The 460,379-nt window shown below is 71.0% G+C and carries 389 protein-coding genes, 4 tRNA genes and 29 pseudogenes (2 of these 422 only partly in view); 221 read left to right on the forward strand and 201 right to left on the reverse strand.

All coding sequences use genetic code 11. The features are described 5' to 3' along the window. Window positions 1-458, forward strand: partial view of a GntR family transcriptional regulator gene (locus M2266_RS27765; protein ID WP_277440643.1) — the 3' portion only. 316 nt of this gene lie to the left of the window's left edge; only the last 458 of its 774 coding nucleotides appear in the window; its start codon lies off the left edge, out of view; the stop codon is at window positions 456-458. A 30-nt stretch (window positions 459-488) separates the two neighbouring features. Here M2266_RS27765 and M2266_RS27770 read toward each other — a convergent pair whose 3' ends face one another. After that, window positions 489-1,226, reverse strand: coding sequence for a hypothetical protein (locus M2266_RS27770; RefSeq protein ID WP_277440644.1), 738 nt, complete (start codon window positions 1,224-1,226; stop codon window positions 489-491). 185 nt (window positions 1,227-1,411) lie between these two features. Further along, window positions 1,412-3,082: a PucR family transcriptional regulator gene (locus tag M2266_RS27775; RefSeq protein ID WP_277440645.1), complete on the reverse strand. Its 1,671-nt coding sequence runs from the start codon at window positions 3,080-3,082 to the stop codon at window positions 1,412-1,414. 264 nt (window positions 3,083-3,346) lie between these two features. Here M2266_RS27775 and M2266_RS27780 point away from each other — a divergent pair, with 264 nt between their 5' ends. The 6 genes and pseudogenes from M2266_RS27780 (at window position 3,347) to M2266_RS27805 (ending at window position 11,304) form a co-directional block, all read left to right on the forward strand. Then, window positions 3,347-4,234 (forward strand): xanthine dehydrogenase family protein subunit M, encoded by an 888-nt coding sequence (locus M2266_RS27780; RefSeq protein ID WP_277440646.1) that lies wholly within the window; start codon window positions 3,347-3,349, stop codon window positions 4,232-4,234. Then, window positions 4,225-4,839: a (2Fe-2S)-binding protein gene (locus M2266_RS27785; RefSeq protein WP_277440647.1), complete on the forward strand. Its 615-nt coding sequence runs from the start codon at window positions 4,225-4,227 to the stop codon at window positions 4,837-4,839. The genes M2266_RS27780 and M2266_RS27785 overlap by 10 nt, the downstream gene beginning before the upstream one ends. Before the next feature lies 1 nt (window position 4,840). After that, window positions 4,841-7,229, forward strand: a pseudogene (locus M2266_RS27790) (molybdopterin cofactor-binding domain-containing protein). A 277-nt stretch (window positions 7,230-7,506) separates the two neighbouring features. Beyond that, complete coding sequence (locus tag M2266_RS27795; protein WP_277440648.1) at window positions 7,507-8,973, forward strand: NCS2 family permease; 1,467 nt, start codon at window positions 7,507-7,509, stop codon at window positions 8,971-8,973. Window positions 8,974-8,987: 14 nt separating this feature from the next. Beyond that, window positions 8,988-10,154, forward strand: a complete 1,167-nt coding sequence (locus M2266_RS27800) for an XdhC/CoxI family protein (RefSeq protein ID WP_277440649.1) — start codon at window positions 8,988-8,990, stop codon at window positions 10,152-10,154. A 46-nt stretch (window positions 10,155-10,200) separates the two neighbouring features. Beyond that, window positions 10,201-11,304 carry a winged helix DNA-binding domain-containing protein gene (locus M2266_RS27805; protein WP_277440650.1) on the forward strand — a complete coding sequence of 368 codons (1,104 nt, stop codon included), beginning with the start codon at window positions 10,201-10,203 and terminating at the stop codon, window positions 11,302-11,304. 15 nt (window positions 11,305-11,319) lie between these two features. Here the strand turns inward: M2266_RS27805 and M2266_RS27810 are convergent, their stop codons facing one another. Both M2266_RS27810 and M2266_RS27815 read right to left on the reverse strand, forming a co-directional pair. Next, window positions 11,320-12,723, reverse strand: coding sequence for a cellulose binding domain-containing protein (locus M2266_RS27810; RefSeq protein WP_277441386.1), 1,404 nt, complete (start codon window positions 12,721-12,723; stop codon window positions 11,320-11,322). A 129-nt stretch (window positions 12,724-12,852) separates the two neighbouring features. After that, entirely contained in the window at window positions 12,853-14,358 is a 1,506-nt protein-coding gene (locus M2266_RS27815; protein ID WP_277440651.1) for a beta-N-acetylhexosaminidase, read from the reverse strand. A gap of 352 nt (window positions 14,359-14,710) precedes the next feature. Between M2266_RS27815 and M2266_RS27820 the strand changes: the two genes are divergently transcribed. Next, the gene (locus M2266_RS27820) at window positions 14,711-15,553 is read left to right on the forward strand and encodes a GntR family transcriptional regulator (protein WP_277440652.1); all 843 of its coding nucleotides are present in this window, start codon (window positions 14,711-14,713) and stop codon (window positions 15,551-15,553) included. A 19-nt stretch (window positions 15,554-15,572) separates the two neighbouring features. Here the strand turns inward: M2266_RS27820 and M2266_RS27825 are convergent, their stop codons facing one another. The 4 genes from M2266_RS27825 to M2266_RS27840 all read right to left on the reverse strand — a co-directional run bounded on the left by M2266_RS27825 (window position 15,573) and on the right by M2266_RS27840 (window position 18,018). Then, window positions 15,573-15,755 (reverse strand): hypothetical protein, encoded by a 183-nt coding sequence (locus tag M2266_RS27825; RefSeq protein ID WP_277440653.1) that lies wholly within the window; start codon window positions 15,753-15,755, stop codon window positions 15,573-15,575. 91 nt (window positions 15,756-15,846) lie between these two features. Next, window positions 15,847-16,308 carry a hypothetical protein gene (locus M2266_RS27830; protein ID WP_277440654.1) on the reverse strand — a complete coding sequence of 154 codons (462 nt, stop codon included), beginning with the start codon at window positions 16,306-16,308 and terminating at the stop codon, window positions 15,847-15,849. Window positions 16,309-16,443: 135 nt separating this feature from the next. Then, the gene (locus tag M2266_RS27835) at window positions 16,444-17,085 is read right to left on the reverse strand and encodes a LysE family translocator (RefSeq protein ID WP_277440655.1); all 642 of its coding nucleotides are present in this window, start codon (window positions 17,083-17,085) and stop codon (window positions 16,444-16,446) included. A 60-nt stretch (window positions 17,086-17,145) separates the two neighbouring features. Further along, window positions 17,146-18,018: a helix-turn-helix transcriptional regulator gene (locus M2266_RS27840; RefSeq protein WP_277440656.1), complete on the reverse strand. Its 873-nt coding sequence runs from the start codon at window positions 18,016-18,018 to the stop codon at window positions 17,146-17,148. Window positions 18,019-18,133: 115 nt separating this feature from the next. On the opposite strand from M2266_RS27840, the gene M2266_RS27845 reads away from it, so the two are divergent. Together M2266_RS27845 and M2266_RS27850 are read left to right on the forward strand one after the other, a co-directional pair. Next, window positions 18,134-19,831: an AMP-binding protein gene (locus M2266_RS27845; protein WP_277440657.1), complete on the forward strand. Its 1,698-nt coding sequence runs from the start codon at window positions 18,134-18,136 to the stop codon at window positions 19,829-19,831. After that, a pseudogene (locus tag M2266_RS27850) lies at window positions 19,828-21,499 on the forward strand (AMP-binding protein). The gene M2266_RS27845 and the pseudogene M2266_RS27850 overlap by 4 nt, the downstream one beginning before the upstream one ends. On the opposite strand, the gene M2266_RS27855 reads toward M2266_RS27850, so the two are convergent. Continuing rightward, complete coding sequence (locus tag M2266_RS27855; RefSeq protein ID WP_277440658.1) at window positions 21,464-22,120, reverse strand: TetR family transcriptional regulator; 657 nt, start codon at window positions 22,118-22,120, stop codon at window positions 21,464-21,466. The pseudogene M2266_RS27850 and the gene M2266_RS27855 sit on opposite strands and share 36 nt — an antisense overlap. Before the next feature lie 53 nt (window positions 22,121-22,173). On the opposite strand from M2266_RS27855, the gene M2266_RS27860 reads away from it, so the two are divergent. After that, window positions 22,174-23,778 carry an FAD-dependent oxidoreductase gene (locus M2266_RS27860; protein WP_277440659.1) on the forward strand — a complete coding sequence of 535 codons (1,605 nt, stop codon included), beginning with the start codon at window positions 22,174-22,176 and terminating at the stop codon, window positions 23,776-23,778. 76 nt (window positions 23,779-23,854) lie between these two features. On the opposite strand, the gene gcl is transcribed toward M2266_RS27860, so the two are convergent. The 5 genes and pseudogenes from gcl to M2266_RS27885 all read right to left on the reverse strand — a co-directional run bounded on the left by gcl (window position 23,855) and on the right by M2266_RS27885 (window position 30,211). Beyond that, window positions 23,855-25,633: a glyoxylate carboligase gene (gene gcl / locus M2266_RS27865; protein ID WP_277440660.1), complete on the reverse strand. Its 1,779-nt coding sequence runs from the start codon at window positions 25,631-25,633 to the stop codon at window positions 23,855-23,857. A gap of 230 nt (window positions 25,634-25,863) precedes the next feature. Continuing rightward, window positions 25,864-26,592 (reverse strand): hypothetical protein, encoded by a 729-nt coding sequence (locus tag M2266_RS27870; protein WP_277440661.1) that lies wholly within the window; start codon window positions 26,590-26,592, stop codon window positions 25,864-25,866. A gap of 180 nt (window positions 26,593-26,772) precedes the next feature. Next, entirely contained in the window at window positions 26,773-28,230 is a 1,458-nt protein-coding gene (locus tag M2266_RS27875) for a catalase (RefSeq protein WP_277440662.1), read from the reverse strand. A 240-nt stretch (window positions 28,231-28,470) separates the two neighbouring features. Beyond that, on the reverse strand, window positions 28,471-29,370 hold the full coding sequence (locus M2266_RS27880) for a 2-hydroxy-3-oxopropionate reductase (RefSeq protein ID WP_277440663.1): 900 nt from the start codon (window positions 29,368-29,370) through the stop codon (window positions 28,471-28,473). An 18-nt stretch (window positions 29,371-29,388) separates the two neighbouring features. After that, window positions 29,389-30,211, reverse strand: a pseudogene (locus M2266_RS27885) (TIM barrel protein). Between the two features lie 122 nt (window positions 30,212-30,333). Between M2266_RS27885 and M2266_RS27890 the strand changes: the two are divergent. The 12 genes from M2266_RS27890 (at window position 30,334) to M2266_RS27945 (ending at window position 41,373) form a co-directional block, all read left to right on the forward strand. Further along, the gene (locus M2266_RS27890) at window positions 30,334-30,585 is read left to right on the forward strand and encodes a hypothetical protein (RefSeq protein WP_269275506.1); all 252 of its coding nucleotides are present in this window, start codon (window positions 30,334-30,336) and stop codon (window positions 30,583-30,585) included. Window positions 30,586-30,639: 54 nt separating this feature from the next. Then, window positions 30,640-30,960, forward strand: a complete 321-nt coding sequence (locus M2266_RS27895; RefSeq protein WP_277440664.1) for a helix-turn-helix domain-containing protein — start codon at window positions 30,640-30,642, stop codon at window positions 30,958-30,960. A gap of 100 nt (window positions 30,961-31,060) precedes the next feature. Then, a complete protein-coding gene (gene uraD, locus M2266_RS27900; RefSeq protein ID WP_277440665.1) occupies window positions 31,061-31,603 on the forward strand; it encodes a 2-oxo-4-hydroxy-4-carboxy-5-ureidoimidazoline decarboxylase in 543 nt (180 codons plus the stop codon). Next, entirely contained in the window at window positions 31,600-31,986 is a 387-nt protein-coding gene (gene uraH, locus M2266_RS27905; protein ID WP_277440666.1) for a hydroxyisourate hydrolase, read from the forward strand. The genes uraD and uraH overlap by 4 nt, the downstream gene beginning before the upstream one ends. Before the next feature lie 7 nt (window positions 31,987-31,993). Further along, a complete protein-coding gene (gene pucL / locus M2266_RS27910; protein ID WP_277440667.1) occupies window positions 31,994-32,917 on the forward strand; it encodes a factor-independent urate hydroxylase in 924 nt (307 codons plus the stop codon). Between the two features lie 169 nt (window positions 32,918-33,086). Beyond that, window positions 33,087-34,460, forward strand: coding sequence for an 8-oxoguanine deaminase (locus M2266_RS27915; protein ID WP_277440668.1), 1,374 nt, complete (start codon window positions 33,087-33,089; stop codon window positions 34,458-34,460). 317 nt (window positions 34,461-34,777) lie between these two features. After that, on the forward strand, window positions 34,778-36,148 hold the full coding sequence (locus tag M2266_RS27920; protein ID WP_277440669.1) for a nucleobase:cation symporter-2 family protein: 1,371 nt from the start codon (window positions 34,778-34,780) through the stop codon (window positions 36,146-36,148). A 578-nt stretch (window positions 36,149-36,726) separates the two neighbouring features. Further along, on the forward strand, window positions 36,727-37,569 hold the full coding sequence (locus M2266_RS27925) for a hypothetical protein (protein ID WP_277440670.1): 843 nt from the start codon (window positions 36,727-36,729) through the stop codon (window positions 37,567-37,569). Window positions 37,570-37,966: 397 nt separating this feature from the next. Then, window positions 37,967-38,599, forward strand: coding sequence for a TMEM175 family protein (locus M2266_RS27930; RefSeq protein WP_277440671.1), 633 nt, complete (start codon window positions 37,967-37,969; stop codon window positions 38,597-38,599). An 802-nt stretch (window positions 38,600-39,401) separates the two neighbouring features. Continuing rightward, the gene (locus tag M2266_RS27935; protein WP_277440672.1) at window positions 39,402-39,986 is read left to right on the forward strand and encodes a TetR/AcrR family transcriptional regulator; all 585 of its coding nucleotides are present in this window, start codon (window positions 39,402-39,404) and stop codon (window positions 39,984-39,986) included. After that, the gene (locus tag M2266_RS27940) at window positions 39,983-40,894 is read left to right on the forward strand and encodes an NAD(P)H-binding protein (protein ID WP_277440673.1); all 912 of its coding nucleotides are present in this window, start codon (window positions 39,983-39,985) and stop codon (window positions 40,892-40,894) included. The genes M2266_RS27935 and M2266_RS27940 overlap by 4 nt, the downstream gene beginning before the upstream one ends. Window positions 40,895-40,956: 62 nt before the next feature. Continuing rightward, window positions 40,957-41,373: a hypothetical protein gene (locus M2266_RS27945; protein WP_277440674.1), complete on the forward strand. Its 417-nt coding sequence runs from the start codon at window positions 40,957-40,959 to the stop codon at window positions 41,371-41,373. Between the two features lie 84 nt (window positions 41,374-41,457). Here the strand turns inward: M2266_RS27945 and M2266_RS27950 are convergent, their stop codons facing one another. After that, the gene (locus tag M2266_RS27950) at window positions 41,458-42,042 is read right to left on the reverse strand and encodes a hypothetical protein (RefSeq protein WP_277440675.1); all 585 of its coding nucleotides are present in this window, start codon (window positions 42,040-42,042) and stop codon (window positions 41,458-41,460) included. 23 nt (window positions 42,043-42,065) lie between these two features. Further along, window positions 42,066-43,106 (reverse strand): hypothetical protein, encoded by a 1,041-nt coding sequence (locus tag M2266_RS27955; RefSeq protein WP_277440676.1) that lies wholly within the window; start codon window positions 43,104-43,106, stop codon window positions 42,066-42,068. 723 nt (window positions 43,107-43,829) lie between these two features. On the opposite strand from M2266_RS27955, the gene M2266_RS27960 reads away from it, so the two are divergent. Beyond that, on the forward strand, window positions 43,830-44,105 hold the full coding sequence (locus tag M2266_RS27960; RefSeq protein WP_277440677.1) for a hypothetical protein: 276 nt from the start codon (window positions 43,830-43,832) through the stop codon (window positions 44,103-44,105). Window positions 44,106-44,123: 18 nt separating this feature from the next. Here M2266_RS27960 and M2266_RS27965 read toward each other — a convergent pair whose 3' ends face one another. The 8 genes and pseudogenes from M2266_RS27965 to M2266_RS28000 form a co-directional block, all read right to left on the reverse strand. Next, window positions 44,124-45,620, reverse strand: coding sequence for an oligopeptide:H+ symporter (locus tag M2266_RS27965; protein ID WP_277440678.1), 1,497 nt, complete (start codon window positions 45,618-45,620; stop codon window positions 44,124-44,126). 127 nt (window positions 45,621-45,747) lie between these two features. Further along, window positions 45,748-46,548: a GNAT family N-acetyltransferase gene (locus tag M2266_RS27970; protein ID WP_277440679.1), complete on the reverse strand. Its 801-nt coding sequence runs from the start codon at window positions 46,546-46,548 to the stop codon at window positions 45,748-45,750. Window positions 46,549-46,550: 2 nt separating this feature from the next. Then, window positions 46,551-47,039 carry a GNAT family N-acetyltransferase gene (locus M2266_RS27975; protein ID WP_277440680.1) on the reverse strand — a complete coding sequence of 163 codons (489 nt, stop codon included), beginning with the start codon at window positions 47,037-47,039 and terminating at the stop codon, window positions 46,551-46,553. Window positions 47,040-47,102: 63 nt separating this feature from the next. Continuing rightward, window positions 47,103-49,070: a phospholipase C, phosphocholine-specific gene (locus M2266_RS27980; protein ID WP_277440681.1), complete on the reverse strand. Its 1,968-nt coding sequence runs from the start codon at window positions 49,068-49,070 to the stop codon at window positions 47,103-47,105. Beyond that, window positions 49,067-50,512 (reverse strand): hypothetical protein, encoded by a 1,446-nt coding sequence (locus M2266_RS27985; RefSeq protein WP_277440682.1) that lies wholly within the window; start codon window positions 50,510-50,512, stop codon window positions 49,067-49,069. Before M2266_RS27985 ends, M2266_RS27980 begins: the two co-directional genes overlap by 4 nt. Before the next feature lie 178 nt (window positions 50,513-50,690). Then, entirely contained in the window at window positions 50,691-50,987 is a 297-nt protein-coding gene (locus M2266_RS27990) for an SCO5918 family protein (RefSeq protein WP_277441387.1), read from the reverse strand. 153 nt (window positions 50,988-51,140) lie between these two features. Then, window positions 51,141-52,761 (reverse strand): annotated as a pseudogene (gene aceB, locus M2266_RS27995) (malate synthase A). 164 nt (window positions 52,762-52,925) lie between these two features. Next, window positions 52,926-53,583, reverse strand: a pseudogene (locus M2266_RS28000) (nucleotidyltransferase family protein). 258 nt (window positions 53,584-53,841) lie between these two features. On the opposite strand from M2266_RS28000, the gene M2266_RS28005 reads away from it, so the two are divergent. Both M2266_RS28005 and M2266_RS28010 read left to right on the forward strand, forming a co-directional pair. Continuing rightward, window positions 53,842-55,665 (forward strand): serine/threonine-protein kinase, encoded by a 1,824-nt coding sequence (locus M2266_RS28005; protein ID WP_277441388.1) that lies wholly within the window; start codon window positions 53,842-53,844, stop codon window positions 55,663-55,665. 191 nt (window positions 55,666-55,856) lie between these two features. After that, the gene (locus M2266_RS28010) at window positions 55,857-56,219 is read left to right on the forward strand and encodes a DUF5955 family protein (protein WP_277440683.1); all 363 of its coding nucleotides are present in this window, start codon (window positions 55,857-55,859) and stop codon (window positions 56,217-56,219) included. Here the strand turns inward: M2266_RS28010 and M2266_RS28015 are convergent. After that, window positions 56,178-56,951 carry an IclR family transcriptional regulator gene (locus M2266_RS28015; RefSeq protein WP_277440684.1) on the reverse strand — a complete coding sequence of 258 codons (774 nt, stop codon included), beginning with the start codon at window positions 56,949-56,951 and terminating at the stop codon, window positions 56,178-56,180. The genes M2266_RS28010 and M2266_RS28015 overlap by 42 nt on opposite strands. A gap of 283 nt (window positions 56,952-57,234) precedes the next feature. On the opposite strand from M2266_RS28015, the pseudogene allB reads away from it, so the two are divergent. Both allB and alc (M2266_RS28025) read left to right on the forward strand, forming a co-directional pair. Then, window positions 57,235-58,567, forward strand: a pseudogene (allB, locus tag M2266_RS28020) (allantoinase AllB); the annotation flags it as partial. Beyond that, a pseudogene (alc, locus tag M2266_RS28025) lies at window positions 58,559-59,683 on the forward strand (allantoicase). The pseudogenes allB and alc (M2266_RS28025), both read left to right, overlap by 9 nt. Before the next feature lie 696 nt (window positions 59,684-60,379). Here alc (M2266_RS28025) and M2266_RS28030 read toward each other — a convergent pair. Together M2266_RS28030 and M2266_RS28035 are read right to left on the reverse strand one after the other, a co-directional pair. Further along, window positions 60,380-60,601: a DUF397 domain-containing protein gene (locus tag M2266_RS28030; protein WP_277440685.1), complete on the reverse strand. Its 222-nt coding sequence runs from the start codon at window positions 60,599-60,601 to the stop codon at window positions 60,380-60,382. Beyond that, a complete protein-coding gene (locus tag M2266_RS28035; protein ID WP_277440686.1) occupies window positions 60,598-61,464 on the reverse strand; it encodes a helix-turn-helix transcriptional regulator in 867 nt (288 codons plus the stop codon). The genes M2266_RS28030 and M2266_RS28035 overlap by 4 nt, the downstream gene beginning before the upstream one ends. A 186-nt stretch (window positions 61,465-61,650) precedes the next feature. Here M2266_RS28035 and M2266_RS28040 point away from each other — a divergent pair, with 186 nt between their 5' ends. Then, a complete protein-coding gene (locus M2266_RS28040) occupies window positions 61,651-62,100 on the forward strand; it encodes an ATP-binding protein (RefSeq protein ID WP_277440687.1) in 450 nt (149 codons plus the stop codon). Between the two features lie 62 nt (window positions 62,101-62,162). On the opposite strand, the gene M2266_RS28045 is transcribed toward M2266_RS28040, so the two are convergent. The 4 genes and pseudogenes from M2266_RS28045 to M2266_RS28060 all read right to left on the reverse strand — a co-directional run bounded on the left by M2266_RS28045 (window position 62,163) and on the right by M2266_RS28060 (window position 66,634). After that, window positions 62,163-63,518: a GH1 family beta-glucosidase gene (locus M2266_RS28045; protein ID WP_277441389.1), complete on the reverse strand. Its 1,356-nt coding sequence runs from the start codon at window positions 63,516-63,518 to the stop codon at window positions 62,163-62,165. 20 nt (window positions 63,519-63,538) lie between these two features. Next, window positions 63,539-64,378 (reverse strand): carbohydrate ABC transporter permease, encoded by an 840-nt coding sequence (locus M2266_RS28050; RefSeq protein WP_277441390.1) that lies wholly within the window; start codon window positions 64,376-64,378, stop codon window positions 63,539-63,541. 19 nt (window positions 64,379-64,397) lie between these two features. Continuing rightward, a pseudogene (locus tag M2266_RS28055) lies at window positions 64,398-65,306 on the reverse strand (sugar ABC transporter permease); the annotation flags it as partial. A 5-nt stretch (window positions 65,307-65,311) separates the two neighbouring features. Beyond that, window positions 65,312-66,634 (reverse strand): sugar ABC transporter substrate-binding protein, encoded by a 1,323-nt coding sequence (locus tag M2266_RS28060; protein WP_277440688.1) that lies wholly within the window; start codon window positions 66,632-66,634, stop codon window positions 65,312-65,314. Between the two features lie 237 nt (window positions 66,635-66,871). On the opposite strand from M2266_RS28060, the gene M2266_RS28065 reads away from it, so the two are divergent. The 6 genes from M2266_RS28065 to aroA all read left to right on the forward strand — a co-directional run bounded on the left by M2266_RS28065 (window position 66,872) and on the right by aroA (window position 73,357). Continuing rightward, window positions 66,872-68,155, forward strand: coding sequence for an ROK family transcriptional regulator (locus M2266_RS28065; RefSeq protein ID WP_277440689.1), 1,284 nt, complete (start codon window positions 66,872-66,874; stop codon window positions 68,153-68,155). Between the two features lie 64 nt (window positions 68,156-68,219). Continuing rightward, complete coding sequence (locus tag M2266_RS28070) at window positions 68,220-69,029, forward strand: AIM24 family protein (RefSeq protein WP_277440690.1); 810 nt, start codon at window positions 68,220-68,222, stop codon at window positions 69,027-69,029. Window positions 69,030-69,131: 102 nt separating this feature from the next. Then, window positions 69,132-69,614, forward strand: coding sequence for a ribonuclease domain-containing protein (locus M2266_RS28075; protein ID WP_277440691.1), 483 nt, complete (start codon window positions 69,132-69,134; stop codon window positions 69,612-69,614). A 234-nt stretch (window positions 69,615-69,848) separates the two neighbouring features. Then, window positions 69,849-70,472 (forward strand): 2-dehydro-3-deoxyphosphogluconate aldolase, encoded by a 624-nt coding sequence (locus M2266_RS28080; RefSeq protein WP_277440692.1) that lies wholly within the window; start codon window positions 69,849-69,851, stop codon window positions 70,470-70,472. 104 nt (window positions 70,473-70,576) lie between these two features. Further along, window positions 70,577-71,755 (forward strand): cytochrome P450, encoded by a 1,179-nt coding sequence (locus tag M2266_RS28085; protein WP_277440693.1) that lies wholly within the window; start codon window positions 70,577-70,579, stop codon window positions 71,753-71,755. Between the two features lie 366 nt (window positions 71,756-72,121). Next, entirely contained in the window at window positions 72,122-73,357 is a 1,236-nt protein-coding gene (gene aroA, locus M2266_RS28090) for a 3-phosphoshikimate 1-carboxyvinyltransferase (protein WP_277440694.1), read from the forward strand. 15 nt (window positions 73,358-73,372) lie between these two features. Here the strand turns inward: aroA and M2266_RS28095 are convergent, their stop codons facing one another. Then, window positions 73,373-74,548, reverse strand: a complete 1,176-nt coding sequence (locus M2266_RS28095) for an amidohydrolase (RefSeq protein WP_277440695.1) — start codon at window positions 74,546-74,548, stop codon at window positions 73,373-73,375. Between the two features lie 213 nt (window positions 74,549-74,761). Continuing rightward, a complete protein-coding gene (locus tag M2266_RS28100) occupies window positions 74,762-75,541 on the reverse strand; it encodes an arylamine N-acetyltransferase (RefSeq protein WP_277440696.1) in 780 nt (259 codons plus the stop codon). 215 nt (window positions 75,542-75,756) lie between these two features. On the opposite strand from M2266_RS28100, the gene M2266_RS28105 reads away from it, so the two are divergent. The 7 genes from M2266_RS28105 to M2266_RS28135 all read left to right on the forward strand — a co-directional run bounded on the left by M2266_RS28105 (window position 75,757) and on the right by M2266_RS28135 (window position 82,423). Continuing rightward, window positions 75,757-76,755: a sugar ABC transporter substrate-binding protein gene (locus M2266_RS28105; protein WP_277440697.1), complete on the forward strand. Its 999-nt coding sequence runs from the start codon at window positions 75,757-75,759 to the stop codon at window positions 76,753-76,755. Between the two features lie 101 nt (window positions 76,756-76,856). Then, the gene (locus tag M2266_RS28110; protein ID WP_277440698.1) at window positions 76,857-77,861 is read left to right on the forward strand and encodes a sugar ABC transporter substrate-binding protein; all 1,005 of its coding nucleotides are present in this window, start codon (window positions 76,857-76,859) and stop codon (window positions 77,859-77,861) included. Then, window positions 77,858-78,940: an ABC transporter permease gene (locus M2266_RS28115; protein WP_277440699.1), complete on the forward strand. Its 1,083-nt coding sequence runs from the start codon at window positions 77,858-77,860 to the stop codon at window positions 78,938-78,940. The genes M2266_RS28110 and M2266_RS28115 overlap by 4 nt, the downstream gene beginning before the upstream one ends. Beyond that, window positions 78,937-79,713, forward strand: coding sequence for an ATP-binding cassette domain-containing protein (locus M2266_RS28120; protein ID WP_277440700.1), 777 nt, complete (start codon window positions 78,937-78,939; stop codon window positions 79,711-79,713). Before M2266_RS28115 ends, M2266_RS28120 begins: the two co-directional genes overlap by 4 nt. A gap of 75 nt (window positions 79,714-79,788) precedes the next feature. Beyond that, window positions 79,789-80,925, forward strand: a complete 1,137-nt coding sequence (locus tag M2266_RS28125) for an ROK family glucokinase (RefSeq protein ID WP_277440701.1) — start codon at window positions 79,789-79,791, stop codon at window positions 80,923-80,925. Continuing rightward, a complete protein-coding gene (locus tag M2266_RS28130) occupies window positions 80,922-81,467 on the forward strand; it encodes a hypothetical protein (protein ID WP_277440702.1) in 546 nt (181 codons plus the stop codon). Before M2266_RS28125 ends, M2266_RS28130 begins: the two co-directional genes overlap by 4 nt. A gap of 143 nt (window positions 81,468-81,610) precedes the next feature. Next, window positions 81,611-82,423 carry an RNA polymerase sigma factor SigF gene (locus M2266_RS28135; RefSeq protein WP_277440703.1) on the forward strand — a complete coding sequence of 271 codons (813 nt, stop codon included), beginning with the start codon at window positions 81,611-81,613 and terminating at the stop codon, window positions 82,421-82,423. Window positions 82,424-82,615: 192 nt separating this feature from the next. Here M2266_RS28135 and M2266_RS28140 read toward each other — a convergent pair whose 3' ends face one another. Next, window positions 82,616-82,918: a DUF6296 family protein gene (locus tag M2266_RS28140; protein ID WP_277440704.1), complete on the reverse strand. Its 303-nt coding sequence runs from the start codon at window positions 82,916-82,918 to the stop codon at window positions 82,616-82,618. A 300-nt stretch (window positions 82,919-83,218) separates the two neighbouring features. Here M2266_RS28140 and M2266_RS28145 point away from each other — a divergent pair, with 300 nt between their 5' ends. After that, window positions 83,219-84,760 carry an FAD-dependent oxidoreductase gene (locus M2266_RS28145; protein WP_277440705.1) on the forward strand — a complete coding sequence of 514 codons (1,542 nt, stop codon included), beginning with the start codon at window positions 83,219-83,221 and terminating at the stop codon, window positions 84,758-84,760. 39 nt (window positions 84,761-84,799) lie between these two features. Here the strand turns inward: M2266_RS28145 and M2266_RS28150 are convergent, their stop codons facing one another. Then, complete coding sequence (locus M2266_RS28150; protein WP_277440706.1) at window positions 84,800-84,934, reverse strand: hypothetical protein; 135 nt, start codon at window positions 84,932-84,934, stop codon at window positions 84,800-84,802. A 201-nt stretch (window positions 84,935-85,135) separates the two neighbouring features. On the opposite strand from M2266_RS28150, the gene M2266_RS28155 reads away from it, so the two are divergent. The 13 genes and pseudogenes from M2266_RS28155 to M2266_RS28215 form a co-directional block, all read left to right on the forward strand. Beyond that, entirely contained in the window at window positions 85,136-85,459 is a 324-nt protein-coding gene (locus M2266_RS28155) for a plasmid stabilization protein (protein WP_277441391.1), read from the forward strand. Window positions 85,460-85,699: 240 nt separating this feature from the next. Continuing rightward, window positions 85,700-87,958: a catalase gene (locus tag M2266_RS28160; protein WP_277440707.1), complete on the forward strand. Its 2,259-nt coding sequence runs from the start codon at window positions 85,700-85,702 to the stop codon at window positions 87,956-87,958. A 164-nt stretch (window positions 87,959-88,122) separates the two neighbouring features. After that, entirely contained in the window at window positions 88,123-88,398 is a 276-nt protein-coding gene (locus M2266_RS28165) for an isoamylase early set domain-containing protein (RefSeq protein ID WP_277440708.1), read from the forward strand. Between the two features lie 152 nt (window positions 88,399-88,550). Further along, on the forward strand, window positions 88,551-89,342 hold the full coding sequence (locus M2266_RS28170; RefSeq protein WP_277440709.1) for a SigB/SigF/SigG family RNA polymerase sigma factor: 792 nt from the start codon (window positions 88,551-88,553) through the stop codon (window positions 89,340-89,342). A 182-nt stretch (window positions 89,343-89,524) separates the two neighbouring features. Continuing rightward, window positions 89,525-89,722 (forward strand): 4-oxalocrotonate tautomerase family protein, encoded by a 198-nt coding sequence (locus tag M2266_RS28175; protein WP_277440710.1) that lies wholly within the window; start codon window positions 89,525-89,527, stop codon window positions 89,720-89,722. A 105-nt stretch (window positions 89,723-89,827) separates the two neighbouring features. Then, the gene (locus M2266_RS28180; protein WP_277440711.1) at window positions 89,828-91,111 is read left to right on the forward strand and encodes a multidrug effflux MFS transporter; all 1,284 of its coding nucleotides are present in this window, start codon (window positions 89,828-89,830) and stop codon (window positions 91,109-91,111) included. A 143-nt stretch (window positions 91,112-91,254) separates the two neighbouring features. Further along, window positions 91,255-92,175 (forward strand): LysR family transcriptional regulator, encoded by a 921-nt coding sequence (locus tag M2266_RS28185; RefSeq protein WP_277440712.1) that lies wholly within the window; start codon window positions 91,255-91,257, stop codon window positions 92,173-92,175. Window positions 92,176-92,462: 287 nt separating this feature from the next. Further along, window positions 92,463-93,071: a hypothetical protein gene (locus M2266_RS28190; RefSeq protein WP_277440713.1), complete on the forward strand. Its 609-nt coding sequence runs from the start codon at window positions 92,463-92,465 to the stop codon at window positions 93,069-93,071. Window positions 93,072-93,115: 44 nt separating this feature from the next. Further along, complete coding sequence (locus M2266_RS28195) at window positions 93,116-93,361, forward strand: hypothetical protein (protein ID WP_277440714.1); 246 nt, start codon at window positions 93,116-93,118, stop codon at window positions 93,359-93,361. Then, window positions 93,358-95,589: an isocitrate/isopropylmalate family dehydrogenase gene (locus M2266_RS28200; protein WP_277440715.1), complete on the forward strand. Its 2,232-nt coding sequence runs from the start codon at window positions 93,358-93,360 to the stop codon at window positions 95,587-95,589. The genes M2266_RS28195 and M2266_RS28200 overlap by 4 nt, the downstream gene beginning before the upstream one ends. Then, entirely contained in the window at window positions 95,586-96,290 is a 705-nt protein-coding gene (locus M2266_RS28205; protein WP_277440716.1) for an RraA family protein, read from the forward strand. Before M2266_RS28200 ends, M2266_RS28205 begins: the two co-directional genes overlap by 4 nt. Further along, window positions 96,277-97,176, forward strand: coding sequence for a DUF6282 family protein (locus M2266_RS28210; protein ID WP_277440717.1), 900 nt, complete (start codon window positions 96,277-96,279; stop codon window positions 97,174-97,176). The genes M2266_RS28205 and M2266_RS28210 overlap by 14 nt, the downstream gene beginning before the upstream one ends. Window positions 97,177-97,277: 101 nt before the next feature. After that, window positions 97,278-97,367: pseudogene (locus M2266_RS28215) on the forward strand (IS5/IS1182 family transposase); the annotation flags it as partial. 112 nt (window positions 97,368-97,479) lie between these two features. On the opposite strand, the gene M2266_RS28220 reads toward M2266_RS28215, so the two are convergent. Then, window positions 97,480-99,801 carry a trypsin-like serine protease gene (locus tag M2266_RS28220; RefSeq protein WP_277440718.1) on the reverse strand — a complete coding sequence of 774 codons (2,322 nt, stop codon included), beginning with the start codon at window positions 99,799-99,801 and terminating at the stop codon, window positions 97,480-97,482. Window positions 99,802-100,191: 390 nt separating this feature from the next. On the opposite strand from M2266_RS28220, the gene M2266_RS28225 reads away from it, so the two are divergent. From M2266_RS28225 to M2266_RS28235, 3 genes are all read left to right on the forward strand, one after another. Continuing rightward, window positions 100,192-104,190: a polymorphic toxin-type HINT domain-containing protein gene (locus tag M2266_RS28225; RefSeq protein WP_277440719.1), complete on the forward strand. Its 3,999-nt coding sequence runs from the start codon at window positions 100,192-100,194 to the stop codon at window positions 104,188-104,190. A 6-nt stretch (window positions 104,191-104,196) separates the two neighbouring features. Further along, window positions 104,197-104,853 (forward strand): hypothetical protein, encoded by a 657-nt coding sequence (locus M2266_RS28230; RefSeq protein ID WP_277440720.1) that lies wholly within the window; start codon window positions 104,197-104,199, stop codon window positions 104,851-104,853. 469 nt (window positions 104,854-105,322) lie between these two features. After that, window positions 105,323-105,757 (forward strand): hypothetical protein, encoded by a 435-nt coding sequence (locus M2266_RS28235; protein WP_277440721.1) that lies wholly within the window; start codon window positions 105,323-105,325, stop codon window positions 105,755-105,757. Between the two features lie 25 nt (window positions 105,758-105,782). Here the strand turns inward: M2266_RS28235 and M2266_RS28240 are convergent, their stop codons facing one another. Beyond that, complete coding sequence (locus M2266_RS28240; protein ID WP_277440722.1) at window positions 105,783-106,211, reverse strand: hypothetical protein; 429 nt, start codon at window positions 106,209-106,211, stop codon at window positions 105,783-105,785. Window positions 106,212-106,383: 172 nt separating this feature from the next. Continuing rightward, window positions 106,384-114,330: a ricin-type beta-trefoil lectin domain protein gene (locus tag M2266_RS28245; RefSeq protein WP_277440723.1), complete on the reverse strand. Its 7,947-nt coding sequence runs from the start codon at window positions 114,328-114,330 to the stop codon at window positions 106,384-106,386. 416 nt (window positions 114,331-114,746) lie between these two features. Between M2266_RS28245 and M2266_RS28250 the strand changes: the two genes are divergently transcribed. From M2266_RS28250 to M2266_RS28280, 7 genes and pseudogenes are all read left to right on the forward strand, one after another. Then, window positions 114,747-119,168 (forward strand): LamG-like jellyroll fold domain-containing protein, encoded by a 4,422-nt coding sequence (locus M2266_RS28250; protein ID WP_277440724.1) that lies wholly within the window; start codon window positions 114,747-114,749, stop codon window positions 119,166-119,168. A 358-nt stretch (window positions 119,169-119,526) separates the two neighbouring features. Continuing rightward, complete coding sequence (gene pcaC / locus M2266_RS28255; protein WP_277440725.1) at window positions 119,527-120,798, forward strand: 4-carboxymuconolactone decarboxylase; 1,272 nt, start codon at window positions 119,527-119,529, stop codon at window positions 120,796-120,798. A 58-nt stretch (window positions 120,799-120,856) separates the two neighbouring features. After that, window positions 120,857-121,504 carry an MBL fold metallo-hydrolase gene (locus M2266_RS28260; protein WP_277440726.1) on the forward strand — a complete coding sequence of 216 codons (648 nt, stop codon included), beginning with the start codon at window positions 120,857-120,859 and terminating at the stop codon, window positions 121,502-121,504. Between the two features lie 73 nt (window positions 121,505-121,577). Next, window positions 121,578-122,358, forward strand: a pseudogene (locus M2266_RS28265) (exodeoxyribonuclease III). A gap of 125 nt (window positions 122,359-122,483) precedes the next feature. Then, a complete protein-coding gene (locus M2266_RS28270; RefSeq protein WP_277440727.1) occupies window positions 122,484-122,846 on the forward strand; it encodes a cupin domain-containing protein in 363 nt (120 codons plus the stop codon). A 75-nt stretch (window positions 122,847-122,921) separates the two neighbouring features. Continuing rightward, window positions 122,922-123,359: a DUF6278 family protein gene (locus tag M2266_RS28275; RefSeq protein ID WP_277440728.1), complete on the forward strand. Its 438-nt coding sequence runs from the start codon at window positions 122,922-122,924 to the stop codon at window positions 123,357-123,359. A gap of 152 nt (window positions 123,360-123,511) precedes the next feature. After that, window positions 123,512-123,763, forward strand: a complete 252-nt coding sequence (locus M2266_RS28280) for a TfoX/Sxy family DNA transformation protein (protein ID WP_277440729.1) — start codon at window positions 123,512-123,514, stop codon at window positions 123,761-123,763. Window positions 123,764-123,867: 104 nt separating this feature from the next. Here M2266_RS28280 and M2266_RS28285 read toward each other — a convergent pair whose 3' ends face one another. From M2266_RS28285 to M2266_RS28300, 4 genes are all read right to left on the reverse strand, one after another. Beyond that, complete coding sequence (locus M2266_RS28285; protein ID WP_277440730.1) at window positions 123,868-126,744, reverse strand: stealth conserved region 3 domain-containing protein; 2,877 nt, start codon at window positions 126,742-126,744, stop codon at window positions 123,868-123,870. Next, on the reverse strand, window positions 126,741-127,799 hold the full coding sequence (locus tag M2266_RS28290; RefSeq protein WP_277440731.1) for a hypothetical protein: 1,059 nt from the start codon (window positions 127,797-127,799) through the stop codon (window positions 126,741-126,743). Before M2266_RS28290 ends, M2266_RS28285 begins: the two co-directional genes overlap by 4 nt. Next, window positions 127,784-129,904, reverse strand: coding sequence for a PIG-L family deacetylase (locus tag M2266_RS28295; RefSeq protein WP_277440732.1), 2,121 nt, complete (start codon window positions 129,902-129,904; stop codon window positions 127,784-127,786). The genes M2266_RS28290 and M2266_RS28295 overlap by 16 nt, the downstream gene beginning before the upstream one ends. A gap of 81 nt (window positions 129,905-129,985) precedes the next feature. Next, window positions 129,986-131,200: an acyltransferase gene (locus tag M2266_RS28300; protein WP_277440733.1), complete on the reverse strand. Its 1,215-nt coding sequence runs from the start codon at window positions 131,198-131,200 to the stop codon at window positions 129,986-129,988. A gap of 370 nt (window positions 131,201-131,570) precedes the next feature. Between M2266_RS28300 and M2266_RS28305 the strand changes: the two genes are divergently transcribed. The 5 genes from M2266_RS28305 (at window position 131,571) to M2266_RS28325 (ending at window position 136,640) form a co-directional block, all read left to right on the forward strand. Beyond that, a complete protein-coding gene (locus M2266_RS28305) occupies window positions 131,571-133,334 on the forward strand; it encodes a stealth family protein (RefSeq protein WP_277440734.1) in 1,764 nt (587 codons plus the stop codon). A gap of 159 nt (window positions 133,335-133,493) precedes the next feature. Continuing rightward, the gene (locus tag M2266_RS28310; protein WP_277440735.1) at window positions 133,494-134,231 is read left to right on the forward strand and encodes an amino acid ABC transporter ATP-binding protein; all 738 of its coding nucleotides are present in this window, start codon (window positions 133,494-133,496) and stop codon (window positions 134,229-134,231) included. Window positions 134,232-134,296: 65 nt separating this feature from the next. Continuing rightward, window positions 134,297-135,148 carry a glutamate ABC transporter substrate-binding protein gene (locus M2266_RS28315; RefSeq protein ID WP_277441392.1) on the forward strand — a complete coding sequence of 284 codons (852 nt, stop codon included), beginning with the start codon at window positions 134,297-134,299 and terminating at the stop codon, window positions 135,146-135,148. 14 nt (window positions 135,149-135,162) lie between these two features. Continuing rightward, window positions 135,163-135,807, forward strand: coding sequence for an amino acid ABC transporter permease (locus tag M2266_RS28320; RefSeq protein WP_277440736.1), 645 nt, complete (start codon window positions 135,163-135,165; stop codon window positions 135,805-135,807). Beyond that, complete coding sequence (locus M2266_RS28325) at window positions 135,804-136,640, forward strand: amino acid ABC transporter permease (protein ID WP_277440737.1); 837 nt, start codon at window positions 135,804-135,806, stop codon at window positions 136,638-136,640. The genes M2266_RS28320 and M2266_RS28325 overlap by 4 nt, the downstream gene beginning before the upstream one ends. Window positions 136,641-136,674: 34 nt before the next feature. On the opposite strand, the gene M2266_RS28330 is transcribed toward M2266_RS28325, so the two are convergent. Continuing rightward, entirely contained in the window at window positions 136,675-138,306 is a 1,632-nt protein-coding gene (locus tag M2266_RS28330; RefSeq protein WP_277440738.1) for a CocE/NonD family hydrolase, read from the reverse strand. 279 nt (window positions 138,307-138,585) lie between these two features. Between M2266_RS28330 and M2266_RS28335 the strand changes: the two genes are divergently transcribed. Next, window positions 138,586-139,485 (forward strand): SGNH/GDSL hydrolase family protein, encoded by a 900-nt coding sequence (locus tag M2266_RS28335; RefSeq protein WP_277440739.1) that lies wholly within the window; start codon window positions 138,586-138,588, stop codon window positions 139,483-139,485. A 104-nt stretch (window positions 139,486-139,589) separates the two neighbouring features. Next, a complete protein-coding gene (locus M2266_RS28340) occupies window positions 139,590-140,354 on the forward strand; it encodes a ZIP family metal transporter (RefSeq protein WP_277440740.1) in 765 nt (254 codons plus the stop codon). Here the strand turns inward: M2266_RS28340 and M2266_RS28345 are convergent. Then, window positions 140,323-141,084 carry a hypothetical protein gene (locus tag M2266_RS28345; RefSeq protein ID WP_277440741.1) on the reverse strand — a complete coding sequence of 254 codons (762 nt, stop codon included), beginning with the start codon at window positions 141,082-141,084 and terminating at the stop codon, window positions 140,323-140,325. The two genes, M2266_RS28340 and M2266_RS28345, sit on opposite strands and share 32 nt — an antisense overlap. Before the next feature lie 98 nt (window positions 141,085-141,182). On the opposite strand from M2266_RS28345, the gene ggt reads away from it, so the two are divergent. Further along, window positions 141,183-143,000 carry a gamma-glutamyltransferase gene (ggt, locus tag M2266_RS28350; RefSeq protein WP_277440742.1) on the forward strand — a complete coding sequence of 606 codons (1,818 nt, stop codon included), beginning with the start codon at window positions 141,183-141,185 and terminating at the stop codon, window positions 142,998-143,000. 168 nt (window positions 143,001-143,168) lie between these two features. Here ggt and M2266_RS28355 read toward each other — a convergent pair whose 3' ends face one another. Beyond that, complete coding sequence (locus M2266_RS28355) at window positions 143,169-144,065, reverse strand: hypothetical protein (protein WP_277440743.1); 897 nt, start codon at window positions 144,063-144,065, stop codon at window positions 143,169-143,171. A 193-nt stretch (window positions 144,066-144,258) separates the two neighbouring features. On the opposite strand from M2266_RS28355, the gene M2266_RS28360 reads away from it, so the two are divergent. The 8 genes from M2266_RS28360 (at window position 144,259) to M2266_RS28395 (ending at window position 154,235) form a co-directional block, all read left to right on the forward strand. Next, window positions 144,259-145,572 carry a hypothetical protein gene (locus tag M2266_RS28360; protein WP_277440744.1) on the forward strand — a complete coding sequence of 438 codons (1,314 nt, stop codon included), beginning with the start codon at window positions 144,259-144,261 and terminating at the stop codon, window positions 145,570-145,572. A 201-nt stretch (window positions 145,573-145,773) separates the two neighbouring features. After that, window positions 145,774-146,616 (forward strand): nitrilase-related carbon-nitrogen hydrolase, encoded by an 843-nt coding sequence (locus tag M2266_RS28365; RefSeq protein ID WP_277440745.1) that lies wholly within the window; start codon window positions 145,774-145,776, stop codon window positions 146,614-146,616. A 5-nt stretch (window positions 146,617-146,621) separates the two neighbouring features. Then, a complete protein-coding gene (locus tag M2266_RS28370) occupies window positions 146,622-147,953 on the forward strand; it encodes an aspartate aminotransferase family protein (protein WP_277440746.1) in 1,332 nt (443 codons plus the stop codon). Then, entirely contained in the window at window positions 147,950-149,365 is a 1,416-nt protein-coding gene (hydA, locus tag M2266_RS28375; RefSeq protein ID WP_277440747.1) for a dihydropyrimidinase, read from the forward strand. The genes M2266_RS28370 and hydA overlap by 4 nt, the downstream gene beginning before the upstream one ends. Window positions 149,366-149,375: 10 nt before the next feature. Next, the gene (locus M2266_RS28380) at window positions 149,376-150,386 is read left to right on the forward strand and encodes a TIGR03842 family LLM class F420-dependent oxidoreductase (RefSeq protein WP_277440748.1); all 1,011 of its coding nucleotides are present in this window, start codon (window positions 149,376-149,378) and stop codon (window positions 150,384-150,386) included. A gap of 70 nt (window positions 150,387-150,456) precedes the next feature. Then, the gene (locus M2266_RS28385) at window positions 150,457-151,977 is read left to right on the forward strand and encodes an NCS1 family nucleobase:cation symporter-1 (protein ID WP_277440749.1); all 1,521 of its coding nucleotides are present in this window, start codon (window positions 150,457-150,459) and stop codon (window positions 151,975-151,977) included. 12 nt (window positions 151,978-151,989) lie between these two features. Further along, window positions 151,990-152,808, forward strand: a complete 819-nt coding sequence (locus tag M2266_RS28390; RefSeq protein WP_277440750.1) for an inositol monophosphatase family protein — start codon at window positions 151,990-151,992, stop codon at window positions 152,806-152,808. Next, complete coding sequence (locus tag M2266_RS28395; RefSeq protein WP_277440751.1) at window positions 152,808-154,235, forward strand: NAD(P)/FAD-dependent oxidoreductase; 1,428 nt, start codon at window positions 152,808-152,810, stop codon at window positions 154,233-154,235. The genes M2266_RS28390 and M2266_RS28395 overlap by 1 nt, the downstream gene beginning before the upstream one ends. Here the strand turns inward: M2266_RS28395 and M2266_RS28400 are convergent. Next, complete coding sequence (locus tag M2266_RS28400; RefSeq protein WP_277440752.1) at window positions 154,207-154,947, reverse strand: Sir2 family NAD-dependent protein deacetylase; 741 nt, start codon at window positions 154,945-154,947, stop codon at window positions 154,207-154,209. The genes M2266_RS28395 and M2266_RS28400 overlap by 29 nt on opposite strands. Before the next feature lie 94 nt (window positions 154,948-155,041). On the opposite strand from M2266_RS28400, the gene M2266_RS28405 reads away from it, so the two are divergent. Beyond that, complete coding sequence (locus M2266_RS28405) at window positions 155,042-155,641, forward strand: TIGR03086 family metal-binding protein (RefSeq protein ID WP_277440753.1); 600 nt, start codon at window positions 155,042-155,044, stop codon at window positions 155,639-155,641. A 27-nt stretch (window positions 155,642-155,668) separates the two neighbouring features. On the opposite strand, the gene M2266_RS28410 is transcribed toward M2266_RS28405, so the two are convergent. Continuing rightward, window positions 155,669-156,451 carry a DUF4037 domain-containing protein gene (locus tag M2266_RS28410; protein ID WP_277441393.1) on the reverse strand — a complete coding sequence of 261 codons (783 nt, stop codon included), beginning with the start codon at window positions 156,449-156,451 and terminating at the stop codon, window positions 155,669-155,671. 140 nt (window positions 156,452-156,591) lie between these two features. On the opposite strand from M2266_RS28410, the gene M2266_RS28415 reads away from it, so the two are divergent. Together M2266_RS28415 and M2266_RS28420 are read left to right on the forward strand one after the other, a co-directional pair. After that, window positions 156,592-157,059 (forward strand): SCP2 sterol-binding domain-containing protein, encoded by a 468-nt coding sequence (locus tag M2266_RS28415; RefSeq protein WP_277440754.1) that lies wholly within the window; start codon window positions 156,592-156,594, stop codon window positions 157,057-157,059. Window positions 157,060-157,100: 41 nt separating this feature from the next. Then, entirely contained in the window at window positions 157,101-158,897 is a 1,797-nt protein-coding gene (locus M2266_RS28420) for a gamma-glutamyltransferase (RefSeq protein ID WP_277440755.1), read from the forward strand. On the opposite strand, the gene M2266_RS28425 is transcribed toward M2266_RS28420, so the two are convergent. Both M2266_RS28425 and M2266_RS28430 read right to left on the reverse strand, forming a co-directional pair. Next, window positions 158,879-159,472: an NUDIX hydrolase gene (locus M2266_RS28425; RefSeq protein WP_277440756.1), complete on the reverse strand. Its 594-nt coding sequence runs from the start codon at window positions 159,470-159,472 to the stop codon at window positions 158,879-158,881. The genes M2266_RS28420 and M2266_RS28425 overlap by 19 nt on opposite strands. A gap of 10 nt (window positions 159,473-159,482) precedes the next feature. Further along, window positions 159,483-160,010, reverse strand: coding sequence for an N-acetyltransferase (locus M2266_RS28430; RefSeq protein WP_277440757.1), 528 nt, complete (start codon window positions 160,008-160,010; stop codon window positions 159,483-159,485). 194 nt (window positions 160,011-160,204) lie between these two features. Here M2266_RS28430 and M2266_RS28435 point away from each other — a divergent pair, with 194 nt between their 5' ends. Beyond that, window positions 160,205-161,362 carry a glycerate kinase gene (locus tag M2266_RS28435; protein WP_277440758.1) on the forward strand — a complete coding sequence of 386 codons (1,158 nt, stop codon included), beginning with the start codon at window positions 160,205-160,207 and terminating at the stop codon, window positions 161,360-161,362. Window positions 161,363-161,516: 154 nt separating this feature from the next. Here M2266_RS28435 and pssA read toward each other — a convergent pair whose 3' ends face one another. The 8 genes from pssA to M2266_RS28475 all read right to left on the reverse strand — a co-directional run bounded on the left by pssA (window position 161,517) and on the right by M2266_RS28475 (window position 171,369). After that, complete coding sequence (pssA, locus tag M2266_RS28440) at window positions 161,517-162,359, reverse strand: CDP-diacylglycerol--serine O-phosphatidyltransferase (protein ID WP_277440759.1); 843 nt, start codon at window positions 162,357-162,359, stop codon at window positions 161,517-161,519. Beyond that, a complete protein-coding gene (locus M2266_RS28445) occupies window positions 162,346-162,993 on the reverse strand; it encodes a phosphatidylserine decarboxylase (protein WP_277440760.1) in 648 nt (215 codons plus the stop codon). Before M2266_RS28445 ends, pssA begins: the two co-directional genes overlap by 14 nt. Before the next feature lie 170 nt (window positions 162,994-163,163). Next, window positions 163,164-164,384: an acyl-CoA dehydrogenase family protein gene (locus M2266_RS28450; protein ID WP_277440761.1), complete on the reverse strand. Its 1,221-nt coding sequence runs from the start codon at window positions 164,382-164,384 to the stop codon at window positions 163,164-163,166. A 1-nt stretch (window position 164,385) separates the two neighbouring features. Further along, entirely contained in the window at window positions 164,386-164,892 is a 507-nt protein-coding gene (locus M2266_RS28455) for a MaoC family dehydratase (protein ID WP_277441394.1), read from the reverse strand. A 2-nt stretch (window positions 164,893-164,894) separates the two neighbouring features. Next, entirely contained in the window at window positions 164,895-166,892 is a 1,998-nt protein-coding gene (locus tag M2266_RS28460) for a protein meaA (protein WP_277440762.1), read from the reverse strand. Next, window positions 166,892-168,238: a crotonyl-CoA carboxylase/reductase gene (gene ccrA, locus M2266_RS28465; RefSeq protein ID WP_277440763.1), complete on the reverse strand. Its 1,347-nt coding sequence runs from the start codon at window positions 168,236-168,238 to the stop codon at window positions 166,892-166,894. The genes M2266_RS28460 and ccrA overlap by 1 nt, the downstream gene beginning before the upstream one ends. Before the next feature lie 397 nt (window positions 168,239-168,635). Then, window positions 168,636-169,448: a TetR family transcriptional regulator gene (locus M2266_RS28470; RefSeq protein WP_277440764.1), complete on the reverse strand. Its 813-nt coding sequence runs from the start codon at window positions 169,446-169,448 to the stop codon at window positions 168,636-168,638. A 97-nt stretch (window positions 169,449-169,545) separates the two neighbouring features. Continuing rightward, window positions 169,546-171,369, reverse strand: coding sequence for a 3-hydroxyacyl-CoA dehydrogenase (locus M2266_RS28475; protein WP_277440765.1), 1,824 nt, complete (start codon window positions 171,367-171,369; stop codon window positions 169,546-169,548). A 371-nt stretch (window positions 171,370-171,740) separates the two neighbouring features. Between M2266_RS28475 and M2266_RS28480 the strand changes: the two genes are divergently transcribed. Further along, window positions 171,741-172,304: a hypothetical protein gene (locus M2266_RS28480; RefSeq protein ID WP_277440766.1), complete on the forward strand. Its 564-nt coding sequence runs from the start codon at window positions 171,741-171,743 to the stop codon at window positions 172,302-172,304. On the opposite strand, the gene M2266_RS28485 is transcribed toward M2266_RS28480, so the two are convergent. Next, window positions 172,232-172,798 carry a GNAT family N-acetyltransferase gene (locus M2266_RS28485; RefSeq protein WP_277440767.1) on the reverse strand — a complete coding sequence of 189 codons (567 nt, stop codon included), beginning with the start codon at window positions 172,796-172,798 and terminating at the stop codon, window positions 172,232-172,234. The genes M2266_RS28480 and M2266_RS28485 overlap by 73 nt on opposite strands. A gap of 10 nt (window positions 172,799-172,808) precedes the next feature. Next, window positions 172,809-173,840, reverse strand: a complete 1,032-nt coding sequence (locus M2266_RS28490; protein ID WP_277440768.1) for an Rv2578c family radical SAM protein — start codon at window positions 173,838-173,840, stop codon at window positions 172,809-172,811. Between the two features lie 102 nt (window positions 173,841-173,942). Between M2266_RS28490 and M2266_RS28495 the strand changes: the two genes are divergently transcribed. Continuing rightward, a complete protein-coding gene (locus M2266_RS28495; RefSeq protein WP_277440769.1) occupies window positions 173,943-174,392 on the forward strand; it encodes an SRPBCC family protein in 450 nt (149 codons plus the stop codon). A gap of 322 nt (window positions 174,393-174,714) precedes the next feature. Continuing rightward, window positions 174,715-177,150, forward strand: a complete 2,436-nt coding sequence (locus tag M2266_RS28500; protein ID WP_277441395.1) for an MFS transporter — start codon at window positions 174,715-174,717, stop codon at window positions 177,148-177,150. 96 nt (window positions 177,151-177,246) lie between these two features. On the opposite strand, the gene M2266_RS28505 is transcribed toward M2266_RS28500, so the two are convergent. Continuing rightward, window positions 177,247-178,896 (reverse strand): MFS transporter, encoded by a 1,650-nt coding sequence (locus tag M2266_RS28505; RefSeq protein WP_277440770.1) that lies wholly within the window; start codon window positions 178,894-178,896, stop codon window positions 177,247-177,249. A gap of 281 nt (window positions 178,897-179,177) precedes the next feature. On the opposite strand from M2266_RS28505, the gene M2266_RS28510 reads away from it, so the two are divergent. The 7 genes from M2266_RS28510 (at window position 179,178) to M2266_RS28540 (ending at window position 188,812) form a co-directional block, all read left to right on the forward strand. Further along, entirely contained in the window at window positions 179,178-181,664 is a 2,487-nt protein-coding gene (locus tag M2266_RS28510) for a SpoIIE family protein phosphatase (RefSeq protein ID WP_277440771.1), read from the forward strand. Window positions 181,665-181,770: 106 nt separating this feature from the next. Then, complete coding sequence (locus M2266_RS28515; RefSeq protein ID WP_277440772.1) at window positions 181,771-182,520, forward strand: class I SAM-dependent methyltransferase; 750 nt, start codon at window positions 181,771-181,773, stop codon at window positions 182,518-182,520. Between the two features lie 61 nt (window positions 182,521-182,581). Then, the gene (locus M2266_RS28520; protein ID WP_277440773.1) at window positions 182,582-183,415 is read left to right on the forward strand and encodes a M55 family metallopeptidase; all 834 of its coding nucleotides are present in this window, start codon (window positions 182,582-182,584) and stop codon (window positions 183,413-183,415) included. Next, complete coding sequence (locus M2266_RS28525; protein WP_277440774.1) at window positions 183,408-184,766, forward strand: M20/M25/M40 family metallo-hydrolase; 1,359 nt, start codon at window positions 183,408-183,410, stop codon at window positions 184,764-184,766. The genes M2266_RS28520 and M2266_RS28525 overlap by 8 nt, the downstream gene beginning before the upstream one ends. Continuing rightward, a complete protein-coding gene (locus tag M2266_RS28530) occupies window positions 184,763-186,739 on the forward strand; it encodes a prolyl oligopeptidase family serine peptidase (protein ID WP_277440775.1) in 1,977 nt (658 codons plus the stop codon). The genes M2266_RS28525 and M2266_RS28530 overlap by 4 nt, the downstream gene beginning before the upstream one ends. Beyond that, window positions 186,736-187,686 (forward strand): LD-carboxypeptidase, encoded by a 951-nt coding sequence (locus M2266_RS28535; RefSeq protein ID WP_277440776.1) that lies wholly within the window; start codon window positions 186,736-186,738, stop codon window positions 187,684-187,686. Before M2266_RS28530 ends, M2266_RS28535 begins: the two co-directional genes overlap by 4 nt. Before the next feature lie 52 nt (window positions 187,687-187,738). Further along, window positions 187,739-188,812, forward strand: a complete 1,074-nt coding sequence (locus tag M2266_RS28540) for an NAD-dependent epimerase/dehydratase family protein (RefSeq protein ID WP_277440777.1) — start codon at window positions 187,739-187,741, stop codon at window positions 188,810-188,812. A gap of 21 nt (window positions 188,813-188,833) precedes the next feature. Here M2266_RS28540 and M2266_RS28545 read toward each other — a convergent pair whose 3' ends face one another. Continuing rightward, the gene (locus M2266_RS28545; protein ID WP_277440778.1) at window positions 188,834-189,946 is read right to left on the reverse strand and encodes a HAMP domain-containing sensor histidine kinase; all 1,113 of its coding nucleotides are present in this window, start codon (window positions 189,944-189,946) and stop codon (window positions 188,834-188,836) included. After that, window positions 189,939-190,682 (reverse strand): response regulator transcription factor, encoded by a 744-nt coding sequence (locus M2266_RS28550; RefSeq protein ID WP_346780963.1) that lies wholly within the window; start codon window positions 190,680-190,682, stop codon window positions 189,939-189,941. Before M2266_RS28550 ends, M2266_RS28545 begins: the two co-directional genes overlap by 8 nt. Before the next feature lie 141 nt (window positions 190,683-190,823). On the opposite strand from M2266_RS28550, the gene M2266_RS28555 reads away from it, so the two are divergent. The 3 genes from M2266_RS28555 to M2266_RS28565 are packed head-to-tail and all read left to right on the forward strand — an operon-like array spanning window position 190,824 to window position 192,912. After that, entirely contained in the window at window positions 190,824-191,555 is a 732-nt protein-coding gene (locus M2266_RS28555) for a glycosyltransferase family 2 protein (RefSeq protein WP_277440780.1), read from the forward strand. Beyond that, on the forward strand, window positions 191,552-192,226 hold the full coding sequence (locus tag M2266_RS28560; RefSeq protein WP_277440781.1) for a DUF2064 domain-containing protein: 675 nt from the start codon (window positions 191,552-191,554) through the stop codon (window positions 192,224-192,226). The genes M2266_RS28555 and M2266_RS28560 overlap by 4 nt, the downstream gene beginning before the upstream one ends. A 14-nt stretch (window positions 192,227-192,240) precedes the next feature. Further along, window positions 192,241-192,912, forward strand: coding sequence for a methyltransferase domain-containing protein (locus tag M2266_RS28565; RefSeq protein ID WP_277441396.1), 672 nt, complete (start codon window positions 192,241-192,243; stop codon window positions 192,910-192,912). Between the two features lie 28 nt (window positions 192,913-192,940). Here the strand turns inward: M2266_RS28565 and M2266_RS28570 are convergent, their stop codons facing one another. From M2266_RS28570 to M2266_RS28580, 3 genes are all read right to left on the reverse strand, one after another. Beyond that, complete coding sequence (locus tag M2266_RS28570; RefSeq protein ID WP_277440782.1) at window positions 192,941-193,810, reverse strand: alpha/beta hydrolase; 870 nt, start codon at window positions 193,808-193,810, stop codon at window positions 192,941-192,943. Between the two features lie 80 nt (window positions 193,811-193,890). After that, complete coding sequence (locus tag M2266_RS28575) at window positions 193,891-194,310, reverse strand: hypothetical protein (protein WP_277440783.1); 420 nt, start codon at window positions 194,308-194,310, stop codon at window positions 193,891-193,893. After that, the gene (locus M2266_RS28580; protein ID WP_277440784.1) at window positions 194,307-195,536 is read right to left on the reverse strand and encodes a molybdopterin-dependent oxidoreductase; all 1,230 of its coding nucleotides are present in this window, start codon (window positions 195,534-195,536) and stop codon (window positions 194,307-194,309) included. Before M2266_RS28580 ends, M2266_RS28575 begins: the two co-directional genes overlap by 4 nt. A gap of 114 nt (window positions 195,537-195,650) precedes the next feature. Between M2266_RS28580 and M2266_RS28585 the strand changes: the two genes are divergently transcribed. Then, entirely contained in the window at window positions 195,651-197,045 is a 1,395-nt protein-coding gene (locus tag M2266_RS28585; RefSeq protein WP_277440785.1) for a glycosyltransferase family 87 protein, read from the forward strand. On the opposite strand, the gene M2266_RS28590 is transcribed toward M2266_RS28585, so the two are convergent. Further along, window positions 197,032-197,559, reverse strand: a complete 528-nt coding sequence (locus M2266_RS28590) for a DinB family protein (RefSeq protein WP_277440786.1) — start codon at window positions 197,557-197,559, stop codon at window positions 197,032-197,034. The two genes, M2266_RS28585 and M2266_RS28590, sit on opposite strands and share 14 nt — an antisense overlap. Before the next feature lie 120 nt (window positions 197,560-197,679). Here M2266_RS28590 and M2266_RS28595 point away from each other — a divergent pair, with 120 nt between their 5' ends. The 3 genes from M2266_RS28595 to M2266_RS28605 all read left to right on the forward strand — a co-directional run bounded on the left by M2266_RS28595 (window position 197,680) and on the right by M2266_RS28605 (window position 199,429). Next, window positions 197,680-198,177 carry a hypothetical protein gene (locus M2266_RS28595; protein WP_277440787.1) on the forward strand — a complete coding sequence of 166 codons (498 nt, stop codon included), beginning with the start codon at window positions 197,680-197,682 and terminating at the stop codon, window positions 198,175-198,177. Window positions 198,178-198,259: 82 nt separating this feature from the next. Next, window positions 198,260-199,186 carry a helix-turn-helix transcriptional regulator gene (locus M2266_RS28600; RefSeq protein WP_277440788.1) on the forward strand — a complete coding sequence of 309 codons (927 nt, stop codon included), beginning with the start codon at window positions 198,260-198,262 and terminating at the stop codon, window positions 199,184-199,186. Between the two features lie 3 nt (window positions 199,187-199,189). Then, window positions 199,190-199,429, forward strand: a complete 240-nt coding sequence (locus tag M2266_RS28605; protein WP_277440789.1) for a DUF1049 domain-containing protein — start codon at window positions 199,190-199,192, stop codon at window positions 199,427-199,429. A 10-nt stretch (window positions 199,430-199,439) separates the two neighbouring features. Here M2266_RS28605 and M2266_RS28610 read toward each other — a convergent pair whose 3' ends face one another. Next, complete coding sequence (locus tag M2266_RS28610; protein ID WP_277440790.1) at window positions 199,440-199,937, reverse strand: GNAT family N-acetyltransferase; 498 nt, start codon at window positions 199,935-199,937, stop codon at window positions 199,440-199,442. Between the two features lie 107 nt (window positions 199,938-200,044). On the opposite strand from M2266_RS28610, the gene M2266_RS28615 reads away from it, so the two are divergent. Next, window positions 200,045-200,842 carry an exodeoxyribonuclease III gene (locus tag M2266_RS28615; protein ID WP_277440791.1) on the forward strand — a complete coding sequence of 266 codons (798 nt, stop codon included), beginning with the start codon at window positions 200,045-200,047 and terminating at the stop codon, window positions 200,840-200,842. A gap of 21 nt (window positions 200,843-200,863) precedes the next feature. Here the strand turns inward: M2266_RS28615 and M2266_RS28620 are convergent, their stop codons facing one another. Next, the gene (locus tag M2266_RS28620; RefSeq protein WP_277440792.1) at window positions 200,864-201,163 is read right to left on the reverse strand and encodes a hypothetical protein; all 300 of its coding nucleotides are present in this window, start codon (window positions 201,161-201,163) and stop codon (window positions 200,864-200,866) included. A gap of 39 nt (window positions 201,164-201,202) precedes the next feature. Continuing rightward, window positions 201,203-202,270 (reverse strand): ATP-dependent DNA ligase, encoded by a 1,068-nt coding sequence (locus tag M2266_RS28625; RefSeq protein WP_277440793.1) that lies wholly within the window; start codon window positions 202,268-202,270, stop codon window positions 201,203-201,205. A 91-nt stretch (window positions 202,271-202,361) separates the two neighbouring features. Here M2266_RS28625 and ligD point away from each other — a divergent pair, with 91 nt between their 5' ends. Further along, complete coding sequence (ligD, locus tag M2266_RS28630) at window positions 202,362-203,366, forward strand: non-homologous end-joining DNA ligase (protein WP_277440794.1); 1,005 nt, start codon at window positions 202,362-202,364, stop codon at window positions 203,364-203,366. 13 nt (window positions 203,367-203,379) lie between these two features. On the opposite strand, the pseudogene M2266_RS28635 reads toward ligD, so the two are convergent. Both M2266_RS28635 and M2266_RS28640 read right to left on the reverse strand, forming a co-directional pair. Continuing rightward, window positions 203,380-203,860 (reverse strand): annotated as a pseudogene (locus tag M2266_RS28635) (Appr-1-p processing protein). 96 nt (window positions 203,861-203,956) lie between these two features. Further along, entirely contained in the window at window positions 203,957-207,586 is a 3,630-nt protein-coding gene (locus M2266_RS28640; protein WP_277440795.1) for a S8 family serine peptidase, read from the reverse strand. On the opposite strand from M2266_RS28640, the gene M2266_RS28645 reads away from it, so the two are divergent. From M2266_RS28645 to M2266_RS28655, 3 genes are all read left to right on the forward strand, one after another. Next, on the forward strand, window positions 207,576-207,917 hold the full coding sequence (locus M2266_RS28645; protein ID WP_277440796.1) for a hypothetical protein: 342 nt from the start codon (window positions 207,576-207,578) through the stop codon (window positions 207,915-207,917). The two genes, M2266_RS28640 and M2266_RS28645, sit on opposite strands and share 11 nt — an antisense overlap. 18 nt (window positions 207,918-207,935) lie before the next feature. Then, complete coding sequence (locus M2266_RS28650) at window positions 207,936-208,184, forward strand: hypothetical protein (RefSeq protein ID WP_277440797.1); 249 nt, start codon at window positions 207,936-207,938, stop codon at window positions 208,182-208,184. Between the two features lie 103 nt (window positions 208,185-208,287). After that, entirely contained in the window at window positions 208,288-209,250 is a 963-nt protein-coding gene (locus M2266_RS28655; RefSeq protein WP_277440798.1) for a helix-turn-helix domain-containing protein, read from the forward strand. An 89-nt stretch (window positions 209,251-209,339) separates the two neighbouring features. On the opposite strand, the gene M2266_RS28660 is transcribed toward M2266_RS28655, so the two are convergent. Beyond that, a complete protein-coding gene (locus M2266_RS28660) occupies window positions 209,340-210,377 on the reverse strand; it encodes an alpha/beta hydrolase-fold protein (protein ID WP_277440799.1) in 1,038 nt (345 codons plus the stop codon). Window positions 210,378-210,710: 333 nt separating this feature from the next. On the opposite strand from M2266_RS28660, the gene M2266_RS28665 reads away from it, so the two are divergent. The 4 genes from M2266_RS28665 to alc (M2266_RS28680) all read left to right on the forward strand — a co-directional run bounded on the left by M2266_RS28665 (window position 210,711) and on the right by alc (M2266_RS28680) (window position 213,619). Then, window positions 210,711-210,914, forward strand: a complete 204-nt coding sequence (locus M2266_RS28665) for a cold-shock protein (RefSeq protein ID WP_069779708.1) — start codon at window positions 210,711-210,713, stop codon at window positions 210,912-210,914. A 130-nt stretch (window positions 210,915-211,044) separates the two neighbouring features. Then, window positions 211,045-211,335 (forward strand): hypothetical protein, encoded by a 291-nt coding sequence (locus M2266_RS28670; RefSeq protein ID WP_277441436.1) that lies wholly within the window; start codon window positions 211,045-211,047, stop codon window positions 211,333-211,335. A gap of 147 nt (window positions 211,336-211,482) precedes the next feature. Next, the gene (locus M2266_RS28675) at window positions 211,483-212,388 is read left to right on the forward strand and encodes a LysR family transcriptional regulator (RefSeq protein WP_277440800.1); all 906 of its coding nucleotides are present in this window, start codon (window positions 211,483-211,485) and stop codon (window positions 212,386-212,388) included. A gap of 94 nt (window positions 212,389-212,482) precedes the next feature. Then, window positions 212,483-213,619, forward strand: coding sequence for an allantoicase (gene alc, locus M2266_RS28680; RefSeq protein WP_277440801.1), 1,137 nt, complete (start codon window positions 212,483-212,485; stop codon window positions 213,617-213,619). Window positions 213,620-213,660: 41 nt separating this feature from the next. On the opposite strand, the gene M2266_RS28685 is transcribed toward alc (M2266_RS28680), so the two are convergent. Beyond that, window positions 213,661-214,074 (reverse strand): ankyrin repeat domain-containing protein, encoded by a 414-nt coding sequence (locus tag M2266_RS28685; RefSeq protein ID WP_277440802.1) that lies wholly within the window; start codon window positions 214,072-214,074, stop codon window positions 213,661-213,663. Between the two features lie 268 nt (window positions 214,075-214,342). On the opposite strand from M2266_RS28685, the gene M2266_RS28690 reads away from it, so the two are divergent. Continuing rightward, window positions 214,343-216,397 (forward strand): DUF5107 domain-containing protein, encoded by a 2,055-nt coding sequence (locus M2266_RS28690; RefSeq protein WP_277440803.1) that lies wholly within the window; start codon window positions 214,343-214,345, stop codon window positions 216,395-216,397. 1 nt (window position 216,398) lies between these two features. Here M2266_RS28690 and M2266_RS28695 read toward each other — a convergent pair whose 3' ends face one another. Continuing rightward, the gene (locus tag M2266_RS28695) at window positions 216,399-217,406 is read right to left on the reverse strand and encodes a 2-dehydropantoate 2-reductase N-terminal domain-containing protein (RefSeq protein WP_277440804.1); all 1,008 of its coding nucleotides are present in this window, start codon (window positions 217,404-217,406) and stop codon (window positions 216,399-216,401) included. 140 nt (window positions 217,407-217,546) lie between these two features. Here M2266_RS28695 and M2266_RS28700 point away from each other — a divergent pair, with 140 nt between their 5' ends. After that, a complete protein-coding gene (locus M2266_RS28700) occupies window positions 217,547-218,614 on the forward strand; it encodes an RNA ligase (ATP) (protein ID WP_277440805.1) in 1,068 nt (355 codons plus the stop codon). A gap of 33 nt (window positions 218,615-218,647) precedes the next feature. Here M2266_RS28700 and M2266_RS28705 read toward each other — a convergent pair whose 3' ends face one another. Continuing rightward, complete coding sequence (locus M2266_RS28705; RefSeq protein ID WP_277440806.1) at window positions 218,648-219,250, reverse strand: GNAT family protein; 603 nt, start codon at window positions 219,248-219,250, stop codon at window positions 218,648-218,650. Window positions 219,251-219,367: 117 nt separating this feature from the next. Between M2266_RS28705 and M2266_RS28710 the strand changes: the two genes are divergently transcribed. Further along, window positions 219,368-219,814, forward strand: a complete 447-nt coding sequence (locus M2266_RS28710; protein ID WP_277440807.1) for an SseB family protein — start codon at window positions 219,368-219,370, stop codon at window positions 219,812-219,814. Between the two features lie 28 nt (window positions 219,815-219,842). On the opposite strand, the gene M2266_RS28715 is transcribed toward M2266_RS28710, so the two are convergent. After that, on the reverse strand, window positions 219,843-221,330 hold the full coding sequence (locus M2266_RS28715) for a bifunctional phosphatase PAP2/diacylglycerol kinase family protein (RefSeq protein WP_277440808.1): 1,488 nt from the start codon (window positions 221,328-221,330) through the stop codon (window positions 219,843-219,845). A 198-nt stretch (window positions 221,331-221,528) separates the two neighbouring features. On the opposite strand from M2266_RS28715, the gene M2266_RS28720 reads away from it, so the two are divergent. Next, on the forward strand, window positions 221,529-222,701 hold the full coding sequence (locus M2266_RS28720; RefSeq protein WP_277440809.1) for an aminotransferase class I/II-fold pyridoxal phosphate-dependent enzyme: 1,173 nt from the start codon (window positions 221,529-221,531) through the stop codon (window positions 222,699-222,701). Between the two features lie 117 nt (window positions 222,702-222,818). On the opposite strand, the gene M2266_RS28725 is transcribed toward M2266_RS28720, so the two are convergent. Both M2266_RS28725 and M2266_RS28730 read right to left on the reverse strand, forming a co-directional pair. Beyond that, window positions 222,819-223,457 carry a VTT domain-containing protein gene (locus tag M2266_RS28725; RefSeq protein WP_277440810.1) on the reverse strand — a complete coding sequence of 213 codons (639 nt, stop codon included), beginning with the start codon at window positions 223,455-223,457 and terminating at the stop codon, window positions 222,819-222,821. Then, window positions 223,454-224,227, reverse strand: a complete 774-nt coding sequence (locus tag M2266_RS28730) for an MBL fold metallo-hydrolase (RefSeq protein WP_277440811.1) — start codon at window positions 224,225-224,227, stop codon at window positions 223,454-223,456. Before M2266_RS28730 ends, M2266_RS28725 begins: the two co-directional genes overlap by 4 nt. A 234-nt stretch (window positions 224,228-224,461) precedes the next feature. Between M2266_RS28730 and M2266_RS28735 the strand changes: the two genes are divergently transcribed. Next, window positions 224,462-226,549 carry a phage holin family protein gene (locus M2266_RS28735; protein WP_277441397.1) on the forward strand — a complete coding sequence of 696 codons (2,088 nt, stop codon included), beginning with the start codon at window positions 224,462-224,464 and terminating at the stop codon, window positions 226,547-226,549. Next, window positions 226,540-226,613: transfer RNA gene (locus M2266_RS28740), tRNA-Trp, on the forward strand. The genes M2266_RS28735 and M2266_RS28740 overlap by 10 nt, the downstream gene beginning before the upstream one ends. A 77-nt stretch (window positions 226,614-226,690) precedes the next feature. On the opposite strand, the gene M2266_RS28745 is transcribed toward M2266_RS28740, so the two are convergent. The 6 genes from M2266_RS28745 to M2266_RS28770 all read right to left on the reverse strand — a co-directional run bounded on the left by M2266_RS28745 (window position 226,691) and on the right by M2266_RS28770 (window position 231,753). Next, a complete protein-coding gene (locus M2266_RS28745; RefSeq protein WP_277440812.1) occupies window positions 226,691-227,452 on the reverse strand; it encodes a glucose 1-dehydrogenase in 762 nt (253 codons plus the stop codon). A gap of 89 nt (window positions 227,453-227,541) precedes the next feature. Beyond that, window positions 227,542-228,123, reverse strand: a complete 582-nt coding sequence (locus tag M2266_RS28750) for a TetR/AcrR family transcriptional regulator (protein WP_277440813.1) — start codon at window positions 228,121-228,123, stop codon at window positions 227,542-227,544. Window positions 228,124-228,184: 61 nt separating this feature from the next. Beyond that, window positions 228,185-228,688, reverse strand: a complete 504-nt coding sequence (locus M2266_RS28755; RefSeq protein ID WP_277440814.1) for a GNAT family N-acetyltransferase — start codon at window positions 228,686-228,688, stop codon at window positions 228,185-228,187. 77 nt (window positions 228,689-228,765) lie between these two features. Beyond that, window positions 228,766-229,377 (reverse strand): response regulator transcription factor, encoded by a 612-nt coding sequence (locus tag M2266_RS28760; RefSeq protein ID WP_277441398.1) that lies wholly within the window; start codon window positions 229,375-229,377, stop codon window positions 228,766-228,768. Window positions 229,378-229,409: 32 nt separating this feature from the next. Next, on the reverse strand, window positions 229,410-230,723 hold the full coding sequence (locus M2266_RS28765) for a histidine kinase (protein WP_277440815.1): 1,314 nt from the start codon (window positions 230,721-230,723) through the stop codon (window positions 229,410-229,412). Beyond that, window positions 230,716-231,753, reverse strand: a complete 1,038-nt coding sequence (locus M2266_RS28770; protein WP_277440816.1) for a hypothetical protein — start codon at window positions 231,751-231,753, stop codon at window positions 230,716-230,718. The genes M2266_RS28765 and M2266_RS28770 overlap by 8 nt, the downstream gene beginning before the upstream one ends. A 140-nt stretch (window positions 231,754-231,893) precedes the next feature. Between M2266_RS28770 and M2266_RS28775 the strand changes: the two genes are divergently transcribed. Continuing rightward, entirely contained in the window at window positions 231,894-232,610 is a 717-nt protein-coding gene (locus M2266_RS28775; protein ID WP_277440817.1) for a Clp protease N-terminal domain-containing protein, read from the forward strand. Window positions 232,611-232,667: 57 nt separating this feature from the next. Here the strand turns inward: M2266_RS28775 and M2266_RS28780 are convergent, their stop codons facing one another. Next, the gene (locus M2266_RS28780) at window positions 232,668-233,399 is read right to left on the reverse strand and encodes a class I SAM-dependent methyltransferase (RefSeq protein ID WP_277440818.1); all 732 of its coding nucleotides are present in this window, start codon (window positions 233,397-233,399) and stop codon (window positions 232,668-232,670) included. Window positions 233,400-233,535: 136 nt separating this feature from the next. Next, window positions 233,536-234,369, reverse strand: coding sequence for a hypothetical protein (locus tag M2266_RS28785; RefSeq protein ID WP_277440819.1), 834 nt, complete (start codon window positions 234,367-234,369; stop codon window positions 233,536-233,538). A 127-nt stretch (window positions 234,370-234,496) separates the two neighbouring features. On the opposite strand from M2266_RS28785, the gene sph reads away from it, so the two are divergent. The 4 genes and pseudogenes from sph to M2266_RS28805 all read left to right on the forward strand — a co-directional run bounded on the left by sph (window position 234,497) and on the right by M2266_RS28805 (window position 239,267). After that, window positions 234,497-235,477, forward strand: coding sequence for a sphingomyelin phosphodiesterase (sph, locus tag M2266_RS28790; RefSeq protein WP_277440820.1), 981 nt, complete (start codon window positions 234,497-234,499; stop codon window positions 235,475-235,477). Between the two features lie 122 nt (window positions 235,478-235,599). Further along, complete coding sequence (locus M2266_RS28795) at window positions 235,600-236,661, forward strand: MoxR family ATPase (RefSeq protein ID WP_277440821.1); 1,062 nt, start codon at window positions 235,600-235,602, stop codon at window positions 236,659-236,661. 10 nt (window positions 236,662-236,671) lie between these two features. Next, window positions 236,672-238,484 (forward strand): annotated as a pseudogene (locus M2266_RS28800) (hypothetical protein). 75 nt (window positions 238,485-238,559) lie between these two features. Further along, window positions 238,560-239,267: a hypothetical protein gene (locus M2266_RS28805; protein ID WP_277440822.1), complete on the forward strand. Its 708-nt coding sequence runs from the start codon at window positions 238,560-238,562 to the stop codon at window positions 239,265-239,267. Between the two features lie 223 nt (window positions 239,268-239,490). On the opposite strand, the gene M2266_RS28810 is transcribed toward M2266_RS28805, so the two are convergent. The 3 genes from M2266_RS28810 to M2266_RS28820 all read right to left on the reverse strand — a co-directional run bounded on the left by M2266_RS28810 (window position 239,491) and on the right by M2266_RS28820 (window position 244,078). After that, entirely contained in the window at window positions 239,491-240,276 is a 786-nt protein-coding gene (locus tag M2266_RS28810) for an aldo/keto reductase (RefSeq protein WP_277441399.1), read from the reverse strand. A 182-nt stretch (window positions 240,277-240,458) separates the two neighbouring features. Continuing rightward, window positions 240,459-242,282, reverse strand: coding sequence for a long-chain fatty acid--CoA ligase (locus M2266_RS28815; protein WP_277440823.1), 1,824 nt, complete (start codon window positions 242,280-242,282; stop codon window positions 240,459-240,461). Between the two features lie 215 nt (window positions 242,283-242,497). Continuing rightward, window positions 242,498-244,078 (reverse strand): MFS transporter, encoded by a 1,581-nt coding sequence (locus tag M2266_RS28820; RefSeq protein ID WP_277440824.1) that lies wholly within the window; start codon window positions 244,076-244,078, stop codon window positions 242,498-242,500. A gap of 140 nt (window positions 244,079-244,218) precedes the next feature. On the opposite strand from M2266_RS28820, the gene M2266_RS28825 reads away from it, so the two are divergent. Next, window positions 244,219-245,196 (forward strand): Lrp/AsnC family transcriptional regulator, encoded by a 978-nt coding sequence (locus M2266_RS28825; protein ID WP_277440825.1) that lies wholly within the window; start codon window positions 244,219-244,221, stop codon window positions 245,194-245,196. Window positions 245,197-245,208: 12 nt separating this feature from the next. Here the strand turns inward: M2266_RS28825 and M2266_RS28830 are convergent, their stop codons facing one another. After that, complete coding sequence (locus M2266_RS28830) at window positions 245,209-245,580, reverse strand: hypothetical protein (RefSeq protein ID WP_277440826.1); 372 nt, start codon at window positions 245,578-245,580, stop codon at window positions 245,209-245,211. 309 nt (window positions 245,581-245,889) lie between these two features. On the opposite strand from M2266_RS28830, the gene M2266_RS28835 reads away from it, so the two are divergent. Next, entirely contained in the window at window positions 245,890-246,987 is a 1,098-nt protein-coding gene (locus M2266_RS28835) for an IS630 family transposase (protein WP_277440827.1), read from the forward strand. Between the two features lie 60 nt (window positions 246,988-247,047). Here M2266_RS28835 and M2266_RS28840 read toward each other — a convergent pair whose 3' ends face one another. Both M2266_RS28840 and fdhD read right to left on the reverse strand, forming a co-directional pair. Beyond that, window positions 247,048-247,899 carry a thioesterase family protein gene (locus M2266_RS28840; protein ID WP_277440828.1) on the reverse strand — a complete coding sequence of 284 codons (852 nt, stop codon included), beginning with the start codon at window positions 247,897-247,899 and terminating at the stop codon, window positions 247,048-247,050. Window positions 247,900-247,973: 74 nt separating this feature from the next. Continuing rightward, the gene (fdhD, locus tag M2266_RS28845) at window positions 247,974-248,822 is read right to left on the reverse strand and encodes a formate dehydrogenase accessory sulfurtransferase FdhD (protein WP_277440829.1); all 849 of its coding nucleotides are present in this window, start codon (window positions 248,820-248,822) and stop codon (window positions 247,974-247,976) included. 206 nt (window positions 248,823-249,028) lie between these two features. Between fdhD and M2266_RS28850 the strand changes: the two genes are divergently transcribed. The 3 genes from M2266_RS28850 (at window position 249,029) to M2266_RS28860 (ending at window position 251,332) form a co-directional block, all read left to right on the forward strand. Further along, a complete protein-coding gene (locus tag M2266_RS28850; RefSeq protein WP_277440830.1) occupies window positions 249,029-249,385 on the forward strand; it encodes a chorismate mutase in 357 nt (118 codons plus the stop codon). A gap of 199 nt (window positions 249,386-249,584) precedes the next feature. After that, window positions 249,585-249,794, forward strand: coding sequence for a hypothetical protein (locus M2266_RS28855; RefSeq protein WP_277440831.1), 210 nt, complete (start codon window positions 249,585-249,587; stop codon window positions 249,792-249,794). Continuing rightward, the gene (locus tag M2266_RS28860; RefSeq protein ID WP_277440832.1) at window positions 249,794-251,332 is read left to right on the forward strand and encodes an aldehyde dehydrogenase family protein; all 1,539 of its coding nucleotides are present in this window, start codon (window positions 249,794-249,796) and stop codon (window positions 251,330-251,332) included. Before M2266_RS28855 ends, M2266_RS28860 begins: the two co-directional genes overlap by 1 nt. A 44-nt stretch (window positions 251,333-251,376) precedes the next feature. On the opposite strand, the gene M2266_RS28865 is transcribed toward M2266_RS28860, so the two are convergent. Then, the gene (locus tag M2266_RS28865) at window positions 251,377-252,702 is read right to left on the reverse strand and encodes a DUF2254 family protein (protein WP_277441400.1); all 1,326 of its coding nucleotides are present in this window, start codon (window positions 252,700-252,702) and stop codon (window positions 251,377-251,379) included. Between the two features lie 149 nt (window positions 252,703-252,851). Between M2266_RS28865 and M2266_RS28870 the strand changes: the two genes are divergently transcribed. Together M2266_RS28870 and M2266_RS28875 are read left to right on the forward strand one after the other, a co-directional pair. Beyond that, window positions 252,852-252,936: transfer RNA gene (locus M2266_RS28870), tRNA-Leu, on the forward strand. Between the two features lie 286 nt (window positions 252,937-253,222). Beyond that, window positions 253,223-256,627 (forward strand): hypothetical protein, encoded by a 3,405-nt coding sequence (locus M2266_RS28875; protein ID WP_277440833.1) that lies wholly within the window; start codon window positions 253,223-253,225, stop codon window positions 256,625-256,627. Window positions 256,628-256,637: 10 nt separating this feature from the next. Here M2266_RS28875 and M2266_RS28880 read toward each other — a convergent pair whose 3' ends face one another. The 5 genes and pseudogenes from M2266_RS28880 to M2266_RS28900 all read right to left on the reverse strand — a co-directional run. Beyond that, on the reverse strand, window positions 256,638-257,429 hold the full coding sequence (locus tag M2266_RS28880; protein ID WP_277440834.1) for a VOC family protein: 792 nt from the start codon (window positions 257,427-257,429) through the stop codon (window positions 256,638-256,640). 163 nt (window positions 257,430-257,592) lie between these two features. Then, the gene (locus M2266_RS28885) at window positions 257,593-258,558 is read right to left on the reverse strand and encodes an aldo/keto reductase (RefSeq protein WP_277440835.1); all 966 of its coding nucleotides are present in this window, start codon (window positions 258,556-258,558) and stop codon (window positions 257,593-257,595) included. A 114-nt stretch (window positions 258,559-258,672) separates the two neighbouring features. After that, window positions 258,673-259,566: a PfkB family carbohydrate kinase gene (locus M2266_RS28890; RefSeq protein WP_277440836.1), complete on the reverse strand. Its 894-nt coding sequence runs from the start codon at window positions 259,564-259,566 to the stop codon at window positions 258,673-258,675. After that, window positions 259,563-260,504, reverse strand: a complete 942-nt coding sequence (locus M2266_RS28895) for a pseudouridine-5'-phosphate glycosidase (protein ID WP_277440837.1) — start codon at window positions 260,502-260,504, stop codon at window positions 259,563-259,565. Before M2266_RS28895 ends, M2266_RS28890 begins: the two co-directional genes overlap by 4 nt. Before the next feature lie 119 nt (window positions 260,505-260,623). Continuing rightward, a pseudogene (locus M2266_RS28900) lies at window positions 260,624-262,210 on the reverse strand (ABC-F family ATP-binding cassette domain-containing protein); the annotation flags it as partial. Between the two features lie 343 nt (window positions 262,211-262,553). Between M2266_RS28900 and M2266_RS28905 the strand changes: the two are divergent. Beyond that, window positions 262,554-262,627 (forward strand) — tRNA-Met (locus tag M2266_RS28905). A 122-nt stretch (window positions 262,628-262,749) separates the two neighbouring features. Continuing rightward, window positions 262,750-263,553, forward strand: a complete 804-nt coding sequence (locus M2266_RS28910; RefSeq protein ID WP_277440838.1) for an N-formylglutamate amidohydrolase — start codon at window positions 262,750-262,752, stop codon at window positions 263,551-263,553. Here M2266_RS28910 and M2266_RS28915 read toward each other — a convergent pair. From M2266_RS28915 to ddaH, 9 genes are all read right to left on the reverse strand, one after another. Continuing rightward, window positions 263,522-263,911, reverse strand: a complete 390-nt coding sequence (locus M2266_RS28915; RefSeq protein ID WP_277440839.1) for an MmcQ/YjbR family DNA-binding protein — start codon at window positions 263,909-263,911, stop codon at window positions 263,522-263,524. The genes M2266_RS28910 and M2266_RS28915 overlap by 32 nt on opposite strands. Window positions 263,912-264,038: 127 nt before the next feature. Further along, window positions 264,039-264,671 (reverse strand): TetR/AcrR family transcriptional regulator, encoded by a 633-nt coding sequence (locus M2266_RS28920; protein WP_277440840.1) that lies wholly within the window; start codon window positions 264,669-264,671, stop codon window positions 264,039-264,041. After that, window positions 264,659-265,396: an enoyl-CoA hydratase family protein gene (locus M2266_RS28925; RefSeq protein ID WP_277440841.1), complete on the reverse strand. Its 738-nt coding sequence runs from the start codon at window positions 265,394-265,396 to the stop codon at window positions 264,659-264,661. The genes M2266_RS28920 and M2266_RS28925 overlap by 13 nt, the downstream gene beginning before the upstream one ends. Before the next feature lie 146 nt (window positions 265,397-265,542). Further along, on the reverse strand, window positions 265,543-266,727 hold the full coding sequence (locus M2266_RS28930) for an acyl-CoA dehydrogenase family protein (RefSeq protein WP_277440842.1): 1,185 nt from the start codon (window positions 266,725-266,727) through the stop codon (window positions 265,543-265,545). Next, the gene (locus M2266_RS28935) at window positions 266,724-268,643 is read right to left on the reverse strand and encodes a biotin carboxylase N-terminal domain-containing protein (RefSeq protein ID WP_277441401.1); all 1,920 of its coding nucleotides are present in this window, start codon (window positions 268,641-268,643) and stop codon (window positions 266,724-266,726) included. Before M2266_RS28935 ends, M2266_RS28930 begins: the two co-directional genes overlap by 4 nt. A gap of 35 nt (window positions 268,644-268,678) precedes the next feature. After that, complete coding sequence (locus M2266_RS28940; protein ID WP_277440843.1) at window positions 268,679-270,268, reverse strand: carboxyl transferase domain-containing protein; 1,590 nt, start codon at window positions 270,266-270,268, stop codon at window positions 268,679-268,681. Continuing rightward, on the reverse strand, window positions 270,265-271,116 hold the full coding sequence (locus M2266_RS28945) for a TIGR03084 family metal-binding protein (protein ID WP_277440844.1): 852 nt from the start codon (window positions 271,114-271,116) through the stop codon (window positions 270,265-270,267). The genes M2266_RS28940 and M2266_RS28945 overlap by 4 nt, the downstream gene beginning before the upstream one ends. Before the next feature lie 227 nt (window positions 271,117-271,343). After that, window positions 271,344-272,312 (reverse strand): acyl-ACP desaturase, encoded by a 969-nt coding sequence (locus M2266_RS28950; protein ID WP_277440845.1) that lies wholly within the window; start codon window positions 272,310-272,312, stop codon window positions 271,344-271,346. A gap of 110 nt (window positions 272,313-272,422) precedes the next feature. Beyond that, entirely contained in the window at window positions 272,423-273,205 is a 783-nt protein-coding gene (ddaH, locus tag M2266_RS28955) for a dimethylargininase (RefSeq protein WP_277440846.1), read from the reverse strand. A 17-nt stretch (window positions 273,206-273,222) separates the two neighbouring features. On the opposite strand from ddaH, the pseudogene M2266_RS28960 reads away from it, so the two are divergent. Both M2266_RS28960 and M2266_RS28965 read left to right on the forward strand, forming a co-directional pair. Further along, window positions 273,223-274,861, forward strand: a pseudogene (locus tag M2266_RS28960) (ABC-F family ATP-binding cassette domain-containing protein). 354 nt (window positions 274,862-275,215) lie between these two features. Continuing rightward, window positions 275,216-276,109 (forward strand): DMT family transporter, encoded by an 894-nt coding sequence (locus M2266_RS28965; RefSeq protein ID WP_277440847.1) that lies wholly within the window; start codon window positions 275,216-275,218, stop codon window positions 276,107-276,109. Between the two features lie 33 nt (window positions 276,110-276,142). Here M2266_RS28965 and M2266_RS28970 read toward each other — a convergent pair whose 3' ends face one another. Then, the gene (locus tag M2266_RS28970) at window positions 276,143-277,258 is read right to left on the reverse strand and encodes a winged helix DNA-binding domain-containing protein (RefSeq protein WP_277440848.1); all 1,116 of its coding nucleotides are present in this window, start codon (window positions 277,256-277,258) and stop codon (window positions 276,143-276,145) included. Window positions 277,259-277,376: 118 nt separating this feature from the next. Then, window positions 277,377-278,246, reverse strand: coding sequence for a hypothetical protein (locus tag M2266_RS28975; protein WP_277440849.1), 870 nt, complete (start codon window positions 278,244-278,246; stop codon window positions 277,377-277,379). A gap of 178 nt (window positions 278,247-278,424) precedes the next feature. On the opposite strand from M2266_RS28975, the gene M2266_RS28980 reads away from it, so the two are divergent. Next, a complete protein-coding gene (locus M2266_RS28980; RefSeq protein WP_277440850.1) occupies window positions 278,425-279,111 on the forward strand; it encodes a pyridoxamine 5'-phosphate oxidase family protein in 687 nt (228 codons plus the stop codon). A 47-nt stretch (window positions 279,112-279,158) separates the two neighbouring features. Here M2266_RS28980 and M2266_RS28985 read toward each other — a convergent pair whose 3' ends face one another. Then, window positions 279,159-279,953, reverse strand: a complete 795-nt coding sequence (locus M2266_RS28985; protein ID WP_277440851.1) for an enoyl-CoA hydratase-related protein — start codon at window positions 279,951-279,953, stop codon at window positions 279,159-279,161. Window positions 279,954-280,402: 449 nt separating this feature from the next. Between M2266_RS28985 and M2266_RS28990 the strand changes: the two genes are divergently transcribed. Beyond that, window positions 280,403-280,960, forward strand: coding sequence for an ATP-binding protein (locus M2266_RS28990; protein ID WP_277440852.1), 558 nt, complete (start codon window positions 280,403-280,405; stop codon window positions 280,958-280,960). 60 nt (window positions 280,961-281,020) lie between these two features. On the opposite strand, the gene idi is transcribed toward M2266_RS28990, so the two are convergent. Further along, a complete protein-coding gene (gene idi, locus M2266_RS28995; protein ID WP_250978501.1) occupies window positions 281,021-281,629 on the reverse strand; it encodes an isopentenyl-diphosphate Delta-isomerase in 609 nt (202 codons plus the stop codon). Between the two features lie 486 nt (window positions 281,630-282,115). On the opposite strand from idi, the gene M2266_RS29000 reads away from it, so the two are divergent. The 17 genes and pseudogenes from M2266_RS29000 (at window position 282,116) to M2266_RS29080 (ending at window position 302,539) form a co-directional block, all read left to right on the forward strand. Further along, window positions 282,116-283,993, forward strand: a complete 1,878-nt coding sequence (locus M2266_RS29000; protein WP_277441402.1) for a DUF5941 domain-containing protein — start codon at window positions 282,116-282,118, stop codon at window positions 283,991-283,993. Then, window positions 283,990-284,740, forward strand: a pseudogene (locus M2266_RS29005) (phosphocholine cytidylyltransferase family protein). The gene M2266_RS29000 and the pseudogene M2266_RS29005 overlap by 4 nt, the downstream one beginning before the upstream one ends. Further along, complete coding sequence (locus M2266_RS29010; protein ID WP_277440853.1) at window positions 284,728-285,789, forward strand: iron-containing alcohol dehydrogenase family protein; 1,062 nt, start codon at window positions 284,728-284,730, stop codon at window positions 285,787-285,789. The pseudogene M2266_RS29005 and the gene M2266_RS29010 overlap by 13 nt, the downstream one beginning before the upstream one ends. Beyond that, entirely contained in the window at window positions 285,767-286,546 is a 780-nt protein-coding gene (locus M2266_RS29015; RefSeq protein ID WP_277440854.1) for a CDP-alcohol phosphatidyltransferase family protein, read from the forward strand. The genes M2266_RS29010 and M2266_RS29015 overlap by 23 nt, the downstream gene beginning before the upstream one ends. Beyond that, window positions 286,543-287,436 carry a glycosyltransferase family 2 protein gene (locus M2266_RS29020; protein WP_277440855.1) on the forward strand — a complete coding sequence of 298 codons (894 nt, stop codon included), beginning with the start codon at window positions 286,543-286,545 and terminating at the stop codon, window positions 287,434-287,436. Before M2266_RS29015 ends, M2266_RS29020 begins: the two co-directional genes overlap by 4 nt. A gap of 81 nt (window positions 287,437-287,517) precedes the next feature. Then, window positions 287,518-288,447: an ABC transporter permease gene (locus tag M2266_RS29025; RefSeq protein ID WP_277440856.1), complete on the forward strand. Its 930-nt coding sequence runs from the start codon at window positions 287,518-287,520 to the stop codon at window positions 288,445-288,447. Further along, window positions 288,404-289,216 (forward strand): ABC transporter ATP-binding protein, encoded by an 813-nt coding sequence (locus M2266_RS29030; protein WP_277440857.1) that lies wholly within the window; start codon window positions 288,404-288,406, stop codon window positions 289,214-289,216. The genes M2266_RS29025 and M2266_RS29030 overlap by 44 nt, the downstream gene beginning before the upstream one ends. A gap of 418 nt (window positions 289,217-289,634) precedes the next feature. After that, complete coding sequence (gene hpnC / locus M2266_RS29035) at window positions 289,635-290,522, forward strand: squalene synthase HpnC (protein ID WP_277440858.1); 888 nt, start codon at window positions 289,635-289,637, stop codon at window positions 290,520-290,522. An 8-nt stretch (window positions 290,523-290,530) separates the two neighbouring features. Beyond that, window positions 290,531-291,469 carry a presqualene diphosphate synthase HpnD gene (hpnD, locus tag M2266_RS29040; protein WP_277440859.1) on the forward strand — a complete coding sequence of 313 codons (939 nt, stop codon included), beginning with the start codon at window positions 290,531-290,533 and terminating at the stop codon, window positions 291,467-291,469. Window positions 291,470-291,560: 91 nt separating this feature from the next. After that, window positions 291,561-292,962 (forward strand): annotated as a pseudogene (hpnE, locus tag M2266_RS29045) (hydroxysqualene dehydroxylase HpnE). Next, the gene (locus M2266_RS29050; RefSeq protein ID WP_277440860.1) at window positions 292,959-294,029 is read left to right on the forward strand and encodes a polyprenyl synthetase family protein; all 1,071 of its coding nucleotides are present in this window, start codon (window positions 292,959-292,961) and stop codon (window positions 294,027-294,029) included. The pseudogene hpnE and the gene M2266_RS29050 overlap by 4 nt, the downstream one beginning before the upstream one ends. A 97-nt stretch (window positions 294,030-294,126) precedes the next feature. Beyond that, entirely contained in the window at window positions 294,127-296,136 is a 2,010-nt protein-coding gene (gene shc, locus M2266_RS29055; RefSeq protein ID WP_277440861.1) for a squalene--hopene cyclase, read from the forward strand. After that, a complete protein-coding gene (locus tag M2266_RS29060) occupies window positions 296,133-296,726 on the forward strand; it encodes a 1-hydroxy-2-methyl-2-butenyl 4-diphosphate reductase (protein WP_277440862.1) in 594 nt (197 codons plus the stop codon). Before shc ends, M2266_RS29060 begins: the two co-directional genes overlap by 4 nt. A gap of 5 nt (window positions 296,727-296,731) precedes the next feature. Beyond that, window positions 296,732-297,757 (forward strand): adenosyl-hopene transferase HpnH, encoded by a 1,026-nt coding sequence (hpnH, locus tag M2266_RS29065; RefSeq protein WP_277440863.1) that lies wholly within the window; start codon window positions 296,732-296,734, stop codon window positions 297,755-297,757. A 222-nt stretch (window positions 297,758-297,979) separates the two neighbouring features. Continuing rightward, a complete protein-coding gene (gene dxs, locus M2266_RS29070) occupies window positions 297,980-299,905 on the forward strand; it encodes a 1-deoxy-D-xylulose-5-phosphate synthase (protein WP_277440864.1) in 1,926 nt (641 codons plus the stop codon). 25 nt (window positions 299,906-299,930) lie between these two features. Continuing rightward, window positions 299,931-301,331: an aspartate aminotransferase family protein gene (locus M2266_RS29075; RefSeq protein WP_277441403.1), complete on the forward strand. Its 1,401-nt coding sequence runs from the start codon at window positions 299,931-299,933 to the stop codon at window positions 301,329-301,331. Between the two features lie 17 nt (window positions 301,332-301,348). Continuing rightward, window positions 301,349-302,539 (forward strand): serpin family protein, encoded by a 1,191-nt coding sequence (locus M2266_RS29080; protein WP_277440865.1) that lies wholly within the window; start codon window positions 301,349-301,351, stop codon window positions 302,537-302,539. 27 nt (window positions 302,540-302,566) lie between these two features. Here the strand turns inward: M2266_RS29080 and M2266_RS29085 are convergent, their stop codons facing one another. After that, window positions 302,567-303,343 (reverse strand): tyrosine-protein phosphatase, encoded by a 777-nt coding sequence (locus M2266_RS29085; protein ID WP_277441404.1) that lies wholly within the window; start codon window positions 303,341-303,343, stop codon window positions 302,567-302,569. Between the two features lie 253 nt (window positions 303,344-303,596). On the opposite strand from M2266_RS29085, the gene M2266_RS29090 reads away from it, so the two are divergent. Both M2266_RS29090 and M2266_RS29095 read left to right on the forward strand, forming a co-directional pair. After that, a complete protein-coding gene (locus M2266_RS29090; protein WP_277440866.1) occupies window positions 303,597-305,696 on the forward strand; it encodes an alpha-galactosidase in 2,100 nt (699 codons plus the stop codon). A 79-nt stretch (window positions 305,697-305,775) separates the two neighbouring features. Next, the gene (locus tag M2266_RS29095) at window positions 305,776-306,567 is read left to right on the forward strand and encodes an SGNH/GDSL hydrolase family protein (RefSeq protein ID WP_277440867.1); all 792 of its coding nucleotides are present in this window, start codon (window positions 305,776-305,778) and stop codon (window positions 306,565-306,567) included. A gap of 48 nt (window positions 306,568-306,615) precedes the next feature. Here M2266_RS29095 and M2266_RS29100 read toward each other — a convergent pair whose 3' ends face one another. Continuing rightward, the gene (locus tag M2266_RS29100; RefSeq protein WP_277440868.1) at window positions 306,616-307,080 is read right to left on the reverse strand and encodes an ATP-binding protein; all 465 of its coding nucleotides are present in this window, start codon (window positions 307,078-307,080) and stop codon (window positions 306,616-306,618) included. A gap of 135 nt (window positions 307,081-307,215) precedes the next feature. On the opposite strand from M2266_RS29100, the gene M2266_RS29105 reads away from it, so the two are divergent. The 3 genes from M2266_RS29105 (at window position 307,216) to M2266_RS29115 (ending at window position 309,205) form a co-directional block, all read left to right on the forward strand. Beyond that, on the forward strand, window positions 307,216-308,082 hold the full coding sequence (locus tag M2266_RS29105; RefSeq protein ID WP_277440869.1) for a helix-turn-helix transcriptional regulator: 867 nt from the start codon (window positions 307,216-307,218) through the stop codon (window positions 308,080-308,082). 3 nt (window positions 308,083-308,085) lie between these two features. After that, window positions 308,086-308,319 (forward strand): DUF397 domain-containing protein, encoded by a 234-nt coding sequence (locus tag M2266_RS29110; protein ID WP_277440870.1) that lies wholly within the window; start codon window positions 308,086-308,088, stop codon window positions 308,317-308,319. A gap of 79 nt (window positions 308,320-308,398) precedes the next feature. Further along, the gene (locus tag M2266_RS29115) at window positions 308,399-309,205 is read left to right on the forward strand and encodes an SAM-dependent methyltransferase (protein WP_277440871.1); all 807 of its coding nucleotides are present in this window, start codon (window positions 308,399-308,401) and stop codon (window positions 309,203-309,205) included. Here the strand turns inward: M2266_RS29115 and M2266_RS29120 are convergent. The 6 genes from M2266_RS29120 to M2266_RS29145 are packed head-to-tail and all read right to left on the reverse strand — an operon-like array spanning window position 309,178 to window position 315,332. After that, entirely contained in the window at window positions 309,178-310,077 is a 900-nt protein-coding gene (locus M2266_RS29120) for an STM4011 family radical SAM protein (protein ID WP_277441405.1), read from the reverse strand. The two genes, M2266_RS29115 and M2266_RS29120, sit on opposite strands and share 28 nt — an antisense overlap. Before the next feature lie 23 nt (window positions 310,078-310,100). Next, window positions 310,101-311,495 (reverse strand): STM4012 family radical SAM protein, encoded by a 1,395-nt coding sequence (locus M2266_RS29125; protein WP_277440872.1) that lies wholly within the window; start codon window positions 311,493-311,495, stop codon window positions 310,101-310,103. Then, window positions 311,492-312,304: an STM4013/SEN3800 family hydrolase gene (locus M2266_RS29130; protein WP_277441406.1), complete on the reverse strand. Its 813-nt coding sequence runs from the start codon at window positions 312,302-312,304 to the stop codon at window positions 311,492-311,494. Before M2266_RS29130 ends, M2266_RS29125 begins: the two co-directional genes overlap by 4 nt. A gap of 19 nt (window positions 312,305-312,323) precedes the next feature. Next, the gene (locus tag M2266_RS29135; protein ID WP_277440873.1) at window positions 312,324-313,451 is read right to left on the reverse strand and encodes an STM4014 family protein; all 1,128 of its coding nucleotides are present in this window, start codon (window positions 313,449-313,451) and stop codon (window positions 312,324-312,326) included. Further along, a complete protein-coding gene (locus M2266_RS29140; protein WP_277440874.1) occupies window positions 313,432-314,379 on the reverse strand; it encodes an STM4015 family protein in 948 nt (315 codons plus the stop codon). The genes M2266_RS29135 and M2266_RS29140 overlap by 20 nt, the downstream gene beginning before the upstream one ends. Further along, window positions 314,376-315,332, reverse strand: a complete 957-nt coding sequence (locus M2266_RS29145; protein ID WP_277440875.1) for an STM4015 family protein — start codon at window positions 315,330-315,332, stop codon at window positions 314,376-314,378. The genes M2266_RS29140 and M2266_RS29145 overlap by 4 nt, the downstream gene beginning before the upstream one ends. A gap of 160 nt (window positions 315,333-315,492) precedes the next feature. Here M2266_RS29145 and M2266_RS29150 point away from each other — a divergent pair, with 160 nt between their 5' ends. From M2266_RS29150 to M2266_RS29165, 4 genes are all read left to right on the forward strand, one after another. Continuing rightward, window positions 315,493-315,819 carry a hypothetical protein gene (locus tag M2266_RS29150; RefSeq protein ID WP_277440876.1) on the forward strand — a complete coding sequence of 109 codons (327 nt, stop codon included), beginning with the start codon at window positions 315,493-315,495 and terminating at the stop codon, window positions 315,817-315,819. Window positions 315,820-315,895: 76 nt separating this feature from the next. Next, window positions 315,896-316,918 carry a DUF6745 domain-containing protein gene (locus M2266_RS29155; protein ID WP_277440877.1) on the forward strand — a complete coding sequence of 341 codons (1,023 nt, stop codon included), beginning with the start codon at window positions 315,896-315,898 and terminating at the stop codon, window positions 316,916-316,918. An 88-nt stretch (window positions 316,919-317,006) separates the two neighbouring features. Beyond that, on the forward strand, window positions 317,007-317,633 hold the full coding sequence (locus M2266_RS29160; RefSeq protein ID WP_277440878.1) for an XRE family transcriptional regulator: 627 nt from the start codon (window positions 317,007-317,009) through the stop codon (window positions 317,631-317,633). Next, window positions 317,630-317,875, forward strand: coding sequence for a DUF6126 family protein (locus M2266_RS29165; protein ID WP_277440879.1), 246 nt, complete (start codon window positions 317,630-317,632; stop codon window positions 317,873-317,875). Before M2266_RS29160 ends, M2266_RS29165 begins: the two co-directional genes overlap by 4 nt. Window positions 317,876-317,927: 52 nt before the next feature. On the opposite strand, the gene M2266_RS29170 is transcribed toward M2266_RS29165, so the two are convergent. Beyond that, complete coding sequence (locus M2266_RS29170; protein WP_277440880.1) at window positions 317,928-318,965, reverse strand: saccharopine dehydrogenase NADP-binding domain-containing protein; 1,038 nt, start codon at window positions 318,963-318,965, stop codon at window positions 317,928-317,930. Between the two features lie 114 nt (window positions 318,966-319,079). Between M2266_RS29170 and M2266_RS29175 the strand changes: the two genes are divergently transcribed. Both M2266_RS29175 and M2266_RS29180 read left to right on the forward strand, forming a co-directional pair. After that, window positions 319,080-319,319, forward strand: a complete 240-nt coding sequence (locus M2266_RS29175) for a DUF5302 domain-containing protein (protein WP_277440881.1) — start codon at window positions 319,080-319,082, stop codon at window positions 319,317-319,319. Window positions 319,320-319,471: 152 nt separating this feature from the next. Further along, entirely contained in the window at window positions 319,472-321,493 is a 2,022-nt protein-coding gene (locus M2266_RS29180; RefSeq protein ID WP_277440882.1) for a M3 family metallopeptidase, read from the forward strand. Between the two features lie 16 nt (window positions 321,494-321,509). Here M2266_RS29180 and M2266_RS32475 read toward each other — a convergent pair whose 3' ends face one another. From M2266_RS32475 to M2266_RS29210, 8 genes and pseudogenes are all read right to left on the reverse strand, one after another. Further along, window positions 321,510-321,848 (reverse strand): HEAT repeat domain-containing protein, encoded by a 339-nt coding sequence (locus tag M2266_RS32475; protein WP_346780964.1) that lies wholly within the window; start codon window positions 321,846-321,848, stop codon window positions 321,510-321,512. 24 nt (window positions 321,849-321,872) lie between these two features. Then, window positions 321,873-322,271, reverse strand: a pseudogene (locus M2266_RS32480) (HEAT repeat domain-containing protein); the annotation flags it as partial. Further along, entirely contained in the window at window positions 322,153-324,246 is a 2,094-nt protein-coding gene (locus tag M2266_RS29185; RefSeq protein WP_346780937.1) for a fumarate reductase/succinate dehydrogenase flavoprotein subunit, read from the reverse strand. The pseudogene M2266_RS32480 and the gene M2266_RS29185, both read right to left, overlap by 119 nt. A gap of 51 nt (window positions 324,247-324,297) precedes the next feature. Continuing rightward, the gene (locus M2266_RS29190; protein WP_277441407.1) at window positions 324,298-325,023 is read right to left on the reverse strand and encodes an ABC transporter ATP-binding protein; all 726 of its coding nucleotides are present in this window, start codon (window positions 325,021-325,023) and stop codon (window positions 324,298-324,300) included. Window positions 325,024-325,097: 74 nt separating this feature from the next. Further along, window positions 325,098-326,033 carry an ABC transporter permease gene (locus M2266_RS29195; RefSeq protein WP_277440883.1) on the reverse strand — a complete coding sequence of 312 codons (936 nt, stop codon included), beginning with the start codon at window positions 326,031-326,033 and terminating at the stop codon, window positions 325,098-325,100. Beyond that, window positions 326,030-327,490, reverse strand: a complete 1,461-nt coding sequence (locus M2266_RS29200; protein ID WP_277441408.1) for an ABC transporter substrate-binding protein — start codon at window positions 327,488-327,490, stop codon at window positions 326,030-326,032. The genes M2266_RS29195 and M2266_RS29200 overlap by 4 nt, the downstream gene beginning before the upstream one ends. Before the next feature lie 32 nt (window positions 327,491-327,522). Next, a complete protein-coding gene (locus M2266_RS29205; protein WP_250978538.1) occupies window positions 327,523-327,750 on the reverse strand; it encodes a ferredoxin family protein in 228 nt (75 codons plus the stop codon). A gap of 55 nt (window positions 327,751-327,805) precedes the next feature. Then, entirely contained in the window at window positions 327,806-328,579 is a 774-nt protein-coding gene (locus M2266_RS29210; protein WP_277440884.1) for a GntR family transcriptional regulator, read from the reverse strand. Window positions 328,580-329,109: 530 nt separating this feature from the next. On the opposite strand from M2266_RS29210, the gene M2266_RS29215 reads away from it, so the two are divergent. Beyond that, the gene (locus M2266_RS29215) at window positions 329,110-330,363 is read left to right on the forward strand and encodes an MBL fold metallo-hydrolase (RefSeq protein WP_277440885.1); all 1,254 of its coding nucleotides are present in this window, start codon (window positions 329,110-329,112) and stop codon (window positions 330,361-330,363) included. Here M2266_RS29215 and M2266_RS29220 read toward each other — a convergent pair. The 3 genes from M2266_RS29220 to M2266_RS29230 all read right to left on the reverse strand — a co-directional run bounded on the left by M2266_RS29220 (window position 330,339) and on the right by M2266_RS29230 (window position 335,983). Continuing rightward, on the reverse strand, window positions 330,339-330,974 hold the full coding sequence (locus tag M2266_RS29220) for a GNAT family N-acetyltransferase (protein ID WP_277440886.1): 636 nt from the start codon (window positions 330,972-330,974) through the stop codon (window positions 330,339-330,341). The genes M2266_RS29215 and M2266_RS29220 overlap by 25 nt on opposite strands. Next, window positions 330,971-333,910 (reverse strand): glycoside hydrolase family 2 TIM barrel-domain containing protein, encoded by a 2,940-nt coding sequence (locus M2266_RS29225; protein WP_277440887.1) that lies wholly within the window; start codon window positions 333,908-333,910, stop codon window positions 330,971-330,973. Before M2266_RS29225 ends, M2266_RS29220 begins: the two co-directional genes overlap by 4 nt. A gap of 132 nt (window positions 333,911-334,042) precedes the next feature. Then, on the reverse strand, window positions 334,043-335,983 hold the full coding sequence (locus M2266_RS29230) for a DUF2264 domain-containing protein (protein WP_277440888.1): 1,941 nt from the start codon (window positions 335,981-335,983) through the stop codon (window positions 334,043-334,045). Window positions 335,984-336,190: 207 nt separating this feature from the next. Between M2266_RS29230 and M2266_RS29235 the strand changes: the two are divergent. Both M2266_RS29235 and M2266_RS29240 read left to right on the forward strand, forming a co-directional pair. Further along, window positions 336,191-336,400, forward strand: a pseudogene (locus M2266_RS29235) (hypothetical protein); the annotation flags it as partial. 34 nt (window positions 336,401-336,434) lie between these two features. Continuing rightward, the gene (locus M2266_RS29240; RefSeq protein ID WP_277440889.1) at window positions 336,435-337,046 is read left to right on the forward strand and encodes a hypothetical protein; all 612 of its coding nucleotides are present in this window, start codon (window positions 336,435-336,437) and stop codon (window positions 337,044-337,046) included. 31 nt (window positions 337,047-337,077) lie between these two features. Here M2266_RS29240 and M2266_RS29245 read toward each other — a convergent pair whose 3' ends face one another. The 3 genes from M2266_RS29245 to M2266_RS29255 all read right to left on the reverse strand — a co-directional run bounded on the left by M2266_RS29245 (window position 337,078) and on the right by M2266_RS29255 (window position 338,961). After that, window positions 337,078-337,542 carry a hypothetical protein gene (locus M2266_RS29245; protein ID WP_277440890.1) on the reverse strand — a complete coding sequence of 155 codons (465 nt, stop codon included), beginning with the start codon at window positions 337,540-337,542 and terminating at the stop codon, window positions 337,078-337,080. A gap of 204 nt (window positions 337,543-337,746) precedes the next feature. After that, complete coding sequence (locus M2266_RS29250; protein WP_277440891.1) at window positions 337,747-338,592, reverse strand: DUF1206 domain-containing protein; 846 nt, start codon at window positions 338,590-338,592, stop codon at window positions 337,747-337,749. Window positions 338,593-338,670: 78 nt separating this feature from the next. Beyond that, on the reverse strand, window positions 338,671-338,961 hold the full coding sequence (locus M2266_RS29255; RefSeq protein ID WP_277440892.1) for a YiaA/YiaB family inner membrane protein: 291 nt from the start codon (window positions 338,959-338,961) through the stop codon (window positions 338,671-338,673). A 182-nt stretch (window positions 338,962-339,143) separates the two neighbouring features. On the opposite strand from M2266_RS29255, the gene M2266_RS29260 reads away from it, so the two are divergent. Beyond that, a tRNA-Pro gene (locus M2266_RS29260) sits at window positions 339,144-339,217 on the forward strand. 198 nt (window positions 339,218-339,415) lie between these two features. On the opposite strand, the gene M2266_RS29265 is transcribed toward M2266_RS29260, so the two are convergent. Both M2266_RS29265 and M2266_RS32485 read right to left on the reverse strand, forming a co-directional pair. Then, entirely contained in the window at window positions 339,416-340,633 is a 1,218-nt protein-coding gene (locus M2266_RS29265) for a site-specific integrase (protein ID WP_277440893.1), read from the reverse strand. Further along, entirely contained in the window at window positions 340,633-341,016 is a 384-nt protein-coding gene (locus M2266_RS32485) for a helix-turn-helix domain-containing protein (protein WP_346780965.1), read from the reverse strand. Before M2266_RS32485 ends, M2266_RS29265 begins: the two co-directional genes overlap by 1 nt. 535 nt (window positions 341,017-341,551) lie before the next feature. Here M2266_RS32485 and M2266_RS29275 point away from each other — a divergent pair. From M2266_RS29275 to M2266_RS29290, 4 genes and pseudogenes are all read left to right on the forward strand, one after another. Beyond that, window positions 341,552-341,889, forward strand: a pseudogene (locus M2266_RS29275) (winged helix-turn-helix domain-containing protein). A gap of 68 nt (window positions 341,890-341,957) precedes the next feature. Beyond that, window positions 341,958-342,344, forward strand: coding sequence for a transposase (locus tag M2266_RS29280; protein ID WP_277440895.1), 387 nt, complete (start codon window positions 341,958-341,960; stop codon window positions 342,342-342,344). A gap of 20 nt (window positions 342,345-342,364) precedes the next feature. Continuing rightward, window positions 342,365-342,487, forward strand: coding sequence for a hypothetical protein (locus tag M2266_RS29285; protein WP_277440896.1), 123 nt, complete (start codon window positions 342,365-342,367; stop codon window positions 342,485-342,487). Window positions 342,488-343,174: 687 nt separating this feature from the next. After that, window positions 343,175-343,573, forward strand: a complete 399-nt coding sequence (locus M2266_RS29290; RefSeq protein ID WP_277440897.1) for a transposase — start codon at window positions 343,175-343,177, stop codon at window positions 343,571-343,573. 56 nt (window positions 343,574-343,629) lie between these two features. Here M2266_RS29290 and M2266_RS29295 read toward each other — a convergent pair whose 3' ends face one another. After that, on the reverse strand, window positions 343,630-344,115 hold the full coding sequence (locus M2266_RS29295) for a nitroreductase family deazaflavin-dependent oxidoreductase (protein ID WP_277440898.1): 486 nt from the start codon (window positions 344,113-344,115) through the stop codon (window positions 343,630-343,632). Between the two features lie 590 nt (window positions 344,116-344,705). On the opposite strand from M2266_RS29295, the gene M2266_RS29300 reads away from it, so the two are divergent. Then, the gene (locus M2266_RS29300) at window positions 344,706-346,100 is read left to right on the forward strand and encodes an amino acid permease (protein WP_277440899.1); all 1,395 of its coding nucleotides are present in this window, start codon (window positions 344,706-344,708) and stop codon (window positions 346,098-346,100) included. 164 nt (window positions 346,101-346,264) lie between these two features. Here the strand turns inward: M2266_RS29300 and M2266_RS29305 are convergent, their stop codons facing one another. Further along, entirely contained in the window at window positions 346,265-346,411 is a 147-nt protein-coding gene (locus tag M2266_RS29305; RefSeq protein ID WP_277441437.1) for a hypothetical protein, read from the reverse strand. On the opposite strand from M2266_RS29305, the pseudogene M2266_RS29310 reads away from it, so the two are divergent. Both M2266_RS29310 and M2266_RS29315 read left to right on the forward strand, forming a co-directional pair. Next, window positions 346,355-348,219 (forward strand): annotated as a pseudogene (locus M2266_RS29310) (NAD-binding protein). The gene M2266_RS29305 and the pseudogene M2266_RS29310 sit on opposite strands and share 57 nt — an antisense overlap. Window positions 348,220-348,816: 597 nt before the next feature. After that, window positions 348,817-349,113 (forward strand): hypothetical protein, encoded by a 297-nt coding sequence (locus tag M2266_RS29315; RefSeq protein WP_269270416.1) that lies wholly within the window; start codon window positions 348,817-348,819, stop codon window positions 349,111-349,113. A 293-nt stretch (window positions 349,114-349,406) separates the two neighbouring features. On the opposite strand, the gene M2266_RS29320 is transcribed toward M2266_RS29315, so the two are convergent. Both M2266_RS29320 and M2266_RS29325 read right to left on the reverse strand, forming a co-directional pair. Further along, complete coding sequence (locus M2266_RS29320) at window positions 349,407-349,844, reverse strand: PRC-barrel domain-containing protein (protein WP_269270415.1); 438 nt, start codon at window positions 349,842-349,844, stop codon at window positions 349,407-349,409. Beyond that, window positions 349,841-350,410, reverse strand: a complete 570-nt coding sequence (locus M2266_RS29325) for a PRC-barrel domain-containing protein (protein WP_277440900.1) — start codon at window positions 350,408-350,410, stop codon at window positions 349,841-349,843. Before M2266_RS29325 ends, M2266_RS29320 begins: the two co-directional genes overlap by 4 nt. A 369-nt stretch (window positions 350,411-350,779) precedes the next feature. Between M2266_RS29325 and M2266_RS29330 the strand changes: the two genes are divergently transcribed. Continuing rightward, on the forward strand, window positions 350,780-351,670 hold the full coding sequence (locus tag M2266_RS29330; RefSeq protein WP_277440901.1) for a YihY/virulence factor BrkB family protein: 891 nt from the start codon (window positions 350,780-350,782) through the stop codon (window positions 351,668-351,670). Window positions 351,671-351,797: 127 nt separating this feature from the next. On the opposite strand, the pseudogene M2266_RS29335 reads toward M2266_RS29330, so the two are convergent. After that, window positions 351,798-352,874: pseudogene (locus M2266_RS29335) on the reverse strand (mechanosensitive ion channel family protein). 376 nt (window positions 352,875-353,250) lie between these two features. Here M2266_RS29335 and M2266_RS29340 point away from each other — a divergent pair. Then, window positions 353,251-354,678 (forward strand): GDSL-type esterase/lipase family protein, encoded by a 1,428-nt coding sequence (locus M2266_RS29340; protein WP_277440903.1) that lies wholly within the window; start codon window positions 353,251-353,253, stop codon window positions 354,676-354,678. 146 nt (window positions 354,679-354,824) lie between these two features. Here the strand turns inward: M2266_RS29340 and M2266_RS29345 are convergent, their stop codons facing one another. The 5 genes from M2266_RS29345 to M2266_RS29365 form a co-directional block, all read right to left on the reverse strand. Next, window positions 354,825-354,959, reverse strand: a complete 135-nt coding sequence (locus M2266_RS29345) for a hypothetical protein (protein ID WP_277440904.1) — start codon at window positions 354,957-354,959, stop codon at window positions 354,825-354,827. 672 nt (window positions 354,960-355,631) lie between these two features. Next, window positions 355,632-356,672, reverse strand: a complete 1,041-nt coding sequence (locus tag M2266_RS29350) for an SPFH domain-containing protein (protein WP_277440905.1) — start codon at window positions 356,670-356,672, stop codon at window positions 355,632-355,634. A 3-nt stretch (window positions 356,673-356,675) separates the two neighbouring features. Next, on the reverse strand, window positions 356,676-357,107 hold the full coding sequence (locus tag M2266_RS29355) for an NfeD family protein (protein WP_269270410.1): 432 nt from the start codon (window positions 357,105-357,107) through the stop codon (window positions 356,676-356,678). Window positions 357,108-357,686: 579 nt separating this feature from the next. After that, window positions 357,687-357,956 (reverse strand): anti-sigma factor, encoded by a 270-nt coding sequence (locus M2266_RS29360; RefSeq protein WP_277440906.1) that lies wholly within the window; start codon window positions 357,954-357,956, stop codon window positions 357,687-357,689. A 50-nt stretch (window positions 357,957-358,006) separates the two neighbouring features. After that, complete coding sequence (locus M2266_RS29365; RefSeq protein ID WP_269270408.1) at window positions 358,007-358,564, reverse strand: RNA polymerase sigma factor; 558 nt, start codon at window positions 358,562-358,564, stop codon at window positions 358,007-358,009. A 159-nt stretch (window positions 358,565-358,723) separates the two neighbouring features. On the opposite strand from M2266_RS29365, the gene M2266_RS29370 reads away from it, so the two are divergent. Further along, complete coding sequence (locus tag M2266_RS29370; RefSeq protein ID WP_269270407.1) at window positions 358,724-359,035, forward strand: zf-HC2 domain-containing protein; 312 nt, start codon at window positions 358,724-358,726, stop codon at window positions 359,033-359,035. Window positions 359,036-359,094: 59 nt separating this feature from the next. Here the strand turns inward: M2266_RS29370 and M2266_RS29375 are convergent, their stop codons facing one another. From M2266_RS29375 to M2266_RS29385, 3 genes are all read right to left on the reverse strand, one after another. Next, window positions 359,095-360,126 carry a methyltransferase domain-containing protein gene (locus tag M2266_RS29375; protein ID WP_277440907.1) on the reverse strand — a complete coding sequence of 344 codons (1,032 nt, stop codon included), beginning with the start codon at window positions 360,124-360,126 and terminating at the stop codon, window positions 359,095-359,097. A gap of 302 nt (window positions 360,127-360,428) precedes the next feature. Next, the gene (locus M2266_RS29380) at window positions 360,429-361,187 is read right to left on the reverse strand and encodes a TVP38/TMEM64 family protein (protein ID WP_277440908.1); all 759 of its coding nucleotides are present in this window, start codon (window positions 361,185-361,187) and stop codon (window positions 360,429-360,431) included. Continuing rightward, window positions 361,184-361,990 (reverse strand): class I SAM-dependent methyltransferase, encoded by an 807-nt coding sequence (locus tag M2266_RS29385; RefSeq protein ID WP_277440909.1) that lies wholly within the window; start codon window positions 361,988-361,990, stop codon window positions 361,184-361,186. The genes M2266_RS29380 and M2266_RS29385 overlap by 4 nt, the downstream gene beginning before the upstream one ends. 227 nt (window positions 361,991-362,217) lie before the next feature. Between M2266_RS29385 and M2266_RS29390 the strand changes: the two genes are divergently transcribed. The 10 genes and pseudogenes from M2266_RS29390 (at window position 362,218) to mgtA (ending at window position 374,162) form a co-directional block, all read left to right on the forward strand. Further along, window positions 362,218-363,627: an FAD-dependent oxidoreductase gene (locus tag M2266_RS29390; protein WP_277440910.1), complete on the forward strand. Its 1,410-nt coding sequence runs from the start codon at window positions 362,218-362,220 to the stop codon at window positions 363,625-363,627. Next, entirely contained in the window at window positions 363,624-364,088 is a 465-nt protein-coding gene (locus M2266_RS29395) for a MauE/DoxX family redox-associated membrane protein (protein ID WP_277440911.1), read from the forward strand. Before M2266_RS29390 ends, M2266_RS29395 begins: the two co-directional genes overlap by 4 nt. Continuing rightward, window positions 364,088-365,521, forward strand: a complete 1,434-nt coding sequence (locus M2266_RS29400) for a radical SAM domain-containing protein (RefSeq protein ID WP_277440912.1) — start codon at window positions 364,088-364,090, stop codon at window positions 365,519-365,521. Before M2266_RS29395 ends, M2266_RS29400 begins: the two co-directional genes overlap by 1 nt. A gap of 4 nt (window positions 365,522-365,525) precedes the next feature. Then, window positions 365,526-366,314: an MTAP family purine nucleoside phosphorylase gene (locus M2266_RS29405; RefSeq protein ID WP_269270400.1), complete on the forward strand. Its 789-nt coding sequence runs from the start codon at window positions 365,526-365,528 to the stop codon at window positions 366,312-366,314. A gap of 103 nt (window positions 366,315-366,417) precedes the next feature. Then, window positions 366,418-366,981: a TIGR04282 family arsenosugar biosynthesis glycosyltransferase gene (locus M2266_RS29410; RefSeq protein WP_277441409.1), complete on the forward strand. Its 564-nt coding sequence runs from the start codon at window positions 366,418-366,420 to the stop codon at window positions 366,979-366,981. After that, a complete protein-coding gene (locus M2266_RS29415; RefSeq protein WP_277440913.1) occupies window positions 366,978-367,706 on the forward strand; it encodes a TIGR04283 family arsenosugar biosynthesis glycosyltransferase in 729 nt (242 codons plus the stop codon). Before M2266_RS29410 ends, M2266_RS29415 begins: the two co-directional genes overlap by 4 nt. Before the next feature lie 50 nt (window positions 367,707-367,756). Further along, window positions 367,757-369,433 (forward strand): radical SAM protein, encoded by a 1,677-nt coding sequence (locus M2266_RS29420; protein ID WP_277440914.1) that lies wholly within the window; start codon window positions 367,757-367,759, stop codon window positions 369,431-369,433. A 29-nt stretch (window positions 369,434-369,462) separates the two neighbouring features. Then, complete coding sequence (locus M2266_RS29425) at window positions 369,463-370,662, forward strand: hypothetical protein (protein ID WP_277440915.1); 1,200 nt, start codon at window positions 369,463-369,465, stop codon at window positions 370,660-370,662. A gap of 481 nt (window positions 370,663-371,143) precedes the next feature. Then, window positions 371,144-371,503, forward strand: coding sequence for a metalloregulator ArsR/SmtB family transcription factor (locus M2266_RS29430; protein ID WP_277440916.1), 360 nt, complete (start codon window positions 371,144-371,146; stop codon window positions 371,501-371,503). A gap of 31 nt (window positions 371,504-371,534) precedes the next feature. Continuing rightward, window positions 371,535-374,162 (forward strand): annotated as a pseudogene (mgtA, locus tag M2266_RS29435) (magnesium-translocating P-type ATPase). Between the two features lie 90 nt (window positions 374,163-374,252). Here mgtA and M2266_RS32490 read toward each other — a convergent pair. Continuing rightward, the gene (locus tag M2266_RS32490) at window positions 374,253-374,435 is read right to left on the reverse strand and encodes a hypothetical protein (RefSeq protein ID WP_346780938.1); all 183 of its coding nucleotides are present in this window, start codon (window positions 374,433-374,435) and stop codon (window positions 374,253-374,255) included. Between the two features lie 433 nt (window positions 374,436-374,868). Here M2266_RS32490 and tatA point away from each other — a divergent pair, with 433 nt between their 5' ends. Next, window positions 374,869-375,153, forward strand: coding sequence for a Sec-independent protein translocase subunit TatA (gene tatA, locus M2266_RS29445; RefSeq protein ID WP_277440917.1), 285 nt, complete (start codon window positions 374,869-374,871; stop codon window positions 375,151-375,153). Window positions 375,154-375,167: 14 nt separating this feature from the next. Here the strand turns inward: tatA and M2266_RS29450 are convergent, their stop codons facing one another. From M2266_RS29450 to M2266_RS29460, 3 genes are all read right to left on the reverse strand, one after another. After that, window positions 375,168-375,410 carry a hypothetical protein gene (locus M2266_RS29450; RefSeq protein ID WP_269270394.1) on the reverse strand — a complete coding sequence of 81 codons (243 nt, stop codon included), beginning with the start codon at window positions 375,408-375,410 and terminating at the stop codon, window positions 375,168-375,170. Window positions 375,411-375,470: 60 nt separating this feature from the next. Beyond that, window positions 375,471-376,316: an IS5 family transposase gene (locus M2266_RS29455; RefSeq protein ID WP_277441410.1), complete on the reverse strand. Its 846-nt coding sequence runs from the start codon at window positions 376,314-376,316 to the stop codon at window positions 375,471-375,473. A gap of 461 nt (window positions 376,317-376,777) precedes the next feature. Then, window positions 376,778-377,296, reverse strand: a complete 519-nt coding sequence (locus M2266_RS29460; protein ID WP_277440918.1) for a MarR family transcriptional regulator — start codon at window positions 377,294-377,296, stop codon at window positions 376,778-376,780. A 173-nt stretch (window positions 377,297-377,469) separates the two neighbouring features. Between M2266_RS29460 and M2266_RS29465 the strand changes: the two genes are divergently transcribed. From M2266_RS29465 to M2266_RS29490, 6 genes are all read left to right on the forward strand, one after another. Beyond that, the gene (locus tag M2266_RS29465; protein ID WP_277441411.1) at window positions 377,470-379,188 is read left to right on the forward strand and encodes a chloride channel protein; all 1,719 of its coding nucleotides are present in this window, start codon (window positions 377,470-377,472) and stop codon (window positions 379,186-379,188) included. A gap of 197 nt (window positions 379,189-379,385) precedes the next feature. Next, window positions 379,386-380,711, forward strand: a complete 1,326-nt coding sequence (locus M2266_RS29470) for a cation:proton antiporter (protein ID WP_277440919.1) — start codon at window positions 379,386-379,388, stop codon at window positions 380,709-380,711. A 454-nt stretch (window positions 380,712-381,165) separates the two neighbouring features. Beyond that, window positions 381,166-382,464, forward strand: a complete 1,299-nt coding sequence (locus M2266_RS29475; RefSeq protein ID WP_277441412.1) for an ArsB/NhaD family transporter — start codon at window positions 381,166-381,168, stop codon at window positions 382,462-382,464. A gap of 77 nt (window positions 382,465-382,541) precedes the next feature. Next, a complete protein-coding gene (locus tag M2266_RS29480) occupies window positions 382,542-382,853 on the forward strand; it encodes a hypothetical protein (protein ID WP_277440920.1) in 312 nt (103 codons plus the stop codon). 44 nt (window positions 382,854-382,897) lie between these two features. Then, entirely contained in the window at window positions 382,898-383,266 is a 369-nt protein-coding gene (locus M2266_RS29485) for an STAS domain-containing protein (protein ID WP_277440921.1), read from the forward strand. Between the two features lie 103 nt (window positions 383,267-383,369). Continuing rightward, window positions 383,370-383,594, forward strand: coding sequence for a hypothetical protein (locus tag M2266_RS29490; RefSeq protein WP_277440922.1), 225 nt, complete (start codon window positions 383,370-383,372; stop codon window positions 383,592-383,594). Window positions 383,595-384,272: 678 nt separating this feature from the next. On the opposite strand, the gene M2266_RS29495 is transcribed toward M2266_RS29490, so the two are convergent. Then, window positions 384,273-384,848 carry a TerD family protein gene (locus tag M2266_RS29495; RefSeq protein WP_277440923.1) on the reverse strand — a complete coding sequence of 192 codons (576 nt, stop codon included), beginning with the start codon at window positions 384,846-384,848 and terminating at the stop codon, window positions 384,273-384,275. 527 nt (window positions 384,849-385,375) lie between these two features. Here M2266_RS29495 and M2266_RS29500 point away from each other — a divergent pair. Then, entirely contained in the window at window positions 385,376-385,753 is a 378-nt protein-coding gene (locus M2266_RS29500) for a DUF4158 domain-containing protein (RefSeq protein ID WP_277440924.1), read from the forward strand. Window positions 385,754-385,917: 164 nt separating this feature from the next. Further along, a complete protein-coding gene (locus M2266_RS29505; protein ID WP_277440925.1) occupies window positions 385,918-386,337 on the forward strand; it encodes a hypothetical protein in 420 nt (139 codons plus the stop codon). 294 nt (window positions 386,338-386,631) lie between these two features. Here the strand turns inward: M2266_RS29505 and M2266_RS29510 are convergent, their stop codons facing one another. The 3 genes from M2266_RS29510 to M2266_RS29520 all read right to left on the reverse strand — a co-directional run bounded on the left by M2266_RS29510 (window position 386,632) and on the right by M2266_RS29520 (window position 390,365). After that, entirely contained in the window at window positions 386,632-387,780 is a 1,149-nt protein-coding gene (locus M2266_RS29510) for an APC family permease (RefSeq protein WP_277440926.1), read from the reverse strand. 496 nt (window positions 387,781-388,276) lie between these two features. Continuing rightward, entirely contained in the window at window positions 388,277-389,602 is a 1,326-nt protein-coding gene (locus M2266_RS29515; RefSeq protein ID WP_277440927.1) for an amino acid permease, read from the reverse strand. A gap of 343 nt (window positions 389,603-389,945) precedes the next feature. Further along, entirely contained in the window at window positions 389,946-390,365 is a 420-nt protein-coding gene (locus M2266_RS29520; protein WP_277440928.1) for a PRC-barrel domain-containing protein, read from the reverse strand. A 209-nt stretch (window positions 390,366-390,574) separates the two neighbouring features. On the opposite strand from M2266_RS29520, the gene M2266_RS29525 reads away from it, so the two are divergent. Beyond that, window positions 390,575-392,299, forward strand: coding sequence for an IS1634 family transposase (locus tag M2266_RS29525; RefSeq protein WP_277438000.1), 1,725 nt, complete (start codon window positions 390,575-390,577; stop codon window positions 392,297-392,299). Between the two features lie 511 nt (window positions 392,300-392,810). Here M2266_RS29525 and M2266_RS29530 read toward each other — a convergent pair. Next, a complete protein-coding gene (locus M2266_RS29530) occupies window positions 392,811-394,241 on the reverse strand; it encodes a flotillin family protein (RefSeq protein WP_277440929.1) in 1,431 nt (476 codons plus the stop codon). 71 nt (window positions 394,242-394,312) lie between these two features. Beyond that, window positions 394,313-394,822, reverse strand: a complete 510-nt coding sequence (locus tag M2266_RS29535) for a hypothetical protein (protein ID WP_277440930.1) — start codon at window positions 394,820-394,822, stop codon at window positions 394,313-394,315. 769 nt (window positions 394,823-395,591) lie between these two features. On the opposite strand from M2266_RS29535, the gene M2266_RS29540 reads away from it, so the two are divergent. The 14 genes from M2266_RS29540 to M2266_RS29610 all read left to right on the forward strand — a co-directional run bounded on the left by M2266_RS29540 (window position 395,592) and on the right by M2266_RS29610 (window position 410,430). Next, complete coding sequence (locus tag M2266_RS29540; protein WP_277440931.1) at window positions 395,592-396,047, forward strand: hypothetical protein; 456 nt, start codon at window positions 395,592-395,594, stop codon at window positions 396,045-396,047. Between the two features lie 177 nt (window positions 396,048-396,224). After that, window positions 396,225-396,575, forward strand: a complete 351-nt coding sequence (locus M2266_RS29545) for a DUF6192 family protein (RefSeq protein ID WP_277440932.1) — start codon at window positions 396,225-396,227, stop codon at window positions 396,573-396,575. Between the two features lie 2 nt (window positions 396,576-396,577). Next, entirely contained in the window at window positions 396,578-396,997 is a 420-nt protein-coding gene (locus tag M2266_RS29550; protein ID WP_277440933.1) for a hypothetical protein, read from the forward strand. A gap of 42 nt (window positions 396,998-397,039) precedes the next feature. Then, complete coding sequence (locus M2266_RS29555; protein ID WP_346780939.1) at window positions 397,040-397,900, forward strand: IS5 family transposase; 861 nt, start codon at window positions 397,040-397,042, stop codon at window positions 397,898-397,900. 665 nt (window positions 397,901-398,565) lie between these two features. Then, window positions 398,566-399,519: an IS481 family transposase gene (locus tag M2266_RS29560; RefSeq protein WP_277440934.1), complete on the forward strand. Its 954-nt coding sequence runs from the start codon at window positions 398,566-398,568 to the stop codon at window positions 399,517-399,519. A gap of 1,069 nt (window positions 399,520-400,588) precedes the next feature. Next, window positions 400,589-400,864 carry an STAS domain-containing protein gene (locus M2266_RS29565; protein WP_277440935.1) on the forward strand — a complete coding sequence of 92 codons (276 nt, stop codon included), beginning with the start codon at window positions 400,589-400,591 and terminating at the stop codon, window positions 400,862-400,864. A gap of 126 nt (window positions 400,865-400,990) precedes the next feature. Beyond that, a complete protein-coding gene (locus tag M2266_RS29570) occupies window positions 400,991-402,076 on the forward strand; it encodes a helix-turn-helix domain-containing protein (RefSeq protein WP_277440936.1) in 1,086 nt (361 codons plus the stop codon). A gap of 99 nt (window positions 402,077-402,175) precedes the next feature. Beyond that, window positions 402,176-403,999 (forward strand): NAD-binding protein, encoded by a 1,824-nt coding sequence (locus tag M2266_RS29575; protein ID WP_277441413.1) that lies wholly within the window; start codon window positions 402,176-402,178, stop codon window positions 403,997-403,999. Between the two features lie 411 nt (window positions 404,000-404,410). After that, window positions 404,411-405,706, forward strand: a complete 1,296-nt coding sequence (locus M2266_RS29580) for a molybdopterin-dependent oxidoreductase (RefSeq protein WP_277440937.1) — start codon at window positions 404,411-404,413, stop codon at window positions 405,704-405,706. After that, entirely contained in the window at window positions 405,703-406,284 is a 582-nt protein-coding gene (locus tag M2266_RS29585; RefSeq protein ID WP_277440938.1) for a hypothetical protein, read from the forward strand. The genes M2266_RS29580 and M2266_RS29585 overlap by 4 nt, the downstream gene beginning before the upstream one ends. A 366-nt stretch (window positions 406,285-406,650) precedes the next feature. After that, window positions 406,651-407,505 carry a glycosyltransferase family 2 protein gene (locus M2266_RS29595; RefSeq protein ID WP_277440939.1) on the forward strand — a complete coding sequence of 285 codons (855 nt, stop codon included), beginning with the start codon at window positions 406,651-406,653 and terminating at the stop codon, window positions 407,503-407,505. Beyond that, a complete protein-coding gene (locus tag M2266_RS29600) occupies window positions 407,502-408,185 on the forward strand; it encodes a DUF2064 domain-containing protein (RefSeq protein ID WP_277440940.1) in 684 nt (227 codons plus the stop codon). Before M2266_RS29595 ends, M2266_RS29600 begins: the two co-directional genes overlap by 4 nt. After that, window positions 408,182-408,925, forward strand: a complete 744-nt coding sequence (locus M2266_RS29605) for a methyltransferase domain-containing protein (protein WP_277440941.1) — start codon at window positions 408,182-408,184, stop codon at window positions 408,923-408,925. Before M2266_RS29600 ends, M2266_RS29605 begins: the two co-directional genes overlap by 4 nt. Before the next feature lie 80 nt (window positions 408,926-409,005). Continuing rightward, window positions 409,006-410,430, forward strand: coding sequence for a glycosyltransferase family 87 protein (locus tag M2266_RS29610; protein ID WP_277440942.1), 1,425 nt, complete (start codon window positions 409,006-409,008; stop codon window positions 410,428-410,430). Window positions 410,431-410,469: 39 nt separating this feature from the next. Here M2266_RS29610 and M2266_RS29615 read toward each other — a convergent pair whose 3' ends face one another. Then, complete coding sequence (locus M2266_RS29615) at window positions 410,470-411,873, reverse strand: GDSL-type esterase/lipase family protein (RefSeq protein ID WP_277440943.1); 1,404 nt, start codon at window positions 411,871-411,873, stop codon at window positions 410,470-410,472. A 400-nt stretch (window positions 411,874-412,273) separates the two neighbouring features. Between M2266_RS29615 and M2266_RS29620 the strand changes: the two genes are divergently transcribed. Beyond that, window positions 412,274-413,305, forward strand: a complete 1,032-nt coding sequence (locus tag M2266_RS29620) for a PP2C family protein-serine/threonine phosphatase (protein ID WP_277440944.1) — start codon at window positions 412,274-412,276, stop codon at window positions 413,303-413,305. 82 nt (window positions 413,306-413,387) lie between these two features. Here M2266_RS29620 and M2266_RS29625 read toward each other — a convergent pair whose 3' ends face one another. After that, on the reverse strand, window positions 413,388-413,804 hold the full coding sequence (locus tag M2266_RS29625) for a MerR family transcriptional regulator (protein WP_277440945.1): 417 nt from the start codon (window positions 413,802-413,804) through the stop codon (window positions 413,388-413,390). Window positions 413,805-414,226: 422 nt separating this feature from the next. Here M2266_RS29625 and M2266_RS29630 point away from each other — a divergent pair, with 422 nt between their 5' ends. The 4 genes and pseudogenes from M2266_RS29630 to M2266_RS29645 form a co-directional block, all read left to right on the forward strand. Beyond that, window positions 414,227-415,726, forward strand: coding sequence for a SulP family inorganic anion transporter (locus M2266_RS29630; protein WP_277440946.1), 1,500 nt, complete (start codon window positions 414,227-414,229; stop codon window positions 415,724-415,726). 221 nt (window positions 415,727-415,947) lie between these two features. Further along, window positions 415,948-416,523 (forward strand): TerD family protein, encoded by a 576-nt coding sequence (locus tag M2266_RS29635; protein ID WP_277440947.1) that lies wholly within the window; start codon window positions 415,948-415,950, stop codon window positions 416,521-416,523. An 87-nt stretch (window positions 416,524-416,610) separates the two neighbouring features. After that, window positions 416,611-417,066, forward strand: coding sequence for a TerB family tellurite resistance protein (locus tag M2266_RS29640; RefSeq protein ID WP_277440948.1), 456 nt, complete (start codon window positions 416,611-416,613; stop codon window positions 417,064-417,066). Window positions 417,067-417,237: 171 nt separating this feature from the next. Next, window positions 417,238-417,858, forward strand: a pseudogene (locus tag M2266_RS29645) (DUF5655 domain-containing protein); the annotation flags it as partial. Between the two features lie 172 nt (window positions 417,859-418,030). On the opposite strand, the gene M2266_RS29650 reads toward M2266_RS29645, so the two are convergent. The 8 genes and pseudogenes from M2266_RS29650 to M2266_RS29685 form a co-directional block, all read right to left on the reverse strand. Next, window positions 418,031-419,398, reverse strand: coding sequence for a DUF317 domain-containing protein (locus M2266_RS29650; RefSeq protein ID WP_277440950.1), 1,368 nt, complete (start codon window positions 419,396-419,398; stop codon window positions 418,031-418,033). Between the two features lie 56 nt (window positions 419,399-419,454). Then, window positions 419,455-420,591: a DnaB-like helicase N-terminal domain-containing protein gene (locus M2266_RS29655; protein ID WP_346780940.1), complete on the reverse strand. Its 1,137-nt coding sequence runs from the start codon at window positions 420,589-420,591 to the stop codon at window positions 419,455-419,457. Continuing rightward, a pseudogene (locus M2266_RS29660) lies at window positions 420,591-421,774 on the reverse strand (DNA cytosine methyltransferase). The gene M2266_RS29655 and the pseudogene M2266_RS29660 overlap by 1 nt, the downstream one beginning before the upstream one ends. Further along, window positions 421,771-422,634: a hypothetical protein gene (locus M2266_RS29665; RefSeq protein ID WP_277440951.1), complete on the reverse strand. Its 864-nt coding sequence runs from the start codon at window positions 422,632-422,634 to the stop codon at window positions 421,771-421,773. The pseudogene M2266_RS29660 and the gene M2266_RS29665 overlap by 4 nt, the downstream one beginning before the upstream one ends. Window positions 422,635-422,896: 262 nt before the next feature. Then, complete coding sequence (locus M2266_RS29670; protein ID WP_277440952.1) at window positions 422,897-423,367, reverse strand: hypothetical protein; 471 nt, start codon at window positions 423,365-423,367, stop codon at window positions 422,897-422,899. A 349-nt stretch (window positions 423,368-423,716) separates the two neighbouring features. Next, window positions 423,717-425,360: a DUF317 domain-containing protein gene (locus M2266_RS29675; RefSeq protein WP_277440953.1), complete on the reverse strand. Its 1,644-nt coding sequence runs from the start codon at window positions 425,358-425,360 to the stop codon at window positions 423,717-423,719. A gap of 28 nt (window positions 425,361-425,388) precedes the next feature. After that, window positions 425,389-427,176, reverse strand: a complete 1,788-nt coding sequence (locus M2266_RS29680; protein WP_277440954.1) for a type IV secretory system conjugative DNA transfer family protein — start codon at window positions 427,174-427,176, stop codon at window positions 425,389-425,391. 34 nt (window positions 427,177-427,210) lie between these two features. Further along, window positions 427,211-427,771, reverse strand: coding sequence for a DUF317 domain-containing protein (locus M2266_RS29685; RefSeq protein ID WP_277440955.1), 561 nt, complete (start codon window positions 427,769-427,771; stop codon window positions 427,211-427,213). Window positions 427,772-427,899: 128 nt separating this feature from the next. On the opposite strand from M2266_RS29685, the gene M2266_RS29690 reads away from it, so the two are divergent. After that, window positions 427,900-428,265, forward strand: coding sequence for a hypothetical protein (locus tag M2266_RS29690; protein WP_277441438.1), 366 nt, complete (start codon window positions 427,900-427,902; stop codon window positions 428,263-428,265). A 124-nt stretch (window positions 428,266-428,389) separates the two neighbouring features. Here M2266_RS29690 and M2266_RS29695 read toward each other — a convergent pair whose 3' ends face one another. The 17 genes and pseudogenes from M2266_RS29695 to M2266_RS29775 form a co-directional block, all read right to left on the reverse strand. Continuing rightward, window positions 428,390-428,908, reverse strand: a complete 519-nt coding sequence (locus M2266_RS29695; RefSeq protein WP_277440956.1) for a hypothetical protein — start codon at window positions 428,906-428,908, stop codon at window positions 428,390-428,392. A 73-nt stretch (window positions 428,909-428,981) separates the two neighbouring features. After that, the gene (locus tag M2266_RS29700; protein WP_277440957.1) at window positions 428,982-429,809 is read right to left on the reverse strand and encodes a DUF317 domain-containing protein; all 828 of its coding nucleotides are present in this window, start codon (window positions 429,807-429,809) and stop codon (window positions 428,982-428,984) included. After that, window positions 429,796-430,155 carry a hypothetical protein gene (locus M2266_RS29705; protein ID WP_277440958.1) on the reverse strand — a complete coding sequence of 120 codons (360 nt, stop codon included), beginning with the start codon at window positions 430,153-430,155 and terminating at the stop codon, window positions 429,796-429,798. Before M2266_RS29705 ends, M2266_RS29700 begins: the two co-directional genes overlap by 14 nt. 25 nt (window positions 430,156-430,180) lie before the next feature. Further along, a complete protein-coding gene (locus M2266_RS29710; protein ID WP_277440959.1) occupies window positions 430,181-430,981 on the reverse strand; it encodes a DUF317 domain-containing protein in 801 nt (266 codons plus the stop codon). Beyond that, window positions 430,978-431,361, reverse strand: coding sequence for a hypothetical protein (locus M2266_RS29715; RefSeq protein WP_277440960.1), 384 nt, complete (start codon window positions 431,359-431,361; stop codon window positions 430,978-430,980). The genes M2266_RS29710 and M2266_RS29715 overlap by 4 nt, the downstream gene beginning before the upstream one ends. 185 nt (window positions 431,362-431,546) lie before the next feature. Then, complete coding sequence (locus M2266_RS29720) at window positions 431,547-432,296, reverse strand: hypothetical protein (protein ID WP_277440961.1); 750 nt, start codon at window positions 432,294-432,296, stop codon at window positions 431,547-431,549. 23 nt (window positions 432,297-432,319) lie between these two features. Then, window positions 432,320-432,988 carry a hypothetical protein gene (locus M2266_RS29725; protein ID WP_277441414.1) on the reverse strand — a complete coding sequence of 223 codons (669 nt, stop codon included), beginning with the start codon at window positions 432,986-432,988 and terminating at the stop codon, window positions 432,320-432,322. Window positions 432,989-433,028: 40 nt separating this feature from the next. Further along, complete coding sequence (locus M2266_RS29730) at window positions 433,029-433,880, reverse strand: relaxase/mobilization nuclease (protein WP_277440962.1); 852 nt, start codon at window positions 433,878-433,880, stop codon at window positions 433,029-433,031. Then, window positions 433,877-434,302, reverse strand: a complete 426-nt coding sequence (locus tag M2266_RS29735) for a hypothetical protein (RefSeq protein WP_277440963.1) — start codon at window positions 434,300-434,302, stop codon at window positions 433,877-433,879. The genes M2266_RS29730 and M2266_RS29735 overlap by 4 nt, the downstream gene beginning before the upstream one ends. A gap of 100 nt (window positions 434,303-434,402) precedes the next feature. Continuing rightward, a pseudogene (locus M2266_RS29740) lies at window positions 434,403-434,901 on the reverse strand (hypothetical protein). 12 nt (window positions 434,902-434,913) lie between these two features. Beyond that, window positions 434,914-436,221 (reverse strand): MFS transporter, encoded by a 1,308-nt coding sequence (locus tag M2266_RS29745; RefSeq protein WP_277440964.1) that lies wholly within the window; start codon window positions 436,219-436,221, stop codon window positions 434,914-434,916. Between the two features lie 27 nt (window positions 436,222-436,248). After that, window positions 436,249-437,445: a hypothetical protein gene (locus tag M2266_RS29750; RefSeq protein ID WP_277440965.1), complete on the reverse strand. Its 1,197-nt coding sequence runs from the start codon at window positions 437,443-437,445 to the stop codon at window positions 436,249-436,251. A 129-nt stretch (window positions 437,446-437,574) separates the two neighbouring features. After that, on the reverse strand, window positions 437,575-439,374 hold the full coding sequence (locus M2266_RS29755) for a hypothetical protein (protein ID WP_277440966.1): 1,800 nt from the start codon (window positions 439,372-439,374) through the stop codon (window positions 437,575-437,577). Continuing rightward, complete coding sequence (locus tag M2266_RS29760) at window positions 439,371-440,516, reverse strand: AAA family ATPase (RefSeq protein ID WP_277441415.1); 1,146 nt, start codon at window positions 440,514-440,516, stop codon at window positions 439,371-439,373. Before M2266_RS29760 ends, M2266_RS29755 begins: the two co-directional genes overlap by 4 nt. A 136-nt stretch (window positions 440,517-440,652) precedes the next feature. Further along, a pseudogene (locus M2266_RS29765) lies at window positions 440,653-440,917 on the reverse strand (hypothetical protein). Window positions 440,918-441,628: 711 nt separating this feature from the next. Next, window positions 441,629-442,081: pseudogene (locus tag M2266_RS29770) on the reverse strand (glycosyltransferase); the annotation flags it as partial. Between the two features lie 688 nt (window positions 442,082-442,769). Further along, window positions 442,770-443,006 carry a hypothetical protein gene (locus M2266_RS29775; RefSeq protein WP_277440967.1) on the reverse strand — a complete coding sequence of 79 codons (237 nt, stop codon included), beginning with the start codon at window positions 443,004-443,006 and terminating at the stop codon, window positions 442,770-442,772. A gap of 163 nt (window positions 443,007-443,169) precedes the next feature. Between M2266_RS29775 and M2266_RS29780 the strand changes: the two genes are divergently transcribed. After that, on the forward strand, window positions 443,170-443,745 hold the full coding sequence (locus M2266_RS29780) for a hypothetical protein (RefSeq protein ID WP_277440968.1): 576 nt from the start codon (window positions 443,170-443,172) through the stop codon (window positions 443,743-443,745). 61 nt (window positions 443,746-443,806) lie between these two features. Here the strand turns inward: M2266_RS29780 and M2266_RS29785 are convergent, their stop codons facing one another. The 5 genes and pseudogenes from M2266_RS29785 to M2266_RS29805 all read right to left on the reverse strand — a co-directional run bounded on the left by M2266_RS29785 (window position 443,807) and on the right by M2266_RS29805 (window position 448,616). Then, window positions 443,807-444,661: an alpha/beta hydrolase gene (locus M2266_RS29785; RefSeq protein ID WP_277440969.1), complete on the reverse strand. Its 855-nt coding sequence runs from the start codon at window positions 444,659-444,661 to the stop codon at window positions 443,807-443,809. 84 nt (window positions 444,662-444,745) lie between these two features. Beyond that, a complete protein-coding gene (locus M2266_RS29790) occupies window positions 444,746-445,573 on the reverse strand; it encodes an enoyl-CoA hydratase/isomerase family protein (protein ID WP_277440970.1) in 828 nt (275 codons plus the stop codon). Between the two features lie 132 nt (window positions 445,574-445,705). Then, window positions 445,706-447,148, reverse strand: a complete 1,443-nt coding sequence (locus M2266_RS29795) for a coniferyl aldehyde dehydrogenase (protein WP_277440971.1) — start codon at window positions 447,146-447,148, stop codon at window positions 445,706-445,708. A gap of 146 nt (window positions 447,149-447,294) precedes the next feature. Further along, entirely contained in the window at window positions 447,295-447,726 is a 432-nt protein-coding gene (locus M2266_RS29800) for a VOC family protein (protein WP_277440972.1), read from the reverse strand. A gap of 73 nt (window positions 447,727-447,799) precedes the next feature. Continuing rightward, window positions 447,800-448,616: pseudogene (locus M2266_RS29805) on the reverse strand (oxidoreductase). 276 nt (window positions 448,617-448,892) lie between these two features. Here M2266_RS29805 and M2266_RS29810 point away from each other — a divergent pair. Together M2266_RS29810 and M2266_RS29815 are read left to right on the forward strand one after the other, a co-directional pair. Then, window positions 448,893-449,483 carry a TetR family transcriptional regulator gene (locus M2266_RS29810; protein WP_277440973.1) on the forward strand — a complete coding sequence of 197 codons (591 nt, stop codon included), beginning with the start codon at window positions 448,893-448,895 and terminating at the stop codon, window positions 449,481-449,483. Between the two features lie 149 nt (window positions 449,484-449,632). Then, on the forward strand, window positions 449,633-450,436 hold the full coding sequence (locus M2266_RS29815) for a maleylpyruvate isomerase N-terminal domain-containing protein (RefSeq protein ID WP_277440974.1): 804 nt from the start codon (window positions 449,633-449,635) through the stop codon (window positions 450,434-450,436). A 409-nt stretch (window positions 450,437-450,845) separates the two neighbouring features. Here the strand turns inward: M2266_RS29815 and M2266_RS29820 are convergent, their stop codons facing one another. From M2266_RS29820 to M2266_RS29865, 10 genes and pseudogenes are all read right to left on the reverse strand, one after another. Continuing rightward, window positions 450,846-451,343, reverse strand: a complete 498-nt coding sequence (locus M2266_RS29820; RefSeq protein WP_277440975.1) for a hypothetical protein — start codon at window positions 451,341-451,343, stop codon at window positions 450,846-450,848. A gap of 10 nt (window positions 451,344-451,353) precedes the next feature. Next, window positions 451,354-453,378: an integrase gene (locus M2266_RS29825; RefSeq protein ID WP_277440976.1), complete on the reverse strand. Its 2,025-nt coding sequence runs from the start codon at window positions 453,376-453,378 to the stop codon at window positions 451,354-451,356. A gap of 143 nt (window positions 453,379-453,521) precedes the next feature. After that, window positions 453,522-455,267: a hypothetical protein gene (locus tag M2266_RS29830; RefSeq protein ID WP_277440977.1), complete on the reverse strand. Its 1,746-nt coding sequence runs from the start codon at window positions 455,265-455,267 to the stop codon at window positions 453,522-453,524. After that, the gene (locus M2266_RS29835; RefSeq protein ID WP_277440978.1) at window positions 455,267-456,721 is read right to left on the reverse strand and encodes a site-specific integrase; all 1,455 of its coding nucleotides are present in this window, start codon (window positions 456,719-456,721) and stop codon (window positions 455,267-455,269) included. The genes M2266_RS29830 and M2266_RS29835 overlap by 1 nt, the downstream gene beginning before the upstream one ends. A 104-nt stretch (window positions 456,722-456,825) precedes the next feature. Beyond that, window positions 456,826-457,092 (reverse strand): annotated as a pseudogene (locus M2266_RS29840) (glycosyltransferase); the annotation flags it as partial. A gap of 45 nt (window positions 457,093-457,137) precedes the next feature. After that, on the reverse strand, window positions 457,138-457,653 hold the full coding sequence (locus M2266_RS29845) for a hypothetical protein (protein WP_277440979.1): 516 nt from the start codon (window positions 457,651-457,653) through the stop codon (window positions 457,138-457,140). Between the two features lie 115 nt (window positions 457,654-457,768). Beyond that, complete coding sequence (locus tag M2266_RS29850; RefSeq protein WP_277440980.1) at window positions 457,769-458,326, reverse strand: hypothetical protein; 558 nt, start codon at window positions 458,324-458,326, stop codon at window positions 457,769-457,771. Window positions 458,327-458,355: 29 nt separating this feature from the next. Further along, window positions 458,356-459,150 (reverse strand): hypothetical protein, encoded by a 795-nt coding sequence (locus M2266_RS29855; protein WP_277441416.1) that lies wholly within the window; start codon window positions 459,148-459,150, stop codon window positions 458,356-458,358. Window positions 459,151-459,439: 289 nt separating this feature from the next. Next, complete coding sequence (locus tag M2266_RS29860) at window positions 459,440-460,036, reverse strand: hypothetical protein (protein ID WP_277440981.1); 597 nt, start codon at window positions 460,034-460,036, stop codon at window positions 459,440-459,442. Continuing rightward, a protein-coding gene (locus M2266_RS29865; RefSeq protein ID WP_277440982.1) for a hypothetical protein crosses the window boundary here: on the reverse strand, window positions 460,033-460,379 show its end. It continues 418 nt past the right edge of the window; only the last 347 of its 765 coding nucleotides appear in the window; the start codon falls outside the window, past its right edge — the gene reads right to left on this strand; its stop codon occupies window positions 460,033-460,035. Before M2266_RS29865 ends, M2266_RS29860 begins: the two co-directional genes overlap by 4 nt.

Genomic DNA, 460,379 nt, shown 5'->3' on the forward strand with positions numbered 1-460,379 from the left:
TCGAGGCCATGCCCAACCGGGGGTTCCGGATCGCCGAACGCAGCGCGCGCGACCTGGCGGAGCTGGCGGAGGTCAGGGCCCTCATCGAGGTCCCCGTCGTGCTGGGCCTCGCCCGGACCATCGCCCCCGAGCGGTGGGAGGCGCTGCGGCCGCTGGCCGCCGCAACCGTCGCCGCGGCGGCGCGCGGCGACCGGGCCGCCTACGCGGAGTCCGACCGGCGCTTCCACCGCGCCATGCTCGAGCTGTCCGGCAACCACCAACTGGTCGCCGTGGCGGACGAGCTGCACCGGCGCTCCCAGTGGCCGGTGTCCGGCCCGTCCCGCACACCGTCGCGCCCGGGCGAACTGCTCGCCGACGCGACGGAGCACGCGGTGCTGCTGGAGGCGTTGGTGGCCGGAGACGTGGTCACGGTCGAGTCCCTCGTCCGGGAACACTTCTCCGGCTCCGCCTGGGGTTAGCGGCCCCGAGCCCGCTGCCGCGGCCCGCCGTCAGGCGCTCGGGGCGGGGTGGGGGAGCCAGACCGGGATCCCTCCCAGGAGGGCGTGGAGGCGGGCGGCCTCCGCCCGCAGGGCGGTGGCGGCGGGTTCGGGCTCCACGTCGGCGAGCGCGAGCATGGCCGGGGCCGTGCCGACGAGGTACCCGATCTCGACGCGGATGCGGAGGGATTCGGTGAAGCCCCGGTGAGCCTCGGCGAGGTCGCCGTCGGCAGCCGCGAGGCCCGCCAGATGGCGCCAGGTGAACGAGGTCAGCAGCGCGTCGCCGTGGGCGACGGCGCCCGCGTGGGCGCGCCGGTAGGACGCGCGGGCGGCGGTGGGGTTCTGGGCGATGTTCTCGGCGAACAGGCCGCGGCGGAAGTCGAGCAGCGGCCGTCCCGGCGACACCTGGCTCAGCAGCGCCGCGCTGCGGCCGAACGCGGCCCGCGCCTCGTCCGCGCGGTCGCGGACGGAGAAGAGCGTCGAGGCGTACGCGAGGTGGCCGCGCTCGCACGCGGCGGCACCGCGCTCCTCGTCGCTGCCGGCCAGCGCCTCGGCGGAACGCAGCGCGTCTTCCGCCTCCGACCAGCCGTCGAGGGTGAACATGCAGCCCTCGACCAGCAGGGCCGCCCGGCGCAACGCCGTGGCCGGGCTGTCGGCGCAGTACGGGGCGAGGATGGCCGCCGCCTCCGCCCAGCAGCCGCGGGCCCTGAGGCGCCACACATCGGGCGTGCCCACCACAGATTCCGGCATGGCGGTATCCGCCACAACCTATCCCCCCAAGCGCATCGTCGAGCCAGTGGTCGAAGTCCAGCATGCCGCAGGGGCCCGCGCCAAGAGGGCGGTGATCAATTGCTAACGATCCGAGTGATCCGAGTGATGCGAGTGAATCGAAGGATCCGGGTGATCCGCGGGGTCGAGGATCCGTTGGACCGGCGTCAGCTCATGCGCAGTGCGAGGAAGAAGTCCAACTTGTCCTCCAGGCGCGCGAGATCACGCCCGGTCAGTTGCTCGATCCGGCCGATACGGTACCGCAGGGTGTTCACATGCAGATGCAGTCGGGTCGCACAGCGGGTCCAGGAGCCGTCGCACTCCAGGAACGCCTCGAGGGTCGGGATGAGTTCGGCGCGGTGCCGCCGGTCGTAGGCGCGCAACGGGTCGAGCAGCCGCGCGGTGAAGGCGCGGCGGACGTCGTCCGGCACGAAGGGCAGCAGCAGGACGTGCGAGGCGAGTTCCTCGTGCCCGGCCACGCAGACCCGCCCCGGGCGGGCGGCGGCGACGCGGCGGGCGTGCCGGGCCTCCTCCAGGGCGCCGCGCAGCCCCTCGGCGGAGTGGACGGTGGCGCTGACGCCGATGGTGAGCCGTCCGTCGTCGGCCAGCCCCCGGCTCAGCGGGCCGCGCAGGGTGTCGAGCAGGCCGTCGGCGCGCCAGTCGTCGGAGAAGCCGTTGTCGGACGGGTCCGCGGGCGGCAGCGGTACGAGGGCCACCGCCTCGTCGCCCGCGTGCGCCACGGCGATGCGGTCGGTGGGGTCGGGGCCGATGGCGGCCGGATCGACCAGTGCCTCTTCCAGCAGCTTCTGGGCGGCCGGCCCCGCGGGCACCTCGCCGTCCGACCAGTCGACACGGGCCACGACGACCTGCCAGTGCGGCGCGGAGGCGAGGCCGGGAACCAGCACCGGCGCGGCGACCCGCAGCCGCGCGGCGATCTCGGCCGGCGGCGATCCCGCCTGGACCAGTTCCAGCACCTCGTGGGCGAGCCGGCGGCGTACGGTGCGCGCCGCGTCGTGGCGGTCGCGCTCGACGGCGATCAGCTGGGTGACGCCCTGCAGCAGGTCGAGCCGTTCCGCCGCCCAGTCCCCGGCGTCGGCGTCGACGGCGAGGAACCAGTCGGAGAGCAGGGTGGCCCGGACGTCGGCCGCCGGGACGGTGCCGCCGGTGCGGATGGGGAAGAGCGAGTACGTGTTGGCGGCGCCGCCGGACACGATCGAGGTGCGGTGCGGGGAGGGGCGGGCGGTGCGCATGGCGGCCAGATGGGCGCCGGCGAGCTCGGCGCGGACGGCGGTCGGCAGCGGGTGCTCGGATCCGGCGATCTGCCGTCCGGTGGCGGACAACACCCAGGCGCGCAGGTCCAGGTCGGTGCCGAGCAGGTCCAGCACGGCGTCGGGACCGCCGCCGGCGGGCCCCGACGACATCAGCCGCCGGTGCCGGTCCACGACCGCGGCCAGGTCGCCGGCCCGCTCCGTGGAGACCTGCCGGACGACGTGCTCGGTGATCGACGCGAAGGCGACGTTCTCGTCGACGGCGAACAGCGGCAGCCGGTGGCGGAAGCAGGCCGCCACCAGATCGTCGGGGATGGAGCCCAGCTCGGCTTCCCCCGCCGCGAGCCCCGCCACACCGGCGGAGGCGAGGATTCGTACGAATCGCTCGGAGTCGGCTGCTTCGTGCCGCCAGGCGAGTCCTGTGAGCACCAGCTCACCGCCCGTGAGATAACGGCTCGGATCGCGAAGATCCGTGGTCATCACGCCACGGACGGTGCGATCGAGCTCATCCTCACCGCCGAGCAGCCGCAGCCCCAGAACGTCGGTGTCCAGCAGTGCGCGCAGCCGCATCGTCCATCGCCTTGTCTCGAACGCTTGCCTGGTCAGAGCACTACCAGGATGGCCCGTGGTTCGTTCCACCGGTGTTGCCGGTCCGATGCCGCGAGGTTTCGGACGGCGGCCTTTCATAGGAATCTACAAGACATGAGTACTGGCCAGCCAAGTCCTTCATGTTTTCGGTGACTGCACCCGGAAGGGTGGTGGGCCGTGTACTGGGCCCCACGCAGCGTTAACAACACGTGAACACCCCGCTCGAGATTCGAGAAGAGAATCCCCATGGACTTCCTGCGCCCCGCAAGCTGGGAGGAGGCGCTCGCCGCAAAGGCCGAGCACCCCACAGCTGTGCCCATCGCGGGCGGCACCGACGTGATGGTCGAGATCAACTTCGACCACCGCCGGCCCGACGTGATGCTGGACCTGAACCGGATCGGTGAGCTGCAGGAGTGGGAGGTTGCCGAGGAGACCGTCCGCCTGGGCGCCTCGGTCCCGTACACCCGGATCATGGAGCACTTGCGCGCCGAACTGCCCGGTCTGGCGCTCGCCGCCCACACCGTCGGCTCCCCGCAGATCCGCAACCGCGGCAGCGTCGGCGGCAACCTCGGCGCCGCCTCCCCGGCCGGTGACTCGCACCCGGCCCTGCTGGCCGCGGGCGCCGAGGTCGAGGCCGTCTCCGTCCGCGGTACCCGGCTGATCCCGGTCGAGGAGTTCTACACCGGCGTGAAGCGGAACTCGCTCGCACCCGACGAGCTGATCCGCGCCGTGCACATCAAGAAGGCCACCGGGCCGCAGCAGTTCTCCAAGGTCGGCACCCGCAACGCGATGGTCATCGCGGTCTGCGCGTTCGGCCTGGCGCTGCACCCGGACACCAGGACGGTCAGGACCGGCATCGGCTCGGCCGCTCCCACCCCGCTGCGGGCCCGCGCCGCCGAGGACTTCCTCACGGCCGCGCTCGAAGAGGGCGGGTTCTGGGACAACGGCAAGATCATCACCCCGTCGGTCGCCCAGCAGTTCGCCGAACTGGTCTCCGGGGCCGCCAACCCCATCGACGACGTACGCGGCACCGCCTCGTACCGCCGTCACGCGCTGGGCGTCATGGCCCGCCGCACGCTCGGCTGGACCTGGGACGAGTACCGTGGGAACGAGAGGACGCAGTCATGCGCGTGACCTTCAATGTCAACGGCCGCCCGCAGGAGGCCGACGACGTATGGGAAGGCGAGAGCCTGCTGTACGTCCTGCGCGAGCGCATGGGCCTGCCGGGCTCCAAGAACGCCTGTGAGCAGGGCGAGTGCGGTTCCTGCACGGTCCGCCTCGACGGTGTTCCGGTGTGTGCGTGCCTCGTCGCCGCCGCCCAGGTCCAGGACCGCGACGTCGTGACCGTGGAGGGCCTGGCGGACTACGCCAAGGACCGCGCGGCCGGCCGGTGCGGCACCGGCGCCTGCGGTACGCCGCTCGGTGAGGCCCAGAAATGGTCGGCCAAGCCGGCCAAGCCGGCCGACGGGCAGACCGGTGAGAGCACCGGGGCCGGGGACCTGTCCCCGATCCAGGAGGCGTTCATCGACGCCGGCGCCGTGCAGTGCGGTTTCTGCACCCCCGGCCTCCTCGTCGCGGCCGACGAGCTGCTGGAGCGCAACCCGTCCCCGTCCGACCAGGACATCCGCGAGGCGCTCTCGGGCAACCTGTGCCGCTGCACCGGCTACGAGAAGATCCTCGACGCGGTCCGCCTCGCCGCGGCACGCGGCGCATCCGCCACCGCCGGAGAGGGCGTCTGACATGGGCGTTACCCGCAATCCCACGAACATCACGCAGGGCAGCAAGACCAAGGGCGGCCTCGGCGAGTCCACGCTGCGCCCGGACGGCACGCTGAAGGTCACCGGCGAGTTCGCGTACTCCTCGGACATGTGGCACGAGGACATGCTGTGGGGCTTCACGCTCCGCAGCCCGCACGCCCACGCGAAGATCCTGTCGATCGACACCGGCGAGGCGCTGAAGACCCCCGGCGTCTACGCCGTCATGACCCATGACGATCTCCCCGCCTTCACCAAGTACGGGCTGGAGTACAAGGACACCCCGGTCCTCGCCGACGGCGTCGTGCGCTGCCACGGCGAGCCGGTCGCCCTCGTGGCCGCCGACCACCCGGAGACCGCGCGCCGCGCGGCCGCCAAGATCAAGGTCGAGTACGAGCCCCTGCCACTGGTCATCGACGAGGAGACGGCGCTCGCCGACGGTGCGCCGATCCTGCACCCGAACCGCGACGACCACCACGCGGGCCACGTCACACACCCCAACATCGTGCACCGCCAGCCGATCATCCGCGGCGACGTGAACGAGGCCGCGAAGCGCGCCGACATCGTCATCAGCGGTGAGTACGAGGTCGGCATGCAGGACCAGGCCTTCCTCGGCCCGGAGTCCGGCCTGGCCGTGCCCGCCGAGGACGGCGGCGTCGACCTGTACATCGCCACCCAGTGGCTGCACTCGGACCTCGGCCAGCTCGCCCCGGTCCTCGGCCTGCCCGAGGACAAGATCCGCATGACGCTCTCCGGCGTCGGCGGTGCGTTCGGTGGCCGCGAGGACCTGTCGATGCAGGCCCACGCCTGCCTGCTGGCGCTGCGCACCGGCAAGCCGGTCAAGATCGTCTATAACCGCTTCGAGTCCTTCTTCGGCCATGTGCACCGCCACCCGGCGAAGCTCTGGTACGAGCACGGCGTCACCCGCGAAGGCAAGATCACGCACATGAGGTGCCGGATCGTGCTGGACGGCGGCGCCTACGCCTCGGCCTCCCCGGCCGTCGTGGGCAACGCCTCCTCGCTGTCCGTCGGCCCGTACGTGATCGACGACGTCGAGATCGAGGCCGTCGCGCTCTACACCAACAACCCGCCCTGCGGCGCTATGCGCGGCTTCGGCGCGGTCCAGGCGTGCTTCGCCTACGAGGCGCAGATGGACAAGCTCGCCGCCGCGCTCGACATGGACCCGGTCGAGTTCCGCCGGCTCAACGCGATGAGCCAGGGCACGATCATGCCGACGGGACAGCCGGTCGACTCCCCGGCCCCGGTGGCCGAACTGCTGCGCCGCGTCAAGGCGCTGCCGATGCCGCCCGAGCAGCAGTGGCTGGCCGGTGACGCGGAAGGTCTCTCCACCGACGTCCGCGACCTGCCCGGCGGCCTGTCGAACACCACGCACGGCGAAGGCGTCGTGCGCGGGGTCGGCTACGCGGTCGGCATCAAGAACGTCGGCTTCTCCGAGGGCTTCGACGACTACTCCACCGCCCGCGTGCGGCTGGAGGTCATCAACGGCGAGCCGGTCGCCATGGTGCACACCGCGATGGCCGAGGTCGGCCAGGGCGGCGTCACCGTGCACGCCCAGATCGCCCGCACCGAGCTGGGCGTCGCGCAGGTGACGATCCGCCCGGCCGACACGCAGGTCGGCTCCGCCGGCTCCACGTCCGCCTCCCGGCAGACGTACGTGACCGGCGGTGCGGTGAAGAACTCCTGCGAGGCCGTCCGCGAGAAGGTCCTGGAGCTCGGCCCGCGCCCGGTTCGGCAGCTACCACCCCGCGTGGGCCACCGCCGAACTCCTCCTGGAGGGCGGCAAGGTCGTCACCGACGGCGGCGAGGTGCTCGCCGACCTGGTGGACGTCATCGAGGGCGAGGCCATCGACATCGAGCTGGAGTGGCGGCACCGCCCGACCCAGGCGTTCGACCTGGTCACCGGGCAGGGCCACGGCCACGTCCAGTACTCCTTCTGCGCCCACCGCGCGGTCGTCGAGGTCGACACCGAGCTGGGTCTGGTCAAGGTCATCGAGCTGGCCGCGGCCCAGGACGTCGGCAAGGCGCTCAACCCGCTGTCGGTCGTCGGCCAGATCCAGGGCGGCACCACCCAGGGCCTCGGCCTGGCCGTCATGGAGGAGATCATCGTCGACAGGAACGCGAAGGTGCGGAACCCGTCCTTCACCGACTACCTGATCCCCACCATCCTCGACACGCCGACCATCCCGGTCGACGTACTGGAACTCGCCGACGAGCACGCTCCCTACGGGCTGCGCGGCATCGGTGAGGCCCCGACGCTCTCCTCCACGCCCGCCGTCGTCGCCGCCATCCGCGCCGCGACGGGCCTGGCACTCAAGCGCGTACCGGTCAGGCCAGAACACCTCACCGGCACGTGACGACCTCCGGGCGGGGCGGGAAATGACGATCCCCACCCCGTCCGGGGCCACCAGGCGCCACCACCGGCCTGCGTGGCAACGGCACCCGCGAGGACCGGCCGCACCCGCGGCCGCCGACCGGTCGCCGCCCGGCCCGTGCCCGGCTCCCGCCGCGCGCACCGGCCGACCGTTCCACCCCGTTCGCCTCGGGCCGTCCCCCGGGTCGTGCAGCCCACGCACCATCCCAAAGCCCGCGCACCACGTGCGGGTGTCCCAGTGAACCTTGGGAGTCGGCACCATGACCCAAACCCCTGTAGAGCAGAAGACCACGGCGGAGGACGCGGGAGCGGGCTCGCGCCCGCCGGCCGGCCGATCCTGGCTCGACCGGTACTTCCACATCTCCGACAGAGAGTCGACGATCCCCCGCGAGGTCCGCGGCGGCATCACGACCTTCATGGCGATGTGCTACATCCTGCTGCTCAATCCGCTCCTGCTGTCGGGCCCGGACGCGAGCGGCCACAAGCTCAGCCACGCGGGACTGATCACCGCCACCGCACTCGCCGCGGCGGTCTCCACCCTGCTGATGGGATTCCTCGGCAAGGTACCGCTCGCACTCGCCGCGGGACTGAGCGTCTCCGGCGTGCTGGCCACCCAGGTGGCCCCCAACATGACGTGGCCGCAGGCCATGGGCATGTGCGTGATCTACGGCGCCATCATCGTGCTGCTGGTGGTGACCGGGCTCCGTGAGATCGTCATGAACGCGATACCGCTGGCCCTCAAGCACGGCATCACCATCGGCATCGGGATGTTCATCGCCCTCATCGGCCTGGTGAACGCCGGGTTCGTCGGCAAGGGCGACGTGAAGGGCACCGCCCCGGTCGCCCTCGGCATCGGCGGACAGCTCTCCGGCTGGCCGGTCCTGCTCTTCTGCGTCACGCTGCTGCTGATCTTCATGCTGCAGGCCCGCAACATCCCCGGCGCGATCCTCATCGGCATCGTCGTCGGCACCGTCCTGGCGGTCATCGTGAACTCGGCCGCCGGCCTGACCGACAAGGACTGGGGCGGCGCAGCTCCCAAGCTGAACGGCAGCGCGGTCTCCATGCCCGACTTCGGGCTCTTCGGCCACGTCGAGTTCGGCGGCTGGGGATCCATCGGCGGCATGACCGTCGGCGTCATCGTCTTCACCCTGGTGCTGGCCGGCTTCTTCGACGCGATGGCCACCATCATCGGCGTCGGCACCGAGGCCAAGCTCGCCGATGAGCAGGGCCGGATGCCCGGCCTCAGCAAGGCGCTGTTCATCGACGGCGCGGGCGGTGCGATCGGCGGCGTCGCCGGCGCGTCGGGCCAGACGGTCTTCATCGAGTCGGCCACCGGGGTCGGCGAGGGCGCCCGTACGGGTCTGTCCAGCGTCGTCACCGGTCTGCTCTTCGCGGCCGGCCTGTTCTTCACCCCGCTGGCCCAGATCGTCCCGGGCCAGGTCGCGGCGGCGGCGCTGGTCGTCATCGGCGCGATGATGATGAGCAACGCCCGGCACGTCGACTGGTCGGACCGCTCGGTATCGGTCCCGGTCTTCCTGACCGTGGTCCTCATGCCCTTCACGTACTCCATCACCGCAGGTGTCGCCGCGGGCGTCATCTCCTACACCGCCATCAAGGCGGCGCAGGGCAAGTGGCGCGAGCCCGGCGCCTTCATGTGGGTCCTCACGGCGGTGTTCTTCGTGTTCTTCGCTCTCCACCCCATCGAGAGCTGGCTCGGCGTCAAGTAGAGGAGCTGTTCACCATGCTGGACATCGCTGACGAACTGCACCGCTGGTGCGAACAGGGGCGCCCGTTCGCCGTCGCGACCGTGGTCGCGGTGGGCGGGAGCGCGCCCCGGCAGCCCGGTGCCGCGCTCGCCGTCGACTCCGACGGCACCGCGATCGGCAGCGTGTCCGGAGGGTGTGTCGAAGGAGCCGTCTACGAGCTCTGCAGGGAAGCGCTGGAGTCGGGGGACTCCGCGGAGCCGGTGCTCCAGCGCTTCGGCTACTCGGACGAGGACGCGTTCGCCGTGGGACTCACCTGCGGCGGCGTCATCGACATCTTCGTCCAGCGCGTGGACCCCGGCACCCGGCCGGAGTTCACGGCGACCCTCGCCGCCGCCGCGGCGGGGGAGACCGCCGCGGTGGCCAGGATCGTCGAGGGACCGGCCGAGCTGCTCGGCCGGGCCCTGACCCTGCGGGCCGACGGCGGTCACGAGGGCGGCCTCGGCGACCCGGAGCGGGACCGCACGGCGGCCGCCGAGGCGCAGGCACTGCTGGAGGCGGGCCGGACCGGCACGCTCACCATCGGCGCCGACGGCAGCCGCTGCGGGGAACCGCTCACGCTGCTCGTGGAGTGCAGCGTGCCGGCGCCCCGCATGATCGTCTTCGGTGCGATCGACTTCGCGGGCGCCGTCGTCAAGGTCGGCAAGTTCCTCGGCTACGAGGTGACGCTCTGCGACGCGCGCCCCGTCTTCGCCACCCGCGCGCGGTTCCCGGAGGCCGACGAGGTCGTCGTCGACTGGCCGCACCGCTATCTGGACGAGACCACCGCGGCGGGACGCGTCGACGGCCGCACGGTGCTCTGCGTACTGACCCACGACGCGAAGTTCGACGTACCACTGCTGGAGCGGGCGCTGCGGCTCCCCGTCGCCTTCGTCGGCGCCATGGGATCGCGCCGCACCCACCTGGACCGCCTGGAGCGGCTGCGGGAGGCCGGCGTCACCGAACTCGAACTGGCCAGGCTGCGCTCGCCGATCGGCCTGGACCTCGGCGCGCGCACGCCCGAGGAGACCGCGCTGTCCATCGCGGCGGAGATCGTCGCCCACCGGCGCGGCGGCAGCGGAGTACCGCTGACCGGCGCCCACACACCGATCCACCACGAGGCCGAGCCGCCGATAGCCCGGCAGGTCGGCTCTTCGGCCGCGTAGGCCTTGCGGACCGGAACCGTCCGCAAGGCGCCGTAGCGTAGGCGCTATGCCCACGACGACACTGGACCGCCGCGCGCTCAACCGCGCTCTGCTGGAACGCCAACTCCTCCTCGAGCGCGCCGCGATGCCCGCGATCGACGTGATCGAGCGGCTGCTCGGCATGCAGTCCCAGGCGTCCAACGCCCCGTACATCGGTCTGTGGACCCGGCTGCGGGACTTCTCCTTCGACGAGCTGGCGCAGCTGATGAAGGACCGCGGTGCGGTGCGGCTGACCCTGATGCGCGGCACCGTCCACCTGGTGAGCGCGGCCGACGCGCTGACCCTGCGGCCGCTGCTGCAGCCGGTGTTCGACAGGATGGTCAGGAGCGCGGCCTGGGGCGGCGCGGCGCTGGACGGTGTGAACCGCGACGAGGTGGTGGCCGCGGGCCGCGAGCTGCTCGCCGAACGGCCGCGCAATCCCCGTGAACTGCGCGAGCTGCTCGCGCCGCGCTGGCCGGACGTCGTGCCCGACGCGCTGGAGAAGGCGCTGCGCCTGTGGGCGCCGCTGGTGCAGCTGCCGCCGCGCGGGCTGTGGGGCGAGAGTGGGCAGCCCACGTACGCCACGGTGGAGGAGTACCTCGGCGCGCCGCTCGCCGCCCCCGACCCCGGGCCGGTCGTCGAGCGCTACCTGGCGGCGTTCGGGCCCGCGAGTGTCGCCGACATCCAGAAGTGGTCAGGACTGACCGGGCTGCGCGCGGTGGTGGCGGCCCTGGACCTTCGGCCCTACCGCGACGAGGAGGGCCGGGAGCTCTACGACCTGCCGGGCGCGATGCTCCCCGACCGTGACATCCCCGTTCCGGCCCGGTTCGTCGCCGACTTCGACAACCTGCTGCTGTCGCATGCCGACCGGACCCGGATCATTGCCGACGAGCACCGGAGCAGGGTGATGACGGTCAACGGCATCATCCGCGGCACGGTCCTGGTCGACGGCTTCGTCGGCGGCACCTGGCGGTTCGACCGGACGAAGGCCGGCGCCGCGGTGAGCGTCACGCCCTTCGTGCCGCTGACGGCCGGCGACCGCGACGCCCTCCTGGAGGAGGGCGCGCGGCTGCTGGCCGTCAGCGACCCGGCGGCGGCGAGCCACGAGGTCCGGATCACCCCCGTGGCCTGACGGCGCCGTCCCGGTTCAGCCCGCCGGGACGGTGTCCACCTGGGTGACGTGCGCCGCCCGGTAGGCGGCCACCTGGGCCTGCACCTGGGCCGGACTCAGCACCTGGTCCTTGGCGAAGTAGACGTAGTCGACCTTCTCGTTGTACGAGCGAGGCGTGCTGCCGGTCTGCCCCGCGAGGTCGATGAGCCAGTGGTTGAAGTCGATGAACATCGGCGTCTCCGGGAGGTACGGCTCGCCGTGCGTCCCGAACAGCTGCCCGTCGATGTAGTACTTGATGTTCGTGTTGTCGACGGTGATGACCAGGTCGTGCCAGCCGTCGTAGCTCTGCCGGCTCTCGGTGTGGGTGTTGACCGCGTTCCAGGGGTCGTTCTGGTAGGTCTCCCACGAGGTGGTGTACATGATGTTGCCGGTCTCGCCCCAGCCGCCGTTGGGCAGGTACTCGAAGTCCAGCTCCCCGTAGTCGGGGTCCATGTCGTGGGCGAGCGGCGTGAAGGCGAAGAACGTCTGGTTGACGTGGTCCCCGTCGGGGCCGGTGGCGGGTGTGTCGTTGAACTTCACGCGGGCCGCGTACGTTCCGTTGCGGAACTTGCGCGCGGTGGTCTGGATCTCCGTTTCCTTCGTACCGGCGGCCGTCCCGTCGGTGGTGAGCTTGAGGTTCATGATGCTGTTGCCGTTCTCCGGCGCGAAGGTCACGTCCTGCGGCGACCAGGTGGCCCCCGGCACGCCGGGGCCGCCCTGGCCCGACTTCACCGTCCAGCCGTGCTGCTGCACCAGCGGGTCGCTGCTGCTGGTGTAGTTGAAGTCGTCGAAGAGCGCCGGGCCGTTCCCGTTCGGCGGCGTGGTGGGGGGCGTCGTCGGCGGGTCGGTCGGCGGCGGGGTGGGGTCGTTCCCGGCGGGGGCGGTGCCCCACAGGACGGCGCCGTTCCGCTGCACGGTGATCTTCGACCAGTTGGCGTACGACGTCTGGGCGCCGTTGAACGAGTAGTCGTCGCTCTGCCGGAGCGTCGCCCAGTTCGACCGGTAGAAGCGCAGCTGCATGTCGCTGGTGTCGGCGCCGGGGGCGAGCGAGCCGGCGCCCGCGGTGAAGCCGACCTCCAGGTAGCGGTCGGCGGTGGCGGTGGGGTGCGCCAGGGTGCCGAACGTGCCGGTGATGTTGGCACAGCCCTTCACCGCCCAGGAACAGGCGAAGCGGTACGAGGAGTCGGCGGTGTCGGCCTTGAAGTAGTAGCGCACCGTCACACCGCTGAGCGGCACGGTCGTGCTGCCGGTGTTGGTGACCTTCAGCCACGGCTCGGACTGGTCGGCGGTGGCCCCGGTCGCGCTGGTGCGGTACTGCGCGCTGAGCGAGTCCTGCGCCGCCGAGGCGGGCATGGCCGTCAGCGCGGCGCAGGCGAGCCCCGCGGAGGTGCACAGGGCCATCGCCGTACGCACACGGACGGGTATACGTGATCTTGCGGACACGGTTGATCCCTTTCCAGGTGGGGGGTGTGGCAGGGGAGGTGCTGGAAGGAACTGCGGGTGGAACATCCGGGGGTTGCCCGGCGTCGGTCAGCGGCGGGCGCCGAGCGTCGCGAGCCGGGCCTGGTGGTGGCGCATGGCGGGGAGGAAGTCGGTGGTCCAGTCGCTGCGGGGGTTCCACGCGCTGTCGGCGAGCGCCGACAGCCGGGGGAAGGCGAGGTACTCGACCTGGGCGGGCGTGGCGGCGAACTCGGTCCACAACTGCCCCTGCGTGCCCAGCACCCGGGCGGCGGCGGCCGGCTCCCACTCCCGTGGCGCCGGATCGTTGCCGTGCACGGTCCGCAGATCGACCACGGCGCCGCTCTGCCCCAGGGGCTCGTCCGGCCGGTCGGTCTGCGGGTAGTCGAGGTACGTGGTGCGGAACGGCGCCATCACGACGTCGTGGCCCCGGCGGGCGGCGGCCAGCCCGTGGTCGGAGTCCCGCCACGGCATGACGGTGAACTCCGGCGGCAGGATCCCGCCGTCCTCCGCCCAGCACACGGGTTTGCGGCCCTCCCGCAGCAGGAAGTCGCCGATCCGCCCGAGGAACCAGCCGTGCAGCGCCTTCGGCCCCGCCAGCCCTTCGGCCGCGGCCCGGTCCCGTGCCCGGGGGCTGTCCTCCCACTCGACGGTGGGGCACTCGTCGCCGCCGACGTGGATGTACGGGGACGGGAAGACGTCCAGGACCTCGCCGAGCACCGTGGTGCAGAACTCCAGCACCTCGTCGTGCACGCCCAGCACGTTCTCGCACACCCCCCACTCGGTCCACACGTCCAGCTGCCGGCCGGGGACGTTGCCCAGGTGCGGATAGGCGGCGAGGGCTGCCCGCGCGTGGCCCGGCATCTCGATCTCGGGCACGACGGTGACCCCGCGCTCGGCCGCGTAGCCGACGAGCGCGCGCAGTTCCGCGGCGGTGTAGGAACCGCCGTGCGGGGTGTCGTCGTAGCGGGCGCTGCCGGCCCGGCCGGTCATGCTGCGCGCCCGGTGGCCGCCGGTCTCCGTCAGCAGCGGGTAGCCGGGGACCGGCATCCGCCAACCCTGGTCGTCCGTGAGGTGCAGGTGCAGGACGTTGAGCTTGTGGAAGGCGAGCAGGTCCACGAAGCGCCGCAGGAACGACACCGGCTGGAAGTGCCGGGCGACGTCGAGCATCGCCCCGCGCCAGGGGTACCGCGGCACGTCGGTCGCCTGGACGCACGGCAGCCGCCACGGCACGTCGGCGACCGGCACGGCCGACAGCGCCTCGGGCGGCAGCAGTTGGCGGATCGTCTGCACCCCGTTCAACAGCCCGGCCGCGGTGGCGGCCCGCAGCACGACCGCGTCCGGGCCGACGGTCAGCCCGTACCCCTCCGTGCCCAGGCCGCCGAGCCGCGGGTCCAGGGCGAGGGTGACGTCGCCTTCGGGCGAGGGGCGCAGCGGGAGCCCGGTGGCGGGGCGCAGCAGGGTGCGCAGCAGCCGGGCGGCGTCCTCGGCGCCCCCGGTGGCCCGGACGGTCGTGTCGGGGGTGAGGGTGAAGTGGCCCGGGACGCGGACCAGATGGCTGGGGTGGGGAATGATCACAGGTTGGCCTCCAGGCCACGGGGGAATCGGGTCGGTCCGCTCAGCACGCGTCAGGCCTCGACCGCACCGGCGGCATCCCGGAGGTCCCTTCATGATCCACACGGTGAGCTCGGCGGAACTTACCACTTTGCAACTGGTCTGGTACTGGTTGGAGAAGGTGGCATAGACCAGTAGTGCCGTCAAGAGGTCATGCAGGCAAAGGGTTGAGGCGCTGTCGCCGACGGATACCGCCCGCCGGGAACCGACCGCCCTGGCGCACTGGTCAGGATGTGGATAGCCTTCAGGGGGGACTGGACAGGACGGCAGCCCGGACGTCCCGGGCCGGGACCTCGGTCGGCGCGGAGGAGTGAGCATGGGAAGCGAGTCGCCGCGGTCGGCGCTCAAGCGGGAACGGGTGCGGGACTACCTGTTGGAGCTCGTCGAATCCCAGCTGCCCGGCGATCCGATCCCCTCGGAGCGGACGCTGTGCGAACAGCTGTCGGTCTCCCGCCCCACGCTGCGCTCCGCGGTCGACGAACTGGTCAACACCGGACTGATCGTCCGCGAGCACGGGCGCGGGATGTTCGTCGCTCCCACGAAGATCACCCAGGAGTTGGTGGCGGATGAGCACGCGTTCTCGCTGCCGAAGGCGGAGGGCACCTGGTCCAGCCGGGTCCTGGAGCTGACCACCGTGCAGGCGGGCGCGCGGGTAGGCCGCAAGCTGCACATCTCACCGGCGGCCGAGATCACCTACATCGCGCGGCTACGGCTCGTGGACGGTGAGCCGATGGCCATCGAGTACCTGCACGTGCCGGCGGCCCTCGTGCCGGGGCTGCGGGTGCGGGACATGGAGTCCGGGGACTTCTACCAGTTCCTGCGCGACCAGCACCGGGTACGCATCCACGAAGCGGTCCAGTCCATCGAGCCGACCGTCACCAACGAGGTCGAGGCCCGCCTGCTGGGCGTGCCGCTGCTCTCCCCGGCGCTGCTCTTCGAACGTCTCACCAGGGACGACACCGGCCGCCCGGTCGAATACGTCCACTCCCTCTACCGCGGCGACCGCTACCGCATCGTCTCCCGGCTCGCCCTCGGCGAAGCTGGAGCCCCCGGCCCGGACGCCGCCGCCCGGCACCACCCCGGCATCCCCCCCGGCGACCTGGCGAGCCGCGGCGACGCCCCGTCCTCGATGGTGGGGGACGTGCAGCCGGCGGTGTGAGGGGTTGGACGGGCGGTGGTCAGCGGTAGTCGAGTTCGGCCAGTTCCCTGGTGAGCCTGGTGTGGAAGGCCGGGATCCGGCCGACCACCGGCAGCAGCAGGTTACGCACCGTGCGCAGCACGCGGCTGGAGTCCAGCGCGGCGAGCGCCCGCCCCCCCCGATCGCGACCCGGGTGGTGGCCGGGCGGTGCGGCGGCGTTCATGTGGCGCCCCCTTCGGCCGGGATGCCGGCGCAGGCCGTCCAGTGTCTGTGGACAGGATGCGCCGGGCACGGCCGATGGCGCGCCCTTGCCGTCAGCGCTTTATCGTGTGGCCGCCGATGCCCATCAGCCGGCCCGGGCCGCGGACGCCGTCCTCGTACCACCAGAAGCTGAGTCCGACCGCGGCGACGATGAACCCGCCGACGGAGCCGAGGGCGAGGAGACCGCTGAGGCTCTCGTCCGGCTCGCCGGAGTGGTGGCCGCCGAGGTGTTGGATCGTGAGCCCCGAGACCAGCATTGAGGCGCTTCCGGCCAGCGCGGTCAGCAGCCACGCCCAGCGGCGCGCCCTGGTCGCGGGGATGGAGAAGACCGTGTACGTGAGCGAGGTCCGGCAGGTCTCACAGGCGACGGTGCACGACTGGCACCCTTTGGGGGGCCGTTCGACGGGGATCTCGAAGGTCGCCGGCCGGTACTCCGTGTAGTTGCCGTTGCGTTCCGACGAGAGCAGATGTGCGTATCGGGACTGAGGATGTTGTCCTAATTGGCGCTTGCCCACCGCGGCTCCTTGACGTCTGGTGCTGCGGGCAACAGTAGGCGTCAACATGTCCGTGGCATAGGGAAGTTGAGGGTTGAAGTACGCGGCGCGCACAGTATGGGCGGAGACGCGAGGTATCGACGGGGGAAGGGCCCGTCAGTCCGTCCGGCCCGTCACGGCCACCGTGACGCCGAGGCCGATCATCGCCAGTCCGCCCGTGCCGCCGATGGCGGCGAGGCGGCGCGGGGAGCGCGCGAACCAGCTGCGGGCGGCGGCGGCGGTGAGGGCCCACAGGCTGTCGAAGACCAGCACGGTCAGGCTGAACACCAGTCCCAGCACGAGCAGTTGCGAGTGCACGCGGCCGGCGGAGCGGTCCACGAACTGCGGCAGCACGGCGGCGAAGAACACCATCGTCTTGGGGTTCGTCACTCCGACGACGAACCCCTCCCACAGGGTCCGCAGGCCGCCGCGCGCGGCGGTGCCGGGGACGTCCCGCTCCATGGTCAGGTCGCGGCGGTGCCGCAGCGCCTTCACCCCGAGGAAGATCAGATACGCGGCGCCTGTCAGCTTCAGCGCGAAGAACACCGCCGCCGAGCCCGCCACGAGCGAGCCGAGCCCGAGCGACACCGCCACGACCAGGACGTAGGAGCCCAGGGTGTTGCCGAGCACGCTCCTCAGGGCCGTGCGGCGGCCGTGGGCGAGGGCCCGGCCGAGGACGAACAGCACGCTGGGGCCCGGTATCAGGACCAGCAGCACGGACACCGCGGCGAACGCCAGAAGGCGGTCGGTCGACACCATCACCATTACCTCCGAGCCGAGCCGAGCCGAGCGGATTCGATCCGATCCGAGCCGATCCGGTCAGGGAAGCAGCCCTGCCCGGCGCGCGGACACTACCGCCTCCAGCCGGGTGTGAGCACCCAGTTTTCGCATCGCGGAGCGCAGGTAGCTCTTGACGGTCTCCGGCCGCAGCCCCAGCCGCCGCCCGGTCTCCGCGTTCGTCGCACCCGAGGCCACGGTCGCCAGTACGTCGATCTCACGCGGCGCGAGCGGGGAGACCGGCGCCGTCGGCGGCAGTGGCTCGCGGACCGCGGAGACCTCGCCGTCCCGCCCCGGTGCACCCGACGCGGCGGCGATCCGCCCGCAGGCGGTCAGCAGCGCCTGCCGCAGCCGGGGGTCGGCGATCAGCGGCGCGAGGGCACGCAGCTCGCCGTGCGCCTCGCGGACCTCCTCCCAGGCCCGCGGGTCGACGGAGCGCGGCTGGTGGAAGCGGGCCAGCAGCCGGTGCGCCTCGTCGCGGACCGCGAGGGACTGCTCCAGCTCCCGGGCCGCGTCCACGGCGGCGGTCAGCGGCCGGTCCCCGAGCGCCATCGGCTGGCGCAGCGCGCCGTACAGCACCCCGCGCACCCGGCTGCGGACGACCACCGGCACCGCCAGGACGGACCGCAGGCCCTCGGCGGCCACGGCCTGGTCGTACTCGTGGCTGATCACCCGCGACGCGTGGTAGTCCGTCACCGAGAACGGCCGCGACAGGGCGATGGCCTTTCCGCCCAGCCCGTTGCCGGGGGTGATCGCCAGGGTGCGCAGCGCGGAGGTCTCCGTGCCCGACAGCTCCGAGATCCGCAGCTGCCGCCCGCCGGTCAGCAGCCCGCCGAAGGCGACCGGCAGCCCGCCGGACCGCCGCATGCGCAGCAGGGCCGCCCGTACGTCGACGGCTTCGCCGGTTTCGCTCACGTCACTCCTTCAGCCCGAAGTCACTCCTTCAGCCCGACACCCCCGTCCGGGGGTGGTGAGACCCGGGTCACTGGATGGACGATGCTACTCAGCGGTCAAGCACTGAGGAGGGCACATGACGGCGAGCGGTGCGACGACCGGAGGGACCGAGGGGCCGACGGCGGAGTTCCGGGCGGCCCGGGACTTCCTGCTGCGGTACCGCGAGGAGTACGCGCAGGCCTACGCGGGATTCCGCTGGCCCGAGCCCGAGTACTTCAACTGGGCGCTGGACTGGTTCGACGAGATCGCCCGGGACAACGACCGCACCGCGCTGTGGATCGTGGAGGAGGACGGCTCGGAAGGCGTCCACTCCTTCGCGGAGCTGGCCGACCGGTCGAACCGGGTCGCCAACCACCTCAGGGGTCTGGGGGTGCGGGCCGGTGACCGGATCGTCGTCATGCTCGGCAACCAGGTCGAGCTCTGGGAGACGGCGCTCGCCGCGATGAAACTGCGGGCCGTCGTCATCCCCGCCACTCCGCTGCTCGGCCCCGCCGACCTGCTGGACCGCATCGAGCGCGGCGGCGCCCGGCACGTCGTGGTGCGCGCCGAGGACACCGCCAAGTTCGACCAGGTACCGGGGGACTACACCCGCGTCGTGGTCGGCGGCGAGGCGCTGGACTGGCACCCCTACGAGGAGGCGTACGCGAGCCCGGCCGACTTCACGCCGGACGGCCCCACCCGGGGCGCCGATCCGCTGATGCTCTACTTCACCTCCGGCACCACCGCCCGGCCCAAGCTCGTCGAGCACACCCACATCTCGTACCCGGTCGGGCACCTGGCCACCATGTACTGGATCGGCCTGCGGCCCGGGGACGTCCACCTCAACATCTCCTCACCCGGTTGGGCCAAGCACGCCTGGAGCAACCTCTTCGCCCCGTGGAACGCCGAGGCGACGGTCTTCATCCACAACTACACCCGTTTCGACGCGGCCCGGCTGATGGCGGAGATGGACCGCTGCGCGGTGACCAGCTTCTGCGCCCCGCCGACCGTGTGGCGGATGCTGATCCAGGCGGACCTCAGCGCGCTGCGCACCCCGCCGCGCGAGGTGGTCGCGGCGGGCGAGCCGCTGAACCCCGAGGTCATCGAGCACGTCCGGCGGGCCTGGGGCGTCACCATCCGGGACGGTTTCGGCCAGACGGAGACGGCGGTGCAGGTCGCCAACAGCCCAGGCCAGCCGCTCAAGACCGGCTCGATGGGCCGTCCGAGCCCCGGTTACGTGGTCGCGCTCGTCGATCCGGTCACCGGCGAGCCGGGCGACGAGGGCGAGATCTGCCTGGACCTCACCCACCGCCCGGTGGGTCTGATGACCGGCTACGCGGGCGACGCGGAACGCACGGCGGCGGCGATGGCGGGCGGCTACTACCGCACGGGCGACATCGGTTCGCGCGACGCCGACGGCTACATCACCTACGTCGGCCGCTCCGACGACGTGTTCAAGGCGTCGGACTACAAGATCTCCCCGTTCGAGCTGGAGAGCGTGCTGCTGGAGCACGAGGCGGTCGCCGAGGCCGCCGTCGTCCCGGCACCCGATCCGCTGCGGCTCGCCGTGCCGAAGGCGTACGTCGTGCTCGCGGCCGGCTGGGAGCCGGGCGCGGAGGCCGCGAAGGCGATCTTCGCGCACTCCCGCGCGGCGCTCGCCCCGTACCAGCGCATCCGCCGTCTGGAGTTCGCGGACCTGCCGAAGACCGTGTCCGGCAAGATCCGCCGAATCGAACTGCGCGAGGCCACCGCCCGGGACGGCGGCGCCGAGTACCGCGAGGAGGACCACCGATGACGGCGACCGAGCGGATATCCCCGGCCGAGCTGTCCTACGCGAGCGGCACCGGAACCACCCCGCTGCTCGGCGACACCATCGGCCGCAACCTGGACCGGGCCGTCGCCGCGTACCCCGCGCGCGAGGCCCTGGTGGACGTGCCGACCGGCCGCCGCTGGACCTACACCGAGTTCGGCCGGGCCGTCGACGAGGTGGCGCTGGGGCTGGCGGCCAAGGGCGTGTCCCGGGGCGACCGGGTCGGTATCTGGGCGGTGAACTGTCGCGGAGTGGGTGCTCGTCCAGTACGCGACGGCGCGGCTCGGCGCCGTCATGGTCAACATCAACCCGGCCTACCGGGTGCACGAGCTGGAGTTCGTCCTCAGGCAGGCCGGCATCGAGGTGCTGATCGCCTCGACCGCGTACAAGGCCAGCGACTACCGGGCGATGACGGAGCAGGTGCGCGCCGGCTGTCCGCTGCTGCGGGAGGTCGTGTACATCGGCGACCCGGGCTGGGACGAACTGCTGGCGGGCGGGTCCGTGCTGCCCGCCGGGCACCTGGCCGCGTGCGAGGCGGCGAACAGCTGCGACGACCCGGTCAACATCCAGTACACCTCGGGCACCACCGGCTTCCCCAAGGGCGCCACGCTCTCGCACCACAACATCCTCAACAACGGCTACTTCGTCGGCGAGATGATCGGCTACACCGAGCACGACCGGGTGTGCCTGCCCGTCCCCTTCTACCACTGCTTCGGCATGGTGATGGGCAACCTGGGCGCCACCAGTCACGGCGCCTGCATCGTCATCCCGGCCCCCGCCTTCGACCCGGTCGCCACCCTGCACGCGGTCGAGCGGGAGCGCTGCACCTCGCTCTACGGCGTGCCGACGATGTTCATCGCCGAACTGGACCTGCCGGACTTCGCGACCTTCGACCTGTCGTCGCTGCGCACCGGCATCATGGCCGGGTCGCCGTGCTCCGTGGAGGTGATGAAGCGGGTGGTCGCCGAGATGCACATGGCCGAGGTGTCCATCGCCTACGGCATGACGGAGACGTCGCCCGTCTCCACCCAGACCCGGCGCGAGGACGATCTGGAGCGCCGCACCGCCACCGTCGGCCGCGTCCTGCCGCACCTGGAGGTGAAGGTCGTCGATCCGGCGACCGGCACGACCGTGCCGCGCGGGACGACGGGGGAGCTGTGCACCCGCGGCTACTCGGTGATGCTGGGGTACTGGGAGGAGCCGGAGCGGACCGCCGAGGCGATCGACGCCGCGCGCTGGATGCACACCGGCGACCTCGCGGTGATGCGGCCCGACGGCTATCTGTCCGTCGTCGGCAGGATCAAGGACATGATCATCCGGGGTGGGGAGAACGTCTATCCCCGGGAGATCGAGGAGTTCCTGTACACCCACCCGAAGATCGCCGACGTGCAGGTCGTCGGGGTGCCGGACGAGCGGTACGGCGAGGAGATCGTGGCCTGCGTCGTCCTGCGCGACCCCGCGGAGCCGCTCACCGTCGAGGAGCTCGACGCCTTCTGCCGCGGGCGGCTCGCGCACTTCAAGATCCCGCGCGGGCTGCGCCTGCTGGACGCCTTCCCGATGACGGTCAGCGGGAAGATACGCAAGATCGAGCTGCGCGAGGACGTGGTGCGGGAGAGGTCATCCGAAGCGGGCGGCCAGGCCCTGTCCCAGTAGGCCGAAGGCCAGCTCGAGCTCCGCGGCCGCCTCGGGATACACCTCGTCGGCTGCGCGGCCGTCCGCCAGCTTCCGCCAGTTGGCCAGTGCCAGGACCCGGTGCACGGAGATGATCTGCGCCGCCGCGAGTCGCGGCAGCAGGTCGTCCGGCGCGGCCGAGGAGGCCTCTCGCAACGCCTCGGCCAGCGCTTCCTGGTCGCGGACGGTGTACTCGGCCAGTCGCGCTCCCAGGCTGGGCGCCGAGTAGAGCAGCCGGAGGTACGCCAGTACCTCCGGGGTGTCGTTGAGCCCGCTGATCGGATCGCGGGCGTCGAGGCCCGCCGCGCAGTGCAGGTGCAGCGCCGTGAGCGGGGCGCGGTCCGCGGCGCGGTCCCGCACCACCCGGGCGAACTCGCCCTCGTGGTCGGCGAACCGGTGCAGCGCGAGGTCCTCCTTGGCGGGGAAGTACCGGAAGAGCGTCGGCTTGGAGACCTCGGCCGCGGCGGCGATCTCGGCGACCGGCACCTGGTCGAACCCGCGCTTGAGGAACAGCTCGATGGCCGTGTCGGAGATGTTCTGCCGGGTCCTGGCCTTCTTCAGCTCCCGCAGTCCGCTCGGCGGACCGGGCCGGTTGTCGTCCATGGCGCTGATCCTAGCCGAAGGGCAATCAGGTCAGAAACGTTACCCGGTTGCATATGAGACTCGGTCATGGTTCTATTCATGGTGTCGCCGCCCCTACGGACGTCGACCGGGTGCCGAGGAGAGGACTGCCGATGAGCAGCGTGCTGATCGTGGGAGCGGGACCGACCGGGCTGACGCTGGCCTGTGAACTGGCGCGGCGCGGCGCCGCCGTTCGGATCGTGGAGAGGTCCCCGGCCCCGCAGAGGGGCTCTCGCGGCAAGGGGCTCAACGCGCGCAGTCTGGAGGTGTTCGAGGGCATGGGGATCCTCGACCGCCTCCAGGCGCTCGGGCGCGACGATCTGTTCTTCCGCAAGTACCGGAACGGCGAGCCGGTCTCCGACACCGACCCCTTCGCGAAGTTCGCGCCGGCGCCCGGCGCCCCGTACGTCCGCGGGCTGCTCATCGCGCAGTGGAACGTCGAGCGGGTGCTGCGGGACCGGCTCGCCGAGTGGGGTGTGCGCGTGGAGTTCGGCACCGAGCTGACGGGGTTCGAGCAGACCGCCGACGCCGTGACCGCCACGCTCGCGGGCGGCGAGCGGCTCGAGGTGTCCCACCTGGTGGGCTGCGACGGCGGGCGCAGCGGGATCCGCAAGGCGCTGCCGGTCACCTTCGAGGGCCGGACGCTGCAGGAGCAGAGGATGGTCATCGGCGACGTCGAGGCCGAGGGACTGAGCCAGGACCTGTGGCACCAGTGGATCGACGAGGACGGCGGCATCATGCTCTGTCCGCTCCCCGCCACCTCGGTGTTCCAGCTCCAGGCGGCCCCCGAGCGGGACGCGGAGGGACAGCCGGTGGAAGCGTCGCTGGAGAGCTTCCAGCGCCTGTTCGACCAGCACGCACGGATCCCCGGCATCAAGCTCACCAACCCCGACTGGATCTCCACCTACCGCGTCAACGAGCGCATGGCCGACCGTTTCCGCGTCGGCCGGGTCCTGCTCGCCGGGGACGCCGCCCATGTGCACTCCATAGCGGGCGGCCTCGGCATGAACACCGGCATCCAGGACGCGTACAACCTCGGCTGGAAACTGGCGCTGGTGGTGGCGGGCCGGGCCGGTGACGGGCTGCTCGACACCTACGAGGAGGAGCGGCTGCCGATCGCCGCGTGGACGATCGACACGAGCGGCGAGCGGTGGCGCGCGGTCTCGCGGTCGATCAGGGCAGCGGGCAGCGGCACGGAAGGTGTGATCACGCCCGACGTACTCGGGCTGGGGCTGGGGTACCGCTGGAGTTCGCTGGCCGTGGAGCACGACGCCCGGGCCGACGACGCCGTGCTGCGCGCCGGGGACCGCGCGCCCGACGCCCCGCTGCGGGACGCCGACGGCGCCGCCGTCCGGCTCTTCGAGATATTCAGCGGCACGCACTTCACGCTGCTGGGCTTCGGCGCCGGCAGCGCGGCGGCGCTCCGGGAGACCGCGGACCGGCACGGCGACTCGGTGTGGAGCTACCTGATCGGGGCGGACTCCGGCGCCTTGGACGATTTCGAGGGGCACGCGGTACGCGAGTACGGCGTCACCGGCGACGCCCTGGTGCTCGTCCGCCCGGACGGCCACATCGCGCTCACCGCCCGGGGCGATGACGTCCGGGCGGTGCACGACTACCTCGGCCGGCTGGGCGGCTGACCCCGGGCACGACCGCGCCCCCCGGCGTGGTCAGGTCGGCCGGGGGGCGCGGTCGGGCAGTGCGGGGGCGGCGTGCTCAGACCAGCGGCAGGACCGCGGTCGGGGCGTGGCCCGGCTCGGTGGCCAGGTCCTCCCACTCGTTGACGCTGGCGATGTCGCTGCCGCTCATCGAGATGTTGGTGATGCGCTCCAGGATCGCCTCGACGACCACCGGGACGCGGTACTCCGCGGCCAGCTTCTTGGCCTGCTCGAAAGCGGGCAGCAGCTGGTCCGGCTCGGTGACCCGGATCGCCTTGCAGCCCAGGCCCTCGACGACCTTGACGTGGTCGACGCCGTAGACACCCAGCTCGGGGGAGTTGATGTTCTCGAACTCCAGGTTCACCTGGAAGTTGATGTCGAGGTTGCGCTGCGCCTGGCGGATCAGGCCCAGGTACGCGTTGTTCACCAGGACGTGGACGTACGGGATCCTGTGCTGCGCGCCGACCGCCAGCTCTTCGAGCATGAACTGGAAGTCGTAGTCGCCGGAGAGCGCGACGACCGTGCCCTCGGGGTCGGCCTTGGCGACACCAAGCGCGGCCGGGATGGTCCAGCCGAGCGGGCCGGCCTGGCCGCAGTTGATCCAGTGCCGCGGCTTGTAGACGTGCAGCATCTGGGCGCCGGCGATCTGGGAGAGGCCGATGGTGGTGACGTACCGCGTCTCCGGCCCGAAGGCGCGGTTCATCTCCTCGTAGACGCGCTGCGGCTTGATCGGCACGTTGTCGAAGTGCGTACGGCGCTGCAGGGTGGCCTTGCGGTGCTGGGCGGAAGCGGCCCACTCGCTGCGGTCGGGCAGCCGGCCCGCGGCCTTGAGCTCCTTCGCCACCTCGACGAAGAGTTCCAGCGCGGCCTTGGCGTCCGACGCGATCCCGTACTCCGGCGCGAAGATCTTGCCGATCTGGGTGGGCTCGATGTCGACGTGGACGAACGTGCGGCCCTTGGTGTAGACGTCCAGCTTGCCGGTGTGGCGGTTGGCCCAGCGGTTGCCGATGCCCAGGACGAAGTCCGACTCCAGCATTGTCGCGTTGCCGTAGCGGTGCGAGGTCTGCAGGCCGACCATGCCGGCGTTCAGCGGGTGGTCGTCGGCGATGATGCCCCAGCCCATCAGGGTGGGGATGACCGGCGTGCCGGTCAGCTCGGCGAACTCGACCAGCAACTCGGAGGCGTCGGCGTTGATGATGCCGCCACCGGCGACGATCAACGGGCGCTCGGACGCGAGCAGCAGGGAGATCGCCTTCTCGATCTGGGCACGGGACGCCACCGGCTTGTAGACGGGCAGCGGCTGGTACGTCGCGGGGTCGAACTCGATCTCGGTCAGCTGCACGTCGATCGGCAGGTCGATGAGGACCGGTCCCGGCCGTCCCGAGCGCATCAGGTGGAACGCCTGCTGGAAGACGCCGGGGACCTGCGCGGCCTCCAGGACCGTGGTGGCGGCCTTGGTGACCGGCTTGGCGATCGACGCGATGTCGACGGCCTGGAAGTCCTCCTTGTGGAGCACCGCGACCGGGGCCTGGCCGGTGATGCACAGGATCGGGATCGAGTCGGCGATCGCCGAGTAGAGCCCGGTGATCATGTCGGTGCCGGCCGGGCCGGACGTACCGATGCAGACGCCGATGTTGCCCGGGTTGGCGCGGGTGTACCCCTCGGCCATGTGGGACGCGCCCTCGACGTGGCGGGCGAGCGTGTGGTCGATGCCCCCGCCGGCCTTGAGCGCGGCGTAGAAGGGGTTGATCGCGGCGCCCGGCACACCGAACGCGTCGGTGACGCCCTCGAGCTTGAGGATCTCCACGGCCGCACGGGCGGCAGTCATACGAGGCATCGCGTACTCCTGGGTCGGACTGTCGGGGTGGGCTCTTGCTGCGAGGCCAGGGCGCCCGGTTTCCGTTGTATTTGTTTCCGCAATGCGGAAGTCTAGTTCTGCTATATGGAAGTAATCTAGAACGAGGCCTTCGACTCGTCAAGGCAGTGCCTCCCTCGACCTCCTCGGGACGCGAAAAAGCGGGCTGCCGACCGGCAACCCGCTTTCGTTAAAAGTGCGTTCACGGAGGGTCAGGTGATTCCGGGGCCCGTCCGCATGAGGGAGTCGGCCGCGTCGTTCACCGGCTGCGGAGTGCCGGTCAGGTCCATCACGAACAGCGGGACGCCCAACTGGTCGGCGCGCAGCCGCGCGTCGTGCGCGTACCCGGCCAGCGAGAAGAAGGCGCCGACGGCGTCCTCGTTGAGGCAGTTGAGCCACAGGCACTCGATATCGCGCAGCGCGGTGGGCTCGGTGGTCGGGTCGATCTGGGCCACGAGGTCGTCGCCGCGCAGGTCGATGCCGTTGGCGGCGTGGTCGCCGGCGACTCGGACGCCGGCGAAGCCGAGCCACTTCAGGTACTGGGCGGCGGCGGTGAGCGCGTCACGCGCGGTGCGGATGGTGACGGGGCGGAACGGCGGTCGCCGCGCGGGCGGCGGCGGCCCGGCGACCGCGGGCAGCGGGCGCAGGGCGGCGGTGGCCGGACCGGGGGGAGCGAGCGCCGCGGTGTCGACCGGCAGCCGGATCACCGAACCGCAGTCGCAGCCGAACTCGGGCTGCGGCCACTGGTCTCGCCGGCCGCAGTCGGGGCAGCGCATGCTCACCCAGGAGTCGTCCCACGAGCGGTGCCGTATCTCGACCGGGACTCCGCCGCGCAGCAGCGGGAGCGTCAGCGGTGTACCGCAGGCGCAGGGGTAGGTGGTGGTGCTGAACGCGTGCTCGCGGCGGCAGGCCGGGCAGCGCACGGGCACACTCTCTGCCATGGTTCGAACTCCAAGGCGGGCTCCGGCAACGGGTATCACCCCATCTTGCAGGAGATAGGAGCCGCCCGGCGACGCAGTTGGCGCGACAGGACAGTCGTCGCGCCGCCGGGCGGAACCCGCAGCCCGCCCCACCGTGACCTACCCCTCAGAAGTTCACGGTGGTGCGGGCCGGTCCGTGGGTCAGCCCTCGCGGATGGCGCGGACCGCCGCTTCGACGCGCGTGCCGTACTCGGTGTCGGCGGCGTGGAAGTGGGCCAGATTGCGGTCGATCACGTCGTCGCGGGTGACCTGCGCGAGGAACCCGGCGATGTTGGCGACCAGCCGGGACTTCTCGTCCTCCGACATGAGCCGGTACAGCTCGCCTGCCTGGAAGAAGTGGTCGTCCTTGACGTGCGGCGGGACCTCGTGGGTGCCGGTGTATCCGGACACCGCCTGCGGGGCGGACAGCGCCAGGTCGGTCTGCGACGGGCCCTCGTACGAGTTGGGCTCGTAGTTCTTCAGGCCGCGCTTGCCGTTGCGGGTGGCGGCCAGGCCGTCGCGGCCGTAGTTGACGGCCTCGGTCGCCTTCGGCGCGTTGACCGGCAGCAGGGTGTGGTTGACGCCCAGGCGGTAGCGCTGCGCGTCCGCGTAGGCGAAGAGCCGGCCCTGGAGCATCTTGTCCGGGGACGGGCCGATGCCGGGCACGAAGTTGTTCGGGGAGAACGCGGCCTGCTCGACCTCCTGGAACACGTTGTCCGGGTTCCGGTCCAGCACGAGCCGGCCCACGCGCCGCAGCGGGTAGTCCGCGTGCGGCCACACCTTGGTGACGTCGAACGGGTTGAAGCGATAGTCCGCCGCCTCGGCCGCGGGCATGATCTGCACGTGCAGTGTCCAGGACGGGTTCACCCCGCGCTCGATGGCCTGCACGAGGTCGCGCTGGTGGCTGTTGGCGTCCGCGCCGACCTGCTCGGCGGCCTGCTCGGAGGAGAGCGAGCGCACGCCCTGGTTGGTCTTGAAGTGGTACTTGACGAAGAACGCCTCGCCCTGCGCGTTCGTCCACTGGTACGTGTGCGAGCCGAAGCCGTTCATGTGGCGGTACGAGGCCGGGATGCCGCGGTCGCCGAAGAGCCAGGTGATCTGGTGGGTCGCCTCGGGGGAGTGCGACCAGAAGTCCCAGACGTTGTCGGCTTCCTGGATGCCCGTGAACGGGTCGCGCTTCTGCGAGTGGATGAAGTCCGGGAATTTGATCGGGTCCTTGATGAAGAACACCGGGGTGTTGTTGCCGACGAGGTCGTAGTTGCCCTCCTCGGTGTAGAACTTCAGCGCGAAGCCGCGCGGGTCGCGCACGGCGTCGGCGCCACCGAGGCTGTCCGCGACGGTCGAGAAGCGGATGAACGTCTCGGTGCGCTTGCCGACCGTGTTGAGGAAGTCGGCGCGGGTGAAGCCGGTGACATCGTCGGTGACCTCGAAGTAGCCGTAGGCGCCGGAGCCGCGGGCGTGCACGACGCGCTCCGGGATGCGCTCGCGGTTGAAACGGGCCAGCTTCTCGATGAGCTGCTGGTCCTGGATCAGCAACGGGCCGCCGGCGCCGGCGGAGGCGGAGTTCTGGTTGTCGGCGACCGGGGCGCCGGACTCAGTTGTCAGCGTGTGCTTGGGCATGGCGGCCTTCCGTAACTACCAAGGGAAGCGAAAGCGTGTGGGTCGGTAGACCGGACAGTAAGGACCGGCCCCGAAAGATGTCAACAGTTTGTTGAAACCGCTGGCGGCGTGAGGTCTGGTGCGACGTTTGGTGCCGCCCGGCGGTGCGTTTGGGCGCGACAGGACAGGTCACGCACCGCCGGGCGGAATCGGGGGCGAGGCGGGGCCTCGCGGGCCGGCCGGAGCCGGAGGGGGGACGCGTCAGTCGTTGACGGGCAGGCCGGACAGCCGCTCGACGCCGCGCAGCAGCGCCGAGTGGTCCAGGCCGCCGTCACCCTGGGCGCGCAGCGAGGCGACCAGGTTGGCGACGACGGAGCCGACGGGCAGGGCCGCGCCGACGTTGCGGGCGGCGTCGGTGACGATGCCCATGTCCTTGTGGTGCAGGTCGATCCGGAAGCCCGGGGCGAAGTCGCGCTTGAGGAAGTTGTCCTTCTTGCGCGTCAGTACGGTGGAGCCGGCCAGGCCGCCGCCCAGGACCTCCAGCGCGGCTTCCAGGTCCACACCGGACTTCTCCAGGAAGACCACGGCCTCGGCGCAGGCCTGGATGTTGACCGCGACGATGAGCTGGTTGGCGGCCTTGACCGTCTGACCGGAGCCGTGCGGGCCGCACAGGACGATCGTCTTGCCGAGCCGGTCGAGGATCGGCTTCGCGGTGTCGAAGTCGGCCTTCTCGCCGCCGACCATGATCGACAGAACGGCCTCGATGGCGCCGGCCTCGCCGCCGGACACCGGGGCGTCCAGCACGCGGATGCCCTTGGCGGACGCGGCCTTCGCCAGGTCCACGGAGGTCTGCGGGGTGATCGAGGAGGTGTCGATCAGGAGCGCGCCGGACCTCGCGTTCTCCAGGATGCCGTCCTCGCCGTAGGCGATGGCCTCGACCTGCGGGGAGGCGGGCACCATCGTGATGATGACGTCGGCGTCCCTGACGGCCTCGGCGATGGAGGCCGCGGCAGTGCCGCCGTTGGCCGCCAGGCGGTCCAACTTGGCCTGCTCAAGGGTGTAGCCGGTGACGGAGTAGCCCGCCTTGAGCAGGTTCTCGGCCATGGGGGAGCCCATGATGCCGAGGCCGATCCAAGCGATCTTGGGAAGGGAGGAGCTCATGATCTGCGACCTTTCGGATCAGTGGGCGGAGAGCCACTGGAAGTTGTCGGCGCTCGGGCCGGTGGGCTTGTACTCCAGGCCGACCCAGCCGTCGTAGCCGGCCTTGTGCAGGCGGCCCACGAGCTCGTCGAGCGGCAGGGTGCCGGTGCCCGGAGCGCCACGGCCCGGGTTGTCGGCGATCTGCACGTGGCCGGTCTTGTCGGCGTAGCGGTCGATGACCTCGTTCAGGTCCTCGCCGTTCATCGACAGGTGGTACAGGTCCATCAGGAACTTGGCGTTGCCCAGCCCGGTGGCCGCGTTGACCTGATCGACGACCTCGATCGCCCGCGGTGCGCTGACGATCGGGCACCGCGGCGACTCGGGCTTGTTCAGCGCCTCCACGAGGAGGATCGCGCCGACCCGGTCGGCGGCGCGGGCCGCCAGGGCCAGGTTCTCCAGGGCCAGGGCGTCCTGGACCTCGGGGTCCACGCCCTCGACCCGGTTGCCGTAGAGCGCGTTGAGCGCCTTGCACCCGACCGACCGGGCGAATTCCGCGGCGACCTCGATGTTCGCGCGGAAGCGGTCCGACTCCTCGCCCGGGATCGACAGCGCGCCCCGGTCGGGGCCCGGCAGCTGCCCGGCGTAGAAGTTCAGGCCCACCAGCTGGGTGCCGGCGTCGTTCAGCGCGTCGCGCAGTGCGTCGAGTTCGGCCTGGGCGGGGGTGGGGGTTTCGATCCAGGGCCCACCACAGCTCGACCGCCGTGAAGCCGGCCGCGGCGGCTGCCGCGGGGCGCTCCAGGAGCGGGAGTTCCGTGAAGAGGATCGAGAGGTTCACATCGAAGCGCGCTTCGGAGAGGCTCACTAGCGTTGCGCTCCTTCCGTATTGCGGAAGTTAGTTTCTGCTTAACGGAAGACTGAACGAACCCCACGTCAGCTGTCAAGTGCGGATGTCGCCGCCTGAGGACGACCGGTTAGGTTGGGCCCGTGAAACTGAGGCTGGAATTCACCACGGAACCGTTCGACCTGGACGAGGCTCCCGCCCATGCGCTGGTCGCCCGGGAGGTCGTCGGGGCGGCGGACCTGGACGCGGTGGACGTCGGACCGTTCGGCAACACCGCCGAGGGCTCTCCCGAGGCGGTGGTGGCCGCGGTGGCGGAGCTGCTGCGGCGCACCGTCGACGCGGGCGCCACCCGGGTCTCGCTGCAGGTGAGCGTCATCGGGGAGGGCGATCAGTGACCGGGACCCGGGGGGCACGCGTTCGCCGAGGCGGTCAAGCCGCTGGTGGACGCCATGGGGGCCGAGCTCATCGCGCCGGACCAGGCGCGTGGGGACGATGTGGTGCTCAGCTGGGAGGGCGAGGCGGTACTCGCCGTCCGGCTGCCCCATCTGGCCGATTCTCTCGATCACATTCTGGCCGACCTCCAGCGCCGGCACGGCACGCTGTCCGAGCTGAACCGCAAGGACAAGCAGGGCGTCGTCCGGATCCTGGAGGAGCGCGGCGCGTTTTCCGTGCGGCACGGGGTCGAGACGGTCGCTTCCGCTCTGGGCGTGAGCCGTTTCACCGTCTACAACTACCTGAACAGGGAGAACGCGGCGAAGGCCGGCGAGTGAGCGCTGGGCGACCCCGGTCGTAACGTCGCGGCCATCTTTGTTACGGGAAGTTTTCAACAAAGTGTTGACGTGAACGGATCCCGGCTCTTAGCTTGCGGCTGTGACTTCCAGCGCTTCGCCGGGCCTCGCCCGGCTCAACTCGGCCACCGCGTCCGACGCGGCCGGACTGCTGCACGAGGTGTGTGCCAGCCGGTCGTGGGGTGCGGCGGTGATCGCCGGCCGGCCGTACCCGGACCTCGACGCGCTCTTCACGGCGAGCGACGCGGCCATGGCGGGACTGACCGCCGACGACCTCGGCGAGGCGATGGCCGGGCATCCGCCGATCGGCCGCCCCAAGCCGGGTGACCCGACGTCGGAGCGGGAGCAGGCCGGCGTCCAGGAATCGGTGCGCGAGGAGCTCCTGGAGCTGAACCTCGCCTACCAGGACGCCCACGGACACGTCTTCCTGATCTGCGCCACCGGACGCACCGGCGACCAGATGCTGGCCGCCCTCAAGGAGCGGATCTGCAACGACACGGACACCGAACGCGAGATCGTCCGCGCCGAACTGGGAAAGATCAACCGCATCCGGCTGAATCGCCTCGCGGAAGAACTCGCGGAAGAACTCGCAGCAGAACTCGCAGAAGAGGGAGACCCGTCATGACGGAGACCTCCGTGTCCACCCACATCCTGGACACCAGCGTCGGCCGCCCCGCCGAGGGCGTGCCGGTGGAGCTGTCGGTCCGCACCGGCGTCGACGACCTCTGGGCTCCGCACGGCGTGTCGAAGACGGACGCCGACGGCCGCTGCAAGGACCTGCCGCCCCTGCCGGAAGGCACCACACACGTACGGCTCGACTTCGCGGTCGAGCAGTACTTCACCGCACGAACCATTCCAGCCGAGGAACAGCAGGACGCCCCCCGCGCAAGGGACAGCGGCGCTTTCTTCCCGGAGGTGGCGATCACGTTCGCCGTCAAGCCGGGTGAGCACTACCACGTACCGCTGCTGCTCAACCCGTTCGGCTACTCCGTATACCGAGGGAGCTAGCACCGACATGCCCACGATTCTCGGCCAGAACCAGTACGGCAAAGCGGAGAACCGCGTCGTCAGGATCACGCGGGACGGCGACACCCACCACATCAAGGACCTCAACGTCTCCGTCGCCCTGTCCGGCGACATGGAGGAGGTCCACTACTCCGGCAGCAACGCGAACGTGCTGCCGACCGACACGACGAAGAACACCGTGTACGCCTTCGCGAAGGAACACGGCATCGAGTCGGCCGAGCAGTTCGGCATCCACCTGGCCCGGCACTTCGTGACCAGCCAGGAGCCGATCAAGATCGCGCGGATCCGGATCGAGGAGTACAGCTGGGAGCGCATCGCGACCAGCGACGGCAACTCCCGCTTCATCGGTGCCGACGAGGTCAACCACTCCTTCGCCCGCACCAACCAGGAGCTGCGCACCACCCAGATCACCTACGACGGTGAGCGGTGGGAGGTCATCTCCGGCCTGAAGGACCTCAAGGTCATGAACTCCACCAACTCGGAGTTCTGGGGGTTCGTCAAGGACAAGTACACGACCCTCAAGGAAGCGTACGACCGCATCCTGTGCACCGAGGTGTCGGCGAAGTGGCGCTACAACTGGACCAGCGACGACGAGCGCATGCCCCACTGGGAGAAGTCCTATGAGCAGGCGCGCAAGCACATGCTCCAGGCGTTCGCCGAGACCTACAGCCTCTCGCTGCAGCAGACGCTGTACCAGATGGGCGCACGCATCATCAACAGCCGCTCGGAGATCGACGAGATCCGCTTCTCGCTCCCGAACAGCCACCACTTCCTGGTCGACCTCGAACCGTTCGGTCTGAAGAACGACAACGAGGTGTACTTCGCCGCCGACCGGCCCTACGGCCTGATCGAGGGCACCGTGCTCCGTGACGGTGTCGAGGCCCGCATCCCCGTGGACCTCACCAACCTGTAGTACGTCTGCCTCGTCCCCCGACGCGCGCGCCGGCGTCACGGTCCCCGCACCCCGGTGCGGGGGCCAGGGGGAGAGCGGGGGCATCTGCGCAAGGAAGTACCGCGGTCCCGGTCGTCACCCCGCTCGACCCCCGGGCCCGTCCATCGAGAAGGAAGCACGAGGAACTGCCATGGCAGCACCGCGCATCGTCATCGAGAACTGCGCTATCGCCACCGTGGACGCGAACGACACCGAGTACGCCTCGGGCCATGTCGTCATCGCGGGCAACCGCATCGAGTCGGTAGGCGCCGGCGCTGCCCCCCAAGGACTGGAGAACGTGGTCCGCCGTGTCGACGGCACCGGCCATCTGGTCACCCCCGGCCTCGTCAACACCCACCACCACTTCTACCAGTGGCTGACCCGGGGCCTCGCCCAGGACAGCAACCTCTTCAACTGGCTCGTCGAGCTGTACCCGACCTGGGCGCGCATCGACGAGGAGATGGTCTACGCGGCCGCCCAGGGCTCCCTGGCGATGATGGCCCGCGGCGGCGTGACCACCGCGATGGACCACCACTACGTCTTCCCCAAGGGCTCCGGCGACCTGCTGGGCGCCGAGATCCGCGCCGCCAAGGAGATGGGCGTCCGCTTCACCGCCGCCCGCGGCTCCATGGACCGCGGGAAGTCCGACGGCGGGCTGCCGCCGGACTTCGCCGTGGAGACCCTCGAAGGCGCGCTCGCCGCGACCGAAGAGGCCATCGACACCCATCACGACTCCTCGTTCGACTCGATGCTGCACATCGCGGTCGCCCCGTGCTCCCCCTTCTCCGTCTCCACCGACCTGATGCGCGAGGGTGCGCTGCTCGCCCGCCGCAAGGGCGTCCGACTGCACACCCACGGCTCGGAGACGGTCGAGGAGGAGAAGTTCTGCCACGAACTCTTCGGCATGGGGCCCACGGACTACTTCGAGTCCACCGGCTGGCTCGGCGATGACGTGTGGATGGCGCACTGCGTCCACATGAACGACTCCGACATCGCCGCGTTCGCCCGCACGAAGACCGGCGTCGCGCACTGCCCCTCCTCCAACGCCCGGCTCGCGGCCGGTATCGCCCGCGTCCCCGACATGCTCGCCTCCGGCGTGCCGGTCGGCCTCGGCGTGGACGGCACGGCCTCCAACGAGTCGGGTGAGCTGCACACCGAACTGCGCAACGCGCTCCTGATCAACCGCCTCGGCGGCGGCGAGCGGGCGCTCAACGCCCGCCAAGCGCTGCGGCTGGGCACGTACGGCGGCGCGCAGGTCCTCGGCCGCGCCGACCAGATCGGCTCCATCGAGGCCGGCAAGCTCGCCGACCTCGTGCTGTGGAAGCTCGACGGCATCGGCCACTCGTCCATCGCCGACCCGGTCGCCGCGCTGGTGATGGGAGCGGCGGCCCCGGTCACCCTGTCGCTGATCAACGGCAAGCCGGTGGTGGAGAACAACCACCTCACCACGGTCGACGAGGACGCCATCGCGCGCCTGACCCGCGTCCAGGCCCAGCGCCTGGCGAAGATCGCGGGCCTCGCCTAGGGCGTGTTGCGAAAGGAGCGCCGTTCGCCCGTTAGGGCCAGGCGGGACTTTCGCACCACGGCCCAGACCCCACCCCCAGAGCAACCGGTCAGGGAGGGACGGCCCCTGACCGGCCGCCGGTCCCGCGCTCGCGCGGACCCGGCAGCGCCGCCCCCGGCCCGTGGACCACGGTCGGTCCCGGATCGCCGGGGGCGGCGTTTTGTGTACCCAAAAGCACACAAGGACAAGGCCCGTCCCTCCTCGCCCCCTTCGGCGAGGAGGGGCCCTGCACCTCCCTGAAACCCGCAGTGCGCTTCGCGTAACCGACAGGAGGAACCGTGGTCGCTCAATCCGTGGACTCGGATTCGGTACATCCCGTGGACCAGACGCTGCCCCCGGGCAAACTCATCACCAGCGGCCTGCAGCACGTGGCCGCGATGTACGCGGGGGTGGTGGCGCCGCCCCTTGTCGTCGGTGCGGGCATAGGCCTCTCCACCGCCGACATCACGTTCCTCATGGGGGCCAGCCTCTTCACGGCGGGTCTCGCCACCCTGCTGCAGACCCTCGGCATCTGGAAGATCGGCGCCCGGCTGCCCTTCGTCAACGGCGTCTCGTTCGCCGGCGTCGCCCCGATGCTCGCCATCGGCAAGTCCGCGGCCCCCGGCCACGCGCTGCCCGTCATCTACGGCGCGGTGATCGTCGCCGGAGTGCTGGGCTTCCTGCTCGCCCCCTACTTCTGCAAACTCGTCCGCTTCTTCCCGCCCGTCGTCACCGGCTCCGTGATCACCTTGATCGGGCTCTCCCTGCTGCCGGTCGCCATCAACTGGTCGCAGGGCGGGGTGGCGACCGCCCCGGACTACGCGTCGGTGTCCAACATCGCGCTCGCCGCCGCGACACTCACCATCGTCCTGGTCCTGCGCCGGGTGCTCACCGGCTTCCTGCAGCAGATCGTCATCCTCATCGGCCTGGTGCTCGGCACCCTGCTCGCCATCCCGATGGGCAAGTCGGACTTCACCCCCATCAAGGACGCGGGCCTGGTCGGCTTCCCCGACCCGTTCCACTTCGGAGCGCCGGAGTTTCAGATCGCGGCCATCATCTCGATGTGCGTGGTCATGCTGGTCTGCATGACGGAGTCGACCGCCGACATCCTGGCGCTCGGCAAGATCGTGGACAAGCCCGCCGACGAGAAGATGCTGGCCGCCGGCATCCGCGCCGACGCCCTCGGCTCGGCCCTGAGCCCGGTCTTCAACGGCTTCATGGCCAGCGCCTTCGCCCAGAACATCGGCCTCGTCGCCATCACCAAGGTCCGCAGCCGCTTCGTCGTCGCCGCCGCGGGCGGCATCCTCATCCTGCTCGGCCTGTGTCCGGCGCTGGCCTCCGTGATCGCCCTCGTACCGCAGCCGGTACTGGGCGGCGCCGGCATCGTGCTCTTCGGCTCGGTCGCGGCCAGCGGCATCAAGACCCTCACCGAGGCGGACCTCTCCGACGGCAACAACCTGCTCATCGTCGCCACCTCGGTCGGCGTCGGCGTCATCCCGGTCGTCTCGCACACCTTCTACGAGCACTTCAACGACCACATGAAGATCATCCTCGACTCGGGCATCAGCACCGGCTGCCTGGTCGCGGTCGTCCTCAACCTCGCCTTCAACCATCTTGGGCCGCAAGCCCGGCGCGGAGGCCCCGGGCGAGGGCGTCTTCGAAGGTGCTGACGATGAACAGGCTGCCGCGGCACGGGCGTTGCCCGTGCACTGACATTTCGCGCGAACGGAGGGGGCGGCTCGAACCCCAGCCGCCCCTCCTCGTGTCAGGATGTGCCGGTCACGGCACTTTCGCCCTTCCCGAGGCCGTGGACGATGGCCGGCCCGGCCCCGGAGGCGGGGCCAGGCCGCAGGACGTGACCGGGTCAGCGGCTCAGCAAGCGCCGAGGTCCTGCCAGACGCCCCATTCACCGGTGGTGCCGGGCCGAGCGCGGAGCCGGCAGCCGGCCATTTTGCAAGGTGCATCGGAGTTCCTCGGGCGTGAAGTGGTGGGGGGCGTGCGTCTCGGGCCCGAGTTGGTATGTACCAAGCAGCGCGCGAGCACACCACGTCCAGAGGACTGGACCAACTTTTCCTCTTCCTGGGAGAGTTCACATGGTCCGTGCGTAGCGAGACGGCTGGTGCGTGGCCGCACGTCGGCCGCACGTCGGCCGCACTCACCGCCAGGTGGGCCTTCCCGCGCCCGAGTCAGCCGAATGGCACTCCGGTTCTCCCGGATGACACGCGACTCGATGACTACGCTCGGACCCGTGCGAAGGGTCGAGCAACACACGGAAGGCGCCGGACCGTTCGTCACCCGGCGCACCTGGGTTCTCTCCGAGGGGAGGACGGCGGTGTGGGAGTCCCGGTTGGCGCGCCGGCGCGGCGTGCTCGCCGTGCGGGCTGTGCGGGGGCCGGCGGGTACGACGGCGAGCGCCGACGCTCCGGGGCTCGGTCGACTGCGCAGAGTCAACCTCATCGCCTCGGTCGCCTTCATCATCGGCGGCGCCCTGTTCACTGCCGGCGCCGCTGTCGCCCAGTTCGGATCTGGTGATCCGACCCTGAGCGCCTGTATCTACTTCGTCGGGGGAGTCTTCTTCACCACGGGCGGCTACGCCGTACTGCTACAGGTCGTCAACGCCCCTCGCCACTCAGAGGCACCGGATCCACCGGTCACACCCTGCTGGAGGTGGTGGAGTTACGAGCCGATGGACATCGGCTGGCTCGGTACGGCGGTGCTCTTCGCGGGAACGCTGGTGTTCGCCGTCAACCTGCTGGACTCCTTCCTGCGGGGGCTCACCGTTCGGCAGGTGGACCGGCTGATCTGGGCGCCTGATGTCGTCGGTTGCGTCCTGTTCCTGCTGTCCGGGCATCTCGCCTTCGTCGAGATCTGTCATCGCTGGCGGCCCTGCGCCCGCTCACGGAGCCTGGGATGGTGGATCGTCGCGGTGAACCAGCTCGGTTCCGTGCTCTTCATGGTCTCGGCGCTGGCCGCCTTCAATCGCCCGAGCACCGGAAGCCTGATCAACGCCACGATCGCCAACTGGGGAACTCTCACCGGCGCGCTGTGCTTCGCTGCCGGTGGCGCGCTCCAGGTCCTTGAACACCCATGAGGCGGGCGATTTGCGACGGTTGCTTCAGCAGCCACCGGTCCGCGCTGTCCCTAGGCCGTGTCTGACACATCCCGCCTGGCCCGGGACGCCTGGCACGCGCGCTCTCCCCCAGCTACCGCTGGGAGGGGCCCCCAGTTGTCGGGCCCGCCCCGGTACGTCCAGTACAGGGGCGACCCTCCGCCGTGCGATCGCACGCACCAGACGCCCCGGGCCCGCCCTCCGGGCGGACGCCGGTATGTGTCAGACACGGCCCAGGGCGTCCGCAGGCACTTCCGCTCTGACCGAATTCCCTCTCGCGCGGCCGCGATCAACGTACATTCTGATGGGCCCGCCACGTACGTCCTGCAGCCCGCCAGGGGCGCGGCGTGCCGCTCGCGCCTGTCAACAGGGGGACAGAATGAATGAGTCGGGAAGAGTTGAGGCGTTCAGCGACGGCGTGTTCGCCATCGCGATCACGCTGCTCGTGCTGGAGATCAAGGTCCCGCCGCACGCGGGGGACCACCTGTGGTCCGCACTCGGCGCGATGTGGCCTTCGTACGCCGCCTACGGCGTTACGTTCCTGATCATCGGAATTATGTGGATCAACCATCACACGATCTTTCAGTGCATCGCCCGTGTGGATCGCACGCTGTTGTTCCTCAATCTGATCCTGCTGATGGGTGTCGCGGCGCTGCCGTGGCCCGCCGCGGTGGTGGCCGAGTACCTTCGGGAGGGTGACGCGGCGCATATCGCCCTTGCCGTCTACGGCCTCTTCCTGGTCTTCCACGCCGTGGTGTTCCAGGCCATGTGGTGGCACCTCACGCGCTCGGGTCATCTCTTCGACGAACGGGTGGATGTCGAGGCGGCCCGTGCCACCCGGGCGCGGTTCGCCCTCGGCACGATCGTGTACCCCATCACGGTGGGCCTGGCTTTCGTATCGGCCCCGTTGACGCTGGCGGTCCACGGGCTGCTCGCCGTGTACTACGCGTTCAATCAGGTCCCCGTGCCGACCAAGCCGGAGGCCGTACGCACTGAGCCTTCCGGCAGCTAGTGCTCTGGCCGGAAAGGTTCACCGGTTCGCGACGCCCGGCACGGCACTTCGCTGCGTTGTCGGAGTCGTCCGAGTATGCCCGGTACGAGGACGATCCTCCGCCGTGCGATGTACCGCGCCGGACGCCGCGCACCAGGCAAACCTTTCCGGCCAGAGCACTAGAGGTGCTTGCTCGGGCTGGTGCCAGTACGGGTATCTCGCGGCGGCAGGTGGGGCAGGGCCGGTCCAAAGCAGCACAGAGGCACCGGGACGAACGCTCAACTCCCGTCTCAGGCACGGCGCTCAGGAGCGATCTGCTTCTTGCAATGGTCCCCTCTCTACAACTTCAGATGACGCCAGAGGCAGCCCAAAGACGCTGATCCCTGTCAAGACGTAGCCTGTCGCGGGCCGCCCAGGCCGGCCCCGCCGCACGCCCGAAGCCGTGCTCGGCGACAAAGGCTGTGACTCCAACGCCCACCACGACGCCTTCGTCTCCCTCGCCTGCAGCCTCATCTGCTACCGACGTCTCAAGAACGCCCGCTCGTGATCGCGTTACCAGCTCTTAGGGGTGTGGTCCGCGGGCTGGAGATGGCCGAGGAAGATCTGCGCGGCGCGGCCTTGGCCGCCGCGCACCGGGTGAGGTCCCACCGTCCCTGGCGGAGTGAGTGGGCTTGTCGTCCAGGCAGCAGAGGTCTACGGTTTGAGCACCTGCTTAATTCATGTGCTTATCGCCGTGGCTGGGGGCAATAACGTGGCCAGGATGGGCGGAGGTCGCGCTCTGGGGCCTGGCCGTGGGCAGGGTTCGGCCAAGACGCGCGGGGCATTGATCGCCGGGGCCGTTGCGGCGTTGCGGGAGAACGGATTCGCCGGCGCCAGCGCCCGGGAGATCGCCCGGCGGGCCGGCTGCAATCAGTCCTTGGTCTTTTACCACTTCGGTTCGGTGGCCTCGCTGCACTTGGCCGCGCTGGACAGTGTCAGTGCCGCGCGTCACGAGCGGTATCAGGCGATGGTGGAGCAGGCCGGCACTCGCGGGGAGCTCATCGAGGCGGCGAAGGCGGTCTTCGATGAGGACCTGGACAAGGGCCATGTGGCGGTCCTGGTGGAGATGATCGCCGCCGCGCAGTCCACACCGGAACTGGGTCCGGAGGTCGCTGACCGGATCCGTCCCTGGAAGCAGTTCGCCGCCGAGGCGGTCCGCGACACCATGGCCGGCACGCCCGCCGCACGGCTGATGCCGCCCGAGGAGATCGCCCACGCGATCGTGGCGCTCTACCTGGGGCTGGAGATGCTGGCGAATCTCGAGCAGGACCGGACCCCGGCGCTGACCCTGTTTGACCGTGCCAAGAAACTGGCCGGCCTGCTCGACCTCCTGGGCCGTAACCCCTTCAACCGGAAGCAGGGGACATGAACGACGACCTGGACGTGGTCACGGGCGCCTTCAGCTACTCCGGTGCCGCCATCGCCCGCGAACTGTTGTCCGCCGGACGGCACGTCAGGACCCTGACGGGTCACCCCGAACGTGCTCCGGACGACAGCGCCATCGACGTACGCCCCCTGGATTTCGACGACAGCGTGCGCCTGACTGAGTCCCTGCGCGGTGCGGGCACCCTCTACAACACCTACTGGGTCCGCTTCGCCCGCGGTCCCCTGGACCACGACCAGGCCGTCGCTCACTCCCGCACCCTGTTCCACGCCGCCCGAGAGGCGGGAGTTCGACGGATCGTCCATGTCTCCATCACCCACCCGAGCCTGGAATCCCCCTATCCGTACTTTCGGGGTAAGGCCCAGGTGGAGCAGGCGCTGGCCGACAGCGGTGTTCCCCACACGGTGCTGCGGCCGGCCATCTTGTTCGGGGGCGACGGGGTCCTGCTGAACAACATCGCCTGGTTGTTGCGGCGTCTTCCGGTGTTCGCCGTCGGCGGCGACGGGAGGTACCGGATCCGCGGCATCCACATCGACGACCTCGCCCGCCTGTGTGTGGCCTCGTCCCACGCCGAGGGCAGCGAGGTGCTGGACGCGGTAGGCCCGGAGCGTCCCACGTTCTTGGAACTGGTGGAGGAGATCCGGACCGCGGTCGGCAGCCGTTGTCGCGTTGTCTGCGTCCCCGGCAGTCTCGTGCCGCCCCTGTCCGCCGCGATCGGACTCGCCCTGCGCGACCGGCTACTGACCGGGGCGGAATACCGGGCGATGGCAAGCGGCCTGGCCGACACCGACGGGCCGGCCACCGGGACCACCGCCCTGTCGCAGTGGCTGACCGCGCACGCGGACCGTCTCGGCCTGCAGTACGCCAACGAACTCAACCGCCACTTTCGCTGAACACCCCACGCCGGCGGCTCACTGGCTGCCGCACCAGGAGGCACGCCGATGGGAGTCTTGTCGTGACCGACGCACAGCGCATCACCGGTGGCCGTTCCGTATGGCTGTGGTTCACGCTCTGGGCGGTCGTCGGAGGCGGCTTCGCCTTCTGCGTCGCGGCCTTGTTGTCCGTCGGACTGTTCGTCCTGCCCCTGGTTGTGGTGGCAGCGATCGTGGTGGGCACGCGCCGCGGATCGGCGGCGGGCCTGCCCGGCCTGCTGACCGGGCCGGGTCTCCTCCTGCTGTTCCTTGCGTACCTGAACCGCTCCGGCCCCGGGACCGTCTGCAACAGCACGCAGACGGCCTGCATCGATCAGAGCGATCCCTGGATCTGGCTGACCGCCGCCGCGCTGATGATGCTCGCCAGCGTGGCCCTCATGCTCCTGTTGCGACATGCACGTCGCCGCGCTCAGCTGCGATGGCCTGCATCTTCCCGCTGAAGACCTGCGGCCTGGAGAGACGACGCCTGTTGCAGGGCGGTCGTTCTTCCAGGCCGCTTGCCTGTGCTCAGCCGAAGGCCGCGGTCACTGCCCCGACACCGGAGATGCACTGGATGTGGCGGGAGCCACGACAGGGGGGTGAGCCTTATCCAGGGTAGGGAAGTGCACGTACCACTGGCTTCCCGCATCCTTGCTCAGCAGCACCTGGAACGCCGGCTTAGACGTCTTGGAGTCCGCGTTGGAGATGCAGATACCGGACGATGACGGCAGAGGACCCGGGGTCGCTCCAGGCCTCGGTGTCACCCCTCCGGCTCGCTTGCCGTTGCTGCAGATGGTGCCCAGCAGCACGGCCACCGCCTGGTCACCGTGCTGTTGCACGGAACCGATGGCGAGGTTCTTCGCGCTGACGGACTCCGGCCCCAGCCCGAAGGCCAGCACCTTCAGCGCATCGCGGTCCTTTGGCAGTACCCACTCACGCGCCTGGTCGAAGTGGCCGGCGAACATAGCTTTGCTGTATCCCAGCGCCACCGGACCGGGCGCGCTCCGGTCGACGGCCCCCGAACCGGTGGTGGCGGTCGCCGGTTGCGCGGTGGACGGTGAACTGGCGGCAGTGGTGCACGCGGACAACGCGGCGACGGCCACCATCGCACTCAGGCCGTAGCCGATCATCCGACGTACCGTGACTGCCTGCCTCACGATGTCCACCCGTAGTTGTTCCATTGCCCGTGGTGGACGAGGTTGGCGCATCCGCCGCTCTTGGAGTCGTTCCAGGCCCAGCCGCGTGCCCCGTTGCGGTATCCGCTTACCTGCACGCGGTGCTGGAAGACGGCGGGCGCGGTGGTAAATCCGCACGCCGCCCATCCGGCAACACCGAACGCGGCGAGAATGTAGTACTCGAAGTCAACGTTGCGGAACCTCTCGGCTTCCAGAAGGTACCACCCGCTGTTGTCGGACATGGTATGGAATGAAATCGGCGGCGTTCCGGAATTCGACCAGCCGTCGTAGCGGAACTCATAGGGGTTGACACGGCCGTAGAGATAACCGCCCTTTCCGTAGAGCGGCCATTGGAGGTTCGCTGTCAGCGAGGTGATGGTGATGTAGACGGGGTCGATCCACGCGGTCTTCGTGTAAGCAGCCTTGTAGTACGTAAATCCCCCCCAGTCCGGGTCGCTGCCGGGGGTTGCCTCGGCCGAATTCGAGGACGTCGTCACGGTATTGGCCGCGTCCGCAGGATCCGTCAGCGAGGTTTCCGCGGCAGCGCTCAGCCCGCCCACAAGGATCTTCTCCTGGCAGGTCGTCGGGTTGTAGGCCGTCTCCTCCTGGTAGGTCGCCGCCGACCCGGCCGCCGCAGTGCCGGTGGCACTGAACTCGCATGTACCGTCCGCGGCCACCGTGCCGGTGAGGGTGCTGGTGGTTACGTCGGTCAGAGCCAGCGATGACGCCCTGGTCGTGGTGTAGGTGATCCAGCCGTCCGATCCGACGGTCACGCCCAGCGCGCTCGGAGACGCCGGAGGCGTCGCTGTCGGCGTGGGGCCGGAGGTGTCCGTCGTGGTGGGAAGCGGCGTGGGTGTGGGTCCGCAGCCCGGGGTGACGGTAGCCGCCGCCGCAGGCTGGCCGGTGGTGGGCTGAGCCGGCGGCACGGCATCGGTACAGGTGGCGTACGCGGGCGAACTCGCCCCCGTGGACGCGACGAGCAGCGAGCTCGTTAACCCCCCGATGGCCAGCAGCGGCACCAAATAGCGGTAGCGACCACGGCCGGATAGTAGAGACTTCAACTCTTCTCCCCTGATGAGCATCGGAATCTCAGGACAGCAGGAGAGGAGCCTTCACCGCCTCCAGCGCACAGCGCATACAGATGGTCCGCCCCCGCAGGCATACCTGAACGGCATCCAGATCGGGGCCGCGGCAATCAAACTAGCGACCTTCGTGGGGGCATTACAAGACCTCCATATATCAGGAATGTGAAATTCCCTTTTCGGCTCCAGTTGCCGGTTTGTGTAACCATCAAGAGGCAATGAGTCGGAAAATATTTGACAAAGAGAAAGACTGCAACGGGTGAATCCATCCATGATTTGCAGGAGTGCCGCAAGCGGTCTACGAGATTCCGCCTGCCAAAGTGCCGAATACCATTCCGAGGATCTCACTCGCCACCGTTGTGCCCGGTCAGCTCGGTGGTCGCGCCGGCAGGTGGCCAGACACCGGTCCAGGTGGTAAGCAGGATCTGTAGCTCGCGGACGACGTGGTAGAGGCACAAACACCGTGTGAAGGTGGCTTGACGTGGATCAACCACCACACGATCTTCCAGTACATCGCCCGTGTCGACCGCACGTTGCTCTTCCTCAACCTGCTCCTGCTGACGTGCGGGGGCCGCGCTGCCCTGGCCGGCCGGGCTGATGGCCGAGTACCTGCGGGAGGGTCACGCTTCCCATGCGGCCGCGGCTGTCTACAGCCTCTTCATGGTCGCCCACACGGTGGCCTACCAAGCGCTGGGGTGGCATCTGACGGGGACGGGCCATCTGTTTGACGGCCGGGTCGACGTCGCCGCCGCCAGGGCCACCCGGCGGCGCTTCGCCGTCGGATCCGTGGTCTACCCGACCACGGTGGGCCTGGCGTTCCTCTCGGCCCCGTTGACGCCGGCGGTCCACGGGCTGCTCGCCGTGTACTACGCCTTCCATCAGGTCCCCGTGCCGACGCGCGAGCAGGCGCCGGTGGTGGCCGGGGCGGACGGGTGAGGCGGCCCCGGCCGGGCGTCAGACCCCCAGGCGGGCGCGCAGCTTCCGGCTGCCGAGGATGAGCGCGACGCCGGCGAGCAGCGCCGGGATGCCCAGCGCCAGGTAGTAACCCGCGCCTGGGGTGCTGGTCTTGGACAGCTGCACAGCGTGCCCGCCGACGCCCGCGCCGAGGGCCGCCGCCAGCCAGAAGATGCCGATCATCTGGCTGACGAACGTCCTGGGGGCCACCTCGGTGGTGACGCTCATGCCCACCGGGGCGAGCGCCACCTCTCCGCAGGCCTGCAGCGCGTACGCCACGACCAGCCACACCGGTGACACGAGGTGGCCGTCGGAGCCGACCACGGTCGCCACCGCCATCAGCAGCAGGCTCAGACCCATCAGCCCCAGCCCGATGCCGAACTTGGCGGGCGCGCCCAGCCGGTCGCCCAGCCGGACCCACAGCCAGGCGGAGACCGGTGCGGCGGCCAGGATGAACAGCGGCACCAGCGACTGGAACCAACTGGCGGGCACGGTGAAACCGCCGACGGTCCGGTCCGTGCCGACCTTCGCGAACAGGCTGAGCACGGTGCTGCCCTGGATGTAGAGCATCCAGAAGAACGCGGCCGACAGGAAGAGCCAGATGTAGGACCGGATCCGCTCCCGCTCGCTCGCGGTCACCACCGGATTGCGCAGCAGCCGGCGGAAGCAGACCACCGGCAGGACGATGGACAGCAGCCCGCCCAGCGCCAGCGCGTGCCGCAGCTCGAACGTGCCGGCGGCGCCGTCCGCGCCGTACACCACGGTCAGTACCGTCAGAACCGCGCCGGTGCGGCGCTTCACCCGGCGCCACTGCTCCGCGGAGGCGGGGCGCTCGGGGTGCTGTCCGATCTCCCCGAAGTACTTGGTGCCGCGCAGGAACTGGGCCAGTCCGAGGAGCATCCCGACGGCGGCGGCGCCGAAGCCCAGGTGCCAGTCGACGGACTCGCCGAGCGCGCCGCACACGATGGGCGCGGCGACCGCGCTGACCTGGATGCTCATGTAGAAGATCGCGAATCCGGCGTCCCGTTCCGCGCGCGAGTCGCGGGCGTAGCAGGCGGCCAGCACGGTGGCCAGGTTGGGCTTGAGCAGTCCGGTTCCCGCCGCGATGAGGCCCATGCCGAGGTAGACGGTCGGCACCGCGGGCAGCGCCATCGAGCAGTGTCCCAGCGCGATGAGGACGCCGCCGTAGAGAGTGGCCTTTCGGGCCCCGAGGATCCGGTCGCCGAGCCAGCCCCCGGGGACCGAGGCGAGGAAGACCGTCGCCAGGTAGACGCCGAACAGTGCGGTCGCGGTGTCCTCGGACAGGCCGAGGCCGCCTTCGGCCTTCGTGGCGGAGGCGTAGAGGAAGAGGATCGCGGCCATGCCGTAGAAGCTGAAGCGCTCCCACATGTCCAGGCCGAAGAGCGTGGTGAACCAGCGCGGCCGGCCGAGGAAGGTGCCGGCGGGGGGCGCGGCGGCCTCCTCTCCCGCAGTGGCCGTCGTGGTGGGAGCCGCCATGGGACCTCCTCCGGGCAGGGCCGGGCAAGAGCGCGGCCAGTGTTGTCCGGAGGAGGTTGGCAGCGTCCGATCGGGGACGGCTCAAGAGCATTTGTGCCGTCTCCGATCGCGGTCGGCCACCTGGAGCTCAGGGACGGTCCGCGGACGGCTTCCAGACGTACGGCGTCGTGGTGGTGACCGGCAGCAGACCCAGCCGGGCCAGGATCGGACGGCTGTCGTCGGACGCGTCGACCTGGAGGTAGCGCACTCCCCGCGCCACGGCGAGCCGGGCGCGGTGGGCGACGAGGGCGCGGTAGATGCCCCGGCCGCGCCAGGCGGCGAGGGTGGAGCCGCCCCACAACGACGCGAACTCCGTACCGGTGTGCAACCGCATCCAGGCGGCTGAGACGACCTCGTCCCCCGCCTCGGCGACCACCACCACCGACGGGTCGCCCTCGCCGTTCAACTCCCGTTCCAGGGCGTCCGGCAGCCAGCTGTGGTCGTACCCCCAAACGGCCTCCTCCATGACCTGGATCCGCTCCAGGTCGGCACGGGAGGTGACCTCGCGCAGCGTCACGCCCTGCGGCGGCGCCGGTTCCGCGGCCAGCTGGGCGGCCTCGCCCACCAGCACCGTCTCCCGCTCCTCGGCGCTGAACCCGGCGGCCGTCAGGCGCTCGGGGAGGTCGGCGGGCAGGTCGTGGCCGTGGTACTTCCACTCCACGGCCTCGCCCAGCGCGGCGAAGTGCCCGCGCTGCGCGGCGATGAACGTGTCGAGTTCCGTGCCCTCGAGACCGCCGAGGTCGCGGTAGGTGATGAGTCCGCCGTGCCCCGCCAGGACCTGCCGGACCACCGGGCCGGAGCGTTCCGCCGCCTCGCGCTGGACCCCGCGCGCCCGGAGCTGTGCGTCGTACGCGTCGCGGTACGCGAGGGCGCGTTCGTCGATGGTCATGGTCAGAGCCCCCGGTACATGATGTGCAGGCCGACATAGCCCTCGTCCGGATGCAGGAAGCCCTCCGGGACCGTGCCGAGGACCTCGAAGCCGAGCGACTCGTACAGACCCACGGCCCGGACGTTCGACGCGACGACCGCGTTGAACTGCATCCCGCGGTACCCCTCGGCGCGCGCCCAGCGCAGCGCCTCCTCTGCCAGCGCCCGTCCGGTGCCGCGTCCGGTGTGCTCGGGGGCGACCATGAAGCTCGCACTGGAGATGTGGGCGGAGCCGCCCAGGTGGTTGCGGTTCATCTTCGCCGTCCCGAGCACCTTCCCGTCGGCGTCGACGGCGACCACCGTGCGCGAGGGGGCCCGGAGCACCCACATGTCGCGCGCGGTGGCCTCGTCCAGGTCTCGGGGGTAGGTGAAGGTGTCCCCCCGCGCCACGATGCCTTGCAGGAACGGCCAGATCGCGGGCCAGTCGTCAGGAGTCACGTCTCGGATGAGCATGACGGACATCATGCGGGCCCGGGGCGGCCGAATGCCAGTGGCTTTCGGCCGCCCCGGCGGGGGTCAGACCGCGTGCACCGTCCCCGCGTAGCGCTGCGCGAAGCGCGTGCCGGTGGCCGCCGTGGCGGTGATGTCGTAGCGGCCCTGGCTGGTGGGCCACAGGACCTCGCCGGTGGCGCCCGGGTCCACCCAGGCGGTGCGGGCGGCGCCGCCGAAGTCGTTCGGGGCGACGGTGATCAGGACGGGCTCCTTCCCGTCGTTGGAGAGGGTCAGCGCGACGGCGGCGCCGCGCGGGGCCGCCCGGACGGCGGGAACGGCCACGTCGTCCTGCCCGGCCGGGACGACGGTGCCCGCGAAGCGGCGGACGAAGCCGTCGGCGCCGTGCACGGTGAAGTCGTAGCGGCCGTCGGTGTGCGACGCATCCCAGGTGTACGTGGCGGTGCCGCCGGGCGCGACGGTGAACGGTGTGCCGGCGAACGCCAGCTCGATATTGGGGTAGACGGTGTAGTGGAAGCCCGTCGAGCCGGTGTTGGTCATCGTGCAGACGACCTTGCCGGTGGCGCGGTCGACCACGGCGTCCGCCCACGGACGGTAGGGCAGCGGCCGGTGCGGGCGGGTGCCCGGCTCCTGCGACGGCATGCTCTGCGCGCCGACGGCGGGCAGCTTGACCGCGGGCAGCGACTTGTTGGCGTCCGCCTTGGTCATCAGCGCCACCGTGTCGGGCAGCGCCGGTATCGAGTAGTCCGGGTGCGCGAAGTCGAAGCAGCTCGTCAGATCGCCGCAGACGGTGCGCCGCCAGGCCGAGATGTTCGGCTCCGCGACGCCCGTGACGACCTCCAGGAACCGCAGCACGGACGTGTGGTCGAAGACCTGCGAGTTCACGTACCCGCCGCGCGACCAGGGCGAGGCGGCCCACATCGGCACCCGGTTGCCGAGCCCGATCGCGCGGCCCTGCGCGAACTCCTCGGCGGTGCCCGGCTCGGGGGCCGGTGGGACGACGTGGTCGAAGTAGCCGTCGTTCTCGTCGTACATCACGAGGAAGACGGTGTTCTTCCACACCTCGGGGTTCGACATCAGAGACTGCAGCGCCGTGTTGACGTAGTGCGCGCCGTAGTCCGGGCTGGCGTTGGGGTGTTCGCAGAACAGGTAGGGCGCGACGAGCCAGGAGACGGTCGGCAGGGAGCCGTCCTTGCAGTGCCGGTCGAAGGCGGTCAGATCCCACTTGGTCATGGCGTTGACGTAACGGGGGTCGTCCGCCACGAACCTGTGGAACTGCGCGAAGTAGGCGAGCGCGTTGTCGTCGTAGTCGCCGTACCGCTCGTCGAGGCTCGGGTTGTGGTAGACGCGCCAGCTCACCGCGTGCGCGGAGAGCCGCTCGGCGTACGTCGTCCAGTCCGCGACCGGGTTCTCGGGCACGGGGGTGTTGTCGATCCACGGCCCGGTGGTGCCGTCCTTGCCGGGGCCGGCCGTTCCCGACCACAGGTAGAGGCGGTTGGGGTCGGTGGGGCCGGCCATGGAGCAGAAGTAGGCGTCGCAGAGGGTGAACGCGTCGGCGAGGGCGTACTGGTAGGGGACGTCCTCGCGGGTGAAGTAGCCCATCGAGCGCTCGCCCTTGGCGGCGACCCACTTGTTCATGGCGCCGCCGTTGATGGCCTGGTGGCTGGTGCTCCAGTCGTGGGCGAGGCCGCCCGCGTTCTGGGCGTTGTACTTGGTGCTGTCCATCCGGAAGGGCAGCATCACGTTGCCGTCGGTGCGGCCGGGGTCGGGCTGGCGGAACACGTCGCCGCCGCCGGGCAGGACGAGCGCCTGCTTGTCGTCGAAGCCGCGCACCCCCTTCAGCGCCCCGAAGTAGTGGTCGAAGCTGCGGTTCTCCTGCATAAGGATCACCACGTGCCTGACGTCGGCGGCAGTGCCGGTGGCGGCGCTGTCAGCGGCCGTGGCCGGACCCGCGCCGCTGGTGAACCCGACGGCGGCGGCCGCGCCCGCGGCGGCGGTGGCTCCGACGAAGGAACGGCGGCTCAGCGGCGTCATGACGATGCCTCGAGGGTGAAGGTGGCGACGGCGGCGGCGCAGTCGGAGGGCCAGCCGTTGGTGGCGGTGTCGGGAGCGGGCTGCGGCCAGCCGGTGACCAGGGTGTGCGCCTCGACGAGGGTCAGCGGGCCGGCGAACCGCACCTGGTCGATACGGTCCTGCGGCTCCTGGGCACTGCCGCGCGCCTTGCGCACCGGCGACCAGGTGTTGCCGGGCGAGGTCAGCGGATTCGGGTGCGCGGAACGGTAGGCGTCGGTGAGGCCCGCCTGCTCCAGGGCCACCGTGACCGGCCAGCCGACCGGCCCCACCCCGCTGTGCGCCGCGGCGGTGGCCGCCGTCCAGTCCAGGTGGGAGGGGGAGGCGAGCCCGGCGGCCAGCACCACCGGGGTCCCGGAGCCCAGATCGGCCTTCATCGCGGCGACCAGCGCCTGCGCCTGCCGGAAGCGGACACCAACCTGCTCCGCGGCCTCGATCTGCGCCGCGGTCTTCCCGTCCTGCGCCGCGTAGGGGCCATAGCCGCTCTCGTCGAGCTGCGCGGCCCACAGCCGTACGCTCCGGCCCGCGGCGAGTTGCACGGTCACCGCGGCGGCCGGCAGGGCGGTGGTCGGCGCCGTCACGGCGGACAGCGGATACCGGCTGACGACCCCGAGGCTGCCGGGGGACTGGTACGCGAACCAGCCCAGCGCGTCCGCGAGCGCTGTGGCGGCGCTGCCGCCGGTCTCCTGCAGGGCCACGACGTCCAGACCCTGCGTCAGGACGGTGCGCAGCTGCTTCTCCAGCGCGCCGTCGATGTGCGTGCCCGCGTCCCACAGGTTCCAGGACGCCACTTTCAGCCGCTGGACGGCCGCGGCGGCGCGCACCGGGACCTGGACGGTGAGGGTCTCGGAGCCGCCCGCGCTGTCCTTGACGGCGACGGTCAGCACCCCGGGCCGCGCGGGGGCGGTGGCCGGCGCGGTACCGCTGACGACTCCGGCGGAGCTGACGGACAGCCAGGAGTCGCCGCCCGTCCGGCCGAACACGGCGCTCCCGGCCGGGCTGCCGGGCGGCCGTATCCACAGGCCGGTGAGGTGCACGGAGACGGCACCGCCCGCCGTGACGGGCCCGGTGGTGAGCGCGTCGACGACGGCGTGCGGGCGCGGGGCGGCGGGCTTGGGGCGGAAGGAGAAGGCGGCGGTCTTCGCCAGGACGCCGTAGCCGTCCTTGGCCAGCAGATACGCGGTGAAGGGGCCGCCGGTCAGCGCCGAGGTGTCGAGCACGACATCCCCGGACGCCCCGGGCACGTACTTCCACACGAGGGACGATCCGGTGCCGGGCTGCCGGGCGCCGTCGTAGACGCCGACCCAGTTCTTGGCGTCCGGCGTGTCGGTGGCCCAGTGGAGCGTAAGGCGGTCGCCCTCATGGGGGTCGGCCGGCGAAGTCAGGGCGAGAGTACTGGGTGGCACGGGGGAGGTTCCTCTCCGCCCGGGGGCACGCCGGCATCACGGGCCGACCGGGCTGCACAAGTTGGCTGAACAACTTGGGCTATTCAGTCGGCCCGCGGCACACGCGTCAAGAACTCCGGACGACCGGGAAGAGGCGTCCGGCGGAACTCACCGTCCGGCGGAACTCACGCCGGTGACGTCAGGTCCAGTACGGAGGGGATTGCGGGAGTACGTCCGGAACCTCCGCGGGCGGCGCGGGGGCGGGCTTCGGGAAGCACGCGAATCCGAGCTTCTCCAGCGCGCGGACCATCTGCGCGGCGCTGAAATCGCGCGGGTCCTGCCGGGTGATGATCGCCCCCACCTGCTTGACGGGGTAGGTCTTGTTACCGATCTTCACAGACTCGCCGGTGATGGGTTCGGGCTTGATCCCGCTCATCTTCTGCTCCACCTCGCTTGCCTGCAGATAGAAGGAGACTCCAGCGATGGTGCAGCGGATCATCATGCCTCAGCAAGGGCAGAAGGGACGTAACAGGTACTCCCACGTTGTCACATACCGGCACGATGGCACAGCTCCACCGGATAACGAAGCGGGCCCCGGCCCGGTGGGCCGGGACCCGCCCGGACGGGCGAACACGTGGGAAACGGCAGGTCAGCCCAGCAGTTCGTAGGCCGGGAGAGTGAGGAAGTCGACGTACTCCTCGTCCAGCGCGGTCCGCAGCAGCAGGTCGTGCGCCTCGGTCCACTTGCCCGCGGCGAAGGCCTCCTCACCTACCTCGGAGCGGATCGCCGCCAACTCCTGCGCGGCGACACGCCGGACCAGGTCGTGCGTGGCCTTCTCGCCGTTTTCGAACACGACGCCCGCATTGATCCACTGCCAGATCTGCGAACGGGAGATCTCCGCGGTGGCGGCGTCCTCCATCAGGTTGAAGATGGCCACGGCGCCCAGGCCGCGCAGCCACGCCTCGATGTAGCGGGTGCCGACCTGGACCGCGCCCACCAGGCCGTCGTAGGTCGGCCTGGCGTCCAGCGAGTCGATGGCCAGCAGCTGGTCGGCGGTGACGTGGACGTCCTCACGCAGCCGCTCTTTCTGGTTCGGCCGGTCGCCGAGGACCGCGTCGAAGGAGGCGCGGGCGATCGGCACCAGATCGGGGTGGGCGACCCACGAGCCGTCGAAGCCGTCACCGGCCTCGCGGTCCTTGTCCGCCTTGACCTTCTCGAAAGCGACCTTGTTGACCTCGGCGTCGCGGCGCGAGGGGATGAACGCGGCCATGCCGCCGATCGCGTGGGCGCCGCGTTTGTGGCAGGTGCGCACCAGCAGCTCGGTGTAGGCACGCATGAAGGGCGCCGTCATGGTCACCGCGTTGCGGTCCGGCAGCACGAACTTCGCGCCGCCGTCGCGGAAGTTCTTCACGATGGAGAAGAGGTAGTCCCAGCGGCCGGCGTTCAGGCCCGCCGCGTGGTCGCGCAGCTCGTAGAGGATCTCCTCCATCTCGAACGCGGCGGTGATCGTCTCGATGAGGACGGTCGCGCGGACGGTGCCCTGCGGGACGCCCACGTACTCCTGCGCGAAGACGAAGACGTCGTTCCACAGCCGCGCTTCGAGGTGCGACTCGGTCTTGGGCAGATAGAAGTACGGACCCTTGCCCTTGGCGATCAGCCGCGTCGCGTTGTGGAAGAAGTACAGCCCGAAGTCGACGAAGGCACCCGGGACGGCCTCGCCGTCGACCGTCAGGTGCCGCTCCTCCAGGTGCCAGCCGCGGGGGCGCATGACGACGGTGGCGAGCTCCGCCTCGTCCTTGAGCGCGTACGACTTGCCCTGCGCGGTGGAGAAGTCGATCCGGCGCTCGTAGGCGTCGATCAGGTTGATCTGGCCGCTGACGACGTTCTCCCAGGTGGGAGCCGAGGCATCCTCGAAGTCCGCGAGCCAGACCTTGGCGCCTGAGTTCAGCGCGTTGATCGTCATCTTGCGGTCGGTGGGACCGGTGATCTCGACGCGGCGGTCGTCCAGCGCGGCCGGAGCCAGGGCGACCTGCCACTGTGCCGCGCGGACATGTGCGGTGTCCGCGAGGAAGTCCAGGGTGCCGGTACGGGCGATCTCGGCGCGGGCGCTCCTTGCGGAGCGCGAGCAGCTCGGTTCGGCGCGGGGTGAAGCGTCGGTGCAGCTCGGCGATGAAGGTCAGGGCCTGCTGCGTCAGCACCTCCTCCGCGCGGGGGACGGTGGGTGCGTCGTCTGCGACGACGGCCGCCGAGGACGGCACTGCTGCGGACATGGCTGACTCCTCCAGGGGACAAAGGGTGCCGGGCAGCCGCTGGGTCATGGCCGGTGGCACGGGGTGCCGGGCCTTACCGGAATACGGCCGCTTCTGCGAGGTGGAGCATAGTATCCGCATTGCGGAAGATCAACGTTTTGTGGCACGCCGTGCAGCGGGTCCGCTCACGGCCCGCTCGCGGCTTTCAGAAGGTGCAGGTCATCGGGGGTGTCGATATCGGCAGGGTCGGCGATGTCACCGCATTCGACGAGGGAGACCGCCTCCTGGTGACGTCTCAGGTAGTCGCGGGCGCCCTGATCGCCGGCCGCCAGCTCCGCCACCTCCGCCCAGCGGTTCCGCGCCGAACAGCACCGGATGGCCTCGCCGCCCTCCGTACGAGGCCGCCGCCAGGCTCGACGGGCCCTGGTACGCGTGGATCACCCGGGCGACCGCCCCGGAGCCGATCCCCGGCTGGTCCACCAGTGCCACGACGACCGCCTGCGCGCCGGTACCGGCGCGCCGCACCTCCGTGTCCGCCAGCGACCGCAGGCCTGCGCGCAGCGACGCGCCCATGCCGCCGGCCCAGTCCGGATTGTCGACCAGGACGCATCCCTCCAGGTCGGCCCGCTCGCGGACCTCGTCCGCCGCCGCGCCGAGCACGATGTGCACCGGCCCGCAGCCCGCCTCGCGAAGCGCGCGCAGGGCGTGCTCGACGAGTGGCCGGCCCGCGTACTCCAGCAGCGCCTTCGGGCGGCCGCCCAGGCGCCGCCCGCCGCCGGCCGCGAGCAGCAGGCCGGCGACGCGGGGGAGGGTGGCCGAATCGCTCGGTGCGATGGGTTTCATGACTCCTCCCTACAGGACGCGAGGGTCCGAGGCGAGGACGCGGCGGCCGGAGGTGAGGACACGGCAGCTGAAGGCAAGACACGGCGGCCGGCGGTGAGGACGCGACATGCCCGAGGCGAAGAGGGGCACATGGGGCGTTTGGGCTCATGGCGGCGGGCGGAGTACGGGTTTCGATAGGCTCGGCGCCGTAAGGGACGGGTATTCGCAGGCCAAGGGGCAGACGTGACGAATCATCAGCAGGACCCGGTGCCCGCAACCGTGGCGGACGCCTCGGGGCCGGATCCCGAGGTTTTCCAGCCGCTGACGGACGACGACCCCAAAACCGTCGCCGGATACCTGCTCAGCGCCCGTCTCGGAGCCGGTGGCATGGGCAAGGTCTACCTCTCCTACACACCCGGCGGCCGGCCGGTCGCGATCAAGGTGATCCGCCCCGAGTTCGCCGAGGACCCCGAGTTCCGCCGCCGGTTCCGCCAGGAGGTACACGCCGCCCAGCGCGTGCAGGGCCTCTACACCGCGCCGGTCATCGACAGCGACACCGAGGGCCCGCACCCATGGCTGGCCACCGCCTACGTAGCGGGCCCCTCGCTGCACGCGGCCGTCGCCGACCACGGGGCGATGCCGGTCGCGTCCGTCCTGCTGCTCGTCGCCGGGATCGCCGAAGCGCTGCAGGTGATCCACCACGCGGGCATCGTGCACCGGGACCTCAAGCCGTCCAACGTGCTGCTCGCCGCGGACGGGCCGCGCGTGATCGACTTCGGCATCGCGCGAGCGGCCGACACCACCGCGCTCACCGGCACCGGCGTCAGCGTCGGCACGCCGTCGTTCATGTCCCCGGAGCAGGCGGCCGGGACGAGCTGCACGCCGGCCACCGACATCTTCGCGCTGGGCCAGATCGCGGCCTTCGCGGCGATGGGCGGCGCCGCGTTCGGCGACGGGCCCTCGCACGCGGTCCTCTACCGGATCGTGCACGAGGAGCCGGATCTGTCCGAGCTGCCGGGCGAACTGCGCGAGATCGTCACCCGCTGCCTCATCAAGGACCCGACGCTGCGGCCCTCCACCGCCCAGATCATCGCCATGTGCGGCCAGGCGTCGAAGGACCCGGCGCTGCGCCGCCCGGACGGCTGGCTGCCGCCGTCGTACGCCGCGGACCTGACGCAGGCGGTCGCCCCCGCGCCGCAGCCGGCGCAGGCCCCTGTCCCGCCCGTGGTTCCGCAGCCGGGTCATCCGCCGACGCAGGCGGTGCCGCCGGCCGCGCCGCCGCTCCACCCGCCGACCCAGCCGGTGAACCACCAGCCGGTCCACCCGCAGCAGGCTCAGCAGCAGGCACACCCGCAGTTCCCGCAGCAGGCACAGCCGGTGCACCCGCAGGCGATGCACCCGCAGGCGATGCACCCGCAGCAGCCCAGGCCCCCGGTGGGCGGCTACGCGTACCCGCCCTCCAACGGCCCCGGCGGCCCGGGGGGCTTCCTGCCCCTGCCGCCCAAGAAGAAGCGGACGGGCCTCGTCATCGCGGGGGTCGTCGTCGCCCTCGTGATCGGCTCCGCCGTCTACACGGCCACGCACCAGGGGGACGACAAGAAGTCGTCGAGCGACCAGAGCACCAAGACGCCGTCCACCAGCGGCGGTACGACCGGGAACCAGACCGCGCAGAGCTCGGCCCCGGTGGATCCCAAGCCCGCCTCGTACACCGGGATCAACATCCCGGGGAACTACACGCTGACCTTCGCCGACGAACCGCCGCGCCCGAAGTACACAGGGGTCGGCGTGCACTACGAGGGGGACTTCGGCTACTCGACGGACTTCATCGAGGGCGCGACCGTCGCCACCAAGCAGACGAAGAACACCCTGGCGCTGGTGCAACCCGGCGAGCCCGCGACCCTGGCCGGCTGCCGTGCCAACACGCGCTACGCCGACTCGATCAAAAAGGAGACGCTCACCAGGGGATCGAAGATCTGTGTGACGACGAGGTCGGGGCACATCGGACTGGTGACCATCCGTGGTTTCGGGTCGGAGGGGACGAAGAGTGAGTACGTCACCGTGGATCTCACCCTGTGGCGCAATGCCAACCCGCCGCAGGACTGACCGCCCCGGATTTGCCGCCAAGTCGCCTGCCGCACAAGGAAGTTGGCGTGGATTTCGTCGTCCGTATGGCGTCCTGCGCTTCGTTTCGCGTTAACTGAGCGCGCCCCGGACGGTGTCGGGGCGCGCGGGCGGGGGCGCTGGGGGGCGTGCCCGCCGAGGTGTGGGAGATGCGGGAGGTGGGGGTGAGGTCCGTGGACGACGAGAGTGGTGCGGCCGCACATACGGCCGCCGACGTCAGGGCGGCGGAGTCGGGTGAGGACGATCCGCGGGTGACGGCGTTGCGGCTGTCGGTGGCCCGGGTGCGCCGGGAACTGGCCGCGTTGCGGTCGGAGCTGCCGGACCGGGCGATAGCCGAGGACGAGCTGGGCGCGCTGGCCAACGCGGCGGACGTCGGGATCCTGGAGATCGACCGGATGCGGCACTCGCTGCTGCTGATCGCCGCGGCGCTGGGTTCGGTGAGCGCCCTGATGGTGGCCCTGGCCGAGTTGCGCAGGGCCGTCGACCTCTTCGGGTCAGGCGCCGGTAGCGGCTCCGGCGCTGGCCAGGGCGTGTGAGAGCTGCCGGGCGATGTCCTGCAGGATGGGGATGATCTTCTCCGTGGCGACTTCGGTGACCCGGCCCGCCGGGCCGGAGATCGAGATGGCCGCGGCGGTGGGGGAGTCGGGGACGGTGACCGCCAGGCAGCGGACCCCGATCTCCTGCTCGTTGTCGTCGACCGCGTAACCGGCCTCACGAATCCGCTCCAGCTCGCTTATGAAATCGTCCGCGTTGGTGATCGTCTTCTCGGTCGCGGCGGGCATCCCGGTGCGGGCGAGCAGCGCGCGGACCTCGTCCGGCGGCACATGCGCCAGCAGCGCCTTGCCCACGCCGGTGGAGTGCGGCAGCACCCGCCGCCCCACCTCGGTGAACATCCGCATGGAGTGACGGGAGGGCACCTGGGCGACGTAGACGATCTCGTCCCCGTCGAGCAGTGCCATGTTCGCCGTCTCGCCGGTCGTCTCGACCAGCTCGGCGAGGAAGGGGCGGGCCCAGGTGCCGAGCAGTTTGGCGGAGCTCTCGCCGAGCCGGATCAGCCGCGGGCCGAGCGCGTACCGGCGGTTCGGCTGCTGCCGTACGTAGCCGCAGTCCACCAGGGTGCGCATCAGCCGGTGGATGGTGGGCAGCGGGAGCCCGCTGCTGGCGGAGAGCTCGCTCAGCCCGACCTCGCCGCCCGCGTCGGCCATCCGCTCCAGCAGGTCGAAGGCGCGTTCGAGCGACTGGACGCCTCCTGCGCGGTCTGACGACACGTGCGATCTCCTCTGGGCGGTGGCGAGCGGTTGATGACTGGGGAAGCCTACCGGCCGACCTCCGCTGATTGATCTCTCCGGAGCCTTCTCCTGTAGCTAGCTACGGAGGGCGTGGTGAAATGTGAATTCCGCTTTGTGGAATCTTACATGCCCTTGACGGCTCGCCGTCTTGTCCTGCACATTCGTTCAACAGAACGTTGAATTCCACTGGGCGGAAGGCTCGCCCGGTGGCAGCTGCACTCGGCATGCGAACTCGGCATCCGGAACTGGAAGGGGAGGGCACGTGGTGGAACTGGTCCTGCGCTCGACTCGGGTCGTCACACCCGACGGGGAGCGCCCGGCCGCGGTCGCGGTCAGCGGCGGCACGATCACCGCGGTGCGGGCGTACGACGCCGACGTCCCGGAAGGGGCCCCGGCTCGTCGACCTCGGCGACGACGCGCTGCTCCCGGGGCTGGTCGACACCCATGTGCACATCAACGACCCCGGACGCACCGAGTGGGAGGGCTTCGCCTCGGCGACCCGCGCAGCCGCCGCGGGCGGCATCACGACGCTGGTCGACATGCCGCTCAACAGCATCCCGCCGACCACGACCGTCGAGAACCTCGCCGTCAAACAGGACACCGCGCGCGGCAAGGTGCACACCGACGTCGGCTTCTGGGGCGGCGCGGTCCCCGGCAACGTCAAGGACCTCCAGCCGTTGCACGACGCCGGCGTCTTCGGCTTCAAGTGCTTCCTGCTGCACTCCGGCGTCGACGAGTTCCCGCAGCTCTCCCCGGCGGAGCTGGAGGACGCCCTCACGGAGCTCACCCGCTTCGACGGGCTGCTGATCGTCCACGCCGAGGACCCCCAGCTCATCGACGGCGCCCCGCAGCGCGGCGGCCCGCACTACGCGGACTTCCTCGCCTCCCGGCCGCGCGCCGCCGAGAACGCCGCCATCGAGGGGCTCATCACCCTCGCCAAGCGGCTGAACGCCCGGGTGCACGTGCTGCACCTGTCGTCCAGCGACGCGCTGCCGCTCATCGCCGCGGCAAAGCGTGCGGGCGTCAAGCTCACCGTCGAGACGTGCCCGCACTTCCTCACCCTCACCGCCGAGGAAGTACCGGACGGGGCAACCGAGTTCAAGTGCTGCCCGCCGATCCGTGAGGCCGCCAACCAGGACGCCCTCTGGGAGGGCCTGGCGGACGGCACGATCGACTGCATCGTCTCCGACCACTCGCCGTCCACCATCGAGCTCAAGGTCAAGGAGACCGGCGACTTCGCCGCCGCCTGGGGCGGTATCTCCTCCCTCCAGCTCGGCCTGCCCGCCATCTGGACCGAGGCCCGCCGCCGCGGCCACAGCGTCTCCGACGTCGTCCGCTGGATGTCCCAGGCACCCGCCGCCCTCGTCGGGCTCTCGAAGAAGGGCGCCATCGCCGTCGGCTACGACGCCGACTTCGCGGTCCTCGCGCCGGAGGAGACGTTCACCGTCGACCCCGCCGAGCTCCACCACCGCAACCGCATCACCGCCTACGCCGGCAAGACCCTGCACGGCGTCGTCCGGCAGACGTGGCTGCGCGGACGGATCATCGCCGAGAACGGCGTCACCAACGAGCCCACCGGCCGCCTCATCACCCGGGAGACCGCATGACTTCCACCTCGTTCACGCGGTGATGCGCGGCCGTTCGGTGGGGGTGATCCGTATGCGGATTACCGTCGTGCGGAGTTGTCGTTCACGGGTCTGGTGGATCTGGCGGATCGGCGGTTGGGTGCGGGGGTGATCGCGGCGAATGACGAGTTCTTCGCGGAGCGGGAGAATCTGCTGCTTCCGGAGCCGGCGCATTTCGATCCGGAGCACTTCGGGCACAAGGGCAAGATCATGGACGGGTGGGAGACGCGTCGCCGCCGGGGCGCGGGGACCGATGTGCCGCATCCGGTGGACTCCGATCACGACTGGGCCCTGATCCGGTTGGGTGTGCCGGGGGTGGTCCGGGGGGTCGTGGTGGACACCGCGCACTTTCGGGGGAATTATCCGCAGTCGGTGTCGGTGGAGGCGACGGCGCACGCGCTGTCGGCGGCGCCGGAGGATCTGTTGGCGGATGACGTGGAGTGGACGACGCTGGTGCCGCGGACGGCGGTGGGTGGTCATGCGGAGAACGGGTTCGCGGTGGACGTCGACAGGCGTTTCACGCATCTGCGGTTGAATCAGCACCCGGATGGGGGTGTGGCGCGGCTGCGGGTGTTTGGTGAGGTGGCGCCGGATCCGGGGTGGTTGGCAGAGTTGGGCACGTTCGACTTGGTGGCGTTGGAGAACGGTGGGACGGTGGAGGACGCGTCGGACCGGTTCTACTCCTCGCCGGTGAACACGATTGTGCCGGGTCGGTCGCGGAAGATGGACGACGGGTGGGAGACGCGTCGGCGCCGTGACAAGGGCCATGACTGGGTGCGGTACCGGCTGGTGGCGCAGGGTGTGATCCGGGCGGTGGAGATCGACACCGCGTATTTGAAGGGGAACGCTGCGGGTTGGGCGGCGTTGTTCGTGCAGGACGAGGGTTCGGATGAGTGGACGCAGTTGCTGCCGCGCACGAAGCTGCAGCCGGACACGGTCCATCGTTTCCTGGTCAACCCGGTCCCCGCCACCCGGGTGCGGATCGACATCTTCCCCGACGGCGGCATCTCCCGGCTGCGCCTGCACGGGTCGTTGACCGCCCAGGGCGCCGCCCAACTCACCACCCGCACCGAAGCCATCAGCTGAGCGTTGTGTTGGCCGTCCCCTGGGGGACGGCCAACGCTTGGGCGGGTGCGGGTGCGGGTGCGGGTGCGGGTGCGGGTGCGGTGCGGCGCGGCGCGGATGCGCGCGTGCGCTGTTGGCTGCGGTTCACGGGTGCGGAGGGGAGCTTCTGCGGTGCTGCGCACCTTGACCGGGCGGAGGGAGGGGGCTGGGCGCTGCGCGCCTGCCGGGGCCGGTCCGCTGCGCGGCCGGGTGAGGCGGAGCGAGCCGGTCCGCTGCGCTTCCCGGGCCGGACGGCTGGGTGGGGTCGGCTCGGTGACGCAGTGCGGCCGGGCCTTTCGAAACTCCGCCACGGCACTGAAGGATCAGTGAGGGCCGGAGCTCCCCTATACCGTGCTTTGATCGTCCTAAGTGATCCACATCCGAATGGAAACTGCCCCCCAGACCCCAGGGGTCACCGTGGGCCCCACCCACCCCACCTTTCCGGCAGGAAGAGGGGTTCAAAGTCCGCCGCAGAGCACCGAGCACCCGCACCGCCCGGCGTCTGGCTCGGGAAGCGCAGCGGACCGCGATCCCTTCGCCTCACCGGGCCGCGCAGCGGACCGGCCGCACTGGCAGGCGCGCAGCGCCGGGGCCCCCCTCCGCCCGGTCAAGGTGCGCAGCGCCGCAGAAGCTGCACTTCGCACAGCCTGCACCTCAGCCATGCGCCGGACCGTCGGGTCAAAGCTCTCCGGTGATGACGCCTTCCCGGAATGCTGCCCATTCGGCCGCGTCGAAGCGGAGGGGCTCTCGGTCGGGGTTCTTGGAGTCGCGGATGGCGACGGCGCCGTCGGGGAGGTCGGCGATCTCGACGCAGTTGTTCTCGGCTCCGCTGGCGGATGCCTTGCGCCAGGCAACGACCGAGAGGTCGTGCGCGTACAGCTCCGCCTTGGGTCCGTTCACCGTCTGTGGCCTTCTTCCATCTGCGCGATTCGGGCGAGTGAGTCCTCCACCGGCAGCGCCGTCGCGCGGATCCGCTCGAACGCCTTGGTGAAGGGCACAGCTTCATCGCCCTCAACGTATGCCGCTCCGCTCAGGTTTTCCAGCAGGACTACGTCAGGGATGGGGCCGGGGAACGAGACGATGGAGAAGCCGCCCACAACGCCCGGGTGCGCGGTGCAGTCCGACGGCATCAGCTGGATCGTCACGTTCGGCATCTCGGATACATCGAGTAGACGACGCAGTTGCTCGCGCATGGTGGCCGGACGGACCACAAACCGCTGGTGTAGGGCCGCCTCGTGGATGATCGCCCACAACTCCAGCGGATTCCCCGGGCGGGTGAGTACCGACTGTCGTGCCAGCCGGACCTCGGCCAACGCCGCGATGTCGTCCGGGGTTCGCGACGTCGTGATGCCTGCGATGTTCTCGCGCGCATAGGCGGCCGTCTGCAACAGTCCCGGGACCACGAGAGGTGCCCACTCGCAAATTTGATCGGCATCGGACTCCAGCGAGATGTAGTCCGCGTACGCGGGCGCGACGATGCCGCTGTACGTCTGCCACCAGCCCCTTTTGCCGGCGTCCCGGGCCAGGTTCTCCAGGGCGGTATGTACGTCGCCGTCGCCGACCCCGTAGACCTGAAGCAGCGAGCCGACCTCGGCCGGACGGATGGCCTGGGCCGCGTTCTCGATCTTCGACAGTTTCGGGCCCTTCCATCCCATGGCGGCAGCGGCCTCGTCGAGGGTGAGTCCGGCGTCGTTGCGCAGTCGCTTCAAGGTGGCGCCGAGACGACGGCGCCTGACGGTCGGGACCAGCGGGGAGTTGGGCATATCGGAGTCCTACAGCCCGAACTGGGTTGTTGGGAATGCTCCGTGACCCCAAGTCACCCAAACTGGGTAGAAAACTTGCCGTTGGGTCAGAAAGAAGCCACCATCGGACTGCCGTCACGCAGAGTCAGTGACCCGGCGCACGGCGCGACACGATCCGACCCTGCCTGTGGAGGTGCCATGTGCAACATGGCGGAAGCACACGGACCCCCAACCCCCGGCTTCTACCTGCGCACCAGACCCCAAGGCTTCGTCGTCCACCTCGTCGCCTCCGGCGACAACCTCCGCGCCCTGCGGGAGTTGACCGGGAAGGCGCTCGCCTCCGCCGGGGTCGATGCCGGGACGGCGGAGAGTGCGCGGCTCGTCGTGTCCGAGTTGGTCGGGAACTCCGTGCGGGCTTGCGGGCCGTGGGTGCCCCTGGTGGTGGAGGTGTCGGTCACGCGCGGGGCGGTGCTGCTGCGGGTGCATGACCCGGACCCCGCCGGGGTGCCGCGTCGGCGGCCGAGTGCCATGGATGACGCCGAGGCCGAGTCCGGGCGGGGGCTGGCGCTCGTGGACCTGCTCACCTCCGGGTGGCGCGTGGTGCGCTCGCCGGTCGGCAAGCAGGTCCGCTGCCGGCTCGAACCCGCGGAAGGCTGAGGGCCCGGCAGCCGTCCTCCCCCGTTGAGGGACGGCTGCCGGGCGGCCGTGCGAAGGAGACCTCAGGCCGCGCGGCGGGCGCGGCGGTGGTGGGTGGCGATGATGTCGGCGTAGCGGCGACCGCTGCCCTTGACGGTGCGCTTCTGCGTCGGGTAGTCGACGTGGATCAGGCCGAAGCGCTTGTCGTAGCCGTAGGCCCACTCGAAGTTGTCCAGCAGCGACCACGCGAAGTAGCCCGCCAGCGGGGCGCCGCGGCGCACCGCCCGGGCGCAGGCCGCGAGGTGCTCCTCCAGGTAGGCCTGCCGCTCCGGGTCGTCGACCTGGCCGTCGGGGCCGACGGTGTCGGGGTAGGCGGAGCCGTTCTCGGTGACGAAGATCCGCTGGGCGCCGTACTCCTCGGATACGCGGACCAGCAGCTGCTCCAGGCCGTCCCCGTAGACCTCCCAGTCCATCGCCGTGCGCCGGACGCCCGGCAGGTAGACCTGCTTGGCGCGCGGAGCGAGACCCGTGGGGTCGTCGGCGACGACGTTGCGGAAGTAGTAGTTGACGCCGAGCCAGTCGAGCGGGGCCGCGATGGTATCGAGGTCGCCGTTCCGGATCGGTAGGTCGACGCCGTACACGTCGACCATGTCCTGCGGGTAGCCGCGGCCGTGGATCGGGTCGAGCCACCAGCGGTTGGTGTGGCCGTCGGCCCGGATCGCGGCGGCCTGGTCGGCCTCGCGGTCGGTGGCGGGCTCGCAGGGGCTGAGGTTGTTGACGATGCCGATGCGGGCGCCGGGGTTGGCGGCGCGGATCGCCTGGACGGCGAGTCCGTGCCCCAGGTGCAGGTGGTACGAGGCGCGGACGGCGGCCGTGATGTCGGTCTGGCCGGGGGCCATCTTGCCTTCGAGGTGGCCGATCCATGACGAGCAGAGCGGCTCGTTGAGCGTCGCCCAGTCGTGGATGCGGTCGCCGAGGGCTTCGGCGACGACCGACGCGTACTCGCCGAACCGCTCCGCGGTCTCCCGCTCCGGCCAGCCGCCCCGGTCCTGCTGGGCCTGCGGCAGGTCCCAGTGGTAGAGGGTCGGGAAGGGGGTGATGCCCGCTTCGAGGAGGGAGTCGGTGAGCCGGTCGTAGAAGGCCAGTCCGGCCGCGTTGACCGGTCCGCCGCCTTGCGGCATGACGCGGGGCCAGGCGATGGAGAAGCGGTAGGCGTCCAGACCGAGTTCGCCCATGAGGGAGATGTCCTCGGGCACCCGGTGGTAGTGGTCGCAGGCCACGTCTCCGGTGTCGCCGTCCGCCACCTTGCCCGGGGTGTGGGAGAAGGTGTCCCAGATCGAGGGGGACCGGCCGTCCTCGTCCACCGCTCCTTCAATCTGGTAGGCGGCGGTGGCCGCGCCCCAGATGAAGTCGGCGGGGAGAGCGCTGAGGTCGTTCACGAGCAGCCTTTCGGTGGTGGTCACTTGACGGCGCCGGCGGTCAGTCCGACGACCAAGTAGCGCTGGAGCAGCAGGAAGCCGGCGACCACGGGCACGCTCACGACGAGTGAGGCGGCCATGACCTGGTTCCAGTACACGTCGGTCTGGGTGGCGTATCCCTGCAGGCCGACGGCGAGGGTGCGCGTGGTGTCGTTCGTCATGACCGACGCGAAGAGCACCTCGCCCCAGGCCGTCATGAAGGCGTACACCGACACCGCGACGATGCCGGGGACCGCTGCCGGCACCACGACGCGGAACAGCGCGCCGAGCGGACCGCAGCCGTCCACCATCGCGGCCTCGTCGAGGTCGCGCGGGATGGAGTCGAAGTAGCCGACGAGCATCCAGATGGAGAAGGGGAGCGAGAACGTCAGATAGGTGAGGATGAGGCCGCCGCGGCTGCCGTACAGGGCGATCCCCGTCGAGTTCCCGATGTTCACGAAGATCAGGAAGAGCGGGAGGAGGAAGAGGATGCCGGGGAACATCTGGGTGGACAGCACCGTCACCGTGAAGAACTTGCGGCCCCGGAAGCGGTAGCGGCTCACGGCGTAGGCGGCGAAGATCGCCACCGCCACCGAGGCCACGGTCGCGCTGACCGAGACGATCACCGAGTTCACGAAGTACTTGGCGAGCGGGACCGTGTGCCAGATGTCGATGTACGGCCGGACGGTGAAACCGCTCGGGATCCAGCGGAAGGAGCCCTGCACGTCCTGCAACGGCTTGAGCGAGCTGCTGAGCATCACGTACACCGGGGCGAGCGTGAAGGCCGTGAGCAGGGTGAGGAAGATCCGCCGGGTCCAGAGGAAGGACTTGGGCTGCGCCATCGGTGACGGGGGAGGGGCGTTACGCATCGGCCGGACCCTTCCTCCGCGACGTGATGAGCAGGTAGGTCGCCGTGACGAACAGCAGGAACAGCAGCAGGAGCACGGACATGGCCGAGCCGGCGCCGAAGTTCCAGGTGACGAAGGAGGACTGGTAGATGTGGATGGAGATCAGGTCGGCGGCCTCCGGCGCCGATCTGCCGAACAGCACGTAGGGCGTGTTGAAGTCGTTGAACGTCCACAGGAACAGCACCAGCACCAGCACCTGGTTGACCGGCCGCAGCGACGGCAGCGTGATCCGCCGGATCTGCTGCCAGACGCCGGCGCCGTCCATCGACGCCGCCTCATACAGCTCCCGCGGGATGTTCTGCAGACCTGCCATCAGGCACAGGAAGGCGAACGGCCACGAGCGCCATACGGAGACGGTGACGAGGGCGGTGAAGCTGTTGTCGCCGATCAGCCAGAACGACCGCTCGGAGGTGAGGTGCAGCTGGTCGTGGATCACGTGGTTGATCAGGCCCGTGTCGCGCTGGAACATGAACGACCAGGTGATGACGGCCGCGTAGACCGGCAGCGCGTACGGGACCAGGAAGATCGCCCGCAGGAATCCCCGGCCGCGGAAGGCGTCCTGCATGAGGATCGCCGCCGCGGTGCCGAGGAGCCAGGACAGCCCCACGGCGAGGAGGGTGAAGCAGAGGGTGACCCAGAACGAGTGCAGCAGTGCCTCGCCGACCGGGGCGTCGAAGTCCACCGCTATGCGGTAGTTGTCCAGGCCGGCCCAGGGCGCGGCGCCCCAGTCACGGATGAAGAACTGAGTGAGCTGTTTGAAGCTCATCACGATGCCGACGATCATCGGGATGAGGTGGATCAGCAGTTCGAGCAGGAGCGCGGGAAGCAGGAGCAGGTAGGGCAGGCCGATCCGGCGCAGTCGCGCGATCACGAGGCCGGCATCTGCTGCTGGGCCTTGGTGAGGGCGGTCTTCACGGACTCGGTGGTGACGTCCTTGCCTGAGGCGGCCTGGGCGAAGAGCTCCTTCATCGCGGTGCCGACGAGGGTCTCGAACTGGCTCTCGTTGGGGACCTGCGGCAGCGGGGCGGCGCTCTTGGCGAGGACCTCGGCGAGGGTCTTCAGGTCGGGCGTGGAGAACGCCGCGTCACTCTGCGCGTCCTTGACGGGCGGCAGCGAGCCGTAGGTGGCGTTGAGTATCTTCTGCTCGGCCGTGCTGGTCATGAAGTTGACGAACTTCAGCGAGCCGTCGAGGTTCTTGGTGTTCTTGAAGACGGCGAGGTTGATGCCGGCGACCATCGAGTTGATGGCGGTCGCGCCCGTGGCGCCCGGGGTCTGGAACGGGACCGGGGCGACGCCGTAGTCTTCGGGCTTCATGCCGTGGGACTTCAGCGAGGAGGCGGCGGCCTGCCACATCAGCATGCCGGCCTTGCCGGTCGCGAAGTCGGCGAGGGACTGGTTGGCGGCGTACTCGGCGTTGCCGGGGGCCGCGATCTTGTCCTTGCCGATGAAGTCGATGTACTGCTTGACGGCGGCGACGTTCTCCGGGGTGTCGAACGTGGCCTTGCCGGAGGCGTCGAAGAAGTCCGAGCCGTGCTGCTTGGCGAGGACGAAGGCGTGGTGGATGTTCTCCGAGCCGTTGCCGCCCTCGACGGCGAGGCCGTACTTGCCGTCCTTGGTGAGCTTCTTGCCGTCGGCGACCAGTTCGTCCCAGGTCGCGGGCGGGGCGGCGATGCCCGCGTCGGCGAACATCTTCTTGTTGTAGTAGAGCCCGTAGGACAGCGAGTACAGCGGCACGGCGGCCGGGTCCTTGCCCTGCGCGCCGGCGGCGGCGAGCGCGGCGTCGACGAAGCGGTCCTTGCCGCCGATCTTGCCGAAGTTGGCGGCGTCGAACGGGAGCAGCGCGCCGGTGGCCTGCAGCGAGGCCGACCAGGTGTTGCCGATGTTCAGGACGTCGGGACCCTGGCCCGAAGTGGCCGCGGCCAGGATTCTGTTGAGCAGGTCGGACCAGGGGACGACCTCCAGCTTGACCTTGATCCCGGTCTGCTGCTCGAACTTCTTGAGCTCGGGCTCCAGGACCTGCTTGTCGTTCTCCAGGCTGGTGCCCTGGTTGCTCGCCCAGTACGTCAGTGTCTTGGGGCTGCTGTTGCCGCCGCTGTCGTTGCTGCTGGAGCCGCCGCCGCAGGCGGAAGCGGTGAGTGCCATCGCTGCGGCGATGGCGGTTGCCGCGACTGCCCGGTGGTAGGTACGCATGACGGTCCCCTCTCAGGGGTGGGATCGCTACGGAACGGAAACGGGAACGGGTCTGGAACCGGTGGTGAACCGGCCTGGAGCGGATCTGTGACGGGTCTGGAGCGGGCCTTCGTCCGTTCAAGAAGTGAACGGGCGCCGTGTCTTATTTCAGGGCGTGATTTAACTTGTGAGAAAAGGTGGCGTCAAGACTTCGCGCACCGATAGATTTCAGCCGGGGAGTCAGGGGAGGAGGACCGGATGGCAGATCGAGGCAAACGAACCGTGCGTGACCTGCGGCGCGGCAACCGGTCGGCGCTGCTGCGCCACCTGTATTTCGAGGGGCCGCTGAGTCGCCAGGAGTTGGGTCGGGACTCCGGCCTGAGTGCCGGATCGATCAGCAACGTCGTCGGCGACCTGATCGCCGACGGACTGGTCGAGGAGGCCGGCTCCGTCGACTCCGACGGCGGACGGCCGCGGATCCTGCTCAGGGTCGCCGCCGGGTACGGCTGCGTCGTGGGGGTGGACGTCGGGGAGACCCGGGTCCGGGTGGAGCTGTTCGACCTAGCCCTCACCGAACTGGCGGCGGCGGACCTGCCGTTGTCGGACAGCGGACATGACGTCGACCACGTCGTACGGCTGGTTCTCGACGGTCTGTCGGCCGTCGTCCGCGACGCGGGCATCTCCGAGAGCGACGTGCTCGGCGTGGGCGTCGGGGTCCCCGGCATCGTCGAGCAGGGTGACGGCGCCGGCGCCCCGGGCGCCGCGAACGGCGTCGACCTCGGCAGCGGCGAGGGCATCGTCGTGCACGGCCAGACCATCGGCTGGAACGCGGTCCCGTTCGGCCGCCTGCTGCGGGCCGGCACCGACCTGCCGCTCTACATCGACAACGGCGCCAAGACGCTCGGCCAGGCCGAGATGTGGTTCGGCGCCGGACGCGGCGCCGGCAGCGCCGTCATCGCCCTGCTCGGCTCGGGCGTCGGTGCCTGCGTGGTCGCCGACGGCAAGCCGTACCGGGGGGCGACCAGCAGCGCGGGCGAGTGGGGCCACACCACCCTCCAGGTGGGCGGCCGACTCTGCCGCTGCGGCGCGCGGGGCTGCCTGGAGGCATACGTGGGCGCCGAGGCGCTGCTGGAGCGCTGGGGCAGGGCACCCGAAGGGCAGAGCGAGGAGGCGGGCCTCACGGCCCTGCTGGCCGCCGCCGACGAGGATCCCTCGGCGGCCGCGCTCTTGGCGGAGACCGCCGAGTACCTGGGCGCGGGCATCGCGGACCTGATCAACCTCTTCAACCCCGAGCGCATCGTGATCGGCGGCTGGGCCGGGCTGATGATCGGCCCCCGGCTGCTGCCTGCCGTCCGCGAGGCGGCCGTGGCCTACGCGCTGCACCACCCCTGCGCCCAGACGTCCATCGAGATGGGACGGCTCGGACCCGACGCGGTCACGGTCGGGGCGGCCACCCTCCCGCTGGCCAGGCTCCTCGACTCGGGCGGCGCGCCATGGAACCGGAACCCAACCGTCCGGGAGGCTCGACTGGAGGTACGTTGACCGGGCGGGCGCCATTTCGGCCGCGCCCGCCCCGTCGCACCTCGCCCCGTCAAGGAGTCCCGCCGTGACCCTGCAGCAGCAGATCGTCGGCACTGCCATGCAGATGGCCGTGTGCACCCTTCAGCCAGGTCAGACGGTGTACTGCGAGGCGGGGAAGTTCCTGTTCAAGACGTCGAACGTCACGATGGAGACCCGGCTGTCCGGGCAAGGGGGCGTCCAGCCCGGCGGCGGCGCGGCCGGGGGCATGAGCGGCATGCTGCGGCAGGCCATGGGCACCGCCATGCAGGCGGGACAGCGGGCGCTCGCGGGCGAGAGCCTCGCCTTCCAGTACTTCTCCGCGACCGGCGGCGAGGGCACCGTCGGCTTCGCCGGTGTGCTGCCGGGTGAGATGCGGGCCCTGGAGCTGGACGGGACGCGGGCCTGGTTCGCCGAGAAGGACGCCTTCGTGGCCGCCGAGTCGACCGTCCACTTCGGCATCGCCTTCCAGGGCGGACGGGCCGGCCGCAGCGGCGGCGAGGGCTTCATCCTGGAGAAGTTCACCGGCCAGGGCACAGTGATCATCGCGGGCGCGGGCAACTTCATCGACCTGAACCCGGCGGACTTCGGCGGCCGCATCGAGGTCGACACCGGTTGCATCGTGGCCTTCGAGGAAGGCATCGAGTATGGCGTGCAGCGGATCGGCGGCCTCGACCGGCAGGGGCTGATGAACGCGGTCTTCGGCGGCGAGGGGCTGTCGCTGGCCACGTTGGAGGGCAACGGCCGCGTCATCCTGCAGTCGATGACGATCGAGGGCCTGGCGAACGCGCTGAAGAAGGCCCAGGGCGCCGACAAGCAGGGCCCGACGGGCGGGCTGTTCTCCACCCACTCGGGCTGACCGGACGGGACCGGCACGGGGCGCCCGGGGCGCGGCGGCGGCCGGTTAACTCCTGGAGAACAGTGTGTTGTTGGGATTGACGGGCCCCGGTCTACGCGCGTCATGGTGGTTCCCATGAGAACCCCACGTCTCACTCGTATCGGCGCGCTCGCCGTCCTCGCGGGCACCCTCCTCGTCGGCGGACCGGCGGTCGCCGCCTCTCCCGCCACCGTCGCCCCGGCCTCCACGACCACCTCCGCCGGCTCGTCCGCCGCGGTGGCGATCCATCCGGCGACGATCAACGCGGCGACGGTCAACGCGGTCGGCGGCATCTGCTACTCGGCGCTGCCGTCGCAGGCCCACCACACCCTCGACCTCATCGACGCGGGCGGCCCGTTCCCGTACTCGCAGGACGGCGTCGTGTTCCGGAACCAGGAACACCTGCTGCCCGGTCACACCAGCGGCTACTACCACGAGTACACCGTCGTCACCCCCGGCTCGCCGACCCGCGGCGCCCGCCGGATCATCACCGGCCAGGCGGTCGACGAGGACTACTACACCGCCGACCACTACGCGTCGTTCAATCTGGTCGACTTCGGCTGCTGAGCGTCCGAGGGGCCGGTGCCGACCGTCGGCCCCGACCACCTGTCCACCGTCTTCCGACCCGACTGTGCGGGGCGTGCGCCGGAATTCCCTCCGGCGCACGCCCCGCGCTTTCGCGTGTTACGGACCGGACACGTCGGCGCGAACCGCGTGCCTCGATGTCGGAGGGACCCGATAGCGTTTCGGCAGACGATGTCTCGCCCCGTTCCACAGCACCGAGGAAGGACGGCGACCGCCGTGTACCGCTGGGAGATCACCCGGGCCGCGCTGGCCCAGCGGGTTTTCGCCATCGTCCGCAGCGAGAGCTACGACCAGGCCGCCGCGGTGGCCGACACGTTGCTCTCCGCCGGGCTGACCACACTGGAGATCTCGCTCACCACGCCCTTCGCCCTCGAAGCGGTGACCACCCTCGTCCGCGAGGTCGGGGAGGACGCGATCATCGGCGCGGGCGCCGTCCTGGACGCCACCTCCGCCCGGATGGCCGTCGACGCCGGAGCCCGCTTCCTCTCCTCGCCCAGCCTGGACGCGGGCGTCGTACGGACCGGCCACCGCTACGGCGTCCCGGTCTTCCCCGGCGTGGCGACGCCCACCGAGATGGTCCGCGGCATGGAACTCGGCGCCGACGCGCTCAAGCTCTTCCCCGCCTCCGGCTACGCCCCCGGCTGGATCACGGACGTCGGCGCCGCCCTGCCGCAGGCAGCCCTGCTGCCCGCCGGCGGCATCACGATCGACACGGCGCCGGACTGGATCGCCGCGGGCGCCGTCGCCTGCGGCATGGGAGCGGAGCTCACCGAAGGCGACCGGGACACCGTCGCCAAGCGCGTGACCGAACTGCTCGCCCGCCTGGCGGACGCCCGCTGATCTGCTCGCCCCTCGGCTCCTCCGTGAGGGGGAGGCGCGCTCCACCTGCGGGCGGTTACGGTGCGAAGCACGGCAAACCGGCCCGCCAGGGGGAGGTTCTGGGTATGTCCGAGATCGTCGATCTGACCGCCTACGGCGAGGAGTTCACCGCCGATCCGTACCCGATCTACGCCAAGTTGCGCGAGCAGGGCCCGGTCCACCGGGTCCGCACCGCCGACAACGGCGAGCTGTGGCTCGTCGTCGGCCATGAGGCGGTGCGCTCGGCGCTCGCCGACGCGCGGTTCAGCAAGAGCTGGCGCACCCTGGACCCGCTCGCGGAGCCGGGCGCCATCAGCGCCAATATGCTGGAGGCGGACCCGCCGCAGCACACCCGGCTCCGCAAACTGGTCGCCAAAGAGTTCACCGGCCGCCGCGTCGAGGCGCTGCGGCCCCGGATCCAGCAGATCACCGACGAGTTGCTGGACGCGATGCTGCCACCGGGCCGCGCCGACCTCGTGGACGCGCTCGCCTTCCCGCTCCCGATGACCGTCATCTGCGAGCTGCTCGGCGTCCCGTCGCTGGACCGCCAGGCGTTCCGGCACTGGTCCAACGTGATCGTGGGGCAGTCCGGCGCCGAGGCGGAGAACGCCGCGGTCGAGGCCATGGGCGCCTACCTGGTGGACCTCATCGAGGACAAACGGTGCAGCGCCCCCGCCGACGACCTGATGAGCGCGCTGATCCGCGCCCGGCACGAGGACGGCGACCAGCTGTCGGCCGAGGAACTCGTCGGGATGGCCTTCCTGCTCCTGGTCGCCGGGCACGAGACGACCGTCAACCTGATCTCCAACGGCGTGCTGGCACTGCTCCGGCACCCCGCCCAGCTCGCGGAAGTGCGCGCCGACCCGACGCTGCTGGACGGCGCCGTCGAGGAGATGCTGCGCTACGACGGGCCCGTGGAGACGTCCACCTGGCGGTTCACCACCGAGCCCGTCGACATGGGCGGCACCGTCATACCGGCCGCCCAGCCGGTCCTGTTGGCGCTGGCCTCCGCGGACCGGGACCCGGCGCGCTTCGAGCAGCCGCACACGTTCGACATCCACCGCTCCACCCAGGGCCATCTCGCGTTCGGCCACGGAATCCACTACTGCCTCGGCGCCCCGCTGGCCCGCATCGAGGGCCGCATCGCCGTCCGCACCCTGCTGGACCGCTGCCCGGACCTGGCGCTCGACGTGGACCCTGCCACCTTGACCTGGCGCCCCGGCATGCTGATCCGCGGCGTGCACCGGCTGCCCGTGCGGTTCTAGGTCGTGTCTGACACATACCGGCGTCCGCCCGGAGGGCGGGGCGCGGGGCGTCTGGTGCGTGCGATCGCACGGCGGAGGGTCGCCCCTGTACTGGACGTACCGGGGCGGGCCCGACAACTGGGGGCCCCTCCCAGCGGTAGCTGGGGGAGAGCGCGTTGTCGTCGGTCGCCGACGGCCGCCGGCTACCGCTGGGAGGTGCCCCCACCCCCTGGACTCCCTCCTCCGCCTTGCGATCGCCCGCACCAGACGCCGCGGACCCCGCCCTGACGGGCGAACGGCGCTCCGCAACACCCTTTAGAATCGGTCCCGATCAAGGCATCAGCAGCGCCGCTGACGCGCGTCCGAGTCGTATCGGGAGGCCCTGAAGTGTCCGTTGTCGCCGTGCCGGGTTCGAAGTCGGTCACCGCCCGAGCGCTGTTCCTCGCCGCCGCCGCGGACGGCACCACCACGCTCCGGCGGCCGCTGCTCTCCGACGACACGGACGGGTTCGCCGAGGGGCTGGTGAAGCTGGGCTACGCGGTCGAACGCGAGCCGGACCGCTGGCGGATCGAGGGCCGCCCGGCCGGCCCCGCCGTCGGGCAGGCGGACGTGTACTGCCGTGACGCGGCCACCGCCGCCCGATTCCTGCCCGCGCTCGCCGCCGCGGGCCACGGTACGTACCGCTTCGACGCCTCCGCCCAGATGCGCCGCCGCCCGGTCGCCCCGCTCACCGACGCCCTGCGGCGGCTCGGGGTCGACCTGCGGCACGAGGAGGCCGAGGGCCACCTGCCGCTCACGGTCACCGCGCGCGGTATCAAGGGCGGCGAGCTCGAACTCGACGCGAGCCTTTCGTCCCAGTTCCTCACCGCGATGCTGCTCGTCGCCCCGCTCACGGGCGAGGGCCTGCGGATCCGGGTCACAGGGCTGGTCTCCGCGCCCTACGTCGAGATCACCTTGGCGATGATGCGCAGCTTCGGCGTCGAGGTGCTGCGGGAGGGCGACACGCTCACCGTCCCGCCCGGCGGCTACCGCGCCACCGACTACGACATCGAGCCCGACGCGTCGACCGCGAGCTACTTCTTCGCCGCCGCCGCGCTGACCGGCGTCTCCGCGACGGTGCCCGGTCTGGGCGCGGACGCGCTCCAGGGCGATCTGCGCTTCGTCGAGGTCCTGCGGCGGATGGGCGCGCGGGTGGAGATCGGCGCGGACGCCACCACGGTCACCGGCACCGGGCGGCTGTCCGGCCTCACCGTCAACATGCGCGACATCTCCGACACCATGCCGACCCTCGCCGCCATCGCGCCCTTCGCCGACGGCCCGGTGCGGATCGAGGACGTCTACAACACCCGGGTCAAGGAGTGCGACCGGCTGGACGCGTGCGCGGAGAACCTCCGCCGCCAGGGCATCAGGGTCGAGACCGGACGCGACTGGATCGAGATCCACCCCGGCGCGCCCGTCGCCACCGAGATCGCCTGCCGCGGCGACCACCGCATCGCCATGAGCTTCGCCGTCGCCGGGCTGCGCACCCCGGGCGTCACGTTCGACGACCCGGGATGCGTCAAGAAGACCTTCCCCGAGTTCCACGAGGCGTTCGCGGCGCAGCGCCGCGCCTGGGGCGTCTGACCGGCGCCGCCGGCCTCAGCGGCTCAGCGCGCTGTACTCGACGAGCGCCAGCCGCAGGGTCTCGCGCATCAGGTCCACGCCGACGGCGATGCACTCCTCGTCGACGTCGAACCGTCCGCTGTGCAGGTCGTACGCGGTCGCCCGGCCACGGGGCCGGACCCCCAGCCGGGCCAGGCCGCCCGGGACGGACTCCAGGTACCAGGCGAAGTCCTCGCCGCCGAGGCTCTGCGGGGTCTCGTAGCGGGCTCCGGGGGCGAGCGCCGAAGTGACGGCCGCGTCGAAGACCCGCATCGCGTCCGGGTGGTTGGTGACCGCGGGTGCCACCTGGTTGAAGTCGGCGTGGAAGGTCACTCCGTACGGGGAGACGATCGCGGCGGCGAGCCGTTCGAAAAGTTCCGGTACCGCCGCCCATGCCTCGCGGCTCAGCGACCGCACCGTCCCCAGGGACGTGACGCGCGCGGGGCGGCCGTCGGGCCCCGGTTCGCTGTTCACGGCCCCGAAGACCGCGGAGGCCACCATGGCGGCCCCGGCCGGCAGGGCGTTCTGCAGGGCGGTCGGGAGGTCGGTGATGAGCTTGGCCATCACCATCACCAGGTCCGCGGGATGCGCTCCCGGCTCGGCGCCCGCCGCCGGCTGGGTGATCCGGAGGTCGAAGGCGGTCAGGCTGGAGGTGATCGGACCGGTGCGGATCCCGACCCGGCCCACCTCGCCCGCGGGATCGCAGTGCAGGGCGTAGATGACCGCCACGTCCTTGAGCACCCCGGCCGCGATGGCCTCGTGGGCGCCGCTGGGTACGGCCTCCTCGGCGGGCTGGAAGACGAACCGGACCCGCCCCTCGATCTTCTCCGGCGCCTCGGCCAGCTCCAGCGCCAGCCCGAGCATGATGGTGGTGTGCACGTCGTGCCCGCAGGCGTGACAGGTCCCGGGCCGGGTCGACCGGTAGGGGACCTCCTTCTCGTCCGCGACGGGCAGCGCGTCGATGTCGGCGCGCAGCGCCACGAGCGGGCCGCGGCCGTCACCGATGTCGCAGGACAGGCCGGTGCCGCCGGGGAAGATCCGCGGCGCGAGGCCCGCGGCGGTGAGCTGCTCGGCGATGAAGGCGGTGGTGCCGAACTCCTTGCGCGCCGTTTCCGGGTGCGCGTGGATGTGGCGGCGGATCTGCACCAGGCGGTCGAACCTGTCGGGATTCATCACTATCCAGTTCCAGCGGTGACGGAGGTCGCAGCGCGGACGCTCACTGCTCGACGGCGTCATCGTATGCGAGCCGGTCGGGCCCGCGGGGCCGCCGCGTCCGCGGGGCGAGTGCGCCGCCCGGAGCACTCGTCAGGGGCCTGGGAGCGCCGGGGCCGGTGCGCTGGGTGATCCGTCCGGCGGATGTCCCGCGAAGGTGTGATCGTCCGCCCGTCAGTGCGATTCCCCCGGCACTTGGGGAAGCCGGTCGAGGACGACGCCGAAGGATTCGCGGTAGACGGTGAGCAGTTCGTCCCGCGGCACGTCCCGCTCCTGCCGCCCTCCGCTCCCGGTGGTGATGAACGAGGCGCCGCTCAGGGTGATCCGCCCGGTCGGCGTGAGCAGCGAGCAGACCGGCGAACGGGTGAAGTGGGACGCGGGGGAGGTGCTCTGCCACCAGCAGGTGGGCTCGAAGTCGACCAGCTCGCGCGGGCGTTGCTCCAGCCGGTACTCGGGCTCGCCGTCCTTGAGGACGTCGAGGTCGCCGCCCGGCGCGTCGACGATGCGGAAGACACCGCCGCTGGGGTCCGGCTGGTCCTCGCGGCTGTCCAGCCGCAGCGGGTGGTGGGTGAACCTGCCGAAGCCGACGTCCACCAGCCACGGGCCGGACGCCTCTACGCGCAGCGCCAGGTGGTCGAAGGGCGGTCCCGGTACCCCGCCTTCGGCGAAGACCCGGCCGGCCAGCAGGCTCACCGGATAGCCGAGTTGCTTCAGGAGGGCGCCGAACAGACCGTTGAGTTCGTAACAGAAGCCGCCGCGCCGGGCCCCGACGACCTTGGCGAGAAGCGCCTCCTCGGAGAGCCCGATCTCCTCGCCGAGGTGGATCGAGAGGTTCTCGAACGGCACGGCGAGCAGATGGCGCAGCTGCAGCTCGCGCAGCGCGGCGGCGTCGGTGACGGCGGGGCGTACCGCCCCGATGCGCGAGAGGTAGGCGTCGGCCTGTGATGCGTCCATCAGGTAGTTATCTCCCAGGGATCCGGCGAGCACCAAACGGGGTCGGTCCGGCCGCTCACGACAGGTGCCGCTCGGCGCCGGAGCCGCTTCGTTCTGCTCGAGAACGTAAGTATGTCTGTACAAAGTCTTGACGCTGCACCACAACCCCCGTTAGAAACCACCAGTGCCGTTCACCGGACCGGAACCGGGCGGCCGGAGGAGAAGGCGGACCCACGATGGCACGCAGGCGCACGGCTCTGTCCGCGGCGGCACTCGCCCTGGCGATATCGCTCGCCGCCGCCGGATGCAGCAGCTCCGGGGGGAAGAAGACCGAGGAGAAGGACACCGCGGACGCGGTGAACGGGGCCGGAACCCCGCAGCTCACCATCGCCATGGTCACCCATTCGGGCGAGGGCGACACCTTCTGGGACATCGTCCAGAAGGGCGCGAAGCAGGCCGCGGCGAAGGACAACGTGAAGTTCCTCTACTCCAACAACAAGGAGGGGAACGAGCAGGCCCAACTCGTCCAGACCGCGATCGACCAGAAGGTCGACGGGATCATCGTGACGCTGGCCAAGCCCGACGCGCTCAAGGCGGTGCTGAACAAGGCCGTCCAGGCCGGCATCCCCGTCATCAGCATCAACTCCGGCTCGCAGTTCTCGGCCGCCTACGGCGCGCTCGGCCACATCGGCCAGGACGAGGCGGTGGCCGGTGAGGCGGTCGGCGACGAGATGACCAAGCGGGGCCTGAAGAAGGCGCTGTGCGTCATCCACGAACAGGGGAACGTCTCCCTGGAGCAGCGCTGCGACGGCGCGGCGAAGACCTTCAAGGGATCGATGCAGAAGCTCTACGTCACCGGCACCAACATGCCCGACGTGCTCTCCACCGTCACCTCCAAGCTCCAGGCCGACAAGTCCGTCGACGCCGTCCTGACCCTGGGCGCGCCCTTCGCCGCCACCTCCGTGCAGGCCGTCAAGGCGACCGGCGGCAAGGTCGAGGTCGACACCTTCGACCTCAACGCGGCCGTGGTCAAGCAGCTCAAGAGCAAGGAGGTCGGCTTCGCCGTCGACCAGCAGCCCTACCTGCAGGGCTACCTCGCGGTGGACGAACTGTGGCTCCACAAGACCAACGGCGACGTCATCGGCGGCGGCCGTCCGGTGCTGACCGGCCCCGCGCTCGTCACGGAGAAGGACGTGCCGCAGCTGGAGAAGTTCACCCAGCGCGGTACCCGATGACAGCGGCCACGTTCCCCTTGACAGATACTTGGGCCGCCGGGGCCGATCATCGAGTCCCCGGCGGCACCGGGATCCGCAGGGAAGGGCAAGGCTTCGTGGCGATGGCTAAGACGGGGACACGCGCGATCGGCGCACTGCTGGCAGCGGTGCTCGGGGCCTCGCTGGCGGGCTGCAGCAGCACCGGCGGCAAGCGCGCGGAGGAACGGGCCGCGCAGTCCGCGGGCGGCGGATCGGGCGTCGACACGCCCAAGTGGACGGTGGCCATGGTCACCCACTCGGGCGCCGGCGACACCTTCTGGGACATCGTCCAGAACGGTGCGAAGCAGGCCGCCCGCAAGGACAACATCAAGTTCGTCTACTCCAGCAGCAACCAGGCGAACGAGCAGGCGCAGCTCGTTCAGGCAGCCATCGACCAGCACGTCGACGGCCTGGTGGTCACCCTCGCCAAGCCCGACGCGATGAAGGACGTGGTCGCCAAGGCGGTCAAGGCCGGCATCCCCGTCGTCACCATCAACTCCGGCTCCGACCAGTCCAAGGCCTTCGGGGCGCTCAGCCACATCGGCCAGGACGAGAAGATCGCCGGCCAGGCCGTCGGCGACGAGCTGGACAAGCGCGGGAAGAAGCACGCGCTGTGCGTCCTGCACGAGCAGGGCAACGTCGGCCACGAGGAGCGCTGCGCCGGGGCGAAGGAGACCTTCGCCGGGACGATGGACAACCTCTACGTCGACGGCACCAACATGCCCGACGTGCAGTCCACGATCCAGGCCAAGCTGCAGGCCGACAAGTCCATCGACGCGGTCGTCACCCTGGGCGCGCCCTTCGCCGCCACCGCCGTCCAGGCCAAGCAGCAGGCGTCGAGCACCGCCGAGGTCGACACCTTCGACCTCAACGCACAGGTCGCCGCCGCGCTGTCGGCCGGCACGATCGGATTCGCCGTCGACCAGCAGCCGTATCTGCAGGGGTACGAGGCCGTGGACCTGCTCTGGCTCTACCGCTACAACGCCGACGCCCTGGGCGGCGGGAAACCGGTGCTCACCGGTCCGCAGATCCTGACGAAGAAGGACGCCGCCGCGCTGGCGAAGTACACCGAACGGGGGACGCGATGACACCGGCCACCACACTGGACAAGTCCGCGGGCCAGGACGGCCCGGAACCGGCGGGTGGGCCGCCGGACGACCGGCTGGTGCACCGCTCGCCGGCCCGCCGGCTGCTGGGCCGCCCCGAGCTGGGCTCGGTCGTCGGCGCGGTCGCCGTGTTCGTCTTCTTCTCGGTCGCCGCCGACTCGTTCCTGCAGTGGTCCAGCTTCGGGACCGTGCTGTACGCCGCCTCGACCATCGGCATCATGGCGGTGCCGGTCGCCCTGCTGATGATCGGCGGCGAGTTCGACCTGTCCGCCGGTGTGATGGTCACCAGCTCCGCGCTGATCTCTTCGATGTTCAGCTACCAGATGACGGCGAACGTCTGGGTGGGCGTCGCGGTGTCGCTGGCTGTCACCCTGGCCGTCGGCTTCTTCAACGGGTTCCTGCTGACCCGCACCAAGCTGCCCAGCTTCATCATCACGCTCGGCACCTTCCTGATGCTCACCGGACTGAACCTGGGCTTCACCAAGCTCATCAGCGGCACGGTCAGCACCAAGTCCATCGCCGACATGGAGGGCTTCGCGTCGGCACGGGTGCTCTTCGCCTCGCACCTGACCATCGGTGACATCGATCTGAAGGTCACCATCCTGTGGTGGGCGGCCCTGGTCGCCGTCGCCACCTGGTTGCTACTGCGCACCCGGGCCGGGAACTGGATCTTCGCCGTCGGCGGCGGCGCGGACGCCGCCCGCGCGGTCGGGGTCCCGGTGGCCCGCACCAAGATCGGCCTGTACATGGCGGTCGCGTTCTGCGCCTGGATCTCCGGCCAGCACCTGCTGTTCTCGTTCGACGTGGTGCAGTCGGGCGAGGGTGTCGGCAACGAGTTCCTCTACATCATCGCGGCCGTCATCGGCGGCTGCCTGATGACCGGCGGCTACGGGTCGGCGATCGGCTCGGCGGTCGGCGCGTTCATCTTCGGCATGACGAGCAAGGGCATCGTGTACGCCCAGTGGAATCCGGACTGGTTCAAGTTCTTCCTCGGGGCCATGCTGCTGCTGGCCACGCTGCTGAACGCATGGGTCCGCAAGCGGGCGGAGGCGACCGCATGAGCGCGCTGGTGAAGCTCACCGACGTGAGCAAGTACTACGGCAACATCAAGGCCCTGGAAGAGGTCTCCCTCGAGGTGCACCCCGGCGAGATCACCTGTGTCCTCGGGGACAACGGCGCGGGCAAGTCCACCCTCATCAAGATCATTTCGGGGTTGCACCAGCACGACGCGGGCACCTACGAGGTCGACGGCGAGCCGGTGCGGCACACCTCGCCCCGCGAAGCCCTCGACCACGGCATCGCGACCGTCTACCAGGACCTCGCGGTGGTGCCCCTGATGCCGGTGTGGCGCAACTTCTTCCTCGGCTCCGAGCCCACCAAGGGCCGCGGCCCGCTCCGCCGGCTCGACGTGCGCACCATGCGCGAGACCACCCGTGGCGAGCTGCTGCGGATGGGCATCGACCTGCGCGACGTGGACCAGCCGATCGGCACCCTGTCCGGCGGTGAACGGCAGTGCGTCGCCATCGCCCGCGCCGTCTACTTCGGGGCCAAGGTCCTCGTCCTCGACGAGCCGACGGCGGCGCTCGGCGTCAAGCAGTCCGGCGTCGTCCTCAAGTACGTCGCCGCCGCGCGTGACGCCGGGCTCGGTGTGGTCCTGATCACCCACAACCCGCACCACGCGTTCCTGGTCGGCGACCGGTTCATCCTGCTGAAGCGCGGCGCGATGGCCGGCAGCTACCCCAAGTCGGGCATCACGCTGGAAGAACTGACCCGCCAGATGGCGGGCGGCAGTGAACTGGAGCAGCTCAGCCACGAGCTCGCCCGCGAAGGCTGACCCCGCCCGCGCTGTGCGGGGTACCTCCTCGGTGCGGCACAATCGGCACGACAGCCACCGATCCGGAGACGACCCTTGCCAGCAGCGTCACGCAGCGACCGATCAGCATTCCAGCGCAGGGGCGCCGCTCGGGCGACGGTCCTGCAGACCGTCGGCCGCCGGGAGCGGCGCTCCCACCTGACGGCGCCGAGGGTGCCGACGGTCGGCATCGACATCGGCGGCACCAAGGTGGCGGCCGGCGTCGTGGACCCGGACGGCAACATCCTGGAGCAGCTCCGTACCGAGACGCCCGACCGGAGCAAGAGCCCCAAGGTCGTCGAGGACACCATCGTCGAGCTGGTCCTGGACCTGTCGGAGCGGCACGACGTGCACGCGGTCGGCATCGGCGCCGCCGGCTGGGTCGACGCCGAGCGCTCGCGGGTGCTCTTCGCGCCGCACCTGTCCTGGCGTGACGAACCGCTGCGCGACCGGCTGGAGGAGCGGCTGCTGGTGCCGGTCATGGTCGACAACGACGCGAACACCGCGGCGTGGGCCGAATGGCGCTTCGGCGCCGGCCGCGGCCAGGACGACCTCGTCATGATCACGCTCGGTACCGGCATCGGCGGCGCCATCCTGGAGGAGGGCCACGTCAAGCGCGGCCGCTACGGGGTGGCCGGCGAGTTCGGGCACATGCAGGTCGTCCCCGGCGGCCACCGCTGCCCCTGCGGCAACCGCGGCTGCTGGGAGCAGTACAGCTCGGGCAACGCGCTGGTCCGCGAGGCCCGCGAGATGGCCGCCGCCGAGTCGCCCGTCGCCTACGGGATCATCGAGCGGGTCGGCGGCAACATCGGCGACATCACCGGGCCGCTGATCACGCAGCTGGCCCGGGAGGGCGACGCCATGTGCGTCGAGCTGCTCCAGGACATCGGCCAGTGGCTGGGTGTCGGCATCGCCAACCTCGCCGCCGCGCTCGATCCCTCCTGCTTCGTCATCGGCGGCGGCGTCAGCGCCGCGGACGACCTGCTCATCGGGCCCGCCAGGGACGCCTTCCGCCGCAATCTCACCGGGCGCGGCTACCGCCCGGAGGCCCGCATCGTGCAGGCCGAGCTGGGCAACGAGGCCGGGCTGGTCGGCGCCGCCGACCTCGCCCGGCTGGTCGCCCGGCGGTTCCGCCGCGCCAACCGGCGCCGTGTGGAGCGCTATGAGCGCTTCGGCCGGGCGGCGGGCAAATGAGCGTCGACCGCCCGCACACCAGGCCGCTGCGCGCGGTACCCCGCTGGGTGCAGTGGACCATCGTCCCGCTGCTCGTCCTGGTACCCGTCGGCTACGTGATCGTCGCCGCCGAGCAGAGCCGCAACAGCGGCCAGGACAAGGAGGCGTCGGCCGCCCCCAAGCACCTGACGTGGGACTGGCCCACCCGGGCGCAGCGCCGGATCTACCAGGTACCGATCCCGCTGGCCTGGACGCGCAAGATCGCCTTCATGGAGACGAACACCTGGAACACCAGTGTTCTCTACGTCCAGTTCACGCCCACCGCGGGCGGCCTCGACACCTTCCTCGCGCAGGTGGGCACCAGCCGCTCCGCGCTGAAGCCGGGCAACGTCACCATCACGCCCGGGCAGGCGAAAGTGCCCGGCTGGAGCTTCCCGGCGGGCCGTCCCCTGGCCGGAGTGACGACGACGCAGCACGGCGACAAACCGGACCACGACATCACCGTCGACCTCAGCGATATGACTCACCCCATCGTGTACATCGTTTCGACGATCAACTTCTGACGGGCTTGCCGCGCATGGGGGCCCGCTCCAGGGGTAGACGCGCCGCAACGCCCGCTGTGCCCGGGAGGCCGAGAACGATGTCAACGCTGACCGTATCGACCCGTGCGAACCCCGTGAACGCCCGTCCTGAGGACCGTGGCCCGGTGATCGGGGAGCTCCCGAGGATCGCGGACGCGGAGAAGGTCGCCCCGAAGGACGCGCGGGCCCTGTCCAAGCTGTTCTTCGACCGCCTGCGGACGGCGGAGGAGGGGACGCCCGAGTACCAGTACGCGCGGAACACCCTGATCGAGCTGAACGTGTCCCTGGTCCGGTTCGCCGCCGGCCGGTTCCGCAACCGGCCGGAGGACATGCAGGACATCGTCCAGGTCGGGACGATCGGCCTGATCAAGGCGATCGACCGGTTCGACCTGTCGCGTGAGGTCGAGTTCACCACCTTCGCCATCCCCACCATCATCGGCGAGATCAAGCGCTCCTTCCGGGACACCAGTTGGGCCGTCCACGTGCCGCGCAGCCTGCAGGAGCGCCGGATCGCCCTCGCCCAGGCCAACGAGGCGCTGGCGCAGCGACTGGACCACGCCCCGACGACGGCGGAGCTGGCCGACCACATGGGCCTGACGTGCGAGCAGGTCGTGGAGGGGATCGTGGCCGGCAACGGCTACACCGCCGGCTCCCTGGACATCACCGCCGGCGAGAGCCCCGACGAATCGGCGAGCTCGCTCGTCGACCGGCTCGGCGCGGACGACCCGGGCATGGAGGGCGTGGAGAACCTGCACGCCCTCAAGCCGCTCCTCGCGGAGTTGGGCGAGCGTGATCGCACGATCCTGCGGATGCGCTTCGGGCAGGAGATGACGCAGTCGGAGATCGGCGCCGAACTCGGGGTCTCCCAGATGCACGTCTCGCGGCTCCTGAGCCGCATCATCCGCCGCTTGCGCGCCGGAATGCTCACCCAGGTGTAGGTTCTGCGCGGCCGCAGGTCCTCATCAGCCGCGGGTCGTCGGTCCGCCGGCCATCGGTCAGCGCGCCCCACCGGTCGCCACCGCCTCGACGGGCTGGGCCTCCGGCTCCGGCCCGTCACCGGCACTCCTGCGCAGGAGCAGTGGGGTCGTTCGTCTGCCCGAGGTCGTGGCGCCCGGCTCAGCGGCGGGGTCTCAGGCCGACGCTGACGGTTCCGGCAGGGCGTCGGCGTCGGCATCGCGGGAGCGGACGCACCCGACGGGTTGCTGCGGTTTCTGCCCGAAGCCCGAGGCCAGCATCCGTACCTCGCCCTGCTCGCTGATCTCGGCACGGATGATCCCGGTCGAGTCGACGTAGACGGGGTGCCCGCCCGGGCCGGAAGCGGACGTCCGCGCGACGTGGACGGTGTGCCGGCCGCGCTCTCCCGCTCCCTTCGCGAGCGAGTGCGAGGAGTCCGTATCGGCGAATATCAGTTCGAAACCTGGATGTGCGGACATGATGCCCTCCTCCGAAGATCCTGCAGCCGAACGGGGATGGGAATGCGTCGAGGCGAACGACCCACCGAATGCGTCGAGGCGAACGACCCACCATGCCCTTGAGTCCCAGTGGTAACCCCAGTCGCGCGAACGTCTTCCCCGCCTCTGTATGGATATCCCTCCGGTTTCGTCGCAAATCCCCGTAGACGGAAGAAGGAGGTGTGATTGCGGCGGATCCGCCCGGGTAACCGCCTTCCATCCTGCCCCCGCGATCCCGCGCTCGGCCGTCCGAGCGCCCGGGGCACCGAGCGGAAGGCCGCCATGACCGATCCCACCTCACTTCCCGGCCAGGACGAGTCCTACTGGATGGCGACCTCGGGGGCCACGTCCTACCCCGCGCTGGAAGGGGACCTCGACGTCGATGTCGCCGTGGTCGGCGGGGGCATCGCCGGACTGAGCGCGGCCTGGGAGCTCGTCAGGGCCGGCAGGACGGTTGCCCTGCTGGAGGCCGACCGCATCGCCGCCGGAGTCACCGGCTACACCACCGCGAAGGTGTCCGCCCTGCACACCCTGGCGTACGACAGGCTGTCGAAGTCCCGCGGGCGGGACGCGGCCCGCCAGTACGCCGCGTCCCAGCAGGCCGCGGTGGAAGGCGTCGCCGAGATCGCCGCCGAACTCGGCGTCCGGTGCGACCTCGAGCGCGTCAGCGCGTACACCTACGCCACCGACCCCAAGAGCGTGGAAGCGCTGCGGGCGGAGGCCCGGGCGGCCTCGGACGCCGGACTCCCGGCCGTCTTCGTCCAGGACACCGAGCTGCCGTTCGACGTCAGCGGCGCGGTGCGGGTCGACCACCAGGCGCAGTTCCACCCGCGCGCCTACCTGCTCGCCCTGGCGGAGGACCTGCGGGCCCGCGGCGGGACGATCCTGGAGCGCACCAGGGTCACCGGCCTGTCGGAGGGCTCGCCCTGCGAGGTCACCACCGAGTCCGGACACACCGTCACCGCCCGCGACGTCGTCGTCGCCACCCACTACCCGATCTTCGACCGGGCGCTGCTGTTCACGCGGCTCTCCGCCCGCAGGGAACTGGTCGTCGCCGCGCCGATCTCCGCCGAACTGGCCCCGACGGGTATGTACATCACCGAGGAGGACGGCAAGCGCTCGGTGCGCTCCGCCCCGCTGGACGAGGGGCGGCGACTGCTGATCGTCACCGGCGAGTCCTTCACACCGGGCACCGGGGACGCGCGGGAAGGCTTCGCCCGGCTGGACGCCTGGATGCACGAACGGTTCGCGGTCGAGGAGACGGCCTACCGGTGGGCGGCGCAGGACAACGACTCCACCGACCACGTTCCGTTCGTCGGGCCGCTGCACGTCGGGTCAAAGCACACCTACGTGGCCACCGGGTTCGGCGGCTGGGGGATGAGCAGCGGCGTGATGTCCGGCCGCCTGCTCGCGGACCTCATCACGGGCGGGGAGAGCCCCTGGGCCGGCCTGTACGACCCGCGCCGCCTGGCGAGCACCCTGAAGGAGGCGCCGGCGCTCGTCCGCCAACAGGTCGACGTCGCCAAGCACTTCGTCGGCGACCGGCTGCGGCCCACCCACGTCGGTTCCGTCGAGGAGATCCCGCCGGCGGACGGGGCGATCGTCCGGGTCAAGGGACGGCGCTGCGCCGTCTACCGCGATCCCGAGGGCACGGTGCGGGCGGTGTCCGCGCGCTGCACCCACCTCGGCTGTCTGGTCGCCTTCAACGCCGCCGAGACCACCTGGGAGTGCCCCTGCCACGGCTCCCGCTTCGGCGTCGACGGCACGGTCCTCCAGGGGCCCGCCGTCCACCCCCTCGAAGCGGTGGACCTGCCGCAGGACTGAAGCCCACGCCCATGATGCCCGTCGCGGCGTGCGATCACGTCAGCTCGGTTCGTCGTCCTCGTCGTCGCGCGCCCCTTCGGCCGGCAACTGGGCCGCCAGGCCGTCCTTCGATTCGTCAGGCGCGTCCTCGTCGTCGCGCTCACCCTCGGCCTGGGAAGTGGGGTGCTCACTCATGGATCAGCTCTCCGGTTCTCGACATCAGGTGTCACAGGGCTTCCGCTTCCAGACTCGCACGATCAGCTGTTCGCAGCGCGCCCTGAGCGGGTGGCCCACCGGATGGGCGTATCCGCGCGCCGGGTGGGAAGTGCGTGCCGAGGATGGCGGGGTAGGCGCAGGGGGCCATCCGAACGCCGAAGGACGGGAGACGTGACCACGATGCCCAGGGGATCGAACGCGAAGCGGGAACGGCAGTACGAGCACATCAAGGACAGCGCGAAGAAGCAGGGCAAGAGCACCGGGCGGGCCGAGGAGATCGCGGCCCGGACGGTCAACAAGGAACGCGCACGGGCCGGTGAGTCCCGCACCGCGAGCCGCAGCTCCCTCCAGGACATGTCGTCCTCCAAGCGCGGCGGACAGCGCTCCCACTCCGGTTCCGGCGGGCCCACCCGTGACCAGCTGTACAACGAGGCACGCCGGCGCAACGTCCAGGGGCGCTCCAAGATGAACAAGGCCCAGCTCGCCACGGCACTCGGCCACTGACACCGCCGATCGGCGCGGACTGCCGCGCAGGCACAGGTTGAAGCCCCAGGTCGAAGGCGCGGTTCGACGACGCCGACCGGGTGAACCTTGCGCCGGGCCCGGGCGCGGCGGCGCGTCGCCGACACCGGAGGGGGTACCCGCCCCCTGCGCGACGCGCGCGGCCCGTCCTCAGGACGGTGACCGCCACCCAGTCCATCTGCCAACGATCGGAACCCTGTGAGCGCCAAGAAGAAGAACCCCGTGACGGCAGCCACCGAGAAGGTCGTCGAGAAGGTCCAGGAGGCCGTCCACCCCCGCAACGACATCCCCGGGGTGCCGAACTCGGTGCCGCCGCAGCTCGACGAGCCGACGGAGCCGGTCGGCCCGCTGCCGCCCAAGCCCGACCAGAGCGGTCCTGACACGTACAGCCCGACCGGTCAGCCGACAGGCGCCTCGCGCAAGGAGTTCGCGCAGGGTGGGGAGTACCTCACCACCGCCCAGGGAGCCCGGCTGTACGACACGGACCACTCGTTGAAGGCCGGTCCGCGCGGGCCGGTGCTGCTCCAGGACCACCACCTGCGCGAGAAGATCACCCACTTCGACCACGAGCGCATCCCGGAGCGGGTCGTCCACGCGCGCGGCGCCGCCGCGCACGGCATCTTCCAGGGCTACGGCACCGCCGCGGGGATCAGCAAGGCGGCGTTCCTTGGCAAGGATGTCGAGACGCCGGTCTTCGTGCGCTTCTCGACCGTCCTGGGGTCGCGCGGCTCGGCCGACACCGTGCGCGACACCCGCGGATTCGCCACCAAGTTCTACACCGACGAGGGCATCTTCGACCTGGTCGGCAACAACATCCCGGTGTTCTTCATCCAGGACGCGATCAAGTTCCCCGACGTGATCCACGCCGGAAAGCCGCACCCGGACCGCGAGATCCCGCAGGCGCAGAGCGCCCACGACACGTTCTGGGACTTCGTGACGCTGCACACCGAGGCCACCCACCACACCCTGTGGAACATGTCCGACCGCGGCATCCCCCGCTCGTACCGGATGATGGAGGGCTTCGGCGTCCACACCTTCCGGCTGGTGAACGCCGAGGGCGCGACGACCCTCGTGAAGTTCCACTGGAAGCCGAAGCTGGGTGTGCACTCCCTGGTCTGGGAGGAAGCGCAGATCACCGCGGGAATGGACCCGGACTTCCACCGCCGGGACCTGTTCGACGCGATCGAGGCCGGCGCCTTCCCGCAGTGGGAGCTGGGCGTGCAGACCTTCCCCGACACCGAGGACCAGTTGTTCGAGGGGATCGATCTGCTGGACCCGACCAAGATCGTGCCCGAGGAACTGGCCCCCGTGCAGCCGATCGGTCTGCTGACGCTGAACGCCAACACCTCGAACTTCTTCGCGGAGACCGAGCAGGTCGCCTTCCACCTCGGCAACCTCGTCCCCGGCATCGACGTCACCAACGACCCGCTGCTGCAGGGCCGGCTGTTCTCGTACCTCGACACCCAGCTCACCCGGCTGGGCGGACCGAACTTCAACCAGCTCCCGATCAACCGCACCCATGCCCCGGTCAACGACATGCTGCGCGACGGCATGCACCAGACCGCCGTGCACCGCGGCGTGGCCCCCTACCGGCCGAACTCCCTCGACGGCGGGTGCCCGTTCCTCGCCGGAGCGGACACCGGCGCCTTCATCGAGGTCCCCGTGGAGGTGCCCGCTGCCCGCAAGGTCCGCGAGGCCGCCGCGTCCTTCGACGACCACTACAGCCAGGCGCGGCTGTTCTGGCTCAGCATGACGTCGACCGAGCGCGAGCACATCGTCGCCGCGTACACCTTCGAACTCAACAAGTGCTATGAGGCGGTCATCAAGGAGCGGGCGCTGACGGTCCTCGCCAACATCGACCCCGTGCTGTGCGCGGAGGTCGCCGCCGGACTCGGGCTGCCCGCACCGGCGGCGACCGTCGCCCTGACCGAGCCCGTTCCCAGCCCCGCGCTGTCCCAGCTGGGCGCCCGCTGGCCGGTGGACGGCCGCATCATCGGCATCGTCACCGCGGGCGACCAGGACCTGACCGCCGTACGGACAGCGCGGCAGACGGTGCTGGACGCGGGCATGGTCCCGCTGGTCATCGCGCCGACCGGCGGCGTGCTGGACACCGACGGTGAGCCCGTCACCGTGCAGCGCACCTTCGCCACCGCCCGTTCCACCGAGTTCGACGCGATCCTGGTGGCCGGCACCCCCGCGCCGGGCGCGGACGCCTACGGAGCCCGCGACGCCAAGGTGGACGACGACGTGGCGGTGGGCGCGGGGATCGACCCGCGCGTCCTGCTCATGCTCACCGAGGCCTACCGCCACGGCAAGGCACTCGGTACGTGGGGCGACGGTGTAGACGCGCTGGAAGCGGCCGGCATCGCCCCCGACGCGCCCGGTGTGGTGACCGCGGCCGACGCCGGCGCGGCGCTGGAGGCCGTCACCGAACTGCTGGCGCGGCACCGCGCCTGGGACCGCTTCACCCCGGCGGTCTGAGACCGGTTCCCGTGGGTCCCGCCCCTCGTGCGGGACCCACGGGAACGGCCTGCCGTCTGTTCGGGTAAAGAACCATTTCCACGGGCCGGTTCCGCGGGCCGACAGCTCCGGAGCGAGTGAAGATCGGGTGCACTGATCCCTCGCGATGAAGGAGCGACCCCCTCATGCTGGTACGAACCCGGCGCAAGAAGACCACCGACATCACGTTCATCCTGCCCGCCGAGCACCCGGCAGGCCAGGTCAGCGTCGTCGGCGACTTCAACGACTGGCGGCCCGGCGCCCACCCGCTGGCGGCGCTCCCCGACGGGACCCGCGCGGTGACGGTCTCGCTGCCGTCCGCGCAGCGGATGCGCTTCCGGTACCTGGCCGAGGGCGACCACTGGTTCAACGAGGAAGCGGCCGACGGCCACGAGGGCGACAACAGCCTCCTGCACACCTGACCGGCATCCGTCCGACCACATCAGCGCACCCGCCGCCGCTGCGAACGCCATCCGGCGGCTCACAACAGACGAGGGCGGGATCGATGGTGACGTGTGCCCCCACCCATGACCCCCTCCGGCCCGGCGACCCGTCCCCGGGCCCGGTCGGCGCGGTGACCCCCCACGCCGCGAAGGCCCTGTCGCGGGAGCTGTTCACCCGCCTGCGGGCCGAGGAGGAGGGCACCGCCCGGTACCAGCAGGTGCGGACGGCGCTGATCGAGATGAACCTCTCCCTGGTGCGGTTCATCGCCCGCCGGTTCCGCGGCCGGCCGGAGGAGTGGGATGACATCGTGCAGGTCGGCACGATCGGTCTGATCAAGGCCGTGGACCGCTTCGACGTGGCGCGCAACGTCGAGTTCAGCACCTTCGCGATCCCCTACATCGGCGGGGAGATCAAACGCTTCTTCCGCGACACCAGCTGGGCCGTGCACGTGCCCCGCAGCCTGCAGGAGCAGCGGATCGACCTGGCCCGCGCCCGTGACACCCTCACCGGACGGCAGGGCCGCGACCCCACGATCGCGGAGCTGGCGGCGCACATGCAGCGGTCGGTCGAGCAGGTCATCGAGGTGATGGTGGCCAGCAACGGCTACAGCACCGAGTGCCTGGACGCCGCCGGCGGCACCGGCCACTCCGACGACCACGCCCTGGCCCTGACCGCCCGGTTGGGCGTGAGCGATCCGGCGCTGGAGAACATCGAGAACGTCCACGCCCTGAAGGCCCTCCTCGGCCGCCTCAACGCGCAGGAGCAGGCCCTGGTGCGACTGCGCTTCGGCCACGGCATGACCCAGACCCAGATCGGCGCGAAACTGGGCGTGTCCCAGATGCAGGTCTCCCGACTGCTGACCCGCGTCCTGACCGCGCTGCGCGAGGGCATGCTCGCCGACGCTCCCTGCGACGACGCCTGAGCCCGCCCCCTCCCGCGGGGCATGCCCACCTCGGACCCATCACGATTCGTGATCGTTGCGAGAGTGGATTGCGTCTTGGCCGGTCATCGCCCCGGTGTTGGACTGGACCCACGACGGACTCCCGGCCCCAGCGGCCCGGAGCCGTGGTCCTTCGGTCCGACCTCGATCCCGCGGAGAACGCGATGCCTCTCATCAACGTGCAGCAGACCCCCGGCAAGACCGCCGAGCAGAAGGCCGAGCTGGTCCGTGCGCTGACCGACGCGTACGTCGGGGCCACCGGCGGCAAGCCGGAGAGCGTGTGGGTGACCGTCCAGGAGATCGCCACCGACAGCTGGTCCATCGGCGGCGACACCCTGGCCGCCCGCGCCGCCGAGCGCTGACCCGCGAGCCCCGGAGAACCACCGGCCGCCCGTCCCGCGACGCCGCTGCCGGCGGCATGGCCCGGCCACCACCACGCGCCCCTGATATGGAAGTTGCCACGTGCCATGAAGACCGCATCAACACGCACGCCCTACGCGCTGTTGCTCGCCGTCCTGTGCTCGCTGAACGCCGGGGGCCTGTTCGCCTCCGACATCAATCTGCCGGGCGTGCCGGCCACGGCGCATGCCTTCGGCACCCCGGTCGCGTCCGTGCAGTGGACGTTCAGCGCGTTCATGATCGGCATCGCGGTCTCACAGGCCGTCTACGGTCCGGTCTCGGACGCCTACGGCCGTAAGCGTGTCATCGTCTCCGGACTCGGACTGTTCGTCGTCGCCTCCGTGGTGTGCGCGGTGGCGCCCACGGTCGAGGTGTTCGGCGCCGGCCGGCTTCTGCAGGCGCTGGGCGCCGGTTCGGGGATGGTGCTCGGACGGGCCGTGATCAGCGACCTGTACGAGGCGAAGGAGGCGGCGCGGATGTTCGCCACCGTCATGCCGATCGTCGGCGTCTCCCCGTCCGTCGCCCCGCTGGTCGGTGGCTACCTGACGACGTACGTCTCCTGGCGCGCGCCGTTCGTGGTCACCGCCCTGATCGGTCTGTCGACCCTGCTCGTGATGGTCACCTCGATCCCCGAGAGCCTGCCGCCGGAACGACGCAGCAAGCACCTGCGTGCGACCCTCAAGGGCTATCCCACGCTGCTGAAGCGGCCGCTGTTCTGGGCCTACACCGTCAACCTGGCGGTGGCGTACGGAGGTTACTTCGGCTATCTGGCGGCCTCCCCGCTGATCTTCGAGAAGATGGGCCTGGCCACCGAGACCACCAGCTACTGCTACATCACCGTCTCGGTCGCGTACGTCGCGGGCAACCTCACCTCGCGGACGCTGGTCCGCACGCGGCCCGTCGACCGGTTGCTCTGGACGGGCCACGGGTTCTTCCTGGCCGGGGCACTGATGATGCTGGGTCTGGGACTGAGCGGGGCCGGCGCGCATGGGGGCCTGCTGGTACTGGTCTTCATGCCGGTGATGACCTTCGGCAACGGCTTCCTGCTGCCGTTGTCGATGAGCGCGGGGGTGACGACCTTCCGGGCGGCCGCGGGTTCGGCCTCCGGTCTGATGGGCGCGCTCCAGCTGCTGGCCGCGTCGCTGGGAATCCTCCTTTCCAGCCGGTTGCCCGCGGGCGACCTGTTCGCCCTGGGCTGGTTCGTCGTGGGCGCCGCGTCGCTGGGAATCCTCGCCTTCGCGTTCTTCCTTTCGCTGGCGGCCCGGCAGGCCGGCGGCCTGCGGGATCGGGCCGATGAAACTCTTGGTGACGACGACCGGGCCGGCGATTTGCAAAGCGTGACGGCCGGGTAAATAGCGCAGGACATTGTGGCGGCGGCCCCGACTGATGACGGGTGCCGCTCCGCGGTGTGCGATAATTCCCCCCGCGGCGGTTCCGAAGGCAGAATATTTCGCTGTTCAACGAAAGGGATCGCCCTGCGGATGAGGGGGATCCTATGGAATTGCGCCAGATTCAGTACTTCATCGCGGTCGCGGAGGAGTTGCATTTCGGCCGGGCGGCCGAGCGGCTGCACATAGGCCAGCCCGCGGTCAGCCAGCAGGTGCGCCGACTGGAGCGGGAACTGCGCACGCAGCTCTTCGACCGGACCGGCCGTACCGTCACTCTCACCCCGGCCGGTGAGGCACTGCTGCCGGAGGGCCGCGACCTGCTGAAGGCGCTGGACCGGTTCGCCGCCAAGGCCGAACGGCTGGCCGCACGGAACGAGGCCACCCTCCGGGTGGGTATCAGCTCCGCCCTGGGCCGGCGGCTGGACTACTTCCTGGACGCGCTGCCCGACTCCGGCTCCGGCATCCGCTTCGAGTTCCAGACCCTCGACGCCCACACCCGCCTGGCGGAGGTGCGTGCCGGGCGGCTCGACGCGGCCTTCATCCGGGGTATCGAAAGCGCCGCCGGCCTGCGCCTCCTCACCCTCTGGTACGAGCCCCTGGTCGTCGCGCTGCCGGCCGCGCACCCGCTGGCCGAGCGCGGCCGCCTGGAGCTGGCCGATCTGGCCGAGCTGCCGCTGCGCCTCGCCTCCCGCGCCGAGAACCCGGTGCTCTTCGACGCCGTCGTCGCGGCCTGCGGGAAGGCGGGGTTCGAGCCCACCGTGGGCCCGCCCTCCACCGAGCTCCAGGACACCCTCGCCGATATCGGCGCGGGCGCCGCCGGCTGGACGCTCATGTACCCGACGGCCGCCGAGACGGTTTCCTCCCGCCGCATCGCACTGCTTCCGCTCAATGGCGAACCCATCACCATGCGCATGTTTCTCGCTCTACGAGAAAACGCCGACCCCGAACGCCTGAGGTTGCTGACGGAAACAAGTACGCAGGTGCGCCGGAAAGTTGCCGAGGAGAATCCGCGGGATCGCCGGGGCTGACTCTTTACTTCGGCATTGCGGAGCGTCGGCGGGCGTGTGATACGTTCTTGAGCAACGAGCTTCCAGTGTTCGTCTCAGCTCCGGTGTTCGATTCGCCGAAGTCTTTTACCGGCTGAAGAGTATTGATGGCTGAACCGGAAGTTCGCCAACGGGGTGGTAATGCGGGATTCTTTTAGATTCCGCCTGAATGGCGTGTTGCTTTCTTTTGTCAATCCGTCGTGTCGCGACGGATCTCACGCGCCGAGTGTCACCCCGCCAACCGCGTTCACCATTTTTGGAGGGGAAAGATGATCGTCAATCTTGACGTGACGCTGCGCGATGGGGGCTACCGGAACAACTTCGACTTCCCGGTCGAGTACGCGCTGCACCACGCTCGGGAGAGCGTCGCGGCCGGCATGGAATGGGTCGAGATCGGCTACCGCAACGGTTCGTTCAAACCCAAGCCAGGGATCGGTCGCACCGGCGTCGGAGCGGACGACTACATACGCGCCGTCGCCGAGGTCGTCCCACCTGACCGTCTCTGCATGATCCTGCACCCGAAGAACATCACCGAGGACGACCTCCCGCGGATGTACGAGGCCGGTATCCGCCTCGTACGGTTCTGCCTGCCCTCCGGCACACCCGAGCCGGCACTCGCCCTGCTCTCGCGGGCCGCCGAGCTGGGTTTCACCACCACGGTCAACATCACCCGGGTCAGCCAGTTGGACCGGCGCCGGCTGGTCGAGCTCGCCGCGATGTCAGGCGACGCCGGTGCGGACGTGGTCTACCTGGCCGACTCCAACGGCAGCATGCTGCCGAGTGAGGTGTCCCAACTCGTCACGCTGGTGGGCTCGGTGACCGACGCGGCCGTCGGCCTGCACGCCCACAACAACCTGGGCCTGGCGCTGGCGCCGTAGGGCCGCAGCCGGCGTCACCGGGGGAGGAGGCGGCCGGACGGCGCTTGTCCGCCGGGCTGCGGCTGCTGCGCGACGCCGATGTCCGGGCGCCCGTACAGGAGTTCCCCGGTCATCTGCTGCACGTCTACGGCGAGCAGTCGCTGCTCGTCCGGCGCAAGCACCTGGCCACCGGCCCCGGACCGCGGCACCGGCTCGTGGGCATCCCGCAGGCCGGAATGCGCCCGCACGCTGACCAACCGACCCTCACCCGAGACGTCGTCGCCCGCTTCCTGGGAGCTGAAGAGTCATGAACCGCAAGACCGTCGCGGTCCTGCCCGGCGACGGAATCGGGCCGGAAGTCCTGGACGCCGCACTGCCGGTGCTCGACGCCCTCGGCCTGCCCGTCGACCTGGAGTTCGGTGACATCGGCTGGGACTGCTGGCGCACCGAGGGCACTCCCGTCCCCGACCGCACCTGGGAGCTGATCGCCCGCAGCGACGCCGTCCTGCTCGGCGCCACGACCAGCAAGCCGCGCCGCGAGGCACTGGCGGAACTGGCGCCGGAGCTGCGTGAACGCGCCCCGCAGTACCTCTCGCCCATCATCCAACTCCGGCAGCGCCTGGACCTGTTCGCCAATCTGCGGCCGGTGGAGAACTACCTCGGCGGCGGTACCCCGTACCGCTTCTGCGTCGTGCGGGAGAACACCGAGGGCCTGTACGCGGGCCTGGACTGGAACCACGTACCGGATGCCATGTGGCCGCTGGTGGCCGAGCACCCCAACGCCCGCCGCAGCGGACGCTCCGGCACCACCGCCGCCATCCGGCTCCAGACCTCGCACGGCCTGGACCGCATCCTGCGCTTCGCCTTCGACACGGCGCGCAGGGACGGCTACGAGCGCGTCACCCTCGCCGACAAGCCCAACGTCCTTCGGCAGAGCAGCGCGTACGTGCTGGAACGGCTGGAGGCGATCGCCGCCGACTACCCGGAGATCCCCTTCGAGGTCCTGAACGTGGACGCCGTCGCGCTGTGGATGACACGCCGTCCCGAGCGCTTCGGCGTAATCGTCGCCGAGAACATGTTCGGCGACATCCTCTCGGACCTCGGCGGCGGCGTGATGGGCGGGCTGGGCCTGGCGCCCAGCGCCAACATCGGCGAGGCCGGCAACTACTTCGAGCCGGTGCACGGCAGCGCACCGGCGATGGCCGGACACGGGCGCGCCAACCCCGTCGCGGCCTTCCTCACCATCGGCATGATGCTCGAACACCTCGGATTCCCGGGTGAGGCGGGCAGCATCCGGGACGCCGTCCGGCATGTCATCCGCCGGCGTGACCGGGTCACCTACGACCTGGGCGGCAGCGCCACCACCACCGAGGCGGCCCAGGCCGTCATCGACGCCGGCCGCGCGGTCCCGCACACCCCGACCGCCGCCGTCGTCACCATCGGCGACGAACTGCTCCGCGGCGACCTGGAGGACTCCAACGCCGGCAGCGCCTCCCGGATGCTGGGGGAGCGCGGCATTCCGGTGCGCGTCCGCCACACCATCGGTGACGACGAGACCACCATCGCCGACGCCATCCGCCCCTGCATCGGCCGTGACGACGTGATCGTCGTGATGGGCGGGCTCGGCCCCACCTCCGATGACGTCACCCGTGGTGCCGTGGCCCGCGCGCTCGGACGCCCGCTGGAGCACCGCGAGGAGGCATGGCAGGGCGTCGTGGAACGCCTCACCCGCTTCGGCGTTGCCATCCATGACGACAACCGCCGTCAGGCACTCTTCGCGGAGGGCGCCGACCTGCTGCCGAACGCCAACGGGACGGCGGGGGGTTGCCGCATCGATGCCCAGGGCAGCACCGTGATCATGCTCCCCGGCCCGCCGAAGGAGTGCCTGCCGATGCTGGAGGCGGTCCTGCGCGACGGCCTGCCGCACCTCCCCGAGCCGCCCGAGACGGTCACCCTCTTCCGCCGCACGCTCGGCATCATCGAGGCGGACGCGGCGGCCGTGGTCGACGCGCTCGTCAAGGACAGCGGGGTGGCGGTCAAACCCGCGTACCGGTGGCACTATCCGTATGTCGACATCCGGCTCAGCTGCCCGCCCGAGGTCGCGCCGGACATGGTCGAGTGGCTGGACAAGGCGCTCGCGGACCACATCGTCACCGACCGGGACCGCACGGCCGTCCAGGAGCTGGCGCCGCTGCTCGACCGGCACGACCTCGGCCTGGACCTCGACGACCGGCTCACCGGCGACGCCTTCGCGCGCGAGCTGGCACGCGAACGGCCGGCCGGCGGCGGCACGGGCACACTCCAGGTCTCCCTGTCCGGGATCTGGGAGGGCGGAGACCGCACGACGCACAGCGGAACGGTCGCTCTCACCTGCACCGTCCGCGACGAGACCGGCGAGCGAACCGACGAGCTGACCATCCCCAACCGCGGTGACGAAGTCACCGCGTACTTCGTCCAGTTCGCGGCCTGGTCCCTCACCCGGCGCCTCACCGGACGCCACCGCACCCGCACCCGCACCCGTACGGAGGAATCCGCATGACCGCCGCCGCCATCGCCCCCGCCGACACCGAAGCGTTGCGCGAGCGCCTGTCCCACCTGGACACCGCCGCCCTCTCCGACGCCATGGACAGCCTGCGCACCCCGCCCTTCGTGCTGCCCGGCATCGCGACCCGCACCCCGGGCACCGTCGCCTGCGGACCCGCCTTCACGGTCCGCTACCGCGCCATCGACGACGAGACCGCGTTCCACAACGCCGCCAACTACATCGACGACGTTCCGGCCGGTTCGGTCGTCGTCGTCGACAACGGCGGCAGCCGCACCTGCACCAACTGGGGCTCCCTGCTGAGCTCGGTCGCCCGGCACCGCGGTATCTCCGGCACGGTCGTCCACGGCTCGGTGCGCGACGTGCAGGAGAGCCGGACCGCCGGGTACCCGCTGTTCAGCACCGATGTGACGATGGTCAGCGGCAAGAACCGGGTGGTGCTCGACCGCACCGGCGTCGAAGTCGACGTCGCCGGCACCCCCGTCGCTCCGGGCGACTGGATCATGGCCGACGACAACGGCGCGCTGCGCATCCCCGCGGCCCTCGTCGCCGAGGTCGTCCGCCGCGCCGAAGCGGTGGAGCGTACCGAGTCCCGCATCCGGCGGGCCGCGCTCGGCGGCGGCCGGCTGGACGAGGCACGAGCCCGCTTCGGCTACGCCCGTCCGTGGGAAGAAGGGGGCGAAGATGACCACCGCTGAACCTGCCGTTGTCGCGGAGCGGACCATCGTGCCGCGCCCGGAGGACGCCCGCTTCATCGACGTCCACTACCACGTCGGCCCCGATGCCTATCTGCGCCGGCACAGCGCGGCCGGCGCCGGGTCGATCTACGCCGAGCACGGCGGCTGGGTCGTCCTCAAGAACCATCTGGGCTCCACCGCGGCCCAGGCGTGGGAGGCCCGCAGGCAGGGACTGCCCGTCTCCGGTTCGATCGTCCTGAACGACCTGGCCGGCGGCTTCGACCCACGCGCCGTCGAGCAGGCCGTCATCCAGCACGGCGACGACAGCGGCCTGCGGCTGATCGTCCACCTCCCCACGGTCACCGGCCGCACCCACCGCAGCCGCCTGACCCGCACCCCCGCCCATCCGCTCCTCGCCGACGGCATGCGCCCGCTCACCGTCACGGACGACCGCAACGCGCTGCGCGCCGAGGTCCGCGAACTCCTGTGCGCGGCACGGGACCTGCCGGTGGTCATCTCCACCGGCCACGCCGACGGTCACGAGGTGCGGCTGTTGGTCGACGAGGCCGTTCGGCTCGGTCTGCCGCGCCTCATGCTCAACCAGCCTGCCAACCCCATGACCGGGTTGACCTGCAAGGACCTGGTAGAGGTGGCGTCCGCCGAGCAGGTCTGGACCGAGCAGACCGCCCTCACCCGACTCCTCGAATATCAGGACTGGACCGACTTCGCCGACGTCCTGTCCCTCCTCCCCAGGACGGTCTACAGCTCCGACCTCGGCCAGCCCTCCCAGCCGGACATCGAGTCCTGGCTGGTCTGGAGCCGGACCGTCTTCGACGAGGCCGGGCTGACGCCCGAGCGCGTCGCGGAGGTCACCCACGCCGCGCCCCTGGAGATGCTGAGCCTGTAACCGCACCGCGTGCCCACCCGCCCGCGCTTCCGCCCGCGCGGCCATGACCCCCTCATGGGGCGGTCGTGCGGTGGGAGCGTGAGCGAGACGATGGCTAAGACCGCGGAGGGCTGACCACAAAGATCCACCTCGCGTCCGACGCTCACTGCCGACCCCTGGCCTTCGTTCTGACCGCCGGCGCCGTCGCGGATGGAAGTACCGAAGGGCAGCGGGTCTGACGTAGGACGGGGCCGAAGACACGGATGGCCCGCGGCCCGGCGCAGCGTGTGCGCCGGGCCGCGGGGACGCCCGTGAGTCGTCGCGTCAGTTGAAGTAGCCGCTGAGGTCGACGATGGCGTGGCTGTGGTTGAAGCGGTTGTAGAGGTCGATCTGGCCGGAGCCGGTAGCCACGGTGGCGTGGCCGGAGAGGAGGGCGTTCGCGGTGAAGTTGAGGTCGCTGGTGGCGGGACGTGTGATGCCGTGTGGGAAGAGGGTGAAGTAGCTCGCTCCGTCGCTGCCGACCGTGGTGGCGTTCACCACGACCGCGTCTGCGGAGTACGGGACATCGATGGCGATGGTCTCATCCATCGCCAGGGGGGAGCCGTTGTTCAGGCGGGTGTCCTTGAGGCGGACGGGGCTGAGCGGATGAAAGGCCTTGGTCGCGGTGGGGCTGTAGTAGCCGGCAAGTTCGACGACGAGGTTGGAGGTGCCGCTGAAGTTGTAGAGGCTGATTTTGCCGCCGGTGCCGATCGGGACGATGGCCTGGTTGGAGAGGATCGCGCCGGTGGTGAAGTTGATGTTGCTGACGGCGGGCCTGGTGGTGCCGGCCGGGAAGGCGGTGATGTAGCCGCCGTTGGTGGAGCCGACGGTGGTGAGGGTCACCACGACGGCGGTGGCGTCGGCCGGGACATCGTTCTGGCCGGTGACTTGCAGGTCACGAACTGCGCCAGCGGTGATCGGGCCGCCGGTGGTGCGGGTGTCCAGGATCCGCACGGGGTTGTGGGGGCTGTACTTGCTCGTCGAGGTGGGGCTGTAGAAGCCGACGACGTCGACGAGAGCGTCGAAATCTGTGGTGTTGGTGAAGAGGTGGACCTTGCCGTCCGGAGCGACCGGCACGGTCACCAGATTGGAGATCAGCTGGCCGGGGATGAAGTTGAGGGAGGTCCAGGTCGGGCGGGCCTTGTCGTTCGCCTCGGCGGTCAGCCAGCCCCCGTTGGTCGGGTTGACCACGGTGATGTTCAAGACGGCGGCGGTGGCGCCGGCCGGCAGCTTGGCGGGGCTGGTGCTGTCAGGACCGAGGTCGAGGATCTTCTGGCCGCCGTTCTGGCCTGTCACAGCGGGCCAGGTGCGGGTGCCGCCGGCAGCGCGGGTGTCCATCACGCGGGTAGCGGTGATCGGCGTGTAGCCAGAGCCGGCGCCCGCGTACACGCCGAGCTGCTGGAACCAGGGGCCGAGGTCGTCGACCCGGGTGTCGTACGCACCGCTGTGGATGGTCTCGTCAGATCCGAGGCAACCGTGCTGCCAGGAGCGGCTGTTGACCGCGACCAGCTCGCGGTGTCGTTCGTCGATCGGGCGGGTGGCGGGGCTGCCGGCATCGCCCTTGCAGAGGGTCCCGTCACTCATCTGTTCCGCAAGGTCGATGCCGGTGGAGGCGACGGCCCCGACCGTGAAGTTCAGGGCGTGCAACGTGTCGGGTGTCCATTCCGCCCCGGTACGACCGTAACCTGCGGCTACCAGTGGGTCGCCCTGGGCCGGGGCGACGGTGGCGATGTGCATCGGCTCGATGTCGGTGACCGGGGAGGCCAGACGGGCCATGACGAGGTCGCGGTCGGCACGGGGCACGAGTTCGACGACCGCGATGTTGTTGGGCGCCGGGGGGACGGTCAGCCCTCGCCTCGCGAAAGCGACCGTGGTCTTGTCCGCCGGGGCGCCCGCGGGCACGTTGATGCCCTGCTCGGGGTGGTCGGTGAAGCAGCTGGCGGCGGTGAGGATCCAGGACGGGTCGACCAGGGTGCCGGAGCAGGTGCGCTTGTCGCCGATGTCGATCCTCACCGTGGCGGTGAACGCGTCGAAGATCGTCCCGCCCGGGAGGGAGCCGTGGGCGACGATGGGGGCGCCGGGGCCGGTGGCACCACCGGTGGTGGCACCGGTGGCGCCGGTGACGCGTAGTTCGAGTAGGACAGACTTGGAGGTGGGGCTCGAGCCCTCACCCACACCGACGGCGGTGTCCTCGGGGACGTCGACGTTCTGGGTCTTGCCGTCGGTGGTGAGGCTGGCGCGCAGTGCCCGGCCGCTGGTCTCGATGCGGAAGGCATCGGGGACGGTCAGTGCGAGGTAGCCGGTGGCACCGGGCACGGCGAAACAGATGCGGTACAGGGGGAGCTTGACCGAACGGCCCCATACCGCGATCTGGTGGGGAGAGTCGCAAGAGGTGTAGGTGATGCCGCTGTCGCCCCGGGTGAGAGTGGCACCTGTGTCCTGCAGGATCTGCTGTGCATCGGGGTAGGCGCCGTCCTCGACCGCGAACGGTGCCTCGGCGTTGACGGCCGGGTCAGGGGCGGCGGTGGCGACCGGGGTCGCGGTGGCGAGAACCGCGGCGGCTACGATCCCCGCCGCGGGAAGCCATCGGCGTATGCGCGAAGCCATGGACTCACTTTCATGTCGAATATTCTTATCCCCTGTCAGACAGGGACGACCTGGACAGTCGCTGAGCAGACCATGCGCGGTCGGAAGTGGTCGGTCGGACACGAGTCGCGGCGGTGATCATCGGAATCGTAATGGCCTGGGCGTCGCTGACCACAACCGCCCTCTCCATATGCTGATTAGTCGTCATCAACCCTTCCCGGGTTGCATGAGCAATTTTGCACGGCCACGTTGTCTCGTCCGACCGGACGCCGAAACCTGCGTACCCTTCCTTTCGCCAGGATCACCTTCACCCGGAAAGTGACTGAGCGTCATCGAAATGAAGGCCCTACGTTGCGCTTTGACATAGCACCGACCGCGCACAGGCGAAGAAGGCCGGCCGGGACGCGCGCGGTGGGCCGGACCCTTCTCCCGCTGGCCTTGCTCGTCGGCCTGCTCTCGGCCGCGCCGGTAGCCGCCGAAGAACCGCCGAGCGGGCTCGCGGCAACCGACCGCGGCAAGATCGTCGAGTTCTGGAAGTCCGGCGGCCCCGCGGTGCAGGCCGCTGCGGAGGCGGTGCTGACGGGCTCGGACGAGCAGGCCGTACAAGGGTTCCTGAACACCGGCCGTTCCTTGGCCGAGCACCAGGACGACCAGGAGACGGCCCAGCAGATCGTCACCCAGGGCGGCCCGGCCCTGCGCGATGCGGCACTGCGGGCGATGGCAGGCACCCCGCAGGACCTTGACGCCTTCATCAGGGACGGCTGGCAGAAACCGCTGGAGGAAGACCAGACGGTCGAAGCCACCCGGATCGCCGACAACGGCGGGCCCGGGGTGAAGCAGGCCGGCGGCGCAGCCCTGAACGGGTCGACCGCCCAGGTCCAGAAGTTCCTCAACCACGACCAGTACGAGCAGCGTGACGCCGACGACCTCGTCCAGGCGACGCAGGTCGAGAGCGCGGGCGGCCCCAACGCCAAGCGGGCCGCCGCCCTGGCGATGGACGGGTCGATCGAGGACGTCCGCGAGTTTCTGGCCACCGGCCAGTACGTCGCCCGCGCCCACGACCAGGAGTTCGCCACCGTCACCCAACTCGCCGAACAGGCAAAGGCCGCGGGCGAGCGGGCCGAGAAGGAGAAGGACGCCGCCAAGAACGCCCTCGACCGGGCACTGGTCGCCGCGCGCCTGGCCAAGGCGGCCGCGGCGACCGCCGCCGCCGAGACCAAGGCAGCCCTGGGCGACGCCACCCGCGCCTCCGAGGCGGCCCGGCGCGCGGTCGAAGCCACCAGCCGCGCGGCCGACGCCGCGCAAGCCTCGATCGCTGCGGCCCGCGCCGCCACCGCAGCGGCCCATCTGGCCTCGTCAGCGGCCTCCAATGCCGCCTACGCCGCAGCCGGCGCGTCCCAGGCCGCCAGCCGGACGCTGAGCGCGGCCGCCGCGGGCGTGGTCGACGAGAACACCATCCACGGCGCGCTCCTCGCCGCACAGCAGGCCGGAAAGGCCGCCGACTGGGCCGGCCGCGCCAGCGTCGCCGCCGCCGCCGTCACCCAGATGGCGACTGCGGTGAATGAGGTGAGCGATAACCTCGACGCGGCTCTCGCCTCGGCGGACGAGGCCGCCAACTACATGGCGCAGGCGGGCACCTCCTCCGCCGTGAGCACGGCGGCCGCCGCCAAGGCACGCCGCTACGCGAAGGAGTCGACCCGCGCCGCCAGGGCCGCAGCGGCCCTGGCGGCAGAGGCGGCCGCCGACGCCGGTGTCGCACGGGACGCCGCGCGATCGGCCGCCACCCATGCCCAGGCGGCGGCCGACGCCGCGGCGAAGGCGACCTCGCACGCCGGCGACGCCGCTGCTGCCACCGAGCAGGCCAGGATCCACTCTGTGGCCGCGCAGGCTGCGGCCGACGCCGCCACCGCAGCGGTGGCGAAGGCGACCACGGTCGAGCAGGGGGCCCGCGACGCGGACGCTGAGGAGGTCACCGCCCGCACCACGGACGCCCGCAACCGGGCTGCGGACCTCACCGCCGCGTACGACGTCGCGCAGGCGGCCACCACCCGTGCCCAGGGTGACGCGAAGAAGCTCGACGAGGACTTCGTCCGCCTTGCCGCCCAGGCAGCTCAGCCCGGCGCCGATGTCGAGCAGGTGATCGCCGACGGCCGACGGATGGCCGTCGCGGCCATGAAGATCCGGGGACCGTGGAGCAGTGCGGCGGCGGAGTTCGCCCTGGCGGGTTCCGACGCCGCGGTGGTCGACTACGCCCGTACGGGCTGGCAGACCGCCCAGAAGCAGGACGATTTCGACCAGACTCAGCAGATCGCTCAGGATTCACCCTACGACGCCGTGCGCACTGCGGCGAACGAGGCGCTTACGGGCGACGCCGCGCACCTGCGCACGTTCGTGGAGAGTGGCCAGCACGAGGCGGCAGCGCTCGACTACCGGGTCGAAGTGACCCGGATCTCTCAGTCCGGCGGTCCGGGGCTCAAGCAGGCAGGCGACACTGCTTTTAACGCCGGGACAACCAAGGCCCTCGTCGACTTCCTCACCGTCACGCAGTACCAGGCCCGGGACGGCGACGACCGCGTCCTCGCGGCCCGGCTCGCGCAGAACGGCGGCGCCGAGATGAAGGTGGCCACCGAGTCCGCCGTCAACAGCCCACCCAGCATTCTACGAACCTTCATCGAGACCGGTCAGTACCACGCCCAGCAGCAGGACCAGCTGACCGCCGCCCACCTGGCCCAGGTCCAGCAGGTGATTGCCGAAGCCGCCGACGTCGCCGCCAAGGCCCGCCAGAGCGCCGCCGACGCAGCCAAGACCTACGCCCTCGCCCGCAAGGCGACTGCCGAGGCCAACGGCTACGCTCAGCAGGCCCAGAAGGAGGCGGACGCCGCAGCCCAGGCCGCCCAACAGGCTCAGAACTCGGCCAGGCAGGCCGAGCAGTCGGCGACCCAGGCCGCCGAGTCCGCCAGGACCGCCCGCACAGCCCAGCAACAGGCCGTCAGCAGCGCGGACGAAGCGGACCAGTCCGCCACTTGGGCAAGGGCCAGTTTCGGCGCGGCACAGGAGAGCGCCGGCCTGGCCTACGCAGCCGCAATCGCCGCCCGCACCTCCGCGGAGCAGTCCGGCAAGGACGCGAAGACCGTCGCCGCCATCTTCAACGAAGCACTCACCCAGGCCGAGGAGCAGGAGCGGATTCGCCAGAACACGGACCGCATCGTGGCCGCTTGGGAGGCCCAGTTCTACCAGAACCTGCCGACCTATTTGAAGGGCGTCGTCTACTTCAACAGCCTCCCGCTGGAGACCAAGTTCAAGGTCGCGATGGAGGCCGCCCACGTTGCCCTCGATCTCTACGGCGCTCTCCCGGTGGTCGGCGAGCCGGCCGCTATCGCCAACTGCGTGGCGTACGGCATGGAAGGCCGGATATTCGGCGACTCGGGCAAGTACGTGGACGCGGCGCTGGCCTGCGGCTCGGTAGTGCCGATCGGCGGTCTGGGTGCGCTCAGCATCAAACTGGAGAAGTGGGGGGTCAAGACCGAGAAGTTCAGGCAGGCGCTGGAGAAGTTCTGGAAGGTGGCCGACGACCTTCCTTCCTGTCTAACGGAGAAGAACAGTTTTCCGGCTGGGACCCGGGTTCTCATGGGCGACGGAACCGCACGCCCGATCGAGCAGATCCGGGTCGGCGACGCGGTGCGGGCCACCGACCCCGAAACGGGCGAAGCGGGACCACGAAGCGTCGAAGCGACCATCTACACCCCCAATGACCAGGACTTCACCGATATCGCCGTGAAGTCGCCGGACAGCGGGGCGGCTTCCCTGACCGCCACCGACCACCACCCATTCTGGTCCGAGAGCCGGCACGAGTGGACCGACGCCTCGCTCCTCACCACAGGAGATACCCTACGAGCGCCGTCGGGCGAAGCCGTCTGGATCACGGAGGTCCGGCACCGGCAGATCCTGCAGCCCGCGTTCAACCTGACCGTCCAGGGCCTACACACCTACTACGTGCTGGCCGGCGCCACCCCCGTCCTCGTCCACAACTGCTCGAACCTCACCCTGGCCCAACGATTCCGCCCGGGACTGGCGCACACCCTCAGCAAACACTTCGTCAGCCCCGACCGGGCAAGGGGTTTCGCCACGGCCACGGTTCCCAACAGCGTCTGGAACAGCGCCGAACTCGCGCAGGAAGTGGCCAACTACGCGGCCACGAAGCACAGCGCGGAAATCGCGAATTGGCTGAGGAGCTCGTCGCAGTCGACGAAGACTTTCCTCGGAACATATGGAAACACCTCCCTCGGGACCGTCTACTACGCTGATCGAGCCACCGCACCCACAGCAACGGGAAGTAAATACGTCATGCAGATTTGCCGGGACAAGGCTTTCAAGGGTGGATATTACATCCGCACTATCTACCCGAAGTAGGAGAAAATGCCGATCTGGGAAACCGAGTTCGACTTTGGCATCACCGGTATCGCCTCGGACTTCCACCAGGACTGGGCTCTAGGATTCGCGGACGCCGGATCCCTCGTAGCGGAGTATCTGGCCGCAGAGCACGGGGCACCACTCGTCTGCGCGCTGGAGCTCGACGCGTCCTCGCTGGCCCGCTCCACCCTGCCCGACAGCTGGCTCTCCGATCTCTGGAACGCGAGCACGGACGGCTACCACTCGCTTTCCCCCGGTTCTTCGGGGGGTCGCGCCTGGATGGCGGAGGTGGCAGATCTCGCCCAGCAGAGGCTTCGGCAGCTGCACGGCCCGGGCGAAGCCGAAGGCCACCGGACCGTGCAGACCGCGGACAGGCGGAACCTGGCGGATGTCACCAGGCTGATCGAGTCATTGGCCCCGCATCTCGAAACCTCCGTCGGGCGGTACTGGAGGCACATCGCAGTCCCGCGCAATCTGCACACGACACTGGTCGAGTGCGCGGACGTCGTATCGCCGGAACTGGCCTTCCGGTTCCTCCACCGGATCCTGGTGGCCGGCTCCGGCGGGGTGGATTCGGAGGCGCTGGCGACCATGAGACGGCTGGGCCGGTGTTTCGACTACGGCGAATTCATGCTCTCTGACATTGAGTCCATGGCCCGGTAACACCTCAGTTTCTCGGGCTGCCCGGACAGCCCGAGAAACTCCGTGGCCCGCTGTCGCGGTACGCGAGGAAGGCGGTCAGCGACCGTCCCTGTGGGGCTCGAAAAGTCATCGCTGCCGGTCAGGGTGGTGTTTGTGCGGTTGGTGGCAGGGTGTGCGGGTGATCGTTTCGTTGCTGTACCGCGCTACTCGCACCTTGCTGGCGATACCAGGGGAGTTGCTGCGTCGGGATACGGCAAAGGATCCAGCGGCGGACTGGTGCTCGCACAGACAATCAACGGCCCTTCCCCGTGTCCGGGGTGGGACAGGTTCGCCCACTCGCCGGCGCCGGTGTCGGGCGGGGTCAGGAGAGCGATGCGCCAGGACAGTGACGGCGCAGGCCGGCAGCCGTCAGGACGTTGTCGATCCAGATTGCCTGCTCTTGGAGGTAATCCGCCGTCCTGTTGGAGTGGTGCTTCCGTAGGATCACGTCATGACTGCCGATGTCCCGGTCACCCGAGAGTCGTTGCGGCGCCTCCATCCGATCAGCACGCCCCGGCCGGTGTCTCAGTTGCCGGATCGTGTCTGGACTGGCGAGGGCTGGGACCGGATCCGGCGCGGATATCGAGCCCGGGTCATGGATGAGAAGGGGAACGTCTTCGTTGAAGGCGATGTCCTTTTCATGCACCGGAGTTGGACCGGTCATGGCGTCTATGAGGTGTCCTTTGCCTCCGCGACTGGCGGTGGGCGGAGGATCGCCTCTGCTGTGGTGGAGGCCGATGGTGAGCGCTGTCGGAGCATGGGCGACGAGCACGACTGTCTGAGGATGGAGCTGATCATCAGCGCGATCGTCCTTGGTGAGGCCGCCGTCGAAATCGAAGGCCGGGGGTCTGCCGCCTCGGCTTCCGCGCCGCAGTCGGCGCCATGAAATCACGGGACGAAAAGACCTCTTGTCAGCGCCGGCCGCCCAGGCGGTCACTGATCACGGCCTCGCAGAAATCGGCGGGCGGAAGGTAGTCGTGGTCGGTGACGTAGTGCAGCACCAGCGACGGTGCCGCGTAGAGGACGTCATTTGCGCCAAGGGCTCGGAGTTCGGACATGCCCAACAAGATCGGCTCGTCCGGTGCTTGGGGGTTGTCGGCCTCGACCCAATGTGTCCGGCACAGATCGCAGGAGTGGACGCCGCGTGTCACACGGTACTCCCGGTCGGTGACGGCTTTGCGCAGAGCCTCGACGAGGCCCTCCGGCGGCTCTCCGGTGGTGAACTCGTGCTCATCATCCAGCCATCCGACGTTGACGACCGGGACACCCGTGACGGGCTCCTTGGACGGCGTCTGGTCATCCCAATAGGTATAAGGCGAGAGGTCCGGGAAATACGACACCTTTTTCGTCCCTACGATATGTGCTCCGAACCGGTGACCGGAGACTGTACAAAAAATGGAAAGGGCAGATCATTGGTCGCCAGGCGCTTAAGCGTTCACCAGACCGCCGGACACGTCAGCGTAGTACGCCGCCCCGTCCAGGGGCGGCGTACTACGCTGCGTACTTACTTGCTCACCAGCTCTTTGTCAGTTCGCGGCAGGTTGCCAGATAGACGCACCCCATGTTCTCCTCCAGCAGATCGCTCAGCAGTGTGGGCTCACTGACCGTCACGCTGCCGGTAGCGATGTTGAGCTTCCGCGGCGGACCGACGAAAATGTCCCGCATCCGGCCTCCGGGCAGGATGGTCTCAACCGGGGGCACATCCCCGCCCATCTCCACCTGCAGCCCCACGGAGTCGTCGAGCTTGAGCCCGTCCGCGCAAAAGCACTTCAGCCAGGTGCCGCGTGGCATCTCGAAACTCTCCGCGTATTTGTCGTACCAGCCGTGGCCTGCGATGACGGTGTTGCCGTCGGGTCGACTGCCGTGGGTGACGCTCTTGGCCACCTTGGCCGACGAGGGCAGGTTCTTGCCGGCCTTGGGTTGATTGTGTCCGCGCGAGGCGTGGCCGCCCGACGAGGGGGAGCCGGAGTCAGCCGTGCCGGCGGCCGGGTCGCTCGGCGCCGCCGCCGCCTTGTTCATCGTCGGGTCGTGTTCCCAATCGTCGCCGACCGGCGGGGTACCGTCGCCGGCGGACTCGGCGGCAGCCTTGTTGCCCGCGGTGGGAGCCTTCGACTTCGCGGCGTCCTTCTCGGTCTTTTTGGCGGCCGCCGCGGCTTCCTTCTCCTCCTGCTCCGCCGCGCGGGCCTCGTTCGCCTCCTCGGCTTCCGCCGTGATGGCACTGATCCCGGCCGTACCGATCCAGGTGAAGATCTGTCCGGTCTTGTAGGAGTCGCTGTCCTTGAAGTCGCCGTTGAAGACGTCGTTGCAGTAGTCGGCCGCCGCGCTGAACACCGCGCCGATGTAGCAGTCGGGGTTGATGCCCTCCGCGACGGTGTTCGTGGCGCCCTTGAGGAAGTTGCCGATCTTGCCCATGGTGGACGAGGAATGGTGCTTGGCCGGCGGCGGCGCGCTCGAACTCGTGGCCGAGTCGGATGAGCTACCGCCCGTGGAGCTACCGCCCGCGTTGGGGTTGCCGGGCGGCGGGTCACAGTCGACGACACAGATGTTCATCGTCGGGTCGTTGTACCAGTCGTCGTAGCCGCTCGGGTCCGAGCCGTTGACCGGATTGTCGGCGGCGTAGGTGTAGCCACCCATCTGGTTGGGGTCGCCGCCTTGGAAGACCGGGTCGGAGGTGAGGAAGCGGCCCAGTACCGGATCGTAGTTGCGGGCGCCGAGCAGGTCGAGGCCGGTGGCGGCGTCGGTCGGCTGCCCGAGGAAGCCGCGGTTCTCGTCGGGGGCGACCCAGGCGGCCGGCTTGGCGCCGCGGAGGTTTCCGTAGGGGTCGTAGGAGCGGCGGGTGACGGCGAGTGTCGTCGCGTCGATGGCTGCGGTGGCGGTGCCCTGCAGGCCGGCGACCTGGTAGGTGACGCTGCCGGTGCTCGAGCGGGTGATGGTGGTGCCGTCGGGGCCGACGTAGTTGCGCAGGCCGGTCCAGGTCTTGGCGGCGACGTTCAGGGTGATCTGCTCGGTGCCGCCGAACAGGTAGAGGATGCGGGTGGTGTCGGTGCTGTCGGTGGCGGAGGTCTGCTCCAGCAGACTGCCGCTGCTGTCGTAGAGGTACTTGCTCGTGGCCGTGTGGGTGCCCGTACCGGTGCTGACGGTGGCGGTGCGGCCCTCGGCGTCGTAGGTGAAGGACTGCGTCTGCCCAGCCGGGACAGCGCCCGTCGACGCGTCGGTCCAGGTCTGTCCGGCGCTGCCGCACGCTGCCAGGGTGAGCTGGGTGGCGTTGACGGAGCTGGCAGCCGGGTCGGTCAGGCACAGCGTCGGCGCGGCGGCACTGACCAGGGTGCCGGTGGTGGTGCGCTTCCACTTCTGGGTGGCATCGGTATTGCAGGTGTCGATGATGATCTTGGTGCCGGCGACGACCGCGTTGCCGGTGGTGTCCAGGCACAGTCCCTGTACCCGGACCGTGGCGTCAGCGCCCAGCGACCATTTCTGGCCTGCGGCGGTCCCACAGGTGTTGATCTGCACCTTGGAGCCGGCGGTGGTGGACGAGGAGGCGTCCTCGATGCACTTCTTGCCGCCACCGCTGAGGGTGAAGGAGCTGACCAGCGGTCCGGTCGAGGTGATCTTGCGGTTGGCGGTTCCGCCGGCGTTGGTGTTGCCGTGCGCCGGATCGGTGTACGTGGGCGTGGTGGTGGCGGTTCCGGTGGCCGGATTGGCCGTGGTGGTGGTCCCGGCCTCGTCCGGCCTGGTGGCTGCCGCCGTGCCGTCGGCGCCCGGCAGGACGGTCGACTGGGTGGTGTCGTTCAGGGCGTTGCCCGTCGGGTCGTGGCTGACCATGCCGGTGCGGTCACCGAGCAGGTCGTAGGTGTACGTCTGCCAGTACGCGGCCGGGCCGCCGACCGTGCTGGTCCTGACCGGCCCGGCGCCGGTGGTTTGGACGCTGCCGTTGGCGCAGCCGCCGACCGCGCCGGGTTGGGCGGTGCCGGGGTCGGTGACGCCGCCGGTGTCCGTCCAGGCCGCGGTGAGCCGCTGGAAGGAGTCGTAGGAGAAGCACTGGGTGTCGTGTGTGGTGTTGTTCTGCAAGTCGTCGATCGCGGTGATCTGACCCGACCGGTCATAGCGGTAGTTGGTGACATCCAGGGCGGTGGCGGACGTCTGGAGCATGCTGGACGTCTGACTGGTCCGGCCGGTGGTCGCGTCGTACTGCGCGAAGGTCGCCAGTTCCTTGCCGGTGGGGCCGTAGTTGGTCTGCAGCACGCGCCCGAAGGGGTCGTGGACGGTGGTGTCGAGGTAGGCCGGCGTGTTGGAGGAGTTGATGAAGCCGCCGAAGGAGTCCAGGTTGCCCTGCTGGGTGTAACCGAAATCGACGTCCTCGGCGGGCAGGTGACCATCGGCCTGGTAGTGGGTGGTGGAGAGCAGGCCGGTGGTGGGCGTGTAGGTGCTGGTGCTGGTGTAGGTGACGCTTCCGCTGGCCGGGGCGGCGGACTGCCCGGCGGCGGCGAACCCGTCGGCGGCCGGGACCGTCAGGGAGGAACCGGCGACCTGGTAAGCGGTGTTGTAGCCGGTCACGGCCTGGGTGTACGCCTTGCTGGTCGTCCCGGTGGCGCCGTTGACGTAACGGGTCGAGGAGGTCGGGTAGCCCTTGGCCAGCGTGTCGAAGACCGCCGAAGTCAGCTCCTTGGCCGGGTCGGGGGTGGGCGACCAGGGTCCGCTGTAGGCGGCGGTGGGCCGGTTCTTCCAGTCGTAGGTGTAGGAGAGGATCTGGCCGCGCGGGTCCGTCACCTGCAGCAGGTTGCCCGCGACGTCGTACTTGTCGAAAGTGCTGGTGCCGATGTCGGGGTCGGTCTGGCTGGTGGGACGGCCCATGAAGTCGTATCCGTAGGACCAGACGTTGCCCGCGGTGTCCTTGACGGTGTCGACCTGCCCGGCCCGGTTGTAGGTGAAGCGGGTCGTGGCGTCCGCGGTGTTTGCCTGGCGGGCGGTGTTCGTCGACCACACGACGGTGCCCGCAGCGTTGTCGATCGCCATGTCGGCGTCGTTCTGGATCTGCAGCACCGTGCCGGTGGAGGCAGTGCCCGAGGCCCACAGGACGGCGCGCGCGGTGTCGTAGACCACCAGATTGCCGTCGGCCTGGAAGGTGGCCCAGGCGCCGGGGTGCCCCGAGGTGCCGCTGGACCACAGTGTCTTGCCGGTGGCCAGGCCCGTGAGCACGAGGTCGCCGTCCGCCCGCATGGCCAGCCGGACGCTCCCTGAGGCCAGTGACGTCCCCGACGGGATCGTCTGCCCGCGGCTGAGCGTCACCGGCGAGCCGGTGTTCTTGACGACGCTGCTGGTGACCTGTCCCAGCGCGTTGCTGAAGGTCGCCGTGGAGCGTCCGCCGGCCGGCGCGGTGCTGTCGGTCTCGTCTGCACCCGGGTAGGCGGTGCTGGTCTGCCACTGCCGCTGTGCCTGGTGCCACAGCGTGCTGGTGAGAGCGCGGCCAAGACCGTCGTAGCCGGTGGTGGTCTCGGCGGGGGTCTCGTTCTCGTTCGCGGCGTACAGGGTGTCGCCGGGCGCGGAGGTCGGCTCGGAGTAGGGGGCGTAGGACGCCGTCGGCCAGCCGTGCGAGTCGTAGAAGGTGTCGGAGATGACCCGCCCGGAGGAGGTGTCGCCGGCTGCGGTGGACTGGGTCTGGCGGGCCTGCAGCATGCCGTCGTAGATGGCGACGGAGGTCGCGTAGGTGCCGTCCTCGCGCAGCGTCCTGGTGGTGACCGAGGTCGGCGCACCGGGCGAGGTGATCGTGTCGCCGGGGGCTGCCACCGCGCCGGGGTTCACCGAGTAGGCGAACGTCATGTCGGGGCTCTGCGTGGCGTGGTCGCGGCCGGGCAGCCACACCGCGGTGCGCCGGCCGAGTGCGTCGTAAGCGATGTCGGTGACGCGGTTGTTGGCGTCGGTGTCCTCGGTGGGCAGGCCGCGCAGCGGATCGAGGACCGAGGAGTTCTTCCAGCGCTTCGCGTTGTAGGTGGTGATGCCGACCGGGTTGGTGTTGCCGCCCGAGGCGCTCCACAGTGGGGTGAAGTCGGTATGGGTGTTGAGGCCGGTGACGTCGTAGGAGTCGGTGACCCGTCCGGCGCCGTCGTAGGACATGGCGGTGTTGGTCTGCCAGTTCTCGGTGGCGCCGGTCCAGCCGGTGGCGACCCGGACCGCCGTGACCTGCCCCGCGGCCGGGTTGCCGCCCTGCCCGATCTGCCCGAAGGTTCCGAGATCGGCCGGGGTGCCGGAGCCGTCGTAGTAGACCTTCCGGTCCGAGAGCAGGCTCCCGGCGCTCACGGCGGTCCCGCAGGGGCCACTGACGACGGTGGTCTGGTCGGGATAGCTGAGCATCATGGTGTTCGACGCGGCAGGCGTGGCGTAGGAGGTGTTGGTGCACTTCTCCTGCGCGGGCACCGAGACGTCGCCGTGCACGTCGAGCGTTACCACCCGCCCCTGGCTGTCGTAGCCACCGTCGGTCTCGGTGTGCCGCCACGTGCCGTCGGCCAGCAGGCTGTAGCCGCTGGTCCGGAACGTCTTGGCGCGGTAGGAGATGAGGTCCGGCAGGGTGGACAGGGTCGGTTTCGACTCGCCGGGGTTGTCCGCCTGGGTCCAGTCGGTCCACGGTGTCTGTGCGGCGGACGCGGTCACGGCGGTGGCATACGGGCCGTTGACGGTCGCCGCGGTGATCGCGCCCCCTGCGGCCGCGTAGGTGTCCGTCTGCAGCACGGCGCCGGCCAGATTGTCGGCGTCAGTGACACTCTGCACCACCGAGCCGCCGACGGTGGCGTCCACCGAGACGGTTCGACGGCTGCCGTCCGCCTTGCGGTCGCCGTCCATCCCCTGCAGGTACGTGGTGCTCGTCTGCGTCACCGGCTCGGGCGCCCGGCCGTTCTGCACGGTCACCTTGCGGAAGCCGCGGAACTCGTCCCAGGTGCGGTACTGGTCGTCGGTGAACGCCGAGTCGTCGCGGTGCCAGGCGGGACCGCTGTACGCGTAGGTCGACACGTGCGCCTCGGAACCGGCCGGAATCTTCTGCGCGTCGGGGTGGTACTGCGAGGCGATCGTGAGGTCCGCGGTGGTCACCTGGTGCACGGTGATCTTGTTGAACCAGTCCGCGATCGGCTTGGAGGCACCGGGCACCGTCCAGTACACCGGGTAGCAGGAGTTGGTGTTGGAGTCGACCATGCCGGTGGTCAGGGTCTTGCCGGCGCAGGGCTGTTGGTCGTACTCGACCGCGACCGACTCGCCGGTCTCGGTCTGGATGGAGGAGATCCGGGGATGGTAGAGCGGCGGGGCGGACGGCGAGGAGTCGTTGACCCGGTTGTCGATCTCGGTGCCGGTGAAGGAGATCTGGTTGAGCGCGATGTCGTTGTTGCCGTTGCCGTAGGTGTCCTTGCCGGTGTGGCGGATGGACTGGAGCCACATCACGGCCTGCAGCGAGCCGGCGTCGGCCGGGTCCACCGTGGTCCCGGTGACCGGGTCCACGGTGCCGCCGGCGTCGGAGTACACCTGGCCGAGCTGGTAGGAGTCGACGGGCACCAGCTTGTCGGTCGTGGCGTCCTTGACGTGGGCTTGGGTGGTGATCGAGTCCAGCCGGGCGGTGGTGAAGAACGTCGGCCCCGAGGTGACGCACACGTTGGTGGGCACGGTGGTCGACCCGGTGGGCAAGTGGGTGCTGTCGCCGGCGTCGCAGTGCAGGTCCCACGGCACGTCGGGCCAGTGCGGGGCGGTGCTGTCGTTCAGATTTCCGGCCGAGCAGTCGGTGAAGCCAGACGTGCTCTGGCAGCGCTGGGCGGTGCCGAAGTCCACCCGGGCCGCCGGAGTGCGCTTGGCCTGTTCGTCGGCGAGGGTGTAGCCGTAGGAAATCGAGCTGAGCGAGCCACCGCGGGTATACGACACCAGGGTGCCGTCGCTGCCGGTGGCAGCCTGGCCGCCCCCCAGGTCGTAGTGGTTGGTCTCGGTGCCGTAGTCGAGGCGCTGCACGAAGCCGCCGGGGGAGACGACGAAATCGAGGTTCCAGCGCCAGCCCTCCGGCTTGGCGCAGCGCGACGCCTTGCCCTTGTCCGTGGTGTAGCACGGGTCGCCCGAGGTGGGGTGTAGTACCGGCACGCCCCAGGCCGAGTCGGTGGAGTCGTCGGCGGGCGTCCCGGACTGCATCGCCGCGGTCGTGCCCGCGCCGGTCGGGGAGTGCTCGGCGCCGAAGTAGGCGGCAGTGCCGTCCGTGGTCAGCACCCGGAAGTAGGTGCCGTCCTGCAGACCGTTGGCCGCACCGGAGAGTTCCTGGACGACGGTGCCGTCGTCGCCTTGCAGCTTCCACGCCTTGAGCTCACCGGGCACAGAGGGGTCGAGTGCGGTGGGCACCAGCGTGCCGGAGTGCGAACCGAAGGAGAGCGCGGCGTTGTAACCGCCCCAGCACTCGTCGCCCGAGCCCTTGAGGATCTTCTTGTCGTCGGAGTCCAGCAGGGTACCGCAGCCGCGGTAGGAGCGCTCGACGAAGCCGGGCTGGTAGGACCACCCGTCACCGATCCATGACGACTGCGAGTTGCGCGCCGAGGTCTCGCCGTCCTGCGACTGGGAGTCGTAGTCGAGGCTCACCGACGGCGTGTTGCCGCCGAGGGCGGAGGGCACGTTGATCGGGTACGTGTAGGTGAACGAACCTGTCGCCGAGGTCTGCCAGTTGCCGGACTGGCTCAGCGACGTCGCCGAATAGTCGCCTTGCGAGCCGGAGCTGCCGGACGACACGGCGAGCGCGGCGCCAGCCGCAGCCGGGGCGGTGGTGGCGAGCGTCTTCGCCGCGGATCCGGTGGGTGCCTTCGCTGCTGTCGGCTCTGTGGTGGCGCTGAGCTGCACGGTCGCCGTCAGCTGCGCGGCGCCCACCCGGTTGGTGAAAGCCAGCGGTGTCTGCCGCTGGCAGGCAGCCAGTTGGGGTGTGGTCAGCGCGCACGCAGGCAACTGGACCAGCCGCAGCCGGGAGCCGTATCCGCCGCCGTATGCCTTGGCCAGCGCCGCATAGTCCACGACGACCTGCACCCGCGAGGACGGCGAGCCGGAGCGCTGCGAGCTGACGCCGATCAGCATGGCGTCGGCGCCGGCCCGCATGGCCTGGGCGTGTGAGGCGACCTCCACCCGGACTGCCGGAGCGCTGTCGTCCGCGCCGGACGACCGTGCACCTGCGGCGGGCCCGGCCGCGGACACCCACACGGGCAGCCGGCCGGCCTTGGCCGGCTTCGCGGCCCGCGCGGCCAGGTCGAGGGTCACGGCGCCCGCCGCCGGCCAGACCGGAGCCTGGGGTCGGTAGGTGCGCAGCGGGGTGCGGGCACGCGCCGCGGCGGGAGTAGCGGGCGTGAGCGGGTGGTCACCCACGGCCGGGGTCTCCGGCAGTGCTTTGGGGTTCCATACGGTACCCGTGAACCGGTACGGGCCGACCGAACCGGCGGCCGCCGCCGGGACCAGCAGGGCCAAAACCCCAGTCAGCGCCACCCCGGTGGTCAGAGCTCTCGCACGGAAACGGTGCCCGATGTGCGCATAACGCCGACGTCTGCCGTTCATGCCAACCCCCCCGGTCAACTCCACCGCCGTGGTGGTCGACCGGAGGCTATTGATGATCCATTGGCATCTCAATAGCTCGTGCCAGCCCTTGGGTTGATCTTGCCCAACTCTTTTCACCACGAGGTCCATTTCGTCCTCGTGACCTCGGTTCAACCCGTGCACACTACGGATCGCGCTCGGTACTCCGGCGTATCCACCGCGAGTACGCGTGGTGCACATCACTCATCACGGATTCCGTGATGCCAAGGGGGATTTGACTCATGTTGCCTTTTTCCGTCCGCTGGCTTGGGCCGTCCGGACGTCCCTCGCTCCGGCCACGATCGGCGGCTGTGCCGCTGTTGCTGCTGGCGGGGCTTCTGGTCGCGGTGCCGGTGACCCCGGCCGCAGCCGATCCGGTCGCGGCCGGTGACGCGATGGCCACCGCGCGGTCGCAGGCCGTCGCCTCCGGCCGGGCGGTCCCGGTGGACAGCGCCACCACCGAGATATCCACCGTCCAGGCCGAGCCTGACGGCACCTTCACCTCTACGACCTCACTGCTGCCGGTGCGAGTGCGCAGCGCCGGCGCGTGGGTGCCGGTCGACGCCACGCTGACGGTGGGTCCGGACGGCACACTGTCCCCGCGGGCGACACCGAACGCCATACAGCTGTCTGCCGGCGGCATCGGCCCGTTGGCCGCGCTGACCCACGCGGACGGCACGAGCATGACACTGACCATGCCGTTCGCGCTGCCGACTCCCACCACGGACGGGGACACCGCCGTCTACCCGGCGGTGCTGCCCGGCGTGGACCTATCGGTCACCGTCACCGATCAGGGCGGCTTCAGCGACATCCTCGTCGTCCACGACGCAACCGCCGCCGCCGACCCGCGGCTGAAGCAACTGACTCTCGCGGCCGACACCCACGGCCTCACCCTCAAGGCCGCCGGCGGAGGTGGCATGGACGCCATCACCGCCGATGGGACGGTGGCCTACACCACCCCGCGCCCACAGATGTGGGACTCCGCGACGGCGCGGACGCCGTTGACCGCGTCCGCCGCCCCCTCCCGGCTCGCTGCCCGCGCCGCGGAGCCCGCCGGCGACGTGGGCACGTCCTCCGATGCCACCCTCTCCAGTACCGCGGGCCCCGGCTCCGACGCCCGGGTCGTCGACGTGCCGATGACCACCTCCGCGGACGGGCTGACGCTCACCCCAGACCAGGCGGTCCTGCACGACCCGTCCCTGCAGTACCCGCTGTACATCGATCCGTATACCAATCCCGTCTCCGGCACAGCCGGCCACTACGACGAGGTGTACTCCAGCTCCGACTGCGCCAACGCCCCCCAGTACGACAAGCGGCAGACGAACGGTGAGGGCGTCGGCTACCAGCACTACGGCGGGGCCTGCGGCAACGGCGTGGAGCGCTCGTACTACACGATGAACACCGGCAACATCCACACCGGTTTCCAGGTCTATGACTCGCGCGTGACCATCGCCACCACCTACGCGGCCAGTTGGGACTGCACCCACAACCAGCCGATCACCCTGCACACCACCAACGCCATCGGCTCCGGCACGGACTGGAACAGCCGGCCGGGCGTGCACGACACCGCCTTCCCACCGGTGTCCACCACCGTGCCCAGCGGCGCCAACCCCAACAGCTCGTGCAGCAATCACACCGCCACCTTCGTCGTCACTGACCAGGCGCAGACTCTCGCCAACTACGACGGCGACGGCTACAACGCGACGGGTGACATCAAGGGCGCGCCGAACACCTGGACCATTGGGCTCTACGGTGACGAGTCGTCCTCGTCAGGCAACGACAACTACCTGCGGGTCTCGGAGTCCCTGACCCTGACCACGAAGTTCGGCATCGCCCCCGCCACCCCGGCCTCCCCGCACACCACACCGCTGGCGACCGGCGCGAGTGCCCCGTGCGTGATGTCCGGCGACGGCTGGATCGGCGCCGCCACGTACTCCGATGCGGGCAGCAACATCCAGCTGCACTCGACGGTGACGACTCAGATCTCCGGCGAGAAGGCCGCCGCTCACTACGACGTGTGGGACCGCACCATCACGGACTCCGCCGGCAACAATCCGAGCAAGGGCACTCCCGATACCGGCTACCTGGCGTCCGGAACCGACGCTTCGATCCCCATCGGCTTCACCCTGCTGGACGGTCATGAGTACGGCTGGGATGTCTACAGCCAGACGGACTCGACGCAGCACCTGCGCTCACCGATCAGCGGTCACTGTTGGTTCAAGGCGGACTTCACCGCGCCGGGCACCCCAATCGTGGCCACCAACGCGTCCTTCCCGCCGGTCGGTTCAGGACCGGCAGATCCGGTCGTGTACGCGGGAGCCGGGCACACCACCACGTTCGTGGTGACCGGCGCCGACCGTGCCGCCACGGACACCACCTGCGCGCCGAACGCCTGCCTGTCCAGCGGCATCGACCACTTCATCTGGAAGGTCGACACCCCGCCGACCCCGGCCAGCGGCACGGTGGCAGACCTGACCGGTGCGACCCCGAGCGGCACCGGGACCGGCACGGCGAGCCTGACCGTGCCGGTAACCAGCTGGGGTGTGCACACTCTGTACGTCGCCGGGGTCGACGCGGCCGGTAACCCCAGTACCGCACCGGCCGGTTACACCTACACGGTGCCATGGAACCCGGGTTCGTCGATCAAACCGGGCGACATCACAGGCGACCAGATACCCGATCTGCTCGCCACCACGAAGACGGGGGACCTGGACGTCATCCCAGGTGACCAGGACCCGGCCCAGAGCCCCGGCGCAGCCCAGAGCGGCCCGGTCCAGGGGACTCCGCCAGCCGTCACCGGTCCGGTGACCGTCTCCACCGCCGCCGACTCGCCCGACGGGACCGGGTGGAACAATTACCTCGTCGCGCACCGCGGCAACCTGCATGGCTCGGACGTTGACGACCTCTTGGCCTACAACAAGAACAGTCACGCGTTCTACGTCGTGAAGAACGATCTGGACCCGGTGAGCGACACCGGCTTCCCGCTGAGCCCGTGGTCGACGTTGGGCGGCTACGTCGGCAAGCGCTTCGACGTCATCCCCAAGGACCCGTGCGCGACCGCCGACATCGTCTCCGATGCCTCCCGCTGCCGCAGCACCGACTACGACTCCGCCGGCTGGAGCATCAGTCAGATCGTCGCACCCGGCAATGTCTATGCCAACACCAACGGCTACCCGGCAGTCGTCACCGTTGAGCACAAGGAGCTATGGATCTACCAGACCGACGGTGGTCTTCATCTGAAGAACCCTGTTCTGCTCGGCGACGGCGACTGGACGGGACAGACCCTGATCGGGCCCGGCTCGGTTGCGGGCACGCCCGTGCTGTGGACGCGTGACGACAACTCGGGCACTGTCTACAGCTATCCGTTGACGGTTGATCCGGTCAGCGGCCTGCCTCCGCTGCTGCACGCGCCGACCCGCACTCCGCTCACCTCCGCGATCGCCGCCACCGGCGGCGGCAAGCTCTGCCTGGCCTCGCCCGCGGCCCGGACCGCCGACGGCACCGTGGTCATCGTGTGGGGCTGCAACGGCCACGCGGAGCAGGAGTTCACCCTGCGGTCCGACGGCACCGTCCGGGTGCTGGGCAAGTGCCTGTCCACCCAGAACGCCGCGACCGCGCAGGACACGCCGGTCGTCATCGACACCTGCGACGGCTCGGCGATCCAGAAGTGGGCGCCGACCGCCACCGGCGGCCTGATGAACACCAGCGCCGCCCGGTGCCTGGCCGATCCGGCCGCCAACCCCGCGCCCAACACCCAGCAGATCCTCTACACGTGCGGTGCGTCCGGCCAGAACTGGAACAGCGGGAGCAGTGCTGCGCTGGCGTCCGGCACCGAGCAGACCGACCTCGGCCTGTCGCTGACAGCCAAGGACGACCCGGTCGTCGCCTCGCCGGGCGACATCAACAGCCCGGCCGGTCCCAGCGACGGCAACCCCGAGCTCTACGCCGTCGACCGCGCGGGCCAGTTGAACGAGTACGTCGGCGCCGCCCCCAGCGGCACCCTGGCGCACTTCGCTGCGGCGCCCGTCTCGCTCGGCTCGGTCACCGACACCGCCGACCACAGCTGGCAACTCAACGAGGGCAGTGGCGCCATCGCCGCCGACTGCGCCGGAGCAAGGGATCCGGAGTGCACCACCGGACTGAACACCGGCTTCACCGGGGCCTACAGCTGGGCCGTCGACCCGGTTCGCGGCAAGGTGCTGTCCCTGTCCGGCACCACCGGCTACGGCGCCACCACCGGCCCCGCCGTCGACACCTCGGGCAGCTACACGGTCTCCGCCTGGGTGAAGCTCAACTCCACCGCGGCGAACTCCGACTTCGTCTCACAGGCCGCGGGCGACAACCTCGGCACCGGATTCCAGCTCTACTACTCCTCCGGAGCCCACACCTGGGCCTTCGGCCGGCATACCAGCGACGCCACCCCGACGTCGTACCAGGCCGTCTACGGCACCGGCGCCACCGTCGGCCACTGGACGCATCTGGTCGGGGTGTACGACGCCACGGTCAAGCAGCTCAGCATCTACATCGACGGCCGCCTCGCCGGCACCCGGACTTACACCGGCACCGCCTGGAACGCCACTGGACCCCTACAAATCGGCCGGGGCGTTGCGGGGGGCTCCTCCGTGGAGTACGCCAACGGTCAGGTGAGCGACGTCCGCGTCTACGCAACGGCGCTGCCGCCGGCCGACGCGGCGGCGGGAGGTGATATCCCGGCGGCGGTCCAACTGACCTGATCCGCGCCCCTGCCACGCGCCCGCACGGACGGCCCCGGAGCCGTCCCTGCGGGCGCGGTCCGTGCATCGTGGCCGTAGCGCTACCAGATCGGCGCGTGCGGCCCGTTGGCTGAGAACGGGCTGCGGAGGGTCCGCTTGTACGATGCGCGGGCGAGTTGCTTCACCTGCCTCGCCAACAACGGGGTGCCGGACCACCTCCTCGCCCTGTGGGCGGGCCATACAAACGTCAGGACGACGCAGCGCTGGTATGTGAAGCCGGACGTGGAGGACCTTCGTCCGGCAGCGGATGCATGGGGAGGTTTGGCGAGCTCCCCGACCCCCTCCCGTGAGAAATTGTGAGATGTGGGAGCGTGAGCGGGTGAGCGAGACGATGGCTAAGACCCTGCAATACCGCCTGGACGGGCCGGAACAAGCTCCCGTCCTGATCCTGGGACCCGCCCTCGGCACCACCTGGCACATGTGGGACCGCCAGCTGCCCGAGCTGACCCGCCACTGGCAGGTGCTGCGCTACGACCTGCCCGGCCACGGCGGCGCGCCCGCCGAGCCCGCGACCTCGGTCGCCGATCTGGCGGACCGGCTGCTCGCCACCCTCGACGTCCTCGGCATCGACCGGTTCGGCTACGCGGGGTGCTCGCTGGGCGCGGCCGTCGGCGTCCGGATCGCGCTGGCGCGTCCCGACCGGGTCGCGGCGCTGGCGCTCGTCTCCGCCGCCGCCCGCCACGGCACCGCCGACGCCTGGCGGCAGCGCGGTGTCGTCGTCCGGGCCAACGGCCTCGGGCAGTTCGCCCACACCGTGCCCGAGCAGTGGTTCACTCCCGGCTACCGGGCCGCCCAGGGCGCCATCGTCGAGTGGGCCGTGCAGATGGTGCGCACCACCGACGTGGAGTGCTACATCGCCGCCTGCGAGGCGCTGGCGGCACACGACGTGCGCGACGAGCTGGGGTGGATCACCGTCCCGACGCTCGTGGTGGCCGGCGCGGACGACCCCGCGACGCCGCCGGCCGACGCCCGCGTGCTGGTCGCCGGGATACCGGACGCGAAACTCGCCGTGGTGCCCGCCGCCTCCCACCTGACCCCGGTCGAGCAGCCCGGCGCCGTTGGCGACCTGCTGGCGCGGCACTTCGGCGCCGCCTGGAACGAGCCCGCCACCGCCTCCACCACCGCCGTGCTCCAGGCCCCGCCCGCACCGCCGGCCGCAGAACAGCCGGCCGCGGTGCCGACGGGCCGCGCGGACCCGTACGACGAGGGCCTGCGGATCCGCCGGGAGGTTCTGGGCGACGCGCACGTCGACCGGGCCGCCGCGGGGGCGGACGACTTCACCGGGGAGTTCCAGGACTTCGCCACCCGCTACGCCTGGGGCGAGGTGTGGGCGCGCCCCGGCCTGGACCGCGGCGTCCGCAGCGTCATCACGCTCACGGCGCTGACCGCCGGCGGGCATCTCGACGAGCTCGCCGTCCACACCCGCGCCGCGCTGCGCAACGGCCTCACCCCCGCCGAGATCAAGGAGACGCTGCTGCACACGGCCGTCTACTGCGGGGTCCCGGCGGCGAACGCCGCCTTCGCGGTCGCGCAGCGGGTGATCCAGGAGGAGACGTCCGTCGGCGGTCCCGCCGGCGATCCTCCGCGATGATGGGTCCCGTACGACCCGGTGCACGTCGATATCGCTGACCACGTTCCGAGGAGCAACAGTGAAGCTGACCAAGAAGGGCCACGCCTGCGTCAGGCTGGAGAAGGACGGGCAGGTTCTCGTCATCGATCCCGGTGCCTTCACGGAGGAGGACGCGGCGGTCGGCGCCGAGGCGATCCTCATCACCCACGAGCACATCGACCACTTCAACGAGGACCGGCTGCGCCTGGCGCTGGACGCCAATCCGGCCGCCCAGGTCTGGACCCTCAAGAGCGTGGCCGACCAGGTGTCGGCCGCCTTCCCCGGCCGGGTGCACACCGTCGGCGAGGGCGACACCTTCACCGCGGCGGGGTTCGACATCGAGGTGCACGGGCAACTGCACGCCGTGATCCACCCCGACATCCCGCGGATCGCCAACCAGGGGTACGTCGTCGACGGTTCGGTCTTCCACCCCGGTGACGCCCTGACGGTTCCCGACCGTCCCGTCGACACCCTGCTGCTACCGCTGCAGGCCCCCTGGAGCAAGCTGTCCGAGGTCGTCGACTACCTCCGTGAGGTGAAGCCGCAGCGCGCCTTCGACGTCCACGACGGGCTGCTCACGGACATCGCGTTCATGGTCTACGGCAGGATGCTCGGTCCCGACGGCCCCGGTGTCGGCGGCGCCGAGCACCAGCGGCTGGCCCCGGGCGAATCCGTCGAACTGGGCTGACGGCACGAGGTGGGGCACACCGCCTCGGGGCAGCCCGGGGCGGTTGTCGGTGGCGGGCGGTAGATTCGGATCCATGCGCATCGCCACCTGGAACGTCAACTCGATCACCGCCCGCCTGCCGCGCCTGCTCGCCTGGCTGGAGAGCACCGGCACGGACGTGCTGTGCCTCCAGGAGACCAAGTGCTCGCTGGAGCAGTTCCCCTTCGACGAGCTGCGCGAGCTCGGCTACGAGGCTGCCGTCAACGCCACCGGCAGGTGGAACGGCGTGGCGCTGCTGTCGAAGGTCGGCCTGGAGGACGTGGTGACCGGGCTCCCCGGCGGGCCGGAGTACGAGGGCGTGCTCGAGCCCCGCTCGGTCTCCGCCACCTGCGGACCGGTCCGCGTCTGGTCGGTGTACGTGCCCAACGGCCGCGAGGTCGGGCACGCGCACTTCGCGTACAAGCTGGAGTGGTTCGAGGCGCTGCGTGCCGCGGTCGCCGAGGACGCCGCAGGTCCGCGGCCCTTCGCGGTGCTCGGCGACTTCAACGTCGCGCCCAACGACGAGGACGTGTGGGACCTGTCGCTCTTCGAGGGCGCCACCCACGTCACCCCCCGAGGAGCGCGCCGCCCTGGCCGCCCTGCGCGCGGCGGGCCTGACCGACGTGGTGCCGCGTCCGCTCAAGTACGACCGCCCGTACACCTACTGGGACTACCGCCAGCTGGGCTTCCCCAAGAACCGGGGCATGCGCATCGACCTGGTCTACGGCAACGAGGCCTTCGCCAAGGCGGTCGGCGACTCGTACGTCGACCGCGAGGAGCGCAAGGGCAAGGGCGCCTCCGACCACGCCCCGGTCGTCGTCGACCTCACGGTCTGACCGCGGCGGCCCGGGGCGGCCCGCGGCCGTTCGCCGGACGTGTTTACGAGGCGTACGGCCGGCCGCGGGACCGTATACAACCTGTCGTTCCCCGGCCCGCGCGCCGCCCCGTACGCTCGGCGCTCATGAGCACCGTTGACCTGCCCTCCGCCAGCTTCGCCGTCCGCGTTCCCGACGCCGTGCTGGAGCCCGAGCCGCTCGATCCGGCCCAGATCGTGTCCGGCGCGCCCGAGGTCACCGGCAAGGTGCTCTGGGAGTCGGCCGACGGCACGCGGCTGCGGGGGATCTGGCAGATCACCCCGGGCGTGGTCACCGACACCGAGGCCGACGAGATGTTCGTGGTCGTCAGCGGCCGGGCCACCGTCGAGGTGGCGGGCGGCGACACGCTCGAACTCGGTCCCGGCGTTGTCTGCGTCCTGCGCGAGGGGGACCGGACGACCTGGACGGTGCACGAGACCCTGCGCAAGGTGTATGCGATCGGCTGCTGACCCGCCGTCCCCGCACACCCGCGGGACGAGCGCGCCTGTAGAAGTCGGACCGCCCCGGGTGCGACGCTGAGCCGTATGAACATCCCCTTCCTGGACAAGTGGCACAAGCGGCACCCGGAGGCGCGCGGGGCCGCGGCGCACGGCGGCGACCCGGACGGGGCGGGCGTCGCCGAGTTGCTGGCCGAGTGCGATCTGCTGCGCGCCCAGGCACAGGACGCCGGGGTCGAACTCGACGACTCCCCGGGCTCGTTGACGGCTCTGGACCAGCTGGTCCCGCAGTGGCGTGACGACCCGGAGGCGCTGCCCTGGCTCGGCAACGACGCGGGTCTCTACCTCGGGAGCGTCATCGTCCGCACGGTGCCCGGAGCCGTCTGGCAGGTGTGGCCGAACGGCCTGCCGGTGGTCAGGCTGGAGTCGGGCCGGGAGATCGACGTGGTCGGGATCGGGCACGAATGGGCCGAGAGCGGCACGCCCGAGCTGTCCCAGACACTCGCCGAGGCGTCCGAGACCTGACGGCCCGCCGTCACCCGAACTGATGGACCGCGGCACCGCCGCCGCGACGGCGGGCAGGCGTGTCCGGCGCGCAATGACGCCTCCGCGCCCGGCCGTACGGTGCATGATGTCGGAAACGCACCAGTTGATCAGATCGGTACCGGAGGCGCGACGTGGACTCCCTGCAGCAGATGCCGAACATCGGAGCAATCCTTGCCGACCGATTGCGCCGCGGCGGCGTCGAGGACGCCGGCGAACTGCGCCGGCTCGGCGCCGGCCGGGCCTTCGAAAAGATCCGCGACGACCTCCCCGAGGATGCCTGCACGCACACCCTGCTCGCCCTCGAAGGCGCGATCCGCGGCACCCGCTGGACCGCCATCCCGCAGACGGAACGTGACACCCTGGTCAACCGGGTCCTGGGCTGACCGACCCGCTCGTGCCACCCGGACGCGCACCGCCGGTTACGGTCGGTGGCGCGTCCGGGTGGCTCCGAGCACGAACGAGGCCATGGCGTTTCCGCCCCTGCGCGCTACTTCCCCTGCGCGTCGTGGTGGCGCCGGTTACGGGCGCTCCCCGTCTCGAACTGACTGGCCGCCGGGAAGTAGCTCGCCAGGAACATCGCGATGACGTCCGCCTGCTCCTCCTCGCTGACATCGCCACCGTGGTAGTCGTTCAGGCAGAAGACGTCCTGGGCGCGCAGCCCGAGCATCCGGCTCAGCTTGGGGTGCTGCTCCCGCAGGCCGAGGTTGACGAAGCCGGAGGCGATGGAACCCGGCACGGCCCGGTTCGTGACGAGGCCGAGAGTGTGGTGCAGCGAGGACGGGATGGCCAGGTCGGTGGAGCTGCGCAGCTGCGCGGCCGCGGTCCTGGCCGTCTCCTCGGAGTACCGCTCGTCGATCTCCGCCAGCAGACTGCGGCTGAGCGCGTGCGGGGTGTGGAGGAAGGTGTTGGCGACGGTGCGGCCGAACTCCCGCTCGATGAGGTTCCGGTTGTTCACCGCGGCGGCGAAGGCGAGGTCCGCCTCGCCACCGCCACCCGGCGGCAGCGCGGTCGGCGAACGGAAGAACTTCGGCAGCCCGGTGCCGGTGAAGAAGAGTTCGGGCGTGACGGTGCGTCCGAAGAACACGTCGTCGTTCATGTAGAGGAACTGCTCGGAAAGGCCCTCGATCCGGTGCAGCCGGCTCTCGATGGCATGCGAGTTGAAGGAGGGCAGTCGGCCGGTGTCGCCGAATATCTCCCGGTGGCTGACGATCTTGACCCGGGTGTGCGACGTGTCCAGCCAGCCGGGTACCTGATCGTCGGTCACCAGGTAGATGGTGCGGATCCAGGGCGCGTGCATGTCCAGGGACCGCAGCGAGTAGCGCAGTTCGTCACGGCTGCGGAACCGGGCGTTGTCCGTGGCGGAGCCCTTCGGCTCCAACCCGTGCTCCTTCAGGACCCGGTCCCGGCTCTCGGCCCAGACCGGGTCGCTGCCGTCGACCCAGGTGTAGACGGCGTCGACGGGGAAGTCGATGTCGTCGGGCAGGATGCCGGAGAACGCCTCGATCGAGTCGTACCTGCGCCCTCCCACCTCGCGGACGGCGGGACGATCGAAAGCCGCACGGGGCAGCGCGGGACCGAAGACGGTTCCGCCGACGATCTTCACGTCGGGCGCGGTCTCCCCGGTTTCGGGGAGCTCCTCCTCTTCCCAGAACGCCACCGTGCAGCCGTAGACCTGGCCGAGGAGCACGGTGCGGGAGGTGGTGACCACCGGCTGGTACAGACGCAGGCCGGGGGCCGCCGAGGCGGGCTCGTCACCGAGCAGGGCCGCGAGGACGGTCGAGGTCACCTTGGCGCGTTCGTTGAGCAGGGCGCCGTATACCGGGCGGTCGCGGTAGCGGTCGTGGAGCGCCGCCAGGAACTTGGGGCGGTGCCGCGCGTGCACCGCGATGCTCGTGCGCAGCAGGGTGGTCCTGGTCAGGGTGTACGGGATGCCCAGGTCGTCCAGGACGTCGACCGCCAGGTCGAGGTTGGCCTGGATCACCTCGAAGGCGAACCGCTCGTCGTCGACCAGGCAGATCTGGCCGCCGAGGCGCACCACGGAACCTCCGTGGAGGGCCTCGATCCGGACCTCGTGGGCCTTCTGGTCGAGCATGTTCCCGTTGGTGCGGACCGGGAGCACGGCGGCGGCGGCACCGCCACCCGCGGCGGACGTCACGAGGTTCAGCTGACGCTCCGCGCGCCGGGTGGCCCGCAGGCCCGAGGCGCGTTCCGACTCCAGCCGGTCCAGCAGCGTCAGCCACTGCCCCGCGATCACTTCCGGCGCGAAACGCCGCACGTTCCGTGCACCGGCGGCACCGAAGGACTGCCGCTTGGCGTCGTCCGACATCAGATCGTCCAGTGCGGTGGCCAGCCCGTCGAGGTCGTCGAGCGGTACGAGGGTGCCGTCCACGCCGTGGGTGACGATCGCCGCCGGACCGTTCGGGCAGTCGTACGACACCACGGGCACGCCGGCGCTGAGCGCTTCCACCAGGACGAGGCCGAAGGCCTCGTTGCGGGACGTCAGGAGGCAGAGACCGGCCTTGGCGAACTCCTCCGGCATGTCGGCGGTGCTGCCGACGAACTGGACCTGGTCACCGATGCCCAACTGCCCGGCGAGCTGCCTGAGTTGCCTGCTCTGCGGACCTGTCCCCAGTACCCGCAGCGACCACTCGGGGTGCCGGTCGGCGATCGTGGCGAAGGCGCGGACCGCGTGGTCCACCTGCTTCTCGGGAACGAGCCGGCCGGCGATGACCACGGTCCGGGTCTGGCACGTGGACTGCGGGCGGAAACCCTCCGGCAACGGATTGGGTATGACGGCCAGCTCGGGAGCGAGTGCGCCCAGGGACTCCTCGAACCAGGTACGGGTCGGTTCGGTCAGGGTGACCATGGCGTCGAGATACGGGGTGAGCGGCAGCAGCGGGCCGCCGCTGACGCCGCGCAGCTCCGCGACCCGGTGCTCCTGCGCGAGCTTGATGACCCGGTCCGGAGCCAGGAGTACGGCCACGGCGAGGAGCGCCGGCGTCGACGTGATGATGACATCGGCGCTGATGTCGCCGAGTTCGGCACGGAGTTCGGCGTCGGAGAGCCGGTTGAAGATCGGCTCCCAGGACGGGTCCACCACCTCGGACGGGAGCTTGGCCAGGCTGGTGAACAGGCTCTGCGGACTTCCGCTCTCCCGTACCGGACGGGGCGCCGAACCGGTGTTGTCCACCAGGTAGCGGACCAGGACCCGGTCGCTGTGGGCGAAGAACGTGCGGTCCTTCGTCTTGAAGACACTGAGGACCTCGACCTGGTGCTTCTCGGCGAGGAGGTCCGCGAGGAGGAACACGGCCCTCTCGGTACCTCCCATCGCGTCAGCGGTGGTGAGGAGAAAGGTGATCTTCAAGAGAGTCGTCCAGTCGGGGAGGGGTTCGGGGCGACGAGGCCCGGGGCTGGGGCACACGTCAGACGCAGTACGCCACCGCGGGCGTAGCGGGCCTGCACGTAGAAGATCCGGCCGTTCGGGGCCAGCGCGGACACCCGGGCGGGGGTCAGTACCCGCCCCGGAGTCCGCAGGTCGTGCGTGCGCCTGCGGAAGGACGAGCGGCTGCCTTTGCCGCCGTCGGCCAGGGACAGCTCCCAGACGCGGGACCCGCCCTTCGCGACGATCTCGCGCAGCGGGACCTCGACACGCAGCAGGTGTTCGTGGCCGGGGACCGGCGCGGCGGGCCGGAGCAGCCGTTCGCGTCCGTGGGTGAACTGCACCTGGACGGGCTCCGGCAGGCCCGCGAGGCCTGTGAAGTCCACGGTCAGCCGGCTGAGTCCGGTCCTGACCCGCACCACTTCGACGGCGGGGGCCGGTGCCGAGACGTTGATCTGGAGCTGGCCGGTCGACGTCAGACCGGTGCGGTAACGGATCCCGGTACGCGGGCACACCGGATACCGGCCGGCGGGTCCGGCGACCGCGACGGGCCGGCCGGGGCCGAGCAGCGGGAGCCGGGCCGTCGTTCCGTCGGGGCCGGTCAGGGCGACGGACAGCCGCCAGCGGCCCTGGTCGAGCGGCACTCCGCCCAGCGCGGCGCCCAGCAGGACGGCGGCGGTGAGCTCAGGAGCGCCGCCCTCGCCGGTGCGCAGTGCGGCGCCGGCGGTCAGCCGGACGCCGCCGGACTCCAGCAGCAGCTCGGCGTGTTCGGAGAGCCGGGCGGAGGCCGGCAGGACGGCCCGCAGGTTGAGGGTGTGCCCGTCGAGGACGGCCGCGTACTCCACCTCGACGGCGTTGCCCATGCTGAGCGGCGCGCGCACCGAGTGGACGAGGGTGCGGCTGCCTTCGGTGAATCCGATCAGGACCCGGCGCTGGACAGCGGCACGACGGCCGGCGAGCGGGGATTTGTTCCAGGCGATGCGGGCCGAGCGGCCGACCACCTTCAGTGCGTGGACGCGGCGGGTCACAACGTTCTCCATGTGTCGAATCCGCGTCCGGCAGTCGGACCCGTCTGCTGGGTCAGGGACAGCCGCCCGTCAGCGCCGATCACGGCCAGCACCGCCCGGCCGTTGGCGTCCAGGGCGGCGGCCGGTGCGTGCAGTACCAGGTGGCCGGAGTCGGTCCAGTCCGAACCGCTGCGGACGGAGCCTCTCCACGAGACGGTACCACGGCCGTTTCGATGGAAAAGGATCACGTCGGTGCCGCTGCGCAGGGCCGCCACCGGGCCCGTGCCGTCGTGCCCGCCGAGGTCCGTCGGGGTCGCCGGCCAGCTGCCGTCGGCGGCCGGGGACAGCGACATGATGTGGGCGGTACCCGGCTGCCGGTAGAAGAGCGTGATCCGCTCCGGGGCGGTCTCGACGGCCGTGACGGGGCTGGCCGGGGCCGCCGCCCGCAGGGAGGTGTCCAGGACGAGCTCGGCGCCCGGCCGGGGCTGGTGCCAGCGCAGGATGCCGGACCGCGAGGGGGCGAAGAGCTCGATCCTGCCGCTCCGTGTGGTCAGCGCGGTGAGCGCGTCCTGGACGTTCGCGCCGCCCATGTCCTTCCAGTCGCTCGCCGATCCCCCGCCGGCGACGGGCACGGTGATACGACTCACACCGCGGCCGAAGTTGCGGACGAAGACGTGCAGGACGCCGGAGCCGTCGATCGCGGCGGCGGGCACGCCCACCTCGCGCATCCGCTCCCAGTCACGGGTCAGGGACTGGGGGTTGCCCAGCGTCTGCCAGGGGCCGCACTTCCCGTCCGGGGTGCGGACCGCGTACACGACCTCCACCAGGACGGTGCCCCGGAGCAAAGCCGTCCGCCGCAGGCCTACCAGGTGGGTGTTGCCCCGGGAGTCCTGCGCCGTGGCGAGCCCCGGGGTCATGTCCCACCCGGGCAGGTACACGGGACCGGACCACCGGGCGCCGCCGCGCTCGCGCTGGCTGTGCACCGCGACGCGTCCGCCGATGACCGTGTAGGCCGTGAGCCGCCCGTCCTTCTCCTGGTGCATCCAGGCGGAGGGCTGGTGCCGAAGCCAGGTGCTGCGGCCGTACCGGCGGGTCACCGCACCGTCGGCGACCTGCTGGTCGCCGCACATCCCGTGCACGCAGTCGGGGACCGCGCCGCCGTAGACGCCCAGCACCCGGAGTTTCTCCGCGTAGGCCGCCTTGCTGAGGTTCCCCGGCCAGAGCTTGTTGGCGTACGCGCGGAAGTGCTCGATCACCGGCGGGCTGCCGCCGTCCTCCTGATAGGCGCGCAGCGCGGCGAGGGCGAATTGGGCGGTGGCGGTGTGGTCCTGGTGGTCGCTGGAGGCGATTCCGTTCTTCGCGGACCAGGTGAGGTGCTCGGGGTCGGGGTCCATCGTGTGCACGACGGTCGGCCGGTGGTGGCGCAGCAGGGTTCCCAAGGTGTCCAGGATGTCCTGGCGGTTCCACTCCTGCTTCTCCTGGACCGGGGAGTCCGAGGCGGTCAGCGACGGCACGGTGGCGTCCTCCCGGATCCAGACCTGGCGTAGCCGGCGGGGCTCCTGGGCCTTGTGCAGCAGCCCGGCGCGCACCGCCGGGACGATCCGGCTGTTGAGGAAGTAGAGGTTGATCCGCGGGTTGGCGGTCAGGGTGTCCCGTTCGACGACGACCCGGTCGGAGACACGGACCGCTTCACGGTGCCAGGGGGAGTGCCGGTCCCCGGTGGCCAGCAGGGCGTAGGCGGCCCGCAGGCCGTTTTCCCGCGCCTCGCTGTAGGCGGAGAAGTCGACCCGGACCTGCTTCCGGTTCTTGTCGCGGATGTCCGCGTTGCGGCCGTCGGCCTCGCCGGCGGCCAGGTAGATGCTGGTGACCGTGGCCCCGCCGTTCAGGAAGAGCTGCAGGTCCGGGTTCATGAAGTAGAGGTCGTCGTCGGGATGCGCACAGATGTGCATCAGCCGGGCCGCCGGTTCGGCGACGGCGGCCGGCTTCGCGGTCGCCGTCGCCCCGAGACCCTGGACCGGCCCCTGCCGCACGTCCGACCCGACCTGACCCCGGAGTGCCTGGAACAGACCCCCGCCGCCGGCGAGCAGTCCTGCCGCGGCTGTCGTGGTCAGAACCCGACGACGCCCCCAACGCTGCACGTGCTGTCTCCTCGTATGACTGTCACAGCCAGGTCGGCCCACCCCCCCGGGGGGGCCGACCTGGGTCGGACGGAAGTCACTTCACCTGGCGTTGCCGGGCGGCAGGGACCCCGGTCCGGCGTGGACAGAGGTTTCCAGCCGGATCGATCCGGCTGTGACGTCCGGGTGAACTCCGGAGGTCACCTGACTTGAGGGTCGAGAGACGTTTGGGGTTGCCTCGTGTGAGAAGACTCTTATGTCGGCGAACGAGCGGGACAGCGCCGCGCGCAGGCGTTTGGACACCGGACGCTCGACGAACTGCTGCACGCACCAGGCGGCGAACAGCATCGTCACGGCCAGGGACAGGACCAGGACGTGCGGCGGAACCCGGTGCTGGAGCTGGGTGATCACATTCCACCCGATGTACTGGTGCAGCAGGTAGAGCGGGTAGGTGAGTGATCCCGCCACCGGCAGCCAGCGCCAGTTGATGCGGGAGAACCAGCCGAGGGCCGCGCCGGCCATCAGCACGTAGAAGACCAGGAGGAGCAGCACCACCGGCCACATCGCGATGTGGTGTCCCATGTGGACTTCGGCTCTCGTCGCCGCGATCAGCAGCGAGTGCTGGGCGGCGAGGAAGCTCAGCCCGGCGATGCCCCAGAGCAGCGGTGTGGGGCGGAACTTCCACATCAGGAAGAAGCTGATACCGCCGATGAAGTACCAGCAGGTGTCCGGCATGACGACCAGGTCGATGACCGGGTCGTCGAGCCCGGACGCGCACACCGCGGCCGCGGCCCACACACAGCAGAAAGCCACCACGCGCCGGTAGGTGACGCCTTTCCAGACCACCAGGGCGAAAAGCAGATAGAAGCGCATTTCGACCCAGAGCGTCCAGTACACGCCGTCGACGGACCGCACTCCCAAGGGTTCCTGCAGCATCGTCAGGTTCGACATGAGCTCTGTGTACGTGAGCCGGTGATATTGGCCGTGGACGAAGGTCAGCACCAGTGTGGTGCATATCACGGCGAACCAGAATGCCGGGAAGAGACGGATGACCCGAGAAGTGAAGAAATCGCCCAGCGACCGGCCCCAGCAACTCAGGCAGATCACGAATCCGCTGATGAGGAAGAACAGGTAGACGCCGAGCCAGCCGTACGATGCGGGCAGGTAAACGTGAGGAAACAGCGTCTGAACCGGTTGGTCCCAGCCACGGCCGAGGGCCGTGTAGTGGTACCCGACCACCATGAGGGCGGCCACGAACCGCAGCCCGTCAAGGATGGCTATGCGGCCGCGCTTGGGAGGAGTCGAGGTGGAAGGCATGGAGCCGATCGAGTCGGTTCGGACTCTCACACCGGGTGAAGTGCTGATGGTTGCCTCGCGTGAAAGTAGCGCCGTCTGGGGTGTGGTTCGCGCTCGCGCTGTGACGCGTCGGCCAACCGATCGACACATGGTATTCACCTGGCACGGGTGGATGAGAACATGGTAAGAAAATCAGTCCATGCATGAACCGGGCGATGTCGTCGCAGAACGGCCATCCAGCAATGGGGGTCGTCCCCCAACTGCGGACGCATTCCCGGACAGCACCAACGCTCGTTCGCGGGGGGATTTCTCTATGTCCAGCGGTGACCGGTCCGACGCGCCCGAAATATCCTCGGCGACCCCTGTCGCGGGACCCGGAGTGCCGGATCTGGTGAAGAGAAACCCCGAAGCGTCGAAGCTGGTCCGTGCCTACCGCAGGGCCATGCCCGTGGCGGCCCGCAAGGCGCTGGCCGACCGGATCTCGCACGATGTGCGCACCCAACTCCTGGAGGCCATCGCGGGCGCCGCCCTGCGGTCCCGCGCGGAGCGGCTGCGGGCCGACATCGCGGTGCGCACCAAGCCGGGGCTGTTCCGGGGTGCGGACCGGCGGGTCGTCACCTTCGGCGGCGAGATCAAGGTGGCCTACGCGAGTGCGGCGCCCTCCCCGCTGCAGGCCCGCTCCTCGAACCTGAGCGCCGTCTCCGACGCACTCGGCGCCGCCGGTATCGACTACTTCTGCGTACGCGGCAAGAACGACCTGGCCGCCGCCGTCGCGATCCCCGCGGCGCAGCGCGCCGCGGCGCAGCGGGTGCTCACCGACCTCTGCCGACGGCTGCCCGGTTACGTCGGCGCCGTTCCGGCGGGCGCGGACACGCCGCGGTTCTCCGAACCGGCCCACCGCCCGGGTTCGTGGCGCAAGACGGCGCAGGCCCGGGTGATCCGGCTGACCTGGTACCACACCAATCTCTCGGGGGGCGTCGTCCTCGGCGACGAGTTCGGCTGCGACGTCGAGTTCTGGGAGGAGCGGGACGGCGAACTGCACGCGCCCCGCGCCAACCGCGCCACCGCCGAGGTGAGCGTCGACGGACCCGTGGCCGAGGCGCCCGCCGCCCTCTTCACCCGGCTCATCGCCCAGGACCAGCCGTGCGCGGAGGTCGTCCGCACCCGGCAGGAGTTCGCCCACCCGCTCCCGGACGACGTGCGCTTCCCCATCGACGCCGTGTACACGTGGGTGGACGGCGACGACAAGGCGTGGAAGCGGCTGCGGGACGAGTACTCGGGCGATCTGCCCGACGACCGGCACGAAGAGGCCGACAACGACGCCCGCTACCTGAACCGCGACGAACTGCGGTACTCGCTGCGCTCCCTCGAACTCAACGCGCCCTGGATCCGCACCGTCTACCTGGTCACCGCCGACCAGACGCCCGCCTGGCTGAACACCGCGCACCCGCGCCTGAAGGTGATCAGCCACCGGGACATCTTCAGTGACGCCGCGCGGCAGCTCCCGACGTTCAACTCGCATGCGATCGAATCGCAGCTGCACCACATAGAGGGGCTGTCGGAGCACTTCCTCTACTTCAACGACGACATCTTCCTCGGCCGTCCCCTCACACCGAACACGTTCTTCCACTCGAACGGCCTGACCAAGTACTTCCCTTCGTCGGCGCTGGTCCCGCACGGCGACCGCTCCCCGCTGGATCCGCCGGTCGCCTCGGCGGGGAAGAACAACCGCCGGATCATCGAGAGCACCTTCGGCACCACGCTCATCCAGAAGATGAAGCACGTGCCGCACGCGCTGCGCCGCACGGTGCTGGACGAGATCGAGGAGCGCTACAGCCGCGAGCACAGCGCCACCTCGGCCGCCAGGTTCCGCAGCCAGGACGACGTGTCGATAGCGTCCTCGCTGGCGCACTACTACGGCTATCACACCGGCCGCGCGGTGCCGTCGCAGCTGGAGTACCAGTACATCGACCTCTCGCACCGCAACGCCACCCGGCGCCTGGGGCGGGTGCTGGCCGGCGACGGCCTCGACGTGTTCTGCATCAACGACACCGTCTCCTCGGCCAGTCACCTGGACGCGCAGACCGCCGTCCTCACCCCGTTCCTCGAAGCGTGCTTCCCGCTGCCCAGCGCGTTCGAGAACGACCGCGGCTGACCCAACTGCCCAGCGGTGGCCAGGTGTCCGGCAAAAGCCGCACACCTGGCTAATCAGCTTATTGGCCGCGATCTGCGTGTCGGCGCGATATGGGGATGTGGCGGGATAAGTTGCCCACTCGTTCACCGTCCGACGTGGTGAGAGTGAGCTGGGCTGCGCATGGAACCACTGATCGTCCTGAGTGGTGTCAACAAGCACTTCGGGCAGTTGCATGTCCTGCGGGACATCGACCTGACGATCGGCCGCGGTGAGGTCGTGGTGGTCATCGGTCCCTCGGGGTCGGGCAAGTCCACGCTGTGCCGGGCGATCAACCGCCTGGAGCCCGTCGAGTCGGGCACCATCACGATCGACGGAGAGCCGCTGCCCGCCGAGGGCAAGGAACTGGCCAAGCTCCGCGCCGACGTCGGGATGGTGTTCCAGTCCTTCAACCTCTTCGCGCACAAGACGGTGCTGCAGAACGTCGCGCTGGCGCCGATCAAGGTACGCGGCCACAGCCGTTCCGACGCCGACAAACGCGCGCGGGAACTGCTCGACCGGGTGGGCCTGCTGGCGCACGCCGACAAGTACCCCGCCCAGATGTCCGGCGGGCAGCAGCAGCGGGTGGCGATCGCCCGCGCGCTGGCCATGGACCCCAAGGCGCTGCTCTTCGACGAGCCGACCTCCGCGCTCGACCCGGAGATGATCAACGAGGTGCTGGAGGTCATGCAGCAGCTCGCCCGGGACGGCATGACGATGGTCGTCGTCACCCATGAGATGGGCTTCGCCCGCTCCGCCGCCAACCGCGTCGTCTTCATGGCCGACGGCCTGATCGTCGAGGACCGGGTCCCGGAGGAGTTCTTCACCGCGCCGCGCAGCGAGCGCGCCAAGGACTTCCTGTCCAAGATCCTCCACCACTGACGACCCGGGACAGGCCATGCGAAGCACTACCAGGCACATCGCGCTGCTCGCAGCGGCCGCGGCCCCTGCTGGCGGGCTGCGGCAAGCCGGGCAGCCCGCCCACCAAGGGGCCCAGTTCCGACGACCTGCCCACGTACAAGGTGGACAGGGAGTTCTCACTCCCCGACTCCAAGACGTGGAGCTCCGCCCACCGGCGCGGCAAGCTCGTCGTCGGCGTCAAGGACGACCAGCCCTACCTCGGTCAGCGCGACCCGGCCAACGGCACCTACGCCGGCTTCGACGTCGAGATCGCCCGGATGCTCGCCGCGTCGCTCGGCTTCGGCCTCGACCAGATCCAGTTCAAGTCGGTGGCTTCCGCCAACCGCGAGACCGCGCTCGGCAACGGGCAGATCGACTACTACGTCGGCACGTACACGATCAACGACAAGCGCAAGCAGCAGGTCGGCTTCGCCGGCCCGTACTACATCGCGGGCCAGAGCCTGCTGGTGCGCAAGGACGAGAACGACATCAAGGGGCCGCAGGACCTGAAGGGCAGGAAGGTCTGCTCGGCCGCCGGCTCCACCCCGATCCAGCGCATCGAGTCGGACTACCCCGACGCGATCCCCGTCACCTACGACACCTACTCCGTCTGCGTGGACAACCTGCTGACCTTCCAGGTCGACGCCGTCACCACCGACGACTCGATCCTGCTGGGGTACGCGGCCAAGGCGCCCGACGAGATGAAGCTCGTCGGCAAGGCGTTCTCCAAGGAGCCCTACGGGGTCGGCGTGTCCAGGAGCGACAACGCCCTGCGGCTCGCGCTCGACGACGCGATCGTGGCCCACGAGAAGAACGGCGACTGGAAGAAGGCGTACGACGCGACCCTCGGCCTGTCCGGGGTCCCGGCGCCCACCCCGCCCGCCGTCGACCGGTACTGAGAGGGCCGCCGCACATGAACGTACTGCTCGACAACTTCTCCCTCTACGGCAAGGGTTTCCTCGGCACCCTCGAACTGACGCTGTACGCCGGGGTGCTGGCGCTGGTCGTCGGTGTGATCATCGCCGGCTTCCGGGTCTCGCCGGTCAAGGCGCTGCGCGTCTTCGGCACCACCTGGGTCACCGTGCTGCGCAACACCCCGCTGACCCTGCTCTTCTTCGCGGTGGTGCTGGGGCTGCCGCGGTTCGGGGTGCGGCTGCCGTTCACCACCTTCGCGGTCGTCGCACTGGCCGCCTACACCTCGGCGTTCATCTGCGAGGCGGTCAGATCGGGCATCAACACCGTGCCGCTGGGACAGGGCGAGGCCGCCCGCACCCTCGGCATGACGTTCATCCAGACCCTGAACCTGGTGGTGCTGCCGCAGGCGGGGCGCGCGGTCATCTCCCCGATCGGCTCGACGCTCATCGCGCTCGCCAAGAACTCCGCGATCGCCGGCTCCTTCTCGGTCACCGAACTGCTCGGCACCTACAAGCCGCTCAACGAACTGGGCTACAGCATCATCTGGTCCTTCATCTGGATCGCGGTCGGCTACCTGGTCATCACGCTGTCGATCAGCGCGCTCTTCAACGTGCTGGAGAAGAAGATGGGGATCGCTCGATGAGTAGTGCGCTCTACGACGTCCCGGGCCCGAAGGCGCTGGCGCGCCACCGGCTCTACGCGTGGATCACCACGGCCGCGCTGGCGGCGCTGGTCGGCTGGATCATCTACATGCTGTTCCACACCGGGCAGTTCGAGTCGACCAAGTGGGTGCCGTTCGAGTACCAGGGCATCCAGCGGCTGCTGCTGACCGGGCTCGCCAACACCCTCAAGGCGTTCATCTGGGCGGCGCTGCTCTCGCTCGCCTTCGGTGCGGTCTTCGCCGCCGGTCGGCTCTCCGACCACCGGCCGATCCGCTGGGTGAGCACCCTGGTGGTGGAGTTCTTCCGGGCGATGCCGCTGCTGGTGATGATCTTCTTCATCTTCATCGCGCTCAAGATCGAGCCGATGATGGCGCTGATCATCGGCCTGACGCTCTACAACGGTTCGGTGCTCGCGGAGGTCTTCAGGACCGGCGTGAACTCCGTGTCGCGCGGCCAGGGCGAGGCCGCCTACGCGCTGGGGATGCGCAAGACCCAGGTGATGACGTACATCCTGGTGCCGCAGGCGGCCCGGGCGATGCTGCCGGCGATCATCAGCCAGCTGGTGGTGGCGCTGAAGGACACCTCGCTCGGCTACCTCATCACTTACGAGGAGTTCCTCTACAACGGCAAGCTCATCGCGACCAACCTCGACTACGACCTGCCGTTCATCCCGGTCGTGATGGTGATCGCGCCGATCTACATCGGGATGTGCATGCTGCTGTCGTGGTTCGCGAACTGGCTGGCCCGCCGTGAACGGCACAACCCCAAGGCGAAGGCCGCACCGGTCACGACGACGCCACCCCAGCAGATCTGACGGCGGCGGCCGATCCGACGGATGGACGCGCGGGCTACCGGTCGTGCAGCGGGACCGACAGCCAGGACGGGTCGGCGGACGGCGACGAGACGGTGACCGTGGCGAAGGCCGGGTTCTGCTCGATGTAGAGCGGGTCGACGGTGTCGACGACCAGCGCCAGCCGGTGGCCGGCCGGGACGTCGTAGGCGGTGGAGAGCAGGTCGAGGTCGATGGTGAAGGCCTTCCCCGGGGTGCGTCCGACCCAGGTGTAGGGCGCGTGCGTGACCAGCTTGCCGATGCCCAGCGCGTCGACGTCGTAGAGGTACGCGATGACGGTCCCGTTGGCGGCCGAGGGCGTCAGCGTGGTGTGCAGCGTCGCGGTGCCGCGGACGTGCTGGGCGGAGCCGTACGCGGCGGACTGCCAGACGGTGGCGAAGGCGCGCGGCAGCAGCGGGATCGACGCGACGGGCGGGGCCTGGGCGAACTGGTCGAGCAGGCTGGACAGGAAGATGATCCCGCCGTCGGCGCCCGAGTCGATGTTGGTGCCGATGGTGGTCCGCCAGCCGGAGCCGGCGTCGCCGCCGAGCTCCCCGGTGCGCAGCCCCTTGGCCCCGAGCTTGAGGGTGGTGGTGCGGGACGGGACCGCGGCCCAGCTGTCGTAGCTCTCGTAGGCGCCGGTGGAACGGGACTTGAGCTGGACCGGCTGCTCCTGGTCGATGCCGTTGTCGACGCCCTTGAGGTAGTGGTCGAGCCACCGCCTGGAGCTGGTCCAGGTGTCGTTGGGCAGGCCGAGCAGGCCGGTCGCCTCGGCGGTGGCGTGGTCGCCGGGCCGGAACTCGAGGCGCTTGGGGCCGGTCAGCTTCTCGTAGAACTTCGCGTACTGGTTGGGCGGGAAGAGGCTGTCCCCCCAGCCGTTGGCGAGCATCACCGCGGTGCCGTTGGCGTTGAGCTGGTCCAGGTAGGTGACGGGGGAGCGGAGCTTGCCCCAGGCGATCATCTCGTCCTCGGCGGCGAGGTTCGCGGTGAGGAAGTTGCCGAGGATCTTCTGCAGTTCGGGGCTCGGGCGGCCGGTGAGGTAGCCCGCGCCGCCGAGCAGGGCGGCGGCCTGGAGGTGCGGGGTGCGGCCCTGGTAGATCGAGTCGATGAGGTCGGCCCAGCCGCTCAGCGCGACGACGGCCTTGACGCGGCTGTCGTGCGCGGCGCCGAGCAGGCCGATGCCGGCGCCGTACGAGACGCCCGCCAGGCCGATGTGGTCCGGGTCGGCCGGGGTGTTGGCGAGCGTCCAGTCGATGACCTTCGAGACGTCGGCGACATCGGGCGGTCCCGCGGTCTCGATCTGCCCGCCGGAGAGCCAGAATCCGCGGGAGGTGTAGCTGACGACGACATACCCGGAGTCGGCGAGCTGCCTGGCCTGGGCGATGTACTCCAGGTCGTTGATGGCCCAGCTGCTCGGGAGCACGACGACGGGGTAGTGCTGCGACCCGTCGGAGCCGCCGGGGGTGAAGACGTTGCCCTTCAGGGTGATGCCGCCGGAGCCGGGAATGTCGACGAAGCGGAAGGTCGACGCCGTCTGCGCGGTCGCGGCGACCGCCGCGGGTGCCGGGGCGGCCTGGGCCAGCGGGGCCAGACCGAATGCCGTGGAGGCGAGCAGTGCCGCGCCGACGACACCCGCTGTGGTTGCTCTCATGACTGCTCCTGTCTGGCCGGACGCAATGTGACTGGAGAGTAACCTCGCGGCCTTACCGGCGGTAATAGGCGGGCATGTTACGCGCGGGTAACGATCTTCGGGCGGCCCGGCGTACGCGAGAGCCCGGAAGGGCGCTCCGGGCAGGTGGCGGCGGGTGGCGGCGCTACCGGGCAGTAGATCGAACGGGAGTCCGTCGGACGATCTTTCGTCAAGGTCATTGACACCCGGCGCGGTACGCGCCGAATCTGATGCTCGTCACCGTCGACACTGGGGGTACCGATGGCCCGCACCACCGTCCTGGCAGCAGCCGCACTCGGCGGGGCCCTGGCCCTCACCGCGGGCATCGCCGCCCCGGCTTCCGCCCATTCGGGCCGGCCGGGTCACTCCGGTCACGGACACGGCGTCAGTTACGTGGCGCTCGGCGACTCGTACACCTCGGGTCCCGGCATACCCGAACAGGTGGACGCCAACTGCGCGCGCTCCAGCCACAACTACCCGTCGCTGGTCGCCCAGGACCAGCGCTTCACGGCGGTCAAGGACGTCAGCTGCGGCGGCGCCACCACCGCCGAGATGTGGAAGCCGCAGGGCACCAACGGACCGCAGCTCGACGCGCTGAACCGCGGCACCGACCTCGTCACGCTGCAGATCGGCGGCAACGACGTCGGCTTCGGCCCGATCATCGGCACCTGCGCCGCGCTGAGCGCCACCGACCCGACCGGCAATCCCTGTCAGAAGCACTACGGGGCGTCCGGCACCGACCAGCTCACCCTCAACATCCAGCAGACGGCTCCGAAAGTCGCGGCCGTGCTGCGCGCCGTCCGGGCCCGCGCCCCGCACGCCCGCGTGGTCGTCGTCGGGTACCCGGACCTGCTGCCGGACGACGGCGTCGGCTGCCGTCCCGCCGTCCCCTTCGCGGACAAGGACTTCGGGTACCTCAAGGACACCGAGCAGCGGCTCAACGCGATGCTGCGCCGGCAGGCCGGGGCCGCGCACGCCGAGTATGTCGACACCTACCGGCCGACCGTCGGCCACGACATGTGCAAGGCGCCCGCCGACCGCTGGATCGAGCCCCTGGTACCGGCCTCCCCGGCCGCGCCCGCGCACCCCAACGCCAAGGGCGAGAAGGCCATGGCCGTCGCCGTGCTCGACCGGATCGACCCGCACTGCCGCCACCACTGAGCCGGTGATGGCCGGTACCGACCCGCCCTGACTCGCGCGGCCGGTCCGCTTCGCCGATCATGGGCGGAGGCGGGTCGGCCGGCGGCGGAGGCGGGTGAACGCGGATGGCGGTGCTGACGGCCTTCGGCGCGTTCGTCATGACCCTGATCGGCGGCCTGGTCGCGCAGCACATCGGCGACCGCCGCCACCTGGTATTGGGGCTCGCCGCGGGGCTGATGCTCGGCGTGGTCGGCTTCGACCTGCTGCCCGAGGCGCTGGACGTGCAGGCCGACCATGTCTTCGGCGTCCCCGCCGCGTTGCTGATGTTCGTCGCGGGCTTCCTCAGCCTGCACATCGTCGAGCGGTCGGTGGCGATCCACCGCGCCCACGAGGGCGAGTACGCCGCGCACACCCACACCCACGGCGCCGCGCCGGCCGCACCCGGCGAACCCGTCAAGGGCATCGGGCTCACGGCCGCGTCGGCGCTCGTCGGCCACAGTGTGATGGACGGATTCGCGATCGGCGCCGCGTTCCAGGCCGGCAGCACGGTCGGCCTGGTGGTCGCCATCGCCGTCATCGCGCACGACTTCGCCGACGGCTTCAACACGTACACGATCACCCGGCTGTACGGGAACGGCCGGGGCCGCGCCCTCGTGCTGCTCGGCTGCGACGCGATCGCCCCGGTGGTCGGCGCGGCGATCACCCTCGCCTTCACCATCCCGCCGGGCGCGCTCGGCCTCTACCTCGGGTTCTTCGCCGGGTTCCTGCTCTACCTGGCGACCTCGGACATCCTCCCCGAGGCGCACAGCCCGCACCCGTCCCGCTCGACGCTGCTGTGCACCGTCGCGGGATGCGCCGTCATGTGGCTGGTGATCGGTCTGGCCGACTGACCGGGGCCGGAACCGTCTGCGCCGCTCGTGTCACGTCCGCGACGAGCTCGACGACGTCAGGACCGTAGGCCTGCGAGTTGACGACCTTGAGCAGCAGGCAGAACGTGCCGTCGATGCCGTGCTTGCGCGCCAGCCGTACATGGTGCCGGGCCAGGTACCGCACGGCCGCCTGGTTGGCGACGCCGCGCTGGCCCGAGGAGAGGAAGACCGGCCGGTCGTTGCCGGCGTCCCGCACGGCGGCCAGCCGGGCCAGCAGGACGTACTCGACGCCGCCCTTGTCCATCCGGTAGGTCTCGCCGTCGATGGTGAACGCGCCCTGGTCGGGCCCGGGGGAGGCGTCCGTGTTCACCTCGATGCCCGGCAGCATCGAGCGCAGGTGCGCCCCCAGCCGGTGGTTGGCGACGGGCCCGCCCACGCAGAACTCGGTGCGCGCCCCGAAGCCCTGCCAGGCCGTGTCGTGCGGCAGGATCTCGGCGTGCGCACCGCACTCCTTGATCAGAGCCGCCAGCTCCAGCAGCGCGAACGCGTCGTGGCGGGCCACGCTCCACACCCGGGAACCGGGGTCGCGCGGCACCACCAGGAGGCATTCCGAGCCCCCGGGCAGCCCGAAGAAACGCTGTTTGCGGTGCAGCTTCCGGCGCCACACATAGGTGCGGACAAACCAGCCCAGCGCCGCGCTGATGGCGCTGGCCGCCAGGCCCAGCACGAGATTGCGGACGTCATCGCTCATGGCCGGGCATCGTAGCGGTGTTCGACCGAACGCGCTCCTGACGGAAGCGAGGTACCCAAGTTAGGCTGCCCGGACCGCCCTTGACTGGAGGAAACCGCATGCGTCTCCCCGCCGCCCGGAGGTTGTCACTGCTGGCCGTCACGGCCGCCGTCGTCACGGTCGGAGCGGCGGCCCCGCCCGCCCAGTCGGCCCCTGGGGAGCTGCGGGCGAATCCGGCCAAGGTGCCGGTCGCGACCGGCTACGGAGGCGCGGTCGCCAGCGTGGACGCGGACGCCTCGGCGGCCGGGATCGAGGTGCTCCGCCAGGGCGGCAACGCCGTGGACGCGGCGGTCGCCACCGCGGCCGCGCTCGGCGTGACCGAGCCGTACTCGGCGGGCGTCGGCGGCGGCGGGTACTTCGTCTACTACAACGCCCGACTGCACAAGGTGTTCACCATCGACGGCCGGGAGACCGCGCCGAAGAGCGCCACCGAGGCGCTCTTCCAGGAGAACGGCAAACCGCTGCCGTTCGCCGACGCGGTCACCAGCGGCCTGAGCGTCGGCACCCCCGGCACCCCCGCCACCTGGGCCACCGCCCTCGACAGCTGGGGCAGCCGCCCGCTGGCGCAGGTGCTCAGGCCCGCCGAGCGGATCGCGCGCGACGGCTTCACCGTCGACGAGACCTTCCGCTCGCAGACCGCGGCGAACAAGGCCCGCTTCCAGGACTTCCCGGCCACCGCGAAGATCTTCCTGCCGAACGGGGCCGAGCCCGTGGTCGGCTCCACGCTCACCAACCCGGACCTGGCCCGCACCTACCAGGAGCTGGGCAGGAAGGGCGTCGACGCGATCTACCAGGGGGACATCGGCGCGGACATCGTCCAGACGGTCCGCAAGCCCCCGGTCGACCCGAAGGCCACCCGGGTGGTGCGCCCCGGCGACCTGACCACCGCGGACCTGCGCGGCTACGCGGCCAAACGGCAGGCACCCACCCAGGTCTCCTACCGCGGCTACGACGTCTACTCGATCGCACCGTCCTCGTCGGGCGGCACGACGGTCGGTGAGGCGCTCAACATCATGGAGCGGGCCGGCCTCTCCCCGAGCCGGGCCACCGACGCCCAGTACCTGCACCGCTACATCGAGGCGAGCCGGATCGCCTTCGCCGACCGCGGGCGCTGGCTCGGCGACCCGGCCTTCGAGGACGTCCCGACCGGCGGCCTGCTCTCGCAGCGCTTCGCGGACTCGCGCGGCTGCCTCATCAAGGACGACGCGGTGCTCACCAGCCCGCTCGCACCGGGCGACCCGCGCCACCCGGCCGCCTGCGGCGGCACCGGCACCGCCGCGCCGACGACGTACGAGGGTGAGAACACCACGCACCTGACCGTCGCCGACAAGTGGGGCAACGTCGTCTCCTACACCCTGACCATCGAGCAGACCGGCGGCAGCGGCATCGTCGTCCCCGGCCGCGGCTTCCTGCTCAACAACGAGCTGACGGACTTCTCCTTCGCGCCCGCCAACCCGGCCGTCCACGACCCGAACCTGCCCGGCCCCGGCAAGCGCCCGCGCTCCTCGATCTCCCCGACGATCGTGCTGAAGGACGGCTGCCCCGCGTTCGCGCTCGGCTCGCCCGGCGGCTCCACGATCATCACCACCGTGCTGCAGGTCCTCACCGAGCACGTCGACCGCGGGCTGCCGCTGGTCGACGCGATCGCCGCACCGCGCGCCAGCCAGCGCAACGCGGCGGCGACCGAGCTCGAGCCGGCCCTGTTCACCAGCGCGACCAGGACGCAGCTCGAAGCGCTCGGCCACGTCTTCACCCTCAACCCGGAGATCGGCGCGGCCACCGGCATCCAGCGGCTGCCCGACGGCCGCTGGCTCGCCGCGGCCGAGACGACCCGCCGCGGCGGCGGCTCGGCGATGGTGGTGCACCCGAGCCGCTGAGGCCCCCTGGTGCTCTGGCCGGAAAGGTTCAGCGGTTCGCGACGCCCGGCACGGCACTTCGCCGCGTTGTCGGAGTCGTCCGCGTACGCCCGGTACGAGGACGATCCTCCGCCGTGCGCCGCACCGCGCCGGAACCGCGCACCAGACAAACCCTTCCGGCCTAGGGATTTAGGAGGGGATCCGGGTGACGTCGGAGACGTTCAGGTCGACGGGCAGCGCCCCCGAGCTGATCTGGGCGGCCAGGTCCTCGGCGGACGTCCGGGTGAAATTTCCGCTGATCTGGACCTTGCCGCCGGTGATCGACGAGCTGACGGACGGCGCGGAGAGCACCTTGCGGTCGAGCAGGATGCCGAGCAGGTTGGCGGGTGGGAGTTGCTGCGACAGCGTGCCCGTCAACTGTGCGAACTTCGCGCCACCCGCCGAGGTGAACTCGAGGTTCACGATCCACGCGCCGGTCTGCGCGTCGAGCGACGCCTTGGCGCTGGTCACGTCGCGGCCGGTGAGGGCGGCGGCACCCAGCGCGTACTTCACCGGGCCCGCCGTGTCGCAGGCGACCGTCGGATCCGCGGGAGGTGCCGTCGGGGTGGTGGCCGGCGCCTTGCAGTCGTAGGCGGCGAACTGCTGCCGCAGGGCGGGCGGCGGTACGGCGGTGTCGGAGCCCAGTACCGGCCGGAACCCCAGCTCGGCCCGGACGGCCAGCTGCCGCAGCCGGTCCCCGGTGTCGCCGGGGGCCGTGGCGGTGATCGTGCCGCCGTGCACTTCGATCTTCGTGTCCTTCAGCCCGGCGGCCGCGACCCTGGCCCGCAGCAGGTCCGCGGTGTGCCGCAACGTCTCGTCGCCCGGCGCGGAGCGCGGGGTGTAGGTGACGGTGGTCCGGCCGGAGGCGGGGGTGGAGGACGCGGCGGACGCGTCGGCCGTGCGGCTCGAGCCGGACAGCGGTGACGTGGCCTTGCCGTCCGTCGTGCCCGAGGAGCCGGAACACCCGGTCAGCGCGGCGCTCATGACGAGCACGGCGGCCACGGCGGTCACGGCCGGCGCTGGGGAAATCGTGCGGAGAGTACGCATGGCGGCCAGTCTCGCGGACCGGTGGGCGCCCGCGCAGAGGAATCACCACCGTGACCCGCCCTGCCCCGTACGGCAGTTGGGGCAGCCGCGGCGCGCGGACGAAAACTCCCCGTAGCCGTCCCGTAACACGGAGGGTGTCGAATGCGAGGACGGGACCGCATGCCTCCGGGGCGGAGGCGGAGAGGCAGCAGCGATGAAGCAGCGCGGCGCCGCAAGTGAACTGGCCGATGTCGAAAGGGAGTTCACCGACCACTTCCGGGAGCTGGTCGCCGGGCTGGGGAACGCGCCGGGCTGGTACGGCGCCCTGGCACGGCGTGATCCGGAGGCGGTGAGCGCGTACGAAGCGGGTGTGGAGCCGGCCCCCTGGGACGTGGTGCACGCCGTCCTGCACGACCTCGCCGCCCTGCGGGGCGTACCGGTCGACCCGGCCGACGTCGGCCGCGCCCAGCGGCTGTACCGTGCCGCCGTGGCCGGCCGGGACGCGGCACCTGGCAGCGGAACGGCGCTGCGCTCCCGGCTGGACGCGATGCTCCGCGAACGCCACGACGCGGTGCTGCGCGAACGTGCGGCGGCGTACGCGGTGGACGAGCACGCGGGGACGGGTGGCGATCCCCGTTCCGTGACGGCGGGCCGACTCGCCAACGCCCTCGCCTGGGCCCGCGACGACCGGGAACGCGCGGGTGCGCGGTGCGCCGAGCTGCAGGCCCGGCTGGACGCGGTCGAGGCACGTCAGGCCGAGGAGTCCTTCGCCGACCGGGCCACCGCGCGGCGTGCCCCCGCGCCGCGCGGCGCGCGGTTCGCGACGACATTCGACGAGGGGTTCGCGGCGTCGGACGACGCGGCGCCCGCCCCCCGCCCGCAGGACGGCCCCGCCGCGGCCGGGCTCCCGGCCGGCCGCGCGCCGCGCGGCGCGCGCTTCGCCGGCGCCGCCGCCGAGCAGGCGCCGCCACCGGTCGCCGACGTACCGTCCGACGCCGGTCCGCGGCAGGAGCGGGCCCGCGTCGAGGCGGCCCGGCTGGGGGCGCTGCGTCGGGCCGGGCGCGGCGGGGAGGCGTACGTGGTGCTGTGCGAGGCGGCGGCCGGGCCGGCCGCCGCCCTGCCGGTGCTGGCGCGCGAGCTGGAACGCGCGGGGCTGGCGGCGGATGTCGCGACGCTGCTGTGGGAGGTCGCCGTCCTGCCCCCGGACCGGCTGGCCGCCGCCGCGGCCGCCCTGGCGCGGGCGGACCGCACGGACGACTGCCGCACCCTGCTGCGGCAGGCCGCTGCCCGCCCCGCCGCCGAGGTCGCGGCCCTCGCGGGCGCCCTCTACGAGGAGGGCGGGGGCGCCGAGGCCGCGACGCTGCTGGCCGCCGTGGCCGGGACCCGGCAGCCGGAGGAGGCCGCGGCGGTCGCCCGCGAGCACCCCGGCCTGGCCGCACCGCTCCTGGAAGCCGCCGCCGCGATCTCCAGGCCCCGCCGCCGCGACGTCGCGGCCGCTCTGCGCCGTGCGGGTCTGCCGGACCGGTGAGCGGACGGGAACCCCCGGCGGGAGCGCACGCCGGAATGGCGGTGCGGCGGCCGATTGCCCCGCCCGTGCGGGAAACCTGATCGTCCCGGTCAAGTAACGGTAGCGGTCTTGCCAGAGCGGGTAGGGCGCTTCTACGTTCTTCCACACGGCCGGAATCTACGTGCGTAGACCGGACGTGATGCCACGTCAGAGGAGCTGTTCATGAGCAACGTCGTACGTGCCGCGCTCGTCCAGGCGACCTGGACCGGTGACACCGAATCGATGATCGCCAAGCACGAGGAGTACGCCCGGGCCGCCGCCGCCCAGGGTGCCAAGGTCATCGGCTTCCAGGAGGTGTTCAACGCCCCCTACTTCTGCCAGGTGCAGGAGGCGGAGCACTACCGCTGGGCCGAACCGGTCCCCGACGGACCCACCGTCCAGCGGATGCAAGCGCTCGCCCGCGAGACCGGCATGGTGATCGTCGTCCCCGTGTACGAGGTCGAGCAGTCCGGCTTCTACTACAACACCGCCGCGGTCATCGACGCCGACGGAACGTACCTCGGCAAGTACCGCAAGCACCACATCCCGCAGGTCAAGGGGTTCTGGGAGAAGTTCTACTTCAAGCCGGGCAACCTCGGCTGGCCGATCTTCGACACGGCGGTCGGCAAGGTCGGGGTCTACATCTGCTACGACCGGCACTTCCCCGAGGGTTGGCGCGCCCTCGGGCTGGCGGGCGCCCAGATCGTCTACAACCCGTCGGCGACCTCGCGGGGCCTGTCCGGCTACCTGTGGCAGCTGGAGCAGCCCGCCGCCGCCGTCGCCAACGAGTACTTCATCGCCGCCATCAACCGGGTGGGCCAGGAGGAGTACGGCGACAACGACTTCTACGGCACCAGCTACTTCGTCGACCCGCGCGGGCAGTTCGTCGGCGACGTCGCCTCCGACACCGAGGAGGAGCTGGTCGTCCGGGACCTGGACCTCGACCTGATCGACGAGGTCCGCCAGCAGTGGGCGTTCTACCGGGACCGCAGGCCGGACGCCTACGGCGACCTCACGGAGGCCTGATCGTTATGGCAACCGTGACCGAGAACCTGCACTCCGCCCTGCACGCGCGCCACCGCGCCGTCATGCCCGACTGGGTGGCAACGTACTACGACCAGCCCATCGAGATCACCCACGGTCAGGGCCGCCACGTCTGGGACGCCGAGGGCAACCGCTACCTCGACTTCTTCGGCGGCATCCTGACCACGATGACCGCGCACGCCCTCCCCGAGGTCACCGCCGCCATCACCGAGCAGGCCGGGAGGATCCTGCACTCCTCGACGCTCTACCTGAGCCGTCAGGCCGTCGACCTGGCCGAGCGCGTCGCGCGGCTGTCCGGCATCCCGGACGCCCGGGTCTTCTTCACCACCTCCGGCACCGAGGCGAACGACACCGCCCTGCTGCTCGCCACCGCCTACCGGGGCTCGAACCAGGTTCTGGCGCTGCGCAACAGCTACCACGGCCGCTCCTTCACCTCGATCGGCATCACGGGCAACTCCGCCTGGTCGCCGACCAGCCTCTCCCCGCTGCAGACGCTGTACGTGCACGGCGGCGTCCGCACCCGGGGCCCGTTCGCGCATCTGGACGACGCCGCGTTCACCGCCGCGTGCGTCGCGGACCTGGAGGACATCCTCGGCCAGGCGAACGGCAGCGTCGCGGCGTTGATCGCGGAGCCCATCCAGGGCGTCGGCGGCTTCACCTCGGGCCCGGACGGGCTGCTGGCCGCGTTCAAGCGGGTCCTGGACCGGCACGGCATCCTGTGGATCACCGACGAGGTGCAGACCGGCTGGGGCCGGACGGGTGACCACTTCTGGGGCTGGCAGGCGCACGACCAGGCCGGCCCGCCGGACATCCTGACCTTCGCCAAGGGCGTCGGCAACGGCATGTCCATGGGCGGCGTCGTGGCCCGTGCCGAGGTGATGAACTGCCTGACCGCGAACTCCATCTCCACCTTCGGCGGCAGCCCGATCACCACCGCGGGCGCGCTCGCCAACCTGACGTACCTCGTCGACCACGACCTGCAGGGCAACGCCCGCCGGGTCGGCGGGCTGCTCAAGGCCCGGCTGGAGGCGATCAGCGCCGCGCTGCCCCTCGTCCGCGAAGTCCGCGGCCGGGGTCTGATGCTCGGCGTCGAACTCGTCGAACCCGGCACCGGAGAGCCGTCGGCGCAGGCCGCGAGCCTGGTCCTGGAGGCGGCCCGCGAGTTCGGGCTGCTGATCGGCAAGGGCGGCCGGGGCGGCAACGCGCTGCGGATCGCACCGCCGCTGACGCTCAGCGTCGCCGAGGCGGAAGAAGGCGCGAGCGCCCTCGAGGACGCGCTCAGGCTGACCCAGGACAAGCTCACCGGAGGCAGGCCATGACCACCACCGCACGCACCGTCGTCCGCGGCGGACTCGTCATCACCGCCGCCGAGGAGATCCACGCCGACGTCCTGGTCGAGGGCAGCCGGGTGGTGGCTCTCGCCGCGCATGAATCGGCCGTCGCGGAGAGCTGGACCACCGGCCACGCCCGGATCATCGAGGCCGCCGGGAAGTACGTCATCCCGGGCGGGGTCGACGCGCACACCCACATGGAGCTGCCCTTCGGCGGCACCGCCGCGTCCGACACCTTCGAGACCGGCACCCGGGCCGCGGCCTGGGGCGGCACCACGACGATCGTGGACTTCGCCGTCCAGAGCGTCGGCCACTCGCTGCGTTCGGGGCTGGACGCCTGGCACGCCAAGGCCGATGCCCAGTGCGCGATCGACTACGCCTTCCACATGATCCTCTCCGACGTCAACGAGGACACGCTGAAGGAGATGGACGTCCTGGTGGAGGAGGGTGTGACCAGCTTCAAGCTGTTCATGGCCTACCCCGGCGTCTTCTACAGCGACGACGGCCGGATCCTGCGCGCCATGCAGCGCTCGGCCGGCAATGGCGGCCTGATCATGATGCACGCCGAGAACGGCATCGCCATCGACGTCCTCGTCCAGCAGGCCCTGGCGGCGGGCCGTACCGACCCCCGCTACCACGGCGAGGTCCGCAAGGCCCTGCTGGAGGCCGAGGCGACGCACCGGGCCATCCAGCTGGCGCGGGTGGCGGGCTCCCCGCTGTACGTCGTCCACGTCTCCGCCGAGGAGGCGCTCGCCGAGATCTCCCAGGCGCGCGACAAGGGCCTCAACGTGTTCGGCGAGACCTGTCCGCAGTACCTCTTCCTGTCCACGGACAACCTCGCCGAGCCGGATTTCGAGGGCGCCAAGTACGTCTGCTCCACCCCGCTGCGCCCCAAGGAGCACCAGGAGGCGCTCTGGCGGGGGCTGCGCACCAACGACCTGCAGGTCGTCTCCACCGACCACTGCCCCTTCTGCTTCACCGGGCAGAAGGAGCTGGGCCGCGGCGACTTCTCCAAGATCCCCAACGGGCTGCCGGGCGTCGAGAACCGCATGGACCTGCTGCACCAGGCGGTCGTGGAGGGCCGGATCACCCGGCGCCGCTGGATCGAGATCGCCTGCGCCACCCCGGCCAGGATGTTCGGCCTCTACCCGCGCAAGGGCACCATCGCGCCCGGCGCCGACGCCGACATCGTCGTCTACGACCCGCACGCCGAGCAGGTCGTCTCCGCCGAGACCCACCACATGAACGTCGACTACTCGGCGTACGAGGGGAAGCGGCTCACCGGACGGGTCGAGACCGTCCTGTCGCGCGGCGAGCCCGTGATCACCGACCGCACGTACGTGGGGCGGGCCGGACACGGCCAGTACACCCCGCGCAGCACCTGCCAGTACCTCATCTAGGAGCAGCGCCATGGACTTCGGCCTCGTCCTGCAGACGGATCCGCCCGCTTCCGGTGTCGTCGGCCTCATGCGCCGCGCGGAGCGCAATGGGTTCACCCACGGTTGGACCTTCGACTCCGCCGTTCTCTGGCAGGAGCCCTTCGTCATCTACAGCCGCATCCTCGAACACACCCGCAAACTGATCGTCGGCCCGATGGTCACCAACCCCGGCACCCGCACCTGGGAGGTGACCGCGTCCACCTTCGCCACCCTCAACTCCATGTACGGCAACCGCACGGTCTGCGGCATCGGGCGCGGCGACTCGGCGATGCGCGTCGCCGGGCGCAAGCCCAACACCCTCGCGCGGGTCGGCGAGGCGATGGGCGTCATCCGCGACCTCGCCGAGGGCCGCGAGGCGTCCGTCGACGGCACGCCCATGCGACTGCCGTGGGTGGAGGACGGGAAGCTGCCCGTCTGGATGGCCGCCTACGGGCCCAAGGCCCTGGCCCTGGCGGGGGAGAAGGCCGACGGGTTCATCCTGCAGCTGGCCGACCCGTTCCTCACCGAGTGGATGATCCGCGCGGTCCGGGACGCGGCGTCGGCCGCCGGCCGGGACCCGTCCGCCCTCACCATCTGCGTCGCCGCGCCCGCCTACGTCACGGACGGCAGCGACGAGCAGTTGGCGCACGCGCGCGAGCAGTGCCGCTGGTTCGGCGGCATGGTCGGCAACCACGTCGCCGACCTCGTCTCCCGCTACGGCGAGCACTCCGGCCTGGTGCCCGACGAGCTGACCGCGTACATCAAGCGGCGCCAGGGGTACGACTACGCCCACCACGGCCGCTCGGGCAATCCCGACACCGCGTTCGTGCCCGACGAGATCGTCGACCGGTTCTGCCTGCTCGGCCCGGTCGAGGCGCACCTCGCCAAGCTCGAACACCTCCGGAGCCTCGGCGTCGACCAGTTCGCGCTGTACGACATGCACGACGCCAAGGAGTCGACCATCGACGCCTACGGCGAGCACATCATCCCCGCGCTGGGCTGAACCCGGACCCCTGAACCCGGACCCCCTGAACCGGGACCCCTGACCCCTGGCCCGAGAGAACGAGGTGTCGATGACCATCACCGCAAGTCCAGGGGACCGCGTCGAACTGCCGGCCGACGCGGCCCTGCCCGACACCCGGTTCGCCAACGAGGACCTGCTGCCCGTCCCCGTCGCGCGCCGTACGTGGACGACGTACAACTTCACCGCGCTGTGGGTCGGGATGGCGCACAACATCCCGTCCTGGACGCTCGCCTCCGGGCTCGTCGCGCTCGGCATGGACTGGAAGCAGGCGGTCCTCACGATCGCCCTGGCCAACGTGATCGTGCTCTTCCCGATGCTCCTCACCGGGCACGCGGGACCCCGCTATGGCATCCCCTTCCCCGTTCTGGCCAGGGCCTCGTTCGGGCTGCGCGGAGCCAATCTGCCGGCGCTGGTGCGGGCGGCGGTGGCCTGCGCCTGGTTCGGCATCCAGACCTGGATCGGCGGGCAGGGCATCTTCGTCCTGCTCGGCAAGATCATCGGCGGCGGCTGGGCGGACGTCGGGAAGATCGGCGGCTACCCGTGGACCATGTGGCTGTGCTTCGTGGCCTTCTGGGCCCTCGAACTGGCCATCATCTACCGGGGCATGGACACCCTGCGGCGCTTCGAGAACTGGGCCGCGCCGTTCGTCCTGGTCGGCGCCGTCGTGCTGCTGGTCTGGATCACGGTGAAGGCCGGCGGACTGGGGCCGCTGCTCGACCAGCCGTCGAAGCTCGGCTGGGGCAGCGACTTCTGGCCGGTCTTCTTCCCGTCGCTGATGGGCATGATCGGCTTCTGGTCCACGCTGTCGCTGAACATCCCCGACTTCACCCGTTTCGGCGCCGGCCAGCGCGCCCAGATATGGGGCCAGTCCCTGGGGCTGCCCACGACGATGACGTTCTTCGCCCTGCTGTCGGTGCTGGTCACCTCCGGCTCGCAGGCCGTCTACGGAGCGGCGATCTGGAACCCGGTCGATCTCGCCGCCAAGACCGACAACGTCTTCGGCCTGCTCTTCGCGCTGGTCACGGTCCTGGTCGCGACCCTCAGTGTGAACATCGCGGCCAATGTGGTGTCGCCGGCCTACGACCTGTCCAACCTCGCGCCGAAGTACATCAACTTCCGCACCGGCGCGCTGATCACCGGCGTGGTGGGCGTGGTGATCTTCCCGTGGAAGCTCATCGAGACCCCCGAGTTCTACATCTTCACCTGGCTGGGCGTGGTCGGCGGCCTGCTGGGCACGGTCGCGGGCATCCTCATCGCGGACTACTGGATCATCCGCCGCACCGTCCTGGACCTGGTGGACCTCTACACTCCCGGCGGCCGCTACTGGTACACCGCCGGGTGGAACTGGCGGGCGGTCGCGGCCTTCGCCCTCGGCGGGGTCCTGGCGGTCGGGGGCTCCCACTCCGAGCCCGGCAAGGGGCCGTTCCCCGCCGACGGCATGATCCCGTTCCTCAAGCCGCTCGCGGATTACGGCTGGGCCGTGGGCCTAGGCTCCGCGCTCGTCCTCTACACGGTGCTGATGCACCCCCTGCTCCGGCGAACCGTACGCCAGGACGGCACTTCGGTCTGATTTGATGGAGCCATGGTCAACGAGGTCGATGAGGAACTGCTCGCAGCCGTCGAGCGGGTGGTGCGGACCGTGGTCGCCGAGGAGGTCACGCCGCGCTGGCGGCGGCTCGCGGCCGAGGACGTGATCGAGAAGAACGGCCCCTACGACCTGGTGACCACCGCCGACCGCCGGGCGGAGGAACGGCTCACCGAGGAGCTGACCGCGCTGCTGCCCGGCTCGGTGGTCGTCGGCGAGGAGGCGGTCAGCGCCGACCTCAGCGTCCTCGGGCGGCTGGCCGGCGACGAACCGGTGTGGGTCGTCGACCCGGTCGACGGCACCGCGAACTTCGTGCGCGGCGAGGACGGTTACGCGACGCTCGTCACCCTCGTGCAGGGCGGCGAGCCGCTCGCGTCCTGGACCTACGTCCCGGAGCGCGGGCTGATGGCGACCGCGCGGCGCGGCGCGGGCGCGTACCTGAACGGGCAGCCGATGCGCACGGCCGCCGCGCCGGATGGCGTCCTGCGGGTCTCGACGTCGAACCCGGTCTACCGCACCGAGAAGGAGCGGGAGCTGATCGGCCGGCTGGAGGCGGGCGGCGCGACGACCCGCTCGTGCACCTGCGCCGGCATCGAGTACCTGGAGCTGGCCCGGGGCGGGGTGGACGGCGTCGCCTTCTTCTGGGAGCTGCCCTGGGACCATGCCGCCGGCCTGCTCTTGGTGACCGAGGCCGGCGGGGCGAGCCTGACGGCGGCCGGCGGGCCGTTCCGCATCCCCGGCGGCAACGCGTTGCCGTTCTCCATCGCCCGCGACGCGGAGACCGCGCGGCGGATCCTCGACCTGATGGGCGCGTGATGAGCCGGACCGCGGTGGTGGACGTGGTGGTCGTCGGGGCCGGGCCGAACGGCCTGACGGCCGCCGCCGAACTGGCCCGCGCGGGCCTGTCCGTACAGATCTACGAGGCGGCCGACACTGTCGGCGGCGGCGCCAGGACCCAGGAGCTGACGCTGCCCGGCTTCCGCCACGACCCCTGCTCGGCGGTGCACCCCATGGGTGCCGGCTCGCCCGCGTTCAAGGCGCTGCCGCTGCGGGCGCACGGTCTGGAGTGGCTGCACCCCGAGCTGCCGATGGCGCACCCGTTCCCGGACGGCACGGCCGCGCTGCTGTCGCGTTCCGTGGGGGAGACCGCCGCGTCCTTCGGCGCGCACGACGCCGTACGCTACCGGCGGCTGGTGGCCCCCTACGTCGGCCACTGGAACACCATGGCCGCCGACCTGCTGCGGCCCCAGTGGCGCGGGGTGCCCCTCGACCCCTACCGGTTCGTCCGCTTCGGCCTGACCGGGCTGCCGCCCGTCGCCGTGCTGGCGCGGCGGTTCCGCGACCCCAAGGCGCGCGCCCTGCTGGCCGGTCTGGCGGCGCACGCGATCACCCCGCTCAGCTCGCCGCTGACCGGCGCCACCGCCCTGATCTTCGCGCTCGCCGCGCACGCGGTGGGCTGGCCGATCCCGCGCGGCGGCTCGCAGTCGATCGCGGACGCCCTCGCGTCGTACCTCGAGGAGCAGGGCGGCGTCGTCCACACGGGGGTGACGGTCCGAAAGCTCGACGAGCTGCCGCCCGCGCGGGCCTACGTCTTCGACACCTCGCCGACCGCGCTGGCCCGCATCGCCGGACTCGGCGACGCCTACCGGAACTACACCTACGGCCCGTCCGTCTTCAAGATCGACTACGCGCTGGACGGCCCCGTGCCGTGGACCGCGCCCGACGCCCGCCGGGCCGGCACGGTCCACATCGGCCCGACGTACACCGAGATCGGCGACGCGCTGAACCGCGCGGTCAGCGGCCGGCCCCCGCAGACCCCCTTCCTGATCACCTCCCAGCCGACGGTTGTCGACCCGACCCGGGCCCCCGAGGGCAAGCACGTCTTCTGGGCCTACGGCCACGTCCCGCACGACTGGCACGGCGACGCCACCGATGCCGTCGAGCGCCAGATCGAGCGCTTCGCGCCCGGCTTCCGCGACCTCGTCCTGGCCCGCGCGGTCGCGGGCCCGGCCGAACTCGCCGCCCACAACGTCAACTACGTCGGCGGCGACATCGCCTGTGGCGCCTTCGCCGGCCTCCAGACGGTGCTCCGCCCGAAGATCGCCTGGAACCCCTACGCCACGGCCCGCCCCAACGTCTTCCTCTGCTCCTCCGCGACCCCGCCGGGCCCCGGCGTCCACGGCATGAGCGGCCACCACGCGGCCCGCTCGGTCCTCAGGTCCCTGGCGAGGCGAGCGCGCTGAGCAGCGCGGGGAGCGCCGTGCCGATCGGTTCGCGGATCACCTCGGCGGCCAACTCGTCGTAGGGCGTGGCCTCGGCGTTCACGATCACCAGCCGCGCGCCGTGCTCGGCCGCGATGCCGGCCAGGGAAGCCGCGGGCTGGACCCGCAGGGTCGTGCCCACGGCGAAGAACACGTCACAGCCCTTCGCGACGGCCATCGCCTGAGCGAGCACCTCGGGGTCGAGCCGCTGCCCGAACATCACCGTCGCGGACTTGAGGATCCCCCCGCAGACCAGGCACGGCGGGTCCTGCTCACCGGCCGCCACCCGCTCCAGCGCGACATCCATGCCGCTGCGCGCATGACACTTCGTGCAGACGACGGCGCGGGCCGTGCCGTGCAGCTCCAGCACCTTGCGGGCGGGCATCCCGGCCGCCTGGTGCAGGCCGTCGACGTTCTGCGTGATGACGCGTACCGGCACACCGGACCTCTCCAGCTCCGCCACCGCGTGGTGTGCGGCGTTGGGGCGGGCGTGCCAGGTCTCGCTGTCGCGCCGCATGAGCCAGGCGCGGCGGCGGATGTCCGGGTCGGCCACGTACGTGTCGTAGGTGACGAGCTTCTCCGCCTCGGGATCGCGCCGCCACAGCCCGTTGGGGCCGCGATAATCCGGAATTCCGGAATCCGTGGAGACCCCGGCTCCGGTCAAGATCGCCACGAGGGGTTTGCGGTTGTTCATCCGCGCAGCGTAGGGGGCAACTCACGTGCGGACGAATGGGTTTGCGCCGGGCGGGTCGGTCGCGTTGTCGTACCGGGCGGTTACGGTTCAAGGTATGACGGATCTTCGGGTATTGCATCGGCAGGCGCTGCGGACGGCGGAAGAGATCACCGGAATGATCGGCGGGACTTCGCTGGACGTGGCGACGCCGTGCGGGGAGTGGACGCTGCGGCGGCTGCTGGAACACATGGTGGGGCAGAACCACGGCTTCGCCGCCGTGGCGCGGGGTGAGACGAAGGACCGGTCGGTCTTCGCCGACCGGTCGGTCGGGGAGGATCCGGCGGGGGCGTTCGCGGCCTCGGCCGCCGATGTGGCGGCGGCGTTCAGCGAGTCCGGGGTGCTGGACCGGCGGTGGTGGCTCCCGGAGATACGGGACGGGCGGCCCTTCCCCGCGACGGTGGCGATCGGCTTCCACTTCGTGGACACCGTGGTGCACGGCTGGGACGTGGCGCGGGCCATCGGCGTCGACGCGAAGTTCGACCCCGAGGTGCTGGCGGCGGCGCTGCCGGTGGCCGCGGCCGTTCCGGCGGGGGAGAGCCGGCTGGTCGAGGGCGCGGCGTTCGGGCCCGAGGTGGCCGACGGCGGTACCGGCGATCCGCTCGACAGGATCGTCGCGATACTGGGCCGCTCCCCGCAGTGGTCACCGCCCGCCTGATCCCTCCGGCTCGTGGCCCGCTCCGGGTCAGGGGCCGAGCAGGCCGCGGATGTCGGCGACGAGCGCGGCCGCCGCTTCGACGGCGGCCGCCGGGTCGTCGAGCCGGGTCAGGACGTCCTCGGCGCGGGCGCGGAAGTCCGGGGGCGTCGCGGGGAGCGCGGCCGCCGCGGCGAGGGCGCCCTTCTCGTTGAGGCACCAGGTGCGGTGGTGCGCGTGGAGGGACTGGGTGAGCACTCCGAGCGCCCGGGACAGGCAGAGCGCGGCGTGCAGGATGTCGCCGGTGCCGGCGGACTTGCGGGCGGCCGTCACGGAGAACTCCGCCTCCCACGCGGCGGCGACGAGCGCCTCGCGCAGCGGCTCGGGGTAGTGCAGGGTCTGCTCCCGCAGCGCGGTCAACTCCCCGTCCCGGTCGGCCAGTACGCGGCCCAACGCCACCTCGCCGGGGTAGGCGGGGGACCAGAAGCCGAGGGGGTGGCCGGGCTGGGTGCCCACCTCGTAGCGGCCGGCGCGGCAGTCGTCCCAGACGCGTTCGACGCGGTCGAGGTCGCGCAGGATCCAGTCGACCGGCGTCCCGTCGACGCTCAGCCAGGCGCCGCCGTTGACCCAGGGGCCCCAGCCGCCGGGGCCGGCGATCTCGACCGGTCCGGCCGCGAACTCCGCCGCGAGGGCGGCCAGCGCCGCGGTGTCCGGCTCACCCCGGTAGTACAGGCCCAGGTCCCAGTCGGAGTCCGGGCGGTGGGTGCCGCGGGCGCGGCTGCCGCCGAGCATCACCCCGGCGATGCCCGGGATGTTGGTCAGTCGCTCGGCCATCGCGTGCACCGCCGAGCCCGCCGTGCCGGGCGAGTGGGCAGCGGCGGTGGAGGAATCGTTGGACACGTTGCCAGCCTAAGCGAAGCGGCTCTAGGCTTACCCATCAGTAAACTTACTCTGGAGTAAGGATGGTGCCCGGCATGGCCGACATCGACGATCTCGACCTCGACACGCTCGACTTCGGTGCGGTCGAGCCGAAGGAGTTCGCCCGCATCGTCAAGGAGCTGCCCGTCCGGCGGATCGCCGAGCTGATGAGCGGACCGCAGCGCAAGCGCGTGCTCGACGAGGTGTTCAACCGGATGGAGACCCTCTTCAAGCCGGACGTCGCGGGCAAGCGCGACGCGCTCATCCGGTGGCGGATCACCAACGGCGACGACGCCCGCGACGTCTACGAGACGCACATCGCCGACGGCGCCTGCACGGTGTCCCGGCAGGAGAGCGGCCGCGACCCGCAGTTGACCCTCACCATGGCCGCCCCGGAGTTCCTCAAGCTCGTGTCCGGCAACGCCTCTGGCCCCGCGCTGTTCTTCACCCGTAAGCTCAAGATCCAGGGCGACATCCGCCTCGCCGGCGGACTGACGTACTTCTTCGACATACCGAAGGCGTGAGGGCGTAGATGCGGATACCCCGGCGGGGTCGGTAGACCCCGGTGTTCACGACGCGGCCCACCCTGCAGGGCACCTTCGGCATGGTCTCGTCGACACACTGGCTGGCGTCCCAGTCGGCCATGGCCGTGCTGGAGGACGGCGGCAACGCGTTCGACGCCGCGGTGGCCGCCGGGTTCGTCCTGCACGTCGTAGAACCGCATCTGAACGGTCCGGCGGGCGAGGTACCGATCCTCCTCGCCCCGGCAGGCGGGCCGGTGCGGGTGTTGTGCGGGCAGGGGCCCGCCCCCGCCGGAGCGTCCGTCGGGCACTACCGGAGCCTCGGCCTGGACCTGGTGCCCGGCACCGGGCCGCTGGCGGCCGCCGTGCCCGGCGCGTTCGACGCCTGGATGGTGCTGCTGCGCGACCACGGCACGAAGACCCTCGCCGAGGTCCTGAGGTACGCGGTCGGCTACGCCGAACACGGACATCCGGCGGTCGCGGCGATCGGCGCGAGCGTGGAGGCGGTGCGGACCCTCTTCGCGACCGAGTGGACCGACTCCGCCGCGCTGTACCTGCCGGCGGGCCGGGCGCCGCGTCCTGGCGCCCTGCTGCGGAACCCGGCCCTGGCCACCACGTGGCGGCGCCTGCTGCGCGAGGCCGACGCGCGGGCGGTCGGCGCCGGCCGGGAGCAGCGGATCGAGGCCGCCCGGCAGATCTGGCGCTCGGGCTTCATCGGCGAGGCGCTGGCCGCCGCCGCGGCCCGCCCCGCGATGGACAGCTCGGGCGAACGGCACGCCTCGACGCTCATCGGCGACGACCTGGCCGGATACGAGGCGCGCTACGAACCCCCGCTGACGTACGACCGGTTCGGCTGGACGGTCTGCAAGCCGGGGCCGTGGAGCCAGGGCCCGGTCTTCGCCCAGCAACTCGCCCTGCTGCCCGACGGCTTCGGCTACCAGGAGCCCGGCTACGTCCACACCCTCGTCGAAGGCACCAAGCTCGCGATGGCCGACCGGGAGGCCTGGTACGGCGACGCCGAGGCCGATGTACCGGTCGGAGCGCTGCTGTCACCCGCGTACAACGACGGGCGCCGGACCCTGATCGGCGACGCCGCCTCGTACGAACTGCGCCCCGGCAGTCCCGGCGGCCCGGGCGGACGGGCGCCCCGGCTGCCGCGCTTCGCGCTGGAGAGCGTGCCGCGAGCGCCGGGCACGGGTGAACCGAGCGTCGCCACCGACGAACCGATGACCCCCGCCGCCGACGGCCGCACCCGCGGCGACACCTGCCATCTCGACGTGGTCGACCGCTGGGGCAACATGGTCGCCGCCACCCCCAGCGGCGGCTGGCTGCAGTCCAGCCCGCTGATCCCCGAACTCGGCTTCCCGCTCGGTACCCGGCTGCAGATGACGTGGCTGGAGGAGGGGCTGCCCAACTCCCTCACGCCCGGCCGCCGCCCGCGCACGACGCTGTCGCCGTCCATGGCGCTGCGCGACGGCGAACCGGTCCTGGCGTTCGGCACCCCCGGCGGCGACCAGCAGGACCAGTGGTCGCTGCACTTCTTCCTGGCCGTCGCGCTGGGCGGGCTCGGCCTGCAGGAGGCGATCGACGCGCCGGGCTGGCACACGGACGGCTTCCCCGGCTCGTTCCACCCGCGCGTCATGCGCCCCGGCAGCGTGACCGTCGAATCGCGCCTCGGCGGGCGGACCATCGGCGAACTGCGCCGTCGCGGCCACCGGGTGACGGTCGGCGGCCCCTGGTCGGAGGGCCGGCTCTGCGCGGTCGCCCGCGACCCGGAGACGGGTGTGCTCTCCGCGGCCGCCAACCCGCGCGGCATGCAGGGCTACGCGGTCGGCCGCTGACCGGTCCGGCCGGTGTGGTGAACCGTGGACGCCGGGCCGACGCGACGGGTGTGGTCCACCGCGGGCGCCGGGCCGACCCGGTGGCCGTTCTCCAGCTCGGCGGTCCCGGTGCCGGCCATCAGCGCGGCGAACCCGGCCCGGATACGGCCCTCCATCTCGGGGGAGGCGAACGTGCCGACCTGGTCGAGCGGGACGAGGTTCCAGGCGTCCAGCTCTTCCTCCTGCAGCCGGATCGCCCCGAGCTGCTCCTCGTCGAGCACTCCGCCGTCGTACAGGTACACCGCCAGCGGGGGCCTGTCGGCGCGGGTCACCCAGTCCATCGCGATCAACGCGCCGGGCTCGACGTCCAGGCCGATCTCCTCGGCGACCTCGCGACGCGCCCCCTGCCGGGGCGACTCGCCCTGACCGGACTCCACCGTGCCGCCGGGCAGGATCCACTTGCGCTCGCCCTCGCGGTAGTTGGGATCCACGAGCAGCACGCGGCCGGCCCGGTCGCGGAACAGCACCGCCGCTCCAGCGAGGATCTTCGGCAGGGCGGCGATGTACGAGGCGTAGTCCTGGGTCACGGACCCCAACCTACGCGGCTCACACGTCGTCGAAGGGCGCCGCGTACGCGAACGCGCCACGCAGTGCCGGATCGGCCGGAACGTAGCCGGTCAGGGTCCGGGCCTGGAAGTGCGGCCGCCATTCGGCCACCGCGGGGGTGATCCCGTACTCCTCGGCCGGCCGGAAACCGAACCGCCCGTAGTAACGGGGATCGCCGAGCAGGATGACCAGTGGCGCGCCCAGTGCGTCGCAGGCGCCGAGGGCGGTGTGCATGAGCGCTTTGCCGACACCGGACCGCTGGTGGCCGGGGGCCACCGACAGCGGGCCGATCGCGAGCACGGATGTCTCCGCGACATGAGCGCGCGTGGCCAGCACGTGGCCGATCACCCGGTCCTCCTCATCCGTCGCGACGAGCGACAGCTCGGGGAGCCAGGCGTCGCTCGCCCGCAGCCGGTCGACGAGCGACGCTTCGACGGAGCCGTCCGCCTTCCCCGGCCGGGCGAACGCGGCGGCGGTGACGTCACGGATCACGTCGATGTCGGTGGGTCGCTCACGTCGGATCAGCACCGGCGCACTGTGCCGCAACGCGGCGGGCCCCCGCAAACGAATATGCGGCGCGAACTCCGGTTGCCGGAACCTCCTGCTATGTCAGTGAAACTCACGATGTGATGGGGTGGCGCGCCGGACCGGTCATGGGCACGCGGACGATAGCGGGATAAGGTCCGAGCGGCGCGACGTTCCGTATCGGATGGGGAGTAAACGTGTCCGACACCGCACGACACACAACGGGGCGCGTACTGATCGCCGCCGACAAGTTCAAGGGGTCGCTGACGGCGGTGCAGGTCGCCGAGCATGTCACGGCCGGGCTGCTGCACGTGGTGCCGGGGCTGACGATCGAGTCGGTGCCGGTCGCCGACGGCGGCGACGGCACCGTCGACGCGGCGGTCGCGGCCGGCTTCGAGCGGCGTGAGCTGCGGGTGACCGGGCCGCTGGGCGAGCCGGTGACCGCCACGTACGCCGTGCGCGACACCACCGCCGTGGTCGAGATGGCCGAGGCCTCCGGCCTGCGGCATCTGCCGGAGGGCGTCTTCGAGCCGCTCACGGCCACCACACTCGGCACCGGCGAGCTGTTGCGCGCCGCGCTGGACGACGGCGCGCGCACCATCGTGCTGGGCGTCGGCGGCAGCGCCACCAACGACGGCGGGGCCGGCATGCTCGTCGCGCTCGGCGCCCGCCTGCTCGACGCGGACGGAGCGCCGGTCGGACCCGGCGGCGGGGCGCTGGCCGCCCTCGCCACCGCCGACCTGTCCGGGCTCGACCCGCGGCTCGCCGCCACCGAGGTGGTGCTGGCCAGCGACGTCGACAACCCGCTGCTCGGCCCGAAGGGCGCCGCCGCCGTGTACGGCCCGCAGAAGGGCGCCAGCGAACAGGACGTGGCCGCGCTCGACGCCGCCCTCGGGCGGTTCGTCGAGGTGCTCACCGAAGCCCGGGGGTCCGCCGCGGCCGACGCCGCGCAGGCGCCGGGAGCCGGTGCCGCCGGCGGTATCGGCTACGGAGCGCTCGTCGGGCTCGACGCGGCCTTCCGGCCCGGCATCGACGTCATGCTCGACGTCCTGGGCTTCGCCGAGGCACTGGACCGCGCCGACTTCGTGATCACCGGCGAGGGGTCGCTCGACGAGCAGACCCTGCACGGCAAGGCCCCGGTCGGCGTCGCGCAGGCCGCCCGCGCCCGCAATATCGACGTCGTCGCCGTCTGCGGCCGGCTCGCGCTCGCTCCCGGCGCGCTCGGCGGGGCCGGCATCCGCCGCGCCTACGCCCTGACCGACATCGAGCCGGACCCGACGGTCTGCATGGCCCAGGCCGGCCCCCTGCTGGAACGCGTGGCCCAGGCCCTGGCCCGGGACTTCCTGGCGCAGTAGGCGACCGCGTCGCGCCGAGGGCGGCCAGAAGGCCGCCCTCGGGGTGGTCTCGGCCCACCGTCCCGCGTGTCCCACTCGCGGCGAAGTACACGGGAAAGGCCCCGGGCCGAGAGCCCGGGGCCTTTCCCTGTCACACCGCTCCGCGGCGCCGCCGTCACTGCTCGGCGCGCGCCTCGCGGCGGTTGTTACGGAAGGTGTTCACCCTGCGCGTCGTCGCGAAGCACGGGATGACCGCCGCGGCGAGGATCTGGAGCGCCGCACCGGTCTGGAGCAGCAGGTGCCCGCCCGGTACGTCCAGCGTCCAGGCCGCGAGGCAGCCCATGCTGATGAAGATCCAGGCCAGCGTGATCAGCGCGAGCCGGCCGCGGGGCTTGGGGTACTCGACGCGGCTCATCATCAGCCACGCCACCCCCACGATCGCCAGCAGCGTCGGGATGAACGGCAGCTCCAGCAGGACGACGGAGACGACCGTCATCGCGCCGAACGGGCTCGGCATGCCCTGGAAGACCCCGTCCCGCACCGTGGTGCAGGAGAAGCGCGCGAGTCTGAGGACCACGGCGAGCAGGACGACGACGGCGGCCACCGCCGAGACCCGGCCGTGCGCGTCGTCCGCGACCAGCCCCCACACCACCACGAAGTACGCCGGTGCGAGGCCGAAGCTGATCAGGTCCGACAGGTTGTCGAGCTCGGCTCCCATGGCGGAGCTGCGGAGCTTGCGCGCCACCAGCCCGTCCAGGAGGTCGAAGACGGACGCCATCAGCATGAGGGTCACGGCCGTCGCGGCGTTGTGCCGCGCCATGCCGCCGTCGGCGGTGCCCATGAGGTGCGGCACCAGCACTTGGGTGGTCGTGAAGTACACGGCCATGAATCCGCAGATGGCGTTACCGAGAGTGAGCGTGTCCGCGATGGACAGCCGCGTGGAGAGGGGGAGGTCGTCGACCTCTTCCTCCAGCTCGGTCACCCACGGGGCCTGTGTGTCGGGATCAATCACGGTCAAGACGAGTCACCCCAGCCATGGTGGTCTGGCCGACCTCGACATCGGGCAGGACGCCCTCAGGGAGGTAGATGTCGACGCGGGAGCCGAAGCGGATCAGGCCGATGCGCTCGCCCTGCTCGACCTTGGTGCCCGAGGGCACGTAGGGCACGATGCGGCGGGCCACGGCGCCGGCGATCTGCACCATCTCGATGTCGCCGAGTTCGGTGTCGAAGTGCCAGACAACGCGTTCGTTGTTCTCGCTCTCCTTGTTGAACGCCGGTACGAAACCGCCGGGGATGTGTTCCACGGAGGTGACGGTGCCCGCGAGCGGTGCGCGGTTCACATGGACGTTCAGCGGGCTCATGAAGATCGCGACGCGGGTGCGCCCGTCCTTCCACGGCATGATGCTCTGCACCACGCCGTCTGCCGGTGAGATCACCCGGCCCTGAGCGATGTCTCGCTCAGGGTCACGGAAGAACCACAGCATGCCCGCGGCCAGGGCGGTGGTGGGTACGGCCACGGCTGCCCAGCGCCCGGAGCGGCGGGCGCGGGTGAGGCTGACCGCCGCGGCGGCCACGGTCGGGAGGAGCCACGGCGACGCTCCGCGCGCGAGGCGGACCCGGCCGCGAGGTGCAGAGGAATGGCTGTGGGGCATGGAAGACCTTCGTAGCGGAGGGTGCCGCGAGATGGTTCTGGGGACGGCGGCTTTACCAAGATGGTATCGGGTGGCACCCACAACTCGGCAAGCGCGAGGGCGAGTCCATGGCCAGTACGCGATGACTCGGTGTGACCTTCACCTCGAATATATCGCTTATATCAGGACATTCAGCCCTGAATACGATACTCCTCGAGCAGCCGGCGACCAATGATCATTTTCTGGATCTCGGCGGTACCTTCACCGATGAGCAACATCGGGGCCTCCCGGTAGAGCCGCTCGATCTCGTACTCCTTGGAGAAGCCGTATCCGCCGTGGATGCGGAAGGCGTCCTCGACGACCTCCTTGCAGTACTCCGAGGCCAGGTACTTCGCCATGCCGGCCTCGAGGTCGTTGCGCTGGCCCGAGTCCTTCTTACGAGCGGCGTTGACCATCATCGCGTGAGCGGCCTCGACCTTGGTCGCCATCTCGGCGAGCTTGAAGGAGATCGCCTGGTGCTCGATGATCGGCTTGCCGAAGGTGTGGCGTTGTTGCGCGTAGGAGATCCCGAGCTCGAACGCGCGCTGTGCGACTCCGCAGCCGCGCGCCGCCACATTGACCCGCCCGACCTCGACGCCGTCCATCATCTGGTAGAAGCCGCGACCGCTCTGACCACCGAGAACGCGGTTCGACGGGACCCGGACGTCCTCCAGGATCAGCTCCGTCGTATCGACGCCCTTGTAGCCCATCTTCTCGATCTTGCCGGGCACGGTGAGACCGGGGACCGCAGGGTTCGGACCGAACCCGGGCTCCTTCTCGATGAGGAAGGTCGTCATCGACTTGTGCGGCTTGGCCGCGGCTTCCTCGGGGGACAGGCCCTCATCGGTCTTGCAGAGCACCGCCACCAGGTTGGACGAACCGCCGTTCGTGAGCCACATCTTCTGGCCGTTGACGACGTAGTCGTCGCCGTCCCTGACGCCCTTGGTGCGGATCGCGGAGACGTCGGAACCCATCCCCGGCTCCGACATCGAGAAGGCGCCACGCACTTCGCCGGCCGCCATCCGGGGCAGAAAGTACTCCTTCTGCTCCTGCGTTCCGTGCTGCTTGAGCATGTAGGCGACGATGAAGTGAGTGTTGATAATTCCGGACACACTCATCCAGCCGCGGGCAATCTCCTCGACCGTGAGGGCATATGTGAGAAGAGACTCACCAAGACCCCCGTACTCCTCGGGAATCATGAGCCCGAAGATGCCAAGTTCCTTCAGGCCCTCAACGATTTCGGTGGGGTACTCGTCGCGGTGTTCGAGCTCCGTCGCGACCGGCAGGATCTCCTTGTCCACGAAGCTGCGGACGGTGGAGAGGATCTCCCGCTGGATGTCGGTCAGCCCGTCGGTCTGAGCGAGTCGGCTCATGTCAGTTCTCCTGCAGGTCGGGGCGGCCGGGCTGCTCGCCGCCGCGTTCCTTGATGTACGTGGCGGTGGGGACCATGACCTTGCGGCGGAAGACGCACACCAGGGTGCCGTCCTGCTTGTAGCCCTTGGTCTCGACGTAGACGATGCCGCGGTCGTCCTTCGACTTGGACGGCCACTTGTCCAGGACGGTGGTCTGCCCGTAGATCGTGTCGCCGTGGAACGTCGGCGCCACGTGCTTGAGCGACTCGACCTCCAGGTTGGCGATCGCCTTGCCCGAAACGTCCGGCACGGACATGCCCAGCAGCAGGGAGTAGATGTAGTTCCCCACCACGACGTTCTTGCCGAAGTCGGTGGTGTTCTCGGCGTAGTTCGCGTCCATGTGGAGCGGGTGGTGGTTCATCGTGAGGAGGCAGAAGAGATGGTCGTCGTACTCCGTGACCGTCTTTCCGGGCCAGTGCTTGTAGACGGCACCGACCTCGAACTCCTCGTACGTGCGACCGAACTGCACCGTCATACCTCCAACTTGTTCGCGAGCCGGATCTCGTCCACGATCCGCCCGATGATCTCAGTGATGCCGAAGTCCTTCGGGGTGAAGACCGCGGCCACTCCGGCGGCACGCAGTGCCGCCGCGTCCGCCGGGGGGATGATCCCGCCGGCGATCACGGGCACGTCGTCCACGCCGGCCCGGCGCAGCCGCTCCAGCACGTCCGGCACCAGTGCCGCGTGCGAACCCGACAGGATCGACAGTCCCACGCAGTGCACATCCTCGGCCACGGCCGCGGACACGATCTGCTCGGGGGTCAGCCGGATGCCCTGGTAGACCACCTCGAACCCGGCGTCGCGGGCCCGTACGGCGATCTGCTCGGCGCCGTTGGAGTGCCCGTCGAGGCCCGGCTTGCCGACCAGTAGCCGGAGCTTGCCGCTGCCGAGTTCCTCGGCGGTCGCGGCCACCTTGCGGCGGACCTCGGCCAGCGGGGTGCCCGCCTCGGCGGTGACCGCCACCGGGGCGCTGCTGACGCCCGTGGGGGCGCGGAACTCGCCGAACACGTCCCGCAGTGCCCAGGACCACTCGCCGGTCGTCACGCCGGCGCGTACGCACGCCAGGGTGGCGGCCATCAGGTTCTCGCTGCCCGCCGCCGCGGCCTTCAGCGCCGCCACCGACTCCTGCGCGCGCTGCTCGTCACGGTTGTCCCGCCAGCTGTGCAGCGCGTTGACGACGCGCGCCTCGTTGGCCGGGTCGACGGTCATGATGGCGGTGTCGAGGTCGGCGGTGAGCGGGCTGGGCTCGGTGCCCTGGTAGGAGTTGACGCCGACGATCTTCTCCTCGCCGGACTCGATGCGCGCGCGGCGCTCGGCGTGCGAGGAGACCAGCGCCGACTTCAGGTAGCCGGACTCGACGGCGGCCATGGCGCCGCCCATCTTCTCGATGCGTCCCATCTCGGCCGTCACCAGCTCCATGAGCTCGGTGACCTTGGCCTCGATGACGTGGCTGCCCTCGAAGATGTCCTCGTACTCCAGCAGGTCGCTCTCATGCGCGAGCACCTGCTGGATGCGCAGGCTCCACTGCTGGTCCCAGGGCCGGGGCAGGCCCAGTGCCTCGTTCCAGGCGGGGAGCTGCACGGCACGGGCGCGGGCGTCCTTGGAGAGGGTGACGGCCAGCATCTCCAGGACGATGCGCTGGACGTTGTTCTCCGGCTGGGCCTCGGTCAGCCCCAGCGAGTTGACCTGCACGCCGTAGCGGAAACGGCGCTGCTTGGCGTTCTCGATGCCGTAGCGCTCCCGGGTGACGGTGTCCCAGAGGCGGCCGAAGGCCCGCATCTTGCACATCTCCTCGATGAAGCGGACGCCCGCGTTCACGAAGAACGAGATACGGGCGACCACTTCGCCGCGGCGGTCCTCCGGGATCTGCCCGGAGGCGAACACCGCGTCCAGGACGGCGATCGCGGTGGACATCGCGAAGGCGATCTCCTGGACCGGTGTGGCCCCGGCCTCCTGCAGGTGGTAGCTGCAGATGTTGATCGGGTTCCACTTGGGGATGTTGTTGACCGTGTAGGTGATCATGTCGGTGGTCAGCCGCAGCGACGGGCCGGGCGGGAAGACGTGCGTCCCGCGCGACAGGTACTCCTTGACGATGTCGTTCTGCGTCGTCCCCTGGAGCTTGGTGATGTCCGCGCCCTGCTCCTCGGCGACCACCTGGTACATCGCCAGCAGCCACATGGCGGTGGCGTTGATGGTCATCGAGGTGTTCATCCCCTCCAGGGGGATGTCCTGGAAGAGCCGCCGCATGTCACCGATGTGCGAGACCGGGACGCCGACCCGGCCGACCTCGCCGCGGGCGAGGATGTGGTCCGGGTCGTAGCCGGTCTGGGTCGGCAGGTCGAACGCGACGGACAGGCCGGTCTGCCCCTTCGCGAGGTTGTTCTTGTACAGCTCGTTGGACGCCTCGGCGGTGGAGTGGCCGGCGTACGTCCGCATGAGCCACGGACGGTCCTTCTCGCGCCGCGTCATCAGATGTTCCGGAAGCGGTTGATCGCCGGCAGGTGCTTCTCGCGCATCTCGTGGTCGGTGACACCCAGGCCCTCCTGCGGAGCCAGCGTCAGGACGCCGACCTTGCCCTGGTGGAGGTTGCGGTGCACGTCGTACGCGGCCTGGCCGGTCTCCTCCAGCGTGTACGTCTTCGACAGCGTCGGGTGGATCTTGCCCTTGGCGATCAGCCGGTTGGCCTCCCACGCCTCGCGGTAGTTGGCGAAGTGCGAGCCGATGATCCGCTTGAGCGACATCCACAGGTAGCGGTTGTCGTACTCGTGCATGTAGCCCGAGGTCGAGGCGCAGGTGGTGATGGTGCCGCCCTTGCGCGTGACGTAGACGCTGGCGCCGAAGGTCTCCCGGCCGGGGTGCTCGAAGACGATGTCGATGTCCTCGCCGCCGGTCAGCTCGCGGATGCGCTTGCCGAAGCGCTTCCACTCCTTGGGGTCCTGGGTGTGCTCGTCCTTCCAGAACTTGTAGCCCTCGGCGCTGCGGTCGATGATCGCGGTCGCGCCCATCGCGCGGCAGATGTCGGCCTTCTGCTCGCTGGAGACCACACAGATCGGGTTGGCGCCGCCGGCCAGTGCGAACTGGGTGGCGTAGGAGCCGAGTCCGCCGGACGCGCCCCAGATCAGGACGTTGTCGCCCTGCTTCATGCCGGCGCCGTTGCGGGACACCAGCTGGCGGTAGGCGGTGGAGTTGACCAGGCCCGGGGAGGCGGCCTCCTCCCAGCTGAGGTGCGCGGGCTTGGGCATCAGCTGGTTGGACTTGACGAGCGCGATCTCGGCGAGGCCGCCGAAGTTGGTCTCGAAGCCCCAGATCCGCTGCTCGGGGTCGAGCATCGTGTCGTTGTGGCCGTCTGAGGACTCCAGCTCGACGGAGAGGCAGTGCGCGACGACCTTGTCGCCCGGCTTCCAGGCGTTGACACCGGGGCCGGTGCGCAGCACGACGCCCGCGAGGTCGGAGCCGATCACGTGGTAGGGCAGGTCGTGCCGCTTGCTCAACGGCGAGAGCTTCCCGTACCGCTCCAGGAACGAGAAGGTGGAGACCGGCTCGAAGATCGAGGTCCACACCGAGTTGTAGTTCACCGAACTGGCCATAACGGCGACGAGGGCCTCGCCCGGACCGAGTTCGGGGACCGGCACGTCGTCCAGGTGCAGGGACTTGCGCGGGTCCTTGTCACGGCTGTCGAGGCCGGCGAACATCTCGGCCTCGTCCTTGTGGACGGTGATGGCGCGGTAGGACTCCGGCAGCGCCAGGGCCGCGAAGTCGGCGGCCGAGCTGTCCGAGCTGTCCGACGCGAGAATCGCGTCCAGAATTTCCTTCACGGGGTGCCTCCGGCGAAGCGCGACGTAGAGATTTCGAGGGAACGTCGGCGAGGGCTGACGGGTGACTGGTGCCGTCGGTTCGGCGGGGGTACTGCTCCCGTGACGGTCGCACGGGTACAACCGGTGCGCGCGGTGGCGCGGTGGTTTCCCCGGACGGATCCGGGGGTGCCTGTGACGCAGGCGTCCGGGCCTTTGGGGACAGACGGCGTGCGTGGGGTCACCACACGCCGCCCGCCCGGACACGGCTTACGTTATGGCACGCGGTGCCACTCGTAAAGACACTGCGTGCCAACAATTTCTCTCAAGTGTCATCCCGGCGCCACAAACGAGCAACAGCGGCCGCCCGGATCGTCCGGACGGCCGCTGTCTGGTGCTCTGCGAGGGGCTGCGCGGGCGGTCAGTCGCCCCGCAGCGCCTTCTCGATGATCCGCATCACTTCGGCGGGGGAGGCGTCCGTACGCGCCACCGTGACCACGACCTCGCCGCTCCGCGAGACCACCGCGGCGGGCGCCGAAGGGGACCCCGCCGGGCGCCCCACCCCTATGCCGGTGCCGAACGTCGCCTTGATCACGTCGAAGGCGTGGTCCAGCTGCGCCTCCACGTCCCCCTTGCCGCCGGCCCGCAGCCAGCGCCGCAGCACGTGGTTGTGGGCCGCCACCACGGCCGACGCGGCCACCTCGGCGAGCAGCGGGTCGTCGTCGCCGTCATGGTGCGCCGACTCGTCGAAGTGGCCCAGCAGGTAGCGGGTGAAGAGCCGCTCGTAGCGCGCCACCGAGGCGATCTCGCGCTCCCGCAGCGTCGGCACCTCACGCGTCAGCCGGTACCGCTCCACGGAGACCTCGGGGGACTCCGCGTACATCCGCAGGACCTCGGTGATGCCGCGACACACGGTGTCCAGCGGGTGCTCCTGGGGCTCCGCGGAGTCCAGGACGTCCTGGACCCGCACCAGGGTGTCGTCGTGGTCGGGGAAGATGGCCTCTTCCTTGGAGCGGAAGTGGCGGAAGAACGTCCTGCGGGCCACCCCGGCCGCCGCCGCGATGTCGTCGACGGTCGTGGCCTCGTATCCCCGGTCCGCGAACAGGTGCATCGCGGACGCGGCGAGGTCCTGCCGCACCCGGTGGCGCTGGGCGGCGGCACGGCGGCCGTTCGCCGTCGCCGGCGCGGGGCCTTCTGCGGGGGACTTCGTCGCGGACTTGAGGGGCTGGGCCATACGTGGAACGTACTCCATGGCCGGGCCCGCGCGGGACGTACGGGGCGGCCGGGACGGCCCTCGCGGGCCCAGCAGACCGCCCCAGCCGCCCTCATGATCAACGCCGGGCATACTCGCGGAAGCCGCGGCCCGTCTTGCGGCCCAGGCATCCCGCCGACACCAGGTGCTCCAGCAGCGGCGAGGGCGCCAGGCCCGGGTCGCGGAACTCCTTGTGCAGCACCTGCTCGATCGCCAGGGAGACGTCAAGGCCGACGACGTCCAGCAGCTCGAACGGGCCCATCGGGTACCCGCCGCCGAGCTTCATCGCGGTGTCGATGTCCGCCACCGTCGCGTAGTTCTCCTGGACCATCTTCACCGCGTTGTTCAGGTACGGGAACAGCAGCGCGTTCACGATGAACCCGGCACGGTCCCCGCAGTCCACCGCGTGCTTGCGCACCTTCGTGCACACCTCGCGGACGGTGGCGTGCACATCGTCCCCGGTCAGGACGGTACGGACCACCTCGACGAGCTTCATCGCGGGCGCCGGGTTGAAGAAGTGCATCCCGATCACGTCCCGCGGGCGCGAGGTCGCGCGGGCGATGGCGATGACGGGCAGCGAGGACGTCGTGGTGGCGAGCACCGCGCCGGGCTTGCAGGCCCGGTCCAGCGCCGCGAAGAGGGCCTGCTTGACGGCGAGGTCCTCGGCGACCGCCTCGACGGCCAGGTCCACGTCGCCGAAGGCGTCGTACGAGCCGGCCGCGGTCACCCGGGCGACGGTCGCGTCCCGCTGCTCCTGCGTCAGCCGCCCCTTGGCGAGCGAGCGGTCCAGGGACTTGGCCAGCCGGGCGACGGCCTGGTCGGCCTTCTCCTGGGAGCGGGCGGCCAGCACGACGTCGTAGCCGGCCTTAGCGAACACCTCGGCGATACCGGTCGCCATGGTGCCGGATCCGGCGACGCCCACGGTGCGGATGTTGCGGGTGGTGGGGCCCGTGCCGTCGGCGGTCCCGGGGGCGGCCGGGGTCGAGGCGTCGGCGACGACGGTCTCGCTGCCGGGAGCCTCGTAGGTGTAGAAGCCGCGGCCCGACTTGCGGCCGGACAGCCCGGCGGCGGCCAGCTGGCCCAGGATCGGGGCCGGTGCGTGCAGCCGGTCGTGGGACGCCTCGTACATCGCCTCGAGGACGGTCTGGGCGGTGTCGATGCCGATCAGGTCGAGCAGCGCCAGCGGGCCCATGGGCAGGCCGCAGCCGAACCGCATCGCGGCGTCGATGTCCTCACGGGTCGCGTACTTCGACTCGTACATCGCCGCGGCCTGGTTGAGGTAGCCGAACAGCAGGCCGTCGGCGATGAAGCCCGGCCGGTCGCCGACCGGGACCGGCTCCTTGCCGAGCGCGCGCACCAGCGCGGTCACCGAAGCGGTCGCCTCCGGCGAGGTCAGGACGGTGGAGACCACCTCGACCAGCTTCATGGCGGGCGCCGGGGCGAAGAAGTGCAGCCCCAGGACGCGGTCGGGGCGCGAAGTGTGCGAGGCCAGCCGGGTCACCGACAGGGCGTTGGTGCCCGTCGCGATGATGGCGTCCGGCTTCACGATCAGGTCGAGCGCCTCGAAGACCGCCTGCTTGGCCTCGAACTGCTCGTTGACGACCTCGATGACCAGGTCCGCCTCGGCGGCGGCCTGCAGATCGGGGAAGGTGCGGAAGCGGGCGAGGGTGTCGGCGCGCTCGGCCTCGGTGATCCGGCCGCGCTCCACGGCTCGCGCCGTGGACTGGTCCAGGGCCGTGACGGCCCTGCGGGCGGCGGCGTCGCTGATGTCGATGCCGAGGACCTCATGGCCCGCGCGGGCCATGACCTCGGCGATGCCGGCGCCCATGGTGCCGAGGCCGACGACGGCGACGGTGGGGAGACCGAGGGAAGGCAGGGGACTGCTGCTGGACGGACGGTCCATCGCGAAACTCCAGGTGCTGAGGAGACCGCTGCTGCCGGGAGGCGCGCGCGGCTGAGGAGTTGGAGGAGTCGCGGGCCACGGAGAAGGGGTGGATGCCCGCAGAGGGGTGGGAGGCGGGCCCTGTCCCGGGGCCGCGCCGCGATGGTGCCGAACCGACGTGGAGTACTGCGTACTGCGTTTTGTCGAACTGTTGTGCGGTGGTGCCGTGCCGGGAGCGCGTACGGATGGCGCGTTCCCAGCTGTGCGCGGCGGCTGCGTCACCAGGCTGCCGTGCACGTTGGTTTGAGGGTAACCGGCCAGTAACCTGCGCGCCAGACCAGCGCCCATGTGATCTGTGCCGCGTACAGATGAGCGCGCCGTAGGCTGAGCGGGTGGATTCCGCAGCGCGCGACGAACTGGCCGGCGTACTCACCGCACCGGGACAGCCCCTGGAGGCCAGGGAGGCCGCCGCCGTGGCGCTGGCCGACGTGGGCGACCGCAGAGCCTTCGAGACCCTCGCCCTGCTGCTCAACTACCGCGAACCCGCGCGGGCCGAGTCCGCGGCCCGCGCCCTGGCCCGCCTGGGCGACCCCCGCACCGCGCGCGCCGCCGCCGCACTCGCGACCAACCCGCTCCGGGTCGCCTACGCCGTACCGCCGATCCGGCTGCTCGTCCAGCTGAGGGCCCCGGAATCCGTCCCGGCGCTCATCGAGACCCTGGACCGGCTGCTCGCCGAGCGGACCCTCGCCTGGGAAGCCGTCCCCGCCTGCGTCGAGGGCCTCGGCGAACTCGGTGACCCCCGAGCGGCCCCCGTACTCCGCGCCGCCCGCACCCACCCGAGGCTGCGCGCGGCGGCGACCGCCGCCCTGGAACGGATCGGTTGCTACGAGTCCGCTTCTTCGGAAGCCTCCGACGCGCCCGACGCCGATCCTTCCGACGAGACCTCGCGGACGTAACGCACCTCCCGCAGGGACACCTCGCCGTACTCCTCCCGCTGCTCCGCGCCGTCGGCCGTGAAGCCGGCCCTCTCGTAGAAGCGCCGGGCCCGCGCGTTGTCGGCGAGGACCCACAGCCGCAAACGGGTGAAACCGCGGTCCGCCGCACGGGCCAGCACCGCACCGAGGAGCGCGCGCCCCGCGCCGGTGCCGATCCGGTCCGGGCGGACGTATATCGCGTACAGCTCGCCGTCGCCGGGCGCGGCGCCCTCCCCCCGGTACGGGCCCTGCGCGGCCCAGCCGGTGACCCCGGTCCCGTCGGTCGACACGACGTTCTCCACCCGGCCGGTGCCGTCGGCGAACCGCTCGCGGCGCCGGGCCGCGTCGGCCGGCGCCGACATCGCGTCGAGGTAGTCCTGCGGCACGATGCCCGCGTACGCGCTCTGCCAGCCGCGCACCCGGACCGCGGAGACGGCGTCGATGTCGGCGGCCGTCATCTTTCGAACATCGGTCATGGGCAGGACGTTAGAGCAGCGACAGCTGGGTCGGTCCCTCGACGGTCACCGGGGCGGCGGGCGCCGGGACCGCGCGCAGAGTGCCGGTGTGGGTCGGGCCGATGCCGAACTCCGTGGCGAACTCGTTCACCTGGCGCGTGATGCGGCGCTGGTACCACTTCGGGGCGTACGAGCCCTCCGCGTAGAGCGACTTGTAGCGGCTGAGCAGCCGCGGATGGTGCACGGAGAGCCAGGCCATGTACCACTCGCGGGCGCCCGGCCGCAGGTGCAGCGCGAGCGGGGTCACGGAGGTGCCCCCGGCCTCCGCGATGGCGCGGACCGTGGCGCGCAGCTGCTCCGGGGAGTCGCTGAGGTACGGCAGGACCGGCGCCATCAGGACGTGGCAGCGGATGCCGTTCTCGTTCAGCGTCCGGCAGACCTCCAGCCGCTTGCCGGGTGACGGGGTGCCGGGTTCGACCGTGCGCCACAGGTCGCGGTCGAGGAAGCCGACGGAGACCGCCGTGGAGACCTCGGTGACCCGGGCCGCCTGCCGCAGCAGGTCCAGGTCGCGCAGGATCAGCGAGCCCTTGGTGAGGATCGAGAACGGGTTGGCGTGGTCGCGCAGCGCGCCGATGATGCCGGGCATGAGCCGGTAGCGGCCCTCGGCCCGCTGATAGCAGTCGACATTGGTGCCCATCGCGATGTGCTGACCCTGCCAGCGCGGCCCGGCGAGCTCCTTGCGCAGCAGTTCGGGCGCGTTCACCTTGACGACGATCTGCGAGTCGAAGTCGAGCCCGCTGTCGAGGTCCAGATAGCTGTGCGTCTTGCGGGCGAAACAGTAGACGCAGGCGTGGCTGCAGCCCCGGTACGGGTTGACGGTCCAGTCGAACGGCATCTGCGAGGCGCCGGGTACCCGGTTCACGATCGAGCGGGCCCGTACCTCGTGGAAGGTGATGCCGCGGAATTCGGGGGTGTCGAAGGTCCGGGTGACCACGTCCGTCCCGAACAGCGCGGGCGTGGTGGCGGTGGCGGCCTCGTCGCGGCCCAGGTTGTCCCAGCGCATGACGCCCTCCTCAGTAGCTCTCCCGCATAATAGAACATATATTCGGTTAGCGCGTGTGATTGGCTTGCCCGGCACATGCGGGCACGGACCGGAGGAGACAAAATGGCGCAGGTCGAGGCCACCACCCAGCGGGTCATCGAGGCGGAGGCGGAGCGCGTGTACGACGCTCTCGCGGACTACACGGGCACCAGGAAGACCCTGCTCCCCGAGCAGTTCAGCGAGTACGAGGTCCGCGAGGGCGGCAGCGGCGCCGGCACGCTGGTGCACTGGAAGCTGCAGGCGACCAGCAAGCGGATCCGCGACTGCCTCTTCGACGTCACCGCGCCGACCGCGGGACAGCTGGTCGAGGCGGACCGCAACTCGTCCATGGTCACCACATGGACGGTGACCCCGTCGGGCAGCGGCCGGTCCAAGGTCGTCGCCACCACCACGTGGGACGGCGCCGGCGGCATCGGCGGCTTCTTCGAGCGGACCTTCGCCCCCAAGGGTCTCGGTCGCATCTACGACGAGGTGCTCGCGAAGCTCGCCGCCGAGGTCGAGACGGCCAAGTAGCCGTCCCTCGAAGCTCCTTCGGGTTCGATCGTTCACTGATACGGGTGGTTCTGCATCGCTTCGGAGAATCGTCGCGCTTGTTCGTCGTTGTCGCTTAGGGCTTGTCCGGCCGATCATGGGCGGTCCAGTCGTCGTCCGGTGCGGTGCCTCGCAAGGCGCCGAAGCGCCCGCATACCGGTGTGTATGCGATGTTTCGGTAACGCCGCGAGGGACCGTGCCGGGCGGCGAAGGGTCCGTTGGTGATCGGCCGGGCAGGCCCTGATGCGGGAATTGGGTGACGGAGCAGGCGCGACGAGGGGAGCGGCACGTGGGCGGAACCACTCTGGTCGAACGGGCCGGGAGGTCCGGGCGGGCCGCACCGGCGGACGGCGGCGCGAGGCCGGCCGGCCCCGAGCCGGCCGATGCCCCGCCGCCCGGCGCGGACGGCCCGTCCGGTTCGGCCACCGGCATCCCACCGGCCGACTTGACCCCGCGCCGGGTGCGGCTGGTCTTCCTCGGCCTGATGCTCACGCTGCTGCTCGCCGCCCTCGACCAGATGATCGTGGCGACCGCGCTTCCGAAGATCGTCGGAGAGCTGCACGGCCTGGAGAAGATGTCCTGGGCCGTCACCGCGTACCTGCTCGCCTCGACCATCGGACTGCCGATCTACGGCAAGCTCGGCGACCTCTTCGGCCGCAAGCGCGTCTTCCAGTTCGCGATCGTCGTGTTCGTCATCGGCTCGGCGCTGGCCGGCTGGTCGCGCACGATGGACCAGCTGATCGCCTTCCGCGCGGTGCAGGGAGTCGGCGGCGGCGGGCTCATGATCGGTGTGCAGGCGATCATGGCGGACATCGTCCCGCCCCGCGAACGCGGCCGCTACATGGGCCTGATCGGCGCCGCCTACGGGGTGGCGTCGGTCGCCGGACCGCTGCTGGGCGGCTTCTTCACCGATCACACCAGCTGGCGCTGGTGCTTCTACATCAACGTGCCGTTCGGGCTGTTCACCCTCGCCCTGATCAGCGTCGTGCTGCGGCTGCCCCGCCCCACGATCCGGCCGCGCCTCGACGTGCTGGGCGCGCTGCTGCTCGCAGCAGGCTCCACCTGCCTGGTGCTGCTCACCAGTTGGGGTGGCACCACCTACGCCTGGCGCTCGGAGATGATCGTCGGTCTGGGCGCGGGCGCCCTCGTCAGCGCCGTCCTCTTCGTTCTGACCGAGCACTTCGCGGCCGAGCCCGTCATCCCGCTGCGGCTCTTTCGGGACGGTGTCTTCGCCGTCACCGCGCTGGTCGGCGCGGTCGTCGGCGTCGCGCTCTTCGGCGCCGCCAGCTATCTGCCGACCTTCCTGCAGATGGTCGACGGCGCCAGCGCCACCGGCTCCGGGCTGCTGATGCTCCCGATGATGCTCGGCGTCGTCCTCGCCTCGATCGCCTCCGGCCAGCTGATCAGCAGGACCGGCCGCTACAAGGTCTTCCCGCTGCTCGGCGGCGCGCTCTCCGCGCTCGGTATGTGGCTGCTGTCCCTGCTGGACGCGCAGACGTCCCGGATCGAGTACAGCGCCTTCATGGCGGTGCTCGGCCTCGGCATCGGACTCGTGCTGCCCGTCCTGGTGCTCGCCGTGCAGAACTCGGTGCGCCCGGCCGACATCGGCGCCGCGACCAGTGCCAACAACTACTTCCGGCAGATCGGCGGTTCCGTCGGCGCCGCCGTCTTCGGCACGCTCTTCGCCAACCGGCTGGCCAACCGGCTGGCCGCCGAACTCCCGCGCGGCGCCCACCTGCCGGACCCGCAGTCGATCACCCCGCAACTGGTGCGCACCCTGCCCGCCGCGGTGCGGGACGGCTACGTCCAGGCGTACGCCGCGGCGATGCCGCGGATCTTCCTGTACCTGGTGCCGGTGCTCGTCCTCGGCTTCCTGCTCGCATTCCTCCTGAAGGAGAAACCCCTGGTGACCCAGCACGTCCCCGTCTCCGATCCCGCCGTCCCGCCGGCCAGGACGGCCGTCGGGCGGCCCGCCGACACCGGGGGAGTCCCCGTCTGCGGCTCCGTCCAGCACTCCGACGGAACCTCGGTGGGCCGGGCCGCGCTCACCCTGATCGACGTCACCGGCCGGCAGATCGGCCGCGGGGCGACGGGCGAGGACGGGCGGTACGCGCTGAGCACCCCGGGCACCGGCAGCTACGTACTGATCGCGGCCGCCGGCGGCCACCAGCCGCAGGCCGTCAGCGTGACCGTCGGTGACCGGCCGGTCGAACTGGACGTGGTGCTCGACGGCGCCGGACGGCTGGCCGGCACGGTCCGCACCGCGGACGGCACCCCGGTCCGCGACGCCATCGTGACGCTCACGGACGTACGCGGCGACGTCGTGTCCAGCACCGGCAGCACCCGCGAGGGCGGCTACGTGCTGACCGACCTGGTGGCGGGTGAGTACACGCTGGCCGCCAGCGCCCCCGCCTACCGTCCCGCCGCGCTGCCGGTCTCGGTGCAGGCCGCCCGCGAGAGCCGGCAGGACGTCGAGCTGGCCGGGGGAGCGGTGCTGCGCGGCACCGTGCGGGCGCCCGGCGGGCGGGTGGTCGAGGACGCCCGGGTCACCCTGCTCGACGCGGCGGGCAACGTGGTGGACTCGGTGACGACGGGGGCCGACGGGCACTTCCGCTTCGTCGACCTGGCGACCGGCGAGTACACCGTGATCGCCGCCGGCTACCCGCCGGTGGCCACCGTCCTGCAGGTCGCCGGCGGCGGACGCACCGAGCGCGACCTGCAGCTGGGACACGAGGACTGACGGCCGGCGGGGTGGACGGGCCGGGGGCGCGCATCGTGCGGAACTCGCCCGGCGCCCGGCGCGGCGAGGGAGACGTGCGCCGGGCGGCGCCCGGGGTCAGTCGTTCTTCTTGCAGGGCGTCCCGCGGGACAGGGCGTAGCGCCCGCCTATCCGGTAGGTGCCCGGGGCCGGGGCGTACAGCCGGGTCCAGTCGCCGTCCTGAGCGAGGCAGCCGTGGTCGGAGTCCGTGGCTCCCGCGATCCCGAGCCAGGGCGACCACGGGATGCGCAGCAGCACCGGGCCCGCCTGGGGCACCTCGACGACCAGCTCGGCCGGCCCCGCCTGGCGGACGACCGACGGGGGGTCGGCCATCGGCGCGGCGCCCGTCACGCTGTACAGGCGCCAGTGGTCGTCCTGCCAGACCGGCTGCAGCCAGGCGTGCCCGGCCGCGACGATCTTCGCCTCCGCGACGGCCGCGCCGTCCGGTTCGTCCGCCGGCAGAACGACGTATCCGACGCCCCAGTGCTGCAGCCAGGCCAGGTAGGTGGCCGGTGTGAGGGTGCCGTCGTAGAAGAGCGGGTTGCGTTCGACGTCCGCCTGCCGGTTCCAGCCGCGGGCGAGGTTGACGTGCGGGGCTATCCCCGACGCCTCCCAGTGCGAGCGCAGCGGGACGACCTCGACCCGGCCGCGGTCGGCACCGACCCGGGCCAGTTCGTCGATGAGTCCCTGGGCGTGCTGGATGGTCGCCGTGACGGGCGCGGTGTTGACCAGGTCCGTGACGGGTTTGGCGACCTGCCAAACGGCGACGGCGAGGAACGCCGTGAAGATGACGAGGGTCTTGCGGCCCCGGTCGGTGCGCCCGACCGCGGCGGCGAGCAGCGCGGTGCCGCCGAAGAGCAACGAGAGCCGCTCGACGTTGCTGCCGATCGGCGACGGGACCGCCCAGGTCAGCGCTATGCCCGCGGCGTACACCCAGGACCCGGTGATGAGGGTGCGCCAGGACTTCGGTGCCAGGAGCGCCACCAGGACCGCGGTGGCCAGCGGCAGCGCGGCGAAGTACCAGGTGAACGGCTGCACCCCGTAGAAGGGGAACAGCAGCGAGGTGCCGCCGACCACGACCGGTGGGCTCGCGGCCAGGATGTACGCGTGCTTGCGGCGCCCGGTCAGGAAAAGGGCGCCCGCCAGGACCTCGATGAACAGGCCGGCCACGGGGCTGCACATGGTGGCGACCGCGCCCAGCGCGGAGGCGCCGACGATGCGCGAGGTCCGCTGGTCGTCCTCGGGGAGGACGAGGGCGGTGGCGCCGAGCGCGAAGAGCATGCCGAGCGCGAACGTCACCCGGCCCGACGCCACGTCGCACCACAGGGCGAACGCCGTCCACAGGGCGGGCAGCATCGGCCGCCGGATCCGGTAGCGGACCAGCAGGTGCGCGGCGACGGTCGCGGAGAGTGTGCCCGCGATCACCGCGGTCGTACGGACCCCGAGCCACGCCATGATGTAGGGCGACAGGATGCTGTACGAGGCGGGGTGCATGCCGCCGTACCAGGAGAGGTTGTAGGCGGAGTCAGGGTGTTCGCGGATGAAGTCCGTCCACGCGAACTGGGCGGCCATGTCGCCGGCGTCCTTGGCCAGGAACACCGCCCAGACGATGTGCAGCAGCGCCGCGAACAGCGTCGCGGCCATCACGGGCCGGCGCGGATCCGCCAGCCGGAGAAAGGACTTGGGGCGTTTCTCGGCGGCCCAGCCCACGGTCTCCCAGGTGGTCAACGGTTTCTCTTCCAGTCGCGGGTCCTACGTGCTCCGGCATGGATCCCCACCCCGCCGGAGTCGAACTCGCACCACGGATCTGGAGTTCGAACAGAGAGCAAGGACGCTAGCACGTGTCCAGAGGGGCGCTCACGCGCGGGCGTGCGCCCGGATTCCGGTATTGCCCTTCGCGGCACCCCTGTCCGGCCGTACGGTGGTACAGGTGCCGCAGATCTTGCGCCGGGACGGGGGTCCTGGACCGGTTCTGTGATGCGGCTCCCAGGGAAGGAGCCCACCCAGCCATGGACCGCCGCACTCCTCCGGGGCTGTCCGGACGGATCCCGCTCGCGGTGATCGTCGTGGACGGCGCGGGACTCGTATCGCACTGGAGCACCGGTGCGCGCAAACTCTTCGGTTGCTCCAGGGAAGAGGCCGTGGGCCGCCCCGCGGTGGATTTACTCCCGGTCTCCGGCGCCCTGAACAGCGCGGCAGCGGACGAGGCCGACCCTGACGAGAACTTCGGCCCGGAGCTGGACGCCTCCCTCAGCGGCGAGACCGCATACCCGACGGCGGGTCGGGCCCGGCTCTTCGACGACTTCCACGGCGGCGGGGACCGCGAGGACGGGCCCGTGGACGTCCTGTGGTGGGCGTACCCGCTCGTCGGACCGGGGCCCGAGCGGCTGCTCGTGCTGGCGGCCGACGCGGGACAGGTGCATCCGCCGCCGAATTCGGGCCAGGACGAGAGCCGGGATTCCGGCCAGGATTACGCGGCGGAGATGACAGCCGGGGAATTCGAACGGATCGCACCCGGCTTCGCGCTGCACACCGAGTTCTCCGGCGCGGACCAGCTCGCCAAGCGGCTGCCCGAGATCCTGCCGAGCATGAACCCCGCGGAAAGCGCCCGGATCGTCTACCAGGTGCTGGAGCTGGGCTACCCGGTGCTGGAGTTCAGCCGGCACGACCGGGTGCCGGTCACGCCCGACTGGGGGGTGCCCAGGCGCGACGAACGGCGGGCCAGGCGCCGGGCCGCCGCGGCGGCCACTCAGCTGGACCCGCAGGCCGCTGCGCCGGCCGACCTGGCGCCCGACCTCGAGTACGCGGCGGTGCGCGAGCACCTCGAGTTCCTCAACGAGGTCAGTGCCCGCATCGGCACCTCGCTGGACCTGGCCCGCACGATCCAGGAGGTCAGTGCCGCCGTGGTGCCGCGCTTCACCGACGTCGCGGGCTCGTACCTGCGCGAGCAGGTGCTCGCCGGTGAGGGGTTTCCCGACGGGCCGCCGGACGTCACCACCATGTGGTACCGGGTGGCCGTCGAGCACACCGACGAGCCGGGGCGCTGGGACGACGTGGTGCCGGTCGGCGAGTCGATGCCGTTCCCCGAGCAGACGCCCTTCTTCCAGTGCATGACCAGCGGCCAACCGGTGCTCGTGCCGCGGATCTCCGAGCAGATGGGCAACGCGATCGCCGCGCAGTTCGAGAAGCGCGACATCAGCCCGCTGATCAACAACCGGTCGATGCTGGTGGTGCCGCTCAAGGCTCGCAACGTGGTGCTCGGCTTCATGATCCTGCTGCGCCACCAGGAACGTCCGGACTTCAACGACATGGACCGGGCGACGGGCGCGGAGTTCGCCGCCCGCGCCGGCCTCGTGCTGGACAACGCCCGCATGTACACGTTCCAGGAGAACGTCGCCGACACCCTCCAGGACAGCATGCTGCCGCAGATCACCCCGCGGATGCCGGGGTGCGACGTGGCCACCCGCTACCTGCCCGGGACCCGGATGGGCCGGGTCGGCGGCGACTGGTTCGACACGATCAAGCTGGCCGGCTCGCGGCTGGCGCTCGTCGTCGGCGATGTCATGGGACACGGTCTGAACTCCGCCGCGATGATGGGCCAGTTGCGCACCGCCGTGCAGACCATGGCGGCGATGGGCATGCCGCCCGCCCAACTGCTGCGCAATCTCGACGACCTGGCGCAGCGCCTCGGCGAGCACTACCTGGCCACCTGCCTTTACGCCGTCTACGACCCGATCGAGTCGGAGCTGGTGATATCCAACGCCGGACACATCCCGCCGGTCCTGGTGCGGGCCGCCGACGGGCGCAGCGAGCTGCTCGAGGTACCGACCGGCGCGCCCATCGGGGTGGGCGGCATACCGTTCGAGACGGTCACGGTGCGGGTCGCGCAGGGCGACCGGCTGGTGCTGTGCACCGACGGGCTGGTCGAGGTGCGCGGGCAGGACATCGGCGCGGGGCTGGCCGCGCTGTGCGAGAGCGCCGCCCACCCGGCGGCGTCGATGGACGACGCCTGCGACACGATCATCCGCGCGCTCAACCCGCGCGGCGGCCGCAAGGACGACGTCGCGCTGCTGATGGCCCGGCTCAACGGCATCCCGCGGTCCGACGTCGCGACGTGGCAGCTGGCCCGTGATCCGCGCGAGGTCGCGCGCGCCCGCCGGCTGACCCGCGACACGCTGCGCGAGTGGGATCTGGAGGAGGCCTCCGAGACCGCCGAGCTGCTGGTCGGCGAGATCGTCACCAACGCCGTGCGGCACGCGGACAGCGGGGACATCGAGCTGCGCCTGGTGCGGGCGGACGCGCTGCTGTGCGAGGTGACGGACGACGACCACTCGGTCCCCATCCTGCTGAACACCGGCCCCGAGGAGGGTTACGGACGGGGCATGCGCATCGTGAGCCGGCTGGCGCGGCAGTGGGGGACGAGCCGTTCGGCACGGGGCAAGACGGTCTGGTTCGAACAGACGCTGCCGCGCTCGGCGGCGCGACGGCGGCGCTGACGGGGCGGCGGGGCCGCCGCGTAACCGAGGTACCGCGGCGGGGCCGCCGCGTAACCGAGGTACCGAGTCACTGAGGTTCCGGTCGCATCCTGGGGAGTTCCGAAAAATGAGCGTGCCCGGCACATACACACAGGCCTGGGAGAGTTTCTGGCGCGACGCGCCGCCGTCGGACGGTGCGGTCTTCTGGGACGCCGACGCGTCCCTCACCGCCGCGCTGCAGGTGCCGCTCTTCGAGCCGTACTTCGACGCCGGCCTGCCGGTCGTCGACTTCGGGTGCGGCAACGGCACCCAGACCCGGTACCTCGCGGAGCGCTACGACCGGGTGGTCGGAGTGGATCTGTCCGCGGCGGCGATCGAGCACGCCCGTCGTGCGGACCCGCACGGTATCGCCGAGTACCAGCAGTTCAACGGGGCTGACGCGGCCGTGGCGCGCCGGCTGCACGCGGAGATGGGTGACGCGAACGTCTACATGCGGGGTGTGCTGCACCAGTGCGAACCCGCGGACCGGGAGCCGCTGATCGAGGGCATCGCGATCCTGCTCGGCGAGCGCGGACGGGTGTTCGCGGTCGAACTGGCGGCGGCCGCGAAGGGCCTCCTGCTGGGCCTGGCCCAGGCACCCGGCGGCCCGCCCCCGAAGCTGGGAGCGGTCTTCGCGCACGGCCTCACCCCGGGCGAGGTCGCCGACGAGGACGTCCCCGGCTACTTCGCGGCAGCGGGCCTCGAACTGCTGGCGGGCGGCGAGCAGCCCCTGAGGACGACGGAGTTCCACCCCGACGGCACGCGCATCGAACTGCCGTCGAAATGGCTGGTGGCGGGGGCCGGGGACCAGGCGCGGCCCGGGTCTACAGAGGTATAGTCCGCGGGAGTTATCCACAGGTCTGGCAGGCGTCGCGCAAAACCGCGTAGCGTTGCGTCGCATGAAGATCCTGATCTCGGCCGACATGGAGGGCGCCACGGGCGTCACCTGGCCTGCCGATGTGCTGCCGGGGAGCGAGCAGTGGCAGCGCTGCCGCCATATGTTCACGTCCGACGTGAATGCCGCGATCGCCGGGTTCTTCGACGGCGGAGCCGACCAGGTCCTGGTGAACGAGGCGCACTGGACCATGCGCAATCTGCTGCTGGAGAAACTCGACGAACGCGCCGAGATGCTCACCGGCCGGCACAAGGACCTGTCGATGGTCGAAGGCGTGCAGCACGGCGATGTGGACGGCGTCGCGTTCGTCGGTTACCACACGGGCGCCGGGACCGAGGGTGTGCTCGCGCACACCTATCTCGCCAACTCGATCACGGGCGTGTGGGTCAACGGCGAGCCGGCGAGCGAGGGGCGGCTGAACGCGCTGGTCGTCGCCGAGTACGGGGTGCCGGTCGTCCTGGTGACGGGCGACGACCGTACGGGCGCCGACGCGGGCGGATACGCCCCGCGGGCGCGTACGGTCGCGGTCAAGGACTACGTGTCCCGGTACGCGGCGGTCTGCCGGCCCCCGGCCAGGACGGCCACCGACATCCGGGCCGCGGCGAAGGAGGCCGCGGCGCTCGCGGTGCGCCATGAGCCCGAGCGGGCCGGACCCTTCCATGTGGAGGTCGAGTTCGACGCGGTGCACCTCGCGGGGGCCGCCGCGGTGGTGCGCGGCGTGGCGCGGACCGGAGAGCGTCGCGTCGCCTACACATCACCGACCATGTACGAGGGCATCCGCGCCTTCAAGGCGGTGACCACGCTCGTGTCGGCAGCGGTGGAGGAACAGTATGGCTGAGCAAGGGGTGTTCGAAGCGATCGCTGAGGCGGTGGACCAGCAGGCCCTGGACGAGGTGGTGCGCTTCACCTCCGATCTGATCCGGATCGACACGACCAACCGCGGCGGCGGCGACGGCAACGAGCGGCCCGCTGCCGAGTACGTCGCCGCAGCGCTGTCCGACGCCGGGATCGAGCCCTTGATCCTGGAGTCCGCCCCGGGTCGTGCCAATGTGGTGGCCCGCATCGAGGGCAGCGACCCGAGCGCCGACGCGCTGCTGGTCCACGGCCACCTGGATGTCGTCCCGGCCGAGCCCGCCGACTGGAGCGTGCACCCGTTCTCGGGCGAGATCCGCGACGGAGTGGTCTGGGGCCGCGGCGCCATCGACATGAAGAACATGGACGCGATGGTGCTCGCGACGGTGCGGGCGATGGCCCGCACCGGACGCCGCCCGACCCGTGACCTCGTGCTCGCGTTCACCGCGGACGAGGAGGACAGCGCCGCCTACGGCGCCGGCTTCCTCACGGATCAGCACCCCGGGCTCTTCGAGGGCTGCACCGAAGGCATCAGCGAATCGGGCGCTTTCACCTTCCACACGGGCGACGGCATGCGGCTGTACCCGGTGGCCGCGGGCGAGCGCGGAACCGCCTGGCTGCGGCTGACGGCGCACGGCAGGGCCGGGCACGGCTCCAAGGTCAACTCGGCGAACGCGGTCAGCCGGCTGGCCGCGGCCATCGCGCGGATCGGCGAACACGAGTGGCCGGTCCGGCTGACCGACACCGTGCGCGCGGCGCTCACCGAACTCGCCACACTGCGGGGTATCGAACCCGACCTGGACGATGTGGACGGGCTGCTCGACCGGCTCGGCCCGGCCGCAGCGCTGGTCCGGCCGACGGTCCGCAACAGCGCCAACCCGACGATGCTGCAGGCCGGGTACAAGGTCAACGTCATCCCCGGGACCTCGACCGCCTATGTGGACGGACGGTTGCTGCCCGGTGGGGAGGCCGAGTTCACCGAGACCATGGACCGGCTCACCGGCCCGTACGTCGAGTGGGAGTACTACCACCGCGGGGTGCCGCTCGAGGCTCCGGTGGACTCGCCCACGTACGCGGCGATGCGCGAGGCGCTGGAGCACTTCGACCCGCAGGCCCACGTCGTCCCGTACTGCATGTCCGGCGGCACGGACGCCAAGCAGTTCTCCCGGCTCGGCATCACCGGCTACGGGTTCTCCCCGCTGAAACTGCCCCCGGGCTTCGACTACCAGGCGCTCTTCCACGGAGTGGACGAACGCGTGCCGGTCGAGGCGCTGCACTTCGGCGTCCGGGTGCTCGACCGCTTTCTGACCTCCTCCCCAGGGAAGGCACCCGTATGACCCAGGACGTCCCGTACGGAGCCTGGCCGTCGCCCATCGGCGCGGCGACGGCCGCGTCGCACGACGGCAGCCCGGAGTTCGCGGGCTTCGTCGGCGACGAGGTGTGGTGGACCGAGCCGCGCCCCGCCGAGGGCGGCCGCCGCGCGCTGGTCCGGCGGCTCGCGGACGGCAGCGAGCAGTGCCCGCTGCCCGCACCGTGGAACGTCCGCAGCCGCGTCATGGAGTACGGCGGCCTGCCGTGGGCAGGCGTCCCGGACGCCGACGGCCCGCTGATCGTCTTCGTGAACTTCGCCGACCAGCGCCTGTACGCGTACCGGCCGGGGACCGAGCCGCTGCCGCTGACGCCCGTCTCGGCGGTGGGCGACGGCCTGCGGTGGGTGGACCCGCGGATCCACCAGGACCGGGGCGAGGTCTGGTGCGTCCTGGAGGAGTTCACCGGGGACGGTCCTTGCGACCTGCGGCGCGTCATCGCCGCCGTACCGCTGGACGGGTCGGCCGCCGCCGACCGCCGCGCCGTGCGCGAACTGACCGACGGCGTCGACCGGTTCGTCACCGGCCCCCGGCTCTCCCCGGACGGTGGGCAGGCCGTGTGGATCGCCTGGGACCATCCGCGGATGCCCTGGGACGGCACCGAGCTCAAGCTCGCGCAGGTCGGGGAGGACGGCGCCTTCACCGGGGTCCGCACCCTGATCGGCGGCCCCGAGGAGTCGGTCGCGCAGGCCGAGTGGGCCGCGGACGGCACCCTGATCGCCGCCACGGACCGCACGGGCTGGTGGAACCTGCACCGCGTCGATCCCCGCACCGGCGAGGCCGTCAACCTCTGCCCGCGTGACGAGGAGTTCGCCGGCCCGCTCTGGAAGCTCGGCTACCGCTGGTTCGCGCCCGTCGGCGAGGGACTCCTCGCGGTCCTGCACGGCGTAGGGGCCCAGCGACTGGCCATACTCGATCCGGCCACCGGCGAACTGGCCGACGTCCCGGGCCGCTGGACGGAATGGGCCGCGGGCCTCGCCACCTCGGGCACCCGGGTGCTGGACGTGGCGGCGAGCGCGCGCTCCTCGTCCGAGATCGTCGAACTCGACACCCGCACCGGGCACCCGCGCGTCATCGGCTGCGCACACCAGGACGCCGTCGACCCCGCGTATGTGCCGGACCCCGTCGCCCGCACCTTCACCGGGCCCGACGGGCGTGAGGTGCACGCCTCCGTGTACCCGCCGCGGAACCCCGAGGTCAGAGCTCCGGCGGGGGAGCTGCCGCCCTATGTGATCTGGGCGCACGGCGGCCCCACCAGCAGAGTCCCCATGGTGCTCGACGTGGAGATCGCCTACTTCACGTCGCGCGGCATCGGCGTCGCGGAGGTCGACTACGGCGGCTCCACCGGCTACGGCCGCGCCTACCGGGAGCGGCTGCGCGAACAGTGGGGCGTCGTGGACGTCGAGGACTGCGCGGCCGTCGCGCGGGCGCTCGTCGAGGAGGGCACCGCGGACGGGGCACGGCTCGCGATCCGCGGTGGCAGCGCGGGCGGCTGGACCACGGGAGCGTCGCTCACCACCACGGACCTGTACGCGTGCGGCGCCATCAGCTTCCCGATCCTGGACCTGACCGGCTGGTCGGCGAACGGTGAGACGCACGACTTCGAGTCGCGGTATCTCGAGTCCCTCGTCGGCCCGCTCGCCGAGGTCCCTGACCGGTACCGCGACCGTTCGCCGGTCAACGGCGCCGACCGCGTCACCGCGCCGTTCCTGCTGCTGCAGGGGCTGGACGACGTGATCTGCCCGCCCGTCCAGTGCGAGCGCTTCCTGGAGCGGATCGCCGGGCGCGGCATCCCCCACGCCTATCTCACCTTCGAGGGTGAAGGCCATGGATTCCGCCGCCAGGAGTCGATCGTCGCGTCTCTGGAAGCCGAACTCTCGCTCTACGGGCAGGTCTTCGGCTTCGTGCCGCCCGGCGTGCCGCTGCTGGAGCTGACCAAGTGACGGGGCCCGTGCCGGAGTCCCTGCGCCGGGCCCGCCGACTGGTACCCGGCGACCGGGTCGCGATCGTCGCCCCCAGCGGCACGATTCCGCGCGAGCGGCTCGACGCCGGAGTCGACATCCTGCGCGGCTGGGGACTCGACCCGGTCGTCGCGCCGCACGTGCTGGAGCAGCACTCGCGCCTGCAGTATCTGGCCGGCACGGACCAGGACCGTGCCCGGGACCTGCAGCAGGCGTGGTGCGACCCCTCGGTGGCCGCGGTGCTCTGCGCGCGCGGCGGCTACGGCGTGCAGCGCATGGTCGACCTGCTGGACTGGGCGGCGATGCGGGCCGCCGAGCCGAAGGCGTTCATCGGCTACAGCGACATCACCGTGTTGCACGAGGCGTTCGCCACCCGCCTCGGCCTCGCCACGCTGCACGGCCCGATGGCCGCGGCGGCGACGTTCCTCAAGGACGGCCCCACCCAGGACCACCTGCGCAGCACCCTGATGGAACCGGAGACGGTCCAGGTCCTCGCCTCGCCCACCGCCCGCACCATGGTTCCCGGCCGGGCCCGTGGACGCACCCTCGGCGGCACGGCCTGCCTGCTCGCCGCGGAGCTCGGCACGCCGGGCGCCCGGCCCGGCGCCGCCGGCGGGATCCTCCTCCTGGAGGACGTCGGCGAGGAGCCGTACCGGCTGGACCGCTACCTCACCCAACTGCTGCGCTCCGGATGGCTGGACGGCGTCGCCGGCATCGTCCTCGGCTCGTGGGCCGAGTGCGGCCCCTACGAGAAGGTGCGCCCACTGCTGCTCGACCGGCTCGGCGGTCTGGGGGTGCCGATCGTGGAGGAGCTGGGGTTCGGGCACTGCGACTCGACGATCACCGTCCCGCTCGGCCTGCCCGCCGTCCTGGACGCCGACGCCCGCACCCTGACGATGGAGGTCCCGGCACTCCTTACGGACTGCTGACGTCCCGGCCGGGTCGCGCTGCCGGAACCGTCCCGCGCCGTAGGTTCTGAGCATGCTGACACTCGTCACCGGAGGCGCGGGCTTCATCGGCTCGCACATCGTGACCGCCCTCGTCGAAGCCGGGCACGACGTGCGCGTCCTGGACGCACTGCTCCCCGCCGCCCACGGCGAGCGCGCCGAACCGCCCCCCCTTCCGGCGGGAGCCGACTGGCGGCGGGCCGACGTCCGGGACCGCGCGGCCGTCGAGGACGCGCTGCGCGGGGTGGACGCGGTCTGCCACCAGGCCGCCATGGTCGGACTGGGCAAGGACTTCCGCGACGCGCCCGACTACGTCAGCTGCAACGACCACGGCACCGCCGTACTGCTCGCCGCCATGGCCGCCACCGGGGTGCGGTCCCTGGTGCTGGCCGGCTCCATGGTGGTCTACGGCGAGGGCCGGTACGCCTGCGCGCGGCACGGCGTCGTCCGTCCGGGACCGCGCCGGGTCGCCGACCTCGACGCGGGCCGCTTCGAACCACTCTGCCCGCACTGCGGCGATCCGCTCGCCCCCGGCCTCGTCACCGAGGACGCCCCGACCGACCCGCGCAACGTCTACGCGGCCACCAAGCTCGCCCAGGAACACCTGACCGCCGCCTGGGCCCGCGCGACCGACGGCCGCGCGGTGTCCCTGCGGTACCACAACGTCTACGGCCCGGGGATGCCGCGCGACACCCCGTACGCGGGCGTCGCCGCGCTCTTCCGTTCCGCCCTGGCGCGCGGTGAGGCCCCCCGCGTCTTCGAGGACGGCGGCCAGCGCCGGGACTTCGTGCAGGTGGGGGACGTCGCCGCCGCCAACGCGGCCGCTCTCGGCGCACTGACCGACGGACCCTCCGGTGGGCTGAGGACCTACAACGTCGGCAGCGGGACCGTGCACTCCGTGGGCGACATGGCGGCCGCCCTCGCCGCGGCCACCGGCGGCCCCGCCCCCGTCACGACGGGCGAGTACCGGCTCGGCGACGTCCGGCACATCACGGCCTCGTCCGCGCGCATCCGCGCCGACCTCGGCTGGGCACCGGCCGTCGGCTTCACCGAGGGAGTGCGGGACTTCGCCCACGCCGCACTGCGGGGAACGCCCACCCCGGCCTGACGCCGACCCGGTATGCGGCGGTCAGCCGGACGCGGCCGGCAGGACGACCTCGAAGCGACAGCCGCCCTCCACGTTGCTGACGGCGGCATGGCCGGCGTGCGCCTCGACGATGCCGCGGACGATGGCGAGGCCGAGTCCGGCCCCCGCGGGAGGCGTCCTGGCTCCGGTGCCGCGCCAGCCCGTGTCGAAGACCCGGGGCAGGTCGGCGGGCGGGATGCCGCCGCAGCCGTCGGTGACGGACAGGACCACGGAGTCCGCCTCGCGGTGCGCGGAGACCGCCACCGTTCCGTCGGCCGGGGTGCGGTGGATGGCGTTGGCGAGCAGGTTCGCGAGCACCCGCGTCATCTCGCGGCCGTCGACCTCCACCGGGACGGACTCGACGCCGTCACCGATCAGCCGGACGCCGTGCTCGCGGGCCAGCGGATCCGCGCCGGCGATGGCGTCGCCCACGAGGTCGTAGACGGACATCCGGGACGGCACCAGGGACAGCACGCCCGCCTGGATGCGGGAGAGCTCGAAGAGGTCGCCGACCATGCCGCTGAGCCGCTCCACCTCGGTTCTGATCTGCGCGTGGTAGCGCGCGGGGTCCTCCGCTATGCCGTCCTCCAGCGCCTCGGCCATGGCGCGCAGCCCGGCGAGCGGGGTGCGCAGATCGTGCGAGATCCACGCCACCAGCTCCCGGCGGGACGCCTCCAGCGCGCGTTCGCGCTCCCGCGACGCGGCGAGCTTCGCGCTGGTGGCCGCCAGTTCGCGGCCCAGATCGGCGAGCTCGGCGGTCGGCGGCCCGGCGGGCGCGGCGAAGGTGTCGTTGTCGCCGAAGTCGCGGGTGGCGGTCGCCAGGGCGCGGCTGCCCGCGACGACCCGACGGCCGAGCAGCAGGCTCACGCCCAGCGAGACGACGGCGGCCATCGCGCAGACCGTGATGACCACGCCCAGGTCATGCGAGGACAGGAACATGGCCCAGGCGACCGAGAGGGTGCCGGCGAGCATCGCGGCCACCGTGACGGCGGCGACCACCGCGAGCGACAGCGCCACCGACCGGTTCCGCAGCAGGCGCAGCGCCAGCGCGCCGAGGAGCCCGGCGGCCGCGGCGCCGACCGCCGCGTAGGCCGCTATCAGCAGGACGTCATGCATCGGGGCTCACCGCTTCCTGTGCCGCCGGTTCCGTGAGGGCCGATGCCGCATCGCCGGCCGGCGAACCGCCCGGCGGGTCGAAGCGGTAGCCGACGCCCCAGACCGTGCTGATCAGCAGCGGTCGGGCCGGATCGTCCTCGACCTTCTCGCGCAGCCGCCGCACATGGACGGTGACGGTCGACAGATCACCGAACTCCCAGCCCCACACCCGCCGCATCAGCTCCTCGCGCCCGAGCACCCGCCCGGGGTGCCGGAGGAAGAACGCGAGGAGGTCGAACTCCCGTATGGTCAGGGCGAGTTCCTCGCCGGAACGGGTGGCGCGCCGGGCGGCGGGGTCCAGCGCGAGCGGCCCCGACCGCAGCCAGGGGCCGTCGGGCGGCGGCGTCCCGGCGCGGCGCAGCACGGACTCCACGCGCAGCACCAGCTCGCGCGGGCTGAACGGCTTGGTGACGTAGTCGTCCGCGCCGACCTCGAGTCCGAGGATCCGGTCGTCCTGGTCGCCGCGGGCGGTCAGCATCACCACGGGGACGGGTCCGCGCTCGCGTATCCGCCGGCACACCTCCAGGCCGTCCAGTCCCGGCAGCATCAGATCGAGGACGACGAGGTCCGGGCGGACGGCGGCGGCACGGGCCACCGCCGTGGGTCCGTCGGCGGCCCGGTCCACGACGAAGCCGGCGCGGTGGAGGTATCCCGCGACGACTTCGGCGACGGTCGGATCGTCGTCGACGACGAGGATGCGGCGTTGTGCGGGGTCGGTGGTCACGCTTCGAGTCTGGCACCGGAGGCGGGGGACGGGCTCCCGGGTGGCGGATCGGGGTGTCGGCGTCCGCGTTTCGTAAGGATCCAACGTCCGGAATGTCGGACTCTGATTCGTAGGGTGAGGAGCGTGACCAACTCACCGACACCGCCTGTCGACGTCGTACTGCCATGCCTGGACGAGGCCGGCGCCCTGCCCTGGGTGCTGGAGCGCATTCCCTCCGGATGGCGGGCGATCGTGGTCGACAACGGCTCGTCCGACGGCTCCGCCGACCTGGCCGCCTCCCTGGGCGCGACCGTGGTCAGCGAACCGGTGCGGGGCTTCGGCGCCGCGTGCCACGCCGGACTGCTCGCCGCGACCGCCGACATCGTCTGCTTCTGCGACTGCGACGCCTCGCTCGACCCGGCCCTGCTGCCGTCCCTCGCCGACCCGGTGCTGCGGGGAGAGCTCGACCTGGTGCTGGGCCGCCGCCGGCCCACCACCCGGGGCGCCTGGCCACCGCACGCCCGGCTCGCCAACCTCGAACTGGCCCGGCTCGTCCGCCGCCGCACCGGCCTGCGGCTGCACGACCTCGGCCCGATGCGGGCCGCCCGGCGCGCGGCGCTGCTCGGCCTGGAACTGGCCGACCGCCGGTCCGGCTACCCGCTCGAAATGCTCGTTCGCGCCGCCGACGCGGGCTGGCGCGTCGCCGAGACCGACGTCCCGTACGCGCCGAGAACCGGCCGCTCCAAGGTGACCGGCACCTGGCGCGGGACCTGGCACGCCGTCCGGGACATGAGCGCGGTACTGCGTCAACCGGCGGCCGCCCCGACGGCCACCCAGGCCTCCCCGCTCGGCCAGGTCGCCCGATGACGGGCACCCCCGGCGTGACGACGTTGCTCGTGATCGCCAAGCAGCCGGTGCCGGGGCGGGTCAAGACCCGGCTCACCCCGCCGTACACCCCGCGCCAGGCGGCGGCACTCGCCGAGGCGGCGCTCGCCGACACCCTCGACGCGGTCCTGCGCGTCCCGGCCCGGCGGCGGGTGCTGGTGCTCGACGGCGCGCCCGGCCCCTGGCTGCCGCCGGGCTTCGACGTCGTTCCGCAGGCGCCCGGCGGCCTGGACGAACGGCTGGCGGCCGCGTTCGCCGGCTGCGCCGGGCCCACGCTGCTGGTCGGCATGGACACCCCGCAGCTCACCCCGGCCCTGCTGGAACCGGCGCTGCGGCCCGACGCCTGGCTGGGCTGCGACGCTTGGTTCGGCCCGGCGGAGGACGGCGGCTTCTGGGCGGTCGGCCTCGCCGAGCCCGACCCCTCGCTGTTCCCCGGGGTGCCGATGTCGACGGACCGGACGGGTGCGATCCAGCGCCGCCGGCTCACCGACGCCGGGCTGCGCGTCCGCGACCTGCCGGCACTGCGCGACGTGGACACCGCAGCCGACGCCGCCGAGGTCGCCGCCCTCGCGCCCGGTTCGCGGTTCGCCGCGACCTTGCGGGCCTGTGCGCCGGCCGGTCTCGCCGTCACCGGCGGGACAGTGGCCAGGTGACGCCCCCGGACGGCTTGACCGCGACGATCGCCCAGCGGCCGGGAGGCCCGGCGCCGTGGATCGACGACCCGTACGCGCACGCGATCCGCTCCGGGCGCGGGCCGCTCTTCCTGCGCAGGGCCGACGGCTGGTTGCTGCCGCTGGACGTGGAGCGGTGGTGCGCGGCGCCGGACGCCGCCGACACCGCGCTGCTGTACCGGTGCCGGCGCGGCCCGGTGCTCGACATCGGCTGCGGGCCCGGCCGTCTGGTGGCGGCGATCGCGGCCACCGGCGTGCCCGCGCTCGGCGTGGACGTCAGCCCGGCGGCCGTGGCCCGCACCCGGGACAGCGGGGGCGCGGTGCTGTGCCGGTCGGTCTTCGACCGGCTGCCCGCCGAGGGCCGCTGGGGCACGGCGCTGCTGATCGACGGCAATGTCGGCATCGGCGGCGACCCGCGGGCGCTGCTCGCCCGGGTCGGCGAACTGGTCGCCCCCGGCGGCCGGCTGCTCGTCGAGGCCGCGGCTTACGACGTGGACGAGCGGTTCACCGTGCGGGTGGAGGACGGCCGGGGCCGGTACGGCCGCGACTTCCCCTGGGCGCGGCTGGGCGCGGCCGCGCTGCGGTCCGCCGCCGACGGCACGGGGTGGACGGCGGTCGAGGAGTGGTCCGTGGGCGGCCGGCACTTCACGGAGTTGTGGCGCTGCTGACGCCCGCGACCCCGCCCCAGGAGTGGCTTCACGCCCACGTACGGTCCAGGAATTCCGCGATCAGCGGTGCGATCTCCCCGACGCACTCCTCCAGCGCGAAGTGCCCGGTATCGAACGAGTGGACCTCGGCGGCCGGCACGTCGCGCAGGAACGCGTGCGCCCCGGCCTCCACGAAGATGGCGTCGCGGCGTCCCCACAGCACGAGCGTCGGCGGCTGGTGCTCGCGCAGCCAGGCCTGCCACCGCGGGTACAGCTCGATGTTGCTGCGGTAGTCGTAGGCCAGCTGGAGCTGGATCGCGTCGCGCCCCGGCAGGTCGAGGAAGTGCTGGTCGAGCAGCCAGCCCTCGGGAGCGACGGTGGACGCGTCGGTGGTGCCGCCCTCGTACTGGGCGCGGGTGAAGTCGAGGGTCAGCATCCGGCGCTGCCGCTCCTCCGAGCCTTCGCTCTCGCGGCGTTCGGCCACGAAGGCGCGGGCTATCGGGCTGAGCCCCTCCTCGTACGCGTTGCCGTTCTGCACCACGAGCCCGGCGACCCACTCCGGGTGGCGCTCTGCGAGGCGGAAGCCGACGGGGGAGCCGAAGTCGAAGGCGTAGAGCGTGAAGCGGTGCAACCCCAGGGCCTCGCAGAACCCTTCCACGACGTCGGCGAGCAGGTCGAAGGTGTAGGTGAGGGAGGTCGGCGCGTCGCTGTGCCCAAAGCCCGGGTAGTCGGGCGCGATCAGGTGGTACTGGCCGCCGAGCGCGTCGATGAGCCGCCGGTACTGGTGCGAGGCGGACGGGAAGCCGTGCAGCAGGAGCAGGGTCGGGGCGTCCGGGTCGCCGGCCTCGCGGTAGAAGACGCGGACTCCGTCCACGTCGACGAACCGGTGGGCCACTCGGGGAAGTTCCAGAGCCGTCATCGCGCGTGCCTCCGATGTGGGTGTCGGCGGGACTGTTCCGTCGACACCCACATGCTAATGGTTAGATGGCTCTCTATTCATTAGTTTCGCCGATGTGATCGCAATCGGCGCAGCGCAGCCCCTCCCGCCGCCAGGGCGGTCAGAACGACCACCGCCCCCAGCGCGACCGCGAGGTTGCGGGGGTAGTCCAGCGGCAGCACCGACGGGTTGGACGTGGCGGCCGGCCGCAGCAGGAACGGCAGTGCCACGGCGGTCAGGCACGCGGCGGTGATCAGCCCGCCGCGCACCGGCCGCCGTACGTGCGGCGGCAGCCACCGCGACAGCGCCGCTCCGACGGCCAGCACCACCGGCGTGAGCACCGCGTCGTGCAGCACGATGCCGCCCGCCAGCCAGAGCGGCACATCGACCGGCGCCTTCACCTCACCAACCGTGAACAGCTGGACGGCGCCCAGCGTCATCGCCGCCACCCCCACCATGCCGAGTGCGATGCGCGCCTTCATGCCAGCACCTCCAGCCGGGAGACCCACTTCGTCTGCAGCACACCCGGCCGGTTCGGCGCGATGATCCGGGCCGGGAAGCCGTGGTCGACGGAGAGCGGCGCGCCGTTCAGCGCCAGCGCCAGCAGCGTCAGCGGATCACGCGCGTAGGAAGAGCCCATCTCCATCACCGAGTAGGCGCCGCCCTGTTGCAGCGACACCACCCTGACCCTCGCCCCCGGCGGCGCGCCCGCCCGGTCCAGCAGATCGCGCACCCGCACGCCCTCCCAGTGCGCGCTCTTGCTCCAGCCCTCGACACAGGCGATCGGCAGTAGCGAGGTGTGCTGCTCCAGAGCCCGCAGCTCGGGCAGCGTCAGCTCGTACGGTCGCGGCCCGGCGACCCGCAGCCGCCAGTCCGCGAGCCGCGCCGCGGTGATCCCGGCCGCGGCCGCCGTCTTGTTGACGGGCAGCCCCTGCGGGCCGTGGTCCGGGTGCCGCGGCGCCAGCAGGTCGAAGTCCTTGAGCGGGGTGAAGGACTGCCCGACGGTCGTCAGCGTGACCGCGCCGACCGCCGCGCCGACGCCCAGCACGAACGCCCGCCGGTCCGGCCCGTCCGCCGCGGGCAGCCGCACCGTGCCGGCCGACCGCCGCGACCAGTGCTCGGCGATGACCGGGGCCTTCACCGCCAGGTGCAGCAGCAGCGCGCCGATCGCGACCCAGGCCAGCGCCCAGTGCACGGGCACGAAGTTCCACGGCCACGGGTACCACTGCAGCGTGTTCAGCAGCCCGGTGAGCAACTGCAGCAGCACCGTCCCGACCAGCACCGCGATCGACAGCCGCTCCAGCGCCTTGCCCACCGAACGGGCCGGCGGCCAGGCGAAGAGCCGCGGGTAGACCGTCCACAACTTCGCGAGCACCAGCGGGATCGCCGCGATCCCGGTCGCCACGTGCAGCCCCTGGGTGAGCCGGTAGCCCCACGAAGGGCGGCTGGGCAGCCGGTCCGCCGCCCAGCCGGGCGGGTGCTGCAGGTAGTGGCTGATGAGGCCCGTCACGAAACTGACCGCGATGGCCGCCCCCAGCGCGCGGCCGACGACCGTGGCCGTGCGGGCGTCGTGCAGCCGTCCGGTGAACGCTCCCTCGCGGAGCGGGCCGCGACGCAGCCAGGCGGGTGGCGCGGGCAGCGCGAGCCGCGCGCTGCCGCGAGGGATCGAAGGCTTCGGGGGACGGTCCCCGTCCGATGGATTCTGCATGCTCCCATCACACCCCCGATCAGGGTCCCAACAGGGGAAGGGACTCCTTACGGATCGCGGACGCCGGGCCCGGCGGGGAGCCGGCGGGCGGCTCCGCCTGCCACGGTGGGTCGTGTGGGAATCCGCACCGTATGCACCTCGATCCTCGTCGCCGCGCTGACCGCCGTCGTCGCCGTCACCATTCGCTCAGGAGGTTCCGAGGCGCACCCGCGCCACCTGCTGTACTGGTACGCGGCCGCCTGGGCGCTGTTCGCCGCGGCCGTGTGGGCCGTCCGTGAGGTCCCCGTGCGCGCCGCCGCGGTCCTGGTGCTCGCCGGCAGCGCCGCCCTGGCCCTCGCGGCGCTGAGCGGACCGCCGCGCACCAGCAGCGACATGTACCGCTACGCCTGGGACGGCAGGGTGCAGGCCGCGGGCATCTCCCCGTACGCCCATCCGCCCAACGCGCCGGAACTCGCCGGGCTGCGCGACCGCTGGCTCTTCCCGCCGGGTCCGGCCTGCCCCTTTCCCGATCTGAGCACGGCCGGCGCCGACTGCACCCGCATCAACCGCCCCGGCGTCAACACCATCTACCCGCCGGTGGCGGAGGGCTGGTTCCTCGCGGTCCACGCGCTGTCGCCCGACGGCGCCCGCCACAAGCCGACCCAGATCTCGGGCGCGCTGCTGGCCGTCGGGACCAGCGCCGCCCTGGTCCTGGTCCTGTGGCGGCGCGGAGATCCACGGCGTGCGGCGCTGTGGGCCTGGTGCCCCGCGGTGTCCTTCGCGGCCGTCAACGACGCGCACGTCGACACCCTCGGCGTGCTGCTGACCGTGCTCGCCCTCGGCACGTCCGTCCTGCCGCGCCGCGGTGCGCTGCTGGGTGCGGCCATCGCCGTCAAGCTGTTGCCCGCGATCGTCCTGCCCGGCGCCCTCGCCCGCCGGGGCCCCCGGGACGCCGCGCGCGTCCTGCTGCCCGCCGTGCTGGTGGTCGCGCTCGCCTATCTGCCCTACGTCCTGACCTCAGGCTTCGGCGTCCTCGGCTATCTGCCGGGCTATCTGCGGGAGGAGGGGTACGAGTCGGGCAGCGTCCGCCGGTTCGCGCTGCTGCGGCTGTTCCTGCCGGACGGCGTCGCCGCCCCGCTCGCGGTGGTCCTGATAGCGCTGACCGCGCTCTACGTCCTGCGCCGCGGCGATCCCGCCCGGCCGTGGAGCGGCGCGCTGCTCGTCACCGGCACCGCGCTACTCCTGACCTCGCCCTCGTACTACTGGTACGCCCTGCTGGTGGTCGCCCTGGTCGCGCTCGACGGCCGTTGGGAGTGGCTCGCCGTCCCGATCGCGGGCACCGTGCTCTACGTCGGCAACGCGATGGGCGCCCACGGCAGTTGGCTCCAGTCCTGGTCCTACGGGACCGCCGCGGTGGCGGTACTGGCCGGGGCGGTGCTGCGGGCCCGCGCGGCGTCACGCGGGCCCGCAGCGCGGGAGCGGGTCGGGGCGGTGACCGACGGCGCGGGCGTGGGGGTCAGCAGCCGGTGACGCCGTCCGTCAGTTCGCGCAGCAGGTCGGCGTGGCCGTTGTGCCGGGCGTACTCCTCGATCATGTGGACGTAGACCCACCGCAGGTCGATCGGTCCACCTCGGCGCGGGTGGCTGTCGAACGTCTCGTCGAGCGAGCGTCCCGCGACGGTCCGGTCCGCGAGTTCGCACTCGCTCGCGAACACGGCGAAGTCGGCCTCGGCGGCGGCGCCGTCGACGAGGTCGAAGTCACCGTCCGGCTCCTCGTCGGGACAGTAGAGGTCACCGAGGTCCGTCCGGCCGTCGAAAAGGGTCCGGAACCACCAGCGCTCCACCTCCGCCATGTGCCGGACCAGCCCGAGCAGCGAGAGGGTCGACGACTTCACCGGGCGCAGGGCCAGCTGCTCGCCGGTGAGGCCGGCGCACTTCGCGAGGAGGGTCGCGCGGTGATAGGCGAGCCAGTTGTCCAGCGAGGTTCGCTCGTCGGCGACCAACGGGGGATCGGTACGGGGTACTTCGGGTGCGGTCCAGGTCATCCGCACATGATGGCGGCGCGGGGCGGCGTCCGCATCCCGGTATCGCTGCCGGCCCCCGCTCCTCCGGGCCCGCGGGACCGTGCGCCCCGCCGCGGCGCTATCGTTCGCGCGGAGGTACAAGTGAACGATGAACTGGACCGGGGCCGTCCGCTGGCGGTCTTCGACCTGGACGGGACCCTCTCCGACACCCGGCACCGGCTGATCCACCTGGAACGGCGGCCGAAGGACTGGGCGGCGTTCTTCGCCGCCGCGGTGGACGACGCCCCGCTGGCGGAGGGCGTGGCGCTCGCGCTGGAGACCGCCGTCGCCTGCGACATCGAGTACGTCACCGGACGCCCCGAACGCTGCCGCCGCGACACGGTCGACTGGTTGGAACGGCACGGACTGCCGGCGGGCGAGGTGTGGATGCGGACGGACAACGACCGCAGGCCGGCCCGCGTCACGAAGCTGGAACTCCTGCGCAGACTCTCCCGCACCCGTGAGATCCGGCTGGTCGTCGATGACGACAAGCAGGTCTGCGACGCCTACAAGGGCGCCGGATTCACCGTACGGCGGGCCCGCTGGATGGCGACCGCCCCGCTGCTGGAGCAGGCCCAGGACAGCGAGGGGCGCACCTGATGCCGCGCGCCGCCGCTGCCTGCCACTGCCTGCCACTGACAGGGACAGGCTGCGAACGGGCCGGCGGAGGAGACTGATCGGCATGGACACTCCCGCGGAACTCGGCGAATTCCTGCGCACCCGCCGCGCCCGGCTGCGGCCGGAGGACGTCGGACTGATCTCCTACGGCGCCAGGCGCCGGGTGCCGGGGCTGCGGCGCGAAGAGCTGTCGCAGCTCGCCGGCGTGAGCGTCGCGTACTACACCCGGCTGGAACAGGGCCAGAGCAACAACGCCTCGGAAGGGGTGCTCGACGCCCTCGCCGCCGCGCTGCGCCTCACCGAGGACGAGCACAAGCACCTGCGCAACCTGGCGCGCCCCGGCCGCGCCAGGCGCCGCCCGGCCGAGCGCCCCGAAAGCGCCAGGCCCGGGACGCGGCAGTTGATCGCCGCGATGCGCGACGTGCCCGTCGTGGTCCTGGACCGGCGCTTCGACGTACTGGCGTGGAATCCGCTCGGGCACGCGCTGACCGCGGGGCACCTCGACGCGCGGAGCCCGGACCGCCCCGCCGACCGCCCCAACCTGCAGCGGCTGCTCTTCCTCGACCCGCACACCCGCGAGCTGTACCCGCGCTGGGACGAGGAGGCCCGGCGCGCGGTCGCGTCGCTGCGGTTGGCCGCGGGGCAGTACGCCGACGACCGCCGGCTGGCCGAGCTCATCGGCGAACTGACGATGAAGAGCCCCGAGTTCGCCGCCCTGTGGTCGCGCCACCCGGTGAACGGCTGCACCTTCGGCGCGAAGGCGTTCCACCACCCGACGATCGGCCCGCTGGACCTCTCCTTCGAGATGCTGCAGGTCCCGGACGACTCCGGGCACCGGATGCTGATGTACAGCGCCGGGCCGGGCTCCTCCTCCGAGGCGGCGCTGCGCCTGCTCGGAACCATCACCCGGACGGAGCAGCCGACCGCCCCCCGGGACCCGAGGACGGTGAAGCTGACCACAGGGGGTGACCGTCACCCGGAAAGCAGGTGACCCGTGGCGAGAGCCGACAAGTCGACGTCCGGCGGCACGCCCGGCCGGCAAGCGCTCACGCCGGGCCGGATCGCGGTGGCCTTGCTGGCGGTGCTCGGCCTCGTCTTCATCTTCGAGAACACCCGGCAGGTCAGGATCCGGCTGATCATTCCCGAGGTGACGATGCCGCTGTGGCTCGCCCTGCTCGCAGTGGCCGTCATCGGCGGCGTCTGCGGCGCCTACCTCTTCCGTCGCAGGAAGTGACGCAGAACGCTCACCCGCCGTCGGACGACACGAGCCCGTCCAGTGGCTTGCCGAGGCACACACTGAGCTCCTCGTGCCGGTACAGCCCGAACTTCGACACCGGGGTGTAGTCGCACGACTCGTACAGCGCGATGGCCTCTGGCTGCTTCGTACCGGTCTCCAGGACCATGCGGGACCGCCCGGCCGCCGCGGCGCTCGCCTCCAGCTCGGCCAGTATCCGCCGCGCCAGGCCGCGGCCCCGCGCCTCGTCGACGACGTACATCCGCTTGAGCTCGGCGTCGCCGTCCGAGTACCCCTCCGGCGACTCGTCCTGCGCCCGCCAGCCGCCGCTGGCGACCGGCTCCCCGTCCACGTACCCCACCAGGTACAGGCCCCGGGGCGGGTCGAACTGGGTGGCGTCCATCGGGGTCAGATCGCCGTCGCCGTACCGCTCGACGTACTCCAGCTGCACCCGGTCGTTGAGCTTCACCGCGTCGGGGTGGTCGTAGCGCAAGGTTCGAATCTCCACCACGGCATCGTACGTGTGTACGCGTGCGGGTCCGCCCCACGCCGATTCGCGCACGTCACGGTCGCGTAGGCTGCGCTGCGCTGATATCCGCACTTCGGGAGCCTGCCGTGCTGACTGTGACGACCGTGAATGTCAACGGGCTGCGTGCCGCCGCCAAGAAGGGCTTCCTGCCCTGGCTGCGGGCCACCACCGCCGACGTCGTCTGCCTGCAGGAAGTGCGCGCCGAGGCCGAGCAGCTCCCCGACGAGGTCCGCGAGCCCGAGGGCTGGTCCGCCTACCACGCCCCCGCCGCCGCCAAGGGCCGCGCCGGCGTCTCGATCTACAGCCGCAGCGAGCCCACCCGCGTTCAGATCGGATTCGGCTCCGCCGAGTTCGACAGCTCCGGCCGGTACATCGAGATCGACCTTCCGGGTGTCACCGTCGCCAGCCTCTACCTGCCCTCCGGCGAGGTCGGCACCGAGCGCCAGACGGAGAAGGAGCGGTTCATGGCCGAGTTCTTCGTCCACCTCACGGACCTGCGCGCCCGCGCCGCCGCCGACGGCCGCGAGGTGCTCGTCTGCGGCGACTGGAATATCGCCCACCGCGAGGCCGACCTCAAGAACTGGAAGACCAACCAGAAGAGCGCCGGCTTCCTCCCCGAGGAGCGCGCCTGGCTCACCAAGGTCTTCGAACAGGGCGGCTACACCGACGTCGTCCGCCGCCTCCACCCCGACACCACCGGCCCCTACTCCTGGTGGTCCTACCGCGGCCGCGCCTTCGACAACGACGCGGGCTGGCGCATCGACTACCACGTCGCCACCGCGGGGCTCGCGGACAGGGCCACGTCGGCCGTGGTGGAGCGGGCCGAGTCGCACCCCGAGCGCTGGAGCGACCACGCACCGGTGACCGCCACGTTCGACGTGTAGCGCGCGGGAACCCGAGGGGCGTCAGTGCACGGTCACCGAGACGCCCGGCGCCGCGTAGGTGTCGGCGTGGTCGGCCTCGAACGCCCGCGACAGCCACTCCGCCACGGGAGGCGTGTGGCGGTCGGCGAGCGCCTGGCGCTCGTCCGCGTTCTCGACGGACGACAGGTGGCCCGCGAGAGCTTCCCGGAAGGCGGTGCGGGCCGTTTCGATGTAGTCCGTCACCACGCCGCCATCAGCACGTGAGCCGCCGAGGCTCAGCGTCCAGCGGACACGGCGCTTGATCGGCATGACGAATCCACGCATAGGGCTTTGCTGGCTCATGCCGCCGAGCATAGGAGCACTTCCCTCCCACGGAGCGGATCAACCGGAGGACGCGAGGACGCTCGCGAGGTCGTAGCGGACCGGTTCCTCCAGCTGGGCGTACGTGCAGCTCTCCGGGTCGCGGTCCGGACGCCAACGGCGGAACTGGGTCGTATGGCGGAAGCGGTCGACCTGCATGTGGTCGTAGGCGACCTCGAGCACCCGCTCGGGCCGCAGCGGCGTCCACTCCAGGTTCTTGGCGCCGCTCCACCGGCTGGGGGCGCCCGGCATCCGGCCGGTCGCGTGCGCCTCCTCGTCCTTCCAGGCAGCCCACGGGTGCTCGTCCGGTTCGGTCATGCGCAGCGGGGCCAGCTCCGCCATCAGCTCCTCGCGGCGCCGCATGGGGAAGGACGCGCACGCGCCCACGTGCTGCAGCCGGCCGGCCGCGTCGTACAGGCCGAGCAGGAGCGAGCCGATGACGGGCCCGCTCCTGTGCTCGCGGTAGCCGGCCAGGACGCAGTCGGCGGTGCGCCCGTGCTTGACCTTCACCATCAGCCGCTGGTCCGGGCGGTAGAGCAGCTCCGGCGACTTGGCCACCACACCGTCGAGACCGGCGCCCTCGAAGCGGCTGAACCACTCCTCGGCCACCGCCAGGTCCATCGTCACGGGTGCGACGTGCACGGGCGCCACCACGCCGGCCAGGGCCTCTTCCAAGGCGGCACGGCGCTCCCGCAGCGGAGTGTCCAGCAGGGCGGCTTCGTTGAGGGCCAGCAGGTCGAAGGCGACGAAGGAGGCGGGGGTGCGTTCGGCGAGCAGCCGGATCCGCGACTCGGCGGGATGGATGCGCTCCTGCAGGGCGTCGAAGTCCAGCCGGTCGCCGGAGACCACGATGATCTCGCCGTCCACGACGCAGCGCTCCGGCAGCTGCTCCAGCAGCGCCTCCGCCAGCTCGGGGAAGTACCGGCCGAGCGGTTTGCCGTTGCGGCTCCCGATCACGAGCTCGGGGCCGTCGCGGTGCACGATCGCGCGGAATCCGTCCCACTTGGCCTCGTACTGCATCCCCGGCGGGATACGCGCTGCCGCCTTCGCCAGCATCGGCCTGACCGGCGGCATCACGGGAAGGTCCATGATCCGAGTGTGCGGCCGCTCGCGACCGCCCGCCTCCGGACGCCGGCGCGCTCCGGAGGCGCGCGCCCGGAAGCGGTCCTAGCGTGAGGGCATGGCAGAAGCGGTGGAGCTGCGGATCGGCGAGCGGACGGTGCGGGTGACGCACCCGGACAAGGTGTACTTCCCCGAGCGGAACCTCACCAAGCTCGACCTCGCCCACTACTACCTGGCCGTCGGCGAGGGCGCCCTGCGGGCGCTGCGCGACCGCCCGACGACCCTGCAGCGCTTCCCCGAGGGCATCGACGGCGAGTCGTTCTTCCAGAAGCGCGCCCCGAAGGACCTTCCCGACTGGACCCCGACGGCCCGTATCGCCTTCCCCAGCGGACGCTTCGCCGACGAGACCTGCCCGACCGAGGTCGGCGCGGTGCTGTGGGCGGCCAACCGCGGCTGTCTGACCTTCCACCCGTGGCCGGTGCGCCGCGCGGACACCGACCACCCGGACGAGCTGCGCATCGACCTCGACCCGCAGCCGGGCACCGACTACGCCGACGCGGTGCGCGCCGCGCACGAGCTCCGCGACGTGCTCGACGGGATGGGGCTGCGCGGCTGGCCCAAGACCTCCGGCGGACGCGGCCTGCACGTCTTCATCCCCATCGCGCCCCGGTGGACGTTCACCCAGGTCCGCCGGGCGACCATCGCCATCGCGCGGGAGCTGGAGCGCCGGATGCCCGAGCGGGTGACCACCGCGTGGTGGAAGGAGGAGCGCGGGGAGAAGATCTTCGTCGACTACAACCAGATGGCCCGCGACCGCACGATCGCCTCCGCCTACTCCGTCCGCCCCTTCCCGCACGCGCCGGTCTCCGCGCCGCTGCGCTGGGAGGAACTGGACGACGCGGTGCCGAAGGACTTCGACCTCGTCTCGATGCCGGCCCGCTACGCGGAGGTCGGCGACCTCCACGCGGACATGGACGACCACGCCTTCGAGATCACCGCGGCCCTGGACCTCGCCGACCGCGACGAACGCGACCACGGCGCGGGCGACCTCCCCTACCCCCCGGAACACCCGAAAATGGCCGGCGAACCCAAACGCGTACAACCCAGCCGCGCGAAGCACTGACCCGCGCGAACCCTCAGCCGTGGTCGTACACGGTCACCACCACCCCGCGCTCCGCGAGCCGGCCCCGGACCAGCGGTTCCACGCACTCCCACCGCCCGCCCGCCAGTCCGCAGCCGATCCGGGGCAGGTGGACCGAGGCATCGAGCTCGGCCGCCCGGGCCGCGAGCTTCGCCAGCGCCGCGTCGATGGCCTCGTAGCGCACCGGGACGCCCTTGCTGCCGGTTGCGCATCCCCCGCTGGCCGATCATGTTGGCGACCCACACCAGGCGCTCGACCTGGACCACCTGCAGGGCCCCGAGCCCGAAGTCGTTGGCCGCGCGCTCACGGTGCCAACGCCGGTACTCGCGCTCCGGCTCCGGCCAGCGTTTCGAGACGGCCAGCACGAAGCCCTTGCCCCAGCCGCCCAGGTCATTGCAGACGTGCGCGATCACCTTGGGCCCCTTGCCCAGCGGCGTCGTCGCGTCTCCCCGTACGTACTCGATCCCCGTCCCCATGACGAACACCGTAGGCGGTGCCTCGGACAACGCAGTGGCCCGGCGCCCGGACGTGGTTCCGTCCGGGCGCCGGGCCTCGGGGAATTGCCGGGATGATCAGCGGCGCAGATTGAGGCGGTGGACGCCGCCGTCGATGGTGCCGACGTAGAGCGTGCGGCCGTCCGGGGTCGCGGCCAGTTCGGTCGTGTCGGTGTTCTGCAGGCCGGTGGAGATGTTGTGCCAGCTCAGACCGTGGTCCGTGCTGCGCAGCACGCCGCGGCCGCCCTGGAGGAGGCCGCTGGCGCCGGAGCGGGTGGTGGCCGCGTAGAGCGTGTCGCCGACCCGGAGCAGGTCGGAGACGTGGATCGCGAGGGCGCCGGTGTCGCCGGTGCGGAAGGTCCGGCCGCCGTCGGTGCTGACGCGGACGCTGTCGCCGCCGATGACGAGACGCTTGCCGTCCAGGTCGATCGCGGTCACCGGGCCTTCCGCGACCTTGGTGACGGTGACACCGCCGTCGTCCGACCGGTAGAGGCCGGCGGAGTTGCCGAGCCACAGCCGCAGCGGGTTGGCGGGGTCGCCCGTGATGGTGTCGAAGGTTCGCTCGTGGAAGAGGTTCTTCCACGTCGCGCCGCCGTCGCTGGTGGCGAAGAGCCCCTGGCCCAGCAGGCTCCGGAAACCGACCACCACCCGCTTCGGGTCGGCCGGGTTCACCAGGAGCGCGGTCGGCACCTCCGACGAGGTGCCGCGCTCCTCCCAGGTGGCGCCCGCGTCGGCGCTGCGCTCGACGACGAACGTGCCGACCGCGGTCCTCCGCACCTTCCAGATCACCTTCGGCTCCTTGGCCGACACGGCGAGCTGAGTGACGCGGACGCCGATCCTGCCCTCACCGCCCGAGCGGCCCCACTCGGGGCTCGCGACGGGAAGCGCGGTGCGGTAGATCGCGCTGTCGGTGGCGGCGAGCAGATGGCCGCCGCTGACCGCGAGGTCGTTGACGGTCAGCCCCTGGACGCCGATCCGCCGGTATCCGGTGCCGTCCGCGGCGCCCCGGTAGAGGCCGTCCTGCTCACTGGAGACGGTGACCGAGCCGTCGGCCCAGCGGTCGTAGTCCATCGGTACCGCGGCCTTCGACGGTCCCGCGACCGTGGTCCACGTCCGTCCGTGGTCGTGGCTGAGCCGGCCGCTGCCGGTCAGCGTCCGCAGGTACAGGTCGTCGCCCGAGACGGTCAGGCCGAGGCCCTCCTCCGGCAGGGGCAGCAGCGTGGACCAGGTCCTGCCGCCGTCATGGGAGCCGACGACGCCGGTACCCGGGACGTACACCGCCGCGACGGACGCGTCCGCGGCCAGTCCGCCGACGCTCTTGTCGCCCGCGTCGAAGAGCCGGCGCGCCGTGCCGGGGTTGCCCGAGCCGATGCCGGAGCGGGCCCAGACGCCGCGGAACGTCGTCATGTAGAGGGTGTCGCCGGTGACGGAGGCGCCGGTGACGCTCCCGGTGACACCGGTCGGAAAGGTCGTCCAGTGCTCGCCCGCATCCGTGCTGACCAGCAGCGCGTCGGAGGCGACCGCGACCAGCGTGCGGGTCTTCTCATCGGCGGCGAAGGCCGTGATGCGGACGTCCGGGACGTCGAGCCGCCGCCAGGTCCGCCCGTTGTCGTCGGTGCGCAGGATCGCGCCCCGGCGACTGCCGTCGTGCACGCTGTTGACGGCGTACCACCAGCGGTCGGGGTTCTTGGCGTCGACCAGGAGGGGGCCGTAGCCGTCCGCGACCGGCAGCCGGCCCAACTGGCGCCAGGAGGCGCCGTTGTCGGTCGTCAGCCAGGGAGCCGCCTTCTGGTACTGGGTGAGCACGGCCTGGCCCGGCCGGCTCGGTGCGAGGGAGACCCAGCCGGCCTCGCTGTTGGGTCCGACCGGCACCCAGCGGTCCTTGCGGCTGTCGACCGGGGTGACCTCGAAGGCACTGGAGCCGGTGAGGCGCTGCCCGGTGCCCGCGGTGCCGCGCACCGAGACGAGGTACGCGCCGGCCACACCGCCGGTCACCTCGGCCCGGTAGTAGCCGCTGGCGGGGTCGAGGACGGAGGTGACGTCGAAGGCCTTGCCGCGCGGCGGGGTGACGGTGACGACCGGCGGTGCGGCCAGCCGGGTCGGCGGGGCGATGTGCACGGTCGAGTGACCGTCGCTCGGGTCGGGCGCGGCCTGCACGGCCAGGTGCCGGACGGCGAGCAGGTAGGGCACCGTGATCGCCGGTCCCCGGTCGGGCGTCGCGGTGAGGCGGCCGCTGATCTCGGTGTCGGTGGAAGGGCGGGCGACGCTCAGGGAGACCGTGACGGTGGCGGTGCCGCCGGCCGGTACGGTGACCCGCTTCGGCGAGACCGTGGCCCGGCCTTCGGTCCGCAGTGCGGTCGTGACCGGCTTCCCGCCGGTGTTCCGCAACGTCACCTTGGCGGTGCCGCCCACGTCACGCCGGGACAGGTCGGCGAGTCCGAAGGACACGGACGCAGGTGAGGCGCTGACCGTGGCCGAGGCGGCCGCGGCCACGTCGAGCCGTCCCGAGCCCTGCGTCGTGGGCCCGCTGCCGGTCAGCGGCTTCGCGGTGCCGACCAGCGCGGCCTTCACCTCGGCCGGCGACTGGCCCGGGTGCAGTTGGCGCAGCAGGGCAGCGGCGCCGGCGACGTGCGGGGTCGCCATCGACGTGCCGGACATGCGGTACTGGCCGGGCTCGTACAGGGCGGTGGGGATGGTGGAGCGGATCTCCACGCCGGGCGCGACCAGGTCGGGCTTGAGGGCGAAGCCCGGGGTGGGACCGCGGGAGGAGAACGAGGCGATCTGGTCGGTGGTGTCGGTGCCGCGCAGCGTCACCGACACCTTCCCCGCGGCGAGCCGGGTGGTCAGCTCGGTGTACTGGGTCGCGTCGATGCCCATGACCACCAGGTGGTCCATGCGCAGCGAGTCGCCCGACGCGTCGATCCGCGCGGGCGACGCCGGCACCTGGGCCACGCCGGGCTCCGGGGTCACCGCCGGCTGCGGGACCGCGCCGGACGCTCCGAGCGACTCCGCGGCGAACACCGGCCCCTCGTTCTTGGGCAGCCCGGCGAGCACCGCGATCGCGCCGCGCTTCTCCGCGTCACGCGCCCATTCCAGGGCGTCGCCCGACAGGTCCCGGGCGTCGGAGGCGACGAGGAACTGCGCCCGCAGGATCTTCCCGCGCACGTCGCCGACCCGCTGCCAGTCCTCCTCGGTGCCCCGGCCGACGTCGACGAGTTGTGCGGTGACGGGGCGCGCCGGCGGGTTCGCGGACGCGATGCCGCGGTAGGTCTGGATCAGTTCGGGCTTCTTGCCCGCCAGGTACGCGCTCGGCAGCCGGACGTTGCTGGTCGACGCGCCGACCGAGATCACACCGTCGGCCGTGCCGGGACTGCTGACCGTACCCGGGCCGGGTCCGTCGTTGCCGGCCGCGGCCACCACGACCACACCGGCCCGCACGGCGGCGGTCGCGGCGCGGCCCAGCGGGTCGGTGCCGTCTCCGGGACCGCCGAGGCTCATGTTGATCACGTCGGCGCGGTGCGGGTTGGCCGGGTCGGACGCCGCCTCGATGCCGGCGATGATGTCCGACGTGTAGCCGGCGCCTTCGGCGTCCATCACCTTGTAGGCCAGCAGGTTCGCGTCGGGCGCCACGCCGGTGATGCCGCCCTTGCGGGCGGCCTTCCCCGCGATGATGCCGGCGACGTGGGTGCCGTGGCCGTTGTCGTCCATCGGTGTCCTCGTCACCGTTGACGAAGTCGTGCCCGCCGACGACCTTGTGGCCCTTGCCGAGCCCGCCACCCAGATCGGGGTGGGTGTAGTCGACCCCGCTGTCGAGGATGGCGACGGTGGTCCCCTTGCCGGTGACCCGGCTCCCGGCGGGGTCCTTGCGCTGCCACACGTCGGGCGCGCCGATCAGGGGCACGCTCACGTCCGTCTTCGCCAGCACACGGGTGTCGGGCAGGACGGCGGTGACGCCGGGCAGCTGCGCGAGGCGGGCCACCTCGGAGCCGGGCACCGTCATCGCCACGGCGTCGATGAGCAGGCCCAGCCTGCGGGTTGAGGCGGGGTGCAGCCCGGCGTGCCTCGCCGAGCCGAGGAAGGTCTCCTGCCGGGCGTCGAGCGCCCGGCGGGCGGCACCGACACCGGAAGCGGCGTCGGCGGACAGCAGCGATCCACCGGGCGCGGCGGTGACCGCGGCGTTCCCGGACAGTTCGACGATCACTCGTTGCGACGGGTCGGGCGTGGACGCGGTGGCGGCACCCGGTATCGCCGCCAGCGTGCCGGCGAGTACGACGGCGGCGAGACCGGCATGACGCGATCTTCGTGAGTTCATTGCCATACGTAAAGGTCCTAGTGGTGCGGGCACTTGCCGCACAACGAATCTTCGTGGCCCATTGCTGCCGCTGGCACAACTGGGCCACCATCCGTCCATGACTCCCGAGACGCCGGAACTCACGGCGGCAGGCATCGATCCGTTCGACGAGAGCGTCTACCGCGCCGTCCTGACCCGGCGCACGGCGGCGCCGGCCGAACTCGCCGCCGACCTCGGCTGTTCGGCCGAACGGGTCGCCAGGGCGCTGGACCGGCTCCGCGACCACGGACTCGTCGGCCGGCTCGCCGGCGCCCGCCGCCGGTACGCCGCGATCGAGCCGGAGGCCGCCGTCGAGGCGCTGGTGCGGGCCAGGAGCAACGAACTGGAACGGGTCCGCTCGGCGGCCGCCGAGCTGTCCCGGCTCTTCGCCGCCGCGCGCACCGGCGCCACCGACGAGGACGAGGTGGAGATCACCACCGGCAGTGAGGCCCTCGGCCGCTGGTTCGTCCGGCTCCAGCAGGAGGCGCACGAGGACGTGATGACGCTCGACCGGCCGCCGTACGCCCTGACCACCTCCAACCCGGTGGAGGCGACGGCGCTCGGCCGCGGCGTCCGGTACCGCGCGGTCTACGCCCCCGAGGCGCTGGAGTGGCCCGGGGTCCTGGACGACATCCGCGAGCTGGTCCGGCACGGCGAACAGGCCCGCGTCCTGCCGGGTCTGCGCATCAAACTCGCCATCGCGGACCGCAGGTTGGCCCTGATGCCGCTCTCGCTCGACCTCAACGACGTGCGCGCCGCGGTGATCCGTCCCTCCACGCTGCTCGACGCCCTCACCGACTACTGGGAGATGTGCTGGAAGCAGGCCCTGCCCCTCAACGCGCCCGCCGACGATCCCCTGGACGAGGAGGACCGGCTCGTCCTCACCCTCCTGGTCAGCGGCCTCAAGGACGAGGCGATAGCCCGGCAGCTCGGCTGGTCCGTCCGCACCATGCGCCGCCGCATCAGCCGCCTCCACGACCTGCTGGGCGCCGCCAACCGCTTCCAGGCGGGCGCCATAGCCGCCCGTCGAGGGTGGTTGTGAGCCCTCGGGAGACGTCCGGACGGTCCTGGGGCGTGTCGTCAAACCGGCGGTGTCCGCCCGTTGGCCGGGCGGGACTTTCGCAACACCCTTCAGCCCGCCGTCGGTCCGGCGAGTTTGTCGGTGAACCAGGTCAGGGCGCGGGGGATGAGCTTCTTGAAGTCGGAGGTGTAGTGCCGGCCGCCGGGGAGCTCGTAGTACTCGGCCTTGACGGGGGCGACGGCCTTCTTCAACCAGGTCTTGACCAGGTTGGTCTCGTACGACTCGCCGCTGCCCGCGGTGGCCAGGATGCTGACGTCGGCCTTGCCCTGCTTGATGAGGGTGTTGGGGCTGTTGGCGAGGCGGTCGGCCTCGTGGCCCCTCCAGAGCCGGGAGTCCGGGTCGAAGTAGGCGTCCATCGGGATGGCGGCCTTGAAGACGTCGGGGTGCTGGAGGGCGAGCTTCGCGCTGCAGAAGCCACCGGTGGAGGCGCCCATGACACCCCAGCCGTCGCGGCTGCGCAGGGTGCGGAAGTTCGCCTTCACGAAGTCCGGGACGTCCTTGGCCATCCAGGTGCCCATCTTGGGCTGGCCGGGGATGTCGCTGCAGTCCAGGGCCGAGTTCTCGTGGGAGTTGAAGTTCTGGACCGGCATGATCATGATGAAGGGGTGGGCCTTGCCCTGCTTGCTGAGCTTGACGTCGGCCTCCTGGATCGGGAGCTGCGGGTCGGTCCAGGTGTTGTAGCCGTTGCTCTGGCCGCCCGCGTACATCATCACGACGGGGAACCCGTAGGCCGCGTACTTGGGGTCGCCGTACTCCGGGGGCAGCCAGACCCAGACCTTCCCGGTGACGCCGGACGTCGCCCCGCGCACCGAGGTGACCATGATCGGGCCGGCCTTGGTCGAGCGCGCCAGTTTGAGCTCCGCCCTCGGCCCGGTCGGCATCAGCACCTTCGACGGCGTCGCGGCGGGACTGGGCGTTGGCGGCGTGGCCTTGCCGTCGCCGCCACCGGTGTCGGTGGTGAGGCGGTCGTGCGCCGGGGTGGAGCCCCCGTCGCCCGAGGAGCCGCACCCCGCGAGCGCGGCGAGGGTGAGCAGCACGGCCGCCGCGGGCAGGACCGGGGGGCGGTGACGCCGGGGACGCGGATCCATCGTGAAATCTGCTCCGAACACGAGATCGAGGGCAAAAGGCACCTCTTAGGAGAGCAGCCCACCCGCTTTGGTTCCCGCGCGACGCGCGCGGTCTACGCGCGAGGCTTCGCGCGCCACTCCGAAGAGAGCCGCTGAACCTCCCACTCGGGCAGTAGCCGTGCTACCTTGATCCCAGTTGCAGTTTTGGTACCCATGAACTTTGTGTGCGCCTGACGGGATGTAACCCTCAGGCGCACTCTTGTTTTTACCGGTCATCTCCGGATGGGCACAATGCGGCGACGAGGAATCTGCGCAGTGCAGATTTCCGGCTCTGCACCTATTGAGGAGATTGACATGGCTTCTGGCACCGTGAAGTGGTTCAACGCGGAAAAGGGTTTCGGCTTCATCGAGCAGGACGGTGGCGGCGCTGACGTCTTCGCCCACTACTCGAACATCGCCACCCAGGGCTTCCGTGAGCTCCAGGAAGGTCAGAAGGTGACCTTCGACGTCACGCAGGGCCAGAAGGGCCCGCAGGCCGAGAACATCGTTCCCGCCTGACGCTTGACACGCACCACGTAGTTGGGGTCCGCACCTGAGGGTGCGGGCCCCAATTCGTTTTTCCGGTATCTTGCGGCTCGTTTTTGCGATTATTCGCCCGCTATTCATATTGCGGAGTCTTCCCGGACATGTGCCGTTCGAGGAAGGCCTTCTTTTGTGCCGCTCCTCCGGCTCCGGTCCCGCGCGCAATGTGGTGCGCCGGTTCCTGACCGATCCGTTCGTCCATTCGGTGGATCCTTCGGCCGACACGGTCACCACGATGGAGCACCGCGTGCCGCACGTGGCGGGCGCCCGCCGCGAGATGGCGCTCCCCATATCGCACGCCGGCATTACGGGCCACGGCTTGGAGCCGGATGGGGTCTCGCTGGGGGCGGCTGCCGGGCCGATGGTGTGGCGGCCTGTTGTTCACGGCGTGTCCTGACACCGCGTGGTGGGCCCTGACGGCGGCCGGCGGGGCCGGCGCGGGTGCGGCGCCGGTCGCTCGGGGTGCGTACGGCAGGCGCCTTTCCGGTGGGGTCACCCTGGACTGAGCCTCTGACACGGGGCGGCCTTTGTTTAGGCTGCCTTCATGAAGGACTGGGATTTGAGGAAGCTGCAGGTCCTCCGGGCGCTGCAGGAGGCGGGAACGGTCACCGCGACCGCCGCCGCGCTGCGGATGACACCCTCGGCCGTCTCGCAGCAGCTGTCCACGCTCTCCAAGCAGGCCGGCACCCCGGTGATCGAGGCACAGGGCCGGGGCGTCCGGCTGACCGGGGCCGCCCACGTCCTGCTGCGCCACGCCGACGTCGTCTTCGCGCAGCTGGAGCGAGCGGGCGCCGAGCTGGAGGGCTACACGCGGGGCGAGGCGGGCGAGGTCCGGGTCGGCGCCATCGCCACCGCCATCACCCGGCTGGTCGTCCCCGCGTCCCGGCGGCTGCGCCAGGACTTCCCGCGCGTCACCCTGTCGATCCGCCAGGCCGAAGCGGCCGAGGTCTACGAGCAGCTGGCGGGCGGCGACGTAGACCTCGCCGTGACGCTGGCGGTACACGCGCCCTCGGCGCGCGACCCGCGCTTCCACCGGATCGCGCTGCTCGCCGATCCGCTCGACGTGGCACTGCCGGTCGGCCACTCCTGGGCGGCGCGACCCGGCCTGCGGCTGGCGGACCTCGCCCAGGAACCGTGGATCTTCGGCAGCGGCGGCCCCTGGCGGGAGATCACACTCGCGGCCTGCGCCGACGCGGGCTTCGTCCCGGAGCAGGCGCACGCGGCGACCGACTGGTCGGCGATCCTCGCCATGGTCGCCGCGGACCTCGGTGTCGCGCTGGTGCCCCGGATGGCGACGGTGGGGGAGCGGCAGCACGTCACGATCCGCCCGCTGGACGCCGACCGGCCGCGCCGCCACGTAGTGGGTGTGGTCCGGAGCGGGTCCGAGGAGGGGCCGCTGCTGAGACGGGTGATCGGGGTGCTGCGTCAGGTCGCGGAGGCGTCCGGGTGACCGGCGGCTGCGGGGAAGAACGTTCAGTTGAACTGAAGGTATGGTTCATAAACTTTCGATGGACGTGAACGGTCACACGGCTCAGAGTAGAGACATGAAGACATCTGAGACCCACTCCCCAGCACCTTCCTCCACCTCGTTCACCGGTGATGCGCGGCCGTTCGGTGGGGGTGATCCGTATGCGGATTACCGTCGTGCGGAGTTGTCGTTCACGGGTCTGGTGGATCTGGCGGATCGGCGGTTGGGTGCGGGGGTGATCGCGGCGAATGACGAGTTCTTCGCGGAGCGGGAGAATCTGCTGCTTCCGGAGCCGGCGCATTTCGATCCGGAGCACTTCGGGCACAAGGGCAAGATCATGGACGGGTGGGAGACGCGTCGCCGCCGGGGTGCGGGGACCGATGCGCCGCATCCGGTGGACTCCGATCACGACTGGGCCCTGATCCGGTTGGGTGTGCCGGGGGTGGTCCGGGGGGTCGTGGTGGACACCGCGCACTTTCGGGGCAACTATCCGCAGTCGGTGTCGGTGGAGGCGACGGCGCACGCGCTGTCGGCGGCGCCGGAGGATCTGCTGGCGGATGGCGTGGAGTGGACGACGCTGGTGCCGCGGACGGCGGTGGGTGGTCATGCGGAGAACGGGTTCGCGGTGGACGTCGACAGGCGTTTCACGCATCTGCGGTTGAATCAGCACCCGGATGGGGGTGTGGCGCGGCTGCGGGTGTTTGGGGAGGTGGCGCCGGATCCGGGGTGGTTGGCAGAGTTGGGCACGTTCGACTTGGTGGCGTTGGAGAACGGTGGGACGGTGGAGGACGCGTCGGACCGGTTCTACTCCTCGCCGGTGAACACGATTGTGCCGGGTCGGTCGCGGAAGATGGATGACGGGTGGGAGACGCGTCGGCGCCGTGACAAGGGCAATGACTGGGTGCGGTACCGGCTGGTGGCGCAGGGTGTGATCCGGGCGGTGGAGATCGACACCGCGTATTTGAAGGGGAACGCTGCGGGTTGGGCGGCGTTGTTCGTGCAGGACGAGGGTTCGGATGAGTGGACGCAGTTGCTGCCGCGCACGAAGCTGCAGCCGGACACGGTCCATCGTTTCCTGGTCAACCCGGTCCCCGCCACCCGGGTGCGGATCGACATCTTCCCCGACGGCGGCATCTCCCGGCTGCGCCTGCACGGGTCGTTGACCGCCCAGGGCGCCGCCCAACTCATCACCCGCACCGAAGCCATCAGCTGACCGACGCGGCGGCCGTCACTTCCATGACGGCCGCCCCTTCGTCACTGCGCGCCGAAGAGCGTCAGCAGCTCGTCCTTGCCGAACATCCGGGCCGTGTCGATGGCGCTGGGCGTACCGGCCGCCGGATCGGCGCCACCTTCTACGAGAGCGCGGATGACCGCGTCCGCACCCTTGAAGACCGCTCCGGCCAGCGGGGTCTGGCCGCGGTCGTTGATCCGGTTGGGGTCGGCGCCGCGCTGCAACAGGGCGGCGACGGCGTCGGCATGCCCGTGGTAGGCGGCGAGCATGATCAGGGTGTCGCCCCGGTCGTTGGTGAGATTGGCGGGGACGCCGGCGTCCACGTACGCGGCGAGGGTCGCCGTGCCGCCTTCGCGGGCGAGGTCGAAGACCTGTCCGGCCAACTGCAGCACCTCGGGGTCGTGCGCGGGCTCGGTGTCGGGGTTCGCTTCCGTCATGCGAACACCCTACGTGTCGATCACCGCACAGGGCCTGTCATGGAACGCCGCGACTTCCGGACGATTCGCGACCTTCCCGCGCCGTCGGCGAGCCGCGGCCCAGCCCGCTCAGGACCGTCCCCGACAGTCGACCTCCTGACCGATTTGCGGGGGCTTTGCCCAACCCTGACCCAGGCAGGGCCTGTTCAGCGCGGCCGTAACCCTGTTCCATGGTCATCAGACGGCCACCTGTTCCCCGGCGGCCCCCGCGTGACTGGATGAGGTGGCCTTGGCTACGACCGTGCGACGTATCGCTGTGACCATCCCGGCTGCCCCCATCGGCCCCGAGAACCCGCTGCCCGCGCTGCGCGCCCTCGACGAGGTGCACCGGCTCGACCCGCGCGAACGCGCCGGGCTCCCGGCCGACATGGCACGCCAGGTCGGTTACGCGCCGCTGCACTCCGTCCTGCCGGTACAGCTCCGCGACGGGTACGGCCGCGAACGCGCCCCCGCCGACTTCGAGGCCGTCGTCATCGAGAACGACCGGGTACGCGCCACCGTCCTGCCCGGTCTCGGTGGGCGGCTGCACTCGCTGGTGCACAAGGCCACCGGCCGTGAGCTGCTCTACCGCAACCCCGTCGTCCAGCCGGCCGACTTCGGGCTGGCCGGCGCGTGGTTCTCCGGCGGCGTGGAGTGGAACCTCGGAGCGACCGGGCACACCACCCTCACCTGCGCGCCCTTGCACGCCGCCCGTCTGCCCGCCCCCGACGGCGGCGAGATGCTGCGGCTGTGGGAGTGGGAGCGGTTGCGCGACCTGCCCTTCCAGATCGACATGTGGCTGCCGGAGCACTCCGACTTCCTCTACGTGGGCGTCAGGATCCGCAACCCACACCACCGCACGGTGCCGGTCTACTGGTGGTCCAACATCGCCGTCCCGGAGACCGACGGCACCCGCGTGCTCGCCCCCGCCGACGAGGCGTGGCACTTCGGCTACGCCCGCTCGCTGCGCCGCGTACCGGTGCCCGAGTGGGACGGCACGGACGTCACGTACCCGACCCGGTCGGAACACGCGGCCGACTACTTCTACGAACTAGGGGACGGCGACCGCCGCTGGGTCACCGCCCTCGACGGGAGCGGGCAGGGGCTCGTCCAGACCTCGACCGACCGGCTGCGCGGCCGCAAGCTCTTCCTCTGGGGCAACGGGCGTGGCGGCCGCCGTTGGCAACAGTGGCTCACGGAACCGGGCACCGGCGGCTACCTGGAGATCCAGGCGGGCCTGGCCCGTACCCAGCTGGAGCACGTCCCGATGGAGGCGGGCGCGGAGTTCTCCTGGCTGGAGGCCTACGGTCCGCTCGACGCCGACCCGGCCGCCGTCCACGGCGACGACTGGGGCGCCGCCCGCGCCGCGGTCGAGACCCGGCTGGAGAGCGTCCTGCCGCGCGCGGACGTCGACGCGGCCTACGCCGCCTGGCTACCGCACGCGGACACCGAGCCGAAGGACGTCATCGCCACCGGCTCGGGCTGGGGAGCGCTCGAGGTCGAGCGCGCCCGCTTCGAACTGCCGGGCACGCCGTTCGATCCCGCGACCCTGGGCGGGCAGCAGAAGCCCTGGCTGGAGCTGCTGGTCGCGGGCATGTTCCCGAGGCCGGTGGAGGATGCCCCGCCCGGCCCCGCGCTCGTGGCACCGGAGTGGCGGGAGCTCCTGGAAGCCGCGGACACGTACACCGGGAACGAGTGGTACCGGGACTACTTCCTCGGCGTCGCCCAGTGGCACGCGGGCGACCGCGCCCAGGCCATCAGGAGCTGGGAGCGCTCCGCCGGGCAGCACGAGACCTGGCCCGTGCTGCGCTGTCTGGCCGTGGCCGACCAGGAGGAGGGCCACCTCGAACGGGCCGCCGACCGCTTCCTGGTCGCCTCCGACATCGCGCACTACGAGGTGCTCGACGACGACGCCTGGTGGTCGGCCTCGGCCGGGCTCGCCCGGGAGGCGATCACCGCGCTCCTCGCGGTGGGCCGCGCCGACGACGCCGCCTTCGTCCTGGACGAACACGTGCCGGGCCACGCCGGACGCGGCCGGTTCCGGCTGCTGCGGGCGCAGGTGCTGCTCGCGCGGGGCGACGCGCCGGCCGCGCGGGCGATCTTCGACGCCGGGTTCGTCGTCGACGACCTCCGTGAGGCCGAGGAGTCGCTCAGCGACACGTGGTACGCCATCGCGGAGCGGCTGATCGCCGGCGACGGCCCGGTGACCGCCGACGTCCGACGGCGGGCCCGCGCCGAGCACCCGCTGCCGGAGGCGTACGACTACCGGATGCGTCCGGCGGAGGAACCGCCGAACGGAACGTGAGTCACATCCGCGCGTAGGAGTCGATGAGGGCCGTCAGTTCGGGGATCGTGAACTCACCCGGGCGGCGGCCCTCGCGGGCGCAGGCGTTGGCGGTCTGCTGGAGCACGGCGTTCACCGGGGTGTCGATGCCGTGCGTCCGGCCGAGCAGCACGATCTCCCCGTTGAGGTAGTCGGCCTCGATCGAGCCGGTGCCCCGCGTGAGGCTCTGCCACGAGGAACCGCCGCCGCGGGTCACCCCGTTGAGGGGCCGCAGTTGGACGCGGTCGCCCCGGGCGACCGTCTGCTCGGCTTCGCCCGCCCGGTCGACACCGGCCGCGTCCAGGACCGCCTCGCCCTCCGCGACAGCGCGGCGCAGCACGTCGCGGGCATCGTCCCCGTCGAGCGGACCGCAGGTGGCCTCCAGCGCGTTGCCGAGGTTCTTGAGCAGCTTGCCGTACTTCCAGCGCATCACATCGACCGGGGTGGGCGCGTCGAAGCCCGACTCCTCGAGGTCCGCGGCGATCCGCTCCGCCAACGCATCACTCCCCGACGGGAAGCGCCCGATGTGCAGGATGCCGGTCAGCGGCGTGCACGGCGCCTCGATCGACCCGGGTTCCAGGTAGCTGGCCGGCAGCCAGACACACATGCCGTACACCCGGCGGAACCGCCGCAGCGCGAGCCGCTCGCCCGCGACCCCGTTCTGCGCGCACACCACCGGCAGCCGCTCACCTGCCGTACCTCCGCCCGCGACCGGCCGCCCCGCCCACGCGTCCAGCGCCGCGACGCTGTCCTGCGTCTTCACGGCGACGACGAGGACGTCGTCCGCACGCAGTTCGAGGGCCTCCGGCCCGTCGACGACGGGCACGGGCAGCTTGAGCGACCCGGCCGGCAGCGTCAGCCGCAACCCGCCGGCCCGCAGCGCCTCGTAATGCGCACCGCGCGCGACGAGCACGACCTCGCGCCCGCTGTCGAAGAGCCTGCCGCCGATGGTCCCGCCGATCGCGCCGGCGCCGATGATGATGTATCGCACGCTCCGAGACTGGCACACACGTCGACCCTCCCGCCGGCGCCGCCGGAAATCACTGGCCCAGCGGCGCCCTGGCGGCGACAGTGGTCGCCAGGAGCCCGCGTTCGCGGGTTTCTCGACGTACGACGGGGGAGGGCTGCCGCATGTCCACGCTGCGTGTGAGCGCCGAGCGGTTGACGATCCACGAGCACCCGAACGCGGACGCGCTGGAGCTGGCCCAGGTGGGGCTCTACCGGGCGGTCGTGGCGAAGGGCGCCTACCGGACGGGTGAGTTCGCGCTCTACATACCCGAGCAGGCCGTCCTGCCGGAGGAGCTCATCACGGAGCTGGGGCTGACCGGGCGGCTCGCCGGGTCGGCCGCGAACCGGGTGCGGGCGGTACGGCTGCGCGGTGAGCTCTCCCAGGGCATCGTGTGCCGGCCGACGTCACTCGCGGGCACGGACCTGGAGCGTGCCGCGGCGGATGAGGAGGACTTCGCGGAGCGCCTCGGCATCGTGAAGTGGGTGCCGCCGATCCCGGTGTCGATGAGCGGTGACGTGGAGGCCGCGCCCGATCTCCTGCCGTGGACCGACATCGAGAACCTCAAGCGCTACCCCGACATCTTCGCGCCCGGCGACCCGGTGGTGATCACGGAGAAGCTGCACGGCACCGCCTGCTGCCTCAGCTACTTCGCGGACACCGGCGGAATCCAGGTCACGTCCAAGGGCCTCGGGTCACAGCGGCTGGCCCTGCGGGAATCGGACGGCAACCTGTACTGGCGCGCCGTGCGCGGCCATGGCCTGCCCGCGGTCGCCGCCCGGCTGGCGGAGAAGCTCGGCGCGTCGCGGATCGGCGTCTTCGGCGAGGTCTACGGTGCCGGTGTGCAGGACCTCGGATACGGGGAGGACGGCCGGCACGACGTGCCCGCCTACGCGGCCTTCGACGTGTCGGCCGAGATCGACGGCCAGGTGCGCTGGCTCGACCCGCACGACCTGCTGGAGGGTGAACTGCCGCTGGTCCCGGTCCTGTTCAGCGGTTCCTTCGACCTGGACACGGCGCTGGAGCTGGCCCAGGGCGCGGAGACCGTGTCGGGACGCGGACTGCACGTGCGTGAAGGCGTCGTCGTGCGGACCACCGCCGACCTCTACAGCCCGGTGCTCGGCGGCCGGGCCATCGCCAAGGTCGTCAGTGACGCCTATCTGACGCGCAAGGGCGGCACCGAGTACGAGTAAGGGTCCGTCCCGGCTCCGCGCCCGGCACGCTCGTCAACCGTCCAGCCGGGCGCGGAGCCGGCGCTTCGCGTCCGGCCACTCGTCCGCGAGGAGCGAGAAGAAGACGCTGTCGCGCCAGGTGACGCCGTCCGACCGCAGCCGGTGGCGGCGCCAGACGCCTTCGCGCTGCGCACCCAGCCGCAGGATCGCCTCCTGGGAGCGGGTGTTGAGCAGGTCCGTCTTCCACATGATGCGGCCCATGCCCAGCTCCTCGTAGGCGTAGGTCATCAGGAGCAGCTTCGTCTCGGTGTTGACCGGGCTGCGCCAGTGCGCGCGGCCGTACCAGGTCCAGCCGATCTCGAGCCGCTCGTCGACGGTGCTCACATCGTGGAACGTGGTCCAGCCGATCGCCCGGCCGCTGCCGAGCTCGATCACGGCGAAGGCGACGCCACCCGCCTCCCGGCCCTCCGCGCAGACGGTGACCGCGAGGTCACGCAGCTCCTCCTCCGTGCGCGGTGGCTCGACGGGCAGCCAGCGCCACACCTCCTCGTCACCGCCTCCGGCGGCGAACAGATCCGGCACATGTTCCGGGCCGAGCGGTTCGAGCCGGACGAAACGGCCGGTCAGGACGGTGGGGGCGGGAGATGCGGCAACCATGTGCGCACCGTAACCGCAGCCAGCCGGGTCCGGCCAACCGGTTTTGGATGCCGGATTGCATGTTCCGCCGCCGGGCGGGGTACGCGGGACTTTCAGCCGCCGAAAGGACTCGTAGCCATGACCGACATCCATTCCAATGGCGCCCTGCCCCCGGCGCAGCAAGCGCTCCACGACATCGCCAAGGGGGGTGAGAATGTGATCGCGCTGAGTACCCTCGCCCTCAGTGACGTGCTGCTTCCCGTCCCGCCCGGACCCGAGGAACACGACGCGCAGGACCCCGCGGAGCCGCACGGCATCCAGCTGCCGGTGTACGAGCAGGAGGACGGGGTCAAGCTGGTGCCGGTGTTCACCTCCGAGGAGCGGATGGCCCAGGCACTGCCGGGTACGCAGCGCTACCGGCTGGTGCCACTTTCCGCCCTCACCGGCAGCTGGCCGTCCGACGAACTCACCCTCGCCATCGACACCGGCTCGCCGGACGCGCTGAGCATCGCGGGGCCCGGGGTGCGGGCGCTGGCCGCCCTGTCGGGCTCGGGGCCCGCCGCGGATCCGGGGCCGGCTTCCTGACGCGCTGGAAAACCGGCCCCGCCGGCGCTCACGGCCGGTAGACCACCAGGGCACTGGGAATTTTGCCGAGCAGCAGCTCCGAGGGTGCGGGGACCACCTCGCCGTCGTAGGCGAGATGGCTTCCCGCGCCCAGACCGCGGATCCGCAGCCGGCGCAGTTTGGCGGCGGAGTACACCGGGGAGCGGGTGAGGAAGCCGGTCACGGCGGCCCCGATCAGCCGTGTGCGGGCGAACGGACCGCCGTCCACGATGCGTACGTCCAGGATCCCGTCGTTCAGGTCGCGGCGGCGCACCGGCGCCAGCCCCACGCTCGAGTACTCGCAGTTCCCGGCGAAGATCAGCCAGACCGAGCGGCGGCGCCCGTTGATCTCGACGTCGACCGGCTCGGACGTGCGCAGCACGTGCACCGCCGCCAGGACGCTCGCCGGCCAGCTGCCCACCCGCCGCGACCAGCGCTCGCGGACGCGCACCAGCTCCGGGTACGAGCCGATGCTGAAGGTGTTCACGAAGGGGACCGCCTCCGCGCCGCCCGGCGTGTCGTACGAGGTGTACGTCGCGATGTCGACGGCCGCCGCGGTTCCCGCCATGACGGCGACGGCGGCGTCCTCGACCGTGCTGATGCCGAGGTCCAGGGCGAAGTGGTTGCGCGTTCCGCCGGGGAAGACCACCAGCGGAAGGCTGTGCCGCATGGCGATCGAAGCGGCCAGGGTGACCGTCCCGTCGCCGCCGCACACCCCGAGCGCCCCGTTGTGCTCGATGGCCTGCTGCGCGGCCTTCTCCAGCAGCTCGGCCAGGTCGTCGTCCTCCGTGCGCTCCGCCACCCCGGCCAACGGCAGGGCGGTGCGGATCCGTTCGGCGGGCGGGTTGAGCAGCGCGGGCGGCCCCGACAGCTCGTTGACCACGACGAACAGCCCGCGCCCCTCCGGCAGCGAAGGGGCGTTCACGGCCGGGCCCACGTCGGCGGGCGAACCGTCGGAGGTGGGGATGAGGGCCCGCACCACGAAGGCGGCCCCCATGCCGAACGCCACGCCGGCCACCACGTCGCTCGGGTAGTGCACCCCCGTGTAGACCCGGGAGAACGCCACCGAGGCGGCGATCGGTGCCACCACCGTGCCCCAGCGGCCGGACTCCATGAGGACCCCGGTCGCGAAGGCGGCGGCCGAGGCCGCGTGCCCGGACGGGAAGGAGGTGGTGAAGGGCTGGTGCCGCAGACGGCGTATCACCGGAACGGCGCGCAGTATCGGACGTGCCCGGCGCACCGCCCGTTTGCCCACGGTGTTCACCGTCGCCGAGGCGAGCGCCAGCGATCCCACACCGCGCAACGCGGCCCTGCGGCCGTCCCTCCCGCCGACCGCGGCGATCCCGGCGGCCACCCCGAACCACAGCAGTCCGTGGTTGGCGCTGCGGCTCAGTCGCGGCAGAACGGGTTCAGCGCCCGGCCAGCGGCGGCTGGCGACCTGGTGGAACAACTTGTGGTCCCACATCTTCAACGAGCGGGCCCTGGCACGAGGCTTCATGCGCTAGCGGCTACCCGGGCAACCGATTTCGATACCACCGCGCTGGGCCGTGCGTGAACGGGGCCGTGCCCGGCACGGGCGGATCGGGGCCCGGCCCCGGCAAACGGGTGGGCGGCGGGGCGGGAGGGCATGGCACTCCGGCGCCGCGTGCGCCGGCTGGGAAGGTGGCCGCAGGCCAACGACCCACCGGAGGCACGGATGCAGGGGACGACCCCGTACGACCTCAGGCCCGATCCGGGGCTGCCCGTCCCCGCGTACTGGACCGCGCACCTGGCGGGGATTGATCCGGAACCGGCCGGCGGCGGCCCGGCCGTGCGGCAGGCGGCCGCCGGGTACTGGGAGCGCCGCGGCCTGTGGACCGACCCGGAGCGCGTCGTGGCCGCGCCCGGAGCCGAGCAGTTGCTGCTCGCGCTCCTCGCGGCCACCGGCGGCGGCCTGGTGCTGGCCCGGCCCTCCGCCGCCTGGCAGGCGCCCGTCGCCCGGCTGCTCGGCCGCGCGGTGTCCACCGTGCCCGCGCCGCCGGAGGGCGGCGGCGCGCCGGACCCGTTCGCGCTGCTGGAGACCGTCCGCCGGGCGCGGGAGGAGGGCGCGGACCCGCGGGTCCTCCTGCTCTCGCCGGCGGACGATCCGACCGGCACCGTCACGTCGCCCGAACTGCTGCGCGAGAGCTGCGAGGCGGCCGCCGAGGCGGGGCTGATCGTCGTGTCCGACGAGACGTACAGCGACACCCGGCACGACCCCGGCACGGTCCTGCTCAGCCCGGCCGAGATGCTTCCCGAGCGGACGATCGTCCTCAACGATCTCGGCGGCTCGGTCGCGCCCCCGTGCTGCCCGGTCGCACTCGCCCGGTTCCCGGACTCGGACGAGGGCACCGCACTGCGGGAGCGGGTGGCGCGCCACTGCGCCGAGTTGCGGGCCGTCCTGCCGGCACCGGTGGCCGCGGCGGCGGCGTACGTCCTGACGGAACCGGACGACGTACGTGCCCACACCGCCGCCGCGAACCGCCTGCGCGCGGCCGTCGGAGCCGCCGCGTGCCACGCCGTCACCGCCGCCGGCGCGCTGTGCCGCCCACCCCAGGCGGGCTTCCAGCTCTACGCCGAGCTGACCTCCCACGACACCCACGACCTTCCCGACGCGCCCGCCCTCGAACGCCATCTCACCCAGCGGCTCGGCAGGCGCGTCCTCGGCGGCCACCGGTTCGGCGACGACCCCGCGGCGCTCCGGGTCCGGATCGACACCGGCCCGCTGCACGGCGGCACCGACGAGGAGCGGCGCGCGGCGCTGGACGCGGGGGATCCGCGGGAAGTGCCCCATGTGGCCCAGGCGTTGGCGGAGCTCCAGGCGGCCTTCACCGAACTGACGGCCGGCTGACCCACGGTCGGGCCACGGGGGCGCGTCCCACCGCGCCCGCCGCGGCGGGCGCCGCCGCCCCACGCCGCCCACGGATGGGAGACTCGATGACCGATCAGACCGACACGGCCTAGCCGCTCACCCGTCGGCCGGGCCGGCCTTCCGGTGCGCCCGGCGCCACACCTGCGGCACCACCGCGACGAGGAAGGCGATGCCCACGGCGAGCGCGACGCCCTGCCAGGGCTCGGGGAAGAGCGAGCCGCCGACGATCCCGATCAGCTGGTACGCGGCGGCCCACGCCAGGCAGGCCGCGATGTCGCCGCGGACGAAACGGCGCAGCGGCAGTTCGCCCAGCAGACAGGCCAGCATCACCGGTATCCGTCCCGCGGGGATCAGCCGGGACAGCACCAGGACCGCCACACCGTGCTCGTCGAGCTGCCGCTGCGCCGTGGCCAGGTGCTCGGGGTCGGCGCGGTTCTGCAGGCGGTGCAGCAGGCGCGAGCCGTTCTTGGAGTGGACGCCGCGCAGTCCGAGCCAGTAGAGCCCCACGTCGCCGAGGAACGCGGCCAGTGCCGCCACCGCGAAGACCAGCGCGAGCGCGAACGGCGAGGTCTGGTGGAAGGCGACCACGGCCGCGCCGCTGACCAGCGCCCCGGTCGGGATCACCGGCACCAGCGAGCCGAGCACCACCAGCAGGAAGAGCGTCGGGTAGCCGACCGCCTGCTGGGTGCTCTGCGCGTTGGAGGACGACGCGGTCTCCGCGAGGTAGTGGATCACCGTGCCGCCGCCAGCCGCACGCTTTCGCCGTGCTCCAGCCGGTGCACGGCCACGTCCGGTGCGAGCAGTGCGGCCTGCCGCACGAACTCGGTCCCCGGGGTGTGGAACTCGTGCGGCCGCACCGCGTCCATGCCCACCGGCCAGTACGTGCCGTAGTGGATCGGCACCGCCGCCGCGGGCGCGAGCCGCGCCAGGGCCTGCGCTGCCCGTGCGGCGTCCAGGTGGCCGGGGCCGAGGAACGGGCCCCAGCCGCCGACCGGCAACAGCGCCGCGTCGCAGGGCCCGACCTCGGCGGCCATCTCGTCGAACAACCCGGTGTCCCCGGCGAAGTACGTCCGGGCGGCGCCGTCCACCACGTACCCGAGCGCCGCGACGCGGTGCGGCCCGTACGGCAGCCGCCGCCCGTCGTGTGCCGCGGGAACCGCGCGGATGGTCAGCGGGCCGACCCGTACCTCGTCGCCCGCCACCACCTCGACCAGATCGAGTCCGCGCAGCCGTCGCAGCGCCGGCACGGCCCGGGGAGCGCCGCGTGGCACCAGCACCCGCGTGCCGGGCGCGAGCCGGGCCAGCGAGGCGGGGTGCAGATGGTCGGCGTGCAGATGGGAGACGACGGCGACGTCCGCCACCGCCGCCTCCGGCGGTGGCACGGCCCCGTGCCGCCGCCGCAGATGCGCGAGCCGCCGCACGAACAGCGGGTCGGTCAGCACGCGGACGCCCGAGTCCCGCACGGTCGCCGTGGCATGCCCCCACCACGTGATCTCCACCGCCACCGAACCGTCCCTCCACCGCACTGGCGCTCTTACCGTCGTCCGTCCCCGTCTGCCGCCCCCGACCCTATGCCGATCACGGAACCGGTGCGGGGGGTGGCCCGGACGGGGGCCGCGGGACGTTGTGGCAGGGTGGAGGGGATGCAGGAGGTACCCGGGTCCGGCGGCACCGGTGACCGGACCGCGAACAGGACATGAGGTGAGCCGGGCGTGCTGCGGCGGTGGCGGTGGCGGGCCATGGGGCGGGCGGTCGCGCGCGTGGTGGCCGTCTGGGCGGTGTCGGCGGCGACGCTGGCGGCCCTGGCGGGCATCCTGCCCGATTTCAGCATCCAGTCGCCCGCCGGCGACGACCCCCCGCAGCTGGCCGTCACCGCCGGGATCGGCGCGGGCGCCTTCGGTCTGCTCAGTGCCCTGGTATGGCCCGTGCTGGTGCGCGCCCTGCTGATGGTCCCGGCGCTGGTCCTGGGCATGCTGGTCTTCTTCCTCAACGGGTCGCTGCTGCTGCTCGCCCTGCGTTTCACCCCGCACGGCGAGGTCACACCCGCCACGGCCGTCGTGATCGCCGCCGTGATGTCGGCGACGTCCTCGGCGACCAGCACCGCGCTCGCGGTCCGCGACGACGAGGCGTACGGACGGCGGCTCGCGCGGCTCGCGGGCCGCAGACGGCCCGAGCCGGGCGAAACGGGGCCGAAGACCCCCGGCACGCTCTTCCTGCAACTCGACGGCGTCGGCCACGACGTCCTGCGCGAGGCCGTCCGCCCCTCGCGGCGCGGCGGACGGACCCGGCCGCCGGCGATGGAGACCGTCGCGGAGTGGCTGGACAGCAGCCACCGGATGCTGCCGTGGCGCACCGACTGGAGCAGCCAGACCGGCGCCAGCCAGCTCGGCATCCTGCACGGTTCCAACCACGACGTGCCCGCCTTCCGCTGGTTCGAGAAGGACACCGGGCAGCTGATGGTCTGCAACCGGCCGTCCAGCGCGGCGGAACTGGAGCGCCGGGCCATGGAGCACACCGGCTCGCGCGGCCTGCTGGCCGAGGACGGCGCGAGCCGCGGCAACCTCTTCAGCGGCGGCGCGGACCAGATGGCGCTGGTGATGTCGGCGGCTGTGCGGCGCGGCACGTTCCGCCGTTCCCGGTCCGGCTACTTCGCGTACTTCTCCGACCCCGCCAACGCCGTGCGCACGGCCTGGTCCTTCGTCGCCGAGGTCGGCCGCGAGATCGCCGAGTCGACGGCCTCACGACTTCGCCGGGACCGGCCCCGGATCAAGCGCGGCGGCCTGTACCCGCTGCTGCGCGCCTTCGCGACGGTCGTCGAACGCGATGTCGCGGTCGCCGCGGTGGTCGGCGACATGCTCGCCGGCCGCACCGCGGTCTACGCGGACCTCGTCGCGTACGACGAGGTCGCGCACCACTCCGGTCCGCGCAGCCGCGACGCGTTCAAAGTGCTGAACCGCCTGGACGGTTCGATCCGGCTCATCGCCGACGCCGCCCGCTACGCGCCCCGCCCGTACCGGATCGTGCTGCTCTCCGACCACGGTCAGAGCTATGGCGAGACCTTCGCCGACGCGTACGGGCTGACGCTGAAGGAACTCGTCCGCGCGGGCTGCGACCTCCCCGTCCCGCGCCGCGCGGAACGCAGTGTGAGCGGCGCGGAGGCCAGGACCGCGGCCCGCACCGCCCTGCACCGGGACGAACGCGGCCGGCACCCGGAGGAGGAGAAGGAGTGCGCGGGCCCGCCCTCCGACCCCGTCGTCCTGGCCTCGGGCAACCTCGGCCTCGTCACCTTCCCCGACCTCCCGGGCCGCGTCACCCGGGAGGAGATCGACGAGCGCCACCCCACGCTCCTGAGCACCCTGGTGGACCACCCGGGCATCGGCTTCGTCCTGGTCCGCAGCGCCACCCGGGGCCCGCTCGCGCTGGGCGCGGGCGGCGCGGAACACGAGCTGGACACCGGCCGCATCCGCGTCGCCGACCCCCTCGCCCCCTTCGGCAAGGGCGCCGCCGAGACGGTCCGCCGCACCGACGGATTCCCGCACGTCGCCGACCTGATGGTCAACTCCTCCTACGACCCGGCCACCGGGGCCGTGCACGCCTTCGAGCAGCAGGCCGGCTCCCACGGCGGCCTCGGCGGCGACCAGAGCCGGCCGTTCCTCCTCTTCCCCTGCACGCTGACCGAGCCGGAAGGCCCCCTGACGGGCGCCGAAAGCCTGCACGGGGTGCTGAGCGCCTGGCTCTCCGAGAGCCCCGACCGGTTCCCGCGGGAAAACCCGTTTGCACGGGAGCTGCCGGAACCTGGAGAGTTGCCCCAACACCAAGGGGCGTAGCTCAGCTGGCCAGAGCACCGGTCTCCAAAACCGAAGGTCGCAGGTTCGATCCCTGCCGCCCCTGCCCATCACGTGCTCTCGCCGGCCGGCCGCGGGTCGTCCGCCGGAGAGGTTCCGCCGGAGCGGGAAGCCGCGCCTCGGTCAGGCGGTGAGGCCGCCGTCCAGCACGAGGTCGGCTCCCACGGTGAACGCGGCCTCGGCGGAGGTGAGGTAGAGCACCGCGGCGGCGATCTCGTCGAGGGACCCGGCCCGGCCCGCCGGGACCTCGCGCCGCATACGGGCCGCCTTGTCGGCGGGGCTCTCGCCGGGGCGGGTGGACATGGGGGTGTCGACCGGGCCGGGGCTGACCGCGTTGATGCGGACGCCGTCGGCGATGTGGTCGAGGGCGGCGTTGCGGGTCAGCGCGCTGACGGCGGCCTTGGCGGCCACGTACGCGCCCAGATTCCGGACGCGGCCGTGCGCACCGAGGTTGGAGGAGACGTTGACGATCGCGCCGCCGCCGTGCGCACGCATATGGGCGATCTCGTACTTCATCGAGAGCCAGGTTCCGGTGAGGTTGGTGTCGAGGCTCGACCGCCAGGCGTCCTCGGATATGTCGGCGACCGGAGCCGGGGCCGTCAGGATGCCTACGTTGTTGACGGCGACGTCGAGCCCGCCGAAGCGCGCCACCGTGTCCTGGACCAGGCGCTGGACGTCCTGGGAGCGCGTGATGTCGGCGGTGGCGGCGACGGCTTCGCCGCCCGCGGCCTCGATGAGCGCGACCGTCTCCTTCAGTGGTTCCGCCGTGCGCCCGGCGACGGCGACTTTGGCCCCCTCCCGGGCGAAGGCGAGGGCGATGCCCCGGCCGATCCCGGATCCGGCGCCGGTGACGAGGACGGTCCTGCCGGTGAAGCGTGCGGTCATGACGGAAACTCCCGGATGGTGGACGGAGTAATACTGGATCGATCGTTCTTGAATAGGCGCAGGCAACAGCCCGCCCCCGGTGCGGACGGTCAGTCGAGGAGTGAGAGGGCCTGCGCCGCCGCGTCCCTGACGCGGGCCGGGTCCTGACCGGCCTTGCCGACCACCCGCATGCCCTGCATGAGGACCAGCAGCAGCCGTGCCAACGCCCGCGGATCGCGCCCTGCGGGCAGCGTTCCTTGGGCCCGGGCGCGGGTGAGTGCCGAGGTGAGCGCCGTCTCCAGCCAGTCCCAACTGGCCTCGACGCGCCGTGCGGCGACCTGGTCGTGCGGCGCCAGCTCGACCGCGGTGTTGGTGATGAAGCAGCCGCGCCGCAGGTCGTCGCAGGCGGACTCCTCCGCGAAGCGCGTCACCACGGCGCGGACGGAGGGGAGCGCGGGTCCCGGCTGGGACAGCTCCTCCATCAGGGCCGGGTCGCACAGCTCGCCGTACCGCTCCAGCGCTTTGACGTACAGTCCGTGCTTGCTGCCGAACGTCCCGTAGATGCCGGCGCGAGCGATGCCGAGGTGCTCGACGAGATCGGCCATCGACGTCGCCTCGTAGCCGCGCCGCCAGAACAGCTCCAGGGCTGACTGCAGCGCGGCATCGGGGTCGAATTCCCTGGTCCTGGCCACAGAGAAGACGCTATCCGTATCAAGAACGAACGGTCAAGAACGAACGGTCTCGAATTCTCGATCAGACTTCGAGGCGCAGCCGCAGTCGGCGCAGGCCGTCTCCGCTCGTCTCCACCGTTCCGACCGGCCGCCATCCGAGCCCGGCGTAGAAGGCGCGCGCCCGGTCGTTGTGCTCCCACACCCCCGCCAGCCCGGTGAGCACGCCCGTCTCGCGCAGGGACTGGACATAGGCCGCGTGCAGCCGGCCACCGATACCGCGCCGCCACTGGCCCGGCCGCACATGGATCTGCGACAGCTCCAGCGCGGTGCCCGGGACGTCCGACTCCATGGAGAGCACGCCCACCACCTCGCCGTCGGCCTCGGCGATCAGCGTCGTCTTCCCGGGCAGTTGGATCGCCCGCGCCCAGCCGTTGAACCGCGCGAGCAGCCCGCCCGGTGCGTCGATCTCGTCCCCGGGTGCGCCGCCCTCCTGGTGCGCGGCGGCGCAGGCCGCCGTGTGGATGCTCACGACCGCGTCCAGGTCGTCCATCTCGGCCGGGCGTATGCGCACAGGAAGATCATTCATGCTGAATATGACGCAGATCGACGGGCATTGGTTCCCCGAATCGAGACCGGGTTGTTATCGGACCGAAGCCTACGTCCTCAGCCGGGCACCACGAAGCCGCATTCGTAGGCCGCGATGACGGCCTGGGTGCGGTCACGGGCGCCGAGTTTGGCGAGGATCCGGGCGACGTGGGTCTTGACGGTTTCGGGGCCGAGGCCGAGCCGCTCGGCGATCTCCGCGTTGGACAGGCCGGTCGCCATCAGGTGCAGCACCTCGGCCTCGCGCTCGGTGAGGCGGGCGCGCAGCGCCCGCGAGGGGTCGACGGGGGCGTAGCGGGTGGCGAGCGTGCGCACGGCCGCCGGGAAGAGCAGGGAATCGCCGCGGGCCACCAGCCTTACGGCTTCGACGAGTTGGTCCGCTCCCGCCCGCTTCAGCAGGAAGCCGGAGGCTCCGGCACGCAGGGCCTCGTAGACGTAGGCGTCGTTCTCGAAGGTCGTCACGACGACGATGTGCGGGGGCTCCGCCATCGTGCGCACCAACCGCTCGGTGGCACGGATGCCGTCGATCTCCGGCATGCGGACGTCCATCAGGACGACGTCCGGCCGCAGTTCGCGCACCAGCGGGATGGCCTCGGCGCCGGTGGCGGCCTCGCCGACGACCTCCAGGTCCGGTTCGTTCTCCAGGATCGCGCGCAGCGCCGTGCGCACCATCCGCTCGTCGTCGGCGAGCACGATCCGCAGGCTCACCTGTTCCCCGATCCCAGGGGCAGGGCGACGTGCAGCCGCCACCGTGAGCCGTCGGTTCCCGCCTCGAACCGGCCGCGCAGCGCGGTCGTGCGCTCCTCGACGCCGATCAGGCCGCGTCCGCCGCCCGTTCTGCGCGCGGGAGCCGCCACCACCGGGTTCACCATCTCGATCTCCAACTCGTCCGCCATGACGTCGATCCGCAGCAGGACCGGGGCCTGACCCGCGTGCCGCAGCGCGTTGCTGAGGCCTTCCTGCACGATCCGGTAGGCCTCGCGGGAGACCATCGGGGGCACTTCGCCCAGGTCGCCCGCGACGGACGCGTCCAGCGGGACGCCCGCCGCCCGCGTCCGGTCGAGCAGGGCGTCGAGGCCGTCGAGGGCGGGGCCGAGGGGAGCGGTCGAGCCGTCGCCGTCCTCGCGCAACAGGCCGAGTACGTCGTCGAGTTCGGCGACCGCGCGCCGCGTCGTCTCCTCGATGGCGGCCAGCGCCTGCCGGGCGAACTCCGGATCGCGGTCCAGTACCCTGCGCGCGGCGCCGGCCTGCAGCGTCACCGCGCTGAGCGCGTGCCCCACCGAGTCGTGCAGCTCGCGGGCCAGCCGGTTGCGCAGCGCCAGCCGCACGGTGCGCTGCTCGGCGGCGGCGAGCCGGTCGATGGGCGTCGGCCCGAGCAACTCGGTGGAACAGCGCGCCAGAAGCGCTGCCGCGCCCTTGGCGGTGAGCGCGAGCAGGGCCAGCAGGAGCGCGGCGGCGAGCGGGGCCAGTCCGTCGTGTCCGAGGGTGAGCGGGCGGACCCAGGGGAGTTCGGTCGCGCGCAGCCGCGCCGAGAACGGCAGCGCCACCAGCACCACGGCGGCCGGCGGGACGGCCAGGGTCATCCCGCTGACGATGCCGCCGAGACCCACGTGCAGGACGAACCAGCAGGACGTCCGAGCCCGGGCCGCCCACGTCCGGTCCGTCGAGGGCAGGGGCCCGCCCGCCGGGCCGGCGCCCAGCGCCCGCGCCGCCGCCCCCTCCAGATCGCGCACGAGGGGGAAGGCCGCGGCGGCGGCGGCCGCGATCGGCAGGGCGAGGACGAAGGCGCCGAACTGCTGGGCAACCCAGACGCCGCTGCCCTCGTCGGCATGCGCGGCGACGTTCAGCGTGGTGTTCATCAGGAGGTAGAACGGCATCAACAACGCGCCGCCGAGAATCAGATGGACCCACCGGAGCCGGGCCGGTCGCCCGAACAGCGCTGCGCCGGACCCGTAGAGCGCGTCGCGCGCCGGCCTGTCCGCCGCCCCGGCCGCCGGGCCCTGGGTCCGATCAGCCACGCCGGCGGGCGGTCGTCGCGCGGTGCGCCGCGGCGCGTTCGGCGAACAGCTGGGCGCCGGCGACGAGAACGAGCATCCCGAGGAGCATCTGCACAGCGTAGGTCAGGTCCATCAGCGGGCTCGTCACCGGATCGCCGGTGTCGTTCGGCGCGACGATCCCGGCCAGCAGCATCCAGCCGCCCCAGGCGGCCGAGGCCGCGCCGCCCGTCCAACCGAGCGCCAGCGGGACCGACAGCCGCGTGCTGCCCTGACGGAAGGCGGCCAGCAGGATCCCGACCGCTGCCAGCACCGCGAACGCGGCGCTGTCGGCCTCGACGATGGCGGTGGCGGTGCTGTGTTCCGCGGCGCGCGAGGCGGTGAGGCCGACGGTTCCGCCGCAGGCCCAGACGGTGTGCAGGACGGCGGGCGGCAGCGCGGCGAACGCCGACGCCACGGCGGCGATCCGCAGGACGGGCCGGGTGGGGCTCGTGGCGAGGTCCGCGGTCCTGCCGAGCGGCAACTCGCCCCAGCGGTCCTTGGCGTAGAGCACGAACAGGGCGCCCAGGGCCAGGCCCTGGATGCCGAACCCGGTGTAGACGACGCCGAACACCCACTCGGCCAGCCACGGATCGCCCGGAGGCGCGCTCCGGCCGCCGGTGAGCAGGGAGGCGACGGTCTGGAGCGGGAAGCCGACGATGATCGGCGTGATCAGCCCCGTCGCGATCCAGCCGGGCAGGACCAGCAGCCAGGCCGGCAGGCGCCGGCCCCATGGGCGGGTCAGTGCGAGGGCGAGCGCGACCACGGCGAGGTCCATCACGACGGTCAGGACGTTGACGGCGTAGAAGGCGCGGTCCTCCAGGCTGCCGCGCAGCGAACTGCCGGCCGGAATGCCGACGGTGCTGCCGCAGAGCCAGGCGATCTTGAGCGAGAGATAGGGGACGCAGGCGGTGACGGCCACGGCCCGCAGTGCGCGGCGAGCGGGCGTGGTCCGCGACGTCCGCGCCCGCTCAGCGGTGAACGGGGCCCGAGGGTCGCGCAGGGTGGTTTCCATACCGTCCACGCTCGCGGACGGACGTTGCCGCCACGTCCGGCCACAAGATGATCCGCATCCCCGGAACGGGGGACCCGGGCCGCGCCGCGGATCGTCAACCTAGGGTTGACGATCCTCTGTCGTCAACCTAGAGTTGACGCATGACGGGACACCCAGTACGACTCGACGACCTGATCTCCCACGTCAAGGAACGGCACCCCGACGGCGACCCGCTGCAGAACCTCTCCGACGCGGTGACCCTCGCGCAGCACGTCGGCGAAGTCGCCGACCACCTCATCGGCCACTTCGTGGACCAGGCCCGCAGGGCCGGCGCCTCCTGGACCGACATCGGCCAGAACATGGGCGTCAGCAAGCAGGCCGTCCAGAAGCGCTTCGTACCGAAGACCCCCGACGACCTGGACCTGCCGCTCGACGCGCTCTTCGAGCGCTTCACCGACCGGGCCCGCAACGCGGTCAAGAGCGCGCAGGAGGAGGCGCGCGACGCACGGCACGCGAGCCTGGGCACCGAACACCTCGTCCTCGGGCTGCTCCACGAGCCGAACGGGCTGGCCTGCCGGGCCATGGCCGAGTTGGGCGCGTCACCGGAGGCCGTCCGCGCCGCCGTCGGCACCCCCGGCCAAGAGAGCGAGCCGGCGCAGGGCCACCTGCCCATCACCGCGGCGGGCAAGAAGGCGCTGCACCTCGTCCTGCGCGAGGCGCTGCGGCTCGGGCACAACTACATCGGCACCGAGCACATCCTGCTCGGCGTCCTCAGCGACGACGAGGACCCCGCCGCGCAGGCCCTGGTGGGCCTGGGTATCACCAAGGACGCGACGGAGGAGTGGGTCGTCGCGACCCTGCACGAACTGAAGAAGTAGCCGCCGGCAGCATCCTGCGGATCCCGCCCGTCCGGAAGGCCGGGATCCAAGGGGTCGTCAGGCGTCCTTGCCCAGCGTGAGCAGCCGGTAGACCGGGTCGGGGCGCGGGGTGTGCTGGTCCGGCAGGGCGACCAGGCCGTCGATGACGCCCTGCGCCTGGCGCGGGCTGAACTCCAGGGCGGAGGCGAAGTACCCGGCACGGATCTTCTCGACCGTCAGTGCCGGGGACCGGCCCTGACCGTGGCCGGTGAAAGAGGTCTCCGCACGGGGGCGCAGTCCGTGGCCCGCCGCCCAGCCGACGACGGCCGCGGCCTCGTCGTAGGCGTCCGGGATGAGGTGCGGGGTGAGCAGGGCGTCGATGTCGCTGCCCACCGCGTGCGCCGCGTCCTTGTCGACCGTGGTGACGAACACCCCGCCCGGCCGCAGCACCCGCGCACACTCGGCGATCACCTCCGCCGCGTCCGGCAGCAGGTGCAGCAGCCAGACGGCGCAGACCGCGTCCACGCACCCGCCGGCGAACGGCAGCCGCCTGCTGTCGCCGAGTACCACGCCGGAACCGACCCGGCCGGCGGCCACCGACGCCATGCCGGCGGACGCGTCCACGCCGAGGACCCGCAGCCCCGGCCGGGCGAGCCGCTCGGTCACCAGACCCGTCCCGCACCCGACATCGAGCAGGGTGCGGGCCGTGTCCGGCACGAGGTGGAGTACGGCGCGGGCCGCGGCCTCCGCCCGGGGGACGCCGCCGCGGGTCGCGTCGTACCGTTCGGCTTCTCCGTCGTAGTTCAGCACACGGGCAGCCTACGGGGAGTCACGACGCGGCGAGGAAACCGTGTACTCCCTGCGGTGCGGCGCCGTCCCCCAGCAGGTCGTTGTGGGCGAGGCACTCGGCGTCCGTGTTGACGGTGGCCGGGGCGCTGGGCGGCGCCTACGGGGTGGGGGAGTAGGAGTACACCGTGGTGGAGACCATGCAGATGCCCGGCTGGACGACTTCCGCGCGCAGCGTGCCGGAGCCCGGGTCGAAGTCGATGCCCTCGGACTCGAAGGTGCCCGAGCAGATGCTGCGCTTCGGCAGTTGGAGCAGCGTCGTCACCTGGCCGGTGACCGCGGTGCCGTCCAGCGCGTGCGGTAGGTCGACCTGCAGCAGGTCCTTCGCGTCGTCGTCGGAGACGCATACCAGGCGGGTGGCGGAGACGAAGTCGCAGCCCTGGATGTTGTCGACCGCGCGGTCCAGGGTGATCTGCCCGGCCTGCGGGAGTGTGCCCCCGGTGCGCGGGGTCGAGGGGTTGAGCAGGGGGGCGGGGAAGACCTGGAGGCGGTCGCGGGTGCCCCATTCGCCGGAGACCAGCCACTGCGCGTCGGGGGAGACGGCGGCGAAGGAGTTGTTGAGCGCCTCGCCGGGGTCGAGCGGGTGGACGTACTCGTAGCGCTGTCCGCCGGGAGTGGTGACGGCGTACATCTTCGACGTGGCGCCGTCGCCGCCCTGGTAGGCGTCGAAGACGTGGCCCTGGGCGATGTCCGGGTCGCCGACGTGGTTCCAGCCCTTGACGCGCAGGGCGATCGGTATGGAGCCGAGACCCCGGTAGAGCAGCGAGCCGTCGGCGCGGCCGGCCACCCCCTCACCGCCGGTCAGGGAGCCCGTGTACGAGGTGCCGGACTCGGTCCAGCCCCCGGGGGACGCGGCCGACGCGGTGGTGGCGACGAGGGTGAGGGCGATGGCACCGGCCAGTGCGGCGGCGGCTTGAAGCGGCTTGGCGGTCACTGATCCTCCGTCAGATTGACATCAGGGGCCAGATCGTAGACCGGATGTGCGCACGTATCTACCCTTCGGTAACCAAGTCCCCCTAGGCTTCCGCTGCTTCTCCACCCACGTTCACCGGGAGTGTTCCGTGAGACTTGCCCGAGCCGCCACCGCCTGTGCCTTCGTGCTCCTGCTGGGATCCGCCGCCACCGCGCCCGCGCTCGCGTCACCGAGCCCGCAGATCTCGCGAGTCCCGCAGATCAAACTCGTGACCAGCAACGTGATGATGCTGTCGCGGAACCTGTACCCGAACTGGGGGCAGCTGCAGCGCGCCGACCTGATGGCGAACGCGGACTACACGCGCGACGCCGACGTCGTCGTGTTCCAGGAGGCGTTCGACAACGGTGCCTCAGACCGGCTGCTCGGCAACGTCAAGGGCCGCTACCCGTACCAGACGCCGGTCCTCGGCCGTTCCACCAGCGGCTGGGACCGCACCGAGGGCGCGTACAGCTCCTGGACGCCGGAGGACGGCGGGGTCGCGGTCGTCAGCAAGTGGCCGATCCTGGAGAAGGTGCAGCACGTCTACGCGGACGGGTGCGGCGCCGACTACTACTCCAACAAGGGCTTCGTGTACGTCGTCCTGAACGTGAACGGCACCCGCGTGCACATCGTCGGCACCCACACCCAGGCCGATGACTCGTCCTGCGGATCGGGCGAGGCCGCGAGCATTCGGCACGGCCAGGACCGGGAGATCGACGCCTTCCTCGACGCCCGCGCCATCCCCGCCGCCGAACCGGTCATCATCGCCGGCGACCTCAACATCGACGCGCACGGCGCCGATTACCCGGGCCTCCTCGCGGACCTGGACGCGGCGGCCCCCGACGCCTCCCCCGGGCCCGCCGACAGCTTCGACCCCGTCACCAACTCCGTCGCCCGGGACCGCTACCCGAACGACCCGGCGCAGCGGCTGGACCACGCGCTGCTGCGCAACGGCCATGCCCGGCCGGCCCACTGGAACAACCGCGTCGTCGACGAGCACTCCCCGAAGTGGACGGTCTCCAGCTGGGGCACGACCTCCTCGTACACCGACTACTCGGACCACTACCCGCTGGTCGCGGGCGACGTGTAGCCCCGCGGGTTCCGGAGGACGGGTGGGGCGGGCGGAAAACCAGTTGTGTGGTTCTTCCCCGACGGTCACGCTGGGTAACCGAACATCCGCCGCGCCACTCACCACCCCGGAGAACCCGAACCGTGCAGTCCGCCGTCACCGTCACGCCCACCCGGATACCCGAGCTGCTGCTCGGGCTCGCCACCGTGCGCCCGGTGTTCCTCTGGGGCGCGCCGGGGATCGGCAAGTCCTCGCTGGTCAGAGCCTTCGCCGAATCCCTCGGCCTGGAGTGCGTCTCGCTGCTGGGCACCCAACTGGCCCCCGAGGACCTGATCGGCGTGCCACAGATCCACGACGGGCGCACGCGCTTCTGCCCGCCCGAGGCCATCGCGCGCGACGAGCCCTACTGCCTGTTCCTCGACGAGCTCAACGCCGCGACCCCCGACGTCCAGAAGGCGTTCTACTCGCTGATCCTGGACCGCCGGATCGGCTCCTACGAACTGCCCGCGGGCTCCATCGTCATCGGCGCCGGCAACCGGTCCACCGACAACGCGCTCGCCCGCCCCATCGCGTCCGCGCTCATCAACCGCCTCACCCACGTCCACCTCCAGGCGTCCGCGAAGGACTGGCTGGTGTGGGCGGGTGAGAACGGCATCCATCCGTGGGTGACGGAGTACCTCACCGACCGGCCGGACCACCTGTGGTCGAAGGCGCCGAAGACCGAGGAGGCCTTCTCCACCCCGCGCTCGTGGCACATGCTCTCCGACGCGCTGCACTCCTTCGGCCCGGTGCTCGACGAGGACACCCTCAAGGTCATCACGCACGGGACGCTGACCCCCGCGCACGCCGTCTCCTTCTGCGGCTACGCGAAGATCGTCCGCAACGCCTACGGCATCGATGCGATCCTCAAGGGCGACGCCCCCTGGCCGCGCCGTCTGGAGGACCGCGACCTGCTCTACTACCTCGCCGACGCCTTCCGCGGCCGGCTCGCCAGAGAACTGCCGGACCGCAAGGAGCACGCCTCCGAGGCCGTGCGGCAGACCGCCTACCGGTCCAAGGGGCTGCTCGTGCAGCTCGCGGAGATCTCCGTCGAGGTCGCGCAGACCGTCATCGCGGACGACATCGACGGCAACCCCGTGCTGCCCGCCTGGTTCCTCGTCGAGGCAGCCCGCGACATGCCGCGGCTGGTCGAGGCGCGCCGGTGAGGGCCCGCCGGTGAAGGCCCGCGCCAAGCGCCCCGACAAGCAGCGGGAACTGGCCGACGCGGCGTATCTGCAGGGGTGCGCGATCGTGTCGGCGCACCCCGCGCTGTCCGCCCTCGACGTCTCGTTCTGCCGGGAGCCGGGGTGCGAGAACCGGCCGGAGCACGGCCTGGCGGTGGTCACCTCCGGTGGCGCGGTGCACGCCCACCCGTACCGCCGCGCCGAACCGGCCGCCTGGGCCTGGGCGCTCGCGCACTGCCTGCTGCACCTCGGCTTCGGCCATGTGCCCGCTGCCACCGGTCCGCGCGAGCAGCCCGACGTCTTCGACCGCACGGCGCGCTGCGTCGTCGTCAACCGCTTCCTGGCCGCGATGCCCGTCGGGGAAGCGCCGGAACACCTGCCGCGCACCTGGCCGGACGGCGACGAGGAGAAGCTCGCCGAGCGCTTCCGCCGCGACGGCATCCCGCCCGCCTACACCGACTGCGGCACCGCGGGCCCCGGAGAGCCCGACCAGGTGCTCACCGAGTGGACCGCCTGGCGCGGCTCCCCGCCGGACTGGAGCAACGCCCTCGCGCACGCCCTGACCCGTACGGTCTCGGCCGCCATGGACGTGGCGGGGGGCAGACGCGACACCCTCACCGGCGTCCGGCTGGAACAGCGGCCCTGGGAGCGCGCGCTGAACTGGTTCGTGTCCTCGTACCCGCTGCTGGGCGGAATCGCCGCCGGCATGACGCTCGTCGCGGACGCAGAACTCGCCCGCGCGCACGGCATCTCCATCGCCGCCGTCAGCCCGGAGGCGGCCGAGATCTACGTCAACCCGCTGATCCGCCACACGGACGAGGAGTGGCGCTTCATCCTCGGGCACGAGATGCTGCACGCCGCCCTGCGGCACGGCGAGCGCTGCGGCGGCCGTGACCCGTACCTGTTCAAGCGTCGCCGCCGACTACGTCATCAACGCCTGGCTGATCGAGATGGACGTCGGACAGATGCCCGCCGGGCTGCTGCACGACCCCGACCTGCGGGGGCTGTCCGCCGAGGAGGTCTACGACCGCATCGCCACCGACCTGCGCCGGATGCGACGGCTGGCGACGCTGCGCGGCAGGGGCAAGGGCGACATCCTCGGCGAGCCACTGCCCCGGCCCGCCCGGCCCGCGGAATGGGTGGACCTGGACGAGTTCTACCGGCGCGGGCTGATGAGCGGCTTCGACCTGCACTCGACACGTGATCGCGGGCTGCTCCCGGCCGGGCTCGTGGAGGAGATCAACGCGCTCCAGCATCCGCCGCTGGCCTGGGACGCCCAACTCGCCCGCTGGTTCGACGAGTACGTGCCCCGGCCCGAACCGGTCCGCTCCTACGCGCGCCCCTCCCGCCGTCAGTCCTCCACACCCGACATCCCGCGCGCCGGGCGGTACTTCCCGCCGGAGGAGGTCGCCCGCTGCACGTTCGGCGTCGTCCTCGACACCTCGGGATCGATGAGCACGACGCTGATCGGCAAAGCGCTGGGCGCCATCGCCTCGTACGCCGCGGCCCGTGACGTGCCCGCCGCCCGCGTCGTCATGTGCGACGCGGCGGCGCACGACGCGGGATACGTCCCGGTCGCGGACATCGCCGGCCGAGTCCGTATCCACGGGCGCGGCGGCACCGTGCTCCAGCCCGCCCTGGACCTGCTGCACCGCGCGGACGACTTCCCGCCGGCCGCGCCCGTCCTGATCATCACCGACGCCGCGTGCGATGTGCTGCGCCCGCGCCGCGAGCACGCCTACCTCGTCCCGCGCGGCGCGGTGCTCCCGTTCACGCCGAAGGGCCCGGTGTTCCGGATGGTGTGACGCTCCGGGGCCGTTGGGACAGAGGGGCGGTGAAAGGTGGTGCGGTCCGGGGGCCGGGGCGGCAGACTCGGCCGGATGGAGACGTATCTGATCGGCGGCGGCTGGGACGAAGCGGCCGCTTCCCTGGTGTACGGGCCGTTCCTCGCCGCGGCGGGTCCCGTCTCGGCCGTGGCGTGCCTGCTGATCGACGAGGGTGTCGGGGCGGCCGACTTCGGCCGGTACGAGGCGGCTCTGCGGACCGTGGCGCCCTGCCGGCCGTACCCCGTCCTGGTGCCGCCCGGCGGCGAGTTGGACCCGGCCGCGTTGGACGGGGCGGCCGCGCTGCTGGTCTGCGGCGGTCTGACCCCCGCCTACGGCGACGTCCTCGCCCCGCACGCGGGCCTGCTGCCGCGGGTCCCCTACGCCGGATTCTCGGCGGGCGCCGCCGTCGCGGCGGACCTGGCGCTGGTCGGCGGCTGGCGGGCGGACGGGATCCCGGTCTGCCCGGAGGAGACCGCCGAGGACCTCGACGAGATTACCCTGCGGCCGGGGCTCGGCCTCGTCCCGTGCACCGTCGAGGCGCACGCCGCCCAGTGGGGAACGCTGGCGCGCCTCATCGAGACGGTGGCCCGCGGCGATGTGGCGGTCGGCGTCGCCATCGACGAGAACACACTGCTCACGGTGGAGGACGGTCGCTGCGCGGTCGACGGACTGGGGCGGGTCCACCTGGTGCGAGCGGGGGAGACGACGACCGTCCGGTCCTACCGGGCAGGGGAGACGTTCACTCTCTCAAGGGTGTTGTGAAAGGAGCGCCGTTCGCCCGTCAGGGCGGGCCCGCGGCGTCTGGTGCGTACGACTGCACGGCGGAGAGGGTCGTCCTCGCACTGGACGTACGTGGACGAGCCCGACAACGCAGCAGGCGTGCGTGCCAGGCGTCGCGGGCCAGGCGGGACTTTCGCAACACCCTTGGGAGAGCGAACGAGGGCGGCACCCGTCCTGCGGATGCCGCCCTCGTCCTGTCATGCGGTCAGTTGACGGACTCCGGGTCCGAGCCGATGCGGTTCCCCGCGTCCAGTCCGGCCAGAGCCGTCAGGTCGGCGTCGGTCAGCTCGAAGTCGAAGACGTCGATGTTCTCCTTGATCCGGGACGGCGTCACGGACTTGGGGATCACGACGTTGCCGAGCTGGAGGTGCCAGCGCAGGACCACCTGGGCCGCCGTGCGGCCGTGGCGCTCCGCGATGGTGCCGATCACCGGTTCGTCCAGCAGGCCCTTGCCCTGGCCGAGCGGCGACCACGCCTCGGTGGCGATGCCGTGCTCGGCGTGCAAGGCACGCAGCGGAGCCTGGGCGAAGTCCGGGTGCAGCTCGACCTGGTTGACGGCCGGGACGACCGAACCCTCGGCGAGGACGCGGCGCAGGTGCTCAGGGTTGAAGTTCGAGACGCCGATGGCCTTGGCACGGCCGTCCGCGTAGATCTTCTCCAGGGCGCGCCAGGTGTCGGCGTACAGGTCGCGGGCCGGCGTCGGCCAGTGGATCAGGTACAGGTCGACGTAGTCGAGGCCCAGCTTGGCCAGCGAGTCGTCGAAGGCGGCCAGGGCCTTGTCGAAGCCCTGCTCGGAGTTCCACAGCTTCGTCGTGACGAAGAGTTCCTCACGCGGCACACCGGAGGCGGCGATCGCCTTGCCGGTGCCCTCCTCGTTGCCGTAGATCGCGGCGGTGTCGATGCTGCGGTACCCGGCCTCCAGCGCGGTGGAGACAGCTGCTGTCGCCTCGTCGTCCGGCACCTGCCAGACACCGAAGCCGAGCTGCGGCATCCGGACGCCGTTGTTGAGGGTGATGAAGGGGACCTTGCTGCTCACGAGCGGCGATCCTAACGTTGACGTACAGGGGTTCCTGTTTCAACCATGCCCCCGTAAACGCCATTCCCACGTACCGGAAACGATTCCGGATCTTCGAGGCTCCGGGGAGACCCTCGGTGCCCCCGACCCGGTAGCCGTCACCCCCGGTAGAGCGCCTCGATCTCCTCGGGGAACGCCTTCTCGATCGCCCGGCGCTTCAACTTCAGCGACGGTGTCAGCAGCCCGCGCTCCTCGGAGAACTGGGCGGCCAGGATCCGGAACGTCCGGATCGACTCGGCCTGCGAGACCAGGGTGTTGGCGGCGACCACCGCCCGCCGGATCTCGGTCTCCAGATCCGGGTCGTGGACCAGCTCCTCGTCCGGCAGCCGCGGCTTGCCCCGCATCGTCAGCCAGTGCCCGACGGCCTCGGGGTCGAGCGTCACCAGGGCGGCGATGAAGGGGCGGTTGTTGCCGACCGCCACGCACTGCGCGATCAGCGGATGGGACCGCACCCGGTCCTCCAGGACGGTCGGCGAGACGCTCTTGCCGCCACTGGTGACCAGGATCTCCTTCTTGCGGCCGGTGATCGTCAGATAGCCCTCGTCGTCCAGCGCGCCGATGTCGCCGGTCGCCAGCCAGCCGTCGCCGAGCACCTCCGCGGTGGCCTGCGGGTTGTTCAGGTACCCCTGGAAGACCTGGCCGCCGCTCAGCCAGATCTCACCGTCCTCCGCGATGTGCACGGTGGTGCCGGGCACCGGCAGCCCCACCGTGCCGAAGCGGGTCTGCTCCGGTGGGTTGGCGGTGGCGGCGGCGGTGGTCTCGGTGAGCCCGTATCCCTCGTAGATCGTCACTCCCGCGCCGCTGAAGAACAGCCCGAGCCGCCGTTCCATCGCCGAGCCGCCGGAGATCGCGTGCCGCACCCGGCCGCCGAGCGCGTCCCGCACCTTGCTGTAGACGAGCTTGTCGTAGATCTGGTGTTGCATCCGCAGGGCGGCGCTGGGGCCGTGGCCGGTGCCGAAGGCCTTGGCCTCCATCGCCTCCGCGTACCGCACGGCGATCTCCACCGACTTGTCGAACGGGCCGAGTTTCCCGCTCGCCTCCGCCTTGCGGCGGGCCGCCTGGAAGACCTTCTCGAAGACGTACGGGACCGCCAGCACGAACGTCGGCCGGAAGACGGCGAGGTCCGGCAGGAGGTCGGCGGCGGTCATGCTCGGCTGGTGTCCGAGCCGTATCCGGTGCCGGACGCACGCCACCTCCACCATCCGCCCGAAGACGTGCGCGAGCGGCAGGAAGAGCAGCGTGGACTGCTCCTCGCCGGGCTTGTTCGCGAAGACCGGCTCCCAGCGGGCCACCACGTTGTCGGTCTCGGCCATGAAGTTGCCGTGGCTCAGGACGCAGCCCTTGGGCCGGCCGGTGGTGCCCGAGGTGTAGATGACGGTGGCCGTCGCGTCCGGGGTGACCGCGAGCCGGTGCCGGTCGATCACCTCATCGCCGATGTGGGCGCCGGCCGCGGCGATCTCCTCGACGCAGCCCGCGTCCAACTGCCAGAGCCGGCTCAGCCGGGGCAGCTCGTCGACGGCGGCGCCGATCGTCATCGCGTGGTCCTCGTGCTCCACGACGCAGGCGACCGCGCCGGAGTCCTGCAGCATCCAGCGCACCTGGTCGAGGGAGGACGTCGGGTACACCGGGACCGGCTGGGCGCCGATCGTCCACAGCGCGAAGTCGAAGACGGTCCACTCGTAGCGGGTGCGGGACATGATCCCGACGCGGTCACCGAAGCGCACCCCGTTGGCGAGCAGGCCCTTAGCGACCGCCACCACCTCGTCGCGGAACTCCAGGGCGGTCACGTCCTGCCAGTGCCCGTCCGTCCTGCGGCCGAGCACCACTTGGTCCGGGTGGTCGGCAGCGTTGTTGAACACCGCGTCCGCCAGTCCTCCGACCTGGGGCGCCGTGGCCATCGGGGGGACGGTGAACTCGCGCACTGGTGCTCCTTGAGCCGCTGGGGCCTCTGTCCGGCGGCGGCCCGTAAGCTACCTGATCGGCCGAGGGGGCGGGAAGGGTTGGTACGCACCAGTAGTATCGGACGTTTGTGCTGGTAGGGCACTGGTTCCCGGTTGTCGCAAGGGAGTACGACCGAGGGCCGGACTCCCGAAGGTTGTCCGGCCCCGTCGATCTCCACCAAATCTGCGCCAACCGGTTACCGCCGCTCTACAGCGGAAGCCGCCGCGGGGACGGACCACGATCCCTTCGCCGAGGGGGCGCCCGGGGCCGTGCCCGCGTCCGCCGGGGCGGGCGGCACGGACCGGGCCGCCGGGGTCCGCACGAGGAGCAGCACGGCGATTCCCGCCAGCACCCCGACGACGCCGGCCACCACGGCCGCCGTATTCAGCCCGGACGCGAAGGCCACGTGCAGCGCGTGGTCCACCGCCCCCCGCCGATCCGCCGGTGTGCGGCCCAGCACGCCCTGCGCGCCGCCGCCGGCCAGCGCCCGCGCCGTTCCGTGCGCGTCGGGCACCGCGCCGCTCAGCGACGTCTCCATGCGGGAGGCCACGATCGTGCCGAAGACCGCCACGCCGAGCGCGTACCCGAGCTGGCGGAAGGTGTTGACCGCGCCGCTGGCCATGCCCGCGCGGTGCGGGGGTACGGAGGCCAGCGCGGCGCCGGCCACCGCCGGGTTGACGAGTCCGACACCGATCCCGGCCACCAGCAGCCCGGCGGTCAGCGAGGCCCAGCCGGAGCCGGCGTCCAGCAGGCTCTGGCCGAACGCGCCCAGCCCGATCAGCACCAGCCCGATCCCGATCACCAGCCGGTACGGCGCGCCGTGCAGGAACTTGCCGCCCAGCGCGGCCGTGACGAACCCCGCCGCCGCCAGCGGCACCAGCACCAGTCCGCCGACGACCGGGCTCAGTCCCAGCAGCGTCTGCAGCCACAGGGAGGTGTAGGGCAGGAACCCGAACGCGGCCGCGTTCAGCGCCAGTGCGCCGACCATCACGCCGACGAACGAGGCGTTGCGGAACAGGCTCAGGTCCAGCAGCGGATGCGCCGACCGGCGCTCGACCGCGATGAAGAGTCCGAGGGCCAGGACCGCCGCCACCAGCGTGGCGATGGTGCGCCCCGAGCCCCAGCCGACCGCGTCGGCCCGGATCACCGCGTACGTGGCCAGGCCCGCGAAGAGCGTGAAGGTGGCCGTGCCCGCCCAATCGATGCGGTGCCCGGCGCCCTCCCGCCGCGACTCGGGGACCACCTTGAGCGTCAGCCACACCGCGACCAGGCTGACCGGCAGGTTGACGAAGAAGATCCAGCGCCAGTCGAACCCCTGGGTGAGCAGACCGCCCGCGATCGGGCCCAGCGCGGCCGCGCCGCCGCTGACCGCGCCCCACACGCCGAGCGCCACCGAGCGGTCCCTGCCCTGGTAGACGGCGGCCAGCAGGGAGAGGGTGGTCGCGAACATCGCGGCCGCGCCGATCCCCTGCACCGCGCGCATCGCGACCAGCACCGTGGTGTTCGGCGCCAGACCGCAGGCGAGCGAGGCGGCCGCGAAGACGACCGTGCCGGCGACGTACACCTTCCGCCGGCCCACCACGTCCGCCGCGGATCCGGCGCCGATCAGCAGCGCGGCGAGCGCCAGCGCGTAGATGTCGATGACCCACTGCAGGTCCGACAGGGACGCGCCGAGCGAGCTGGTGATGTCGGGCAGCGCGACGATCACGATCGTGACGTCGAGCAGCAGCATGAACGTACCGAGACAGACCGCTACCAGCGGTCCCCACTTACGCATCGCGATTCCTCGTTCTCTTCGGTTCTCCCGGTCCGGTGCCCGTTGACCCCGTGACCCGCCCTACGATCGACAGCGGCGGACGTATCCACCAGCCACGGTGGACCAAGCGTCGCTTTCCGACATCAAGGAGGGCTTGAGCGGTGGATTCCCCCGCCTTCGACGAGCTGGACCTCAGGCTGCTCCAGGCGCTGCAGCTCGACGGACGGGCGCCCTTCAGCCGCATCGCCGCGGTCCTGGGCATCTCCGACCAGACGGTCGCCCGGCGCTTCCGCCGGCTGTATGCCGACGGCGGGCTGCGGGTGGTCGGTGTCGCCGACGCCGAGCGGCTCGGCCGCACCAGCTGGCTGCTGCGGCTGCGTTGCGCGCCCGACGCGGCGGAGCCGATCGCCAGGGCTCTCGCCCGCCGGCCCGACACCAAGTGGATCGGGCTGACCTCGGGCGGCACCGAACTGGTCTGCGTCGCGGAACCCCGCACCCGGGACGACCACGCGGCCCTGATGCTCGGCAAGCTCCCGCGGACGCCCAGCATTCTGGAGATCAGCGCCCTGTGCCTGCTGCACACCTTCTACGGCGGCCCGCTGGGCTGGTTCGCCAAGGGCGAGGGGCTGACCCCGGCCGAGGCCGACGCCCTCGCCCCGCCCCCGGTGGGCCCGTTCACCGAGACGATCGCGCTCGACCCCGAGGACGAGCGGCTGATCGAGGCGCTGGGCCGCGACGGCCGGGCCACCTACCCGGAACTGCAGCAGCTCACCGGGCTGTCGGAGTCGGCCGCCAAACGGCGGCTCGAACAACTGCGCCGTAATGGCGCGCTCTTCATCGACGTCCAGTTCGACGCGTTCCAGCTCGGCTACTCAACCCATGCGGTGCTCTGGCTCACCGTGCGCCCCTCGGCCCTGTCGGCCGTCGGCCAGGCGCTCTCCGAACACAGCGAGGTCGCCTTCGCCGGCGCGACGACCGGCTCGTCGAACCTCTTCGCCGTCGTGCTCTGCCGCGACACCCCGCACCTCTACCGCTACCTCAACGAGAGGATCGGCGCACTCGACGGCGTCCGGCACGTCGAGACTGCGCCCACGCTGCGCCGCTACAAGGACCTGGCGTACGAGGAACGCCGCCGCTGAGCCGTCCCGCGGTCAGCGCAGGACGGTCACGACCAGCACCGCCAGGGCCATCGCCAGGAAGAGCAGGTACGTGCCCAGCGCCCGCCCCCGGTCGCCCGCGCGGAGCTGCCGCCACAGCACCCAGCAGAAGACGCCCGCCTCGACGGCGGCGCCCGCCACGGCGAGCACCGGCACCCATAGGCCGACGACGACCGCGACCGCGGCGAACGAGTGCAGCACGCCCAGCAGGGTCACCACCCACAGGAACCGCCCCTGGAGCACGCCCAGCCGGGTGAGCTCGTCGAGCCGGACGAGGCCGACCCGGGCGCGGAACAGCGCGACGACCGCCGAGGGCAGGACTTCGCAGAGCAGCAGGGCGGTCAGCAGCACCGTCAGGACGGACATCCGATTCTCCCCGGGCGGGTCGTCGTATGGGCGCCGTCCGCCCGCGGGCGGAACGACGGGAGCTCGTGCTCTGGCCGGAAGGGTTTGCCTGGTTCGCGGCGTCCGGTGCGGTGCGTCGCACGGCGGAGGATTGTCCTCGTACCAGGCGTACTCGGGCGACTCCGACAACTGGGGCACCCCCAGCGGTAGCTAGGGGCGCGGTGCCGTGCCGGGCGTCGCGAACCGGTGAACCTTTCCGGTCAGCGTACTAGTGTCCTGCGCCAGTAGTTGATCGTTAGATGCTGTGTGACTTCTACTGCTGGTGCGTCGGTGCCTCGTCGGGGGCCGAAACTGGAGCCGTTGCTGCTGTGTGTGGATGAGCGGGCGGTGTTGGAGCGGTGGACGCGTCGGGCGACATCGGCGCAGGCCCTGGCCTTGCGCGCGCGGATCGTGCTGGCGTGCGCGGGGCCGGAGGTGCCGCCGATCGTTACGGTCGCGCGGGATCTGCGGGTGAGCGCGGACACAGTTCGCAAGTGGCGGCGACGGTTCCTCATCGACCGGCTGGACGGTCTGGTCGATGAGCCCCGGCCGGGCCGGCCACCCACCATCGATGTCGGTCAGGTGGAGGCGGTCGTGGTCGCGACGTTGGAGGAGATCCCGAAGAACGCCACTCACTGGTCGCGGAAGTCGATGGCGGACCACAGCGGTCTGTCGAAGTCCACCGTCGGCAGGATCTGGCGGAGATTCCAACTCAAGCCGCACCTGACGGACACGTTCAAGTTGTCGACGGACCCGTTGTTCGTGGAGAAGGTCTACGACGTCGTCGGACTGTACTTCAACCCACCCGAGGGCGCGGTGGTTCTCTCGGTGGACGAGAAGTCCCAGATTCAGGCACTGGACCGGTCCCAACCGGTGTTGCCGATAATGCCCGGCATGCCTGAGCGCCGTACTCACGATTACGTCCGCAACGGCTTGACCACCTTGTTCGCCGCGTTCGATGTCTCCACCGGTCAGGTCATCAGCGCCCTGCACCGCAGACATCGGGCGGCGGAGTTCAAGAAGTTCCTGATCCGCATTGACAAGGAGGTGCCCGCGCACTTGCAGGTGCACCTGATCGTGGACAACTACGGCACTCACAAAACTCCGGCGATCAGGACGTGGCTCAGCAAACACCCGCGGTTCCAGATGCACTTCACCCCGACCGGGTCCTCGTGGATCAACCAGGTCGAGCGATGGTTCGGCTTCCTGGCCGACCAGATGATCCGCCGGGGCGCACACAAGAATGTCCAGAACCTCGAAGCCGACATCCGCGCCTGGGTGAAGAACTGGAACGAGGACCCCCAGCCGTTCATCTGGACCAAGACAGCGGAAGAGATCCTCGACTCCCTCGCCCGTTTCTGCCGACGGATCTCCGGCGCAGGACACTAGGCCGTGTCTGACACATACCGGCGTCCGCCCGGAGGCGAGGCGGGATGTGTCAGACACGGCCTAGCGCTGGGTGCGGACGCGGGCGAGTTGTCGGGACTGGGCGACCAGCCGCCCCGAGGAGTCCCACACCTCGGCGTCCTCCTCCAGGTAGCCGTCGGCGAAGTTGCGGGTCGAGTGCACGACGCGCAGCCAGCCGGGAGCGGGCTTCGCCCTGACGTGGACAGTCAGTTCCAGGGTCGGGGCCCAGCCGCCGATGCCCAGGTCGAAGCTGGTCGGGGGCAGTACGTCCACCGCAAGGAGCAGCAGCAGCGGGTCGGGCTCGCGGCCGTCCGGCATCCGCAGCCAGCCCTGGATGAGGCCCCGGCCGGACGGCGCGCCCATCGCCCAGCCGACGGTGTCCGGGTCGAGCCGCAGGTCGAGCCGGCTGAGCAGCTCCGCCTGCTCAACGAAGGAGGGCGGCGCCAGTTCGGCGCCGACGCATTTGTCGGGTGGCGGGAGGTTCGGGGGAGTGGCGCTGGTGCGGACGTCACCGGCGGCGTGGTGGTCCAGGTCGCCGTACGTGGCGATGGCCCGCAGTCGCTCCTCGCCGCCCTGCAGCAGCGATACCGTGCCCGTGGAGACGGTGCGGCCGCGGCGCAGGGTCTCGGTGCGCAGTTCGGCCGGCCCGGCGGCGGATGTGGACAGGTAGTAGGCGCTGATGGAGAACGGGTCGCTGTGCCCGTCCTGTCCGCCGCCGAGTTCGGCGGCCAGCGCGCGGGCGCCGAGCGCCAGCAGCAGACCGCCGTTGATGCCCTTGCCGATCCGCCAGCCGCCGTCCAACTCGGCATCGAAGACGGACGGCTCCCCGGCCCGCGCCGCCACGGCGGTCCCGCGGTCGAATGCGTACTCCTGGTCAACTCCGTGCTCTGTCACCCGCGCAGCGTAGAGCCTGACCGGCGGAACGGGCTCTTCCCCCTTCCGTCCGGGAGGTGTGAGCTCCGTCGCCCTCACCCGCCGTCGGGCGCGCCCCGCAGGATGATCCGGTGCTCGCCCGCGTACACGTTCATGGAGGAGCCGCGCAGGAACCCGACGAGGGTCAGCCCCGACTCGGCCGCCAGATCCACCGCCAGTGACGACGGGGCGGAGACCGCGGCCAGCACCGGGATGCCGGCCATCACCGCCTTCTGCGCCAGCTCGAAGGAGGCGCGGCCGGAGACCAGCAGGATCAGCTCCGAGAGCGGCAGCAGATCCTGTTGCAGGGCCCGGCCGACGAGCTTGTCGACGGCGTTGTGCCGGCCGACGTCCTCGCGGATGTCGACCAGTTCTCCGTCGGCGGTGAACAGCGCGGCGGCGTGCAGCCCCCCGGTCCGCTCGAAGACCTGCTGCGACGCCCGGAGCCGGTCGGGGAGGACGGCCAGCAGGTCCGTGCCGACCCGGACCGGGGGAGTGTCCGCGATCTTCCAGAGGGCGTTGGTGCGCACGGCGTCCAGGCTCGCCTTGCCGCACAGGCCGCACGAGGACGTGGTGTAGACGTTCCGCTCCAGCGTGATGTCGGGGACGGTCACACCCTCGGCCAGCCGGACGTCGACGATGTTGTACGTGTTCTCCCCGTCCGCCACCGCTCCCGCGCAGTACACGATGTTCGCGATCTGGTCGGCCCGTCCGATGACGCCCTCGCTCGCCAGGAAGCCCACGGCGAGCGCGAAGTCGTCGCCCGGGGTGCGCATGGTGATGGCCAGCGCCTTGCCGTTCAGCCGGATCTCCAGCGGCTCCTCCGCCACCAGGGTGTCGGCACGGTGTTCGGCCGCGCCGTCCCTGACGCGGAGTACGCGGCGGCGCTCGGTGATCCGTCCCATAGCTGCTCAGTCCCGGTTCTTCCGTACGTGCTGACGTGGTGCGACGGACCGGATGTCGGCACCGGCCCCTGGTACAGAGGTTGCCACGGGTGAGCGGCGACGTGCGCCTCGCGGCGGCGCCGGTGATCGGAGACGGTCCTGCGCGGAGGAGGTCTTCAGTAGACTGCGGAGGGCAGCCACGTCGTCAAACCCGAGCGAGAGAACACATGAGCGAGCAGTCGAACGCCTCGGGTACCGCCATCGCCGACGAGGACGTCAGGTCGCGACTGCTGTACCTGCGCGGCAGCATCGACAACCTGGACGCGGCCCTGGTGCATCTGCTCGCCGAGCGGTTCAAGTGCACCCAGCAGGTGGGCGAGCTGAAGGCCGCCCATGACCTGCCGCCGGCCGACCCGGCCCGTGAGGCCGCCCAGATCGCCCGGCTGCGCGAGCTGGCCGAGGACGCCCGGCTGGACCCGGCCTTCGCCGAGAAGATGCTGAACTTCATCATCGGCGAGGTCGTACGGCACCACAACGTGATCGCCGGGCGCTCCGCCGAGGGCGACGCGGCCACCGGGGTCTGACCGACCCGCGGAACCGCCCGAGTGTGGCGTTCACCCCACTCGACGCGAAGTAGCAGCTTCCTGGAACCCCGGTCGCTAGGGTCGCCTGCATGGACGCCCGCCCGGGCGTCGAGACGATGTTCGGACTGCGGCCTGACGACGCCCATGTCACCGCAATGCGGGCGGACGCGTCAACGGCGACGCCCTCCACGCGCTGCGCTTGAGTCAGATTCTAGGCGGGACCAGTGAAATCCTGCTGGTGCACCACGAGGACTGTGCGGCTCTCGGTGATCCCGCCGACGATCTACGGGCGTGTCTGATCCGGCTCCGTGACATCCATGAGCTGCCCCATACCGATGTGGTGCGCGGCTTCGTCAACACGCGCGGTGGTGCTCCGCGCGAGATCCGCCCCGAACGAGCGGAGAACTGATGACCCTCATCCTCAAGCCCGGCACGGCCTGGTCCGACGCCTGGCGGCGTTGCGTCGAGGTCGCCCCGGAGGCTTTCCACGACGATCGCGTACTCAACTACTGGAACGGCCGCTGGCAGGCGGACGGCCGACTGCTGCCGACCACCTCGCCCGTCGACGGCTCTCCCCTCGCCGCCCTTCCGCGACTGGACGCGGCCAGCGCCCACCTTGCGGTACGGGCATCGCTCGACCAGCACCGCGCGTGGCGGGAGGTGCCGCTCGCCGACCGCAAGGCGCGGGTGAGCGCCACCCTGGACGCGCTCACCGAACACCGTGAACTGCTCGCCCTGCTGCTGGTGTGGGAGATCGGCAAGCCCTGGCGGCTCGCCCAGGCGGACGTGGACCGGGCCATCGACGGCGTGCGCTGGTACGTCGACGAGATCGACCGGATGGTCGAGGGCCGTACCCCGCTGCCCGGACCGGTCAGCAACATCGCCAGCTGGAACTACCCGATGAGCGTCCTGGTCCACGCCATGCTGGTGCAGGCGCTCGCCGGCAACGCCGTCATCGCCAAGACCCCCACCGACGGGGGCCTCGCCTGTCTCACCCTCGCCACCGCGCTGGCCGCCCGCGAGGGCCTGCCCGTCACGCTGGTCAGCGGCAGCGGCGGCGAGTTGTCGGAGGCGCTGGTCAGGGCTCCGGAGATCGGCTGCGTCTCCTTCGTCGGCGGCCGCGACGCGGGCGGCCGGGTCGCCGCCTCCGTCGCCGACCTCGGCAAGCGCCACATCCTGGAGCAGGAGGGCCTCAACGCCTGGGGCGTGTGGAACTACACCGACTGGCCCACCCTGACCGGCCACATCCGCAAGACCTTCGACTACGCCAAGCAGCGCTGCACCGCCTACCCGCGGTTCGTCGTGCAGCGCGAGACGTTCGACCAGTTCCTGACCGCGTACCTGCCGGGCGTCCAGGCCGTCACCTTCGGCCACCCGCTGGCCGTCGAGCACCCCGACGACGACCTGCCCGAGCTGGACTTCGGGCCGCTGATCAACGCGGCCAAGGCCAAGGAACTCGGCGACCTGGTCTCCGAGGCGATCAGCCGCGGCGCCGTCCCGCTGCACCACGGGTCCCTCACCCAGGGGCGCTTCCTGCCCGGCCAGGACACCTCCGCGTACCTGCCGCCGGTCACCCTGCTCAACCCGCCCTCGACGTCACCCCTGCACCACGCGGAACCGTTCGGCCCGGTCGACACGCTCGTCCTGGTGGACACCGAGGCCGAGTTGCTGGCCGCCATGAACGCGAGCAACGGCGCGCTGGTGGCGACCCTGGCCACGGACGACCAGGAGACCTTCGCCCGGCTCTCCCCGCAGATCCGGGCCTTCAAGGTCGGTCACAGCAAGCCGCGTTCGCGCGGTGACCGCGAAGAGCTGTTCGGCGGCTTCGGCGCCTCCTGGCGCGGAGCCTTCGTCGGTGGCGAACTGCTGGTCCGCGCCGTCACGCAGGGACCGGCCGACGAACGGCTGCCCGGCAACTTCCCGGACTACCGGCTCCAGCCCAGCTGAGCCGTGACCGGCCCCCGATGGCGTCCGCCGTCATCGGGGGCCGGTCAGCCGATCCCCTGATGGTCGGCGAACAGCGCGAACTCGCGGTCGGCGGCCTCGGGCACCGCCCGCTCCACGGCCTGCACCAGCAGCGCGCGGTGCCGCTCCAGCGGTCGGCGCCGGTCCGGCGGGGCGAGCGACAGCAGATCGGCGAGCCCGGCCAGCAGCCGCCGGGAGACCTGCGGGCTGTCCGCCGAGCACAACCGGATCTCGGTGAACCCCAGATCCACCAGATCACCCCAGGACGGCAGGTCCTGCACCAGCCGCACCGTCCCCGCCCGGTCGGTGTGGTGCACCGCGCCCAGCGGCCGGTCCGCCACCGCCGCCAGGAACTGCACGATCCGGTCCAGGCACTGCACGGCCGTCGTCGGATCGTTGACGGCCGGCGACATCGCCCGCAGCCCGATGTCCGCCAGCTGCCGCAGCCCGAACCCCAGATCCTGGTGGAACGTCCGCTCGACCCCCACCGACACCGCCGACCTCAGCAACCGCTCCGGCAACTTCCCCTCACTCGGACCGTGCACCGTCAGCAGCGGCGTCCCCGGCACCACGAAGTCCCCGATCCGCGGCACCAGCCGCAGCACCGTCCCGCCCCGCCGCGCGATCCGCGCCAGCCGTGCGATGTCCACGTCCCGCAGCACTCCCGCCCGCCCCTGGTGCGTGATCACCGAGACTTCGGCCGGCAGGGGCAGCGCTCCCTGCGCGGACCGCTGCGGGTACACCCCCAGCACCCGGAACGACTCCCTGGTGATCCGGTCGATCACATGGCTGATCCGCATCAGCCGGATCGTGGCGTTCACATATGCCACGAACAGTGCCAGGCTGATCAGCACCAGCAGTACCGCGGTCAGCAGCGTGAACACCGGCACGCTCGTGACCAGCTTCGGATCCTGCTCCCCGTCGTACGCCGCCTGACCCACCAGCGAGAACAGGAACGTCGCGAGGAACACCGCGAACGTCGCCTTGGTGATCCGGCTGCGCACGTACAGTCGCACCACCCGGGGCGAGAACTGGCTGCTCGCCATCTGCAGCGCGACCAGCGAGATGCTGAAGACCACGCCGATGAACGTCAGCATCGCCGAGCCCACCGTCGTCACGATCGACTTCGCGTCATCCGCGATCTTGATCAGTGACGCGACCGAGTCGTAGTCGCCCTCGTCCTGCAGTGCCTCGATCAGCCAGGCATCCAGCTCCGCGACCGCCCCGGCCAGCAGCAGCGCCCCGACCAGCCCCACGGCGGGCGCGAACCAGAACGTGTCCCGCAGGTGCTCCCGCAACGGCGACAGCGCTCGTGGCCTGCGACTTTCCCGCACGGTAACCGAAGGTGACATATCGCTCACACCCGGACCATACGTCCTCCCGCCCCCCGAACCCGGGACCTCGCCCGCACCGGCGCACGGCCCCCATATGCAGGTGAGAACCACTCCGATTCCTTGGTATCGTTGTCCATGTCGCCGCGGGAAACCCCGGCACACACCCTGTCCGGGTGGCGGAATGGCAGACGCGCTAGCTTGAGGTGCTAGTGCCCTTTATCGGGCGTGGGGGTTCAAGTCCCCCCTCGGACACTTTTCCTGTAGTTCTCACAGTGTCGGCCGGTTACCGGTCGGCACTGTTTGCGTTTCCGTGAGCGCTCGAGCGCTCTCCTGAGCCCGGGACCCGTTGCCTCGCCTTCACGGACGCCGCGGTCGTCCCCAGGGCCACAGCGGCGCGTCTCCGCCACCGCGGGTCGGCTCATCGACCCGCGGTGGCGGAGGCGATCAGGAGGCCGCGGCGGGTCACGGTGCTCCGTTGGCTTCGTGCGCGCAGGAATTCGCTGGTCGGGACCGGGGTCGCCCCGGCAGAATCGCGGTCATGGCCGCTACCCCGCTCGATTCCGGATCGCTCGCCGACGCGCTGATCGAGGCGTTGGAGCCGCTGCCGTACCCCGCGCGCATGCGCGAGCTGGCTCGGCGTGCGCGGGAGGCTGCCCGGCGGGGTGAGCTGGCTGGACTGTTGCGGGAGCTTTCGGCTCGTGGGGTGTATGAGCGGCGGCTGGCTGCCACCGCGGCCGCGGTCGGGCGTGAGGACGGGTATCTGCGGGCCAGGCTCGCGGATCCGGACGCGCTGGTGCGCGGGATCGCGGTCAAGGCGGTCGAGCGGGGGCACCTTTCCGACGACGCGGTCGTCGACGCCCTGCACGACGCCCCCGCCGCCGTGCGCCGGCAGGTGGTTCGGGCGGTCGTCGCCGGGCGGCGCTCCGCGCTCGCCGACCGGCTGATCGATCCCTTCCGGACGGACTGGGGCGACGCGGAAGCGGTCCGGCTGCTGGCCGCCTGCGGACCGGCGACCGTCGTACGGCTGCTGCCGAAGCTGTCCCACGCCGTCAGCGGATGGACGCTGCTGGGTCTGCGGCACCCCGTCGCCGTGCTCGACGCGGCGGCACGCCAACTCGGGGCGCTGCCCGAGGCGATGCGCGGTGCCTGGTGGGACCGGCGGGGGGCGGGCGTGGCGGCGGCGGTGACGGCGGAGCCGGAGCGCGTGCTCGATCTGCTGGAGCGCCAGTGCCCCGGGCCACTCCCGGCCCGGCTCTTGGATCGGATCGAGGACCTCCTGTCGGCGGCGCCCGGCCGTACCCTGCGCTACCTCCTGGCCCCCGAGCGTGCCGACGAGTTGCGGCGGCGGGGCCTCAAGCGCTCCACCCTGAACCGCCTCATACGCCTGGACCCGCCCGAACTCGCCGAGCTCGGCCGGGCCATGAGCCAGAACCACGCGGCTCTCGCCAGGTTGCTCAAGGCGCTGCCGCCGTCCCGTCGCGACGTGCTGTTCGATGTCTTCACCGCCGGACAGGACCTGAGCAGGGTGGCTCTGGACCCCGCCCTGCTCGCGGTGCTTCCGCACGCGCGTCGCGCGTCCGAGGCGCGGCGGATGGCCGCTCAGGCGCGCGAGCGCGGAGGGTCCTGGGCGACGGTGCTGACCGCGGTCTCCTTCCTGCCGGTCGGGGAGGCGGCGGAGGAGCTGACGGCCGCGACCCGGCGGTCCGCGGCCGAGGAGCGGGCCCAGGCGTGGCCGTTGCTGGTGCGCAACGCGGCCCGTTCCGGCGAACCCGCGCGGGTCACCGCGATGCTGGGCGCTCTGGAACGCCTGCGCAACGAGCAGGACCCGGTGCGGTCCGCCGCGCTGGGAGCGCTCGCCGAAACGCATCCCCGACTCTTCACGAATGACGACGCGGGCGTCCTCGAGCGCATCACCACGGACGCGATCGAGGCCCGCGACTCGTCCTGGCAGACCCGCCAGGCCCTGCGGACGCTCGCGGTCAACCTGCTGCGCGAACATGCCGTCACCCGGGAGCAGCGGCTGATCGGCTGGGCGCTGGGCACACTGGAAAGGCTGCACGGGCACACCGGTGGCGTCCATCTGGGCCGGCTGGACGAAGGGCTGCGCCGGGGGCAGGAACACGAGGTGTTCGAGGCGCTGCGGCCGTGGCTGGAGGCGGGCGCGGACAAGGTGGACCACACTCTGACGTTCGCCCTCTACCGCTCGCTGGGCCGGCGCGCCCGTGCCATGCCGCAACTGCGTGAACTGCTGTGGCAGGCGATCCTGTTCGGAAACGACGCGACGGTCGAGAAGGCCGTCGGGTACTGGCTGGAGAGCTCGCCGGACCGGGACACCGAGGTGACCGGGATCCTCGCGCTCGAACCGTCCGCGGCCGTGCTGCGGCCCGTCCTGACCGTACTGACCGAGCACCGTACCGACCTGCTCGACACCGTCCTGGGCGACACTCCGCCCTACGGCCGCTTCCTCGTCGCAGGTGCCCCGTGGGTACCGTGGATCGGCAGCCCGGTGAACCGCTGGTTGCCTCGCCACCAGGCCGCCGCCGCGCGGCTGCTGGCCCGGCGCGCCGAGGACGCCTCGCTGCAGACGCACGAGCGCACCTCGGCGATCGCCCAGGTCGCCGTCATCCCGGAACTCGGCGCCGGCGTGGTCCGCCGCTTCGTCCGCTCGACCAGCGTGCCGCTCGCCGAAGCCGCACTCGGCGCTCTGGTGTGGACGGATAGGCCGGGGGAGGCGCTGCCGGAGCTGCTCGCGCACCTCGGGGGCGACCGCGCGCGGGTGGCTGCCTACGCGGCGACCCGGGCGACGCTGTACGCCGAGCCCTCGCGACTGCGTGTGCTCCTGCGCGCCGTACTGCTGCCGGAGGACGCCGCCCCGACGAAGGTGACCAGCCGCAAGGAGGCGGCCCGGCTGGCCGCCACCCGGCTTTCGCCGGCGGACGCGGCCGCGCTGCTCGCCGACACCTACCGTCGTGCCGGGCAACACCGTGACGTACAGGCCGCGTGCGTGGCGTTCGCGACCGGGCTGCTCGACCGGGATCCGGCGTGGGAGCTGCTGGAAGCGGCGGCGGGCGGAGGGCCCGAGGTGCGTCAGGCCGTACTGCGCGCCCATCCGCTCGACCTCGCGGACCGGCACCGCGCGCGCTACGCGCGGCTCGTCACCACCGTGTGCGAGAGCGCCGACGCGGAGACCGCCCTGCGCGGATTCGCGGCCCTTCCGTCCTGGGCACCCTGGGCACAGGACGCGGCGCGGGCGCTCGTTTCCGCCGTGACCGATCCGGACAATCGGCAGACCTGGTCCGCGGCGACCGGGGCGCTGGTCGCCCTGGCCATCGCCGAGCCGGCCGGCTCGGGGCACGGGGACCCGCTGACGCGCGCGTTGACCTCGCTGATGGCCGCCGCGGCCCTTCCGGGCGAGCCGGACGCCTCCCCCGACCGGGACCAGCCGGCCCGGCGCCGGGTCCGGGCACTCGCCGCCCACCTGGGCGAGCAGGCCCGCGAGCCGTCGGGCGCTGCCCGGGGCGTCGCCGAGGCGGCCGGCGAACTCCTCGCCGGAGCCGACGCGTTCGTGCCGGACGCGGCTCACATCCTGGTGAACGCCGTCGACCCGAACGCGGAGCCGGAGGTGCTCACGGCGGCCCTCGTCCGCCTCGTGCGGCTGACCGAGGGCCGCCCCGCGCTCGCCGTCCGTACCGCGAAGGCCCTGCGCGGACGGCTATGGAGCGCGGGGCAGCCGAAAAACCCTGAGACTCTGCTGCCCGTGGCCGCCCGGTTGGCCACGGCGGACGGCTACTGCGCGGGGCTCCTCGCCGTGGTCGTCACCGACGCGGGCGGCAGCCGCACGGGGTGGCCGGAGCCCTGGCGCGAGCAGTTGCGGCTGCTCCGCCGCCACGCCCATGCGGACGTGCGTGACGAGGCGCTGCTGCTGAAGACCGCACCCGAGTAGGACGCGTTTGTCAGGGCTTGACGGGTTCGTTCGTCGCCACCACGGCGAAGGCGGCGCCCTGCGGGTCCAGCACGACCGCCATCCGGCCGACCTTGTCCATGTCGAAGGGGGGCGCCATCACCGAGCCGCCCGCACGCACCAGCGCGGCAACCGTGCTGTCGACGTCGTCGACGCAGAAGTTCACCAGCCAGTGCGGCGGGACGCCTTCCGGCAGGTTCTCCATGCCCTGCACACCGCCGATGGTGCGGCCCTTGACCTGGAAGCCGGTGAACTCCGGCAGGTCCGGCATCGGGGCGGCCTCCAGGCCCAGCGCCGCCTGGTAGAAGTCGCCGGCGCCCTTCGGGTCGGGGGTGCTGAGCTGGTTCCAGACCAGGGCGCCGGGTTCGTTCACGATCGCGGCACCGGGGAATTCCTTCGGCTGCCACGCACCGAACACCGCGCCCTGTGGGTCCGCGGCGACCAGCATCCGGCCAAGATCGCTGACGTCCATGGCGGGCGCGATCAGCGTGCCGCCGTTGGCGGTGATCGCGGCCTGTGTGGCGTCGGCGTCCGCCGTGCAGAAGTAGCTGCTCCAGGTGGGTGGCGGCGGGGGCTGGTCGCCCATCGCCATCGACTTCATCATGCCCGCGACGGGCTTGCCCTTCAGCGTGCAGATCGAGTAGCCACCGAACTCTTCGGGGCCGATCTCGCCCTGCCAGCCGAAGAGGTCACGGTAGAAGTCCAGGGCGGCCTGCTGGTCCGGGACCATCAGGTCGATCCAGCAGGGTGTACCGGGTTCGTAAGGAGCGGTGACTTCGGACATCGTGCGTCTCCCAGTGGTGGTCCGCCCCGGGCCGGTGCCCGCGCGGGTCTGTCCCCCCACGGACCACCTTCCTCGCGCTCCGCCCGGAGCGCCATCGGACGCGCGGAAGCGCCCGTTCCCGACCGGTGCGCGCGGTCGCGGTCGCGCGGCCGCGCGCACGCCGTCAGTATCGGGTGCCCGTGGCCGCCGGGAGATCGTCCAGCTCGGCGAGGTCGGCGGGGGAGAGGGTGAGGCCGGCGGCTCCCGCGTTGTCGGCCAGGTACTTCGGGGTCTTCGTGCCGGGGATGGGGACGACGTAGCGGCCCTGCGCGAGGACCCAGGCGAGGGCGACCTGGGCGGGGGTGGAGCCGGTGCGTCCGGCGATGGCGCGGACCGTGCCGACCATGGCGAGGTTGGTGCGCAGCGCCTCCTGCTGGAAGCGGGGGAGATTGCGGCGCATGTCGTCCGCGGGGAGGTCGTCGTACGAGCTGAAGCGCCCGGCGAGGAAGCCGCGGCCCAGCGGGGAGAACGGCAGGAAGGCGATGCCCACGCGTTCGCAGTACGGCAGGACGTCCGCCAGCGCGTCGCGGGTCCACAGCGACAGCTCCGACTGGACGGAGGCGACCGGGTGGACGGCGTGGGCCCGCTCGATCTCCTCGACCGTCGCCTCGGACAGCCCGATCCGGCGGGCCTTTCCGGCGGCCACCACCTCGGCGAGGGCGCCCCAGGTCTCCTCGACCGGGACCTCCGTGTCGATACGGTGCAGCTGGTAGAGGTCGACGTAATCGGTGCCCAGCCGGCGCAGGCTCGCGTCGATCGAGGCCTTGACGTGCTCCGGTCGGCCGTTGCGCCCGTATACCGGCAGGCCGTCCTCCGTGCCGGTCAGGACGAGGCCCACCTTGGTGGCGAGTACCGCACGCTCCCGGTAGGGGCCCGCGAGCGCACGGCCGACCAGCTCCTCGTTGGTGTAAGGGCCGTAGGCGTCGGCGGTGTCGATCAGCGTCACCCCCAGATCGAGGGCGCCCCGGACGACCTCGACGGACACCGTGTCATCACGGCCGCTCGGGTCGTAGGCATGGGTCATGCCCATGCAACCGAGTCCGACGACGCCGACTTCGGGGCCCTGGCTGCCGAGTGTGGTGGTGCGCATGGACGCTGCTCCTTCTGCTGGCCGCCGCGTCGGCCGACGGCGGGGAACCGAATCGCTGTGCGATCGCCGACGATCATCACTACCCTGCCGCATCCCGGTGTCCGGGGCTGCTGATTATTCGGGCCGTCCGCCCACCGTGGCCACCGCCGCCGCACCCGTCCGGCAGCCCGCGGCGGCGGCCCCGGCCAGGTCCGCGCCGCTGAGTCGCGCCGCCAGGAAACCGCCGGCGAAGGCGTCGCCGGCGCCCGTTGTGTCGACGGCATCGGCCGTGGCACCGGGCACGCGGGCGGTGAGCGTGCCGTGCTCGGCCACCAGCGCCCCGGCGGCGCCGAGTTTGACCACCGCCACGCGGTGGCCGGTGCTCAACTGCTCGGCGGCGCGCACGGGATCGGCGTCACCGGTCAGCAGTCGGGCCTCCGCGAGGTTCGGCAGCAGCAGGTCCGCCTCCCCGACGGCGTCCAGGAAACGGCGGACGCCGAGCTGCTGGAGGAATCCGGTGGAGGCGGGGTCCACGCTCACCGGGATTCCTCCGGCGCGGGCCGCCGTGATGGCCAGCGCGGCGAGTCTCCGGCCGGCCTCGTTGAAGAACAGGTATCCGGAGAGGTGCAGTTGGCCGGTTCCGTCCAGCAGCGCCGCGTCCCAGTCCGCCGGGCCGAGCCGCACGCTCGCGCCGCTGTCGGTGACCAGGGTGCGTTCCGCGGAAGCGTCGACCAGCGCGATGACGACGGCGGTCGGCAGCGACGGGTCGACGCGCAGGTGCGGCCGTACCCCGCAGCGCCGCAGTACGTCCCGGTGCCAGTCGGCGGAGTCCGCCCCCGCGCGGGCCAGCAGCCGCACATCGGCTCCCGAACGGGCCGCCCAGGCGGCGGTGTTGGCGCCCGACCCGCCGGGTCTGACCGCGATCCGGGCGGAGGTGTCGGTGTCGGGCGCGAGCGGTTTGTGGTGCAGGGCCACGATGTCGGTGACGACATCACCGATGACCAGCAGGGACGTGCCGGCCGCGGTCATGCGGGCCGCGACCAGTGCCCGGCTATCGCGGCGGCGAGCCGGACGTTGCCCCGCACCGCCGCCAGGTTCGCCTCCAGCGAGGCCCCGCCGGTGTGTTCGGCGAAGTAGGCGAGCAGGAAGGGCGTGATGGCCTGGCCGGTGATCCCCGCCGCGCGGGCGGCCTCGTGGGCGGCGACGAGGACCCGGTCGTGCAGCGCGGGATCGAGCTGCTCGGCCTCGGGTACGGGATTGGCCACGATCAGCGCGGCGCCCGGACCTCCCAGCGCGTCCTGGGCACTCATCACGGCGGCGACCTCCGAGGGTTCCTGCACCGTCCAGTCCAGCGGCTCACCCGAACTCGTCAGGTAGAAACCGGGGAAGGTGCCGGTACGGAAGCCGAGGACGCCGACGCCCAGCGTCTCCAGACGCTGCAGAGTGGCCGGCACGTCGAGGATCGACTTCACGCCCGCGCAGACCACCGTGACGCGGGTGCGGGCGAGCAGCCGCAGGTCCGCGGACTCGTCCTGGTGGCTGACCCAGTCGCGGTGCACTCCGCCGAGGCCTCCGGTGGCGAAGACCCGGATCCCGGCACGGGCGGCCAGGAACGCCGTGCCGGAGACCGTCGTCGCCCCGCTCGCGCCGGTGGCCAGGGCCGGCGCGAGGTCGCGGTGACCGAGCTTGCGCAGGCCCTGGTCGCTCGCGACCCGCTCCAGCTGGTCCTTGGCGAGCCCGATGTGCGCGGTCCCGTCGAGGACGGCGACGGTTGCCGGAACCGCGCCCGTGGCACGGACGATCTCCTCCAGCTCCACGGCCACCCGGAGGTTGCGGGGCCGGGGGAGTCCGTGGGCGATGATCGTCGATTCGAGGGCCACCACGGGCGCGCGCCGGTCGAGGGCATCCCGCACCTCGTCGGAGAGCGCAAGGGAGAACGAGCGGGGAACGACTGTACGAGGGTCCATCCCTCATTCCTGTCGGACCGCCGACGTTCCCAAACCTCCGGCTCCCACCTGCGGCTCACACCTCCCGCTCCGGCCCCCTCTCGCGGCTCCCCGCCGGCGGTGGGCGGATCGATGCCGGTCAGTTCGCCGTCGAGCCGCACCCAGCGGGTGATGCCGATGCCGCGCAGGAAGGGCAGATCGTGTCCGGCCACGATCAGCGCCCCCTGGTACGAGGCCAGGGCGGCGGTGAGGCTGCGCACGCTGGCCAGGTCCAGGTTGTTCGTCGGCTCGTCGAGCATCAGCAGCTGCGGGGCGGGGTCGGCGAGCATCAGCGCGGCAAGCGACGCGCGGAACCGTTCACCACCCGACAGGGTGCGGACCGGCTGGTCCGCGCGCCCGCCCCGGAAGAGGAAGCGGGCCAGCCGCGCCCTGATCTGGTTGTCGGTCGCGCCGGGCGCGAAGCGGGCGACATTGCCCGCGATCGTCAGCTCGTCGTCCAGCAGGTCCAGTCGCTGCGGCAGGTAGCGCATCGGCACGTGCGCCACCGCCTCGCCCGCCACCGGCTCGATCTGCCCGGCGATCGTCCGCAGCAAGGTGGACTTGCCCGCCCCGTTGCGGCCCAGCAGCGCGATCCGCTCCGGGCCCCGCACCTCCAGCTCGGCGCGGGCGCCGTAGCGCACCTCCAAGCCGTGCAGGGTCAGTACGGTCCTGCCGGCGGGAACGGCGGTGTGGGGCAGGTCGATCCGGATCTCGGCGTCGTCCCTGACCGCCTCGACGGCCTCGTCGAGCCGTTCCTTCGCCTCCTCCAGTCGCTCGGTGTGCAGGGTGCGGTGCTTGCCGGCGGAGACCTGGGCGTCACGCTTGCGCTGGTTCATCACGATCTTCGGCTCGCGCTTCGTGTCAAACATCTTCTGGGCGTAACGGGCCCGGCCGGCCAGCTTGATCCGGGCCTCGACCAGGTCGCGCTTCTGCCGGCGCACATCGGTGCCGGCCACCCGCACCATCCGTTCCGCCGCCTCCTGCTCGACGGCGACGGCTTCCTCGTACGCCGAGAAGTTCCCGCCGTACCAGTGGCTCTCGCCGCCGCGCAGCTCGGCGATCCGGTCGACCAACTCCAGCAGCTCCCGGTCGTGGCTGACCACGAGCAGCAGCCCCGACCAGGACGCGACGGCGTCGTGGAGGCGGCGCCGGGCCTCCCTGTCCAGGTTGTTCGTCGGTTCGTCCAGCAGCAGGACGTCGGGTCGGCGCAGCAGCAGTGCGGCCAGCCGCAGCAGGACCGACTCGCCGCCCGAGACCTCGCCGATGGTGCGGTCGAGGCTGATGTGGCCGAGACCGAGCTGGTCCAGGGTGGCGAGGGCGCGCTCCTCCACGTCCCAGTCGTCGCCGACCGCGGTGAAGTGCTCCTCGCTCGCGTCGCCGCTCTCGATCGCGTGCAGGGCGGCGCGGGTCGCGTCGATGCCGAGCGCGGTGTCGACCCTGACGGACGTGTCGAGCGAGACGTTCTGCGGCAGGTAGCCGATCTCGCCGCAGACCCGCACCTGGCCCTCGGTCGGGCGCAGTTCGCCGGCGATGAGCCGGAGCAGCGTCGACTTCCCCGAGCCGTTGAGCCCGATCAGCCCGGTGCGGCCGGGTCCCGTGGCGAAGTCGAAGCCGTCGAGCACGGGGGTGCCGTCGGGCCAGCAGAAGGAGAGGCGGGTGCAGATGACGGAAGGGGGTGCGAATGACATGGAGGCCTCCTGGTTGCTGGATGGGACGGCAACTGCGGAGACACCGGAACGCGACGTGGCTCAACCCCGGAGGGGAGATGACTGGGTGGTGACGCCCTGGCGGAACGGGAGGCGGGTCACGGCCGAGGTCGCACTCGGGCCACGCGGGAACTCCCACGGGCGCGGTGTCTCATGACCTCAAACCAGCAACGGCCTTCTCCGATCGACGACAACAGGGCCGACGACGACGTTACGCGGGGGGCTGTGGGCGTGCAACGCGTTTTCCTTCCGGCTCTCCCGCCCGCGCCGCCCCCGGTAATGATTTGGTCCTGCGTCCCCCGCCGCGTAGGGTGGGGTTCACCGACGCGGGGTGGAGCAGCTCGGTAGCTCGCTGGGCTCATAACCCAGAGGTCGCAGGTTCAAATCCTGTCCCCGCTACTTACGCAGCAGGCCCGGCGCGAAAGCGCCGGGCCTGCTGTTTTGTGCTGTCGCTCTCGCCGGCGCCCGCCGGCGGCGATGAAGCAGGTGAGCGGGTCGCTCGGCTGGGGTATACCGGAGCGATGTACGCCCAGACACCCGGTGCCGACCGATCACCCGTCATCCTCCACGTCCCGCACAGTTCACGCACGCTGACTCCCGCCGCCCGGGGGAGCGTCCTGCTGGACGACACCGCGCTGTCGCGGGAGCTGGACCACATGACGGACGCCCACACCGACCTCATCGCCGGGCGGGCGGCGGACGCCGCGGCCGTCACGCCGTGGACGCACCGCAATGCGCTCTCGCGCCTCGTCGTCGATCCCGAGCGGTTCCCCGACGAGCGGGAGGAGATGCGGGCCGTGGGCATGGGCGCGGTCTACACCCGCACTTCGCACGGCGAGCGGCTTCGGTCCGACGACCCCGTCCACGAACGGGAGTTGCTCGCCGCGCACTTCGTCCCCTACGCGGACGCCTTCACGCGGCTGGTCGACGCCCGCCTCGCGGCCACCGGCCGCGCCGTCATCATCGACGTGCACTCCTACCCGTCCCGGGCCCTGCCCTACGAACTGCACGCGGCGGGCGCCCGCCCCGCCGTCTGCCTGGGCACCGACGAGCACCACACGCCGCCGTGGCTGCTGGAGGCCGCCCGCCGGGCCTTCACGGACTGTGCAGAGCTGGGCCTCAACACCCCGTTCGCGGGCTGCTACGTCCCGCTCAAGCACTACGCCCACACCACCGAGGTGTCCGCACTCATGATCGAGATCCGCCGGGACCTCTATATGACGGAGCCCGGCGGAGCGCCCACGGACGGTCTGGCCGCCGTCGCACGAGCACTGACGGCACTCGTCGACGCCGTCACGGGGCAGGCGGCCCGTCCAACTCCTTGACGAGGCGTTTGGGGGCGATCACGCGATAGCTCTCCTCCGTCCAGTCCGACAACAGTTCCGCGGGCGGGACGCCCTCGTCGAGGGGGATCCGGACCCAACCCGCCTTGCCCAGGCCGTAGCCGGCGGGCTCGGCGCCGGGTGCGGTCAGCGCGTGGGCGTGGACCTCCTCGTCCTTGAGCTTCACGGTGATGGCCGGCGGATAGCTGCCGTCCTCGACGCCGAGGAAGACGAAGACCTTCTTGTTGACCTTGATGACGGATTCGCCCCAGGGGAACTCCTCGACGGCCCCCGGCAGCCGCAGGGCGAACGCGCGGACCTTCCCGCGGACGGCGAGCGGATCATGGGCGCGGCGGGGCATGGCGACTCCAGGAGCTCGGGCGGCGGGCCGGTGGCTGTCTGTCACCGATGGTAGGGCTGGGGTCCGACAGCCCGCCTGCCGTGCACGCCCGTGCTGGGGATCGACCGGCAGGCCCGGTACGGCGGCGTCACGATCCCGGCGGTTGCTCCGGACGGGCGTGGATGACGCCGTCCAGGATGCGTGACCACTGCCGGACGATGCCCGCCCGGCGTGCCGAGTCGTCGCTGAGCAGGTTGGCGAGGCCGAGGCCGCGGGCCATGTCCAAGGTGGCCTGGACGGATTCACGGACGCCCTCGACGGCTTCGTCGGCGTCCAGGAACTCCACCGCGAGCCGGTGGGCCTCGCGTCCTATGCGGGCCTCCAGGGCGTTGACCCGGGGTCGCAGTTGTTCCTCGTCCGCGGCCGCGACCCACAGGTGGAGGGCGGCGCGGAAGAGCGGGCCGGTGTAGACGCCGACGAGCATGTCGACGACGGCGCGGGTACGGGACGCGCCATCACGGGGCAGGGCGCGAGCCCCCTCTCGGACGGCGTTCAGCCACTCCTCCGCGACATGCTCGATCGCGGCGGTGAAGAGGTCCTCCCGGTTTCCGAAGTGGTGCTGGGCCGCGCCCCGGGTGAGCCCGGCGCGTTCGCAGACGACCGCCACGGTGCTGCCGCTCCAGCCGCGTTCCGCCAGGCAGGAGACGGCCGCCTCCAGCAGGCGCCGCCGGGTGGCGCGGCTGCGGTCCTGTTTGGGGGTCCGGGTGGTCACAACGCCCATGACGGGTCCCGGCGTTCGACGAAGGACCGTATCCCTTCCGCCGCTTCGGGTGAGGCGAAGAGGCGGGCGGACTGTTCGGCCAGCGCTGCCGTGTCCCGGTCGAAAGCCCGGAGCACCTCGGCGGTGGTGAGTCGTTTGGACTCGGCCAGCCCCTGCGGGGAGGCGGCCCGCAGCCCGTCCAGGATGCTGTCCAGCGCGTCCGCGGTGGTGCTCACCAGACCGATCCGGACGGCTTCGGCGGCGTCGAAGACCTCGCCCGTCAGGTAGTAGCGGGCGGCGGCGCGCGGGTCGGTGCGGGGCAGGACGGGGAGGGAGATGACGGCCGGTGCCAGGCCCAGCCGAGCCTCGGTGAAGGCGAAACTCGCGCCGGCGCCGGCCACGGATATGTCGCACGCCGCGAGCAGCCCGAGGCCGCCGGCCCGTGCGTGGCCGGTGACCCGCGCGACCACGGGTTTGGGCGACTCGACGATGCTCCGCAGCAGCTCCGCCAGGCCGAGCGGGCCGCCCGCGGCCGGATCCTTCAGGTCGGCGCCCGCGCAGAACGTGTTCCCGGTGTGGGTGAGCAGGATCGCGCGGGCGCCGGAGTCCTTGACCGCGTCGTTGAGCCCTTCGCGCAGCTCGCTGATCAGGCGGGCCGACAGGGCGTTGCGGTTGTGCGGCGAGTCCAGGGTGAGCAGGGCGATGCCGCGCTGGTGGTCGCGGCGTACGAAGGGCGCGTCGGACACGATCGGTCTCCTCCAGGCGGATCGGCGAGCCGCGGCGGGCTCAGGGGGACGTGGCGAGCTCACAGGACGTGGCGAATCAGGGGGACGTGGCGGGATGGGAGGACTCGGCGCGCAGCTCGTCAGGAACCGCCGTGGTGGGGTGGATTTCAGTACGACTTGGGCAGGCCCAGGGTGTGGTGCGAGACGAAGTTGAGGATCATCTCACGGCTCACCGGGGCGATCCGGCCCACCCGGGAGGCGGTGAGCAGGGCGGCCAGCCCGTACTCGGTGGTGAGCCCGTTGCCGCCGAGCGTGTGCACGGCCTGGTCGACGGCCTTGGCCCCGGCCTCGGCGGCGGCGTACTTCGCCATGTTGGCGGCCTCGCCCGCCCCCATGTCATCACCCGCGTCGTAGAGGTACGCGGCCTTCTGCATCATCAGCCGGGCGAGCTCCAGTTCGATGTGGGCGACCGCGAGGGGGTGGGCTATCGCCTGGTGGGCGCCGATGGGGGACTGCCACACCTGGCGGGTGCGGGCGTACTCGACGGCCTTGTCCAGGGCGAACCGGCCCATGCCCAGGGAGAACGCGGCCGTCATGATCCGCTCGGGGTTGAGGCCCGCGAACAGCTGCAGCAGCCCGGCGTCCTCATCGCCGACGAGGGCGTCGGCCGGCAGCCGCACATCGTCGAGGAAGAGCTGGAACTGCTTCTCGGGAGCGCCCAGCTCCATCTCTATCTGCCGGTACTCGAACCCCGGTGTCTCCCGGTCGACGATGAACAGGCACGGTTTGAGTTTGCCGGTGCGCGCGTCCTCGGTGCGACCGACGATCAGGGTGGCGTCCGCGATGTCCACACCCGAGATGAAGACCTTGCGGCCGGTCAGCAGCCAGTCGCCCCCGTCGCGGCGCGCGGTGGTGGTGATGCGGTGCGAGTTGGAGCCGGCCTCGGGCTCGGTGATGCCGAAGGCCATCCGCAGCGACCCGTCCGACAGCCCCGGCAGCCAGCGGCGCTTCTGCTCCTCGGTGCCGAAGCGGGCGATGACGGTGCCGCAGATGGCGGGGGAGACGATGAGCAGCAGCAGCGGGCAGCCCGCCGCGCCCAGCTCCTCGAGCACTATCGAGAGTTCGGCCATACCGCCGCCCCCTCCGCCGTACTCCTCCGGGAGGTTCACCCCGAGGTAGCCGAGCGCGCCGGCCTCCCGCCACAGCTCGTCGGTGTGCTTGCCCGCGCGGACGGCGGCGGTGAAGTACTCGCGGCCGTAGCGGCGGCCGAGATCCCCGACGGCGGCACGCAGGGCGCGCCGCTCGTCGCTTTCCAGAAGTGCGCTGTCGAAGGTGCCTTGGCTGGTGGTCATGGGCGTGCTTCCTCCTTGACGACGGCGAGTACGGCGCCGACGTCGACCTGGCGGCCGACCTCGGCGTTCAGTGCGGTGAGCGTTCCCGAGGCGGGAGCGGTGATCCGGTGCTCCATCTTCATCGCCTCGAGCCACAGCAGCGGGCGGCCCGCTTCGACGTGGTCGCCGACGGAGAATTCACCGATCCGGATGACGGTGCCCGGCATGGGAGCGAGCAGTGAGCCCGGCTCGGTACCGCTTTCCGGCACCGGGAAGCGCGGCATGGCGGTGAAGGCGAACGCGCCGAGCGCACAGTCGACGTGCACCCGGTCGCCGTAGACGGCCACGTCGAACGCGCGGCGTACCCCGTCGGCCTCCAGGACGACGTGGCCGCGTTCCGCGTGCAGCAGCCGTACCCCCGGATGGTCGGGAGCGTCCAGGCCGGAGCGGGTGAGGCGGTAGCGGACCTCGTACGGTTCGGCGCCGGGCACCGTCGCGTAGCTCTTGGCCTGCGGTTGAGAAGGAACGTTTCGCCAGCCGCCGAAGGTGGAGCGTCCCGAGGCGTCCGACAGCGCGGCGGCGAGCGCCGCCAGCCGGACGGCGTCCGCGTCCGCGCCGTCCCCCGCCAGAACCGAGGGGTGCTGTTCCAGGAACGCGGTGGAGTGCCGGCCCGCCGCGAACTCCGGGTGCCGCAGGACGCGCACCAGCAGCTCGCGGTTGGTGACCGGACCGTGCAGCCGGGCGCGATCCAGGGCGCGGGCGAGCAGCCGCACGGCCTCGTCCCGGGTGTCGGCCCAGGCGATGACCTTGGCCAGCATCGGGTCGTAGTGCACGCCGATGGTGTCGCCGCTCTCCACCCCGGAGTCGAGCCGCAGCCCGGGGAGTTCGGGCAGTTCCATCCGGTGCAGGACCCCGGACTGCGGCTGCCAGCCGCGCGCCGGGTCCTCCGCGTACAGCCGGGCCTCGATCGCGTGGCCGTGCGGCGCGGGCGGCTCCGCCGGCAGCACGGCGCCCTCGGCGATGCTCAACTGGAGCCGCACGAGATCGATTCCGGTCACACATTCGGTGACCGGATGTTCGACTTGGAGCCGGGTGTTGACCTCCAGGAAGTACGGACGACCACCCGGCGCCACCAGGAACTCGACCGTGCCGGCGCCGGTGTAGCCGATCGCGCGGGCCGCCGCGGCGGCGGCGTCGTGCAGCGTACGGCGCAACGTGTCGTCGATGCCGGGCGCCGGGGTCTCCTCGATCACCTTCTGGTGCCGCCGCTGGACCGAGCAGTCGCGTTCGCCGAGCGTCCACACCGTTCCGTGGGTGTCGGCGAGCAGCTGCACCTCGATGTGCCGGCCCGTCTCCACGAACGGTTCGACGAAGACCTCACCGTCGCCGAAGGCCGAGGCCGCCTCGGCCCGCGCCGCCGCCAGCTCCTCGTCCAGCAGGGCGAGATCGCGCACGATCCGCATGCCGCGCCCACCGCCGCCGGCCGCCGCCTTCACCAGCACCGGAAGGTCGTCCGGGCCGATCGACTCCGGCCGCAGACCGGTCAGCACCGGTACGGAGGCCGCCGCCATGATGGTCTTGGCGCGCGTCTTGGATCCCATGGCCTCGATCACGTCGGGGGACGGGCCGATCCAGACCAGTCCGGCGTCGAGCACGGCCCGCGCGAAGCCGGCGTTCTCGGAGAGGAAGCCGTAGCCGGGGTGGACGGCGTCCGCGCCCGCCGCCTTGGCGGCCGCGACGATCAGATCGCCGCGCAGATACGTGTCGGCCGGAGCGTTCCCGGGCAGGCGTACGGCGCTGTCGGCTTCCCGTACGTGCGGGGCGCCGGCGTCCGCGTCGGAGTACACCGCGACCGTGGCGATCCCCAGGTCGCGGCAGGTACGGAAGACCCGCCGGGCGATCTCGCCACGGTTGGCCACCAGAACGGACTCGATCAGCACGGCCCCCACCTTCGGAAGAATCGTCACTGCCCTCACATCCGGAAGACGCCGAAGCCGCCGCGCGCGCCCTCGACGGAAGCGCCGTGCACGGCTGACAGGCACAGGCCGAGTACGGTCCGCGTGTCGCGCGGGTCGATGACGCCGTCGTCGTAGAGCCGTCCCGACAGGAACATCGGCAACGACTCGGACTCGATCTGCTGCTCGACCATGGCGCGCAGCGCGGCGTCCGCCTCGTCGTCGTACGGCAGTCCCTTCGCCGCCGCCGACTGCCGGGCGACGATCGAGAGCACCCCGGCGAGCTGGGCGGGCCCCATCACGGCGGACTTGGCGCTCGGCCAGGCGAAGAGGAAGCGCGGGTCGAAGGCCCGGCCGCACATGCCGTAGTGGCCGGCGCCGTAGCTCGCGCCCATCAGCACCGACAGGTGCGGGACCCTGGAGTTGGCGACCGCGTTGATCATCATGGCGCCGTGCTTGATGATCCCGGCCTGCTCATACTCCTTGCCGACCATGTAGCCGGTGGTGTTGTGCAGGAAGAGCAGCGGGATGTCCCGCTGGTTGGCGAGCTGGATGAACTGCGCGGCCTTCTGCGACTCGGCGCTGAACAGCACGCCCTGCGCGTTGGCGAGGATTCCGACGGGATAGCCGTGCACCTCGGCCCAGCCGGTGGCCAGGCTCGGCCCGTACAGCGGCTTGAACTCGTCGAACCGCGAGCCGTCGACGATGCGGGTGATCACCTCGCGCGGGTCGAAGGGCGTCCGCAGGTCGCCGGGGACGATACCGAGCAGCTCGTCCTCGTCGTGCAGCGGTGGTTCGACGGTCGCCCGCGGGGCCGGGCCCCGCTTGCGCCAGTTGAGCCGGGAGACGACGCGGCGCGCGGTGCGCAGGGCGTCGGGCTCGTCGAGGGCGTAGTGGTCCGCGAGGCCGGAGACCCGGGCGTGCATGTCGGCGCCGCCCAGCGACTCGTCGTCGCTCTCCTCACCGGTCGCCATCTTGACCAGCGGCGGCCCGCCCAGGAAGACCTTCGACCGGTCCTTGACCATGATCACGTGGTCGGACATCCCGGGGATGTACGCGCCGCCCGCGGTCGAGTTGCCGAAGACGACGGCGATGGTGGGGATTCCGGCGGCCGACAGCCGCGTCAGGTCCCGGAACAGCGCGCCGCCGGGTATGAAGATCTCCTTCTGGCTGGGGAGATCGGCGCCGCCGGACTCGACGAGGCTGATCACCGGCAGCCGGTTGGCGAAGGCGATCTCATTGGCGCGCAGCGCCTTCTTCAGCGTCCACGGGTTGCTGGCGCCACCGCGCACGGTCGGGTCGCTGGCGGTGATCAGGCACTCGACGCCTTCCACGACGCCGATGCCGGTGACCAGCGAGGCACCCACCGGGTAGTCGCTGCCCCAGGCGGCGAGCGGGGAGAGTTCGAGGAACGGGGTGTCCGGGTCGAGCAGCAGCTCGACGCGTTCGCGGGCGAGCAGCTTGCCGCGTTTGCGGTGCCGCTCGATGTACTTCGCTCCGCCGCCGTCGATCGCGGTGGTGTGCGCCGCGTCGACCTCCGCGAGCCGGTCGAGCATGGTCGCCCGGTTCACCGCGTACTCCTCGTCGGCCGTGTCCAGGAGGGTCATGCGCCGGCCCCGCGCTCTTCCGCGGACTGCGGCGCACGGCCCGGGGCTTGCGGAGCACGGCCCGCGGACCGTGGCTGACGACCGGTTCCGGCCGGTCCCGCGAAGGCCTGGGCTATCTCCAGCCAGCGGTCCGCGTCCTCGCCCTCGGCGCATACGGCGAGGTCGTCGCGGTGTCTGCGTTGGGTGGCCAGCAGACAAAAGTCGATCATGGGACCGGTCACCCGCTGTGCGGCGTCCTCCGGCCCGTACGTCCACGTCCCACCGTCGGGCGCCGTCAACTCGACCCGGAACTCCTCGGCGGGCGGCTTGAGCCCCCGTACGAAGTACGCGTAGTCGCGGGCCCGCACTCCGATCCGGGCCACGTGCCGCAGCCGGCCGGTCGGCTCGCGCCGGAAGCCCAGGGCGTCGGCGACGTCCTGGCCGTGCGCCCAGGTCTCCATCAGCCGCCCGGTGGCCATCGAGGCGGCGCTCATCGGGGGCCCGTACCAGGGGAAGCGGGTGCCGGGCGGCTGGGCGGCCAGGGCGTCGAGCAGCGCCCGGCGGCCGGTGCGCCACCGCTCCAGCAGCTCGGCCGGCGGCAGCGAGGCGCCCTTGCGGGCCTCGTCGTCGACGAACGTCTCGAAGGTCGCGGCGGCCAGTTCGGTCTCCCGGGCGAACGCGTCCGGGTCGGTCACCGAGAGCAGGGCGACGCCGTCGGTCCAGGCGAGGTGGGCGATCTGGTGGGCGATCGTCCAGCCCTCGGCGGGGGTGGATGCCGCCCAGCGGTCCGCCGGAAGCGGCGCCACCAGCCGGTCGAGGTCTTCGCTCTCGGCCCGCAGGTCGACGAGCACGGACTGTGGATCGGCCATGACCACCCCTTGTTGACACCCGGTCAGCAACGTTGTGGGTCAGAGGGTGGCAGCGTCGCCAGAAACAATCAAGCATGCATGCATGATTTTTGGCCGACGCACGAAAACCGCCCATCGCCCCCGCGTTGATGCGCGGGGGCGATGGGCGTAGGGCAGACGGGAGTGGCGTACGTCAGGCGCGCGCCTACGGCTCGGGCGTCCGGAGGCGCGGGCCTACGGTCCGGGCGTCAGGAGGCGCGGGCCGCCCGGCGGGCCTCGAGGGCCGCCTTGCGCTCGTCGAACTTCGTGGCCTGGCCGTTGAGGCCGCCCATGAACAGGCCCAGCTCTTCCTGCGCCTGCAGTCCGTCCGGGTTCAGGCCGCTGACCTCGAGGACCTTGAGGTGGCGCAGCACCGGCTGCAGCACGTCGTCATGGTGGATGCGCAGGTTGTAGATCCCGCCGATGGCCATCCGGGCCGCCGCCCGCTCGAAGCCGGGCATGCCGTGCCCGGGCATCCGGAACTGCACGACGACATCGCGGATGGCCTGCATCGTCAGGTCCGGGGCGAGCTGCAGCGCCGCCGCCAGCAGGTTGCGGTAGAAGACCATGTGCAGGTTCTCGTCGGTCGCGATCCTGGCCAGCATCCGGTCGCAGACCGGGTCCCCCGACTGGTGGCCGGTGTTGCGGTGCGAGACGCGGGTGGCCAGCTCCTGGAAGGCCACGTACGCCACGGAGTGCAGCATGCTGTGCCGGTTGTCGGACTCGAAGCCCTCCGACATGTGCACCATGCGGAAGCGCTCGAGCTCGACCGGGTCCACGGCGCGGCTGGTCAGCAGGTAGTCCCGCATGACGATGCCGTGCCGGCCCTCTTCGGCGGTCCACCGGTGCACCCAGGTGCCCCAGGCGCCGTCACGGCCGAAGAGCGAGGCGATCTCGTGGTGGTAGCTGGGGAGGTTGTCCTCGGTGAGGAGGTTCACGACGAGCGCGATGCGGCCGATCTCGGTGACCTTGGACTGCTCCGGCGCCCACGCCTCGCCGCCCATGATCCCGTCGAAGTTCCGGCCGTCGCTCCACGGCACGTACTCGTGCGGCATCCACTCCTTGGCCACCGCGAGGTGCCGGTTGAGCTCGGTCTCGACCACTTCTTCCAGGGCGTACAGGAGCCGCGCGTCACTCCATGTGTCCGATCCGGGACGGTGGGGTTCGGTGATGGTCACGGTGGGACTCCTGAGTAGCTGGCAAGGCACCTACGGGGACGTAAGTTACGCAACCGTAGGTTATGAGTCGCCGAAAAGGCAACCGTCGCCCTACTGGGTGTATGGGGCAGCTACGGCTGCGCGGACAGGTCCCGCAGCCGTACGGACAAGCATGTGACACAGCCCTCGAGTTTCTCGAATTCGCTGATGTCGACCAGTACCGGCCGGTATCCCAGGCCGCTCAGCAGCTCCGCGCTCCGGGGAGCGCCGGCGGCCATGAGCAGCACGTCTCCGCCGAGGAGCACCACATGTGACCCAGCCTCCTCCGGTACCGGTCGGAAGTGCGTAAAGACGGCCGGATCGTCGACCAGGGGCGGGTAGCCGATGACCGTTCCGTCCGGCAGCGCCGTCACCGCCGACTTCAGGTGCAGCACCTTCGTCACGGGGACGGCGACCACCCGCGCGCCCAGCGGCTCAAACACCGCGCGCAGCTGCCGTACGCCCTCCGCGTTGGTGCGGCCGCCCAGGCCGACGTACAGGGTGTCCCCGACTTTCAGTACGTCGCCGCCCTCCAGCGTCCCGGGCTCCCGGACCCGGTTCACCGAGCAGCCGAGCGCGAGCGCGGCCTCCTCGGCGCCGGACGTCTCGGGCCGCCGCGAGGAGGCGCCCGGACGTGAGACCAAGGCCACGTTCCGGAAGACGACCATGGTGTCCTCGACGAACACCCCGTCCGGGCAGTCGTCCGCCGGAGCGGCCTCGACCGTCTCCCAGCCGTGCTCGGCCAGCGTGGCGGTGTAGCGCTCCCACTGGCGCAGCGCCAGGAGGGGGTCGACCGGCTCGCGGTCGATGTGCGTGACCAGGCCTTCGGCCAGGCGCGGGCTGGGACGGCGGACGATCGCCTTCTTGCTCGGCATATAGGATCTGCTCCCTGATGAGTGCCACTCTTGTTGCCAAGGATCTTGCCGCAGGACACGGGGACCGCGTCCTGTTCTCCGGCCTCGAACTCGTCGTCGCCCCCGGCGATGTCATCGGCCTGGTCGGGGCCAACGGTGCCGGAAAGTCGACACTGCTGCGGCTGCTCGCCGGGCTCGACACCCCCGAGCAGGGCGTGCTGCGACTCAGCCCGCCCAGCGCCGCCGTCGGCCACCTCCCGCAGGAGCCCGAGCGGCGCCCAGGGGAGACCGTCCGGGACTTCCTCGCCCGCCGCACCGGCGTCGCGGCCGCACAGAGCGCGCTCGACGCCGCCACGCAGGCGCTGGTCGACGAGGCGCCGGGCGCCGACGACGCGTACTCCACGCGGGCTGGAGCGCTGGCTCGACCTCGGCGGCGCCGACCTGGAGGAGCGCTCCGAGGAGGTCGCGGCCTCGCTGGGGCTGTCCATCGGCCTCGACCAGCAGATGACCTCGCTCTCCGGCGGTCAGGCCGCCCGTGCCGGTCTCGCGTCGCTGCTGCTCAGCCGCTACGACGTGTTCCTGCTCGACGAGCCCACCAACGACCTGGACCTGGACGGTCTCGACCGGCTGGAGAAGTTCGTCAAGGGGCTGCGCGCCGGCACCGTCGTCGTCAGCCACGACCGCGAGTTCCTCGCCCGCACCGTCACCAAGGTCGTCGAACTCGACCTCGCCCAGCAGCAGGTGAACACCTACGGCGGCGGCTACGAGGCGTACCTGGAGGAGCGGGAGGTGTCCCGCCGGCACGCCCGTGAGGAGTACGACGAGTTCGCCGACAAGAAGTCCTCCCTCGAAGCCCGCGGCCAGATGCAGCGCTCGTGGATGGACCAGGGTGTCAAGAACGCCCGCCGCAAGGCGACGGACAACGACAAGATCGGCCGCAAGTTCCGCAGCGAGGCGTCCGAGAAGCAGGCCGCCAAGGCCCGCCAGACGCAGCGCATGATCGAACGCCTCGACGTCGTGGAAGAGCCCCGCAAGGAGTGGGAGCTCAAGATGGAGATCGCCGCGGCGCCCCGCTCCGGGGCCGTGGTGGCGACGCTGCGCGGCGCCGAGGTACGCCGCGGGGACTTCACGTTCGGCCCGGTGGACCTGCAGATCGACTGGGCGGACCGGGTCGCCATCACCGGCGCCAACGGCTCCGGCAAGTCCACGCTGCTCGCCGCGCTGCTGGGCCGGCTCCCGCTGGACGCGGGCAACGCCGCGCTCGGCCCGGGAGTCGTCGTGGGCGAGGTCGACCAGGCCCGCGGGCTGTTCTTCGGCGAGGAACCGCTGATGGACGCGTTCGCGGCGTCCGTCCCCGACCTGGAGCCCGCCGACGTGCGGACGCTGCTCGCCAAGTTCGGCCTGAAGGCCGCCCATGTGCTGCGTCCGGCGGCGACGCTGTCACCGGGGGAGCGGACGCGTGCCGCGCTGGCCCTGCTGCAGGCCCGCGGCGTCAACCTGCTGGTCCTCGACGAACCGACCAACCACCTGGACCTGCCCGCGATCGAGCAGCTGGAGTCGGCGCTCTCCTCGTACAACGGCACGCTGCTGCTGGTCACGCACGACCGGCGGATGCTGAACGCGGTGAGCACCACCCGGCGCATCGAGGTCGCGGACGGCCGGGTCACGGAGGCCTGATCCAGGCGGCGGCCGCCCGCACGCGACCGGCACCGCACCGGCACCGCACCGGCGATGCGCCGGCACCGAAGCCGCGCGGAACCGGAATGCCTCGGCCCGCGTCCAACCCGTGACCGTTCAGGAGCCCTCGGGCCCGGTCCGGGACGGTCGACGTGTGGAACCCGTGGACACGGACCCGGGCAGGCTGTGGGGGCCTGCCCGGGCCCGTTCGGAACTCGCCGGTCGGCTGGAAGGGAATCCTCGGATCCCGGGGCGGGCGACCCGTCCCGGGCGGCCGTCGACACGCTCGGCGCGGAAACCGGACCGCATCGCTGGGCGCGGTCCGTCGCGCGTCACCCGGGCTAAGGTGGCCGCGTGGCCGTGTTCCTGCTCGGCGTCGGTGCCGCCTGTTGCCTCGGACTGGGTTTCGTACTGCAGCAGCGCGCGGCGCAGCGTGCCCCGCTCGCCGACTTCCTCTCCTTCCGACTCCTCCTCGACCTGATCAAGATGCCCGTGTGGCTACTGGGCATGGCGTTGATGGTCGGCGGCCAGGTGCTCGGGGCGCTGGCCCTGTCGCGCGGCGAGGTGTCCCTCGTCGAGCCGCTCCTCGCGACGAACCTGCTGTTCGCGCTGGCGCTGTCCAGATGGCTGTCGGGGCAGCCGCTGGGCCGCAGCGGCTGGGCCGGCGTCATCCTGCTGGCCCTCGGCGTGACGGCGTTCATCGTCGCCGGGCAGCCGACCGGGGGCGGCGCGGAGGCGGGGGCACTGCGGCACTGGCTGGTGCTGGGGATCGTCGTGGGCCTCGCGCTGCTGCTGGTGGCCTGCGCCAAACGACTGCCGTCCTCGCCCGAGGCGACCCTGTTGGCGCTGGCGGCCGGCCTGCTCTACGGGCTGCAGGACGCGCTGACGCGGATCTGCGGCGAACTGGCCCATGAGGGCGGCGTCCAGATACTGGCGGTGCACTGGCAGCCGTACGTGGTCGCGGCGATCGGACTCACCGGGCTCGTCCTCGTACAGAGCGCCTTCGAGACCGCTCCCCTGCGGATGTCGCTGCCGGCCCTGACGGCCGCGCAGCCGCTGGCGGGGATCGCCTGCGGCATCGGCTTCCTCGGGGACCAGTTGCGGGTGACGCCCGGCGCGCTGGCCTGGGAGGTGTCCGGGCTCGCGGCGATCACGGCAGGGGTGGTGCTGCTGGGGCGCCACCCCGCGATGCCGTGCGCGCAGTCCGACACCCAGCCGGAGCGGGAGTCCACGACGAGTGCGACCTGAGGGTCGGTCGGCGCCACCCTTCCGTCACGGCCCTCAGCTCCACTCCCAGGAGGCATCGCCCCCGAGGAAGCGCCCCAGATCGGCGACCTCGGTCTCGATGCCGCTCACGACGGAGTCGCCCAGCGCCCGGAAAGGGTCGACGCGGACGGTCAGCCGGCCGACGTGGCCCCGCTCGTGGCGCCAGGTGCCGACGACCTCACCGTCCGCCAGCAGGCACGGGGTGATGAAACCGCCGCCGGTCGCGACGAGACGGGCGAAGGACGGGTCCAGCAGCAGGTCCCGGTCCTGGTAGCCGAGCAGATACGGGTCGAAATGCCCGATCAGCCGGACCGACGGTGTCGGCGGCCGCGGCGCGTCGGTGCCGGCCGGCACCCACAGCGGGCCCTCCGGTCCCGCGATCTCCGCCAGTTTCTCCCCGGCCGACCGGAAGCCGCTCCGGGCCTGGCCCACCGGCAGGCCGGACCACTTGGCGAAGTCCTTCTCAGTGGCGGGCCCGTAGGCGGACACATACCGCTCGGCGAGCGCCGCCAGTGCCCCGGTCCCGGACAGGTCCGGTCCCACGACCCCGTCGAGCCACTCCTCGCACCACACATAAGTCGATTTGTCGCCTTCCGCCTCGGGTCCCCGGCACACCAGGCCCATGGCCGCCGCGTACAGCATCAGATGGGCCGGCGCCTGGCTGCGCGGATCCAGGGTGATGCCGAACTCACCGAGTCGGTGCACGAGGTCGTCGCGGAGCATCGGCGGACGTCCGGCCAGCACCTTCTCCAGTGCGGGAAGGGCGCGGGCGCAGGTCTTCTCGTCCAGTCCGAGCCGCAGCCGCCGGCCGCGCTGCGCCGCGGCGGCTCGCGGGCCCAGCAGCGACGTCATCCAGCGCACGTCCGCCGCCGGGACGGCGTGCAGGGTGCCGCGCATCAGCCACGTGCGGACCACGGACCGGTCGCCGGCGCCGCACGCGGTGTCGACGTCCCCGGCGGTGAGCCCCGAGGTCCTGGCGCGCACCTGCAACCGGCAGGCCTTGGGGTCCTGCGCCTGCAGAGCGCCGGCCGTGCGCGCCGCGTCGGCGACCCCGACGCCATCCCGCGCGCCGGCCAACCCCTGTGCGTGGACGCGCCAGGACCGGACTTGGGCGGGCGTCAATTCGGGCATGGACCCATCCTGCCCGCGCCGCCCCCGCTGCCGCGAGAGTCGCACGATCCGTGAGGGCCGAGGCGCCGCCGGTTCCCGGGGCGGCGCGGAACGTCAGCCGTTGACGTCACCCCTCGCCTCAGCCCTTGCCGAAGTGCTCCAGCGGGAAGGCGCCGGAGGCGAGCGCGGTCTGGGTGAAGGATCCGGCGAGCTCGGTGAGACGATCCACGCCGGCGGCGCCGAGGTGCTCGTACGGGGCCTGGTCGACGCGGTCGGTGGCGGCTTCGATCTCGCGCCGCAGCTCGACGCCCGCGTCGGTGAGCTCGCCCGCGGCGTCCAGCAGCCCGCGCTCGCGCAGCCGGTCCTGGGCGGCGGACCACTGCTCGACCGACCAGCCCCTGCTGGCCTGGACGAAGCGGGGGGTGAAGCCCTTGCCGGTCGCGCTGTGGGTGACGAGGGCCTCGAGGCCGTCGAGCCTGGCCGCCACCAGCGCGGCCAGGTGTCCGTCGCCCCGGTGCTCCCGCAGCAGCGTGGCGGCGTGCCAGAGTGCGAGGTGCGGCGCCAAGGGCACCGGCAGGTCGGCGTTGGCGGCGTAGAGCGGGCGGGCGGCCCGCTCGCAGGCCTCGGTGGCACGTAGCGCCAAGGTGGCGGCCTCGCGCATCTCGGGCGAGGCGACGGTTTCCGCGCCGAGCAGCCGGGTGAGCGCGGTGTCGACCGCGCGCAGCCGCGCGTCGATGACGGCCTCGGGGGTGGCGATCGTCCAGGTGCGCGGGATGTGCCGGGCGACCAGGTCGTGGTTGAAGTTGTAGAAGGTGGCGGTGACGGTACCGGCTCCGACCGCTCCCAGCGGCGCCGCCCGGCCCGCGAAGTACGTCATGCTGCCGGGCTCGAGGCCGAGGCGGGAGAGTTCGGTGCCGAACTCCGGCGAGAAGTACGTGCTGGAGTGCAGCGGGTTGAGAGTGTTCTGACAGCGGCGCGACGCGCGAGGGTCCGAAGCGGTAGTAGTCATGGATTCAGGTTACCGACCGGTCAGCATGTTGTCGTGGAGCGAGTACGCGTTCCGGCCACTGCGACGGAAACCGTTGTCCATCGAGTTGGTTGGGCATGAATCAGTCGAGAAAGCCCCGCTGAAGCGCCGAGATTGCTAGTATCGAGGCGTCCGCCGCACATTCTTCCGGAGGCTTCCGATGTCCACCGACACACCCCCTCGCACGCTTCCGGTCACCGACCGGACCCGTCACCGACGGCTGCGGGAGCAGGGCAGCGTGTCCCGGGACGATCTGGACGCGGTGCTCGGCGCCGGCTTCGTCTGCCACCTCGCGGTGGTGGTGGACGGCTCGCCGCTGGCGGTCCCCACCGTCTACGGCTTCGATGCCGCCGCCGACACCCTCTACCTGCACGGCTCGGCCGCCAGCCGCAGCCTCGTGCAGTCGCCCGGAGCCTCCGTCTGCGTCACCGTCACCCATATCGACGGCCTGGTGCTGGCCCGGTCCGTCTTCGAGCACAGTGTCAACTACCGCAGCGCCATGGTGCTCGGTGTGCCGCGCGTGGTCACCGATCCCGAGGAGAAACTGCACGGGCTGCGCGTCCTGGCCGAACAGTCCGCGCCCGGCCGGTGGGACTACGCGCGCGGCCCGTCCCGCAAGGAGCTCGCCGCGACCACGCTGCTCGCCCTGGGGATCGACGAGGCCTCGGTCAAGACCAGCACCGGCCACACCGACGACGCCGAGGGGCCCGACGGCGAACTGCCCGTGTGGGCCGGCGTGCTGCCGCTGCTGCACACCTGGGGCGAGCCCGAGCCGGACCCGGGCTTGCGGGCCGGCGTCCCGCTGCCGCCGCACGTCGCGGAGCGGGCGGGTACACCGGCCGACTGATCGTCGGGCCGGCTCCGACATGCGCGCGGGCTGCCCGCGCGGCGAGCTCAGCCCGCCGTCGGCGACCAGGCGAACCGGGCCGGCCGGCCCTCCAGGAAGGCGGCCACGCCCTCGGCGGTGTCCCCGCTCGTGCGCGCCTGCCGCTCCCAGTGATCGATCCGTGACGGGTCCAGGCCCGGCGTCGCGAACTCCTTCGCCGCCGCCTGGGTGAGCTGCGAGCGCGCGGCCAGGACGGCGGTGAACTCCGCGACCCGCTTGTCGAGTTGCTCCTCGGGCAGCACCTCGTCGACGAGCCCGGTCCGCAGCGCCCGCTCATGGTCGATCAACTCGGCCGAGAACAGCAGGTACTTGGCGGTCGCCGGCCCGACCAGATCCACCAGTCGCCGGGTGGACGAGGCGGCGTAGACGATGCCGAGTCGGGCCGGAGTGACGCCGAAGCGCGCTCCCTCGGCCGCGAAGCGCAGGTCGCAGGCGGCGGCGAGCTGGCAGCCGCCGCCCACACAGAAGCCGCGCACGGCCGCGAGCGTCGGCTTGGGGAAGGCGGCCAGCGCCTCCTCGGCCCGGACCGCCGCGCCCTGCGTCCTGGCGGAGCCGCTGCCGGCCTCCCGCAGCCCCGCGATGTCCGCGCCCGCGCAGAAGGTGCCGTCGGCGCCGGTGAGCACCAGGACCCGCACGGCCGGATCGGCGGCGAGTCCGTCCAGCAGGCCGGGGAGCGCCTCCCACATGTCCGTGGTCATGGCGTTCCGCTTCGCCGGATTGCTGATCGTCACCGTGGCGGTGCCGTCGGCGGTGTCCAGCAGCAGTCCGGGCGGTGGGCCGGGCTTCTGGCCGGGCTCGGGCATCCGGGCTCCCCTTCCGTGTGTTCCGTGACCTTGCGTGCGGCGTGCGGCGTGCGTGCGGTGTTATTGCGGCGTGCGTGGCGCGAGTGGTCCGCGCGGGTGGCCGATGATCTGATCCTATCCGCGCCGAAACAGGCGTAAAAAGTACGTAGCGGATGCTCATCGGGGCGCGGAGTCGGCCCGGCTCCCGGGTCGGGAACCCGCGGCGGCGCCCGGGCGGCGGGACGGGCCGGTGGTGCAACATTCCACGAAGCATGACCAAGGCGATCGGAACCAGTCGCCCGGGTGGCAAAGTCGTTCGTCAGCGAACTTGATGCGACGAAAAGTGTGGACTTACGTGCACCTGCCCGGTGGACGGCCCACACTCCGGAAACTCGATCGTGAGGCGGATCCCGTTGGCGGCCCGGTAGCGGGCACCACAGGGAGCTGCGGGGATACGTCACACGAAGGCGATGGTGGATGCCGCCATGGAGGTCTGCGGGAGCGTCCCGCCCGATCCGGCGACGGCCGAGGCGCCGCTCGATCCGGACGATCCGGGTGATCCTGGGGGCGCGGGCCGGCCGGGCGCCCCGTTCGCGCCGCCCCCGCCGTACGCCGGGGCGTGGCGCTTCACCGCACCGGCGGTGGACTCCTCGGTACCCCAGGTGCGGCACGGCGTCCGGGACCTGATCAACGACCGGAAGGTGCCCGTCGGTGACGAGCTGATGGCGGGCATCCTGCTGATCGTGTCGGAGCTGGTGACCAATTCGGTCCGGCACGCGGCGGTGCTGTCACCGCAGATCACCATCGAGATCGCGGTGGGACCGGACTGGATCCGGGTCGGCGTCGAGGACAACCACCCCTACCGTCCCAAGGCGCTGGAAGCGGAGTACGGCGACACCAACGGTCGCGGTCTGCTGCTCGTCAAGGCCATCACGACAGAGGCGGGCGGGATGTGCGACGTGACGCACACCGAAACCGGCGGCAAGGTGATCTGGTCCCTGCTCCCGCTGCCGATCGCGGGCCTGTAGCAGCGCCCCGCAGTGTGCGTAGTACCGCCCGCGGCCCGCCGGAGCGGCCCCGGCACGTACTTACCAGCCCGCGTCGCCGGTCAGCTCGCGGATCGCGGGCAGCGACGCGTCCCACACGGTTCCGAACCAGGCGGAGAACGGGCCGCGCTCGCGGATCTCCTCCAGCTCGGGCGGCGTCACGAAGGCGGTCTCGCCGATCTCCTCGGGGTCGGGCCGCAGCTGGGCCCGCACGAGGCCGACGAAGAGGTGGTTGAACTCCTGCTCGACCAGCCCGGACTCCGGGTCCGGGTGGTTGTAGCGGACGGTGCCGGCCTCGCGCAGCAGCGCGGGAGCCGTTCCCAGCTCCTCGGCGGTGCGGCGGGCGGCGGCCACGAACGGCGGCTCCGCCGGGTACGGGTGCCCGCAGCAGGTGTTCGACCACACACCGGGGGAGTGGTACTTGCCCATCGCCCGGCGCTGGAGCAGCAGCCGGCCCTCGTCGTCGAAGAGGAAGACGGAGAACGCCCGGTGCAGCCGGCCGGGGGCCAGGTGCGCGGACAGCTTCTCGGCGGTACCGATGGTCACACCGGCCTCGTCGACCAGCTCCAGCATGATCGGTTCCGCGACCCCGTTGCTGGAGGGATCCGTCGCGGGGGTGCCGGGCCGGCCGGTGGCGGGACTGGTGGGCATATCCATCCTTCGCGTTCGACGACAAGGCTTCAGTCTGCCTCACGCGCCGCACACCGAAGTGGTTGCACCGCCCGCTCCGTGTCACCCGGACGGGGTCGATGGCACAACCGCGCGGATAGGGCGCGGCAGTTGCGGGTGTGGCGCGAGGTGGTGCAGGGGTCGGTGTGGGGTGACGCACGGTGCGCGGGACGGCACCGCGTGTTGGTTTCATCTTCAATGACCTGCGGTGATGGGACGGAAGGATTCCGCCGGCGGCGTCCCCCCAACGGCGGCGTCCGGCCGCCGCCCGGCCGCTGTTTGTTGCCGGGGCCCCGGATCGACCATGATGATCACGTGGTTCGCGGGCTGGACGACCCCGGCGAAGCGCACGAGGAAGCAAACGGGTGGTGAACGGCCGCTTCCGCGGATCCGATAGCCTCTGCCGTCGTGACCGGCGCGGCGCCTCATCGCCGCCGGCACCCCCACATGTCCAGGGAGTGAGTTCCTCTGCCGACCGCCATCCTCACCGGCCCGCCGGCTCCGGCGTCGCCGCTCGAGGGCGACCTCAGGTCGCTCGGATTCGACGTGATCGAAGCGCCCGAGTCCGGAACGGAGCTGGAGACCGAGCCCGGAAACGAGTCCGGAAGCGCATCCGCGGTGGGGGCCGGAGGTCTCGCGGCGCGCGTCGCCGCGGTGCCGGCCACCGAGCGGGTGGCGATCGTCGACCGGCGCTTCGTCGGCCACACGCACGCGCTGCGGCTGGCGCTCACCGACCCCCGCTTCGATGCCACCGCCGTCCCCGGCGCGCTCTCCGTCCAGGCCGCGGCGCGTCCCGCGCTGGCCAGGGCGCTCGCCGCCGGGCCCCCCGGCGGCCGGCTCTCCGGGAGCACCGCCACCGAGAGCCCGGCCATCGAGAGCCTCGCCACCGCCATCGAGGCGGAGGGCGTGGCCCCGCACCGTCCTGAACTCGGTGTCCTGGTGGCCGCCGTACCCGCCTCCGACGCCGAACGCGCGGCGGCCGTCGCGGCCGTCGCCGCGGTCGACGGGGAGAAGGTCCGGCTGCGCAACGCCGTCAAGGCGCGCGACGGTTTCTTCACCACCTACTGCGTCAGCCCCTACTCCCGTTACCTCGCGCGCTGGTGCGCCCGCCGCGGGCTGACCCCGAACCAGGTCACCACCGCGTCCCTGCTCGTCGCGCTGATCGCGGCCGGCTGCGCGGCCACCGGCACCCGGCCCGGCTTCGTCGCCGCCGGCGTGCTGCTGATCGCCTCGTTCGTCCTGGACTGCACCGACGGGCAGCTGGCCCGCTACTCGCTGCAGTACTCGACGCTCGGCGCCTGGCTGGACGCCACCTTCGACCGGGCCAAGGAGTACGCGTACTACGCCGGGCTCGCGCTCGGCGCGGCCCGCGGCGGTGACGACGTGTGGGCGCTGGCGCTCGGCGCGATGGTGCTGCAGACCTGCCGGCACGTCGTCGACTTCTCGTTCACCGAGGCCAACCACGACGCGACGGCCAACACCAGCCCGACCGCCGCCCTGTCCGACAAGCTCGACAGCGTCGGCTGGACGGTCTGGGTGCGCCGGATGATCGTGCTGCCGATCGGTGAGCGCTGGGCGATGATCGCGGTGCTCACCGCCGTCACCACGCCGCGCACCACTCTGACCGTGCTGATCATCGGCTGCGCGCTCGCCGCCTGCTACACCACCGCGGGCCGGGTGCTCCGTTCGCTGACCCGCAGGGCCCACCGCACCGACCGGGCCGCCCAGGCGCTCGCCGAGCTGGCCGACAGCGGTCCGCTCGCCGAGGCCGTCGCCCGCGCGACCGGGCCGCTCGCCCGCCGGCTGCCGTCCTTCACGGCCCCCGCCGTGGCCCTGCTCGGCTCCGCCGCGCTGGTGGCCACCGCCGCGCTGGCCCCGTGGGGCAGCTGGTGGCCGGTGCCGGCCGCCGCCGTATACGTGCTGACCTCGGGCCTGGCCGTCGCCCGGCCGCTGAAGGGCGCCCTGGACTGGCTGGTTCCGCCGTTCTTCCGGGCGGGCGAGTACACCACGATCCTCGCGCTGGCGGCCGTCTCGGACGTGAACGGCGCGTTGCCCGCTGCTTTCGGCCTGGTGGCCGCTGTCGCCTACCATCACTACGACACGGTGTACCGCATCCGCGGCGGCACCGGGGCGCCCCCGAGGGCCCTGGTACGCGCGACCGGCGGACACGAGGGCAGGGCGTTGGCGATCACCGCGGCGGCCGCCCTCGCGCACCACACAGGTTTCACCGTCACGCTGACGGTCATCGCCGGGGCGCTGGCACTCGTGGTGCTCACCGAGAGCATCCGGTTCTGGGTGTCGTCAGCCGCACCCGCTGTACACGACGAATCAGGAGAACCCGCATGATCGGCCTCGTGCTGGCAGCCGGCGCCGGACGGCGTCTGCGTCCCTACACCGACACCCTGCCCAAGGCTCTGGTGCCGGTGGACCCGGAGGGCGCGGGCACCACCACCGTCCTGGACCTGACCCTGGGCAACTTCGCCGAGGTCGGCCTCACCGACGCGGCCATCGTGATCGGCTACCGCGGCGAAGCCGTCGTCGAGCGCAAGGCCGCCCTGGAGAAGAAGTACGGCGTCAAACTGCATCTCGTCGAGAACGACAAGGCGGAGATCTGGAACAACGCCTACTCGCTGTGGTGCGCCCGGGACATCCTCACGGAGGGTGTGATTCTCGCCAACGGCGACACCGTGCACCCGGTCTCCGTCGAGAAGACCCTGCTGGCCGCCCGCGGCGAGGACCGTCGGATCATCCTCGCCCTCGACACGGTGAAGCAGCTCGCCGACGAGGAGATGAAGGTCATCACCGAGGCGGGCAGGGGCGTACGGCGCATCACCAAGCTGATGGACCCGGCCACCGCGACGGGCGAGTACATCGGCGTCACGCTGATCGAGCCGTCGGCCGCCGCCGACCTGGCAGACGCGCTGAAGACGACCTTCGAGAAGGGACCCCGACCTCTACTACGAGGACGGTTACCAGGAGCTCGTCAACCGCGGCTTCACCATCGACACCGCGCCGATCGGCGACGTGGCCTGGGTCGAGATCGACAACCACGACGACCTGAAGAAGGCACGGGGGATCGCGTGCCAGTACTGACCCGGCTGATCCCCTCGCCGGTCGTCGTCGACATCAACGGGGGCGCGCTCGCCGACCTGGCCGGCCTCCTGGCCGACCAGCGGATCTCCAGCTCGGGAAAGCTCGCCATCGCGGTCAGCGGCGGCTCCGGCCTCAAGCTGCGCGACCGGCTGGCCCCCGAACTGCCGGGCGCCGACTGGTATCCGGTCGACGGGGGCACCATCGACGCCGCCGTCAAGCTCGCCGACGCCATGCGCGGCAAGCGGTACGACGCGGTCGTCGGCCTCGGCGGCGGCAAGATCATCGACGTCGCCAAGTACGCGGCCGCCCGGGTCGGGCTGCCGATGGTCGCCGTCGCGACGAACCTGTCCCACGACGGCATCTGCTCGCCGGTCTCCACGCTGGACAACGACAACGGGCGCGGCTCCTACGGGGTGCCGAGCCCGGTGGCGCTGGTGATCGACCTGGACGTGATCCGCGAGGCGCCCGTGCGCTACGTGCGCTCCGGCATCGGTGACGCGATCTCCAACATCTCCGCCATCGCGGACTGGGAGTTGTCGCACCGCGAGACCGGTGAGCCGATCGACGGTCTCGCCGCCGCCATGGCCCGCTCCGCCGGTGAGTCCGTACTGCGGCACCCGGGCGGGGTGGGGGACGACCCGTTCCTCACCACGCTCGCCGAGGGCCTGGTGCTCTCCGGCATCGCCATGTCGATCAGCGGGGACACCCGCCCGTCGTCCGGCGCCTGCCACGAGATCAGCCACGCCTTCGACCTGCTGTACCCGAAGCGCGCCGCCGCGCACGGCGAGCAGTGCGGCCTGGGCGCCGCCTTCGCCATGTACCTGCGCGGGGCCCACGAGGAATCCGGCCTGATCGCCCAGGTGCTGCGACGCCACGGCCTGCCGGTCACGCCCGGCGAGATCGGCTTCTCCGACGAGGAGTTCGTCAAGGCGGTGGAGTACGCGCCGCAGACCCGTCCCGGGCGCTACACGATCCTGGAACACCTCGACCTGTCCGCAGACCAGATCAAGGACGCATACGCCGACTATGCCAAAACCATCCGTAGCTGAACTCCGCCCGGTCGTGCACCCCCCCGGGGTCAAGGACCGGCGGAGCGGCGAGCACTGGGCCGGCCGGCTCTACATGCGGGAACTCTCGCTGCGCATAGACCGGCACCTGGTGGAGACGCGGGTCACGCCCAACCAGGTGACGTACGTGATGACCGTCGCCGCCGTCCTCGCCGCCCCGGCCCTGCTGGTGCCGGGGATCGCCGGCGCCGTGCTCGGCGTGGTGATGGTCCAGCTGTACCTGCTGTTCGACTGCGTCGACGGTGAACTCGCCCGCTGGAAGAAGCAGTACTCGCTGGGCGGGGTGTACCTGGACCGCATCGCCGCCTACCTGTGCGACGCCGCCGTGCTGGTCGGCTTCGGCCTGCGCGCAGCCGATCTGTGGGGCTCCGGGCGGATCGACTGGCTGTGGGCCTTCCTCGGCACCCTGGCCGCCCTCGGCGCCGTGCTGATCAAGGCCGAGACCGACCTCGTCGGCGTCGCCCGCCACCAGCAGGGGCTGCCGCCGGTCAAGGAGTCGGCGTCCGAGCCGCGTTCGTCCGGCATGGCGCTGGCCCGCAAGGCCGCGGGGGCGCTGAAGTTCCACCGTCTCGTCCTCGGGATCGAGGCGTCGCTGCTGATCCTGGTACTGGCGGTCCTGGACTCGGTCAGGGGCGACCTGTTCTTCTCGCGCCTGGGTGTCGCCGTGCTGGCCGGCATCGCGCTGCTGCAGACGCTGCTGCACCTGGTCAGCATCCTGGCCTCGAGCAGGCTGAAGTGAGTACGCCGCTGAAGCTCGGCGCGGTGATCATCACCATGGGCAACCGGCCCGCGGAACTGCGCGACCTGCTGGCCTCCGTCGCCAAGCAGGACGGTCCGCCGATCGAGGTGGCACTGGTCGGCAACGGGTCACCGCTGCCCGAACTGGACGAATCCGGACCGCGGGTGCGCACCGTCGAGCTGCCCGAGAACCTGGGCATCCCGGGCGGGCGCAACGTCGGCGTCGAGCTCTTCGGCCCGAACGGCTGCGACGTCGACGTGGTCCTGTTCCTCGACGACGACGGGCTGCTGCCCGGCACCGACACCGGGGAGCTGCTCCGCCAGGCCTTCGCGGCCGACCCGGAGCTGGGCATCGTCAGCTTCCGGATCGCGGACCCGGAGAGCGGCACCACCCAGCGCCGCCACGTACCCCGGCTGCGGGCGTCCGACCCGATGCGCTCGTCGCGGGTGACGACCTTCCTGGGCGGCGCCAGCGCGGTCCGCACGACGGTGCTGGCGCAGGTCGGCGGCCTGCCGGACGAGTTCTTCTACGCGCACGAGGAGACGGACCTGGCCTGGCGGGCGCTGGACGCCGGCTGGATGATCGACTACCGGTCGGACATGGTCCTGCACCACCCGCTCACCGCCCCCGGCCGGCACGCGGTCTACCACCGGATGGTGGCCCGCAACCGGGTGTGGCTGGCGCGCCGCAACCTGCCGTGGCCCCTGGTGCCCGCCTACCTCGGCACCTGGATCCTGCTGACGCTGGCCAGACGCCCTTCCGGTCCGGCCCTGCGGGCCTGGATCGGTGGCTTCCGGGAGGGCTGGGCGACGCCCTGCGGTCCCCGGCGTCCCATGAAGTGGCGCACGGTATGGCGGCTGACCCGGCTGGGCCGGCCCCCGATCATCTGACAAGCTCGAACCTGAGAGCATCGGTCGCAGTCCGGGACCCCCCTTCCCCGGACGCGCACCTTGAGGACGAAAGTGTCTACTGTGAGCGGAACAGCGCATGACGGCGCCGTCGCCGTGAGTGCCCCGTCGGACTCCCGGCCTGACGGAGGGCTGCCGGCTTCCGAGCTGGCGGCGAAGTACGGGCTGTCGGTCAGTGGTGCCCGGCCGGGCCTTGTGGAGTACACCCGGCAGTTGTGGGGCCGGCGGCACTTCATCAACGAGTTCGCGAAGGCGCGGACGCAGGCGCAGTACACCGATGCGCGGTTGGGTCAGTTGTGGCAGGTGATGACGCCGTTGCTGAATGCGGCGGTGTATTACCTGATCTTCGGGTTGTTGCTGGGGACCGATCGTGGTGTGGACAACTTCATCGCGTTCCTGGTGACGGGTATTTTCATCTTCACGTTCACCCAGTCGTCGATCATGAGTGGTGTGAAGGCGGTGGCGGGGAACCTGGGGTTGATTCGGGCGTTGCATTTCCCGCGGGCGTCGATGCCGATCGCGTTCACGTTGATGCAGTTGCAGCAGTTGCTGATGTCGATGCTGGTGTTGTTCTCGATCGTGTTGATGACCGGTGAGGTGCCGACCTGGTCGTGGTTGCTGGCGGTGCCGGCGTTGTTCGTGCAGTCGGTGTTCAACGCGGGTCTGGCGTTGGCGGTGGCGCGGTTGGGCAGCAAGATGACGGACTTGGCGCAGTTGATGCCGTTCATCTTGCGGACGTGGATGTACACGTCGGGGGTGATGTACAGCATCGCGAACTTCACGAAGGATGCCCCGTATTTCGTGCGGGTGTTGCTGGATGTGAATCCGATCGCGGTGTACATCGATCTGATGCGGTTCGCGTTGATCGACAGTGTGACGGCGGAGCAGATGCCGCCGCATGTGTGGGCGGTCGCGGTGGGCTGGGCGGTCGTGGCGGGTGTCGGCGGGTATGTGTATTTCTGGAAGGCTGAGGAGAAGTACGGCCGTGGCTGAGCAGAGCGAATCCCGTGTGCCGACCGTGATCGCGGATGAGGTGCACATTGTGTACCGGGTGCGGGGTGCGGGCGCCGGCAAGGGTAGTGCGACGGCTGCCCTGGGGCGGATCGTGTCGCGCAAGTCGTCGCCGAACGTGCGGTTGGTGCATGCGGTGCGGGGGGTGAGTTTCACCGCGTATCGGGGTGAGGCGGTTGGGTTGATCGGGTCGAACGGGTCGGGTAAGTCGACGTTGTTGCGGGCGATCGCGGGTCTGTTGCCGCCGGAGAGCGGCCGGGTCTACACCGATGGCCAGCCCTCGCTGTTGGGGGTGAACGCGGCGTTGATGAACGATCTGACCGGTGAGCGGAACGTGATTCTCGGCGGGTTGGCGATGGGGATGTCGCAGGAGGAGATCCGCGAGCGGTATCAGGGGATCGTGGAGTTCTCGGGGATCAACGAGAAGGGTGATTTCATCTCGTTGCCGATGCGCACGTATTCCTCGGGTATGGCGGCGCGGCTGCGGTTCTCGATCGCGGCGGCCAAGAACCATGACGTGCTGATGATCGACGAGGCGCTCGCCACGGGCGACCGCTCCTTCCAGCGCCGCTCCGAGGCCCGTATTCGTGAGCTGCGCAAGGAGGCGGGCACGGTCTTCCTGGTCAGTCACAACAACAAGTCGATCCGTGACACCTGCGACCGGGTGCTGTGGCTGGAGAAGGGCGAGCTCCTGATGGACGGCCCCACCGACGACGTGCTGAAGGCCTACGAAGAGGCCAGCAACAAGTAGCCGGCCGGCGGACCGGAACAGGGGTCGGCGCCACCACACGGACGATCGGGCCCCGCCGGGCAGGAACCGGCGGGGCCCGTCCGTTCGTCCTTCTCGCCGCCAGGACCCCGCGCCCGTCGCCGGCGGGGATTCGCACCCGCCTCATGCGCCCCTCCTGTGGGCGTCAACCGGCGCTGGCGATAGCCCGATTGGCGGCGGACGGGGGTAATCCGAAGGGAATCCCGGCTGTCGCCCGCGCCCCCGGCGTACGCCGGTGACCTGCCCGACGTAAGCTGTAGCGGTGCTCCGGGGCGGGCGCGGCGTGTCCGAAATGGGAAGATTCTTCCCGCCGGTGTAGAACGGGGAGTGTGGCGGCCATGAAGATCGGGACCATCCAGCTCCACAACGCGTCCGTCGCGCGTAGGACGGGACGCCCGCGGTGACCGCCGACGCGCCGTCGCGCGCCGTCCTCGACAAGGCCGCCCGCGAGAACTTCCCCGTCGCCCCGTTCTTCGTGCCCAAGGCGTGGCGCGGTGACCTCATGGCCATCTACGGCTTCGCGCGGCTCGTCGACGACATCGGCGACGGCGACCTGGCCAACGGCGGCCGGGACGACGCCGCCCGTCTCGGCCTCCCGCAGGACGCCGCGGGCGACCGGATCGCCATGCTCGACGCCTTCGAGGGCGACCTGCGGAAGGTGTTCGACGGAACCCCGCGCCACCCGCTGCTCCTGGCGCTGCAGCCCACGGTCCGCCGGCACGGCCTGACCCCCGGTCCCTTCGAGGGCCTGATCGAGGCCAACCGCCAGGACCAGCGGGTCCGGCGCTACGACACGTACGAGGACCTGCTCGCCTACTGCGAACTGTCCGCCAACCCGGTGGGCCGGCTCGTTCTGGGGATCACGGGCACCTCGACACCCGAACGGAACCGGCTCTCCGACGCGGTCTGCACCGCGCTGCAGATCGTCGAGCACTTGCAGGACGTGGCCGAAGACCTCGGCCGCGACCGGATTTATCTGCCGGCACAGGACATGAAACGCTTCGGAGTCACCGAAGCGGACCTCGCCGCCCCCACCGCCGGCGCACAGGTGCGCGCACTGGTGGCCTTCGAAGCGGAACGCGCCCGGGACCTTCTGAATGAAGGCACCCCCTTGGTGGGTAGCGTCCGTGGCAGGCTCAGGCTTCTGCTCGCCGGCTTCGTCGGCGGCGGTCGTGCCGCGCTGAAGGCGGTCGAGGGTGCGGGGTACGACGTGCTCCCGGGGCCGCCGAAGGCCACCAAGCCAAGCCTGCTGCGCGAAGTGGGGTCGACCTTGCGAAGAAAGGGGTGAGGCGGACCGTGAACGGTTCTGCCCACACGTCCGGGCCGGTTCTCGCCGCCTACCGTTACTGCGAGAGCGTCACCGGGCACGAGGCCCGCAACTTCGCCTACGGCATCCGCCTGCTGCCCCTCCCCAAGCGGCAGGCCATGTCAGCCCTCTACGCCTTCTCCCGCCGCGTCGACGACATCGGCGACGGCGACCTCGACCCCGAGGTCAAGCAGATCCGGCTGGACGAGACCCGGGCGCTGCTGGCCCGGATCCGCGCGGGCGAGATCCGCGAGGACGACACCGATCCGGTCGCGGTGGCGCTCACGGACGCTTCACGCCGTTTTCCGCTGCCGCTCGGCGGACTCGACGAACTGATCGACGGCGTCCTGATGGACGTGCACGGCCGGACGTACGAGACCTGGGACGACCTCGCGGCGTACTGCCGCTGCGTCGCGGGCGCCATCGGACGGCTCTCGCTGGGCGTCTTCGGAGCCGTGGGCCCCGGTGGACGGGGTCCCGGCGACATGGAGCGCGCCTCCGGGTACGCCGACACCCTCGGCCTCGCCCTGCAACTCACCAACATCCTGCGGGACGTCCGGGAGGACGCCGGCAACGGCCGTACCTATCTGCCGGCCCAGGATCTGGCCAAGTTCGGCTGCTCGGAGGGGTTCCACACCGACACCCCGCCGCCCGGCTCGGATTTCGCCGGCCTGATCGAGTACGAAGTGCGCCGCGCCCGCGCCCTGTTCGCGACGGGCTACCAATTGCTACCTATGCTCGACCGCCGCAGCGGCGCCTGTGTGGCCGCGATGGCGGGTATCTACCGCAGACTGCTGGACCGGATCGCCGCGGATCCCGAGGCGGTGCTGCGCGGCCGGGTCTCGCTCCCGGGCCACGAGAAGGCGTTCGTCGCCGTTCGTGGACTGGCGGGGCTCGACGCCCGCCGCTCGGCACGGGGGCGCGGGTGACGTTCCTGGCAACCAGTCACGTCCCCAGTGCGTCAGTGCCGGTGACGGAGCGTCGCATCGCGTCGGGCGGCATGGAGAGGGGGGAGGGCGCATGACCGGTTCCGAGGTTTCCGAACGTCCTCCGACCGCCGTGGTCGTCGGCGGCGGGCTGGCCGGCACCACGGCGGCACTGGCGCTGGCCGACGCCGGGCTGCGGGTGACACTGATCGAGACGCGTCCCCGCCTGGGCGGGCTGGCGTTCTCCTTCCGGCGCGGCGAGCTGACCGTCGACAACGGGCAGCACGTCTTCCTGCGCTGCTGCACCGCCTACCAGTGGTTCCTCGACCGGATCGCGGCGCGCGACCTGGTCACCCTGCAGGACCGGCTCGACGTGCCCGTGCTGGACGCGTCGACCATGCGGCTGGGCCGGCTGCGCCGCGCGGCGCTGCCCGTACCGCTGCACCTGGCGGCGAGCCTGGCGACGTATCCGCACCTGTCGCTCCGGGAACGGGCGATGGTCGGGCGCGCCGCGCTGGCGCTGCGCGCCCTGGACCTGGACGACCCGGCGCTGGACGACACGGACTTCGCGAGCTGGCTGAGCGAGCGGGGCCAGTCCCCGCGCACCATCGAGGCGCTGTGGGACCTGGTGGGCGTCGCGACGCTCAACGCCACCGCGGCGCATGCCTCGCTGGGGCTGGCCGCCATGGTCTTCAAGACCGGGCTGCTGTCCGAGGCCGGCGCCGCCGACATCGGCTGGGCGGCCGCGCCGCTGGGCGAGCTGCACGACGACCGGGCCCGCAAGGCGCTGGACGCGGCGGGCGTGCGGATCATGCTGCGGTCCCGGGTGACCGGCATCGAGCAGTCGGCCGGGGGCGGCTGGCTGGTCGACACCGAGACCGGCCCTGGACGCGGCGAGCGGCTCGACGCCGGCACCGTCGTCATGGCGCTGCCGCAGCGCGAGACGCACGGGCTGCTGCCGCAGGGCGCGCTGGAGGACCCCGACGCGCTGCTGGGGATCGGCACCGCGCCGATCCTGAACGTGCACGTCGTCTACGACCGGCAGGTGCTGCGGCAGCCGTTCTTCGCCGCGCTCGGCAGCCCCGTCCAGTGGGTCTTCGACCGCACCGAGAGCTCGGGGATGACGGGGCCCGGCCAGTACCTGGCCGTCTCGCAGTCCGCCGTCGAGGACGAGATCGATCTGCCGGTCGCGGAACTGCGCGCGCGGTATCTGCCGGAGCTGGAACGTCTGCTGCCCGCCGCCAGGGGGGGCCGGCGTGACGGACTTCTTCGTCACCCGGGAGCGCACGGCGACCTTCGCCCCGACGCCCGGTGTCGGGCGGCTGCGGCCGGGCGCGGCCACCCGCGCCCCCGGTCTGTACCTGGCCGGCGCGTGGACCGCCACCGGATGGCCCGCGACCATGGAGAGCGCCGTGCGCAGTGGACTGAACGCCTCCCGAGAAGCTTTGACCGCACTAGGCCTTCCGTTCGAGAACGATGTTGTGAGGGCCGTATGAGCACAGCCAGTGCAACCAGAGGAGTAATCGTGACCGCTGCCGGCGTCCTTGAGCTGCTGGAGCGCGGCCGCACCCTGTCCACACCGGTGCTCCGCTCGGCCGTGGAACGGCTCGCGCCACCGATGGACACCGTCGCCGCCTACCACTTCGGGTGGATCGACGCGGCCGGCCGGCCGGCCGACGGCGACGGCGGCAAAGCCGTGCGCCCCGCGCTGGCGCTGCTGTCCGCCGAGGCGGCGGGGGCGCCCCCCGAGGTCGGCATCCCGGGCGCGGTCGCCGTCGAGCTGGTGCACAACTTCTCACTGCTGCACGACGATCTGATGGACGGCGACGAGCAGCGCCGGCACCGCGACACGGTGTGGAAGGTGCACGGTCCCGCGCAGGCGATCCTGGTCGGTGACGCGCTGTTCGCGCTCGCCAACGAGGTGCTGCTGGAGCAGTGCACCGTGGACGCCGGCCGTGCCACCCGGCGGCTGACCGTCGCCACCCGCAAGCTGATCGACGGTCAGGCCCAGGACATCTCCTTCGAGCACCGCGAGCGCGTCACCGTCGAGGAGTGCCTGGAGATGGAGGGCAACAAGACCGGCGCCCTGCTGGCCTGCGCCTCCTCCATCGGCGCGGTACTCGGCGGCGCGTCGGAGTCCGACGCCGACGCGCTGGAGGAGTACGGCTACCACCTCGGGCTGGCCTTCCAGGCGATCGATGATCTGCTCGGCATCTGGGGCGACCCGGCGGCGACCGGCAAGCAGACCTGGAGCGATCTGCGGCAGCGCAAGAAGTCACTGCCCGTGGTCGCCGCGCTGGCGGCCGGCGGCAGTGCCTCCGAACAACTGGGGGAACTGCTCGCGGCAGATGCCAAGAATCCTGAAACAGGTGCGTTCAGTGAGGAAGAGTTCGCCCTGCGGGCGGCGTTGATCGAAGAGGCGGGAGGCCGGGAGTGGACATCCCAGGAAGCCCGTCGCCAATACGCCACCGCAATCGCCGCGCTGGATAAAATGGACATGCCGGACGAAATTCAACGTAAGCTCGTAGGCCTGGCGGATTTTGTGGTGGTTCGCGAGAAGTAAAGATCTAACGTGGAGCGCAGCACGTCGCCGACCCAGCACGTGTAACGGTCGACGGCAGCCCCAACACCGCAGAAGTCTCAACTGCAAAGGGGAAGCCATGACAGCGACGACCGACGGCAGTCCGGGGGCCCCAGCCCCCCAGGCACCTTCGGCCAGCACGACCTCGGCACCGCACCCCGTACACGTCGGTGGTGCCGAGGCGGCGGAGCGCGCCGCGCAGCGCGCCGCCGCCCATCTCCTGGCGGCCCAGCATCCCGACGGGTGGTGGAAGGGCGACCTCGAGACCAACGTGACGATGGACGCCGAGGATCTGCTGCTCCGTCAGTTCCTCGGCATCCAGGACGAGCGGACCACGCAGGCCGCCGCCCGCTGGATCCGTTCGCTGCAACGTGACGACGGGTCCTGGCCCACCTTCCACAGCGGGCCGGGGGACCTGTCCGCGACGATCGAGGCGTATGTCGCGCTGCGGCTGGCGGGCGACGCGCCGGAGGCGCCGCACATGGCGGACGCGTCGGCGTGGGTGCGCGAGGCCGGCGGCGTCGTGGGGGCCCGGGTCTTCACCAGGATCTGGTTGGCCCTGTTCGGTTGGTGGCGCTGGGAGGACCTCCCCGAGCTGCCGCCGGAGATCATCTACCTTCCCAAGTGGTTCCCGCTCAACATCTACGCCTTCGGTTGCTGGGCCCGGCAGACCATCGTCCCGCTCACCGTCGTCGCCGCCCACCGCCCGGTCCGTCCGGCGCACTTCGGGATTAGCGAGCTGCACAGCGACCCCGCACAGCCCAACCCGCCGCGCCCGCACGCCCCGCTCGCCAGCTGGGACGGCCTCTTCCAGCGGCTGGACCGGGCCCTGCACCTGTACCGCAAGGTCGGCGTCCGACCGCTGCGGCGAACCGCGCTCAAGGCCTGCGCGCAGTGGATCATCGACCGCCAGGAGGACGACGGCTGCTGGGGCGGGATCCAGCCGCCCGCCGTGTACTCGGTCATCGCCCTGCACCTGCTCGGGTACGAACTCGACCATCCGGTCGTTCGCGCGGGGCTCGATTCGCTGGATCGTTTCGCCGTGTGGCCCGACGAGGACACCCGCATGATCGAGGCGTGCCAGTCCCCGGTCTGGGACACCTGCCTGGCCACCATCGCCCTGGCCGACGCCGGTGTGCCGGCCGACCACCCGGCGCTGGTCAAGGCGGCGGACTGGATGCTGGACGAGCAGATCACCAAGCCGGGCGACTGGTCGGTGCAGCGGCCGGGGCTGCAACCGGGCGGCTGGGCCTTCGAGTTCCACAACGACAACTACCCGGACATCGACGACACAGCCGAGGTCGTGCTGGCCCTGCTGCGGGTCGAGCACCCCGATCCGGGCCGGGTCGACGCCGCCGTGGAGCGGGCCGTGCGCTGGAACATCGGCATGCAGTCGAAGAACGGGGCGTGGGGCGCCTTCGACGCCGACAACACCAGCGCGTTCCCCAACCGGCTGCCGTTCTGCGACTTCGGCGAGGTCATCGACCCGCCGTCCGCCGATGTCACCGCGCACGTGGTGGAGATGCTCGCCTCGATCGGCCTGGAGCGCGACACCCACACCCGGCGCGGCATCGACTGGCTGCTGGCGGAACAGGAGGACAACGGAGCCTGGTTCGGCCGTTGGGGCGTCAACTACATCTACGGCACGGGGTCCGCGGTGCCCGCACTGGTGGCGGCCGGACTGCCGGTGGGCCACCCCACCGTCCGACGGGCCGTCAGCTGGCTGGAGAGCGTGCAGAACCAGGACGGCGGCTGGGGCGAGGACCTGCGCTCCTACTCCGACCAGGAGTGGATCGGCCGCGGGGTCTCGACCGCCTCGCAGACCGCCTGGGCACTGCTGGCCCTGCTGTCGGCGGGCGAGCGGGACAGCGACGCGGTGGAGCGCGGGGTGCGCTGGCTCGTGGACACCCAGCAGGCCGACGGCTCCTGGGACGAGCCGTACTTCACCGGGACCGGATTCCCCCGGGACTTCTCCATCAACTACCACCTGTACCGCATGGTCTTCCCGCTCACGGCGCTCGGGCGCTACGTGCGCGGCGAACCGCTGGGAGTCATCGGCAACGCGCCGAAGGGCAAGGCGGTCGGATGACGGCTCTGCTCGTCGTCTGCGCCCTCGGCGTCGAACGGTTCGCCCTGCGGGGCGGGGACCGGACCGGCGCCGTGGGACCCGTCGCCCTGCTGCGCACCGGCATGGGACCGATGGCCGCCGACCGGGCCGTCACCGAAGCGCTGCGCGCCCCGCACCTGCGGGACGCGGCGGTGCTCGCCACCGGATTCTGCGCCGGCCTGGCCGCCGGCATGCGCCCCGGCGACCTCGTGGTCTCGGACGAGACCCACGGAGCGGGACGACTGACCGCCGCGCTCGAAGCGGCGGGGCACACCGTCCACCTCGGACGCCTGGCCGGGTCCGACCATGTCGTACGGGGCGCGGAACGCTCCGTTCTGCGGTCGACAGGAGCGATCGCGGTCGACATGGAATCCACCGCAATACTGCGCGCCGCCCTGGCGCGCGGACCGCGGCCCGTCGCCGCCGTCCGCGTTGTTGTCGACACTCCCGAGTATGAACTGGTCCGTGTCGGCACGCTGCGCACCGGAATGACCGCATTCCGCGTGCTAAGGGCTATTCTTCCTGCCTTTTTCGAATGGCACCGTACTACCGCTGTGCTCTCCTGGAGGTGAGCTAGATGGCTATGCCGCTCCGCCAGTCCATCCGGGTCGGAACGTACCTCATGGAACAGAAACTCCGACGCCGTGAGAAGTTTCCACTGATCGTGGAATTGGAGCCGCTGTTCGCCTGCAACCTGGCCTGCGAGGGCTGTGGAAAGATCCAGCACCCGGCAGGGGTCCTCAAGCAGCGCATGCCGGTCGCCCAGGCGGTCGGCGCGGTGCTCGAATCCGGCGCCCCGATGGTGTCCATCGCCGGTGGCGAGCCCTTGATGCACCCCCAGATCCACGAGATCGTGCGCCAGTTGGTGGCCAAGCGGAAGTACGTCTTCCTCTGCACCAACGCGTTGCTCATGCGCAAGAAGATGGACAAGTTCACGCCGTCCCCGTACTTCGCCTTCACCGTCCACATCGACGGGCTGAAGGAGCGGCACGACGAGTCGGTCGCCAAGGACGGCGTCTTCGAGGAGGCGGTCGAGGCGATCAAGGAGGCCAAGAGACGCGGCTTCCGGGTCACCACCAACTCGACCTTCTTCAACACCGACACCCCGCAGAGCATTATCGAGGTCCTCGACTACCTCAATGACGACCTCAAGGTCGACGAGATGATGATCTCGCCCGCCTACGCGTACGAGAAGGCACCCGACCAGGAGCACTTCCTCGGCGTCGAGCAGACCCGTGAGCTGTTCAAGAAGTCCTTCGCGGGCGGCAACCGCCGGAAGTGGCGGCTCAACCACAGCCCGCTCTTCCTGGACTTCCTGGAGGGCAAGGCCGACTTCCAGTGCACCGCCTGGGGCATCCCCAACTACTCGCTCTTCGGCTGGCAGCGACCCTGCTACCTGATGAGCGACGGCTACGTGCCCACCTACCGCGAGCTGATCGAGGAGACTGACTGGGACAAGTACGGCCGCGGCAAGGACCCGCGCTGTGCCAACTGCATGGCGCACTGCGGCTACGAGCCGACCGCCGTACTCGCCACCATGGGCTCCCTCAAGGAATCGCTCCGTGCCGCCCGAGAGACGGTGGCCGGGAACCGCGGGAAGTGACGGCCCGGATGTCGGGGAACGAGCCGACAGCGCTCGGTCAGCCCGCCGTACCGCCCCGCCCGCTCCCGGTGTGCCGCCCCGCGCGGCGCACCGGGAGCGGGCCGGCACCGAAGAGGCGGTGAAGATCACCGAGCAGTTGGAAGCAGGCGGCGCGCTCGCGGGGACACCCGGAGCCGCCGTCGGCTGACCGCAGCAATCCCGGTAGGGGGAACGAGGTCCATCGTGTCGATACTGGAGAACATCCGAGGCCCGCGCGACCTGAAAGCACTGCCCGAAACCCGACTCGACGAACTCGCCGCCGATATCCGCCACTTCCTCGTGGAGGCGGTGGCGAGAACCGGCGGCCACCTCGGACCCAACCTGGGCGTGGTCGAGCTGACCATCGCCCTGCACCGCGTCTTCGACTCGCCCGCCGACCGCGTGCTGTGGGACACCGGCCACCAGTCCTACGTCCACAAGCTGCTCACCGGACGGCAGGACTTCTCGAAGCTGCGCGGCAAGGGCGGCCTCTCCGGCTATCCGTCGCGTGCCGAGTCCGAACACGACATCATCGAGAACAGCCACGCCTCGACGGTGCTCGGCTGGGCCGACGGCCTCGCCAAGGCCAACCAGGTGCTGGGACGGCCCGACCACGTCGTCGCGGTCATCGGGGACGGCGCGCTGACCGGTGGCATGGCCTGGGAGGCGCTGAACAACATCGCCGCGGCCAAGGACCGCCCGCTGATCATCGTCGTCAACGACAACGAGCGCTCCTACGGGCCGACGATCGGCGGACTCGCCAACCACCTGGCGACCCTGCGCACCACCGACGGATACGAGCGCTTCCTGGCCTGGGGCAAGGACCGGCTGCAGCGCACCCCCGTCGTGGGCCGGCCGCTGTACGAGTCCCTGCACGGTGCGAAGAAGGGGTTCAAGGACGCCTTCGCCCCGCAGGGTATGTTCGAGGACCTGGGCCTGAAGTACGTCGGCCCGATCGACGGGCACGACATCGCGGCCGTCGAATCGGCGCTGCGCCGCGCCGCGCGCTTCCACGGGCCGGTGCTCGTGCACTGCCTGACGCAGAAGGGCCGCGGCTACCCGGCGGCGGAGCGGGACGAGGCGGACCGCTTCCACACCGTCGGCGCCATGGACCCGCTCACCTGCGAACCGCTCGCGCCGTCCAACGGTCCCTCGTGGACCTCGGTCTTCGGCGCCGAGATGCTGCGGATCGGCGCCGAGCGCCCGGGGGTCGTCGCCATCACCGCGGCGATGCTGCAACCCGTCGGGCTCGCGCCGTTCGCCGCCGCGTACCCCGGCCGGATCTACGACGTCGGCATCGCCGAGCAGCACGCCGCCACCTCGGCCGCAGGGCTGGCCACCGCCGGTCTGCACCCGGTGGTCGCGGTGTACGCGACGTTCCTGAACCGGGCGTTCGACCAGGTGCTGATGGACGTGGCGCTGCACAAGTGCGGGGTCACCTTCGTACTGGACCGGGCGGGCGTCACCGGCGTGGACGGCGCCTCGCACAACGGCATGTGGGACATGTCGATCCTGCAGGTCGTGCCCGGGCTGCGGATCGCAGCCCCGCGCGACGCCGACCAGCTGCGCGCGCAGCTGCGCGAGGCCGTCGACATCGATGACGCGCCCACCGTCGTCCGGTTCCCCAAGGAGACGGTCGGCGAGGCGGTGCCGGCCCTGGAGCGGATCGGCGGGCTGGACGTGCTGCGCCGTGATCCGCGGCCCGACGTGCTGCTGGTGTCGGTCGGCGCGCTCGCCGGCACCTGCCTGGCGGTCGCGGAGCTGCTGGGCGAACGCGGCCTCGGCGTCACGGTCGTCGACCCGCGCTGGGTCAAACCGGTCGACGCCACGCTGCCGCCGCTCGCCGCGGGCTTCCGCGTGGTGGCGGTCGTCGAGGACAACAGCCGTGCCGGTGGCGTGGGTTCGGCGGTCGCGCAGGCGCTGCGGGACGCGGACGTCGACGTACCGGTGCGCGACTTCGGCATCCCGCCGGACTTCCTGGCCCATGCCAAACGCGGCGAAGTACTCGCCGACATCGGACTCACGCCGGCCGAGATCGCCGGCCGGATCAGCGCCACGCTCGCCCGCCGCAACGGGGTCGGCGTCGTGGGCGACGCGAGCAAGGAGCTGGCACCCGATGACATCGTCTGAGTCGCAGCCCGTCGAACCGCCCCCCATGGCCGCGCCGCCGGCGGCGAAGGGCTTCGACATCGCGACGCTCCTCGCCGAACGCGGCGGCGAGCGCTACGAGCTGCACACCAAGCACCTCAACCACCAACTGCCGCGCATGCTGCGCACCATCGGCTTCGACAAGGTCTACGAGCGGGCCGAGGGCGCGCACTTCTGGGACGCCGAGGGCCAGGACTACCTCGACATGCTCGCCGGCTTCGGCGTGATGGGCCTGGGGCGGCACCACCCCGTCGTCCGCAAGGCGCTGCACGACGTCCTGGACGCCGGGCTCGCCGACCTGACCCGCTTCGACTGCCAGCCGCTGCCGGGACTGCTCGCCGAGAAGTTGCTCACCCACAGCCCGCACCTGGACCGGGTGTTCTTCGGCAACAGCGGCACCGAGGCCGTCGAGACGGCGCTGAAGTTCGCCCGCTACGCCACCGGCAAACCGCGGATCCTGTACTGCGCGCACGCGTTCCACGGGCTGACGACGGGGTCGCTGTCCGTCAACGGCGAGGACGGCTTCCGCGACGGTTTCGCCCCGCTGCTGCCCGACACCGCCATTCCGCTCGGCGATCTGGACGCGCTGGAAAGGGAGTTGAAGCGCGGCGACGTGGCGGGGCTGATCGTGGAGCCCATCCAGGGCAAGGGCGTCCACGAGACCCCGCCGGGCTATCTGCGCGCCGCGCAGGAACTGCTGCACCGGCACAAGGCGCTGCTGATCGCCGACGAGGTGCAGACCGGCCTCGGACGGACCGGCGACTTCTACGCCTATCAGCACGAGGCCGGGGTCGAACCCGATCTGCTGTGCGTCTCGAAGGCGCTGTCGGGCGGCTACGTTCCGGTCAGCGCGACGCTCGGCAAGGAATGGATCTTCAAGAAGGTCTACTCCTCGATGGACCGGGTCCTGGTGCACTCCGCCAGCTTCGGCTCCAACGCCCAGGCGATGGCGGCCGGTCTGGCGACGCTGTCCGTCATGGACGACGAGGGCGTCGTCGCCAACGCCCGGCACACCGGCGACCTGTTGCGCACCCGACTGGCCGCCCTCGTCGACCGCTACGAGCTGCTGCGCGAGGTGCGCGGGCGCGGGCTGATGATCGGGATCGAGTTCGGCAGGCCGACCTCTCTGGGGTTGCGCAGCCGCTGGGCGATGCTCCAGGCCGCCCGCAAGGGCCTGTTCGCGCAGATGGTGGTGGTGCCGCTGCTGCAGAGGCACCGGATTCTGACTCAGGTCTCCGGCGACCACCTCGAAGTCATTAAGCTGATCCCGCCGCTGATCATCGACGAGTCGGACGTGGACCGGTTCGTCGAAGCGTTCACCGCCGTGATGGACGACGCGCACGGCGGCGGCGGGTTGATGTGGGACTTCGGGCGGACGCTGGTCAAGCAGGCGGTCGCCAATCGGTGAGGACGGGGTGGCCAGGGGTGGACACGGCGACGGTGCGGGCGGTCAACGCGTTGACGGCGCGATGGACGGGTGCGGCGGTCCCCCCGGGTAAGGGCACCGCGTTCAGTGCGGTCGGCGTCTGGCCGCTGTTGGCCTTCCTCGGCGGCGCGGCGGACGGACCCGCCCGCGACGAGCTGGAGCGGGCGCTGGGGGTGCCCGCGGACGACGCGATCGAGCACGGCCGCGCGCTGCTGGAGGAACTCGGCGGGGCCGACGGCATCGACGCGGCGCTGGGCGTCTGGACGAAGCGGGAGGTGCCGCTGCGCGGCGACTGGCTGGAGCGCCTGCCGCCCGCCGTCTCCGGCCGCCTGACCGGCGACCCGGCCGTGGACCGCAAGGAGCTCGACGGCTGGGCCGTCCGCAACACCGGCGGTCTCATCAAGGAGATGCCCGTCGCCCTGGACGACAGGACGCGCATGGCGCTCGCGAGCGCGCTGTGTGTGCAGACCAGGTGGCAGGAGCCGTTCTGGGCGTCCACTCTGGAGCCGCGGCGCGGCCCCTGGGTGGGGCGCAAGGTCGCCGGACTCAGGCGCTCCGGCTCCGATCTGAACCTGCTGGGCGTCGCGCAGACGTCCGTGGGAGCGCTCACCGTCCTGGACGTCCAGGGCTCGAACGGCATCGACGTCCGGCTGCTGCTCGGCGAGGAGACCGCCGCGGCCGGTGACGTTCTCCGGGCGGGCACCGAGGTGCTGGCCGGGGCGTACGAGGTGCTGCCCGGCGGCCGGCTGGCCGAGGGGACGCCGGGGCCCGGCGTCGCGGTCGCGGAGGTCACGAGCTTCGACTCCGAGCCGCAACTGCACACGGCGACCGCGGCCTTCACCGTCAGCGACGACCATGACCTGCTGGAGCGCGCGGAGCTGTTCGGCCTCGAAGCCGCTCGGGACACGGATCACGGTCACTTCCCGGGCGTCAGCGACGCGCCGCTGGCGGTAGGGGGCGCGCGGCAGTCGATCACGGCGTCCTTCAGCGCGGAGGGTTTCGTCGCCGCGGCCGTGACCGCCTTCTCCATGGCCGCCGCCGGGGTGCCGCAGGACAAGGCGAAGTTCGTCACCGTGACGTTCGACCGCCCCTTCGGCTTCCTCGCCGTGCACCGCGCCACCGGGCTGGTGCTGACCGCGGGCTGGGTCACCGACCCGCACGACGCGGCCCGCGGGCGGTGGGGCTGGTGACCCGGCGGCCGTGTCCCGGTCGTCGTCTCAGTCGTCCGTGAGGAGCAGCTCGCGCAGTCGCGCGCGCCGCTCCTCCGTACAGCCCAGTCCCTCCGACAGGTAGCGGTCGACGGAGCCCCAGCGCTCTTCGATGGTGTCGAAGGCGGCGGTGAGGTACTCGAGGCGGGCCTCGAAGAGCGGGCTGAGGAGCTGCATGATCTCCGGGTCGATGGCGGCGCCGGTCGCGCCGTCGCCCCGCTGGACCTTGTAGCGGCGGTGGGCCGCGTTGCTCTCGAGGTAGTCGGCCTCGATGGCCGCGCGGTCCACGCCGAGGGCGAGCAGGATGATGGCCATCGACGTGCCGGCCCGGTCCTTGCCCGCGGCGCAGTGCAGCAGGGCCGGGACGGCCGGCTCCTCCGCGAGCAGCTCGAGCATGCGGCTGTGCTGGGCCGTGCGGTCCAGGATGAGCTGCCGGTAGGCGGTGACCATGCGCTGGGCGCCCTTGCCGTCGCCGAGGGCGTCGCGCAGCGCGGTCAGGTCGCCGTCGCGCACGGTGTGCCAGAAGTCGGCGCCGTGGGCGGGGTCGCTCAGCGGCATGTTGACGTTGCGGACGCCCGGCAGCTCGACGTCGGGGCCCTCCAGCTTGATGTCGTCGGAGTTGCGGAAGTCGAAGATCGTGTGCAGGCCGAGGGTGGCCAGGAAGGCCGCGTCCTGGTCGGTGGTGTGGGCGAGGTGGCCGCTGCGGAACAGCTTCCCCGGCCTGACCCGGCGCCCGTCCGCGGCCTGGAGACCGCCCACGTCGCGGAAGTTCCGGACACCGGTCAGTGCCGGCTCCGCGCCGGTCGCGGCGCCCCTCGCGGCGCCGGAAACCGTCTCGGTGTCGGTGGCGGGGGTCTTCGGCAGCTGCTGGGTCACCGGCGCTCCTTCGGGTCACGGCTCAGAGCTCGGGGCTGAACCTCAGCCGACGATACGACACCGCACCCGACGACGTACCGGCCGGTATGTCGTTGCGTCGGCATTGCCTTCGGGTCCCACACGCGTGACGATGTTCGGACGTGATCGGAATAGGGGAGTTCTGATGATTGAGACGGGTGGGGGCGGGCGGCTGTGGCTGATCTCGGGCCCCGGCAGCAGCTACGCCGTACGGCTGACCGAGCGCGACGAGCTGCTCCATCTGCACTGGGGCGCCCGGATCCGGCTCGCCGACGCCGAGGCGCTGGCCGCGGAGCCGCTTCCCGAGGGACGGCCGTTCGAGTCCCCGCTCGACGGTCACGAGGAGTACCCCGTCGAGGGCGGCCCGCGCTTCGTGCGGCCCGCCCTGTCGGTGCGCGACGCCACGGCGCGCGGCACCGAATGGTGCTTCGAGGAGGCCGAGACCGAGGAGGACGAGCTGCGGCTGCACTTCCACGACTCCGTCCACCATCTCGACCTGACGCTGCACTACCGCGTCCGTGCGGGCTCCGACGTCATCGAGCGCTGGGCCACCGCCACCCACGTCGCCAACGGTCACACCGGCCCCGTGGAGCTGCTGCGTGCCGATTCCGCGGCCTGGACCCTGCCGGAACGCGACGCGTGGCGGCTGTCGCACCTGCACGGCCGCTGGGCGGCCGAGACCCGGCTGGCCAGGACCGGGCTCACCGCGGGCGAGAAGGTGATCGGCAGTAGGCGCGGCCACACCGGCCACCACCACCTGCCGTGGATCGGCCTCGACGCGGGCGACGCGGGTGAGGAGCACGGCGAAGTGTGGACGGCCGCGCTCGCGTGGTCCGGCTCCTGGCGCATCGCCGTGCAGCAGCTGCCCGACGGCCGGGTGCAGGCCGTCGGCGGCGTCGGGCACGATGACGCGGGACTGCTGGTGCTGGGGCCGGGGGAGTCCTTCACCACCCCGGTCTTCGCCGGACTCTGGAGCGACGGCGGCTTCGGGGCCGCGAGCCGCGCCTGGCACGCGTACCAGTTGGCCCACGTGATCCCCGACGCCGAGCAGCCGCGTCCGGTGCTCTACAACTCGTGGGAGGCGACCGGCTTCGACGTGAACGAGGAGCAACAGCGCGAACTCGCGGGCCAGGCAGCGGCGTTGGGCGTCGAACTGTTCGTCGTCGACGACGGCTGGTTCGGCGCGCGGACCGGCGACCGCGCGGGACTGGGCGACTGGACCGCCAACCCCGAGCGGTTCCCGAACGGACTCAAGCCGCTCGCCGACGACGTGCACGCCCTCGGCATGCGCTTCGGCATCTGGGTGGAGCCGGAGATGGTCAACGCCGACAGCGACCTGTACCGCGCGCACCCCGACTGGGTGCAGCACCAGACGGGACGGCGGCGCACCGAGTTCCGCAACCAGCTCGTCCTCAACCTCGCCCGCCCGGACGTCCGCGAGTACCTCTGGGAGCAGTTGGACGCGTTGCTGCACAGCGCGCCCGTCGACTACGTGAAGTGGGACTTCAACCGGTGCTTCACCGACGCCGGATGGCCCGGTGAGCCGTACCCGCAGCGGCTGTGGACCGACCACGTGCACGGGCTGTACGACCTGCTCGACCGGCTGCGGGCCGCCCACCCGGCCGTCGCCTTCGAATCCTGCTCGGGCGGCGGCGGACGCGTGGACCTCGGGATCCTCTCCCGCACCGACCAGGTGTGGACCTCGGACAACACCGATCCGCTGGACCGGCTGCCGATCCAGCACGGATTCAGTCAGCTGCACCCCGCCCGGGTGATGGCCGCCTGGGTCACCGACAGCCCCGGCACCATGCTCAACCACCGGGTCAGCAGCCTGCGCTTCCGCTTCGTGAGCGCCATGGCCGGGGTCCTCGGCGTCGGCGGCGACCTGACGGCGTGGAGCGCGGCGGAACTGGCCGAGGCCGCGGAGTGGATCGAGCTGTACAAGACGATCCGGCCCGTCGTGCAGTACGGGGACCTGTACCGGCTGCGCCCACCCGGTGACGGCGGCCTCAGTGCCGTCCAGTACGTGCGCGGCGACGAGACGGTCGTCCTGGCGTGGCTGCCCGCCCAGTCCTTCGGTGAACCCCAGCCGCCGCTGCGGCTGCGCGGGCTCGACCCGGCGGCAGAGTACCGGGATCCCGCCACCGGCACCGTGCACCGGGGCGCCGTCCTGGCCACCCGCGGACTGCGGACCGGGCTGGTGGGAGACCTGGACGCCGCCGTATTCCGCCTCTGCAGGATGTGACCTGGTGTTCTAAATCACGCCATGTCAACCCCCGGTTACGGTGGCGTAGGCCACTTCGCGAGGTGAAGTATGGGCTGACGTGGCTGACGATTCGAAATCAAACAACAGTGGCGCGATCGGGTCGTACACCGCGGTGGGGGACAGCTTCACCGAGGGCGTCGGCGACCCGGGTCCGGACGGCGCGTTCGTCGGCTGGGCCGACCGCCTGGCCGTACAACTCGCCGATCGGCGCCCAGAGAACGACTTCCGCTATGCCAACCTCGCCGTGCGCGGCCGGCTGCTCGACCAGATCGTGGCCGAGCAGGTACCGCGCGCCAGGGAGCTCGCGCCGGACCTGGTGACCTTCTGCGCGGGCGGCAATGACATCCTCCGGCCGGGCAGCGACCCGGACGATGTGGCCGAGCGGCTGGAGGCGGCGGTCGCCGACCTCACCTCCGCGGTCGGCACGGTGCTGATCTGCACCGGCTTCGACACCCGTGACGTCCCGGTACTGCGCCATCTGCGCGGCAAGATCGCGACCTACACGGCGCACGTCCGGTCGATCGCGGACCGCAACGACTGCCCGGTGCTCGACCTGTGGTCGCTGCGGTCGGTGCAGGACCGGCGGGCGTGGAGCGGCGACCGGCTACACCTGTCCCCGGAGGGGCACACCCTGGTCGCGCTGCGTGCGGCGCAGGTGCTCGGACTGCCCGTGTGCGCCGATCCCGAGCAGGTGTGGGAGCCGGCACCGGTGCGGGCCCCGGGCGAGGTGCGGCGGGACAACATCCACTGGGCCCGCGAACACCTGGTGCCGTGGATCGGCCGGCGGCTGCGCGGCGAGTCCTCGGGCGACCACGTCGAGCCCAAGCGCCCGGACCTGCTGCCGCTGTAGGCACCCTCGGCGGCGGCCGTCATCGGCCGTCGTCGGTTGCGGGGACGGTCAGCGGTGGCGGCGGGTGGGAGCGCAGAGCAGTTCGGCCCAGACGACGCGCCCCTCGCCGTCCTCGGCCGGGCCCACCCCCCAGGACTGCGCCAGGACGCTGACGAGCAGCAGTCCGCGCCCGCACTCCTCGTCCACGTCGGCGGTGCGGGTGCGCGGCTCGGTCGGCCCGTGCCCCTGGTCGGTGACCTCCACCCGCAGCACCCGGCCGAGGGCCAGCAGCGAGCAGGTGATCTTCTCGCTGTCGGTGTGGCGGACGGCGTTGGTGAACAGCTCCGTCACCACCAGCCCCGCGTCGTCGGTGGCTTCGAGATCCACCCCCCATTCGCGCAGGCACGCGCGGACACGTCCGCGCGCATCCGCCACGGAGGCGTTCTGCGCGGGAAGCCGGAAGACGTCATGGCGGCCGGGATGGGTCGGGCCGTCATGCCGCGCTACCCGGAGAGCGTCTTGGGAAGCAGCCACTCCGCAACTATGAGGTCACACAGAACACATAGCAAGGTCCGATCTGTAAATTACACAATCACCAGTACGGTCTGTTCGGTCCACTGACGGCATGGCACACTGCGTACCACCGTAGGAAGTTGGAGGAGGAGACTCGTGGCGGAAGCACGGCCGGGAGGCGCCCCGACCGTACTGCGGGTGGTGCTCGGCAAACGGCTCCAGGACCTCCGGGAGAAGGCGGGCCTCTCCTACGAGCAGGCTGGTCTGGCCCTCGATGTCACTCATGCCACGATCCGCAGGATGGAGAAGGCCGAGGTCGGCCTGAAACCGCCCTACGTCGAGAAGCTGCTGCTGACCTACGGAGTCACCTCTCCCAGCGAGGTCAGCGGCTTCCTCGCGCTCGCGCGCGAGGCGAACCGGCCCGGCTGGTGGCACCGCTTCCGTGACGTCCTGCCGGAATGGTTCAGCGCCTTCGTCAGTCTGGAGGGCGAGGCCAGCATCATCCGCGCCTACGAACCGCACTACGTACCCGGTCTCCTGCAGACCGAGGAGTACGCGCGCGCGGTGCTGTGGGCCGGGCTGCCGCACGCCTCCGTCGAGGAGATCGACCGCCTGGTGGCCCTGCGCCTGGAGCGGCAGGCGCTGCTCACGGGGGAGAAGGCGCCCCTGCTGTGGGTCGTGATGGACGAAACGGTGCTGCGCCGCCCCATCGGCGGCGTCGACGTCATGCGTGCCCAGATCGCTCACCTGGCCGAGGTCACCGCGATGCCCAACGTCCGGCTCCAGGTCATGCCGTTCACGGCGGGCCCGCACCCCGCGATGTACGGGCCCTTCCACATCTTCCGCTTCGAGATCCAGGAACTCCCGGACATCGCCTACACGGAGAGCCTGATCGGCGGTGCGTACTTCGACGAACGCGACGACGTGTCGGCCTTCCTGGAGGCGCTGGACCGGATGTGCGCGCAGGCCGCGCCGGCACAGAGCACCAAGGCCATCCTCGGTGGCATTCGCAAGGAGATCTGACCCATGGGTCGCATATACAACGGCATGCCCGCCAAGGACCTCGGTCGCGAGGGCTGGAGCAAGCCGTGGAGCGGCGGCAACGGCGGCAGTTGCGTCGAGGCCAAGAAGCTGAACGACGGCCGGGTGGCGCTGCGTCAGTCCACCGACCCCGACGGCCCGGCACTGATCTACACCAATCTCGAGATCACCACGTTCATCCAGGGCGCGAAGGCCGGTGCGGCGGACTTCCTGCTGTGAGGACCGTTCGTACCGCCGCTGCTGAAACCGCCGACGCTGCCGTCGCAGCCGAGCACAGAGAACCGAACCGGAGGACGGCATGACCGACCAGGGATTTCCCGCCGACGCGATAGACACCAGCATCCCGCACCCGGCCCGCATGTACGACTTCTACCTGGGCGGCTGGGACAACTACGAGGTCGACCGGACCGCCGCTCAGCGGGTCATCGACGTCCTCCCCGACATCATCCCCGGGGCGCGCGCCAACCGCGACTTCCTGCACCGGAGCGTCCGCTTCCTGGCGGAGGCGGGCATCCGCCAGATCATCGACATCGGCACCGGCATCCCCACCTCGCCCAACACCCACGAGGTGGCGCAGGCGGTCTCCCCCGACGTGCGGGTGGCGTACGTCGACAACGACCCGATCGTGGCCACGCACGCCGGCGCCCGCATGACCGGCAGCGGGAGCACCGAGTTCTTCCTCGCCGACGTGCGCAGGCCGCGCACCATCCTGGACCACCCGACGATCGGCAAACTGATCGACTTCGACCAGCCGGTCGCCGTCCTGCTCATCGCCGTCCTCCACTTCGTCACCGACGGGGAAGACCCGGCCGGCATCGTGGCCACGCTGCGCGACGCGCTGCCGGCGGGCAGCTATCTGGTGATGTCGCACGCCACGGCGGACTTCCACGGCGGTAGCTTCCCCGAGGTCAGCAAGATCTATGAGAAGGCCAGCGCCACGCTGAACGTGCGTCGGCGCGTCGACATCGAGCCGCTCTTCGACGGGTTCGACCTCATCGAACCCGGTCTGGTGCAGGTCCCGATGTGGCGGCCCGACGGCACTGCCCCGACGGCCGAGGAGGTCAGCCGGGTCGGCTTCTACGGCGGCGTCGGCCGCAAGAGCTGAACAGGGACGGGGATCGGGCCGAGCGGTCCGCCGGGCGCGGGGATCCGTTCCAGCACGCCGCCCGCGAAGGTGTCGTACAGCGGTAGCGACTCCAGATGTACGTAGCCGATGTGGCAGTCGCAGACGGCGAGCGGGCACGCACGCGGCCGCAGCGCCCGGCGGTACGAGCCGTCATAGAGGTTGCCCAGCTCGGCGGGGACGAAGTGGCAGCGCCGGACGGTGCCTTCGCCGTCGACCGAGATCACCGACTCCCCGGTGCGGCAGGGCAGCCCCGCGCTGTGGTGCGGGTGACGGCTGTAGGGAAAGAGCGGGTCGACGGCCGTCCAGGCGTCCGCCTCGGCGTCAGTGTACGTATGGCCCTCGGCCGCGTTGATCCACAGGTAGACGTGGTCGGGGAGGTCGGCGCGCAGCCTCCGGGCCTCGTTGAGGTGCGCGGGCAGGCCCACGACGCCCACGCTGAACCGGACCGAGCGGTCAGCCAGGTCACGGCACTTGGCGAGGAACCTTTCGTACGGGGTCTGGCCGGGGTGGTACGTGCACCACAGGGCGAGCGTGCCGGGGTCGGCCTCTTCGAGCCAGTCGGTGCGGCAGCTGAGGTTGGTCTGGATCGCCACCCGCCGGATGTGCGGCAGCTGGCTCAGCTCCGTGAGGGTGCGCCGGTACCAGGAGCGCACCAGGCCCTCGCCCCAGGGCGTGAACAGCAGCGACAGCCGGTCGGTTGTCTGCCCGGCGGCCCAGCCGGCGAACCGCTCCAGGGCGGCGCGGTCGGCACGCAGCTGCTCGCGGCTGTCGCGCCGCTTGGCGAACGGGCAGTAGGGGCAGTCGTAGTCGCAGCTCGCGAGCGGGCCGCGGTAGAGGATCGACAGGTCCAGGCCGGGATGGTCCGGGGGAGTGCTCACTTCGCGTCGTACCCGGCCATGAGGGCGCGGACGGGGTCCGAGAACAGGGCCGGGCCGACCGCGTCGGAGTGCGCCAGACCTTCCGCGGACAGCCGCAGCCGCTCGGGGCCGGCCGTCGTGTCCAGCCGGCCCGCCTCGGCGAAGCGGCGGAGCACGACGGGGAAGTCCTGCTCGGGCGCGGTTCCGAAACGGGCCCGGTACTCCGCCACCGGCATGCCCGCTGCCTGGAGCAGCGACTGCAGCAGATGGCGACGACGGGGCTCGTCGCCGTCCATCCACCGGCCGACGTCGGCGAACGCGAACTCCCGGGCGGGGCGCGCGATGTAGTCGTCGATGATCGACCGGATCTCGCTCATGCCGACCGCGTAGTCGAAGGAGTAGTGCAGCGCGGAGGTGTACGAGCGGGCGCCGCAGCCGAGGCCGATCATTCCGTCGGTCTGGCACGCGTAGTCCTCCCCGCCGGTGGCGGGTGCGCCCAGGCGGCGGAACATCCGCATCGACACCTGCTCATAGCCCTGGGCCAGGAGATGGTCGCGGCCGAACCGGTACAGGTGCAGCCGCTGCTCGTCCCACACCGCGCCGGCTCCCGCCGGATCGGCGTTCGTATGGAGGCGGCCGAGGCCGGTCAGCGGGCGGACGTAGAGCGGGTAGAGGTACAGCTCCTCCGGCTCCCAGGCCAGGGCGGCGTCCAGGGACCGCTGCCAGCTGCGCTCGGTCTGGCCGTCGATGCCGTAGATCAGGTCGATGTTGAGGACGGGGATGCGGGCGTCGCGGATCCGGGACAGGGCTGCCTCGACCTCGGCGCGCCGCTGCGGGCGGACCGCCGCACGCGCCTCGGAGTCGTCGAAGCTCTGCACCCCGAGGCTGAGGCGGGTGGTGCCGCGGTCGGCGAGGACCGCCAGCCGGTCGGCGGTCGCCGTGGCGGGCGACGCCTCGACCGACAGCGGGATCGCCCGCAGATCGGCGCCCATGCGCAGCTCCGCGATGTCGCAGAGCCGCTCCAGCTCGGCGGCGGTGAGGAACGTCGGCGTTCCGCCGCCGAAGGCCGCCGCCGCGAAGCGGGGTGCGCCGCCGGACGCTTCGAGCGCTTCGCGGGCCGCGCCCGCCTGGCGCTCCAGCGCGTCGAGATAGGCGGTGGTCAGCCCTTCGGGAGCGCCGATCCGGGTGAAGAGGTTGCAGAAGCCACACCGCACTTCGCAGAACGGTATGTGGGCGTAGAGGGAGAGCGCGCCCACCGGTTCGCCCGCCCACAGGTCACGCAGCGCCGGGCGGGGCTCCAGTGCGCGGTACGCGGTCTTGTGCGGATAGGCGTAGACGTAACTCTCGTAGGGGCGGGCGCCGGTGGTGGCCGCCGGCTTGATCGTCGTGGTGCGCGGGGTCGGCGTGTTCATCGCTGTGCCTCGGCCTCAAGGAAGAAGTGGGCGTAGGGGACCGTCCAGACGGCCTCATGGCCGAGCCGGTGGCCGGTGAAGCCGTCGTCGCCGTACGTGGTGCCGTGGTCGGAGCAGACGATCGCGAAGCAGGGCCGGCGGCTGCTCGCCGCCGCGAAGAGCCGGCCGATGTGCCGGTCCACGTACTCCAGCGCGGCCGCGTGCGTCTCGCGGGAGTCGCCCGCCTCGCGGGTGGCACCGGGCAGATGGAACCAGTTGGGCTGGTGCAATGCCGAGACGTTCACGAAGAGGAAGAGCCGCTGCTCGTCGGGGAGCCCGGCGACCACCTGCTCGGCGCGGGCGATCTGCGCCTCGAAGGAGGTGGGGGAGGGCACGCCGAACTCCGGCTCCCAGTGGCTCTCCTGGAACATGCCGGGCAGCACGGAACCCAGCGGCGCCTGCCGGTTGAAGAACCCGACGCCGCCGATGCACACCGTCCGATACCCGGCCGCCGCGAGGCCGGACACCAGGTCCGGTGTGTCGAAGACGTAGGTGCCGTCCGCCGTCGTCTCACTGCCGGCGAAGCGGGCCGCGAAGAGCCGCGGGTGCGGTCCCGGGGTGGCCGGCGTCGGCAGGAATCCGGCGAAGATCGCCTGGTGCGAGGCGTAGGTGAAGCTGCCCGGCGCATGGCGCCGCTCCCAGCCACCGGCCGGCAGGTGGGCGGCGAGATGCGGTATCCGGCCCGCGGCCGCCAGCTCCTGGGCCACGTCGTAGCGCAGCGTGTCCAGGGTGACGAGCAACAGGTCGTGACTGCCCACGATCTCGTTCATCTCGAGCGTCTCCAACTGCTCACGCTGCGGAGGTGGCACGGTGGCGCTCCCTGCGTAGGACGGCGGTGACCTGGGCGGCGTAGGTGTCCTGCTCCTCGGCGCCGCTGCCGGGCAGACCCGTCAGGCGCGGCAGCAGGTCGCCGAAGGCGTTGACCTCGCCGACCGCGAAGCGCCGCCAGCCGGTGCCGGGCAGCACGTCGACGCCGACGCAGAGCGTCCCGGGGAAGCAGGCCGCGGCCTGCTCACTGATCCCCGTGAGCGCTTCCCAGCCGAGTCCGGCCGCTTCGGTGGCGGCGCGCGCCGCGGCCAGGTCCCCGCGGGAGCCGCCGAGATGGAGATTGGTCATCGGGGAGCGGCTGGTGCGCACCACCGCGTGGGTCGCCCTGCCACCCACCACGACGACCCGCAGGTCAGCGGCCCGGCCGTGCTGGGCGGCCTTGGGCAGCCAGCGCTCCACATGCAGCCCGTCCCCGGCCAGTGTGTCCACCAGGGCGGCGACCTCGCGTTCGTCCTCGTAGCGCCGGACACGCAGCGAGTTGAACAGCCGCCCGTCGGCGGTCCTCTCGACCGAGGTGGTGGCCCTGAGCCGGCCGGGCCCGCCGAACTCCAGGGCCACCACCCCTGCCGCGGACGAGCCGTGCGCGGGCTTGACGAACGCGCGCGGCATGCGCGCCGCCCGCAACTGCTCCCTGAGGTCGTCCCAGCCGTGCACGGGCCCGGTGAGCGCCGGCGGTACGTGCACACCGGCCGCCAGCAGCCGCGCGTGGCAGCGCCGTTTGTCGAACAGTACGGCGATGTCCTGCGGATCGTCGAGCAGCGTCGCCCCCACCTCCGCCGCGGCCCGCGCGACCTGCTGGACCGCGTCGGTGAACCGCCGGTACCACAGGGCGCTGCCCTCGACGCGGGTCGGATCACCGCCGCCGCGCAGCGCCCGGTCGACCTCCGGGTCCTCGCCGGGGGAGTCCACGCGCACGAGCTCGCCCGGGGTGAACCCGTACGCTCCGCGCAGCACATCGCGCCAGGCCACGATCCGGGGCGCGGGGAGCCCCGCCGCGAGGACGGCGTCGGCGAACATCGTCACCCGGCGGTTGCCGGGATTGCCGACGACGGCGAAGCGGACGGCGCGGCTACTCGGAGACGGCGACATAGCGCCACTCCTCGTCCTCGTCCACTTCGGCGCTCTCCTGCCCGGAGACGTCGACGACGACTCCGGCGGCGCCCAGCTCGGCGCTGATCCGCTCCATGAACGCGTCGCTCAGATAGTGGTGACTCAGGTCGAGCCGGGCGAGATGGGTGAGCGGCTGCCCGGCGAGCAGGGCGGCGGCGCCCTCGTCGGCGAGCACGCCCATCGAGAGGTCGAGCGAGGTGAGCTGGGCGACGACCGGGGCGGTGGCCACGGCCGCGGCGATCTCGTTCTGCAACTCGCTGTTCTGCAGGCCCAGATGGCGCAGGGCCGGGAAGCGGGCGCCGGCCAGGATCGGGGCGAGGTCGGCGACCGTGGAATCCCCGCCGTACTCGTCGACGCCCAGCCACAACTCCACGTGTTCCAGGGCGGGGAGATCGCTCGCGGCGACGGCGCGCACGACGCCGGCCGGCAGGCCGCCGGACTCGAACCGCAGTACGCGCAGCGCGGTGTGCCGCACCGGTGCCAGGACCAGGGCGTCGTCCCGGGTGTTGCCGCCGCGGACTCCCAGCTCCTCCAGGAGCGGGAAAGCCTCCAGAATGGGGGTGATGTCGGTCATCAACAGCCAGGAGATCTCGCAGGACTCGCCCTCCACATCGGCGAGGAACAGCGCGCGCAGGCCGGGCAGCCGGGACGCGTCGGAGACGATCAGATCCACGATCGGGCGCAGGCTCGTGTAGTCCCTGTCCCACCAGGCGCCGATCACCAGCGCCGTGACGCGCTCGGCTTCGACCGTGTCCAGGAACACGCGCCACAGGTCCGGGAAGGTGATGTCACTGCCGTAGCCGCATTCCAGTCCCCAGGCGACGTCGCCGGCGGCGGGGAGTTCGGACGCGGGGCCCACCGGGTGCGTCACAGTGTGCACCGGAAGCCCGGCGAAGGAGTCCCTCATTCCGCCACCGCCGTGAAGCGGTGCACGACACCGTCGTTGTCCCAGCTCCGGCCCGGTTCCGACAGGTCGACCTCGACCCCGGCAGGCACCAGCGTGTCCTGCAGGCGCTGGGCGATCGGGTCACTGACGAAGTGGTGGTGCAGGTCGAGCCACTGCAGATGGGTGAGGGGCTGGCCCTCCAGGAGCGCGGTGGCGCCCTCGTCGGTCAGGACACCGAGGGACAGGTCCAGGGAGGTGAGCCGGGCCACCACCGGGGCGGCGGCGACCGCGGCGGCGATCTCGTCCTGGATCTCGCTGTTGCGCAGGCCCAGGTGGTGCAGAGCGGGGAAGCGGCCGCCGGCGAGTATCGGGGCGAGATCGGCGACGGTGGCGGTGCCGCTGTACTCCTCGACGCCGAGCCACAGTTCCAGGTACTCCAGCGCGGGCAGCTCGCTCGCCGCGACACCGCGGACGACCTCGGCGGGCAGGCCGCCGGCCTCGAACGTCAGGGTGCGCAGGTGCTCGTGCCGCACCGCGGGGAACTCCAGGCCGGTGCCACCGCGGACGCCGAACTCCCGCAACTCCGGGTAGGCGGCCAGGACGGGGGTGACGTCGGACTGCTCGATCCAGGAGATCTCCGCCTGCTCCTGCTCCAGGTCGCCGATGAAGACGGCCTCCAGCGCGGTCAGCCGGTCCTTGGCGTCGACGAGGTCCTCGACGATGCCGGTCGAGTCGTCCTCGTAGGCCTCGCCCCACTGCCCGATGATGATCGCCCGCACGCGCGAGGGGTCGACCGTGTCCAGGAACCGGTCCCAGACATCCCCGAACTCCTCGTCGGAGTCGTCGTCGTAGGGGTCCGCGGTGAGCCGCCAGGCGACGGCGTCCGGTGCGGGCAGCTCGTCCTTGCTGTCCGGCCCGGGGAAGTCGAAGGCGGGGAGGCCGTGCAACTCCTGCAGATGCTCTACGGCTGACATGAAGCGGGTCTCCTGACACGGGCGGGCTGGTCCGACGGCTGATCTGAGAAGAGTTCTACCAAGCCGCACTGACAACACGGTCGGCGGGCGTTGTCAGACCGGCGGCGTAGCTTTCGGACATCGGCGGCCGCAGGGTGCGGACGGCGGAGGGGAGAGTGCCGTGTACCGGCAGGGGGACGTGTTGATCATGCCGTTGGGAGCGGACGAAGTGCCGCGCGGGGTGGAGGCGTTGGCGCGCCAGCCGCGCGACGGACGGGGGCGGCTGGTGCTCGCGCTCGGCGAGGTGACCGGTCACGCGCACGCGGTGGTCGGACCCGGCACCCTGGTCCGCGAGCCGGGCCCGTTCGGTGACGCGTTCCTCCATCTCCCGGACGGCGGGCGGGTGGTGCACGAGGAGCACGCGGCCATACCGCTGCCCAAGGGCTGGTTCCGGGTGGTGCGACAGCGCGAGTACGTGCCGGGTGCCGTCCGCGTCGTGGCGGACTGACGGTGAGCGGGGCGGCGGAGCGCGACCGGCGGGGGGAAGAGCAAGTGACCGAGGACGAGGGGCGGGGGCGGACGCGATGACGACGGCACTGGAGACGACGGCGCGGTGGCGGGCGGTCGCGGCGGAGACCGGGGCGGCGGACCGCGCGGCGGCAGAGGCGGGGATACAGCTCGCGTACTGGCAGGCCGGGCTGCCGGCCCCGGAGCGCGTCATATGGACCGGTTCGCCGCTGGAGGCCGCCGCGACCGCGATGCGAATGGTGGCGCAGGGTGAGACGGGGCGCTGTGTGCGGGACGCGGTGCGGACCCGGCCGTGGGCCGCGGAGCGGCAGCGCCGCCACACCGCGCTCGGCCCCGTGGGCTGGGCCGAGCGGTGGGCGCTGACCGGCGGCCAGTTGTGGGACGCGACGGCTTCGCTGGCCGACCGTATCCGTACCGGGGTGGTGGAGGCACTCGCCGAGGAGCCCGAGGACGCGGCCGCCGTCCGTCTGGTGCTGCTGGACGCGGTGCTCGGGCAGCAGGACGCGGCCTGGCTGGCCGCGTTCGACGACGAGGCCGGCACGCTGGAAGGCGTCTCGGCGGTGGCCCGCAACGCCGGGTGGTGGTGGCCGTACGAGCGGGTCGTGGTGATAGCGGAGCGGCCGGTGGAACTGCACCGGGACGAGGCGGGCCGGCTGGACCGGGGCGACGGGCCCGCCCTCACCTTCCCCGACGGGTTCGCGCTGTACGCCTGGCGCGGGATGCCGGTGCCGGCCGCGTTCCTCGCCGGCCTCGCGGGCCTCACCCCGGACCGGATACGGACGGAGGAGAACGCCGAGCTGCGCCGCGTGATGCTGGAGTACTACGGGTACGACCGCTATCTGGCGGAGTCCGGAGCCCGGCCGCTGGCCCGCGACGAGACCGGGATCCTGTGGCGCATCGACCTGGCCGACGACGAGTCGGTGGCGATGGTCGAGGTGGTCAATTCCACCCCGGAGCCGGACGGCACGCACCGGACGTACTGGCTGCGGGTCCCGCCGGCGACCACGACCGCCCGGGAGGGCGTCGCCTGGACCTTCGGGCTGGACGCGGAGGGCTACGCGCCCGAGCGGCAGACCTGATTCCGGACGGGGCCGACAGGGAATCGATGCGGCTTGCCTCTGAGGCAAATTGTTTGCCAGTGAGGCAACGGTGCTGTTCTCTTGAGGCATGGACACCGACACCTCGTCCGCACAGGCGCTGGTCCTCGCACCCCGGCTGAAGGATCAGCGTCGCCGTTCCGGCCTCACCCTGGAAGCCGCCGCCCGGCGGCTCGAACTCTCTCCCGCGCACCTGTCGCGGATGGAGTCCGGGCTCCGGCAGCCGTCACTCCCGGTGCTGCTGGGGCTGGCCCGGCTGTACGGCACGACCGTCTCGGACCTGCTGGGGGAGACGACCGCCGAGCCGCTCCCCATCGTACGCGCCGACAGTATGGAGCCGGTGCCCGCCGGGGGCTGGACGTACTGGCGGGCCGGTGGCACCGGCCGGGCCATGCAGGCGCTGCGGGTCCACGTACCGCCCGAGGCGCAGGACCGACTGGTCCGCGTGCATCCCGGTGAGGAGTGGCTCTACGTGACCGGGGGCCGACTGCGGCTCTCGCTGGGGGAGAACGTGCACGTGCTGGAACCCGGCGACGCGGCGCACTTCGACTCGCTCGTGCCGCACCGCCTCGCCGCCGCCTCCCCCGGCGGAGTCGACCTGCTCTTCCTGCACACCCTCATGCAGAGCGAGGCGGCCAACCTCTGCATCACCCCGCAGGACGCGAAGGACACGAAGAGAGCGGAGTACCTGACATGAACGACACCGCCCGCACCGGGGCCACCGACACCACGGCCACCCCGGCCCGCGCCGTCGTCCTCAACAGCGCCACCGGCCGCCCGCGCCACGAACCGCTCGCCCCGGAGCTGCGCACCAGCGAGGGCACCGAGCGGCGCAAGGAACGGGCCGTGGTCCTGCGGGTCATGATCTACGTCGTCGTCGCGCACCTGCTGGCCGGATTCATCTGGCTGCTGTTCGTCCTGGGCGCGCACGGCAACTGAGGCGCGCACGGCAGCCGTGCGCACGGCCGCCGTCGACAGCGGCCGCCACGCGTCACCAGCCGCGCTTGGCTCCCGTCTCCGTGAGCGTGACGCCGCCGAACTCGGTGATGAAGCCGGCGCCGAGGGCCCGGGAGGGCGTCTGCGCCCCATGCGGCAGACCGGAGAGCCGCGGCATGATCCGCAGAACCGACTCGACCGTCAGCTCGTAGCTGTTCGGCATGGTCAGCGTCGCCTGCGCGCTGCGCCCCTCCGGATCGGCGGCCCGCGCCCAGGCCTCGGAGCGCGTTCCGGCCAGCGCCTTCTCGCCCGGCCCGCGCACCAGGGCGCCGACGGCGGCGCGGGCCAGGACCTGCGCCGGTCGCAGCCGCATCACCTTGCTGAAGGCGGCGGCGCCCGGCGGCAGCGGCATATAGGTGGTGACGTTGGGGATTCCCGTCGAATGGAAGGCGGTGCTGACGTCACCCCACGGGATGGAGGTGACCATCCGCGGCCCCGACGGGAACGCCGCCCGGATCCGTCGCCAGCCCATCGGGACCGGGCTGATCGCGCCGTTGATCCGGGCCCGTCCACCGTCGAGCAGCCCCGCGAGCGCGGTCTTGGCGGTGCCGGGACTGGCGGTCCCGCCGACCAGGATCGCCAGGTCGAGACGGTCCGCGCCGGGCAGGGCGGCGGCGACCGTGGCGGCCAGGCAGTCGGTCGGCACGACATCGAAGCCGGCGCCCGGCAGTAGGACGACTCCGGCGGCGCGGGCCTGCCCGTCGAGGGCGTGCAGCTGCTCGAAGACCTCGATCTCGCCGGTGATGTCCAGATAGTGCGTGCCGGTCTCGATGCAGGCCAGGGCCATGGGAAGGGCCGTGGCCGAGAACGGCCCCGCGCAGTGGGCGACCGCCTCGACGCCCTCCAGGCCGCGCCGCAGCGCGACCGGGTCGGACAGGGCGAATATCCGGTGCTCGAGGCCGAGTTCCGCCGCCAGCGGCGCTACCTTGGCGATGCTGCGACCTGCCAGGACGACCCGTTCACCGCGGGCCGCCGCCCGCCGGGCGATCAGGCGTCCGGTGTATCCGGTGGCGCCGTACAGCATCCAGGTCATCGCACACGTCCTTCGCGAGAGCGGTCCGGCGTCCCGCCGGCGGTATTGCAGTGTGTCGTACGCGGCCGGGCATGCGAGGCTTGGCCCGTAACCGAACGAAACCAGGAGGCCCCCATGACTGCCGAGGCATCAGACCAAGAGGCGACCGAGGTGCCCGACACTGCGGACGCGTCCGCCGCGGCCGAGCCGGCCGAGGACGAGGTCAAGCGCAAGTTCCGTGAAGCCCTGGAGCGCAAGCGCGGCGGCAACAAGAGCGCCGCGGCCGCCGGCGGCGGACCGGACAGCTCGAAGATCCACGGTGCCCACGGGCGAGCCGGAGGACAGCGCGAGTTCCGCCGCAAGAGCGGCGGCTGATCCGTACGACCGGTACCCCTTGTCCCCGGTCGCCGGGCGGGCTCGTGTTCGCGAACCCGCCCGGCGGCTGTCGGGGATGTGCCTGACAGGGGTGTCCGGACGATCCCCCTCGTTCCCCGTGATGAGCAGGGGCGCGGCGTAGGGTCGATCAGGTGACGACGAATCCATTCTTCAGCCCCAGCACGCTTCCGTACGAGCTGCCGCCGTTCGCCGAGATACGCGACGAGCACTACCTCCCGGCGTTCGAGCGAGGTCTCGCGGAGCAGCTGGAAGAGGTCGCGGCGGTGGCGGGCAGCCAGGATCCGCCCACCTTCGAGAACACCATCGTGGCGCTGGAACGCTCCGGGGCCCTGCTGCGGCGCGTCAGAAACGTGTTCTTCAACCAGTCCTCGGCCGACACCAACCCGGCCGTGCAGGAACTGGAAACGCGGCTCAATCCGCGGCTCGCCGCGCACAGCGACGCGATCCACCTCGACGCCGGGCTGTTCGCCCGGATCACCGCGCTCCACGAGGGCCGCGCGGAACTCGGTCTGGACGCGGAGGCGTTGCGGCTGCTGGAGCGGTACCACACCACTTTCCTGCGAGCCGGCGCACAGCTCTCCGCCCAGGACCAGCAGCGGCTGCGCGAACTGAACGCCGAGCTCGCCGGCGCCGCCACCTCCTTCCAGCAGAACGTCTTCGACGAGACCCGCGCCGCGGCCCTGGTGCTGGACGGCCCGGAGGACCTCGCCGGGCTCTCGGACGACGCCATCGCCGCCGCCGCCGAGAACGGCCGGGCCCGCGGACACGACGGCAAGTACGTCATCAGCCTGAAGAACTTCTCCAACCAGACGGAACTCGCCTCCCTCGACGACCGCGAGGTGCGCCGGCGGCTCCTGGAGCGCTCGCTGGGCCGTGCCGCCGACAGCAACGGCGAACTCGCCGTCCGCATGGCGAAGCTCCGCGCCGAGCGGGCCGCGCTGCTCGGGTACGACAGCCACGCCGCCTACGTCGTCGCCGACCAGACGGCGCGGACCACCGAGGCGGTCACCGGCATGCTGCACCGGCTCGTTCGGCCGGCCGTCGCCATGGCGGAGCGGGAGGCCGCCGCGCTGGCAGAGCTCAGCGACACCGGCGCCATCGAGGCGTGGGACTGGGCCTACCGCTCGGAGCAGGTGCGCAAGGAGCGGTACGACTTCGACGCCGCCGTCATGCGCCCCTACTTCGAGGCGGACCGGGTCCTGCACGACGGGGTGTTCTTCGCCGCCGGGCAGGTCTACGGGCTGCGGTTCACCGAGCGCACCGACCTGGTCGGCTACCACCCCGACGTCCGGGTCTTCGAGGTGTTCGAGGAGGACGGGACGCCGCTGGGCCTGTACCTCGCCGACCTCTTCGCCCGCGACTCCAAGCGCGGCGGGGCCTGGATGAACGCGCTGGTCGGCCAGTCGGGGCTGTTCGGCACCCGCCCGGTCGTGGTGAACAACCTCAACATCGCCAAGCCCGCCCCCGGTGAGCCCGCGCTGCTGACGTTCGCCGAGGTCAACACGCTCTTCCACGAGTTCGGGCACGCGTTGCACGGGCTGTTCTCCGACGTCCGCTACCCGTTCTTCGCCGGGACCGCGGTGCCCAGGGACTTCGTCGAGTACCCGTCCCAGGTCAACGAGATGTGGGCGCTGCGGCCCGTGGTGCTCGCCAACTACGCCAAGCACCACGAGACCGGCGAGCCGATGCCCGCCGAGCTCGTCGAGCGGATGGCGGAGGCCGACACGTTCGGCCAGGGCTTCAGGACCGTCGAGTACCTCGGCGCCGCCCTGCTCGACTGGGCGTGGCACACGATCGGAGCCGGCAGCGAGCCCGGCGACGCCCAGGCGTTCGAGGCCGACGCGCTGAAGGCGGCCGGGATCGCCGTCCCCGCCATCCCGCCGCGCTACCGCACCGCCTACTTCTCCCACGTCTTCTCGAACGGCTACAGCGCGGGCTACTACTCCTACATCTGGAGCGAGGTCCTGGACGCCGACACCGTCGACTGGTTCGAGGAGAACGGCGGCATGCGCCGGGCCAACGGCGACACGTTCCGGCGGGAACTGCTCTCCAAGGGCGGCAGCGTGGACGCGCTCACCACCTACCGCAACTTCCGCGGCCGTGAACCGCGGATCGAGCCGCTGCTGGAGCGCCGGGGGCTGACGCAGGGCTGACCCCCGGCGCGTCCGTTCACCCGGCGGCCGGTTCCAGGGCCCGCCGGGCGTAGGCGCGGACATCGGCGTCGGTGTCGTCCGCCGCTGCGGCCAGCGCCTCACGGACCGGCCCTGGGCCGCCGCCGTGCGGGAGCAGCGCGAGGACGACGGCCTTGCGGACGTCGGCGTGCGGGTCGCGGACGGCGGCCAGCAGGGCGGGCAGCGCGAGCACGGGATCCGCGGCACCCAGCGCGGCGGCGGCGCCCCTGCGGACCTGCCAGGCCGGGTCGTCGAGGGCGGCCGCCGCCGCGGAGTCCAGCGGCGGCGGGCAGCCCGCGCCCGCCAGCGCCTCCAGCGCGGCGGCCCGCACCAGCACGTCCCCGTCCTGGATCAGCCCCTTCAGCGTGGGCAGCCCGCCGTCGACCGTCCCCAGCCCCTTGGCCACCGCGACCCGCACCTCGCGGGAGGGGTCGGCGGCCGCCCGCGCCAGGACGTCGACGGCGTCGACCGACAGCAGGGCGCGGACGGTCTCGATCCGCACCTCGATGTCCGCGTCGTCCAGCGTGCCGCCGAACAACACCGCGTCGCCCAGCCGCAGCGCCCGAAGCACGTACAGGGCGGCGGCCCTGGCCCGTGGATCGTCCACGCCCAGAGCGTCCACCAGCGGTGTCCGCAGGGATTCATCGCCCGGCAGCACCTCGACCAGCTCCAGCAGCGACGCGGCCGCCGCCTCGCGGACCCCCGCGTCGGGGTCGGCCAGCGTGCGGGCCAGAGCGGGTCCCGTGCCGTCGGGCGACGTCTCGGTCAGTGTCGTGACCGCCGTGCGCCGCACGGCCGGATCGGGGTCGGACAGATACGGCTCGATGTCGGACAGCCCGGGCTGGTCCTCGGCCAGCGCGAGCAGGTCCAGGATCCGGGGCGACCCGGCGCCGGCCGCCGCGGTGCCGCCGGCGGTCCCGGTCGGACGGAAGAGTTCGGTGCCCGAGCCGACCGGTGCCACGTCGCGCGGCCCCGCCGTGGCCACCTGCTCCGGGTGCACCTCGCCGATCACCCGCACCGTCCGGTCGCCGTCCGGCTCGAAGCCGTCCACCGGCACGAGGTACGGGGCGACGGGGCCGGGTCAGGAACTCCATCTCGCCGCGCGCGCCCTTGCGCAGGTTGAGGTGGTGCAGCCAGTCGGCGTCGTCGCGCACGGGATGGTCGGTGCGCTCGTGGTAGAGCCCCCAGCGGCTCTCGGTGCGCGCCAGCGAGGAGCGGGCCGCCATCTCCGCGCAGTCGCGGATGAACGAGACCTCCGCGCAGCGCATCAGCTCGTGCGGGGTGCGGGCCCCCATCGACTCGATGTCGCCGTGCATCCGCTGGAACGTCTCCACCGCGAGCGACAGCCGCGCGCCGCTCTTGGGCGGGGCCACGTAGTCGTTGACGAACCGGCGCAGCTTGTACTCGACCTGCGGCTGCGGCGGGCCCTCGGGATGGCGCAGCGGCCGGTAGACGAGCTCGTGCGCGTCCCGCAGCTGGTCGGCCGGCAGCTCGCCCTCGAAGACCTCGTGCGCGGTGGCGGCGTCGGCGCCCGCCAGATCGCCGTAGACGAAGGCCCCGATCATGTAGTTGTGCGGCACGCAGGCCAGGTCGCCGGCCGCGTACAACCCGGGGACCGTGGTGCGGGCGTGCTCGTCGACCCACACGCCGGACGCGGAGTGGCCGCCGCACAGCCCGATCTCGGAGATGTGCATCTCCACGTCGTGGGTGCGGTAGTCGTGGCCGCGCCCGGCGTGGAAGGTGCCACGGGTCGGCCGCTCCGTGGTGTGCAGGATCGTCTCCAGCGCGGCCAGGGACTCCTCGGGCAGGTGACTGAGTTTGAGGTAGACGGGCCCGCGCTCCGAGGCGACCTCGCGGGCGAACTCGGACATCATCCGGCCCGACCAGTAGTCGGAGTCGACGAAGCGCTCACCGTGCCGGTTGACCTGGTAGCCGCCGAACGGATTGGCGACGTAGGCGCAGGCAGGGCCGTTGTAGTCCTTGATGAGCGGGTTGATCTGGAAGCACTCGATCCCGCTGAGTTCGGCGCCCGCGTGGTACGCCATGGCGTGGCCGTCACCGGCGTTCGTCGGGTTCTCGTAGGTGCCGTACAGATAGCCGCTGGCCGGCAGGCCGAGCCGGCCGCACGCGCCCGTCGCCAGGATGACCGCGCCGGCCCTGACCGTCACGAACTGCCCGGTGCGGGTGTTGAACCCGGCGGCCCCGACCGCCCGGCCGCCGGACGTCAGCACCCGCACCGGCATGACGCGGTTCTCGATCCGGATCCGCTCGCGCATCTCACGCCGCCGCAGTACCCGGTAGAGGACCTTCTTGACGTCCTTGCCCTCGGGCATCGGCAGCACGTACTTCCCCGACCGGTGCACCTGCCGGACGGCGTACTCGCCGTGCTCGTCTTTCTCGAACTTCACGCCGTAGCGCTCCAGGCGCTGCACCATGGCGAAGCCGAGCATGGCGGTCTGGCGGACGGTGACCTGGTTGACGATGCCGTCGTTGGCGCGGGTGATCTCGGCGACGTAGTCGTCGGGCTCCGCGCTGCCGGGGATGACGGCGTTGTTGACGCCGTCCATGCCCATCGCGAGCGCGCCCGAGTGCCGGACGTGCGCCTTCTCCAGCAGCAGCACGGACGCGCCGTTCTCCGCGGCGGTCAGGGCCGCCATGGTGCCGGCCGTGCCGCCGCCGATGACCAGGACGTCGCAGCGGAGTTCCTCGGCGTCGTGGAGTGCGGGGATGTCCATCGGGGGCCTTTCACGTGCTGGTTCGGGGGCTGTACGGCGGAGGGTGGGAGTTCAGCTGCCGAGGGACTGCAGGACCTCGCGGCGCAGCGCGACGGTCCCCGGCTCGCCGTGGGCGGCGCGCTCACGCGGGTGCGGGACGTCCAGGAGCCGCACCGGGCGCTCGGCGTCCGTCCCCAGCAGGGCGATCCGGTCGCCGAGGAACACCGCCTCGTCCACGTCGTGCGTCACGAAGACGACGGTGGCGCGCGACGAGCGCAGCACCTCGACGAGCAACTGCTGCATCCCGGCCCGGGTCTGCGCGTCCAGCGCGCCGAACGGTTCGTCCATCAGCAGCGCCCGCGGCTCGCCCGCCAGCGCGCGGGCCAGCTGTACGCGCTGCCGCTGTCCGCCGGACAGCCGGTGCGGCAGCTCCTGCTCACGGCCGGTGAGCCCGACGCGCTCGAGCCAGTCGGCCGCCCGGGTACGGCGTTCCGCGCGCCCCACCCGCCGTATCGCCAGCGGCAGTTCGACGTTGCGGCGGACCGTGCGCCACGGCAGCAGGCCGTCCTCCTGGAAGACCAGCGCCCGGTCGGCGCCGGGCCGGACGATCGGCACGCCGTCCTGCTTCACCTGGCCGTCCAGCGCGGGCAGCAGCCCCGCGAAGGTGCGCAGCAGTGTCGACTTGCCGCAGCCGGACGGGCCGACGACCGTGAGCAGCTCGCCCGGCGCGACGTCCAGGCCGAGCCCGGCCAGCACGGGTCTGCCGGAACGGCCGATCGTGGCGTCGTCGAGGATCAGCCGGACGCCGGGCAGCGCCGGGGTGGTCGGCGCGGCCGGTGAGGTGGCGCCGACGGAGGTGACGCGGGTGCTGGTCACTGGTGCACCTTCTCGCTCTCGGGCTCGGGTTCGGTCACCGCTGCGGTCGCGGGCTCGGGCAGGGCCTCGCGCTTCAGCGCGGCCGGGGCGCGGTACCCGGCCCGGTAGCCCGCCCGGTCGCGGTCACCCGACTCGGTCCGCGGCAGCCGGCGCGTCACGCGTCGCCCCAGCAGCTCCACCGCCGCCGAGGTGATCCACCCCAGGACACCGATGGTGGCCATGCCGACCAGCACGCCGGGGTAGTCCACGACCGTGTAGTCCTGCCAGGTGCGGTAGCCGACCCCGTACTCGCCGGAGATCATCTCGGCGGAGATCACGCAGATCCAGGACACCCCGATGCCCACCGACAGACCGCCGAGGATCCCCGGCAGCGCCCCGGGGAGCACCACCTGCGCGAGCACCCGCCACCGGCTGCCGCCCATGGTGAGCACGGCCTCCTCCCACACCGGGGTCAGCGCCCGCACCGCGTGCCGGGTACTGACCATGATCGGGAAGAACGCGGCGGCGAAGGTGATGAAGACGATGCCCTGCTCGTTGGTCGGGAACAGCAGGATCGCGACGGGTACGAGCGCGATGGCCGGGATCGGCCGCAGCACCTCCAGCACCGGCCCCAGGATGTCGCGGGCGACCCGCGACCGGGCGATCGCGGTACCGACCGTCACTCCGAGGACGGCGGCGAGGGCGAAGCCAGAGACGATCCGCACCAGGCTGTCGCCGAGGTCCTGCCAGTACGGGCCGCCCGTCAGACGGGTGCCGAACTCCCGTCCGACCTGGACGGCCGTCGGCAACTGCTCGAAGTGCACCCACAGAGTCACCCGCCGGGCGGTGAGCACCTGCCACAGTCCGAGAAACGCGGCCAGGGAGGCCGCGCGCACGCAGTAGCGGCCCCACGGCAGGCTTCCGAAGCGCGGGCTGGAACCCGTCGTCGTCACGGCGACTCCCGCAGGGCGGCGTCGTAACCGACGACCCGGGTGCCGGGGTGGCGCGCGATCCAGGCGCCGGCGTTGGCGGGGGTGGTGAACGGCTGGAAGCGGGCGCTGGGGGCGGCGGCCGCGTCCTCGACCCACACCGAGGAGTTCGCGAACCAGCGGGTGCCGGTCAGCGCGTCGGGAACGTAGCCGGCCCGCACCTTCCCCGGGTGCTGCTTGACGTACCGCAGCAGGCAGCTCGGCGTGGTGAACGCCGTCGTCCGCTCGTCACCCGACAGCCAGCTCTCGCTCGCCGTCGCCGGATCGGCCGCCTGGCCCCCGCACACCGGGTCGGTGCCGGTGACCGGCGCCGGATTGGCGGTGGATGCCAGGGCCTGGGCGTACCCGGCCCCGTAGACCCGCTTGAGATAGCGGTCGTCGGTGAAGCCGTCCACGTCGACCGAGTCGACGAGCTTGGCCGAGGCGAGCACCGGCACGTCCTGCTTCAGGGCGTTCAGCAGCTGCGGTTTCAGCGTCGGGTCGAAGGCGGCGATGCCGCCGGCGCCGTTGTAGAGGTACACGACCTCGGGCGGCAGCCCGGTCGCCTTCGCCACCTGCTGTGCGGCGTCCAGCGGGTGCTGGTGCAGGTACTGCGTGGCCTGGATCTGCGCGGTGAGGAACGCGTCGACGACGGCGGGCCGCTGGTCGGCGAAGGCGGCACGCACCGTCACACCGTGCAACGTCGGCACGTCCAGCGCCGCACCGTCGTACAGCGGCTTGGCCTTGCCCTGGAAGACCAGCAGGCCCGGCCAGGCGACGAACTGCGACAGCGCGTCGGCGCCGCCGGACTGCAGGGACGACGCGCCCACCGCGGGCTGCTGGTTGAGCTTGTGCAGATCCTTCTCCGCGTCGATGCCGATCTTCCGCAGAGCCCGTACGAGCGTGCCGTCGGCGGCGGACCCGACACTCGTCGAGACCTTCTTCCCGCGCAGGTCGGCCAGCGAGGACAGCGTCGAATCGGGCTTCGTGACGACCATGTTGAGGCCGCCACGCAGGTTGTAGCCGGTGACGGAGACGAGCTTGGTCTGCGCCTTCATCTGCCGGCCGCGCGCCGCGTTGATCAGCAGCGGGTAGTCGCCCATCGACCCGATGTCGACTTTCCGCGCCATCATCTGCGCGGTGATCGGCGCGCCGGTCGCGTAGTCCTGCCAGTCGACCTTGTACGTCACCCCGTCGCGCTTGCCCAGCTCGCCCAGCGTGCGCTCGAAGTACCCCAGCGAACGCAGCAGCGTCCCCGCCGTCACCGTGTTGATCGTCTTCGACTGGTAGCCGACGTGAACCGTGACGGTCTTGCCGCCGTCCGCGCCCGCGTCCCCTCCGCAGCCGGCCAGCGGCAGCAGCAGCCCGGCGCCGGCCACCGCGACCACGCAGGCGCGGACGCGTCCGCGCCGTGCGGGTCCTGCCGACGCGATGCCTCTCATCGTCATGGCGCGACCTTTCATGGCGGGACCTTTCATCGCAGCAGGTAGGGCATGTTGACGGTGACCGCGTCCGTGGGGCAGCGGGCGGCGCAGGGGCCGCAGTACCAGCACTCGTCCACGTGCATGAACGCCTTGTTGGTGTCCGGGTTGATGGCGAGCGAATCGAGCGGGCACATGTCGACACAGAGCGTGCAGCCGTCGATGCACCTGGACTCGTCGATCGTCACCGGTACGTCGGCGCGCTGGGGTACGACAGGCATGGCTGTCTCCTCGTAGGACCTGCAGGGCAGGCGGGAAGGGGCGGTTCGCGTGCGGTCAGACCGACCGGTGCAGCACTCCGCGCATGGTGATGCGGTCGCCGCGGAACCGGATGAACTCCAGGTCCACCGGGCGGCCGTCGGACAGGTGGGTGAGCCGTTCCAGCATCAGCACGGCGGCGCCGCGCGGGGACTGGAGCACGGCGGCGGAGTGCGCGTCGGCGCTGACGGCCTCCAGGGTGATCTCGGCGGTGCCCAGCGGCTGGCCGGTGATCTCTTCGAGCAGGCGGAAGATGTCGGTGTTCTCCAGGTCGGCGCTGAGCAGCTCGATGCCGACGTCCATCGGGACGTAGGTCAGGTCCAGCGAGAGCGGCAGTCCGTCGAGCCGCCGCAGCCGTTCGATGTACAGCACGTCGGTGTCCGGGCTCTCGAGGCGCAGCCGCTCCGCGACGGGCGCGGGCGCCGGGACCGGGGCCATGGTGCGCACCTCGTTGGTGACCCGCCCGTGCTCGTGCAGCGTCTCCGCCAGGCCCATCAGCCGGTCCAGGCCGTGCGGGTACTTGGCGCCGACCACGACGGTGCCGACTCCCGGCACCCGCTCCACCAGCTGTTCGGCGCGCAGCAAATCGAGCGCCTGGCGGACGGTGTTGCGGGAGACGCCGTAGTCGGCGCCGAGCGCGTCCTCGTGCGGCAGCAGTCCGGCCGGGAACCCCTGCAGGAGCACCTGCCGCCGCAGCAGGTCGGCGAGTTGCCGCGCCTGATCCGCCCGCAGCCGACGGCGGCGCGCGGCGGCCACCGGTGCGGTGTGCTCACGGGTGCGCTCGGCGGGCATCGGGCTCTCCGGTCTGGGACGGTCGCTGGGGGTGTGCGGTCTGCGGTCTGACGGTCGCGCAGCCGGTGCGGCGCGTTCCCCGGGACCCTACCGAGGGTCGGAGCGCAGTGGTGTTGCCATAGTGTTGCGCCACCAACGGGATGGGATGAACGCCTCCGACCTGCATGTTTTCTGTCCGCATCGCAAGATCTGCCACCAGCCGTGGACGAACGGCCGACCGTGGACCGGGGAGTGGTGGTACCTCATCGCGTGGTGCCGGCCGCGCGGAGCGGTGCGCGGGTTCCGGCTGGACCGGATCCGGGAGGCGCGGCGCCGGACGAGACGGCGCCGCCGCCCCGCCGGATCGACGCGTCGGGCCGGCGGCGTGCCCCTCATGGACATCGGGTGAGCGGAATCGACGTCATGGCCGTGGCGGACGCCCTGGTCACGGACGTGTGGTCGCTCACCGGGAGCCGCCGCTTCGGTACGGACGACGGACAAGGCAGAATTGCAGGGTGACATCGACTGACCGCCCCCCTGCTGGAGGTGCCGTGACCGGTTCCCGTCTCACCGCACTGCGACCTGCCGCTTTCGGCGCCGACCCGGTCGGCGCGCGATTGGAGCGGATCCTCGCGTCACCCAACTACGCCGACGGCGTCTTCCAGAACCCGGTGGGTGCGCGCTCCGTGCCCAGCGGGGGCCTGCTCAAGGCGCTGCCCGGCAACATGCGCAAGGAGGCGCGGGCACGGCGCAGGCCCGCCGCCCCGGTGCCGGTCCATCCGACGACGCTCGCCGACCTGGCGGCGCCGCCGGCGTCCGGCCTGCGGCTGACGTGGATGGGCCACTCGACGGTGCTGGCCGAGATCGGCGGCCGCCGCGTCCTCTTCGATCCGGTGTGGGGCGACCGCTGCTCGCCGTTCGCCTTCGCCGGGCCGAAGCGGGTGCACCCGGTGCCGGTCCCGTTGAAGACGCTCGGCACGGTGGACGTGGTGGTCATCTCGCACGACCACTACGACCACCTCGACATGCCCACGATCCGGGCGCTGGTCGGCACGGACACCGTCTTCGCCGTGCCGCTCGGCGTCGGTGCCCACCTGGAGCACTGGGGCATCGACCCCAAGCGGCTCCACGAGCTGGACTGGAACGAGTCGACGGAGGTCGGCGGGCTGACGCTGACCGCGACCCCGGCCCGGCACTTCTGCGGCCGCGGCCTGCGCGGCCGCCAGCAGACCCTGTGGGCGTCCTGGGTGGTGACCGATGGTGACCACCGGATCTACCACAGCGGCGACACGGGGTACTTCCCCGGCTTCGCCGAGATCGGCGCACAGCACGGCCCGTTCGACGCGACGATGATCCAGATCGGCGCGTACAGCGAGTTCTGGCCGGAGATCCACATGACGCCGGCGGAAGGCATGCGGGCGCACGTGGACCTGTCCGGTGGCACCCCCCGCGGCGCGATGCTGCCGATCCACTGGGGCACGTTCAACCTCGCCCCGCACCCGTGGGCCGATCCCGCCGAGGGCACCCTCGCGGCGGCGAGGGAGCTGGGCGCGAAGATCGCCACCCCGCGCCCCGGAGCGCCGTTCGAGCCCTCGGCCGACCTCCAGGACGACTGGTGGTGGCGCACGGTCGCCGTCCCGCCGGAGGGCGGCTGGCCGCAGTACGCGGCTTCCGATGCCGTTGTACCGGTTGCCGCGCCCGTGCCCGCAGCCCCGGACACGCCAACCGGCGACAGCACGGACGGGTCCGACAGCACGGACGATGCCGACGGCGCCGAGGACTACGAGGTGGCGCGCCCCAGGTAGGTGAGCGGCCCCGGGTCCGCGACCGCGATCTCGTGGAAGCCCAGCCGGTCGTAGAAGGGCCGGGCCCGGACGTTCGCCGTGACCATCCCCAGGTGGACCGCCGGGACGCCGGCCGTGGCCAGCGCCGCGAGGAAGGTCTCCATCAGCGCCCGCCCGTGGCCCGCGCCCTGGTGGTCGGGGAGCAGATCGATGTGCAGGTGCGCCGGATACGGGGCCAGCTCCGGCACGAGCATCCGCTCCGGCCGGTGCAGCAGGTCCACCATGATCTCGTCCGGGGTGGCCGGCGCCGGAGTGGCCGCAGCCGGGTCGGCGGGTGCCGGGTCGGCGGGTGTCGGGTACCGGCCCGCCACCTCCGGCAGCCATTCGCCGCGGAACCGCTTCACGAAGGTGGAGGTGTCGGCCGTCCCCAGGATGTAGCCGACGGCGTTGCCCCGCCCATCGTCCTTGACGAAGGTCAGTTCCGGCTCCAGCCGAGCGTACGGCGCCGCGAAGAGCGTCCCGAGCAGTTCATGGTCGCGGTAGAACGGCCGCGCGTCCTCGCCCTCCTGGGCGGTGCGAACACAGATGTCGTAGAGCGCGGGGAGGTCCGTCGGGCGGTAGGGGCGGATCATGAGGTCTCCAGAGTGCCGAACGTGAACGAGAAGGTCATGGGGGCGGCGGTGAGCCAGTACTGCGGCAGGGCTCCCGGCCCGCACGATCCGCTGCCGATGCCCTGCTGGCCGTGGTCCAGGTTGAGCCAGATCGTGCCGGACGGCGCCAGGTCGCAGGTGTGCCCGGCCGCGTCGAGCTGCTCCCCGGTCCAGCGCCGCGCGGTGAACCAGAAGTCCGGGTCGCCGGTGATCGACAGGCCCTGCCCGTTCTCGCGGCGCAGCCGTGCCCAGCGGACGTCGGCCCGCGCGCCGTTCTCCTGCGGTCTGACGTAGGGCGTCTGCAGCGCGTCGACCGTGCTCGTGTACCGCCCGATCCGGGACGCGGCCCGGGAGTCGGGGTACGCCTCGCCGGGACCGCCGCCGAACCACTCGACGCTGTCCAGACTGCCGCACACACCCAGCCGCAGCCCGATCCGCGGCAGCGGGACGGTCCAGTCGCCCTCCGGGGTGACGTCCACGGTGAGCCGCAGCCGTTCGCCGGTCGCGGTCCAGGTGTGGACCGTGCGCAGGCCGAGGTCGCCGGCCGCCGGGGCGACCCGGGTGGCGACGGTCAGCGCGTCGGCGCCGATCTCGACCCCGTCGAGCCGGTGCCGCATCCGGTGCAGACCGGCCTCCCGCCACCGCCGGTCCAGCTGGCTGCCGGGATGCCGTCCGGAACCCGCGTCGTTGTCGGTCGGCGCGCGCCACACGTCCAGCCGTGGCGGCGCCGCGATCGCGAAGTGGTCCAGGTACTTGAGGTCGCCGGTGACGGCGTCGAACGTGCCGGGCCCGAGCAGCACGACGCCGCCCTCGGCGCGGCGCGGTGCCTTCGGAGCAGCGGACCCGGCGCCGCTCGGCGTGGCTGTCGGCGCGGGCGGCACCGCCGCGAACTGCCCCCAGGCCACCTCGTGTCCGGCCGGCGCCCAGCCCGTGTCGTCGGCGAGCGCCGCCCGCACCGTCCACCAGGCCTCACCGTCCCACGGACCGCCCGGCACCTGGGGAAGCGCCAGTTCGACGGCCGCGCCGGGCACCAGGGCCGGGACCTCCAGATCGCCGTGGCCGACGTCCTCGCCCTCCACCTCGTACGTCCAGCGGAACGACAGCGGCGACAGGTCGGCGAAGTCGTACCCGTTGGTGATGCGGACGGTGCCGGCCGCGCTGTCGCCGTCGATCCTGACGGGCTCGATGACCTTCTTGTACTCGAGCAGGCCGGGCGACGGCGTGCGGTCGGGGAAGACCAGCCCGTCACAGACGAAGTTGCCGTCGTGCAGTTCCTCGCCGAAGTCACCGCCGTAGGCGTAGAACTCCACCCCGGAGCCGGTCGTCTGCCGCAGCCCGTGGTCGATCCACTCCCAGACGAAGCCGCCCTGGCAGCGCTCGTACATCTCGAAGAGCTTCTGGTACTCGCTCAGTCCGCCGGGCCCGTTGCCCATGGCGTGCGCGTACTCGCACAGGATGAACGGCAGGGCGCGCCGCTTCGCGTCCGACTCCGCTTGCGGCAGGGGGATCTCACTCCGCCGCCCGATGAGTGCGACCTCGGCGTGGTCGGCGTACATCAGTGAGTACACATCGGTGTCCGCGCACGACGGATCGCCCTCGTAGTGGATCGGACGGTCCGGGTCACGGTCGCGTATCCACGACGCCATGGCCGACAGCCCCCGCCCGGTGCCGCACTCGTTGCCGAGCGACCACATCACGACGGACGGATGGTTCTTGTCCCGCTCGACCATGCGCGCGGCCCGGTCCAGCAGCGCGGGCGTCCACCGCTCGTCGTCGACCGGATTGCCGCGCCAGCCCACCTTCTCGAAGCCGTGCGTCTCCAGATCGCACTCGTCGACGGTCCACATCCCCAACTCGTCGCAGAGGTCGAGAAAGGCCGGATGCGGCGGATAGTGGCTGGTGCGGACGGCGTTGACGTTGTGACGCTTCATCAGCAGCAGATCCTGCCGCATCGTCTCCAGGTCCAGCACCCGGCCGTGAACCGGATGGAACTCATGCCGGTTGACGCCCCGCAGCAGGATCCGCCGCCCGTTGACCTTGAACACACCGTCCTCGACCGCCACCGTACGGAAGCCGATCCTGAGCGGAATCCGCTCGCCCTCCGTGGCCAGTTCGGCGTCGTACAGGCGCGGTATCTCGGCGGACCACGGCTCGACGGGCACGCTCACGCTGTCCCCGGTCGCCAGGTCCAGGCCCAGCTCGGGGACGCTGACGCTGCCGCCGGGTTCGCACTCGACGCGCAGCGTTCCGGTGCCGGTGACGTGGTCGTAGTCGGCGTGCACGAAGAAGTCCCCGACCGACCCCTCGGGCCGCTCGATCAGCGTCACCTCCCGGAAGATCCCCGGGAGCCACCACATGTCCTGGTCCTCCAGGTAACTGCCGGACGACCACTGGTGGACGCGCACCGCCAACACGTTCCCGCGCGGCCGCAGCAACTCCCCGACCTCGAACTCCACCGGCAGCCGGCTGCCCTTGAACGTGCCCAGCTCCGCGCCGTTGAGCCACACCCGGGCGCACGACTCCACACCGTCGAAGCGCAGCAGCGCCGCCCCGCCCGGCCAGTCGTCCGGCAGGTCGAAGGAGCGCCGGTGGTCACCCGTCGGGTTCTCGGTCGGAACGCGGGGCGGATCGACCGGGAACGGATACACGACGTTGGTGTACGCGGGGGAGCCGTGGCCCTGCAGCGGCCAGTGCGCGGGCACCGGCAGCAGATCCCAGCGGGTGGCGTCGAACTCCGGCCGGGCGAAGTCGTCGTCGTGCGCGTCGGCGGTCTGCGCCAACCGGAACCGCCACGCCCCGTTCAGACTCACGTACCGCGCGTCCGACGTACTCCACCAGGCGCGCGGCGGCAGCGCGCCGCTGCCGGGGGCGGGGTCCTCGTAGTAGGGGACGGCCGCGGGACGCCGCGCCTCGTGCATGGGGGTTGCTCCTCACCTGACGACACCGGACTTCGGGGCGTGGCCCCTGGGCTGCTCGCCGATCGAGGGCACAGGGCCAGCCTGCCCGCTCGATCGGCGGCGCGGAACCTGATCGTGAAATCGGCGGGTCGGTCAGACCGTGAGGACCGTTCCGCCGGGGAACGAGACGCGCACGTGGGCATGGCTGTCACCGCTGCCGCTACCGCCTCCGCCATCGTGGAGGACGGTCACCGTGATCGCTTCTCGCAGTGCCCGCGGATGGACGGTGTCGCCCGCGAGCACGACGAGGGTGACGTGGACGCTGCTCCCCCCGGGGTGCGGTCCGGAGCTCAGACACGGGGTGGCCGAGTGCGGACCGAACGCGTTCGCCTCCACCTCACGGTGCACCGAGCCGCTTTCGCCGTCCCAGCCGAACAGGCCGACCAGCGCGCTGGAGAGACCGTCCGCGGTGCGGGCCATCGCCCACTCCCGGCCGCTCTCGCCCCGCGGCGGCTCCGTTCCCGCGACCGCGTAGCCGCCCTCGCGGACCGTCACTCCGGCCGGGGCTTCGACGCGGTGCACCCGCACCTCCCAGGGCCCGTGCAGGAGACTCGTCGTCTCGATCCGGTACTCGGTGCTGCCGTCGATGTCCTCCCCGGCCGGGAAGGTGACGGAGTGCCAGGAGGACGCGGTCCGGCCCGTCGCCGTCAGCGGATGGATCCGGCCGCGCCGTGAGGGCGTGCCGTCGGCGCCGATGAGCGCCAGGTGGCTGTCGACGCGGTGCCGCCAGGCGTGCGGGGCGGCGTTCGGCGCGGTGTGGGTGGTGTAGCCGAGCTGCGCGTAGTGCGGGTCGTCCGTGCCGACGGCCGGTTCGACGCCGTAGTGGTCGCTGCCGTGGTTGACCAGCCGGACGATCCCGTCGTGCTTCGTGCCGTGCAGCAGCCAGCCGGGCGCGGGCAGCGCCGTGTACTGGTCGGCCTCCTCGACCGGGAGCGCGACTTCCCTTTCGGTCCACACGGGGTGGTCGGCGGGCAGCAGCAGCCCGAGGAAGCCCTTGCTCGCCCAGTACGGGGACGCGGGCCCTGAGTACGCCTGCGTGGTGGGGAGGAACGGCTCGTGCCAGCCGAGCGACAGCAGCCCGCGCTCGTCGGGTACCCCGCGCTCCACGAAGTGCCGCAGCACCCCGGAGGCGAGCCGCCGCGTCGCTCCCGGCTTCAGCGGGGTCGCGCCGGTGAGCGCCCCCATCCACACCGGGGCGACGGCGGCGAAGCGGTACGTCAGGGAGCGTCCCTGGTGGACGGGGGCGCCGTCGCCGCCGAAGAAGTGCGGGTAGGTGGCCAGGAACCGGGACAACCGCTCCTTGTAGAGCGTGGCGCGCTCCCCGTCCGGCTCACCGGCGATCCGCGCCCACAGCAGCGGGTACAGATGCATCGCCCAGCCGATGTAGTAGTCGAAGTTGCGGCCGTCCCCGTCGGTGTACCAGCCGTCGCCGACGTACCAGTCCTCGATACGGTCCAGCCCGCCGTCGATGTCGGACTGGCTGAACGGCGCGCCCACCGAGGCCAGGAACTGCTCGGACACCACCTGGAAGAGCCGCCAGTTGTTGTCGTGGGTGCGGTGACCGACGAAGCCGGAGAACCAGTCGACCACCCGCGTCTGGACCCGTGCGTCGAGCCGGTCCCAGATCCACGGCCGCGTCTCGTGCAGCGCGATCGCCACCGACGCCGCCTCGACCATCTGCTGCGAGCAGTCGGTCAGCGCCGGCCAGGCCTCGCCGCTGCCCGGATCGGTACCCGCCGTGAGCCCGGCGGCGTACCGCTCGATGAGCCGCGCGTCCACCTGACCGCCCGCCCCCGCTATCCGGAACGCGGCCAGCAGGAAGGAGCGCGCGTACCCCTCCAGCCCGTCGGACACCACCCCTGACCGGCTGTTGCGACCCGGCAGCCGGTACTGGGCGAAGCCGGGGGAGGCATACGGCACCAGCCCGTCGAGCATCCGGTCCGCCACCGCCTCCCAGTGCGCGCGGGTCCAGCCGGTGCGGGGCGACTGCACGCGGTCGGTGGGGGGCAGCGTGAGGAAGGGCGGCAAGGTCACATCAGCTCCGGGGTGAGGCGTTGACCGTGATGGTAAGCGGTTACTAAGTTGAGGCCAAGGGTTCGTACGAACCGCGGCGATGGCGGCAGCCCGCCAGGCGCGCGACCCGGTTCCGCCGTGGCCCCGCCCTCGTCGCGGTCCCGTCTCCGATGCCGTTCCGACCCGGCCGCCCGCAGGGCTCGAACAGACAAGGACCCGTCCATGGCCGACGCAGGCCCCACCGACACCCCACCCGTCGCGGCCCGCATGGCGGTCGCCGCCGGAGCGCAGGCGACCGCCTCGCTCCGCGACGGCGGCACCCCGCGCACCGCGCAACCGCCGATCCGGTCGCCTCCTTCGCCGCGCACCAACTCCCGCACCCCGCTTGACGATTGCCGCCCAGCGCTGGGATCATCCCCCACCGGGAACCAGGGGTGAAGGCTCGGTAACGGTGGGTATGGGGGCGACGGGTATGCGCATGCACGGACTGGCGGGCGCGGGGATGGTCGCGGCCGAACCGATTCCGGGCCTCAAGGGGCCGTGGGCGTTCGTCCTCATCGCGGTGGTCGTCATCGTCATCGCCGTGATCGCGGTGCTGCCCCTGATCATCGACATTCGCCAGGCCACCGCATGGCGCCAGCGGCTCACCGAGGAACTGATCGGCCAGGCGGCCACGAACAGCGACGTCCGCGAGCTGCTGCGGGACATGCGCGAACCGCGCGGAATACGCGGTCTGACCCGCAGCATCATCGCGGTCCTGATCCTCGCCCTCGTCAGCTTCGCGCTCGCCGTCGCGATGCTCTCCTCGGGGGGCGACTCCGGCGACCTGCGCAAGACCATCGTCACGTCGTTGATGACGGTGCTCGCCACCGTCGCGGGTTTCTACTTCGGCTCGCTCGGCGCCCAGAACAGCGCGGACGACGCCGTCCGCCGCGCCAACCGCACCCGCGCCCGGCCCGCGGACCCTGCCGGCCCCCAGACCGGCGACGACGTACGCCCCCCGGCTCCGGACCCGCCGGTGGCGCCCGACACGAAATCGCCGCAGCCGGAGAACACGCTCCCGACCCCACGCGGCCAGGCCTGACCGACCGACGGACCACGTCCGCCCCCGCACCTCACGGCGCGTCGAAGCCGGCCTGTTTCGCCTTCATCCAGTCGGCATGGTCTTGCCAGGCGAACAGATCCTTGCCCTTGAGCACCACGTTGTAGGCCCCGCACGCCGCGGTTCCCTCCCGATCCGTCCCCTGGGGGAACCAGTCGGCCCTGAGGTTGGCGCGCACCCCGCTGCCGGCCCCCTCCCTGCACCCCGCGGGCAGCTTTCCGTCGGCGAGTGTCGCCTTCAGCAACCGGTCGCCGCCCGTGGTCGACATCCGGTACTTCACGGCCGTGGCCTCGTCCGGCAGCCAGCGCGGAACCGACCGCCGGGCCTTCTTCGCCTCGCCGCCCGAGGAGTACTCCGCCTCCGCCAGTCCACGACCCTGGTACCAGTCCACGACCTGCGGCACGGTGAGCGCCGCCGCCACGACGAGTCCGACGCCGCCGACGGCGAGTCCGAGGACGACGGGCTTCTTGGTGGGCATGCGGAGGGGTCCTTTCCTGGGAATGGGCGCTTGCCGCCCATACTGACCGCCCCGAGGGGCCACCGGATCGCCCGCGAGAACGGTTGGAACCCCCCTCTTGAGACGGACGGCCGTCAGCCACGAGAGGTACGCCGCGGACGGCCGTCCGCGAACGCGGAAACGACCCGGCGCGAAAACTCGCACCGGGTCGTTCCGACGAATCCGTCAGATCTTGCGCCACCGTGCCATGGCGAGCGAGAACGCGCCGAACAGCGCCAGCCCCACCGCGATGGCCACCAGGAGCCAGGGCCCGGCCGGGGTGTCCCGGAAGGAGCGCAGGGTGTCGTCGAGCCCCTTGGCCTGGTTCGGGTCGTACTTCACGGCCGCGGCCACGGCGAATCCACCGGCCGTGGCGAAGACGATGCCCCGGCAGAGCCCGCCGACGACCCCCAGGACTTCCACCACCTGACGGGTCCGCTGCGACATCTCACCCAACTTCAGGTGCTTGCGGAACTTCCGCTGCAACGCCCGGACCGCGATCCACACACCGGCCGCGACGAGCGCCACGCCCGCGATCCCCACCAGCCACTGGCCCATGGGCCAGTCCAGCACCTTCGCCGTCCAGTCCTTGGACTGCTTGTCGCTCGATCCGCCCTGGCTGGCGCCTTCGGAGGCGGACTTCGCCAGCGCGAAGGCGATCACCGAGTAGGAGGCGAACGCGTAGAACACGAACCGGCCACCGGAGGCCAGCCGCTTCGTGGCCTTGTGCCCGTCGGGCCCGGCGGCGCCGAAGAGCGCCTCGGACAGCCGCCACAGCGCCATGCCCACAAGACCGAGCCCGACCACCCACACCAGGACCCTGCCGAACGGCTGCCCGGCGATCTGCTCCACGGCGCCGCCGCGGTCGGCCTGCTTCCCGCTCCCGCCGACCGCGACCTGGATCGCCAGCGCGCCGATCAGCAGGTAGATCAGGCCACGTGTGGCGATCCCCCATCGTGCCGCCCACTCGACCGCACTACCGTTCGCGGCGCCCCGGCCCGCTGCCTGAGCCCGCCCTATCGAAGCATCCACGCCCGACCTCCCTCGTCGGACGGGCGTCTGCCCCCGCCCCCACCGAGGAAACGCCCGCCCGGCCGCGACGGCCCGGCCTCAGACCCCGTCCACCCGGAACGGATCATGCTCCGCGAGCAGCTTGTCCAGCCGCGCCTGATCCACCCGGCTCACCACCTGCCCCACCTCCTGCCGGTCCCGCACACACTTGGCCAGCGTGAACGCCGAGGTCACGAGGTACAGCAACCCCAACCCCAAGAACGCCCGCACCCACGCCCCCACCGGCAGATACGCCACCCCCACCGCCATGCTCCCCAGGGCGATCCCGAACGAGATCGCCGCCTGCGCGTAGTACGCCCCGGTCGTCTGCTGATGAATCGGATTCGTCATACCCCCAGCCTGAACAACTGTGGCCCACGCCACATGAGTACGCCTACTCAAACTTCCCCCCACCCCAGCCCCCACCAAGATCGCCCCGCCAACCCCACGGCGTGAGCAGGCACCGCCCCAAGTGCGGTATTGTTCTCATGCGCGGTCAGCCAGGGGACAACAACCCCAGAACGACCGAGCACCGGGACGTGGCGCAGCTTGGTAGCGCACTTGACTGGGGGTCAAGGGGTCGCAGGTTCAAATCCTGTCGTCCCGACGGTGCTGGAAGGCCCGCTGATCTGGGAGAAATCCCAGGTCAGCGGGCCTTTCGCGTTTTGCTGACGAGTCGCCAATGTGACGTTCCGTCAGATGCCTGGGGACCAGCTGGGGACGATGCCGAGGAAGAAAGCCCTGATCAGACCCTGTTTGCTTGGGGACCATGATCGTGAATGGTTGCTCCTGCATTGTCCGGTTTCTACAAGACCCGCAGTGTCGCGGCGAGCGGGTCCGAGGGCCCGGGCGCTCCGGCCAGGTGGGCGCTGAGCGATCGTCCCGCGGCGACGATGGCTTGTAGGTCGGGGTGGAGGTAGCGCTGGGTGGTGAGCAGCGAGCCATGGCCGGCGATGAGCCGCAGGACGTGCAGCGGCACTCCGGCGTCGGCCATCCACGTCAGCCCGGTGTGGCGCAGGCTGTGACGGCGCAGCTTTTCGTGGCCCAGTGAGCTGACGACCGCGTCCCAGTGGGTGGCGTCGCGCAGGACAGCGGTGGTGATGCGTCCGCCGCGCGGGCCGGTGAACAGCCGGGCGTCGGGGTCGGGGCCGGCAGCCAGCAGACGCTGCGCGATCAAGGGCCGCACTTCCTCGATGAGCGGGACGCGGCGGGCCGCTTTGCCCTTGGTGCCTTTGTCGGCGAGTCCGCCGGGGGAGGGGGTGGTCTGACGGCGCACGGTCCAGATCCAATTGACCGGGTCGATGTCCTTGACCCGCACGCCGGATGCTTCGCCGATGCGGGCGGCGGTGCAGGCCATGAAGATCACCACCTCACCCCATCCGGCGAAGTTCCCGTGGGAACGTGCCACCAGCCCTGCCGCCAGCTCAGAAAGGGCCGACCAGGTGGGCAGGGCCAGGGTGCGAGGGTCGTCGAGTTCGTCCTCCGCCTGCTTGTAGGCCGACTGCCAGCCCACGATGCGGGCGGGGTTGCGTGCGATGATGCCGTCTCGCACGGCCTGCTCCATCACCCGGACCAGGACTGCCAGGCTGTTCTTGACCGTGGAGCGCCCGCACTCGTCCGCGATCCACCCGTACACGCTGCGGTCCACTGCACCATTGCTGATCATCGCGACCGGGATGTGGCCCAGACTGGGTACTACTCGTAGCCGCCACCCCGCCAGGTAGGGGTCAGTGGTCTTGGGCTCCAGGCCACGCAGCGCGAGGCTCATGTTGGCGTTCCCGAAGTCGGCCAAGGACTGATTGGACCGGGTCGGGTCGATCCCACGCAGGGCCGCGGCCAACAGCGCGTCGATCCACTCCTGGGCTTCCTCGGCGCTGGCCCTGGCTTCCGACAAGGACCGGCGTTTGCCGGTGTGGGGATCGGTCCAGCGCACGCGTGCCCGGTAGGGGACGGGCCGGTTCGCGCGGCGCTCGATATCGGCCGACAGCGGCACCGCAATGGGCAATTGCTCTATGTAGGGCATCAGGCCGCCTGCCCGGGGTCGATGCGGCGATCAGCCAGCCACCGTTCGACATCGGCGGCGCCGTACATCACCACCCGCTCCGACAGACGGACGAAAGGCGGCCCCTGCGGGGGTCGGGCGGTCCTCCATCGACGGACTGTGGAGGCGTCGACTCGCAGCAGGCGCGCTATCTCCTCGGTTGTGTACCACCCGCCGGCCAGTTGGGCGGGCGATGGCTCGACATTCATGGAACGGACATTTTCGGTGGTCGGTGCATTTGGGTTCATGGACTTCCCAGGGGTTAGAGGGCAGGGACGTGTGTGGCAACCGGTCGCGGATATCAGACGGCTGCAAGGGGGAGAGGTGTTCAGGGCGCCGGGCTGTGCCCGGGCAAGACACAACATTAAACAGAAGACGCGCGAAGTCCAGCCCAATCGTTGCTAGTTCTCCAACGGAGAACACTGATACCGGTCAGCGCCCCCTAGGTCAGTTTCAAAGAAAGACCCGAGGAAAGTTTGCCTCGGCGATTCCTGTTCGCACTTCTGGATTCCTCGTTTGTATCCGGAACCGCTCTCGCAGCCGTGGGCATGGCGTAGGTGCTGCTGACTGCACTGCGTGTTGGGGCGTCGTCGGGGTCTTTGCGAGGTTGATGGACGACGAACCATTAATGATCCGCAGTATCACCGGTTTGGCTAACCGGCGATCCCCGGCTATGTTGCCGCTGGCGTGGACGAGCTAGAGATCTGTAACGGTGCACGTTTTCTGCCTCGTGACGGACGTCGTTCCGTTCGCTCTGCCGGTGGTATGAGGTATGCAGATGGTGGCGGGCTGACGGCTGAGGAGCGGGCCCGGCGTGAGTAGGTGCGGTTGGCTGCGGCTGAGTTGCTCGAGGCGGAGGCCAGCGATCAGGAGGTGGCCCGGTGTTTTCGGGTGGCGCGGATGTCGGCGAACCGCTGGCGGCGAGCGTTATCCGCGGGTGGCAGGCAGGCCCTGGCGTCGAAAGGGCCGAGCGGCGCTCGTTGCCGGCTGAATCCCGCCCAACTGCGGACGTTGGAGGCGGTGCTAGACGCCGGCCCGGCCGTTCACGGGTGGGGTGAGGACCAATGCTGGACGCTGGTGCGGATCGGTGAGGTCGTGCGACGGCGCTTCCAGGTGAAGTACACCTTGGCCGGGCTGGACCTGCTGCTACACGGATCGGGTGGAGCGCGCAGGTCCCGACCCGGCAAGCCGCCGAGCGCGACGAGGCGAAAGTCGCCGAGTGGAGGGACGAGCAGTGACCCGCCATAAAAGGACGGCGGTGGACCTGGGCGCCTGACTCTGCTTCGAGGACGAGGCAGGCCAAGATTTGAGGCCGTCCAAGGGCCGCGCCTGGGGCCGGCGCGATCACACTCCCGTTGTTCGGGTGACCGCGGCGGGCACCAAACGCGTCTTGCTGGCCGGGCTGATCTGCACCAAGCCCGGCCACCGGGCACGGCTGGTCTATCGCACCCACATCGACCGCGGACCGCGCAGGGGCCGCCGCAAAGGCTCTACCGAGACCGACTACATCCGGCTCCTCGATGGCGCTCACCAGCAACTCCGCGGTCCGATCGTCCTGATCTGGGACGAGCTCAACACGCACGTCAGCCGCACGACGCAACGGCTGATCGCCGCCCGGTCCTGGCTGACGGTCTACCGACTGCCGTCGTACGCACTGAAACTCAATCCGGTCGAGGCCGTGTGGCCCATCTGAAACGATCCCTGACCAACCTCGTGAAGCTAGACATCGACCAACTGGTAGCGCTGGTGAAGACGCGGCTCAAGCGGACGCAGTACCGACCCGAGCTCATCGACGGCTTCATCGCCAAGACCAGACTCGACCTCGCACCGCCATAACCCCCACCGTTACAGCTCTCGAGCTCCGGTGTCAGCCGGCCAGCGCGGGTGGTCCGCCGACGGGTCCCTGCGACGGGGCACCGCATGTGGGCCCATCACCAACCGCTTGTCAGCCTCCGTGCACCCGTTCCCGGTCACGCACCACGTGGAGTGCGTGGCGATCCTCGAACCGGCCGCAAAGGAGTCCTGACCTGCGGGTTCGGGTGATGTGCGTTATGTGCGCTGTGAGCGTTACGGGCGAAATCTTGACGCTCAAATGACGCTCCTCGAGGCGCCGTGACGCTCATTTGACGCTTTTTCTGATGGCCCGTCAGGCGCTGTGTGTCGCTGGTCAGACGGCCTACCGGAATGCCCAGTCAAGGCAGGCTACTGGGAACGTCGTGGTGTCGTTCCACGGCACGAGGAGTGCGCGGCTCTCCCTTCGTGAATACTGCACCCCGGCGATGTCGGGCCGTCCCCGCTCGCGCGGAAAGACCCTCCGTTTCGCTGCATGTGATGGCCTCCCGGTCCCGGGATCGACTGCCTCGGAGGGGCACTGCGCCCGTGCGTAGTGCCCCTCCGAGGCAGGGAGTAGAGGCGCTGGCCCGGGGGCTGCGGAGCGGGAGCCAGCCTGGGCGGGCCACAAGGCACGCGGGCGGCGGGCAGTAGCAGCGCCCGGCGGTGGGCCACGCGCGACAACAGGCCCGCATGGTGGCCCGCACCCCGGAAAAGCGCCGCGTGGCCCTTGCCGGCCCACTGGGCGCCTTCGTCCAAGCCCAGTTTTACTCCGCCTTCGCCCTGTACGTCGGCCGGGTAATCGATTCTGCCCCCCTGCGCTCCGCACTGATCGCCCGGCCGGCCCTGCTGCTCGTCATCCGGTGGTACGCGATCCGGGCCAGCATCGAAGCCACGCTCTCCCAGAACGTCCGAGTCCATGGCCTGCGCCGGTCCCGCTACCGCGGCCTGGCCAAGACCCACGTACAGCATGTCTTCACCGGCATGGCCTGCAACATCACCCGTGTCGCCGACTGGATCAGCGACACGCCACGGGCCCGCCGCCGAGCCACCTGCTTCCGGGCCCTCTGCACCGCCCTCGGCATCGCGTAGGGGCACGCGAAGATTACCAACAGAGTCACGGCCTTGAGTCAAGGCCCGCGGCTGGTTCACCCGTCAGAGCGCTCTGCGCGCTCTGTATCCCGTGCTGGCCCCTGCCCAGCGAGCATGGACTCCTCCAAGCGCACGAAGGGGATGTGCCCGCCCGCGGCCCGGTAACTGTCGGCGCTGCCGTTCGTCTCGAAGCCCATGTAGGAGCAGAGTAGGCGGGCGGCCCTGGGGTGCTTGGGGGCGTAGACGGCCATGACCCGGCCGCCTTCTTCCTCGCTCAGGAAGTGGGCGGTCACGGCATGGAAGCAGCGGCCGACCTGGATGGTGGCCTGCGGGGTGTGACGAAGGTTCCGGTACCACTGGGCCTTCGGGCCGAAGCCGGAGGCAACGGTCCAGGTGTGCTGCTGGGCGTCGTACGCCACCACTTCGATGACCACGTTGCGGGCCCGGCCTGAGGCGCGTCCGGTGTGGATGAGCAGCAGCATCCGTTTGCCGAAGAGCGGCCCGAGGCCCAGCCGGTAGAGGTGGACCGGAAGCCGAGCCACTGTGCGTCGCCAGCCGGTCGGCGGGTGGGGTGGTGCGGTGCGTCGGGCTGGGGAGTCACAGCCTGCCTTTCGGGCATGCGGGGTCTGCTCCGGCGGGGACTTCGGGGACCAGAATGCTTTGCAAGACAACCTTTGCATAGTCCAAAGGCTGATGGAAGTCGGCGGTCGGCGCAGCAACAAAAACGGTCAACCGGCCGTCTTGCGCTTCGTGTAGCGGGAAAGTGCCGACGCCGGAGCGACTGCCCGCCTGTCGTAGGGAAAGGGAGGGGGTTCGCCCGGCATGAAGCGCCCTGTCGGCCACGCGCCCCTACTTTGTCCGGGCTGCCGTTCGCCGCTAGGACCCTCATCGTCGGTGTGGACATCGCGGCCGGGCCGGGCCGGCGACTGGCGCCGCACGGTGATCATCGGTGCTCTTTCGCTTCTCCTTGACCAGCATGGCGCAGTCCGGCGGTGCGGGATTCTTGACGATTTCCCGACGGTCCCTAGCGATTTCCTGACGTAGGCTCTGATCTGGTGTGCCGGGAAGCCTGGTCGGCAATGCGTTGCGCGTTTGTGCGTTCCACATTTGGTCTGTCATGAAAGGCTCTCGCATGTCTCTCCGTGGGCAGGTTCGCCCTGCCGGCGCGCCCCTCGGCGCTTCCTGTGGCCCGCGCCGCTCGGTCCTCTTCTTCGCGTTCGCCTTCGCGGTCATCGCCGACCCGGTCTCATCCGTCGCGTATGCCATCGAGGCGGCCCTGCGGGCCCTGGACGGTGATCTGGCGCTGCTGTTGCCGACCATGTCGCTGGTGGTGGGCCTGGTCGTGGTGGTGACCGCCAACTACTGGCAGCTGGTACGTCGTTTCCCCAAGGGCGGGGGCGCGGCGGCCGCGGCCGGGCGGGCCTTCGGGCCCCGCTGGACCTTCCTGCCCATCGGCGCGCTGGTGGTGGACTTCGTCCTGACCATCGGCATCTCGATCTCGGCGGCGTCCAGCGCGGTGATCGCCCTGTTCCCCGAACTGGCGGGGGCCCGCATCCCGTTGGCCCTGGGGCTGCTGGTGCTGGTGGCCGGGCTGACCTGGTTCGGGCACGGCGGCCGGCTGCTGTTCGCGGTGATGACCGTGCTGTTCGTCGTGGTCTCCGTCGTCGTGCTCGTGCTCGGCTTCGTCTCCCCACACGAGATGGGGCATGCCGCGAGCAGTACCGACCCGGGCCGGTCGGCGGTGCTCGCGGTAGTACTCGCCTTCCCTGTCGCGATGGCCCTGGCCACCGGTGTCGAGGCGCCCTCGACCGCGATCGCCCAGCTCGGCCAGCTGGATGACAATCACCGGCGCCGCTTCGGCCGGGGCACGCTCGCGCTGCTCGTGGTGATCGTCGGCGGGCTGACGATCGCGCTGACCGCGCTGGCCGTACGTCTGCATGTCGGAATCCCGGACGCCGACTCCACCCAGATCGCCGACATCGCGCACGCGGCGGCCGGCCCCGGCTGGCTGTACGGAGCGTTCCAGCTGACCAGTTCGCTGTTGCTGCTGGCGGCTGCCAGCTCGTCCTTCCAGGCCGGACCCGGTCTGCTGAAGGCCCTGGCGGGTACAGCGGGCGCGCCGGGCGTGCTGCCGCCGGTCCTGGGACGGACGAACAAGCACCACACCCCGTATTGGTCGGTGGTCGTCTACCTGGCCGCCGCTGCCGTGATCATCGTTGCGGCGGCCGGCCAGGAGCAGAAACTCGTGCTCTTCTACGCGGTCGCGGTCTTCGTCAGCTTCCTGGTGGGCCTGCTCGCCATGACCAGCTTCGCCCGCACCGAGAAGAAGCCGGCACTGGCCTGGGTCAACGCCCTGGCCGCGGCGGCCGTCGCCTTCACTCTCGCCGTGAACCTGCTGCGCGGCTGGCCGCTGCTGTCCCTGGCAGCCACTTTGCTCATCGCCGGCGGGCTGTACGCGCGCTGGGTCCGGGCCGGGCGACCCACCGGGATCGAGGACGTGGAGGGCAGGTCGGAGTCAGCGGCCTGACGGGTCACAGGGCGGCCTGCGATGCATCCGGGGCCGGGCCGGGCCGGAGCGTCGTCGGAGGCGCAGGGCGTTTCCCCGGGCCGTTCACGCACCGCAGACTTTCCCGCGTCCCGGACCCCGGACGAAACCAGGCGACGGGGTGAGGGAGTCTAGGGGGCGTGGTGTCACTTCCTCAGCAGGTCCAACGTCCCGGCCCCGTCGCCCACATGATCGTCTGTGGCGACGGCGCACTCGCGCACCGGCTCGCGGCCGAGCTGCGGCAGCTCTACGGGGAGCCGGTGACTCTCGTCGTGCCGCAGGGGACCGGGCACGGTGCCCTGCGTCCGGCGTCCCCGGGCCCGCGCGGCCGGCGGACCTCCGCTCTCCTCGGCCGTATGACACCCGCTGTGGCGCACACGGCTGTCGTCTCCGACGAACCGGCCGTGGACATTCCTCTGCTGGAGGCGGACGAGCCCGATGAACAGGTGCTGCGGGAAGCTGGGGTGGAGCGTGCCGAGGCGCTGGCGCTGGTGTACGACGACGATGAGATCAACATCCGGGCGGCGTTGACGGCCCGGCGTCTCAACCCCCGTCTGCGGCTGGTGATCCGGCTCTACAACCGCAAGTTGGGTCAGCACCTGGAGGCGCTCCTCGACCAGGCGGCGGCAGTCGCCGATCCCGGGATCGATCCGCAGGTTCTGGACGCATCCACCACTGTGCTGTCGGATGCGGACACCGCGGCCCCGGCACTGGTCGCCTCGGCGATCACCGGCACCAGCAAGGTCGTGCAAGCCGACGGGCTGCTGTTGCGGGCTGTCGAACGCACCCCTCCGGGCCGGGGTCAGGTCGCCGACGAGGGGCTGTGCACGCTGGCGCTGCTGTCCTCCACGGTCAACGACCCGGCGGGCAGCGAGGGTTTGGACCGCAGCGGAGCCGCTGGTCCGCAACTGCTGCCCGACGCCCGCACAGTGGCAGCGGCCACCGGGCGGGGAACCGTTGTCCTGGAAGCCATCGCCCCGGCTTCAACGCACCACCGCCGCGCGGTTGGCGAGCCCCCGGTGTCCCGCTCGGTTCGCTCTTCTCCCGTCGGCTCCTGTGGTCCGTCGCCGGTATCGGAGCAGCCGTGCTCGCCCTTGCCGTGTCGGCCTGGCTCACCACCGGCGGCAGCCCGCTGCACGCCGGCTATCTCACCCTCCTCGATCTGTTCGCCATCGACGACCCGGCGATCGCCGGACCGCCCAGCCGCAAGGTGATCCAACTGTTCACCGGGCTCATCGGCCTGCTGCTCCTGCCGGTCCTGGTCGCCGGGGTCCTGGAGGCACTCGGCGCCTTCCGCAGCGCCTCCGCCCTGCGCCGCCCGCCGCGCGGCCTGTCCGGCCATGTCGTCCTGCTGGGGCTGGGCAAGGTCGGCGCCCGCGTTCTGGCCCGGCTGCTCGAACTGGGCATCCCTGCCGTCTGTGTGGAGAACGATCCCCAGGCACGAGGGCTCACCCTGGCCCGTCGCCTGCACGTTCCGGTCGTCCTCGGAGATATCGCGCAGGAAGGCGTACTGGAGGCCGCCCGGATCCACCGGGCACATGCTCTGCTCGCCCTGACCAGCTCGGACACCACCAACCTGGAGGCCGCCCTCTACGCCCGCTCGGTCAAGTCCGACCTGCGGGTGTCCATGCGGCTGTACGACGACGACTTCGCGACCGCCGTCTACCGCACCCTGCGCGCCGCCCACCCGGACGCCGTCACCCGCAGCCGCAGCGTCTCCCACCTGGCCGCACCGGCCTTCGGCGGCGCCATGATGGGCCGCCAGATACTGGGCGCCATACCGGTCGAACGCAAGGTACTGCTCTTCGCGGCCGTCGAGGTGGGGGGCCACCGGGAACTGGAAGGCCGCACCGTCGCCGAGACGTTCCGGCCCGGCTCCTGGCGCGTCCTGGCCCTGGACACCTCCGCCCCGGGCCACCGCACCCCGGATCTGGCCACCGCGCGATCCACCGGGTACGAGCCGGCCGACCGCCCGGCCGACCTGGTGTGGGAGCTGCCCGACAGCTACATCCTGCAGGCCCAGGACCGGGTGGTCCTGGCTGCCACCCGCCGCGGCCTGGCTGAACTCCTGGGGCGCCGCTCCCTGCCCCTGAGACCGTGAAATCCGGCCCCGGAGACCACGAACCCCGCAGGCTACGACTGGATCCGGCCGTCGCCGCCGTCCTCGCTGGATGGTCAGCGCGTCCTGGACCAGCACGATCCAGGGCAACGGCTGGGACAGGTGGCCCCCGAAGCAGCCACAGTTCACGACCGCGGGCGTACGCCTGTACGGCCATTGCGGTCCACGTCACTGAGGCGGCCGTGTAGATGCACACCGGGGTGCGCGCTGTCGATCGCGGGCGGGCCAGGAACCACACGCCGCGCACCAGCTTGCCAGCGATCAGAACCACCGCGAGCGTGGTCGCGCCTGCGCCGTTCGCTGGACCGTACGCGGTCAGAATCCCGGGCATCCGTCCGAAGGAGACGAGCTGACCCAGAGCCATCGCCGTGTACACCACCCACGCGACCATGGGCAACGCGGCATCCCGCCGCCGAGGCGGCTGGCGGGATGCCGCGGAAACCGGGTCACGTGTGTCTGCTTGTTACCGGCGGTCGGTCCCCACCGAAGCTGTTCCGGCGGGTTGGTCCCACCGGGACTGGGAGAGCCCCGTACCGGCTGATCGCGCGTAGAATCGTCCTATATCCGCAGGGAGGCGTCATGCGACGCACCATCCGCATCGGACCGTTCAGATTCGGGACCGGCCGCAGCCGGGAGTGTGCGGTGCCCGGACGGGTGAGCCGTGAGCGGTTTGCCGTTGATGTGGCAGAGGGACTGATGGGTGTCGGCGTCCCGTTCAGGCGCGGGTGCAGCGCCCTGGGGTTCCGGGTGCTCGTCACCGACAAGGAAACCGGCCGACGCCAGTACGTCTCCGAAAGCTACACCCACGACCAGGCGTATGCCGACGGCGAAAAGTACATCACCAAACTGGTCACCGGCAGGAAGCGCGTGAAGTGACAGTCGGAGGTGCCCGGTGCGTGCGCGGCCGGGCGAACCGCTCGGTGGGCCGCGGCGGGGCTCGCCCGAGATAGGGCTGGGCGATCACATCGAAGACCACGTCCCTGGGCGCGCTGATGCGCTCCTGGTTTGGGACGGGCCCAGTGAGCGCGGCCCGGCATCATCGCCAGCGACCACGACGACCAGCCGCAGTCGGCGAACCCCTCACCTGTCCATACGGGTCACCGTACGAGCAGAAGCGGCCGCGGGAAGTCCCGGTCGGCAAGAGCGTAACCAGGCCGCGGCCGCGTGGTTCATGGGGTGCGGACGACGGCGGCGTAGGAACCGATGCCGATGAGGCGCGTGCCGGGAATGTTGCCGCCGGAGGTGAGCAGGGCGGACACGCTGCCGGTCCGGGGGTCGAAGTCGATGTCCTGGACGATTCCGTCCTCCTCGCCGTGGTCGGTGAGGAGGCGTTTGCCGAGCAGGCCACTCGAGGCGGTGGCGAGCGGGGCGAGTTCGTCGTCGGCGTCCCGCAGGGCGCCCCCGTCGGGGGCCATGACCGCGTCCGGTCCGACCGCGTGAACGTCCGGCCAGGCCAGGAACTTTCCGGCGCCGCTGGTCTTCGCCAGGTGCAGAGCGATCACGCGGGATGCCGCGGGGTCGATGACGATGCCTGCGACGGTGCCGATGGCGACGGCGTCGGCCTTGCTCATCACGGTGAGCCCGGACAGTTCGCTGAGCAGCATCATGCCTCCATCAGGCGGGCCCGGAATGCCTGCATCATCTCGGTGAAGCCGGGGAGGTCCTCGGCGACGAATTCGGCCGCGAGTGCCGGGACGACCAGGGCCTCGCCGGAGACCGCGATGGTCTGGGACAGCGGGATGAACACGGTCCGCGCGTGGTGGCCGAGGACTTCGCTGGATGCGATGGCGTAGCCCACCGCGGTCGCGGAGGTTTCGCTCACCTCGATGACCACGTCGGTGATCCGGCCCAGGTCGGTGCCGGTATCGGTGAGGACGCGTGAGCCCAGCACGTTGCCGCCCCCGGTCTCGGACCGGTCGGCGACCTGAGCGCGGTCCTCGAATACGTTCTCGTCGCGGATCATCACGGCGTGGCTGCCCAGCCCCGTGACCCCGGCCCAGGGCAGTGCCCGCTTCAGCGGCCCCGAGAACAGTCCGCCACCGCTGAGGGTGAAACCGGCGACCCGTCCGCCGGGGCCATCGAAGACGGTGTCCTTGACCTGCGCGACGGCTTCCCCGGCAAGGGTCACCACCGGTCGTTTGGCGATCTCGGTCGCCAGCATCAGCGCGGTCATTTCGCGCCCCGCTTCCCCCGCCGCCCGCGATGCACCGCGACGGCGCCGCCCCGGCGCCGCCTCGCCTGCGTCCACATCGCACAGGCGACCAGCACCACCATTGCCGCCATGACGACCATGACCCACACCCACCAGTCCACCGTGCACCTCCGCTCGAACCGTGCACAGCCAGGGGCTGTCTCAGTCAAGTGTCCTGCGGGCCTGGTCCCCTTGTCCATCGCTCCGGCGGGCGCATCCCCCCGAAGGCTCTGCTGACGCCCGTCGCCCGTACGCTGGCCTCCCTCAGCCCACTTCCCACCGCCGTGCGTGCGCCGGCCCGACCCTGCGCCGGCCACGGGAGGTGAGGCGCGTTCACCGACGGGACACCGTGTGACCATCGACCAACCGGCACCACCCCCGCCTCGCCACCCGGGCCCGGCCGCAGTGCCGAGCCGCCGTGACTGGTGTGCGGCGCTGCGCAGGACACCGGCAGCTCTGTGGAACGAGGACGCGACGGACTGGGCCGCCGCGCTGACCTACTACGCGGTGCTCACCATCTTCCCCACCCTGCTGGTGACGCTCTCACTGATCGGGATCGCCGACACCCCGGCAAGCGCGCACCTGGTCGACCAGGTGGCCGCCGTCGTCCCCGCCCCGTCACGCCCCGCCATCCTGCGTGCCCTCAAGAGCATGGCCGACCAGCAGACCCCCGCACGGCTGCTGGCCGCCTTCGGCACGGTGGGCGCCCTGTGGTCGGCCTCCAGCTACCTGAGCGTCTTCCGCCGCGCCCTGCACGCGATGAACGGGGTGAAGGACCGGCGTCCGCTGTGGAAGAAGGCCCCCCTCACCGTGCTCACCGCGCTCGTCCTGCTGGCCCTGCTCGTCTCCAGCGTGCTCGCCCTGGTCCTGACCGGTAACGCGGCCCGCACCGCCGGCCGGATCATGGGGGTGGACGGCGCCGGCGTCACCGCGTGGAACGCCGGGAAATGGCCGCTGCTGGCGTGCCTGGTCACCGTCCTGGTCCTGGTGCTGTTCCGCTCCGGCCAGGCCACCGCCTACGGCCTGCGCCACCGCGCCGTAGGCGGGTTGCTCGCCGTCGTCCTGTGGCTGCTGGCCTCCGCGGGCTTCACCCTCTACACCACCTACGCGGGCACCTACGACCGCCTGTACGGATCACTCGCGGGCATCGTCGTCTTCCTCGTCTGGCTGTGGCTGTCCAACCTCGCCCTCCTGACCGGAGCACAGTTCAACGCCGAACTCGCCACCCCCCGCCGATCCTGACCAGCCCCTCCTGCGTTCCCGACGGTGTTCAGCCGTTCCGCCTGGCTGCCGCAGCAGGCCGGGCGGCACGCCTGAACACCCAAGGCACAGAGCGAGGCGATGGGGCGGGGTGTCTGTCTCCGGCCTGCTATCCGGATGTCGGCGTGCCCGCTGCGGCTACCGGCATCTGGGCAGGACCGAAATCCGCTTTTCCGTGCCGGCGCACGGGTATCTGGTCCTGGTGCTGTACGATCACGGTCCGCATCGGGAAGGGGATCTCGATGCCCTCAGCCCGGTAGCGCCGGTGCAGGCGTTTGATCAACTCGTGTTTGACCAGGTACTGGTCACTGAACTCGCGGGCCCGCAGGATCACCGAAAAATCGATGCTGGATTCCCCGAACGTGTGGAACCGGACGGTCGGCTCGTGGCTGGGGACTCCGCCGGGAACCTGCGCCATCACCTCCGCGGCCACCGCGGTAGTCACCCGATCGACATGATCCAGGTCACTGCCATAGCCGACGCCCGCCTGCACCAGCACCGACATCTGCTGCCCCGGCTGATGGTAATTGGTCATGATCGCCCCGGCGAGCTGCGCGTTCGGAACGATCAACAGGTCGTACGGCAGCTGACGCACCACGGTGTAGCGCCAGTTGATGTCGACGACATAGCCCTCCTCGCCACTGCCGAGCCGGATGTAGTCGCCAGGCTGCACCTCGACGCCAGGATATGCACACCCGCGAACAGGTTGGCCAGCGTGTCCTGCAGCACCAGCGCCCCCGCCAGCCCGCCCCCGCCCAACGCGGTGAGCAGCGGCGACCGTGATGCCCAGCGTCTGCAGCAGGACGAGGATGCCGATGGCCACTACCGCGATACGGGTGATGTTGACGAATATGGTGGCCGAGCCGGCCACCCCGGACCGCGACAGCGCCAGCGCCCGGATCAGGCCCGCGGCGGTGCGGGCCGCGGTGAGCGTGGCCGCCAGGATGAGCATCGCGACCAGCACCAGGTGCAGGTTGTGGCTAACGGCCGCGGTCAGCGGCAGGCCCGCTCCGGCCGCCGACACCCCGGCTGCCAGGGCCGCCCAGGGCACCAGAGTCCGCAACGCGTCAACGGCGATCTCATCACCGCTCCACCGCGTCCGGCTCGCCCAGCCACCGCGCACCACCAGGCCCGCCGCCGCGATGCCCGCCACCATCACATCGTGCAAGGTCACAGCCCGGGTCACCGGCCACCCCCCGCACAGGACACTGCCCCAGCCCCGCGCCCCCAGGCGGCCCCGCCGCCGCCCCGACCGTCAGCATCGGCGCCCACCTTCTCATCATCCTGCCACCTGCCACTTTCGGGATCACGGTCAAGCCGGGCCGCCTCCAGCCGTCCCATCATGACCTGCCATCCTGCCCTACCCGGCTCCCTGCCCCTCCCAGGTATCCCTGCGCCGCCAGCCGATCACCGGGCCGCCGCCGAAGTCCGTCCGCTCAACCGTGCAGACCCGGTAGGGTCGCACTCCTGCCGTGACAGCCTGGCCCCGGCTGTTCGTAGGCCGCCCGGCGGACAGACAGGCCGAGCCGCCGACAACTGTTCCGGCCGAGCAAAGGACCCGTATGCGCCCGTGGCTCCGCCGGATACCGACCCTCCTCGGGTACGCCGCCGCCGTCCTGGCCGTGGCCGCACTGTCCGTGTGGCTGTCGGTACGCGTCACTCCCCTGCAGACCGTCTCCCCGGCCGGCCAGACCGTACAGGTGGGCGCCGCCACCCCGGACCTGAACATGTCCGGGCCAGGCGAACTCGAACTCTTCGGCCAGACCATCCCCACCCAGCCCCGGTTCGAAGGACCCATCCGCCCGCGCCTGAAGCTCACCCACATCTCCCTCAACGCCCAGGCCAGCGCCCTCACCAAGCCGGGAGGCGCGCAGGCCGCCGGGAAGGACCTGAGCGAGCAGCTCACCTCCGCCTGGACGCGCTACCTGCTGTGGGAAACGCTGATCGCCATAGGGTTCGCCGCGCTGATCGCCGTAGCCGTCGCGGGCATCCGCCGCTCCAGCCGGGCGTCGATGCTGTGGATGCTCGCCATCGCCGTCACGAGTGTGTTCGCGCTCAACGCCCTCGGCGTCTACCTCCTGGCCTCCGCCACCCCCGCCGCGCTACGGCAGGTCCGCGGCATCGAAGACCTGGTCGGACCCAGCACACCCACACCCGTGCAGGCCGTCGGCACACCCGCCCAACCGGGAGTGGAGGCCGTGGTCATCGGAGACTCCACCGCCGCCGCGATCGGCAACGCTCCCCTGGACCACCCCACCACCACGGACACGGCATGCGGACGCAGCAAGGACGCTTACGCGCTCTACCTCGCCGCCGCCAACAACTGGAACATTCTCAACCTGGCCTGCAGCAGCGCCACCATCCGCGACGGACTGCTCGGCCCCCAGCAACGCGGCACCACCCAGGTGCCGCCCCAGCTGTCGGCCGCGATGGGAGCCGGTAAAGCCTCGGTGATCATCGTCAGTATCGGCGCCAACGACATCCACTGGTCCACTATGGCCGCGCTCTGCGCCGCCGCGAACGCCTGCGACGACCGGGCTTCCACCGCCTACTTCCAGCAGCAGATCGCCGCTTTCACCACCGCCTACTACGACCTGCTCAGCAACGTCGCCGCTCTGCCCCAGCACCCCCGGGTACTGATCAACGAGTACTACAACCCCTTCGGCGAGAACATCGACTGCCTCAAGGACCAGAACATCACCACAGCCAAAGCCAAGATCCTCAAATCCCGGCTGGACCAACTCAACTCCGTACTACGCCAGGGCGCCCAGACGTTCGACTTCACCGCCGTACCCCAACACTTCGACGGCCACCGGCTCTGCAGCGACCAGCCCTTCGTCCAGGGACCCGACGCAGACGCACCCCTGCACCCCAACGCAGCCGGCGAACTCGCCATCGCCCTCGCCGACCAACAAGCACTCTCCCGCACCCGAACCCCCACCAGCACGCCCACCCCCAGCACCGGCGCCGCAGCCCAGAACACACCGTAGCTACCGCCGCACACGCCTCACGACCAACCACCGTCCGCCGCGCCCCTGAGTGCAGCCCGAGCCGCGGCGGCGGCGTCAACCCTCTCGCGCCGGTGGACGGACACCCGAACAAGCAGGCCAGAATCCCCAGCCTTGTCGTGGACGGATCAGACACAGTTGACCGAGCTGCGGGAGACCGCGCCGCGATGTCGTGCGCCGGCGACGTTCACCGGTATGAACGAGGTGGCCGTGTTCGAGGCGAAGAACTCGAAGTGACCCCAGCCGCAGGTCTGCGAGGCCATCGTGGACCGACCTACTTCGGCGGGAACATCATCGATTCCTACCGCCTCGCGCAGGCCCGGGCCCGGGCTGGATAGGACGCCGCCGGGTGCAGGGAGCCGGATCGTGCGGGGCCCAACCACGGGCGTCCGATCCGTCTGCGCGGCGACTGCAGGTGTAGGTGAGGCGCGACGCGGCCTGCGAAGCTGACCGGAATGCTCGGGTCGTCCTGGATGCTCCGGCTGCTGCCGCCCAAGTCTCCGCACCAGCCGTGGATCGGCGGCATGCGCCGCGCTGCACGAGCCTGATGCTGCTTCTCAGAGGGCCGATCGGCCACATGACGGTCGCCCGTCTCTTGGGGAATCCACACTTTCGCAGCCATCTGGAGGCACTACTGGCTTTCGTGGATTCCGACCACATCGCCAGCGCCCCGGTCCACTCGTCCACGTCGTCAACACGCGCCGGTCCCCATCGACTACGCCCGCCGCCGAGCTCTGTTCGCCGACGACACCGTCGAGTTAGCCCTCGACGAAGACCGCCACCGGCAGATCTGCCGGTGGCGTGAGGGTCCGCCAATTCAAGCCCGTCCACCTGGACAGGCCCGCCGGCGCCTGCGGCGGTGATCGGCAGCGTGGGCGCATCTGACGGCTCCGCCTTGCGGGAATCGTGCTTCGCTGCGCTCGGTGTCCGTGTTCTCATCTGTCGTCGGTGAGCGGGTCGAACGGGAGGGTGGTGGTGTCGGCTTTGGCCGCGGCGGCGAGGGCCTCCGCGGCGGCATTTGCGGCCTGCGCCGCGTCGTCCGCGGCTTCCGCCGCTCTGGCGTCGGAGGAGGACGTCTCGCGGGTGGCCGGCGACGGGGGGAGCGCCTCGCTGAAGGCCCGGGATACGCCTTCGAGTGCGGAGGTGACCTCGCTGGGGATGACCCAGAAGGTGTTGCCCGGGCCCTGGGCGAGCTGGGGCAGCATCTGCAGGTACTGGTAGGCGAGCAGCTTGGGGTCGGGGTCGTTGCGGTGCACGGCCTGGAACACCTCGCCGACGGCTCGGGCCTGGCCCTCGGCCTTGAGGATCTCGGCGGTCCGGTTGCCCTCTGCGCGCAGGACGGCGGACTGTTTGTCGCCTTCGGCGGTGAGGATCTGCGACTGGCGTTGCCCTTCGGCCCCGAGAATCGCGGCCCGCTTGTCGCGCTCGGCCCGCATCTGCTTCTCCATCGCGTCCTTGATGGACTGCGGTGGGTCGATGGCTTTGATCTCGACCCGGTTGACTCTCAGTCCCCACTTGCCGGTGGCGTCATCCAGAACGCCGCGGAGCTGATTGTTGATGGTGTCGCGTGAGGTGAGGGTTTTTTCCAGATCCATGGATCCCACGACGTTGCGCAGGGTGGTCACGGTGAGTTGCTCGACACCGTGGAGGAAGTCTGCGATCTCGTAGGCGGCTGCTCGTGGATCGGTGACCTGGAAGTAGAGGACAGTGTCGATCTCGACGACCAGGTTGTCCTCGGTGATGACCGGCTGCGGCTTGAAGGACACGACCTGTTCTCGCAGATCGATCAGCGGATAGACCCGGTCGATGTACGGGATGACGAGGCTGAGGCCGGGCTTCAGCGTGCGGCGGTAGCGGCCGAGGCGTTCGACATTGCGAGCGCGCGCCTGTGGGACGATCCGCACCGCCCGCAGCACCGTGAAGACCGCGAGCAGAGCGACGATTACGCCGGCTATGAGAAGCGCCGAGACTTCCATGGCTCACTCCCGGGGGTAGACGAACGCGGTGGTGCCACTGATCTCCATGACATCGACGGTCGTGCCAGGGGGGATGACCTGCGTATCGTCGAAGCAGCGGGCCGTCCATTCCTCGCCGCCGATGCGCACCCTGCCGTCCAGGTCCGTCACCTCCGAGAGGGTGCGGGCGGTCTGGCCCACCAGTGCGTCGATGCCGAAGCGCTCGGTCGGGGGTCCCGCCAGGCGGCGCACGGCGAAAGGCCGCACGAACAGCACACTGAGCGTCGCGACGACGGTGAACACGACGAACTGCAGGGGGGCAGAAAGCCCGAGTGCTGCGGCGCCCGCGGTGACCAGCGCAGCAACTCCCAGGATTCCCAGTGCGGCGGTGAGGGTGAAGATCTCCGCGACGCCCAGGACGGCTGCAGTGATCAGCCAGATCAGCCAAGGATCCATCGGGGGCCCTCCTCCTGCCGTGCACCGGCGCGCGACAGCGGCCGACGACCCCCACGGGCTGCCAGTCCACGGATATACGCCGCACAGTCCCTGTAAGGGATCTACCCGTAATTTTCGTCTGAAAACCGAACAATTCCTATGGGGGAAGAGTGGGAACGACCTCAGACGGGAGTGCTGCTTGTGCCCCTGTCGTGGGGCAGGCCGCAGGGTTGTCGGCGAAGCCGCATGAGGGGCCACGACTGCCACCTCCTGGGAGCGATCGACGCGCCCGCGTGGGACAACAGGCGACCGTCCCTGCCGCGCGTCTCGCGTGCTGTGCGCAGGCGGGGACGAGGATGTCGCCTTCTCCGTGAGTGAAGCTCATCGCTCGTGACGGTGCTCCCGCATGACTGGCGCAGGCTCACTTCAGGTTGCACTTGGGGAAGACGCCGTGGGTGCAACGACTGACCCAAGCCCCAAAAGGAACGCCGCTGGCCGGAGCTTCTGCCAAGTCCTCCGCCAGCTAGAGATCCTGCTCGCCGCCTGCCCGCACCTGTCACCACAGTATCCCCAAACCAGCACCAACCTGGCCAAGCACTGCTAGGCACCTGCCGGGCGCGTCGTGCCGTGTTCCGCGTCGTCGTCCCCGGCCGGTGGGTCGCTCAGAAGCGATGCGCCGAACGCCTGCAAGCGCCCCACCGCCCGGCTGTCGGGCTTCGTCCGGCGGGCGAGAGCGTTGTGGATCTCCTGGTAGACGGACGCTTCCAGGCCGCAGCGCCGGCAGTCCTCCAGGTGCGCTGCGACCCGGCGTGCGGTGACCTCGTCGGTTTCGCCGTCGAGGTAGCACTGCAGTACGCGGGCGACCCGCATGCAGTTCATTCGGCGTTCGGCCGCCGCACGCCGCCGCCATGGACGCCTCTTCACATCACACCTCGCTTCGGTGCCAGTCCTGCCGTGGCCAGCCGCGCCCGTATCCGCCTTCGCGCCCGGTGCAGCCGGCTCATCACGGTGCCTTCGGGCACGTCCAGCAGGTGGGCGGCCTCGGCATAGGTGAGGCCGTCGATGTCCACCAGCTGCACCACCTGGCGGTGCTTGTCCGGCAGCGCGCCCAGGGCCTCGTCCACCACCTCGTCGAACGCCTCACCCACCACGATCTCTTCCGCCGACCCGCTGGGGCCCGTGGTGCTGAGCCGGTCCAGATCGGTGTCCGGGTCGTCCAGGAGGTGGGGACGGCGGCGGCGGTGGCGGTTGATCTCGGCTCGCCGCATGATCGTCAGCAGCCACGCGCGTGGGTGCTTCCCGTCGAAGCGGTCCACGGCCCGGTAGGCGCGCAGAAGGGTGTCCTGCACGAGGTCCTCGGCATCCGCCGGCTGCGCGGTCAGCGTCATCGCCACCCGCAGCAGTACCTCCACCTCCGGCAGCACATAGGCGCCGAACGCCTGACCCCGAAGGTCCGCGGGGTCAGGCGGCGCTGACACTTCGTCTTCCACAGAGTGGAAACCCCCTCTCCCCGGACCCGCATTCCATCCTCTTCATCCTTCTGCTTTCCGCTCCCTGGCGCCACTGTGGTCAGCGGCGAGGTGAGGAGCATGTGCGGGGGCTGGAATGCTGCGTGCGGCGGGACGGGTTTCCGCGGTATGAGATGGCAGCGCGTTCCCGGGCCGGGGCGAGTGTGGGCGGAGTGCCGGGAAAAGGTACGGCATGTGCGGCTGCGGGGCAAGGTGGAGGCGTACGTCGACGGGCAGCTCACAGGTGCGCACCGCGTGCGGGTGGCCGCCCACATCGCCTGCTGCTGGGCATGCAGCGGCAGTCTGCAACTGCTGCGGCTGATCAAGGCGTCCCTCCGGCACCATCCCCAGCGGACGCCCCCGTCTCTCGCGTCAGCCCGGGTACGACGCTTCGCTCATCACCTCACCACGCCGCCGGGCCGGGACCAGCCCCGGCGTTGAAGGACACCGATCCCGCGCGAACCCTGCCGGCCGGGCGTCCCGGTGGCCCGGCGTCCCGGTCAGCAGCAGCCCGACGGTGCGCCCATGGCCGACGCGGCTGCCCCGTCCACGGGATCGCAGGGGAACAGGCCGAAGTGGTGGCTCTTGTCTCCGGTGACGGTGAAGTGGGCCGCGTAGCGGGTGGCGGCGAGCATGTCGGCGGTGTTGCGGCAGATGAGCATCGGCTTGCCGGTGCGGAGGTGGTGGTGGTCGTCGAGGTCGAAGGCGTGCGGGTGTTCGGCGATGGTGCCGCGGTAGACGGCGACCTGGCCGTAGTCCTCGCAGCGGTCCTCCAGGGGGAGCTTGAAGGTGCGGACGGTGCGGGAGGTGAAGGCGGCGAAGCCGATCTTCTGCTCGATGTCCGGGTCGCTGATCTCCACCGGGGAGGTGGTGACGGTGCGGGCGTCCGGGCAGCCGGCGCGTTGAAGGATGCGGCGGAAGTCCTCGGTGTACAGGGCGCCGGCGAGGCATTCGCCGACGAGGACGGGATCGTCGAGTAGGGGAGTGGGCAGGCGGCGGTCGGCGAAGATGTCGGAGAAGTACAGCTCGCCGCCGGGCTTGAGGACGCGGAAGATCTCGGCAAAGACGCGCGGCTTGTCCGGCGACAGGTTCAGGACGCAGTTGGAGACCACCACGTCCACGGAGGCGTCCGGGACGCCGGCCGTGGCCAGATCTTCGATGTAGCCGTGGCGGAAGTCGGTGTTGGCGTAGCCGAACCGTTCGGCGTGCCAGTCCTGATGGCGGCGCGCCACGGCCAGCTGTTCCTCGGTCATATCGACGCCAGTCACCCGGCCGGTGGGGCCGACCAGCTGGGACAGCACGTAGACGTCCCGCCCGCTGCCGCAGCCCAGGTCGAGCACAGTGGCCCCGCTAAGTGCGGGCGGGATGGGCGAACCGCAGCCGTAGAAACGCTCCATGACCTCGTCGTGCACCTGCGCGAGAGCCGCGGCGATGTGGGGCGGGGGCGCCGTGTCCGTGCAGCAGGCCGAGGTCTTCAGGTCCGCGGAGGAGGCGAGCACCTTTCCGTAGTAGTCCTTTACCGATTCCGCCACGGACGAGAGGGGCGTCTGCTGCCCCGGGGATACGTCAATCGTCGCCATGTCTCTCCCTGATGAGTGATCTCGCCTGCTCCGGCCGGTGGTTCGCCGGGGCCGCGACGGGAACCCGCTGTGCGGCGGTTGTCATTCCCCCCTCCGCTGTGCCGTAATCCGGACGGGTCTCAGATCAGCGGCGATCAACCACCGGTGTGCAGGACCGATGCCGTCGGGCGCGCTCCGAAGCGCGGTGGGCTTCCTCCACATCAGCACGGACTTCCTCCCTCACGGCACGTTCGCCGTCGGTATCCCCCGGGTCGTCACCGGCTACCGGCAGTCGCGCCGGCCTCGACGCTGCGGGAGCGGACCAGCCGTGCCGCCCACCAGCCACCCGCGCTCAGCACCAGCAGAGCACTCAGCGCGATCCACAGCCCGAGGGAGCCGGGGTCGCCCAGGGAACCGCCGAGCCCGGTGTAGACGACCGTGCCCGGGATGATGCCCAGGACCGTGGCCGTCACATAGGAGGAGAAACGGACCCCGGCCCCGTAGTTGATCACTGAGAAGGGGAACAGCGGCACCAGCCGCACGAGCAGCACGGCCGCGAACCCGCGGCGTGTCAGATAGGCGTCCAGCCGGGACAGCCGCCCCGACCCGGCATAGCGGGCTACGACCGGACGCCCCAGCCAGCGGGCGAGGCCGAACGACAGGGCCGCACCCGCCGTGGCTCCCACGAGCACGGCCGCCACCCCCAGCGGCAGCCCGAACAGCGCCCCCGCGGAGGCGGTCAGTACGGAGCCGGGCAGCAGCGCCGTCACGGCCAGGGCGTAGCAGACCGCGAAGACGACCGGCCCCCACATGCCGAGCGAGTCGACCCACTGGCGCACCTCGCGCAACAGGTCCCCGCCTCCCAGTGCCACCCAGGAGCCGAGCGCCACCAGCAGGACCACGAGGAAGGCCAGCCGTATCCACGGCGCGCGCGCCTGCCTTCGCGCCACCCCGACCGGGCTCGCATCGGAGCACGGGCCGGTGGCGGGCAGCGTGGGCTCGGTAGCGGAGGAGGGGGTTGACTGGTGGTTCATAGCGGCTCCGGTGACGGTGGTTCGGCGGGAAGGTCGGCCACCACGCGGCGCAGCGGCAGCTCCAGGCGTCGCCCCGGGGCCGCCCACCGTGCCAGGGAACGCTTGGCAGCCTGGGAGCGGTCGGGTGTCAGATCGGGCAGATACAGGGCATCGGCCAGCAGGGCCGCCGCGTCGGCCGAGTCGATGGCGAGGGTGAAGACGCGTCGCTCGTCGGTGCGGACGCGGAACCCGGCCGTGCGCAGCAGGGCGGCGAGTCCGTCGCGGGCCTGCGGGTTGGGCCACGGCTGGCGTAGGGCGCGCAGGGCTGCCATCACCCGGAGCCAGCCGAGCATGCCGGACGGGGAGAGCCCGGACTGGGAGGGCACCAGCGCCGCGAGCCTCCCACCGGGCCGCAGCACACGCCGGATCTCCCCGAGGACCTGCGGCAGGGGGGTGACGACCGGCAGGCACATGGCCGCGCAGACCGCCCCGGCGCTCGCGGAGGCGGCCGGGAGCGCGTCCCCGCCGGCCCGGACCAGTGGTCCGCGGCCCCGGCGTGCCGCTTCGGCGAGTTCTGCCGCCGACAGGTCGATCCCGACCCAGTCGGCGTCCGGGAGTTCGTCACGGGTGGGCGCCGAGCCGCAGGCCAGATCGAGGATCGTGCCCTCGATACCGCGCAGCGGTTCGGCCAGCCAGGCGTAGGGGGAAGTATCGGCCAGGGAGAGCAGTTGCTCGGTGATACCGGGGTGCGCCTGGTGGTAGGCGGCGATGAAGCGCCGCCAGTCCGGTTCGTCCATCGAGCCCTCGCCCCTCGTCCGAGTCATGGGGACGGCTCGTCCCCGTGTGCTTTCCGTCGGGAACCCTGCCGGGCCGGCTCCGCATTCCGTTTCGGACACGCCGGACGCGGACGGATGACGCCTGGTCGCGCTGCTGACCGTGATCGTGGGACTGAGAAAGGGGAAGGCCCAGACGGTGTCACCGGGTTTCCCTCACGTCCCGCGACCACGCACCGGCCGTCCCGACGGCGCACCGACCTAGGAGAGCCCGAACCATGAACAGGTACGACCTGGTGGTCATCGGCGGCGGCAGCGCCGGCCTGACTGCGGCCCGCACCGCGGGGCGCTTCGGCGCCCGCACGCTGCTCGTCGAGCGGGACCGGCTGGGCGGGGACTGCCTGTGGGCGGGGTGCGTGCCGAGCAAGGCGCTGCTGCACGTGGCCGCCGACGTCCAGGCGGCCCGCCGCGCGGCTGCCTACGGGCTCCCGCCGGTGTCCGGCCGGGCCGACCTGACGGCGGCCATGGCGGAGGTGAAGCGGGCGATCGGTGCGATCGAACCGCACGACTCGGCTGAGGCGCTCGCCCCGTACGGAGTCGACGTCACGTACGGCGCGGCGTCCTTCACCGGCCCGGGAACCCTGACCGCGGGCGAGAGGGAGGTCTCTTTCCGGTACGCGCTGATCGCCACGGGTTCCTCGCCGGCTCTGGTGCCGGTCCCCGGCCTGGCCGAGGCCGACCCGCTGACTAGCGACAGCGTCTGGGAGCTGTCCGAACTCCCGCGCCGCCTGGTGGTGCTGGGCGGTGGGCCCATCGGCTGCGAGCTGGGGCAGGCGTTCGCCCGGCTCGGATCGCAGGTCACCCTCGTGGAGGCGATGGGCCGCCTGGTGCCCCGTGAGGAACCTCGGGCGGCACAGGTGTTGCGGGAGCGGCTGGAGGCCGAGGGTGTCACCGTGCTGACGGGCTACCGTGCCGAGAGTGTCGATGCCGGTGCCGTCCACGGGCCCGGTGGCCTTCTCCTGTACGACGCGCTGCTGGCCGTCACGGGCCGCCGCGCCAACGTCCAGGGGCTCGGCCTGGAGGCGGCCGGTGTGGAGCTGACCGGCACCGGTCACGTCCGCACTGACGACCGGCTGCGTACCACCAACCACCGGATCTACGCCGCCGGTGACGTCACCGGCCGTTCGGCCTTCACCCACCTGGGCGGCACGCAGGGCGGAGCGGTCGCCGCCGACGCTCTCCTCGGCGTACGCCGGCCCATCGACTACCGGGCGGTGCCCTGGGTGACGTACACCGACCCCGAGATCGCCCGGGTCGGCCTCACCTCCGACGAGGCGCGCGAAAAGTACGGCGAGAGCGCACGCGTCCACACGCTGGAGAACGACCGGGTCGACCGGGCGGTCGCCGACGGCCGCACCGAGGGTTTCACCACGCTGGTGCTGGGCCCGCGCGGGAAGATCGTCGGCGCCACGGTGGTGTCTCCGAGGGCCGGGGAGACGATCGCCCATCTGGCGGCGGGGGTGCGCCTGGGCTGGACGCCCTCGGACTACGCGCGCACCGTGCACCCCTACCCCACGTACGCCGACGGGCCCTGGCATACGGCACTGGCCGATGTCTACGCCCGCCTGGCCCGGGGAAGCGGTCCCATCGGGGCGCTGCTGAAGCTCCGCAGAGGGGTGATCCGATGATCCTCCGCATCGTCCTGGGCACCGTTCTGGCGGCGATGGCGCTGGGCCAGCTTGCCTCGTTCGATGCGATGCCCGCCATCCTGACCACCTACGGTCTGACGTCCGGCGCGGCCTCGACCGCTCTGGCCGTGGCGTTGATCAGCGCTCAGGCGGTGACGGCCCTCTGGTTCCTTGCCCGGCCCCGCTCCCACGCCGCCCCGCCCGTCTGGCTGTACACGGGCGTCGCGCTCGTGTGGTCGGCCCTCGCCGCCCAGGCGTTCGCCCGCGGGCTCGTCCTCGACAACTGCGGCTGCTTCGGGGCCAACCTCTCCCAGCCGCTGCGTTGGTACGTCCTCGTCGAGGACGCCCTGATGCTGCTGAACGCCTGGCTGCTGTGGCGCGGACTACGGCGAGCCCGGCCCACCTCCCTCACCGCCGGGGCAGCCCTCGTGGCAGCCCGGAGACAGCAGGAGAACCACTGATGCGGATCATCACGGCACTGCGCGCCCTCGAACATGCCACCCGCCCCTACGACACCGAGTTCGCCGAGGCCATGGAACGCCGCTGGGCGGAACTCCCCGAAGCCGCCAGAACTCCCGGCCAGATCCTGGGACGGCACGGCGTCGGCTGCGAGGGCACCCACGGCGTCTTCCCCAAGTGCAACCTCAAGTGCACCCCCTGCTATCACTCCCGGGACGCCAACCAAGTACGCATCGACGGCCCCCACACCCACGACCAGATCGCCGCGCAGATGGCGCTGCTGCGTGAGCTGCGGGGCCCCCGCGCCCACACCCAACTCATCGGCGGCGAGGTCAGCCTGCTCACCCCCGACGACCACGCCGCCGCGCTGACGATCATGCGGGATCACGGCAGGGAACCGATGAGCTTCACCCACGGCGACTTCGACGACGACTACCTCACCCGCCTCGCACTCGGCCCGGATGGCACACGGCGTATCGGGCGGCTGTCCTTCGCCGCGCACTTCGACAAGTTCATGTATGGCAGGCGCGGCATCGAACGCCCGCCGGACGAGCAGTCGCTGAACCCGTACCGGGCACGGTTCGCCGCCATGTTCACCCGTCTGCGGCACGAGCACAGGGTTCGGTTCTTCCTCGCCCACAACATGACCGTCACCCCGGGCAACCTCGACGAGATCGCGGGCGTGATCCGCGACTGCCACGCCATGGGCTACGGCATGTTCTCCTTCCAGCCCGCCGCGTTCCTCGGCGACGAGCGGCGCTGGAAGGAGAAGTTCCGCGAGGCGACCCCGGACGCGGTGTGGGCGGAGATCGAGCGCGGCGCGGGGACCCGGCTGGACTACCGTGTCTTCGAGAACGGCGATGTACGCTGCAACCGGACCGCCTACGGCTTCTACGTGGGCAGCCGCTGGTATCCGTTCCTCGACGGCGACGACCCGCGCGACCTCGCCGTACGCGACGCGTTCTTCCGCTACTTCGGCAAGGTCACCTTTACCGGAACCCCACCCGCCCTCCTCGCCGCCAGGGTCCTGCGGGTGGTGGCCCGCCACCCGTCCACGGCGGTGATGGCGCTTCGCTGGCTGGCCCGCACCGCCCGCCGCGTCGGGCTGCTGCGGCTGGCCCGCCACCGGATGCGGGTGCGCCCGGTCACGTTCGTCATGCATCAGTTCATGGACGCCGATGTCGTCGCCCCGGCCTGGGAGATGATGCAGCGCGGCGAGCAGGCCATGGAGCCCCGGCTGCGCGAGACCCAGGAGCGGCTGGCCGCCTGCCACTACGCCATGGCCCACCCCGAGAACGGCACCCTCGTCCCCGCCTGCGTGCAACACGCCGTACTCGACCCGGCCGAGAACGCGGCACTTCGCACCCTGTTGCCGATCGTCGAGGTCCGCACCACCGCCGGCCGCTCGTCCGGCATGTCACCGAAGGAGAAGTAGTTTCATGCGCATCGGTGTGATCACCGGCTCGGGCAGCTACGATTGGCCCCATCTGGAACGGGCCGCGGAGCGGATCGTCGTCACCGACCACGGCGAGGTCACCGTCACCGAGGGACGCCTGGGGGACGCGGAGATCGTTCAGCTGTCCCGGCACGGCGCCGGTCACCATCGGCTCTCCAGCCAGGTCGACCACAAGGCCAACCTGGCGGCCCTGCTGGCCTGCGAGACGGACGCCGTGGTGTCTTTCACCGTCTGCGGTTCCCTTGACCCGGATCTGCGGCCGGGCTCGCTGGTGGTCTTCGATGACCTGTACTTTCCCTCCAACCGGCTGCCCGATGGCACCCCCTGCACCTGGTACGACACCCCTGGCGAGGCGGGCCGCGGCCACTGGATCTTCGAGAAGCCCTTCAGTGAACCGCTGCGCCAAGCGCTGATCACCGCCGCCGGGCAGAGTGGGGTGCCCGTCGCGACGCAGGGTGTGTACGGGCACGTCGACGGGCCCCGGTTCAACTCGCGCCCGGAGGTGGCCGCCCTGGCCGCGGCCGGGGTCAGTGCCGTCAGCCAGACCGCGGGACCGGAGGTCGTCCTGGCCGGGGAAGCCGAACTGCCCATGGCACTGGTCGGTTTCGTCACCGACTACGCCAACGGCGTCGCCGCAGAACCGGAACCGGTACAGGCACTGCTGGACCGCATGGCGGCGAGCAAGGAGGTCTTCGCGACACTGGCAGAGCACGCGCTGCCCTCCCTGGACGCCGTGAGCGGGGCCGGATTCGTCTACCGGTTCAACGCGTGAACGCCGCCGGCCACCGGGGCACCCCCGCGATCCTGGTCATGGCCAAACCGCCCCTGCCGGGCACGGTCAAGACCCGGCTGCATCCCTTGCTGAGCCCGCTGCGCTGCGCGGAACTTCAGGCAGAACTCATGCGCCACACCGTGGAACTGGCCACCGCCCATGCCTCGCGTACCTCGCCTACGCCCCGGACCACGGCAGGGACGCCATCAGCACGTCGGTGCCCGCCGATGTCCGGTTGCTGAGCCAGCGCGGTGAAGACCTCGGACAACGCCTGACCGCGGCCGTCACGGATGCCTTCGCCGACGGCGCGGGCCCGCTGTTGGTCATCGGCACCGATGCACCGACCCTCACCGGCGACCGCCTGAGCGCCGCGTTCACCGCCCGGGAACACCATGACGTTGCGCTGGGCCCGGCGCTCGACGGCGGCTACTACCTGATCGGCCTTCGAGCACTCCACACCTCGCTCTTCGCCCTCGACCCGGATGTCTGGAGCACGGAGCGTGTATGCGCGGCGACCCGCGCCCTCGCCGACGGCGAAGGGATGAGCATGGGAATGCTGCGTCCACTGCGGGACTTGGACACCCCTGAGGACGCAGCCGCGCTCCTGACGGATCCGGCGCTGCCCCCGCCGATCGCCGCCCTGCTCCAGCCCAAGGAGAGGCCATGACGCAGGTGTCGATCATCGTCCCGGTCCTGAACGAAGAGGCCACGATCCACGATGCGGTTAGCCGCCTGTGCCGGGACTTCCCCGGCTGCGAGCTGATCGTCGTGGACGGCGGCTCCACCGACGCCACCGTCGAACTCGCCGCTCTCCACGCCACCGTGATCGGCAGTGAGCGTGGCCGGGCCAAGCAGATGAACGAGGGCGCCCGGCACGCGTTCGGCGACATCCTGTGGTTCGTCCACGCCGACACCGCCGTCGAGCCCGAAGCCCTGGGCCAGATCCGGGCCGCTCTCGCCGACCCGGCCGTGGTCGGAGGCGGCCTTACCCTGCGCTTCGACCGCCGGACACCCGCCCTGAACTACCTGGCACGGACATCGAACGCCCGCGCGCGGCGCCTCCACCACATCTTCGGCGACCAGGCCATGTTCATCCGCCGCACCGTCTTCGTCGCCCTCGGCGGCTTCCCGGACCTGGCCATCATGGAGGACCTGGAGATGTCGCGGCGCCTGCACCGCCGCGGCCGGCTGCGCCTGCTGCCCGCCATCTCGACGGCCTCCTCACGCCGCCTGGTCGCTCACGGGACCTGGCGCATGATCGTCTTCATGCAGTATCTGAAGCTGCTGTACTTCGCCGGTGTCGACCCCCAGGCCATCCGCGCCCGCTACACCGCCGGTCCCCGCTTCCTGCGGACCTGGCGCCCGTCCGCGGCCCGAACCAGCCGCATCTGAACGCCTTTTCCTTCCTCTCTTCTGCCTTCGATACCTTGGAGACCGATCCCATGCTCATCGCAGTCTGCGGAGGGCCTTACGGGAACCCGTACGCCCTCCAGGCGTTCGTCGACGACGCCCGCGCCCGGGGCGCCGAGCGGCTGTTCTGCCTGGGCGACCTCGGCGGCTTCGGCGCCGACGTCGACGCCCTGTGGCCGATCCTGACCGACAACGGCATCGAGTGCGTCGCCGGGAACTACGACGTGGCCATCGCCCGCGGCGACACCGACTGCGGCTGCGGCTACCGCGACTCCAAGGACAACGAGTACGCCCAGCTGATCTACGACCACACGCTGGCCACCACCGGCCGCGACTTCGCCGCCTGGATGGGCACCCTGCCCACCGAGCGCCGGGAGACGATCGACGGCGTCGACGTCCACATGGTCCACGGTTCGACGCTGGCGCTGAACGACTTCTGGTGGGAGTCGCTTCCTGAGGAGCAGCACCGCCTGCGGGCCGAGGCGTCCGGGGCCGATGTCGTGCTGTGCACCCACAGCGGCTTGCCCTGGCAGCGGCGCATCGGCGACACGCTCGCCGTGAACGTCGGCGTGCTCGGCAAACCCGCCAACGACGGCCGCCGCGAGGTCTGGTACGCGATCCTCGACCTCTCCGCCGGGCACGTCACCGCCGAGCTGATCCCGCTCGCGTACGACTGGCAGGCGCAGGCCCACTCGATGCGCGCCGCGGGACTCCCCGAGATCTTCGCCGAGACCATCGAGACCGGCTGGTGGACCACCTGCCTGGAGATCCTGCCGCCGCGTGAGCGTTCCCGGGGCCTCTACCACCTCTACCGCTCCACCCTGCCCTCCGGCTTCCGCCCGGCGGACGACGGCTGGGGAGAGACCGCTCCCCAGTCCCTGGAAGGCGAGCGGCCGGTCGTGCCCCTCTTCGGCACGGCGTACTTCCCGGCGCGGCTGTGGATCTACACCAACTTCCACTGCAACCTGGCCTGCGACTACTGCGCGGTCGCCTCCTCCCCGAAAGCGGCTCCCCGCACCCTGCCCACCGACACCTTCCGCGCCCTCGTCGACGAGGCCGTACAGGCCGGATTCACCGAGCTGTACCTCACCGGTGGCGAGCCCTTCCTCCATCCGGACATCGTCGGCCTCCTCGACTACGCCTCCGCCGAACTGCCCACCGTCGTGATGACCAACGCCATGCTGCTGCGAGGCCGGCGCGCCGCCGGCCTCGCGGACCTGGCCGACCGCAAGCTCACCGTCCAGACCTCCCTGGACGGCGCCACCGCCCACACCCACGACCTTCACCGCGGTTCCGGCTCCTGGCAGCGCACCCTCGACGGCATCCACCACCTGATCGGCCTGGGACTGCCTCCGCGCGTCGCCCTCACCGAAACCGAGGACAACACCCACGAGATCCCCGCGGTCGCCGCACTCCTTGCCGGACTCGGCCTGCCCACCGACCACTTCGCCGTACGCCCGCTACTGCGCCGAGGATTCGCCGAGACCGGAGTGGAGATCGGCGAGGACTCCAGCATCCCCGAACTGACCGTCACCACCGACGGACTGCACTGGCACCCCGCCGGCGCCGACCTCACCACCAGCCCCGACCTGCACCTCGCACCCGCCGGAGCCTCGCTCGCGGCGGGCAAACAGCTGGTCACCGAGCGGTTCTTCGCCGCCCGCCTCACCGACGGCACCCTGCCCCGCCCCGTCCACTGCGCCATCTGACCCGTACCCGTACGGAAAGGAAGTCGACCATGCAGCGACACGTCGCGATCCTCGGCGCCGGACCCGTCGGCCTCGACGCCGCTCTCGCCTGCGCCGACGCCGGATGGCCGTTCACCGTCTACGAAGCCGGGGACACCGTCGCCGCCCACGTACGGGCCTGGGGCCATGCCCGACTCTTCACCCCGTGGGACCTGAACGTCTCGGGCCGGATGCGCACCCACCTGCCGGACGCCCCGACCGGCGACGACTGCCCCACCGGGGCCGAACTGGCCACCCGCCTGCTCGGCCCCCTCGCCGCACTGCCCGCCGTCCAAGGCCGGATCAGGCTACGCACCCGCGTAGCCGGCATCGCCCGCACTGGCCTGCTCAAGCACGAGCACATCGGCACCGACACCCGCGCCGCCGCACTCTTCTCCCTCCTCCTGGACACTCCCGACGGTGAGGACACCGCCGAGGCGGATCTCGTCCTGGACTGCACCGGCACCTACTCCCACCCCAACACCCTGGGCCGCGGCGGCATCCCCGCCCCCGGCGAACGCGCCCTCGCCGACCGCGTCACCCGTACCCTCCCGGACACCGGCGATGCCGGTCGCTGGGCGGGCACCGTCCTGCTCGTCGGCGCCGGAAAATCCGCCCAGACCGCGGCCCGCGACCTCGCCGCCCTGCCCGGCACCCGCGTCCACTGGGCGGTACGCGGTACGGCACCCGACTGGGGCGCCGTACCCGACGACACCCTGCCCGGCCGCCAGCACCTCGTCGACACCTCCCGGGTCCTCGCCGATGGCGCCAACGACCGCGTCACCGTCCACACCGGCGCCCACGTCCAGGCCCTCAGCCCCGACGGTGACCGGGTCCGCGCCTGTCTCGCCACCGAGGGCGGCCCGCGCGAGATCGTCTGCGACCACGTCGTGGCACTGACCGGCTACACCGGCGACGCCTCCCTCTACCGCCAGTTGCAGGTCCACGAGTGCTACGCCACCGGCGCCCCGATGAACCTCTCCGCCGCCCTGCTCGGCTCCGCGGGCGGGGACTGCCTGGCCCAGCCGTCCGTCGGCATCGAGGCCCTGCGCAACCCCGAGCCGCACTTCTTCATCCTGGGCGCCAAGTCCTACGGCCGCCTCAACACCTTCCTGCTGCGCACCGGCTACGAGCAGATCGACCAGCTCGCCGCGGCCTACGCCGCCGAATCGCTCAGCCGCTGCGCCGCGGAGAGCTCGGTGAGCGCGTGAAGCCGGTCCAGAGGTGACTGGGCGACGGCGATGAGGTGGTGGTAGCGGTCGGCGATGGCGTACTGCGGCAACAGGGCGAGCGCGACGGGGTCCCGCTCGGACGCAAGTGGGCCTGATGCTCGCTGTTGACGCGCTTGAGGCGGGCGTTGCGGTGTGAAGGTGCCAGGCACGCCCGTTGACGTCCGGGATGCTGTCGTCTCGGCAGTAGAGGATGCAGTGGTCGTTGACCCAGGTGATGAACTGCTGCCGACGGGAGTTTGTGAGAGACCGCCCACACGTATAGGGGCCCATGACCCCCTCGGGGACGCGGTCCGTGCTGTTCTCACGGTGTCGCCGGTGACTTTCGCTCGCGGTCCGGCGGCTCTGCGCCGTGCCGCCGCGGCGGGCCGGTGGACGGGACCGCCCTGGAATGTTGTGGCCAGTACCTAGACTGGGCGTTTTCGGGGCGAGGGTGCTGCCCCAGGCGAACGGGAGTGCGGTAGTGGCGACAGGCGTCGGCGACTTCGAGGACCCGTCAGCCGAGGTGCTGACGGAAGCCGCCGCTGCCTTCGGGATGCTGGCCTCGCCCGCGCGGCTGCATATCGTGTGGGCCCTGGCGCACGGCGAGAGCGATGTGACCGGGCTCGCCGAGCGGGTGGGCGGTGCGCTGCCCGCGGTGAGCCAGCACCTGACGAAGCTGAAACTGGCAGGGTTGGTGCGCTCGCGCCGAGAGGGGCGCCGGGTGGTCTACCTTGTCGACGACCCCGATGTGGTGACCATGGTGCGCTGGCTGGTGGGGCAATTGTCGGAACGTGCCAGGCAGCCTGTGCCGGCGAGGCGTCTGCGTGACCTGGGCGCCTGAGTCTGTTGCTGGGAGCGGCACTGGCCGTACGATCCCGGCGCCTCACCGCGTTTCTGCACGTGATACCACGAAGCTCACTCCGCTGGAAATGTTGCGGCGGTTGGGGAGCGGGCCGCGTGGACTGTTCGAATCACAGGCCGAGGAGCGGCTGCTCCAGTACGGCGAGAACACCATTGCCGCGCAGCGCCCCGCCTCCTGGCCGCTGCGTTTCGTAGGCAGCCTGAGGGATCCGTTCACCGCGGTGCTGCTCTGCCTGGGCCTGGTGTCGGCCGTCGTCACCTCCTGGGGAACGGCCTGCGTGATCGCGGTGCTGGTCGCGGTCAGCTGTGCGCTGCGCTCCAGCGGGGAGTACCGGGCGGACCGGTCCACGACCGCGCTGCGTGAGCTCGTCGCCACCACCGCGACCGTCCAGCGGCGTTCCGACACAGCCGGAGCGTCACTGGGCCGGGAGATTCCCGTCGATCAACTGGTTCCAGGTGATGTGATCAGGATCGGGCCGGGTGACCTGGTGCCTGCGGATGTGCGGCTGTTGCGCGCCTGCGGCCTGACCGTGCGGCAGGCGCCGCTCACGGGAGAGTCCGCGCCGGTCGCCAAATACCCCGTCGATACTCCCGCTGATCCTGACACGGCCCTGTTCGATCAGCCGCACCTGTGCTTTCTAGGCAGCAGCGTGGCTTCCGGCAGCGGCACCGCGGTCGTCGTCGCGACCGGCGAGGCCACCCAACTCGCCAGTACGTAACGAGAGCCCGCGCGGCGGCGGCGCGAGACCACATTCGACCGCTCTGTGAACGGGATCTCCTGGACTCTCATCCGATTCATGCTGGTGACCCCGCCGCTTGTCCTGATGGCTGATGCGGTCCTGCGCGGGCGTGGGCTGGAAACCCTGCCGTTCGGGGTGGCAGTGGCGGTGGGTCTGACCCCGGAGATGCTGCCCGTCATCGTCACCACGGCACTGGCCCGGGGTGCGGCCGTCCTCGCACGAGACAGCGAGGTGATCGTCAAGCGGCTGCCGGCGCTGCACGACCTGGGCGCGATCGATGTCCTGTGTACGGACAAGACCGGCACCCTGACCCAGGACCGGCCAATCCTGGACTGCCATGTGGACCCGGAGGGCCGCAGCGATCCCGAGGTGCTGCACTGGGCCGCCGTCAACAGCCTGTGGACACTGCAACTCGCTGATCTGCCGGCCCCGGACGCCCTGGACGAAGCGATCCTGGAAGCAACCGAAGATTGCGGCGACGAACTGCTGGCCTACGACGGCGTTGCCGCCCTGCCCTTCGACGCGATCCGCCGCAGTTCGTGCGCGGTGGTGCGCCGGCCGGGCCGAAAGGGCCTGCCGGGCGGGCACACTCTGGTCGTCAAGGGCGCGGTCGGGGACGTGCTGGAGCGGTGTACCCGGCTGCGGGCCGGTGGTCACGAGGTGGATTTGGACGCCACCGCCCTGGAGCGTGTGCGTCGTCTCGCCGCGATCCAGGCCGAGGGCGGCCTGCGGCTGCTGGCCATCGCCCTTGCCGATCGTCCGGCGCTGCTGGGCCCGTACACACCTGCTGACGAGCGTGGTCTGACCTTCATCGGCTTTGTCGGACTGCGCGATGCCCTGACGCCCACTGCCGCCGACGCGCTGTCGGTCCTGGCCGGCCGGGGTATCGCCGTGAAGGTCCTGTCCGGCGACCATCCGGGCACCACTGCCCGCGTCTGCCGGGACCTGGGCCTGGATCCCGGCGAGGTCGTCACCGCGGAGCGGGTCGATGGCCTGACGGGCGCAGCCCTGGCAGAGCTGGCCGGCCGCAGCACGGCCTTCGCGCGTTGCAGGCCCGAGCACAAGGCCCGCATCGTCGGCGCATTGCGAGACGGCGGCCACACCACCGGCTTCCTGGGCGACGGCGTCAACGACCTGCCCGCGCTGCAGGCCGCCGATGTGGGGATCTGCCCGCGTGACGCAGTTGATGTCGTGTGTGAGAGCGCCGATGTAGTGCTCGCCGCAAAGGACCTCACCGCCATCGACGACGCGATTCTCGCCGGACGCCGCAGCAGCGGAAATATTGCGACCTATCTGCGCATCACCCTGTCCTCCAACCTCGGCAACGTCATCTCGATGCTGGTCGCCGGGCTGCTGCTGCCGTTCCTCCCGATGCTTCCGGCGCAGGTACTGGCGCAGAACCTGTGCTTCGACGCCGCACAGCTCGCCTTCGCCTTCGACCGTCCTGGTCCTGCCGCGCTGCGGCGGCCTGCCGTCTTGTGGCCGCGTGACTTCCTGCGCTTCATCACCGGTTTCGGCCTCCTCAACGCCACAGCCGACCTGGTGACCTTCGGAGTGCTGGTGCTCGCGGTGCACGGAGCGGGCCGTCCCGGCGGTCAAGCGTCCTTCCACGCCGGGTGGTTCACCGAGAACCTCCTCACCCAGGCGCTGGTGATGCTCGTCCTGCGTACCGGACGCCGGGCCGCCGAGGGCCGCGCCCCTACGTCGGTCCGTTTCGCAACCACCCTGCTGGCCGTCATCGGAGTGCTGCTGCCGCTCTCACCCCTCGGCCCCGCGCTGGGCATGGCCGTTCTGCCATCCCTCTACTACCTGCTGGTCGCCGCCGTTCTCGCGTTGTACGGGGCGGGGCTGATCGCTGCCAAGGCGTTCTACGAGCGGCGCGTCGCCAACCCGCTGTAGGACGGCAGGGCCCAAGCCGCTGCGGCGGGCCGGCTCATCCGTACGACAGGTTGGAGCAGGAGTCGTCGTCGGCGGATCGTGCCATTTCGGTCACGCCAGGGGGCAGGCCGGGTTGCCCTGAGCGGTGTTGCCGACCGAGAGGGCCGATTTGACCTTGACGTTGCTCTGGAGCTTGGTCCAGTTGCCGTCGGGCAGCTTGCTGGCGGGGACGTAGACAAGGGTGTCGCGCGGGAAACGGCGTGCTTGCTGTCGGCGTAGACGTGCAGCAAGCACGCGGTGCCCGAGCGGCCGACGTCTTCCTTGCCACCGCCAGGACCGCTGTTGTCGCCCGATCGCGTGTCGGAACCGATGACCAGGACGTTCTGCCCGGCGGTGGAGGCTTTGGGCCGGTTCTCGTGGGAGACGCCGTGCGCATCGAAGGTGTTGAAGTTCCCGTTGAGCTGGACGTAGGCCCATCCCGCGCCCGCGACGAGCATTACCAGGATCGCAACCACTATCGCGGCGGCGATTCGCCGGGGGCTCAAGGTCGTTCTCGTCCCGGCCCGCCTTGGCTGCCTGCCCTGTCTGCCCCTCATGCGTGCGGCTTCCGGACAGGAGACGGCCCAGCCCGACCGTTGGTTGTACAGTTGCGCAATGTAGCAAGTTAATCTGTGGACGCGGCCTCCCGGGTCTGCGATCCCGATGACGAGGAAACGGTGGGGCGTCGATGCTGCGCAACGGTCTGGAACCCTGGCACCTGCTGGTCGTGGCGCTCGTGGTGATTGTGCTGTTCGGCTCGAAGAAACTGCCGGACACCGCCCGCGCGCTGGGCAAGTCGATGCGGATCCTCAAGAGCGAGGCCAAGGCCATGAAGGACGATGGGGCACCGGCGGCCGCCTCCTCTGCGCCCGCACCGGGCGAGTCGGTAACGCCGCTCACCATCCAGACGGCCCCCGGCGACACCACCTCCGCCCGCCCGGTGCACGAGGGCAGGCCCGCCACTCCCCGTTGAAATGTGACCGCGGGTCAGGGACTGGCCGCGTCGAAGCGGTAGCGCACCGGCTCCGTTGTCGAGCGCGAGTCGCGGCGGTAGACGTAAATGGCCTGTATGTGAGCCTGCGTCTGGCCGTTGGATGAGGGAGTTTCCAGCTCGCAGGGGAAAGTCACCTGCAGCACCCACGGCCGGTCGATTACCCGTATCCGGAGCCCATTTCCGGGACCGCCGTCGAGCACGGCCGTCTCCCGCCCCACAGCGTCGTATGGCTTCATGGCCAACACATTAGAGCTTGCGCAACTCTCAGAGGACGTTCCAGTTGAAAACCGGATAGTTCATGGGTTGTGCCAGGTTATGGGCGTTTCGTCGGTTGCTCGTTTCGCGAGGTTCGAGATCATCGCGATGCGGATCATGCTTTCGGAGTGTGCGGGTTTGGTCTCGTAGTCGCGGGCGAGGCGGCGGTGCATCATGATCCACCCGAAGCTTCGCTCGACGACCCAGCGCCTTGGGACCACGGAGAAGCCTTTGACCTGCTCGTTTCGTGGGACTACGTCGACGTCGATGCCGAGGGCGGCACCGTGCTCGATGGCCTTGGTCTTGTAGCCGGTGTCGACCCATGCCTTGGTGATCGTGGGGTAGTCCGTGGCGAGCTGGGTGAGGAGCTGTTTGCCGGCCTCGTTGTCCGAGACGCTGGCGGCGGTCACGATGACCAGCAGTAACAGACCGAGAGTGTCGACAGCGATGCTGCGCTTGCGGCCTACGATCTTCTTGCCGGCATCCGTGCCCTGAGTGTCGGTGGGGACGCTGGTCGCGGTCTTGACGCTCTGCGCATCGATCACGCAGGCGGTGGGCTCGGCGGTGCGTCCTGCCTGTTCACGGACCATCCGGTGCAGGTGGACGCCGAGTTTCCTGATGGTGCCGTCGACACTCCAGGCACTGAAGTAGCCGAACACGGTGGTGTGCGGCGGGAAGTCGTGCGGCAGGTAGCGCCACGGGACGCCGGTCCGGTTGAGGAAGAGGATCGCGTTCATGACTTCCCGCAGGTCAGTGACCTTGCCGCCGAGGTTGAGCGAGGTCTTCTGGCGCTCAACCCGCCAGGCCGTCAAGGTCGGCTCCATCAACGCCCACCGGGCATCGGAGAGGTCACTGAGGTACGGCAGGCGCGGCTGCGAAGAAGTCATGGTGATACTCATGCACGAGGTCTCCACCCGGGCATATCGCTCGATCGAGCGAGGCAAAAGCCGTATTCAGCGGGTTCTTCGAACCGGACAGGAGCTATCAGCTGGAACCGGGGCGAAAGGTGGGGTCACGCCTTCCGAAGCTGCTGCCGCAAAGCGCCTGTTCTGCCTGTATGCGGCTAATCCCGGCACGACAGAACCAGGTCAAACCATCACGTAAATGACACGAACGTCCTCTCAGAGCGTTGCGGGTGTCGTGGACCTTCACGGCGACGGATCAGGTCGCGTCCGGATCGAAGGGCGGACGCTCGTCCTGGACGGCGGCTCTCGTCGCAACCGGTTCCGGTGTGGCGTCGGCCAGTACCTGGTTCACGTCGCAAGCGTTGCGGAGCTCATCCAGCCGCAGGTCCTCTTCGCCCAGTAAGTGCTTGCGGACAAACGCTTTGCCGCGGGTCCCACGCGAATCAGGAGGTGGCGGGTTCGGGCCAGCCCAGCGGGTACAGGTCCGCTCCCGTGGGGGCGGCGGGTTCGCCTCCCGCCTCGGCGAAGGCGGTCAGGGCGGCGACGAGAGCCTGTCGCTGGTCGGGGGTAACGCGGGCAACGATCGCGGCGATCTCGTCGCGGCGGCGGGCGGTGGCATCGTCGACGATGCGGCGACCGGCGGCGGTGAGTTCCAGGAAGTTCTCCCGGCGGTTTCCGGGGTTGACCTGACGGGAGGCGAGTCCTGCGGCGATCAGGCGGTCGATCATGCGCATCGCGGTCGAGGGGTTGACGCCCAACTGCTCGGCGAGGACCACGAGCTTGGTGGCGCCCTGTGTGGACAGCACCACCAGGAGCCTGAACTGCGGCAAGGTGACGGCGTCGTCCATGGCGGCCAGTGAGCGCGCGGAGACGGCGACCAGCACGCGTGAGGCGGTCAGCACCGCACGGGTCACCGCATCGACGTCATCCGTACCCGGCAGGGGCTGCGCGCTCTGGTCCATGCCCCCTTTCTACCCCCCGTGTGACAGGGAGCCATCCTCTTGACTATCTTTGCATAATGCAAAGGTAGCTTTTGAGGAGACAGACCATGAGCAGTTCCCGCATTCGGGACCCAGCCCCCACAGCCGTCAGCGCGGTCCCGCTGCGGTCGCGGCCGCCCGCGGTCGTGACCGGGATGCGTGAGGCCCCCTGGGGCCTGACGGTCCTCGCCCTGTTGATCGGCACGGGAGCCGGGCTTGGTTCGATCGCCTTCCGCTGGCTGATCCAGACCTTCACCCGGCTGTTCTCCGGACACGCCGACTACGCGGGCGCCGGCCATGCCGCCAACCCACACGTCCCCTGGCTGGGTGTGTACTTCGTACTGCTGACGCCGGTGATCGGCGGCCTGCTCTACGGGCCGCTGGTCGACCGCTTCGCCAAGGAGGCCCGTGGCCACGGAGTGCCGGAAGTGATGCTGGCCGTCGCGCAGCGCGGCGGCCGCATCAACCCCAACGTCTCCGTCGTGAAAGCCCTCGCCTCGGCGCTGTGTATCGGCTCCGGCGGCTCGGTGGGCCGTGAGGGTCCGATCGTGCAGATCGGCTCCGCGCTCGGCTCCACCCTGGGCCGCTTCGTCAAGGTCGGCGAGGGGCGCATGCGCCTGCTCGTCGCGTGCGGCGCCGCCGGCGGCATCGCCGCCACCTTCAACGCCCCACTGGCCGGGGTCTTCTTCGCCATGGAACTGATCCTGGGCGACTTCGCCGTCGAATCGTTCGGCGCCGTCGTCATCGCCAGCGTCGCCGCCAGCGTCATCGGGCGTGCCGCGTTCGGCGACACCGCGTTCCTGGCGCTGCCCGCCTTCCACATCGACCACGTCGCCCAGTACCCGCTGTTCGCGCTGCTCGGCATCGTCGCCGGCGCGGTCGGGGTCGGCTTCACCCGCATCCTCTACCTCATCGAGGACGCCTGCGACTGGGCCTGGCGCGGCCCCGAGTGGCTGCGCCCCGCCGCCGGCGGCATCCTGCTGGGCGTTCTGCTGCTGGCGCTGCCCGAGATGTACGGGGTCGGCTACCCCGTTCTGCAGAACGCGGCCGAGGGAGAGTACGTCGCCGGGTTCCTGTTGCTCCTGCTCGCGGGAAAGATCCTGGCGACCAGTTTGACGATCGGCATCGGCGGGTCGGGCGGCGTGTTCGCCCCGAGCCTGTTCATCGGCGCGATGCTCGGCGCCGCCTACGGCACAGCCGTGCACGGCCTGTTGCCCGGCACCGCTGGCGCGGTCGGCGCGTACGCGTTGGTCGGCATGGGCGCGGTCTTCGCCGGCGCCTCCCGGGCACCGATCACCGCCGTGGTCATCCTCTTCGAGCTGACCGGCCAGTACACGATCATCCTGCCGCTGATGCTCGCCATCGTCGCCGCCACGCTCATCAGCCGTCTGCTGTCCCGCGACACCGTCTACACCCTCAAACTCCGGCGCCGGGGCATCGATCTGCACGCGCCCGCCGCAGGTGCGCGCCTGGGCAGTCAGACGGTCGCCACGGTCCTGGAGGACCTGCCGGATCCGCTGCCGGCGGCCACCGGACTGGGCGAGGCCGCATACCGGCTGAGCATGTCGGATCACGGTGTACTGCCCGTCATGGACAGTGACGGCCGGTACCTGGGCACGCTCACTGCCCGCAGCGTCGCCGAAGCCCTGGCTGAAGGCACGGGCGGTGGACCCGGTGTCCCGTCCACGGCGGGCGAACTGGCCGAGTTCCCCGGCCCCGTCACGGTCGACATGTCCCTGGCCACCGCCCTGCACGTGCTGGTGGCCGCTCCGGGTACCGGCCTGCCGGTCCTGGACCAGGGCCACACCCAGTTGGTGGGATGGCTCACCCACCAAAGCGCCCTGCGCGCCCTGGGTCCGCCCTCCCCGGTGTGACCGCGCCGCGGGCCCGGCCGTTTTCCCGGGGCCCCGCAGGATTTCGTATCCGGCGGCCCCTCGGGAACGGTCGCGTGGGAGCCCCGTCAGGAATGCGCCAAGAGACCGTAAGGGTCGTGTAAGTTCGGTGACGGTGTGCCGGGAAGTCTGGTCGGCGATCGCTTTGGCGATCCTTCTGTCGATCCAGGGAGCTTCTTGTGGTACTTGTCGCGGTGTTCGGTGTCGCCCTGCTCGTAGCGGTGTTGGTGTCCGGTCTGGCCGCCCGCTCCATTCTCTCCACGTCCTTGCTGTTCCTGCTTGCCGGCGCCGCCGTGGGTGACGGGGCGCTGGGTCTGGTGCACATTGCCCCGGACAGCCCCCTGGTGACCGCGACCGCGGACCTGGCGCTGTTCACGGTGTTGTTCACCGACGGTATGCACGTCTCCTTTCCCAGTCTGCGCGCCGCGTGGCGCAACCCCGCCCGCGCTTTGGGCATCGGGATGCCGTTGGCGTTCGCGGGTGTGGCGGTGCTGACGCACTATCTGGTGGGGTTGGACTGGACCACGTCGTTTCTGGTGGGTGCGGTGCTGTCGCCGACGGATCCGGTGTTCGCCTCGGCGATCGTGGGCCGCAAGGAGGTACCGGCCCGGCTGCGGCAGTTGCTGAACGTCGAGTCGGGGCTCAATGACGGTCTGGCGCTGCCGGTGGTCCTGGTCCTGATCACGGCCGCGGGCCCGCTGCACGCCGAGGGGAACGGCTCGCTGGGGGTGGTGGGCCTGGAGCTGGCCGGCGGACTGGCGCTGGGCGTGGTGGTGCCGCTGCTGGTGACCGCCGTGGTGCGGCTGCCGGGGCTGGGCGCGGAACCGCGCCTGCAGCCGTTGGGGCCGCTCGCGGTCGGCATCGTGCTGTACGCGGCCTGTCATCTGACGGGCGCCAACCCCTACCTGGCGGCGTTCGCCGCCGGTGCGGTGCTGGCCTCCTCCGCCCCGCAGACCGCCCACGCCTTCGAGCCGTTGGGTGAGGCACTGGCGGAACTGAGCAAGTTCGCCGCCCTGCTGGTCTTCGGCGCACTGCTGACCCCGGCCCTGTTCGGGGGCCTGTCGGTCAGCGGCTACGTGGTGGTGGTGCTGGCGATCGTGCTCATCCGCCCGGCGTCCCTGCTGATCTCCCTGCTCGGCACACGGATCGACCGCCGGGAGCGGTGGGTGGCGGCCTGGTTCGGACCCAAGGGCTTTGCCTCGGTGGTGTACGGGCTGCTGGTGCTGCAGGCGGGCATCCCCCAGGGCGAACAGGCGTACACGCTGATCGCGGTATGCATCGCGGTCTCCATCGCCGTGCACTCCAGCAGCGACGTCCCCATCGCCCGCCTCTTCCACGTCGACGACCTGATCGGTATCCCCGACGACGAGGACGACGACACCGCTGAGGCTGTGGAAGGCCGCGACCCGCAACCACCAGTCCCCGAACCGGCCGCGGACCCGGAAACCGGCCCGAAGAACGACGCCGACCCCCAGAGCAAGGAGCCCCGACGTGCGCGCACGTGATCTGGCCGAACCGTACCCGAGCGTCGGAGTCGGCGACGACGCCCTGACCGCTGCCCGACTGCTGGCCGAGGAGCGCCTGCCGGCCGTCCTGGTGCTGGACGGGCACGGGATGCCCGGCGCGATCCTGCCGGCCTCCCAGCTGGTACGCCTGCTGGTGCCGAACTACGTACTGGAGGACCCGGCGCTGGCCGCGGTGATCGATGAGGCCCATGCCGACCGGCTGTGCCAGGCACTGACCGGCCGCACGGTGGGGGAGGTGCTGCCGAAACAAGCCGCAGCGCCCCCCGTCGCGGACGCCGATGACACAGCGGTGGAGGTCGCGGCGCTGATGGCGACATCCCGCAGCCCGCTGATCGCCGTGGTCGAACACGCGCGCCGACCGCCGACACGGCACGGACCATCTGCTGGGCGTCATCACCGCCTCCCGGCTCCTGGAACGCCTGCTGGACACCGCATGAGCAACTGGCACGCCTGGGCGGCGCTGGCGGTCTTCGCCGGCGCCTACGTCCTGATCATCACCGAATGGGTCCACCGGGTGGCCGCCGCCCTGGGCGGCGCCGCCCTCATGCTCGCGCTGCGCGCCACCGACGCGGACGCCGCTTTCTTCTCCACCGATTCCGGCATCGACTGGAACGTCATCTTCCTGCTGCTGGGCATGATGATGATCGTGGGCGTGCTGCGCCGCACGGGACTGTTCGAGTTCCTGGCGATCTGGGCGGTCAAGCGCGCCCGAGCCAAGCCGTTCCGCGTCATGGTCATGCTGGTGGTGATCACGGCGGTGGCGTCCGCGCTGCTGGACAACGTCACCACCGTGCTGCTCGTCGCCCCCGTCACGTTGCTGGTTTGCGAACGCCTGAACCTTCCTGTCGCCCCGTTCCTGATCGCCGAGGTACTGGCCTCCAACATCGGCGGCATCGCCACCCTGGTCGGCGACCCGCCCAACATCATCATCGCCAGCCGTGCCGGCCTGAACTTCAACGACTTCCTCGTCCACCTCGCGCCGCTGGCCGTGATCCTGACCGCTGTTCTGGTGCTCATGTGCCGGTTCATGTTCCGCCGTGCGTTCGTCTACGACGAGAAGCTCGCGGCCGAGGTGATGGCGTTGAGCGAACGCGAGGCGATCCGCGACCGCAGGCTGCTCGTTCAGGGACTGGCGGTGCTCGCCCTGGTGGTGGCCGCTTTCGTCCTGCACCCGGTCCTGCATTACGAACCCAGCGTCGTGGCACTGCTCGGCGCCGGCCTGCTGGTCGCCATCAGCCCCGTCAAGACCAACGACGTCCTGGCTGATGTGGAGTGGCCCACCCTGGCGTTCTTCGCCGGCCTGTTCATCATGGTCGGCGCCCTGATCGAGACCGGTGTCATCAAGGAAGTCTCGTCCGCCTTGGCCGACGCCACCGGCGGCAACGCCCTGGGCGCCACCATGCTGCTGCTCGGCGCCTCCGCCGTGCTGTCAGGCATCGTGGACAACATCCCGTACGTCGCGACGATGGCCCCCATCACCGCCGACCTGGTCCGCACCGTGGGCGACACCCATGGGCACGTCCTGTGGTGGGCCCTGGCCGTTGGCGCCGACCTGGGCGGCAACGCCACCGCGATCGGTGCCTCCGCCAACGTCGTCGTCCTGGGCATCGCGGAACGCAACCGCACCCCGATCAGCTTTTGGACCTTCACCCGCTACGGCGCCCCCGTCGCCGCCGTCACCATCGCCGTCTCCGGCCTCTACATATGGCTCCGCTACTTCGCCCTCGCCTGAAAGATCAGCCAAGCGCCGGCAACCGAGGTACCCCAGCCCGCAGCCCCTCCGCACCATCCACCCCAGGCAGGGCCCCATTGAACGCCACTGTCCTCTGGACGATCCTGGCAATCTGCAGCGCCGTTCTGCTGCCGGTCGGCGTCCTGCTGACCACCGGCACCCCGCTGCCCCGGCTGGCACCGTGCTGCACTCGGCGCCGGATGCTCGGCGTGTGCGCGCTGCTGTATTACGGGGCCGCGGCGGTCACCACCGTGGCGCGCCTCGTCCACGCCCACACGGACACCCTCCTGCTCTGCACCGGCATCGGCATAGCCATGACGTACGCGGCACTGACCCTCACCGCCATCGCCTCCACCGTAGAACCCCGGTCCGCCCGCGCCCTGCCGTGACCCGACAGAGCCGTCCGGACCGGCGCAGCCACAAGGAGATCAGCATGCCGGAACGAGGATGGAAAGCGTGGCGCGCAGCCCGCGCCCTGCGCCGTACCGTCCACATCCACCGAAATGACCGCGAACGCCTCGTCGTGAGCCTGCACGGAGAGATCAACCATGCCAACGCCGCACCGATCGGACAACTGCTGGCGGCGCTCCTGCAGGCTTCACCCACCGAGGCACACCTCGACTTCGCGCAGGTCCCCCGCTTGGGCACGGCGTCAGCCTCGGTGTTCTTCCCCCTGGTGGCCGCCGCCCGCGCCCACCGCACTACCCTCATCGTCCACCGCGCCGATCCGTCCCTGCGCGCCGCGCTCCACGAACTCGGCCTGGACCGAACAGGACTGTCCTACAGCGGCGATCCCATCTGACGCCCTTCGCCGATCGCCGCGGGGGCAGCGTCTGGAGGCGCGTGACAGCCGTGTCATGATCTCGCTGGCGTCCGGCGTGGGTCCGGCGCGCGGGAGAGAGATCATGAACCCCTACCTTGCTCTGCCCCTTCTCCTCATAGCGTCGCTCATCGCCGCCGCCGGCCCCGCGGCGGTCACCCGTGGCTGGGTGCTGCCCAGGAATCGGCGCCACATCCGCAACCCTCGACTCTACGGCTGGGGCCAGCTGATAGTGGCCTTCGCCCTGTGCTGGCAGCTGGTCTTCGGCATGCTGAGCCGCGATCCCGAAACCCGGGCGTGGGGCACCTGACCGGCGCGGTGATGCTTGTGGCCGGCTTCATCGTCGCGTTGATGGGCCAGCTCACGAGTAGTAGAGGCAAGGGCAGCAGCACACGGTAGAGGAGCGCGGTGGCAGGGGGATCGCCAAGGCAGCGTCTGTCTGTGATCTGCTGAGCTGAGCGGCCTTGAGCCGACCTTGGCGGGGTCTGTGGAAAGGTGGGCCCGTGGAGGGCCAGGTTCCGGTGGGGGGCACTGCGGCTGTAGGACGAGCCGAACCTGGCTTTCCGGGTGCCGGAAAGGGGCGCCTCAGGCGACACGCGATCGCGCTGAGCAGCAGTATGGAGAACGAGGAGAACCCCGTCGTGCGGGCACGTGGGGCGCGCCGGTATCGCAGGCCGGACAGTGTTCGGCCCGTGCGCACAGCCGGTGCGGCCAGGAACAGGATGCACATTACGGTGATGCTGATCCGCCGCCAAGTCACAGGCGATGAAGCCCCTGTAGCGTGTCGAGGCATCCGAAACGGCTGACGTCCCTGAAGACCGGCGCAGCACTGACGTAGCCTCGTGGCAGCCCGGCATCCGGTCATCGCCCGGCCCGATGACGGAGAAGCAAGGTTAGCCGCCGCTTGGTAACTCGGCGGGATCCCGGGGCTGCTACTGCCGCGCCGGGTCAGCCAGGCGATGTCGGCGCTCGGGGGTCACGCGTACGATCAGGCAGCCCCCGCCGAACTCGTCCCCGGAGCGCCATCCGGCCCGGACTGCTCGACACCGCCCATCTCCTGAGTGAAGGCCAACGGATCGCTGTCGAATCCGCGGATCATCTCGTGGAACTCCCACTCGCCGGAACTCAACCTGCTGAACTCCCCGACCGTTGTGGCGGTGGAACTCGCAACCAGCGTGAAGTCGTCCGCCAGCAGTTCCGTGTACCCCTCAACGACCACTACGGCGGCGTTCTCGATGGCACCGAAGGTGCGACGCCCGCGGTCCTGATGGATGACCACCCCCACCACGACACGCCCGTAGGAGGACGCCAGCCGGTCGAGTTCCAGCACCATGACCTCGACGAAGCCGAAACCCTGTCCGGTCTGGCTGTGCCGGGTCATGTTGATGGTGCCATCCGGTGATCTGCTGTCGTAGTGAACGACGTATACCGGCCGCCCGTGAAGGTCGTCCATGGAGTAGATCGCAGCGACGATGTCGAGATGCCGGGGCGGTTCCCCTAGGGGACTGGGGTCCCACTTGAGTCTCACATCGATCTTTCGAAGCCCCTTGTTCACACTGCTCACCGGACGCTGCCTCCCCGCTCCCGACCACCCCGGGACCCACCTGGCCCCACCCTTCAATTATGGTCTGTGACGAGCCACTTGATACTTCGTTAACGCCTCTGCGCCATGGCTGCCCAAGCATCGGCCCCGGTCGTCATTCCGTCGCTCGCCCCGGCTCCGGCCGATTGCGGCGGGGTCGGGGTCCCAGTAGTTCTCGCTGAAGGGACAACGCCAAGCCGTGCGGCAGCCCATTGATATGGGCTGATGTCCGTGCTCACCGTCGGGCGGTAGACCATGGTCGGGCCCCGAGGAGCGGCTGGACGAACTACTGCCGGCCGCGGGGCTCGGCGCGGTGCGGAGCTCAAAGCGGATGAAGGCCGACCCGGGCCATGGCGAACCTGAGCGACACCGTTCCCCGCGTAGGAACTCAGCAGAGTAGTGCAACGCCACCTGGGTCCGGGGAGTTCGGGGAATTCTGCCTGTGCCCATTGTCTGGCCGGGCAGCGGTGGCGCTGTTCTGCGTTTTTCGAGTGAGGTGGGAGGAGCCGATGGCCACCAGGATTTTCACGGATGAGGAGTTGGAGGGCTCACAGTCCTTTCCGGCGATCGGCAAGGACGAGCTGATCCGGTACTTCACCCTCACCCCGGCCGACGAGGCGTTCTTGCGGAAGTTCCGCCGGGCCCAAAACGTGCTCGGCGCCGCCGTGCAGCTGTCCGCCCTGCCCTGGCTGGGCGTCGTCCCCGACAATGTGCACGCCGCTCCGCCCGCAGCGGTCGGCCGCCTGGCCCGCCAGCTCGGGCTCGCGGTCGCCGATCTGTCGGGCTACGGCGAGCGTGAGCAGACCCCGCACGGACCATCTGCGGGAGATCGCCGAGTATCTGGGGTGGAAGCCGGCGAAGGCCATCTAGCTCAAGGAGCTGGATGAGTTCCTTTTGGCCCGTGCGATGGAGCACGATTCCCCGAGCCTGCTGTTCAGGCTGGGCTAGGAGTACCTGCCTTCGGCAAAGGGTGGTCCGGCCGGGTGCGGTCTCGCTGCTGGAGAAGGTCGCATGCGCCCGAGAGGCCGCCGAGCGGGAGACCCATGCTCGCGTGGCTCACCTGCTGTACCCCGAGCGGGCGCAGGGGCTGGATGGGCTGCTGGTCGTCGATCCGGAGCTCAAGTCCTCGCGGCTGCACTGGCTGGTGACCGCGCCGGTGCAGGCATCGCCGACGAGCGTGGGCGGCGAGGTCGAGAAACTGAGGTCCCTGCGCGGCCTTGGCGTGGACACCCTGGACATGTCGTCGCTGCCTGCCGAGCGGGGCCGCTACCTGGCCCAGATCGGGCGACGGCTGACCGCGCAGGCCCTGGTGCGGCGCGAGCCCAACCGGCGCCATCCGATCCTGCTGACACTGCTCGCGCAGTTCTCAGTCGACGCCTCGACGCCGTGGTGCAGCTCTTCGACCAGACTCTGTCCGGCTCGGAGTTCCGCTCCCGGATCAAGCTGCGCGAGGTGCTTGGCGGCCCCGTAACCGCGTCCGAATGCGAGCGACAGGGGGATTCCCATCACGGCGACAGCCGTTCCCATGATGAGTAGCGGCAGGGAGACCCTTTTCGAGTCGTTCAAAGAACTCACACTCCGATGGTTCCGCCTGGCTCTGCGGGCGGCTTGCGTTCCGTGATCTGTTCATGAAGAACCGTGCGGTGCGCCCTCGCTGCGCCCGCCGAGATGGCCACGCATCGTGCGGTGGCGGCGCTCCACTGGGCGACCAGTTGTATGGATCCGCAGGCCAAGGGGCGGGTGGCGACGGCGGAGTCTTCGGTTGTCAGTGCTGGTGCGGGTCGGTCGGCCTGTTGCGTGCGAAGGCCAGGCGCAGTGCGCCCACGCCGAGGACGCAGCCGGCGATGAGCGCGAGGGTGGTGGGTTCGTGGAGGGCGAGTTGGGCGAGGAGCACGATGATGGCGATGGCGCATGTGGTTGCCCCCAGGTGTCCGAGCATCCGTTCCCGAGTGCGGTCGGTGGTGCGCGCGTGGAGGTGGTTGATGAGGCCGAAGACTCCGAGGAAGGTGGCCGAGGCGAAGGCGAGGAGTTCGTCGATGCCGGGCAGCATGGCGAAGACGGCGCCGAGCAGGGCGAGCAGCCACATGGCGTTGGCGGGCACTCCCGCGGGTGTCCGGCCCAGGAAGGGCGGCAGTTCGCGGGCGTCGCTGAGGTCGCGCACGAGCCGGGCGGTGGAGAACAGGGTGGCGTTGACGGCCGACGAGGTGGCCAGCACCGCGGCCCCGGTCGCCAGCCATAGCCCGGAGGCGCCGAGCGCTTCCTGGCCGACGGTCGCGAAGGCCACCTCGCGCTGGGCGACGATCAGCGAGTCAGGGACCAGCATCTGCGAACTCAGCGTCACGGCCACGTAGACGGCGATGACCACGAGTACCGAAAGGTAGAGCGCCCTGGGCAGCGTCCGGGCGGGCTGCTCGATGGCGTCGTAGTCGTAGGAGAGCAGTTCGAAGCCCTCGTAGGCGATGAAGATCGAGGCGGCCCCCACGAACACGTTCAGGTAGCCGGCGTCGGCGAGTGGGCTGAGCCGGTGCGGCGACCACGCGAACAGGCCGATACCGGCGATGACCGCCAGGATGACGAGTTTGGCCAGCACCACGGAGTCCTCCGTCAGGCGCGACGCGCCGACACCCCGCACATTGACCGCCAGGAAGGCCCCGAGGATGACGACGGACGCGGCCCTGGCGACGACGTCTCCGGTCCCGAGGACCCGGGCGATGTAGTGGCCGAAGGTGAAGGCGTAGACCGCCAGGGCGAGAACGTAGCCGAAGACGAGGTACCAGCTGGTGATCGCCGCGAACCGCGGTGGCCGGCCTCGTACAGATAGGCGTACGGGCCGCCTGAGCGTCCCGCGCGTCGGGCGAGCCCCGCATAGCTGTGCGCGGTCACACGGGCCAGCGCCCCCGCGAGCAGGAAGCACATGAAGGCGAGGTGACCGGCGAGCTGGATGGTCACGCCCAGAACCGAGAAGATACCGCCGCCGATCATTCCGCCGATGGCCATGGCCGAGGCGTCACGCAACCTCAGCCGGCCACGGCTCCGGCGCTGGTGGCGCTCGGTCCTGGGGTGATAGGGACCGCCCTGCTCGGCGGCATCGGCTCCCTGCCCGTCCCGGTTCACACCGGCAAGCGTAGGGCTTGCCTCCGGTCTCACCCCTCATGGCCGCGAACCACCACGACAGGGCACGGGGCGTGCTGAATACAGTGGTGGGCTGACACGGCCAGCGCACTCGCCATGGCCGGGCAGCTGAGGACGTTGGAACCCCGCCGGCTGGCCCACCATGTCCCTTCGTTCGGTCATCTGGTCCGCCCTTGAGCCCGGACGCGATGAGGGACAACGTCGCGTGACGCGACAGCACGGAGACCATCGTCCGTTCGCCGGAGCCCGTCGTCGCTTCAAGTACGCCCGATGGTGAATCAGCCTTCGCCTTCCGACGCGGCTTCAACGTCCTCAATGCCACTGGGTCTGCCGGCCTTCGACCACCGGATGTACAGGCCCGCGGCGATGGCCAGGCTTCCGGCCAGGGACGCCAGGGGCCAGCCGCGCAGCAGGTTGACCGCGAGGGTGAAGGCGACCGCCGCGGCGGCCAGCGCGTTGACCCAGGCCAATACGAGTTTGCCCTCGCGGCGGGCGAAGCTGGTCATGGCCACCAGTCCGACGAGGAAGCTGACGAAGACCGCGACAGCGTAGAACAGCACGAGGCGCTGCTCGTTGGCTTCGGCGGCCAGGACGACCAAGGCTCCCGCGGCGAGGTAGACCAGCACCGACCAGTAGGGGGTGTGATGCTGGTTGGTGCGGCCCAGGGATGCCGGCAGCACCCCGGGGGCGTCGTCGGTGCCGGACAGGGCTTTGAGCAGTCCGGGGCCTGCTTGGAAGGAGGAGCTGGCTGCTGCGAGCAGCAGCAGGGAACTGGTGAGCTGGAAGGCGCCGTACAGCCAGCCGGGGCCGGTTGCGGCGTGCGCGATGTCGGCGATCTGAGTGGAATCGATGGCCGGGATGCCGATGTGGAGGCGGACCGCCAGCGCGGTCAGCGCCAGGGTGAGGCCGCCGACGATCACCACCAGCAGGGCGAGGGTGCCGCGCCCGAAGATGCGGCGGTGGGTGTCATCGAGCTGGCCGAGCTGCGCGATGGCGGTGGACGGCGCCTCGACCCCTGTGGCCAGGGCCATCGCCACGGGGAAGGCCAGCACGACCGCCAACATGGCGGAGTGGCCCGGTTCTGTGGACGCGGGGGCGCTGCCGACCGAGTGTGGGGAGACGAAGCCCAGGATCAGCACCGTCACCGACACCACGACGAATACCGCCGTCATCACCGCGAAGAGCAGCCTTGCGCCGTGCCCGAACCAGGTGAGCCCCGCCACCAGTACGAGCAGGACCAGCGCCAGCGGGATACGGCCCGGGGCCAGCCCCGGGAACAGTGCGATGGCCGCACTGGCCGCCGCGGAGATCGAGATACCGATCGTCAGCACGAAGTCGACGATCAGGGCGCCGATTGGCAGGAACGTCCACTGGGGTCCGAAGGCCCGACCCGCCGCGGCCGCAGCGCCGCCGCCTTTGGGAAAGCGCCGCACGAGCTGCCAGTAGTTCGCCGTCACCACCACGACCAGACCCACCACCAGGGACATGGTCGGCAGCAACAGCGCCAAATCACCGTGCAGCGCCCGCAGCGCGGCTTCGATGGCGTACGCGACGGACGAGACGGGGTCGGCGATCACCGCGAAGGAGAAGGCGAAGAAGAGCACCGAACGCCGTGGACCGGCCGACACCGGTGCGGCCGGCCTCGCGGAAGGCCGGGCACGCCCGGGAAGAGTCATCGAGAACCTTTCACAGCGAACACCGGAACCGGACTGGCCAGATGAGACCGTCAGAATCGACTGGGCACGGACCGTTCACACTGGTCAGCACCAGGCCATGATGGGCAGTTCCGTGACCGCCCCGGCGAAGCCGCGGGACGTGTGTGCAGTGTGCAAGGAGTCCTGCTTGTGGCGCTACTCAGGCGCAGGCAAGCCTGGTCCCGCCGCCCGCCGCCCGCCGCCCGCCGCCCGCCGCCCGCCGCCCGCCGCCCGCCGCACCGGGAGGCGGGGTTCAGGGGCGGCCGGGGAAGGCGGGGTAGAGATATCCCGGCCCCCAGAACGGAGGAACGCCGTAGTAGCCGTACACGCTCTCGTAGTAGTCCGGCAGGTCGGCAAGCTCGGGGTCATAGGCAGGTGCTCCGGCCACATGCTCGGCATGCTGGTCGATGAATACCTGCTCGTCGGTGATCCTGACGACAGCATCGACCGGGATGAAGGACTTCGTCTCGCCGAATCCGAGAAAACCGCCGTGGGCCACCAGCAGGAAGCGGACCTTGCGCTCCGATGTGTCGATCAGAAGGTCCTCGACACGGCCGATGTCGTCGCCGACGGCGTCGGTCACCCGGCGCCCACGGACATCCTCCTCGGGGCTGCTCACCGATTGCTGTGAATCGCTGATCTTCGTCAGGATCGGCGTGTCGTCCGTCGTCATCGGGTTCCTTCGCTAGGAGGTGTGTATTCAGCCGTCGCTCCGGTGGGAGCTCCTGCGTTCCGCGTAATTCGGCGGGTCTAGAGGGTCCGATGCGGTGAAGTGCCTGGTCAGTAGACTCGTTGGTGCCGAACGGGCTGGAATCACCTAGAGAAACGCTTTTGGCTTACTCTCCAATAACTGCATGGCTCAGGCGTGTATTGTCTAGAGCGATGTATGTGAAGACGACGAGCCGGAAGACCAAGAGCGGCACGGTCCGCTACCTGCACCTGGCCCACAACACCTGGGACGCGTCGGCGGGTCGGTCGGTGCCGAAGCTGCTGTACGGTTTCGGCCGCGAGGACCAGCTGGACACCGATGCGGTGCGCCGCTTGGTCGGCTCACTGTCCAAGCTCCTCGATCCGGCTGCCGCGCTGGCGGCCACCGCCGAGGCGAGCACGGAGCTGGACTTCGTCGAGTCCCGTCCCTTCGGCGGTGCGTATCTCCTGGACCACCTGTGGCAGCGACTGGAACTCCCCCGCATCGTGGCCTCGTTGGGCACCCGGGGGCGAGGCCGTCCACGGAACGTCGAGGCCACCGAACGCGTCCTGTTCGCACTGGTCGCCAACCGCGCACTGGCCCCGTCCTCGAAACTGGCGGCCGCCGAGTGGGTCAACCACGACGTGCACATTGACGGCCTGGACCGCATCGACGACGACGCCTGCTACCGGTCGATGGACTGGCTGCACCAGATACGCGAGAAACTGGAACAGCGGGTCTTCGATTCGGCCGCCCACCTGCTGAACCTCGAAGTCGACCTGCTGTTCTTCGACACCACCAGCACCTACTTCGAACTCGAGGACGCCGACCTGCCCGTCGCCCGCGACGAACACGGCCTCCCCCTCCCCGAAACCGGCGACGGCGACGGCGACGGCGGGAGCAAGGGCGGGTTCCGGACCTGGGGGAAGTCGAAGGACTCCCGCGACGACCTGCCACAGATCGTGATCGGGATGGCGGTGACCCGTGACGGGATCCCCGTGCGGGTGTGGTGCTGGCCCGGCAACACCGCCGATTCCGCGTTGATCCGCCAGGTCAAGGACGAGATGCGGGACTGGACCCTGTCCAAGATCGTATGGGTCGCCGACCGGGGCTTCGCCTCCGCGGCCAACCGCCGCTACCTCCGCTCCGGCGACCACCACTACATCATCGGCGAGAAGCTCCGCTCCAACTCCCCCGAGATCAAGGCCGCGCTCTCCCGACAGGGCCGTTACCAGGACATCGCGCACAACATGCGCGTCAAGGAAGTGAAGGTCTCCGAGAACGAACGCTTCGTGATCTGCCACAACCCCGAAGGCGCCACCCGGGACGCGGCGATCCGCACCCAACTGATCGCCCAGCTCACCGAGCTGATCGAGGGCAGCGACACCCTCTCGGACTACAAGCGCGGCGAACTGCGCGGCAAGATCACCGCGAAGCCCGGCCTGAACCGCTACCTCCGGACCACCCCGGCCGGCAAGCTCCGTATCGACGCCACCAAGGCCAAGACCGAGGCGAACCTGGACGGCAAGTACCTCCTGCGCTGCAGCGACCCGAAACTCTCGGCCGAGGACATCGCGCTGGGCTACAAGCAACTCCTCGAAGTCGAGCGCGGCTGGCGCGACATGAAGCAGATCCTCGACCTCCGCCCGGTCTACCACCGCCTCGAAGAACGCATCCGCGCCCACGTCATCCTGTGCTGGCTCGCCCTGCTGCTGATCCGCATCACCGAGACCACCACCCGGGCGACCTGGCCCACCATCCGCCGCGAACTCGACCGGCTCCACCTTGGGACCTTCACCGGCCCCGCCGGCACCTTCCGCCAGCTCACCGAACTCACCCGCACCCAGCGCGACCTGCTGAACAAGCTCGACATCCCCGCCCCCAAGAAGATCGTCGAGCTCACCCCAGAACCCCACTGACCAGCCACAACCCCCACGCCTAGAGACACGCCCCCACGGCGTGTCCAGACGTGTTTCCCCAGGTCACAGCACGAATCAACACTCTATGCACCGCGAATTATGCGGAACCCAGGGAGCTGAAGAGGCGCCTTTGTGGACATCCTGCTGGGTGTCGCGGGGCAACCCGTGCCAGCTGACTGCCCGTGTCGCGTCTACCCGACCCCTGACGGGGCACACAACGCACCACCCCAGGCGAACCGCGGAATCGTGCGCGGAAGGCAAGGCCCGAAGCGGCCCGTTCGCCGTTCGGCATCCGCTGTCCTCGCGCTGCCGCGCCGTCGGAGGCTTCATCCGGCGTGCTGCCGTGGCACCGGGACGGAGCGCTCCACGGGCTCTTGGTCTGCGTGGAACGTCGGGGTCGCCCGCGGCGCTTCCCTGGTTTCCGTTCAGAAGAACATCCCGTCGCCCTCATCAACGGTTGACGGTCGCAGGGCTGGCAGGGCGGCCCGCCGGCGTGGTTGGGCGACAGGAGTCAGTCGGAAATCTCGATCTTTCCGTTGGTTGATTCGGCGCGTGTGGCAAGCGGAGCGTCGATGTTCCGCTGGGTGCTGCTCCTGAGGAGTTCTACGAGGTCGACGCCGGTGGTGGAAGTGAGCAGTTCGAGTCCCTGGGCGACGTTGTTGGTGACCGTGCGGGAGAGCTGGCTGGCTCCGTCGGTGGAGATCACCGTCATCTTGTCGATGGCGCTGAGCGGCTCGGCGGCCTTCGCGACGACCTGCGGGAGCACCTCGACCAGCATCTGGATCATGGCTGCGTCGCCGTACTGGGCGAACGCGTCGGCCTTCTTCTGCATGGCCGCGGCCTCTGCGGAGCCCTTCGCGGCGATCGCGGAGGCTTCGGCCTCACCCTCGATCCGTACCGCCTCGGCGAGTGCGGCGCGGTGCTGCTGCTCTCCCAGGCCGGTCAGGCGGGATCGCTCGGCGTCCGCTTCGGCCTGCTTGACCAGGCCGATCTTGTGCGCTTCGGCTTCCTGCTCCGCCTGGTAGCGGGCGGCGTCCGCGGGCTTGCGGACCTGGGTGTCCAGTTGCCGGTCGGTCAGTGCGGCCTGCCGCTGGGCGACCTTCTCCTGCTCGGCGAGGACTTCCTGTTGGCGGGCAGCATCGGCGAGCGGGCCGGCCGCGTTGGCCTTCGCGGCGGCGGCTTCGGTCTCGGCCCTGATCTCGGCCTGCTTGAGGTAGAAGGTCCGCTCGGCGATGGCGATCTCTTCCGCCGCCTTGAGCCGGGCCTGCTCGGAAGCCTGCCGGGCGATCGCCTCGGCGATGTCGGCTTCCTGCTTGGCGCGGGCTGCCTCCGGGCGGCCGAGGTCCTCCAGGTAGGAGCCCTCGGTGGTGATGTCCTGGATCTGGAAGGCGTCCAGGACCAGGCCCTGCCCGGACAGGCTCGCCTCCGCCTCCTCGGCGACCTGTCCGGCGAAGGCGGCGCGGTCGCGGATGATGTCCTCCACGGACATCCGGCCGACGATGGCGCGCAGGGCACCGGAGAGTACTTCCTGCGTGAAGCCGACGATGCCGTCCTGCTGCTGCAGGAAACGCTGGGCGGCGGCCCGGATGGCGTCCTCGTTCCCGCCGACCTTGACGATCGCGACGCCCTCGAGGTTTGCCTTGACCCCGCGCAGGGTGACGGCACCGCGCACCGCGATCGGGATGTGCCGACTCGACAGGTCCAGGGTGAATTTCTGCTGGACGAACGGGACGACGAAGACACCGCCGCCCACCACGACCTTCTGGCCGCTGTTGTCGGTGCTGATCCGGCCGGTCTCTGGGTTGGTGGACGACTTCCCGCGGCGGCCGGTGATGATGAACGCCTCGCTGGGGCCGGCGACTTTGTAGCGGGTGATGACGACGAGGGCGAGCAGGACGAGGAGTACGACGACTCCCACGACCGCGGCAACGACTGGACTCATGGTGGATCCCCCCTGCCTCCCGGGGGACGGCAGATCGATGGTGTTGGATGGAGATGGTGCGGAAATACCTGTCAGGGACGGACCGGGCGGACCTCGACCGACGTGGTCGACAGCGCCGACTCCACCCAGATCTCGGCGCCCCGCTCGATGGGTACCGGGCTCTTGGCCGCGAACTTCACCCGTTGGCCCGCCAGACGCAGCAGCACCTCGCCGTAGCCGTCGGCCGGAATGGCGGTGACGACAGAACCGGACGTGCCGATGAGGTCACCCCCGCGCGGGGTGGCCGACGTCTGGTCACGCATCAGCACGCGGCTGAGTTTCCACGTCAGCCAGCCGGTCGCGACACCCGCGAACACCCCGACGACCGTGGCACCGCCGGTCCCGAGCGAGGTGATACCCAGGGTGATCGCGCCGCCGAAGCCCAGCATGGAGACGAATCCGGCGATCACCGGAAGCGACAGCAGTCCGTCGAACAGGCTGTCCAGCACACCGTCGAAGAGCCCTTCGAGGAAACCGTCGAAGACGAACGAGAGAGTGAGCAGGACGATCGCCGCCGTGCCGAGCGCAAGAAACCAGTTCATTCGCCGCGCCCCTCCCTCGTCGCTGTTCTCCGGGCCGGGCTGCATGGTCCCATGGGGGTGAGCTGGGTACATTGCCGCATCCCGGCAATCTTCACGCGTCTTTGATGCCGTCCTGTCCGGCCGGGCGGATTCTCGGCGCGGTACACCGGGACGTCCACTCGGGTGTGGGGGAGCCGGCTTCGCCCCAAGCTGCAAGGCGCAGCCGACCCGGTACTGTCGCCCTGTTGAGACGGCCTGGCGCATGCCGCGAACAGTTCCGTTGGCATACTGGTTGAGCCACCAGGCACACCTTGACGCCGGCCGAGCAAAGGACCCGTATGCGCCCGTGGCTTCGCCGAATAGCGACCGTCCTCGGATACGCCGCCGTGGTCCTGCTGGTTGCCCGCGAGGACGACTACAAGCAGCTCACGCGCAAGTAGGCGCAGCTGTTTGAGGACAACGTGAGATTCAGCGACGCTCCCTCGAGGAGCTGAAGGATGCCCGCACCTCGATCGACTCGATGGCGCAGAAGATGCAGCGCGAGATCGAGTAGCGGATCGAACCGGAACCGTACGGCTGAGACACCTGGGCCTGCCCCGTGCCGCACGGCCGAGTTCGGACTCCGGAGAATGTCTTGCCCCGGGACCCGACCGACGCCGGGGTCACCGCCACGCTTCGCGGTGTCTGCGGGCTGCTTCTCAGCGTGCTGGCGTGACGCCTTCCGAGGGCAGGCTGGGCGCCGCTAGCATAGTGGCTTCGCGACGACATCCGTTCGGAGAAGTGTGTGCCGATGCGCCCCGTCGATCTCTTGGCAGGCATGCAGCCACAGGCAACTGGGTGGTTCTACCGGCGACAGGCTCAACGCCGGCTCGTGGCGTTCGCCTCGGGTGCTGCGGTGAGCCTGCGCTGCAGACTCACCGCGCAATCCGACACGGGTGCTCACCCAGAGCATCTCAAGGGCCAGCTTTACATCGAGCCCCATGGGGTCGCCACGTTGTTCGTGAGCCTGCGCGGGTGGCACACGATCACGATCCCCGTGGGCGGGACCGTCATTCGTATCGCGACGGCTCGGCCGCAACGGATGTCCATCCACGGGAAGCGGACAATGACCCAGTACCGCGCACCGGAGGGCGACGACTTCTGGATCGAGACCGCTGCCCATGATGTCGGACTGCTGCATCAAGTGCTGATGTCTCCGCCTGCTAGAGCTCCGTTCAAGGCACGCGGCAATCCTGCCGGGGGATGAACGCAGGGCAGTCCCGGGGCCTTGGCCCTCTTCGCTCTGGTTCATCCCAATCCCCTTGAGATCCTACTCAAGCGTCTTCAGAGAGTTGGCCGTTTTCCAGCGACGCCGTGACGTAGTCACCATCATGCGGCTCATGGTCCGGCAGCTGATCGTCTGCACGGTCACGGTATTCCGGCCGTGGCCCGCAAGGTCATGAAGGACGACACGGCCCGCAACAGTGTGAACCGGGCTCAGTTCGACAACTCCGAGCAGGCCCGCGATGACCTGCGCGAGCGCATGCCGGCGGTCCGGCAGATCGAGCACACCATCGAATATCTGGACCTGGTCGGGTCCTGCCACAGCTATGTGGCCTCGCTCGGCCGGCTGGTTCCGCAGCTGCGTGGCCAGGAGTTCACCGAGGACGAACGCGAGACGGTCCGACGGTCGGTGGCGAAGGTGCGGGCCGCGGCGGACTGGCTGGAAGCGGCGATCGAGGCGGGCGAGTTCACGCTGGACGAGCAGTTGGCACACCTGCTCAAGGGCGAATAGCCGTGGCCCGCGGGCCACGGCGGCCGCTCAGCGAGCACTACAGCGACCTGGTGCGGGTGTCGTTGATGGAAGCCAGACCCGCCGGTTTGCAGTCACGGCAGCTGACCGCTGCCACCCGGCTGACCGCCTCGCAGGTCAGACGCGGGATCCGGTATCTGCGGGACGTGGCGGCGGCGGAACATCTCACGCCGATCATCTGGCGGCGCAAAGACGGCTACATGTTCTCCGACGAACCCGCGGACTGGATCGAGTACGAGAAGTCGCAGTTCCGGCAGATCCTGGGCCGGCTCACCCGGGTGATCTCCGGAACCCTGGGCCCTCACCTGGAACGCTATCCGGACGACGAGTGGGCCCAGTTGGCCGTCGCCCAACTGACCGGCGTCACCTCCACCCTCGGACAGCTGGCCAAGGCCACGAAGTGACCGCTGTCCCAGAGCGCTGCCCCCTGCCACGCCGAGGCCCTGATGCCGCAGATCCAACGCCGCCGCCGCTATCCCTCCGACACCACCGCCGCCGAGTGGGCCCTGCTGGAACCGCTGCTGCCGGCCCCGGCCTGGCAGACGAAGGCCGGCGGGCGTCCGGAGAAGTGGCCGCGGCGCCAGATCGTCGACGCGATCCGCTACATCGTCGACAACGGCGCCAAGTGGCGGGCCCTGCCCGCGGATTTCCCGCCCTGGGAGACGTGTTACGGGTTCTTCTGGCGGTGGAGCAGGGCCGGGATCGTGGTCGGGATCCGCGACCAGTTGCGGCGGCGGATCCGCACGAACCTGGGCCGCTGCCCCTACCCGGTCACGCTGATCATCGACTCGCAGTCCGTGAAAGCGGCGGACACCGTGGGCAAAGCAACCCGAGGCTACGACGTGGGCAAGAAAATCAATGGCCGCAAGCGCCATATTGCCGTGGATACCAAGGACCTGCCAGTGATGATAATGGTCACGCCCGCTGACATGAGCGACCGCGACGCGGCACGCGAACTGCTCTGGCGGCTGCGGATCACACACCCGCAGATCACCCAGGTCTGGGCCGATTCCGCCTACGCCGGCCAGCTCGTGACCTGGGCCCAAGAGCGCCTGCACATCACCTTGAAAACCGTCCACCGGCCCAAGGGGCAGAAGGGCTTCGTGGTCCTGCCCCGCCGCTGGATCGTGGAACGGACCCTGGGCTGGATCATGCACGCCCGCCGCAATGCCCGGGACTACGAGCGCTTGCCCCAGCACAGCGAGTGTCACCTCACATGGTCAATGATCACCCTCATGACCCGGCGCCTGACCCGCAAAGATGCCCAGGGAACCAGCCGGTCGATGACACTCACAACCTCCGGCTAACCCCGACGCACTCCGCTCGCCCAGACCGATCCAATGGCGCACCGAGGCCAACTGGCCGTCAGCGCCTGCGGGCGCCGTGTGAGAGGGCCCGAGGCCGGATGGCCACCCTCGCCTCTATCGATGACCAGCAACACACTCTGACCTGGGATGACATCAGCCGTCCCGGCGCACCCTACGGCGGCGCAGACACTCACGCGTCAACTGCCAGATCGTAGTGATCTGCAAAACGCAGGCCCAAGCTATCCACCAGGCGGACCCTCCGGAGAGAGCCGCCTGAATAGCGGCAGTTAGCAGCATGACGCTGACCAGGACCGCCGCAGTCGAGGTCAGCAAGCTGAAGCGGTCACTCACGCGTGCACTATCGCCGAACATGCCCCTACTTGACTAGAGCGATGAGCGATCGAAAGACCGCCATCAAAAACAGGCACTGACCGAATACCGACTCCAGTCCGAGCACTTCATCGGACCCCGCTCCAACACCCAGGACTTCGTCAAAGTCGTCGTGAGGGCGCTGTTGATGCAGGTGGCGGGCATAGGGCTAGTTGTTCTGTCCCGGGAGGTTGTGGACAGTGGTGATGATCACCTTCGAGGGATCTTGAACGAGTGAGGGCCTTCCGGGTTCGGTGTGGATTGCGACATCTCCACCGAACGAACAGAAGGCCCTCATGCCCCACCGTAATGCACCGCTGACCGAGCTCGGACGCCTGCGTCTGGCCCGCTGCGTCGTTGACGATCACTGGCCGCTGCGGCGGGCCGCCGAACGCTTCCAGGTCTCACCCACCACCGCCCAGCGCTGGGCCACCCGCTACCGCGAGCTCGGCGAGGCCGGCATGGCCGACCGCTCCTCACGCCCGCACCACAGCCCCCGCCGGACCCCGACCCGCACCGAGCGGAGGATCATCAAAGTCCGGCTTCTGCGCCGCTGGGGACCGGCCCGCATCGCCTACCTGCTGGGCCTGAACCCCGCGACCGTCCACCGGGTCCTGGCCCGCTACCGCCTGGCCCGCCTGACCCATCTGGACCGCGCCACCGGCCGCACGATCCGCCGCTACGAACACCCCGCCCCCGGCGACCTGGTCCACGTCGACATCAAAAAACTCGGCAACATCCCCGACGGCGGCGGCCACAAGGTCCTCGGCCGGCAGGCAGGCCGCAAAAACCGCGCGAAGGCCGGCATGAGCTTCCTGCACAACGCCGTCGACGACCAATCCCGGCTCGCCTACAGCGAAATCCTCACCGACGAGAAGAAGGAATCCGCCGTCGGATTCTGGGACCGCGCACACGCTTACTTCGCCTCCTGCGGGATCACCGTCCGGCGCGTTCTGACCGACAACGGCTCCTGCTACAAGTCCTACCTGTGGCGCAACTCCCTCGCCGCACAAGGCATCGCCCACAAGCGAACCCGCCCCTACCGGCCCCAGACGAACGGGAAGGTGGAACGGTTCAACCGCACCCTGCTGGACGAATGGGCATACGCCCGCCCCTACCGCTCACAAGCCGAACGACGCGACGCCTATCCACAGTGGCTCCACATCTACAATCACCACCGCGGACACACCGCACTCAAAAGCCAACCACCCGCCAGCCGCGTCCCCAACCTCACGGGACAGAACAGCTAGTTGAGCATGTGGATGTCTGACGTCCGTGTGATCAAGGAGCTGGCCCATGCCCACCTGTACGACATCGTCGTATCCCGCGCTGGAACGCCTTGACGGGATAGGACATGTCGACGGGCCTTTCGCTGCTGCGATGGCTGGCCCGGATACCTGATCCGCGCAGTTCACGTGGGGTGCGGCATTCGCTGGCGGTGGTGCTGGTGATCGCGGCGCGTGCGGTGGTGGCTGGTCGGCCGGTCGCTGTCTGCGATCGGCCAGTGGGCCCAGGACCTGCCCCAGCATGCCCTCGAAACCCTCGACGCACGGTGTGATCCACGAACCGGACTCTGATGGCGGCCCTCGATCACACGAACGGTGTCATCCTGTGACCGCTCGAAGTGGACGGCAAGGAGAGCAAGATCGCCCGTTTCCAGCCCCTGCTCGACTCTATGGACCTGGCGGGGAAGGTCGTCGCCGCAGACGCCCTGCACACCGAGCGCGACCATGCCCGCTACCTCGCCGAAGACGAGCAGGCCGACTACGTCCTGACCGTGAAGCGGAACCAGCGGACCCCGTTCACCCAGCTCAGCCGGTCGCCGTGGGCGGAGGTCCCGGGCCGGTCCTGGACACGCGACCGGGGCCACGGGCCCGGGAACATCACGCCGCTCCGGCCGTCACCGTCCCCGCGGGCCTGCACTTTCCCCACACCGCACAGGCGGTCCGAATCCGCCGGACCGTCCGCCGCCTCCACGGAGAGCAAGCACACTGAGACCGTCTTCGGCGTCACCTTCCTGCCCCCGCACCAGGTCGGCCTCGTCCACCTCGGCGCCTACGTCCGCGCGCAACCGCGCCCCCATCACCTTCTGGACCGTTCACCCGCTACGGCGCCCCCGTCGCGGCCGTTACCATCGCCGTCTCTGACCTCTACATATGGCTTCGCTACTTTGCCCTCGCCTGAACCGCGAAGCGGCACCGGGCCGAACTCATCCACACCCCCCGCGTACCCACCAGGAGACCACCATGCCGGAACGAGGTTGGAGAGCATGGCGCACAGCGCGCGCTCCAGCGAATCGTGCAGGTCCACCGCGCCATCGTGAGTCTGCACAGCGAAATCAACCACGCGAATGCCCTACAGGTCGGACACCTGCTGGCAGATCTCCTTCAGGCATCGCCTGCCGAGATGCACCTGCATTTCGACGAAGTATCCCGGCTGGCCACGGCCGCCGCTTCACTCCTGTTCCCCCTGATGACGGCAGCCTACGTTCGCGACACCTCGATCATCATCCACCGCGCCGATCCCGTTCTGCGCGGCAAGCTCCACGAACTCGGCCTGGACCGACGGCTCACCTATGAAGATGACCCCGCCTGATGAACCGACCGGGCACAGCAACTGCCAGGGTGCCTGATGACGGCGTCTTCGCAGCGGCCTTTCGGGCACCCGAGGCCTTCTCACGTCCAACAACCGGCACCAGCCCGTCGAGACCCAGGAGAGCACGTGACGCAGCGAGAGATACCGGAGCACTATCTCGAGGGATACGCCGGCATCTTGGCCGAGGTGTGCCTGACGGGCCGCCGGCTGACCCGTGACGAGCTCGAATCGCGCCGGTTGCTGGGGGAGAGGGCAGCCGAGGACGGGCACGGCCTACGAGCCCTCGTTCGCGCCCATCTGGCTGCCACCCGAGCCGCCTGGCCGGATCTGCCCACAGGCACGGGCCGGCCCGACAGTGTCCTTGCCGCGGTGGAGCAGACGGTGGATGCTTTCACCGAAGGGCATGAGCGGGCGCAGCGGCTCGCGGTGCGGCAGGAGGAGGCGGCTCGGCGCGAGTTCGTCGACGACCTGCTCTACGGACGCAGTGACCTGGGACGGCTCGCCGAACGGGCCAAACACTTCGGGCTGCTGCTGTCGCAGGCACACGCCGTCGCGGTCGCCGAGGGCCCCGCCGCGTACGACGACACGGACCCCATCACCCGACGGGTGGAGGGCGCTCTGATCAGCCGGTTCGGTGACCGCCGGATTTTGCTCACCACGAAGGAGGGCCGACTGGTCTGCATCGCCCCAGGCGATCAGGCGGATGTCCTGACCCATTTCGCTCAGCAGGCGTATGCGGCGGTCGGCGGGGGCAGAGCGGCGATCGGCCGCGCCCACTCGGGTGCGGGCGGGGTGGTCCACTCGTATGAGGAAGCCCTCGGCGCCCTCGATCTCGCGGAGCGGATGAATCTCGACAGTGCTCTCCTTCGCGCGGCGGACCTGCTGGTTTTCCCGGTCCTGACCCGTGACCGGCAGGCAATGGCAGATCTCGTGCAGAGCACCCTGGGGCCGCTCATGCAAGCACGTGGCGGAGCCGAGCCACTCCTGGAGACACTGACCGCGTATTTCGACGCGGGCTGTGTCTCGGCCGAGGCCGCGCGGCGCCTCAGTCTGAGCGTTCGTGCCCTGACTTACCGACTCGACCGCATCCGCCAACTCACCGGCTCCGACGCCGCCGAGCCGATGCATCGCTACACTCTGCAGACCGCCGTGATCGGCGCCCGGTTGCTGGACTGGCCGACTGAGGGGATCCAGTCGGACCCCAGCGCATGATCTGTCCGGACGGGGTGGCCGCAGGACACCGCCTTGCGGCACTGTACGGGGGTGCCGAACCTCCCGAACCAGCTGCCTCCCGCGTCCCACGCCGGCCACATGGTGGTGTGCGGCGACGACGCGCTCGCGTACCGGCTCGTTCACGAGCTCAGCGGCGTCTACGGGACGCACGTCACCGCCCTCGTGCCGTCCCTGGAGCGCAACCATGCTCCGCGGATCGCCGAACTCGGCCTGCTTCCGGGCGTGTCGCTGACCGTCCTGGAGGCACTCGACCCGGACGAGGCGACGCTGCGCGCGGCAGGTGTGGACCGGGCGGTGGCAGTGGCGCTGACGTACGAGGATGACCAGACCAATATCCACGCCGCTTTGCGGGCCCGGCGACTCAACCCGGACGTGCGTCTGGTGATCCGCATGTTCAACCGCAAGCTCGGCCGGCATCTCGGCGAGATGCTGGAGCGGGCCTCCGCGGCCCGATCCCCTCAGCCGAGGTGGTCCGACATCGACGCGTCCATCACCGTGCTCTCCGACGCCGATACCGCCGCACCGGCCCTGGTCGCGGCGGCGGTCGTCGGCAGCAGCAAGGTCGTCCAGGCCGACGGCCTGCTGTTGCGCGCCGCCGAGCGCCCGGTGGGCGGTGCGGGGAGTCGCCCGCACTTGTGCACCCTGGCCCTGCTGCCGGACCCGGTCACCGACCTCAGCCGTGACGACCCGGGCGCTGATCCGCAACTGTTGCCTGACGACGCGGCGGTGAGTGCCACGGACGACGGCCGAAGCCGGGTGGTACTGGAGGCCATCACGCGCCGGCCCGGGCCCGCGACACCCCGCAGAAGGCTGCCGCGCGGGCTGCCGATGCGGGAGTTGTTCTCGCGGCGGCTGCGGTGGACCGTCGCCGGGCTGGCGGCACTACAGGGGCTTCTCGCCGTCCTGACGTGGCAGGTGAGCGGCGAGGCACCGTTGCGGGCGGCGTACTTGTCGATGCTCGACCTGCTGAGCCTGGGCGATCCGGCGCTCGGTGAGCCGACCGGGCGGCAGGTGCTGCAGCTGCTGTCCGGCCTGTCAGGGATGGCACTGCTGCCGGTGCTGTTCGCGATCGTCGTCGAGGCGTTGGGCGCTTTCCGCACCGCGACCGCGCTGCGCCCGCCGCCGCGCGGACTGTCAGGGCACATCGTGCTGCTGGGCCTCGGCAAGGTCGGCAGCCGGGTGCTGGACCGGCTGCACGCCCTGGACATCGACGTGGTGTGCGTCGAGCAGGACCCGCAAGCTCGCGGTGTCGTGCTCGCCCGCTCCCTTCGAGTGCCGGTGATCATCGGAGACGCCACGCAGGAGGGCCTACTGGAGGCGGCGAAGATCGGCCGCAGCCGTGCCCTGCTGGCCTTGACCAGCAGCGACAGCACCAACCTGGAAGCGGCCCTCTACGCGCGCGAGAGCAAGGCCGAACTGCGGGTGGTCATGCGACTGTTCGACGACGAGTTCGCCACCGTCGTCTCCCGGACCCTGCGCGCGTCCTACCCCCGGGCCACCACCCGCAGCCGCAGCGTTTCCACCCTGGCCGCCCCGGCCTTCGCCGGAGCGATGATGGGCCGCCAGATCCTGGGCGCCATCCCGATCGAGCGGCACGTCCTGCTCTTCGCCGCTGTCGATGTGCGGGGACTGCTCGAACTGGAGGGCCGTACCATCGCCGAAGCCTTCCGACCCGGCGCCTGGCGCGTCTTGGCACTCGACCTGGCCGACCCGGCGGAACGCCGCCCCGACCTGTCCGCCACACCGGAGAACGGCCCCATGCCGCGAGAGCCGGAACTCGCCTGGGAAGTGCCGTCGGGCTACGTTCTGCGACCGGAAGACCGCGTCGTCCTGGCAGCCACCCGCCACGGCCTCGCCCGCCTCCTGCGCCACGCCGCCCAGAGCGCACACAGCACAAGCTGAAGCCCCGCACCGCGACCCACCCCGGACTCTCCATGGCCGGTCGATAGAGCCAGTCGCCACGGACAAGGCGATCGACGCCATCACGTGGCCTTGCACGATCGTGGCGGTTCGTCAGGGTGACGTCGGAATGTCGTAAGGAGTCGCTGACGCTCGCGGACGGCCGCTACGGCATACGGTCATCTGGATACTTTGAGTGACCGAGAAGGGGCAGAGATGGACGATGGGCAGGATGCGAACCTTCCTCCCCTTCCGCGGCCTTCGGGGGGCGGCGCCAGTAGTTCGGGAGATGGTGCTTCTGAGCAGTCGGCTGCTGAACCGACCTCATCCGAGCCTGTGAGTCGGCACGATGGCGAAGCCCCCGCCCCTACTCCCGCTGATGCCGCGGAGCCGACGCCTGAGCAGCCTGGCCGGTTGCGGGCGCTGTTTGCGGCCGGCCCGCCGCCGGGTCCTGCCCGGCCGGGGTTCTGGCGCAGCCCGTTGCGCGGTCCGTGGCTGACGTCGGTGTTCGGGCTGATTCTGCTCGTAGGGATCTCGGTGATGTTCGTGACCGGGCTGCTGTCCTACGCCGCCTACAACCCGGATCTGTCGCCGGTCAACGACCAGACCCCGGACAAGGGGATTCTGGGCTTCTACCTGTTCTCCTGGCCGACCCATCCCTACTGGCTCTACCGCCTCCTGCAAGGTGTGCACGTCACGCTGGGGGTGGTGCTGATCCCGATCCTGCTGGCGAAGCTGTGGTCGGTGGTCCCGAAGCTGTTCTCCTGGCCGCCGGTACGCTCGGTCAGCCATGCGCTGGAGCGCCTGTCGGTATTGCTCCTGGTCGGCGGCGTGCTGTTCGAGTTCATCACCGGCATTCTCAACATCCAGCTGCACTACATCTTCCCCGGCTCCTTCTACACCCTGCACTTCTACGGGGCGTGGGTCTTCATCGGCGCGTTCGTCGTCCACATCGCCTTCCGCATTCCGACCATGGTCCGCGCCCTGCGCAGCCGCCGGATGCGCACCGAGCTGCGCACCCCGCTGGAGCGGACCGAACCCGAACCCGCGGACGACACAGGTCTGGTCTCACCGCGGCCGGCCCCGCCGACGATGTCGCGACGCGGCGCGCTGGGCATGGTGGGCCTGGGATCCGCGACCCTGCTCGTCGTCACGGCCGGGCAGAGCATCGGCGGGCCCCTGCGCCGCGTCGCACTGCTCGCCCCGCACGGCGGGCCGAACCCCGGCTCGGGTCCCGGCGGCTTCCAGATCAACAAAACGGCGGCCGACGTCGGCATCCAGGCCCGTGACATCGGGCCGGACTGGCGACTGACCGTACGCGCCGGCAACCGTCAGATCGTCCTCACCCGAGCCCAGGTCCTGGCGTTGCCGCAGCACGGAGCCTCACTGCCGATCGCATGCGTGGAGGGATGGTCCACCGACAACCAGGACTGGTCCGGCGTGCGGCTTGCCGACCTGGCCGCACTCGTCGGCCTGCACACCAGCCCGCCGGGCGTCGCGGTGGAATCCGTGCAGCGCGGCGGCGCCTTCCGGTCAACGGTGCTGCGGGACAACCAGGTCCGCGACTCCCGCTCGCTGCTGGCCCTGCGCGTCAACGGCGCAGACCTCACCCCGGACCACGGATACCCCGCCCGCATCATCGTCCCCGCCAACCCCGGCGTGCACAACACCAAATGGGTCACCCGCCTCACCTTCGGAGGCACCCTGTGAAAAGCCTCCGCGCCCGCTACGGCGCCTCACCCCTGCACCTGCTGCTCGTCCTGTGCTCCTTCGCCCTCACCGCGTACGCCGGGACCCGGCTCCTCAAAGGCGACACGCTCCGCATCGCGATCTGGTTCGCGGGCGCGGCCCTCATCCACGACCTGGTGCTGCTCCCGCTCTACACCCTCACCGACCGCGCAACCCAAGCCCTCGTCGGCTCCCGCGGCAGTGCCGGGAAACGCGACCGGCCCCCGACGACGTGGATCAACTACCTGCGCGTGCCGACCTTCGTCGCTCTGCTCCTGCTGATCACCTGGTACCCCTTGATCCTCAGCAAGGTCCCCGGTTACCAGCTGGCCACGGGCCTCCCCGCCGACGTGTTCCTCGGCCGTTGGCTGCTCATCGCCGCCGCCCTCTTCGCTGCCTCAGCTCTCTGCCTGATCACCTCGATGCGGCGCCACCGCACCCCGCGTACCGAGCCACGTACGCGAACAAAGGGAGCAGGGGACTCGTCGGATCCTTCTCCGTCCGCGAAACGTGGACGCTCGAGCCCATCTGAGCATGAGGCACCAGAGAATGACGCCTGAGACATGATGGGGCGTCGGCTGTCCCGCACAGACATCTGACCCGGGCGAGGGTCAGGTGCTGTTCTGGGCTGCGGCGCCGCAGCCGTTGGCCCCAGTGGTACCTGGGAGAGGTCAGCGTTCTCCTGATGTTCTTTCAGCCGTATCCACGTTCGGTGATCCGGGCATTCGCCGCCCCGTCAGCTCACTCGGCCACCTCCAGGATGTCCTGCTCCTTTTCGCCCGAGTCCAGGAAGCGGAAGGTAATGGCAGATCGCGCGGCCAGGTCCTAACGGAGGTGCCTCTCAGGGGTGAAGGCCGCGCCCAAGTGGTGGCCGTCCGTGTTTCGTAAGGATCCAAAGTCCGGAATGTCGGTTTCTGCTTCGTAGGGTGAGGAACGTGACCAACCCACCGACACCGCCCGTCGACGTCGTACTTCCCTGCCTGGACGAGGCCGGCGCCCTGCCCTGGGTGCTGGAGCGCATTCCGCCCGGATGCCGGGCGATCGTGGTCGACAACGGCTCGACCGACGGTTCCGCCGAACTGGCCGCATCCCTGGGCGCGACCGTGGTCAGCGAACCGCAGCGGGGCTTCGGCGCCGCCTGCCACGCCGGACTGCTCGCCGCGACCGCCGAGATCGTCTGCTTCTGCGACTGCGACGCCTCCCTGGATCCCGCCCTGCTGCCGTCCGTCGCGGACCCGGTGCTGCGGGGGGAGCTCGACCTGGTGCTCGGCCGCCGCCGGCCCACCACCCGGGGCGCCTGGCCGCCGCACGCCCGCCTCGCCAACCTCGAACTGGCCCGGCTCGTCCGCCGTCGTACCGGTCTGCGGCTGCGCGACCTCGGCCCGATGCGGGCCGCCCGGCGCGACGCCCTGCTGGGCCTGGAACTGGCCGACCGCCGGTCCGGCTACCCGCTCGAAATGCTGGTCCGGGCGGCCGACGCGGGCTGGCGGATCGCCGAGACCGACGTCCCGTACGCGCCCAGGACCGGCCGCTCCAAGGTGACCGGCACCTGGCGCGGGACCTGGCACGCCGTCCGGGACATGAGCGCGGTGCTGCGGCAGCCGGCGGCCGGCGCTGCGCGGGAAGGCCGGCCCGCCACCACACCGACCCGGCCCGCCACCGACTCCCGGCCCGCCACTGACTCCCAGGCCGTCAGCGGCACCGAGGCAGTCATCGTCGCTCAGCCCGCTCAGCCCGCTCAGCCCGCTCAGCCCGCTCAGGCCGTGCAGGTCGCCCGATGACCCGCGCCCCCGGCCTGACGACGCTGCTGGTGATCGCCAAGGAGCCGGTGCCGGGGCGGGTCAAGACCCGTCTCTCCCCGCCGTACTCGCCGCGGCAGGCGGCGGCGCTGGCCGAGGCGGCGCTCGCCGACACCCTCGACGCGGTCCTGCGCGCCCCGGCCCGGCGGCGGGTGCTGGTGCTCGACGGGGCGCCCGGCCGCTGGCTGCCGCCGGGCTTCGACGTCGTGCCGCAGGCCTCCGGCGGCCTGGACGAACGGCTGGCGGCCGCGTTCGCCGGCTGCGCCGGGCCCACGCTGCTCGTCGGCATGGACACCCCGCAGCTCACCCCGGCCCTGCTGGGCCCGGCGCTGGGGCCCGATGCCTGGCGGGGCTGCGACGCGTGGTTCGGCCCGGCGGAGGACGGCGGTTTCTGGGCGGTCGGCCTCGCCGACCCCGACCCCTCGCTCTTCCCCGGGGTGCCGATGTCGACGGACCGCACGGGCGCGGTCCAGCGCCGCCGGCTCGCCGGCGCCGGGCTGCGGGTGCGCGACCTGCCGGCCCTGCGCGACGTGGACACCGCCGCCGACGCCGCCGAGGTCGCTGGCCTCGCACCCGGCTCACGCTTCGCCGCCGCACTGCGCTCGGTGCGGACCGGTGCGCCGGCCGGCCTGGCCGCCACCGCCCGGACGGCGGCCGGATGACGCCCCCGGACGGCGCGACCGCGACGATCGCGCAGCGGCCCGGCGCCCCTGTTCCCGCCCCCGCTCCATGGATCGACGATCCGTACGGGCACGCGATCCGTTCCGGGCGCGGCCCGCTGTTCCTGCGCCGGGCCGACGGCTGGTTGCTGCCGCTGGACGTGGAGCGGTGGTGCGCGGCGCCGGACGTTGCCGACACCGCGCTGCTGTACCGGTGCCGGCGCGGCCCGGTGCTCGACATCGGCTGCGGGCCCGGCCGGCTGGTGGCGGCGATCGCCGCCACCGGCGTGCCGGCGCTCGGCGTGGACGTCAGCCCGGCGGCCGTGGCCCGTACCCGGGGGATCGGGGGCGCGGTGCTGTGCCGGTCGGTCTTCGACCGGCTGCCCGCCGAGGGCCGGTGGGGCACGGCGCTGCTGATCGACGGCAATGTCGGCATCGGCGGCGACCCGCGGGCGCTGCTCGCCCGGGTCGGCGAACTGGTCGCCCCCGGCGGCCGGTTGCTCGTCGAGGCCGCGGCTTACGACGTGGACGAGCGGTTCACCGTGCGGGTGGAGGACGGCCGGGGCCGGTACGGCCGCGACTTCCCCTGGGCGCGGCTGGGCGCGGCCGCGCTGCGCTCGGCCGCCGACGGCACGGGCTGGTCGGCCGTCGAGGAGTGGTCCGTGGACGGCCGCCACTTCGCGGAACTGTGGCGGGTCGACGTTTCGAATCCCGCTGACAAGAGCCCTGGTCAAAGCTCATGAACCTAGATATTCCTTACGGATTGCGGATGCGGGGCCCGGCAGGAACCCACCGGGCGGCTCGGCCTGCCACGGTGGACGGTGTGGGAGTCCGCACCGTATGCACCTCAGTCCTCGTCGCTGCGCTGACCGCCGTCGTCGCCGTCACCATCCGCTCGGGAAGTTCCGAAGCGCACCCCCAGCACCTCCTCTACTGGTACGCCGCCGCCTGGGCGCTGTTCGCCGGAGCCGCGTGGACCGTCCGCAAGGTGCCCGTACGCGCCGCCGTGGTCCTGGTGCTCGCCGGCAGCGCCGCGCTATCGCTCGCCGCGCTGAGCGGACCACCGCGCACCAGTAGCGACATGTACCGCTACGCCTGGGACGGCCGGGTCCAAGCCACGGGCATCTCCCCATACGCCTATCCGCCCGCCGCGCCCGAACTGGCCGGGCTGCGCGACCGCTGGCTCTTCCCACCTGGACAAGTCTGCATCGCCCCAGATGTCCACCGGCTGGGCGGCGGCTTCTGCACGCTGATGAACCGACCTGGTGTGAACACCATCTACCCGCCGGTCGCGGAGGGTTGGTTCCTCGCCGTCCACGCCCTGTCGCCCGACGGCGCCCGCCACAAGCCGACCCAGATCGCGGGCGCCCTGCTGGCCGTCGGGACCACCGCCGCCCTGCTCCTGGTCCTGCGGCGGCGCGGCGATCCGCGGCGCGCGGCGCTGTGGGCCTGGTGTCCCGCGGTGTCCTTCGCGGCGGTCAACGACGCCCACGTCGACACCCTCGGCGTGCTGCTGACCGTCCTCGCGCTCGGTAAGGCCGCCCTGCCGCGCCGCGGTGCGCTGCTCGGCGCGGCCATCGCCGTCAAACTGATGCCCGCGGTCGTCCTGCCGGGTGCCCTCGCCCGCCGCGGCCCGCGCGACGCCGCGCACGTCCTGCTGCCCGCCGTCCTGGTGATCGCGCTCGCCTATCTGCCGTACGTCCTGACCTCGGGCTTCGGCGTCCTCGGCTATCTGCCGGGCTATCTGCGGGAGGAGGGGTACGAGACGGGCAGCATCCGCCGGTTCGCGCTGCTGCGGCTGTTCCTGCCGGACTCCGTCGCCGCCCCGCTTGCGGTGGCCCTCATCGCGCTGACCGCCCTGTACGTCATGCGCCGCGGCGACCCGGACCGGCCGTGGAGCGGCGCGCTGCTCGTCACCGGCACCGCGCTGCTCCTGACCTCGCCCTCGTACTACTGGTACGCCCTGCTGGTGGTCGCGCTGGTCGCGCTCGACGGTCGCTGGGAATGGCTCGCCGTCCCCCTCGCGGGCACCGTCCTCTACATCGGTAACGCCATGGCACTTCCCAGCGAAACTCTCCAACCGTGGTCCTACGGGATCGCGGCGGTGACCGTCCTGGCGGGCGCTGCAGTGCGGGCATATGGCGAGAGGCAGCGGTCCAGAAATGCCATAGCGGCAAGTGGCACTGCCGCTCCGGTGATCGATGATTTCCTTGCCACCAGTACCCCGGAACCCACAGCCCGGAGGTGAACCCGGCGTCGATGTTCGACGCTCGTTGTCGTAATGTCGCTAGGGAACCGGAGTTGACGGAGTGTTGGTTGAGCGCGCTGCCTGGGCCAGAGCCTGTTGGTCCGCGAGGGCAATCGCGAGTTCCCCGGCCGCAGTGGGGTGCAGTGGTGCGTCCGCGTCTGGTCCTTGAACGAATGACTCGTCGCTGCAGAGCCGGTGTCCGTCGAAGTGCTGCTGGACGTCGATGAATCCGAAGGTCTGCGCCCCCTCGCGGAGGACGGCGTTGAGGTCTGACAGCCGGGACTCCAGAACCTTCGCCTTGTCGGCGGTGATCCCTTGACCGGCCAGGCAGCCCACGTCGTCTCCGAAGGGGTTGTAGTACTCGTTGATGAGGACCGTGGGATGCTGAGGCAAGGCCGCCAAGTTCCCGAGCAGCGTGTAGTAGTCGTAGGCGAATGCCGCGATCTGCTGATGGAAGTAGGCGGTTGACGCACGGTCGCCGCAGGCATCTGCCGCTGCGCACACGGCTGCCAGGGCCGACCAGTGCACATCGTTGGCCCCGACACTCACAATGACGACCGAGGCTTTCGGGGAGCGGACGACCGCGGACAGTTGGGGCGGAGCTTCGCTGGCCCCGGCTTTCTGGGTGCCGAGCAGGCCCTCTCTGATGGTGGCGCTGCTGCAGGCCGCGTTCCAGGTGTTCCAGCCGTTGACCTCGCCCAGACGCACAGCGTAGGCGTCCTTGCTGCGCCGGCATGCCCGGTCCAGCGTGCTGGGATGGTCGACCAGGGGATTGCCGTCTCCCGCTGCGGTCGAGTCCCCAATGATGACGGCCTCGATCCCCGGCATGGTGGGGCCGCCCGTTGCTGCCGTTGCCGGCGGACTCTTGCCGACCAGGTCCTCAATCGATCGCACCTGCCGCAGTGCCCGCGGTGTGGACGCCGCCAGGAGATAGACGCCCGCTGCGTTCAGGGCGCACATCCCCACTACGGTGGCGGCCAATATCTTGATCATCCAGGCTCGCGAGGAGCGCCGAAGCCCTGCGACTGCCACGGTCATGAGCGCTGCGAAGCCGGCCGCGATCAGTGTCTGCCACAGGAGGTAGCGTGCCCAGCCCGAGGTCAGGGCTCGGCTGAGGTCTGTCTCGATATTCTGTTGGCCGCCCGGCTGGGTGACGGCGTTGGTCTGGGCGTTCAACGTGATCTGCGCGAGCTTGAGACGTGGCCGGATGGGTCCGTCGAACTGCGGTTTGGTCGCGATCACTTCACCGAAGAGATCGAGCTCGCCCGGCCCTGACCATTGCAGATCCGGTGCTGCCGCACCTACCTGCACCCTCTGTCCCACTCCGGAAACTGACTGGAGCGGCGTCACTCGCACCGAAAGCCAGATGGACAGAGCAGCGATGCACGCGAATGCTCCTGCGTACCCCATGATGACCGTGGCCCGGCGGCGCCAGAGACGCACGGTGTTCCCCCTGCTCACCCACCTCGACTGATCGATACCCGCCACCTCCAGCTCCGTGACGTCCGATCGCTGGAAGGCGCGGGCCCGGTCCGTCCTGTTTCGATGCTGACCCCCACGCTAACGCGCTGGGCGCTATCGGCAGCGAAGGGCCTGAACCGCCGGAATCCGGGTAGTCGGCCCCCAGGCTACCTTGCACTGTGCAAATATGGAGACTGCGGTGCGACCGAATGCAAGGAGAACAGGCACCTGCGGCCGTACGTGCCGTTGCGGCCCCGTTCCCCACGGGTGCGGTCCGCATGATCGGGACGCGTCTGTGACGACGCGGGCCAGGAGGAAGACCTTGGATCGGACGGCGCCGCCCCAACGCCAATTCCTACTTGTGGCTATACCGTTCGCCGCGATGGCCATCGTCGCGGGCGTCGATCTGCTGGCAGGTCCGGACGTGGGATTTCTGCCCTTGTTCTCCCTGGGGCCGGCCTTCGCGTGCGCAGCGGGAACGGTGCGCAGAGCCTTGCTGGTGGGTGCCCTGGCCTGGGTGCTGTGTCTGAGCGTGGCTTCCTATGACGGCCTGCTGCTGTCGCATCGGGTGACGGTTGCGCTGGCCTCGACTCTGGGCGTCACCGCGGCAGCTGCTCTGGCTGCCTCCATCCGACGTCGTCACGAACATGAGCTGGCGGATGTACGTTCGGTCGCCGAAGTCGCCCAGCGCGTCCTGCTGCGCCCGGTGCCACGATATGCGGGGCTCATGCGTATCGCGGTGTCGTACACCTCGGCTGCCGCCGAGGCCCGAATCGGCGGAGACCTCTACGAAGTCGTGCCCCTGGGTGCGGGAGCTCGGGTCATCGTCGGTGACGTACAGGGCAAGGGGCTGGACGCGGTAGAGACCGCGGCCGTGGTCCTGGGCGCATTTCGCGAGGCTGCGCCCGAAAACATGTCCCTCGACATGGTCGGTGACCGGTTGGAACGCTCCTTGAACCGACGCTTGGAGGGAGAGGAGTTCGTGACTGCGGTGCTCGCTGAGATCGGCGAGGACCACAGTGTGCTCATGCTCAACTACGGTCACCCGGCGCCGCTGCTGCTGCGAGCAAACGGCGCGGTCCAGTTCGCGGAACCGGACAGCTACGCCGCGCCCCTGGGGCTAGCCTCCCTGGGGCCCCCGAGTCCTACGCCGTACAAAGTCGAATTGGCTCGCGGCGACCAGATGCTCCTGTACACCGACGGAGTCACCGAAACCCGCGATGAGCACGGACAGTTCTACCCCTTGGCGCAACGGGCCCATCTGCTGGACGAGTTCGACCCCGAGACCGCGCTCGAGGCCCTTCGGCTCGATCTGGTCGCCTACGCGCACGGGCCCTTGCGTGACGACGCCGCGATGATGCTGCTGCGTCATCGCGACGTGCCTGACCAGGTCGGTATACCGGGCCGGGACTAACAGCGACATCGGTTCCGTTGCCAGGCGAGTTGGCCGCTGAGATGCCGCTCCGGGCGCCGCCGCGGGGGTGGGATTGATCCATTCACGGGGCGCTGGGAGGGTCCCCGGCGGCCTGGAGCCGGCGTCGCAGGGTGGCGGCGAAGTCCTCGGCGCGCGAGAGCTGGACCCGTAGGTCGGCGATGCGGTCCTGGGCGGCCTGTTCGTAGCCGCGCACCTGTTCCAGCAGTCTCTCCCGTTCCCCGGGCTCAACGGGCGTGTCGGTGTCGAGGCGGTCGGTGGCTTCCAACAAGTCGCGCATCTGGTCGAGGGCGAAGCCCAGCGGCTTCATCCGGCGGATCACCATCAGGCGGGCAACGTCGGTTTCGGTGTAGAGCCGGAAGCCGCCCTGGGAGCGAGCGGAGGGGGCGACGAGGCCGGCTTCCTCGTAGTGGCGGATGGTCCGCAGGGACAGTTCGGTTCGGGTCGCTACCTCGCCGATCTGCATGTGTTCGGATTCCACGCCCGTCACCCCTGGCCTTTCGCGTCCACAGATTCACTTCGAAGTCGGCGTCCCGGCCATCCCTACTCTAACGTTAGGGTAGAGTTAAGGAGCGCGGAGGCGGCCTACGTGCCCCCGCCGACCTGCGGCCTTCGAGTCTAGGGGCGGGCTGCCCGCCCGTCGGGGCCAATGGCGTCCCCGCGAAGCCCGCTGAGCAGGAGATGCAGCGCGCGCAGCCGGAGGTGCCCGCGTTGTCTTCGGCCTTCCGTGCTATCCCCCTGCGTGCTCACCGAGATGACCGGGCGCCTTGAAGCCGGCCCCAATCCGGCCCGTCCGCCTTCGCTCACCGCCTCCAAGCGATCCGCGGAGGCCGTCTCTGAGTCCGCGTTCAGATTCTCGCGCGCCCCTCCGGTCGCGCCCGAGCACGACAGGTGCCTACCGACTTGCCGACGTCCCTGATCACCGCTGCCGCGCGCCTACGCGGCTCCCACCCTGCCTGGCTGTCACCGAAGGTTGCCCGCACCGAGGCGATCGCGGGCCTCGTTGTCGCGCTCGCGCTGATCCCCGAGGCGATCTCGTTCTCGATCATCGCCGGTGTCGACCCGAAGATCGGTCTGTTCGCGTCCTTCACGATGGCCGTGACCATCGCGATCGTCGGCGGGCGCCCCGCGATGATCTCCGCCGCCACCGGGGCCGTCGCCCTGGTCATCGCTCCTCTGAACCGCCAGCACGGCCTGGGGTACCTCGTTGCCTGCGTCATCCTCGCGGGCGTCTTCCAGCTCGTCCTGGGCGCGTTGGGCGTCGCCAAGCTCATGCGGTTCGTGCCGCGCTCGGTGATGGTCGGCTTCGTCAACGCCCTGGCTATCCTGATCTTCACGGCGCAGATCCCCAACATGGTGGACGTGCCATGGGCGGTCTACCCGCTCGTCGCGGGTGGCCTGGCCCTCATGGTGCTGTCCCCACGGATCACCAAGGTGATCCCGGCGCCGCTGGTGTCCATCGTGACCCTGACCGCAATGACGGTGGGCGCCGGCATCGCGGTGCCGAGCGTGGGTGACAAGGGCAAGCTGCCCTCATCCCTGCCGGTGCCGGGCCTGCCGGACGTGCCGTTCACCGCCCATACTTTGACGATCATCGCGCCTTACGCGCTCGCCATGGCGCTGGTGGGCCTGATGGAGTCGCTGATGACCGCCAAACTCGTCGACGACATCACCGAGACCCGCTCGAACAAGACCCGCGAATCGATCGGCCAGGGCATCGCCAACATCGTCACCGGCTTCTTCGGTGGCATGGGCGGCTGCGCCATGATCGGCCAGACCATGATCAATGTGAAGACGTCCGGTGCCCGCACCCGCTTGTCCACCTTCCTTGCGGGCGCCTTTCTGATGCTGCTGTGCATCGGCTTCGGCCCCGTCGTCTCGGACATCCCCATGGCCGCGCTCGTCGCCGTAATGGTCCTTGTCTCCTTCGGCACCTTCGACTGGCACTCCATCGCTCCCAGGACGCTGCAGCGGATGCCCGCCGGCGAGATCACCGTCATGGTGATCACCGTTGCCGTGGTCGTTGCGACCAGCAACCTCGCCATCGGCGTCGTCGTCGGTTCCGTCACCGCGATGGTCATCTTCGCCAAGCGCGTCGCCCACCTTGTCAACGTCTCCGCGGCTGCCGACCCAGCTGGCACCAGCGTCGTCTACACGGTCACTGGAGCCCTGTTCTTCGCTTCCAGTAACGACCTCGTCGGCCGCTTCGACTACAGCGGAGACCCGGACAGGGTCATTATCGACCTCACTGCCGCGCACATCTGGGACGCCTCCTCCGTCGCAGCCCTCGACGCCATCGAGACGAAATACGGGAAGCGCGGTAAGACGGTTGAGATCATCGGTCTCAACCAGCCCAGCGCCAAGATCCACGAAACCCTGAGCGGTGAACTCACCAGCCAATGAGAGCCTGCGCCGGCAGGGCGCCGAGTGTGTCCTGGGCTGAGTGCGGTGGCAGTGCGGTGCGCGGCCCCTGGCATGGGCGGCGTGTAGGTGGGAGGCGCGATCTCGCGCACCCGCCGGAGCCTTGCCGGTGGGAACCTCGGCAGTTTCACCAGCGTTGTTTGGTCATGTAGGCGTTTTCGACGACAGGCGCGGTTCCAGCGCTGGATTGAGTAGGGGTTTGTATGGGTGTCAGCCTTGCTAAGGGCGGCAATGTCTCGCTGACCAAGGAGGCCCCGGGGCTGACGGCGGTCATCGTGGGACTGGGCTGGGACGCACGCAGCACCACAGGCGCCGATTTCGACCTCGACGCCAGCGCGCTGCTGGTCAATACGAGCGGCAAGGTCGCCTCGGATCAGCACTTCGTCTTCTACAACAACCTCAAGAGCCCGGACGGCTCGGTCGAGCACACCGGCGACAACCTCACGGGTGAGGGCGAAGGCGACGACGAGGCCGTCAAGGTCAACCTCGCCGCTGTCCCCGCCGACATCGACAAGATCGTGTTCCCGGTCTCGATCCACGAGGGCGAGAGCCGTCAGCAGAGCTTCGGCCAGGTCCGCAACGCGTTCATCCGTGTGGTGAACCAGGCGGACAACAACGAACTGGCGCGTTACGACCTCACCGAGGACGCCTCCACCGAGACCGCGATGGTCTTCGGCGAGCTGTACCGCAACGGCGCGGAGTGGAAGTTCCGCGCCATCGGCCAGGGTTACGCCTCCGGACTGCGCGGCATCGCGCAGGACTTCGGCGTCAACATCTGACCTCAAACCACACTGTGTCGGGGCCCGCGAACCACGCGGGCCCCGTTCGGCCGTTTCAACAACTTTTTGCACCCGAGGAGACGCCAGATGGCGCTGTGGGACAAGCTCAAGGAATCCGCATCCACGATGCAGGGCCAGCTCGAAGCGAAGAAGAACGACCTCAAGAGCGGGTCCTTCCGCGATGCGAGCATGGCCATGTGTGCACTGGTGGCTGCTGCGGATGGTTCCGTCGACCCCTCGGAGCGCCAGCGTGTCGCCTCGCTCATCGCGAGCAACGAGGTGCTGCGGAACTTCCCCGCCGACGACCTCCAGCGCCGCTTCAACGACTACCTGGCCAAACTGACCGCCGATTTCGACTTCGGGAAGGTCAGCATCCTCCAGGAGATCGCCAAAGCGAAGAAGAAGCCGACCGAGGCCCGCGCCGTCATCCAGATCGGCATCGTCATCGGTGGCGCCGACGGCGACTTCGACAAAAGCGAGCAGGGCGTCGTCCGCGAAGCCTGCTATGCCCTGGGACTTCCGCCCGCTGAATTCGACCTCTGATCGCTATCACGTGGCTGGGTGCAGAAGCGGCGTATCGACCCTGCCCAGCGGTATGCGGCCGGTGCCGGGCACTAGTCTGCTGCCCGACACCGGCCGGTTGTATATGAATGTGCCAATCGGCGCCAGAGGACTCAGCGGCGGGCCTTGGCCCGATCCAGGGCGGTGACACCGATGGCGTGGCTGATGGACCACCGGGCGGAGTTCGAGCACCTGGTCCGCGATCGGCTCGGGGTGACGGCCGCGGCCCAGGTGCTGTGGAGCGGGCCGCGCCTGATCTGTATCGCCGGCGACTTCACGCGCTACGACGTGCACGCCGTGCGCGAGCATCGGAGGGCGATCGACCTGGTCCGCTACCGACTCTTCGGCAGTGACCTGCTCGGGCTGGAGACCGTCGCGTCCGTAAGCGGTGTGAGCCAGGCCCCGCGCCGGGCACGTCGGCAGCCGGTCGTAAGGCCGACAGTCGATGTCCGGGCGGCATCAATGAACGCACTGGCGAACGCGGTCGACGAGGTGTTGCTCGGCCTTGGGGATGGCGTGAACCGCGTGGAGCGCAAGCAGTACCGGGCGTATCAGCGGCTGCGGAACTTCGCTTGTGTATGTTTGCCCCAGCGGAGCAAGCTCCTCGTCTACCTCAAGGTCGATCCGAAGCGCGTCGACCTTGTTCCCGGGTTTACCCGGGATGTGTCCGGGCTCGGCCACCACGGGACGGGCGACTTGGAGGTGCAGCTCCGCACGGCCAGAGACGTGGAGCGTGCGCAGGATCTGTTCCGCGCGAGCTATGCAGCCGCCTGATCGCTCGACCGCGCCTTGGCGGTGAGCGGTTCGCGCTGGGCTTGGGGTCGTCGGGGGGCGCCTTTCGTCGTATGGGTATGTCGTGGCGGTGGACTACTAATGATGGGCGGGACCGCCGGTTTGGCTAACCGGCGATCCCGCGCTATATTGCCCCGCTTCGAGGTGCGAGTGATCAGCGTGTACGGCTGGGGGCGGGGGTGGCCATGACGGCTGGGCCGGCGGGTGGCGTGGCGCCGAGGCTGGCCCTGCGGTCGCGGCCCGTGACCTGGATTTGGCGAGTGCCGGTGCCGTGGGCGAGATTCTCGCTGAGATTGGCCAGCAGGGAGCTGGGGGTGCGCGGCGAAGCGGTGAGGGTCCAGTTGGGGTGGTCGAGATCCGGGCCGGCCCAGACGGTCCAGGCGGTGAGCGCCTGGCTCGGGTGCTGGGCGGCGGCATCGAACTGGATGCCAGCGTCTGCGGCCGGAGATGTCCAGCGGATCCACCGTCCATTCACGGTGTGCTTCCACCCGGCGTCGGTGAGAGGCTGTGTGGCGGCGGTGACTGTCTTGTCGTCCACAGGGGCGACAACGGCTGTGTCCCAGCCGTCGGCGGAGGCGAGGTAATCCAGGAGTTCCTGCAGTACGGGGGCGGGCGTTGCCCCGGTGGCAGTGAGGACCCACGTGCGGTTGGAGACGGGGGTCTCGTAGGCGGCTACGGTCCAGGCAGTCTCGTGGGCAGGGGCGTCGTGGATGCGCTCGATGCGTAGAGTCTGGTCTTCGTGAATGGCGTGAGTGGTCTCGTCGGACCAGGTCCTCCACTTCTGCCATTCGCCGTGCGCGCCGAGGAATGCCTCCAGGGCAGCGTCGTGGTCGCCGGCATCGGCGGCGTAGGCCGGGACGGTCTCCAGCTCCGGAAGAGGAGAGCTGGGTTCGACCGCCCTTGTGTCGAGAGCAGTTCGGGCCTCGTCGGCGTGGCGCTCGGTGTCGGTCATCGGTGCAGGCCCGGGGCGCATGGCGTCGCCGTGGACCCTTTCGAAGGCGACCAGGGCCTGGGCGGGCGAGTCGAAGGTGTCGGCTACCTGGCGCAGGTGGTCCTCGCCGTGGAGGTAGACGCTCTTGCCACCGCTGAGGTACGTGCCGACCGCGATGGTGGTGTGGCCGTCCTCGGCATGGGCGTGGATCAGGAGGTGGCCGTGGCGAATGTCGTCGTAGATCTTCTGGGCCTCGTTGGAGACCTCACGGATCTCGGTGCGGGTGCACCAGGGCATCGGGTAGTTGGCCCAGGTCCACTCTTCGTCGATCGCCGTGCGCAGCTCGGGGGTGACCTCGACGGCGATCCCGTCGGCGGCCAGTTGCCGCGCGGCGTCCTGGGCCCAGTAGGGCTCCTCGTGATCGATGCGGACCAGAACGAGGGTGTTGTCGGAGACGACGTGCCAGTCGGCGGCTTCCAGGCCCAGTTGCGGGATGTGGGCCTGTGGACCGGTCAGGGTGGCGGTGACGGCGCTGGAGTGGGTGGGGTGGACGTCGAGGCGAACGTGCGCGTCGATGGAGGGTGTCGTCACGACAGGAGTGCTCTCGGTTTCGGTGCGCCGGACCGTTGAGGTCTGGCTTTCGGCGGTCAGGGGGTCAGCGGAGGATGCGTGCGGCTGGCGGGGTGGTGCTCTGCGGTGGGCCGGCTCGGGGTGCGGTCGTGCCTTTCGCGGTCCTGGTGCGCGCTGGTCGGGTCGTGGGTGCGGGTTCGGTGGTGGGCGTGCTGCCAGCGGGTCCGCACGGCGGTCAGGTCGGCGAGTGCGCGGCGGCTGCCGACGACGAGCTGGTACGGCGTGTTGGCCGGGTCGTTGGTGAATGTCTCGATGCGCTGGCCGAGGTGGTGGGCGGCGGCCAGCACGGAGCGCTGGAGGACTCGTTCACCCCAGTGCTCCGGGGTTCCGACCGGCCCGGCGAGGAGGTTCAGCAGGTCTTGGGGTTCGGTTCCGGCGCCGAGAAGGCCGCGGTGTTGTGCTTCCCATAGGACGGTTACGGGGTCGACCGGTGTGCCGCGGCGTGTGAGGGCGATCAGACACGGCCATAGCCCGGCGTGCAGCGGGTGCGTGAAGTCGCCGGGCGTCAGCCAGTGCATCTGCTCGATGCTGCTGGGGTGGGCGGTCGCGGTGGCGAGCAGCAGCCGTTCTTCGTCGTGCGCGTCCTGGTCGTGGGTGGTGGCCGGCGGGGGCATGGGGGTGCGGGGCAGGGAGCCGGCGTGCGGTGGGAAGCGGGTGGCGATGTCGTCCACCAAGCAGCCCAGGGCGTCGGCCTCGTCGAAGGTGGCGGTCACGCGCAGGGGGAGCGAGGTGTCGTGGGCGCTGTGCATGAGGCGCTGGGCGGCAGTGGCCAGCCGGCGCCTGCAGTGCTCCGCTTCGATCATGCGCGCGTAGGTGGGCGCGTGTGTGGGCCACGGGCAGACCTGGATCAGGCTGTGCAGGTAGGTGGCGGTCAGCCCCCGGGCCTGCTCGCGAGCGATGGCAAGGACGGCGTCGAGCCACTGCGTGTGTGCGGCGTGCTCTACCTGGTCGGGTGCCGGCAGGGAGCTGATCGCGGCGAATAGGGCGGCGTGCGCGGCGGTGGAGAAGGCGTCGGGGGCGATCCCGGTCACCTCGCCGAGGCGATGTGGTTCGAGCAGGAAGGCGCCGAGGAGCGCTTGTTCGACGTGGAAGACCGGGTGCGGCGGAGCGACGGTGTCGAAGTCGTCCTGGTCGGGTTCGGGGGTGTGGGGCATTAAGCGGCCAGGGTGAAGTCGTCGGGGTTGGGCGAGAGGTTCAGGTGCGGGGCGAGGAGGTGGGCGGCGAGCAGTGCGGGGACGGCGTTGCCGATCTGTGAGAACTGCTGGCCCTTGTTGCCCGCCCAGGGGTAGTCGGCGGGGAAGGTCTGCAGCAGCCCGGCCTCGCGGGCGGTGATCCGGATCGGCTCCGGGACAGCGCCCTGCGGGTGGGTGGTGGGGGGTTCGGCGATCCACGTGCATTCGTTGGCGCGGTGCCCGAAGAACAGCGTCCCCGCCGGCTCCTCGATGGATCGGATGGTGGCGTTGGCCTGGTTGTTGCTCCGCAGGGACCACGCCCAGCGTTCCTCGGCGCCCCGACGGGGCCGAAGGGCTACCTCCGGGGGTTTGGGAGCCCAGGTGCCGCGGTCACGGGCGTCGGCGAGGGTCTTGCGGGAGCCGGAGGGGAAAGGTTCGGGTCCGCCCCCGGGTCCGCCACCGGCGCAGACGGTGGGAACGGGCCGGTCGGTGGCACCCCATCCCAGCGCCTGGGCCATGCTGACCCAGCCGGCGCGACCCGGACCAAACAGACTCTCGGGCTCGGCGACACGGGCGTGCGTGGGCGCGGGCGGCTGGGCGGTGCGGATCCGGGAGGCGAGCAGGATCGCTCGCTTCCTGGTCTGGGGCACCCCGTAGTCCGCCGCGTTCAGGATTCCGCACCACACGGAGAACCCCCAGCGCCGGAGCACGGCGGCGTACTGCTTCCACAGGGGCAGGACGTCTGGGACTTCTTCCATGGCGATCCACTCCGGTTCGCCTACGGTGTTCAGGGCGTGGAGGTAGCGCATGGGCTCGGCGGCCAGCAGGGAGCGTTGGTCCCGGCAGGCGGGCAGCAGCCGTTCGCGGATGTCGCGGCCGTCAGCAAGGTTCTCCACGGCCTCGTGCACGAGGGCTGGTCGAGCAGGCCGAGGCGTTTGCCGGCCATGCTCCACGCCTGACACGGGGGAGATGCGATCAGCCCGCGGGTCCGGCCGACCCACGGCCACGTCGGATATCTGGCCACGTCCGTCCGCACGGTCCACTGCCCGGCGGCCACCCGGGTCTTGCAGGCCCACTCGTCCCACTCCAGACCGACGTCCCGCACACCGAACACGCTGAGCGCCCGGCTCCAACCCCCCGGACCTGCAAAGAGGTCCAGAATCAAGTGGCCAGCCCATAGTCATCCTGCGTCGGCCCGTCCGCGTCCCCCCGGCACGCCCAAGGGGAGCAGCCGTCCACAACACCGTTCTCCAACTCGTCCGCGTCGCCCAGTTCGGGCTTAAGGGCAGCGCGTTCGGCGGCGGTGACGTGGTCGATGGGCGCCTGGCCGAGTGGCACGCGCGAGCGGTGGAGGAACGCCTGGCCGAGCAAGGCGTTGCCCGTGGCGTTCGCACGGGCGTTGCCCTGGCGGATAGCGGCGTCGAATTCCACGACGTCCTGCCACTCCTCGGGGCTGGTGTCGCGAATGGTGCGCCACTGCGCGTTTCCGTGGAAGGGGCAGCCGAGACACGACGATTTTGGAGTGTCGGCGAGGCCGATCGAGGTCAGGTATCGGACGCAGTCGCCGCGTGACCAGCCCATGTCGATGAGGGGGTGAACGTTGCGCATGTAGCGGACGTCGGCATCCTTGGCACGGTGGAACTCATCCGTGGAAATCCCGACCCACTGCTCGACGAAGACATCCTTGGGAATGCGCTGCGGGTACGGGTATCCGAGGAGTTCTCGGACCTTCTTCTTGATCGGCTTTATCTTATATTCGCCCGTGCATTGACGCCGGGTCATGCCTTGCTTTCCGTCCTTGTTCAGGATGTAGAGCGGCATGGAGGCGAATCGGTGATCGGGGTCGAGTGCGTCGTTGCGAATATTTCCGGAGCTGACTCGCAGCACGGGTATTCCAGCAGGTTCAGCGACTTCTTTTACGAGCCGATCAAGATGGGCGTATACGGCGCGAGGCTCCCACCCGGTGTCGGCGAAGATCGCGTAGTCAACCTTCGGGAGAACGCCCTTGGCGGAGAGGGCGAGCATGGCGCTGGACTGGATTCCCGCGCCGAGGGAAATGGCACGGAACTGCGGTATCGGGGAAATAGAGAGTCCTGATGGTGAGGAGGGGCGGCGGCGCGGCAGTGAGGGCGAAGGCGGTGACGGTGGCGCTCGCCTCGTGAGAGACGACCCGTGATGGAGGGCACGGACGGAGGGGATGCTCATCACGATGGCGTTCACCCGAGACACCGCAGCGGGACCCGGCGAGCCCAGCACGAGGCAACCGGTGGCGGCGTCGTTGCTGCGGTCAGCGGCGGTGGCCGACAGGGGGAGTTGAGCTAGTGGCGGGGACAACGGCGCTCGCGCGCGGTTGCGGACCGGGAACGGCGCCCGTGGGCCGGCTACTGAAGGCGGGCGCGACCTGGTCGAGTGTCTGGGCGATCTGCTGGGCCTGGGCTCGGGCTTGACGGAGCTGTTCGGCGACGTCGAGGGGCAGGTGCTCCCACTGGGCCGTGTACTGGTAGTCCCGAAGGATTTCGGCGGCGTTGCGGAGTTGTTCGGCGACCTGTCGCAGGATCGCGGTCTGCTGTTGTGGGCTGGTCGCGCTGTGGGCGTGCTGCAGGAGTGCGTCGAGGGCGGCGGGCAGGGGGTCGGTGTCGGCGGGGAGGCCGAACAGGTGGGCGTGCAGGGACGCTGCGAAGGCGGTGACGGGCCCACCCCGGGAGCGGTGGCCGAACTCGGCTGCCGCCTGCGGCCGGACGTGGAAGCTGACGATCACGTCACGGGGTGCGGCGTCGGGGTGGATCTGGTCGGCAAGGGCGCGGGCGAGGTCATGTGCCGTCGGCGGGTCGGAGGGCGTGGTGGCTCCCAGTTGGGTTGGTCAACGGGCCAAGCTGCGTGTGGCGGTAGCGGTCGGGCGTGCTCGGGCGGTTGCAGCGGTGCGGGGTCGGCCGAGAGCGGTTGCGAGGGCGCGGCAGCCGTCGGAGGTGAGGTGGTGGGGATGTGGTGTGCGAGGTTGCCGCCCGGGTCCGGGCCGCGCAGGAGCGCGAGGTTGTTTAGCGCGTCCTGGTGGCGGGTGCAGTCGGACCCCAGAGCCAGCAGGCGTTCGAGGATGGTGGAGGCGGCGGTCATCGTCTCGGCTGTCGGCCGGCGTGCGCCCGGGCAGCCTGGGCGACGGCGTGGTGCGCGTGGGGGTTCACTGCGGCACCGCTCACGGGTGTGATCAGCGCGCTATCGCTGTGCTGGACCAGGAACGGCAGCTCCTTGACGGCCCGTTCGACGGGCTCATCGCTGGCGAGGTGAGCGAAGAACTGGGCGACCAGGCGCTCAGGGGTATCGCGGGTGAAGGTGGCGCTCCACTCGGTGTCGAAACTCTCGTAGAGCGAGTGCTCGAACCGCCAGGGCACCTCGGCGTCCCGCTCGTGGCGCAGATGACAATGCTCGTCGGGCGAGGTGAACAGGGTGATCCGCCCCACACGCACGACCGTCCAGCCATTGAGCTCCGCGCTCTGGGCGAGCGTGTTCGTGGTGAGCGGGATGCGATCGGCGTGCCGAGTGTCGCCCAGGAGCTGGGGCAGGACTTGTGTGACGGCGGCCAGGGCCTCGGCCGGTGTCTGCCGGCTGAACCGAGCTGTCCAGTACGGCTCGTGGTGGCGCAGTTCCCACCAGATGTCATCCCGCCGGTCCGGCTCGAAGTCGAGAAAGACGCTGCCGCAGGGGCTGTCGATCTCGATCCGCCCGGTGCTCGGGTTGTGTTCGAAGCGCCAGTTGAACAGGTGGGAAAGCGGACCGATCACATCGTTGAACCTGCTCATCCCGCTTCCGGCGAGGTGCCGCGGAGAAACCAGGACTCGTTCGTCGGGGTTGAATTCGGTCATCGACGCCGCCCCTTCGTCGCTGTTGCTGCCGCGGCGGACGGGGCGGTGGCCGCACCCTTGCCCGCTGAGTGATGGGCCAGTGCGTGGTGCCCCTCGGGGGTGACGGTGATGCTCCGTACCCCTGTACAGGGGTACGGAGGTGTCGAGGTGCAGCAGGCCGCGCTTGTCCAGGGACTGGAAGGTGGCGGTGGTGATCACGGTGAGGTCGGGTGTGCAGACCATGGTGGAGCCACGACCTCGCGTCTGCATCGTCGCCCCGCCCTGCGCGAGGGAGCGCAGCGCCTGGTACTGGGCGGCGCTGAGCCGATGCGGTACCGGCCGGCCGGCGCTGGTGCTTGCGGTGCGTTCGAGGTCGCGGGTGATCCCGGAGGCGGTGTAGTGGCAGCAGGTCGCGCACAGGTTGAGGTGGTGGGCGGCGGTGGTCAGGCTCTCGGCCAGGAGCGGTGCGGCTTCCGCGTGCCGGGCCTGGCGCATGACCGCGTCATCGGCCGGCGGGCCCCCGGCGAAGGCGGAGGCTTCGAGAGGGTTGTCCGCAACAGCCCTCGCCAGTTGCCAGGCGGCGAAGCAGGCGGAGGCGACGACTTCGCCGAGTGTTTCCAGGGAGGAGCGGCTGCCGGGCACGGCCGTGTACTGGCTGCCGTCGAGAGCGGACAGGTGGACGAGGGTGCGGCCGGTCAGCTCGTGGATGGCGAGGATCTTCGGGCCGAGTTGCTGCAGCAGTTCGCTGCCCGGTTGGGCATCCAGTGCGGTGAGCGTGGTGTGCAGGGTGGCGAAGTCGACGCCGAGTTGCCGCAGCTGGCCGATCTGCAGCGGCAGATCAATGGGGCGCAGGGTGATGGAGGAGCTCCGATACGTCGGGTCAGCGAGGGAAGGGGAATGGACGAAGACGCCCAAATGACGTGGCAGGCGGGCGGGCGGAGAGCTATGCGGCGGGCCCGAAGTCGGACTGCTTCGGTTCGTGCTTGGCGACGGCACGGTCCGTGATGGCCTTCGACGCGCGGGCGGAGGCGGCCGACAGTTCGGCGGCGCCGGGTTCCCGGTACCAGGGGCGTAGGTCGAGCATGGCCACGCGCATGCCGGTGGCGAAGCACAGGGCGCTGCCCTTGGGCAGGGCGCGGATCGCGTCGGCGGGCAGGATCCGTTCCTGCCGCATGGACACGGAGGTCGATTTCCCGGATTCGGAGTGCGAGGTGGAGGTGGTCTCGACGTCGTGGTCGCCGATCAACCTGCTGAGTTTGTCGGCGAAGTCCGGGTCGTCGATGCCGGCGCCGATGACCTTGACGGTGGAGGCGGACCACATGGCGTCCATGCCGGCGTCACCCCAGACCTTCTGGCCCTGGCGGTAGCTCTGGAGGATCGTGAGGGGGATGATGCCGCGGCTGCCGAGGTGGGAGTACAGGTCCGGCAGGTCGCTGATCTTGCAGACGTTGGCGGCCTCGTCGAGGATCGCCAGCATCGGCGGGTCGAGACGTCCTCCGGCGCGCTCGGCCTGGGTGGTGGCGGCCCGCATCACGGAGTCCGCGCATGCCGCGATCAAGGCCGAGGCTCCGCCGCCGCCGTCCTTGCTGAGGAGGAACAGGGTGTCGGTGGAGGTGACGAAGTCGGCGGGCCGGAACTCGGCGACGTCCTTCTGCGGTGTCACCCACGCGGCGATCTCGGTGTTGAGCAGGGCTGCGGCGTACTGCCGGGCGGTCTCGTAGATGCCGTCGCGTGTCTCGGGTGGTCCTTCGACGGTGCCCTTGAGCTGGGCTGCGACGGCGGTGAAGTCGTGGTCGCGCAGGATGTCGAGCGGGGTGCGGTCGGCGGGGAACGCGAGCCACTGCATGATGTCGGTGATCGGCCTCTCGTCGAGCGCGGCAGCCAGCAACAGCTGGGACAAGATGTTGCTGCCGGCTTTGGACCAGAAGTCGCCCTGGGCGCTGGCGTCGACGCTCGCGGCGAGGAAGTGGCCGGCCAGCCGGCCGGCGCCGTCGAGGGTCCTCGCGCTGGCCAAGGGGTTCCACCACATGTCGCGAGCCGCGTGGGCGATCTGCTGCGGGTCCATCGTCCACACCTGGCCGACCTGGGTGCGGGCGTCGTAGGCGGCGGTGAACGCGTCGCCGGCGGCCTTGTTCGAGGTCAGGAGGACCGGGCCGGGGGCGTTGAGGATGGAGGGGATGGCCAGCGAGGTGGTCTTGCCGGACCGGGGGGCCATGATCGCGACAGCGACGTCCTCGAAACCCATCCGCACCTCGTGCCGGGTGCCTTGGAGGTTGCCGAGCAGGACCCCGGTGTCCTGGGCGTCGATGCGCTTGGCGTCCTTCAGACTCGGCCGCAGCGAGCGGGCCTTCTCCGTGATCGCTTTGGCCATGAGCGGCTCGATGTCCCGGGCCTTGGCCATACCGGTGATCTTCTTCCGGCCGCCATTGCGGTCCTTGTGCCGGGCCCACAGGAGGCCGGCGACTGCTCCGAGGGCCAGGAGGAGAAGCGCGGGAATGATGCGGGCACCGATGAGCAGTGACGTTTCTGCGGCGTGCGGCCAGAGCTGCTCCGGGTGGAGCAGGGCAGTGGTCGGCTGGTAGGGCGCCCAGGGGGTGCCGGTGAGGTGGGCGGTGATGTTGCCGGACAGCCAAGCGAGGTTCGAAAGGGGAACGACGACGGCGAAGACTCCCAGCAGGAGTCGGAAGGCGATGTCGTACCCGTCGGTGGAGTTGTTCGAGGAAGGGGGCAAAGAGGTACGCAACTTCCGGGCGGGGACGGAGGGATCAGCGGCTACGGCCGTTGCGGGCTGGCGGCTGTGGCGGGGCACTGGGACTCGTCGGGGTGGTGCGGCGCGAGGCGAGGGTGCGCACGCGTTCTTCCAGGGCGAAGGCAACGCGCTGGACGGGCATCTCCTGCGTAGTCCCGATCACCAGGGAAGTGCCGCAACCCGCACCTTGGTGAGCGGAACTCGGACGTGGCAGGGGGTGGGGTCGGCCAGCGCTGGGGTGAATGCGGCGATCAGGTGGCGAGGTGTGGGTGCCGAAACGGGTCTCCCACGGCGGTCCCTGCGGTAGAGCGGTGGTGACGAACCAGCAGTCGGTGGTGCTGTTGACGAAGTGCTCCACGCGGGCCAGACCATCAGGCGAGGTCATCGCCCTGTCACCGCCGACGTGCCGCCAGTCGGCAGCTACCAGGGACCTGTGCGGATCGGCCTCGGCGGACGTACAAGCTTGCGGGTCGGTGAGGGCGTCGGTGAAGGCGGCGATGATCTCCACCGGGGTGCGGGAGCCAAAACTCGCGTACCAGGCCGCCGGTCCGGTTCCGGGGCGTGGTGCAGCGTCCACCACTGTCCGTCGGGATCGGGCTCCAGACGCAGGAGGGCCTTGCGGTCGGGGCTGGTGAGGATGACGCGCGGCATCAGGAGGTCGTGGCCGTAGCTGTTTGACATGGACGGGTCTGGCCGACTCTCCGTATGCTGGTGATCGCTTACGAGGGGGGCAGGGTGAACGGCAATCCGCTGTACCACTGGATAGCGTTGGCCGTGTATACGGGCCTCTTGCTGCCCGTCGCGGTGGCGATACTGGCAGGCTGGACGCCGCCGTGGCTGCGGAAGCGACAGGCTGGGCTGCGATTTCATGCCTACGGCCTCCTGTGCGTCTACGCCGTCATGCTCCTCAACGGCATCCCCCGGATCGCAGGCGCCTCTTCCGGCACAGTTCTGGCCTGCATGGGCGTCGGTATCGGCTTGTTCGCCGCCGCCGCAGTCCTGTTCCTGCTCTCCGAACGCAAGGATTCAGGCGCCCAGAGAACGGGCGCAGTCGAACCTCGGGAAAGCTGAGAGACACCGCTCCAGCCGCAGGCGCGGTGCAGGGGGACGGTGACCCAGGCGGCGTCACCGCCGCCGGCCAGGTGGCGCGGCGCGATGAACGAGACCTCGACGGTGTCGGGCACCAGGGACACCGTTACCTCCGCACTCGGGCGGGCCGGCCGGGCGTGTGGGCCTTGGCCGGCGGTGGGGCCAGAGGGGAGGGGGTGTGCTGAGCGGCGGCGTTGATCTCGACGAGGACGTGACCGTGGGTGGCCCAGTCGTCGAGGTAGCTCCACGACTCGGCGTGGTACTCAGCGAGGGCTTCGTCAAACGGCGGGGTGCCGGGCGGGGCGTCGGCGAGGAGGCTGTCACGGGTGTGCACCCACTGCTCGTGCAGCGCGTCGAGCAGGTCGACCGCCGCGCGAAGGTGGCCCAGTTGGTAGGCCCAGCGGTGTTGCACCGCGCTGGTCGGCATGGTTCTGAGCTGCGCCTCGGCTGTGGCCAGCAGGTGGCGGGCGCCGGCGCGGACGGTCTCGAACGCCTCGGCGGTGTCGGCGTCGCGCTGGCGCTGGCGGGTGCCGTAGGCGTGGTCGTCGTGGGGCCAGCCGTCGAGGTCGGTGTGCTCGTCGGAGTAGGCGTCCCAGGCGTCGTAGATGTTCTTGCTGTCGCTCAAGTAGTCGTCGAGATGCTGGAGGAGATCGCGGTCAGCGGTGGTGTCGGGGGAGATGGGGAGGGTCCTGTCGGGGTCAGCGGCGAACGGCCGGACGAGGGGTCGCCGGCGTCGCCGGGGCTGTCGCGGGTGTCGGCTGCTTCTGGCGGCGGGCGGCGCGGGCTTGCGCGCGGATCGTCTTGATACGGGTGGTGTGCGCGTCGACCACCTGCTGCGGGGTCAGCGGGCTGGGCTGTTGCACGACGGTGTAGTGGGCGGTGCGTTCGAACATGGCGCGCTGCAGCGGGGCGGGGTCCGCGAGCGCGGTGACGAAGGCGGTCACGACGTGCTCGGGTGTGCGGCTGTCGAACCAGGCGTGCCAGATGCGGGGGCCCAGGAAACCGTCTTGTCCCGGCTCACCCGCCTCCACATGCCAGGACACAATTGCGGGGTCGTGGGGATCGGCCCGCTGCTCGACGCGGCACATCGCGTCCGGTGAGGCAGCCGCGTTTCCTGCGTCGATGAGCCAGCCCGCGGCCTCCAGCGCCGACAGGGGTGCCGCCGGTTGAGTGCGCGACGGGGCGATCAGCGCATCAGTGAGGCCGGCCAGGACTTCGGCGGGGAGGAGTTCGCCGAACTCGGCGTACCAGCCGTGCTCCGCGTCGGTGGGCTCGGCCCGCAGCCGCCACCACGCGGAGGTGGCGGACTGCGGGTCGAACTGCAGGCGGTAGCGGCGATCGGGGCTGCGCAGGATGATCTCGGCGCTCAGCGGGTCGGAAATGGGGGTCCAACCGGCGGCGGCCAGGCCGTGGGTGACGTGGCGGGCGTCGCCGGGGCCGGCGAGATGACGCGGGCTGGTATCGAAGGGCATCCGCCAGGCGTGTATCTCGGCGAAAGCGGCGAGCTGCCGTTCACTTACCGGCACTCTGCGCCCCCGGCCTGGTCTTCGGGCCGTTGTCGATCAGGGCGCGCACGTGGTCCAGCGAGTAGTGCAGGGTGTGCTGATCGGACTGCTCCCACGCGGCAGCCCGCAGCTCGTCGACCAAGACGCTGACCTCCCTGCTGCGCGGGGTGTCCGGGTTTTCCAGCAGGGAACGGGCGAAGGCGCGCAGGATGTCGCCGAACTGCACGGGGATGCCGGTGTACTCATCGAGCAGCGGAGTGACGAGGGCGAACGCCTCCTTGGGGTCGGGCTTGTCGCGCAGGTATGCGGTCAGGCGGGACAGGGTCTCCGTCGCGGTACGGACGGATTCCAGGGTGGGTGCGGACATCGGGCTCCTCGGGGGGCGTCGGGGTTCAGCGGCGGGTGCGGGTGCGGGTGCCGCCGGCGTGGGCGTGGGGGCGGGCTGCGGTGCGGGGGCGGTTGCCACGGGTGGTGGTGCTGCGGGCCCAGGCGGCGCGCGCGGCGGTGATGCGTGCCTGCTGCCAAGCCCGGAGCTGGGAGGGCAGTACGGAAACCGATGTGGTGCGGATCTGTGCGCTGTGCGGGACGCGGCCCAGTGGGCGCATCACGGGCTCGGGGTTGGAAAGCGCGGTGGAGAAGGCTTGGACCAGGTGCATCGGGGTGCTGGCGCTGAACTGAGCGCTCCAGCCGTTGCCCTGCTGGTCCTTCGCACCCGATGACCACATCGCGATGCCGCCGGCGGCCTGGAGGTACTGCATCCAGGCACTGCCATCGGGGCTGGTCACGGTGTGATGTCCGGCGGTGGGTTCATGGCGCCAGCGCTGTTCCCGCAGCGGCGCCCACACGTTGGGGGCGTGCGCGGAGCGGGGCTGGGTGAGGGCGTCGGTCAGACCGGCGACGATCTCCACCGGCGTCTGCCGGCCAAGGACCGCCCACCACTCGTCCTGATGGCCGTTCGCCTTGCCGTGGATGGTCCATCCGCCGGGCAGGACGTAGGGGTCGTAGCCGACGCGCACGGTGCGGTCCGGGCTCTCCATGACCAGGGGGCCACCCCGCTTGGACCGGTCCTGCCATCCCGAAGCGCGCAGGAACTCCGAGACGTGCCGCAGATCGCCCCCGCCCGCCAGAGAGCGGGGCTCGATGAGGTAGTGCTGCTCGGGCCGCACCCAGTTCTGCCGCTGCTGTTTGCTCATCGGTGCCGCCGGACCACGAGCGATGCAGGGGCGGGCGGCTTGCCCGCGCTGGTGGCGGACTGTGCGGAGGCGTGCTGGAGCGTCTCCCGATACTCCTCCAGGTCCGCGCTGGTGTGGGCGAGGTCGTTCGCGGCTCGGCCCAGGGCGAGCCACACCTTGGCTGGCAGGGCGCCGCGCTCGGTCTGGTCCTTGGCGAATCTGCTCGCTGTGTCAACCAGGTGGGCGACGCCGCCGATCAGTCCGTGGTCGGGGTCGCACATCCGCGCGATGACCTGGGCGGCCTCGGGCGCCGGCAGGTGGGTGAGGTGCTCGGTGAGCTGGTCGAGCTGGCGGCTGATCTCGTCAGTGAGCCGCACCGCGTACGGGGTGGGCTGAGACATGCTCCTCCAGAAGGGGGTTGGTCGTCGCGTTGGCGGTTCGCGACCTGTGGAATTTGGCGGGAACCGCCGTTGGGCGTGCGCCGGTCAGCGGGCGGGCCCGGTCCGGGGCGATGAGGACGTATGCCTGCAGGGGTATAGGCGGATCAATCCGGTCGCGGCGGGGCTCGCGAATCCGCCGCTCTGCTTCAGCGAGTCCGGCGGGCCAGGGCCCGGGTCGCGGCAGGGGCCGGCGGCAGGGTGACGGTCGGCGCGGTTCTGGTGGCGGTGTGCTGGAGCGCGGTGCTGATGCCGAGGGCGTCGAGCTGGCGACCGATGGCCAGTACGGCGTGCGCCTGCACGGTGGTGTCATCCCCACCGAGTCGGAAGATGCCGCTCTGCGGGTCCTGGACGAAGCCCTGCTCGCTAAGGACTGCGCCGGCCACTTCGCCGACCGGCGCGGCGGCGAGGCTGCCGTCCGGCTGCCAGGTCAGGACGACCCGCTCGGGCTGGGACGGCTGGACCCCGCCGATGGCGTTGTGGCGGACCTGGGCGAGGGCGCTGTCGTAGCGGGCGAGGAGGTCGCCCGCGACGGTCTCGGCACCTTGGAACGGGTCGTCGACCAGCGCGATGCCGTTGGGCTCGGGAACGGCGCGGTATGCCTCGTCGGGAAGGTTCTGAGGAGCGAGGGCGGCGATGAGGAACCCGTCGCGATCGTCATGCCGATCCAGGACGAGGAACTGGGCGCCGTCCGGGCGGCTGAGGACCGCCGCATGCTGCAGCGCAGTCTCGGCGAGGGTGTCGGCGACGAGATCCAGGTCCCAGACTCGGTCCGTCAGATCGATGAGGTCGTCCTTGTTCTCGGACGGAAGGTAGGTGCTGGTCCAGGCACCGGGCAGTTCGCCGGCGAGGATGTCGGCGTAGGAGGCGAGGCGCTCGGAGTTTTCGTGATCGGGCATGGGGTCCTTGGCTGTCGTGGAGGTCAACGGCGCAGCCCGGTGGCCACCGGGGGTGGTGGGGCGGGAACGGTGCGCGGTGGGGGCGGGCAGGCGCAGACGGCGGACCGCTCGCGCTCGGTGGCCGGCACCTGTTGGGTGCAGGCGCTGCGGCCGGGGTGCGGGGCGTGCCGGTCGGCGAGGGCGTTGCGGGTAGCGGCCAGGTCGGCGCTTATGACGGGCAGGCGCTCGTCGGCGAGGTAGCGAAGCCGCTTGGCGATGTGCGGGTCGGCGGCCTGGCCGAGGCCGTCGTGGAACTCAGCGGTGGCGGTCAGGACCTCGGCCAGGGCGGCGAGAATGCCGTCGTGCGCGGCGGTCAGCTCGGTGAGAGCGTCGGCGGCCTCACCGGTGGTGGTGGCCTGGCGGATCCGCTCGGCGAGCTGGGCCACGGAGGCGCCGAGTGTCGGGTAAGTGGCCGGCCGGGCTTCGGTGTCGAAATCCGCATCGCAGTCGACGTGGTAGCTGGCGGCTCGCAGCCTTGCCACAGCGCCGACGGCGAGGCGAGATTCCTCGTCCTGATCGAGACCGGTGGGGGTGCGGTGGTAGGTCTCGTGGACGCGCACGACAGGGACAAAACCTGCCCGCTGCAGAACACTGTGGGCTCCTGCGTCTCCGCCGCGGGCGAGGACCTCATCGGAGTGCGGATCGCGGCGGATGTCGAGGAAGCGGTTGGCGAGAGGTGAAGGAACGTTTCTCCTATGGTGATCGGTGGGTGGCGGACCGGACGGCGGGTGGTGCCGGGGCCACGCTGGGGCGGACGACCGACAGGTGGGCTGCCGTGGTGTCGAGGTCCTGCTGGATGGCGTGGAGCCGGCGGGCGATCAGCTCCAGGCGGTGTGCCGTGTCCGGCCTGGTGGCTCCTGGCTGGCGGGCGATCCGGTGGGCGGTGTGCTCGATGAGTGAGCGGACCGTGGCCAGCGGACCGGCGTGCTCGTCGGCGAGCTGCGACAGGACGCTCGCGAGGTGGCCTGTGGCAGTGGGTACAGGCGGGGCGGGAGCCTGTGGCTGGGGAGCGGTGGGTGCCGGGGTCAGGCGCAGGTCCCCTTCGACGCGGCGGGCCTCGACCGAAAGGCGCTGCAGGACGTTGGCGGGCTGGGTGTTCCAGGTGCCGTCGAGGCGGATCAGGTTGGCGATCAGGTCGAGGCGGCCGGGTTGGGCTTGGACGGCGATCCACCGACAGCCGTGTTCGTCACCCGGGATCTCGATGCCGGCGGCGCGGGCCAGGCGGTGGGCGGTCTCGGCCCATTCAGGTCCGGTCAGCACCCGGTCATCGCGGTGGAGGCGGATTTCGAGGTGGAGGATCGCTCGCCGGTCGTCGTTCGGGCTGGCAGCGAACGGGTGCTCCAGCAGCGGGTCTTCGAGGTGCTGGGCCCACTGGGCGGACGTCCACGTCGCCTGCTCGTCATCCTGGGTGTAGGAGTCGAGCCCCGGCCAGTGGGCGACGACGGTGTACTCGGTCAGCCCGTCATCCGGTGAGACCGGCCGGCCCAGTGCCGCGGTGAGCGGGTCGTGCGGGGTATGGGTGCGCTCGTGGACCTGGAAGATCACCGGCCGCCCCGGACGTCGGCGACGTGCACGAGCTGGTGGAGGGCGGTGATGGTGTACCAGCCGCAGTCGACCAGGGCGTTGGCGTCGGTGTGCTTCGGCAGGAGGTAGTCCTCCATGGCCCGCAGGTGGATCAGGCAGTCCGGGCAGCGGCGCGTGAGGTGGACGAGATAGCGGGGGTGGGCGGTGAGGTACGACTGTGCTCCGCCGGTCGCGTCGCGCACCCGCCATCCGTCCTCGTCGGTCGGGGTGTGCCAGGAGGAGGCGACCACGCGCACGGCGTCACCCCACAGCTCGCCGCCGGCGACCCCTCTCAGGACGACGACCTGGTCGCCGCCCTGAAAATGGCCGTGGGTGATGTCCCGGACGGGGGTGAACGGGTCGGGCGTCGCAGCGAACGCCGGGATAGGTGGGGGCAGGGTCATCCGGTTCCTTCCACGGGAGACGTGATGCGGTGGGAGGAACAATGGTCCGGAAGAACGCCGGTTTGGCTAACCGGCGATCCCCGGCTATGTTCCCCCTCCGTCACCGGAACGGGTTCTCCGTCCCCCAGTCGTCCTCACCCGCAGCGTCGAGGAGTTCGGGCAGGTCAGAGCCCTCTACGTCCCGCTGGTCGATCCACCATCCGGCCCGCGTGATGCCCCGCGCCTTCTCCTCCACCTCCGCCCAGTCCGCCTCGTCCCAGGTCCCCTCGACCACCAGCACGGTTGTGCGCGGCGGCCACCAGCTGATGACGGGAGCGCACACCCCAGTCCAGGGCCTTGTCCGGCCCTTCCATCGGCGGCATATCGAACTTCTCCGCCCACTCGACGGCAGCCTGCTGCTCCTGGGCACGCTTGGCGGCGAGCCACTCTTCCTTGGATGGGCTGTCGGTATCGCGGGCGGCTTTCCAGCAGTCGGTGCAGTTCTTCGTCGCGAGCCAGCGGGCGAATCCGGCCCGTTTGTCGGCAGGACGGCCGGACAGGTCGTGCTCGACTGCGTGGGAGCAAGGGTGCTGGACGGTCCATCGGGTGCGCACTGCCATAGATGGGTCTCCTCAAGTAAGTGGAATGGAAGCGGTGTTGGGCTGCTGGTCCGGGGATGCCGCTTCGGGGTGGGGCCGCGCGGTGGAACCGGCAGGGCCGGGAAGGTGGCCGGCCCGGCGCAGGTGCGGGCGCCCGGCGAGCAGGACGGTAAGGGCGAAGGCGGCGCCGGCGGCGGGGAGTGAGGCGCTGGCGAGGTGGTGCTCGGCGAGGCGCCCGGCCAGCGCGGTGCCGGCAGCCTGCCCGGCGCCGATCGACAGGATCAGCCACGCGTACGCCTCGCTGGTGCGGCCCGCAGGGGCGAGGGTGTCCGTGGTCAAGAACGCGCAGGCGACGACGACGGTGAGGAACGCCCCGGGCACGATGACCGCGGCGGTGGCCGCGCCCGGGCCCAAGACGGCCAGGAGCGGGAGCCACCCGGCCAGGAACGCTGCCCCACCGGTGATCAGTCGGCTGGTGGTGGTGCCCTTCCACGTGCGGCGTCCGTAGACGAGGCCGCCCAGGAGGCTGCCGGTGGAGAAGGCGGCGGGGATGATCCCGGACAGCATGCTCTGTCCGTGCTGCTCGGCCAGGGCGACAGCCCAGACGTTCATCGCTCCGATCGCGAACCCGACCCCGGCAAGAGCGGCGAACAGCAGCACCAGACCCCAGCTGGTCAGCCTGCGGACCGACCCGGCGTGCGCACTGGCGCGCTGTGCGGGGTGCCAGCGCCGGGAGGGCGGTGCGAGGGCGACGACGGCGGTGCCGATCAGGCCGAGGGCGGCGGTAACCATCAGGGCGCAGGATGGCTCGTAAGCGGCGGTGAGTGCGGCGACGAGCAGCGGGCCGACGACGTACAGCAGGCCCTGGCTGCCGGTGTCGAGAGCGAGCGCCGCGTGCCGCATTCGGGGGTTGGGCAGCACGCTCGGCCACAGAGCCCGCAGTCCGACTTCCAGGGCCGGCGTGGAGAGGCCGGCGGCGATGACGATCCCCACGGCGAGCGATGCTCCGCCGTGCAGGCCGACCGCTGGGAGAGCCACCAGGAACGAGGAGTTCGTCAGGGCTGCCAGCAGGTGTACGGCGGTCTGTCCGTGGCGGGCCATCAGGCGCCCCATGGCCGGCTGAGCCAGCGACGACGCGAGCCCGTACACGGCGGCGAGCATTCCTGCGAGGGCGATACCGCCTCCCGAAGCGGTGGCCCACAGGATGATCGCTACCGGGGCCATGGCGTTGGGCAGGCGGCCGGTGAGGGTGCCGGCGAGGAGCCGGGTGATGTGCGGGCTGCTCAGCACCGCGCGGTAGGTGATGCGCGGTGCCGGAGTCGAGGGTGTGGTCAGGGGCAACGGGGGGCTCTCTGGGAATTGGGGCGGTTATGGTCGGCGCGCGGTTGCCGGAGTGTGGGGTGGCGGCGCGGCCGGAGGGGACGTTTCCAGCGCGGGGCGCGGGCGGATCCGCGGAGGTTTCGGGACGCGGTGCGGCGGCAGGACGGCCACGGTGGCGCCGAGGTCCTCTGCCGCGTCGTGGACCTCGCGCATCAGGGAGTCGAGCTGTCGCGCGAGTGCGTGGATCCGGGCGCCGATCTGCTGGCTGCGCACGGTGCCGAGGGCGTCGGAGAACTGCTCGGCGGCGTACAGGATGTGCCCCAGGCGGACCATCGCACCGGCGCCGACGCCCTCTTGCGTGGCACTGAGCAGGACCTCGGAGACATCGCCGGCGGTGCGGGCCTCGATAATCTCCCGGAGCAGCTCCTGCAGGGGCTGCTCGGGGACGGGCTCTGGGCGGTTGAACCGGGACGCGGCGTCGGGCCGTAGGACTCCGGGCGGGACTGCTCGGGGCAGCGCCTGCCCGGCCGCGTACTCATGGACGTAGTGCCCGATGATCTCCCAGTCAGAGGCGTCCGGGTCTCCGGCGAGCGCGACCACCGTGGAGTCGTCGTCCTCGACGAGGTACGCGAGCGTGATGCGGCGACCGTCGGCCACATGCCACGACTCGATCAAGTCCAATGCCCCGCCCTGCCGTAGCGCGGCGTGCGCCCGCGCGGTCCAGCTCTGCCGCTCCTCATACGTCAGCCCAAATTCGGGCTCGTGGTGCTGCTCGGCCAGGTCAGCGGCGACGGATCCGTAGTCTGCCCAGGCGGCGAGGTGAGGCCACACCAGGGCGTATTGGACACGCTGCGCGGCCGAGTCAGGCTCGGCGGGACGGTCGAGAACGCGGACGATCTCGGTGTGGGAGGTGGCGAGCGAGTCGAGCACCTCGCGCCACGCGCTCAGGGGTCCGGTGGGCGGCAGTTCATCGAGCGCGCGGTGAGCGGCGCCGAGCAGGCCGTCGGCGTGCGCGGCGAGGTAGGTGGTGTACACCTCCACGGCTGCCGCGTTGCGGTGGGCGAGAGCATCTGCGGCGGCGCCGGGGTGCGCGGTGCGGCCGTAGCGGTCACGGGTCGTGTCGAGCGTGTACTGGGTCTGGGTGTTGATCACGGACATCCGTAGCCGGAACTCGCGGGCCTGTTGCGCGAGGCGCGATGCCTCCGCCTGGAGGCTGTCGGGATACGGGTCGCCGGCGGGCGTCATCGGGCTCGCCCCTCGCCCGAAGACAACGGGCTGCGGGTCAGGGCAACAAAGTCCAGGCCAAGGTGGGTTGCGAAGCGGGTGTGGTCAGACAGGAGGAATCCCTCGGTTTCTTGGTCGTGTGATGGTGTCTCAGCGTGTTCTGCGGATGGCGTCGGTGGCGGCTTTGGCGATGGCAGCGGGGGCGTTGGAGGGTTGGGGCAGGTGGAGGGGGGTGGTGCCCGGCAGGTGGCGGGACTCTTTGGTGAGGGTGAGTTGAAGTACGGCGCAGCCGGCGGTGGTGAGGCGTTTGATGCGGGCGAGGGCTTGGGCGGTTTCGCCGTCGGTGTAGTGGGCGTCGGTGACGATCACAAGGAGGCGGCCGGTGCCGGGGCGGCTGAGGTCGAGGCCGTGGTCGAGTGCGTCGATGGCGTCACCGAGGTTGTGGTTGCCGCCGTTGGCGTGGAACGTCGTCACGTGCTCTGGTGCCCGGTGGGTGGGTCGGGTCAGTGCGGTCAGATTCATGTCGTAGGCGACGGTGGCGGTGCGGGAGTCGGGGTCGGTCAGGGCTGCTGCGCGGGCCACGATCCATGCGGCGGACGCGACGGGTTTGCAGGCTGCCGACATGGAGCCGGAGACGTCGACCGCGATGCCCACGCGCAGTGGTGGGGTGGGGGAGTTGCGGCGGCGGGTGTGGGTGAAGGGCTCCGCAGTGGGTATCGAGCCGGCGGCGCGCTGGGCGTCGCGGGCGAGGGCTTGGCGCATGTTGAGGCGGCCGGGCGGGGTGGGGCTGGTGGTCCGTTCCTCGGCGCGTTCGCGGTAGGCGGCGGCGCGAAGGGCGCGGCTCAGGCGTGCGGCGGCGCTCTGCTCGGCGGCGGTGGGTTTGCGGCTTCCGGTGACCGGGTTGCTGGAGGGCGCCGGTGTGCCGTCGGGGCTGACGGTGGTGCCGCGTGGGTTGAAGACCGACTTGGCGGTGGCGGCGGCTTTGCGTCGCTGGCCGACCTGTTGGGCGCGCTCGTTAGCCTTCGCCCGGGACTGCGCTGCCACGGCGTTGTTCGAGGCGGCCTGTGCCGCGAGGTCGGCGGCGTCGTTGGCGGCCATGCTGTCCAGGACGACCGTCACGGCGCCGGTCAGCAGGTCGGTGAGGTCTTGCGGCGCGGCGGGCAGGGCCGGGGCGGCGGTGTCCAGGGCGTCGCACCAGTCCTGGGCGTGTTGGAGCATGGTGGTGGCGTCGTGGTCGGCGCACCTGTGGGCTGCGGTCCAGATGCCGGTGAGGGTGGCCAGCAGGGGCCCGCCCAACACCCTTTCGCACAGATCAGCGACGGCTTTGGTCTCGCCGGCGTCCAGGATGCCGGCGTCCCGGCGACCGAGCATCAGGGCCGCCGCACTGGCGGCCTGCTCGACGCCCTGAAAGCTGGGGTTGGCGATGTCGGGCATGACCAGGGTCCGGGCACTGGTGCGCAGGTACGTGCGGTCGGTGGGCCGTCTAGTCAGGTGAGCACCTTCGACGCGGCTCTCTTCCAGCAGCAGCGCTGCCTCCACGACGCGGGGTTCCGCACTGGCCGGCTCCTCCCACACCGAGTGAGCGGCGTGCGCGGCCTCGTGGACGAGGACCCCCCAGGCGGCGGGATACCGTTCCTCGTCACCCACGATCCGCGGGTGCACCTCGTGGGGCTGGAGGGGGGCGAACAGCTTGGCATCGAACTCCACCTCCGCCAACCGGGGAAAGTAGGCAGCCGGTGCGCCGGAGCGGGTGCCGGGACGGCAGATGACGAGCAGGTCCTGGCGGCCGGACAGCGCGACCAGCCGATCACCGAGCTCGGCTCCCACCCGCAGCCACGCCGCCGGGGAGGAACGGGGCTGTGGGGGCGGGGCGCCGTCGTCGTCCCAGCGCGCGAGGTCAGCGTCGTCGCGCGTGGTAGCGGAGGACTGGACGTGGTGGTGGGCGCTCATCGCGAGCTCCGGCGCGCGGGGCCGGTGGTGCCCGGGGGCTGCCGGGCGACCGGCGCGCTCGCAGCGGGGAGCTGCCGGCCCAGGGTGAGGGGCGCGACCTGCTTGACACCGGCGATCTTGCCGACGGCGTCGGCGACGGCGTCGCGGTCCTCCAGGGGAGCGATGCCGATCAGGTTCGCGAGCGCGGCCTTGGTGCCGAGGACGGCCTCAGTTTTCTGGTAGCTGAGCAGCTCCCGCAGCTGGGGGGCCCAGCCCATCTCGCCGAGTTCGACTTGCCTCGCGAGATGCCGGGCGATCCGGACTACCCGGGCATCGATCTTCAGGGCCAGGGCGAGATCGTAGTCCGTGCCGACCTGGATCTGCACGCTGAACCGGGACGCGAGCGCCTCGGTCAAAACGGCTCCGTGCACGCCCGGATTGTGGCCCGCCACCACGTAGAAGCCCGGCTCGGCCTTGATGGTCTCGCCCTTGTGTGCCTTGACCTGGATCTGGCGGCGCCCGTCCATGGCCGGGTAGAGGGCGGCCAGCACCTTCGGTGAGATCAAGGTGGCGTCGTCGATCAGCAGAGCGCGGCCCTCGGTCATCGCGGCGACCAGGGGACCGTACTGGAACGTGTAGCCTCCGCTGTCGGCTTGCGTGTACTCGCCGATCAGGTCGCCGACCGTCGTGTCGCCGTCGCCGGCGACGGTGACCAGGTCGGGGAACGCGGCCTCCACCAGGGACGTCTTGCCAGTTCCCGGGGGACCGTAGAGCAGCACCGGCACATCAGCGTCGCGCAAACGATTCAGCGCCTCGACGTCGGGCAGATCGGCCAGCTCCCGGGGATGGTAGAGCTGGCCTCCCGCGCGGCGGATCGGACCGCCCTGCTGGGGCGTGCGGGCCGCGGGAGCGCTGGTGCGGGCCGTGGCCGCTTGGCGGGGAGAGTGGGTTCCCGGTGGGCTGATCACTGCGGCCTGCGCGGCTGCGGCGGTCTTCTGATTCGCGCGGAACTGCGGCTGTCCGGTGCCGTGCTGGTCGGCTTCGCCGCGTTTCGCCAGGGTCAGGGCGGCGTTGCGGACGGCGCCGTGGGAGTGGCCCAGCTGCCTGGCCATGTCCCCGATGGTGAGGCTGTCCGCGGGCCGGTCGGCCAGCAGCCTGGCCACCTTGGCCCGTAGCTCGCCGGCTTTGGTGCGTGCTGTGGCGGGCGGTCCGGGTGTGGTCAAAAAGAGGATCCTTCAACGGGTTGGCGTGCGGGCGGGGTTGGCACTGCAGGTGCGGACGGCCTCGGCGTGGGAGGTCCTATCGCTGGTCTGTGCGGGCGTGCCCGGCGGGGGAGCACCGTCGGCGTTCACAGGCTGGCCGATGCTCGGTCCAGGGGCACGGGGTGGCCGGCGGCGCGCGGTTCGCCGGCTGCCGTGCAGGTCCGCGGCTCCGGTCCGCGGCGGTTTCCGCGGGTTGGGCGGGCTCAGCCGGGAGTCTCCTCGAAGCCGGACTGAAGCAGGATCCGCCGGGCGGCGGCGTTATAGCCGGTGGTGGTGATCTCGCCAGTGGTGCTGTGCCGGATCGGCGCGAACGGCTGGACTGTGCGCTCTGCTGGCGCCGCCTCGTGGACGGGCCAGGGCCCCTTCACGACGAGGGTGCGGGTCGCCGACAGGGATTCGAGCGCCTCCCTGCGGCGGTCTGTCAGGTCCTGTTCGATCCTGGCCAGGGCGTGCGTGAGCGTGTAGGCGGGGACGGATTCCCGGTTGGGGTGGGTCTCGTCGAGGCAGGGATCGACTGCGGTACGGGCACGGGCGATAAGCCGCTGGGCGGCGTGGAGCAGGCCGCCGTCCTGCAGGAGGTGTTCCAGGAGTTGGTCGAGCTGATCGCTGTCGGCTGTGGTGAGGTGGCCGGCAAGTTCGTGCAGTGCCGCAGCGCTGGCCTTGACGTCGGCGACGGAGTCGAGAGGATGCGAGGTCAGGATTTCTCCGTGATGTTCGATTCGCGGCCTGGAGGGCTTGGGCGGCAGGTACCAGCCGGGCTTCAGGGGGGCTCGGCGTGCGGGGACGGTACGGGGGCCCGTAGCCGGCCTTCCACTGTCCGTACGTTTCTCGGCCGGCGTCGGTCGTCGCGTGTCCGGTGACGGTGACGGTGACGGTGCGGTTGTCATGGGCGGCGTCGGGCCGCCCGCGGGGGTTGCTCCGTCATCTAGCGGTGCGCGCGAGCCGGCAGCCCTGCAGCAAGCACCGGCGGGGCGGGTGCTGGCAGCAGGCTTGGGCGGATGGTTGCGGAAGGCGGAGCGCAGAGTGCGGCCGTACTGCCAGGCATGCTCGCGAGCAGCCGCCTCCAACTCGTCATACCCGGGCTGAGCCGTCATCTGGGCCGAGTGCTTGCGGTACCTGTAGACCGGAACGGGCAGCAGGATTCCGGGGGCAAGATTCGAGATGCCGACGGCCGTGCAGTAATCCTCACCCTGGACGAGGCCGCCCATCGGGGCGGCGCGTACGAGTTCGGTGCGGGCCAGGATCGTGGTCGGCCCGATCGGGATGGTGTCGGCCGGGGACTTCCAGTACGTCCATACGTCGCCGGCCTCGTGCCGGCCCGGTGCCGCGGGGCACCGCCACAGGGTGGTCGAGCCATCCGGGTGAAGGTCCTCACTCCACCCTGCACACCAGCCCACCCCGGCCGATTCCAGGGCGTTCAGCCGCAGGGACATGGCGTCGTCGGTGAACTCATCGTCGTTAGTCGCGGCAAACTCCGTGTCCCACACAGGTCATGTCGCTTTACGACGAGCTGGTCGCTCAGTCCCGCTCAGGTGCCGGGTGGACCATGGTGTCGCTTTCTGGAGGCCAACTACTCCCGGAATTGTGGCAGACGTCACGCATGGCTGGGTGACGCATCCACGTCGGAGAGGGTTGCGACCGTGCGAGATCGCGGCCCGTGGGCGACCCGTGCTCGATCTCGAGGTCTGTCGGAGTGGCGTATGCGTGCAGGGATGCGGGTTTCCATTCGCTTGGGCAGTGGGCAGTGGGCAGTGGGCGTTGGTCCGGGTGCCCGCTGCGGGCGCGCTGACCGCTGCGGACGGCGCGGTCTGCCTGCGGATCTCTGGCGCCCTGGTGTTCGATGAAGGGCGGCACCCGGCACCTGTCCTGTGTGCCTGTAGGTTCCGCGAGTTCGTGAGCACTATTTCCTGCGGAAACGCCGGAATCCGGGCTTCGTGAGCACTGACTCTGTCAGCCGATCATGAGCACCAGCGCGGGCGCGGAGCCAGGGGACGACCCTGCGGGTCCGACGAACCCGCAGGTCGCGGAATCGACTGCTCACCGAACCGCGGAATTGCTCGGACACTGCTCATGATCACGCGGAATTTCTCACGAAATCGCGGAACCTAGAGTGCCGGCGAAGGCTGGCGACCTGACCGCAGGTTCCTCCTACGACTACTTCAATCCGAGTGCTGCCGCGCTGTAGAGCACAGTGGTGGGATTGAGTCGGGTGGGGTGCGCATCGAGCATGTGCTCGATGAACTGCGCTGCGGTCGGGTTCCCTTCGAGAATCCGGTCTGCGTCCTGGATGTAGGCGATCGTGTCGGCGAGCACTTGGGCGTTGTCCGGTGCCTCCGGGCGCCGATGGGCGGCCACGACGGTTTCCGGCTTCAGGTCCTGGATCTGGGACAACGTCTGGATCCATGCCAGCCGCTTCTCGTGATCGCTGGTGACGAGAGTGGGGTGTACGTCGTTGTACGCGATGTCTCCGACCCATGACGGCGGAGAGGCTGGGAACGTACACGTACGAGGAATCGTCGACATCGGATCGGCCGGTCGCCACCGCGATCACCTCGTGGCCTTCCAGATCGAGGCGGTGATCGGTGAGAACCTCCGGCACGACCACGGTCGAGCCGATCTTGTCGACGAACATCTGCCCGTAGAGTCTCTGATCATGCCCGGATTCGGCTTCCGCCTGGATGAGGCGCACGGTTGCTTCGGTGGCCACCACTCGGGCCCGGGGGAATCGGTCGAGCAGAGCCGACGAGCCGAGGAAGTGGTCGAAGTGGCCATGCGTGATGTAGATGGTGGTGAGTTCCTTGCCGCTGGCTTCGACCCAGTCTGCCAGCTTGCGCGCATCCTCCACCGTGGGCACCGTGTCGACGAGAATGGCGTCACGCTCGCCCGCGATCAACGTCGCTGCCGTCGGCGGCCAGGTCCAGCCTCCCTCCGGCGCCGGCACCGGGAGAGGGACGTTCACCGCACGCGGCGGCACGGTGAAGATGCTCAGGGTCGGTTTGCTGGTCATGTCTTTTTCGCTCCGATCGGTTTCGAGGTCATGTCGTCGGGATGCACCACCTGGCCTGGGGTGTGGTGGTGCTGTTGGGTGATCGGGGACGGCGCCGCCCTATACGGCTGGGGCGGCGCCTGATCCGGTGTGCCACTGGCCTGCCACCCTGTATCGGTCGGCGGCGACGCTCCGTCCGGCTTCGTCAGGCGGCGAGGAAGTTGGCCACCTGAGTGGTGAACTCCTTGGCGTGCTGGAAGAGGAACGCATGGCCCGCGCCGCTGTAGAGCACCAGGGTGGCGTTGTCGAGATGCTGGACGGCGGCGTAGGAACCGAAGGCCGGGAGCATCACGTCGTCGACGCCGTTTGCGTACAGGACGGGCTGCTTGATGGTTTCCAGTTCTGCTGCCACCTGCTCGAAGGGCGTAGTCAGGATCTGCGTCGCCGCGGTGACCTGGCCGTCCGCCGTCGCGTCGGAGACGACGGCGGCGCCGGGGCCGAGCCGGGTGGACACGTTCTCGAAGTGGCTGAACCCGGAAGCGCGGGCCGCGTTGGTCTCCGGGTAGAACAGGTACAGCATGTCCTCCTGGTCGCCGCCGCCGGGCTTGGTCATGATGCCCAGGACCTTCTCGCTCATGGCCGGCGCACCGGGCGCCCAGGCGGTCGGGTGACTGCCGGCCACGATGAGCTTGCGCACCAGGTCGGGGCGGTGCAGGGTCACGCGCTGGGCCACCATGCCGCCCAGTGACCAGCCGAGCAGGTCGGCCTGGGCGATGCCGAGGGTCTCGATGAACTCGATGGCGCCCTCGGCGAACCCGTCGAGGGAGTCGCGCGGCTGACCGGTGGTGTAGCCGGTACCGACGTTGTCGAACACGATTACGTCGTGGTCGGCGGCCAGGTAGTCCAGGAACTCCGGGTCCCACCAGTCGATGGTGGCGCGGAAACGTTGCAGCAGGACCAGCGGGACTCCGCCCTGCGGGCCCATGCGCCGGTAGGTGAAGGTCGCGGAACGCCCCTGCACGGTGAGGTCCTCGGCGCTGTCTGCCAGATATGTGCTCATGACGTCCTTCTCTTGGTGGTGGGTAGTCTTCGGATCTCGCAGGATCTGCCGGTTACGGCGATTTCGCCCGGAGGAGCTTTGGGGTCAGACCTGCTCGTTGGCCCGGGCGATGTATTCGCCCATGCGGTACTCGAAGTCGAGGCCGACCTCGGCGGCGATGGCCTGGGTGGCCGCGGCGCGCGCCTGGAAGCCCGGCAGCGTCAGCGAGTTGGCGAACTCGAAGAACGCGGTGATGAGGTCAGCGTCCGGCGGGAGGGTGGCCCGGTTGACCGCGGCCTTGGCGGCAGCGAGCGAGTTCTTGTCGAAGCTCGCCAAACGGGCGACCATCGCGTCGACGAAAGCGTCGAGCTCGGCGTCGGGCAGCGCGCGGGTCACCCAGCCCCACCGCTCCGCCTGGGCGGCGTCGTAGTCGCCGCTGCCGAGGATGGCCTCGAGCGCCCGGTCACGTCCGAGCAAGCGCGGGAGGCGCTCGGTGCCGCCGCCTCCGGGGAGCAGGCCGGCGCCGACCTCGGGCTGTCCGAAGTAGGCGTTCTCGAGGCTCGCGTAGCGCAGGTCGAGGGCCAGGGCCAGCTCGTTGCCGCCTCCACGAGTGCGTCCGCGGATCGACGCGACCGTGATGAAGGGCGCCTTCGACAGGCGCATGACGAGATCGGTCCAGATGGGCGGCTCGTCGGTCTGGGGTGCCGGCAGCTCCTTGACGGCGGCGAGATCGAAGTGGTTGAGGAAGAAGTTGGGTACGTCGCTGGTGAAGACCACGACCTGGACGTCCGAGTCGTTCTCGAGGTCCCTGACGATCTCGTGCAGCCGCACAGCGGTCTCGGCGGCGACGACGTTGGCGGGCGGATTGTGGAAGGTGATCGTCGCGACCTTCGGGTTCGGACGATCGAGGATGACAGTGCTGGACGTACTCATGACGTGCTCCATTCCTGTTCTCGACTTTCGCGCTGTGTGCGAGTCGTTGGCTCCACGGCGAGTCCATCTGGGCATGGGCGGCAATGGTGGTGCTGGGCGTGATCGCGTTCGGGAACGCCCTGGCCGTGGTGCTCAGCGCAGGAAGAAGCCCAGGAGGAGGTCGGCGCGCTTGCCGAAGGGCGGATGCAGCAGATTGGCGGCGTTCCAGCGGCCTTGCGTGTAGATGCCCTTGGGGTGGCTGAGAGTGCGGAAGCCCTCGATGCCGTGGTACTTGCCCATGCCGCTCTCGCCGACTCCGCCGAAGGGGAGGTCGTCCTGCCCGACGTGCATGATCGTGCCGTTCACGGTCACGTTGCCCGAGGTCGTACGGTCGAGCACGGTGCGGCGGTCGGCGTCGTCGGCGCCGAAGTAGTAGAGGGCAAGCGGCCGCGGCCGTTGGTTCACGTAGTCGATGGCGTCGTCGATCGTGCCGTACGGGAAGATCGGCAGGATCGGTCCGAAGATCTCCTCGTGCGCGATGCGCATCTCGTCGGTGACGCCCAGCACCACGGTGGGCGGGAAGGTGTGCGGGCGCAGTGCCGCATCCTGCGGTCGGTGACCCACCTCGATGATGGTCGCGCCGTGAGCCCGGGCATCCGCGATCAGCTCGACGAGGATGTCGTACTGCGTCTGGTTCACGATCGAGGTGTAGTGGACGCTCGTGGGTCCGTCGGGGTACGCGGCCTTGACCAGGGCGTCGTAGCGCTGGACGAAGGTGTCCACCTCGCTTTCGTGCACGAGGGCGTAGTCGGGGGCGATGCAGGTCTGGCCGCCGCTGAGCAGCTTCCCGAAGACGATCGACTCGACCGTCTTGTCACTCACCCGTCCGCGGGCGACGATGGTCGGGGACTTGCCGCCCAGTTCGAGCGTGACCGGCACGAGGTTCTCGCTGGCCGCCTTCATCACAGCGCGGCCGACCGCGCTGCTGCCGGTGAAGACGAGGTGGTCGAAGGCGAGTGAGGAGAAGGCGCTGCCGTCGCCGCTGACGACGGTGACCTGCTCCTCGGGGTACAGCTCGGCGATCATCGCGGTGAGCAGGGCGTTCGTGACAGGCGTGTACTTCGACGGCTTGAGCATCACCCGGTTGCCGGCCGCGATGGCCGTGACCACGGGCATCAGGGAAAGATTCACCGGGTAGTTCCACGGGGAGATCACGCCGACGACCCCGAGGGGCTGGTACTCGATGTGATTGCTGCCGTTGCGCAGGTTCAGCGCGATCCGGCGTCGGGTCGGGCGCATGAAGGAACGCAGGTGGCGGTCGAGGTAGTCGATGCCCTGAACGACGCCGAGCACCTCCATCATCGCCGTCTCGTGGCGCGAGCGGTTGCCGAAGTCGGTGTTGATCGCCTCTTCGATGGCGCGGCGCCGGCTGATCAGCGCCGCCTTGAAAGCGCGCAGATCGCGGCGCCGCCTCTCCAGCGACGGTGCACCGTCGCGCAGCTGGGCGGCTCGCTGGGCGGCGAGGACGGCGCCGAAGCGCTCCCGGTCGGACTGGGCGGCGAGGGTGGCGTTGTGGATGGGCTGGGTAGTGGGCATGGGACTGTCCTCCGATGGTTGCGGTTGCGGTGTGCAGACGCACAGGTCCGACCGGTCCGCTCGCGGTCGCCTCAGGCGCGACCCTTTGTCGTCACATATCCGCAGGTCGTCCGGGCGTCGGGTGCCAGCGTCGTGTGGGCGGGGCGTCAGCCGGCCGTGACGAACTCGAGCTGGATGTTGTCCGGGTCGCGGAGGGCCACGGTGGAGATGGGGAACGGGTGGGTGACATGCCGGATGCCGGTGTGTTCGATACCGAGCTCGTCGAGCCAGGCCGCCCAGGTCTGCAGTTCCTCGTGTGAGGCCACGGTGAAGGACAGGTGGTCGAGGCCCGTGCGGACTTCGTCGAACGATTCACCGCGATTGCCGGTGTTGGCGTGGAGTGCGATCACCACTCCCGAGCGCGGCTCTGCGAGGAGCACGCCGTAGCCGGTTTCTTCCTTCTCCAGGTGCGGGAACGTGCCCAGTACGTGGTCGGTGCGGAACAGTCGCTGATACCAGGCCATGCTGGCGTCGAGGTCGGTGACCGTCAGCGCGACGTGGTTGACGCCCAGGATGCCGGGTCCGGTGGTCTCGCTCATGCTCGTCTCCTTGATGCGGGGAATGTGGTGGCCTCCTCGGGTGCCGGCAGACGCATCGGCCGGGCGGGGGGTGTCAGCCCGGCAGTTTGTTGAACTTGCGGATCTGCTGGTCGAAGATCCGGGCCGGGGCGAGACGGCGCGCCAGGCTCATGCGCTTGGCGAACGGTCCCGCGGGGGAGCGCAGCTTCGGCTTGCCGGTGGTGGCTGCGGTGACGACGGCCCTGGGCGACGACGGCAGGGTCGTCGCCGCTCCTGACCGCATTCGCGACGGCCTGGTCGACGGTCCGCCGCCGGCTTTCGTACAGCGGCAGCGGGGTGTCGGGCTGTACGAGATTGCCCTCGAAGGAGGTGTTGGTCGCGCCGGGCTCGACGAGCAGCACGCGAACGCCGTGCTCGCGGACCTCGTGGTCCACGGACTCGGAATACCCCTCGACCGCGTGCTTGGAGGCGATGTAGGCGGACATGAACGGCTGGGGTGCGAACCCGTAGAACGACGACACGTTGATGATCCGGCCACGGCCCTGGGCCCGCATGAGGGGCAGGACGGCCTTCGTCATACGGATCACGCCGAAAACGTTGATGTCGAAGACCCGCTGGTGCTGTGCCACGGAGCTTTCCTCGGTGGCGCCCGACGAGCCGATGCCGGCGTTGTTGACCAGGACATCGATCCGGCCGAACCGGTCGATGACCTGCTGAACCAGCGTGGTGACCGACTCGTCGCTGCTTACATCGAGGTCGAGGAAGGTCACGCCCTCGCGCGGGGCGACCTTCGCGGTGTTCCGGCTGGTGCCGACCACCTCGAAACCCGCCCGGACGAGGGCCAGGGCGGTGGCTTCTCCAATGCCGGAGGACGCGCCCGTCACCAGTGCTACCGGTCGATGCGTACCCATCATGAACTCCTAGTATTATTTGTCACTTTTAAGCCTATTTACAGGCATTTTTAGCACGGAAGGTGCACTCGGGCTTCCCTGCGCCGGGCGGGCAGGTCGCGGGCTTCGCTGGGCGGCCTTTCCGGCCGGTCCACCCGGCGCGCCGAGGCCGGAGCTGACTCCGGTGACGATGACGGCCTGGGCGGCGTACTTGATTCCGCTCATGGGAACACTCTATGCACGTCTCTGCACTGAGTGCAAGTTGGTTCGCAAGCTGCACTGGCGTACTCTCAGTGCATGACCACGCCGCCCTCCTCCATCCGGTTGCAGACCCGAGCCGTCGTCCGCTCACTTCTGGCACAGACGGCGATGCAGCTGTTCGCCGAGAAGGGCTTCGACGAGACGACCGTCGAAGAGGTCGCCGCAGCGGCCGGAGTCTCGCGCCGCACCCTGTTCAACTACTTCCGCACGAAAGAAGACCTGGCGCTGAGCGGGCTGTCCGAGCAGGGTGACGTCATCGCGGCGCGCCTGGGCACCCGGCCCGCCGATGAAGACGTCTGGGTCTCGCTGCGCCACTCGTTCGTGGTGCTCGACGAGATCGAGGCCAGCCCCGAGAACCGCCTCGAGCTCGTCTCGATGCTGTTCGACAACGACTCCCTGCGGGCCGGCCACGCCGAGAAGCAGGCGAGGTGGACCGATCTGCTCGCCCCCCTGATCGAACCGAAGCTGCCGGCCTCCGAGGCGCGGGGCTTCGCGGCCAGGGCCATCGTCGCGACGGCCATCACCTGCCTGCAGGCCGCCACCGAGGAATGGCTGCGGCGTCGGGGCTCGACGCCGCTGTTCGACCTCTACGACACGGCGATAGAAGCCATCCGCAACTCGAACTGACGCCGTCGGGCGGCCATGTCCACCGCCCGCTCAACGCTTCACGATCCACGTCCCGCGGCGCTGCCCGCGGCCTTCGGCGCGCCTGTGCGCGCTCGAAGATCCCGATCGCCACACGACGTGCCCGCACATCTCACGAGAGCAGATGAGACATGGCCAACCGCCTCCCCACCCCCGACCTGAAGAACCTGCACGCCGCGCTCCGCACCGAGAGCACTGGGATGCTCGAGTTCGCGAACTCCCTCACCACCTCCCAGTGGAACGCGCCCAGCAAGGCGGCCGGCTGGAGCATCGCCGACATGGTCGGCCACATCGGCTCCACCGCCCACAACATGTACATCCCCGCCGGCCTCCAGGCCGCCCGCCAACCGAGCCTCGAAGTCGTCAACGAGGGCCCCGTGCAGGTACGCCGTGCGTGGAGCCGGCAGCAGGTGATGGCCGAGTTCGAGTCCGCCACCCGCACCGCGGCCCGCATGCTCGCCTTCGTGCGGCACACCCCGATGCGGGCGGTGCCCATGCGGCTCAACGAGCTCGGCTCATTCCCGATGGCGCTCCTCGTGGGCGGCGCCCTGGTCTTCGACCTGCACACCCACCTCCGTCACGACATGACCCCCGCACTCGGCCTGCCGACGCCCCCTACGGACGGGAACCGGATGCGCGCAGTGCTCGACTGGATGACCGCGGTACTCAGCAACCAGACCGCGAAGTCCCCGGCACCCGGAATCGACGCCGGCCTCATCCTCACCCTCACAGGCCCCGGCGGCAGCACCTGGTGGATCGACGCCGACGGCCTCGCCACCCCGGACTCCCGCACCCCAGCAGCCCGCATCACCGCCCCAGCCATCACGTTTCCCGACTGGGGAACGCAACGCTCCTCGTGGCGCGACGCCGACGTCGAGATCGCGGGCGACACCGACCTCGCCACGCGCTACCTCGAAACCGTCAACGTCATCTGAAGGACGCCAACCGGCCAACGTTCCTCCGCAGGCACGATCGAGGATGTCCACCCCGGGTCAGTCTCCACCGGAAGCCCCCGGCGGCAGCACCGCCTCCAGGCGGAGCACCGGACGCGAATCCCCTAGGCGTAGCAGACGCGATCAGCGCCGCAGGTCAGCGCCGTCTGCGTGCACCCGCAGCGAGACCCAACCGCGCAAGTATTGCCGGTCATCATCGGTGCCCAGCATGCGACCACAGCCCGCGCCGTGACTCCAGCTATGCGTGCACGCATGACTCCTCGCAGTCAGAACCGGAGTACGCCTGCGTCCCGGAGGGCGAGACGCTGATCGCGGTGCGCGGTCCGCGCTGCGGGTCCCGCCGTGTGCGAGCGGGCCCGCTCCGGACTGCTCGGCATGTTCCAGGGGCCGGTCAACTGCACGATCCGTACGGCGCCGTGCGGTCTGCGGCGGCGGGCAGGACCCGGACGGTGGCGCCGTCGGTGATCTGCTGGCGGAGGCGTTCGATCTCCGCATGCTGGGCGGCCAGCCGGGAGATCGCCAGCTGCTTGAATCCGGTGAGCTTCTCCAGGCGCGCGTCGCGGTCGGCGACGCGCTTCTTCAGTTCCGCTCGCTCGGCCTTCAGCCGCGCGATCTGTGCCTCGCGCGGGTCGACGATCTCCCCGGCCTGCTGGAGTTCGTGGACCCGGCGCTCGAACTCCTCGGCCAGGTGCTGGTAGGCGCCGGGCCTGGGGGTGCCGTCACGGTTCTTCTTCGGGTAGAAGCCGGTGCGGGTCACTTTGGCGACCGCAGCGAGGGTCTTGAGATCGGTCTTGCCGCCCGGCGGCAGGTTCCCGCTCAAGATCCGCTCCATCGCGGCCCGGATTGCGGCCTCGTTGCGGGCCTTGTCCTCCTCGGTGAGCCGAGCCATCACATTCCTCTCACGCCGCCGCAGAGGCGGCGTCGATCTCTGCGACCACGCGCTGGACGCGGTCGCGTTCGGGCAGGAGACGTTCCTTCTCGCTCATGGCCACACGAGGGCTCTCGACGAAGGTGTCGATCACGGTGATCTGTCCGAGCCACACGGGCCGGTGACTGCGATGGTGGGTGGCCTGCGGGCAACGGGCCGAGTCACACATCCCCACCAGCGGCTTCTTGGCGTTCGGGGTGCCCGCGAGCTTGAGGCACAGCGCCTTGGACGGGTCGCGGAACCAGCAGAAGTTCGCCGCTCCGACGTGAAGCACCTTCGACAGCTTGCTCAGAAGGCTCTCCAGGTGCCGGTCGTCGTCCAACACATTCGGATCGTGACGGGCGGCCTCGTTGAGCTGCGCATCCACATGCTGGAGTGCCTCGATCAGCCCGCGGGCGCCGGGACCGGCGGGCTTGCGACCCTCCTTGAGGTCGCGGAATGCCTCCACGGTGAGTTCCATGTGCTTCCCTTCCTCGGCTTCCTCGACCTCGGTGAGGAACAGCCGCTGGGATCCGCCGGGGCGCGCGGCATACCCCTCTGTCGTGGCGACGGAGATGTGCTTCAGCGCGATCTTCGCGGCCAGTAGCCCGCCGGGCCGCGCGGCGATCGACAGGGCGAGCGTCCGGCGTAGCATCCGGGCGCTGATGGGGCCGGCCGGGATGACCGGCAGGCCCCAGCGCTCCCGATTCCTGGTCTCCTCCAGCCACTTCCTCATGCGCGTGAGGCCGAACGACAGGCCGACGGTGTTGAACAATGCGGCCCCGGGCGGCGCCCCCAACAGGCGCTCGGCCAGGGCAACGGCACGGTGCACGTCCTCGATCACAACCCACTCGTCGGGCACCCCGCCGAGCTTCTGCCCCTTGATCAAACGGCCGGCGAGCCGGAACCGGGTACCGCCCAACTTTGTCACCGTCTGGCGCCTGCAACCGACGCTGAGCTCGACCAGCTCGCTGTTGCGCATGCCGCTGAGCGCGCTGGCAACCACCAGACATGCCACAAGGACGTTGGCGACCATCGACTGGATCCCAGCGTCGGACAGCGGGGCTGTCCACGGCACCAGTGCGCCGTCCTCTTCGCGGGCGATCGTCGGCGCGGTGCGCGCCCAGTAGTTCTCGAAGCCCACGTCTTCGGCGAGCGCGAGGAGCTCGGGCGTGATCTTCTCGCGCAGGTAAGGGGCGGCGATGGTGCTGGTGCCGACCTGGTGCGCGAGGCGGTACCACGCGAGGTCTTTGAGGGGTACGAGGTCGCCGGTGCTGATACGCCGGGCCTGGCCTTTGCCTTCGGCCAGCGGCAGCGGCACGCGATCGGCGTGCATCTGGGCGAACAGGCGCTTCAGGTCCGGGACGTGGGCCAGCGTTGCACGTGGGAAGTCCTTCGTCCTCGCCGCGTCGGCGCGGGCCTGCTCAACGAGATCGGCGAGGTGCGGACCGACCGTGTTGACCAGGTAGAGGCAGGTGGACAGCGCGGGCTGGAGGAGCTGATCGGGCACCGGCGGGGTGCGGTTGGCCCGCAGCCACGTGCCGCCGACGACCTTGATGGTGCTCCGGCCGTCCCACGGGACAAAGCCCGCCCGGTAGCTGTCCGTGGACAGCAGGTCCCCGTACAGCGTGATCAGTTGGACGACGCGGACGCTTTCGGCCAGCGTCTCGGGTTCCACCTGGACCGGGGGCGCATCCGGCTTGGGGACATACCACTGATCCTCGGCGGTGAACCGGTCGCAGTGCTCCTGCATGACCTCCTCCAGGGAGGTGACCCCGTTCGCGGTCAGCCAGTTGAACCACGCGGTGAACTTTCTCAGGAAGCGGTTGCAGGTGCGGGGACTGCGGTACTTGCGCAGCGCGAGAGCGCACTCCAACACGCTGTCGTGTTGCGGGGCGAGCAGCGCGATCAGGATCTCCTTGGCGACCACACGCCATTTCGGGTTCATGATCTGGGAGAAGTCCCAGGTCAGCTCGTGCTGCTTGATGGAACGGGGCTTGTCGGCCAGGCCCCACATGTCCCACAGGTCTTCCTCGAACCGCGAGCGTACGGAGCCGGGCAACAGCGCCAGGCCGATGGCCTCATGGACGTAGCAGCCGGCGAAAGCGGAAACGGGCCGGCGGTTGATCGTGGCCGGGGCCCGCAGGGGGCGGGGGAGCTTCACAGGGTGGCCTCCTCGGGCCGCAGGGGGATCTCGCTGTCGTCGTCGGCCACGTCCAACTCGCCCTTCTCCTTCGCCTCCGTGGAGAACTTCGGCAGGATGTTGTGGGTGAGCCGGTGCGCGTACGGGCCGAACACCCGCAGGTAGTGGTCGGTCGTCATCTGCTGGAACTGGCGGGCGAAGAACGCGTCCAGCCGCAGCAGGTTCGACGCGTGCCGCGGCAAGAACACCGCCAGCGGGCACAGTAGGCACACCCACGGGCGGGCCGGACACGGCGTTCCGACCGGGCCGTGGACTCCGGCCAGCTGGTCGGTACAGGCCGCGGTGAACACGTCGCGCTGCCCGCCGACGAGTTCGGCAATCGCGGCCGTATCCAGCCCCAGGCGTCGTACTTCGTCGGGGAAATCAGCCGCGAACTGCACGGCCCTCTCACTGGTCAGCACGACGGGAGGCAGGGCCTTGCGCAGGATGTCGACCTGCCCGTCGTTGATGATCGAATCGATGTCGTCGAGCTGGTCGGGGTCGGTGGGAGTGGCGTAGTGATCTCCCTCCGTGCGGGCACCGTGGTTCGGATCGATCAGCGCGCGGCCGGTCCAGCCCCGACGCGCCAGCCGCTCGTCGTAGGTGTGCCGGATGCGTCCGCCATGGATGACGAACTTGCGTCCCTGGTCATCGACGAGCCCGCTCAGTTCCACGAACCTGCGCCGATGCCCTCCCTTCGGGTGGTCGCGGGCCACCTCGCCTCCGGACTCGGTGGCGCCGATCCACAGCTCATCTCGAAGGCCGTCGGCGGCAAAGCGCCGCAGCGTGGAGGAGTGTTCCAGCCACTGTTCCAGCAGGCGCACTGCAGGGCCCGTCAGGACGGAACTCTCACGCGCCGTACGGCCCTTCAGGTAGGACAGCAGAATCGTTGCATCACCGGCCCACTCCACATCGCCGACGCCGAGGTCGGCGATGCCGTCGGGCACGACGCCGCAGTACACGCCGAGCAGCGCCTTGTAAGCGACCGTGATCGGGCGGCTCGGGAAGAGGTCGTCCCGCACCCGCTGCACGGCCACGCGGCCGGCGATGGTGTTCGTCTTACGCATGCCGCGCTTTTCGCCAGTCCGGACCCGGAAGTGGTCAAGGTAGCGGTTGTACGTCAGTGGGCCGCGCCTGAGCATGAGCCACGCGATGTCCTCCTCCGCGTCGTCCCGCGCTGTGAGAACCGGATCCGTACCCCATTTGTCGCTCTGGACTGCCAGTTTGTAGCGGGCGTACCTCTCGTCGACCGTGCGTCGGCACGTCGTCTCCAACCGCTCCCACTCGGCGTCGGTGTACGCCTTGTACGTACTCAGCACGGGCCGGGCCTGGACAGGTTCGCCATCGAGGTACGCGCGGACATCCGGGCGCAGGCACCCGGTAGCCAAGTCGAGGTCCTTCAAGAGCTGTCGGGTATTTCGCTCCCGGGTGTGGTTGCTGGCCATCCAGTACCGCATCAGCACGCCGCGGGTCAGCTCGGAGGCGGCCCCACTGAAACCGTCCTTCGACAGCGCGTGCACCATCCTTCGCGCGGCGATCCCGTACCCGTTGGCCGTGGCCCGCCTCTTGATGCCCCCGTGGGGATGGGCGTTGGCCGCGAGACCTACCGCCAGGTCTCGTGCCAGCCGCGGGTTAGGGAGCCCGGCGAGCCTGACCGTCCAGTCGGTGCCGTCGACGAAGCTGAAGTGGACACCCAGCGGCTCGTCCACGAGGGTCGCAGGCATCAGACCTTCTCCTCCCCGTCGAACTCGGCGTCTGCCTCGGCTGCGGCGGTCCTGTCGAGCCGGGCGCGCGCGCCCTGGTAGAGTTCCTTGTAGATCCGGGTGATGTCCAGGCGCGCGATATACAGCTCCGTGGACGTCACACTCCAGTGACCGAGCAGGTCACGCAGGATGAGCATCGGCTCGTGCTTGCGCAGGTAGAGCGCGAGCGCGGCATCGCTGTCGGTGTCCTCCACCAGGTCGGCAAGCCGTGCGTAGTAGCCCTTGATCAGCTGCTCCAAGGTCCGCATGGCCATGGAATGGCGCAGCCGGTGGGGCGCCACGGTCGGGAACCGGGGTTCGTATCGCTCGCGGATGCGCGCCGAGGTACGGCGAAAGACCGTCGCCCAGTCGACGAATGGCTCGCCCGTGGACTGCAGGCCCACCAGCGGGGACTGCCCCTCCGGGGTGATCAGGCACAGCCGCTCGGCCGGCCGCAGACTTCTCCAGGAGCGACGCACTCCGTTGAGGCGGGCTCCTTCCCAGTCGGGTTCCTCGACGTGCAGCGGCTCGCCGTACTTCGACGGGGGCCGCCACCTGAAGCCTTCCGCCGAGGCGGCCCTGTCCAGGTCGAGGTACTGGTGCATCGCGGCCAGCGGCTCATAGTGGGTCCACGTCGTGCGGTCTTTCTCTCCCTTGGTGATCGCGTACGCGAGCGGGAAGAGCGCGGGAAGCGTTGTCGGGCGGGGCGGAAGCGGCGGGATCTCATAGACCGTCAAGTGGGTGAACTCCTGACGTCTCAACCCGCTGGATAGGACAAAGCTGCCCATCGCGGAGTTCCGGGCGCCTTCCCGGGGGCGGCGATAGCGGAGGTCAGGTTCACCGAGCGGGTCGAGACCAGCGAGTCCTCGTACGAAGAGCTCGGCGAAGTCCCACTCCAGGTGCTTGATCGTCGTGTGAGGTCGAGGACGCGGGAGCTTGGCCATGTTCTTCCGGACCTTCTCCATCACACCGTGGGCCATCCTGTGCCCTACGCGGTAGGTGAAGGGCACGACGGTGAGCAAGCCCTCGTCCTTCGCCCAGTCGTAGAAGGCGGACAGGATGCTGACGTGGAGATTCCACGTGGTGTGGTCCCACCGCACCTTCAGAGGTCCGGCCAGCCGGTACTCGGCGTACATGCTCAGCACACCACGCAACTCCCGGCGGTCCGCGAACGGATGGACCCCGCGCTCCTCGAGGAACGTGAGCCACGCAGAGAGGCAGCCCGCGCTGTTCACCCACGTCCGCACCGCCGGCGCGCCGTTGATCGGGAGATCGGCGAGGTACCTGTTCGCCACCGTCGACGGCCGCGGGGACCCGGGAGCGTCCTCAAAGAGCAAGTCGTCATCGATGAGAACCGGCATCTGCTCGCGGATCAACGGCTGACGCGCTACATCCCAGGTCTCCCAGCCCGAAGCTGAGAAGCTGATCATCTGCATGGCCGGAGACCATAGGTTTCCGACACAGCAGAGTGCAACACACTGCAACAAGCCCTGTCTGGTGAGGGTTTGGCAATTCGACACGGTCGTTAAGCAGCAACTACGTCATCATCCGCCCAATTGGTGTATTTAGTCCTCACTTGGGCGAGGCCGAGGTTCCTGGCGCAGGCGGCGCCGACCGGACGGGGGAGCGCCAGGGTGCGGACCCGGGGGTCGTCGGCGAGCGGGGCCGGCAGCCGCTCGACCGAGACACCGTCGAGCGCGATCACCGCCTCCCAGGGGACGGTCTGGCGGGTGAGGCTGGCGTGCATGGCGGTCAGGTAGCCGAGGCGGTCCTCGCGCAGGCGGGTGGCGATGACGACGGTAATCAGAGGAGCGGCGTACGAGGGCAGGGAAGACTCCAGGGACGGGGGTGGTTAGCGGCGGCTGGTGCGCCGCGGGGTGCCGGCCCGCGCGGGGGCGGCGGCGGGCGCGCTGCGGGGTGATGCCGCATGGGCCGGCTGGATGATTGGGGCCGGTGCGATGGGGGCCCAGTGCTCGGGGTGGTCGCTGAAGTTGGTGCGCGGGTCTGTGGTCCAGTCCACGAGTCGGCCGGAGCCCTCGTGGGGCGCGCTAATCACTTCGATGCCGTGCTGGTGCAGGAGGTAGCCCCATTGCATGTCCTGCGCGTCGGCGGTGTCGTTGGTGACCGTCATGCGCACTGGTGGGGATCCGTCGGGGGTGATCAGGTGGTCCAGCGTGCTGCTGGGCCACTGTTCGCCGCCGGTCAGTGCGGTGATGAGCGCGGGTGGGGCGCTGTCGAGGAGATCGGTGCCCAGCTCGTCCCAGCCGACGGCGACGTCATCGATGAGGTGACGGGACATGGCCTGCAGGTCTCGCCCGAACTTGTGCTGGTAGGTGGTCAGGAGCAGGGGGAGGTGGTGGCTGGGCACGCCGTCGAGGTGGACGTAAATGCCGCTGTAGCCCGAGGTGGTGGGGCGGGCGATGAAGGAACGCGTGGACAGGGAGGTCTCCGGGTCGCAGGGCGGATGTCGGCTTTCGGGGCGGTCAGTGCGACGTGCGGCGCGGGGGAGCCTGCCCAGGCGCAGGCATAGCCGGACCGGATGGCTCAGTGCCCGGCAGAACCTGCGGAAGACCGGAGGCCGCGGCCTTGGGGGCCGGCGCAGGGTCGTACTGGGTCCGTAGCGATTCCAGGTCGGCGTGGTCCGCGATGGCCAGTACGGACAGGCTGCGGCTGGCCGCTTCCCGAAGCAGCTTGGGCGGCGAGCCCTTGGCCGCCGCGTGGTACTGGCCGCGCCAGTGGGCGGCAGCCACGAGGTAGTCACTCACCGCGCGGAGCGCGGGTTCGGCGGCGTCCAGGAGGCGGCTGGTGACGGCGTGGACCTCTGCGGGCGTCTGGGCTGCGGCGAGTGCGGCGATGTAGGGCGCGGGGTCAGGGGCGGGCAGCGGTGCGTCCGGCAGCTGGTGCTCGGCCAGGAAGGGCGTGGCGTCGCGCCGCGCCCATCGCAGCAGGTCAGCGCGGGTGGCGATGCCGTATCGAGCGGCAGCGATCTGCTCCGCGTCGCGGCTGGCGTTGTCGTACAGCTCGAAATCGGGATGGGACACGGGTCAGTCCGTTCTGAGGGCTCGGGGCCTTATGCGAGGTTCGGCTGCCGTGAAGCGGCGGGCGGGCCGAAGGCGTTGGTGCGCGCGCACGTGTAGCCGATCAACTGGGAGGGGCCCTTCGCCGGAACCGTTGCGGCGTCGCTGCAGACGAACGTGTACTGGATGGAGCTGCGCGGCACGTCGTGGAGCCAGGCCCGGTCGTCCTTGTTCGGGGTGATCTGCAGACCGAGGCGTGCGACCGCGTCGGTCTGGGTGTGCGTGTGGGAGAACAGGATCAGGGCGCCGCCGTCGGTGGTCTTGAGCGCGTAGGCGTCGGTGTAGCGGCTGGGGGCGCCGGCGAAGACGCTGGTGCCCAGCTTTCCGTACTGGTTGCCGGTCGTGTCGTGGACGCGGATCTGCCGCCTGCTCGCCACGGTCGGCGCGAAGACCTTCGTGCCGGTGGTCGCACCTCCGGTGGCGAAGTTGTCGAGGACCGCGGCGCGCAGGAGGTCGGGGCCGGCCGCGAGTTGCTGGATGTCCTTGGTAGCGACGGCGGTGGCGTAACCGGTCTGGTCGAGGGCGACGCTCGGCAGCGTCGTGCCGTCGAGGTCGACGACGGAGACCATCTCCCAGCGCCTGTTCGAGGGGCTTTCGACGAATACTGCGAGGCGGGAAGGAGCCGTGCCCTTCTGGTCCGAGAGAGCGGCGGCGAACCAGCGGTCCTGTCCGGGGGGCAGGCGCGGGATGTACAGCTTGGCGCTCGCGGTGTCGTACGACCACGCCTTGTACGGCGTGCGGTCAGCCTTGGGCAGGCCCTCGGCCTCGGTGTAGTCCGCCACCGACATTGCATACAGCGGTCCGTCCTCGATGGTGTCGAGCTTGACGCGGTCCCGGATGGCGTTGGCCTCGTTGTTGGTCGTTGAGTAGTTGCGGATGACGGCGAGGGCCTGGGTGGTGTTGAGCGCTGGTGCCGGCTTTGCCGCCGTGGTGGCGCTGGGGGCCGGCTTTGTGTCGGGGGTGGTGTGGTCGTCGGCGCAGCCGGTCAGGGCCAGGGCTAGACAGGCGGCGCCGGCGGTCAGCGGCAGGGTGTGGTGGGCGAGGCGGATGGGGCTCTCCTGAGTGTTTCGGGGCTGGTCAGTGGGTGCGGGTGGGTGCGGGTTTGGCGGGCCGAGGGGGGACGGATGCGCCGGAAGGTGCTTGCGGTCCGTGGGATCCCGGGGGCGCTGAGGTGAGTTGTTTCGCGTCGAGAAGGAGTTGGTGGCCTGCTTCGTGCAGGTGATGGCGGGCGTGGTTGAGACGGTCGTCGAGGAGTGAGCGCGCGGCCTGTTGGGCACCAGCGGCTTCTGGCGAGTGAGGAAGAGCGGCGAGGTGGTGCAGGTTCCCGGTGTGGGCGATGGCTGCGCTGAGATCGGCCATGGCGCGACCGAGGGTGCCCACGGCGCGCGTCAGCGCGGTGACCCTGTGCCAGGTGGCGTCGTGCGCGCTGACCGCTGTGCCGGGCTCGCGGTCGGCGAGGGCGGCGGCACTGGTGATGTGGACGATCAGGCTGGCGATGTCACGGACCCGGTCGTCCAGTTCGTCGAGGTTGTCACTGACGCAATGCCGCGCGTCCGTGAAGGGCATGTCCTCGGCCGCGTGGTGGATGCGCTCGGCCAGGCCGCGAAGTTGGCCTATGGCATCGAGGTCGGAAAGCAGCGGAACTCCGAAGGGCGCGTGCGGGGGATGGATCACCGGCGGGGTGAGCGGGCGGCCTGCGGTGATGCCGGCGGAGGTGCGGCCGTGGTGGGTGCGACGTGGCGCAGGTTCACCCCGATGCCCTGGGCCGTGAGCAGCCGGGCCGCGGCCTGCACGCGCAGCGACCGGTCGTTCTCGCTGTACTGCGCGGACAGGAGCAACGCCGCTTGATGCGGCAGGTATTGAAAGCCGCAGGCGAACAGCGTTCCGCGGGCCTGCTCGGGCACGCTGTCGTACGGTGCGCCCAGGGCCCCGTCGTCGTACAGCGTCAAGGTGAGGACGTGTGCGACCTGCGGCGGTGCGGGGCGGTGCGGCGAGTCGGGCAGGGTCGCCGCGTTGT

It is taken from the genome of Streptomyces sp. SPB162, assembly GCF_029504575.1.
In the GTDB taxonomy this organism is placed as follows: Bacteria; Actinomycetota; Actinomycetes; order Streptomycetales; family Streptomycetaceae; genus Actinacidiphila.

Bases quoted from the DNA above. Each gene is read 5' to 3' on its own strand.
- M2266_RS29370 (WP_269270407.1), top strand. From the start codon at position 358,724: ATGAGATGGCAGCGCGTTCCCGGGCCGGGGCGAGTGTGGGCGGAGTGC.
- M2266_RS29220 (WP_277440886.1), bottom strand. From the start codon at position 330,974: ATGATCCGCCCCTACCGCCCGACGGACCTCCCCGCGCTCTACGACATC.
- M2266_RS27825 (WP_277440653.1), bottom strand. From the start codon at position 15,755: ATGAACGCCGCCGCACCGCCCGGCCACCACCCGGGTCGCGATCGGGGG.
- M2266_RS29485 (WP_277440921.1), top strand. From the start codon at position 382,898: ATGCCGGAACGAGGATGGAAAGCGTGGCGCGCAGCCCGCGCCCTGCGC.
- M2266_RS29800 (WP_277440972.1), bottom strand. From the start codon at position 447,726: ATGAGCGAGACCACCGGACCCGGCATCCTGGGCGTCAACCACGTCGCG.
- M2266_RS29140 (WP_277440874.1), bottom strand. From the start codon at position 314,379: ATGAGGGACTCCTTCGCCGGGCTTCCGGTGCACACTGTGACGCACCCG.
- M2266_RS29600 (WP_277440940.1), top strand. From the start codon at position 407,502: ATGACCCGCGCCCCCGGCCTGACGACGCTGCTGGTGATCGCCAAGGAG.
- M2266_RS27870 (WP_277440661.1), bottom strand. From the start codon at position 26,592: ATGGCAGAGAGTGTGCCCGTGCGCTGCCCGGCCTGCCGCCGCGAGCAC.
- M2266_RS29240 (WP_277440889.1), top strand. From the start codon at position 336,435: ATGCGCATGCACGGACTGGCGGGCGCGGGGATGGTCGCGGCCGAACCG.
- M2266_RS28970 (WP_277440848.1), bottom strand. From the start codon at position 277,258: ATGCCCGAATTGACGCCCGCCCAAGTCCGGTCCTGGCGCGTCCACGCA.
- M2266_RS28715 (WP_277440808.1), bottom strand. From the start codon at position 221,330: ATGAAGCCTCGTGCCAGGGCCCGCTCGTTGAAGATGTGGGACCACAAG.
- M2266_RS28700 (WP_277440805.1), top strand. From the start codon at position 217,547: ATGTCCACGCTGCGTGTGAGCGCCGAGCGGTTGACGATCCACGAGCAC.
- M2266_RS28050 (WP_277441390.1), bottom strand. From the start codon at position 64,378: ATGGCGCAGCCCAAGTCCTTCCTCTGGACCCGGCGGATCTTCCTCACC.
- M2266_RS28110 (WP_277440698.1), top strand. From the start codon at position 76,857: ATGGCTAAGACGGGGACACGCGCGATCGGCGCACTGCTGGCAGCGGTG.
- M2266_RS28775 (WP_277440817.1), top strand. From the start codon at position 231,894: ATGACGGGACACCCAGTACGACTCGACGACCTGATCTCCCACGTCAAG.
- M2266_RS28560 (WP_277440781.1), top strand. From the start codon at position 191,552: ATGACGGGCACCCCCGGCGTGACGACGTTGCTCGTGATCGCCAAGCAG.
- M2266_RS28530 (WP_277440775.1), top strand. From the start codon at position 184,763: ATGACCCAGGACGTCCCGTACGGAGCCTGGCCGTCGCCCATCGGCGCG.
- M2266_RS28820 (WP_277440824.1), bottom strand. From the start codon at position 244,078: ATGCGTAAGTGGGGACCGCTGGTAGCGGTCTGTCTCGGTACGTTCATG.
- M2266_RS28205 (WP_277440716.1), top strand. From the start codon at position 95,586: ATGACCGCCGCCGCCATCGCCCCCGCCGACACCGAAGCGTTGCGCGAG.
- M2266_RS27780 (WP_277440646.1), top strand. From the start codon at position 3,347: ATGGACTTCCTGCGCCCCGCAAGCTGGGAGGAGGCGCTCGCCGCAAAG.
- M2266_RS28875 (WP_277440833.1), top strand. From the start codon at position 253,223: ATGGCCGCTACCCCGCTCGATTCCGGATCGCTCGCCGACGCGCTGATC.
- M2266_RS27770 (WP_277440644.1), bottom strand. From the start codon at position 1,226: ATGCCGGAATCTGTGGTGGGCACGCCCGATGTGTGGCGCCTCAGGGCC.
- M2266_RS29075 (WP_277441403.1), top strand. From the start codon at position 299,931: ATGGCCGCGCCGCCGGCGGCGAAGGGCTTCGACATCGCGACGCTCCTC.
- M2266_RS29535 (WP_277440930.1), bottom strand. From the start codon at position 394,822: ATGAACTGGTTTCTTGCGCTCGGCACGGCGGCGATCGTCCTGCTCACT.
- M2266_RS28660 (WP_277440799.1), bottom strand. From the start codon at position 210,377: ATGGATCCGCGTCCCCGGCGTCACCGCCCCCCGGTCCTGCCCGCGGCG.
- M2266_RS28625 (WP_277440793.1), bottom strand. From the start codon at position 202,270: ATGGACCTTCCCGTGATGCCGCCGGTCAGGCCGATGCTGGCGAAGGCG.
- M2266_RS27895 (WP_277440664.1), top strand. From the start codon at position 30,640: ATGGGGGCCGAGCTCATCGCGCCGGACCAGGCGCGTGGGGACGATGTG.
- M2266_RS29050 (WP_277440860.1), top strand. From the start codon at position 292,959: ATGAGCACAGCCAGTGCAACCAGAGGAGTAATCGTGACCGCTGCCGGC.
- M2266_RS28355 (WP_277440743.1), bottom strand. From the start codon at position 144,065: ATGCGTACTCTCCGCACGATTTCCCCAGCGCCGGCCGTGACCGCCGTG.
- M2266_RS28570 (WP_277440782.1), bottom strand. From the start codon at position 193,810: ATGACGGCTCTGGAACTTCCCCGAGTGGCCCACCGGTTCGTCGACGTG.
- M2266_RS29385 (WP_277440909.1), bottom strand. From the start codon at position 361,990: ATGACTCGGACGAGGGGCGAGGGCTCGATGGACGAACCGGACTGGCGG.
- M2266_RS29015 (WP_277440854.1), top strand. From the start codon at position 285,767: ATGCCAAAACCATCCGTAGCTGAACTCCGCCCGGTCGTGCACCCCCCC.
- M2266_RS29720 (WP_277440961.1), bottom strand. From the start codon at position 432,296: ATGCCCGATCACGAAAACTCCGAGCGCCTCGCCTCCTACGCCGACATC.
- M2266_RS29315 (WP_269270416.1), top strand. From the start codon at position 348,817: ATGCGACGCACCATCCGCATCGGACCGTTCAGATTCGGGACCGGCCGC.
- M2266_RS28035 (WP_277440686.1), bottom strand. From the start codon at position 61,464: ATGCCCAACTCCCCGCTGGTCCCGACCGTCAGGCGCCGTCGTCTCGGC.
- M2266_RS29830 (WP_277440977.1), bottom strand. From the start codon at position 455,267: ATGCCTGCGACCCTCGTGGACGAGCCGCTGGGTGTCCACTTCAGCTTC.
- M2266_RS29355 (WP_269270410.1), bottom strand. From the start codon at position 357,107: ATGGATCCTTGGCTGATCTGGCTGATCACTGCAGCCGTCCTGGGCGTC.
- M2266_RS28620 (WP_277440792.1), bottom strand. From the start codon at position 201,163: ATGAGCCAGCAAAGCCCTATGCGTGGATTCGTCATGCCGATCAAGCGC.
- M2266_RS29665 (WP_277440951.1), bottom strand. From the start codon at position 422,634: ATGCTCGCCCTCTCCGCCAAGGGCGTTCTCCCGAAGGTTGACTACGCG.
- M2266_RS27835 (WP_277440655.1), bottom strand. From the start codon at position 17,085: ATGGTGTCGACCGACCGCCTTCTGGCGTTCGCCGCGGTGTCCGTGCTG.
- M2266_RS27950 (WP_277440675.1), bottom strand. From the start codon at position 42,042: ATGATCGGCTACGGCCTGAGTGCGATGGTGGCCGTCGCCGCGTTGTCC.
- M2266_RS29125 (WP_277440872.1), bottom strand. From the start codon at position 311,495: ATGAACACGCCGACCCCGCGCACCACGACGATCAAGCCGGCGGCCACC.
- M2266_RS29705 (WP_277440958.1), bottom strand. From the start codon at position 430,155: ATGTCCGCACCCACCCTGGAATCCGTCCGTACCGCGACGGAGACCCTG.
- M2266_RS28200 (WP_277440715.1), top strand. From the start codon at position 93,358: ATGAACCGCAAGACCGTCGCGGTCCTGCCCGGCGACGGAATCGGGCCG.
- M2266_RS28270 (WP_277440727.1), top strand. From the start codon at position 122,484: ATGAGCACCGTTGACCTGCCCTCCGCCAGCTTCGCCGTCCGCGTTCCC.
- M2266_RS28120 (WP_277440700.1), top strand. From the start codon at position 78,937: ATGAGCGCGCTGGTGAAGCTCACCGACGTGAGCAAGTACTACGGCAAC.
- M2266_RS27775 (WP_277440645.1), bottom strand. From the start codon at position 3,082: ATGCGGCTGCGCGCACTGCTGGACACCGACGTTCTGGGGCTGCGGCTG.
- tatA (WP_277440917.1), top strand. From the start codon at position 374,869: ATGCTGCGCAACGGTCTGGAACCCTGGCACCTGCTGGTCGTGGCGCTC.
- M2266_RS29450 (WP_269270394.1), bottom strand. From the start codon at position 375,410: ATGAAGCCATACGACGCTGTGGGGCGGGAGACGGCCGTGCTCGACGGC.
- M2266_RS29060 (WP_277440862.1), top strand. From the start codon at position 296,133: ATGACGGCTCTGCTCGTCGTCTGCGCCCTCGGCGTCGAACGGTTCGCC.
- M2266_RS29815 (WP_277440974.1), top strand. From the start codon at position 449,633: ATGGCCAACCGCCTCCCCACCCCCGACCTGAAGAACCTGCACGCCGCG.
- M2266_RS28415 (WP_277440754.1), top strand. From the start codon at position 156,592: ATGGCCGACATCGACGATCTCGACCTCGACACGCTCGACTTCGGTGCG.
- M2266_RS27875 (WP_277440662.1), bottom strand. From the start codon at position 28,230: ATGCCCAAGCACACGCTGACAACTGAGTCCGGCGCCCCGGTCGCCGAC.
- M2266_RS27915 (WP_277440668.1), top strand. From the start codon at position 33,087: ATGGCAGCACCGCGCATCGTCATCGAGAACTGCGCTATCGCCACCGTG.
- M2266_RS29500 (WP_277440924.1), top strand. From the start codon at position 385,376: ATGGCCACCAGGATTTTCACGGATGAGGAGTTGGAGGGCTCACAGTCC.
- M2266_RS28075 (WP_277440691.1), top strand. From the start codon at position 69,132: ATGGTGGTTCCCATGAGAACCCCACGTCTCACTCGTATCGGCGCGCTC.
- M2266_RS28525 (WP_277440774.1), top strand. From the start codon at position 183,408: ATGGCTGAGCAAGGGGTGTTCGAAGCGATCGCTGAGGCGGTGGACCAG.
- M2266_RS28710 (WP_277440807.1), top strand. From the start codon at position 219,368: ATGACCGACATCCATTCCAATGGCGCCCTGCCCCCGGCGCAGCAAGCG.
- M2266_RS28210 (WP_277440717.1), top strand. From the start codon at position 96,277: ATGACCACCGCTGAACCTGCCGTTGTCGCGGAGCGGACCATCGTGCCG.
- M2266_RS28490 (WP_277440768.1), bottom strand. From the start codon at position 173,840: ATGCGCTGGGACAACCTGGGCCGCGACGAGGCCGCCACCGCCACCACG.
- M2266_RS29655 (WP_346780940.1), bottom strand. From the start codon at position 420,591: ATGCCCCACACCCCCGAACCCGACCAGGACGACTTCGACACCGTCGCT.
- M2266_RS29420 (WP_277440914.1), top strand. From the start codon at position 367,757: ATGCTCATCGCAGTCTGCGGAGGGCCTTACGGGAACCCGTACGCCCTC.
- M2266_RS28165 (WP_277440708.1), top strand. From the start codon at position 88,123: ATGCTGGTACGAACCCGGCGCAAGAAGACCACCGACATCACGTTCATC.
- M2266_RS27820 (WP_277440652.1), top strand. From the start codon at position 14,711: ATGGGAAGCGAGTCGCCGCGGTCGGCGCTCAAGCGGGAACGGGTGCGG.
- pucL (WP_277440667.1), top strand. From the start codon at position 31,994: ATGCCCACGATTCTCGGCCAGAACCAGTACGGCAAAGCGGAGAACCGC.
- M2266_RS28655 (WP_277440798.1), top strand. From the start codon at position 208,288: ATGACTCCCGAGACGCCGGAACTCACGGCGGCAGGCATCGATCCGTTC.
- M2266_RS28175 (WP_277440710.1), top strand. From the start codon at position 89,525: ATGCCTCTCATCAACGTGCAGCAGACCCCCGGCAAGACCGCCGAGCAG.
- gcl (WP_277440660.1), bottom strand. From the start codon at position 25,633: ATGCCTCGTATGACTGCCGCCCGTGCGGCCGTGGAGATCCTCAAGCTC.
- M2266_RS29475 (WP_277441412.1), top strand. From the start codon at position 381,166: ATGAGCAACTGGCACGCCTGGGCGGCGCTGGCGGTCTTCGCCGGCGCC.
- M2266_RS28720 (WP_277440809.1), top strand. From the start codon at position 221,529: ATGCAGGGGACGACCCCGTACGACCTCAGGCCCGATCCGGGGCTGCCC.
- M2266_RS29835 (WP_277440978.1), bottom strand. From the start codon at position 456,721: ATGCAGATGATCAGCTTCTCAGCTTCGGGCTGGGAGACCTGGGATGTA.
- shc (WP_277440861.1), top strand. From the start codon at position 294,127: ATGACAGCGACGACCGACGGCAGTCCGGGGGCCCCAGCCCCCCAGGCA.
- M2266_RS28520 (WP_277440773.1), top strand. From the start codon at position 182,582: ATGAAGATCCTGATCTCGGCCGACATGGAGGGCGCCACGGGCGTCACC.
- M2266_RS28830 (WP_277440826.1), bottom strand. From the start codon at position 245,580: ATGTCCGTCCTGACGGTGCTGCTGACCGCCCTGCTGCTCTGCGAAGTC.
- M2266_RS29715 (WP_277440960.1), bottom strand. From the start codon at position 431,361: ATGTCTCAGCCCACCCCGTACGCGGTGCGGCTCACTGACGAGATCAGC.
- M2266_RS28545 (WP_277440778.1), bottom strand. From the start codon at position 189,946: ATGCATGACGTCCTGCTGATAGCGGCCTACGCGGCGGTCGGCGCCGCG.
- M2266_RS29155 (WP_277440877.1), top strand. From the start codon at position 315,896: ATGACGACGGCACTGGAGACGACGGCGCGGTGGCGGGCGGTCGCGGCG.
- M2266_RS28940 (WP_277440843.1), bottom strand. From the start codon at position 270,268: ATGACCCTCCTGGACACGGCCGACGAGGAGTACGCGGTGAACCGGGCG.
- M2266_RS28235 (WP_277440721.1), top strand. From the start codon at position 105,323: ATGACTGCCGATGTCCCGGTCACCCGAGAGTCGTTGCGGCGCCTCCAT.
- M2266_RS28705 (WP_277440806.1), bottom strand. From the start codon at position 219,250: ATGGTTGCCGCATCTCCCGCCCCCACCGTCCTGACCGGCCGTTTCGTC.
- M2266_RS29560 (WP_277440934.1), top strand. From the start codon at position 398,566: ATGCCCCACCGTAATGCACCGCTGACCGAGCTCGGACGCCTGCGTCTG.
- idi (WP_250978501.1), bottom strand. From the start codon at position 281,629: ATGCCCACCAGTCCCGCCACCGGCCGGCCCGGCACCCCCGCGACGGAT.
- M2266_RS29360 (WP_277440906.1), bottom strand. From the start codon at position 357,956: ATGCGGGTCGCCCGCGTACTGCAGTGCTACCTCGACGGCGAAACCGAC.
- M2266_RS29340 (WP_277440903.1), top strand. From the start codon at position 353,251: ATGCGCCCGTGGCTCCGCCGGATACCGACCCTCCTCGGGTACGCCGCC.
- M2266_RS28320 (WP_277440736.1), top strand. From the start codon at position 135,163: ATGAACGTACTGCTCGACAACTTCTCCCTCTACGGCAAGGGTTTCCTC.
- M2266_RS29540 (WP_277440931.1), top strand. From the start codon at position 395,592: ATGCGCCCCGTCGATCTCTTGGCAGGCATGCAGCCACAGGCAACTGGG.
- M2266_RS28085 (WP_277440693.1), top strand. From the start codon at position 70,577: ATGTCCGAGATCGTCGATCTGACCGCCTACGGCGAGGAGTTCACCGCC.
- hydA (WP_277440747.1), top strand. From the start codon at position 147,950: ATGACCACCACCGCACGCACCGTCGTCCGCGGCGGACTCGTCATCACC.
- M2266_RS28180 (WP_277440711.1), top strand. From the start codon at position 89,828: ATGAAGACCGCATCAACACGCACGCCCTACGCGCTGTTGCTCGCCGTC.
- M2266_RS28410 (WP_277441393.1), bottom strand. From the start codon at position 156,451: ATGGCCGAGCGACTGACCAACATCCCGGGCATCGCCGGGGTGATGCTC.
- M2266_RS28385 (WP_277440749.1), top strand. From the start codon at position 150,457: ATGACCATCACCGCAAGTCCAGGGGACCGCGTCGAACTGCCGGCCGAC.
- M2266_RS27810 (WP_277441386.1), bottom strand. From the start codon at position 12,723: ATGGCCCTGTGCACCTCCGCGGGGCTCGCCTGCGCCGCGCTGACGGCC.
- M2266_RS29145 (WP_277440875.1), bottom strand. From the start codon at position 315,332: ATGTCAGCCGTAGAGCATCTGCAGGAGTTGCACGGCCTCCCCGCCTTC.
- M2266_RS28330 (WP_277440738.1), bottom strand. From the start codon at position 138,306: ATGAGAGCAACCACAGCGGGTGTCGTCGGCGCGGCACTGCTCGCCTCC.
- M2266_RS29210 (WP_277440884.1), bottom strand. From the start codon at position 328,579: ATGCCCGCCGAGCGCACCCGTGAGCACACCGCACCGGTGGCCGCCGCG.
- M2266_RS29785 (WP_277440969.1), bottom strand. From the start codon at position 444,661: ATGAGCACATATCTGGCAGACAGCGCCGAGGACCTCACCGTGCAGGGG.
- M2266_RS27980 (WP_277440681.1), bottom strand. From the start codon at position 49,070: ATGACGCCGCTGAGCCGCCGTTCCTTCGTCGGAGCCACCGCCGCCGCG.
- M2266_RS27930 (WP_277440671.1), top strand. From the start codon at position 37,967: ATGAATGAGTCGGGAAGAGTTGAGGCGTTCAGCGACGGCGTGTTCGCC.
- M2266_RS28325 (WP_277440737.1), top strand. From the start codon at position 135,804: ATGAGTAGTGCGCTCTACGACGTCCCGGGCCCGAAGGCGCTGGCGCGC.
- M2266_RS28885 (WP_277440835.1), bottom strand. From the start codon at position 258,558: ATGCGCACCACCACACTCGGCAGCCAGGGCCCCGAAGTCGGCGTCGTC.
- M2266_RS28345 (WP_277440741.1), bottom strand. From the start codon at position 141,084: ATGAGCGATGACGTCCGCAATCTCGTGCTGGGCCTGGCGGCCAGCGCC.
- M2266_RS28975 (WP_277440849.1), bottom strand. From the start codon at position 278,246: ATGACTACTACCGCTTCGGACCCTCGCGCGTCGCGCCGCTGTCAGAAC.
- M2266_RS29820 (WP_277440975.1), bottom strand. From the start codon at position 451,343: ATGGCTCGGCTCACCGAGGAGGACAAGGCCCGCAACGAGGCCGCAATC.
- M2266_RS29575 (WP_277441413.1), top strand. From the start codon at position 402,176: ATGGTGGTGTGCGGCGACGACGCGCTCGCGTACCGGCTCGTTCACGAG.
- M2266_RS28060 (WP_277440688.1), bottom strand. From the start codon at position 66,634: ATGCGTACCTACCACCGGGCAGTCGCGGCAACCGCCATCGCCGCAGCG.
- M2266_RS29185 (WP_346780937.1), bottom strand. From the start codon at position 324,246: ATGGACATCCCCGCACTCCACGACGCCGAGGAACTCCGCTGCGACGTC.
- M2266_RS28640 (WP_277440795.1), bottom strand. From the start codon at position 207,586: ATGGACGACAACGGCCACGGCACCCACGTCGCCGGCATCATCGCGGGG.
- M2266_RS28665 (WP_069779708.1), top strand. From the start codon at position 210,711: ATGGCTTCTGGCACCGTGAAGTGGTTCAACGCGGAAAAGGGTTTCGGC.
- M2266_RS29750 (WP_277440965.1), bottom strand. From the start codon at position 437,445: ATGACGCCCGCCGGCGACCCGTATCCCGACAGCCTCCAGGCGGAGGCA.
- M2266_RS27960 (WP_277440677.1), top strand. From the start codon at position 43,830: ATGGTCGCCCACACGGTGGCCTACCAAGCGCTGGGGTGGCATCTGACG.
- M2266_RS28105 (WP_277440697.1), top strand. From the start codon at position 75,757: ATGGCACGCAGGCGCACGGCTCTGTCCGCGGCGGCACTCGCCCTGGCG.
- M2266_RS29200 (WP_277441408.1), bottom strand. From the start codon at position 327,490: ATGAGAGGCATCGCGTCGGCAGGACCCGCACGGCGCGGACGCGTCCGC.
- M2266_RS28450 (WP_277440761.1), bottom strand. From the start codon at position 164,384: ATGAGCCGACTCGCTCAGACCGACGGGCTGACCGACATCCAGCGGGAG.
- M2266_RS27965 (WP_277440678.1), bottom strand. From the start codon at position 45,620: ATGGCGGCTCCCACCACGACGGCCACTGCGGGAGAGGAGGCCGCCGCG.
- M2266_RS29635 (WP_277440947.1), top strand. From the start codon at position 415,948: ATGGGTGTCAGCCTTGCTAAGGGCGGCAATGTCTCGCTGACCAAGGAG.
- M2266_RS27940 (WP_277440673.1), top strand. From the start codon at position 39,983: ATGAACGACGACCTGGACGTGGTCACGGGCGCCTTCAGCTACTCCGGT.
- M2266_RS28290 (WP_277440731.1), bottom strand. From the start codon at position 127,799: ATGGAGAACGTTGTGACCCGCCGCGTCCACGCACTGAAGGTGGTCGGC.
- M2266_RS28580 (WP_277440784.1), bottom strand. From the start codon at position 195,536: ATGCAGAATCCATCGGACGGGGACCGTCCCCCGAAGCCTTCGATCCCT.
- M2266_RS27800 (WP_277440649.1), top strand. From the start codon at position 8,988: ATGCTGGACATCGCTGACGAACTGCACCGCTGGTGCGAACAGGGGCGC.
- M2266_RS28930 (WP_277440842.1), bottom strand. From the start codon at position 266,727: ATGACCACCAGCCAAGGCACCTTCGACAGCGCACTTCTGGAAAGCGAC.
- M2266_RS32485 (WP_346780965.1), bottom strand. From the start codon at position 341,016: ATGTTGTGTCTTGCCCGGGCACAGCCCGGCGCCCTGAACACCTCTCCC.
- M2266_RS29490 (WP_277440922.1), top strand. From the start codon at position 383,370: ATGAACCCCTACCTTGCTCTGCCCCTTCTCCTCATAGCGTCGCTCATC.
- M2266_RS28675 (WP_277440800.1), top strand. From the start codon at position 211,483: ATGAAGGACTGGGATTTGAGGAAGCTGCAGGTCCTCCGGGCGCTGCAG.
- M2266_RS29825 (WP_277440976.1), bottom strand. From the start codon at position 453,378: ATGTGGGGCCTGGCCGACAAGCCCCGTTCCATCAAGCAGCACGAGCTG.
- M2266_RS28130 (WP_277440702.1), top strand. From the start codon at position 80,922: ATGAGCGTCGACCGCCCGCACACCAGGCCGCTGCGCGCGGTACCCCGC.
- M2266_RS29165 (WP_277440879.1), top strand. From the start codon at position 317,630: ATGAACGACACCGCCCGCACCGGGGCCACCGACACCACGGCCACCCCG.
- M2266_RS28145 (WP_277440705.1), top strand. From the start codon at position 83,219: ATGACCGATCCCACCTCACTTCCCGGCCAGGACGAGTCCTACTGGATG.
- M2266_RS27845 (WP_277440657.1), top strand. From the start codon at position 18,134: ATGACGGCGAGCGGTGCGACGACCGGAGGGACCGAGGGGCCGACGGCG.
- M2266_RS29345 (WP_277440904.1), bottom strand. From the start codon at position 354,959: ATGGCCTCGCAGACCTGCGGCTGGGGTCACTTCGAGTTCTTCGCCTCG.
- M2266_RS28895 (WP_277440837.1), bottom strand. From the start codon at position 260,504: ATGGACCCTCGTACAGTCGTTCCCCGCTCGTTCTCCCTTGCGCTCTCC.
- M2266_RS28685 (WP_277440802.1), bottom strand. From the start codon at position 214,074: ATGACGGAAGCGAACCCCGACACCGAGCCCGCGCACGACCCCGAGGTG.
- M2266_RS28980 (WP_277440850.1), top strand. From the start codon at position 278,425: ATGTCCACCGACACACCCCCTCGCACGCTTCCGGTCACCGACCGGACC.
- M2266_RS29425 (WP_277440915.1), top strand. From the start codon at position 369,463: ATGCAGCGACACGTCGCGATCCTCGGCGCCGGACCCGTCGGCCTCGAC.
- M2266_RS28190 (WP_277440713.1), top strand. From the start codon at position 92,463: ATGATCGTCAATCTTGACGTGACGCTGCGCGATGGGGGCTACCGGAAC.
- M2266_RS29855 (WP_277441416.1), bottom strand. From the start codon at position 459,150: ATGTCGGTGGCGGACTACACCGAGGCCGAGGGCCTGCCCAAGGCTGAC.
- M2266_RS28150 (WP_277440706.1), bottom strand. From the start codon at position 84,934: ATGAGTGAGCACCCCACTTCCCAGGCCGAGGGTGAGCGCGACGACGAG.
- M2266_RS27785 (WP_277440647.1), top strand. From the start codon at position 4,225: ATGCGCGTGACCTTCAATGTCAACGGCCGCCCGCAGGAGGCCGACGAC.
- M2266_RS28115 (WP_277440699.1), top strand. From the start codon at position 77,858: ATGACACCGGCCACCACACTGGACAAGTCCGCGGGCCAGGACGGCCCG.
- M2266_RS28810 (WP_277441399.1), bottom strand. From the start codon at position 240,276: ATGCCGCAGCTCGGCTTCGGTGTCTGGCAGGTGCCGGACGACGAGGCG.
- M2266_RS28335 (WP_277440739.1), top strand. From the start codon at position 138,586: ATGGCCCGCACCACCGTCCTGGCAGCAGCCGCACTCGGCGGGGCCCTG.
- ddaH (WP_277440846.1), bottom strand. From the start codon at position 273,205: ATGCCGAGCAAGAAGGCGATCGTCCGCCGTCCCAGCCCGCGCCTGGCC.
- M2266_RS29525 (WP_277438000.1), top strand. From the start codon at position 390,575: ATGTATGTGAAGACGACGAGCCGGAAGACCAAGAGCGGCACGGTCCGC.
- M2266_RS29135 (WP_277440873.1), bottom strand. From the start codon at position 313,451: ATGTCGCCGTCTCCGAGTAGCCGCGCCGTCCGCTTCGCCGTCGTCGGC.
- M2266_RS29255 (WP_277440892.1), bottom strand. From the start codon at position 338,961: ATGACGAATCCGATTCATCAGCAGACGACCGGGGCGTACTACGCGCAG.
- M2266_RS27970 (WP_277440679.1), bottom strand. From the start codon at position 46,548: ATGACCATCGACGAACGCGCCCTCGCGTACCGCGACGCGTACGACGCA.
- M2266_RS28300 (WP_277440733.1), bottom strand. From the start codon at position 131,200: ATGCCTTCCACCTCGACTCCTCCCAAGCGCGGCCGCATAGCCATCCTT.
- M2266_RS28470 (WP_277440764.1), bottom strand. From the start codon at position 169,448: ATGGCCCAGCCCCTCAAGTCCGCGACGAAGTCCCCCGCAGAAGGCCCC.
- M2266_RS28370 (WP_277440746.1), top strand. From the start codon at position 146,622: ATGGCAACCGTGACCGAGAACCTGCACTCCGCCCTGCACGCGCGCCAC.
- M2266_RS28365 (WP_277440745.1), top strand. From the start codon at position 145,774: ATGAGCAACGTCGTACGTGCCGCGCTCGTCCAGGCGACCTGGACCGGT.
- M2266_RS28920 (WP_277440840.1), bottom strand. From the start codon at position 264,671: ATGGGCGTTGTGACCACCCGGACCCCCAAACAGGACCGCAGCCGCGCC.
- hpnH (WP_277440863.1), top strand. From the start codon at position 296,732: ATGGCTATGCCGCTCCGCCAGTCCATCCGGGTCGGAACGTACCTCATG.
- M2266_RS29160 (WP_277440878.1), top strand. From the start codon at position 317,007: ATGGACACCGACACCTCGTCCGCACAGGCGCTGGTCCTCGCACCCCGG.
- M2266_RS28515 (WP_277440772.1), top strand. From the start codon at position 181,771: ATGAGCGTGCCCGGCACATACACACAGGCCTGGGAGAGTTTCTGGCGC.
- M2266_RS27795 (WP_277440648.1), top strand. From the start codon at position 7,507: ATGACCCAAACCCCTGTAGAGCAGAAGACCACGGCGGAGGACGCGGGA.
- M2266_RS28460 (WP_277440762.1), bottom strand. From the start codon at position 166,892: ATGACGCGGCGCGAGAAGGACCGTCCGTGGCTCATGCGGACGTACGCC.
- M2266_RS29810 (WP_277440973.1), top strand. From the start codon at position 448,893: ATGACCACGCCGCCCTCCTCCATCCGGTTGCAGACCCGAGCCGTCGTC.
- M2266_RS29605 (WP_277440941.1), top strand. From the start codon at position 408,182: ATGACGCCCCCGGACGGCGCGACCGCGACGATCGCGCAGCGGCCCGGC.
- M2266_RS29245 (WP_277440890.1), bottom strand. From the start codon at position 337,542: ATGCCCACCAAGAAGCCCGTCGTCCTCGGACTCGCCGTCGGCGGCGTC.
- M2266_RS28990 (WP_277440852.1), top strand. From the start codon at position 280,403: ATGGTGGATGCCGCCATGGAGGTCTGCGGGAGCGTCCCGCCCGATCCG.
- M2266_RS28985 (WP_277440851.1), bottom strand. From the start codon at position 279,953: ATGCCCGAGCCCGGCCAGAAGCCCGGCCCACCGCCCGGACTGCTGCTG.
- M2266_RS28735 (WP_277441397.1), top strand. From the start codon at position 224,462: ATGGGGCGGGCGGTCGCGCGCGTGGTGGCCGTCTGGGCGGTGTCGGCG.
- M2266_RS29790 (WP_277440970.1), bottom strand. From the start codon at position 445,573: ATGAGTACGTCCAGCACTGTCATCCTCGATCGTCCGAACCCGAAGGTC.
- M2266_RS28065 (WP_277440689.1), top strand. From the start codon at position 66,872: ATGGCAGATCGAGGCAAACGAACCGTGCGTGACCTGCGGCGCGGCAAC.
- M2266_RS28540 (WP_277440777.1), top strand. From the start codon at position 187,739: ATGCTGACACTCGTCACCGGAGGCGCGGGCTTCATCGGCTCGCACATC.
- M2266_RS28390 (WP_277440750.1), top strand. From the start codon at position 151,990: ATGGTCAACGAGGTCGATGAGGAACTGCTCGCAGCCGTCGAGCGGGTG.
- M2266_RS28575 (WP_277440783.1), bottom strand. From the start codon at position 194,310: ATGAAGGCGCGCATCGCACTCGGCATGGTGGGGGTGGCGGCGATGACG.
- M2266_RS29110 (WP_277440870.1), top strand. From the start codon at position 308,086: ATGGGTCGCATATACAACGGCATGCCCGCCAAGGACCTCGGTCGCGAG.
- M2266_RS28095 (WP_277440695.1), bottom strand. From the start codon at position 74,548: ATGAATCCCGACAGGTTCGACCGCCTGGTGCAGATCCGCCGCCACATC.
- M2266_RS28770 (WP_277440816.1), bottom strand. From the start codon at position 231,753: ATGGAAACCACCCTGCGCGACCCTCGGGCCCCGTTCACCGCTGAGCGG.
- M2266_RS29205 (WP_250978538.1), bottom strand. From the start codon at position 327,750: ATGCCTGTCGTACCCCAGCGCGCCGACGTACCGGTGACGATCGACGAG.
- M2266_RS28915 (WP_277440839.1), bottom strand. From the start codon at position 263,911: ATGCCCCGCCGCGCCCATGATCCGCTCGCCGTCCGCGGGAAGGTCCGC.
- M2266_RS29755 (WP_277440966.1), bottom strand. From the start codon at position 439,374: ATGAGCGCCCACCACCACGTCCAGTCCTCCGCTACCACGCGCGACGAC.
- M2266_RS29555 (WP_346780939.1), top strand. From the start codon at position 397,040: ATGCCGCAGATCCAACGCCGCCGCCGCTATCCCTCCGACACCACCGCC.
- M2266_RS27860 (WP_277440659.1), top strand. From the start codon at position 22,174: ATGAGACTCGGTCATGGTTCTATTCATGGTGTCGCCGCCCCTACGGAC.
- M2266_RS29520 (WP_277440928.1), bottom strand. From the start codon at position 390,365: ATGACGACGGACGACACGCCGATCCTGACGAAGATCAGCGATTCACAG.
- M2266_RS29090 (WP_277440866.1), top strand. From the start codon at position 303,597: ATGATTGAGACGGGTGGGGGCGGGCGGCTGTGGCTGATCTCGGGCCCC.
- M2266_RS29325 (WP_277440900.1), bottom strand. From the start codon at position 350,410: ATGACCGCGCTGATGCTGGCGACCGAGATCGCCAAACGACCGGTGGTG.
- M2266_RS29380 (WP_277440908.1), bottom strand. From the start codon at position 361,187: ATGAACCACCAGTCAACCCCCTCCTCCGCTACCGAGCCCACGCTGCCC.
- M2266_RS29350 (WP_277440905.1), bottom strand. From the start codon at position 356,672: ATGGAAGTCTCGGCGCTTCTCATAGCCGGCGTAATCGTCGCTCTGCTC.
- M2266_RS29795 (WP_277440971.1), bottom strand. From the start codon at position 447,148: ATGCCCACTACCCAGCCCATCCACAACGCCACCCTCGCCGCCCAGTCC.
- M2266_RS29690 (WP_277441438.1), top strand. From the start codon at position 427,900: ATGCTGGTGATCGCTTACGAGGGGGGCAGGGTGAACGGCAATCCGCTG.
- M2266_RS28185 (WP_277440712.1), top strand. From the start codon at position 91,255: ATGGAATTGCGCCAGATTCAGTACTTCATCGCGGTCGCGGAGGAGTTG.
- M2266_RS28230 (WP_277440720.1), top strand. From the start codon at position 104,197: ATGCCGATCTGGGAAACCGAGTTCGACTTTGGCATCACCGGTATCGCC.
- M2266_RS29300 (WP_277440899.1), top strand. From the start codon at position 344,706: ATGTCTCTCCGTGGGCAGGTTCGCCCTGCCGGCGCGCCCCTCGGCGCT.
- M2266_RS27975 (WP_277440680.1), bottom strand. From the start codon at position 47,039: ATGCTCATCCGAGACGTGACTCCTGACGACTGGCCCGCGATCTGGCCG.
- M2266_RS28405 (WP_277440753.1), top strand. From the start codon at position 155,042: ATGACGGATCTTCGGGTATTGCATCGGCAGGCGCTGCGGACGGCGGAA.
- M2266_RS28220 (WP_277440718.1), bottom strand. From the start codon at position 99,801: ATGGCTTCGCGCATACGCCGATGGCTTCCCGCGGCGGGGATCGTAGCC.
- M2266_RS28805 (WP_277440822.1), top strand. From the start codon at position 238,560: ATGGAGACGTATCTGATCGGCGGCGGCTGGGACGAAGCGGCCGCTTCC.
- M2266_RS28745 (WP_277440812.1), bottom strand. From the start codon at position 227,452: ATGACCGCACGCTTCACCGGCAGGACCGTCCTCGTCACCGGCGCCGGA.
- ligD (WP_277440794.1), top strand. From the start codon at position 202,362: ATGGCAGAAGCGGTGGAGCTGCGGATCGGCGAGCGGACGGTGCGGGTG.
- M2266_RS29030 (WP_277440857.1), top strand. From the start codon at position 288,404: ATGTGTATTTCTGGAAGGCTGAGGAGAAGTACGGCCGTGGCTGAGCAG.
- M2266_RS29455 (WP_277441410.1), bottom strand. From the start codon at position 376,316: ATGACTTCTTCGCAGCCGCGCCTGCCGTACCTCAGTGACCTCTCCGAT.
- M2266_RS29130 (WP_277441406.1), bottom strand. From the start codon at position 312,304: ATGAACGAGATCGTGGGCAGTCACGACCTGTTGCTCGTCACCCTGGAC.
- M2266_RS28510 (WP_277440771.1), top strand. From the start codon at position 179,178: ATGGACCGCCGCACTCCTCCGGGGCTGTCCGGACGGATCCCGCTCGCG.
- M2266_RS28495 (WP_277440769.1), top strand. From the start codon at position 173,943: ATGGCGCAGGTCGAGGCCACCACCCAGCGGGTCATCGAGGCGGAGGCG.
- fdhD (WP_277440829.1), bottom strand. From the start codon at position 248,822: ATGGGACGGATCACCGAGCGCCGCCGCGTACTCCGCGTCAGGGACGGC.
- M2266_RS28590 (WP_277440786.1), bottom strand. From the start codon at position 197,559: ATGACCTGGACCGCACCCGAAGTACCCCGTACCGATCCCCCGTTGGTC.
- M2266_RS29710 (WP_277440959.1), bottom strand. From the start codon at position 430,981: ATGAGCAAACAGCAGCGGCAGAACTGGGTGCGGCCCGAGCAGCACTAC.
- M2266_RS28040 (WP_277440687.1), top strand. From the start codon at position 61,651: ATGGCGGAAGCACACGGACCCCCAACCCCCGGCTTCTACCTGCGCACC.
- M2266_RS29170 (WP_277440880.1), bottom strand. From the start codon at position 318,965: ATGACCTGGATGCTGTACGGCGCCACCGGATACACCGGACGCCTGATC.
- M2266_RS27805 (WP_277440650.1), top strand. From the start codon at position 10,201: ATGCCCACGACGACACTGGACCGCCGCGCGCTCAACCGCGCTCTGCTG.
- M2266_RS28760 (WP_277441398.1), bottom strand. From the start codon at position 229,377: ATGGTGCGCACGGCGCTGCGCGCGATCCTGGAGAACGAACCGGACCTG.
- M2266_RS28755 (WP_277440814.1), bottom strand. From the start codon at position 228,688: ATGAATGATCTTCCTGTGCGCATACGCCCGGCCGAGATGGACGACCTG.
- M2266_RS29390 (WP_277440910.1), top strand. From the start codon at position 362,218: ATGAACAGGTACGACCTGGTGGTCATCGGCGGCGGCAGCGCCGGCCTG.
- M2266_RS28850 (WP_277440830.1), top strand. From the start codon at position 249,029: ATGAGCGAGCAGTCGAACGCCTCGGGTACCGCCATCGCCGACGAGGAC.
- M2266_RS28865 (WP_277441400.1), bottom strand. From the start codon at position 252,702: ATGTCACCTTCGGTTACCGTGCGGGAAAGTCGCAGGCCACGAGCGCTG.
- uraH (WP_277440666.1), top strand. From the start codon at position 31,600: ATGACGGAGACCTCCGTGTCCACCCACATCCTGGACACCAGCGTCGGC.
- M2266_RS28890 (WP_277440836.1), bottom strand. From the start codon at position 259,566: ATGACCGCGGCCGGCACGTCCCTGCTGGTCATCGGTGATGTCGTCACC.
- M2266_RS28340 (WP_277440740.1), top strand. From the start codon at position 139,590: ATGGCGGTGCTGACGGCCTTCGGCGCGTTCGTCATGACCCTGATCGGC.
- M2266_RS29395 (WP_277440911.1), top strand. From the start codon at position 363,624: ATGATCCTCCGCATCGTCCTGGGCACCGTTCTGGCGGCGATGGCGCTG.
- M2266_RS29175 (WP_277440881.1), top strand. From the start codon at position 319,080: ATGACTGCCGAGGCATCAGACCAAGAGGCGACCGAGGTGCCCGACACT.
- M2266_RS28400 (WP_277440752.1), bottom strand. From the start codon at position 154,947: ATGAACAACCGCAAACCCCTCGTGGCGATCTTGACCGGAGCCGGGGTC.
- M2266_RS28945 (WP_277440844.1), bottom strand. From the start codon at position 271,116: ATGGCCGATCCACAGTCCGTGCTCGTCGACCTGCGGGCCGAGAGCGAA.
- M2266_RS29320 (WP_269270415.1), bottom strand. From the start codon at position 349,844: ATGATGCTGCTCAGCGAACTGTCCGGGCTCACCGTGATGAGCAAGGCC.
- M2266_RS29405 (WP_269270400.1), top strand. From the start codon at position 365,526: ATGCGCATCGGTGTGATCACCGGCTCGGGCAGCTACGATTGGCCCCAT.
- M2266_RS29640 (WP_277440948.1), top strand. From the start codon at position 416,611: ATGGCGCTGTGGGACAAGCTCAAGGAATCCGCATCCACGATGCAGGGC.
- M2266_RS28475 (WP_277440765.1), bottom strand. From the start codon at position 171,369: ATGGACCGTCCGTCCAGCAGCAGTCCCCTGCCTTCCCTCGGTCTCCCC.
- M2266_RS28485 (WP_277440767.1), bottom strand. From the start codon at position 172,798: ATGACCGATGTTCGAAAGATGACGGCCGCCGACATCGACGCCGTCTCC.
- M2266_RS28155 (WP_277441391.1), top strand. From the start codon at position 85,136: ATGCCCAGGGGATCGAACGCGAAGCGGGAACGGCAGTACGAGCACATC.
- M2266_RS28395 (WP_277440751.1), top strand. From the start codon at position 152,808: ATGAGCCGGACCGCGGTGGTGGACGTGGTGGTCGTCGGGGCCGGGCCG.
- M2266_RS28380 (WP_277440748.1), top strand. From the start codon at position 149,376: ATGGACTTCGGCCTCGTCCTGCAGACGGATCCGCCCGCTTCCGGTGTC.
- M2266_RS29115 (WP_277440871.1), top strand. From the start codon at position 308,399: ATGACCGACCAGGGATTTCCCGCCGACGCGATAGACACCAGCATCCCG.
- M2266_RS28100 (WP_277440696.1), bottom strand. From the start codon at position 75,541: ATGGACGCATCACAGGCCGACGCCTACCTCTCGCGCATCGGGGCGGTA.
- M2266_RS29620 (WP_277440944.1), top strand. From the start codon at position 412,274: ATGGCCATCGTCGCGGGCGTCGATCTGCTGGCAGGTCCGGACGTGGGA.
- M2266_RS29465 (WP_277441411.1), top strand. From the start codon at position 377,470: ATGCGTGAGGCCCCCTGGGGCCTGACGGTCCTCGCCCTGTTGATCGGC.
- M2266_RS29735 (WP_277440963.1), bottom strand. From the start codon at position 434,302: ATGACCCTGCCCCCACCTATCCCGGCGTTCGCTGCGACGCCCGACCCG.
- M2266_RS28910 (WP_277440838.1), top strand. From the start codon at position 262,750: ATGTACGCCCAGACACCCGGTGCCGACCGATCACCCGTCATCCTCCAC.
- M2266_RS28880 (WP_277440834.1), bottom strand. From the start codon at position 257,429: ATGTCCGAAGTCACCGCTCCTTACGAACCCGGTACACCCTGCTGGATC.
- M2266_RS28275 (WP_277440728.1), top strand. From the start codon at position 122,922: ATGAACATCCCCTTCCTGGACAAGTGGCACAAGCGGCACCCGGAGGCG.
- M2266_RS29265 (WP_277440893.1), bottom strand. From the start codon at position 340,633: ATGCCCTACATAGAGCAATTGCCCATTGCGGTGCCGCTGTCGGCCGAT.
- M2266_RS28600 (WP_277440788.1), top strand. From the start codon at position 198,260: ATGGACACTCCCGCGGAACTCGGCGAATTCCTGCGCACCCGCCGCGCC.
- M2266_RS29400 (WP_277440912.1), top strand. From the start codon at position 364,088: ATGCGGATCATCACGGCACTGCGCGCCCTCGAACATGCCACCCGCCCC.
- M2266_RS28360 (WP_277440744.1), top strand. From the start codon at position 144,259: ATGAAGCAGCGCGGCGCCGCAAGTGAACTGGCCGATGTCGAAAGGGAG.
- M2266_RS29530 (WP_277440929.1), bottom strand. From the start codon at position 394,241: ATGAGTCCAGTCGTTGCCGCGGTCGTGGGAGTCGTCGTACTCCTCGTC.
- M2266_RS29460 (WP_277440918.1), bottom strand. From the start codon at position 377,296: ATGGACCAGAGCGCGCAGCCCCTGCCGGGTACGGATGACGTCGATGCG.
- M2266_RS29290 (WP_277440897.1), top strand. From the start codon at position 343,175: ATGGTGGCCCGCACCCCGGAAAAGCGCCGCGTGGCCCTTGCCGGCCCA.
- M2266_RS29415 (WP_277440913.1), top strand. From the start codon at position 366,978: ATGACGCAGGTGTCGATCATCGTCCCGGTCCTGAACGAAGAGGCCACG.
- M2266_RS29225 (WP_277440887.1), bottom strand. From the start codon at position 333,910: ATGCACGAGGCGCGGCGTCCCGCGGCCGTCCCCTACTACGAGGACCCC.
- M2266_RS28140 (WP_277440704.1), bottom strand. From the start codon at position 82,918: ATGTCCGCACATCCAGGTTTCGAACTGATATTCGCCGATACGGACTCC.
- alc (WP_277440801.1), top strand. From the start codon at position 212,483: ATGAAGACATCTGAGACCCACTCCCCAGCACCTTCCTCCACCTCGTTC.
- ggt (WP_277440742.1), top strand. From the start codon at position 141,183: ATGCGTCTCCCCGCCGCCCGGAGGTTGTCACTGCTGGCCGTCACGGCC.
- M2266_RS27880 (WP_277440663.1), bottom strand. From the start codon at position 29,370: ATGAGCTCCTCCCTTCCCAAGATCGCTTGGATCGGCCTCGGCATCATG.
- M2266_RS28310 (WP_277440735.1), top strand. From the start codon at position 133,494: ATGGAACCACTGATCGTCCTGAGTGGTGTCAACAAGCACTTCGGGCAG.
- M2266_RS28445 (WP_277440760.1), bottom strand. From the start codon at position 162,993: ATGCCCCACAGCCATTCCTCTGCACCTCGCGGCCGGGTCCGCCTCGCG.
- M2266_RS27855 (WP_277440658.1), bottom strand. From the start codon at position 22,120: ATGGACGACAACCGGCCCGGTCCGCCGAGCGGACTGCGGGAGCTGAAG.
- M2266_RS28860 (WP_277440832.1), top strand. From the start codon at position 249,794: ATGACCCTCATCCTCAAGCCCGGCACGGCCTGGTCCGACGCCTGGCGG.